The 346,987-nt window shown below is 52.8% G+C and carries 317 protein-coding genes, 8 tRNA genes, 1 other RNA gene, 7 pseudogenes and 2 riboswitches (2 of these 335 cut by a window edge); of the genes and pseudogenes, 194 read left to right on the plus strand and 139 right to left on the minus strand.

The window, feature by feature from the left end:
- The 21 genes from ligA to rnpB form a co-directional block, all read right to left on the minus strand.
- On the minus strand, positions 1-149 hold the 5' portion of the coding sequence (ligA, locus tag QQM41_RS09455; RefSeq protein ID WP_408874562.1) for an NAD-dependent DNA ligase LigA. The gene continues 1,939 nt to the left of window position 1, outside the view; 149 of the gene's 2,088 nt are visible here — the first part of the coding sequence; it begins with the start codon at positions 147-149; its stop codon lies off the left edge, out of view.
- Complete coding sequence (recN, locus tag QQM41_RS09460; RefSeq protein ID WP_339076973.1) at positions 142-1,875, minus strand: DNA repair protein RecN; 1,734 nt, start codon at positions 1,873-1,875, stop codon at positions 142-144. Before recN ends, ligA begins: the two co-directional genes overlap by 8 nt.
- A 157-nt stretch (positions 1,876-2,032) precedes the next feature.
- Positions 2,033-3,070, minus strand: a complete 1,038-nt coding sequence (locus tag QQM41_RS09465; RefSeq protein ID WP_128105697.1) for an outer membrane protein assembly factor BamD — start codon at positions 3,068-3,070, stop codon at positions 2,033-2,035.
- A gap of 96 nt (positions 3,071-3,166) precedes the next feature.
- Complete coding sequence (gene lpxC / locus QQM41_RS09470; protein ID WP_339076974.1) at positions 3,167-4,147, minus strand: UDP-3-O-acyl-N-acetylglucosamine deacetylase; 981 nt, start codon at positions 4,145-4,147, stop codon at positions 3,167-3,169.
- A 153-nt stretch (positions 4,148-4,300) separates the two neighbouring features.
- Positions 4,301-5,815 carry a cell division protein FtsZ gene (gene ftsZ, locus QQM41_RS09475; protein WP_339076975.1) on the minus strand — a complete coding sequence of 505 codons (1,515 nt, stop codon included), beginning with the start codon at positions 5,813-5,815 and terminating at the stop codon, positions 4,301-4,303.
- An 86-nt stretch (positions 5,816-5,901) separates the two neighbouring features.
- On the minus strand, positions 5,902-7,338 hold the full coding sequence (gene ftsA, locus QQM41_RS09480) for a cell division protein FtsA (protein WP_050818302.1): 1,437 nt from the start codon (positions 7,336-7,338) through the stop codon (positions 5,902-5,904).
- Positions 7,331-8,293, minus strand: coding sequence for a cell division protein FtsQ/DivIB (locus QQM41_RS09485; protein ID WP_339076976.1), 963 nt, complete (start codon positions 8,291-8,293; stop codon positions 7,331-7,333). The genes ftsA and QQM41_RS09485 overlap by 8 nt, the downstream gene beginning before the upstream one ends.
- Positions 8,290-9,228, minus strand: coding sequence for a D-alanine--D-alanine ligase (locus QQM41_RS09490; protein WP_339076977.1), 939 nt, complete (start codon positions 9,226-9,228; stop codon positions 8,290-8,292). Before QQM41_RS09490 ends, QQM41_RS09485 begins: the two co-directional genes overlap by 4 nt.
- Entirely contained in the window at positions 9,225-10,169 is a 945-nt protein-coding gene (gene murB / locus QQM41_RS09495) for a UDP-N-acetylmuramate dehydrogenase (RefSeq protein WP_339076978.1), read from the minus strand. Before murB ends, QQM41_RS09490 begins: the two co-directional genes overlap by 4 nt.
- On the minus strand, positions 10,166-11,599 hold the full coding sequence (gene murC, locus QQM41_RS09500; RefSeq protein ID WP_003623074.1) for a UDP-N-acetylmuramate--L-alanine ligase: 1,434 nt from the start codon (positions 11,597-11,599) through the stop codon (positions 10,166-10,168). The genes murB and murC overlap by 4 nt, the downstream gene beginning before the upstream one ends.
- Positions 11,596-12,744 carry an undecaprenyldiphospho-muramoylpentapeptide beta-N-acetylglucosaminyltransferase gene (gene murG / locus QQM41_RS09505; RefSeq protein ID WP_339076979.1) on the minus strand — a complete coding sequence of 383 codons (1,149 nt, stop codon included), beginning with the start codon at positions 12,742-12,744 and terminating at the stop codon, positions 11,596-11,598. The genes murC and murG overlap by 4 nt, the downstream gene beginning before the upstream one ends.
- Positions 12,741-13,904, minus strand: a complete 1,164-nt coding sequence (locus QQM41_RS09510) for an FtsW/RodA/SpoVE family cell cycle protein (RefSeq protein WP_050818296.1) — start codon at positions 13,902-13,904, stop codon at positions 12,741-12,743. Before QQM41_RS09510 ends, murG begins: the two co-directional genes overlap by 4 nt.
- Before the next feature lie 7 nt (positions 13,905-13,911).
- Complete coding sequence (murD, locus tag QQM41_RS09515; RefSeq protein ID WP_339076980.1) at positions 13,912-15,327, minus strand: UDP-N-acetylmuramoyl-L-alanine--D-glutamate ligase; 1,416 nt, start codon at positions 15,325-15,327, stop codon at positions 13,912-13,914.
- Positions 15,324-16,418, minus strand: a complete 1,095-nt coding sequence (gene mraY / locus QQM41_RS09520; protein ID WP_050818294.1) for a phospho-N-acetylmuramoyl-pentapeptide-transferase — start codon at positions 16,416-16,418, stop codon at positions 15,324-15,326. Before mraY ends, murD begins: the two co-directional genes overlap by 4 nt.
- A complete protein-coding gene (murF, locus tag QQM41_RS09525; protein WP_339076981.1) occupies positions 16,418-17,803 on the minus strand; it encodes a UDP-N-acetylmuramoyl-tripeptide--D-alanyl-D-alanine ligase in 1,386 nt (461 codons plus the stop codon). Before murF ends, mraY begins: the two co-directional genes overlap by 1 nt.
- Entirely contained in the window at positions 17,800-19,269 is a 1,470-nt protein-coding gene (locus QQM41_RS09530; RefSeq protein WP_339076982.1) for a UDP-N-acetylmuramoyl-L-alanyl-D-glutamate--2,6-diaminopimelate ligase, read from the minus strand. Before QQM41_RS09530 ends, murF begins: the two co-directional genes overlap by 4 nt.
- On the minus strand, positions 19,266-21,284 hold the full coding sequence (locus tag QQM41_RS09535; RefSeq protein ID WP_050818291.1) for a penicillin-binding protein 2: 2,019 nt from the start codon (positions 21,282-21,284) through the stop codon (positions 19,266-19,268). The genes QQM41_RS09530 and QQM41_RS09535 overlap by 4 nt, the downstream gene beginning before the upstream one ends.
- A 32-nt stretch (positions 21,285-21,316) precedes the next feature.
- Positions 21,317-22,312 carry a hypothetical protein gene (locus tag QQM41_RS09540; protein WP_339076984.1) on the minus strand — a complete coding sequence of 332 codons (996 nt, stop codon included), beginning with the start codon at positions 22,310-22,312 and terminating at the stop codon, positions 21,317-21,319.
- 4 nt (positions 22,313-22,316) lie between these two features.
- Positions 22,317-23,324 carry a 16S rRNA (cytosine(1402)-N(4))-methyltransferase RsmH gene (gene rsmH / locus QQM41_RS09545; RefSeq protein WP_050818289.1) on the minus strand — a complete coding sequence of 336 codons (1,008 nt, stop codon included), beginning with the start codon at positions 23,322-23,324 and terminating at the stop codon, positions 22,317-22,319.
- Positions 23,321-23,806, minus strand: coding sequence for a division/cell wall cluster transcriptional repressor MraZ (gene mraZ / locus QQM41_RS09550; protein ID WP_035365556.1), 486 nt, complete (start codon positions 23,804-23,806; stop codon positions 23,321-23,323). The genes rsmH and mraZ overlap by 4 nt, the downstream gene beginning before the upstream one ends.
- A 288-nt stretch (positions 23,807-24,094) precedes the next feature.
- An RNA gene (gene rnpB, locus QQM41_RS09555) (RNase P RNA component class A) lies at positions 24,095-24,522 on the minus strand.
- Between the two features lie 60 nt (positions 24,523-24,582).
- On the opposite strand from rnpB, the gene QQM41_RS09560 reads away from it, so the two are divergent.
- A complete protein-coding gene (locus QQM41_RS09560) occupies positions 24,583-25,641 on the plus strand; it encodes an alpha/beta hydrolase (protein ID WP_339076985.1) in 1,059 nt (352 codons plus the stop codon).
- 15 nt (positions 25,642-25,656) lie between these two features.
- Here QQM41_RS09560 and QQM41_RS09565 read toward each other — a convergent pair whose 3' ends face one another.
- Positions 25,657-26,103, minus strand: coding sequence for a hypothetical protein (locus QQM41_RS09565; RefSeq protein WP_003628480.1), 447 nt, complete (start codon positions 26,101-26,103; stop codon positions 25,657-25,659).
- The gene (zwf, locus tag QQM41_RS09570; RefSeq protein ID WP_128105683.1) at positions 26,100-27,734 is read right to left on the minus strand and encodes a glucose-6-phosphate dehydrogenase; all 1,635 of its coding nucleotides are present in this window, start codon (positions 27,732-27,734) and stop codon (positions 26,100-26,102) included. Before zwf ends, QQM41_RS09565 begins: the two co-directional genes overlap by 4 nt.
- Before the next feature lie 95 nt (positions 27,735-27,829).
- Here zwf and QQM41_RS09575 point away from each other — a divergent pair, with 95 nt between their 5' ends.
- On the plus strand, positions 27,830-28,102 hold the full coding sequence (locus tag QQM41_RS09575) for a DUF2312 domain-containing protein (protein WP_003623048.1): 273 nt from the start codon (positions 27,830-27,832) through the stop codon (positions 28,100-28,102).
- 23 nt (positions 28,103-28,125) lie between these two features.
- On the plus strand, positions 28,126-28,779 hold the full coding sequence (locus QQM41_RS09580) for a hypothetical protein (protein ID WP_339076986.1): 654 nt from the start codon (positions 28,126-28,128) through the stop codon (positions 28,777-28,779).
- A 3-nt stretch (positions 28,780-28,782) separates the two neighbouring features.
- Here the strand turns inward: QQM41_RS09580 and proB are convergent, their stop codons facing one another.
- The 4 genes from proB to rplU form a co-directional block, all read right to left on the minus strand.
- Positions 28,783-29,910: a glutamate 5-kinase gene (proB, locus tag QQM41_RS09585; protein ID WP_050818285.1), complete on the minus strand. Its 1,128-nt coding sequence runs from the start codon at positions 29,908-29,910 to the stop codon at positions 28,783-28,785.
- A gap of 54 nt (positions 29,911-29,964) precedes the next feature.
- The gene (obgE, locus tag QQM41_RS09590; protein ID WP_339076987.1) at positions 29,965-30,984 is read right to left on the minus strand and encodes a GTPase ObgE; all 1,020 of its coding nucleotides are present in this window, start codon (positions 30,982-30,984) and stop codon (positions 29,965-29,967) included.
- 108 nt (positions 30,985-31,092) lie between these two features.
- Positions 31,093-31,362 (minus strand): 50S ribosomal protein L27, encoded by a 270-nt coding sequence (gene rpmA / locus QQM41_RS09595; protein WP_050818283.1) that lies wholly within the window; start codon positions 31,360-31,362, stop codon positions 31,093-31,095.
- Between the two features lie 46 nt (positions 31,363-31,408).
- Positions 31,409-31,723: a 50S ribosomal protein L21 gene (gene rplU, locus QQM41_RS09600; RefSeq protein ID WP_339076988.1), complete on the minus strand. Its 315-nt coding sequence runs from the start codon at positions 31,721-31,723 to the stop codon at positions 31,409-31,411.
- Positions 31,724-31,942: 219 nt separating this feature from the next.
- Here rplU and QQM41_RS09605 point away from each other — a divergent pair.
- Positions 31,943-32,032, plus strand: a tRNA-Ser gene (locus QQM41_RS09605).
- Positions 32,033-32,756: 724 nt separating this feature from the next.
- Here QQM41_RS09605 and QQM41_RS09610 read toward each other — a convergent pair.
- Positions 32,757-34,517: a glycosyltransferase gene (locus QQM41_RS09610; protein WP_339076989.1), complete on the minus strand. Its 1,761-nt coding sequence runs from the start codon at positions 34,515-34,517 to the stop codon at positions 32,757-32,759.
- Positions 34,518-35,007: 490 nt separating this feature from the next.
- Here QQM41_RS09610 and QQM41_RS09615 point away from each other — a divergent pair, with 490 nt between their 5' ends.
- The gene (locus QQM41_RS09615) at positions 35,008-36,183 is read left to right on the plus strand and encodes a glycosyltransferase family 2 protein (RefSeq protein ID WP_339076990.1); all 1,176 of its coding nucleotides are present in this window, start codon (positions 35,008-35,010) and stop codon (positions 36,181-36,183) included.
- Positions 36,184-36,396: 213 nt separating this feature from the next.
- Positions 36,397-37,674, plus strand: a complete 1,278-nt coding sequence (locus QQM41_RS09620; RefSeq protein ID WP_339076991.1) for a glycosyltransferase — start codon at positions 36,397-36,399, stop codon at positions 37,672-37,674.
- On the opposite strand, the gene QQM41_RS09625 is transcribed toward QQM41_RS09620, so the two are convergent.
- Together QQM41_RS09625 and pgm are read right to left on the minus strand one after the other, a co-directional pair.
- Positions 37,669-38,883, minus strand: coding sequence for a polysaccharide pyruvyl transferase family protein (locus tag QQM41_RS09625; RefSeq protein ID WP_339076992.1), 1,215 nt, complete (start codon positions 38,881-38,883; stop codon positions 37,669-37,671). The genes QQM41_RS09620 and QQM41_RS09625 overlap by 6 nt on opposite strands.
- Positions 38,884-39,243: 360 nt before the next feature.
- Positions 39,244-40,902: a phosphoglucomutase (alpha-D-glucose-1,6-bisphosphate-dependent) gene (gene pgm, locus QQM41_RS09635; RefSeq protein ID WP_339076993.1), complete on the minus strand. Its 1,659-nt coding sequence runs from the start codon at positions 40,900-40,902 to the stop codon at positions 39,244-39,246.
- Between the two features lie 483 nt (positions 40,903-41,385).
- On the opposite strand from pgm, the gene QQM41_RS09640 reads away from it, so the two are divergent.
- From QQM41_RS09640 to QQM41_RS09650, 3 genes are all read left to right on the plus strand, one after another.
- Positions 41,386-42,182, plus strand: a protein-coding gene (locus tag QQM41_RS09640; protein WP_339076994.1) for an IS5 family transposase whose coding sequence is annotated in 2 segments (ribosomal slippage) — positions 41,386-41,725 and positions 41,725-42,182 — 798 coding nt in all. Because the reading frame shifts where the segments join, the coding sequence is not laid out codon by codon here.
- An 82-nt stretch (positions 42,183-42,264) separates the two neighbouring features.
- A complete protein-coding gene (locus tag QQM41_RS09645) occupies positions 42,265-43,221 on the plus strand; it encodes an alpha/beta hydrolase (RefSeq protein ID WP_003624578.1) in 957 nt (318 codons plus the stop codon).
- 202 nt (positions 43,222-43,423) lie between these two features.
- Positions 43,424-44,220, plus strand: a protein-coding gene (locus QQM41_RS09650) for an IS5 family transposase (protein WP_339076994.1) whose coding sequence is annotated in 2 segments (ribosomal slippage) — positions 43,424-43,763 and positions 43,763-44,220 — 798 coding nt in all. Because the reading frame shifts where the segments join, the coding sequence is not laid out codon by codon here.
- Here the strand turns inward: QQM41_RS09650 and QQM41_RS09655 are convergent.
- Positions 44,217-44,822 (minus strand): hypothetical protein, encoded by a 606-nt coding sequence (locus QQM41_RS09655; RefSeq protein WP_339076995.1) that lies wholly within the window; start codon positions 44,820-44,822, stop codon positions 44,217-44,219. The genes QQM41_RS09650 and QQM41_RS09655 overlap by 4 nt on opposite strands.
- Positions 44,823-44,923: 101 nt before the next feature.
- The gene (locus tag QQM41_RS09660) at positions 44,924-45,166 is read right to left on the minus strand and encodes a hypothetical protein (protein ID WP_339076996.1); all 243 of its coding nucleotides are present in this window, start codon (positions 45,164-45,166) and stop codon (positions 44,924-44,926) included.
- A gap of 225 nt (positions 45,167-45,391) precedes the next feature.
- Between QQM41_RS09660 and QQM41_RS09665 the strand changes: the two genes are divergently transcribed.
- Positions 45,392-46,750, plus strand: coding sequence for an NCS2 family permease (locus QQM41_RS09665; RefSeq protein WP_339076997.1), 1,359 nt, complete (start codon positions 45,392-45,394; stop codon positions 46,748-46,750).
- 47 nt (positions 46,751-46,797) lie between these two features.
- Here QQM41_RS09665 and QQM41_RS09670 read toward each other — a convergent pair whose 3' ends face one another.
- From QQM41_RS09670 to QQM41_RS09695, 6 genes are all read right to left on the minus strand, one after another.
- Positions 46,798-48,114: an outer membrane beta-barrel protein gene (locus tag QQM41_RS09670; protein WP_339076998.1), complete on the minus strand. Its 1,317-nt coding sequence runs from the start codon at positions 48,112-48,114 to the stop codon at positions 46,798-46,800.
- A gap of 129 nt (positions 48,115-48,243) precedes the next feature.
- The gene (locus tag QQM41_RS09675) at positions 48,244-48,831 is read right to left on the minus strand and encodes a hypothetical protein (RefSeq protein ID WP_339076999.1); all 588 of its coding nucleotides are present in this window, start codon (positions 48,829-48,831) and stop codon (positions 48,244-48,246) included.
- 42 nt (positions 48,832-48,873) lie between these two features.
- Positions 48,874-49,425 carry a flavodoxin family protein gene (locus tag QQM41_RS09680; RefSeq protein WP_050818272.1) on the minus strand — a complete coding sequence of 184 codons (552 nt, stop codon included), beginning with the start codon at positions 49,423-49,425 and terminating at the stop codon, positions 48,874-48,876.
- 184 nt (positions 49,426-49,609) lie between these two features.
- On the minus strand, positions 49,610-50,248 hold the full coding sequence (gene petA / locus QQM41_RS09685) for a ubiquinol-cytochrome c reductase iron-sulfur subunit (protein ID WP_339077000.1): 639 nt from the start codon (positions 50,246-50,248) through the stop codon (positions 49,610-49,612).
- A gap of 18 nt (positions 50,249-50,266) precedes the next feature.
- Positions 50,267-51,040 (minus strand): cytochrome c1, encoded by a 774-nt coding sequence (locus QQM41_RS09690; protein WP_339077001.1) that lies wholly within the window; start codon positions 51,038-51,040, stop codon positions 50,267-50,269.
- The gene (locus QQM41_RS09695) at positions 51,040-52,281 is read right to left on the minus strand and encodes a cytochrome b N-terminal domain-containing protein (RefSeq protein WP_339078099.1); all 1,242 of its coding nucleotides are present in this window, start codon (positions 52,279-52,281) and stop codon (positions 51,040-51,042) included. The genes QQM41_RS09690 and QQM41_RS09695 overlap by 1 nt, the downstream gene beginning before the upstream one ends.
- 408 nt (positions 52,282-52,689) lie before the next feature.
- A riboswitch (FMN riboswitch) is annotated at positions 52,690-52,836 on the plus strand.
- A gap of 99 nt (positions 52,837-52,935) precedes the next feature.
- On the opposite strand from QQM41_RS09695, the gene ribD reads away from it, so the two are divergent.
- From ribD to QQM41_RS09725, 6 genes are all read left to right on the plus strand, one after another.
- Positions 52,936-53,988, plus strand: coding sequence for a bifunctional diaminohydroxyphosphoribosylaminopyrimidine deaminase/5-amino-6-(5-phosphoribosylamino)uracil reductase RibD (gene ribD, locus QQM41_RS09700; RefSeq protein ID WP_339077002.1), 1,053 nt, complete (start codon positions 52,936-52,938; stop codon positions 53,986-53,988).
- Positions 53,970-54,572 carry a riboflavin synthase gene (locus QQM41_RS09705; RefSeq protein ID WP_339077003.1) on the plus strand — a complete coding sequence of 201 codons (603 nt, stop codon included), beginning with the start codon at positions 53,970-53,972 and terminating at the stop codon, positions 54,570-54,572. The genes ribD and QQM41_RS09705 overlap by 19 nt, the downstream gene beginning before the upstream one ends.
- Positions 54,573-54,586: 14 nt before the next feature.
- Entirely contained in the window at positions 54,587-55,900 is a 1,314-nt protein-coding gene (gene ribB / locus QQM41_RS09710) for a 3,4-dihydroxy-2-butanone-4-phosphate synthase (RefSeq protein WP_339078100.1), read from the plus strand.
- A 36-nt stretch (positions 55,901-55,936) separates the two neighbouring features.
- Positions 55,937-56,422 (plus strand): 6,7-dimethyl-8-ribityllumazine synthase, encoded by a 486-nt coding sequence (gene ribH / locus QQM41_RS09715; RefSeq protein ID WP_339077004.1) that lies wholly within the window; start codon positions 55,937-55,939, stop codon positions 56,420-56,422.
- A gap of 70 nt (positions 56,423-56,492) precedes the next feature.
- Positions 56,493-57,503 carry a lysylphosphatidylglycerol synthase domain-containing protein gene (locus tag QQM41_RS09720; RefSeq protein WP_339077005.1) on the plus strand — a complete coding sequence of 337 codons (1,011 nt, stop codon included), beginning with the start codon at positions 56,493-56,495 and terminating at the stop codon, positions 57,501-57,503.
- Between the two features lie 114 nt (positions 57,504-57,617).
- Positions 57,618-60,212 carry an MMPL family transporter gene (locus tag QQM41_RS09725; RefSeq protein ID WP_339077006.1) on the plus strand — a complete coding sequence of 865 codons (2,595 nt, stop codon included), beginning with the start codon at positions 57,618-57,620 and terminating at the stop codon, positions 60,210-60,212.
- A 104-nt stretch (positions 60,213-60,316) separates the two neighbouring features.
- On the opposite strand, the gene QQM41_RS09730 is transcribed toward QQM41_RS09725, so the two are convergent.
- The 6 genes from QQM41_RS09730 to QQM41_RS09755 form a co-directional block, all read right to left on the minus strand.
- Positions 60,317-61,576, minus strand: a complete 1,260-nt coding sequence (locus tag QQM41_RS09730; RefSeq protein WP_050818268.1) for an FAD/NAD(P)-binding oxidoreductase — start codon at positions 61,574-61,576, stop codon at positions 60,317-60,319.
- Positions 61,577-61,677: 101 nt separating this feature from the next.
- Positions 61,678-61,914 (minus strand): DUF3297 family protein, encoded by a 237-nt coding sequence (locus QQM41_RS09735; protein ID WP_050818267.1) that lies wholly within the window; start codon positions 61,912-61,914, stop codon positions 61,678-61,680.
- Between the two features lie 101 nt (positions 61,915-62,015).
- Entirely contained in the window at positions 62,016-62,780 is a 765-nt protein-coding gene (locus tag QQM41_RS09740) for a hypothetical protein (protein WP_339077008.1), read from the minus strand.
- Between the two features lie 42 nt (positions 62,781-62,822).
- Positions 62,823-63,785 (minus strand): HlyD family secretion protein, encoded by a 963-nt coding sequence (locus QQM41_RS09745; protein WP_087651893.1) that lies wholly within the window; start codon positions 63,783-63,785, stop codon positions 62,823-62,825.
- 15 nt (positions 63,786-63,800) lie between these two features.
- On the minus strand, positions 63,801-64,001 hold the full coding sequence (locus QQM41_RS09750) for a DUF1656 domain-containing protein (protein WP_339077009.1): 201 nt from the start codon (positions 63,999-64,001) through the stop codon (positions 63,801-63,803).
- A 1-nt stretch (position 64,002) separates the two neighbouring features.
- Positions 64,003-66,087: an FUSC family protein gene (locus tag QQM41_RS09755; RefSeq protein ID WP_339077010.1), complete on the minus strand. Its 2,085-nt coding sequence runs from the start codon at positions 66,085-66,087 to the stop codon at positions 64,003-64,005.
- 318 nt (positions 66,088-66,405) lie between these two features.
- Between QQM41_RS09755 and QQM41_RS09760 the strand changes: the two genes are divergently transcribed.
- Both QQM41_RS09760 and QQM41_RS09765 read left to right on the plus strand, forming a co-directional pair.
- A complete protein-coding gene (locus tag QQM41_RS09760; protein ID WP_339077011.1) occupies positions 66,406-67,554 on the plus strand; it encodes a DNA repair exonuclease in 1,149 nt (382 codons plus the stop codon).
- The gene (locus tag QQM41_RS09765) at positions 67,551-70,256 is read left to right on the plus strand and encodes a GTP-binding protein (protein ID WP_339077012.1); all 2,706 of its coding nucleotides are present in this window, start codon (positions 67,551-67,553) and stop codon (positions 70,254-70,256) included. Before QQM41_RS09760 ends, QQM41_RS09765 begins: the two co-directional genes overlap by 4 nt.
- Here QQM41_RS09765 and QQM41_RS09770 read toward each other — a convergent pair.
- A complete protein-coding gene (locus tag QQM41_RS09770) occupies positions 70,240-71,706 on the minus strand; it encodes a carbohydrate porin (protein WP_339077013.1) in 1,467 nt (488 codons plus the stop codon). The genes QQM41_RS09765 and QQM41_RS09770 overlap by 17 nt on opposite strands.
- Positions 71,707-71,840: 134 nt before the next feature.
- On the opposite strand from QQM41_RS09770, the gene moaB reads away from it, so the two are divergent.
- Positions 71,841-72,479 (plus strand): molybdenum cofactor biosynthesis protein B, encoded by a 639-nt coding sequence (moaB, locus tag QQM41_RS09775; RefSeq protein ID WP_196332569.1) that lies wholly within the window; start codon positions 71,841-71,843, stop codon positions 72,477-72,479.
- Positions 72,472-73,050, plus strand: a complete 579-nt coding sequence (locus QQM41_RS09780) for a DJ-1/PfpI family protein (protein WP_339077014.1) — start codon at positions 72,472-72,474, stop codon at positions 73,048-73,050. The genes moaB and QQM41_RS09780 overlap by 8 nt, the downstream gene beginning before the upstream one ends.
- Positions 73,051-73,103: 53 nt before the next feature.
- On the opposite strand, the gene folE is transcribed toward QQM41_RS09780, so the two are convergent.
- The 3 genes from folE to metZ all read right to left on the minus strand — a co-directional run bounded on the left by folE (position 73,104) and on the right by metZ (position 75,555).
- Entirely contained in the window at positions 73,104-73,715 is a 612-nt protein-coding gene (gene folE, locus QQM41_RS09785) for a GTP cyclohydrolase I FolE (RefSeq protein WP_003624543.1), read from the minus strand.
- Positions 73,716-73,755: 40 nt separating this feature from the next.
- Positions 73,756-74,226: a Co2+/Mg2+ efflux protein ApaG gene (gene apaG, locus QQM41_RS09790; protein ID WP_050818258.1), complete on the minus strand. Its 471-nt coding sequence runs from the start codon at positions 74,224-74,226 to the stop codon at positions 73,756-73,758.
- 120 nt (positions 74,227-74,346) lie between these two features.
- Positions 74,347-75,555: an O-succinylhomoserine sulfhydrylase gene (gene metZ, locus QQM41_RS09795; RefSeq protein WP_339077015.1), complete on the minus strand. Its 1,209-nt coding sequence runs from the start codon at positions 75,553-75,555 to the stop codon at positions 74,347-74,349.
- A gap of 110 nt (positions 75,556-75,665) precedes the next feature.
- Positions 75,666-75,745, minus strand: a riboswitch (SAM riboswitch).
- Between the two features lie 94 nt (positions 75,746-75,839).
- Between metZ and QQM41_RS09800 the strand changes: the two genes are divergently transcribed.
- Positions 75,840-77,339 (plus strand): mannose-1-phosphate guanylyltransferase/mannose-6-phosphate isomerase, encoded by a 1,500-nt coding sequence (locus QQM41_RS09800; protein ID WP_339077016.1) that lies wholly within the window; start codon positions 75,840-75,842, stop codon positions 77,337-77,339.
- 46 nt (positions 77,340-77,385) lie between these two features.
- Here the strand turns inward: QQM41_RS09800 and mutT are convergent, their stop codons facing one another.
- The 3 genes from mutT to tnpA all read right to left on the minus strand — a co-directional run bounded on the left by mutT (position 77,386) and on the right by tnpA (position 80,074).
- A complete protein-coding gene (mutT, locus tag QQM41_RS09805; protein ID WP_339077017.1) occupies positions 77,386-78,378 on the minus strand; it encodes an 8-oxo-dGTP diphosphatase MutT in 993 nt (330 codons plus the stop codon).
- Positions 78,371-79,489 (minus strand): aromatic ring-hydroxylating dioxygenase subunit alpha, encoded by a 1,119-nt coding sequence (locus QQM41_RS09810; protein WP_087651897.1) that lies wholly within the window; start codon positions 79,487-79,489, stop codon positions 78,371-78,373. The genes mutT and QQM41_RS09810 overlap by 8 nt, the downstream gene beginning before the upstream one ends.
- A gap of 189 nt (positions 79,490-79,678) precedes the next feature.
- On the minus strand, positions 79,679-80,074 hold the full coding sequence (gene tnpA / locus QQM41_RS09815; RefSeq protein ID WP_339077018.1) for an IS200/IS605 family transposase: 396 nt from the start codon (positions 80,072-80,074) through the stop codon (positions 79,679-79,681).
- A gap of 22 nt (positions 80,075-80,096) precedes the next feature.
- Between tnpA and QQM41_RS09820 the strand changes: the two genes are divergently transcribed.
- Entirely contained in the window at positions 80,097-81,317 is a 1,221-nt protein-coding gene (locus tag QQM41_RS09820; RefSeq protein ID WP_339077019.1) for a transposase, read from the plus strand.
- Between the two features lie 54 nt (positions 81,318-81,371).
- Here the strand turns inward: QQM41_RS09820 and QQM41_RS09825 are convergent, their stop codons facing one another.
- On the minus strand, positions 81,372-82,241 hold the full coding sequence (locus tag QQM41_RS09825) for an ATP-binding protein (protein WP_124306896.1): 870 nt from the start codon (positions 82,239-82,241) through the stop codon (positions 81,372-81,374).
- Between the two features lie 148 nt (positions 82,242-82,389).
- Between QQM41_RS09825 and yajC the strand changes: the two genes are divergently transcribed.
- Positions 82,390-82,755, plus strand: coding sequence for a preprotein translocase subunit YajC (gene yajC, locus QQM41_RS09830; protein WP_014457073.1), 366 nt, complete (start codon positions 82,390-82,392; stop codon positions 82,753-82,755).
- 27 nt (positions 82,756-82,782) lie between these two features.
- Here the strand turns inward: yajC and QQM41_RS09835 are convergent, their stop codons facing one another.
- Positions 82,783-85,053, minus strand: coding sequence for a primosomal protein N' (locus QQM41_RS09835; protein ID WP_124297139.1), 2,271 nt, complete (start codon positions 85,051-85,053; stop codon positions 82,783-82,785).
- Positions 85,054-85,136: 83 nt separating this feature from the next.
- Between QQM41_RS09835 and QQM41_RS09840 the strand changes: the two genes are divergently transcribed.
- The 3 genes from QQM41_RS09840 to QQM41_RS09850 are packed head-to-tail and all read left to right on the plus strand — an operon-like array spanning position 85,137 to position 88,010.
- Complete coding sequence (locus QQM41_RS09840) at positions 85,137-86,084, plus strand: tyrosine recombinase XerC (protein ID WP_087651900.1); 948 nt, start codon at positions 85,137-85,139, stop codon at positions 86,082-86,084.
- Positions 86,085-86,091: 7 nt separating this feature from the next.
- A complete protein-coding gene (gene pip / locus QQM41_RS09845; protein WP_339078101.1) occupies positions 86,092-87,078 on the plus strand; it encodes a prolyl aminopeptidase in 987 nt (328 codons plus the stop codon).
- Positions 87,075-88,010, plus strand: a complete 936-nt coding sequence (locus QQM41_RS09850) for a retropepsin-like aspartic protease (RefSeq protein ID WP_339077020.1) — start codon at positions 87,075-87,077, stop codon at positions 88,008-88,010. The genes pip and QQM41_RS09850 overlap by 4 nt, the downstream gene beginning before the upstream one ends.
- Before the next feature lie 54 nt (positions 88,011-88,064).
- Here the strand turns inward: QQM41_RS09850 and QQM41_RS09855 are convergent, their stop codons facing one another.
- Together QQM41_RS09855 and QQM41_RS09860 are read right to left on the minus strand one after the other, a co-directional pair.
- A complete protein-coding gene (locus tag QQM41_RS09855; protein ID WP_339077021.1) occupies positions 88,065-88,595 on the minus strand; it encodes a hypothetical protein in 531 nt (176 codons plus the stop codon).
- Positions 88,596-88,725: 130 nt separating this feature from the next.
- Positions 88,726-90,099 (minus strand): ammonium transporter, encoded by a 1,374-nt coding sequence (locus QQM41_RS09860; RefSeq protein WP_339077022.1) that lies wholly within the window; start codon positions 90,097-90,099, stop codon positions 88,726-88,728.
- 478 nt (positions 90,100-90,577) lie between these two features.
- Between QQM41_RS09860 and QQM41_RS09865 the strand changes: the two genes are divergently transcribed.
- From QQM41_RS09865 to QQM41_RS09875, 3 genes are all read left to right on the plus strand, one after another.
- Positions 90,578-92,311, plus strand: a complete 1,734-nt coding sequence (locus QQM41_RS09865) for a glycosyltransferase family 61 protein (protein WP_339077023.1) — start codon at positions 90,578-90,580, stop codon at positions 92,309-92,311.
- Positions 92,312-92,628: 317 nt separating this feature from the next.
- On the plus strand, positions 92,629-93,660 hold the full coding sequence (locus tag QQM41_RS09870; protein WP_339077024.1) for a glycosyltransferase: 1,032 nt from the start codon (positions 92,629-92,631) through the stop codon (positions 93,658-93,660).
- A 186-nt stretch (positions 93,661-93,846) separates the two neighbouring features.
- Entirely contained in the window at positions 93,847-95,913 is a 2,067-nt protein-coding gene (locus tag QQM41_RS09875) for a hypothetical protein (protein WP_339077025.1), read from the plus strand.
- A 73-nt stretch (positions 95,914-95,986) separates the two neighbouring features.
- Here the strand turns inward: QQM41_RS09875 and QQM41_RS09880 are convergent, their stop codons facing one another.
- Complete coding sequence (locus tag QQM41_RS09880; protein ID WP_339078148.1) at positions 95,987-96,628, minus strand: hypothetical protein; 642 nt, start codon at positions 96,626-96,628, stop codon at positions 95,987-95,989.
- On the opposite strand from QQM41_RS09880, the gene QQM41_RS09885 reads away from it, so the two are divergent.
- A complete protein-coding gene (locus tag QQM41_RS09885) occupies positions 96,582-97,406 on the plus strand; it encodes an IS5-like element IS12528 family transposase (protein ID WP_011251455.1) in 825 nt (274 codons plus the stop codon). The genes QQM41_RS09880 and QQM41_RS09885 overlap by 47 nt on opposite strands.
- Here the strand turns inward: QQM41_RS09885 and QQM41_RS09890 are convergent.
- A complete protein-coding gene (locus QQM41_RS09890; RefSeq protein ID WP_339076904.1) occupies positions 97,378-98,265 on the minus strand; it encodes a hypothetical protein in 888 nt (295 codons plus the stop codon). The genes QQM41_RS09885 and QQM41_RS09890 overlap by 29 nt on opposite strands.
- Before the next feature lie 205 nt (positions 98,266-98,470).
- On the minus strand, positions 98,471-99,295 hold the full coding sequence (locus QQM41_RS09895) for an IS5-like element IS12528 family transposase (protein WP_011251455.1): 825 nt from the start codon (positions 99,293-99,295) through the stop codon (positions 98,471-98,473).
- Positions 99,296-99,413: 118 nt separating this feature from the next.
- Between QQM41_RS09895 and QQM41_RS09900 the strand changes: the two genes are divergently transcribed.
- Positions 99,414-100,973 carry an SGNH/GDSL hydrolase family protein gene (locus QQM41_RS09900; RefSeq protein ID WP_160256994.1) on the plus strand — a complete coding sequence of 520 codons (1,560 nt, stop codon included), beginning with the start codon at positions 99,414-99,416 and terminating at the stop codon, positions 100,971-100,973.
- Positions 100,974-101,062: 89 nt separating this feature from the next.
- On the opposite strand, the gene QQM41_RS09905 is transcribed toward QQM41_RS09900, so the two are convergent.
- The 4 genes from QQM41_RS09905 to groES form a co-directional block, all read right to left on the minus strand.
- On the minus strand, positions 101,063-103,294 hold the full coding sequence (locus QQM41_RS09905) for an HAD-IIIC family phosphatase (RefSeq protein ID WP_339077026.1): 2,232 nt from the start codon (positions 103,292-103,294) through the stop codon (positions 101,063-101,065).
- 43 nt (positions 103,295-103,337) lie between these two features.
- The gene (locus tag QQM41_RS09910) at positions 103,338-105,236 is read right to left on the minus strand and encodes an HAD-IIIC family phosphatase (RefSeq protein ID WP_339077027.1); all 1,899 of its coding nucleotides are present in this window, start codon (positions 105,234-105,236) and stop codon (positions 103,338-103,340) included.
- Between the two features lie 504 nt (positions 105,237-105,740).
- Complete coding sequence (gene groL, locus QQM41_RS09915; RefSeq protein WP_003625762.1) at positions 105,741-107,381, minus strand: chaperonin GroEL; 1,641 nt, start codon at positions 107,379-107,381, stop codon at positions 105,741-105,743.
- 53 nt (positions 107,382-107,434) lie between these two features.
- The gene (gene groES, locus QQM41_RS09920) at positions 107,435-107,728 is read right to left on the minus strand and encodes a co-chaperone GroES (RefSeq protein ID WP_339077028.1); all 294 of its coding nucleotides are present in this window, start codon (positions 107,726-107,728) and stop codon (positions 107,435-107,437) included.
- Between the two features lie 210 nt (positions 107,729-107,938).
- On the opposite strand from groES, the gene QQM41_RS09925 reads away from it, so the two are divergent.
- On the plus strand, positions 107,939-108,607 hold the full coding sequence (locus QQM41_RS09925; protein ID WP_339077029.1) for a dienelactone hydrolase family protein: 669 nt from the start codon (positions 107,939-107,941) through the stop codon (positions 108,605-108,607).
- A gap of 143 nt (positions 108,608-108,750) precedes the next feature.
- The gene (locus tag QQM41_RS09930) at positions 108,751-108,954 is read left to right on the plus strand and encodes a cold-shock protein (protein WP_003625755.1); all 204 of its coding nucleotides are present in this window, start codon (positions 108,751-108,753) and stop codon (positions 108,952-108,954) included.
- Between the two features lie 18 nt (positions 108,955-108,972).
- Here the strand turns inward: QQM41_RS09930 and QQM41_RS09935 are convergent, their stop codons facing one another.
- The 3 genes from QQM41_RS09935 to efp form a co-directional block, all read right to left on the minus strand.
- A complete protein-coding gene (locus QQM41_RS09935; RefSeq protein ID WP_339077030.1) occupies positions 108,973-111,951 on the minus strand; it encodes an ATP-dependent DNA helicase in 2,979 nt (992 codons plus the stop codon).
- A gap of 112 nt (positions 111,952-112,063) precedes the next feature.
- Positions 112,064-112,894 carry an inositol monophosphatase family protein gene (locus tag QQM41_RS09940; protein WP_080587156.1) on the minus strand — a complete coding sequence of 277 codons (831 nt, stop codon included), beginning with the start codon at positions 112,892-112,894 and terminating at the stop codon, positions 112,064-112,066.
- Positions 112,895-112,939: 45 nt separating this feature from the next.
- A complete protein-coding gene (gene efp, locus QQM41_RS09945; RefSeq protein ID WP_050820223.1) occupies positions 112,940-113,506 on the minus strand; it encodes an elongation factor P in 567 nt (188 codons plus the stop codon).
- 159 nt (positions 113,507-113,665) lie between these two features.
- Here efp and QQM41_RS09950 point away from each other — a divergent pair.
- Positions 113,666-113,755, plus strand: a tRNA-Ser gene (locus tag QQM41_RS09950).
- A 72-nt stretch (positions 113,756-113,827) separates the two neighbouring features.
- Here the strand turns inward: QQM41_RS09950 and QQM41_RS09955 are convergent.
- Positions 113,828-113,989 (minus strand): annotated as a pseudogene (locus QQM41_RS09955) (hypothetical protein); the annotation flags it as partial.
- Between the two features lie 680 nt (positions 113,990-114,669).
- Between QQM41_RS09955 and QQM41_RS09960 the strand changes: the two are divergent.
- A complete protein-coding gene (locus QQM41_RS09960; protein WP_339077031.1) occupies positions 114,670-115,242 on the plus strand; it encodes a GNAT family N-acetyltransferase in 573 nt (190 codons plus the stop codon).
- A gap of 134 nt (positions 115,243-115,376) precedes the next feature.
- Here QQM41_RS09960 and xerC read toward each other — a convergent pair whose 3' ends face one another.
- Genes xerC through QQM41_RS10000 form a run of 8 tightly spaced genes read right to left on the minus strand, consistent with a single transcriptional unit; the run spans position 115,377 to position 118,396 of the window.
- Complete coding sequence (gene xerC, locus QQM41_RS09965; protein WP_339077032.1) at positions 115,377-116,405, minus strand: tyrosine-type recombinase/integrase; 1,029 nt, start codon at positions 116,403-116,405, stop codon at positions 115,377-115,379.
- On the minus strand, positions 116,402-116,641 hold the full coding sequence (locus QQM41_RS09970; RefSeq protein ID WP_038506117.1) for a hypothetical protein: 240 nt from the start codon (positions 116,639-116,641) through the stop codon (positions 116,402-116,404). Before QQM41_RS09970 ends, xerC begins: the two co-directional genes overlap by 4 nt.
- Positions 116,638-117,036, minus strand: a complete 399-nt coding sequence (locus QQM41_RS09975) for a helix-turn-helix transcriptional regulator (RefSeq protein WP_339077033.1) — start codon at positions 117,034-117,036, stop codon at positions 116,638-116,640. Before QQM41_RS09975 ends, QQM41_RS09970 begins: the two co-directional genes overlap by 4 nt.
- Positions 117,021-117,260: a hypothetical protein gene (locus QQM41_RS09980; RefSeq protein WP_064776350.1), complete on the minus strand. Its 240-nt coding sequence runs from the start codon at positions 117,258-117,260 to the stop codon at positions 117,021-117,023. The genes QQM41_RS09975 and QQM41_RS09980 overlap by 16 nt, the downstream gene beginning before the upstream one ends.
- Positions 117,239-117,574 (minus strand): hypothetical protein, encoded by a 336-nt coding sequence (locus QQM41_RS09985; RefSeq protein WP_339077034.1) that lies wholly within the window; start codon positions 117,572-117,574, stop codon positions 117,239-117,241. Before QQM41_RS09985 ends, QQM41_RS09980 begins: the two co-directional genes overlap by 22 nt.
- Complete coding sequence (locus tag QQM41_RS09990) at positions 117,574-117,804, minus strand: hypothetical protein (RefSeq protein ID WP_339077035.1); 231 nt, start codon at positions 117,802-117,804, stop codon at positions 117,574-117,576. The genes QQM41_RS09985 and QQM41_RS09990 overlap by 1 nt, the downstream gene beginning before the upstream one ends.
- Positions 117,801-118,058, minus strand: a complete 258-nt coding sequence (locus QQM41_RS09995; protein WP_064776347.1) for a hypothetical protein — start codon at positions 118,056-118,058, stop codon at positions 117,801-117,803. Before QQM41_RS09995 ends, QQM41_RS09990 begins: the two co-directional genes overlap by 4 nt.
- Positions 118,055-118,396: a hypothetical protein gene (locus QQM41_RS10000; protein ID WP_339077036.1), complete on the minus strand. Its 342-nt coding sequence runs from the start codon at positions 118,394-118,396 to the stop codon at positions 118,055-118,057. Before QQM41_RS10000 ends, QQM41_RS09995 begins: the two co-directional genes overlap by 4 nt.
- Before the next feature lie 92 nt (positions 118,397-118,488).
- Here QQM41_RS10000 and QQM41_RS10005 point away from each other — a divergent pair, with 92 nt between their 5' ends.
- The gene (locus QQM41_RS10005) at positions 118,489-118,680 is read left to right on the plus strand and encodes a hypothetical protein (protein ID WP_339077037.1); all 192 of its coding nucleotides are present in this window, start codon (positions 118,489-118,491) and stop codon (positions 118,678-118,680) included.
- A 38-nt stretch (positions 118,681-118,718) separates the two neighbouring features.
- On the opposite strand, the gene QQM41_RS10010 is transcribed toward QQM41_RS10005, so the two are convergent.
- The 3 genes from QQM41_RS10010 to QQM41_RS10020 all read right to left on the minus strand — a co-directional run bounded on the left by QQM41_RS10010 (position 118,719) and on the right by QQM41_RS10020 (position 119,900).
- Positions 118,719-119,057, minus strand: a complete 339-nt coding sequence (locus QQM41_RS10010; RefSeq protein ID WP_339077038.1) for a hypothetical protein — start codon at positions 119,055-119,057, stop codon at positions 118,719-118,721.
- 76 nt (positions 119,058-119,133) lie between these two features.
- Positions 119,134-119,481 carry a YecR family lipoprotein gene (gene yecR, locus QQM41_RS10015; RefSeq protein ID WP_339077039.1) on the minus strand — a complete coding sequence of 116 codons (348 nt, stop codon included), beginning with the start codon at positions 119,479-119,481 and terminating at the stop codon, positions 119,134-119,136.
- A gap of 77 nt (positions 119,482-119,558) precedes the next feature.
- On the minus strand, positions 119,559-119,900 hold the full coding sequence (locus QQM41_RS10020) for a helix-turn-helix transcriptional regulator (protein WP_339077040.1): 342 nt from the start codon (positions 119,898-119,900) through the stop codon (positions 119,559-119,561).
- A gap of 111 nt (positions 119,901-120,011) precedes the next feature.
- Between QQM41_RS10020 and QQM41_RS10025 the strand changes: the two genes are divergently transcribed.
- From QQM41_RS10025 to QQM41_RS10195, 35 genes are all read left to right on the plus strand, one after another.
- Complete coding sequence (locus QQM41_RS10025; protein WP_339077041.1) at positions 120,012-120,212, plus strand: YdaS family helix-turn-helix protein; 201 nt, start codon at positions 120,012-120,014, stop codon at positions 120,210-120,212.
- Positions 120,209-120,682, plus strand: coding sequence for a hypothetical protein (locus tag QQM41_RS10030; protein WP_339077042.1), 474 nt, complete (start codon positions 120,209-120,211; stop codon positions 120,680-120,682). Before QQM41_RS10025 ends, QQM41_RS10030 begins: the two co-directional genes overlap by 4 nt.
- Positions 120,679-121,173: a hypothetical protein gene (locus tag QQM41_RS10035; RefSeq protein ID WP_339077043.1), complete on the plus strand. Its 495-nt coding sequence runs from the start codon at positions 120,679-120,681 to the stop codon at positions 121,171-121,173. The genes QQM41_RS10030 and QQM41_RS10035 overlap by 4 nt, the downstream gene beginning before the upstream one ends.
- A complete protein-coding gene (locus QQM41_RS10040; RefSeq protein ID WP_339077044.1) occupies positions 121,166-121,591 on the plus strand; it encodes a hypothetical protein in 426 nt (141 codons plus the stop codon). The genes QQM41_RS10035 and QQM41_RS10040 overlap by 8 nt, the downstream gene beginning before the upstream one ends.
- A complete protein-coding gene (locus tag QQM41_RS10045; protein ID WP_339077045.1) occupies positions 121,588-122,781 on the plus strand; it encodes a hypothetical protein in 1,194 nt (397 codons plus the stop codon). The genes QQM41_RS10040 and QQM41_RS10045 overlap by 4 nt, the downstream gene beginning before the upstream one ends.
- Entirely contained in the window at positions 122,778-123,041 is a 264-nt protein-coding gene (locus QQM41_RS10050; protein WP_339077046.1) for a hypothetical protein, read from the plus strand. Before QQM41_RS10045 ends, QQM41_RS10050 begins: the two co-directional genes overlap by 4 nt.
- Positions 123,008-123,499, plus strand: coding sequence for a hypothetical protein (locus QQM41_RS10055; protein WP_339077047.1), 492 nt, complete (start codon positions 123,008-123,010; stop codon positions 123,497-123,499). Before QQM41_RS10050 ends, QQM41_RS10055 begins: the two co-directional genes overlap by 34 nt.
- Positions 123,500-123,598: 99 nt before the next feature.
- On the plus strand, positions 123,599-124,009 hold the full coding sequence (locus QQM41_RS10060; RefSeq protein WP_339077048.1) for a hypothetical protein: 411 nt from the start codon (positions 123,599-123,601) through the stop codon (positions 124,007-124,009).
- A 129-nt stretch (positions 124,010-124,138) separates the two neighbouring features.
- On the plus strand, positions 124,139-124,264 hold the full coding sequence (locus QQM41_RS10065; protein WP_339077049.1) for a hypothetical protein: 126 nt from the start codon (positions 124,139-124,141) through the stop codon (positions 124,262-124,264).
- A gap of 150 nt (positions 124,265-124,414) precedes the next feature.
- Positions 124,415-125,290 carry a tyrosine-type recombinase/integrase gene (locus tag QQM41_RS10070; RefSeq protein ID WP_339077050.1) on the plus strand — a complete coding sequence of 292 codons (876 nt, stop codon included), beginning with the start codon at positions 124,415-124,417 and terminating at the stop codon, positions 125,288-125,290.
- Positions 125,291-125,327: 37 nt separating this feature from the next.
- Positions 125,328-125,960 (plus strand): DUF3164 family protein, encoded by a 633-nt coding sequence (locus QQM41_RS10075; protein ID WP_339077051.1) that lies wholly within the window; start codon positions 125,328-125,330, stop codon positions 125,958-125,960.
- Positions 125,957-126,286 (plus strand): HNH endonuclease signature motif containing protein, encoded by a 330-nt coding sequence (locus QQM41_RS10080; protein ID WP_339077052.1) that lies wholly within the window; start codon positions 125,957-125,959, stop codon positions 126,284-126,286. Before QQM41_RS10075 ends, QQM41_RS10080 begins: the two co-directional genes overlap by 4 nt.
- A 199-nt stretch (positions 126,287-126,485) precedes the next feature.
- Entirely contained in the window at positions 126,486-127,082 is a 597-nt protein-coding gene (locus QQM41_RS10085) for a terminase (protein WP_339077053.1), read from the plus strand.
- Complete coding sequence (locus QQM41_RS10090; RefSeq protein WP_339077054.1) at positions 127,072-128,865, plus strand: terminase large subunit; 1,794 nt, start codon at positions 127,072-127,074, stop codon at positions 128,863-128,865. The genes QQM41_RS10085 and QQM41_RS10090 overlap by 11 nt, the downstream gene beginning before the upstream one ends.
- Positions 128,862-130,196: a phage portal protein gene (locus tag QQM41_RS10095; RefSeq protein WP_339077055.1), complete on the plus strand. Its 1,335-nt coding sequence runs from the start codon at positions 128,862-128,864 to the stop codon at positions 130,194-130,196. The genes QQM41_RS10090 and QQM41_RS10095 overlap by 4 nt, the downstream gene beginning before the upstream one ends.
- Positions 130,189-131,040, plus strand: coding sequence for an HK97 family phage prohead protease (locus tag QQM41_RS10100; RefSeq protein WP_339077056.1), 852 nt, complete (start codon positions 130,189-130,191; stop codon positions 131,038-131,040). The genes QQM41_RS10095 and QQM41_RS10100 overlap by 8 nt, the downstream gene beginning before the upstream one ends.
- 69 nt (positions 131,041-131,109) lie before the next feature.
- On the plus strand, positions 131,110-132,348 hold the full coding sequence (locus tag QQM41_RS10105; protein WP_339077057.1) for a phage major capsid protein: 1,239 nt from the start codon (positions 131,110-131,112) through the stop codon (positions 132,346-132,348).
- An 11-nt stretch (positions 132,349-132,359) separates the two neighbouring features.
- Positions 132,360-133,004: a hypothetical protein gene (locus QQM41_RS10110; protein WP_339077058.1), complete on the plus strand. Its 645-nt coding sequence runs from the start codon at positions 132,360-132,362 to the stop codon at positions 133,002-133,004.
- Positions 133,001-133,348 (plus strand): hypothetical protein, encoded by a 348-nt coding sequence (locus QQM41_RS10115; protein WP_339077059.1) that lies wholly within the window; start codon positions 133,001-133,003, stop codon positions 133,346-133,348. The genes QQM41_RS10110 and QQM41_RS10115 overlap by 4 nt, the downstream gene beginning before the upstream one ends.
- On the plus strand, positions 133,323-133,733 hold the full coding sequence (locus QQM41_RS10120) for a hypothetical protein (protein ID WP_339077060.1): 411 nt from the start codon (positions 133,323-133,325) through the stop codon (positions 133,731-133,733). Before QQM41_RS10115 ends, QQM41_RS10120 begins: the two co-directional genes overlap by 26 nt.
- Positions 133,730-134,200, plus strand: coding sequence for a hypothetical protein (locus QQM41_RS10125; RefSeq protein ID WP_339077061.1), 471 nt, complete (start codon positions 133,730-133,732; stop codon positions 134,198-134,200). The genes QQM41_RS10120 and QQM41_RS10125 overlap by 4 nt, the downstream gene beginning before the upstream one ends.
- A gap of 60 nt (positions 134,201-134,260) precedes the next feature.
- Positions 134,261-135,529: a phage tail tube protein gene (locus QQM41_RS10130; protein ID WP_339077062.1), complete on the plus strand. Its 1,269-nt coding sequence runs from the start codon at positions 134,261-134,263 to the stop codon at positions 135,527-135,529.
- A gap of 76 nt (positions 135,530-135,605) precedes the next feature.
- Positions 135,606-136,019, plus strand: a complete 414-nt coding sequence (locus QQM41_RS10135; protein ID WP_339077063.1) for a hypothetical protein — start codon at positions 135,606-135,608, stop codon at positions 136,017-136,019.
- Positions 136,020-136,099: 80 nt separating this feature from the next.
- Entirely contained in the window at positions 136,100-136,375 is a 276-nt protein-coding gene (locus tag QQM41_RS10140; RefSeq protein ID WP_339077064.1) for a hypothetical protein, read from the plus strand.
- A complete protein-coding gene (locus tag QQM41_RS10145; protein ID WP_339077065.1) occupies positions 136,372-137,088 on the plus strand; it encodes a hypothetical protein in 717 nt (238 codons plus the stop codon). Before QQM41_RS10140 ends, QQM41_RS10145 begins: the two co-directional genes overlap by 4 nt.
- Before the next feature lie 9 nt (positions 137,089-137,097).
- Positions 137,098-142,452 carry a phage tail protein gene (locus tag QQM41_RS10150; protein WP_339077066.1) on the plus strand — a complete coding sequence of 1,785 codons (5,355 nt, stop codon included), beginning with the start codon at positions 137,098-137,100 and terminating at the stop codon, positions 142,450-142,452.
- A 1-nt stretch (position 142,453) separates the two neighbouring features.
- Complete coding sequence (locus QQM41_RS10155; protein ID WP_339077067.1) at positions 142,454-144,079, plus strand: hypothetical protein; 1,626 nt, start codon at positions 142,454-142,456, stop codon at positions 144,077-144,079.
- Between the two features lie 12 nt (positions 144,080-144,091).
- Positions 144,092-144,853, plus strand: a complete 762-nt coding sequence (locus QQM41_RS10160) for a hypothetical protein (protein WP_339077068.1) — start codon at positions 144,092-144,094, stop codon at positions 144,851-144,853.
- Positions 144,853-146,097, plus strand: coding sequence for a hypothetical protein (locus tag QQM41_RS10165; RefSeq protein ID WP_339077069.1), 1,245 nt, complete (start codon positions 144,853-144,855; stop codon positions 146,095-146,097). The genes QQM41_RS10160 and QQM41_RS10165 overlap by 1 nt, the downstream gene beginning before the upstream one ends.
- Positions 146,098-146,107: 10 nt before the next feature.
- Positions 146,108-146,797 carry a hypothetical protein gene (locus QQM41_RS10170; RefSeq protein ID WP_339077070.1) on the plus strand — a complete coding sequence of 230 codons (690 nt, stop codon included), beginning with the start codon at positions 146,108-146,110 and terminating at the stop codon, positions 146,795-146,797.
- Between the two features lie 71 nt (positions 146,798-146,868).
- Positions 146,869-147,081: a hypothetical protein gene (locus tag QQM41_RS10175; protein WP_003628621.1), complete on the plus strand. Its 213-nt coding sequence runs from the start codon at positions 146,869-146,871 to the stop codon at positions 147,079-147,081.
- Positions 147,082-147,257: 176 nt separating this feature from the next.
- Complete coding sequence (locus QQM41_RS10180) at positions 147,258-147,716, plus strand: lysozyme (RefSeq protein ID WP_339077071.1); 459 nt, start codon at positions 147,258-147,260, stop codon at positions 147,714-147,716.
- Positions 147,717-147,770: 54 nt separating this feature from the next.
- Positions 147,771-148,463 carry a hypothetical protein gene (locus tag QQM41_RS10185; RefSeq protein ID WP_339077072.1) on the plus strand — a complete coding sequence of 231 codons (693 nt, stop codon included), beginning with the start codon at positions 147,771-147,773 and terminating at the stop codon, positions 148,461-148,463.
- 103 nt (positions 148,464-148,566) lie between these two features.
- The gene (locus tag QQM41_RS10190; protein WP_339077073.1) at positions 148,567-148,749 is read left to right on the plus strand and encodes a hypothetical protein; all 183 of its coding nucleotides are present in this window, start codon (positions 148,567-148,569) and stop codon (positions 148,747-148,749) included.
- Between the two features lie 149 nt (positions 148,750-148,898).
- Positions 148,899-149,696: a DNA adenine methylase gene (locus tag QQM41_RS10195; RefSeq protein ID WP_339078102.1), complete on the plus strand. Its 798-nt coding sequence runs from the start codon at positions 148,899-148,901 to the stop codon at positions 149,694-149,696.
- A 368-nt stretch (positions 149,697-150,064) separates the two neighbouring features.
- Here QQM41_RS10195 and QQM41_RS10200 read toward each other — a convergent pair whose 3' ends face one another.
- Positions 150,065-150,772, minus strand: coding sequence for a phosphoribosyltransferase (locus tag QQM41_RS10200; protein WP_339077074.1), 708 nt, complete (start codon positions 150,770-150,772; stop codon positions 150,065-150,067).
- A gap of 905 nt (positions 150,773-151,677) precedes the next feature.
- Positions 151,678-151,875, minus strand: a complete 198-nt coding sequence (locus tag QQM41_RS10205; protein ID WP_050820163.1) for an IS110 family transposase — start codon at positions 151,873-151,875, stop codon at positions 151,678-151,680.
- A gap of 259 nt (positions 151,876-152,134) precedes the next feature.
- Here QQM41_RS10205 and QQM41_RS10210 point away from each other — a divergent pair, with 259 nt between their 5' ends.
- Together QQM41_RS10210 and QQM41_RS10215 are read left to right on the plus strand one after the other, a co-directional pair.
- The gene (locus tag QQM41_RS10210; RefSeq protein WP_080986827.1) at positions 152,135-152,326 is read left to right on the plus strand and encodes a hypothetical protein; all 192 of its coding nucleotides are present in this window, start codon (positions 152,135-152,137) and stop codon (positions 152,324-152,326) included.
- Between the two features lie 1,253 nt (positions 152,327-153,579).
- A complete protein-coding gene (locus QQM41_RS10215) occupies positions 153,580-153,924 on the plus strand; it encodes a transposase (RefSeq protein WP_196332564.1) in 345 nt (114 codons plus the stop codon).
- 65 nt (positions 153,925-153,989) lie between these two features.
- On the opposite strand, the gene QQM41_RS10220 is transcribed toward QQM41_RS10215, so the two are convergent.
- From QQM41_RS10220 to QQM41_RS10250, 7 genes and pseudogenes are all read right to left on the minus strand, one after another.
- Positions 153,990-154,985, minus strand: coding sequence for an IS481 family transposase (locus tag QQM41_RS10220; RefSeq protein WP_035366691.1), 996 nt, complete (start codon positions 154,983-154,985; stop codon positions 153,990-153,992).
- Positions 154,986-155,197: 212 nt separating this feature from the next.
- Positions 155,198-156,448: an IS701-like element IS1452 family transposase gene (locus QQM41_RS10225; protein WP_012812328.1), complete on the minus strand. Its 1,251-nt coding sequence runs from the start codon at positions 156,446-156,448 to the stop codon at positions 155,198-155,200.
- A gap of 165 nt (positions 156,449-156,613) precedes the next feature.
- A pseudogene (locus QQM41_RS10230) lies at positions 156,614-157,776 on the minus strand (IS701 family transposase).
- Between the two features lie 27 nt (positions 157,777-157,803).
- Positions 157,804-158,799, minus strand: coding sequence for an IS481 family transposase (locus tag QQM41_RS10235; protein WP_087652154.1), 996 nt, complete (start codon positions 158,797-158,799; stop codon positions 157,804-157,806).
- Between the two features lie 310 nt (positions 158,800-159,109).
- Positions 159,110-159,670: a tyrosine phosphatase family protein gene (locus QQM41_RS10240; protein WP_230844544.1), complete on the minus strand. Its 561-nt coding sequence runs from the start codon at positions 159,668-159,670 to the stop codon at positions 159,110-159,112.
- 190 nt (positions 159,671-159,860) lie between these two features.
- A complete protein-coding gene (locus tag QQM41_RS10245; protein ID WP_339077075.1) occupies positions 159,861-160,247 on the minus strand; it encodes a hypothetical protein in 387 nt (128 codons plus the stop codon).
- A 245-nt stretch (positions 160,248-160,492) separates the two neighbouring features.
- The gene (locus QQM41_RS10250; protein ID WP_230844543.1) at positions 160,493-161,056 is read right to left on the minus strand and encodes a DedA family protein; all 564 of its coding nucleotides are present in this window, start codon (positions 161,054-161,056) and stop codon (positions 160,493-160,495) included.
- 367 nt (positions 161,057-161,423) lie between these two features.
- On the opposite strand from QQM41_RS10250, the gene QQM41_RS10255 reads away from it, so the two are divergent.
- Both QQM41_RS10255 and cysE read left to right on the plus strand, forming a co-directional pair.
- A complete protein-coding gene (locus QQM41_RS10255; protein WP_128105644.1) occupies positions 161,424-162,674 on the plus strand; it encodes a UbiH/UbiF/VisC/COQ6 family ubiquinone biosynthesis hydroxylase in 1,251 nt (416 codons plus the stop codon).
- Between the two features lie 2 nt (positions 162,675-162,676).
- The gene (gene cysE / locus QQM41_RS10260) at positions 162,677-163,546 is read left to right on the plus strand and encodes a serine O-acetyltransferase (protein WP_087651917.1); all 870 of its coding nucleotides are present in this window, start codon (positions 162,677-162,679) and stop codon (positions 163,544-163,546) included.
- A gap of 83 nt (positions 163,547-163,629) precedes the next feature.
- Here the strand turns inward: cysE and QQM41_RS10265 are convergent, their stop codons facing one another.
- On the minus strand, positions 163,630-163,968 hold the full coding sequence (locus QQM41_RS10265; protein WP_339077076.1) for a P-II family nitrogen regulator: 339 nt from the start codon (positions 163,966-163,968) through the stop codon (positions 163,630-163,632).
- Positions 163,969-164,250: 282 nt separating this feature from the next.
- Here QQM41_RS10265 and QQM41_RS10270 point away from each other — a divergent pair, with 282 nt between their 5' ends.
- Both QQM41_RS10270 and QQM41_RS10275 read left to right on the plus strand, forming a co-directional pair.
- The gene (locus QQM41_RS10270) at positions 164,251-165,591 is read left to right on the plus strand and encodes a UDP-glucose/GDP-mannose dehydrogenase family protein (protein WP_339077077.1); all 1,341 of its coding nucleotides are present in this window, start codon (positions 164,251-164,253) and stop codon (positions 165,589-165,591) included.
- Positions 165,592-165,727: 136 nt separating this feature from the next.
- A complete protein-coding gene (locus QQM41_RS10275; RefSeq protein WP_339077078.1) occupies positions 165,728-165,973 on the plus strand; it encodes a hypothetical protein in 246 nt (81 codons plus the stop codon).
- Positions 165,974-166,076: 103 nt separating this feature from the next.
- On the opposite strand, the gene QQM41_RS10280 is transcribed toward QQM41_RS10275, so the two are convergent.
- Both QQM41_RS10280 and upp read right to left on the minus strand, forming a co-directional pair.
- Positions 166,077-166,328, minus strand: coding sequence for a hypothetical protein (locus QQM41_RS10280; protein WP_339077079.1), 252 nt, complete (start codon positions 166,326-166,328; stop codon positions 166,077-166,079).
- Positions 166,329-166,367: 39 nt separating this feature from the next.
- Positions 166,368-167,036, minus strand: coding sequence for a uracil phosphoribosyltransferase (gene upp / locus QQM41_RS10285; RefSeq protein ID WP_080986824.1), 669 nt, complete (start codon positions 167,034-167,036; stop codon positions 166,368-166,370).
- Between the two features lie 84 nt (positions 167,037-167,120).
- Here upp and QQM41_RS10290 point away from each other — a divergent pair, with 84 nt between their 5' ends.
- The 5 genes from QQM41_RS10290 (at position 167,121) to QQM41_RS10310 (ending at position 169,627) form a co-directional block, all read left to right on the plus strand.
- A complete protein-coding gene (locus QQM41_RS10290; protein WP_339077080.1) occupies positions 167,121-168,506 on the plus strand; it encodes a glycosyltransferase family 1 protein in 1,386 nt (461 codons plus the stop codon).
- A gap of 58 nt (positions 168,507-168,564) precedes the next feature.
- Complete coding sequence (gene gpt, locus QQM41_RS10295) at positions 168,565-169,050, plus strand: xanthine phosphoribosyltransferase (RefSeq protein ID WP_003629580.1); 486 nt, start codon at positions 168,565-168,567, stop codon at positions 169,048-169,050.
- 58 nt (positions 169,051-169,108) lie between these two features.
- Positions 169,109-169,185 (plus strand) — tRNA-Pro (locus QQM41_RS10300).
- Between the two features lie 23 nt (positions 169,186-169,208).
- Positions 169,209-169,514, plus strand: coding sequence for an ETC complex I subunit (locus tag QQM41_RS10305; RefSeq protein ID WP_035350573.1), 306 nt, complete (start codon positions 169,209-169,211; stop codon positions 169,512-169,514).
- Positions 169,515-169,550: 36 nt separating this feature from the next.
- Positions 169,551-169,627: transfer RNA gene (locus QQM41_RS10310), tRNA-Arg, on the plus strand.
- 890 nt (positions 169,628-170,517) lie between these two features.
- On the opposite strand, the gene QQM41_RS10315 is transcribed toward QQM41_RS10310, so the two are convergent.
- The 3 genes from QQM41_RS10315 to QQM41_RS10325 form a co-directional block, all read right to left on the minus strand.
- Positions 170,518-171,903, minus strand: coding sequence for an IS1380-like element IS1380A family transposase (locus QQM41_RS10315; protein ID WP_339077081.1), 1,386 nt, complete (start codon positions 171,901-171,903; stop codon positions 170,518-170,520).
- A 439-nt stretch (positions 171,904-172,342) separates the two neighbouring features.
- Complete coding sequence (locus QQM41_RS10320; RefSeq protein ID WP_339077082.1) at positions 172,343-173,302, minus strand: hypothetical protein; 960 nt, start codon at positions 173,300-173,302, stop codon at positions 172,343-172,345.
- On the minus strand, positions 173,299-174,384 hold the full coding sequence (locus QQM41_RS10325; protein ID WP_339077083.1) for an HAD-IIIC family phosphatase: 1,086 nt from the start codon (positions 174,382-174,384) through the stop codon (positions 173,299-173,301). The genes QQM41_RS10320 and QQM41_RS10325 overlap by 4 nt, the downstream gene beginning before the upstream one ends.
- Positions 174,385-175,065: 681 nt before the next feature.
- Between QQM41_RS10325 and QQM41_RS10330 the strand changes: the two genes are divergently transcribed.
- The 4 genes and pseudogenes from QQM41_RS10330 to QQM41_RS10345 all read left to right on the plus strand — a co-directional run.
- Entirely contained in the window at positions 175,066-176,841 is a 1,776-nt protein-coding gene (locus QQM41_RS10330) for a glycosyltransferase family 2 protein (RefSeq protein ID WP_339078103.1), read from the plus strand.
- Between the two features lie 137 nt (positions 176,842-176,978).
- Positions 176,979-178,130, plus strand: coding sequence for a UDP-galactopyranose mutase (gene glf, locus QQM41_RS10335; RefSeq protein WP_339077084.1), 1,152 nt, complete (start codon positions 176,979-176,981; stop codon positions 178,128-178,130).
- Between the two features lie 51 nt (positions 178,131-178,181).
- Positions 178,182-179,669 (plus strand): glucosyltransferase domain-containing protein, encoded by a 1,488-nt coding sequence (locus QQM41_RS10340; RefSeq protein WP_339077085.1) that lies wholly within the window; start codon positions 178,182-178,184, stop codon positions 179,667-179,669.
- A gap of 117 nt (positions 179,670-179,786) precedes the next feature.
- Positions 179,787-180,575 (plus strand): annotated as a pseudogene (locus QQM41_RS10345) (IS5 family transposase); the annotation flags it as partial.
- A 111-nt stretch (positions 180,576-180,686) separates the two neighbouring features.
- On the opposite strand, the pseudogene QQM41_RS10350 reads toward QQM41_RS10345, so the two are convergent.
- Positions 180,687-180,995, minus strand: a pseudogene (locus QQM41_RS10350) (transposase); the annotation flags it as partial.
- Between the two features lie 74 nt (positions 180,996-181,069).
- Here QQM41_RS10350 and QQM41_RS10355 point away from each other — a divergent pair.
- Together QQM41_RS10355 and QQM41_RS10360 are read left to right on the plus strand one after the other, a co-directional pair.
- Entirely contained in the window at positions 181,070-182,101 is a 1,032-nt protein-coding gene (locus QQM41_RS10355; protein ID WP_339077086.1) for an IS110 family transposase, read from the plus strand.
- A gap of 444 nt (positions 182,102-182,545) precedes the next feature.
- Positions 182,546-183,931 carry an IS1380-like element IS1380A family transposase gene (locus QQM41_RS10360; protein WP_087651741.1) on the plus strand — a complete coding sequence of 462 codons (1,386 nt, stop codon included), beginning with the start codon at positions 182,546-182,548 and terminating at the stop codon, positions 183,929-183,931.
- A 168-nt stretch (positions 183,932-184,099) separates the two neighbouring features.
- Here QQM41_RS10360 and QQM41_RS10365 read toward each other — a convergent pair.
- From QQM41_RS10365 to QQM41_RS10375, 3 genes and pseudogenes are all read right to left on the minus strand, one after another.
- Positions 184,100-184,237 (minus strand): annotated as a pseudogene (locus QQM41_RS10365) (IS5/IS1182 family transposase); the annotation flags it as partial.
- A 32-nt stretch (positions 184,238-184,269) separates the two neighbouring features.
- On the minus strand, positions 184,270-185,607 hold the full coding sequence (locus QQM41_RS10370) for an IS110 family transposase (protein ID WP_339077087.1): 1,338 nt from the start codon (positions 185,605-185,607) through the stop codon (positions 184,270-184,272).
- Positions 185,608-185,922: 315 nt separating this feature from the next.
- Positions 185,923-186,585 (minus strand): annotated as a pseudogene (locus tag QQM41_RS10375) (transposase); the annotation flags it as partial.
- A 76-nt stretch (positions 186,586-186,661) separates the two neighbouring features.
- Here QQM41_RS10375 and QQM41_RS10380 point away from each other — a divergent pair.
- The 11 genes and pseudogenes from QQM41_RS10380 to hflX form a co-directional block, all read left to right on the plus strand.
- A pseudogene (locus tag QQM41_RS10380) lies at positions 186,662-186,958 on the plus strand (IS5/IS1182 family transposase); the annotation flags it as partial.
- Between the two features lie 370 nt (positions 186,959-187,328).
- Positions 187,329-188,714 (plus strand): IS1380-like element IS1380A family transposase, encoded by a 1,386-nt coding sequence (locus tag QQM41_RS10385; RefSeq protein ID WP_012812583.1) that lies wholly within the window; start codon positions 187,329-187,331, stop codon positions 188,712-188,714.
- Positions 188,715-189,221: 507 nt separating this feature from the next.
- On the plus strand, positions 189,222-190,196 hold the full coding sequence (locus QQM41_RS10390) for a glycosyltransferase family 2 protein (RefSeq protein WP_339077088.1): 975 nt from the start codon (positions 189,222-189,224) through the stop codon (positions 190,194-190,196).
- A 61-nt stretch (positions 190,197-190,257) separates the two neighbouring features.
- The gene (gene ispF / locus QQM41_RS10395) at positions 190,258-191,412 is read left to right on the plus strand and encodes a 2-C-methyl-D-erythritol 2,4-cyclodiphosphate synthase (RefSeq protein WP_339078104.1); all 1,155 of its coding nucleotides are present in this window, start codon (positions 190,258-190,260) and stop codon (positions 191,410-191,412) included.
- 84 nt (positions 191,413-191,496) lie between these two features.
- Complete coding sequence (gene dusB, locus QQM41_RS10400; protein WP_339077089.1) at positions 191,497-192,567, plus strand: tRNA dihydrouridine synthase DusB; 1,071 nt, start codon at positions 191,497-191,499, stop codon at positions 192,565-192,567.
- The gene (locus QQM41_RS10405; protein ID WP_339077090.1) at positions 192,564-193,673 is read left to right on the plus strand and encodes a nitrogen regulation protein NR(II); all 1,110 of its coding nucleotides are present in this window, start codon (positions 192,564-192,566) and stop codon (positions 193,671-193,673) included. Before dusB ends, QQM41_RS10405 begins: the two co-directional genes overlap by 4 nt.
- Positions 193,674-193,728: 55 nt before the next feature.
- Positions 193,729-195,171: a nitrogen regulation protein NR(I) gene (ntrC, locus tag QQM41_RS10410; protein WP_003624017.1), complete on the plus strand. Its 1,443-nt coding sequence runs from the start codon at positions 193,729-193,731 to the stop codon at positions 195,169-195,171.
- A 9-nt stretch (positions 195,172-195,180) separates the two neighbouring features.
- Positions 195,181-197,445 (plus strand): PAS domain-containing sensor histidine kinase, encoded by a 2,265-nt coding sequence (locus QQM41_RS10415; RefSeq protein ID WP_128105630.1) that lies wholly within the window; start codon positions 195,181-195,183, stop codon positions 197,443-197,445.
- On the plus strand, positions 197,435-198,826 hold the full coding sequence (locus QQM41_RS10420; RefSeq protein ID WP_050820144.1) for a sigma-54 dependent transcriptional regulator: 1,392 nt from the start codon (positions 197,435-197,437) through the stop codon (positions 198,824-198,826). Before QQM41_RS10415 ends, QQM41_RS10420 begins: the two co-directional genes overlap by 11 nt.
- Before the next feature lie 76 nt (positions 198,827-198,902).
- Positions 198,903-199,187 (plus strand): RNA chaperone Hfq, encoded by a 285-nt coding sequence (hfq, locus tag QQM41_RS10425; RefSeq protein WP_003624011.1) that lies wholly within the window; start codon positions 198,903-198,905, stop codon positions 199,185-199,187.
- Positions 199,141-200,487, plus strand: a complete 1,347-nt coding sequence (gene hflX, locus QQM41_RS10430; RefSeq protein ID WP_339077091.1) for a GTPase HflX — start codon at positions 199,141-199,143, stop codon at positions 200,485-200,487. The genes hfq and hflX overlap by 47 nt, the downstream gene beginning before the upstream one ends.
- A gap of 60 nt (positions 200,488-200,547) precedes the next feature.
- Here the strand turns inward: hflX and QQM41_RS10435 are convergent, their stop codons facing one another.
- From QQM41_RS10435 to QQM41_RS10445, 3 genes are all read right to left on the minus strand, one after another.
- Positions 200,548-201,180, minus strand: a complete 633-nt coding sequence (locus QQM41_RS10435) for an NUDIX hydrolase (RefSeq protein ID WP_088364928.1) — start codon at positions 201,178-201,180, stop codon at positions 200,548-200,550.
- A gap of 89 nt (positions 201,181-201,269) precedes the next feature.
- Entirely contained in the window at positions 201,270-203,885 is a 2,616-nt protein-coding gene (clpB, locus tag QQM41_RS10440; protein ID WP_050820141.1) for an ATP-dependent chaperone ClpB, read from the minus strand.
- A gap of 256 nt (positions 203,886-204,141) precedes the next feature.
- Complete coding sequence (locus QQM41_RS10445; RefSeq protein ID WP_003629595.1) at positions 204,142-204,750, minus strand: superoxide dismutase; 609 nt, start codon at positions 204,748-204,750, stop codon at positions 204,142-204,144.
- A 258-nt stretch (positions 204,751-205,008) separates the two neighbouring features.
- On the opposite strand from QQM41_RS10445, the gene QQM41_RS10450 reads away from it, so the two are divergent.
- Positions 205,009-205,800: a squalene/phytoene synthase family protein gene (locus tag QQM41_RS10450; RefSeq protein ID WP_281854173.1), complete on the plus strand. Its 792-nt coding sequence runs from the start codon at positions 205,009-205,011 to the stop codon at positions 205,798-205,800.
- Here QQM41_RS10450 and QQM41_RS10455 read toward each other — a convergent pair.
- Entirely contained in the window at positions 205,749-206,624 is an 876-nt protein-coding gene (locus tag QQM41_RS10455; protein ID WP_339077092.1) for an NAD(P)-dependent oxidoreductase, read from the minus strand. The genes QQM41_RS10450 and QQM41_RS10455 overlap by 52 nt on opposite strands.
- Before the next feature lie 224 nt (positions 206,625-206,848).
- Here QQM41_RS10455 and QQM41_RS10460 point away from each other — a divergent pair, with 224 nt between their 5' ends.
- The gene (locus tag QQM41_RS10460) at positions 206,849-207,469 is read left to right on the plus strand and encodes a sulfite oxidase heme-binding subunit YedZ (RefSeq protein WP_088364930.1); all 621 of its coding nucleotides are present in this window, start codon (positions 206,849-206,851) and stop codon (positions 207,467-207,469) included.
- 65 nt (positions 207,470-207,534) lie between these two features.
- On the opposite strand, the gene QQM41_RS10465 is transcribed toward QQM41_RS10460, so the two are convergent.
- Complete coding sequence (locus QQM41_RS10465) at positions 207,535-208,992, minus strand: SulP family inorganic anion transporter (RefSeq protein WP_087651935.1); 1,458 nt, start codon at positions 208,990-208,992, stop codon at positions 207,535-207,537.
- Positions 208,993-209,176: 184 nt separating this feature from the next.
- Here QQM41_RS10465 and lpxB point away from each other — a divergent pair, with 184 nt between their 5' ends.
- The gene (lpxB, locus tag QQM41_RS10470) at positions 209,177-210,364 is read left to right on the plus strand and encodes a lipid-A-disaccharide synthase (RefSeq protein WP_339077093.1); all 1,188 of its coding nucleotides are present in this window, start codon (positions 209,177-209,179) and stop codon (positions 210,362-210,364) included.
- 6 nt (positions 210,365-210,370) lie between these two features.
- Here lpxB and hisI read toward each other — a convergent pair whose 3' ends face one another.
- The 5 genes from hisI to QQM41_RS10495 all read right to left on the minus strand — a co-directional run bounded on the left by hisI (position 210,371) and on the right by QQM41_RS10495 (position 215,468).
- A complete protein-coding gene (gene hisI, locus QQM41_RS10475) occupies positions 210,371-210,787 on the minus strand; it encodes a phosphoribosyl-AMP cyclohydrolase (protein ID WP_339077094.1) in 417 nt (138 codons plus the stop codon).
- On the minus strand, positions 210,784-211,659 hold the full coding sequence (locus QQM41_RS10480) for a folate-binding protein (protein WP_339077095.1): 876 nt from the start codon (positions 211,657-211,659) through the stop codon (positions 210,784-210,786). Before QQM41_RS10480 ends, hisI begins: the two co-directional genes overlap by 4 nt.
- An 84-nt stretch (positions 211,660-211,743) precedes the next feature.
- Positions 211,744-213,504, minus strand: coding sequence for an asparagine synthase (glutamine-hydrolyzing) (gene asnB / locus QQM41_RS10485; protein ID WP_281854175.1), 1,761 nt, complete (start codon positions 213,502-213,504; stop codon positions 211,744-211,746).
- Positions 213,505-214,566 carry a glycosyltransferase gene (locus QQM41_RS10490; RefSeq protein WP_050820133.1) on the minus strand — a complete coding sequence of 354 codons (1,062 nt, stop codon included), beginning with the start codon at positions 214,564-214,566 and terminating at the stop codon, positions 213,505-213,507.
- Complete coding sequence (locus QQM41_RS10495) at positions 214,563-215,468, minus strand: glycosyltransferase family 9 protein (protein WP_050820432.1); 906 nt, start codon at positions 215,466-215,468, stop codon at positions 214,563-214,565. Before QQM41_RS10495 ends, QQM41_RS10490 begins: the two co-directional genes overlap by 4 nt.
- A 148-nt stretch (positions 215,469-215,616) precedes the next feature.
- Here QQM41_RS10495 and QQM41_RS10500 point away from each other — a divergent pair, with 148 nt between their 5' ends.
- The 5 genes from QQM41_RS10500 to QQM41_RS10520 all read left to right on the plus strand — a co-directional run bounded on the left by QQM41_RS10500 (position 215,617) and on the right by QQM41_RS10520 (position 221,370).
- The gene (locus tag QQM41_RS10500) at positions 215,617-216,012 is read left to right on the plus strand and encodes a hypothetical protein (protein ID WP_050820132.1); all 396 of its coding nucleotides are present in this window, start codon (positions 215,617-215,619) and stop codon (positions 216,010-216,012) included.
- A 156-nt stretch (positions 216,013-216,168) separates the two neighbouring features.
- Complete coding sequence (locus QQM41_RS10505) at positions 216,169-216,864, plus strand: tetratricopeptide repeat protein (protein WP_339077096.1); 696 nt, start codon at positions 216,169-216,171, stop codon at positions 216,862-216,864.
- A gap of 4 nt (positions 216,865-216,868) precedes the next feature.
- Positions 216,869-218,266 carry a PQQ-binding-like beta-propeller repeat protein gene (locus tag QQM41_RS10510; protein WP_128105620.1) on the plus strand — a complete coding sequence of 466 codons (1,398 nt, stop codon included), beginning with the start codon at positions 216,869-216,871 and terminating at the stop codon, positions 218,264-218,266.
- Between the two features lie 13 nt (positions 218,267-218,279).
- Entirely contained in the window at positions 218,280-219,698 is a 1,419-nt protein-coding gene (gene der / locus QQM41_RS10515; RefSeq protein WP_014457007.1) for a ribosome biogenesis GTPase Der, read from the plus strand.
- Positions 219,699-219,978: 280 nt separating this feature from the next.
- The gene (locus QQM41_RS10520; RefSeq protein WP_339077097.1) at positions 219,979-221,370 is read left to right on the plus strand and encodes an MFS transporter; all 1,392 of its coding nucleotides are present in this window, start codon (positions 219,979-219,981) and stop codon (positions 221,368-221,370) included.
- Between the two features lie 36 nt (positions 221,371-221,406).
- On the opposite strand, the gene QQM41_RS10525 is transcribed toward QQM41_RS10520, so the two are convergent.
- Complete coding sequence (locus QQM41_RS10525; RefSeq protein WP_003629613.1) at positions 221,407-222,816, minus strand: glutamate--cysteine ligase; 1,410 nt, start codon at positions 222,814-222,816, stop codon at positions 221,407-221,409.
- A 68-nt stretch (positions 222,817-222,884) separates the two neighbouring features.
- Complete coding sequence (locus QQM41_RS10530; RefSeq protein ID WP_339077098.1) at positions 222,885-223,712, minus strand: 16S rRNA (uracil(1498)-N(3))-methyltransferase; 828 nt, start codon at positions 223,710-223,712, stop codon at positions 222,885-222,887.
- A 54-nt stretch (positions 223,713-223,766) separates the two neighbouring features.
- On the opposite strand from QQM41_RS10530, the gene ubiA reads away from it, so the two are divergent.
- From ubiA to leuB, 15 genes are all read left to right on the plus strand, one after another.
- Positions 223,767-224,684 carry a 4-hydroxybenzoate octaprenyltransferase gene (gene ubiA / locus QQM41_RS10535; RefSeq protein WP_339077099.1) on the plus strand — a complete coding sequence of 306 codons (918 nt, stop codon included), beginning with the start codon at positions 223,767-223,769 and terminating at the stop codon, positions 224,682-224,684.
- Positions 224,685-224,690: 6 nt separating this feature from the next.
- A complete protein-coding gene (locus QQM41_RS10540) occupies positions 224,691-225,386 on the plus strand; it encodes an outer membrane lipoprotein carrier protein LolA (RefSeq protein WP_339077100.1) in 696 nt (231 codons plus the stop codon).
- A 104-nt stretch (positions 225,387-225,490) separates the two neighbouring features.
- Positions 225,491-226,852: a replication-associated recombination protein A gene (locus tag QQM41_RS10545; protein WP_339077101.1), complete on the plus strand. Its 1,362-nt coding sequence runs from the start codon at positions 225,491-225,493 to the stop codon at positions 226,850-226,852.
- Between the two features lie 16 nt (positions 226,853-226,868).
- Positions 226,869-227,855 carry an RluA family pseudouridine synthase gene (locus QQM41_RS10550; protein WP_042787565.1) on the plus strand — a complete coding sequence of 329 codons (987 nt, stop codon included), beginning with the start codon at positions 226,869-226,871 and terminating at the stop codon, positions 227,853-227,855.
- Positions 227,856-227,887: 32 nt separating this feature from the next.
- Entirely contained in the window at positions 227,888-230,047 is a 2,160-nt protein-coding gene (locus QQM41_RS10555) for an AsmA family protein (RefSeq protein ID WP_339077102.1), read from the plus strand.
- Positions 230,044-230,811 carry an ATP12 family protein gene (locus QQM41_RS10560; RefSeq protein WP_339077103.1) on the plus strand — a complete coding sequence of 256 codons (768 nt, stop codon included), beginning with the start codon at positions 230,044-230,046 and terminating at the stop codon, positions 230,809-230,811. The genes QQM41_RS10555 and QQM41_RS10560 overlap by 4 nt, the downstream gene beginning before the upstream one ends.
- Before the next feature lie 103 nt (positions 230,812-230,914).
- Positions 230,915-231,430, plus strand: coding sequence for a periplasmic heavy metal sensor (locus QQM41_RS10565; RefSeq protein ID WP_339077104.1), 516 nt, complete (start codon positions 230,915-230,917; stop codon positions 231,428-231,430).
- Positions 231,431-231,546: 116 nt separating this feature from the next.
- Positions 231,547-232,950 carry a signal recognition particle protein gene (ffh, locus tag QQM41_RS10570; protein ID WP_014456997.1) on the plus strand — a complete coding sequence of 468 codons (1,404 nt, stop codon included), beginning with the start codon at positions 231,547-231,549 and terminating at the stop codon, positions 232,948-232,950.
- A 62-nt stretch (positions 232,951-233,012) separates the two neighbouring features.
- Positions 233,013-233,366: a 30S ribosomal protein S16 gene (gene rpsP / locus QQM41_RS10575; RefSeq protein WP_042787560.1), complete on the plus strand. Its 354-nt coding sequence runs from the start codon at positions 233,013-233,015 to the stop codon at positions 233,364-233,366.
- 14 nt (positions 233,367-233,380) lie between these two features.
- Complete coding sequence (rimM, locus tag QQM41_RS10580) at positions 233,381-233,923, plus strand: ribosome maturation factor RimM (protein WP_050820120.1); 543 nt, start codon at positions 233,381-233,383, stop codon at positions 233,921-233,923.
- Positions 233,920-234,672 carry a tRNA (guanosine(37)-N1)-methyltransferase TrmD gene (trmD, locus tag QQM41_RS10585; protein WP_339077105.1) on the plus strand — a complete coding sequence of 251 codons (753 nt, stop codon included), beginning with the start codon at positions 233,920-233,922 and terminating at the stop codon, positions 234,670-234,672. Before rimM ends, trmD begins: the two co-directional genes overlap by 4 nt.
- A 14-nt stretch (positions 234,673-234,686) precedes the next feature.
- Entirely contained in the window at positions 234,687-235,070 is a 384-nt protein-coding gene (gene rplS / locus QQM41_RS10590; RefSeq protein WP_339077106.1) for a 50S ribosomal protein L19, read from the plus strand.
- 153 nt (positions 235,071-235,223) lie between these two features.
- Positions 235,224-236,627: a 3-isopropylmalate dehydratase large subunit gene (gene leuC / locus QQM41_RS10595; RefSeq protein ID WP_050820119.1), complete on the plus strand. Its 1,404-nt coding sequence runs from the start codon at positions 235,224-235,226 to the stop codon at positions 236,625-236,627.
- On the plus strand, positions 236,627-237,250 hold the full coding sequence (leuD, locus tag QQM41_RS10600) for a 3-isopropylmalate dehydratase small subunit (RefSeq protein ID WP_050820118.1): 624 nt from the start codon (positions 236,627-236,629) through the stop codon (positions 237,248-237,250). Before leuC ends, leuD begins: the two co-directional genes overlap by 1 nt.
- A 15-nt stretch (positions 237,251-237,265) precedes the next feature.
- On the plus strand, positions 237,266-238,390 hold the full coding sequence (leuB, locus tag QQM41_RS10605; protein WP_087651942.1) for a 3-isopropylmalate dehydrogenase: 1,125 nt from the start codon (positions 237,266-237,268) through the stop codon (positions 238,388-238,390).
- A gap of 152 nt (positions 238,391-238,542) precedes the next feature.
- Here the strand turns inward: leuB and rpsU are convergent, their stop codons facing one another.
- Entirely contained in the window at positions 238,543-238,746 is a 204-nt protein-coding gene (gene rpsU, locus QQM41_RS10610; RefSeq protein ID WP_019088333.1) for a 30S ribosomal protein S21, read from the minus strand.
- Between the two features lie 214 nt (positions 238,747-238,960).
- Between rpsU and def the strand changes: the two genes are divergently transcribed.
- The 5 genes from def to QQM41_RS10635 are packed head-to-tail and all read left to right on the plus strand — an operon-like array spanning position 238,961 to position 242,803.
- Positions 238,961-239,485, plus strand: a complete 525-nt coding sequence (gene def, locus QQM41_RS10615; RefSeq protein WP_087651943.1) for a peptide deformylase — start codon at positions 238,961-238,963, stop codon at positions 239,483-239,485.
- Positions 239,486-239,488: 3 nt separating this feature from the next.
- Positions 239,489-240,148: a rpsU-divergently transcribed protein gene (locus QQM41_RS10620; RefSeq protein ID WP_339077107.1), complete on the plus strand. Its 660-nt coding sequence runs from the start codon at positions 239,489-239,491 to the stop codon at positions 240,146-240,148.
- 28 nt (positions 240,149-240,176) lie between these two features.
- Positions 240,177-240,698: a MarR family winged helix-turn-helix transcriptional regulator gene (locus tag QQM41_RS10625; RefSeq protein ID WP_050820114.1), complete on the plus strand. Its 522-nt coding sequence runs from the start codon at positions 240,177-240,179 to the stop codon at positions 240,696-240,698.
- The gene (locus QQM41_RS10630; RefSeq protein WP_003623943.1) at positions 240,688-241,410 is read left to right on the plus strand and encodes a response regulator; all 723 of its coding nucleotides are present in this window, start codon (positions 240,688-240,690) and stop codon (positions 241,408-241,410) included. Before QQM41_RS10625 ends, QQM41_RS10630 begins: the two co-directional genes overlap by 11 nt.
- A 10-nt stretch (positions 241,411-241,420) precedes the next feature.
- On the plus strand, positions 241,421-242,803 hold the full coding sequence (locus tag QQM41_RS10635) for an ATP-binding protein (protein WP_050820113.1): 1,383 nt from the start codon (positions 241,421-241,423) through the stop codon (positions 242,801-242,803).
- 12 nt (positions 242,804-242,815) lie between these two features.
- Here the strand turns inward: QQM41_RS10635 and QQM41_RS10640 are convergent, their stop codons facing one another.
- On the minus strand, positions 242,816-243,373 hold the full coding sequence (locus QQM41_RS10640; RefSeq protein WP_087651945.1) for an outer membrane protein assembly factor BamE: 558 nt from the start codon (positions 243,371-243,373) through the stop codon (positions 242,816-242,818).
- Between the two features lie 246 nt (positions 243,374-243,619).
- Here QQM41_RS10640 and QQM41_RS10645 point away from each other — a divergent pair, with 246 nt between their 5' ends.
- The 7 genes from QQM41_RS10645 (at position 243,620) to QQM41_RS10675 (ending at position 248,075) form a co-directional block, all read left to right on the plus strand.
- Positions 243,620-244,174, plus strand: coding sequence for a DUF177 domain-containing protein (locus tag QQM41_RS10645; protein WP_339077108.1), 555 nt, complete (start codon positions 243,620-243,622; stop codon positions 244,172-244,174).
- 165 nt (positions 244,175-244,339) lie between these two features.
- On the plus strand, positions 244,340-244,543 hold the full coding sequence (rpmF, locus tag QQM41_RS10650; protein ID WP_006116507.1) for a 50S ribosomal protein L32: 204 nt from the start codon (positions 244,340-244,342) through the stop codon (positions 244,541-244,543).
- Between the two features lie 86 nt (positions 244,544-244,629).
- A complete protein-coding gene (gene plsX / locus QQM41_RS10655; protein WP_050820110.1) occupies positions 244,630-245,736 on the plus strand; it encodes a phosphate acyltransferase PlsX in 1,107 nt (368 codons plus the stop codon).
- A 64-nt stretch (positions 245,737-245,800) separates the two neighbouring features.
- Positions 245,801-246,781 (plus strand): beta-ketoacyl-ACP synthase III, encoded by a 981-nt coding sequence (locus QQM41_RS10660; RefSeq protein ID WP_339077109.1) that lies wholly within the window; start codon positions 245,801-245,803, stop codon positions 246,779-246,781.
- Between the two features lie 72 nt (positions 246,782-246,853).
- Positions 246,854-247,174 carry an integration host factor subunit alpha gene (locus tag QQM41_RS10665; protein ID WP_003623929.1) on the plus strand — a complete coding sequence of 107 codons (321 nt, stop codon included), beginning with the start codon at positions 246,854-246,856 and terminating at the stop codon, positions 247,172-247,174.
- Positions 247,167-247,937: a MerR family transcriptional regulator gene (locus QQM41_RS10670; RefSeq protein ID WP_339077110.1), complete on the plus strand. Its 771-nt coding sequence runs from the start codon at positions 247,167-247,169 to the stop codon at positions 247,935-247,937. The genes QQM41_RS10665 and QQM41_RS10670 overlap by 8 nt, the downstream gene beginning before the upstream one ends.
- A 64-nt stretch (positions 247,938-248,001) precedes the next feature.
- A tRNA-Pro gene (locus QQM41_RS10675) sits at positions 248,002-248,075 on the plus strand.
- Between the two features lie 42 nt (positions 248,076-248,117).
- Here the strand turns inward: QQM41_RS10675 and QQM41_RS10680 are convergent.
- Positions 248,118-249,290, minus strand: coding sequence for an AI-2E family transporter (locus QQM41_RS10680; protein WP_339077111.1), 1,173 nt, complete (start codon positions 249,288-249,290; stop codon positions 248,118-248,120).
- Positions 249,291-249,463: 173 nt separating this feature from the next.
- Between QQM41_RS10680 and murJ the strand changes: the two genes are divergently transcribed.
- Positions 249,464-251,014: a murein biosynthesis integral membrane protein MurJ gene (gene murJ / locus QQM41_RS10685; RefSeq protein ID WP_339077112.1), complete on the plus strand. Its 1,551-nt coding sequence runs from the start codon at positions 249,464-249,466 to the stop codon at positions 251,012-251,014.
- Between the two features lie 28 nt (positions 251,015-251,042).
- Positions 251,043-252,305 carry a UdgX family uracil-DNA binding protein gene (locus tag QQM41_RS10690; RefSeq protein WP_339077113.1) on the plus strand — a complete coding sequence of 421 codons (1,263 nt, stop codon included), beginning with the start codon at positions 251,043-251,045 and terminating at the stop codon, positions 252,303-252,305.
- Here QQM41_RS10690 and QQM41_RS10695 read toward each other — a convergent pair.
- The 4 genes from QQM41_RS10695 to trxB all read right to left on the minus strand — a co-directional run bounded on the left by QQM41_RS10695 (position 252,297) and on the right by trxB (position 255,671).
- On the minus strand, positions 252,297-252,611 hold the full coding sequence (locus tag QQM41_RS10695) for an integration host factor subunit beta (protein WP_050820106.1): 315 nt from the start codon (positions 252,609-252,611) through the stop codon (positions 252,297-252,299). The genes QQM41_RS10690 and QQM41_RS10695 overlap by 9 nt on opposite strands.
- 148 nt (positions 252,612-252,759) lie before the next feature.
- Positions 252,760-253,266: a MucR family transcriptional regulator gene (locus QQM41_RS10700; RefSeq protein ID WP_280114338.1), complete on the minus strand. Its 507-nt coding sequence runs from the start codon at positions 253,264-253,266 to the stop codon at positions 252,760-252,762.
- Between the two features lie 459 nt (positions 253,267-253,725).
- The gene (locus QQM41_RS10705) at positions 253,726-254,607 is read right to left on the minus strand and encodes a LysR family transcriptional regulator (RefSeq protein WP_050820104.1); all 882 of its coding nucleotides are present in this window, start codon (positions 254,605-254,607) and stop codon (positions 253,726-253,728) included.
- A gap of 116 nt (positions 254,608-254,723) precedes the next feature.
- On the minus strand, positions 254,724-255,671 hold the full coding sequence (gene trxB, locus QQM41_RS10710; RefSeq protein WP_050820103.1) for a thioredoxin-disulfide reductase: 948 nt from the start codon (positions 255,669-255,671) through the stop codon (positions 254,724-254,726).
- Positions 255,672-255,851: 180 nt separating this feature from the next.
- On the opposite strand from trxB, the gene QQM41_RS10715 reads away from it, so the two are divergent.
- The 4 genes from QQM41_RS10715 to gshB all read left to right on the plus strand — a co-directional run bounded on the left by QQM41_RS10715 (position 255,852) and on the right by gshB (position 260,070).
- On the plus strand, positions 255,852-256,367 hold the full coding sequence (locus QQM41_RS10715; RefSeq protein ID WP_050820429.1) for an Lrp/AsnC family transcriptional regulator: 516 nt from the start codon (positions 255,852-255,854) through the stop codon (positions 256,365-256,367).
- Positions 256,364-257,485, plus strand: coding sequence for a glycosyltransferase family 2 protein (locus tag QQM41_RS10720; protein ID WP_050820102.1), 1,122 nt, complete (start codon positions 256,364-256,366; stop codon positions 257,483-257,485). The genes QQM41_RS10715 and QQM41_RS10720 overlap by 4 nt, the downstream gene beginning before the upstream one ends.
- Positions 257,482-258,975, plus strand: coding sequence for a glycosyltransferase family 39 protein (locus tag QQM41_RS10725; protein WP_339077114.1), 1,494 nt, complete (start codon positions 257,482-257,484; stop codon positions 258,973-258,975). Before QQM41_RS10720 ends, QQM41_RS10725 begins: the two co-directional genes overlap by 4 nt.
- 99 nt (positions 258,976-259,074) lie before the next feature.
- A complete protein-coding gene (gene gshB / locus QQM41_RS10730; RefSeq protein ID WP_050820100.1) occupies positions 259,075-260,070 on the plus strand; it encodes a glutathione synthase in 996 nt (331 codons plus the stop codon).
- A gap of 3 nt (positions 260,071-260,073) precedes the next feature.
- On the opposite strand, the gene QQM41_RS10735 is transcribed toward gshB, so the two are convergent.
- A complete protein-coding gene (locus QQM41_RS10735; protein WP_167506861.1) occupies positions 260,074-260,250 on the minus strand; it encodes a hypothetical protein in 177 nt (58 codons plus the stop codon).
- A 50-nt stretch (positions 260,251-260,300) separates the two neighbouring features.
- Between QQM41_RS10735 and QQM41_RS10740 the strand changes: the two genes are divergently transcribed.
- From QQM41_RS10740 to QQM41_RS10755, 4 genes are all read left to right on the plus strand, one after another.
- On the plus strand, positions 260,301-261,098 hold the full coding sequence (locus QQM41_RS10740; protein ID WP_080986822.1) for a class I SAM-dependent methyltransferase: 798 nt from the start codon (positions 260,301-260,303) through the stop codon (positions 261,096-261,098).
- A gap of 156 nt (positions 261,099-261,254) precedes the next feature.
- Positions 261,255-262,511, plus strand: a complete 1,257-nt coding sequence (locus QQM41_RS10745; RefSeq protein WP_050820098.1) for a cbb3-type cytochrome c oxidase subunit I — start codon at positions 261,255-261,257, stop codon at positions 262,509-262,511.
- On the plus strand, positions 262,508-263,476 hold the full coding sequence (locus tag QQM41_RS10750) for a heme o synthase (protein WP_050820097.1): 969 nt from the start codon (positions 262,508-262,510) through the stop codon (positions 263,474-263,476). Before QQM41_RS10745 ends, QQM41_RS10750 begins: the two co-directional genes overlap by 4 nt.
- A 5-nt stretch (positions 263,477-263,481) precedes the next feature.
- On the plus strand, positions 263,482-263,616 hold the full coding sequence (locus tag QQM41_RS10755) for a hypothetical protein (protein ID WP_259286332.1): 135 nt from the start codon (positions 263,482-263,484) through the stop codon (positions 263,614-263,616).
- A 69-nt stretch (positions 263,617-263,685) separates the two neighbouring features.
- On the opposite strand, the gene QQM41_RS10760 is transcribed toward QQM41_RS10755, so the two are convergent.
- The 7 genes from QQM41_RS10760 to QQM41_RS10790 form a co-directional block, all read right to left on the minus strand.
- Complete coding sequence (locus QQM41_RS10760) at positions 263,686-263,877, minus strand: hypothetical protein (protein ID WP_050820096.1); 192 nt, start codon at positions 263,875-263,877, stop codon at positions 263,686-263,688.
- Between the two features lie 86 nt (positions 263,878-263,963).
- Positions 263,964-264,935: a TIM44-like domain-containing protein gene (locus QQM41_RS10765; protein WP_050820095.1), complete on the minus strand. Its 972-nt coding sequence runs from the start codon at positions 264,933-264,935 to the stop codon at positions 263,964-263,966.
- Between the two features lie 26 nt (positions 264,936-264,961).
- The gene (locus QQM41_RS10770; RefSeq protein WP_087651952.1) at positions 264,962-266,302 is read right to left on the minus strand and encodes a TldD/PmbA family protein; all 1,341 of its coding nucleotides are present in this window, start codon (positions 266,300-266,302) and stop codon (positions 264,962-264,964) included.
- Positions 266,299-267,564: a pitrilysin family protein gene (locus QQM41_RS10775; protein ID WP_339077115.1), complete on the minus strand. Its 1,266-nt coding sequence runs from the start codon at positions 267,562-267,564 to the stop codon at positions 266,299-266,301. Before QQM41_RS10775 ends, QQM41_RS10770 begins: the two co-directional genes overlap by 4 nt.
- 66 nt (positions 267,565-267,630) lie before the next feature.
- A complete protein-coding gene (gene thrC / locus QQM41_RS10780) occupies positions 267,631-269,031 on the minus strand; it encodes a threonine synthase (RefSeq protein ID WP_050820092.1) in 1,401 nt (466 codons plus the stop codon).
- 67 nt (positions 269,032-269,098) lie between these two features.
- Positions 269,099-270,250, minus strand: a complete 1,152-nt coding sequence (locus QQM41_RS10785) for an L-dopachrome tautomerase-related protein (RefSeq protein ID WP_050820428.1) — start codon at positions 270,248-270,250, stop codon at positions 269,099-269,101.
- A 146-nt stretch (positions 270,251-270,396) separates the two neighbouring features.
- Positions 270,397-271,902 (minus strand): carboxypeptidase M32, encoded by a 1,506-nt coding sequence (locus QQM41_RS10790; protein WP_050820091.1) that lies wholly within the window; start codon positions 271,900-271,902, stop codon positions 270,397-270,399.
- Positions 271,903-271,986: 84 nt separating this feature from the next.
- On the opposite strand from QQM41_RS10790, the gene QQM41_RS10795 reads away from it, so the two are divergent.
- The 3 genes from QQM41_RS10795 to QQM41_RS10805 are packed head-to-tail and all read left to right on the plus strand — an operon-like array spanning position 271,987 to position 279,552.
- Positions 271,987-273,861, plus strand: coding sequence for a tetratricopeptide repeat protein (locus QQM41_RS10795; RefSeq protein ID WP_050820090.1), 1,875 nt, complete (start codon positions 271,987-271,989; stop codon positions 273,859-273,861).
- Positions 273,862-273,901: 40 nt separating this feature from the next.
- Positions 273,902-276,556, plus strand: a complete 2,655-nt coding sequence (gene mutS, locus QQM41_RS10800; protein ID WP_339077116.1) for a DNA mismatch repair protein MutS — start codon at positions 273,902-273,904, stop codon at positions 276,554-276,556.
- Between the two features lie 5 nt (positions 276,557-276,561).
- Complete coding sequence (locus QQM41_RS10805) at positions 276,562-279,552, plus strand: [protein-PII] uridylyltransferase (RefSeq protein WP_339077117.1); 2,991 nt, start codon at positions 276,562-276,564, stop codon at positions 279,550-279,552.
- A gap of 4 nt (positions 279,553-279,556) precedes the next feature.
- Here the strand turns inward: QQM41_RS10805 and QQM41_RS10810 are convergent, their stop codons facing one another.
- Complete coding sequence (locus QQM41_RS10810) at positions 279,557-280,429, minus strand: NUDIX domain-containing protein (RefSeq protein ID WP_339077118.1); 873 nt, start codon at positions 280,427-280,429, stop codon at positions 279,557-279,559.
- Positions 280,430-280,610: 181 nt separating this feature from the next.
- Here QQM41_RS10810 and QQM41_RS10815 point away from each other — a divergent pair, with 181 nt between their 5' ends.
- The 5 genes from QQM41_RS10815 (at position 280,611) to QQM41_RS10835 (ending at position 286,662) form a co-directional block, all read left to right on the plus strand.
- The gene (locus QQM41_RS10815; RefSeq protein WP_196332641.1) at positions 280,611-282,362 is read left to right on the plus strand and encodes an ABC transporter ATP-binding protein/permease; all 1,752 of its coding nucleotides are present in this window, start codon (positions 280,611-280,613) and stop codon (positions 282,360-282,362) included.
- Between the two features lie 96 nt (positions 282,363-282,458).
- Positions 282,459-282,752, plus strand: a complete 294-nt coding sequence (locus QQM41_RS10820; protein ID WP_050820085.1) for a hypothetical protein — start codon at positions 282,459-282,461, stop codon at positions 282,750-282,752.
- A gap of 117 nt (positions 282,753-282,869) precedes the next feature.
- Positions 282,870-283,175, plus strand: a complete 306-nt coding sequence (gene rpmB / locus QQM41_RS10825; protein ID WP_050820084.1) for a 50S ribosomal protein L28 — start codon at positions 282,870-282,872, stop codon at positions 283,173-283,175.
- Between the two features lie 229 nt (positions 283,176-283,404).
- On the plus strand, positions 283,405-285,489 hold the full coding sequence (fusA, locus tag QQM41_RS10830; protein ID WP_050820083.1) for an elongation factor G: 2,085 nt from the start codon (positions 283,405-283,407) through the stop codon (positions 285,487-285,489).
- Positions 285,490-285,636: 147 nt separating this feature from the next.
- Complete coding sequence (locus QQM41_RS10835; RefSeq protein WP_050820427.1) at positions 285,637-286,662, plus strand: alpha/beta fold hydrolase; 1,026 nt, start codon at positions 285,637-285,639, stop codon at positions 286,660-286,662.
- Between the two features lie 47 nt (positions 286,663-286,709).
- Here the strand turns inward: QQM41_RS10835 and QQM41_RS10840 are convergent, their stop codons facing one another.
- Positions 286,710-289,508, minus strand: coding sequence for a phosphoenolpyruvate carboxylase (locus tag QQM41_RS10840; protein WP_339077119.1), 2,799 nt, complete (start codon positions 289,506-289,508; stop codon positions 286,710-286,712).
- A 170-nt stretch (positions 289,509-289,678) separates the two neighbouring features.
- Here QQM41_RS10840 and QQM41_RS10845 point away from each other — a divergent pair, with 170 nt between their 5' ends.
- The 9 genes from QQM41_RS10845 to QQM41_RS10885 all read left to right on the plus strand — a co-directional run bounded on the left by QQM41_RS10845 (position 289,679) and on the right by QQM41_RS10885 (position 297,689).
- Positions 289,679-290,977: a DUF445 domain-containing protein gene (locus QQM41_RS10845; RefSeq protein WP_339077120.1), complete on the plus strand. Its 1,299-nt coding sequence runs from the start codon at positions 289,679-289,681 to the stop codon at positions 290,975-290,977.
- A 123-nt stretch (positions 290,978-291,100) separates the two neighbouring features.
- The gene (locus tag QQM41_RS10850) at positions 291,101-291,565 is read left to right on the plus strand and encodes an SUF system Fe-S cluster assembly regulator (protein ID WP_339077121.1); all 465 of its coding nucleotides are present in this window, start codon (positions 291,101-291,103) and stop codon (positions 291,563-291,565) included.
- Between the two features lie 3 nt (positions 291,566-291,568).
- The gene (sufB, locus tag QQM41_RS10855; protein ID WP_019088378.1) at positions 291,569-293,059 is read left to right on the plus strand and encodes a Fe-S cluster assembly protein SufB; all 1,491 of its coding nucleotides are present in this window, start codon (positions 291,569-291,571) and stop codon (positions 293,057-293,059) included.
- A 13-nt stretch (positions 293,060-293,072) separates the two neighbouring features.
- Positions 293,073-293,843 (plus strand): Fe-S cluster assembly ATPase SufC, encoded by a 771-nt coding sequence (sufC, locus tag QQM41_RS10860; protein WP_339077122.1) that lies wholly within the window; start codon positions 293,073-293,075, stop codon positions 293,841-293,843.
- A 17-nt stretch (positions 293,844-293,860) separates the two neighbouring features.
- Positions 293,861-295,123: a Fe-S cluster assembly protein SufD gene (sufD, locus tag QQM41_RS10865; RefSeq protein WP_339078105.1), complete on the plus strand. Its 1,263-nt coding sequence runs from the start codon at positions 293,861-293,863 to the stop codon at positions 295,121-295,123.
- Positions 295,123-296,370, plus strand: a complete 1,248-nt coding sequence (locus tag QQM41_RS10870; RefSeq protein WP_339077123.1) for a cysteine desulfurase — start codon at positions 295,123-295,125, stop codon at positions 296,368-296,370. Before sufD ends, QQM41_RS10870 begins: the two co-directional genes overlap by 1 nt.
- Positions 296,367-296,819: a Fe-S cluster assembly sulfur transfer protein SufU gene (gene sufU, locus QQM41_RS10875; RefSeq protein ID WP_050820076.1), complete on the plus strand. Its 453-nt coding sequence runs from the start codon at positions 296,367-296,369 to the stop codon at positions 296,817-296,819. Before QQM41_RS10870 ends, sufU begins: the two co-directional genes overlap by 4 nt.
- Positions 296,806-297,294: an SUF system Fe-S cluster assembly protein gene (locus QQM41_RS10880; protein ID WP_003624097.1), complete on the plus strand. Its 489-nt coding sequence runs from the start codon at positions 296,806-296,808 to the stop codon at positions 297,292-297,294. Before sufU ends, QQM41_RS10880 begins: the two co-directional genes overlap by 14 nt.
- A gap of 26 nt (positions 297,295-297,320) precedes the next feature.
- A complete protein-coding gene (locus QQM41_RS10885) occupies positions 297,321-297,689 on the plus strand; it encodes an iron-sulfur cluster assembly accessory protein (protein ID WP_339077124.1) in 369 nt (122 codons plus the stop codon).
- Here the strand turns inward: QQM41_RS10885 and QQM41_RS10890 are convergent.
- The 3 genes from QQM41_RS10890 to QQM41_RS10900 all read right to left on the minus strand — a co-directional run bounded on the left by QQM41_RS10890 (position 297,643) and on the right by QQM41_RS10900 (position 301,497).
- Entirely contained in the window at positions 297,643-298,941 is a 1,299-nt protein-coding gene (locus tag QQM41_RS10890; RefSeq protein WP_339077125.1) for a 23S rRNA methyltransferase, read from the minus strand. The two genes, QQM41_RS10885 and QQM41_RS10890, sit on opposite strands and share 47 nt — an antisense overlap.
- Before the next feature lie 8 nt (positions 298,942-298,949).
- Positions 298,950-300,863: a DEAD/DEAH box helicase gene (locus tag QQM41_RS10895; RefSeq protein WP_339077126.1), complete on the minus strand. Its 1,914-nt coding sequence runs from the start codon at positions 300,861-300,863 to the stop codon at positions 298,950-298,952.
- Between the two features lie 178 nt (positions 300,864-301,041).
- Positions 301,042-301,497 (minus strand): hypothetical protein, encoded by a 456-nt coding sequence (locus QQM41_RS10900; protein ID WP_050820072.1) that lies wholly within the window; start codon positions 301,495-301,497, stop codon positions 301,042-301,044.
- 158 nt (positions 301,498-301,655) lie between these two features.
- Here QQM41_RS10900 and QQM41_RS10905 point away from each other — a divergent pair, with 158 nt between their 5' ends.
- The 28 genes from QQM41_RS10905 to QQM41_RS11040 all read left to right on the plus strand — a co-directional run bounded on the left by QQM41_RS10905 (position 301,656) and on the right by QQM41_RS11040 (position 330,416).
- Entirely contained in the window at positions 301,656-303,131 is a 1,476-nt protein-coding gene (locus QQM41_RS10905; protein ID WP_339077127.1) for an NAD(P)H-hydrate dehydratase, read from the plus strand.
- A 40-nt stretch (positions 303,132-303,171) separates the two neighbouring features.
- Positions 303,172-303,256, plus strand: a tRNA-Leu gene (locus tag QQM41_RS10910).
- Between the two features lie 89 nt (positions 303,257-303,345).
- Positions 303,346-304,680, plus strand: coding sequence for a trigger factor (gene tig, locus QQM41_RS10915; protein ID WP_339077128.1), 1,335 nt, complete (start codon positions 303,346-303,348; stop codon positions 304,678-304,680).
- A gap of 174 nt (positions 304,681-304,854) precedes the next feature.
- On the plus strand, positions 304,855-305,517 hold the full coding sequence (locus QQM41_RS10920) for an ATP-dependent Clp protease proteolytic subunit (RefSeq protein ID WP_014456951.1): 663 nt from the start codon (positions 304,855-304,857) through the stop codon (positions 305,515-305,517).
- A gap of 120 nt (positions 305,518-305,637) precedes the next feature.
- The gene (gene clpX, locus QQM41_RS10925) at positions 305,638-306,903 is read left to right on the plus strand and encodes an ATP-dependent Clp protease ATP-binding subunit ClpX (RefSeq protein ID WP_050820069.1); all 1,266 of its coding nucleotides are present in this window, start codon (positions 305,638-305,640) and stop codon (positions 306,901-306,903) included.
- Between the two features lie 197 nt (positions 306,904-307,100).
- The gene (gene lon / locus QQM41_RS10930) at positions 307,101-309,623 is read left to right on the plus strand and encodes an endopeptidase La (RefSeq protein ID WP_339077129.1); all 2,523 of its coding nucleotides are present in this window, start codon (positions 307,101-307,103) and stop codon (positions 309,621-309,623) included.
- A gap of 145 nt (positions 309,624-309,768) precedes the next feature.
- On the plus strand, positions 309,769-310,056 hold the full coding sequence (locus tag QQM41_RS10935) for an HU family DNA-binding protein (RefSeq protein ID WP_003624117.1): 288 nt from the start codon (positions 309,769-309,771) through the stop codon (positions 310,054-310,056).
- Between the two features lie 86 nt (positions 310,057-310,142).
- Positions 310,143-310,217: transfer RNA gene (locus QQM41_RS10940), tRNA-Val, on the plus strand.
- A gap of 261 nt (positions 310,218-310,478) precedes the next feature.
- Positions 310,479-310,553 (plus strand) — tRNA-Val (locus QQM41_RS10945).
- Between the two features lie 233 nt (positions 310,554-310,786).
- Positions 310,787-311,152, plus strand: coding sequence for an NADH-quinone oxidoreductase subunit A (gene ndhC, locus QQM41_RS10950; protein WP_003630526.1), 366 nt, complete (start codon positions 310,787-310,789; stop codon positions 311,150-311,152).
- Positions 311,153-311,170: 18 nt separating this feature from the next.
- Positions 311,171-311,731 carry an NADH-quinone oxidoreductase subunit B family protein gene (locus QQM41_RS10955; RefSeq protein WP_003625270.1) on the plus strand — a complete coding sequence of 187 codons (561 nt, stop codon included), beginning with the start codon at positions 311,171-311,173 and terminating at the stop codon, positions 311,729-311,731.
- Positions 311,724-312,383: an NADH-quinone oxidoreductase subunit C gene (locus QQM41_RS10960; RefSeq protein ID WP_050820066.1), complete on the plus strand. Its 660-nt coding sequence runs from the start codon at positions 311,724-311,726 to the stop codon at positions 312,381-312,383. The genes QQM41_RS10955 and QQM41_RS10960 overlap by 8 nt, the downstream gene beginning before the upstream one ends.
- Positions 312,383-313,663, plus strand: a complete 1,281-nt coding sequence (locus QQM41_RS10965) for an NADH-quinone oxidoreductase subunit D (protein ID WP_050820065.1) — start codon at positions 312,383-312,385, stop codon at positions 313,661-313,663. Before QQM41_RS10960 ends, QQM41_RS10965 begins: the two co-directional genes overlap by 1 nt.
- Entirely contained in the window at positions 313,660-314,301 is a 642-nt protein-coding gene (locus QQM41_RS10970) for an NAD(P)H-dependent oxidoreductase subunit E (protein ID WP_087651964.1), read from the plus strand. Before QQM41_RS10965 ends, QQM41_RS10970 begins: the two co-directional genes overlap by 4 nt.
- 11 nt (positions 314,302-314,312) lie before the next feature.
- Positions 314,313-315,641 carry an NADH-quinone oxidoreductase subunit NuoF gene (nuoF, locus tag QQM41_RS10975; RefSeq protein WP_050820063.1) on the plus strand — a complete coding sequence of 443 codons (1,329 nt, stop codon included), beginning with the start codon at positions 314,313-314,315 and terminating at the stop codon, positions 315,639-315,641.
- 5 nt (positions 315,642-315,646) lie between these two features.
- A complete protein-coding gene (gene nuoG, locus QQM41_RS10980; protein WP_339077130.1) occupies positions 315,647-317,725 on the plus strand; it encodes an NADH-quinone oxidoreductase subunit NuoG in 2,079 nt (692 codons plus the stop codon).
- Between the two features lie 5 nt (positions 317,726-317,730).
- Complete coding sequence (gene nuoH, locus QQM41_RS10985) at positions 317,731-318,759, plus strand: NADH-quinone oxidoreductase subunit NuoH (RefSeq protein WP_006116565.1); 1,029 nt, start codon at positions 317,731-317,733, stop codon at positions 318,757-318,759.
- Positions 318,759-319,247 (plus strand): NADH-quinone oxidoreductase subunit NuoI, encoded by a 489-nt coding sequence (gene nuoI, locus QQM41_RS10990; protein ID WP_019088402.1) that lies wholly within the window; start codon positions 318,759-318,761, stop codon positions 319,245-319,247. Before nuoH ends, nuoI begins: the two co-directional genes overlap by 1 nt.
- Positions 319,248-319,265: 18 nt before the next feature.
- Complete coding sequence (locus QQM41_RS10995; protein ID WP_080986821.1) at positions 319,266-319,997, plus strand: NADH-quinone oxidoreductase subunit J; 732 nt, start codon at positions 319,266-319,268, stop codon at positions 319,995-319,997.
- On the plus strand, positions 319,994-320,317 hold the full coding sequence (nuoK, locus tag QQM41_RS11000; RefSeq protein ID WP_006116568.1) for an NADH-quinone oxidoreductase subunit NuoK: 324 nt from the start codon (positions 319,994-319,996) through the stop codon (positions 320,315-320,317). Before QQM41_RS10995 ends, nuoK begins: the two co-directional genes overlap by 4 nt.
- 6 nt (positions 320,318-320,323) lie before the next feature.
- The gene (nuoL, locus tag QQM41_RS11005) at positions 320,324-322,264 is read left to right on the plus strand and encodes an NADH-quinone oxidoreductase subunit L (protein ID WP_050820060.1); all 1,941 of its coding nucleotides are present in this window, start codon (positions 320,324-320,326) and stop codon (positions 322,262-322,264) included.
- A 72-nt stretch (positions 322,265-322,336) separates the two neighbouring features.
- A complete protein-coding gene (gene nuoN / locus QQM41_RS11010; protein ID WP_339077131.1) occupies positions 322,337-323,779 on the plus strand; it encodes an NADH-quinone oxidoreductase subunit NuoN in 1,443 nt (480 codons plus the stop codon).
- Complete coding sequence (locus QQM41_RS11015) at positions 323,776-324,519, plus strand: biotin--[acetyl-CoA-carboxylase] ligase (RefSeq protein WP_339077132.1); 744 nt, start codon at positions 323,776-323,778, stop codon at positions 324,517-324,519. The genes nuoN and QQM41_RS11015 overlap by 4 nt, the downstream gene beginning before the upstream one ends.
- Positions 324,520-324,522: 3 nt before the next feature.
- On the plus strand, positions 324,523-325,332 hold the full coding sequence (locus QQM41_RS11020; protein ID WP_050820057.1) for a type III pantothenate kinase: 810 nt from the start codon (positions 324,523-324,525) through the stop codon (positions 325,330-325,332).
- Between the two features lie 9 nt (positions 325,333-325,341).
- Complete coding sequence (locus QQM41_RS11025; RefSeq protein WP_339077133.1) at positions 325,342-326,985, plus strand: ribonuclease J; 1,644 nt, start codon at positions 325,342-325,344, stop codon at positions 326,983-326,985.
- Between the two features lie 146 nt (positions 326,986-327,131).
- Positions 327,132-328,448, plus strand: a complete 1,317-nt coding sequence (gene proS, locus QQM41_RS11030; RefSeq protein WP_128105564.1) for a proline--tRNA ligase — start codon at positions 327,132-327,134, stop codon at positions 328,446-328,448.
- Between the two features lie 5 nt (positions 328,449-328,453).
- The gene (locus QQM41_RS11035) at positions 328,454-329,701 is read left to right on the plus strand and encodes a lipoprotein-releasing ABC transporter permease subunit (RefSeq protein WP_339077134.1); all 1,248 of its coding nucleotides are present in this window, start codon (positions 328,454-328,456) and stop codon (positions 329,699-329,701) included.
- Entirely contained in the window at positions 329,694-330,416 is a 723-nt protein-coding gene (locus QQM41_RS11040) for an ABC transporter ATP-binding protein (RefSeq protein ID WP_339077135.1), read from the plus strand. The genes QQM41_RS11035 and QQM41_RS11040 overlap by 8 nt, the downstream gene beginning before the upstream one ends.
- Before the next feature lie 3 nt (positions 330,417-330,419).
- Here the strand turns inward: QQM41_RS11040 and QQM41_RS11045 are convergent, their stop codons facing one another.
- Positions 330,420-330,908, minus strand: a complete 489-nt coding sequence (locus tag QQM41_RS11045; protein WP_080986820.1) for a glutathione peroxidase — start codon at positions 330,906-330,908, stop codon at positions 330,420-330,422.
- Positions 330,909-331,183: 275 nt separating this feature from the next.
- Between QQM41_RS11045 and QQM41_RS11050 the strand changes: the two genes are divergently transcribed.
- A complete protein-coding gene (locus QQM41_RS11050) occupies positions 331,184-331,981 on the plus strand; it encodes an IclR family transcriptional regulator (protein WP_050820052.1) in 798 nt (265 codons plus the stop codon).
- Positions 331,982-332,002: 21 nt separating this feature from the next.
- On the plus strand, positions 332,003-332,836 hold the full coding sequence (locus QQM41_RS11055) for a DUF3108 domain-containing protein (RefSeq protein WP_339077136.1): 834 nt from the start codon (positions 332,003-332,005) through the stop codon (positions 332,834-332,836).
- Positions 332,837-332,879: 43 nt separating this feature from the next.
- Here QQM41_RS11055 and glmS read toward each other — a convergent pair whose 3' ends face one another.
- Positions 332,880-334,703: a glutamine--fructose-6-phosphate transaminase (isomerizing) gene (gene glmS, locus QQM41_RS11060; protein WP_339077137.1), complete on the minus strand. Its 1,824-nt coding sequence runs from the start codon at positions 334,701-334,703 to the stop codon at positions 332,880-332,882.
- A complete protein-coding gene (gene glmU, locus QQM41_RS11065; protein ID WP_339077138.1) occupies positions 334,703-336,079 on the minus strand; it encodes a bifunctional UDP-N-acetylglucosamine diphosphorylase/glucosamine-1-phosphate N-acetyltransferase GlmU in 1,377 nt (458 codons plus the stop codon). Before glmU ends, glmS begins: the two co-directional genes overlap by 1 nt.
- An 82-nt stretch (positions 336,080-336,161) precedes the next feature.
- On the opposite strand from glmU, the gene QQM41_RS11070 reads away from it, so the two are divergent.
- A complete protein-coding gene (locus QQM41_RS11070; RefSeq protein ID WP_339077139.1) occupies positions 336,162-336,860 on the plus strand; it encodes an HAD hydrolase-like protein in 699 nt (232 codons plus the stop codon).
- A 12-nt stretch (positions 336,861-336,872) separates the two neighbouring features.
- On the opposite strand, the gene QQM41_RS11075 is transcribed toward QQM41_RS11070, so the two are convergent.
- The 5 genes from QQM41_RS11075 to QQM41_RS11095 are packed head-to-tail and all read right to left on the minus strand — an operon-like array spanning position 336,873 to position 341,695.
- On the minus strand, positions 336,873-337,679 hold the full coding sequence (locus QQM41_RS11075) for a nucleotidyltransferase family protein (RefSeq protein WP_339077140.1): 807 nt from the start codon (positions 337,677-337,679) through the stop codon (positions 336,873-336,875).
- Positions 337,676-338,461 carry a sterol desaturase family protein gene (locus tag QQM41_RS11080; protein WP_128105556.1) on the minus strand — a complete coding sequence of 262 codons (786 nt, stop codon included), beginning with the start codon at positions 338,459-338,461 and terminating at the stop codon, positions 337,676-337,678. The genes QQM41_RS11075 and QQM41_RS11080 overlap by 4 nt, the downstream gene beginning before the upstream one ends.
- Positions 338,458-339,552 (minus strand): LptF/LptG family permease, encoded by a 1,095-nt coding sequence (locus tag QQM41_RS11085; protein ID WP_339077141.1) that lies wholly within the window; start codon positions 339,550-339,552, stop codon positions 338,458-338,460. The genes QQM41_RS11080 and QQM41_RS11085 overlap by 4 nt, the downstream gene beginning before the upstream one ends.
- Positions 339,549-340,748: an LptF/LptG family permease gene (locus QQM41_RS11090; protein ID WP_339078106.1), complete on the minus strand. Its 1,200-nt coding sequence runs from the start codon at positions 340,746-340,748 to the stop codon at positions 339,549-339,551. The genes QQM41_RS11085 and QQM41_RS11090 overlap by 4 nt, the downstream gene beginning before the upstream one ends.
- Positions 340,745-341,695 (minus strand): metallophosphoesterase, encoded by a 951-nt coding sequence (locus QQM41_RS11095; RefSeq protein WP_339078107.1) that lies wholly within the window; start codon positions 341,693-341,695, stop codon positions 340,745-340,747. Before QQM41_RS11095 ends, QQM41_RS11090 begins: the two co-directional genes overlap by 4 nt.
- 95 nt (positions 341,696-341,790) lie before the next feature.
- Here QQM41_RS11095 and QQM41_RS11100 point away from each other — a divergent pair, with 95 nt between their 5' ends.
- Positions 341,791-342,771, plus strand: a complete 981-nt coding sequence (locus tag QQM41_RS11100) for an acylglycerol kinase family protein (protein WP_339077142.1) — start codon at positions 341,791-341,793, stop codon at positions 342,769-342,771.
- A gap of 24 nt (positions 342,772-342,795) precedes the next feature.
- Positions 342,796-343,749, plus strand: coding sequence for a hypothetical protein (locus QQM41_RS11105; RefSeq protein ID WP_339077143.1), 954 nt, complete (start codon positions 342,796-342,798; stop codon positions 343,747-343,749).
- A 5-nt stretch (positions 343,750-343,754) separates the two neighbouring features.
- On the opposite strand, the gene spt is transcribed toward QQM41_RS11105, so the two are convergent.
- The 3 genes from spt to QQM41_RS11120 all read right to left on the minus strand — a co-directional run.
- Positions 343,755-344,969, minus strand: coding sequence for a serine palmitoyltransferase (gene spt / locus QQM41_RS11110; RefSeq protein ID WP_339077144.1), 1,215 nt, complete (start codon positions 344,967-344,969; stop codon positions 343,755-343,757).
- A 6-nt stretch (positions 344,970-344,975) separates the two neighbouring features.
- Positions 344,976-345,227 (minus strand): acyl carrier protein, encoded by a 252-nt coding sequence (locus QQM41_RS11115; protein WP_003625320.1) that lies wholly within the window; start codon positions 345,225-345,227, stop codon positions 344,976-344,978.
- A 132-nt stretch (positions 345,228-345,359) separates the two neighbouring features.
- Positions 345,360-346,987, minus strand: the 3' portion of a protein-coding gene (locus QQM41_RS11120; RefSeq protein ID WP_339077145.1) for a fatty acyl-AMP ligase. Its footprint extends 139 nt past the window's final position; the window shows 1,628 of its 1,767 coding nt (coding positions 140-1,767); the start codon falls outside the window, past its right edge; its stop codon occupies positions 345,360-345,362.

The raw sequence follows: 346,987 nt of genomic DNA on the forward strand, positions 1-346,987 counted from the left end.
AGGGCATCATATTCTGCATCACTGATTTCTGGAGCATCGTGCCGATAATAGGCCGCATTGTGGTGGGCAATTTCGGCAGCAAGGCGTTCCAGTTCTTCCCGTGCTTGTTGGGGTGTCATGTCGGCGGGAAGAAGGGCAGTTTCAGGCATTATTCTCATGTCCAAGCAGGCTGGCGGCGGCGGCGCGGGCGGCATCGGTTACTGTATCACCTGCCAGCATACGCGCAATTTCCTCATTACGCTCTGTGTCTGTAAGCGGGGTGGCGTGTGTTACGGTCTGGCCGTTGCGGGTAAGTTTGCCAATACGCAGGTGCGCATCTGCGCTGGCGGCCACTTGTGGACTATGGGTAACAGCCAGAACCTGCACATTTTGTGCAAGCCGATGCAAACGTTCACCAATGGCGGCGGCTGTTGCGCCACCAACGCCTGCGTCAATTTCATCAAAAATCAGCGTGCCGATACCAGACTGCCCTGCCAGCACCAGTTTAAGTGCCAGCATAAGGCGGGAGAGTTCACCACCAGAAGCAACCTTTGCCAAAGGTCCTGCGGGTTGGCCGGGGTTGGCCGCGATCAGAAAGATCACCTGCTCCATACCCTGTCGGCTCCACTGTTCAGCAGGAAGCACTTTGATATCCACCAGAAAGCGCGCTTTTTCCAGTTTGATAGGCTTTAATTCCGCTGTAACAGCCTGCTCCATTTTGCGGGCAGCCTTGGTGCGGGCTTCGTGCAGGGTTTCGGCTTTTTGAATATATGTTACGCGCGCTTCTTCTGTGGCCACTTTAAGAGATTCCAGCGCTGCGGTGCCGTTTTCCAGCGCCGTCAGGCGGCCAGCCAGGCGGGTAAGCAGATCTGCCAGATCATCTACGGCAATGGAATGTTTGCGTGCCACGGTGCGCAGGGCAAACAGGCGCTCTTCTGTATCTTCCAGCAGCCGAGGGTTAGCTTCCGTATCTGCTGCCAGACGGGAGAGCAGGTTTTCGGCTTCTGCCAAGGCATTTTCGGCATTTTCCAAAGCCGTGAGGGCCTCTGTCGTGCGGGCTTCCAGAGGCTCTGCTTCTGCCGATGATGGGGCAGCAGCAGAAGCATTTGTTGGCACAAGGCGCAGCAAGGCGCGGGTTGCCCCGCGTAAAGCGGCGGCAGGGCCGGGGGATCTTCTGTCTCTGGGGGTGAGTTCAGAAAGGGCTGCGGCTACGGCTTCTCCGCGCCGTTCAGCTTGCTGTAAAGCGTGGCGCTGCTGGGCCAGTTCTTCTTCCTCACCCGGTTGTGGGGCAAGGGCAGTGAGTTCATCAACCGTGTGGCGCAGCCATTCTTCTTCTCGTGCGGCTTCCTCTAATGCGCGATGCGCATTGGCAAGCTCTGAACGCAGGGTTTGCCAGCGGTCAAATGCACCGGCAACACTATTTAAAAGGGAAGGTTTAACGCCGTATGCATCAAGCAGCCCGCGATGCGTGCTGGAATCGGCCAGCCCCATTTGCTCATGCTGGCCTTGAATTTCAATAAGGGTGGCCGCCACGCGCCGCAAAAGTGTGATGCCAACAGGCTGATCATTGATCCATGCACGGGAGCGGCCTTCCTTGGAGATGACGCGGCGGAGGACCAAAGGCTCTTGCACTTCTGCGGGAATGTCCTGCTCTTGCAGGATTCCGAATGCCTCGTGTGAAGCAGAAACATCAAAACTGGCGGTTACGCGCGCTTCTGGCGCACCGGCACGCACTAGGCCGGCACTGGCGCGATCACCCATAGCAAGGCCCAAACTGTCTAGCAGAATGGATTTGCCCGCCCCGGTTTCCCCCGTAAGTGCAGTAAACCCTGCATGGAGTGAGAGATCGAGCGTTTCAATCAGAACAACGTCCCTGATGGAAAGGCTTGTTAGCATAATGGCATCCGGTTTTCCGGGCTTGCGCCCAAATGACAGGAAAGACGGCAAAACACAAAAGCCAATAGCTTCCTGCTTGCCCCGCCCGCATGGGGCGGCAAACGCACAATACTCATTTCAGGCACAAGCCGCCAGAAAAATGTTCTCTATGTGTTCTTTATTTTGGAGGTGAGCCTGCAGAATCCGCCGGAGCTGTAGGTTCGGCTTTTACAGGCGTAACAGGTGCTGCCTTGATAGGCATGGCCTGCGGCTGCGTGTTTTCATTCCGCGTATCTGTTGCCAGAGCATCTGGTTCCATGGCCGTACCTTTTTTGGCGCCAGCCGTTCCGGGTTCTGCATCTTTTGGCATGTCGGATGCAGAAACAACTTTACCGGGAATGGGGAACTTATCTGTCAGCAAATGATAACGGTGCAGGTTATCATAGGCATACCGATACCATTTGCTACCGGGATAGTTATACCCCAGCACAATGGCAGATTTACGTGCCTGATCTGTTAGGCCCAGATCCAGATACACTTCCACCATACGTTCCAAAGCTTCGGGCACGTGGTTGGTGGTCTGGAAATCCTGCACCACACGTTGGTAGCGGTTGATGGCACCTTCGTAGTTTTTCTCGCGCTGATAATAGCGGCCAACCAGCATTTCCTTACCGGCCAGATGGTCTCGGCAAAGATCAATTTTCAGCTGCGCATCACGTGCGTATTTGGATTGTGGAAAGCGTGTAACCACTTCTTCCAGCGCATCCATGGATTCAGCCGTGCCCTGCTGATCGCGCTGGACGTCTGCAATCTGCTCATAAAAGCACAGTGCGCGCAGGTAATAAGCGTAAGCTGAATCTGAACTGGTGGGGTGTAGGCTAATAAAGCGGTTAAGCTGCTGCACGGCTTCAGGGTATTTCCCTTTCAGGTAATACGCATAGCCTTCCATAAGCTGGGCATTCGCAATGTAACCAGAATAGGGGTAATTCTGCTGCAGCGTTTCAAACTCTGAAGCCGCAAGGGCATAGCGCCTGGTACGCAGGGCATCAATGCCGTTATTGTAAAGCGTTTCAGGCGCAGCAATTTTGGGAGCCGGCGGAAGCTTCTTGTTTTCATTAAACAAGCCACAGCCTGCCAAGCTCGTCAGCAGGGCAACTGAAAGCACGCGGGGCAGAACGTGGCGAAGCAACTGTGGTTTAATGCAAATATCAGACATACCGGCTCTTCATTTAGAGACGGCATCTTATAGCATGCCCACTGCGCAAGAAAAGCAATGAAACAGCTATTGATTCGTTATTGCGCCAAAAAGGCATCAGGCGGCAGACGCTGCGGGTAGGGATGTGGTGATATCACGCCACGCATTCTGGTCTGCAAAAAGAGCGCGCAGCACCTGATTGTTCAAGGCATGGCCAGATCTGTGGCCGCGGAACTCTCCCAACAACACACCGCCAGCAAGGTAAAGATCTCCCACTGCATCCATAACCTTATGACGGATAAACTCGTCCGGTTTGCGAAGGCCTGAGGGATTCAGAATATGGTCATCATCTACCACAATGGCATTGTTGAGTGAGCCACCGCGTGCCAGCCCGGCACGGTGAAGAGCTTCAATTTCTGCTTTAAGGGTAAAGGTGCGGCTGTTTGCCAGCTCGTGCCGGAAAGACCACGGTGTAAGTTCTGCACTATAGCTTTGCTGGCCAATGGCTTTTGCCGGAAAATCAATGCTTAGGGAAAGATAGAGATGGTGGCCTGCGGTAGGGTGCAGTTCGGCCCATGAATCATTGTGGCAAATGCGAATGGGTTTGCAGACTTCAATAAAACGACGCGGGGCATCCTGTGCTTTCCGCCCGGCACAATCCAGCAGAAATACAAAATCAGCGGCAGACCCATCAAAAACTGGAGTTTCTGGGCCGTCAATCAGAATGAGTGCATTATCTACGCCGCAGCCATTCAGGGCTGCCATAAGATGTTCAACCGTAGCCACCCGGTTTTCTGGGTGTTGAGCTTCACCCAAAACGGTGCTCAGGCGTGTTTCCAAAACATTGTCATATCGTGCTGCAATGAGGGCCGCATTGGGGAGATCTGTGCGCTGGAATACAATCCCATGTCCGGCAGGTGCAGGATGTAAGCTCATGCGGATGGATTGCCCTGTATGCAACCCAGTGCCGGTGCACGAAATGGCATGACGCAGCGTATGCTGCAAAGCAGACGGGGCTTTCCTTACAGAACGCATAAAAGATGCTGGGCTTTCTACAATATCGGAATACAGGAGTGGCTCCCTTAGCAGACCGTCCATTATCTGGGCATCCTATGCTTGCGTAGATAGAAAGTTAAAACAACGCTAAAGCTTGTTTCTGGTTGAAGCCAGTCAACGATTATTGCCATCTATTACATAAAAAATGCGCCGCCTCGTGAAAGGCGACGCATTTATAGAGTAAAGTGTAAAAAATTAACGGCGCAGGAAGGTCGGAATTTCCAGACCGGAATCTCCTTCACCAGAACGCAGGCCAGAACCCTGATCAGCTTGGCTGATGGTCGGGCGAGGCTGAGCGTTTGGTTCCTGCCGTGCTGCATCAGCAGCATTACGACGGAACGCGCCGGTTACACGGCCAAACAGGCTACGATGAGCAGGGGCTTCCTGCTGCTGAGGTGCTGCGGAAGGCTGGCGTGGTGTTTCTGTAAACAAGCCGGCGCGGGGGGATACAGCCGGGCGCAGTTGCTGGGGCTGGCTAGGCGCGGCAGCCGGAGCAGCCTGCACCGGCACCGTATGTGCAGGTGGTGCAGAAACATTATTGGCACCGGCAGGCTGAAAAACCTGAGCATGTTGCGGTGCAGCAGTAGCCTGTGCGGTAGGAGCAGCCTGCGTAGTTGTGGGCGGAACAGGAGTAGCTGCCGGCGCGGGTGCAGCGGCACCACCAACAGCAGCTTGCGGCTGTTCTGCCTGAGCTTCACCTTCAACAGCAACCAGATGCGGGCGATCTGCCGAATCGGAAGGCATATCAATGCCCGTGGCAACCACGGATACCCGGATACGGCCGCTCATCTTTTCATCAATAACAGTACCGAAGATCATGTTCGCATCTTCAGGCACTTCGCGGCAAACACGGTTAAACGCTTCTTCGGCTTCAAAGAAGGTCATGTCTTCACCACCGGTTACGTTCACCAGCAGGCCCTTTGCGGTAGACATGCAGGTGTCTTCCAGCAGCGGGTTGGAAATGGCAGCTTCGGCAGCTTCTACGGCGCGGTTCTCACCTTCGCCTTCACCTGTGCCCATCATGGCTTTGCCCATTTCAGCCATAACGCTGCGAATATCGGCAAAATCCAGGTTAACGTAACCGCGGTCCATCATCAGATCGGTTACGCCGCGCACGCCCATGTTGAGCACTTGGTCAGCCAGTTGATAGGCTTCGCGCAGGGTGGTGCGTTCGTTGGCAATACGGAAAAGGTTCTGGTTGGGAATAACAATCAGCGTATCAACATACTGCTGAAGTTCCTTGATACCTTCATCAGCAACGCGCCCGCGGCGTTTGCCTTCGTAAGCAAAAGGCTTACTGACAACGCCGATGGTCAGAATATTCCGCTCACGCGCCATGCGGGCAATAACAGGGGCTGCCCCTGTGCCCGTGCCACCACCCATGCCGGTGGTGATAAAAACCATGTGAGCGCCATCCAGATACCGGGCAATTTCATCTGCAGCTTCTTCTGCCGCCGCGCGGCCTACTTCTGGCTTTGCACCGGCACCCAAACCGTGGGTGAGATGTGGGCCAAGCTGGATTCGGCTATCTGCCAGACTTTTTTCAAGGCTCTGGGCATCTGTGTTGGCAACAACAAAATCAACACCCTGCAGGTTGGACGCAATCATGTTGTCAACTGCGTTCGTTCCCCCACCGCCAACACCAATGACTGTGATTTTTGGGGAAAAATCAGCATGTGTTTGGGGTGGAACGGTCAGGTTGAGTGTCATGTGTGTCTCCCGAACGGCTGCAGCTTACCGGTATATGCTTAGAGAAATAAGATTACGTTCAGATTACCAAGAATTTGTTAGCTAAATCAAACCCTCTCTCGAATAAAAGCGACGAGTTTTTGTAAAAAACCGGTAGGGGCTGCTTCCCGAAACTCTACGTCTCCAAAAGGACGTTCTGCGCTGGCTGCCCAACACAGCAACCCGGCAGCAGTTGCAAAGCCTGCGGCAGCGGCAGTATTTTCAGGCAAACCAACAATATGCTTGGGGCGGCCGAGGCGTACAGAGCGCGTAAAACCGGCCCCAGAAGGGCGTCCAGAACTTACCGGCATGCCAAGTATGCGCTCTGCCATGGGGCGAATGCCATCTAGCAGGGATGCACCACCCGTTAAAACAATGCGCCCACTGGCTGCAGTGCCAAGGCCGGCGCCATCCAGTTTTTCGCGCACCAGTTCCAGCGTTTCTTCCACGCGTGGGCGAATGATATGGCCAAGCTGTGCGCGAGAAACCTGCTCAAAGTGCGGCACATCGTTGCCCAGAAGTTCAACGGTGAGAACTTCGTCTTCTACATCGGATGCCAGATCGGCACTGCCGTAAAAGGTTTTTAAGCGTTCGGCATTTTCCAAAGAGGTGCTGAGCCCACGTGCAATATCACGCGTAACATGCAGCCCGCCCACACCAATTTGCGCGGTATGCAGGATTTGCCCTTCACCAAATACAGCCAGAGACGTCGTGCCACCGCCCATATCCACTACGGTGGTGCCGAGGTCTCGCTCATCTGCATCCAGCACGGAAAGGCCAGATGCAAGGGGGGAGGAAACCAAGGCTTCCATTTTCAGTTCCGCACGGCTGAGTACGGTTTCCAGATTCATCAGGGCTGTTGTGGCCGCATCTATAATATGTAGGCGTGCCTTCAGTGTTTCGCACAGATGCCCCCGCGGGTCTGAAACACCCTCTGTGTCATCCACGGTAAAATCTATGGGCAGGGTATGAATCACTTCACGCCCCTGAACGGTGGCCTGGATACGACCTTCCGTGACTACGCGCCGGATATCAGCTTCCGTAACCACGCGGCCACCAATCGGCCAGCGCACGTTAAACAGACGGCTGGCCGGGTGCCCGCATGAAAGGTTTACCACCACCTTGTCAATGGAGCGTTCAGCCATGGTTTCGGCTTGTGCAACGGTGGTCCGAATAGCTGCTTCTGCTTCCTGTAATTCCGTAATGGCGCCATTGCGCACACCGGCAGAACGCCGCCATCCGTAACCCACCACACGCAAATTGCCGTTAGGCTCACCTTTGCCAATCAGGCAGGTAATTTTGGTAGAACCAATATCCAGAACAGCCGTGTAGCCATTGCGCCATGTATGTGGCCGCTTGTTTTTCTCACTAGGTGGCAAGGGGAGGGAACTTTCCCCGCCACTCATCAGCAAGGAAGAGCCGCTTGCTGCTGTTGTGCGCTTTTTATGCAGCCGATCAGAAAGACTGAAGCCAGAGGAAGCGGGTGAACGCGTGGGGTCACTCATCTGGGTTTTCCTCCGGGTTATCTTTTTTTGCTTCTTTAGACGCAGGATGCACAGGATGCGAGGCCGGTTTGGGCGTGTCAGCCTTGTGCGGAGCAGGGGCTGAAGCATCTTGTGTGGTATTTCCTGCATCCGATGGAGGTGGAACTGCAGGCGGTTTTTCCTTGATGGTCAATCGGTCTGGCAGACGCATATCTATCAGCAGCACAGGCCGATCCAGCAGCCGTGTTGTGGTGTTGATTTTTGCCAGCCTGTGAATGGCTGGTGCTTCCTCGCCTTCAGGTAGCAGCACAGTTGCGCCATCGCGTAATGTCAGATTCCAGCGTCTGTCGCTTACACGCACAGCAGCCGTAACATGGGCTTTAACGTCTGGCTCTTGGGCTAGAATATCAATCAGGCTGGCTGCCGATGTGTTTGCGCCATCACCTACCACCAATGGCAATTTGGTAAAGGCTTCAGCATCCTTACCCGTCATGCCTTGGTCTGGCACGCGGTTGCCTTGCTTGTCTATCAGTTCAAAATGCCCTTGATGCTGCCACACAGCATAAGGCAGGCGCTCTGTAATATGTACGTCAATTTCGCCAGAGAGATGGCGTTCTATGGTGACGTGGTCAACAAACGGCAGGGTATCCAGCTTTTGCCGTGCATCGGAAACACTAAAGTCCAGCACGGGATCTCCAACTTCCACACCCAACGCATCACGAACGCTTTGCTCACTTGTGAGCTGTGCGCCATCAATATGAATGCTGGTGACGCGCAGGGTAGAGGTGCCCAGCAACTTATCCCGCAAAGGAGCCAACTGCTCCTGCACGGCAGGGATTTTCAGGCTGACATATCCGGCACCACCTAGTGCTGCAAGAAACAGCAGCCCGGCTATGGGGCGCAGCAGGCGTTTTTGCCGCCTGAGAAAAAGCCCGATGCGGGAGGGCCTGTTAGCAGGAGATGGAGGTGCTCTCATTGTCGGCAGGTAGCCTGCTCAACCAGCCACGCGCAAAGTTCTGGATAGCTGATACCACAATAGGCAGCCTGTTCGGGCAACAGGGATGTGGCTGTCATACCCGGCTGCGTGTTGACCTCTAGCAGAACAAGATGCGGCTGGTCCGGGTTGGTGTCATCCAACCGGAAATCAGAGCGCGATGCGCCAGAACAACCCAAAGCCTGATGCGCTTTTACGGCAACTTCCAATGCCAGCTTAGCACTGGCGGCATCAATTTGTGCAGGCAGAACATGGGCGGAACCGCCGACCTGATATTTGGAATCATAGTCGTAAAAATCATGCCCAGTGCCGGTAGGGGTGATATCCGTAATGGTAAGGGCACGATCACCCATTACCCCTACGGTAATTTCCCGGCCGGGAATAAAGGCTTCTACAAGAGCCTGCGGACCGTAAGTCCAGTTTTTAACAATATCAGCACGCGTGTTGGAGCCGGCACGTACAATGGAAACCCCAACGGATGAGCCTTCATTAAGCGGCTTCACCACATAAGGTGTGGGTAGGGGGTCTGCATTGGCAAGGGTGGCAATATCCACCACCATGCCTTCTGCCACGGGCAGCCCGGCTGTTTGGAAAATGGCACGGGCAGCGGCTTTATCCATGGCCGTAGCAGAGGCCCGAATGCCCGAATGGGTGTAGGGAATACCCATCCAGTCCAGAATGCCTTGAATACAGCCATCCTCACCAAAACGACCATGCAGGGCGTTAAACACCACATCCGGTTTTTGGGTGTTCAGTGTTTCAACCAATGCAGCCAAATCTGCTTGGGCATCCAGCGTGCAAACATCATACCCTTTGCTGCGCAGAGCTTCTGCTACACCTTGGCCGGATGAAAGGCTGACTACCCGTTCGGAAGACATGCCACCCATCAGCACGGTTACGCGTTTTGGTGCATTCATTGGGAAGATGCCTCCGTTTTACCTAGTCGCTTGATTTCCCAATGCAGGGAAACGCCGGAGTTCTGGGCAACACGTGTGCGCACGTCTTCCCCCAAACCTTCCAGATCAGCCGCAGTGGCATTGCCCAGATTGATAAGGAAATTGCAGTGTTTTTCGCTTACCTGTGCATCTCCGCGGCGCAGCCCGCGGCACCCTGCGGCGTCAATCAGTTCCCACGCTTTGCGCGAAGATGTTTCTGCATCCGGGTTGCGGAAAGTGGAGCCACCCGTGCGTGCGCGTACGGGTTGAGAAAGCTCACGCGCAGCGCGTACTTCTGCAATACGGTTGGCAACATCCTGTGGGTTTGCAGGTGTGCCACGTAAACGCGCACGAATAACAAATGCACCTTCCGGCAGGCCGGAACGACGATATCCAAACCGCAGGGCAGCATTATCCAGCCGGATTAGGCTGCCATCACGAGTAATAATCTCGGCCCAGTCCAGAACATTGGCAATGTCTGATCCATAAGCACCTGCGTTCATGCGCACGGCACCGCCGATAGAGCCGGGAATGCCAGCCAGAAATTCCAGCCCGGAAAGCCCGGCCTGTGCAGCATGCTCGGCCACTGTGGCATCCAGGCACGCACTGCCTGCTATAATGCCATCAGCTTCTACCGTAATGTCTGCAAAGCCACGGGCCATACGGACAACAACGCCTTCCAATCCACCATCACGGATGATGACGTTAGAGCAAGCCCCCAAAGCCGTTATGGGCAATTCGGGGGAGAGGCGTTGCAGAATACCAGCCAGATCTTCGGCATCAGCAGGTTGAAACAGCCATTCCGCTGCCCCACCAGCCCGAAACCATGTGCGCGGGCCAAGAGGTGCCTGTGGTGTCAGCCTTCCGCGCATATTGGCAAAGGCGTGCTTGACCATATCCTGCATGGAGGCCGGATTGTTCATGCCGCGTTGCCACCCTTATCTTCAGCCTGCAGGGCGGCAAGCTGTGCAGGCAGAGCCTGTGCCCAGTTGGTAATGGTGCCTGCACCAAGACACACAACGTAATCACCCGGCTTGGCAATGGCGTTGATCATTTCTGCCAGATGGTCCGGGCTGGAAAGTGGCACAACAGAGCGGTGGCCACGTTCACGCAGGCCTTCAATCAGCTTGTCACGGCTGGCATCGGGCAATGGGTCTTCACCCGCGGCATACACATCAGACACAATCACGGTATCTGCATCATTCATGCAGGCGCAGAAATCTGAGAACAGGATTTTCAGGCGCGAATAACGGTGCGGCTGCATAACGGCAATAACGTGGTTAGCACCAGCTTGTCGGGCTGCTTTGAGCACAGCTGCAATTTCAACGGGATGGTGGCCGTAATCATCAATCACCGTAATGCCACCGGCTTCCCCCGTGCGGGTAAAACGGCGTTTGACACCACGGAAGCTGGCCAGACCGGAACGAATAACATCATCGCTGATGTCCATTTCCGTTGCTACGGCAATGGCAGCCAGAGCGTTCTGCACGTTGTGAGAACCCAGCATGGGCAGGCGGAAGGGGCCAGCCTTGCGGGTGCGGCGGCTCACACGGTCTGTCAGCGTGACTTCAAACGTGGCGCCCAACTTGTCGGTAATCAGTTTTTCTGCGCGCACATCAGCCTGTGGGGAGAACCCATAGGTGACAATCCGGTGGTCAGACAGGCGAGGGATCATCTGCTGCACGGCTGGGTGATCAATACACAGCACGGCAAACCCGTAAAATGGCACGTTGGAAACAAACTGGTCGTAAGCAGCTTCCATGGCTTCGGGGGAGCCCCAGTGGTCCAGATGTTCCGGGTCCATGTTGGTGACAACGGAAATCACGGAAGGCAGGCGCAGGAAGGAGCCATCGCTCTCATCTGCTTCAACCACCATCCAATCCCCTTTACCCATGCGGGTATTGGTGCCGTAGGCTTCAATAATACCGCCGTTAATCACGGTTGGGTCCAGCTTGGCGGCTTCCAGCACCGCAGCCACAAGGCTGGTGGTGGTGGTTTTGCCATGTGTGCCGCCCACAGCAACAGACCAACGCAGGCGCATGAGTTCGGCCAGCATTTCTGCACGGCGCACAACCGGAATCAGTTTGGCGCGTGCGGCTACAACTTCCGGGTTATCGCGCTTCACGGCGGTGGAAATGACCACTACCTGTGCATCACCCAGATTTTCGGCCTTATGGCCAATGGTTACGGGAATACCCGCAGCCCGCAGGCGTTTTACATTAGCATTTTCTGCAATATCCGACCCTTGAACAGAATAGCCCAACAGGCACAGCACCTCCGCAATGCCGGACATGCCAATGCCGCCAATGCCGACAAAATGGATGGTTCCGATGGAAAGGGGGAGGGCTCTCATGCGCGTGTCTCCGTCTCGCTGGAGGTCGTCGGATGGGCGGGTGCAGGGGAAGGAGTGAAGCATTCTTCTACTATATCGGCCAGGCGGAGGGCTGCATCCGGGCGGGCAAGCGTGGCAGCGGCTTGGGCTGCCTGTGCCAGTTCATCCGGCGCGGTGAAAAGATCATTCAGGCGGCTGGCAAGAGCCGCAGAGGTGAAGTCTGGCTGGCGGATCATCCAGCCTGCTCCAGCATTTGTAATGGCGCGGGCGTTTTCTGTCTGCTCATCGCTGGCGGCAATGGGCAAAGGCACCAGAATGGACGGACGGCCCGCCGTTGTAATTTCTGCCACGGAAGATCCGCCAGCGCGGCCAATAACCAGATGGGCGGAGGCCAGAAGTTCGGGCACATCCTGCAGGAAGGATTCAACGCGTGCCTGCACACCCATTTCAGCATAGGTAGTACGCACGGCATCCAGATCATCCTGCCGCGCCTGTTGCGTAATACGGATACGCTGGCGCAAGCCCTCTGGCAGTTTGGCTATAGCCGCAGGCACAACCTGAGAGAAAATGCGCGCCCCCAGAGACCCACCCCATACCAGCAGATTGATATGATCAGTTGGTGGCACCCATCCTTCACCCGCAAGGGCGGCAATAGCGGGGCGCACGGGCATACCCGTAAACACGGTACGCGCACCAATGGGCAGTTTGGCAACAGAGGGGAAAGACGTGGCAATAACATCCGCAAAGCGGGAAAGCACCGCGTTGGCTTTGCCCAATACGGCATTGCCTTCATGAATAATCAGGGCAGGATGCTTACGGCCGATTAGCCGCGCACCTAGCAAAGGCGGTACGGAAGGATACCCCCCAAACCCTACAACAACATCAGGTTTGATCTGCTGGAGAATGGAACGTGCTTTCCATGCGCTTGCCAACAGGGTGAGGCCTGCACGAATGGCACGTATTGGCCCACGCCCGGCTACACCGGCCCCGCTGAGAACATATTGCGGGCCACGGGCAAATACGCCGCTTTCACGCTTGCCAGCGCGCCCATCTGTCATGAGCACAAGGTGATGGCCACGTTCTGCCAATGTGTCTGCCAGAGCTTCGGCCGGGAAGAAGTGTCCGCCAGTGCCGCCTGCGGCAATGACGATAGTACGTGAACTCATGCTGACCGCCATTGTCTGAGTGTGGTTACAAAACCATTGCCAGCAAGGGGGCGCCCCTGCTGTTGCCGTGTAAGAGCAAGCACCATGCCAATAGCCAATGCGACTGACATGGCAGAAGACCCACCATAGGAAATGAATGGCAGTGTCATGCCCTTGGTGGGGATAAGATGCAAGGAAGAAGCCATGTTCACAAATGCTTGCAGGCCAAAGCCTGTAACCAAGCCAGATGTGGCAATAACAACAAACGGATCATCTTCACGGATCAGACGGAGCAGGGTGCGCACCACAATGACGCCAAATACGCAGATGATGAGCATGCACACCACCATCCCATATTCTTCTCCCGCCACGGCAAATACAAAGTCTGCATGTGCGTCTGGCAGCAGATCTTTCACGCGGCCTTCACCGGGGCCGCGCCCCAGTAGGCCGCCATTACCAAAGGCACGCAGGGCGGTATCAATCTGGTAATGATCCCCCACGCCGGGGTGCATAAAGCGTTCAACGCGCGAACGTACATGCGGGAAGATAAAGAACGCGGCAATACCCGCGGCAATCATGCCGCCAAAGCCCAATGCAACCAGTATAAGATTGAGGCCATCTACAAAGAGCTGCACCAGAAACACGGCGGTAATAACCGTAAGCATGCCAATATCTGGCTGAGATTTCAGCAAAAGCACAATCAGCCCATACAGGGCAAAGGCAATCAGCATACCGGGGAAGTAGCGTGAAACGCGGCGCTGTGTCAGCAACCACCCCGTAACAACTGCAAAGCAGGGCTTCAAAAACTCAGATGGCTGGAGAGACATCATGGGCAGGGCAATCCAGCGCCGTGCCCCTTTGATTTCTATGCCATGCACAAGGGTAAGCGCTGTAGCCCCCAGCATCAGCACCCCGCCTATCATGGAAAGGCGTAGAACAGCCTTGCGGGAAAGCATGGAAATGCCCACCACAATAACACCCGCAATGCCCAGAAACAGCACCTGTTTGAAAATGAACATATTGCGCGATGCGCCAATACGCACAGCCACAGCAGGGCTGGCGGCCAGCATAAGGATGTAGCCAAAACCAATAAGGATAAAGGTGCAGATCAGAGTTGTCCGGTCTACATTCCGCCACCAGCGGCCAAACGGGGAATCATCGGTGCGGGAAGAACCGGCCATCAGTCTCTCACTGCTCTGTCATGCCCGCATGCCGGGCGCAAACCTCATCCGCCAGTTCCTGAAAGCGCAGGCCACGTGCCTCAAACCCAGAAAACTGATCAAAGCTGGCGCAGGCGGGTGAAAGCAGCACAACAGGCGTATGCGTACGGTGTGCTTCCGTATAAGCCGCAGGCACGGCGTTTTCTAGTGTTTCTGCCATTGTAAAAGGCACGTTGTGTTCTTTTAGTGTTTGGGCAAGCAGCGGTGCATCCCGCCCAATCAGGAATGTATGTGCAATATGCGGGAAATAGGGCGCAAGAGAGGCAATGCCGCCTTCTTTTGCCGTGCCGCCTGCAATCCACACCAGTTTTTCATAACATCCCAAAGCGCGAGAGGCTGCATCTGCATTTGTGGCTTTGCTGTCATCCACAAAATCCACCCCGTTGCAGGAGGCTACAAGCTTTTGCCGATGCGGCAGACCGGGAAAGGAGGCCACAGCCTGTGCAATGGTTGCATCTGGCACAGCCAGAAAACGCGCGATAGCAATAGCGGCGGCAGTATTTTCCGCATTGTGGGTACCGAGAAGGCTAGGCCCGGTTTGCGCTATGCGTGTGCTGTGGTGCCATATGGCACCATCTTTGCCGTAGTAAGAACAGGCAGGGTTGGTGCCGGAAATGGTTTCACATTTGGCAGGGCCGTGTTCCAGTTCTGCGGCAATGGCGCGGCACCACTTATCATCCACGCCAATAACGGCCAGATCCGTGTCTGTTTGGCCGGTGATCACACGTTTTTTAGCTTGGGCGTAGCCATCCATCCCTGCATGACGGTCCAGATGATCTGGTGTCAGGTTCAGCAAACATGCGGCATCAAAGCGTAGGGTATCCAGCCGTTCCAGCATGTAGGATGACATTTCCAGCACATATACGCCGTTATCTGGTAGCAAAGGCAGGGCCAGAGCAGCTGGCCCAAGGTTGCCACCAGCAGCTACGGGCAGTTTGGCTTCTGCCAGAATATGGGCCAGCAAAGTGGTGGTGGTGGATTTGCCGTTGGTGCCTGTAATACCAACAAAACGGGCCTTGCTGCCAGATTGACGCACAGCCCGATAAAGCACTTCCGCATCGGAAAGAATGGGAAGACCTGCGGCCTTGGCCATAAGGGCTATAGGGTGCGGCTTGGGTAAAACGTGCGGAATACCGGGTGAAAGAATAAGCGCTTCAAACCCATTCAGGCTTTCAAACGGCTTGCACGTAATACGTGCGGCAACATCAGGGGCAAGGGTGGAAAGTGCATCTGCCAGCCCTTTGCGTCCGCCCTCACCATCATCCCATACCTGTACGGTGGCACCTGTGCTCGCCAGCATAAGCACGGCTGGCAGGCCATTTTTGCCAAGGCCGAAAACAGCAAAGCGCTGCCCGGAAAACAGGGAGGGTGAAAAGCCGTTCATCTTAGTTTCAGCGTGGCCAGACCACACAGCCCCAGAACAATGGAAACAATCCAGAACCGGATGACAATCTTGGGTTCTGCCCACCCTTTTTTCTCAAAATGGTGGTGGAACGGGGCCATAAGAAACACACGCCGGCCAGTGCGTTTATACCAGAACACCTGAATAACCACAGAAAGTGTTTCTGCCACAAACAGGCCGCCTACAATGCACAGCACCAGTTCATGCTTGATGGCAACGGCCAGAGAACCCAGCGCCCCACCAAGGGAGAGAGAGCCCGTATCCCCCATAAATACCGAGGCCGGAGGGGCGTTAAACCACAAAAACCCAAGGCCAGCGCCAACAAGGGCAGCGCAAAATACGGCAAGTTCCCCTGTGCCGGGCACGGCGTGTATTTGCAGGTAATCTGCAAAAACGTGGTTGCCAACCAGGTAGGAAAGAATGGCAAACACCAAAGAAGCCACAATAACAGGCCCGATAGCCAGACCATCCAGCCCATCTGTAAAGTTAACCGCATTGCCAAAGCCGGTAATCACAATCATGGCAAATACGGGGTACAGAATACCCAGTGGCAGCAGAAGGTCTTTTACAAACGGAAAAGCCAGATGGTTTGCCAGTTCTGGCGGCATGAGAGATTGCAGCCACCACCCGCACAGAAGTGAGATACCAAACTCGCCACCAAGTCTGGCACGTTTGGAAAGGCCATCCGTGTTGCGGCGTGCCAGTTTGCGGTAATCATCTGCAAACCCAATGGCGCCAAAACCCAGAGTGGTGAGCATAACAGCCCACACAAAGCCGTTTTCCAGATCTCCCCAGATCAGCATGGAGATCACCAGAGAAATCAAGATCAACACACCGCCCATTGTTGGTGTGCCGGTTTTTTCCAGAATATGGCGTTCAGGGCCAACGGCGCGAATAGGCTGGCCTTCCCGCTGGATACGGCGCAGCGTTCTGATAAGCGGGCGGCCCAGAAGCAGGCTGATGCCCAAGGCTGTCATACACGCACAGCCCGCGCGAAACGTGATGTAACGCAGCAGGTTCAGGATTGTGATGTGTCCATCATGCGCGGCGTGAGAAATCAGCATATACAGCATTAGGCACACTCCACTGCCGGAAGTGCGTTGAGTGCTGCAATAACGTCCCGCATGCGGCTTCCTAAACTACCCTTCACCAATACGGCATCCCCCTTGCGCAAAGCCGCGCAGACATGAGGAGCAAGTAAGGCAGCACTTTCTGCCCATGCGCCCTGTTTGGAGGGCGGAAGGGCATCAAAAAGGGTTTTCATGTAGGATCCGCAGCAAAAAACGAGGTCAGCAGCACTAGCAGCAGGAGCAGCAAGTGCCTGATGTTCGGAAATGGAAAATTCACCCAACTCACGCATATCGCCCAGAACGGCGATACGGCGTGTGGCGGGGATATGGCGCAGAACATCCAATGCAGCCCGGATGGAAGCCGCCGAAGCATTATAGCTTTCATCCAGCAGTGTAATGGCCCCACCGGCAATTTGGATGAGGGCACCACGGCCCTTACCGGGGCGGAATTCTGCCAGTGCATCCGCAGCCTTGGCAACATCTGCGCCAAGTGCAGCACAGGCTGCCAATGCAGCAACGGCATTGCGTGCCAAATGCGTGCCGGGTGCTGGAAGATGGACGTTGAACGTTTTGCCCTGAATGGAAACATCAAAGCGCGAACCGTCAGCACCAGTATGCAAATGGGCCAGATGTGCCGTGCTATGAGGGTTCACACCACAAGGCCACAAAACAGCCTGCGCTTTTTCTGCCGCTGCAGTAAAAAACTGCGTGCCGTGCGCATCGTCCGGCACAATGGCAATGCCGCCTTTGGGCAGAGCTGTAATGATGGAAGCTTTTTCTTTTGCAATAGCGTCCAAGCTGCCCATATGGCCCAAATGTGCCGAACCAATAGTGGTAATAACGGCCACATCAGGCTGCACCATTTTGGCAAGCGGAAGAATTTCCCCCGGATGGTTCATGCCAATTTCACTGATACAGAAAGCAGCTTCTCGCGGTAGGCGTGCAAGCGTGAGTGGCACACCCCAATGGTTGTTGTAGGAAGCCTCTGCCGCATGTGTCAGGCCAGAAGGAGCCAAGCAAAGGCGCAGCATTTCCTTGGTGGTGGTTTTGCCCACACTGCCGGTTACGGCAACAACTTTACCCTTAAAACGCGCCCGTGCGGCCTGCGCCAGCTTTTGAAGGCCCTGCATGGTATCTGCCACCAGCAGAATACGCGGGTCTGTGAACCCTTCGGCTGAATGCGCCAAAACGGCTGCAGCACCTTTTTCGAGCGCTGTGGCAATATGTGCATGCCCATCACTGTTATCGCCTTTTAGGGCAATAAACAGGTCTCCGGGGGCAAGGGTGCGCGTATCAATGGAAATACCGGTAACAGAAACAGAGGTATGCCCTAAAAACGTTCCACCCGTTGCGGTTTCCAGTTCGTCCCGCGTCCACAATAGGCTCATGGATGGCCCGCCAGTGTGCGCAACACCGCGGCATCATCAAACGGTAAAATGGTATTGCCTATAATCTGTCCCTGTTCATGGCCTTTGCCGGCCACAACCAGTACATCGTCTGCTTTAAGCATGGAAAGAGCTTCTGCTATTGCTTGTTTTCTATCTGCAATTTCCAGCGCCTGCGGGGCACCGGCTTTTATTTCTGCACGAATAGATGCGGGATTTTCTGTGCGTGGGTTGTCATCCGTAATAATGGCAATATCTGCACCTTTAATGGCTTCCTGACCCATAAGAGGGCGCTTGCCACTATCACGATCACCTCCGGCACCCAGAACAACAACCAACTTGCCGCGTGCGTGGGGGCGCAAAGATGCCAGCAGCCGTGCCAGCGCATCTGGAGTGTGGGCGTAATCTACATACGCGCAGGCTCCATTTGGCAGAACGGTTGCACGTTCCAGCCGGCCCCGAACCCCTTTAAGCTGCGGCAAAAGGGGCAGAATACGTGCAATCTCGGCATCATCCTGCGCAGCAAGAGCTACAGCCAGCAATACGTTATCTGCCTGAAAGCGCCCCGGAATAGGGAGGAGAACCGTGCTGGTATGGCCATTGTGCTCAATGGTCAGTTCCTGCCCGGCAGGAAGGGCATTGTGTGCCACAAGGCGTAATGTTGTGCCCTGTTCACCAACCAGCCTTAGTCGCAGGTTCCGGCGGTCTGCAATAGTACGGATAGCTTGGAGCGTTTGTGCATCCATATCGGCATTGGCAGCGGCAATGGCATGTTCTGGCAGAAGGGTATCAAACAGCTTCAGTTTGGCTGTGCGATAGGCTTCTATGGTCAGATGATAATCCAGATGGTCCCGCGTCAGATTGGTAAAGCCGGCCGCAGCAAGCCGGAGGCCATCTAACCGCCCCTGTTCCAACCCGTGGGATGAGGCTTCCAGCGCAACATGGTTAAACCCGGCTTGGGTAAGTGCTGCCAGCCCATTGGCAAGGGCAACCGGGTCTGGCGTTGTAAGCGCGGGAAATGAAATGGAAGTATTTTCCGCCCCAGTCAGGCCAAGTGTGCCAATGGCAGCAGCTTTAAACCCCTGTAGTGCCCAGATCTGGCGAATAAAATCCGCAGTGCTGGTTTTGCCATTTGTGCCGGTAATAGCCACCAGATGCTGTGGCTGAGGCCCTGCCAGAGCAGCGGCCATAAGTGCCAGAGCATGGCGCGGGTTGGGCGTCAGAATAAGCGGGCAGGCGGACACACCTGTTGGCCACTGTGTATCTGCAGGTGCCAAAATTGCTGCCGCACCATTTTGCACGGCTGTTGCAATAAAGGTTCGGCCATCGGTTTTAACGCCCGGCAAAGCAGCAAAAATTGTGCCCGGTTTTACCTGTCGGCTATCCGCTGTAATGGCAGAAATCTCAGGGTTTTCAGGTAAGGCTGGAAGCCCTGCAGCCGCAAGAAGGGTGGAGAGGGAAAGGCTCATTCGTCCATAACCTCCGCAGCCGCTTTTTTGCGTTCAGCCATGGCGCGTTTAAGTGCTTCTTTTTCAGCCTTATGTTCAGCTTCGGCTTTGCGCGGGTCTCCCGGATCATTCCCCGGACCAAGTGGCCTTACGCCACGTGGCACCGCAGGATGCATGGGTAGAGCCATTTGCGCATCAATCTGCTCAGCATGCTCTGTATCGGGGAAAATCTGGAGCATGGGTCCAATGCGTGAAACAATTTTGGAAACAGTGGGTGCCGCGTTCCAGCCTGCTGTTGTCCAGCCATGGGTTTGCGGAGTAGGTTTGGGGCTATCCAGCATGACATACACGGCATAATGCGGTGCATTCATGGGGAAGATCCCTGTAAACGCCGAAATGTTCACGTGCTTCAGGTAGCCACCATGTGGGCCAATCTTTTCTGCCGTGCCGGTTTTACCGCCCACAAAATATCCCGGAGATTCTGCAGTACGCCCTGTGCCGTGGGTAACATCCAACCGCAGAAGGCGGCGTAGAAGGCTGGATACTTTTTCAGAAAGAATGCGTGGGCCAGCAGGCGTAACAGGAGCATCCACCGCGCTACTTGGGGTATCATCTTCCACGCTTTGTTCAAGCGCGGCGTTCTGGATGCCGCTGGCAAATTGCGGGCTTATGCCCGGCGCGCTGGTTGTAGCATTGGCTGGGTCTTCCTTGTCCAGCAAGGTAGGCGTTACCAGAATGCCACCATTAACCGTGGCCGCAGTGCCACGCACAATGGCCAATGGAGGTTCAGCTACACCATGCCCGAACCCGACTGTCATGACCGTGGCAATGCCCCACTGATGCGGCACCAAGGGGCGTGCAGCTTCTGGCAGTTCAACCGGGACGGGGGAGAAAAAACCCATCGAACGCAGCCATTCGGACTGCTTTTTACCGCCAACATCCAACGCAATATGTGCCGCAGCCGGGTTGGAAGAATAAGCCATCACTTCGGGCAGTGTCAGCCACGGAGAAAAATGGTCACTCTTCATATCGCGGATGGTAAAGCGACCGATATGCAATGGTACGGATGAAAACCGGTCCCAAATATGGATAGTGCCCGTTTCCAGCCCCATGGCGGTTGTTTGTAGCTTAAAGGTGGAACCGGGCTCATACAAGCCGGTTACGGCACGGTTAAATCGTTCATCATTGGTGGCATGGGCAAAATTATTGGCATCAAAGTCAGGCAGGCTGACCATGGCAATAATTTCACCTGTACGCACATCCATCACAATGCCGCAGGCCCCAATGGCCTGAAAGGTTTGCATGGCATTTGCCACTTCTTCACGCACAGCAGACTGAACACGAATATCCAAAGACAGATGAAGGGGGCGACGATCAGAAAGCAGGCGCTTATCGAAGTATTTTTCAATCCCGGCCACGCCGTGATCATCAATATCAACAGTACCCATAATCTGGGCGGCCATGCGGCCTAGCGGATAATGCCGTCTTTCGCCCGGTTCAAAATAAATACCCGGAATGCCAAGGTTATTGATGGCCAGTTCCTGCTGGGGCGAAATATTGCGTGCAATGTAAACAAACTGTTTGGGGCGGGAAAGGCGATCAGCGGTTTCCTGCTCATCCAGATCCTTCAGGATGGATTTGAGTTTGTGTGCAACATCCTTGGGGTCAATCAACTCTTGCGGGTTGGCATACACCTGCGCAACAGGCAGGGAGAGCGCCAAGGTCTGCCCATTGCGATCTACGATAGAAGCGCGATGCACCTGCGGTAGCGAGAAATCCCCAGCAAGGCTGCCCCTGGGGTCAATTTTAGGAATTTCAGGAACCTGCGGTGCAATCTGCCGCTTTTCCGGCGCCATGGGGTGAATAACTGTTGCGATACTCAGCTTGATAGCGACAACAGCAAAAATCAGGCAAAAACCGCCAGCAACACCCAAAAGCCTTACATGCATTTGGTCCCGATGTGCGCGGGCGCGCAGATCGTCCCCCGTAACACCTACTGTGCGCGTTGGGTCGGGGTCATTGGGGGAGACAGACATGTCAGGTCAGAAAGGCCTTTAACCACAAAAAATCAGTTAGCAACCGGAACCGGAGCCGGCAGCGCATCACCACCACGGCTCAGCAGAGAGCCGCTGCTATAGCCGGAAGTAGCGCGTGCTTCCATATAGCTGGAAGGTGCAGAAGATGCACGATGAGGGCGCGTGGCGTGCCAACTGGCTGCCGCAACCGGAAGCGGATGCCGAATTGGCGCTGCATCATCATCCGAAGCCTGCGCTACGTGCCGAATAGCCGGAGATGCTGCCCGCGTAAGGCTATGGCGAACCGGAGCTACAGGCGCATCATCATCCGCATTGGCGGAAGCAACAACCTGTGGGCGTGGTGTTTCAACTGCCATATGGTGTGCAGGGCGGGCTGGTGTAGCGGGGTCGGCAACCTGCGCAACACGTACCGGTGCAGCTACAGGTTCCGGCGCAGCATGTGGGTGATCATGATGTGCCACTGGTGCATGCAAAACAGATGCCGCATCGGCCACAGATGTTGCGCGTGGGTGCGGGGTGGGTTCCGCTGCAACATGCGGCACATCGGCCACAACAGTAGGCGCAGCTACAGGGCGCACCGGATGGATGACTGCTGGTGGGGTGACGTGCGCAGGGCGTGCATCGGCCACAACAGCCGGAGCCGGTGTATGCGCAGGGGGTGTCATAACCGGTGGTGGCGCAATGTTGGTTGATTTGTCAGCAACCAATGCCGGGGCTTGGGGCAGAGCATCTTTTGCAACGGCAGGAAGGTGGCTTTCCAAATCAGCCATACGCACAAACTGCGTTGGATTCATGGTCTGCAAACCAGATTCATGCTGTGCCACAAGCTGGGCAAGGCGTTCAGGCTGGTTTTCCAAAGCCCATTCCGTGCGCAGAATGGATGTTTGTGTGCGAACGTGCTCCGTTTCCTTCACGATCTGAGAAATCTGCTGATCGAGAAGGGTGGTCTGATGCTTCTTTGTATAAAGGAAAAAGCCAGATGCAATCGCCAGAACCGCACAGCAGCATGTAAATGGACGGGGGATCATGGACTTAGCCCTTTTTTACGGAAGCAGGGGTTGATGCACGTTTCATGACAGCGCGCAGCCGTGCACTTCTGGCGCGAGGATTATGGCTACATTCAGCATCGCTGGGCCGCCGGGCTTTGTGCGTAAGGGCTACAAAGTCCGTCTGCGGCGCTGGTGTTCCGGCGGCACGGGGGTCATAGCGCGAAAAGCTTTTATCCTTGCCCGTGGCATGTTGGACCATACGCTTGGCGATACGATCTTCCAGTGAATGGAAGGAAACAACAACCAGCCGCCCACCCGGCGCCAGCATATCCAGCGCCTGTTCAAGCCCGCGTTCAATTTCGCCCAGTTCATCATTTACGGCGATACGCAGGCCCTGAAAGGCGCGTGTAGCGGAATCTATGCCAGAGCGATCTTTGGGGATTACAGACCGCACGAGCTCAGCCAGTTGTGTTGTAGTCTGGAAAGGCGCTTCCGAACGGGCATTCACAACGGCGCGCGCAAGGCGGCGCGCGTGGCGTTCTTCCCCATAGAAATGGAAAATATCTGCCAGCTCTGCTTCTGGTGCCTTATTGACGATATCTGCTGCTGAGGGGCCGGATTTTTCCATGCGCATATCCAGCGGGCCTTCCATACGGAAGGAAAAACCACGGTCAGCTTCATCCAACTGGAAGGAGGACACACCCAGATCCAGCACAATACCATCAAAGGTGCAGATACCTGCTGCACTTGCAAGTGCCTGCATATTGCCAAAGCTACCTTGCAGCAGGTGAAGGCGAGATCCGCCATCTGCTGTGGGAAATGCGCGGCTTAATACCTGCCCACGCGCAATGGCGTCCGGATCACGGTCAATGCCCCATACGTTGCAATCAGCACTTTTTAGAATGGCAGAACTATAGCCGCCACCGCCAAACGTGCAATCCAGAATACGCTCACCATCTGCGGGGTGAAGATATTCCAGAACCTCTGCCAACATAACCGGAATGTGGCCCTGAGCCGTTTCAGGGTGCGTGAAGGAAGAAAGAGCGTTCATGCATTACGCCCTTTTGGCTCTGCACCATTTGCAGCCGGAATGCTCACACGGCGTGAACGCTGGCGCGCTTCTGCCCGGCGCTGCTGCGCGGCCTGTGGCTCCCAAATCTGAAAGATACGGCCAACACCCATAAAGGCAGCCGTTGGGCTTTCTGTTAGCCCGGCATGTTCACGTAAAAAATCAGGTAAAATAATGCGGCCTTCACGGTCGGGATCTATGGGGTAGGCATCGGCATACAGAGCGGCAGCCAGATCATCATGCTCATCAGAAAACATGTCCAGCCGATCAAGCGGTTCGGTCAGGCGTGCAAAAGCAACGGCAGGCCATGCCTCAACACATGGCAGGGTATGGGAGGGGCGGAGAATCATCAGCGCGTCACCTTCCGTCTGCTGCGTTTTGAGCACTGAACGGAACCCGGCAGGAATCGAAATGCGCCCCTTGGCGTCGAATCGATTTTCATGCGTGCCGAGAAATACGCCCACGTACGTCAGAAGCCTTTGCAGAAACAGCCTTTCCGTTCGCAATTCAGCGGGGAACAGAACCGCCTTCACCACACTTGTGGTCTGGTATGGGATAGCATGGGATGTTATGGGACGCAAATTAAAATGACAGAAAAAACAGCAGAAAACCGCCATTATTTAAGTATTCATGCAGAAAAGATTTCTGGCGCGAATGTATTGATTTTGTGGCGGCAAACAAAAGATTGCCGTTTTCTGTTCTTTTTATGTTCTATTTTTGATGTGAAAACACAGTGGATTGGTAAGAAAGAGAGTGTCAGGTGGTCTGTAAGCCGGGTTCTGTCCACCTCTGTAAAGAGGCTGGACGGTCATTCGTCTAGGGCATGTTTTGCAACATGCCTCTCGCAACCAACCCGAACGGCAGGGCGGAAGAACCCCCGAAACCACAAGGGTTTCTGCCGTTCCTATTCGGTTTTGCTCCCGGTGGGGTTTACCGTGCCTCCTCTGTTACCAGCGGAGCGGTGCGCTCTTACCGCACCGTTTCACCCTTACCTTCAGCCTGTCCCATAAAATCCCATAAGGATTTTACAAAGTCAGACCCGGAAGGCGGTCTGTTTTCTGTGGCACTTTCCCTAAGGTTACCCTCGCCGGCCGTTAGCCGGCACCGTTCTTCCGTGGAGCCCGGACTTTCCTCTCTCCCACCCGTTAAAGAGCAGGACAGCGACCGCCCAACCACCTGACGGAGCGCACCCTGCGTCGGGCTTGCGTTCAGGTCAAGCCGCAACTGATGTTATGAAGGCATGACGATGCAGAAAATTGCCGCTAATCAGGTAGCTATGTCTGATTTTTCTGATGTGCCTCAAAACTCTATGCCCGCACGGCCCAACCTTCCATCTCGGCTTTTGCTGCGCTGTATCAGATGGCAAGAGCAGCTCACGCGCAAGCGTGCGGAAAAAGATGCGCCTGAAGCAGACGAGCCCCATAACGCAGCGCAGGAAATCTCTGCGTTTCTTGTGCGGTTGCGCAAAGCGATGGATACGCCCTCCTTTCCACTTCGCCTTTCATCTGTGCCGATAAGACGGGTCGTTACTTTATCCATTCCCGGTGCTGCGGGGCCTATGCGGGCACGGCTTTTTATTCCCTATGGGCGGGTAAGGGGCGCTTTATTGTATTTGCATGGGGGCGGGTTTGTGCACTGCGGGCTTAATTCCCATTACGGGATATGCTGCCGCTTGGCGCGAGCCTCTGGTGCGGCTGTGTTATTGCCCGATTATCGCTTGGCTCCAGAACATCCTTTTCCTGCGGCTATTGATGACAGTCAGGCTGCCCTGCAATGGCTGGCTGGTGCGTCCGCCAAGTATTGGGGCGGTAAGGTTGCTGTGGCAGGGGATAGTGCTGGCGGAAATTTAGCCGCTGTTCTGGCGCAGGATGGGCGCGCGGGGTTAGGGCCCCAACCTGTTATGCAGGTGCTGTATTATCCATCGCTCTATGGAGAGAAGCTTTTTCCATCGCATCGAACGTATGAAAAGGGCTATTTCCTCTCTCGACGGTCAATGGAGTGGTATGGAGATCAGTATATTCAAAAGCCTGAACACTGGAAGCATCCACGCTTTGTGCCGGGCTTAAACCCGGATCTGCAAGGTTTGCCACCAGCCGTTATTATTACGGCGGAATGTGACCCGATGCGTGATGAAGGTGCAGCCTATGCGCAGGCGTTGGAAAAGGCAGGGGTTAAGGTGATATATCGCTGTTACCCCGGTGCCCTGCATGCATTCCTGAACTTTTACGCCTTTATGCCGCATGGCAAGGCGGCTTTGCGGTTGGGTGGCAAGGCATTGAAGAAAGCCTTTGCCGGGTAAAACCGGCCAGGCCCATTACGGAATGGGATGAAACACGCCCGGTGAGCCCTGATCTGAATACACAAGCCGGTTCAGCCTATCCACGCGCAAAGTGAACAGTTTAGGCAAATCATCTTTTGGGCCGGGGCAGGTGCCGGAATGCTTTTCCATAACATCAATGCGTGATGCGGTGGGGGCATCGTTTCCGTTTACCACAAACAGCAGGCAATCCGGCCGATCATGCGTCATGCCGTTATGGGTGACCTTCAGGCGCAGGTGGCGCACCAAGGCCGTATCATCAAACCAGCTTGCGGGTTTGAAGGTATAGGAATCCACCAGCCGATCGAGCGTGCCGGTTTTGGCCAGCAGGATCATCATAAGGGAAAGAGGCAGAACAATTGCCAGCCGCCGCAGGATATGTTGGCGCAGAGTGCGTTTTGCAAATGGCCCACGGCCAGTCATTTTGGGTGAGGATGTGTTCATGTCAGCATATCTTCGTGCCAAAGGGCACCATCACGCGCCAGAAGCGCACGGGTGGTTGCAGGGCCCCAGCTTCCAGCAGGGTAGGGTTCCAGCGGGGTAAGCGCATAGCGCCATGAATCCAGAATAGGCTCGACCCATTTCCATGATGCCTCAACTTCATCTCGCCGGATGAAAAGGGCAGGGTCTCCGCGCACAGCGTCTAGCAGCAAGCGTTCGTAGGAATCCTGATACTGCACGGCAAATTCGTTTTCGTAAGACATGTGCAGCGTGGCGTTGCGCACTCTGAACCCGCCAGCACCGGGGTCTCGCGCCGCCAGCACAAGTGAGAGTTCTTCATGCGGGGCAATGCGGATGACCAACCGGCCGGGAGAAGGCATATTGGTAAAAATAGGCCAGACCTGCGGGCGGAACTGGATAACAATTTCTGTGGTTTTGGTGGCTAACCGTTTGCCTGTGCGCAGGTAAAAAGGTGTGTTGCCCCAGCGCGCCGTACGAATTTTTGTGCGAATGGCCACAAATGTTTCAGTATCACTCGGGCGGCCCGTTTTCAGGTCTTCTACATAACCCGGAACATCTTCCCCTTTTACGCGGCCTGCGGTGTATTGCCCACGGATAACGTTTTTACGCACCATATCCGGTGTCATGGGGCGCAGGGCGTTGAGCACTTTCAGCTTTTCATTCCGTAAATCATCAGCACGGAGAGAGGCTGGTGCATCCATGGCCACCATGCACAGCACCTGTAAAAGGTGGTTCTGCACCATATCGCGTAACGCGCCAGATTTATCATAGTAGGAGCCGCGATCACCCACGCCTACTGTTTCTGCGGCGGTAATCTGCACATGGGCAATCGCTTCGGAAGACCACAGCTGTTCTAGCGCTGGGTTGGCAAAGCGTAAGGCCAGAATGTTCTGCACGCCTTCCTTACCCAGATAGTGGTCAATCCGGTAGATGGCATCTTCAGAGAAGTAGCGGCCTACACCTTCATTGATCTCATTGGCAGATTGCAGGTCTGTGCCAATGGGTTTTTCAAGCACCACCCGCGTGTGCTGCGTGATCAGGTTATGCTGGGAAACTCCAGCACAAATGGCGGAATACAGCGCGGGTGCCGTAGCAAAATAGAAAACCCTTGTGCGCTCCGCATCGGGCAGGGTGGCGCTGAGTTCCTGCCAGTGAGGGCCTTCTTCCGTGGCATCAAGATATACATAGGTCAGAAGGCCCAGAAACTGGTTGAGTGTTTCTGTGTCTTTGGCAATGTCAGGGGCAAACTCGTGCAGGGTGGCGCTACACAGGTTCCGAAACTGCTCGGTATTTAACTCAGACCGTGCTGTGCAGATAATTCGTGCTTCCTGATCAAATTCGCGGGCATGAAAGCGGCGCAAAAAAGCAGGCAGCAGTTTTCGGCGTGTCAGATCACCTGTCGCGCCAAAGATGACAAAGTCAAAAGGTTCCGTGCGGTTCACAAGAGCCATGATGCAGGGGTCTCGCTGGTCAGCCGGAGGGGGATGCCCGCCGTAAAAAAGTCGTGGTTTGCGGGCAAAAGGCCCGGAACAGGAACAGGGTGCAGTGCTTATGGAAGGCCGCCCGCGTGTTTGCAAGGGGTTCTGATGTGCTGCATCATTGACCACATACACGTGGCGCGATAAGCCCGCGCTTCACTATCTGGCAATGTTAGCAGGTTCTGCCTGCGCAGTGTTGGGTGTTTGTATATAAATGAGGAGGCCGAAGCATGGATGGCGAACGCATTTCCGGGGATGAAGATGCAGCTGTTGGCGGTATTGCCGCAGATCGGCTGAGAAGCATTATTGAGCGTGTTGAACGCCTGGAAGAAGAGCGCAAGGCTCTGGCCGGAGATATCAAGGATATCTTTACAGAAGCAAAGTCTGCCGGGTTTGATGTAAAGGTTATCCGCCAGATTATCCGCCTGCGGAAGCAGGAACCGGCAGAAGTGGAAGAGCAGGAAACACTGCTGGATATCTACCGCCGCGCATTGGGTATGTAAAAGGCTAGTCGGGTCTATTTCCCATGATGTCTCTGTCTTTTCCTGATTGGATGCCTGTCTGGGGCCAGCTTCTGGTTCTGGCTTTTGGCGTGTTGTTCGGGCTTGCTTTCATGATGATGCCTTTTGCCGTGTTTGGGGTAAAAGGGCGATTGGGTGAGATTTCTCTCCAGTTGGAGGAAATTCAGGCCGAACTGCGTGCGCAGGCCGTGCGGGGTGCTCCTGCGTATCAGGAGCCTACCTTGTCTGGCATGGCAGAGCGAAGCGGCAGCACATCATCCGGCGTGGTGGTGGAAGAGGTGCGTCCGCCGGAGGTTGAAAAACCTCCTGCGGCACCTCGTGCCGTGCCCGTTTTTCCTGAACTGCGAACCCCTAAGGTTTCTGATGCGTATGAAGCGCGAGAGGAAGCCCCGCCAACACCGCATCTTGCGCCAGACCCGGCAAAGCCGGTGGTTCGCCGCATGCCGTGGCATGAACCAGAAGCGCCACGCGCAGAAACTGGCGCAGAAATACTCCGCCGACAGCGTGCGCCAGATGCCAATCAGCCACCATATCGGCCTGATTTTTCTCATGAGGCTCCGCAGCCCCATCCATCTGTGCGGATACCGCGTATTGATGAGCATACAGGCCGTGCAGAACCTGTGCTGAACTGGCCCAGAAAAAATCCGGCAAACGATTAAGTTTTAGATCATGACGAGGTCATCACGATGGATGATCTCGTCCCGTCCATGCCACCCCAGAATATCTGTAAGCTCGGTGGAGCGGTGGCCCGCAATACGCCGGGCATCATCGGCATCATAGGCGGCAAGCCCATGTGCCAGCACGATGCCATCTGTATTGATAATTTCTACCAGATCACCCTGAGAGAAATCACCCTTCACCCCAAGCACACCTGCGGGCAAAAGGGATTTACCCTGCTGCAATGCGGTTACGGCACCATCATCCACCATAATTTCACCCGCTGGTGTCAGGCTGCCTGCAATCCATTGTTTGCGGGCTGTATGGGCACAATCTTGCGGCAGAAACCATGAGCAGCGCCCGCCTTCCAGCAAAGAGCGGAGCGGATGGGGCGTTTTGCCCAAGGCAATAGCCATGGCACAGCCTGAGCGCGTAGCAATACCCGCAGCCAACAGCTTGGTGCGCATACCCCCAGAAGAATAACCTGGGGGTGGTTCACCCCCCATAGCTTCAATTTCCGGGGTAAGGGTTTCAATCACAGGCAGATGCTGTGCATCCGGGTTTGTGCGTGGGTCCGCTGTATAAAGGCCATCAATATCAGACAGCAGCACAAGCTGATCCGAATCCGTCATTTGTGCAACGCGGGCTGCAAGTCTGTCATTATCGCCAAAACGGATTTCGGCTGTGGCAACGGTATCGTTCTCGTTAATAACGGGAACGCATCCCATTTCCAGCAGGGTGTTCAGCGTTGCGCGTGCATTCAGGTAGCGTTTGCGGTCTTCTGTATCTTCGGGGGTAAGTAGAAGCTGGGCAGCAATAAGGCCGTGGGCTGAAAGAGCATGGCTCCATGCCTGTGCCAGACTGATCTGCCCTACGGCAGCAGCAGCCTGTTTTTCTGCCAAACGGAGCGCGCCACCTGCCAGCCCCAATGTGTGCCGGGCAAGTGCAATAGCGCCAGAAGAGACAACAGTAACAGCCGTGCCCTGTTTGCGCAGATACGCAATATCCGCCGCCACACTGGCCAGCCATTCCTGACGCGGAGCCTGTTTTTCTGGGTCCACCACCAGCGCGCTACCTATTTTAACAACAAGCCGTTTGGCATTGGTAAGGGAGGGGCTGGTGTATCCGGTCATGGATCAGTTCCGTAAAAGGAAAGGGGCTTGAGGGATCTGCGGGCAGTTCAGTGTTCAGGCGGGGTTTTTATCCGCATTCTTGCGGTTTTCGGTAACCTGATTCTGGAGCATGCGCAGAAGCTCTGGCACGCCCTGATGGGTTGCAGCAGAAATTAATACCACCGGGGCACCGCTGGCTTTTTCCAGCGCCGCCCGGCGGGAAGAGGCTTCTCGCGGAGTCATGGAATCCATTTTATTGAGTGCGATGATTTCTGGCTTTTCTGCCAGCCCGCCATCATATGCGGCAAGTTCATGCCGGATGGTGCGCCATGCATCTACAACGCTGCCTGCGGCACCATCAATCAGGTGCAGCAATACGGCGCAGCGTTCAACATGGCCCAGAAAGCGGTCTCCAAGCCCGGTGCCTTCGTGCGCACCTTCAATAAGGCCGGGAATATCCGCCACAACAAATTCTTCCGTCATGGAAAGGCGCACAACGCCAAGCTGAGGATGCAGTGTTGTAAAGGGATAATCCGCAATTTTGGGTTTTGCAGCGGAAACAACAGAAAGGAATGTGGATTTACCAGCATTGGGCAGGCCCACAAGGCCGACATCTGCAATCAGCTTGAGGCGCAGCCAAACCCAGCGCTCTTCACCCGGCCAGCCTTTATCAGACCGACGGGGAGCGCGGTTGGTGCTGCTTTTGAAATGCGCATTACCGTAACCGCCATCGCCACCACGGCAAAGGGTGATGCGTTTACCGGCTTCATCCAAATCCGCCAGCAGGGTTACGCGGTCATCATCCATAATCTGGGTGCCAATAGGCACCTTGATGATAACAGGAGAGGCCGCAGCCCCTGTGCGGTCAGATCCGGCACCGTTGCCGCCTTTGCGCGCACGGAAATGCTGCGTATAGCGAAAATCGATAAGGGTGTTCAGGTTGGGTACGGCTTCAAAAATAATATCGCCGCCGCGCCCACCATTCCCGCCATCGGGGCCGCCGAATTCAATATATTTTTCCCGCCGGAAGGCTGTCACGCCATCTCCGCCATCTCCTGAGCGGACGTAGATTTTTGCCTGATCCAGAAACTTCATGACATACCTTACTCAAGTCCAGAACGCGAAAAAGGGCCGATCCTGAGGACCGGCCCCTGTTTCTGCTCCGGCCACACGGGAAAACGTGCGGTGGAAAAACCGAACTGCTTATTCAGCAGCGGCAGGCAGCGCATCCACAGAAACGTGTACACGGCCTTCTGCACGGCGTTCGAAGCGAACATTGCCGTTAATCAGTGCAAACAGGGTGTGGTCTTTGCCAACACCAACGTTTACGCCGGCTTTCACCTTCGTGCCACGCTGGCGCACGATGATGTTGCCAGCAACAACCTGCTCGCCACCAAATTTCTTGACGCCAAGGCGGCGTCCGGCGCTATCGCGCCCGTTACGGGATGAACCGCCAGCTTTTTTTTGTGCCATGACCTAAGTCCTCCGTGGTCTTAACCAGTCTGAATCCCTAATGGGTTCAGGCTGCGTTGATTTCCTGAATGCGCAGAACGGTAACCGGCTGGCGGTGACCATTTTTACGGCGGCTGTTCTGCCGACGGCGCTTCTTGAAGATGATGACCTTCTTGAGGCGGTCCTGAGCGATAACGGTTGCCGTTACCTTTGCGCCAGCCACGGTGGGGGCACCAATCTGGATGCTGCCTTCGCCGCCAACGGCCAGAACTTCATCAAATGTAACGGTTGCGCCGGCTTCAACTTCCAGCTTTTCAACCTTCAGCACCATGTTGGGCTCAACCCGGTACTGCTTGCCGCCGGTGCGGATAACTGCGTACATAAACTGTCTCTTCCGATCTCTGGATTCTCGCGGCACCATTTAGATACAGGCGAAAATTCTGGTCGCTTTTTCTTCTTTGGCTGCACAATGCGCGCAGCATGGTTCCATCTGTGTGGATTAGGGCGGCTTTTTAAGCGGTGAGGGTAGGGCTCGTCAATAGAAATATAGGGTTCATGCCTTGCATGGGCTATAAAAGCATGTCTATAAGCCCGCGATATAGGAGAGATGCCGGAGCGGTCGAACGGGGCGGTCTCGAAAACCGTTGTGCGCGCAAGCGTACCGAGGGTTCGAATCCCTCTCTCTCCGCCAGTAAATTAAAAATCACCAAATAAATTAGTATTTTGTGGCGTAGTATTTAGATGCGTCCATTATCCGTTCTGCCTTAATGATATCTGGTCTTTTGCGGCGTTGAGAGTCTGTCTTCAAGCTAGGTCGAAGTGATTGCTACCGACAAAATATCACATACACCCGCTTAGTGGCTGACGCAGGATAATGGTCCGTTTCAACGCCGAAGATCCAATACCCAGATCCTGAGCAATACGCTCACGCGACAGATCGCTGCTCAAAGCTAAACGCACTGCCTCGTGTCTGAACTCAAGTTCGTTATCTGATTCCGCATTAAAGGTGTCTATGCCGATCAGAAATTACAAATGGAAGTGTTCATCAGCACTGTTGGTGTCTCGCAGGCTACATGAGAATTGGGCGTGCCAATATATCTACAATATGTGCTGCTTTCTGCTCTTGGAGCAGATCAGCGCTATCGCATGGCCCTTCAGAATAGGGAACTGCCCGCTGCTGCTCCAGCGCATGATTAAAATGCCTCACATAGAAACCGAAATCATCTGTTAAAGTGTCAAAAATCAGCCAATTAATGAAGAAGCATCACAAATATGGCGCCATAAATGCGCAAATAATCTATTGCTCACCAATAATAGAGATCATTTAGGAAATATAATTGAAACTATCCCTTTCTTTGCAATTCTTAATGATAAGATTACAAGAAAGGGATAGTAAAAATTTTTAATTTAACGGACTATTTATTTTGATTTGAAGTAAAAACCTTTCTCCAAAAGCCTTCACTTGTTAAATGCGTTAATGATTTCTGATATTCAGTTTTGGTTGACTGAAATTTGCGACAAAAAACAAAAGAAACTTTTCCCCAATCGCGTAAATTTTTGAAAAACTTTTTCTTATTATATTCAGCAATATAGCCTGTGTGATCAGGCGTTATATATAAAATGCGCTTATATCGAAAAACACGACGGAATACAGCATGGAAGTTCTTAGACTCCACTAGTGTTTTGTTTTTCATTAAGAAATTTGGAAGAAGGAACCCGTTTAATGTGAGTATTCTACAAAAACGGCGTTTTCTACTTTCGTGCAAACCTCGTCCATATTCGGCATCTTTTGGAATGTGTATAGGTTCACATTTCTCGCCTGGTGCAATTTGAGACAAATGCTTGCGCACATTTGCCATATCAACATTGTTTTCCCAGAAAGATGGTCCTTTAAGTACATCTCGAACCGCTTCAATAAAAGCTTGTGCGCCGCTGTAATTATAGGACATGTCTGAAGTTATCACGCACCCGAACGATGTGCGTAACATTTTCCATTTACTGGTATTCGTACCTATTATCAGGCACATTAAATGTGCACGTAAACTAAGGTAACGGTTGATAGGGCTTTCTTTGATGCCAAAGTCATCAGCCCAGCCGCCAATCCCGTTGAGTGTCATGATATTAAAATGGTTTGTAAGACCAAATAACATATCATCCCCACGCACGAAAAATGGGAAGGACAGGTGCGTAACGTCTTTTATGCGGAAAGCAAAATGCCACCAGCCTCCGTATGTTACGGGTTCAGGAGTTTCAGCAACAAGAAGATCGTGCACGTGGCGCATATCTAAGCCATGCTTCAGATTGACGACACCTGTGCCTGCAATACGTGCCCCTTTTTCATGAAGTCGAAAAGGCTCTGCTTCTCGTAGCATAGAACCTGCAACGGCGAGATTATCTACCTTTCCGTATTCCAGGATATGCAGCGTGCGGCGTATAGATTCCATCTCACACGACGCATCATCATCCATAAAAAGACAATGCGTAAAGTTTTCGTCTTTTAGATAGAGTAATCCACGTGTAAAGCCGCCGGAGCCACCCAAATTTTTACTGGGAAGCAAAATAGCGTTTTCTTTTTCTGAATCTTCAATATTTTGCGAATTATCTACGACAATAAGTTCAATATGATCTTTATAATAAGGATCATTTAAAAGTTCGGTTGAAATGCGATGAATAGCCGGCAGAACATAATGTTTTCGATTGTAATGAGTAATAACAATACCTAGTCGCACTTTGTTGCGAGGTTTTGTTCGGGTGAAAAAATAGCCACCAGTAATTTCTGCATCCGTAAGTGCACGCACTTCTAGATATAGCATACCATCATGAACACGGTTCCAAAATGGCAGATCCATTTCATATGGCGTATCAGAGAGTTCTATATCGTTTTCATATAACCATTGGTCTGCCCTATCTAAAACATGCAAACCAAGACGAATACGTACTTTTCCCCGTCCTGTTAGAGAAAGGCCGAGATCATCAATTTGGCAATGTTCTTTCCACGGACGTATAGATAGGGAGTTGAAAAACGTATCAAAAATAGCTATCCCATGCCTGACTATTTCTATAGATTTCTTATTGAGTGAGGCATAGACTTTTTCTTCGTTCCCTCGAAAATACATATTTTCAGGGCATACTATATCGATGCTAGGGAACACGATTTGCTGAATTTTGTACATCATACCCTATATGTAAATAAAGAAAAGATTTTTTTCACATACAACGCAATCAGCAAGGATACAAATATTATTTAAGATAAAAAACCAATGTTGTTTAGCTTTTTCTATTAAATTAGGCAATGAACTATTTTAGTATAGATTGCTTGCTTTCTCAGTTCAAAGAAGATGCGGTAAAACTAGGTTCCTGATTTCGGGATAGACTTAATATAATAACGTAACATATCTCCCCGTATATTTCTTAATTATTATAAAAAATGAGATCTATAAGAGTAATCTGCTCGCAAGATTTTACGTTCTTTATGGTCTTCTGACGTGTTTTGTAAGTTCAGTGTTATCGTGACAATAGCCCCGTTTACTCATCTAGTGTTCCAGGTTGTGCGGCCATTGAAGGTGGCGCAGTCATGTTAGTGGACTGGCAGTTTCTTTTTTTCATCTGTATTCTTCGCGGTCAGAGTTTGCTTTATAATGCTCAACATGTTCGAGGAGAAAACGAGTGAGCATTATTTTTGAAGAAGACGGCGCCGAAAGCGTCGATCTTTCTATTATTGTTCCAATGTACAACACCGAAAAATATATTTGTGAAACATTGAACTCCCTTGTGTCATCGGATTTCCAGAATCTGGAAATCATTGTTGTGGATGATGGGAGCGAAGATAATTCTTTGCAGATTGCGGTAAACTGGTTCCAGCAGCGCAAACAGGCAGGAAAAGTTCTGTCCCATAAAAATCAGGGGCCTTCTGCATCCCGCAATGAAGGGATAAGGCTTGCACGTGGAAAATATATCACGTTCTTTGATAGTGATGATATCTGCGTCGCCGCGACGTACAGAAAAATGCTTCATGTTCTGGACAGGAACCCGATTGATTTCGTTATTGCCAGAGGTGTTTCCTTTGATAACAACACACAGGCAGTTAGCGGTTTCCCAGATTCATATGTATGGGACAGCATTCTGCAGGGGCGTACAATCCATATCTCTACGCTGATGCAGGAACCCAGAATTGCCCGTCTGGAATCCAGTTCGGTATTGCGTATTTTTAAGCGTGAGTTTCTGATCAGCAATCAGCTGATATTCCCTGAAAAATTGTTTTTCGAAGATGCAGCCTTTCATGCCGCCTGTATGCTTCGTGCAAGGCGGGTTGCTCTCTTGGGTGAAACCCTGCTGTTCTATCGGGTTGGCAGGGAAGGGCAGACAACGGGTTCTTTCGGTAAGAAGCGTTTTAATATGCTGCGTATCCTTGATATTATCAGAGAGGATGTTGAGCAGAATGACGTGCCCGACAGCATTGGGGCCAACCTGATTGGTCTGCTCGTTAGAATGGTTGTGTGGTGCAGCGAGTTCTGTGCCTATGATGACAGACCAACTTTTATCCTAGATGCAGTGAAAAGGCTGAATGCCTTTCCCAAAATGTGGATACCACTCTACGCCAGCGATTATGCATACGATGACTGGGAGCGGGAACTCTGCGCCGCAATAACATCATGCGACTATGGAAAGCTGGCCAAGATTGCAGAAAATGTTCCTGAGGACAAAACTGATTTTAATAAAAATGAGGATGCATCATTAATTGGTGCAATATTGGATAACAAAAAAATGCACTCTATTTTTAAAAAAGCTAATCGACGCATAAAGAACATTACCCAATCTCTAAAAACCAGATCAGGTAATTAAGTCATGATTAAAGTTCCTTCCCTAAGCAAGATTGTCAATCAGATCAGAACTTCACGTCTGATTGACGTAGAAATGCTGAACGATGATATCTGGCGTCTGGAAAATGCTTTTTTCGGTTCAGACTGGCGCCCTTATGCGCCGCAGCCGGATATTTTGCTTATTGGTGCCCGATCTGGTCTGGAAATTGCGCTTGCGTTGTGGGCCAATACGGCTGTGCACGTTTATGTTGTTGAAAGCTGCGCATCTCATAGAGAAACTATTGAGAGCCTGTTCCCTGACAGAGTGCATTGTTTTGCCAGTGTTCACGAATTTCTGGCTAGTAAGAAAGGCATAAAACTCAGCGGCGTGCGGGTGGATGTCGCCTATTTCGACGCTGATGAGGTAACTGCCGTTCTGGAAAACACAGATGTCCAGCACATCTGCTGTGAAATGAATGAAGACCAGCAGGATCCTCTGGCGCTATATCGGTTTTGTCAGAGCCATGTGGGCAGTTTTTATTTATATATGTTCAACGGGCGATATGGCACTGCGGGCAGGCGCATGGATCCCGGCGTTCCCGAAGTCTCTGTTGTGGTGGCGGCGTATGGGGTGGAAGCTTATCTGGACGAATGTGTTCAGTCCCTCGTTTCACAGACCATGAAAAACCTTGAGATCATTATCGTTGATGATGGCTCGAAAGATCGCACAGGTATTCTGGCAGATGAATGGCAGAAGCGTTTTCCTCAAAACGTAAGAGTTATACACAAGGAGAATGGTGGCTGCGCATCTGCGCGTAATGCCGGGCTTTTGGCCGCCAGAGGTGAGTATGTTGCCTTTGTGGATGGAGATGACTGGGTTGAACCACCCATGTATGAAGATCTTTATCGTGCGGCAGCCTTGCGTAACGCAGAGATCGGACAGTGCGGTTTTTATGAGTTCTACAGGAAAGATAAAAAAATACTGCACCCGACCGCTTATGGTGCAGATGGTCCAAATGGCACGACCGGCCTGGTGATTGATCCGCAGGATTATCTGACCCTGATGCCTTCAATCTGGCGGCGGATATATAAAAGGTCATATCTCAAACAGTATGGCATCCAATTTCCTGCGCATATTCGTCGGCATGATGATCTGCCATTCGCTTTCCTGACCATTTCCAGAGCAAGACGCATCAGCGTAATTCCTGACTGTTATTATGCTTATCGCCTCAATCGTCCAGGGCAGGATGTTTCTGCTACCGATAGACGGATGTTCATTCATTTCGAGATTTTCTCTTGGCTCTACAGTCAGGTTCGTCCGTGGGCGTCCGCCAGAATCACGGAGCAGATGAAACGGGTTGAAATCGGCACGCATGCATGGATATTGAGCCGCCTGGATCAGCCTTTACGCTCTGAGTATCTGCAAACTGCACTAGCAGGCATTGAGAAACGATATAATGGTTATGATGTTGGGTTTAACTGGAAAGCCCATCTCCAGAAAGCAGCGGAGAATAAAGAGGCTATTGAGTCATAACCCAAGAACGTAATTCATTATTTTCAGGATAGTTTCCTGGTTTTCAGGGGGCTTTGCACGAATATTTTCCATATTTGTGCAAAGCCCTTTTTTTCTTTCTATAAATGCAGACTTCTTTTCTGGAATGACAGCAATGCTGCCTTTGGAAATCTCTTTGATAGCTTGCGGAATATTCAGATTATCAGCTTTCATGACAGGCCATAGACTGCCCATTGCCGTAATGCCCGCATGTTTGATCTTATAGTAATCATTCTCATACAGAGCTACGCCACCAATTCCCATCATCGAATAGAAAAAGTGGACGTGATATCTTGATGTGAAAACAAAACTATCAGGGTGATATGGCAACCCTTTTTCCAACATGGAAAATGTGGAGACAAATTCTACATATATTCCATATCGGTAAGCTTTTTCCAGAAAGCTGCGATCTAACTGGTGAATGTCTTCTGGAGCTGCTTCAAATATGAGAATTTTTCCAAAACCGGCTTTTTTCATGGCCGTTAGTGCTTCATCGGTAAAAAAACCACCAATGACACTTAATCCTGAAAAAAGATGATTCTGTAAGGATAAACCGATAAATGGCTGGCTGTAATGAAAGCTATAAACAGATTCATCGCCCGCAAAATAGAGAATAGCATCGTCTCCGGTACAGGTGGGAGATCCTGATACTTCTTCCGAATACTGCTCTCTTGTATCTATTTTTTCGAGACTTCCGAATAGTGTCCTGAGCTCATCGTGTTCAGTTTGTAAGGCGGGAAGGAGCCCTTGGCCTGTTGCAATAACGGGAACTTTCAGTTTCCAACCGGCAAAACGGGCCAGTCCCAAAAGTGCATAATTTATGGGCCAGAGAGCATTAATATACCCTCCACCAACAAAATGTATGGATTCTATATTGGTTTCTTCAAAAGGCTTTAGAACCAGATTAATATCCTCAAAGGTTATGCTTCCCTTGTTGGAGTAGATGGTTTTTAGGTCAGTCAAAGCCTGCCAGAGACTCAGATGCAGAGGGGCGGACTGAACATCGCTACCCAGATCAAAGGTCAGGCAAGGGTTTCTGAAACCATCGCAGATCAAACGGCCTTCAAACTGTGCCCGATAATAAAGTGTCCATATCTTCAGGATAGCTTCGTCCCCAAAATTGGGGCCACCAATAGCTCCAATGAGATATCTCTCTGTATCCACGTTTTCGCCTTTGGTTTTTGCAAACATTCTTTTCATCTTCTAACAGGCTGTTTCAAAAGTGTCTAAATTATCCAAAAACGTGTGTCGTAATTAAAGGTTTCTGTAAGTTTTTGCTTACGTGAAGGCAGGAATGTTACCCGTCGCACGGGGGAGCGGCTGATGTGCCGGATGGGACTGAAGGCGTTATGCGTGGCAAGGATGTCAGAACCTCCTGGCCTGATCTGCAACGCCCGTGTCCACAAGATATAGCGCAGTGCCAATTCTATGAGCCAGATATGCTGCCGCCTCGTTCGTAGGGTAGGGCATTCAGGGGCGCGGTGGCCCGCGCTCCTGAATAATCTTTCTGGCAAACTGATGATTTGAGGAGGGCCTCTAAACTCAGTCAGTCTACTTTTTAGCAGCCGTAGTAAACAGAGCCGAAATTGCATCTTGCGCTTCGGTCTGAATGGTTTTGAGATGTGCTTCGCTCTTGAAGCTTTCAGCGTAGATTTTATAGACGTTTTCAGTGCCTGATGGACGAGCCGCAAACCAGCCATCCTTGGCCGAAACCTTTAGGCCGCCAATGGCCGCCCCATTGCCGGGAGCGTTCGTCAGGGTGCTGATGATTGGTTCACCCGCCAGTTCGGTCATGCCAATTTGCTCAGGAGACAGGTTTTTCAGGATAGCCTTCTGCTCAGGATCTGCTGGCGCATCAATACGCGCGTAATATGGTGTGCCGAGGCGTTTGGTCATGTCCTCATATGCAGCACCGGGGTTGCGTTTGGTGCGGGCTGTCATTTCGGCTGCCAATAGGCCGAGGATGATGCCGTCTTTGTCTGTGCTCCATACTGTGCCATCGCGGCGCAGGAAGGATGCGCCTGCACTTTCTTCTCCACCAAAGCCTAGCGTGCCGTGGTACAGACCATCCACAAACCATTTGAACCCAACAGGAACTTCTACCAGTTTGCGGTTAATTTCCTTGGCTACACGGTCAATCATGCTGCTGCTTACCACCGTCTTGCCCACGCCTGCATTGGCGTTCCAGTTTTCGCGGTTGCTGAACAGGTATTCAATCGCGACAGCCAGATAGTGGTTGGGGTTCATGAGCCCGTATTTGCCTGATACAATGCCGTGGCGGTCTGCATCCGTGTCATTCGCAAAGGCGATGTCGAACTTGTCCTTCATTTCAACCAGACGCGCCATGGCGTAGGGGGAGGAGCAATCCATGCGGATTTTTCCATCCCAGTCAGCGGTCATGAAACGGAAAGTCGGGTCTACTTCCTTGCTGACGATCGTGGCGTTGATACCGTATTTATCGATAATCGGCTGCCAATAATCCACTGCGGCGCCGCCTAGCGGGTCAATGCCGATAGAGATGCCGGATTCACGGATAACATCCATATCCACTACAGATGCCAGATCATCCACATATGGCGTAATATAGTCATGGCGCTTTGTGGTAGGTGCCTTTAACGCCTCTTCAAGGCTAATGCGCTTTACGCCTTCCATGTTCTTGGCCATGTAGGCGTTGGCTGCGGCTTCCACTACCTTGGTAATATCGGTATCCGCTGGGCCACCATGGGGGGGATTGTACTTATAGCCGCCATCTTCGGGAGGGTTGTGGGATGGTGTAATCACTACGCCATCGGCCAGATCGCTGCTACGGTTGCGATTATAGGTCAGGATTGCGTGTGAGATGACAGGCGTGGGGGTGTAGCCATCCTGCGCATCAATGCGAACTTCCACACCATTGGCCGCAAATACTTCCAGCGCAGATTTCAGCGCAGGACGAGAGAGGGCATGAGTATCAATGCCGATGAACAGCGGCCCGGTAATACCTGCATTTTTGCGGTAGTCGGCAATAGCCTGACTGATCGACAAAATGTGGTTTTCGTTAAAGCTGGTGCTCAGCGAGGATCCACGGTGCCCCGATGTGCCAAATGCCACGCGCTGTGTTGCAATGGCAGGATCGGGCTTGCGGGTATAATAGGTATCCAGCAGGGTATCTATATTAACTAGGCGGGCTGGATCGACCGGCTTACCGGCAAATGGGCTTATGCTGGGCATTGAGTGCTCCCAAAATACGATACGAATAAAGTATATATTCTATAAATTCTTACAGGTGGATACAGGCAGCGTCCACCCGCAAACTATTCCTGCATGGCAGAGCCAGATTAGGCGGAGAAAAGGAAGGTCTCTGGTTAGAATATTTGTGTCCGAAGTATGGCAGCGATATTGGAATATATGAGGGTTTATTCGTGTGTATTACATAAAAACAAACAAAAAATCTTCAGGATGATATAATTTCAATATTAAAATCAAATTCTTAAATATAGTGTGCTGTTATGTGTGCAATATTTTTTACCCGGTTTGTGTTTTGCATGAGTGTCTTTTTTATTCATTATCTTAATAAAAATTACAAAAAATATAAAACAAATTCTATTAATTTATGTAATGATTTTATGGTTTATATATTTTAAATTATTGATAACAATATAATTTTCATGATTAGGGCCTGTTAGATCTTGAATTTCTTCCCATATTGTAGGGATGGAAGAAGGAGACAGAACAGGCACCTTTACGGACGAGACATGGGCGATCTGGGAACCTCTGATTGAGGAGGTTCGCCCGAGGGGCAAGACGCCGCCACATGATCTGCGGCGGACGATAGCAGCGATTTTCTGGCGTCATGAGAATGGCGCGAAATGGCGGAGTATCCCCGCTGAACTGGGTCCGTGGTGGCGGGCTGCGCAGCTTTTCATCCGCTGGGCGAAGCTCGGCGTATGGGAGCGGCTGCTCGCACTGGTTCAGGAACAACAGGGAGTGGCATTCGGAATGACTTTTCTGGATGGCACGAACATCAGGGCTCACCACAAAGCGGCGGGAGCCCAAAAAAAGGGGCCTCTTTCGAAGAGCGAGACCATCGTGAAGCACTTGGCCGCTCTCGCGGCGGCTATGGCACAAAAGTCTGCGTGATCGCTGATGGACATGGAAAAGCCTTCGGTTTTGCGCTGGCCCCTGGACAGGCTCATGAACTGCCTCTGGCACCAGCCATGCTCGACAGCCTTCCCGCCACTCCCCTGTGGGTAGTAGCGGACAAGGGTTACGCGTCGAATGCCTTTCGTGAACGGATATGGGACATGGGAGCACGGCCAGCCATTCCCGCGAAACGACGCGATGGCCCGGTCGCCTGCCCCAAATGGGCCTATCGGTGTCGGCATCTCGTTGAGAACCTCTGGGCTCGCCTCAAGGAGTGGCGCGCTGTCGCAACCAGATATGAAAAAACAGCAACGTCGTTCCTCGCCGTCATCCACATCGCTGCCGCAGCAGACTGGATCAAGCTCTAACAGGCCCTAAGGTTCATAGGTATATACACTTGTCTTGCGGCATGGTCTGTGATGCCAGCCGCAAAATAGGAGGCGAGTTACTATGCCAAAATCAGTAGTTAATCCCGAATTCCTTCCCATTCTTGAGAAAATGCCATCTTTTGATGGTCTTTCGTCGCTTTCACTGCCAGAAGTGCGAGAAGTTTTTCTAACATCTGTGCGCCTTATAGAAGGTCGGCCTCTGCCAGATGTTATCACGCGGGAAGAATACGTACCGGGGTTGAACAATGCCCCAGATGTGCGTGTGGTTGTTTATACGCCGCGTGAAGTGCAGCCCAATGCGCCTGCCATGGTTTATATTCATGGTGGCGGTCTTGTTTCTGGCCATCCAGAAGTGGATGACCCCAAATGCCAAAAGCTGGCCAGTGATCTGGGATTTCAGATTTTCTCGGTAGATTATCGGCTGGCGCCTGAGGTCAAATATCCCGGTGCGATTGAAGACTGTTACGCAGTGCTGAAATGGGTGCATGAAAACGCCAGTAAACTTGGCATTTCGCGTGATAAGGTTGTTGTTGCGGGTGAAAGTGCAGGTGGTGGTTTAAGTGCAGCGCTGAGCCTGATGGCGCGTGACAAAAAAGAATACAAACTGGCGTTTCAGTTGCTTATTTACCCCATGCTGGATGATCGCACGGCAATAAACAGTGATCCGGGCGCCAATTTTGGCGAATTTGTCTGGACACGTTCTGCCAACAAATACGCATGGCAGGCTTATCTGGGTGATAAAGCGGGGGGCCCGCAAACGCCACCATATGCAGCAGCTGGCCGAGCAACTGATCTGGCAGGTTTGCCTCCCACTTTTATTGGTGTGGGATCAATGGATCTGTTTTTGAAAGAAGACCTTGATTACGCAACCCGCCTGATGGCAGCGGCCGTGCCAACGGAAGTTATGGTGGTGCCGGGGGCGTATCATGTGTTTGATATGTATGTGCCAGATGCCGAACTTTCCCGTAGGTTTATGGATGCCTACTGTGCAGCACTTAAACGCACATTGAATCTGTAATACCAACAGTGCCTGACAGGTTGTTTAGCCTGTCAGGCTGTGGTGTTAGCTTTACCCACCACTTCTGCATGAAGCCATTTCTCGGGTGGAAACTGCTTCCGATGCAGCCTTGCGAAGCTGCAAGGCACAACTTTGCGCAGAAATAATCATTCTTTGTGCGCTAGGGCCTGTTAGATCTTGAATTTCTTCCCATATTGTAGGGATGGAAGAAGGAGACAGAACAGGCACCTTTACGGACGAGACATGGGCGATCTGGGAACCTCTGATTGAGGAGGTTCGCCCGAGGGGCAAGACGCCGCCACATGATCTGCGGCGGACGATAGCAGCGATTTTCTGGCGTCATGAGAATGGCGCGAAATGGCGGAGTATCCCCGCTGAACTGGGTCCGTGGTGGCGGGCTGCGCAGCTTTTCATCCGCTGGGCGAAGCTCGGCGTATGGGAGCGGCTGCTCGCACTGGTTCAGGAACAACAGGGAGTGGCATTCGGAATGACTTTTCTGGATGGCACGAACATCAGGGCTCACCACAAAGCGGCGGGAGCCCAAAAAAAGGGGCCTCTTTCGAAGAGCGAGACCATCGTGAAGCACTTGGCCGCTCTCGCGGCGGCTATGGCACAAAAGTCTGCGTGATCGCTGATGGACATGGAAAAGCCTTCGGTTTTGCGCTGGCCCCTGGACAGGCTCATGAACTGCCTCTGGCACCAGCCATGCTCGACAGCCTTCCCGCCACTCCCCTGTGGGTAGTAGCGGACAAGGGTTACGCGTCGAATGCCTTTCGTGAACGGATATGGGACATGGGAGCACGGCCAGCCATTCCCGCGAAACGACGCGATGGCCCGGTCGCCTGCCCCAAATGGGCCTATCGGTGTCGGCATCTCGTTGAGAACCTCTGGGCTCGCCTCAAGGAGTGGCGCGCTGTCGCAACCAGATATGAAAAAACAGCAACGTCGTTCCTCGCCGTCATCCACATCGCTGCCGCAGCAGACTGGATCAAGCTCTAACAGGCCCTAGCAGAAAAGGGCAGCCTGCCTCCGCTTTTGCCTGCTGCAATAAGTGCAAGATCCTTATACGCATCTACAAAAATATTTTGTGCAACACTGCCAATATCCTCACAGCCGCCTAAATCTGTTGGCTGGAACATGTTTTTTGCGCGAAAACAAAGCAGAGAGATCTTTTTTCCGGCTGAATAAGATGAGGCAGCATTGACACCATTATTGGAGAGATAGGCTTGTACATCATCTATGCCTGATGGGGATGAGGCATAATCAACGTAAAAATCTTCCCCTGTTTGAGAAACAGAAAGAACCTTCCCGGTAATATAGATGGGCTTGTCCATAGGAAAATCTGTGGCCGCCGTAGAGGAATGAGACTTCCAGTGTGCCCAATAGGCTTGAGCCGTTACGGGTGTTGGGCGCGGAAAAACAGGAGCCCAATTTATAAGGCTTTTGCCGCCGCTTAGAAATGTTTTGATATCATTGGTCAGTAAAATGGATGCGGCATCAACATAAGGATAGGCATCATCAACAGTCTGCGGCGCAGAAGAGGCCATAACTGGTGTTGCCCATATCAGCATGGCAACCAGAAGTAACTTTTTCAAATTCATCTCCCTTCTTTGTCCGCAATTATATCTTCGGAGAGAAGAAGAGGGAGCCCCGGTCTACATTTTGGTGGCAGGTGGTTTTGGGCCACCTGCCTGCGCAATTTTCACGAATGTGCGGCAATAACGGTTTTTGCCAGAGATTCAATATCAGAGGCTTCTACGCCCTCTGGGTTGCGCTCTGCTTTTTTGGCTACTTCGCGTTCGACTTCACCAGCCTTTACGCCGCCTTTCAGCACATAGTTTGCAAGTTCGCGCACTTCTTCCTTGGTTGCCAGCTTGGGCTGCTTAAGGGCGCGTTCTGCCAGATGGAAAAGAGAGCTGGTTTCGTGCGGTACTTTATCAGTCATGGAAAATATCCTTTTTGCCTTGATGCTTAAACCTAAGCATTTGTTCATTCTACGAAATGGGGATACCTCCAGTATTCGGCTACGGGGGCAGGCCGGATGGCAGCTATGTGCTGCGCAGATTACATTCGTTAGTGCAGGAAAACTTTTATTCCGCTGGTGTTATTTTTGTTCGTACATCCGTAAGATACAGCAGAAACTGGCCCTAGCAGCACTGCCGAGGAATGGATGAGATATTTATGGTCAGGCATGCGTGCATGTCTGGATCGTGCTTTTGATATTTCTGGCCGAGGGTCCAGTATCCCCAAGGAGGTTGTGGCAGGCATTACCACCTTTGGGGCTATGGCCTATATTATGGCGGTTAACCCCAATATTCTGGCCTCTGCCGGCTTAGACCAGCATGCCATGGTTATCACCACAATAGCTTCTGCTGTTGTGGGGTCTTTCATTATGGCCGTGGGGGCCAATCTGCCTATCGCGCTGGCACCAGTTATGAGCAGCAACGTGGTGTTTGCCCAGATTGTTGTTGTGCGTATGGGGGTGCCACCGGCTCAGGCCTTTACCATGGTGTTGTTGGGTGGGCTTGGGTTTCTGTTCCTCTCCCTCACGCCGTGGCGGCGTAGAATTGTTGAAACATTCCCGCTTTCAGTCAAACAAGGTATTCATTTTGCTATTGGGGCCTTTGTGGCTCATATCGGCATTGTAAATGGGGGGTTGGTAACCAAGGGCGGGGAAGGGTTGGTATTCGGGCAACTGTCCAACCCCGTTGTGTTGTTGGCCCTGGCCGGGGTTTTTCTGGCCATGATGTTAAAATGGGCGCGTATACCTGCGGCCATTTTACTATCTGTTATTGCAGTAACCATTGCTGGGCTGTGGGTTGCGCACCCAGATGGCAGCAGGGTTACACAACTGCCAGCGCATTGGGTGGATTGGCCTTCCTACCCGTGGTTCATGTTATTCCCGTATGATTTTCATGGCCTGTTTGCCAATCTGTTTCTGGTTTTGCCCATAACGCTTTATTTCTTTTTGGGTGATTTTTTTGATGCCACGGGCACCATGATGGCCGTGATGCAGCGTTCTGGCCTGAAGGATAAGCAGGGGCAGCCTTTGCTGGCAAAATCGGCTTTTGTGGCAGATGCAACAGCCAGTGTTATTGGATCTGCTTTAGGCACGTCCACAGTTTCCGCGTATCTGGAATCTCTGGTGGGGGTAGAAGAGGGTGGACGCACGGGTCTGACAGCACTGGTGGTGGCCTGCCTGTTTGCTGTGTCCTCCATCTTGTGGCCGCTCATCATTTGTGTGCCTGCTGTGGCAACGGCACCGGCCCTTATTCTGGTGGGGTTGGGTATGTTGGGCAGCCTGCCGGATCTGAAATCTTTGGCTGTGCAGGAGCGGGTTATTCCGCTGTTTATGCTGCTTGTTACCGTGCTGACGGGTGATTTTATGGTCAGTCTGGCATTTGGTTTGCTGCTGCACACAGCCTTTGTGCTGACAACCCGCAAATGGGCGGAACTTACCCTGATGCTCTGCGGGCTAGACTGTGTGTTTATTTTGTATCTGGTGCTCTCATCCAGATTGGGTAACTAAAAAATAAAATAGGCCGCCATGGATATGACGGCCTGTGCTTGAGTGTATCAGAACCCGATAACGGCATCGCCACCAAAGGTGAACATGCCGTTGTTTCGGCCACCGTTAAAAGGCGTGGTGCCGTTAAGGGAACGATCAAACCGTATTTCCGGCCGCAACTGGAAGACGCGCACGTGGTGCCCCAAATCTGGATGATACACGACGTTTAAGGACAGATCTCCATACGTGGTGCCATGGCCAGATGGGCCGGCAACGGTTTCTCCACCCGTGCCAGCCAAGGCTTCCATATAGGAATTGTTGCCGCGGAAGGTGGCCACCATCATGTTGTTATTATCGCGGTAGATTTCCCCACGGTAATTGAAGGTGAACTCCTTGTTGATCTTGTAGCTGAGGAAGCTGACAAAACTTTCTGCATCAGCACCAGCAAACTGCCCACGCGCGCCAATGCCACGCACGCCTTCATCATGCAGATAGTTGAATTCTGCGGTAACAGAGAGCTTGTCGTTAATATCATAGGTGGCGTTAATATCGTTCCAGAAGCGTTGCGCATGATCTGCTTCATAATGTCCGACACTGCGCCATGAGTTTTCTGGCCCAACGCGGCTGAGCTCTACAATACGTAGTTTGCCATGTGCCAGATTGTTAAGGTTAAAGCCAAAATAGGCTGCAGGCATGTGGTTGTTATCGGAACTGCCAAAGGATGTCTGGTTGCCGGTATCAATCCCGAACGTTACATCCACCATGGGTGTTACGTGCCAGTTAAACATGGCGCCAATGTGCTCAAACGGTACAGAATATTCAGATGTATAGGCAAGCGTATAAAAGGCGCGGGATGTCGGGTCCAATCCTTCAACACCCATTGGGGCCTGAAGAATACCAACCTGCATATCCAGCCCACCTTTTGTCAGCCAAGGCAGATGGACATCTACATGCGCTTGGGCGGGAATAAGCTGGTAACGCGCCTTCCATTCCTGATCTGAAATACCCAGCACATGGTAGTATCTGGCATCGGAACCATACAGCCCCTCCAGCGTGAAGCCGATTTGATAGTCGTTCAGGCTGGAATCAATGGCTTTGGAGATGGTGAATTCAGCTTGGTTGAGCTGCACCTGGTTAGCATGATCAGCCAGAAAGTCGCCATAGTTATAGCCGGGGTTGGGGCGGGCCGGGTTGGCCATGATACCGCCTTCAATCTGCCCCGTAAGGGTAATATCAGACAGCCAGCGGCCCAAGCTGGAGCTGCTTGTTTTCAGGCTTGTAAAGGGCAGAACCTGCGCGTGTGCTGTTTTGTGCATGACAGGAAGCAACAGTGAAGATGCAGAAAAAAGCAAGAAAAGTTTTGTTTGTTTGGGAAGCGTCGTCATGGAGGGTATTTCCCCTTCAGCGCGGCAGGTTGTATGGCCAGATCACTGGGAAGTGTAGATAAAAACATTCCGAAAAAGAAATAACAAAGAAATGATATATGTTATCCGCTGATAGAGTGATTTTATGGGTTATAGTTTTTGCCGCATTTGTTGCCGTAGGTCGTTACAGCGCTTTGTATAATGTGCTGCCTTAAACGCAGTAATAAAGTTAATGAAAAATGCCGCCGCCAAGGAGAGGAACGAAAGTAATGTCAGTAACTCTCCTGATGTTCTGATTGGGTCATCGTAATGCAGGCCAGAATACCACAACAGGCTTATGCTCACGATTGCACCAATAAAGCCGAAAACACCTGTTGTTTTAATCATGGAATCTTCCACGGTTTCAAACTCTGATGTTTCACGCCACAGGTCAAAAAGCTGGCGGTCTATTTCCCCTACCGCGCCAGCATGGGCGGCTTTATCTTCTGTTGTCACTTTGTGTGGGTTCTTGCGGTAGATTTCCAGCTCCTGCCGTGCCTTGGAAAACACACGGCGGCGTTCCTTAATGGCGGGGATGCTGATATCCACAAAGCTGAGAATAGCAACATTCAAGCCAGCGGAAAGCTGGATGATAGCCTGAAAATCCCCCCAAGAAACAGCCATTACGTCCCCGTTTGTGGTAGATACTGGGGGTGTTTTAGCGTTTGAGGGGCTGGCTGAAAAAGGTATAGCCAGCATGTCTGCTATTCCGCGGCAGGAAACATGCTGGCTAAGTGTCTGTTATTTAAAGCGAGAAGTTACTTCTGCAATACGTGCGCCGTAAGCTGTTGCTGTATCCAGATCCCCGCTGGGAATTTCATCTACGCTGGCATCAGATGGGCTTTGCACCAGTAGGCCAGCGGCACCACCCAACACGTTGAGATCTGCTTTTGTAGCGGCTTTGGTGTTGGAAGGAAGCAGGTCAAGACTGATCCAGATTCCACCGTGTTGAGCCGCCAGAACCTGAAGCCATGCCATGGTGCAGCCTTTATCCCCCACCGGGCTGGCGCTGTTTGTAAAGCCGGCAAACAGCTTGTTCTGCCACCCACGATTAAACCAGATGCGGGATGTGGCATCTGCAAACTTTTTAAACTGCCAACTGGCATTGCCCATATAGGTGGGGGTGCCAAACACAATGGTTTTGGCTTTATCTAAAGCTTCCCAACTGCTTTCTGGCAGATCACCATTTTGATCAATTTCCAGCAGTGTGGCGTTGGCACCTTTGGCAACGTATTCTGCAACCCGGCGGGTATGACCAAACCCAGAATGATAAACCACCACAATATCAGACATCTATTTTACACCCTTGCAATCAAGCTGGTTAGAAAAAGCAACCACAATACAGATTGGCGGTTTTCCATTCCCTCGATAAGAGTGAATTTTGACAATTCATCTCACACTCTCAGAGTGAGATAAGAGTGTCTGTTATGCAGATATAAAAAACGCCGCAGGGTGAATGCGGCGTTTGTAGAGAAGATTAAATCTGTTCGATTGTTGAGAAATTGAAGTTTTCCCCTTTGGGGTTTTCTCCCAGCCTGATGCTGGTGGGCGAGGGCATGGAATAAGGCGGAACAGGCAAATTATACGGAGCCGGTGCGCCTTTATAAACGCGGCCTGCCAGATCAAACTTTGATCCGTGGCACGGGCAGCCATAACCGCCACATGTATCGGCCGTGTTGCCTGTAGGCTGGTTAAGGCCCGGCACGCAGCCCAAATGCGTGCAAATACCCACGTAAACGCCATATTCCGGCACAAGAGAGCGATGCCAGTTGCGGGCATAAGCAGGCTGCTGGTTTGCCGTGGACTCTGCATCCCGTAGTTTTTCGGCCAGAGCGTGGTCTTGCAGCAGAGCAATTTCTTCCGGCGTGCGGCGCATGATAAAGACAGGCTTGCCCTGCCAAACAACCGTCATCTGCTGGCCGGGAGTGAGCTTGGAAATATCAACATCCACAGGCAGATGGGCGGATGCACTGTCTTGCGGCTTCAGGCTTTGCACAAACGGAACAGCACAGGCTGCTAAGCCTGTAACTGTGCCAGCCGTGGTTACAATTCCCAAAAAGTCACGGCGTCCGGGGGCTTGTTCTGTTGCTGCGGTTTCTTCGGTTTCGCGTGTCATGCTGTTCGTGCTTTCCGTTTATCCGTGCGATTTCAGGTTTTTCCAGATTTTCCGCTTCCATGCGATAGCCAGAACAAGCAGAACAGCCAGATAAGCCAGAACCCCTTTGCCAATATGGTGGCGCTCATTACGGTGTGGATCTGCAGCCCAGACCAGGAAGGTGGTAATATCCTTGGCCTGCTGCTCCACAGTTGCCGGTGTGCCATCAGGGTATTGAATGGCACCGTTCATTAACGGTGGGGGCATGCCAATCATATGACCTTCTGCCCAATCATTATAGAACTTGCCCGGCACAATAGGGGCATCCGTCGGCGGGGGCATGCGGTAACCTGTTAGAAAGGCGTAAAGCCAATCTGCTCCACCGGGGTGCACAGCCGCCAAGCGAGATTGATCTGGCGGCGCAACCCCACCCATAACCGCAGCCGCTGCGGCATCATTAGGGAAGGGGGAGCGGAAGTGATCATCCGGCAAGCCGGGGCGCATGGTGGGCATGCCCGAGATGCCAACCGGGCCGGGAATCTGCTTGCTATGGGCAAGGTCTGTAATCGCCTGATCACTTAGCCCAATCCCTTCCAGATCCCGATATGTTAGGCTGCGCATGCCGTGGCAGCTGGCGCATACATGATCATACACCAAAAAGCCGCGCTGCAGGCTGGCTTTATCATATGTGCCGGTTGCGCCTTCAAAGCTCCATTTCTGATGCGGCGGGGCTTTATCTGGCGTGTTGGCCAGTGCGGGCATTGCAAGGGTAAACGCTGCCAGCAAGGAGCCTGCAAAAACATGCTTACGCATCAGGCATCTCCCTGTGAGGCAGCAATGGAGGAAGGGAGAGGGCGCGTTTTTTCCGTGCGGGAAACAAGGGGAAGGAACACAAGGAAATACCCAAAATAATAAAGCCCGGCCAAACGGGCGGCAATCAGCCAGCCACCTTGTGCGTGATGCTTACCCGCATCTGCCAGCACAATAAATGCACACACAACGCCTAAAAGCCCAATGCGGCATAGGGGGCGGAAACGCATGGAGCGCACGGGGGAGCGATCAAGCCACGGTAAAGCAAACAGAACCAGCAAAGAGCCTGCGGCGGCAACCAGCCCACCAAACTTGGATGGCACAGATTGCAGAAGCCCATAAAACGGCAGGAAATACCATTCTGGCTCAATGTCTGCCGGGGTGTGCATGGGGTCTGCCGGGGTGTAGTTGTCTGGCTCAATCAGCATGTTGGGCCAAAAGAACATCAGGGCTGCAAACACCATGGCGAACAGAATAAGCCCAACCAGATCCTTGCTGACATAGTAAGGATAGAAAGGCACCGTATCCTTGGGTGTGCGTGGTTCAACACCATTGGGGTTGTTGGAGCCTGAAACGTGCACGGCTGCCACGTGCATGCCCACAACACCCACAATCAGAAATGCCAGAACAAAGTGCAGCACAAAAAAGCGGTGGAGGAAGATGTCTCCCAGATGGTCGCTGCCTGTCATGATGTGTTCCAGCGTTGGGCCAATACCCGGTATGGCACCTACGGCTTTGGTAATTACATCCGCGCCCCAGTAAGACATCTGGCCCCATGGCAGCAGATAGCCTGCAAACGCAGTGGCCATAACCATTAGCATCAGCACAAGGCCGGTTAGCCACAGCAGTTCACGCGGGGCTTTGTAAGACCCGTAATAAAGCCCACGAAACAGATGCAGATACAGAGCCGCCAAAAACAGGTTGGCGCCTGTCATATGCATGGCACGTAAAAGCCACCCGCCAGAAAGCTGGCGTTCTATGGCTTCAACAGAAAGAAAAGCCCCTGCATCTGTGGGGGTATAGTTCATGGCAAGAAAAATGCCGCTTGCCAGCATCAGCCCCAGAACAAGTGTAAGAATAGCCCCAAAATTCCACCAGCCATTCAGATTGCGCGGCACACGGAAATCAACATATTCAGCCCGAAAGGCGGAAATGACCGGAAGGCGTCTGTTAATCCAGCCAGCCAGGCCAGAATAAGGTGGTGTGGAAGAAGCAGATGTTTGCTTCTGGTCGGGTATGCTCATGGTAAATCCATGTTGGCTGGCAGAAACAGGGGCAGGCAGTGCTCCGTGTTCCGCTGTGGCTGTAAGGAAAGGCAACGCATACCCAAAAGCGATATGCGGAATCCATGGCTCAGATGAGATATGAAGGGCATACAGGTTTAAAGTCGTTTCGTCTGCCTGCGTATGATGCAAAACGCACGTGCTTGGTGTTGTGCCATAAAAACCTGCCATAGATTGCTATCAGAATAACCAAGATTAAGGAGCAATAAGTTCCTTTTACCTGATCCAGATAGATGCGGCGGCATCATAACTTTGCCGAAACATTTGGGCAAGGTGGGTGCAGTTTTTAACAAACTGTGAAGGCATTTGCTCTTGCATAAGGCAAAATGCAGGGCCATCATACTTGTTATCACCCGCATGTTGTGGGTGTGATGTTCTCAGGGCAGGGTGAAAATCCCTACCGGCGGTAAGCAACGTATAGCGTTGTAAGCCCGCGAGCGCCCGCTTCTGGCGGGGTCAGCAGATCCGGTGCAATTCCGGGGCCGACGGTTACAGTCCGGATGGAAGAGAACAGAAAGACTGGTGCGTGATCGTGATTCGTTCAGAATTACGTGCGTGCAAGGCTATCTTATGCCCTGAGTCCGTCTGGTTTATGAGAACGCGGGCAGAAACAGGGTGAACAGCTTTTCACAGATTTCCCGACAGATCATGCCAGAACGCATTGGCGCGGCGTTTAACCTTGCCGTGGCTGAGGCGTGGAGCTTTGTAGGGCGTACCGCCCCCAACCCGCCGGTAGGGTGTGTGCTGCTGGATGCGCAAGGAGATGTGCTGATTGTGGCCGCACATCATCAGGCAGGCACCGCACATGCTGAAAGACTGGCCGTAGAGCAGGCGCGTGCTCTTGGGTTGGTGGAGCGGATTGATACCGCTGTTGTTACGCTGGAGCCCTGTAATCATACCGGTCGCACCCCCCCATGTACGGAAGCACTGCTTTCTACCCCTGTAAAAACTGTCTGGATTGGCTGTGCAGACCCTAACCCGCATGTGCAGGGCGGGGGCGCAGCCCGGCTGGAACGTGAAGGTATTACGGTTAACCGTTTGTGGCAGTGCATGAATGCTGCGGCCACATATGCGCGCTGCCGTGCGTTATTGGCCCCATTTGCCATGCGCATGACACACGGGCGGCCTTGGGTAACCGTTAAACAGGCGCTGGATAGCAAAGGCTCCATGGTGCCCCCAAAAGGGCAAAAAACCTTTACAACTCCGGCATCCCTCCGTCTGGCGCATACTTTGCGGCGTGTCACAGATGGTATTGTGACAGCCACAGGCACTGTATTGGCTGACCGGCCCACACTAACCGTGAGGCATGTTGAAGATCATCCTGAACGCCGCCGCCTGTTGGTGGTGTGTGGGCAGGAACAACATGCGCCGGCTGAGTGGCTAGCCAGCGTTTCCGCCACGTTTGATGTGCGCTTCTGCCCCGATATTGCGCAACTGCCAGATATTCTGGCGCAAAGCGATGCGCTGTGGGTGCTGGTAGAAGCTGGGCCAACTCTGCTTGAGGCCCTTAAAACCCATAATTTGTGGGATGATTGGCTGACCATTCGTCAGGATGCTTCAGGGCAGGATCATCTTGCTGTTTCAACCCAACATGATGTCACACCTCTTTCTCTTTTTCCCGAATGGGTGCGGTGTGCGCAGGAGCAGGTATGTTTTCCGGTATCATAGAATCTCTCGGTCATGTGGCTAAGGTGGAGCGCAGCCCCCAGTCTCTTATGCTGGAAGTGGAAACAGGGCTGCACGATGTGGCGGAGGGGGAAAGCATAGCCGTAAACGGTGTGTGCCTGACTGCTGTAGAGCCTTCAACAACCGGCCTTGTTCGCTTTTTTGTAAGCAGTGAGACACTGGACTGCACCACATTGGGCGTGCTTGAGGCTGGGGGCCGGGTTAATCTGGAACGGGCCGTTACGCCTGCTACGCGTCTTTCTGGCCATATTGTGCAAGGCCATGTGGATGCCGTGGCACGGTTTACAGAATGTACCCAGTTTGGTGATGCGCGGCGCGTGGTGTTTGAAGTGCCAGCCCAATTGCGGCGCTACATGGTGCCCAAAGGCTCTGTGGCACTTGCAGGCATTAGCCTGACGCTGAATGAAGTGGGTGAGCCAAACGGCGAGACCTTTCCCATCGAACTGATGATTATCCCGCACACATGGGAGCACACCACGCTCGGCACACTCAAAGTCGGTGATGCCGTGAATGTGGAAGTGGATATCATTGCCAAATATGTGGAGGCACAATGCCGGATCAAGTAAATACAGCAGCCCCTGTGGCAGCTAAGGCATCGGCAAGGCTTTTGCAGGCGGTAGAAGCCGTGCGTGCTGGCCGTATGGTCGTCATGGTGGATGATGAAGATCGTGAAAACGAAGGCGATCTGGTTATGGCCGCGGAGTTCATGACGCCTGAAGCCATGAACTTCATGATCACCCATGCCCGTGGCCTTGTGTGTCTGCCACTTACGCCTCAACAGGTGGATCGCCTCGGTCTGCCCATGATGGTGCGGCAAAGCGATAATACCGCCCAGTACGGTACGGCGTTTACAGTATCTATCGAGGCCAAAGAGGGCGTAAGCACCGGTATTTCTGCGCCAGATCGGTCACATACTGTGCGTGTAGCGGCATCAGAAAATGCAACACCTGCGGATATCGCCACGCCGGGCCATATCTTTCCGCTGCGCGCCGCCCCCGGTGGGGTGCTGGAGCGTATTGGCCATACGGAGGGTTCGATAGATCTGCTGCGTCTGGCCGGGTTAAAGCCAGCCGCTGTTATCTGCGAGATTCTGAATGAAGATGGCACCATGGCGCGCCGTCCTCAGTTGGAAGTCTTTGCTCGTCAGCATGATCTGCCGATTGTTTCTATTGCAGAGTTGGTGACGTGGATTAAAGCACATGGCCTGTCATCCTTGGCGACGCAGGCCGCTGAAGCAAATCCCGAAATTGCACCAGAACCAGCCGTGCCGGATCTGGCGCAGGCATCCTTACCCAGTGCTTACGGTGGGGATGATCTGGTGATTCATGCGTACCAGGATGAAAACGGCGTAGAGCATGTGGCCTTGGTAAAAGGTGATGTGCACCGCAAAGGCGCTGTGCCGCTGGTGCGCCTGCATTCTGAATGTGTGACGGGCGATGCCCTTGGTTCCCTGCGGTGCGATTGCGGTTCACAACTGCATGCGGCACTTCGGGCCATAGGGAAGGCGGAATGTGGCGTGCTGGTTTATGTGCGTGGGCATGAAGGGCGCGGCATCGGACTGGTCAACAAAATCCGTGCTTACGAGCTACAGGATGCCGGGCTGGATACGGTGGATGCCAACCATCGGCTGGGTTTTGCAACAGATGCCCGAGATTGGCGCGCAGCTTCGGGCATATTGCGCAGCCTTGGTGTGGGCGAACTGGATTTGCTGACGAATAACCCCGATAAAGTGCGCGCGCTGGAAGCTCGCGGGTTTATGGTGCGCCGCCGGATTGGGCTGGAAATTCCACCCACCGTGCATAATCGCGCCTATCTGGAAGCCAAGCGCCGGCGCATGGGGCACCATCTTGGGCAGTTTGTTGCCGCTGATGCCGAACCGGATGTGGTTGTCTGATTTTTAAATAAGCGAATGATTAAAGGTGTTTGACTGATGGGTACACGTTCTCCTGTTTCCTTGCCGGATCTTAAGGCACTTTCTCCTGCGCCGCGTCTGGCCATTATTGTCAGCCGGTTTAACGAAGTTGTAACGGGTGGCCTGCACGATGGTGCTATTGCGTGGCTGGCTGAACATAACATTACTGTGAAAGATGGTGATGTTTTTGCGGCTCCCGGTGCCTTTGAAATGCCACTTCTGGCACAGACACTTGCCAAAACAGGCAACTATGAAGGCGTTATCTGCCTTGGTTGCGTTGTAAAAGGGGATACAGCGCATTTTGAATTTATCAGCCTGGGCGCCACAATGGGCATTCTTCAGGCCTCTTTGGCCACAGAAACGCCTATCGCCTTTGGTGTGTTGACAACTTATACAGAAGAGCAGGCGCAGGTACGCTCTGCTGATGATATCCACAACAAAGGGCGCGAAACCGCTGCTGCGTGTGTGGAATCCTTGGCCTTACTGCGCCAGATCAAAGGCTGAAAAAATGGGTTGTGTTAGGCTGCACCAACCGAAAGTGTAAAAGCCAAGCCAGAAAAAGGATGGAGGAAGCATGAAGCGGGTCACTCTCATTGCCGGGATTTTCGGTTTGGGGTTGACCCTATGGATGCTGGCCCAGTTTGGAGTATCCTCCATTTTTTCTCTGGTTATGACAGGCGGTTGGGGCATTTTGGCTGCCATTGCTTTTCATAGTGTGCAGGTTTTTCTTTCTGCTTCCGCTTGGCGTACCATTGCAGGCCGCACTTTTGGCCCGGTTCTGCCGTTAAGGGCCTATTTTATGCTCCGCTGTGTGCGAGAGGGCATAAATAATCTGCTCCCCGTAGCGCAGGTTGGCGGGGAGGTTATGTCCTCCCGCCTGTTGGCCCGCCGTGGTTTGGGCCTGAAGCATGCGGCTGCCGCAACAATTTGCGATCTGACAATCGAGCTGCTCAGTCAGGTAGTATTTACCCTCAGCGGCTTGGTTATGCTGCTGTTTCTGGTCAAACGCTCCGCCGTGACAGACCGCCTGCTGGAAAGTGCATTGGTGCTTTTGGCCATAGGTGGCGGCGTATTTATCAGCCAGTGGCTTGGGGCCGTGGCTTTTATAGAAAAATTGCTGATCCGCATTGCCGCTCATTTAGGGTGGAGCGGTGTTGATGGTATTCGCGGCCTTAATAAGGAAGTGCTCGCGCTGTATAAATCAGGCCGCAACGCGGTTACAGGCCTGATATTGCAGTTTTGTGCATGGGCTTTAGGGGCTGTTGAGGTGTGGCTGATTCTGCACTTCATGGGGCATGGGTGCTCTCTTGCTACCGGATTTGTGATCGAAGGTGTGGGGGAAGCAGCTAAATCAGCCGGGTTTGCCGTGCCCGGTGCCCTTGGCGTATCAGAAGGGGGCTACATTATGGTTGGTAGCCTTTTTGGTATGCCGCCTGTTGTTGCCATTGCGCTTTCTCTCATCAAACGTTTGCGTGAAATTGCTTGGGGCTTGCCCTCTCTTATACTGTGGCAATGGCTTGAGCATTCGTGGCGCCCTTATGCCGAGCGCCTGCGTAAAATGCCCTTTTCCCGCACGGGTCTGTAAAAAGGAAAACAGAGCCCTGCTTACATCATCACTTGCTTCTGGCTGGGGGGTTGGGCAAACCATGACAGCCCTGTCTGCTTGGGCTGTGATTATTTTGGGATCCTGTCGTTCATCATGCTGTTTGCACCCATAGGTCGTTTCATTACGTTCTGCGCCCGCCATGCCTGGGCTGTTGTGGCGTTGTTTCTCGTGCTTTCGGGGGCAGGCGTTTACGCTGGCATGACCCGTCTGGGAGTAACGACAGATACCAGCAAAATGCTTTCCCCCCGTTTGGAGTGGAAGCAGCGTTCCGATGAAATGGGGCGTTTGTTCCCCCAGAAGGAAAATCTTCTGGTAGCTGTCATTCAGGCCAAAACGCCGGAAGAAGGGCAGGAAACAGCGCGGGAACTGGCTGCCAAGATAAGTGCTGATCATACACATTTTTCTTTTGCGCATAGGCCAGATGCCAACCCGTATTTGCTGCGCAATGGCCTGATGTTTCTGGAGCCACAGCCGCTTTCTCAGGTGTTGAATGATACCATTGCGGCGCAGCCATTCTTGGCGGCGTTGGCGCAGGATCCTTCAGCACGCGGTTTGTTTGGCGCGCTCTCCCTTATGGCGGAAGGCGTAAAACAAGATCAGGCCAATCTGTCTGGCTTTCAGGCACCTTTGTCTGGTTTTGCCAATACGCTGGAACAGGCTGTGGCAGGCCATGCCGAGGCTATGTCCTGGCAGCAGCTTTTGGGCGGCAAGCTTTCTGATCTGGCAGGTAACTATCAGTTTGTTATCACCAAGCCGATCTTGGATTACGGGTCCTTCCAGCCGGGTGGGGCTGCGGCAGATGCCATGCGGCAGGCTGTTAATTCTTTGGAATTTGTTAAAAATGGGCATGCCAAGGTTTATCTGACCGGGCAAGTGCAGCTGGATGACGAAGAATTTGCAACCGTGGCAGAAGGCATGGTGGCAGGGCTTCTGGGGTCTCTGGCGCTTGTTACTTTGTGGCTTACGCTTGCTGTCAGAACATGGCGTGTGGTGCTGCCTATTGTGGTTACGCTTGTTGTGGGGCTGTTGCTGACAACCGGTTTTGCTGCGGTGACCGTTGGTACGCTAAACCTGATTTCCGTGGCATTTGCTATTCTGTTTGTTGGCATTGCGGTGGATTTTGCCATTCAGTTTTCTGTCCGCTTTCGTGCCCAAACACCTACGCAGCCGGGTGAAGAAGGTGTTTTTGAAGCCCTGCGCCTGACGGGTGAAGAAACCGGACATCAGATTCTTGTGGCTGCTCTGGCAACGTCTGCCGGGTTTCTGGCCTTTACCCCTACAGCTTTTCTGGGCGTTGCGCAGCTTGGTCTTATTGCCGGTATTGGCATGCTGGTGGCCTTTATCTGCACCACCACGCTTTTGCCTGCGTTGCTGAAAATCTGCCACCCGCCGCTGAACTGCCCTAGCATGGGTTATGCGTTCATGAAGCCGGTGGATATTAAAATCCGCCATATGCGCAAGCTGCTTCTGGGCTTTTTTACGCTGGTGGCTTTGGTGGGTGTGGCTCTGGTGCCCAGCCTACAGTTTGATGGTGACCCTCTGCATACCAAAAATCCGAATTCGGAAGGAATGCGCGCCCTTAAACTGTTAATCAACAACCCGCAGACATCTCCTTACAGCGCAGAATTGCTGGTGCATTCTCTTGCTGATGCAGAAAAAGAAACCACGCGTCTTTCTGGTCTGCCAGATGTAAATGATGTGATGTGGCTGGGTTCCTTTGTGCCAACCCAACAGCAGCAGAAACTGGCTCTTATTCAGGATGCTGCTTCCATTCTGTTGCCAACGCTTATTGTGCCACAGCCCAAGGCTGCTCCTACAGCGGATGATCTGCGCAAATCAGCGCATGATACGTCTGTTGCTTTGGCCGGGGTGCTAGATAAATTGCCTGCGCAGGATCCGCTGCGCCGTATTCAGGCTGCTCTGGCCAAGCTGGCTGAAGCACCAGATGCCACAGTGCAGGGGGCTAATACCGCATTGGTTCGCTTCCTGCCGACAGAGCTCGATCAGCTGCGCACCATGCTTCAGGCAACACCTGTAAGCATTAAAGACGTGCCTGCTGAAATTGCAGATGATTACCTGCTGCCAGATGGTCGCGCCTTGGTGGAAGTGCACCCTAAGGGTGTGATGTCCAATTCTGGCGCGCTGCGTAAGTTTGTAGCCTCTTTGCAGAAAGTAGAGCCGCAAATGGCTGGCACCGCGGTTGATATTGTGGAAAGCGCACGTTCCATTGTGAAGGCGTTTGAGCAGGCAGCAGGCGCAGCTATTGTGATGATTGCCGTTATTCTCATGCTGGCTCTGCGCCGTGTTAAGGATATGGCGTTGGTGCTGGCACCGCTGCTGCTTTCAGCCTTGATGACGGTTATTCTGATTGTGCTGCTGCCCGAAACCCTGAACTTTGCCAATATTATCGCACTGCCTCTGTTGCTGGGGGTTGGGGTTTCCTTCAACATCTATTTCGTCATGAACTGGCGGGATGGCGTGAAGTATCCTCTGGCTTCTCCCACTGCGCGCGCTGTGTTGTTTTCCGCCCTTACAACAGGCACGGCCTTTGGCTCTCTGGCGCTTTCGCACCATCCGGGCACGGCGAGCATGGGGCGGTTGTTGCTGCTTTCTCTGGCCTGCACGCTGTTGGCCACGCTTGTGTTTGTGCCAGCACTGCTGCCCAAGCGGCCCATAGACGAGGCCTGATAAAAACAGTCCCCAAGAACTGGGTAACAAAAAAGCCTCCCGAAAATATCGGGAGGCTTTTTTTTATATCTGCTTTCTGAAAGAAAAATCAGAAAGGCAGGTGCTTACTTCTTCACCCATTCAGGGTGGTGCGGCATTTCAATATCACGCCCCTTCAACATCATATCCCAGTAAACACGCGGGAATACGGTTGTCTTCAGGAACCAGGCAAAGCGGCTAGGCTTGCGCTGATCGTAAGGGAAGCTGGGGGCAGGTTTGCCGCCGTACAGGAACTCCGCCAGAATAACCTTGCCATAGGCAACGGTTAGCGGGCAGGCGCCGTATCCATCGTAGCTGCCTGTTAGCGGTTTGCCATCCAAAGATGCCAGAACGTTTGCTGTTACTACCGGGGTTTGCGCACGGGCAGCCGCCATGGTTTTGGCGTTGGATGTGCCAATAACATCACCCATACCAAAGATGGACGGATACTTAGTGTGCTGGAGCGTGCTGGGGTCTACATCCAGCCAGCCACCTTCATTTGCCAAGGGGCTTTTCTTGATAAAGTCCGGAGCACTCTGTGGCGGGGTGACATGCAGCATGTCAAACTCTTTCACCACATTTGTAACTTTGCCATCTGGCCCGGTAACGGCAAAGGTTGCCTTGTGTTCCGGCCCGTTTACGGCAATCAGCGTATGTTTGTACAGCACGTTAATGCCGTAATAGTCCACAGCTTCCTGCAAACCGGGGCGATAGTAACCAACGCCAAACAGCGCATCACCCGTCATGCAGAAATCTACATTGGTGCGGTTCAGCGTACCCTGTTTGCGCCAGTAATCAGATGCCAGATAGGCGATTTTCTGCGGTGCACCTGCGCATTTGATAGGCATGGGTGGCTGGGTAAATAATGCTGTGCCACCGGAAAGGGACTGAATGCATGTCCATGTATATTCCACGGTGTCTTTGGAATAGTTACTGCACACGCCGTTGCGGCCCAGCGTATCTGTCAGGCCTTCAATCTTGTTCCAATCGAGCTGGAGGCCGGGGCAGACAATCAGGCGATTGTAAGCAACGGTGCGGCCATCTTCCAGCGTAACCATGTTGTCATCTGGCTGGAAGGATGCCGCAGCAGCGCGCAGCCACGTGCAGCCTTTGGGAATAACGCCACCTTCCTGATCCAGCGTGCTCCGCAGCTTCATGACGCCTGCGCCAACCAGTGTCCAGCCCGGTTGATAGGCGTGAGTGGTTGCGGGGTCGATAATGGCAATGTCCAGCGTAGGCCGTTCACGCAGCAGGCGGGCTGCTACGGCAATACCGGCCGATCCACCACCCACGACAACAACAGTGTAGCGTAGATCTGGTGTTGTGGAGTTTTCTGTTTGAGTCATGGAAGTCTCCCTGAATCTCACGTTGACGTGGGTGCACTATCCCAAACATCTACAATTTAATAAAGTATTTAATTGTATTTGGGATATGTGTGGAGGGCAGGTCAGTCCTTGATCCAGACTTCAACCGGGCCACTCAGCTTCATGGTAAGCGGGTTGCCGCGCCGGTCTACCGTTTTGCCTACAGCCACGCGCACCCAGCCTTCGCTGATGCAATATTCTTCAACGTTTGTTTTTTCCACGCCCTTAAAGCGCACGCCAATGCCCCGGGCCAGCAGGTCTTCATTATAAAAAGGGCTTTCCGGGTTTACGGAAAGGCGGTCGGGCAGGGTATCAGACATTTAGAGAGTCCTTAAAATATCGGTTAAAAGTGCCCCGATGTTTTAAGGGCTTTCATATTGAAAGACCATGCTCGATCAGCATTTACAGCGCAGAATGCGGGCTAATGGTTGCCTTGGGTTGAGGTCACAACAATTTTCCCTTTGCCATCACGCTCTGTGGCCAAGGTGCCGGTGGCTTTATCCACTAAAATATTGCCTGCATTTTCAACATGCAGAGCTGCCACGGAAGTTTCACCATGAAATACAGCATCTGCAGTACTGTTGGATGTAATTTCCAGCGCTTCCAGTGTGCCTTGCTGGGCTGTAAAGGCGGCAGATCCACCAAGATAAACGGCCAGAGCCGGGGCTTGCACTTTTCCGAGGTTGAATGGAGCAGAAAGCGTGGAGCGCAAACGTGCGGAATCCGCCAATACAGGAATGGTAATGCTTCCTGTGGAATCAGACACAACATTCAGTTCCGCAGCACGCCCTAGTGTTACCGCGCCGCTGCCGGCCTGAAGAAAAACAGGGCCTTTACGGTCATCCACCTGAATAGATGTTTTGCCTGTGCTGGTAATAGCCAACGGCATATTTGGTGCGGTGGTGAGTGTAAGATTGGTATCTGCCCGACAGTTTTGCCCTGTAAGGGATAGGCTGCCGTCTGAGTTGGTAGCCAGTTGAATACCCGCAGGCCATTGGCCATTTTCCGGTTCAGGCCGCGTTACGCCTTTTTGGGCCCGGATATGCAGGCTGTTCAGGCAGGGTGCTGCAATATCAAGCGTTGGGCTTTGAGTGTTTTCTGCCCCACAGGCAACAGAGGGCAGAAAAACAGCTAGGCAAAGAGCCGTTGCAGCGCAAACTTCTGAACGAAAAAAAGAATACAGCATGCTTTCTTTCTGCCAGTGCCTGAGGGGTGCGTCTATCCTGTTTTAATGGCGTAGCCCACTGCCACCTGTGCCACCCATAAGTGCATCGTGCATACGGTCCAATGCTTCAGTAAGTGTATCATGCGCGCGTTTGCCCTTGCTGCCCACAACAGTCACCGTGCTTGTCATGCCTGCGGCCAACTGGGTGCCGGGGGGAATGCTGTCTATTTGCACACGTACGGGAATGCGCTGCGCCAGACGCACCCATGTATAAACCGGATCAACCGATGGCAGGCCTTGTGTTGAGGTTGCCGCGTTGGCCGTTGCAATGCCGCGCGTTAGGCTCACAACATGTCCCCACATGGGTTCACGATACCCCATAAGGTCTAGCCGCACGCGGTCTCCAACATGGATGGAGCGGATTTTGGTTTCCTCAAAATATCCATCCACCCAGTAGGATGAGGCATCAATCACCTCAATATTGGATTTACCAGCCGTTGCGTAATCACCCACACGCATGATGAGGTTGTTGACATACCCCGTTACCGTGCTGCGCACATATGTACGATCAAGGTTGATTTTGGCTTGGGAAAGATTGGCCAATGCCTGTGCATAGGCGGCTTTGGCAATATCTGCCGTGGCTTGATAAACCTGCTTTTCTTCGCGGGAGGCGGCAGCATCTGTCAGCTTGTCACGCCTAAATTCCTGTGTGTCTTTCAGCGCCATATCCGCCTTGCGCTGGTTGACTGCGGCTGTTGCGGTTGCCAGCGCTACCTTGAAGTCAAACGGATCAATTTCGTACAGAATATCCCCAGCGTGAACGAACTGGTTGTCCCGCACGCGCACAGCAATAATCTGGCCTGAAACACGTGGGGCAATATCTGCAACCTGTACACGTACTTGTCCATTTCGGGTCCAGGGGGCGGCTGTGTAGTAATCCCACAGTACGAAGCAAACAACGGCTGCAATGGCAAGAATGGTCCCCGTTGTGATAAACTGCAGGACGCGGCGGGCGCGCTCAAACACGGTCGGAAAGCCCTTTCACAACAAAATAGTGTAAAGGCCGATAAGGCATATAAGAATGCCAAATTCAGCCAGAGGCAGGTTCCATACCACGCGGCGGGCACGTACTTTGGATAGAACCGGGTTAAGAGACAGCAGGGTGGCAATAGCCAATCCGGCATGGACAACAAAGGACGAAACAAGCAGCCCGCCTATGTCCAGAACAGGGCGTAATTCCATGTTAGCGGGCCTTCCATTGCTGATCTGGCACTGGGACAAGATCGTACAGATGCAAAGCGGAACGGTTGTGTTCCAGCAGATGTATGGCACCAACCATGGCAGATACGGCGGCAAGGGCCGTTGCCATCTGGCCGTGTGGCAGGTTGATGGAATGATCCAGCAAAACGCGAGCTTTGCGCTTCATGCGGTAAAGCGCTGAATCCACGTTATAGATAATGGTGGCGCGGTAGGCAGATTCCGCATCCAGCCGAATGGCAGGAATGGTGGCAGCACGTTGCAGATGGCGGCGTGCGCGTGCCAGTTCCACGTTCAACTCATCCAAGCTGGCAAGGCGGGAGAAAACGCGCTGCTTTGCCTTGTTGTTGGGGAGGTAGCGGTTCCATTCCAGAATGCGGCACAGCCGATCATAATGACGGCTGATCAGGGCAGAACCGGCTTGTTCACCATGTCCTTCAAATTGAAGCAGCAGATCGTGCCCGATGGTAATGCCAACTCTAAAGCGCCTGCCCGTAGCAGAAGGTGGCAGCAGCAGCACCAGTGAAATAAAGATGATAATAGCTGCAAACAGATACAGCACGTTGCGGTCTATAAACGCAGAGGGCTCGTAGTTTTGCTGGTTGGCAACACCCAGAATAACAAAGAAGAAAACGCCCGCGTTAAACCCGATCGTGGCTGTTTTGGGGTTCATTAACAGCAGGCAGCCCCCAAAGATAATTGGGAGAATAGCCATTGCCAGAAAAGGCATGTCTGCGCCGTGGGGTAATACGCCAAAGTTCAGCACCGCGGCCACGGCAATAGCCAAAGGTGTGCCGATAAGGGCCCCCATGCCAAAACCGCGCGCATTATAAGTGGTGGCCGCCAAAGTGAGAATAATGGCCACCTGAGAAAGCGCGCTGTAGGTGGCAGGAATATCAGAGATAATGCAAAGCCCGGCCGCAACGGAAAACCCAATCAGGGTTCTCAGGCCGTTGAGGAGGGCTGCAATAACATCATGATGCTGATCGATCTTGAGTTCCGGCGCCTGTGTGCGGGCCCGCTGCCCATGCTGGAGCGCATCTATACCATCTGCTGCCCATCGCGCGTCAGACAGAAGTGCCATGGAGCGCTCAATCAGCCACGCTTCATCCAGCGTTGGCCCAAGAGAGGCTTCCTCAGCATGGGCTTCCTTGGCCAGATCTTCCAGATCATGCACGGCCTGAAGTGGGGATTCTACTGGCGTACCATCCCCAAACGATGTGCGGATGTGTTTGAGTATGGGGCCGGAGATGTTGCCGCGGCGCAGCACGTTGGCAATGGCACGGCTACAGGCTAGCATTTCCAGTAGCGCCACCATGGCGGAACGTGCACCGGCAAGGCGCAGCTTGGCATCAGCAAGCTCGGTTTTGGCGAATGAGACCTGAGATGTCAGGGCAATAATTTCGCCCGCAAGGCCAGCGCATGTCATGTCATCCGGCACGCCGTGGCCGGCTACGGCATCACGGGCAATGCGTTGCACCATTTCACCTGTGCGGCGCAGGTTGGCTGCCAGTTTTTCAAACGCGGTGGGGGAGCCAAACACATCGTTAATGGCTGCCGTGGCTGCAATGCCCACCACAATGGCGGACACACGGTTAACGGTAACATCAAAGATGGAAGCCGGGTTATCAATGCAGCTAATGCCCACAATGGCTACGGTGTAGCCAGAAAGCATGGCCGCATAGGCACGGAAGTCTCGCTCCAATGTGCCCATAATGGTGCATAGGGTGAGCCATAGCGCCACACCACCCAGAAAAACCCCCCGTTCCTGATTAAAGCAGGCGGTTAGAAAAAGCGCCACAAACGCGCCAATAATTGTGCCAGCCAGCCGGTAAAGCGCTTTGGAGAGCACTTGCCCACGTGTGGGCTGCGCCAGAATCATCACCGTAACGGCAGCAGAACCGGGGGAGGAAAGCTGGAGCCAGAAAGCGGTAGAAAGTGCTAGAACAGCAGACAGCCATGTGCGCAGACAAAACAGAAACCAGCCATGTGCGAAGATGCTGCGTGGCAGGGGAAGAAACAATGTCTTCCAAGATCCCATACGGAATGCTGCCGGTGTTTCTGTTGTCATGTCTGTGCTGTCTTTAACCTCTTTGCTTCACATCAGGGAACATGCCATTTCCAGCCAGACAAGGCAGGTTTAAGCGAATCTCGCAGTATCAGCATGCTTCTTAAAATAAAATATAATATTTGGCGTGATGCCACGAGTGACGAGGGGGGTTGCGCTTAACGCGGGGCAGGCCAGATGGGGAGGGTGTGAATTATATCTAACCTAATGATAAGATAAGATAAGATGAAGTGAGGTTAAGGGATGGCAGCTCACGATCTGGGTATGTCATGGAAAAGTGAAATTTTTCTGCCAGTTGCGTGATGGAGTGCGTCAGAGTTCATGAAATTTATCCACACATCAGACTGGCAGATCGGCAAGACATTCAGTTTTGCAGATGATGATACCTTGGGCGCGCTACAGGCTGCGCGTGTAGATGTTGTGCGCAATATTGGCGCTTTGGCCCGGCAGGAAGGTGCAACCTGCGTATTGGTAGCAGGTGATATTTATGAGCACGAAACGCCAGAAAGGCGCACATTGCACCAGCCTATGGAGCGGATGCGGCAGTTCCCCGATGTGCAGTGGCATCTTATTCCCGGCAACCATGATGCAGATACGCCAGAAGGTGTGTGGGCACGTTTGAGGCGAGAAGATGCGGTGCCGGATAATGTGCATCTGCACACATGCCCGCAGGCGGTAGAGATAGATAAAGCCCATAATGCGTGGTTGTTGCCTGCCGTGCTCAAGCGCCGCCATACGCTTTCTGATCTCACAGATTACATGAATGATGAGGTAACGCCGCCAGATGCCTTGCGCATTGGGTTGGCGCATGGGTCTGTTGTGGGGTTTAGCAATGGGCAAGAGGCCGAGCACAATCCTATTGCGCTGGATCGGGCCAAGCAGGCCGGGCTTGCCTATCTGGGGTTAGGGGACTGGCACGGCTTTTGCCAGATTGATGCCCGCACCTGCTATTCGGGCACTCCAGAAACAGATCGCTTTGTAACAGGTGGTGCAGGTGGTGGGGAAACACTGGTAGTAACAGTGGATGGCCCATGTGCGCAGCCCGTTATCTCCCGGCACCGCACGGGTAAATATATCTGGCGCAAGCTGGAAGACATTGTGCTGACCAATGGTGAAGATATTGAAGCCTTGGAAGCCCGTGTAAGAGGTATAAACCCCGATAACCCCAGCGTTGTTATGGCATGGCTGGAAGTTTCTGGCCTGCTGGGTGTGGATGATTTGCGTAAATACGAAAGCGTTATTCTTACGCGCTTACAAAGTGCCGTGGCGTGTTTGCGCATCACCGGCGCACCTCAACTGGCCGCAGGAGCGCAGGATCTGGAGCGGCTTGATGCCTCAGCAACTGTAAAAGTGGCAGCACAGGAACTGTTGCAGATGGTGGAGCAAGGGGGCGAGGAAGGTGCAGTGGCAAGGGAGGCCCTGCAAAGGCTGTTCCTATTTTGGCATGAAGTAGAAGGTGGCGCAGCGTGATTCTGACAGATATCCAGCTTGAATGTGTGCGTCGGTTTACCTCTCCAGTGCGTCTGGAAGGTTTGGGCAAAGGGCTGAATGTGCTGGCCGCCCCGAATGAAGCCGGTAAATCCACTTTGCTGATGGCCCTGCGCGCTGCTCTAACCCTGCGTCATGGTTCCAAAGCTCAGCCTGTTAAAGAGATGCAGCCTTATGGCGGAGGTGCGCCCCATATTGGTGTGGGGTTTGAATGGAGCGGTAAGTCTTGCTGGTTGGAAAAACGCTTCATGAAAGGTGCTTTTGCGCGCCTTGATTTGGGGCAGGAGCGTTTTGATGGAGACACAGCAGAAGAACGTCTGAACGCGCTGTTAGAACTGGAGAAAAACGGCAGAACCGAAGCAACAGGTTTGTGGAATGCCCTTTTGGTGCGCCAGGGAGAGAGTTTTGTTGCTCCAGTTTTAAACAATGCCGGCCGTTCGAGTATTCAGAATTGTCTGGAGCAAGGTGTTCAGGAAGTAACAGGTATTGCCGCTGCGGGGGCGTTGCTGGAACGTGTAAAGGCGCGGTTGGGGCAGTTGCAAACAGCCGCGACTGGCAGACCGACAGGGCGTTATAAGCAACTTCTGGATGATCAGGCCCAAGCTGCGGAAAATCTGAAACATCTTCACGCCAAACGCACTGCGTTGGAAGAAGATCTGGTTCTGCTTGAGCAAACCCGCCGCATGTTGCGTGAGCAGGAAAACCCAGAACGGCAAAAGCAGGAAGAGCAGGAACTGCATAAGCTGCGTGAAGAGCGTGACCGCCTGCGCAATTTGGATGCAGAAGAAAAAGCTGCTGAAGCCAGAAAAGCCGCAGCGGTGCAGCAGTTCCAGAATATTCGGGATGAAGAGGAACGGCGAAAAGAATACCGGTCCGAATGTGCCCGGCTGGAGCAGTTGATTGCAGCCAGCACGCAAGAGCTGGCAGAACTGGCAGAGCACGAAAAAGCTGCCAATCTGCGGTATCAGGCTGCACAGGCTGAATGCCAGAAGGCCGTGCAGCAGCATCAGGTGCGGCGTGCTGTTTTGCACCATGTCATGAAGCAGCGCGAAGTGCAGCACATGGAAGCAGCGCTTTTACGCCAGCGTGAAAATTTAAAGCATGTGCAGGAAAGCTTTGCCCAAATAGAGCAGGCACAGGCAGCGTTTGATGCGTTGCCTATGGATGAGGCCAAAATTCAGCGCCTGCGTAAGGCAGCCCAAAAAGTGGCAACGTTGGAGCAACAGTTGCAAGCGCAGGCAACTGTGTTGGAAATGGATTTGCTGCCACAAGCGCAGCAGCGTGTTGTGTTGAATGGCAAAGCCTGCGCATCGGGTAAAAGCCTGTTACATGCTCCTGCAGAACTTCAGATAGAAGGCATCGGCCGGTTTATTATTACCCCTTCCGTTGGCGGGGATACGGTTGAATTGCAGCAGGCGTTACAGACAGCTCAAGCTGCATTAACCGATCTTTTGCAACAGGCTGGATGCCTGAATGTAGAAGATGCCGAACAACAGTATGAAAAGCGCTGTTTGGCAGAACGTCAGCTTAAGGAAGCTAAAGCCGTTTTTGCCGCCACGGTGCCCAATAAAAAGGGCGTAAACCCGGATCAGGTTTTGCTGGAATTGCGGCATGTTCTGGCGAAGGAGGAAGCCGCTTACGCGCAGAAAAGACAGACGCTGACGCAAAATCTGGCCAGCCAGATTGGAAGTGTTGATGAGTGTGACCTCAACTGTCTGCCAGAGGAAGCCGTACAGCAAGAGCAAGAAGCGGCATTAGCAGTAGAGCGCGCCAGAGAAAAAGAGCGCGATACGCAACAGGTGTTTATAACGGCCAAAGCTGCATTGGATAAAGCCAATGCAGCCCAACAGCAGCAGGAAGCCGGGCTGGCCCGTGTGCAGCGAGAACTGGCACTTTGGCGGGAGCGTGAGTCAGATGCGGCACTGGCCCAACGTAAGCGGCTATGCCAGCAGGAGCAGGAAGCCGCACAGGCAGCCGTAGAGCATTGTGAGCACGCACGCCAAAAAGAACGGCCTTTAGCTGTGGTGGAAAGCGGCATTCAGCGGCGCGAACAGGCCCAGAAAACAGATGGAGAAACCATAGCCCGCCTGCGTGAAGATATACGTGAGCGCGAAACCCGTGTGCGTGGCGCAGAAGGTGAAGGGCTGGATGAACGTATAGCGGAGGCAGATCGGCTTCAGCAGCGCCTGAATATGGAAGTGGCTGCCTGCACGCGGGATAGGTCTGCCCTTGTTTTGCTCGATCAGGTTTTAAGCAAGGCAGAGCAAGAGCAAACAGCACGCTATATGGGGCCACTGGTAAAAACCATGCAGCCCGCATTTTCAGCACTGTTTCCCGGTGCTGAACTGGAAATGGATGCAGATTTCGGGGTGGCTGCTCTTTCACGCAATCAGCGCGAAGATGTGGTAGATCTTTCTGATGGTACGCGCGAGCAGATAGCTGTTCTGGTGCGTCTGGGCTTTGCTGAAATGCTGCATGGGCGCGGTGTGCCGGCCATTCTGGTGCTGGATGATGCACTCACTTTTGCAGACCCAATGCGGCTGGAACGTTTGTTTGATGTGCTGGCAGAAGCTGCAACGCGCTTTCAGATTCTTATTTTTACGTGCCATGCGCAACTGTTCGCGCCATTGCGGGGCAGGATGTTAAGCCTGCGCCCGCAAGAAAGTTTTACATCACCACATTAAACTGAAGCGCCATCACGGCGGCATCATGGAACACGGTGGAACCGCCCGGACGGTTGATATACTGGAAGTCCGGCTGCAAAGACATGCCATTGGCAACATGTGCGTTGTAAAACACTTCGTAGATGTTTTCGTGGGTCTGAATGCCCCATACCTTGCCCCACTGGTTATCGGGGAAGGGCACGCCAGCAGCTAATGCAGCTTCCTGCTGCAGAACAGAGGCGCGGCTCATGGTCATCCACTGGAACATGGCGCCAACGCTATCATTCGGGCGGCCCCATGCGGCACCGGTTTCTGTCATGCCGGCCCATACGTGGTGAGACATGGCGGTGGTTTTGCCATCAGACCACATCCAACCCGCCAGAGCGATCAGGCCATTGGTGGGGCCATCACCATTCCGCATCAGCATCTGGTCAGCCATAAACCACGCGCTTGCACGGCCTGCCTCGTATTGCGGCTGTGCGCCTGTCTGCACCCATGCATTGCCGTTTACGTCGTTCAGTAGGTTTTTGTATTTGGAGTTGTCGTAGCCAAACCCAGCCTTGTAGTGGCCTACCAGATGGTTGCGCCCAAAGGAAGGAAGCCAGCCAATTTCCACCGGGGATGAGAACTTGCCCAAGCCATCCTGCGCCCAAGCCCAGCCAGAAATACCACCGTTATAAGCGTGCGGGGAAACAGCAAACAGGCCAGCCATAATATAGGTTTGTTTTGTGGGCATAACACGGGCAACAAAACCGAGGTTACCGGATGGCCAGTCTCGGGCGCCTTCTGTGTATTTGGTAGGGGCCGGGTTCCCGCACATGGCAACGTTCATGTACATACAAAACAGTGGTGAAGCGGCAAAAAAGCTGCCAACCGGAATCCAACCAGCGCTGATATCTACATGATTGTGCAGAAAAGCGTGTTCACCATACAGGTAAACAAGATGGGCCACCACGTTACCACGTGCGCCATAAATTTGCTGCACGCCGCCTAGTGAATCCCCAATGTAATCTGTGCTCAGGTTACGGCCATGCCCGTTCACCACCATCATGTGGGTCCAGAACCCTTTCATGATGTCGGCATTGGTCAGCTTGCCCCAGTCCACATCCAGTTCAACACCCACCTGTCCGGCATTATCCACGCCTTTCCTGCGGCCACCACGAAAGTTGCCTGCAAGTTCTTCATGCACGTCTGCCAGGATATGGATGCCGTGGCTTAGCAGCCAAGGCTGTGCGCCCCACCAGTTTCCAAAGAAATGATCCTTGCCATACGGTGCAGAAAAAAAGGGGCCAGGATCTTCAACCTGATCGGCTTCATTATCCACCTGCAAGCTGGGCCAGAGGCCTACGGCGCTGTTTCCACCTGTCAGCAGCTGTGCCTGCGCAGGTAAAACAACGAAAAGAGATAGAACAAGCAGGCAGGTCGGCCATAAGGCGCGAAAAGGAAAATGGAGGTGAAGGCGTTTAATCATGTTCCCTTAATTTTTATTTCTTTCGGCCACCTCATATTTCAGCAGAAAAAAGTGTGGCCTTGGGTTTCGGGATACTGCGGTTCCCGTTTTCTAAAGCATTTTTTATGCGATTGTAGTCGCTGTTGTGCAGTTTAATGGATTTTTTATATAAAAATAGGCCATTATTACGGCCATATGGTGCAGTTCTGCATCAGAATTATGGAGATAAGATTCTCTCAATGTCTAAAATCGATACCAACCTGCCGTTTCTTCCTGTTCGTATTGCAGTGCTTACCGTTTCGGATTCGCGCACGCTGGAAACAGATACCTCCGGCGCAGCGCTTGTTGCGCGGCTGGAAGGTGCGGGCCATGTTCTGGCTGATCGGGCCATTATCTCAGACGATGCAGACAAGATTTCCGCACAACTGCGCAAGTGGATTGCTGACCCGCAGGTGGATGTTGTTATTACAAATGGCGGCACAGGCGTAACCGGCCGTGACGTAACGCCCGAAGCGTTTGAAAGCGTGCTGGAAAAACGCATTGAAGGGTTTGGTGAGCTGTTCCGCATGCTGTCTTACCGCAAGATTGGCACATCCACCATTCAGTCTCGTGCGTTGGCAGGTGTGGCTGGTGGCACGTATCTGTTTGCGCTGCCGGGTTCTACTGGTGCGGTGAAGGATGGTTGGGATGATATTCTGGTTTTCCAGCTTGATAGCCGCCACCGGCCCTGTAACTTTGTGGAGTTGATGCCGCGTTTGCGCGAAGGCTTGAAAGGAAACGGTCATCATGACTGATGATGTCAAACTGCTGATGCTGGCAGGTGATTACGTAGAAGACTATGAAATCATGGTGCCTTATCAGGCTCTGCTTATGGTGGGGTATAAGGTGGACGTGATCTGCCCCGGTAAAAAAGCGGGCGATAAGGTGCTGACGGCAATTCATGATTTTGAAGGCGCGCAGACATACAGCGAAAAGCCCGGCCATGCTTTTGTGCTGAATGCAGATTTTGATGCCATTGATACGGATGAGTATCTGGGGCTGATTATTCCCGGTGGGCGTGCGCCTGAATATCTGCGCCTGAATGCGCGGGTGTTGGAAATTGTAAAAGCATTTGCCGATAGGCCAATTGCCGCCATTTGCCACGGGGCACAGCTTCTGGCTGCTGCAAGTATCATTAAGGGGCGTGAAGTCTCGGCTTACCCAGCCTGCCGCCCGGATGTGGAACTGGCTGGCGGCACTTACGCTGATATTCCGGTTACTGAAGCCGTAACGGATGGGGAACTGGTAACGGCCCCAGCATGGCCTGCACACCCAGCGTGGCTGGCTCAGTTCCTTAAGGTGCTGGGTGCAAATGTGAGCATCTAAGGCCCAAAGGCTTTTTCTCTCCCATCATAAACTGGATGGGAGAGATTCTTCTTTTAGAATTCGCAGGCGGCAGGGCGGTTCAGCATCGCCATCAGTTCACGCCGCGTGTCTGAGTTTTCCCGAAAAACGCCAAGCATGGTGCTGGTGACCATGGAAACACCGGGTTTGTGCACGCCGCGTGTTGTCATGCATTCGTGGGAAGATTCAATAATAACGGCAACCCCGTGCGGTTCCAGTTCATCATTGATGGTGTTGGCAATCTGGGCTGTCAGCCGCTCCTGAATTTGCAGGCGCTTGGCATAGGCATCCACCACACGTGCAAGTTTGGAAATGCCTACAACGCGCTGGCGCGGCAGATAAGCAACATGCGCCCGCCCAATAATGGGGGCCAAGTGGTGTTCGCAATGGCTTTCAAAGCGGATATCACGCAGCAGCACAATTTCATCATACCCTTCCACTTCGGAAAAGGTGCGGCGCAACAGGGCTGCGGGGTCAATCTCATACCCACAGAAAAATTCGGTGTAAGCGCGGGCAACACGGGCAGGGGTATCGTGCAGGCCTTCACGGTCCGGGTTGTCGCCAGCCCAGCGCAGCAGGGTGCGTACGGCCTGTTCTGCTTCGGCTTGTGTTGGGCGCTTGGATGTATCAGACGGAGGCACGCTCATGCCACACTCCAGAAAAAGTATAGGGATATGATGGGGCGGATTAGTGGATCTGGCGGAGCAGAAAGGGGCTGTCCAGACTGAAAGCAGGAATGCTGACATCAAACCGTCTGCCGCTGCTTTTGTCCTGCATAAGATAATGCCCGCTCATAAATCCGCCCGGCGTGGCAAGAGATGCTCCGGAGGTATATTCATACAGCGCACCGGGCTGAATAACCGGCAGTTCTCCCACTACGCCAGAACCGTGCACATATTCTGTATGCCCGGCGGTATCTGTAATGTGCCACGTACGTTCCAGAAGCTGCACAGGCTGTGTGCCATCGTTACCAATGCGGATACGATAGGCCCAGCAATAGGAATGCTCATCTGGTTCGGATTGGTCTGGCAGCCAGAATACCTGTACCTGCACGCGCACATTCTCCGTAACTGCCTCATAGACAGGTAGTGAGGAAAAGAGCTCGTTCATGGCTTCTTCTGGATCTTGCAAAAGGGGAGAAGTGGCCCAGTCGGGCATGGAATATCCTGTTTGTGGTACGGGATGGTGCTTGCACCTATCACGAACCCATCTGTTATGCCAAGCATTGTCCCTCCCGATACCTTAAAGGTGGCTCGGGAGAGGCAATGAGGGTTTTATTTAGATAGCCTGAAGGGCCGCAACACCACGGGCCAGATCGTCAATCAGATCTGCGCTGTCTTCCAGCCCGACGGAAAAGCGGATGGCGCCATCTGTAATGCCGAGTACGGCGCGGTCTTCTGCGCTCACCTTGGAATGCGTGGTTGTGGCCGGGTGCGTCACCAAAGACCGTGCATCCCCAAGGTTATTGGAAATGGCAATCAGCTTCAGTGCATCCATAAAGGCGAATGCCCCTTTCTGGCCACCCTTTACCTCAAAGGCAATCAGGCTTCCGCTGCCGCTCATCTGGCGTTTGGCCAGTTCATACTGCGGATGATCGGCCCGGCCCGGGTAGCGCACACTTACAATGCCGGGGGCAGATGCCAGATAATCGGCCACAGCCGCAGCATTGGCTGCCATGGCGTTAACGCGCAGGGAAAGTGTTTCCAACCCTTTAAGCATCACCCATGCGTTGAAAGGTGAAAGCGCATTGCCCGTATTGCGGGTGAAAGGCTGAAGTGTTTCCGTAATCCAGTCTTTGCGGCCCAGCACAGCTCCACCCAGCACGCGGCCTTGGCCATCAATGTGCTTGGTGCAGGAATAGACAACAACATCCGCACCCAACTGAAGAGGCTTCTGGAATACAGGGGAGGCAAATACGTTATCCACCACCACAATTGCACCTGCCTTGTGGGCGAGGTCTGAAATGGCCTTGATATCCAGGATATCAAGCATGGGGTTGGATGGGCTTTCCAGCAGCACGGCGGCTGTGGGTTTGGAAAGTGCTTTTGCCCATTCGTCCGGGTTACAGCCATCTACAAAAACGGTTTCTACGCCATAACGGGGCAGAAGGTTGGCAACAATCCAGTGGCAGGAGCCAAACAGCGCGCGGGAGGCAACAACCCGATTTCCTGCTTTAACGTGGCTGAGCAGGGCGGAGGAAACTGCACCCATGCCCGTAGCCGTTGCCACACAAGCCTCTGCGCCTTCCAGATCAGCCAACCGGCGTTCTAGCGCAGCAACTGTGGGGTTGCCAAAGCGGCTATACTGATAGTGCTCTTCTTCACCACGAAAGGTGCGGGCAGCTTGTTCAGCGTTGTCATAAACAAAGCCGGAGGTCAGAAACACGGCTTCGCTGGTTTCACCATATTCCGTGCGTTCCACACCAGCATGGAGCTGACGGGTTGCGGGGCGCCACGCTTCAGAAAATGCAATCTTGTTGTCACTCATGGGTCTTTGTATCCGGTTCTGGCGTGTCAGACCAAGCAGCAGACAGGCCCATGTGCCTGCCAGAGCAGCTCAATCTCTTAAATTGACCGTGGAAACCATGACAGCCGGCCAAATGCCGTGTCAGAGCCTCTTTAGCGCGTTTCTTTTACCTCGCCGCAAGCCGGCCTTACAAATCACGAGGGCAGGGCGCAACACCTTGCTGGCAGGCAGGGTAAGCCCGGATATTGGCTATCGTCAAGTTCTGTGCAAGCAGCCTTCACAAAACAGGCTTGCGGTGATTTAACTTGGATGAATATTTCAAAAATCTGATGGATTTATGCATGTCCGGCAAGAAAGAATCAGTCACTTCTGTTTATGTAGACAATGCGCAGGAGGTTGTGCCTGTTATTCTTTCTGGCGGTTCTGGTAGCCGCTTGTGGCCGGTTTCTCGCGGGAGCTATCCCAAGCAGTTCTGGCCGTTGCTGACAGAAAAAACCCTGTTGCAGGAAACGGCTCTGCGTGGTGTGGCAGCCAAGCTGTGCAGCCCAGTGGTGATCTGCAATGCTGAACATCGTTTTATTATAGCGGAACAACTGAGGGATGTAGGCGTGCAGGACGCCCGCATTGTGCTGGAACCTGTGGGCCGCAATTCAGCTCCGGCTATTGCCGCCGCAGCTTTTTTGACAGCAGAAAAAGATCCCGATGCCGTATTGTGGGTTATGGCTGCAGATGCTGCCATAACGGATACGCAGCGGTTATATAAGGCATTGGAAAGTGCTGTTCAGGCCGCCCAAGCCGGATACGTTGTGACATTTGGTATGAAGCCCTCCCGCCCTGAAACGGGGTACGGATACATAGAGGAAGGGGCACCACTGCCCGATCTTTCTGGCGTATGCCGTGTAGCGCGGTTTGTTGAAAAACCGGATGTGCAAACAGCGCATCAGTTTTTGGAAAGTGGCAAGTATTTGTGGAACTCGGGCATGTTTGTTACGCGTGCCGGTACGTTTTTACATGAACTCCAAAAATACGAACCCGAATTATATGAATGCGTGCGTCAAGCTGTAGAAAAACGCCAGACAGACATGGATTTTGAACGTCTGGATGTGGAGAGTTTTAAAAAATCTCCTGATATTTCAGTTGATTACGCGGTAGCAGAGCGCACGGACAAAGCCGCTGTGGTGCCTGCTGATTTTGGGTGGTCCGATATCGGAAGCTGGGATTCCTTATGGGAACTCAGCGCGAAGGACGAAAACGCCAACGCGGTTTATGGCAACGTGATGCTGGAGGATGTGCACAATTCTTACATTCGCACAGATGGCACGTTGACCGTAGCACTGGGTGTTGAAAATCTGACCATTGTGGTGACACAGGATGCCGTAATGGTTGCGCATAAGGATCGTGCGCAGGATGTTAAAAATATTGTCCAGCGCCTGAAGGCAGAAGGCCGTACAGAAGCAACAGATCATGCCCGCATATATCGGCCGTGGGGGTTTTATGAGGGCCTTACGCAGGGAGACCGCTTTCAGGTTAAGCGCATTGTGGTGAACCCGGCGCAGAAGCTTTCTTTGCAAAAGCATTTTCATCGGTCAGAACACTGGGTGGTGGTGGAAGGTACAGCGCTTGTAACCCGTGGAGATGAGGAAATTCTCGTGCGGGAGAATGAAAGCGTTTACCTGCCGGTTGGTATGCTGCACCGGCTGGAAAACCCTGGCCGTATCCCGCTTACGCTTATTGAAGTGCAGTCTGGCCCCTATCTGGGGGAAGACGATATTGTGCGTGTGCAGGATTTGTATAGCCGGGAATAGGCATGACAGGAGGCCTGCAGAAGGCCAAATCTGTTCCTGATAATTTTTAAAGCAATGCCTGAAGCAGCGGAATAAACGGCAGGTCGGCTTCGGGCATGGGGTATTTGCGCAGATCCTGCGGAGCAACCCATGCCAGTTTCTGCCCTTCCTTGGGGATGGGCGTGCCTTGCCAGCGCCGACAGACATAAAGCGGCATCAGCAGGTTAAATGTCGGGTAAGAATGGGAGGCAAAGGTAAACGGCGCCAAACAGGCGCGGGACATATCAAGCCCCAGTTCTTCATGTAGTTCGCGCACCAAGGCGGCTTCTGGCGTTTCCCCGGCTTCTATTTTGCCACCTGGAAACTCCCATAGGCCTGCCATGCTTTTCCCTTCCGGACGGCGGGCGAGCAAAATGCGGCCTTGTGCATCAATAAGAGCTGCGGCGGAAACCAGAACCAGCTTTTTGGGGGCAGATGATGCGGGAGTTGATGCTGAGGCGCGGCGTGCATCCTGCATGTGGCGCGTGGTTTCAAAAACCAGCATGGGCTGTTCGCTCCCGCGGGAGGCAAAAACCTGTTTGTCTGTTCCGATTTGCTGAAAACCCACATGTTCCAGCACACGGGCAGAGGCAACATTATCTACGGCCACATGTGCGCGGATACTGGAAATTTCCAGATGCGCCAGCGCCCAACTGGTAACGCGTTCGGCAGCGCGGGTGGCAATGCCTTGCCCCCAGTAGGGGCGGCCAATCCAATACCCTAACATGCCAATACGTGCAGAATTGGCTGGGGCTTGAATACCCAAGCCAATACAGCCAATAAAAGTGCCATCCTTATCCAGAATGGCAAAATGATACCCTTCTCCTTTTTGCTGCATCTGCTGAGTGGAAGCTATCCAGCTATCTGCCAGTTCTCGCGGGTATGGAAAAGGCAGACGGCTGAGCATCCGCACCACTTCCCAGTCATTCACCAGATGGTGAAGGGCAGGGGCATCCTGCGCACAAAGCGGACGCAGGTGATAGGGCGGGGCTTCCAGTTCGGTCGGGGCAGTATCAGGCATTGGGTTTAGGCGTTTGCGCTGGTTCTGGGGGAATGCCGCATTCGGTCAGAAGTTCACGCAGGGCGTTGATAACGGGGAAAACCTCTACGTTGTGGTCACCACCCAGTTCGCGCCACGCGTTCTGCTCCAGTTCCACAATTTCGCGGTCTTCGGCAAAAATGCGGTTGGTAAAGGCTACAAGGAAAGGCCACGCAATATCCAGCAAACTACCAATTTTGGGCCGCTTGACGGAAAGCAGGCCAAAGGTGCGGTTGGTAAGTTCATCTGCGCTTTGCGGCACATAAACAATCCACAAATCCATCACCGGATCTTCATCTCCGGTCTGGATGCGCAGGGTTTGATACGGATATTCCGTACGAATGGTCATGACATCGCGATGCTGGAACTTTTCCGAAGAATCGCGGCGTTCACCAAAAATCAGGGCTTCACCAAAAGGCTGTTTGCCGCCAGTACGGGCAAAGCTATAGCGGGCTTCCACCAGCTTTGGCTCACGCTTCTGGCCCAAAAAGCGAGGCTTCATCTGCCCCATTTGTTTGGAGTGCATGAACTGATGATTCATATCCATCAGGTTTTCATGCATGAAGCTGTAATGGCAGCCAATGGTAGTGCCAAAGTAACGGGTTTTGTAGGCCGGGTTGCTGGCACGGGCCAGATGCGCGGGCAGGGGTACGGTGTCTGCTTTTTCCGGGTCACCGGGAAAAACAAAGATCATGCCGTCCTGTTCCCGGCAGGGGAAGGTGCGTACGCCGTTAGGTAGTTTGCCCTTGCCCAGATAGGGCACATCAATGCATCGGCCAGACCGGCCATAGGCCCAGCCGTGATAGCAGCATTTAACAGAGGCGCCTTCTACCGTGCCTTTGCTGAGAGGCACCTGCCGGTGGGCGCAGCGGTCTTCCAATGCAAACACGGGGCCTGCATCCGGGCGCACCAAAGCAATAGGTGTGCCAGCATAGCGCGTGCCAATGGTTTTGCCGGGCTTAAGCTCCCGAGACCACGCAACAGGGTACCAGTAGTCCGGGTTGGATCTGACGCGCCGCAGATCTATTTTACCCTTTCTGGCTTCAACAGCCAGTTCTTGGGTGGAGGAATCGGTCTGAGCGGTCTGATCCATTTCGCCTCAAATCACAAAGAATACCTGTGCGGCGCCGTTTTGATGCCGCTGTTGCGAATGCTATCTCAACTCATCGTGACGCAAGAAGCAAGACAGGAGCGCATGGCTGACCCATTTGTGTAGGCCCGCAAGCTCCGGCGTTCAGGCCGGAGATAGGGCCGTTCCGACCATTTAGTCAGGGGTTCTCTGCTATTCGATATACTGTCGGATGATAGAGAGCGGGGCACCGCCACAAGACGCTGCAAAATAGCTGGGCGACCAGAGGACCCCGCGCCAATAGCGGCGGGTAAGCGCTGGATGCATCTGCCGTAACCTGCGGCTTGAGACCCCTTTGAGGCTGTTCACGAGAACCGACAAAGCCACCTTGGGCGGATAGTGCACGAGAAGATGCACATGATCGTCCTCTCCGTCGAATTCAACCAGATGGGTTTCGAAGTCTGTGCAGACCTTTTCGAAAACCGTTTGCATATCTTTCAGTATCGCGGCGGTGAAGACACGGCGGCGATATTTTGTCACGAAGACCAAATGGGCATGAAGCGTAAAAACACAGTGTCTTCCACGCCTATAGTCGTTGTCATCATCCATAGACTGATGTTATCTTTTAAAGATGATCCAGCGCAAGGCCAACATCTACCGGCTCTACCCGGACGCGGAGCAGAGGCTTGCGCTGGCCCGGATCGCCGGAGCATGTCGCGCGGTCTATAATCTCGCGCTGGAACAGAGGCGGGATTGGTGGCAGCGCCATAAGGATAGAACCGGCAAATCAATTTCGTTTGCCGGTCAATGTCGTGAACTCACCGATCTGCGCCGCGATGTGGACTGGTTGCGCGAAGCGCCGATCCACCCGCTACAACAAGCCTTGCGCGATCTCGACCGTGCCTATCAGAGCTTCTTCTCCGGGCGGTCTGGCTATCCATCGCCCCGTCGAAAGGGCCTGCACGACAGTTTCCGTTTTCCCGATCCGGCCTCGCTGCGTGTAGAGCGGACCGGAAAGAAGACCGGGCGCATCAAGCTCCCCAAACTCGGATGGGTTGCTTTCCGGGGCTGGTACGCTCTGCCCGGTATGATCCGCAACATCACCCTGTCCCGGCGGGCTGGGCAGTGGTTCGCGTCTGTCCAGTGGGAGCGCGAAGTAGAAGGGTCTGTCCCGTCTAGCTTGCCTGCGGTCGGGATCGACATGGGCGTGGCCGTGTTCGCCGCCATGAGTAATGGCGAGACCGTCGCGCCGGGCGACTTCGGGAAGAAGGCCATGCGTGCGCTCCGCAAGGCGCAACGCGCCGTCTCTCGCAAAAAGAAGGGCAGCGCCAACCGGCGCAAGGCCGTGCGGCGCGTGCAGACCCTGCATGCCCGCGTGGCCAATGCCCGCAAGGATTTCCTCCACAAACTCAGCACGACCATCGCCAAGAACCACGGCACGGTCGTTGTGGAGGCATTGCAGGTGCGGAGCATGTCCGCATCAGCCAGAGGCTCGGTCGAAGAACCGGGTCGCAATGTCCGGCAGAAAGCCGGGCTCAACCGCAGTATCCTCGATCAGGGATGGCGGATGTTCCGCACCCTGTTGGGATACAAGCTGGCAGATAGAGGCGGGAAACTGGTTGAAGTGCCAGCCGCCTATACCAGCCAGACCTGCTCAGTCTGTGGACGTGTGGACCCGGCAAATAGGGCCAGTCAGGCACGTTTCGTCTGCACCGCCTGCGGACACACTGAAAACGCGGACATCAACGCCGCAAAGAACATCCTACGGCGGGCGGACTGCCCGTTGACGCCTGTGGAGGGACACCGCATCAGGCGGCCCAATGAAGCAGGAAGCACCAGGAGGGCAGCTTAATGCATGCCCATACCGGAACCATCGGCCTTCAGGCCGGTGAGCATGTCAGAGAAATTAATGTTCTGCCAGCTCTGCCGTCAGGTCCTCAATAAACTGGAAAGCCACACGTCCGGAGCGGCTTCCGCGTGTAATTGCCCACTCATTGGCGCGGGCCATCAGGTCCGCGTCGGCAATGGGCAGGTTACGTTCACGCGCATAGCTCTGCACCATGTCTGCAAACGTATCCTGTTCACAAGCATAAAAACCAAGCCAGATGCCAAACCGGTCTGAAAGCGAGACTTTTTCTTCTGTGGCTTCGGAGGGATTGATGGCGGTTGCGCGTTCATTTTCAATCATGTCCCGCGGCATCAAATGGCGACGGTTGGATGTGGCGTAGAACAGAACATTTTCTGGCCGCCCGGCAATGCCGCCATCCAGAACGGATTTCAGCGCCTTGTAATCCCGGTCTTCCTTTTCAAAGGACAGATCATCGCAGAACAGAATAAAGCGGCGCGGGTTTTCCCGCAGCAGGCTGAGCAGCAGTGGCAGGGTTGCCAGATCTTCGCGCTGAATTTCAATCAGGGCAATCGCGCCCTTACCGGGGGTGCATGGTTTGCCATCAACCTGATTGGCCAAGGCGTGTGCGCCTTTTACCAATGAGGATTTACCCATGCCACGAGCGCCCCAGAGCATGGCGTTGTTGGCGGGCAGGCCACGGGCAAAGTGCTCTGTGTTTTCAATCAGGATCTTGCGTTGCAGATCCACCCCGCGCAGCAGATCAACCGGCACATGTGCAACATGAGGCACAGGCAGAAGGCGCCCGCGTTCTGGCAGCCAGACAAAGGCATCGGCGGTATCCACCCCTTCCAGCGTGGCTGGTGGAGGAGAAAGCCGCTCCAGAGCAGAGGCAATGCGTTCCAGAACAGGGAGTGTCGGTGTATCCATCTGGGTATCTATCCTGTTTGTCGCCGGTCGTTGGTTATAAAATTACGGGCCGTAAGGCGTTTTCATCCGTGCAGGTGCTTGACGCACGAGGATTGAAAATTATGGTCACTTTCTCTGTTTTCGCAACACGCCTTTCAGGAAAGTCTGCTTGATGTCCAATTTCCTTATTCCCGCCGCCTATGCCCAAAGCGCTGGAGGTGCCGGTGGGGGCTCTAGCCTGATGTCCTTCCTGCCGTTTGTGGCTGTTTTTGCGATTATGTATTTTTTGCTGATCCGTCCGCAGCAAAAACAGCAGAAGCAGCTTAAGGCAGAACTCAAAGCCCTCCGCCGTGGAGACCGGATTGTAACGGCTGGTGGCGTTGTGGGTATTGTTCAGCGCGCCAAGGAAGATTCGGAAGAAGTAGAAGTGGAAATCGCGCCAAACGTGCGTGTTATGGTGCTGCGCGGCACAATTTCCACAGTGCTGACCAGCACCGCCAAGCCCGCAAACGATACAGCAACCGCAAAAAAGTAAGCTTTTCTGGCTTAATGTGCAGAAACGTCAGAGAAAGGAAACGGGGTCTATATCTACGTCCACTTTGGCGTTTCTGTTCAGGTTTACCATACCCAACCAGCGGCGCAGGATAGGTTGCACCGCAATATTGCGATGTGTGCGTAGCAATAGCCGTCTGCGGTGCCGCCCACGCAATACGGCCAGCGGCGCTGGGGCCGGGCCAAGCACCTGTATACCCTCTCCATAAGGTGCGGTGCGGCCCAGTTGGGCGGCGGCTTCATCTGCTGCAACAGGTGTATCTGCACTTACAATTAAAGCAGCTAATCGCCCGTAAGGGGGCCAGAACCCCGGTTTACGCTGTGCGGCCTCCTGCTGCATGAAGGCATCAAAATCCCCCGAAAGCAGTGCCTGCATCACCGGATGTTCAGGGGCATAGCTTTGCAGAATAACCCGCCCGGGGGAGGACGCTCGGCCAGCACGGCCTGCCACCTGATGTAAAAGCTGGATCGTACGTTCTCCAGCCCGCAGGTCTGCCCCGCCAAGCCCGAGGTCTGCATCCACCACGCCAACCAGAGTAAGGTGCGGAAAGTGCCACCCTTTGGCAACAATCTGCGTGCCGATAATCAGGTCCACTTCCCTGCGCGAGATTTTGGCAACAGCTTCCGCTGTGGCGGCTGGGCCGCCAAGTGTATCGCTAGACATCACCAGCAAACGGGCATCAGGGAACAGTTGGCGAGCTTCTTCCGTAATGCGTTCAATGCCCGGGCCTATGGCGGTCAAACTGTGGTCAGAACCACATTGCGGGCAAGCAGGGGGCATGGGTTCTGTGTGATCGCAATAATGGCAGGAAAGCACCTTGCGGTTGCGGTGCTCCACCAGCCATGCCGTGCAATGCGGGCACTCCATACGGTGCCCACAGGATCGGCACAGTGTCAGAGGGGCATAGCCGCGCCGGTTGAGAAACAGCATAACCTGCTCCTGCCGTTCCAGCGTGGCGCCAATATCTTCCACCAGTTCGGGGGAGAGAAAAAGCCCTCTGGGCGGGGGATGATCACGCAAATCCAGCACGCGGGTTTCTGGCAATTCTGCCCCTCCGTGCCGGGTGGGCAGAACAAGGTGTCGATACCGTCCAGCCTCTACGTTTGCCAGTGTTTCCAAGCTAGGGGTGGCGGAAACCACAACCACAGGAAAACGCGCCAGCCGCCCACGCACTACGGCCATATCTCGCGCATTGTAGATGACGCCTTCTTCCTGCTTGAACAGGGCTTCATGCTCTTCATCCACAATAATCAGGCCGAGATTATGGAAGGGCAGAAACAGGGCAGAGCGGGCTCCCACAATGACAGAGGCAGAACCATCTGCTGCCCCAAGCCACGTAAGCCTACGCGCGCGCTGCCCGATTTCGGAGTGCCATACAGCAGGTTGCACGCCAAAACGGCGGGAAAAACGTTCCATCCATTGGGCGGAAAGAGCAATTTCGGGCAGAAGGATAAGGGCTTGTTTGCCCTGTTCCAAACATTCGGCAATGGCTTCCAGGTAGATTTCTGTTTTGCCAGAACCGGTAACCCCTTCCAGCAAGGTTACGGAAAAACGATTTTCCGTAACAGTTTGGCGTAAGCCCACAGCGGCACTTTGCTGCTCACCTTCCAGCACAGGTGGGTTGTAGTGGGCATCGGGCTGGCCAAATGGGCGTTCTGGCCCAAGGGAAACAGGGCGCAGCACGCTGGCATTGGCAAGCCCCTTTACCACGCCAGCACTTATGCCCGTGGCATTGGTAATATCTGTGGTGGTGCGGTGGTTGCCATCTGCCAGAAGGTCCAGCACCTTTTGGCGTGCAGGGGTAAGGCGCAGAGCGTTCAGATCAGGGTTTTCTGCCAAGGCCCAACCCATTGTGGGGGTAGGGGCTGCGCGCATATGCAACCGTAAGGTCATGGCCAGCACCATACCCGGAGGGGTAAGCGTATAAGCGGCCACCCAATCTATGAACTGGCGCAGTTCTGCTGATAAAGGCGGCAGATCAAGCCGGCAGACCACAGGGCGCAGGCGTGCCGCATCCACCTTTTTTTCTGTGGCTGGTGGGGCCAGATCGGCGGGAAGTGAAGATGTTGCATCCCATACCACGCCGGTTTCCTGCCGCTTACCCAGTGGGGCGACAACGATATCACCGGGTTGCAAATTCATATCTGCGGGCGCGCGGTAATCAAAAGGCCCGGCAAAAGGCATGGGCAACAGCACGGAAATGCGTGTGGTGCTGCAAGCACTGGCCGTTAAGTTGCCAGAATCCTGCATAGGTATATTGGGGAAGGGTTTCTGCGCCATCAGGATTTGGTTGTAATGCTGCCCACAAGGAAAGAACAGGGGAGAAAAAGCGCATCAAGCTTTCTGCCCGACAGAGGAAGATCATGACTGCTGAAGAAGCTGTTCAGAAATTTCTGGAGTGGATGGCTGTAGAAAAACAGGCATCTCCCCTGACAATTGAGGCCTATCAAGGCGATCTAGCCCGTTTTTTAGGGTTTATGACCACGCATCTGGATGGCCTGCCGGATATGATCGGCTTGGGCTTGATAAGCCTACGGGATTTTCGTGCATGGTTGGCTTATGAGCAGGCCGAGGCCAGCAAACCCACGGCACGCAAAACATCATCAGATCAGGCCACCCGCACACGTGCACGCCGTGTTTCTGCCGTAAGGTCTTTCTTCAAATATCTGGCGCGCAGGCAGGGGGTAGAAAACCCGGCCATTCAATTACTCAGCACACCGCGCACCAAAAAGCCTCTACCACGCCCTTTGGCTAAAGATCAGGCTTTGGCAGCCCCGGAAGATATTTCTGATTTGGCGCAAACACCCATGGAACAGCAGCGAAATGCCGCGTTGTTTCTGCTTTTATATGGGTGTGGTTTGCGTATTTCTGAAGCTTTGAACCTGAATATTGCCGATCTGGATGTTATGCGCAGCAGCAATGTACTGCGTATATTGGGCAAAGGCGGCAAGGAACGCCTTGTGCCGGTGCTGCCCGTTGTGCAGCAGGCGCTGGAAGCGTGGCGCACACGCCATCCAGCCCCAACCCCAGATGCCCCTTTGTTTGTAGGAATAAGGGGCAAGCGCCTCCAACCAGCCATAGCCCAGAAAGCCATGCGGGAATGGCGGCATCTTTCTGGCTTGCCAGATTATGTAACACCCCACGCGCTACGCCATTCCTTTGCAACCCATCTGATGGAAGGTGGGGCGGATTTGCGTGTTATTCAGGAGTTGCTGGGCCATGCCAGCCTCTCCACCACACAGCGTTACACACTGGCAGATGAGGCCCGCTTGCTGGATGTCTGGACGCGGGCGCATCCGCGTGCACAATGAGGTCAGAATGCAAAATAAGGAACACACCGGCATGATACAGGCGTTGCGTGCACCGTGGCCCGAAATCGAACCCTATGCCCATGGTTATCTGGATACGGGGGAAGGGCATCAGATCTACTGGGAGCAGTGCGGCAACCCGGATGGTGTGCCGGTTGTGTTCCTGCACGGTGGACCGGGTGGGGGATGCTCACCCTCCCAACGGCGGCTGTTTGATCCGGCACGTTACCGCATTGTGCTGTTTGACCAGCGCGGGTGTGGCCGTTCGCGCCCTCATGCTTCGTTGGAAGCAAACACAACATGGCATCTGGTTGCAGATATTGAACGCCTGCGTGAAATGTGCGGGGTAGAGAAATGGGCCGTCTTTGGTGGCTCATGGGGCTCTACACTGGCGCTGGCTTATGCCGAAACACATCCAGACCGTGTAACTGCGCTGATGCTTCGCGGTATCTTTACCCTGCGGCGGGCTGAACTGCTGTGGTATTATCAGGAAGGTGCTTCCTGGCTTTTCCCCGATAAGTGGGAAGACTTTCTGGCACCGATTCCACCCGCAGAGCGTGGGGATATGATGGCTGCGTACCGTAAGCGCCTGACATCTGATGATCCTGCCATTCGTCTGGAAGCGGCCCGGGCCTGGAGCTTGTGGGAAGGGCGCACATTAACCTTGCTGCCGTGCCCGGAAATGGAAGTGCAGCATGATGAAGCCGATTATGCGCTCGCATTCTCCCGCATTGAAAACCATTACTTTGTGCACGGCGGTTGGCTGGAAGAAGGTCAGCTTATTCGGGATGTCGGGCGCATCCGCCATATCCCCACAGTGATTGTGCAGGGGCGCTACGATATGGCAACGCCAGTACGCACAGCGTGGGATTTGCACAAGGCATGGCCGGAAGCCGATTTCCACTTAATTGACGCCGCAGGTCATGCGTTGTTTGAGCCCGGTATTTTAACGGCGTTGCTGAATGCGACAGACCGCTTTGCGCGGGAGCTGGCATGAAACGCCAAATAGTTGCGTGCGCCCTCATAATAGGTGGCGGAGCCAATGTGTCGCTTGGTGGTATTTCCGCAGCGTATGCTGCAGATGGATGCCATAAGCTGGTAGCACGCGTGGCGTTGCGGAATGATCAGGGCTTTCTGAACATTCCTGTCAGCGTGAATGGTCATGCTGTCAGCATGATTGTGGATACAGGGTCGGAAGGGAGCCTTATCTCACCAGAGGCCGCCTCACTTTTTGCTGCCCAGCGGGATAAAAGCGTGCACACGGTTGTGCGGGGCACCGGGGGGATTGGGCGGATTGTACCCAATGCGATCGTAAGATCCTTCCATGCGCAGAATGTTGAATTTGGCCCTGTTTCCATTCCGGTAGATACATTGCCCGCAGTGCCTCAAACCGAGCCTGAAGTAGAGGGCCTTATGGGGGGAGATCTGCTCTCCCGCTATGATGTGGAATTCAATGTCGCAGGTGGGACACTGTCTTTCTGGTCTGCCAATTCAGCAGATTGTAATGGGCCGGAAGGGTGGCGTTACATTTATCGTGCGGTGCCGTTGCAGGCAGCAGGCCAGCGGGTGGTGGCAGAAGTTACGCTGGATGGCACAAAGCTTAAGGCGCTGGTGGATAGCGGGGCACGATCCCGCATTGTCTCAATAGGTGCGGCTGAGCGTATTGGTGTTTCTCGCCAAGCTTTGGCGGCTGATCCGGGTGGAATGACAACCGGGGTAGATGGGCACCAGCAGATTTATCACTGGCACAAGTTTCATCTGTTCCAGATCGGGCAGGAACAGGAAAAATCACCGGTTCTTACGGTTGCTCCCGTGCATGATACCGTAGATATGCTTTTGGGATCAGACTGGTTTGCTGCGCATCGTGTCTGGATATCTTATCGCACACATACACTGTATGTGATGCCAGCACCGCAGGCGCACCGTTAATATAGAAAACAAGAGGCAGAAGAAGATGATTTCTCCTGCCTCCTGAGTGTTAGATTATTCGCCTTTCAGGCGCTTGTTGCATTCGCTGTAATAACCGCCGCCTTTCTGAATCCATTTCATATTGCCATTGGCATTGCTGGATTTGTTGGTGTGGTACTGATCCAGGCAGGTTTTCATACGGGCTTTACCAGCGCTGAGCTTGGAATACTGGGGATCGACCGCAGAAGGGAAGGTGGCGGCAGAAGCACTTACAGCAGCAGGTGCAGCCGGTTTGGCAGCTTCTGGTGTGGTTTCCGCTGATTTGCTGGTAGCGGCTGCTGGAGCTGTTTCTGCCGTGGTGGCATCGCAGTTGGCGGCTTTAAATGCTTTAAATGTCTGGCCGTTAAGCGTGTTTTCCGCTTTGGCTTCCTTGAATTTGGCGTGGCATTCCTTGGCCGTCAGTGCATGGGCACTAGGAGCGGCAAGAGCAGTTGCGCAACCAAGCAGTAATGCAGCCAAGCCGGTGCGTGCAGAAAAGTTCATAAAATAAAACCTCATGCAAAGGGGCGAATCAAAAAACGACCCGATGCCGTTTTTTACTCCCATAAATAGTATCGCAAACTGTGGCAGCGAAATGAATGGGGGATGATATTTTTATGAGAAAAACAAAAACCCCCTCCCGAATAAACGGGAGAGGGCTTTGTATAACTGGTAGCGCCTGAAGTGTTTGGAAGGATTAGTCGTTAATACGTTCCCCATGCAGGGACATATCCAGACCTTCCAGCTCTTCATCCGGCGTAACGCGTAGGCCGATAACCAGATCAACCACTTTCAGGATGATGAAGGACACAACAGCACACCATACAATGGTCACCAGCACGGCTTCTGACTGAACAATAAGCTGATGCACAGACCCCGTAATACCAGAGGGGTTTGAATCTGTTGCAGAAAGTGGACCATAGGCAAACAGGCCGGTCAGCAGCGCACCAACAATACCGCCTACACCATGCACGCCAAAGGCATCCAAGCTATCATCATATCTCATGATGTGCTTCAGGGATGTGGCCCCCCAGTAGCAGACAACGCCAGTAATCAGGCCGATAATCAGCGCGCTGCCCGGCAGCACAAAACCAGCGGCGGGAGTGATAGCTACCAGACCGCCAACAGCACCAGAAATAACACCCAGCACAGTTGGTTTTCCCGAGCGCAGCCATTCAATCAGCATCCAGGATACACCAGCACCAGCAGCTGCAATCTGGGTAGCAGCCATGGCCATGCCTGCACGCCCATTGGCACCGACGGCAGAACCGGCGTTGAAGCCAAACCAGCCAACCCACAGCAGGGAAGCACCAATAACGGCATATGTCAGGTTGAAGGGCGAGAGATCATCCTGCCCGTAACCCTTACGACGGCCCAGCACCAGAGCACACACCAAACCGGCAACACCGGCGTTGATATGCACGACTGTACCACCAGCAAAGTCTGCCGTGCCAAGGCCACCCAGCCAGCCAATAGGGCTCCAGACCCAGTGCGCGATAGGCGCATATACAATCAGGGACCAGATAATGGAGAATACACACATGGCGCTGAACTTCATGCGTTCAGCATAGGCACCGGAGATCAGGGCCGGAGTGATGATGGCGAATGTCATCTGGAACATCATGAATATGCTCTCAGGAATGGTCATTGTCGTGGCGTTGGGGGAATCTGCGCCAAGGGTGAAGCCGATATCCGCACCATTATGAATGTTGGCGCCAATACCGTTCAGGAACATACGGCCCAATCCGCCAATCCACGGAGACCCAGTGGTGAAGGCAAGGGAGTATCCAGCGATCATCCAGACAATGGAGATAATGCAGCACAGCGCAAAGGACTGCATAAGCGTTGCCAGCACGTTTTTCTTACGTACCATGCCTGCATAAAACAGGGCCAGACCAGGGATTGTCATCATCAGCACAAGGGCGGTGCTGACGAGCATCCATGCTGTATCACCGGTATCGATAGCTGGTGCAGAATCAGCAGCAAAGCACTGTGTACTGAATATGAAAGGAAGAGCTAACGCGCAAAAAACGTTGGTTTTGTTTTTGCGTATCGTTTTCGGGATCAGCATGCGGTGGTGTTCCCTGCAGAGAAGGATAGGTGAATATAGTATCTGTTTCGAAATGATATGCGTTTTTGATTGGCAGGGCAAGATCGCTTATAGCCTTTTGTAAGGAGCCTTTTTTGAGGCCTTAGACCGACAAGTTATTTTTTAATAACATCACCTTAATCAAAGCGCGGCTAAAATAAGATGGAATGGCGTGAGTGCGCACAATCTCTGCGGAGCAATATTCGTTAGATAAATATTAATCACTTTGTCTGTTGTCTTTTATTGCTTGGCTTTAAGATGCGGTGATGGTGGCTGCTTGATCTGAACAAATGGGGTAAACCCAAATGTGTGGATAACACCTAATTAAAGTAACAGATTTTATAGATGTTTCATCTGAGAGCAGAGTGATTTTTTGAAATGGTTGGGTATTCCTATTTTCTTTGTTCTATTTTATAAAAAAAGAAAATCATTTTGATATGCTGAGTAAGGAAATATAGTTATGTTTAAGGAGAGTATATCTGTAACAATAGTTGAGTCTGGTGTTAACGTAAGGAATATACTTCAGAATTTCCTAAAAGATAAAAATGTTAATGAAGTAACACAAGAGAGTGATTGCGGCTTATACCCAGATTCTGATGTTCTGATTTGCTCCCTTGAATTAACGCACGCAGAAAATGCTCAGGATGCTGTAGAAAAAGCCAAAAAATATTTGGAAAAATATCCTGCTGTTATCTTTTGCGAACCGAGTTCTTGCTCCCGAGATAAATTAAAAGACTTGGGATTTAAAAGTATTCATGAAAATTTCTCAGAAAACAAAATGTTTGGAGAAATAAATTTTCAGTTTTTTGAAAATTTAGGCCTCCAGTCTCATGTTACATCTGTATCTGAATATGGGTATGAAGCTGCGTATCATGTGAGATCTACATATCTTGTGCCTGTAGAAAGCACCGGAGGGGTAGATTACGATGGCATAAGCCGTCGCCCGGATTTACCCATAAGATTTCCAGTTTTTAATGTTGAATTTTTTGTTCTTTCTAAATTTGATGCACCTGCAATCAATTTGGCAGCTGATGTAGAACTGCTGCAGTTTAAGACGCTCCAGCCTAACGCCAGCGCAGGCGATATGCTTTTGACGAACTTCAAAAGCCCGCATGAAATTGGCGAGGTCTGTTATGAAACGAGCGATGAGAGTATTGCTGAACTTAGGGAAAGAACAAAAGATCCAATTTACGTAAATGATGATAATGCAACAAATGATTTGTTTCGTGCGAAAATAGATGAGTGGTTGAAGCTCACTTCCTTTGCGTTTGAAAAGCAATCTGTTGTTAAGCTTGATAAATGCATTATTACAGGGTGTGGATTTCTATATTCCCACAACAACCCTGTAGCACGTTCAGATTATTTGCTGCCATATTTAACAGCCTCCATTTACAACCCAATTTGGGGCAGCCTTCAAAAATTACATCCAATGCGGAAGGTTGAAGGCCCAGTAATTGTTGCCTTTAATCATTTATATACAAATTATTATCATTTTTTGGCTGAATGCTTGAATGCAACATATCTTGCTTACAGGCAGTTGGCTTCAAGAGGTGTGGAAAAAATAAGCATAGTTACGTTTAAGTTAAAGGGATTTGCGAAAGATTATTTTGATATCCTGTTTTCTAAAAACGAAAACATTTCGATTATAGAGCTTACTGAATCAGAATATATACATGCAGATGAAGTTTATTATGCCCCAGAGTTGTTAGGATTCACTACGCCTCAGCCTTGCCTGATTGCAGAAAGACTGGATTTTAAGAATGCTATTCTTTCCCATAGTGGGGTAGAGGTGCAAACAAATCCTACAGATATCATTTACATTTCTAGACGTGATACTTCGGCCAGAAGAATATGTAATGAGAACGAATTGATGCTCTCGCTTGAAAAGCTGGGCGTTAAAATTGTTCAGCTCACAGGACTTTCTGTTAAAGAGCAAATAAGCATGTTTGCGAATGCTGGTTTGGTGATTGGCGGCCATGGCGCTGGTATTTCCAATTCCTTGTTCATGCAAAAGACCTCAACCATGCTTGAATTAATTCAGGCCAGTTATCAGAATGTTGGCCCTATGCGTTTGGCTCAAAGCTCCGGCGCTCAATATGTTTCCATGCTGTTCTTCCAAGATGGGGAAGGGGATTCATGGTATGTTGATATAGATAGAGTGTGCCGTTACATAAAAAAGTATAAAAATTCTTAATATTATTGAATTGCAGTAATATTCAAACATCCGCAGGCTATTATTTAATATAAAGTCTGCGGATGTTTTATTGTATCAGAGAGATAATTTAAGCGTACAATTGCTAATTTACGTAGATTCTATATTTTGAATATGTTAATGCCTGCGAAAAGCATCGACGTGTATTTGTTATCTTCTTTTTTTATCTTTATGATATGGAGGAGGCAATGGACTATAGAGCGCAAGTGACTTTTATCCTATAATCAATATAGTATATGAGTTCAGTAGGCGACTTTGTGCAAAATGTTTATTAAACAATTGGGAAAGGTATTCAAGTTATGTTGAATAATGTGTTTATTACTTATTTTGGGACTGTATTATGTCGTTCTCCTGATGGAGTTTTTTATCATTGTCAAATAGAGGAGGTATATATTCCGTGGATATATAAAAAAGATCATAATATATCTATTGTGGCAAAAGAAGATGGGGCGAATATATATCTAAATTGTAATCAAAAGAGAGAATTTTTAAGTGCCCATCCAGGCGGCAATATTTCTTTCACTCGAAATCAGGCGGGTTGGGAAGTTTTTAGAACGATTGATATGCATGTTTTGCTATCAATGAAAAAGGAAAAATTAAGTATTCCTATTAAAAAAACAAACTATAAAGTGAGTAAAATAATACATCAGATAGGGAATGAAAGTAATATTCCAGAAATATTCTTAGAGAATGTAGAATTTATAAAAAAAACGAATCCGGGTTGGGAGTATAAATACTGGAGTGAAAAAGATAGGCATGATTTCATATATACTTATTACGGATGGGAGATATTGAAATATTACCTGTCTATAAATAGAAACTATGGTGCGGCTAGAGCTGATTTTTTTAGATATCTTTGTATATATCAAATGGGTGGGGTATATTTAGATCTAAAGTCAAGAAATTCTAAGCCGTTTGACATGATATTACGGCAAGATGATGAATATTTGCTTTCGCAATGGGACCATAGTGAGGGATCTCCTTTTCGTGTTTGGGGGTTAGGTCCTGAAATTAATTTCATTCCAGGAGGAGAGTATCAGCAATGGCATATTATTGCTCGGTCAGGACATCCTTTTTTACAAAATGTGATTGAATCCACTATTTCTCGTATTCGGCATTATTCTGAGGCGTTATATGGCATAGGGCGACTGGGTGTTTTGAGGGTAACTGGACCATATGTATATAGTACAGCAATTTTTCCAATTCTAAATCAACACAAGCATAGAATTTTTGATTCTGGAAAGGCTGGTCTTGTATATTCGTGTGTAGATAATCATACAAACGTTTTGGGCAGGCATTACTCTGAGGCAACAACGCCAGTAATTCTTTAATAGATATGGCACGCGAATTAAAGCTTTGGATGAAAAAGTGAATTTGCGTGCTAAATCTTCATTATGGGCTTCAGAGTACATTGTTAAGTGTAATAAAATATTTATGAGAATATATATTTTGATTAGTTGTCATGTATATTCAAATAATTGCATATAGAGTATTTTTGAAGTAATTTTTTATGTAGAATGCATTATGGATATTGTGGGGTAAAAATGAAAAAAAATATTTTTTTATTAAATGTATTAACATATTTTTTGTTAATACATGTATCACATGCGGAAACGATTTTAAGTAGTAGTCAAAATTTAGGTTCTGCCATTTCAAGAGTGAGTAATGTTAGATTACCGACGTTAAGAGATTTTGGTATGAATTTAATATCAAATCAAGGAAGAGCAGACATAGCTTGGTTGGATTTATATTGGTCTAGTTTAAATTCTAATATCCCAGCTATATTACCAGCAGGTGCTCATTGGCCAGACAATAGATTTGTTCCCAATAGTAATGCATATAGCAAAAAAGACTTTATTCAGTTTCCAATTGTTACGTCATTTGGACGTGTGATTTCTAGACCGGGATTCAATACCGACTATGGGTTTGGTATCCCATATTATGGAGATGTTGTTCCTAGTTTTACACATGATGATGCAAATTTCACATTTGCGCGTGTAGATGGAAATGAAGCATCTGCAGGAAGTTATGTTCCTATAGCTTCGGTATATGCAGTTTATGATACGCCAAATGAAGGAGGGGCAACAGCTGGAACTAATAATCAATTAGCTTTCAATGTAAAAACGATAACAACACCTAGAGATCATGGAACTTTTGGTAATTTTGTGTCAGAATTTTATTCTAAAGGATATAATTATTGGGGGGAAATGGATGTTAATAAATGGTCCCATACTGTAGAACATGGAACTAATTGGGTCTGGGATAATATACAAGAAATGTATAGTGCTGAGCCTTATTATTGTGACCCCAAAGATTCGAGTTTATGCTTTGCAGAACTCATGAATGAGGAAGATTTTTATGGCGTTGGTCCAGAAGCAAAAGCCTCTGAATACGATCCAACAGTGCATGGCAGACAAATGTTTTGGCTAACAACCAATCATAACATAAATAATAGTAGTTCATCTGCTCTGAGGTGGTCCACTAATCTTTTAGTGCCAGCGCATAAGATAATAACGGTTATCAATAAATATAATAAAAAAGAATATATGTTTACAGGTGTTCCTACAGGATATAGAGGGAATAGTTCATGGACTATTACCGGAACTGTTTTGGGTAATACTTTAACTGTTACATCTTTAACTTCAGGAAGAAAAATCGTACCAAATTCGACTCACATATTTGATAACATGTTAACAGATGAAATAATCATAACAGGTCAAATATCGGGAGTAGCTGGAGAAGCTGGTGTCTATAATATTAAAGCTTCTCATAGTTCGTCTGGATATGTTGTCAGAAAATCAAGAAATTTTAGTGCATCAGATGATTCTTCGCATGCAAGATTTTCTTCTACAGGCTTAAGAGAACCCATATGGACTTTTAATAAAGGAGATACTTTTGTAGATGGCACTACTACTTGGACTTGTTTGGGGTTGTGGCAGTACGATTTAGGATCTGTTATATCGGTTGGCGGTTCAAATGATCCAGATAAAGGATATATTGAAAGAATAGGGACTATATTATCAGAGCAGACGGACTACATATATAATGCTATCTTTGATATGTCTAAAGCCGAGTTTGATCCAAGTGTAACGCATGTTTTTGCGCGCATGCAAAAAGATATGTTTCTTGATTTAACAGCAGATGGAACTCAAGCTGGGCAAAATAATAGGTTGTTCGGATATGGTGATGGGGTTGGACTGGAATATAGGCTCAGTTCTTCTGTAAATGGGGCCCGTGCAGATACGGTGCCGTTTGCCATTTCCGATACAGGGAATACTCATATTTCTTCTCTATCTATAGGGAATGATTCTAAAAAAATTACAGATACGCGTAGCATTGTATTTGCAGAAAATGCTGAAGGTGGAAATCCTGATCATCAAATGAGCCTGCGTGCTTCTTCCTCAAGGGCGCACTTGTTTGCCGATAATATGGATCTCGGAAAAATAATAACTAGCGTCTCTGTCCCTAAATCAAGCCATGCACCATGTCATGCTGGAGAAGAAGCGCAGGATTCTAAGTATTTTTATAAATGTGTAGCTTCTAATCAATGGAAACGTATCGCTTGGGATAAAGAAAACTGGTGATAATAAAGGCATTTTTTATATAAATAAGAGTGGAGGGGGATTTCCCCCTCCATTCTTATTACTTAAATATGTTTTACGAATTTGGAACAAAACCTAAGAAACGTTCTACAGTCTGTCCGATAACAATATCAGGATTTACATTTTTTACGTAATCTTTATTGATATCTGGCTGCGTGACGAGATGAAACTCACGGAAGAAAGTAGAGAGCCAATAACCAAGTGATGCTTGGGATTCATAATCGTTCATAAATGAATTACCAAAGCCAACAACTTTTTCCGCAAACGGCGCTTTATCATTTTTGAAAACAACACGCCCCCCGGTAAATCTACCAGGCTGAGGCCATATTTGTTCCAATACTTTCCGGCCTGCATGAAAAGTGGGGTGAGGCGCACGGGAACATTTTTCGTAAAGATCCTGCCCGAAGAAGCGCTTACCAATATCTCCGGTTGTTATGTAATCAATATTAAATTGGGCAGGGACATTATAAGAAGGGGAAATTTTTGTACAAATATCCTTAAATAGAGCATGACCTCCCATAGGCTGAAAATGCGTATCTATTTTACGGAAGGCATTCGAAAAACCTATTTTTTCAATGGCCTGTAAGAGCCCTTTTGGAAATTCGCTATGATAGGTTTTCAAGAGGTTTTGAGCGTGATTCAAAGGCAGGATGTGGACGCCAGCACAACGAGGCCGCATGGCCGGAATTACACGCAAGACGAAACGCTATCCGTCTGATCTGACAGATGAGGAATGGGAGCGCATAGCGCCTCTGATGCCCCCTGCGAACCGGCGTGGTCGGAAACGGACAACCGATTTCCGTGAGATCATCAATGCTCTGCGCTATCTCGTGCGCTCAGGCTGCGGTTGGGAGATGCTTCCGGTTCATTTTGGCCCATGGCAAACGGTTTACTGGTGGTTCCGCAGGCTGATGCGCCGTTTCCTGTTCCAGACCATTCATGATGTCTGTCTGATGCTCGATCGTGAAGCGGCAGGACGCGAAACCAGTCCATCGGGTGGTGTCATTGATAGCCAGAGTATCAAGGCACCCCACGCAAAGACACGTGGTTATGACGCAGGCAAGAAGATCGTCGGTCGGAAACGTCACATCGCAGTTGATACGGATGGCCGCCTTCTCCTGGTTCAGCTGACAACAGCCGATATTTCGGACAGTGCAGGAGGGCAGATGATCCTTGATGCCATTCGTAAACGCTGGCCTTGGGTGAAGCACCTGTTTGCCGATGGAGCCTATGACCGCCTCCAGTTGATGGATAAGGCCACTTTTCTCGACTTCACAGTCGAGATCATCCGGCGGTCAGAGACAGCAAAAGGGTTTGAAATCCTGCCGCGTCGGTGGGTTGTGGAACGGACCTTCGGTTGGATGATCCGCTGGCGTCGCCTTGTGAAGGACTACGAACAGCGGATCGACGTCGCAGAGGCCATGATCCACATCGCCATGGGAAGCCTCATGCTACGCCGAAACGCTCATCCGTGAATTTCCAAAAGGGCACTAAGCCCGAAACATAATGATCTGTTAAATTGTTCTGGTTGATTTTATACTCTAACATTTGCAACAAGGGTGAAGGGGAGGACCCCATTCCATCATATTGCTCACGCATGACGGACAGTTTGTCTGGGATAACAACCTCAATAAAACGAGCGCCAATGCCAGAACAAAAATCTCGGCGTTCTTTAAAAAGATTTATCCATTTTTCGGCACTTTCTTCCACTTCTTTTGAACCATATTCATGATCATATATGCTCAAAACATTATTGGAGCCGCGGGTTAGGAATAGATGCCCATTTGTGCCAACTTCACATTGTAGATCAGGAGATACTGTTCCTACTTTTATATAAAATGGGGAAATGTTTTTCTGAATATCATCATGCTGAGGCAAAGGAATTTTATTATTGTTTAAAGATGAAATGGAAGCAAGTTCTGCATAATATATATTGTCATCAATAGATTTTTTCTCATTAAAGATATACATTTCAAGTTCATGAGCATCCATCTGTTGAAAATCTTTCAATAGATGGGAGAAGACCTTAAATTTTATAGATTTTATAACGTCACTTCTAATTTCTATCTCAGTTTTTTCTGAATCTTTTTTGTAAAATACTTTTATAGCCCCAGAAAGTACATCATAATAAGAAAAAGGTTCTGTTGTTTCTATAGTAAAGGCACAGGCACCCAGACCGGCTGATTCTAGATCATTTCTGGCAAGGTTGTTTTCACCAAGGCCGATAATATGGCCCATTTTTTCAATCTCTATTTCTACCTGGTTTCCATCATCATAGATCCATCCTGAAACCATGTTAGGTTCTGCAAACCAATCAATTGTACTTTGTGCCATTTAAAGATTCCAATATGTATCAACGATGAAGAGTATTTTTATTTTGTGTTTAAAAGAAAATAAAGATAAAAAATCAGCGGTTTTCTTAAAAGCAGAGAGTTGTTGTTTTCTCTTGATATTGAGCTTTGAGGCGTTTGATGAAATAGGCAAAGGCATAATTTATAACGTCTTGGGGTTTGATTAGGCTTAGTGCCCTTTTGGAAATTCACGGATGAGCGTTTCGGCGTAGCATGAGGCTTCCCATGGCGATGTGGATCATGGCCTCTGCGACGTCGATCCGCTGTTCGTAGTCCTTCACAAGGCGACGCCAGCGGATCATCCAACCGAAGGTCCGTTCCACAACCCACCGACGCGGCAGGATTTCAAACCCTTTTGCTGTCTCTGACCGCCGGATGATCTCGACTGTGAAGTCGAGAAAAGTGGCCTTATCCATCAACTGGAGGCGGTCATAGGCTCCATCGGCAAACAGGTGCTTCACCCAAGGCCAGCGTTTACGAATGGCATCAAGGATCATCTGCCCTCCTGCACTGTCCGAAATATCGGCTGTTGTCAGCTGAACCAGGAGAAGGCGGCCATCCGTATCAACTGCGATGTGACGTTTCCGACCGACGATCTTCTTGCCTGCGTCATAACCACGTGTCTTTGCGTGGGGTGCCTTGATACTCTGGCTATCAATGACACCACCCGATGGACTGGTTTCGCGTCCTGCCGCTTCACGATCGAGCATCAGACAGACATCATGAATGGTCTGGAACAGGAAACGGCGCATCAGCCTGCGGAACCACCAGTAAACCGTTTGCCATGGGCCAAAATGAACCGGAAGCATCTCCCAACCGCAGCCTGAGCGCACGAGATAGCGCAGAGCATTGATGATCTCACGGAAATCGGTTGTCCGTTTCCGACCACGCCGGTTCGCAGGGGGCATCAGAGGCGCTATGCGCTCCCATTCCTCATCTGTCAGATCAGACGGATAGCGTTTCGTCTTGCGTGTAATTCCGGCCATGCGGCCTCGTTGTGCTGGCGTCCACATCCTGCCTTTGAATCACGCTCAAAACCTCTTGAAAACCTATCATAGCGAATTTCCAAAAGGGCTCTTAGAATAAAAACAGTTCTTATCTGATTCGAAAAAGGAAAATGGGAGTCGTCAAATGGAGAAAAATATTAATAAAGTTATTTTAGAAAAAATTCAGAATGACAAAGAAAGCGGAGATAAAATGGTATATTTCCCTTTCGATGAAGAAATTTTTATTGATAAAGATTCAGAACTTCTTCAGGAAAACGATACCATTTGGATTGGCAGCAACGTTAAAATTCACGGCCCCAAACGGAAAGCTGTTCATCCGCCGCATTTGGGCACTCCCTCTATGTTTCCGCCAACTGTTACAGCTAGGCATTTAAGGAATTTTCACCGGGCTTGTGCAGAAGGTGAGGCAACAGTTGTATGTATGGGGGATAGCATCTTATCTGTTGGCGCAGATTTAGTTTCTCCATTTGAGAGCCCGTGGAATACTCTAAGCTCTGTTTTGTCAGCACAGAACCCAGATGCCCGTTTGAAATTCTATAATAGGGCTATAGCTGGCACATCATGGGTGGATATGAATAATGAGCAATATCCTGTGCCTATGTGGTGGGACATTGCAGAAAATAAATCATGGCGCGATAGCATTGTAGAGTTGGCTCCAGATCTATTGTTTTTGTATTCAGGGGGAAACGATCAATACAATTTCAATCAAAAGGCATTCCAAGAACTTCTAAAATTTTTCAAAGAAAATTTAAGTCAGTGTGATATCATTTTGTGTGTCACGTTTCTGCCTTCCACCGCTGCATTGGTAAATGATTATGTAGATAATCATGTTCAGGAAGGCATTATGTTCGTTTCTGAATATGTAAGAAATTATGCTATAGCGCACAATTATGGATATTTGGATTTTGGGCGTTGGCATGCAATGTGCAGGGATGGTGTTGACCCCTGTGCAATTACGTTAACCAAGGTTACCCCCGATAAAAAAACTATTTTGCAGGAGTGGGGCAAAGAAATTAGCCCGATAAAATATTTTATATTCCCTGAAGTACACAATGATAACGGAGTATGCGCCAACGCTTGTACAGATTGGGTATTGTGTTTTACTATAAAAGAAAATCCGCACTCTATTGTTTTCCCACTTTCTTCCGTGGGTGCCGATTTTAGAAGTGGTAGTTCTAATTATGGGGCTTTATTGTTCAATGAAGATAAGATCGTTTTTCAATATGCAGATGGCGTCTCTAATCCGGTTTATTCAATAACTTCCGATATCCATGTTCCAGAATTTCCCCTTACCATCTCAATAGGGGTTAAAAAGAATAACTTGAAGATATCCGTATTAACTAAGAAGAAAAATGGATGGGCTCCATCTATAGATTCAGATTATAGTAATGAGCTGGGTTTTGAGACCATTTTTGAAGGGAATATTGTACGGTTTGGCGGGTCTTATACCCCATACATACATTTCCCTCACCATAGGCCTGCAATGATGATTCATAATCTATGCATCGCTGATACAACGCATATTAATAATAATCAGCGGCGCTTTATGCCTATCGTGACAGACGCTGAACTTTATGAACCATCTTATGCAGCAGGCGGCTCTGGCGCTTATCATATGAATGCGTACGGGGTTATGAAAATATTGGCGCCAGTAATAGAAAACCAGCAGTGGTACAAACCCTGAGGGTAGAATTGTGTATTACTAGAAAGTAAAAATATATGGAGGATTAAAATCCTCCATATATATAAATAATACAGGCTGACAGTTATATTTTAGTTAGTGGTTTTTGTAATATGCAAAGGCATAAACGGGACTTCATCACTATCCAAAATGAAAGCGCGCGTACCGTCAGACGGAGCCAGTTCCCGGAACCCTGCACGTAAATAAACTTCCCGGCATGGTGTGTTGTCTGGTGTTTCCTTAAGCGGGGCCGTAATATCTACTTCGTTTTTGTGTTCAGAACGCAGAAGGTGCACTGCTTCAGCAACAACAAATTCCTCAATTTCCATGCCCAGCACACGGCAACTCATAACGTATTGAACAATCTCTGTGCCCTTAACATAGAGCACCCCAACCAACCCGTAGTCGGTGAATCTATCTTTTACGCGGAAGCACAGGAGCTTCCCGCCCGCTTTCAGGAAATCGGCAACTTCTTCAAAAGACCAACGCTTGCCAGTTGTATTGAACTGGTTGGTCTTGTTGGTCAGTTCCAGAGCACGGCCAAATTCTGGCTGGTCCGTGTTGGTAATGATCGTAAAGCTAACTTCGCAGTTAAGAGAGGCCAGGAAGTCATCTCTGTCCATAGACGAGCGTGTTTCTTCACGGTCTATCTGGCTACGGATCATTTCTTCCCGACGGCTGGATTCCTCTGTAAGGCGCGCCACCTGTGTTTCAGCAGCCCACAAAAGAATGCGGCGGGTAAGATAAGGGTTACCCCCAATAGCTCTGATTTCGGGAAAAGCAGATGTAACAGCAGCGCGCTCAACAGGGTTATCATCTACAAACACAACACTTTTAGGTTTAATGTTGAATTCTTTGCAGATTTCAGAAATGTTTTGCGCTTTCGGGGTCCAGTTGATTTTCACCGATGCAAAATCATCTAGTGAAACAAAGTTTGGATCAACAACGTCTGCCCATCTTTCTTTTACATAGTCATAATCATTTTTGGAGCAGATAGCGACCAAGATACCACGCGCGCGTAGGTGGTGGATTGTTTCCCATATTCCCAAGGGCCAGCCATCCGTACGGGGCCATGGGCGTGCTTCTGGGCGGTAGTGTTCGGCAATCTGCCCACGCCACAATGTATTATCCAGATCGAATATAACGGCCTTAACCTGATCAATCTGCTTTACGCTGCGGTAAGTGCACACGGCTTGGCGGAAAACGGCATCTACAAAGGCATCTCTTTTAACGGGGTAAGACTGTTCCAGCGGAGGAATGGGCTCATTTCTGGCAATGGATCCAAAATCATCCCAATCTTGATATGCCACAGCACCATGAGAGTAGAAGTAGATCATATCATCCAGCACAAATCGTTTTCCGATAGAGCTAGCAACAGCATCTATATCTACAAGGTACGCGTTATTATATTCGGCAACTTTTGAGCTGAGATATTCATTGAGCCGACGTACAAGGGCAGCAATATCGTTCATGCTACCGCGCCCGTGTATGCTGGAAGCGCTGTTCATCTGCGGCACAATGAAGTTGGACACAAAGGCCAACAGCCCATGCTGTTTATTATAGACCATTGCTGCATCCAGCATGACATCAATAACAGCAAAAGCATCTTGCAAGAGTGTATTTGCAAACCCCGCTTCATTAAAGCGGAAGCCCCATATGATACGATCTGTTATGACAGAGCGTAGGGGGATCTGGATGTATTGGAAGTCATATTCCCCAACAGGCGCAGGGGGTGCCGGTGGCAGCACGCTCACAAAGTTATAGGGAACGTAATCAAAGGCAGTAGCTGGGTAGCGCTTCTGAAACTGTTCCAGATAAAGCGCAGTCAGGCATGAACCAATGAGCAGCACCTTTTTAACTTGTGTTGGTGTTACTTCTAGATCGGCAGGGAAAAGGTATTCTGCGTCAGGAATGCCAGAAGGCTGTGCTTGAGCGGGTGCAGGTGCTGGCATAGCAGACCCGGCAGAAGCCTGTTCTGGCGCTGGTATTGGCGCGCTATTGGCCGGATTTTGCTGCAATATAAAATGTGTATTTGGATCTTCAGGCGTGTCTAACAACATTGTTAGAAGGCCGTCCTGATTTTTAACAACCTTTGCGGCACGCCACATCAGTTCTCCATTTTCTTTTAGAAGCAGGAGTTTGTGGTTTTCTATTCTCCAGAAGGTCTCATTAGGATGAGAATAGCCAGTAATCTTCCCATCCGGCGCAAGTTTGAGAGTTGTCGTGAGAGGAGACTGTCCTTCTCCACCAAAAGTCCACGTCATTTCGGTCAGTGACGGAGATAGAACGGCAGATTGTCCGCGGAAAGTTTTGGTTTCTATCATGACAGTCTCGAGGCACCTTAATATTGGAGTTTAGGGCGATACATTACGCCGCAGATGCAGGTAAAAGAGAGAGGATTTTATCTGATATCGCTTTATAGGCTGGGCGGTCAAAATGAGCTCCGCCAAACATGCCATCTTTCGCTAAATCATCTTCAGACCGAACGATATCGTTTACATCAATGTAATCAAACTTATATTTTTCAGCCAGAGGGCGTACAATGGAATTGATTTCAGCAAAAAATTCCAAAAGCTTATGATCGCGCCCAACCGCCTGATTTAGCCCAATGATGATAACTTTCTTTTGCGCGGCCATCATGCGATTGAAAATATAACGCAAATCTTTCAAGAACAGATTTTTGTTAAAACCACCCAGGAAAACAAATTCTTTTCTAAAGAAGTCCCACTGTTCTTGCGAGACGTGTTCTACGCCATATTTATTCACAAGATCATCGTAGGAAACGGACGTATAATCAAACTTATCTTTCGGCCCACCAGGCAGATGATAGGGCAGGCCAAAATGGCCCATTGGCACAATCATGCCTGTGGTTTTGGACTGATAAAGACCGTGGAAAGATTCCTGAGAAAAAGACAGAACATACACATCTGATGTTTCTTCAAGAATATCGGTTTTAAAGCGTCCGTCAGGCATACCGGGAAGATGCGCAATAATTTCCCTGTTCCGATCGTCTTTCAGATCACGCGTGAGGGCAACAAAGCGAGGGGAGGCGATAATTTCCCAACCTTCGTAGGCGTAGTTCAGCTCTTCAAGCGTATCGACTTTTGTGCGCATAGAGGTCATCATCATATCGCATGCGCCGCGAATACACACTTTCAGGCGCTTTGCAGAGGCTGATGATGTTTCTGTTGAAGCATCTACATCTTCAACAACTTTAATCCAGTCAACAATCGGATCTTCAAGTTTGGAGCCTACTTTGCCTTGAATAGGCACGCGGCGTTTCCCCAACTTCTGCCATACAAACTGTTCTACCCCCATGTTCATTGTGCGGCAGGAGAACAGGAAGTGCAGAAATTCATCCTTGCGTGAAAGGTAAAATCCACAGATGCCGTAGTTCCCGTAGGCATCGGCAACTTTTACATAGCCAACATCTGTATCAAAATCGGCTTCCACTTCTTCCCTAAAGCGCAGACGTGCTTCTTCAATATCTTCTGGCCACCGGTTCTTGGTGAAATTGAGCTGGTTTGTCCGGTTCACAAGATCATGAATACGCGGGAACTCGGCTTCAATATCGGAATGGAAGCTGACGCGAATATCGCTTTTACGCAAGAAAGCTTCATTATCGCCGTCAGTGGCAGCCATATCCTTGTGCTTAGATTCCAGAACCTGATAACGCTTGAGGCGGCTATGCTCTGGGTCTGGTTTGCCTTTAAAGCGTGGGTTATCCAGCAAGGTTTCCAGAACATCGGGTTCAGCCACGTTGAGTTCTGGCACAAAATGCTTGGCTTCGTTCAGATTTGTAACGTTATCATCAACGAACATCACTGTTTCTGGGCGAAGCTGGATTTTTTCGATAATGTCCTTAACCAGCGGCCCTTTCGGGCCCCATGAAATACGTGGGAAAACAAAATCGTCCCATATACCAAGCTGTTCTAGGCGCGCCTTAACGTCCTCAAACGTATTGCGTGAGCAAATGGCATTTACAATGCCTCGGCCATTCAATGTTTTTACAATATCAACATTACGCTGAATGGGGGAGATTTCCCCTTCAGAGAGAGTGCCTTCCCAGAAGGTGTCATCCAAATCCCAGATAACAAGCCGAATGCCTTCTTCCTTTGCCTGAGTAGAAGAAGACGCATGATCTTTTTTAGCAGAACTAGGCTTCTTGGGCGCGGGCGCGGAAGCAGGAGCAGCAGATTTCTTAGGCTGTGCCGAAATAGCAGGTTTAGGCTCTACCGGAAGGGAAGGGGCAGGGAGTTCGCTCATTAAAACAAGCCGAGGCGGAATGTTTGCTTTTTCTGCCTGAAGCGCGAAGAAAACCCCCCATTTCGGATCGTTATGAGGAAAACTGATCAGGGTAATAGAGTCCTGATTGTTAAATATTCCTTCAAATTTCCAGATCATTTTCCCATGGATATCGAAAATCTCTAAAAGATCTCCAGTCAATTTCCATGAATGTTCGTTGGTATGTGTGTAATCTTTGATGAGACCATCAGATCCAAATCGAAGAGAAGTCGTGAGAGGAGGATGGTTAAGAGGTCCCCAAGTCCATGCTGTGGATTCAAGTAATGCTTTGGTTACCTTAAAATCAACTGCCACGGTTACCTCTCATCTAAACTAATTTCTTCATATTATCGATATTACAATTGGTATACTGTAATTCAGTAGAGACCGAAAGTTGCAAAAAAAAACTGCCCTCTTTTCAGAGAGCAGTTTTCTTGAAACTGGTGATACGGCAAGTTTATTGCCGTATCGATGGGTTGAAAGGACTTAGAAGTCCATACCTCCCATACCACCCATGTCAGGGCCGCCAGCCGGAGCAGCTTTCTTTTCCGGGCGTTCAGCAACCATGGCTTCCGTGGTGATCAGCAGGCCAGCAACAGATGCTGCATCCTGCAGAGCCGTGCGGACAACCTTGGCCGGGTCGATAATACCGGCTTCAACCAAGTTCTTGTATTCGCCAGCCTGAGCGTCGAACCCGAAGTTGTAGTCGCTGTTTTCTAGCACCTTGTTTGCAATCACAGCACCGTCTTCACCAGCGTTGTGAGCGATCTGGCGCAGAGGAGCCTGCAGAGCGCGGCGGATGATGTCACCACCAACGCGCTGGTCATCGTTGTGGTAGTGCAGGCCTTCCAGCTTCAGCGTAGCGCGAGCCAGAGCCGTGCCACCACCCGGAACAATGCCTTCTTCCACAGCAGCGCGGGTTGCGTGTAGGGCATCGTCAACGCGGTCTTTGCGTTCTTTCACTTCCACTTCGGTGGAACCACCAACGCGGATCACGGCAACACCGCCAGCCAGTTTGGCCAGACGTTCCTGCAGCTTTTCGCGGTCGTAGTCGGAAGAGGTTTCTTCGATCTGTGCACGGATCTGCTTAACGCGACCCTTGATGTCATCGGCTTTGCCAGCACCATCAACAATGGTGGTGTTTTCTTTGTCGATGTGCACCTTCTTGGCGGTGCCAAGCATGTTCAGGGTAACGGTTTCCAGCTTGATGCCCAGATCTTCGCTGATGACCTGACCACCCGTAAGGATAGCAATGTCTTCCAGCATAGCTTTGCGGCGATCACCAAAGCCCGGAGCTTTAACAGCAGCAATTTTCAGGCCACCACGCAGCTTGTTGACAACCAGAGTTGCCAGAGCTTCACCGTCAACGTCTTCTGCAATGATCAGCAGCGGACGGCCGGACTGAACAACAGATTCCAGCAGCGGCAGCATGGGCTGCAGGGAAGACAGCTTCTTTTCATGGATCAGGATGTAGGGGTTTTCCAGATCCGCTGTCATCTTTTCCGGGTTCGTCACGAAGTACGGAGAGATGTAGCCGCGGTCAAACTGCATGCCTTCAACAACATCCAGTTCTGTCTGGAAGTGCTTGGCTTCTTCAACCGTGATCACGCCTTCGGAGCCAACTTTCTGCATGGCTTCGGAGATCATCTGACCGATTTCAGATTCACCGTTTGCAGAAATTGTACCAACCTGAGCGGTTTCCGCCGGGGTGGTCACTTTCTTGGCGTTTTTCTTCAGCTCTTCGATAACAACGGCAACAGCCTTGTCGATCCCGCGCTTCAGATCCATCGGGTTCATGCCAGCGGCAACTGCCTTATGGCCTTCACGCACGATAGCCTGAGCCAGAACCGTAGCCGTTGTGGTGCCGTCACCAGCAATATCATTGGTTTTGGATGCTACTTCACGCAGCATCTGAGCGCCCATGTTTTCGAACTTGTCAGCCAGTTCGATTTCCTTGGCAACGGAAACACCGTCCTTGGTAATGCGGGGAGCACCAAAGCTCTTATCCAGCACCACGTTACGGCCTTTGGGACCCAGCGTTACTTTTACAGCGTCAGCCAGAATATCCACACCGCGCAGCATGCGCTGGCGTGCGTCTGCACCAAACTTTACGTCTTTGGCAGCCATTGAATTTCTCCTGTGAAGATCGTTCTGAAATTAAAATGCGGATCAGCGCAAAATCAGGCGGTTACCACGCCCATGATGTCGCTTTCCTTCATGATCAGCAGCTCTTCGCCGTCGATCTTCACTTCCGTGCCGGACCATTTACCAAACAGGACGCGGTCACCAGCCTTAACATCAAGCGCCACAATCTGGCCCTGTTCATTCCGGGCACCCGGACCAACACCAATCACTTCGCCTTCCATAGGCTTTTCCTGAGCTGTGTCAGGAATAATGATCCCGCCAGCGGTCTTCTGTTCGCCTTCGAGGCGACGGACAACTACCCGGTCGTGTAAGGGACGAAACTTCGTCATTATGGATCGCTCCACATTCATTTTTGGGATGGTGCCCTTAACAGAAAGCAGCCCCATCCGCTTTGTCGCGCGTAACATAACGCCGCGTTACGTTAGCACTCCCACCCCGGGAGTGCCAGAAAATGAGATAGGTCTGCCCAAAGGCAGAGTCAAGGAATGTGGATAAAGTTTCTTTTTGCTGTAACCTGAGAGCACATAGGAGGTGCTCATATGGGTCATATCACAACACTTCAGGCTGCGGACGGACATGAGTTTTCCGCATGGGAAACCGAAGGCAGCCATCATCCTTACACACTTGTGGTGCTTCAGGAAATTTTTGGTGTGAACCACCATATCCGGCAGGTATGCGAAAACTTTGCCAAGGCAGGATTCCACGTGATTGCGCCAGCCTTGTTTGACCGCGTGCAGCGTGGGGCGGAACTGGATTATTCCGCAGAAGGCGTGAAAGAGGGCCTGGCATTGCGGTCGCAGATCCCGCTTGCCAAAACATTACTGGATATTCAGGCAGCCACTTCAGTGCTCAAGCCTCGTAAAGTCGGCATTATCGGTTATTGCTGGGGTGGTACACTGGCTTGGGAAGCCGCATGCAGAACAGATGATTTTGCGGCTGCTGTTGGCTGGTATGGGGGTGGTATTGCCGCCAGCCGGAACGAGACTCCGCGCTGCCCGGTACAGCTCCATTTTGGTGAACAGGATGCAAGTATCCCGCATACCGATATTGCAGCTATTCGGCAGGCGCATCCGGAAGTTGAACTTTACGTGTACGACGATGCAGGGCACGGATTTGGTTGTTCGGAAAGAAGCTCTTTTAATGCCAAAGCTTATCAGGAAGCGCAGGAACGCAGCATTGATTTCCTGAAAAGCAACATGAATCCGTAGGCCTATTTCCCTGTCCCAGCTGTGGTCGGTTAGCGAATTATGATTGACAATTGCGGCTGGTCATGGGGGGATGGGGTATATCCTGAACCGCACACGGTGTGCAGCAGGACAAAACGTTGAGAAGAACAAGGACTATCCCGCTCATGCCGACCGGTACAGTAAAATGGTTTAACGCCACCAAGGGTTATGGCTTTATTGCCCCAGATGATGGCGGTAAAGATGTGTTCGTGCATATTACCGCAGTACAGGCAGCGGGTTTGCGTGGCCTGAATGACGGACAGAAAGTTTCTTTCGATCTGGTTGAAGAACGCGGCAAGCAGGCTGCAACCAATCTGAAAGTAGATTGATTTTTCAGGCAGGGCCGATCAGTTTTGATCGGCCCTTTCTGTATCTGCCAAAAAGGCAGCAAGTTCTCGTGCTGTGTCTGCTAACCCAAGGCGGCGGACTTCCACCCCTTCGGGAAAAGCACTGAGCAAGCGGGTAGGGGTGCGCCTGTCTAACAAGACAAAGACCCCGCGATCAGACTGACGGCGAATAAGCCGGCCAAAGGCCTGACGTAACCGTAGGCGTGCAATCCGTTCATCAAAAGATTTCGGGTCACCTCCAGAAAGGTGAATCCGGCGTTCACGATGCAGAATATCTGGCCGGGGCCACGGCACGCGTTCAAAGGCCACCAGCCGTAGCGCATTTCCGGGCACATCCACGCCATCGCGCATGGCATCCGTGCCTAGCAGGCAGGCGTGTTCTTCTGTCCGAAAAATATCGACCAGCGTATTGTTGTCCATCGCATCTACATGCTGGGCATAAAGCGGCAGACCGTTTTCTTCCAGTGTAGGCGCAATACGATCGTACACACCGCGCAAGCGGGAAATGGCCGTAAACAGCCCCAAGCCCCCACCGCCAGATGCTAAGAAAAGCGTGCGGAATGCGGCTGCCAGATCAACAATGCTGCTGTTGTCTATGTCCGTTACAATATAGGCGCGCGTCTGGCGGGCATAATCAAACGGGCTGGCCAGACTGGCACGCAGAGGAGGTGAGGGAAAGTGATTAGCCCCGGTGCGTGCCTCGGCGGCTTCCCATGCCTGTTCTGCGTTATCGCTATCTGGTTCGTTCGTTTGCTGGTCACGCAAGGTGGCTGATGTAATCAACATACCCTGTGCAGGTATGGCCATGATGCCAGCAAACGGAATGGTGGGGTCTAGCCAGTGGCGATAAAGGCCCACATCCTGCTCTCCCATGCGCTGTTTTTCGCGCCGCTCAACCCGGATGAAGTGCACGTGGGAAGGTGTGGTATCGGGCTCAGGGGGTGTGTCCAGTGCGCTCAGCATGGCAATCCACGCATCCAGCCGAGAGATAGCTCTGCGGCGTAAGGCGCGCGTCATGGCCTCTATGCGCCCGCGAGTTGTGGAATCCAGCGTTTCGGCATCTTCTTCCAGGCGTGCGTGCAGGCGCTCCACTAAGGTGCGCAAAGGTTCAACAAGACGTGTTAAGGCGCGGGCCAAAAGATGCCCAGCTTCTGCCAAGTCTGGCACCAGAGGGTGCAGATCACATTCAAGGGCAGCATAAACGTGCTGTTTTCCGCCTTCCTGTGTTCTGGCAAGAGCCTGCTGCCGCAGTAGCCGTAGAAAAACTTCTGTAGGATTTTCCAAAACCGGCTGAGGAGCTTCTGGTTCAAGCGGAAACAGCCCGATATCTTCTGGGGGTTCTGGCGGCGGTGGTTCATCCGCCTGTTCTTGCCCTAATCGTGAAGACCAGCCGGGAGCAGGAAGGGCGGTTGCTGCCATAAGCGCCGCTTCCAAGGGTGTTTCCAGTTTAGGATGGCCAACAACCAGATCATCCAAACGGCGCTTTAAGCCGCGCGCGCGAGAACGCCTGCCTTCTGCGCCTAACAGCCAACGCCGTAGCTCGGCGGCTTCTAGCCCTGAAAGCTCGGCAGAAAAGGCGCTATCTGCGGCATCGGCCAGATGATGGCCTTCATCAAATACATAGCGGGATGGGGCAGAGGGATCATCCGTTTCATCTGCATCATCACTCATACCTGCCTGTGCGTAGGCAGCCTGCGCCATAACAAGAGCGTGGTTGGCAATCACCAGATCAGCTTCACGCGCGCGGCGGATAGAATGTTCAACAAAGCAATTCTGATAATGGGCACACGCGCCGTGAATACACTCACCGCGCCTGTCTGCCACGCCTATCAGATTCCCTTGGCCGAATAGATCACCAAACCAGCCGGGCAGGTCTCCGCCAAACAGATCTCCATCTGCGGTGGCCAAGCCCCAGCGGGCCAGCATGATAAGGGCGATGGTAATACCAGCCGGGCGAGAGGCCGCAGTGTTAACGGCTTCTTCCATGTTCAGCAGGCACAAATAATTTTCCCGCCCTTTGCGCAGCACAACGCGTTGCCTGTGTGTGGCCTGATCTGGGTAGAGCCTACGGGTTTCCTGCTCAATTTGCCGTTGTAGGTGGCGCGTATAGGTGCTGACCCAAACAGCCCCCTTGTTCCGTTCTGCCCAAAGGCTGGCGGGAGCAATGTAGCCTAAGGTTTTGCCAGTTCCTGTGCCAGCCTCTGCCAGCACAATGGCGGGGTCTCCACGCACATTGCGTGGCTCAAACGCTCCGGTAGCAACTGATGCGAAGTCGGCTTGTCCGGCGCGGATTTCGGCATCCTCGCCCAGCATTTTGGTAAGCTGCTCGCGTGCTTCTACGGGGGAAATGGGGTGAGATGCAGGCGGAGGGGGAAGGGGTGCCTCCTCCCATTTTGGCAAAAAACGCCAGATACGCAGAGCATCCCCTGGCTGAAGCATTGTTTCAGGTAATCTGCCTTGCGGGGTGAGTTTGTCATGCAGCCCCAAGGTTTCGGCAACTGTACCGCTCCAAATCCATCCAGCTTGACCCAACCTTACGGTGAGAGCGGCAAGATGCTCTGCTGTTGCGCCGTTGTTCTGGCGTGCCAGATTGGTAAGGAGAAGAGAAAGAAGGCGAGGAAGAAGATCAGCCTCTGCCGCGCCTATGTCCTCATCCTGCATGCCTAAGGCTAATGCCAAACCGCGTGGGGTAGGGGCTACAGGTGTGGCGGGATGCACAAAGGCAAACAATTCTAGCAGATCCAGCCACGGTGCAGGTTGCCCCGGAGGCGGTAAATCTAACCGCCGCGCCAATGCTGGCGCATGAATAACAAGCGGGCTAGGCATGTTTTGCAGGTTTTGCCTGACATTCTGCGCAGACAAATGGAGAACCTCTCCATCTTCCGTAAGAAGGGAATAGGCTCCCTTATATGCAACCAGTGCTGGGGCATCGTAAGCGGAGGGGAAGGATGTCTGCATGATAAATACTAGATGATCCATTCCGGCGCGGAATGCCAGAGCTAGAAATCAAAAAGCAACATATGAAGAACAAAAAAGCCCGCCTCACTTTAAATGAGGCGGGCTGTTTAGATAGTAATCCGGGGCAGAAGATTTAGTTGCCGTCTTTAAGGCTATCTGCCACCACTTCCAGAAGTTTGCTGTGCAGGTTGCCGTTGCCAGCAACAATCATGACATCATCAGGCAGATCATCCAGATCAACGCCTGCGGGGTCTGTTGCCTGGCCGCCAGCTTCACGCACGATAAGGGCACCGGCAGCGCAATCCCACGGTTTGATGCCGAATTCCCAGTAACCTTCGTAACGTCCGGCAGCTACCCATGCCAGATCAAGCGCTGCGGCACCAAAGCGGCGCACACCAGCAACACGCGGCATAAGGGCACCCAGCACGCGTGCAAACGGCAGGCGCATACGTGCAGGCACCTTGGCGAACGGAATACCTGTGGCAAACAGGGATTCCTGCATGTCACGCCGTGCGGATACACGGATACGCCGTTCGTTCAGATAGGCACCGGTGCCTTTTTCTGCCCAGAACATTTCACCTGCTGCCGGGTTATAAACCAGCCCTGCGGCCAGTTCGATGCGCCCATCTGGCAGGCGGCGCTGCAAGCCAATGGAAATAGCCCAATGCGGAATGCCGTGCAGGAAGTTGGTGGTGCCATCCAGCGGGTCTACCACCCAACGCCATGTCCAGTTATCGCTGCCGGATTTGCCGGATTCTTCCATGAAGAAGGCATAGCCGGGGCGGGCGCGTTCCAGCTCTTCCCGCAGGGTCTGTTCTGCGCGTAGATCAGCTTGGGAAACAAAGTCTCCCGGCCCTTTGATGCTGACTTGAAGCTGCTCGACTTCGTTAAAATCGCGCAGGAGACGCTTGGCCGCCTTCTGGGCTGCTGTTTGCATCACCATCATGACGGGGGAGAGACGCATGGCCACTGTAGTTTTGTCCTGCTCTGGAGAGAAAAACGGAAGGGATCAGTCTTTGGCGCGTTCGACGTAGGAACCGTCTTCCGTCCGAACCACAATACGTTCACCCGATTCAATAAAGGGCGGTACCATGGTTTTGACACCATTGGAGAGTTTTGCTGGCTTGTAGGAGGAAGAGGCTGTCTGGCCTTTTACAATCGGGTCTGCTTCCACAACTTCCAGCGTAACCTGCGGTGGCAGATCGATACCAACCGGGTCACCTTCAACCAGATGCAGGTTGATGGTCATGTTATCCTGAATGAACGGAGCCTGATCACCCAGCAGATCCACAGGAACTGTTAGCTGGTCATAGGTTTCCGGATCCATCAGAACCAGCAGTTCGCCATCGGTGTAAGAATACAGGTATTCCTTGTCTTCCGTCATCAGGCGTTCAACGCTATCAGCGGTTCGCCAGCGTTCGTTGGTTTTGTTGCCGGTTTTCAGGTCGCGCATTTCAACCTGAATGAATGCTCCGCCCTTGCCGGGGGTGATGATCTGCTGTTTCAGCACCGTCCAGCGGCGGCCATCATGCTCAATCACCTGACCGGCTCGGATCAGGTTTGCCTGCTGTTTCATAATTCGTCCCTGAAAGGAATGTCCATTAAGGATGGGGCTTGTACAAGCCTGACGCCCGAAGAGCAAGTTTACTGCGTTTGATATATCGTGTTTTCTCCCGCTGGACAGGGTGGCCATATCCTGTTTATAAGGCGGCAGGTCCTCAGATGGATGAATTGAGGATGGGTGTCCGAGTGGTTTAAGGAACTGGTCTTGAAAACCAGCGTACGGGGAACCGTACCGTGGGTTCGAATCCCACCCCATCCGCCAGCACTTTATTTTATCCCATAAAAACAAGGCACTTTATCCAATGTGTGCCAATCCGTGTTTTGTGTGTGCCAATTATTCGATCTTGATCATGGCCTCTTGAGCTAGGCGTTTCTGCTCCACAGCGCGGGTATATCTTTCCACCTCTGATAGAGTCTTGTGTCCTGTGATGGATGCGATCTGGTGCGCGGTGCAGCTGGCTTCTGCAAGCAGTCTAGCTGCTGCTTTGCGCAACCCATGTGGGCTGCATCCTTTGGGTAATCCGGCTTCCTGACACCATTCCGATAGCTTGCCATATTTTGTGGTAAGAAATGCTCTAGCGCTGACATTACGGTAGTCAAAATCTTACGGTCTCGTCGTCATTCTCGTTGCTGCAAGCAGACACTTGGTGGCGGTGTAATCGGTGTTTTGATGGGATAAATTTAAGCAAAAGTCTTTTTGGAATGTTTTCAATATAGATCAACTGTTTAGAGTATGTTTGGTTGTTCTCGAATTGATGAATTTAACGGATTATTCATTAACTAAGCCATAAAATAACTTGATTCAAAGTGTCAGATAACTTTTATATGCCGCAAGACATGGCGATGTTTTTCTCGGTCAGAAATGAGCAGAAAACGCTAGTAGGCGACTGAGTTGGCTAGTGAACAAAACATTGTCTCTTGAGAAAAAGAGATGTGTCAGGATTGCTTGTCTGTGTGTAGTTTGGAGCGAGGAGTTTATAACTTATGGGAATTCTGGGCAAAGGCGGAAAGACAAACCGTTTCATTGCTACGAAGCGCCTAGGCTTCAAGGGAATGCGGCAAGTGATTTCTATCTGTGAGAACCCTCCAAAGGCAACTCCGGAACTGGTGAAGTTAATGGCTAGAGTTAAGGCATCTAAGAACGTAGCTGCTTAATTTAACGATAATTGACCAGTTATGACTACCGAGCATGAAGATGCCTCTCGTTTTTTGTCGAATGAGTTTTATGAAATTTTCCCTCTTTCAAGAAGTACCTTGAGAGAGGGTTTTTCTTGTGGGCGACCAAGAATTGATAATTTCTTTGCGAAATCCGCCTTAGAGAAAAATGATAAAAATCAAGTAAAAGTCCATGTTGCTGAACTATTGGAAAATGGACAAAGGACAAATCGGGCTATAGGATTTTATTCGGTTTGTGTTCGCACTATAGGGTGCAAAAAATTCAAGAAGAGAATACAAAAGATATTTCAACACTATGGTGGCGTTCCTGTTGTGTATTTGTCGATGATTGGCGTTACAGAAAGTTTTGCAGGCAAGGGAGTGGGATCATATCTTTTAGCTGATGCTTTAAATAGGAGCCTTAAAGTATCGAAAGATGTAGGTATACATGGGGTCGCGTTAGACGCAGCTACTTCGCATTTAGTAGACTTTTATGAAAAATTTGGGTTTGAGTTGCTAGAAAATGAAGAAGATGAGCGAACAATGTTCATTTCTTGTGCGCAAATTGAAGATGCATTGGCGCAGGCTGCTTGAATATCAGTAATTGAGTGGCCATCCTCAAAACATAAATTATGTAATGTGTTTTGTTTCTCACGAAGCTACAAAGCTTTTATTGGCGCTATGATCTGTAATTAAGATCAAAGAATGCGAACTCAAATATGTGCCAATTATTCGATCTTGATCATGGCCTCTTGAGCTAGGCGTTTCTGCTCCACAGCGCGGGTATATCTTTCCACCTCTGATAGAGTCTTGTGTCCTGTGATGGATGCGATCTGGTGCGTGGTGCAGCCGGCTTCTGCAAGCAGTCTAGCTGCTGCTTTGCGTAACCCGTGTGGGCTGCACCCTTTGGGCAATCCGGCTTCCTGACACCATTCCGAAAAATTGTTATAAAATCCGTTCACAGAAAACGGCTTACCATACTCTGTGGCAAGGAATGTTCCTGCACCGACATCCTGCCAAGCATTCAGTTCTGCCTGAAGTTTCGGATGAATGGGTATATCCAGCTTTGCACCAGTTTTCTGCTGCGTGACCTTAATGCTTCCGCCAGACACATCATCTGGGCGCATGCGCACAACATCGCTTCTGCGCTGGCCCGTATATAATAATAAAGCAAATGCCAGACGCTGCTTTGTGCCTGTAGGCCAATGCGACTGATATTTCTCAATCTCTGCATCAGACCAAGAATGCAGCCCCTTGGATTTTATTTGCAGGCGCTTAATACCCACGGCAGGGTTATCATCACGCCAGCCAATATCTATGGCATAGTCCAGCATCATGCTGAGAATGCTTAATATGCGGTTAGCTGTTGTGGGGCCTGCTTCTTCATATTGGCGCATGATGAAGCGAATATTTTGCGGAGCCATATGCTTGACCGCGCCTTGAGCGCAATCCATTGCAGCTATTCTGTTCAGAAGCCTATCATATACCTGTTTCGTGCTCTGTTTGATGGTTTTATATTTGTGGGATGTTTTCCACTGCACGATAAGGTCAAGCAAGCTGCCTTCAATCGTTTTAGACTTCTGCACTTCTATCTTTGGGGCGTCCCCATTCAGGAGGCGCAGATATTCGGTATAGAAATCTGGGCTGGATGGATCTGGCAGCTTAGCCTGCTTATGCCCCGGCTTTCTGAGATAATAACGAGTCTTCCCATTGCGGCCGGGGAACTTGTGAACGTATTTCAGGCGTATGATTGTCACCTGAATTTATCCCAGAAATTCTGTTCGTGAGAATCCGTTGATTTCCCTGACATACGATCAATAAAGCTGTTTAATTCCTCTACATCGTAGCTAATGCGCTTCGGCAGCACCCTTACACCTTTTACTTGCGGCGCTACTTGCTCCCTGAATGTGGTTACAGACATACCCATGTATGAAGCCGCTTCCTTCATGTTGAGAATACGGCGGGTAGGTGCTGCAATCATTCCTCTCATCATGCTTCCAATCCTTCAAAAAACCATGTCAGCGGCACGTCCAGTGCGGTGGCGAATGTGGGCAGGAGCGTTGCCTTTATGGCGTTCTTGCCGGTTTCATACTTCTGCATCTGCTGGTATGTGCAGCCTATGGCGTGGCCTAGCTGTTCCAAGCTCATGTGCAGTTCATGACGGCGCTGGCGGATGCGAAAACCCAAGCGTTTATCATTACGGATACGCTTTGGCGCTTCCACCTGTGGTGGTGGTGCGTAGGTGCCTAGAAGCTGCTCCAGATCTATCTGTGCAGAAGTAGGAACGTGTTTCCGCATATGCCGATAACTGACAGCACAATCCACAACATGGTGAGGCGCTGAGAGGGTGCAGGGTTGCGCATTGATGTTTCCTACGCTGCCAAACATTTTCTGACCTCACGGCGGATAATTGGATATTCCTGCCGTGCCGTTTCTGTAAGGGCACAGTACCAAAATCCGTCTATTCTGATGCGCCGCACCAGTTTTCTGGCTGCAAGTTGAGCAGATGCTGATGCCACTGTTTTGCTATGGGTGAGGTATCCATCCGGCTGCGCAGCCAATATGGAAAGCGCCACAGCCTGTTTGCGGGTTAATGCTTGGTGGTTGAGCATGGTGCTGCTTCTTTAGGAAATTCGCCTTGTCCGCATTGGATGCCTGCATTCACAGTTTCAACGAAATCTTCCGTATTTTTGAATGTTGGAGCGAAACAAGAAGTAAAGCCAAATATAGTTGCCGCAGCTAAAACAATATCACCCGGATTATTTCCGCTTGCAGATATGGCGGGACGGTATCCCTCATTCTCTATTACATTCATTACTGCTGCCAGACTGAAATTGGCATCTTGTGGGGCAGATTGGATATGCACCTTGAATTCCGCATAAGTTTTGTCCAACTCGCGGAGCGCCTGTTCTTTTTTGTCGATCATTATGCTGCCCTCACTTCACCCAGAATGAAGTCCTGAATCCGTGCCATAGGGGTGCGGCGCTTGGCGTAGCCTATGCGCAGGGCGGTATCTGCAATATCCTGCTCGGCTTCCATTGCGGCGGCCATGTCTTTGACCAGGGAAAGCATGGCCAGCTTTTCTTTGCTGTCCACATTGCGGTGGATGAGCTGCTCTAGCTGCGTGCGGGCAGCCTGAAAGGCGTGATTGTTCATTTGATATAGCTTTCGAGGATATTGGCGCGGGTATAGAGAAGCTCGGCTTCTTCACGGGCATGGTGCGCAAGCTTGCGCCATGATTCCGCGCCATAATGGTTTTCACTGGCCTTACATGTGCGGTGATAGGTTTCCAGCACGATGGAATGAGACATCAGGGCATCAGCCTGCACGCGGATAAGCGCAGCGCGGCGATGTATTGATTGTGCTGTTTTGAATGAGCTGAGAGGCGCAGGGCAGGGAATGGCGTTCATGCTGCCTGCTCCCTGCGGCGGTACACCACGTTAAGCGCAAAGTGCAGCCGCGTGCCGTAATCCATGTGCGCGGTTTTTATATTCAGATTGCGCCTGAGCGTGCCCAGATCTTCCAGCACCAGCCGGATATCTGCTTGCACCATGGTAGCCAGATCCAGCGGGCAGACACGGGCGTGACATACGCGCAGCAGCTGCCTTGTTTTGTCGTAAATGTTATTTTTGGAGGCCAGACTGGTAGGCTTGGAACTTTCAATTACGCGCTTGATGATGCGTTCGATATTCCGGCTCTCATCTACTGAGAACTGATACCGTTCTGTCCGATTAGGCTGATGAACCATCTTGCTTCTCTTTGAAGGGGAAGCCTGTTGCCAGACTCCCCCAACTTTTTCCATTCTTGGCGCGCCAACAGACCCAAGAAAGGAAAAACGCTATGTCAGACGAAATAGATACAACTATTGAGGCGGCTCTTATTCAGGCTGCTGCAACACTAACAGCTTCTCAACTAAGTGCTCGTTCTGCTTCTGGTAGTGATCCAAGCGCTGAATACGAGCACTCTAAGGTTTCCAGTGAGTTTTATAACCTTTTGGGGCGCTTGAAATCAGATTACCCAAAGCCAAAATAGTATCTAACGCCTAACATCTAAACTATAGACCGTGCCTATTATTCTGTTTGTTGGCTGGGCACGGCTGCATTCTTGCGCAATTCAGCAATGGAAGCTGTTACCAGTTTTTCCACACACTCACGGATACGGAGCAGGTGGTGGGCATCTGGATCTTTTTCGATAAAAAATGATGCGGCATACCGCGCTAAACTGAGCGCTGCCCGCTTGCGCTGATCCCTGAGCGCATCACCATTACGAGATGCGGCGTCTGTTCCGCTTTCAGCTTCCTGCGTGATGGAATAGGGCACACGGATTTCTTTGGGGAATGGCCCTGTGCGTTCTTCTACCAGCACAAAGCCGCCATCGGCTTCTTCAATTTTGTATCGTGTATTCGACACGGTTTTTCTCCACCACGGGTTGTGATGGAGAATATGTGTCTAATCAGCACAAAATTAGCAAGGAAAAATTGTGTCTTTAGGGCACATTTTTTTCAGGGTTTGAATTAATGCATTGATATTGCATTTTTACTCGCCCCTCTAAACATGTGCCAAATGCATTTCGCTGAAAGCAGTCTGTTTCTACACCGTCAAAAATTTCAGCCTTAGAATATCCCCAAGCCATACACCGCTTTAACGCTTTATCATTAGCTGCTGCCATATCAACATTAGGCTTTTGGAAGTATCCGTATTGGTATCCAAGGGTAACAACTCCATCAGATTTACTGCCGCCAGTTACCAATGGTGTAATATTTGTAGCGCAACCAGTAAGAGATATAATAAATGTAGATAGTATTGTGAATTTAAGCTTTGAAGGAATCATCATTTTCTCATTTCATAATTTAAACATCGCCTAATAAGTAAATCTCCTCTAATATTTTATTGAATTAGGGATATACAATGTCAGACAATATTAGCTTTAAGCAATCCACTGACCATCGACATAAACACTCGCCTTTGTCCGTCGCCCATCTCTCTCCAGAGCTCAATGAGGGCTTTTTCTTCAATGCTATACGGGCCCTCACCATTAAGTTGCGGGCCAGAAAACGGCGTAGGCGCGCCTTTATAAAGATAGTCGATGGAAACATCATAAAAGTCAGCGAGTGAGGCTATTATTGAAATAGTTGCATTCTTCTCGTTATTTTCCAAGCGCGAGAGATATGCTCGGTCAATATCTACAGCAGCCGCTACATCAATTTGATTGAGTTTGCGTGCTTTGCGTAGCTCTCTTAATCGATGTCCCATTGTGTTTGCCATGTGCGGATAATGGCACATCTGTGGTTTTTCCGAGTGCCCTACATACACAATCATAGTTGACAATATATGTGTCTGTGGGGCACACAATTTTCTATGGATATGAAAGAGATCATTGCAAAGGCTGGTGGATGTTCTCGTTTGGCATCAAGCCTTGGGCTTAAGTCACATGCGACCGTGCTTCGGTGGAAAAAGGTTCCTGATAAATACATCGTAAGAATTGAAGCTACCTTTGGCATTCCCCGTGAGGAACTGCGTCCAGATCTCTTTGCTAAGCATGAAAGCACTGGAGTTGCGGCATGACTGATTCCCATGAAACCAACCATGCCGCAGGCCCCGGAAGCCGTCACGCGGATGGTGTCCGGAGCTCAGGCCTAAGCAATGAGCAAGCCCTGCGCAAATGGGCCTTGCAGACAATTCTGCTCAGCCCGCACCCCATGCCTTCATCATGGGCAGATTTAGAACGTGGGGCATCGCGCTTGATTGCGTTTGTGGAAACTGGATCTTCAGTTCTTCCAGAGTTCGTCTCTCGCCAAAATACTTCCTTTTTCAGCCGGGGCGTTGAGGCCGGGAATAAGGATGTTAGCTCCTTTAAGGGCGCTCAAAATTTTGGATTGCGTTTCTTCCAGTTCGGAAATGCAGCGTTCCAGTTCTTCCGTAGTCGGCTTCATAAGAGATCGTCTCCATTTTCTGGTGTGAACAAGCAAAAAATGGACGATGGCGGGCGGCATGACAACGTGTCGCCCGATTCCTCCGCTGGATATCCAGCATGATCCCGTTTTCCCATCGCTTTCTGGCGTCTATCAAAACAGCCACAAAACGTGCGGTTGAGGCCGTGGGGGATTTTCGTGCTGCGGCCGGTTTTACGCGCGTGCAGAAATCTCAACTAGAGGCCTATGCCAGCAGGCATCAGCCAACCGTTATTCCACTGGATATTGCCATAGATCTGGACAGATGTGCCGAGCAGCCCATTCTGCTTTCAGAAATGGCGCACGCGCTGGGCTATGTTGTGCTGCCCATGCACGTTGGCCCCGGTGATTTTGGCCGGGATATGAGCGAATACAGCATGGTTTCGGGAGAAATGGTCTCCACCGCTATCCGCATTCTGGAAGATGGTGTGATTGACCCCCAAGAAGCCGACGAAATTGCCCCCAAAATGGCAAAAACCAAGCATGTGCTGGAGCGGGCTCTGGCCCGTATTCATACCATCCAGCAGCTGGGCAAGCCTTTCCTTGTGAAGGGTGAAAGCCACGCTGATGGCTGACGTGTTTTTTGATCTTGAGGCGGTGTATTCATTTTTGAATACACGCGTGCGCAAAGCCGGTGGCAATTCAGCTTTTGCACGCATGATGGGCCTGAATGACAAAACACTGTCAAACATGGCCAATGCACGCCGCAGGCTGAATGATCAGCTGCTGGCAGCGTTGGGCCTGGTTGAGGTTGAACGGTATGTGGATGTGGATGGAAACATCCTGCCCATGCTGGAATTGTATTCAAAACTGAATACAGCAATAAGGCGGGCTGGCGGCAATTCGGCTTTTGCGCGGTTGCACGGCCTAAACGACAAACACCTTTCCAATATGATGAATGACCGCAGGCGGCTTTCCAAAGCATTGCTGCGCGTTGTCGGTATTAGGAGAGCAAAGCTGTACATGTATGCGGCAAGGAGCGCGGCAGCATGATATGCCCCAATATTGCGGAATTTGACCGCAGCCAAATACCATCACCAAAAACCTTGCGTTCAGCACCATGCGAAATGCGCGGCGTGCTGGACAAGCTGCTGGATGCGCTGAAGGAAATGCGTTCTTGTGTGTTCCGTGCTGGCACACTGGTTTTGAATGATGCGGAAATTGCCAAACAGGCCGGATTGCAGGCCGATGAGCTGGAACGCAACCTGCCGCAGATGATTGCCCGTGGCATGCTGGCGCGTGATGATGAAAACGCGCTGTTCAGCACAGTCATGTATGATCGGCTGCTACGGCGTGAGGAACGCGCTGCCCGCACAGCCACAGCAGATGCAGACTGGCAGCAGAAGCAGGAAAGCGGTGATGTGCCGCCTGGTCTAAGCCGCAAAGCTATGTCAGCCCGTGAAAACGGCAAAAAGGGCGGTCGGAAACGCAAAGGCGAGTCAGACGAAGAATATTACGCACGCAAGGAGCGGGAACAGGCAGCGCATCGTGCTCAGCAGAACATGATGATGCCTATTCCGGGTGGAAATGCCGCAGCACAGAAACCCACGCAAGAAACCCAACAGGTTTCGGTTTCGGATAATCTGGGTTCCGTGGGTTCTGCAGTAGAGAAGAGTAATAATATATATAAACCTAATTCTTCCTCTACTGGCGAAACCCAAAACCCAGAACCCAGCATTCCCGACGCCGATATCAATCGGGTTGCTTGCAGCATTATCCAGGCTTTTGATGAAAACCGGAAAGATCAGGCCCTTCATGCAAAGCGTTATGCCAAGGAATGGCTTAATGCCGGGGCTTCTGAAGATCTGATTATCCGCACAATTCATGAAACGGTGCAGAAATATCGTGATCTGGGGAAAAAGGTTGAGCATCTGGGCGGGTTTGTGAAGCCAATGGCAAATGCATTGGCCAATCAGGAGTTGGATGAAGTGAGGGGTGAAGCCAAAGCGCCCATAACGGCAGATCCGCTCGTGGCTTTTGCGAAGCACCAGTATGCAGAGGCTCAAAAATGCTGGTCGGGCCTTTGGCATCTGCATAACAGAAACATGGAAAAGGCCGATGAAGCATTCATTACTTCTGCAGTTCAAAAGGGTTTCCCGCCGCTGCTTCCCAGAGGGGAAGAAAGTGCTTACGTCGAATACTACCGTAAAAACCCACCGCAAATGGAAGCAGCAGCGGCATGAGTGGGTGTTTCCGAAAGCTTTTGAGAAATCTACGGTTGCAGGCCGAAGGTAAGCCGAACCTGATTGATGCAATGGAAGATCTGCGGGCCAAGTTGGCCCAGGAACAAAAACGGCGTGCAGAGGCTGAACTGGAAATCACCACTCTGCAACGCCGCCTGTTTGATTACGAGAATGACCGTCCCCGTGATGCCATAGGAAGATATGCACAAAAACGCGGGGCTGCAACATGCAAGAATTACCTCCCACGCCGGAGCGCCTAGATAAAGGAGATATCACCAGCGTCTATATTGAAGATCCGGTTAGTAAATCAGATCTGCCGCGCCTGCGTTCATCGGGCGCGGTTTATGCGTTGCAGAAGTCTGGCACGTTGTCAGATGCGCAAGTTGCAGCAGCAGAACAGTGGGCGCTGGATTATGAAACCGGCCTTTTAGGTGCGCAGGATCCAGACGCATCCAAACAATGTGGAAAGCCAGATCCTGAAAACGCCTTGATTGCGCGTATTCGTGCAGCTGACCGCTGCCGATATATTCGGAAGCATATGGGGCCGCTAGGCGAGAAGTTTTTAACGGATTTAATGGTGAACGGTCTTTCTGTGCAGAAAATGTCTGAAAAACACGGCAAGCGGCGTGAACGCATAGCCGGTGCCATTGATTTCTGCCTGGAGCAGCTGGCTGACCTTTATACAGATATGCCAGGGGATCTCTGGTTCAATAAATAGTTGCTTGCGGCAGCTTTCGCGTTTAAATTGTCAAAATAGTCGAAGTCGTGTGTCCATCTGGGCCACGGCTTTTTTTGTATCTTCTGAAAAGCTGAACGCATGAAACACTGGCAGAAGATCTGCCGTGGTGCTGTTCTGCTGCGCGGGAAGAAGATTGTTCTGGTTGTTTCGGCAGATGGAAATGTGGCGCATTGCGTGCGCATGCTTCCAGATCGTCTGCCACGGCATCGGGCTGATGTGATTTTGCGGGCCGTTGGTGGCCTGAAAAATACGGTTGCCCGATGTGATGCCCTTGCATGCGAAAAATATGGCCACCTGCAATCGCTGCGCAAACTGCCAGCGGGTGCGGTGTATGCTGAGCACGACATGCAGCGCATTGATGCCGCGCTACGCAAAGAACATGCTTCCCGCACGGTGGAAGAGTTGCCACCCGGCGTGATGGAAACAACATGGCGCGGGCCAAAATGGGGCGATTGCGGCCGCAAGGTTGGCGGCGCTCCATCCGATTAAACGAAACCCCCGGCTGTTCGAGCAGCGCGGGGGTTTCTTGTATCCACCCCTTGCAATGACCAAGAGGAAGATGTGCCTCATCATAACAGAGGGCGCGTAAAACTGTACAGTTTTAAAGGAGGGCCGAACATGGAATATGATGGGCCTATGCCGCGCATGATTTCGATCAGCATTGCTATCGCAATCAGTTCAATCGGCATTGCCTCTATTCTGTTTGGATTGGCGCAAGTTATTCACGCAATCAAACTGCCATAAAAGGCGTCATGATAACGCGGTATTATCTGACACGGCATACCTGCCGAGGTGTCAGATAACCCGCAGAACACCCCCTAAACCCGTCAGATAATCTCTGTTATCTGACGGTTTTTGAGGGTTGGAAATGACCCGATAATATAGGGAAATCAAATGGTTAGCGGTGATCAGCCCAGATCGACCGCGCCAGCAGTGCCGGATGAGGGCATTCACCGTGCGGATCTTCCGCTGGTCAAAACGTGGCTGCACAACCGCAGCAGCAACACGGTGCGGGCCTATCGCACCAACGTTGCGGAGTTCGCCCGTTTTGTTGCCAAGCCCATGGCAGATGTTGCCCTGGCTGACATTCAGGCATGGAACGACAGCATGGCCGATGCGGCGGACAGCACGCGCCGGCGCAAGATCAGCGCCGTGAAATCGCTGCTGACCTACGGCCACAAGCTGGGCTTTCTACTGCAGGATGCAGGCGCTGCGTTCCGCATGGAGCGTGGCCGCGACAATCTGAACGAGCGCATTCTTTCGCGCCAGCAGGTGTTGGCCATGCTGGCAGGTGAGAAGGATCCGCGCCGCCATGCGTTGCTGGCGCTGCTTTACGGCACCGGCCTGCGGATTTCAGAAGCCTGCGCGTTACGCTGGCGCGATATGACACGCCGCCAATCGGGCGGCATTGCAACGGTTTTCGGCAAGGGTGGCAAAACCCGCCATGTGCAGGTTTCACCATCGTTGTGGAAAGAGATCGCGGCTGTGCGGTCTGATGTCGGGCCTGATGCGCCCGTTATCCCCGGCCACGATGGCGGCCCGCTTCATGAACGCGCTGTGGATCGCGTTGTGAAGCGGGCCGCAAAACGAGCGGGCCTGCCGCCTGATGTCTCTGCTCACTGGCTGCGCCATGCTTTTGCGTCACACCAGTTGGACGCGGGGCAGCCGGTGCATTGGGTGCAGGCCCAGCTCGGCCACAGTTCGCTGGCCACGACAACACGATACAGCCACGCCAGCGCAGACGCGGCGGGCGCTGACCTTCTGGCCTGACGCCAACCGGCGCGGGCGTTTCTGACAACGATGGAGAATGACAATGCAAACCGTGCCTGACGGTTTCATGCAGGACAGTCGCGGGCGTTTGGTGCCGGAAGCGAATGTCCGGCCATCTGACAAGCTGCAAGATGAGCTGGTGCGCCGTTTGCACCGTGAAGCCGAGCCGGTGCGGCAGTTCATGATGGATTTCAAGCGGCTCTGCTTTGCGGAGATCAACGCCTTTCTGGATCTGGTGGCCGAGCAATACAGCACCAAGCTGGGCAGCGAGAAAGGCAACGTCACCCTGACCAGCTACGATGGCACGCTGCGCGTGACTGTGGCGGTCGGCAACGTCATTTCGTTTGGCCCTGAAATTCAGGCGGCGCAAACGCTGATCCATAGTTGCCTGAACCGCTGGTCTGAGGGCGCGAACGCCAATCTGAAAGCTGTGGTGCTGGATGCGTTTGACGTGGACAAGCAGGGCAGCATGAACGTGGGCAAGATCCTCGCGCTCCGGCGTCTGGAGATTGACGATGAGGAATGGCAGCGCGGCATGCAGGCGATTTCTGACAGCGTGCGCGTGGATGTGACCAAGGATTACGTGCGGTTGCACCGGCGGCCATCGCCAGATGCCAAGTGGGAGCTGGTGACGTTCGACCTGTCCAAGCTGGACGTGGCCACCACATGAGCAGCCGCAAGAAAGCCGTTCTGACGTGCATGAGGCCGCTTGTAGGCGCTCTGGACACCAGCATAGCCAAAGAGCCACCCAAACGCGCTGACGGCTTTTATACAAGCCCTGAGTGGCGTGCCCTGATGGCATCCATCAAGCGCAAGCGACTGCATTGCTGTGAACAGTGCGGCCGCACCGGCACGCGGCTCTTTGGGGATCACATTCAGGAGCTGAAGGACGGCGGCGCGCCGCTGGACGAGAACAACGTCCAGTTGCTCTGCGGATCTTGCCATACCGCCAAGACCGCACGGGCGCGGGCAGCACGAAACGCCGTTGAATACTGAAAAACGGCGGTTTTCTGCCATTTTTTCGGTGTCATGCGTCCGCGTCATGCATGGCTGCGATGCCATGCGTCCAGCGGGTAGGGGGAGGGGTAAAAGTATAATCGACCCAAGGCACCTGAACCGCGCCAGTGGCACGCGTGAAAAATTTTTCGTTCCAGCGTTTTGAAGTGCGCACTTTTGTTGCGCGGGATGGTGGGGAATGCCCAAGAAAACTGATACGGATTGGCACGCGATAGAGGCTGATTTTCGCGCAGGAGCCTTGTCAAACCGCCAAATTGCAAAAAAACATGGCGTGGCTGAAAGCACGCTGCGCAAGCGCATCGCGTCCGGTGGATGGGTGCGCACTTCTGCGCAAAAAGTGCGCAAAAACACCAAAACTGCGCACCAACCTGCGCACAATCCCCAACGCAACCCCGCTCCAGTGCCGGGAAAACCACCATCAACCGGGCGTGGAACGGCCAACAATCTGGATGAACGCACCGAAAATCTGGTGTCGCGGCTGCTTGGCGAAGTTGAGGACACGACTGCGCATCTTGGCGAGATTTCCGAAGCGATTGAGCTGGAAACAGCCAGCGACAATGGATCGCGCCGGCGCGATGCGATGTTGAAGGCCATCAGCACGAAAGAGCGGGCGGAAACCGTGCGCACGCTGAAGCAGATCCAGATGATGGGCGTCACGGGTTCCGGAAAAAAGAAGGGCGTGAAGGAAGAACGCCGGGAAGCTGCCGAGAAAGCAGCCAGCGGCAAGTTCTCGCGTATGTCTTCCCCCAAACTGGTTGTGAACAATGGCAAGTGAAACCGAGAAAAAACCCGCAACACGCAAGCGCAAGGCGGCAACCCCCGCACGAAAGACCAGCACAGCCACCACACGGCGCAAGGCAGCGCCTGTGGCCAAGGCAGGCCTGTCATGGAGCACAGCCTGCCCGGATTGGGAAAAGCGCATCATTGCGGGTGAAAGCCTTGTGCCATGTGATCCGCTTTTTCCGGATGCTGCTGCGCAGGGGATGGCTGTTTTCAACGCCTTGAAGATCGTGGACGTGCTGGGTGAACCCACCATCGGTGAATCCTGCCGTGATTGGCTGAAGGATTATGCGGCCGCCATTTTCGGTTCATATGACCCGGAAACCGGCAAGCGCATGATCACCGAGTTTTTCCTGCTGGTGAGCAAGAAGAACACCAAGAGCACCATTGCGGCGGGCGTGATGTTGACGGTGCTGATCCTGAACTGGCGGCAATCGGCCGAGTTCCTGATCCTGGCACCGACCAAGGAAGCCGCAGACAACGCCTTCAAGCCTGCGCGGGACATGATCAAGGCAGACCCTGAACTGGATGCCCTGTTCCATGTGCAGGATTACACCCGCATCGTGACGCACCGCGAAACCGGGGCAACACTCAAGGTTGTAGCGGCGGATGGATCTTCCGTTGTGGGCAAGAAAGCCACCGGCATTCTGGTGGATGAGCTGTGGGAGTTCGGCAAGAAGCCCACGGCTGAGAACATGCTCATGGAAGCCACTGGCGGCATCGCTTCCCGTCCGGAAGGCTTCATCATTTACCTGAGCACGCAGTCGGATGAAGAGCCTGCCGGTGTGTTCAAGAGCCGTCTGGAATATGCGCGTGGCGTGCGGGACGGCAAGATCAATTCGCCCCGGTTTCTGCCGGTTATCTACGAATTTCCCAAGAAAATTCTGGATAAGAAAGGCGAGCACAATCCGGATAACTGGTACATGACCAACCCCAATCTGGGGGTGTCGGTATCGGATGAGTTCCTGCGGGACAGATACGCCCAGGCCAAAGAGGCTGGGGAAGGTGTGCTGCGCGTCTGGATGGCCAAGCACCTGAACGTGGAAATGGGCATGTCCCTGCGCGAAAAGGCATGGGCAGGGGCCAAATATTGGGAACGTCAGGGTGATCCGCTGGTCACGCTGGAACTGATTTTGGAATGCTCTGATGTGATTGTCTGCGGCATTGATGGCGGCGGTCTGGACGATTTTCTATCTCTGGCTGTGCTTGGCCGGGATGAGGAAAGTGGCGATTGGCTGCACTGGCAGCGCAGTTGGGTGTTTCAGGACGTGCTGAAGCATCGCAAGGAGGAAGCACCGCGCTATCTGGATTTCCAGAAGCAGGGTGATCTCGTCATTGTCCATGAAATGCGTGACGACAATCGGCAGTTGGCGGACGTGGTGGAAATGATCGACCAGTCCGGCAAGCTGGCCATGGTTGGGCTGGATCCTGCGGGTGTGGCTGAAATCGTGTTTGCCTTGCATGCCCGTGGCATTGAGCAGGAGCGGATTGTTGGGATCAGCCAGGGCTGGAAAATGACCGGGGCCATCAAGACGCTGGAGCGCAAGCTGGCGGATGGCACGTTTTCCCATGGGGCGCGTCCGATCATGGCCTGGGCAGTTGGCAATGCAAAGGCGCAGGCCAAGGGCAACAATATCGAAATCACCAAGCAGATGGCAGGCGGTAAGAAAATCGACCCGCTGATGGCGCTGTTTGATGCCGTAGCCTGCATGAGCCGAAACCCGGAGCCACCGGGAAATATTGACCCGTTTCTTGAGGGAGGTCTGATCACGACATGAAAATGCCAGCGCCATTTAGGGGGCTGCTGTACAAGGCTGCAAATGCAATGGTGCTGACCGTCACAGGCGTATCCCTTACGGATCTGCGCCTGGGGGCTTTCATGGCTGGTGGGCCAACGCATAGCGGCAAGCTGGTGTCGGTGAATACCGCCATGCAGCTGGATACGGTCTGGGCCTGCACGCGGCTGATCTCTGACACTATCGGGGCAATGCCGCTAAAGCTCTACCAGCGTAGCCCAGATGGCACGTCATCCACTCTGGCGCGTGATCATCCGCTGTATCGCATCCTGAGCAGATCCCCCAATACGGATATGAGCGCCATAGAGTTCTGGTCATCCATGGTGGCCTGCCTGATGTTGTGGGGGAATGCCTTTGCCCAAGTGATCTGGAACGATATTGGCGCAAAACGTGTGGTTGCCCTCTATCCGTTGCGGCCTGACCGCATGACGGTCAATCGTGACGATGCCACAGGTGAGCTGATCTACACCTACACGTATCAGGGGCAGAAGCTCACGCTGGAAGAAAGCAATATCCTGCACATCAAGGGGTATTGCCTAGACGGCATGATGGGCATGTCTCCCATCAGTGCAGGCCGCCAGCAGATAGGCAGCGCCATGGCTGCGGAAGAAACCGCTGCACGCATGTTTGCCAATGGCATGTTGAGCCAGACTTACATCAAGTCTCCCAACATCCTCAAAGGTGAACAGCGGGTGCGTGCCAAGGCTATCCTGAAGGATTATGAAGGAGCCTTGAACGCCGGGAAAACGCCACTTCTGGAAGGCGGATGGACGGTTGAGAGCATCGGTATGAACCCCGAAGACATGCAGTTGCTTCAGACACGCGGCTTTAACGTGGAAACGCTCTGCCGGTGGTTTGGCGTGGCTCCGGTCATGATCGGGCGCATGGAGAAATCCACCGCGTGGGGATCTGGCCTCGAGCAGATGAACCTGTGGTTTCTGACCTATACGCTTCAGCCGTGGCTGGTGCGCATAGAGCAGGCCATCACGCGCTGCCTGCTACTGCCTGCGGAAAAAGAGACGTATTTTGCCCAGCACAATGTGGATGCACTGCTACGCGCAGACAGCCAGACACGCGCTCAGCTAGAGGCCACACAGGTTCAGAACGGCATCAAGACCCGCAATGAAATCCGTGAAAAGGAAGGTCTGGCACCAATCCCGGGCGGCGATATCCCAACCGTGCAGGCGCAGATGATCCCGCTGACAGATGTGGGCAAGGTTGGCATGCCACCGACATTGCAGCCCGTTACTACGCCAGCATCCCAACCACAGCCGCAACCAGGCGGCACGATAGGAGATCCGGACGATGATTGACGGCATGGAAGTCTGCGCCGTTCCGTTCGAGTATAAAGCCATTACCGGCTCAGATGGCGAAAGCGGCCATGTGGAAGGTTACGGCGCTGTTTTCGGCAATACGGATTCACATGGTGATGTGATCCTGCCCGGTGCGTTTGCCAAATCCATTGCCGAGCGCAAGGCGCAGGGCCGTGTTCTGCCCATGCACGTCATGCACGGCTTTTTCGGCGGTGACGGCGTTCCTGCTGGTGTGTGGAATGACGTGGCGGAAGACAGCAAGGGCCTGCACGTCAAAGGCAAGATATCCGGCACCAACACGGATGCCGGGAAACTGCTGTATGAGCGCGTCAAGGATGGTGCGCTGGGCGGTCTGTCCATTGGCTTCAGCATCCCCAAGGATGGTGCTGTCAAAATGACGCAGCCCACAGGGCCACGCCGCCAGATCAAGCAGGCCAATCTGTATGAGGTCAGCCTTGTGGATGATCCCAGCAATGCACAGGCCCGTGTCACGGATCTCAAACGGCGCTGGGGTGATGCCTTCAAGTCCACAGTGCAGCCAACGGTTGCCGTGCAGGCGTTGGAATCCGCGATGGGCATTTATCAGAAATCCCTGAAAGGGAACGATGCCCCCACGGCGCAGGAGCGCCAGCAGCTGCTGGAGCATTTGCAGGATGCCTATGAGGCTCTGACAGGCAAGCGCATGCCCGATGGCATGAAGCAGGCGCTGCAGGATGGGAAAATTCCCATGCTGTCGGAGCTGAAATCCGTAACGGCTGGCCTGATGGCCGCTGTGCGTAGCGAGGAAGCACCCAAGCCCGGATCTTCTCTGGTGCCACCTGGTCTTTCCGGTTTTCGTCTGTGATCTGACAAAACCGCTTTTCATTCACCCGCAGCCGCCCATTGAGGCGGCTTTTTTTATGGGAAAATTCTGATGTCTGACGAAAACGAATACAAAAACGCCATCAAGCAGCTTTCTGAAGCTACGGATGAGGTCAAGAAGTTTGCTGAAACCTCCAAGACCGAGCTGAAAAACCTTGGCAAGGTCACGGATGAAACCAAGGCCAGTGCAGACAAGGCGCTGACTGCCTTGACCGAAATGTCTGCCCGCGTGACGGAACTGGAGCAGAAATCATCCCGTGGTGGTAAGCCTACAGAACAGCAGCCCCAGAGCATCGGGCAGAAGTTCGTGGCGTCTGATGAGGTCAAGGCCGCCATGGAACGTGGCACCAGCTGGAAGGGCACCGTGCAGGTGGAGATGAAAAACATCACCTCTGCCAGTTCCACCGGCACATCTGGCACTTCGGCGCTGGTTGTGGCAGATCGCCAGCCGCAGATCGTTGCCCAGCCCAACCGGCGGCTGGTCATTCGTGATCTGCTGATGCCTGGGAACACGCAGTCCCAATCCGTGGACTACGTCAAGGAAACACTGTTCACGAACAATGCTGATTTCGTGGCAGAAAACCCCGGAAATCCATATCCGCAGTCGGATATCAGCTTCTCCCTGAATACACTGCCAGTGCGCACCATCGCGCATTTCGTCATGGCGCCCAAATCCATTCTTGCTGATGCACCGCAGTTGCAGACCTACATCGATGGGCGTCTGCGCTATGGCCTTGCTTACAAGGAAGATCTTGCCTTTCTGAATGGCGATGGCACAGGCACCAGCATTCTGGGGCTGCTGGCACAGTCCAGCAAATATGAGCAGCCTACTGGCGTGACGGTAAAAGGCGAGACGATGATTGACCGTCTGCGTCTGGGCATGTTGCAGACCACGCTGGCAGAATACCCGGCAACCGGGCACATTCTGAACCCGACTGACTGGGCCAGCATTGAACTGACCAAGGACAGTGTGAGCCGGTATGTGTTCGCCAATCCCATGGGCATGGCTGGCCCGGTTCTGTGGGGCCTGCCGGTAGCAGAATCTCTGGCCATGGCACAGGGCAAGTTCATGACCGGGGCCTTCAGCCTTGCAGCGCAGCTGTTTGACCGTGAGGACGCCACAGTCTCCATTTCCACCGAAGACCGGGATAACTTCGTGAAAGGGATGGTGACCATTCTGGCGGAAGAGCGCACCACACTGGTTGTTTACCGTCCGCAGGCCATTATCAACGGTGACTTCACCAGCATTGATACGGCTGCACCGACTTCTGGCACCACCACTGGCGGCTGAGGAACAGAGCAATGAGGCGTACTGTGCAAATCAGTGCGCCAGCAGCTCTTCAGCCGTTGGCGCTTCTGGATGATCTGAAAGCGGATCTCAGTATTTCCGACAATACGCAGGACACAGAGCTGACACGGCTGCTGCTGGAGGCTTCGGCAAAAGCCCTGAAGTTTATCGGCAGGCCTCTTATGCAGGCGCAATGGCAGGACACGTTCATGGTGCGGCCAGGTGCTGCACAGGACGTGCTTTGCCTGGGCCGATATCCTCTGATCAGCATTCAGTCATTCTGCGCGGGAGAGCTTTCTCTCACACCAGAGCAGATCAAGGATCTTCCTTTCGATCCTGATGCCGCCATGGTGTATCCGCCTGATGCCAGAATGCCGGGATGGATGCCGGGGATCTATGCCGTCCAATATACGGCCGGATATGTCGCACCGGGCACGGAAAACGCAGGCACGAATATCGTGCCGCAGGATCTTCAGGAGGCCATACGGCTCACTGCGGCGTCCATATGGTATGCCAAGGGGCGAGATCCCAACCTGAAATCTGAAAGCGAGCAAGGGGTGGGTTCCACCAGTTGGAATGCACCATCTGCCGGATCTGGAGGCATGCCACAACCTGCGGTGGATATCCTGACAGGTTATCAGGCGGGGGGCATCGGATGAGCTACCGCACAGAACGCCGCCGCCGCCAGATCTCCACCAAAGGCCGCCAGATGGTGCTGTCCAGGGCAGATGGCACGGCCAGCGTCACGTTGATGGCCTACGCACCGCCTGCACAGTCTGCCCAGATCACGAATGACATGGCGCAGGCTCCATTCGTGGCGCAGGTCATGGCGGATGCGCTTTCCGACTACGGCATGCCTGCCCAGGACGATCGGGTGCAGGACGGGCCCAAAACATACACGCTGACAGATGCGCAGCCCGTTTATGATGGGCCAACCGTCTGCGGCTGGACATTGATTGCCGCAGGAGGCGAGACGCATGACAACGCCAGCAGTCTTCTCTGATGCCTGGACACGCGCACAGGCCGTTGCTGAAGCCCAAAAGCTGAAACTGCTGGATCCGGCAGGCCAGAACATCACCGTGCCAGATGGCCCATATTGGGTGATGGAAACGGCGGCCGGATTGGCAGACCGTGCAGGCGCAGGCGAGCCGGTGGATCTGGAAAACGGCACCATCTGGCTGCATCTGCTTGTGCCCAAGGGCACCGGAACGCTGGAAGCTCTGGAACTGCGCAAGGCCATGTCCGTGGCCTTCAGGCAGGCCACAAACCTGCCAACGGGCATCCTCTATCGCGGCCATATGTTTGATCCGCCAGATCTGAGCCAAGCCGGCAACCGCGTCCGGTTTTCTCTGGGGATTGATTACGAATATCAGGATATTCTGACATGAAATTCTTTCCGCTTTACGAAACCGGCCCTAACGCGGGCACTTTCGAACTCGCTTCCACTGAAATTGATGCAGACAGCACCTCTGCTGCTGTCGCCATTGCCCAGAAGGATGCGCCAGCAGGATGCCGCACGGCTGTCTGCCCTTATCGGGCCTTGTCTGGTCTGCCTTCCAGTGTACCGCCAACAGCAGATGAAAGCGGCAAGCAGTATGACGTTCTGGCGCAGCCTGATGGCGCGTCCGGTCTGTTCCAGAGCAGTGGGCAGGTATTCGGATCCATGGCAACGGATGCCGCAGGCATGGTGCTCTCTTTGGAACGCTTCTTCGGCTACCGTCTGGGGCTTCTACCGCAGGGTGAAAAGGCCGCAGCAGAACCAGCCAGCAGTGCTGTCTCCACAAGTTCTGGTGTCACACCCGCAAGCAGCGGCACAGTTGTCAGTTCCGGTGGCACAGCAACGCCAGCAGGCTAACGGTTTCCATATTTCGTGCAGATAGGCCGCCAGTGAGCGGCCTTTTTTATTGAGGTGATCATGGCCTACACAGGCGGCACAAATGGCTATGCGGCCGGTGCGGAAAGTAACAAGAGCGCAGTAGATTATGCGCTGGAGACCACTTACAACACGCCCCCGACCGGGGCATATCAGGCGTTGCGTTATACGGATGTTTCCCTGGACGTAAACGAAACCGAAACACAGCCTGACGAAATCAATGATGTTCCTGAAATGGCGCAGTCTGTCCTGACAGGACGCACAACGCAGGGTAGCATTGCAGGCATTCTGTCCGTTGGCACATATGAAGATCTGCTGGCGGGCATCATGGGGGCTGATTGGTCTGCCAATGCCGTTTCAATGGGCAATCCAGGCAGTGATGTTCTGCATGCCTCTGACATTGCCTTTATGGATGGCGTAGATTGTCTGCAAACAGCAGACGTGACCAGCGCCAAAAAATTTCCTGCTGCAGGAAATCTGATCATTTCTGATCCAGACTGCGGTTTTGTAATAAACGTGCCTTATACCAAAATTGATACCGTTTCTGTCCCCAATTCAGCGGTTTTTGTTTTTGGCAACGGCACGTTGAATTCCGCAGCCCCGCTCTTGAAGCAGTGCTACGGAGTGGCGGGCACTGGCTCGGTAAAGCTTGGGGCGAACAGCACGTATTTCATTCCCAGCATTCTGAATGGGAAGCTCGGGAAGGCTTTCACGTTCCGGCAAAAACTTGCCAATAACTGGCGGCTGTTTTCTGGCACCATGGTCAATCAGGTGCAGATCACGCTGCAAAAAAGCCAGCCAGCTACAGTCACCATTGATCTGCTGGGTTCGGACATGGCTGTGTCCACATCCGATATTTCCTCATCTGTCACCCCACGTACGGCCACACCGTTGATTGATACGGTAGAAGGCTTTATGGGTTGCAGCATTTTCGGAAATGCACCTGCGGGATGTATTCAGTCTGCCACCATTACCCTTTCGCGTGACAGTTCCGGACAGGATACCGGCATGGGCCATGTCGGTGCGTGTGGTATCAGATTTGGCAGTTTCAAGGCTGCCATGGAAATCACTTATTTCTTCAAGGATTATCAGCAGTTTACAGACTGGAAAAACGGCAAGACAGGCCCTGTGACAGTTGGTGTGCAGGGCAGGGATGGCGTTGGGTATCAGTTCACCGTTCTGAACGGCGTTATCCGTAATCCCAAGGCTCCGATTTCTGGGAAAAATTCCACTGTGGTGGCAACCGTTTCCGTCACGGCAAACCCCATTCCAGGCGGTGGCACGTTTGCGATCACACGCGTCAGTTCCTGATCACTCCGTTTTTTCTGTTCTCTTTTCTTTTCAAACATGGCCGCCAGTGTGCGGCCTTTTTTATTGAGGTAGATCCATGCTTTCTCTTGCAGACCTGAAAACCGATAGCGCCGCCATTGCTGATGGAAAGTGGGTAAAAATCGACAAATACCCTGGTCTTGAAATCAAAAGCCGTGGTTATACCGATCAGTTTGTGGATGCCCAGGCACAGCGCCTGCGCAAAGCGGCAGAACGCTTCCGTGGTGATGTTTCTGCCATTCCCAACGCCGTGCGCCGCCAGATCAACGCAGACTTACTGCGGGACTTCCTCGTGCTGGATGTCAAAGGCTTGCATCATGACCGGGAAAAGAAAAACCCTGTTACTGTCGATGAGTTCAAGGAACTTCTTGGCAATCCGGATTACCGGGAACTGATGTCTGCCTGCTGGGAAGCCGCCGCCCTTGTGACCACGCAGGCCTCTGAGCATGCAGAGGAAGCTGAGGGAAACTGACCAGAGCGCTGGCATGGCACCTTGAATGGGGAAGCTATGACGAAGATCTCTGGAATGACCTTCCAGAGGAACATGCCCGCGTGGATCCACTGCCTGAGTTCATGTGGATCTGGCGGGCATGGCATCGGCTTTCCGCATCACGCCAGCGTTTTCCACAAGGTTTCAGTGTGGCTTTAGGTGCCACAGTTTTTGAAAGCAGCCCCGGCATGATCCCGTGGGAAGTGGTGCAGGCCTGGGCGCAGCATCACGGTTACACACATGCCGAAATGGCGCTGTTGGATCGGTGCATTGTCGCCATGGATCGGGTGTTCATTGAAGACTGGGCGCAACGCATGAAAAGGCGGATGAAAAAATGAGTTGGGCTGCTCGTCTGCAAAAACCCATGCGGGTTGCCATCAACCGGAACATGACCAGTGCGACCGCGCACAAGATTGTAGGGGACAGGATCCGCAAGGAGCGGGATGATCTCATTCAATCTGGCGCAGCATCGGCGCAATATGTCCGGCGTGTGGATGGCAAGCTCGGCCTTCCGGAAGAAGCTGCCAAGCTCAATGGCGGGAATGTCACCTACATTTTCAACACTATTGGCGCGGCCACTGTCTGGGCGTTGGAAGAACTGCGCAAGCGGTCTCCAGCCCATAGTGGTGCGTTCCGTAAAAGCTGGGCTGTTCTGGTGGACGGCAAGGGCTGGACGGATGCACCGGGCAAGATCCCCATGGGTTCGGAAGTGTGGATTGTGAACACCATGCCCTATGCCCGCAAGATTGAAGTGGGGGGCCAGCGCATTAGTGTTCCACCTGGGATTGTGGAGGCCGTGCGCAGGCCGCTGATGAACCGCTTCAAGCGCATTCGTGCGCTGCGGGCCTTCAAGCCCCAGCAGGGTGGACGTGATGCCCGTGGCGAGCCTGTTCCCTACATCCTGCGTGGTGCAGGGATCGCTTCAGGTATTTCGTGGGACAAAAAAGAGAAAAAGTGGACACAAAAGCACGCGGCTTACGTGAGCAGGCGTGCAGATCGGCAGGCAGGTGAGCAAATGCTTTACCCCACGCTGATCCTGACAGAAAAGTGATGGTTTCCCATGGCAGACACAAATCTGGTTGAATCGCTACAGGTCGATATCACGGCTGTTGATCAGACCGAAAGTGCGACAAAAAGTGCTGGCGATCATCTGGATGCGGTTGCCGAAAAGGGCGTGGCGCTAACGGATGTCATGTCTGGCGTGGGGAAAGCATCAAAAACTGCCACAGATACGCTGGCAGAAGGGGCTGATGCAGCGGCCGGATCTTTTGACAAGCTGGGCACGCAGACTGTTTCTCGCCTGAAAACCCTGACCAAGACACTGACAGATCTGAGTGCGCAGCGTGACAGCCTGCGGGCAGATCTCCAGAAAGCAACGGATGAAGGGTTAGATACCTCTGAGATTGAGACAAATCTCAATCAGGTAGAAAATTGGATCGGTCGCGTTGGTGAGAAACTGCAAACAGTTCAGGCCAATCTGGAGGCAGCGGCAACCAGCCAGAAGGCATGGAATGGTCAGCTTGGTGAAGAAAATGCTCTGCTGAATGGTATCTGCGAAGCTGAAAACAGCCGGGCGCAGGCTCTTGGTAAAACCACTCAGGGTTATGATCGGCTCACCACAGCAGCAAAACGTGCGGCTGATGCCGGGCAGGCTGCTCTGAATGGTGTGACAGGATCGACTGTAGATGTCTCTGGCACTGTAAATATGCAGGGGCCTGATCTATCAGATGCACTTCAGCAGCAGGACAAGATCAAAGAGAGCCTGAACGCAATCAAGGATGATGCAGCCCTTGTTGCGGGTGAACTGTCCGATATTGGCAACACGTCTGGTCAGTCATTATCAGGCCTGCAGGCTGGTCTGGATAGAAGTGCTTCCAGCTTTTTGCGGACAGGACGCGCAGGAAGCCAGTTGGCAAAAGTCATGTTGCAACTCATGGCGGCTGAAAACCGTTATGAGGATGCCATGGCCCAGGCTTCCTCTGTACCAGATGATAAGCTGGATCCATCCATCAAGCAGAGTGTTCTTCAGGATCTGAAATCACAGGTGGACATGCGCCGTGAGCAGGTCACGGCCTTGAAGGAAGCAGCTGAAGCAGAAGCTGAGCTTGATGAAGCGCAGCAGAAATCCACCAAATCCGGCAAGCTGGAAGCCTATCAGATCACGGAAATTATGGATGATGCCCATAAGTTCCTTGATATGGTGCTGGCAGGCGGCAATCCGTTGCAGGCACTGTTCTATGAAGCACCCAATGCCCTTGCAATCGCAGGTGGTGGCGGTGGTTATGGCGCAGGCCTGTCCATGCTTAAAAATGCCCTGACAGGCCCAGCCGGCATTGCTGTTGCCGCAGGTGCTGCGGGCATAGCGTTCTATAAGATGGGCGCGTATGCGGAAGAGGAAGAAAGCAAGCTGGCCAAACTGAGCCAGCAGCTGCGGGCTACCCGTTCTGATGCCAATAACATGGCTGACAGCATCACTTCTGCGGCCGATAGTCTGGAGAAGATGCCGGGGTGGGATAAAACCACGGCCCGGCAGGCAGCCACAGCCATTGGCAGCACCTACAATTTCACGGGTGGCACGTCCGACATTGAGGCACTCGCCAAGGTGGCACAAGATGCCGGTGCTGTTTTTGGCTCTTTGGAAGATGGGCTGAAGGCGGTGCAAACTGCCATGTTGGATCCCACGGCCGAAATTCAGGCGCTTTACCAGCAGCACCTTGCGGGCGTGGATGCCCAGCTTGTGGAGCAGGTGAAAGAGCTTCAGGCAGCAGGTGAGCAAGGCAAGGCGTATGCGCTTGTCATGCAGCATCTAACGGCCAGCACCAAGGATGCAACCGAGCAGGGTCTGACACCATTCCAGCAAGCTGTGGAAAAGCTGCGCCAGCAGACATCACCGCTTGTGGACGCCATTCAGGATCTGGCGCTGGCAATGGGCACCAAGCTGCTCAACAGCATCACGTCTCTTCTATCTCTGCCCATTCCTGCGGAAAAGACCACAGGCGGTCTGGCGGGCACCACGGTTCTGCGAAATGACAAGCATCCCGAAATGGTCGGGATGATGCAGGTGAATACCGCCTTTACGCCAAAATATGATGTCAGCACCGCCAAGGGGAATGTGGATGAGGGCATTACGCGCTTCCAGAATTTCTTGCATCAGACAGGCGGAAATCTGGATAACGCTCTGGCGTTGTATGGTGGCTTCAAGGTGGGTTCTGCTGGCGGTCGCCAGTATGCGTCCAGCGTGTATGGGCAGGATCTGAGCAAGCTGCCATCTGATTCCGATGCGCTGATCAAGCAGGAAAGCGGCCGCTTTAATCTGACTGATGGTATTGCCAATCTGGTGCGCAAGATCGCGCTGCAGGAAAGCGGCGGTTATCAGTATGATCAAAGGGTGAGCAAGGCCACCAGCGTTGCGCCTGTGGATCATGCCACTTCTGCGGCCGTGATTGATGATAAGAAGTCTCTCACGGGTGGCGCAGCGGATGCAGCTGGTGGCTTCAGCACGTCCAGCTATACGCAAAGCCGTGCGGAAATCAGCGCCTATATTGAGTCACAGCAAAATCTGCTGAAAACGCAGACGGCTGGATCCAAGGGCTGGCAGGAAATCAGCGAACGCATCACCCAGGCACGTATCCAGCTGGCCAATACCCTGAGCCCGCAGGAACAGATCACCCAGGGCATGAAAGACCAGAATGCAGGGCTTTCTGCTCAAAGTGGTTACTGGCGCAGCATGGCGGAAGTGGTGGCGCAGTTTGGCACTGAAGCTCGTGGCACAGGTGTGGATCAGGCGGCTCTGTCAGAAGCCCTGGCGGCAAAGCAGCAGCAGCTTGCTGCCGCGTATGATGATGGCACGGTGGCCGTGCAGCGGCAGGCACAGGCACAAACAGCCATGCTGTCTGTTGCAGGATCCAGCGAGCAGGCCATTCAGCATGCCACAAACTATCAGCAGGCCTATAATGAGGCACTGGAGGATTTCGACCCGAAATCGCAGGCGTTTGCCGAAGCGGTGAAAGCCCGCACGGCCGCGCTGAATAGCGAGACAGACGCACAGGCTCGGTTTGAACAGGCACAGCAGAATAGCGGGCTGCAGGATAATCTGAGCATGATACAGGCCCAAACCGCCAGTATCGGCCAGAATGCAGACGAACGTTCTATCATGCTTGCCCGGATGCAGGCCGAAATTCAGGAGCATCGGAAGTTTGGCACCGTTCTGCCACAGGAAGGGCAGGACTATGTTGATCTGAGCACCAAAATTGCTGAGGCTTCTACCGAATACGAGCACCAGCAGCAGGTTCTGGATGATTTCACCGGCAGCCTGAGCGACATGACGGATCAGTTGTCCGATGGCGTGGTGCAAGGATTCTTGCAGGGCACATCCAGTGGCATGTCTTTCAAGTCCACCATGCAGGGCATTGAAACGCAGATTGTGTCCATGATTGCCAAAATGGCGCTGATTAATCCGCTGCTCAACAGCATTGATGGCGGCACGCGCACCACCCTGTCTGGCATCAATGGCATGTTCAGTAAGATCGGTTCTGATGCAAGTTCTGCCGCGGCTTCTAGCAGTGCGTTTCAGGATGATAACCTGAACGCCATTATACATTCGGGTTGGGCCATGTCTCCAGAGGAAGTGCAGCAGGCCAAAAAGCAAATCAATCAGTCGAACGGCTTTAATTTTTCCTCCCTCTTTGGCGGCGGCGTTGGGAATGGTGGCACTGAAAGCCTTGGCGGTGGCCTCAATATGGGGCTGGGGATGCTAGGCGGTTTTGGCGCAGGCTCATCCCTAAGCAAACTGATGACAGATAAGCTGTTTGATGGTTCAAAAAGCTCTAAAATCGGTGGGGAAGTCGGTTCGGGCGTTGGCTCCATTGTCGGTGGCATATTTGGTGGCCCAATGGGATCTATGGTTGGTGGTGCCGTTATTGGTGCCATTGGGTCTGCCATTGGCAGCCTGTTTACTAAAAGGAGCAAAGATTATCAGTACGTTTCTCTGGATAATGGGCAGTTGGCAATCAGTGGCCATGTGTACAATCATATCCATGGACACGATACGGTAGCATCTGGGCTTCAGACTGATCTGGATAGCATCAACAATGCATTCGACTACACGGGCGTATCTGCGACAAACACAGGCACGCTCGGCAAGGTTGGCTATTCCAGAAAAGGGAAGAAAAAAAAGACCTACAGCCTGACAGATCTGCTGCCTGATTTGGATCTGACCAGCTCTTCAGCCAACATGAATCTGGAGCTGAAGCAGCTCATGCCCACCAGTTTCGATAGCGTGGACACGTTCACGCAGGATCTGGAAAGCCTGAAAAGCCTTGCAGACGAACTGGACAGCATGAAGGTGTCTGTCTCAAAGTTTGATGACAGTAGCCATGTGACCGTAGATCATTTCAATGGTTACACCGGGGATATGGCCAAAGCACTTTCCACGCTGGATGGAAAGACGCTGAGCACGGATGATCTGCAAAGCAAATTTCAGGCCATTGAGGAATTTGTGGGCACCACAATGCCAGGGCTTCTGGATGTCACGGCATCCGGTTCTGAAAGCCTGATGCAGCAGGTGGATGATCTGAAGCAGAAATACCAGGACGCCGCCAACACGGCAGCATCCTATGGTCTGGATGCCCAGGCATTGCTGGATAAGGGCAACGCCATTGCTGCTGCCATGATTGCCAATGAGCAGACCACGCTTTCGCAATCTGATCAGTCCGTGCAGGCGCGTTATCTGTCTGCCACGGGTGATCAGGAAGGTGCGGATATGCTCAATCAGCAGGTATCGGCAGCACAGGAAATCCAGCAGCTTCAGGATAACTGGCGCAGCTTTCTGGGTGATAACTTTGCCGATAACGTCACTTATCAGCAGCAGTTGGCAGATCTGGAAAAAACACAGGCAGCTGAACGTCTTCAGATACAAACCGAGTATCAGGAGAAAGCCACGGAAGCGCAGCAGGAATATCTTTCCCAGGCACAGTCTTCTGTGGCGTCTGTGTTTTCCAATCTGACGGATTATGTGCAGGGTCTGGCAACATCCGATGCCTCGCCGTTGTCTGTGGAAGATCAATACAAATCTGCCAACGATAATCTGAACATCGATTACAAGGCAGCCATGGGTGGTGATTACAACGCGCTTTCGCGCCTGCAATCGGATTCCCAGTCTGATCTGACACTGGCCAAGGAGTGGTTTGGTTCCGGCGTAGATTACGCCAAGGAATTCCAGAAAAACCTGACCATGCTGCAATCCATAGCCAATGTGGATCCAGGGCAGTTTACCGCAGCCTTGGCCAAGCAGCTTTCTGCCAATGTGGTTGATGCAACGCTTCAGGTCAAACAGGAAATCCAGACCATGAACACAACCCTGCAACGGTTGATCCGGATGCAGGCGTTGGGGGTAAAGGCAGCAAAGGTAGCGTAAAATGTCAGTTATCCGCACGGTGGAGCTGGATATCGTTCAGCCTGCCAATGGCACGCTTGTGGCCACCTACGGCCACGGCACACGGGCACACGGCACCTTGCGCCGCCATGCCTTCCGACCGGAATCCACAGACACCATCCGCTATTCGGACTGCGGCTATGTGGATGAGGCCGGCACACCGTATCCGCCCTATGTGACGGATGCGTTTTCCATGGATCGGGGACTTACCCTGACGGCGGATGCCATGGGCGGTGCGCTCTCGTCTGGCTCCATCACGCTGGCTAATCCTGGCGGCGTGCTGGACAGTCTTCTGAGCACCCGCGTCAATGATCACCTGCCGGTACGGATCCATACTGGTGGCAAGATATGGGATGTTGCGCGGCAGATGTGGACAGATCCTGCCAGCACCAGCCTGCAACCTGTGTTTGCAGGTCTGGGCAAAAGCTGGCGTCCAGACCGCACATCCGTTGCCATTGATCTGCTGGACGCCACTTACTGGCTAGACGGCAGCATGCCGGTTTCTACCTACGGTGGAACAGGCAAGCTGGACGGAGACAGCAACGTGGCAGGCAAAAACATGCCACGCATCCGGGGCAGTGTGTGCAACATCACACCTGTTCTGATTGATAGCGTGAATTACGTCTATCAGATCTCGGATGGGCCAGCTGCCATCACTGCGCTGTATGAAGGCGGATATGCAGGCGGCATTCAGTTTGCGGCAACGGTTGCGGATATTTACGCCGCAAGCCCGGCTGCAGGAACCTACACAGTGCAAACCGGGCAGACTGGCACATGGCTGAGGCTGGGCACCAAGCCGGTCTATGGCATCACGGTGGACGCGGTGGGCAAATTCCGCTCCGGTGCTGCGCCCACTAATGTGCTGGATATCCTGCGGCAGATGCTGCTGGAGGATCTGGTCATGCCTGCGGCCTACATTGATACCGGATGGGCGGAAACCTCTGCCATCGCACCGTGGCCGGGTGGCTGGTATTGGGATGGCTCTGAGACCATTACCGGCAAGCAGGCCGTCAGCACGTTGCTCAGCGGGTTGTGCATCACGCTTGTGCCCACCCGCACCGGAACACTGCTGCCCATCTTGCTGACTGCGCCGGATTCATCCGCAACGCCAGTGGCGGAACTGAATGCCGATCTGATCACAGAAATCACTGCCGCTACGCTGGACAGTTCGCTGGATCCGCCAACATGGCGCTGGCGCATTGGCTGGCAGCATAATTTCACGGTGCAAACCACGGGCTCAAACCTGCACCCGCAGGCTCCTGCTGAACGTCAGGCCATCATCGCGGTGGCAGATCGGGCTGCCGTCTGGTGGTCACCTGACATCAAGAGCCGCTGGCGGGTTCCCAATGATCCGGCACTCGTCACCACGGCGCTGGCCAGTCAGGCAGACGCCACCACCATTGCCCAACTGCATGGCGCGTTGTGGGGCACGCAGCGGCGGGTCTGGGCTGTCACCATTCCGCAGGATCTCGCCTGGGGAATTGATCTGGGAGATGTCATTGGCATTTCCGCACCAGCGCCGGGATTGGAAGACCGGAAGCTCGGTCGTGTTGTGAGTGAGCACATGGTGGCCACGGATCAGACCGTCACGTTTCAGATCCTCGTTTAAAGACGGACAAAAATGGAAAATTGTGGATTGGGCTGGGAGAACCGCGTGTTAGACGCGGCGCTCACGGCTTCTGCGCAGGCCTCGGCATTGCCTGTCGAAAACCTGCGCAACCAGCAGGGGGCGGCAAGCCTTGGCTGGCGTGTGCCGGGCACAACGGCAACGCTGACCATCCACCATCCACCTGCCGGATTATGGCGGGCTTTTGGCCTGTTTCGCACCAACCTGACCGCTGAGGCCAGTATGACCGTCACTGTCCTGTTAGGCGGCAATACAGTCTGGCAGGGCACGGCACAGGTGGTCGCCAATGGGCAGATCTTGCTGGTAGCGCCAACAGCCATCATGGGCGATACGGCCACCATCCAGATCACGGATACCGGCAATCCAGACGGGTTTCTCTCTATTCCGCTCGCCTATGCTGGCCCCATCTGGCAGCCGGTGCGCAATTACAGCACAGACAGCACGGCAGACCGCACGCTGGGGCAGGACAGTGTGACAACCCTTGGTGGTGCGGAATTTGTGTCCACCCGCTGGTATCAGCGCAAGCTCACCATTGCCCATCAATCCTATGGTGATGCGGATGCCGTTGTTCTGGATCAGATCCTGCGCACGGCTGCCACTGGCCAGAACATCCTGTTTCTTCCGGATCCATCCGCCAGTCCGGCCGACTTGGCGACCAAGGCGCTGTTTGGAGGGCTGAGCGGGAGTGATCTGTCCAACCCCTTTGGCGCTGCTGACCGGCATGCCTTGACCTTAACCCTTACGGAGCGCTTGTGATGGCACCACAGCTTGGCAACTATGTGCTGGAGACAGCCACAGCGCCCGGTACGGGCAGCTTTACCCTCAATGGCCCAGAGACAGACCGTCGCAGTTTCTCGACGGCATTCCCCAATGGGGGATCTGTCTTCTACTTTGCTGATGACGGATCCAGCGCAGAATGGGGTGTGGGCACGCTGACCATCGGCACGCCCAGCACGCTGTCCCGCACCACCATCATTGGCACCACAAGCGGTGGCACATCAGCGCTGAATTTTTCTGGTAGCGTTGAAGTCTATAACGAAATCCCTGCGGAATATGTGCCTGTTCTGGAACAGGACGGATCTCTGACACTGGCAGGCAGCCTGACAGTTAGGGGCAAAACCCTTGTCCAGAACGTAGCTGATTTCACATCACAGGAGGCCATTCCGGCTGCCCAGGCGGATGGGCGGTATCTACAGCGTGTTAGTTCTGTGAATACATCACTTGATTTCGCCCCAAATTATGCTGGAATAAATAGAACCAGTGGCGCAATCTGGTTACAGTATAAGGATGATGGTGGCACCGACCGATACGCATTCGCCCAGCCATCCGGTGATTACGCAACACAGGCGTGGGCAGACGGAAGGTATATTAGTAGTCCCTTCAATCCGACTACCGATTACCGCATTACCGCAATATCGCGCAATAAAACAAGTGGCGGTATTTTCGCATATGCTGAGGACGACAGCAACACGCAATTACAGGCTGCTGGGGAATGTGTTTTAAAAACTGGCGATACAATTAGCTGGCTACAAGTATCAGGTGCTACTTGGACTTTAGGTAATTCATCTGCTGTTTATAATAGTGCAGTTAGTAGATGGACAAATTCATATGTTGATAGTTCTGGATCCGCTACTTGGGATTTAAATGGTGGTAGTCCTTCAAACTCTACTGGCAATATCAACTGGTTAAGATTGGATACTAATGGAAGCATTCGAACAGGTAAAGGTGCGGTTGCACTAACGTCTCAATTACCGTTCACCGATCAAAACCTACGTGTTCAAGTATTCAATGCCACGGCATCTAATGGTGCCTTTGTAACCCTCCCGCAAGCATTTAGCACTCTTGTGGGTGTAACAGCTCAGCAGCATTCATCTGGTGGTGAAGGCATTAGACCTATACGCATTGAAACAAATGTATTCCGGGGCAATGGGTTCAATGTGTCCATTTGGTCTGAGGGCGGCGGTATCCAATACACATTCGTTGCTTACGGTTACTTCTAAGGAAATCGAAATGACAGATACAAACACAACACTGTCCAACCTTGTCCGGTCTGCGTATCCTAGCCAGTATTACGGTCAGATTGATACCACCAACGGCGTGCTGCAAATGCCTGCACTGGACGTGTGGAACTGCGTCTCCATCAATGGCCAGCCGATCAGCAATATTCTGGCACTTCCTGCCGCAGCCGATATGGTTGCCCTGACATCTGACCAGATTTCCCTACTTCAGGAAGCACCAATGAGCGGGCAGCTGATTGTTCCTGTAGATGTTGCGGCAAAGGCGCTGAAATATCCTGCGCGTTATTATTGCGATGGGGGCGCTCCCGCAGCGTTTTACGATACGTGGGGTTATTCCAGCACAGATCATCTGCCTGATATTTCGGAACTCCATCCCGTTACGTCTGCCCAGTGGACAGAACGCCAGAGCAGTGCGGCAACGGGCCTGAAGCAATACACTTGGAATGCTGCATCAGGCTCTCTGGAAACCTACACGCCACCTGCGGTTGTTGTGCCATTGGCTACGCAGGCGCAATCCGAAATGTCCGGCTGGATTTCGCAGCGGGCATCAATGGCGGCTGCAATGGGTGAAACATTCACCACTGACATGAAAGCCTATGTGAAAGCCATTCAGGCAATCGCGACCGGGGCAGATAAAACCAGCACTGCGCTGCCTACGCGGCCCACAGATGTCATGGCGTAATCGCCAGAACATATATGCAGATTACCGAGCGGCTTTAGGCCGCTTTTTTTATGCCTGAAAGGAAGAGTGTCATGCCTGATGATGTGGTGCGGCAGGATGAATTTGTTGCGTTTGAAACCAGCGTGAACGGCAAGTTCAGCACGTTGGAAACCGGCATTGCCAATATCTGGACGGAACTGAAGCGGATCAACAACCGCAAGACCTGGGTGAATGGCGGCCTGGTTATTTTTGGCTCTGCCCTGGGCAGCGGGATTGTCCAGGCGTTGCAGCATATGCACCCGTGACAACCGAAAACCGGCTTTTGTAAACCTGACCACGAAAACCTGCCAACGTATAAGGCCACTGCAAAGGGCTGTTTTCTGCGGGTTTTGTGCTCCGGTGGACTAATTCGGGCCAGATCACCTGTAAACTCGTCCACTCCGGCCGCCATTGAGCGGCCTTTTTTGTATCCGGAAAATTGATGAATGATCCGATCCTGCTGGCGGCAGATCTGTGCCGCCGGTCTGAAGGCCTGCGCCTGTGCCCGTATGTGTGCCCGGCCGGGTATTGGACAATCGGCTATGGCAGCCGGTTTCTGGCCAACGGGGCCGCCGTAACCGCCAGCACCGCACCCATTACGGCCGAATATGCCAACGCCTTGCTGCAAGGTACGCTGGCCAAGCTATTGCCGCAGATCCTGCGGCTGGTGCGTGTGCCGCTGACACCCGGCCAGCAGGCCGCGCTGTTGGACTTTACCTACAACCTCGGATTGCCCGCGCTGGCGGCGTCCACACTTCTGAAGCTGCTGAACGCAGGGCAGGGGAATGCCGCCCGCAATCAGTTGCTGCTGTGGAACCACATGCACCGCAACGGCCAGCTGATCACCGTGACCGGCCTGACGCTGCGCAGGCGTGCCGAATGGCAGCTGTGGGCCAGCTGATCCAAATTTTCAAAACATTCCACAGGGCATGCGTAGTGCCCGAAAGGTAGATCCATGAACTTTTCCCGTATTGGTGCATATCTGCGCCAGCCGACCACGCTGTTTGCGCTCTCCCTGTCTGTTGGGGATCTGGTGGCAACGTGGTTTGACATTATTCCGGAAGCTGGCTCTCTAGCCATTCTGGGTGCGGCTCTGCCGCTGCTGTCCACCTACAATAGCAGCGTGATTTCTAGCCTGCTGGCAGACAAGCAGGATCTGGAACAGGCCGTGCATGCCGTGGCCACCCATAAGGACATTGGCCCCACGGCCGTGAAGGTGATTGCCGATGCCGTGCCGGCCAGCACGATTCTGGCAGCCGCAACGTCTGCCGTTGCCAATTCCACTGCTGAGGCAGCACCCAAGAAAAGCAGCGCGGCTTCTGCCGTGGCCGGCGTCATGCTGCTTGGTCTGGTTGGCACCAGCCTGATGGCGTGCGGATCTGATCAGCTAGTGCAGCGCCAGCAGTCTGTTTACGGCCTAAGTCTATCTTACGCCGCAGCAGCCCAGCTGGCGGCTGACTATGAAAAGAACCCGGCCGCAGACCCGGCTGTGGTGGCAAAGATGAAGCCTGCCTTCCAGACTGCGCATGATCAGATTGCGCCGCTCGATGAGGCTGCGGCGAAGGGTGATCCGCTGCCTGAAGCCGCATTTGAAGCTGCACAGGATGCTCTGGACGCAGCTCGCAAGCTGCTGCCTGCCAGCAAGTAACCTTTCCGGCCGAGACGGAAAACGGATAGCCACTATCAGCAGTAATGATAGTGGCCTTTTTTATTGCCTGCCAGAAATGGCGGAAAACCAAGGAAAAACCATCATGAACTACGCAAGCATTGCCATTGCAGCAGTTGAAGCACTTGTCGAAAACGGCCCGGTGATTGTGGAAGATATTTGTGCACTGCTGAAGCCGCTGAAGGAAGGCCGCGCACCCACTACGGATGAATGGGCCTTTGCTGAAAAGCAGCTCGATGCAGCTAATGTGGCTGTGCAGGCTGGTTGATTATTACAGGCTGCCTGCGGGCAGCCCACATCCTGCCATTTGAGGCGGGAGCTTTAGCTGCGGACACAGCTAACGCCGCATGCCAACACATGCACAGATAAATCTGCCCCGCCACCTCTGCAGAGGCAGGGCGTTTCTTGGTGTTTTCGATGTTGGAGTCTACACGCGTACCGTGCAAACCTGTTAAGCCTGTTGCCCCGTATCTGGGTGGTAAGCGATTGCTTTCAAAGGGAATCGTGGCAAAACTTAAAGAAATACCACACCGGGCTTATGTCGAGCCTTTTGTGGGCATGGGTGGTATTTTCTTCCGCCGCGACTTTATTTCACCATGCGAAGTCATAAATGACCTGAACGGCGACATCGCAAATCTTTTCCGGATTCTCCAGCGCCATTATGGCCCATTTATGGATATGCTCAGCTGGCAAATATCCAGCAGAGAAGAATTTATGCGGTGGCGTTCAATAAACCCTGAAGCACTGACAGATTTGGAGCGTGCAGTAAGGTTTATTTATTTGCAAAGGCTGGCCTTTGGTGGCCAGACAAACGGCTCTTTTGGAGTAAGTATTTCTGCATCACGGTTTGATATTCAGAAAGTCAAACATCTTCTTTGTGATGTGCGTGATAGATTAAGCCGAGTTGTTATTGAGTGTTTGCCGTATTCTGAGGTGATTGATCGGTATGACCGGCAGGACACGCTGTTCTATCTAGATCCGCCATATTACGGCAATGAACGGGATTACAATGCTCCGTTTAGCCGCGCCGATTTTGAGCGTCTGGCTGCTCAGCTAGAGAAAATAAAGGGTCGATTTGTTCTTTCCCTGAATGATCGGCCGGAAGTCCGGCAGATATTTAGCGCCTTTCAGATTGAAAGCGTCCAGGTAAGCTATTCTATAAGCAGGGAAATCAAAGGGCGTGGAAAGCGTGGAGAGGTTATAATCAGCAATTAAGCTACCCACCCCTTTGGCTTCATTCCCAAGCCAAAAAATCTGGAAGTCACACATGCCCCATATCTATGGGGTATGTATTCACAGAAACGTGACTACACCAAATTACACCAAATTATATAGGAAATGGCAGTTTTCTGCGCTTTAATGGTGCCCAAGGGCGGGATCGAACTGAGAATGTTTTTTAACAAAAACTTTACTGCGTGCATAAAACTGTAATTTTGCAGCGAACTGAATCGCAAAAAAAAACCCAGCTATAAAGCTGGGCGGTAAGAGGAGAGGGAAAGATTTAAGCACAACGTCGATAAAATACGCCGCTATCCTGATGACTGCGCGGTGTCCAATCAGACATCTCTTCTTCAACCAGCCTTCTAAATTCCTGAACTTCTTGCCTCAATGATTCCCCTCTCGAACCACTCAGCAATGCTTCCGCGATATGTTCTGATGGTGCGAGCCTGGCTAGAGACGAAGCGTGCTTCCTGCTCTGTAAGCTGTTGCAATCCATATCTTAGTCCTTCACAAAAAACAGAATCAACTGCGCGATATTCATCGCCTAATTTATTCCGTAGATCACGTATCCTATCATTTGTAGGAGCTAACGCAACTCCCATCTGTCTTTGGTCATGTCGGGTAGCCTCACGAGTTACTCGTGTGCCAGCAGCAAGGGTGCTGCATACGATGACATTTCCCCCATGCCTATGAATATAACCACGAAGGCCAGCAAGAGTTCCACCTGTGGTAAACACATCATCTACTACTATATAATCAGCTCCTGCCTCAATCTCTCCAGTAAAAACTGGAGGAAAGCATAACCGTAGCATGGTATCTATTTTTCTGTCGCGTTTCTCAGATGTGACCTGGAAAACTCTATCTTCGATGTTGTATCCAAAGATGTTCGCTACTGCTTGAGCATAGGTTAGGCTAAGAGCATTAGTGTTGACGCTCGGAACCTTAATGGGCGCTATGACTTTTGTTGTTTTGCCAAATCTTACATACTCGCCTATTAGATCAAATATCCTCATATCGTGTATTTCATCAATGATTTGTCGAGCCGCACGAATAGATTCTCGTTTATTCACAAGCATTTGCTTCTTAGCGATAGGATATAGATCATGCTTGGCTAAGCAACACGGGACATCCCGGTTACCATTCCATGGAACATGGAAAAAACATTCGGGAAAAGAGGAGGGCCAATCTACCCTTAGCAAAGGAGTTTGGGGCGTAGACTCTACTTCTTTGTCTGTTTCTAGGGTTTGTGTGGCAGTCTCCATGCCTGAGTGCTACCATATATTTTCCAAGGGGAAAATATAACAAAGCAGTTTCGTGATCGTGAAATCGTGTGCCAAAATCAGTTTAAGTTATTGATTCTTGATTTGCTTTTTTGGTGCGTGTTCCATTGGAACACATTGATTTATAACTCTTTGTGTAATCCCACCCCATCCGCCAAATTATTCTGAAAAAGCGCAGAAAATAGACATTTTTTCAGGTATGGTAAATTTCTTGCCCCTCTTACATCTCTTTATAAAAATAACGCTAGGTGCTTATACTAGCTTAGTTTGAATACTGACCTGTACCTGTGACCGAGTGCTGATTGAGGTGATCTGTTCTGTTCTGACTGACTGGCGAACCTGCTTCAGGCTTTGGAGCATGCCTTCCTGTTCTGGATCAATAGCACGACCTGTTTCTATGCCGCACAGGCGAGCATATTCCCGAGATCGTTTTTAATATTTCCTTCTCCTCTCGCAGGACACGGTTTTCCAGACGAAGGCGCTCATACTCCCGAGCGAGGTTCGTCTGCGCTTTAGGCGTTGTTAGATTAGTCGACCGATACTGCGAAATTCTTCCGTATGTTTCATGGTCTCATCGGTCTCCTGATACGAGCTTAAAACGCCCAGATGACCGGCACAAAACCGTTACAAGTCTATCTGACAGGCTGTGGCGTCATCACCCGCATATCATGGCGGAGTGCGTCAAGGATTCTGGCCTAGTGATGGGAAGCACCACAAGCTTCAATGCTAATCATTGTCGGTAGAAGTTTCTCGAAAAAACCGATCATCTGATGTCGGCTCAGTCTCCAGCTCAGCACACCCAGCTTTTCGGCATCCATGCCGTGGATCTGGAACACTTTTTTCGAGGTATCTACGCCGATGCAGACTAAGTGATGCATCATGGTTTCCTTCATTTGGGCAATCAACTCTTTAGTATCCTTTTAGAACCATGGCGAGTTGTCTACGTCATCAGTTCTCTCGGTGAAAATCAACACCAACGGCAGGGCAATAGAGATGCGGTATCAGGGCAAGGCCGGGGGCAGGGAACTCACGCTCACCTTTGGGCATCTGTCGGCTTGCGTCCGGAAATGATGCAGGACAACCGTTGTTAGTCTAAGTGGCTTTTTGAGACCATCTGCCCGGGCAGCGGTACCGTCTGGCGTGAGCACGGGGATGATGAGTCTTCATCTCCAGGAAATCAGCGCCCAAGTCGAGCCGGAAGCTGTGGCGGTCCTCATTCGTGATGGGGCCAGCTGGTACCAGCCCAGCACGATGCTGGTCGTCCCTGGTAACATCCGTCTGCTCACGATCTCTCACTATAGCCTGCAACTCAACACCATAGAGAACGTCTGGAACTATCTGTGACAGAACAGGCCCAGAGGTATTGTATGGGACACATACGAAGACATTGTCACGGCATGTTCCAACGCCGGGATCTAGTTTGCCAATCAGTCAGAACGGATTACCTCAATCGGCATCCGGTCAAGGATACAGATGAGTATTTAAACGAGCTTGTATAAAGCGTACAATATCGTACCGTACGATACACTAGGATTCTGCCTTAAATTGCATTCAAGCAGAAATCGAGGACCTAAAAATCGCGTAGAAATCGTTTCAAATTTGGTTTGAAAAAATCTTTGTTTCGAACCTCGGTTGAGTGTGCCCCCCCATAACTTCCGAAAAATAGTTATGCACCTTCCGAAATTTGGTAACGGGTTGATTCCGACGTTTGGTAACGCCTCTTCCGAAAATTTGGTTACGCAGTTGTCGAATTTTTTTAGGGAAAAACATCATCTTTCAAGTTATGGAGTGGGTAAAGTTAACCTGATAGCCGAGGTGGACGTAGCTTCACGGGGGACTGTTGAGTGCCTTGGCCTATCGTTCGGCTTCTTTCAGTGGATCAGCCGGTCGGAGCAACAGGACAGGTGGTTCTTTGACCATGTCCATTTTCCGGTCGGGTCGATGCGTTCCAGCGGCGTGGAGATGAATAGGCAGTCGGATGGGCCAAGGACTGGATGAAACTGCATCCATTCGGCCGGAACTAGGCCGGTGTTCGAACCCGGGTAATTTGCCAGTGATTGATTGAGGGCAGGGACGGGGAGCTCACAATCTCTGCTGGTGGGTCGGAATAGCGACTGGATTCCCGTGCCTATCGAGTCAGATCGTCATAGTCTCGGCATAGTGCATCGGCGCACTCAATGGAAATCATGTTGTGCCGGATTTCTGGTGGGTAGTCGGAAGAGTCGGGGGTAATCGGTAATATGTTACTTCTTGCATAGCAGGAAGGAATGACAGGTGGCAATTTTCGCAGCGGTTCATGCTGGTGCTTTCAAGTCCATTGGGACGGGGAGAGGCGGAAGCCTCTCAACGGAATATCACGCCAAGTATCGCGATCCAGTTTTCTAGAAACGACACGTTTGGGATAATCATCCGATACCGTGGAGCCAGACTGGCGTGGTCTTCTGGCCCGTTTCGAGGACTGGTAAAAACGTGCACCAACGTCTTCGCCGCTGGTGCGAAAGTGGTGTGATCGAAAGGATATTACGCCATCTGGCTGCGGATCATGACAAGGAACACATGATGTTGACAGAGCGATCGTCCAGGCTCACCAGCACAGCGTGGGCGTGCTGAAAAAAGGGGATCAGGATCAGGCCACCTGCGATGCACTCGGGAAGTCGGTGAAGTTCTATATCATATTGGGACAGGACGCGGACACCAGTCGGGCGGAACCGATGCTCGATGACATCGATCCTGATGCCTTTCTGACCGATAAAGCAATGATGCAGATAGACTTAATCGACCGGCTGACAGAGCGCGGGATTCCGCCGATCATACCGCCAAAAAGTAACAAGGCGCATCAAGGGAAACCGACTTTACCATTTACATGGAGTGAAACCTTGTTGATATATTATCCAATAAAATCAATGTGTTTTTCATTACCGCAACATGTTACGATAAATTGAAATCAACCTTCCGCGCGACCGTGCGGTTCGTTTCAATCGTTATTCTGCTTAACTGACGACACGGCCTAGCTGTCAGGTTGTGAGACGTCATTGGCGTAATCAAGGATTTCGTCGACCTGTTTCATGATGTCACGACCAGCCGGTTTGATATAGTCTTGATTACGTGACGCGGGATGTTTTTCAAGCCATGAGATGATGCATTGGGCGGGAGCGATGCCGCCCAGAACACGCTGCGGGCGATGATTGTAGGCGAAACAGAAGCCTCTGAGCAGAATTTCCAGATCTTCATGGTTTGAGACACAGACCTGCAGTACTTCTGTAGCGACACGGCCATTGAAGCGTTCCACCATTCCATTGGTCTGAGGGGAGTAAGCCTTGGTCCGGCGTCGGTCGATTCCCATGTCATGACAGGCTTTTTCGAAGGCGTCCGCTGTAAAGCAGGAGCCACGATCGGTCAGGATATGGGTGATCCGGAAAGGAAAGGCCGATTTGACGGCATTGAGGAAATCAACGGAATTATCCGCATTTTCCGCGTCATAAACAGCCAGGTGCACTGAACGGGAACAGCGATCGATGGCGACATACAGAAAACGTTTCCGCCGGTCCCCATCTGCTGTCTGTAATTTTGGCAGATGTTTCACATCGATATGGACATAACCGGGATCGTAATCGCGGAACTTTCCCTGTCCCCGAACTGGTCCGGCCTTTGGAACAGGAGGCAGCCTGTTCAATCCGGCGTCTTTCAGTATCCGCCAGATATTGTCCCGGTTCAGATGCGGCAGGAAATGCCGTAAGACAAAGGTCAGATCATCCAGACCAAAACCGGTAGAACGCCGAAGCTGACAGACAATGGCGCGCTCCTCCTCCGAGGCTTTCCAGGCCAGCCTCCAGGGACGGCTGCTGCGGTCCTGACAGGCGTCCGAACCACGCCTGCGCCACTTACGGACTGTTTCATCGCTGATCCCGTAGCGTCTGGCGAGCACGGATGTCGGTTCTGACGAACGAGCTATCTCAGCCCGGACAGCCGGTGTCGTGCGTGCCTGTGGGTGGATCTGAAGCATCATTCGGTCTCCCTGCAAACGGAAGAAAACAACGAAGCATAACGCGGTATCGCCCACGCTACATCATCCCAATGACGTCTCACAACCTGACACCTAGCACTACAGTTGCATTTTGTGTCGTGAGTGAGCGCGGATAGCACTGGCCTGATGCGTTCGTCGAAAGACGGACCATCTGAGGATGTGAGAGACGGGTAGTCTGCGTTGTGCAAGTTTTACGACGAGGCGCCTGATCTCCTGAATGGACCAGCGGACAAGGACTGTCGTGTTCTGAGTTGTGTTTTTTTCGGTTTCAGTGAGTTTGCCTGGTAACGGACACTGGCCATGACGGCATAGGCCAGCATGACCAGAGAGACATGCCGATGCCAACCATGCCAGGAGCGGGTCTCGTTATGATCAAGACCAAATTCGTTTTTGGCCGTCTCGAACCCTTCTTCGATCCTCCAGCGCGTCCCTTCAACGTTCACCAGTTCCTGCGTGGTTGTCCCTTTCGGGCTCCAGGTCGTAAAATAGGCAAGGTCCCCGTCAGCGATGTTTCGGCGGATCAACAGGCCACGTGTCCATGGTCCGGCTATAGGGCAGTCAAATTCTTCAGCATCCAGATCAGCAAGCGGAAGATACGCCCAGTCATAAAGTCGCTCACCTTTTGTGCCGTGCCCCGCTGACAGACGACGCCAGGCCTGGTCTGGCAGTCCTGCTGCAATATCTTTCGCCTCTCCGGCAATCAGCGGTTCCGTTGCCCATGATCCGAACCAGTGATTGCCCTTGACCCCAAGCACATATCCAATTCCTGCCCGGCGAAGCGTGCGTTCTACGTCGCCCACGCCATACACGCTGTCTGCTGCAACCCAGCGGAACGGCACACCGGCCTCAATACTTCGCTCAATCATCATCGAGGCTAACGCCGGTTTGGTTGCAAACACCACGTCATCGGGAACGTGGGCCCGCTTCAGACGCTCAGGCTTTGATGTCCAGTCTTTCGGGAGATACAGGGCGCGGTCAATAAAGGCATGCCCCCGTTCCGAAACATAAGCGCCAAACACACCAATCTGGCAGTTCGTGATCTTGCCGGCAGATCCCGTATACTGCCGCCCCACACCGCAGGACGCCTGACCCTTCTTCAGAAAACCGGTCTCATCAATGACCAGCACGCCCTCTTCAGTGCCCAGATGCTCAATCACATAATCCCTGACGACGTCACGAAGGGCATCGGCATCCCAGTGCCCGCGTCCCAGAAGCGCCTGCTGCCGCCATGGACCAGGATCTCCTGCGGCTTCCGCTCGCATCCATCCCGTCTTGCGTGGTTCATTGCCAATCAAAACATCAAGAAAAGCACAGGCCGAATCTACGACACGTTTTTGCGTGAACAGCGGCGCCATCCGATCCTTGGCGGACCGAAGCGAGCGCGCCCATAATTCCAGCGTCTCTTCAACAGACGTACCGCCACTCATCATATCCTGAATCATGGTTACCCATAGATTCAGAACTCAACACAAAATGCAACTGTAGTGCTAGCACTACAGGTACATTTTATGTCGTGCTATGAGCACGAATAGCGTTGGTCTAATGTGTTCGTTGAAAGACGGATCATCTGAGGGCGTGAGTGACGGGCAGTTTACGTTGGGCGAGTTTTACGATGCAGTACCTGATTTCCTGAATGGATCAGAGGAAGAGGGTTATCGCATCCTGAGGAATGTTTTTTCGTTTTCAGCGAATTTGCTTGATAAAGGACATCCGCCATGACGGCCAGGCGAGTATGGCCAGAGAGACATGCCGGTGCCAGCCATGCTAAGGACGGGTTTCGTTATGATCAAGATCGAATTCGTTTTTGGTCGTCTCAAATTCCTCTTCAATTCTCTAACGTGTATCTTCGACGTTTACCAGTTTCTGCATGATCCCCAGCGGCGATGTTCCGGCGGATTGGCAGACCACGTGTTCATAGTCCGGGGCTGGAACAGTCAAATTCTTCAGGATTCAGGTCGGACAGCGGAAGATATGCTCAGTCATAGAATCGCTCGCCCTTTGTGACGCTGCCCGCTGACAGACGATGCCATGCCTGATCTGGCAATTTTGCAGCAATATCTTTCGCCTCTCCGGTAATTAATGGTTCTGTTGTCCATGATCCGAACCACTGATTGCCCTTAATCGCTAGGACATAGCTAATTCCTGCGTGGCGAAGCGTGCGTTACACATTGCTCACTCCATAAACGCTATCCGCAGCAACCCAGCGGAATGGCACACCAGCATCAATACTCTGCTCGATCATCTTCGAGCTCAGCGCCGGTTTGGTCGCAAACACCACATCAGTAGGAACCTAAGCCCGTTTCATACGCTCGGATTTTAATGGCCAGTCTTTTGCAAGCTACAGGCGCGGTCAATAAAAGTATAACCTTGTTCCGATATATACGAGCAAATACCCCGATCTGGCAGTTCGTGATTTTGCTCGCAGACCCGATATACTGTCGCCCCACATCGTGGGATGTGTGACGTTTCTTCAGAAAACTGGTCTCATCGATGACCAGCACGCCACTTCAGTGCCCAGATGTTCAATCATATGATTCCTGACGACATCACTAAGGGCATCGGCATCCCATTGTTCACGACCAAGAAGCGCCTGTTGCCGCTATGGACCGGGATCGCCAGCCGCTTCCGCACGCCTCCATTCCGTTTTGTACGGTTCATTGCTGATCAGGACATCAAAGAAGGCACATGTAGAAGCCGCAACACGCTTCTACGTAAACAGCAGAATAATCCGCTCTTTGACCGCACGAAACCCAGATGCCCATAGATTCAGAAGTCACCATAAAATACAACTGTAGTGCTAGGTGTCAGGTTGTGAGACGTCATTGGCGTAATCAAGGATTTCGTCGACCTGTTTCATGATGTCACGACCAGCCGGTTTGATATAGTCTTGATTACGTGACGCGGGATGTTTTTCAAGCCATGAGATGATGCATTGGGCGGGAGCGATGCCGCCCAGAACACGCTGCGGGCGATGATTGTAGGCGAAACAGAAGCCTCTGAGCAGAATTTCCAGATCTTCATGGTTTGAGACACAGACCTGCAGTACTTCTGTAGCGACACGGCCATTGAAGCGTTCCACCATTCCATTGGTCTGAGGGGAGTAAGCCTTGGTCCGGCGTCGGTCGATTCCCATGTCATGACAGGCTTTTTCGAAGGCGTCCGCTGTAAAGCAGGAGCCACGATCGGTCAGGATATGGGTGATCCGGAAAGGAAAGGCCGATTTGACGGCATTGAGGAAATCAACGGAATTATCCGCATTTTCCGCGTCATAAACAGCCAGGTGCACTGAACGGGAACAGCGATCGATGGCGACATACAGAAAACGTTTCCGCCGGTCCCCATCTGCTGTCTGTAATTTTGGCAGATGTTTCACATCGATATGGACATAACCGGGATCGTAATCGCGGAACTTTCCCTGTCCCCGAACTGGTCCGGCCTTTGGAACAGGAGGCAGCCTGTTCAATCCGGCGTCTTTCAGTATCCGCCAGATATTGTCCCGGTTCAGATGCGGCAGGAAATGCCGTAAGACAAAGGTCAGATCATCCAGACCAAAACCGGTAGAACGCCGAAGCTGACAGACAATGGCGCGCTCCTCCTCCGAGGCTTTCCAGGCCAGCCTCCAGGGACGGCTGCTGCGGTCCTGACAGGCGTCCGAACCACGCCTGCGCCACTTGCGGACTGTTTCATCGCTGATCCCGTAGCGTCTGGCGAGCACGGATGTCGGTTCTGACGAACGAGCTATCTCAGCCCGGACAGCCGGTGTCGTGCGTGCCTGTGGGTGGATCTGAAGCATCATTCGGTCTCCCTGCAAACGGAAGAAAACAACGAAGCATAACGCGGTATCGCCCACGCTACATCATCCCAATGACGTCTCACAACCTGACAGCTAGGCCGTCAGCGAACCGTGCTTCTTTAGCGCCGGATTATACGTGAACCAGTTCGTCGTCTAATACTGAGGGCAGGGCGGTTTGCTCAATGACAACCAGCTATCATACTGGATTCACCAAGGAACCCCCTTCCTTGTATTTCTGCAACAAAGCCATCTGGAGATATAGCCATTTCTTTTGCCATGTCTCCAGCCTGCTATATGATATGTAACAATTCTATAAAGCCGCAGCTTTAGCGTAAAGGTTACGGTTTTCTTCAAAAAACACTCGTTTCTGACGCCTGAACTCTGCTACAGAAGGTGTTCTTAACGTCCAGGCATTCAATGCTGCAACCATAGCACCATCCGTCCTCATTACCGCGTCTGCCAATCGGACGATACGTAAATTAGGGATTGCTTCAGGGCGTATTGCGAGCAAAGCCCCCAGCGCAGTCTCCGCGTTTCCAAGTCTGTCAGTCAGAATTATCAATGCCGCACCACCGGATCTGCCCACGCCATGAAAACAGTGAACTAGCAAGTTGTGTTCTACATGCTTACGCCCAAACTTAATAATTGCCTTCACATCATCTTCCGTTGCCAAGGCATAATCATACTCATCATCGTCAATATCTTCAAAACGCAGAATCAGATGTTCGGGGGCAGGTTTCTTATGAAAACGTAATCGGTACCGTTGTAAGCAAGCCGGATCTTCAAGTGTCAGCACTGCGTTAAATCCACGCCGCTTAAGGCGTTTCGCTCGGCTCAAATTCGTGACTGTCAAAGATGGAAGTCCCATCATGACCCTCCTGACATGCTCCCGGGCCTGAAGGCCGATGGTTCTGGGATGTATCTGTTGTTAAGCAGCCCTCCCAATGCTTCCTGCTTCAGCGTGTTGTCCGCCTGCCGTAGGATATTTTTTGTAGTGTTGATGTCCACGTTTTCAGTGTGTCCGCAAGCTATGCCCGACAGCATCAAGAATACTGATTGCTTTATACAATAGATCGTTCCATCTCAAATCCTGCCATTTCGTTGATCCATTTGCCATTCTCTGTCTTCGTTACGTCGACGCCAACAGAACGGATACGCTCCATTGCAATATTCAATTCGTTATAACTAAAAACATTTTTACTAACGATATTTGCAAGAGTTCTCCCTGGCACTTCGTCGATCAATGCAGCCACAAGGAGCGCAGAAGAAATGTCATGATGATCCATAAGGACGCAATTTACCATATCTTCCGGTGTGGCCTCGGAAGGTAAAGGAGCATTGACTGTTTTAAGAGCGGCGCGAAGCCATGCTCGACCATCAGGATTAGAGAGGCGGTCTGGTGAGGCAATCATCATATGAGATATTTGCGTTTTTTTCTCGGTAGCCAAGCATCCATGCCGCAGGCAGTGGCGGTGCAAAAATTCAGTCTTGTTGCCCCATGAATTTTCACGCTGCCAAGGTGACCATTTGTGGCCAAGAAGGCGGCATATCAGGCGGGATCTAAACCATCTCATCTTATGTGCTTTCTTTACCTTACGAGTTTGCCAATGGCTTTTGGAAAGCCTGCAGAGGTAAAGGCGTTTAAGGTAAAAATTTATAATTTTCTAGGGCAGTTTCCAATAGCATATACTGTTTATGCGGGTGGAAATTGCCCCGTCTTTGCTTCAGCAAGGGCGCGCTGCATGAGTTTCTTCTCATTCTTTTTAAGGAAGACGGCGCTCCCGATAATAAAGATAAACCCTATAACGCCAACACATGTTCCGACTGTTCCAGACAATTTGGTAATCTGATTGCCCAGTATGTATGTGCCAATAGCATAGCCGCCAGCCCAGCAAGTGCCACCAAGGGCGTTAAACAGCATAAAGCGTGGCCAGCGCAACTGGCATGCACCCGCCAGTAATGCCACAAACACACGCGCAACAGAGATAAAGCGGCCAAAGAAAACAATGGCATCGCCATGGTGGTGAAACAGATATTCCCCCACCAGGAGGCGATCAGCCGTTAGGCCAATTTTGGCGCCGTGTTTTTGTAAAAGTGGCAGCCCAACATGGCGCCCGATCAGATAGCCCAGATTATCCCCGATAATGGCACCCAGAACTGCGGCTGCAGTAATGCCTTCAATACCCAGATGATGGGTTTTAAGGCTGTAAAGCGCAGCCGTGATAATACAGGTTTCCGCCGGTAAGGGCAAACCCATGCTTTCCATCATGACAATGATGGTGACAATTCCATATCCATAATGCTGCAGCAGATAGTCGAGATGCTCAAGCAGGGGGAATAATCCTTAGAGTGTGTGATGAAAGTAAAAAAGTTGGCAAACCATGATGGAATCCAAAAAAGCGGGCTAGTGGCTTTCGTGCATGGCAAGATTGCACCTTGAGCCGTTATGGCTTTTCTGGCTGGGGTGAAGATTTTCAGGAGATCCTAACTAGCTGTAATTTCATGTCTTTTCTGGTTGTTTGATACAAATTCATTACAAGAGTAAGGGGCTGGTGTATAGACTGCCCTTAATTGGAGAAGATGCGCCCTAAAAGTGCGGCGCTTATGAGCTAAGGAACGAACCTATGCATCAGACAGCCCATGCCGAGCCCGCAGCGGCAGCACACGCGCAGATGCCCATTGCAGATGTAGATGTCTGCATTATTGGTGCTGGGCCTGTTGGGGGAACCTTAGCGTGCCATTTGGCGCAGGCAGGTATCAAGGTGGCTGTGGTGGATAAGGCAGATCTGCCACCCATGGAGGATCCAGACTTTGATGGCCGGGCTTATGCCATTGCTGCGGGCCCAAAAGCGTATCTGGAAGAAGCCGGTGTGTGGGAGGCTCTGCCACTGCCGTCCTGCCCGATTGAGGATATTCTGGTCACAGATGGTCGGCCGGGTGAGCCTGCATCTCCATTGTTTCTGGAGTTCACGCGTGAAGATGCCAATCAGCCATTTGGGTGGATGATTGAGGCACGTTCTTTGCGCGTGGCGTTAAACGCCAGCCTGCACACTACGCCGGAAATTACGCTGCTGGCCCCGGCTGAAGCCACCATTGTGCGCCGTAAAGAAGGGGCAACAGTAACCCTGCATGATGGGCGCAGCTTTCAGGCAAAGCTGATTGTTGCCGCTGATGGGCGCAAAAGCCGTTTGCGGTCTCAGGCCGGTATTCCGCTTACACGCTTGTCTTATGGTCAGACAGCTATTGTTTGCGCCATTGCGCACGAATTTCCGCATGACAACAGCGCGCTTGAGCATTTCTTGCCCGCAGGGCCGTTTGCGCAGTTGCCTTTGCCGGGCAATGAAGAACATCCTTACATGTCTGCCATTGTATGGAGCGATCACGATGGCCTGGCAGAGCGTTTTGCCGCCTTGCCGGATGATGTGTTTGCTATGCAGCTTCAGCGCCGTATGGGTAATAATCGCTTGGGGCAGGTGAAGCCTGTGGGGCGGCGCTGGACGTATCCTCTGTCTGCCCAATATGCCCAGCGTTATACAGACACCCGCATGGTTCTGGTTGGAGATGCCGCACATGGTATCCACCCCATAGCCGGGCAGGGGCTTAACTTGGGTTTTCGCGATATTATTGCGCTCAGCAAGATTTTGATTGCGGCACATCAACGCGATAAGGATTTGGGAGCGCCTGAGTTGCTGGCGCGTTATCAGGCAGAATGCCGTCCGGCCAATATGCTTATGCTTGCTGCAACCGATGTGCTGGATAGGCTGTTCAGTAACAATAACCCAGTTTTAAGGTTTGCGCGTGATGTGGGTATTGCGGGCGTGAACCGCTTGCCCGCTTTGCGTAAAGCTTTTGTAAAGCACGCTATGGGATTGTGAAAATGGATGCAGCAACGCATGACGGCGCTCAGGATGCCGTCAAAGCCAGCCATTTTGATGAAGATAGTTCAATCTGCGCGCCTCAGTTAAACGTTCTGTGGCACCAGATGACGCAGCAGGCCTGTGTTTGCCATGATCCGTTGGTGAAAGGCTTGCTGGCAACAGGTGTGCGCAGTCATTCAGATTTTTCATCTGCGCTGGCGGCGTTGATCGGGCGCAAGCTGGGGGATCGTTCTGTGGCGTCCGATGCTTTGGCAGAGCTTGTTAAAGAAGGATTTGATGCAGAACCGGATATTGTATGCGCTGCTGCTGCCGATCTGCTCGCGATTCGAGAAAGAGACCCGGCTTGCCCGGATTTTGTAACGCCATTTCTGTTCTTTAAAGGCTATCAGGCTGTTCAGACATACCGGGTGGCCCATTGGCTATGGGCGGAGGGGCGGCGCCATCTGGCCTTGCATCTGCAAAGCCGTGCATCAGAACTGTTTGCTGTGGATATTCACCCATCAGCGCGCCTTGGTCGGCGTATTTTGTTTGACCACGGTACAGGCATAGTTGTGGGGGAAACCTGCATTATCGAGGATGATGTTTCCATTTTGCAGAACGTCACCTTGGGCGGGACAGGCAAACATTCTGGAGACAGGCACCCTAAGGTGCGGCGTGGCGTGCTTATTGGTGCGGGCGCCAAGGTTTTGGGAAATATCGAAATTGGTGAGGGCGCTAAAATTGGCGCTGGTTCCATTGTGTTGGAGCCTGTGCCGCCCTTTACAACGGTTGTAGGTAATCCAGCCCGTAAGGTGGGTGTGCGCCATACCGGGCGTATGCCTGCCCTGAATATGGATCAGACTCTTCCCCCAATTGACTATATTATCTAAATAGCAAAAAAGGATTACTGAAGGAAAGTTACGTTTCCTTCAGTAATGTAATCCTTAAAGTAATATAGCGCGTGAAAACTGGCTTATAGGGCGCTTTCTCCAGATTCTTTTGTGCGGATACGCACAGCGCGTGAAACATCACTTACAAAAATCTTGCCATCACCAATTTTGCCAGTGTGCGCTGCTGTAGCAATGGCTTCTACAACCAAGTCTTCCATGTCATCTTTGATAACAATTTCAACCTTGATCTTGGGCAGAAAACTGATGCGATATTCTGCTCCACGGTAGATCTCGGTCTGGCCACGTTGCCGGCCAAAGCCTTTTACTTCAGAAACTGTTAACCCCTGAATACCTAAAGGAGCCAGAGCTTCGCGCACGTCATCAAGTTTAAAAGGCTTGATAATCGCAGTAACCAGTTTCATGCGCTTTTTACTCCAAATATAAATGTCCGTCTATTCCGTTTCGATAGTGACATATTAAACTGACTTGCGCTAGGCGAATATTCGATGAGCGAAAATGTGAATGCTCAGCTTTACGGGTAAGGGCTCTCTTTTAATTTTGAGGGCTACAAAACAGATCAAAATAAGACGCCAAAACCAATATTCACCTTTTCACATTGCGTATGTTGTCTGCACAGGGCATTGATGCCGCAGTTGAGTTCATCTGATGTTTGTACATAAAGCAGGTGATGACCTTATGGCAGGATGGGAGAGTTGCTCGTGCGTATAGCCATGATTGGTGGCGGATATGTTGGACTGGTTTCCGGTGCATGTTTTGCTGAATTTGGGCTGCATGTGGCCGTGGTGGAAACAAATCCAGACCGCCTTTCAGCTTTGCGCGAGGGTCGTATCCCCATTTATGAACCGGGCTTAGATGTGTTGGTTGAAAACAATGCACGCGCCGGACGCCTGACTTTTGGAGATGATATTGCTCAGGCAGTGGCCGGGGCAGAAGCTGTTTTTATTGCCGTAGGCACTCCGCCACGCAATGGAGATGGTGCGGCAGATCTACAATATGTTCATGCTGCAGCCCGTCAGATTGCGCAGGCTCTTACTGGCTACGCCGTTATTGTTACCAAATCTACCGTGCCAGTAGGCAGCAGCCGCAGAATAGCCGAGATTATTCGTGCCACGCGCCCGGATCTGGATTTTGATGTGGCGTCTAATCCTGAGTTCCTGCGTGAGGGCAGCGCGATTGATGATTGTATGCGCCCAGACCGGGTAATTATCGGGTTGGATCAAAAGCAGCCAGAACGTGCACGCCGGGCAGAAGTCGTTATGCAGCGGGTTTATGAGCCGCTGAAGAAGATTGATGCCCCTTTGGTCTTTACTGGTCTGGAAACAGCAGAACTGACCAAATATGCTTCCAACTCCTTTTTGGCCATGAAGATTTCCTTCATCAATGAAATGGCCGATCTGTGTGAAAAATTGGGGGCCAACGTGCAGGAGTTGGCTTACGGCATGGGGCTGGATGACCGCATTGGCAGCCGCTTTTTGAACCCCGGTCCCGGTTATGGTGGTTCCTGTTTTCCCAAAGATACGCTTGCACTCTCCCGTATTGCGCAGGAAGCTCAAAGTGGATGCCGTTTGGTAGAAACCACAGTGCAGGTGAACGAAGCCCGTAAAGCAGCCATGGCTGGGCGTATTATTGCGGCGTGTGGTGGCTCGGTAAATAATAAGACCGTGGCAGTGCTGGGCCTCACTTTTAAGCCAGAAACAGATGACATGCGGGAATCTGCCTCTATTCCCATTTTGCATCGTTTGGCCGAAGCCGGGGCACGTTTGCAGGCTTATGATCCGGTTGGCATGGCTGCAGCCAAACCGCTTTTGCCGCCAGAAACGACATATTGTGAAAACGCGCTAGACGCCGCGCAAGGTGCTGATGTTTTGGTGGTTTTGACGGAGTGGGAGCAATTCCGCTTCATTTCACCAGATGTCTTGGCCCAGCGTATGAAAAACAAGATTATTGTAGATTTACGCAATATTTTTGACCCTGCAATTATGCGCGATTCCGGTTTTTCATATCTGTCTGTCGGGCGTCCATAACTTTACAAAGCCGGATCATGCTCGGAAAGCCGTGGCCCAGCGGAGGTCACGGCTTTTTTTTATTGAATCTCTTTTGATTGAGCTTGCATTTTTGAGTGGAACAAATATAGAACATTTAAGAGATGAGGAGGGTTTCATGTCTTTGTCTGAACGTATTGTTTTTCAGCCATTTGTATGGCGTGGTACCAGGTTGGAAGGTGGAGTTGCCATTCTCTGCCATAACCCGGAAGATGCACACCGCCGGATAGAAAAGGTGCGGGCGGGTATTCTTTCTGTGGCTGGTGCGCTGGTGGTGCGTATGCAGGTAGATGAAGAAGCTGGTGATTATGGAGAACCAGAATTTCTGGAACGCATTGGCTGTGTTCCTGAAATGGATGAATAAAATCTCGTGCTGAATAAATACCCTATTCCTGTAAACGGCAGAACCTGCAGGAATAGGGCATTATAATAAAGTGTGGTAGATTGTGGCGCAAAGCGTTGAGATATTACGGTGAGCCGCCAGCACCTGTTCCCATATAAGGCCCGCTTGCCTTGGAAGATGTAGGACGATAGCCATCATTTTCATCTAAGGCTGGCCCACCATGTGGGTTTTCGTCCTCATCCTCAATAATAGGCGGAGGGGCCTTCTGGTGCGCCTTGTCATGGAACAGGGGAGCGCTGTCTGATGCCGGCTGCTCATGGCATCCAGTCAGTGCAAGTAGAAGGCCGGCAAGAACAGTAGCGGATTTCAGTTTCATATCACGGATCCACAAAAATGCGTGCCAAATGGCAAGCGCTTAACGTGTGCCAAAAAGGCGGTCACCAGCATCACCCAAGCCGGGAACGATGTAGCTGTGTTCATCCAGGCCGCGATCAATAGAGCATGTCATGATCTGCACATCAGGATGCGCTTTTTGTAGGCAGGCAATGCCTTCTGGGGTGGAAAGTAGGCAGGTAAACAGCAGCTTGCGCGCGCCTTTTTCCTTCAGCCGAGTAATGGCGGCTGCCGCGCTGTGCCCGGTGGCCAGCATGGGATCAACAACAATGCAGCGGCGAGAAGAAACCTGAGAAGGAAGCTTAAGGTAATATTCTACGGCTTCCAGTGTTTCAGGATCGCGGTACAAACCAATATGGCCAACTGGAGCAAAGGGCACCAAGTCCAGCATGCCATCTAAAAGCCCATTGCCAGCCCGTAGGATGGAAATAAAGCAAACATCTGGGCCAGCCAGTTGTTCACCCTGCATGGGTTCCAGAGGTGTCTGAATTTCTATTGGCTCTAATGGCAGCTCGCGGGTGGCTTCGTAGCACATCAGCAGGCTAAGTTCGCGCACCAAGCGGCGAAAACCAGCAGTGGAGGTTTCTGCGCGCCGCAAATGGGTCAATTTGTGCTTGATAAGCGGATGATCCAGCACAAGGGGAGGGAGGGGAGTAACAGCATGACTTGTCATGCAACCCTCTATAATCATGGAAAAGCGGGTCTGCCACGTTTTCTTGCAGATGCAGAATATGTTTTATCCAGATCGTGCGGATAGAGAAAAAGGATGGCGACCATGAAGCGTATCTGGATGGATGTGGAAGATCTGTTTGCCTTTGCACAAGCCGGCGCTCGGCTAACAGGTATTCAACGCGTTGTGCTAGAAATCTGCGCGGCTTTTATGGGTAATCCGCATATGTCTGTCCACATTGGTTTTGTGCGGCACAACATCCAGGGCACAGGATTTGTGGTGGTATCGTGGGCGCAGATGCAAGCTGTGTGGCAGGCCCTGAGCGGGCAGAGTGCAGAGCAGCCGGAAAGTATGCAGATACGCAGCCTTTCAGGCTCACACAGTACAAATCAAAGTTTGCTGCAAAAATGCGGGCAGCATGTGCCCGTTTCTGTGCGTGTTCCGGCCGGTAAGCTTATCCGCAACACCCAAAGTGCGGTGCAGGCCGGAGGCGCACTTGCGTGTGGCCTGTGGGAGCTTGTTTCTCACAATTTGCGTAAAAAAGACGATTTGAGCGTACAGGAGCAGGCTTTTTCTCCCCAAAAAGGAGATATCCTGCTTTCTCTTGGGGCATCATGGTCTCATGCTATGTACCAGAATCTGTTGCGGCAATGTCGTCAGCAACATGGCATGCGTATTGGGGTTTTGGTGCATGATCTGGTGCCGCTTTTGTGGCCAGAGTGGTGTCAGCCGGGTTTGCCTGCAGTGTTTCGGCGTTGGTATGAGCATGTTGTGCCGGAATGTGATGTTATTTTTGCCAATTCCGAATCTACCCAAAAAGATGTGCTGGCTTATGCGCAACAAAGCGGCAAGCTACTTTCTGTGCCTGTTATTGTTGTGCCTATGGGGTGTGGGTTTTCTAAAACAGATTCAGCCAACGCATCTGCTTCTGTTCAAGAGCAGATAAAACAGCTCGGGCCTTATGTTTTGTGTGCAGGCACACTGGAAGTGCGTAAAAACCATGCGCTTTTAATCAGAGTTTGGCGGCGGTTATTGCTTGAGCGGCCCGCCAATACTGTGCCGAAGCTGGTGATCGCCGGCGGGCAGGGGTGGCTGGTGGATGACCTGTTGCAGCAGCTTGAAAATAGCGCGTGGCTGAATGGCCATGTTGTGTGGATAGATCGCCCGTCTGATAGCTGTATGACGCAGCTTTATAAGCAGGCGCAGTTTACAATTTTCCCCTCATTTTATGAAGGTTGGGGCCTGCCGGTAACAGAAAGCCTGTATTGGGGAAAACCCAGCCTGACGTCATCAGCGTCTTCCCTGCCAGAAGCAGGTATGGGGCTGACAGAAATGTTTGACCCTGATAACGCATCGCAGGCATTGGAGCTTGTACGTAACGTTCTGGATCAGCCACAGCGTCTGGCAGCCATGGAGCAGCAGATAAAGGCACATTTTCAGCCTATCAGCTGGAGCCGGGCGGCTGAGACTTTGTGGCAGGCAGTCATGTAATGGCCCGACGGCACGACAGAAGCATTGTTGCGGAATGGATGGAAAAGGGAACGCTTGAATGGCTGTGAATTATGCCACGGTAACATGGGATCAGTTACACCGTGATGCGCGTGCATTGGCAGAGGCACTGATGCCTAAAATGCCCATTAAAGGCATTGTGGCGGTAACACGCGGAGGTTTGATTCCCGCAGCCATTGCGGCGCGTGAACTGGGGTGCCGTCTGATAGAAACCATTTCTGTTGTGACGTATGATGAAGAAAATATGGGCAAACCCCAGATTATCAAGGAGCCCGTTGCAGCAGGGGATGGTGAGGGCTTCCTGATTATTGATGATCTGGTTGATTCTGGCGTAACCGCCCGTGTGGTGCGTGAAAAACTGCCCAAAGCCTTTTTTGCCTGCCTGTATGCCAAACCAGCGGGTAAGGAACTGACAGATCTGTTTATTACAGAAGTGCCGCAGGATACCTGGGTTTTGTTCCCGTGGGATACGGCACCGTTGTTTGTGCCGCCGCTGGCAAAAAGCAAAAAAAGCACGGTTGACTGATTTTTTACAATCAGAGGGTTGCCATACTCCGAATAGACGCTTAAACAAGCGCTCAGTTCGGGGCGTGGCGCAGCCTGGTAGCGCGCGTGTTTTGGGTACACGAGGCCCCCGGTTCGAGTCCGGGCGCCCCGACCATAAATAAAGCGGGAGGCAACATCATGCCGGCGCGTATTTATAGACAGTCAAAGCCTGCTGGTCAGTCCGGTTTAGCCGGAACCAGAGAGTGGGTTTTTGAATACGGTCAATCTGCTCCACGTAAGCAGAGCGCCCTTATGGGGTGGACCGGTAGTGCAGATCCACAATCTCAAATACATCTGTATTTTGATAGTCGTGAAGCCGCAGAGGCTTACGCACAGCGCGAACATATTGCATATGTGGTGGAAGAAACTGCACCGCGCATGCGTCGCCCTAAAGTGTATGCAGATAACTTCCGTTATGATCGCATCCAAAACTGGACGCATTGATTTTCTCGCTTTTCTCTATTATGCGTAGGGCGTAAAGCGCCCTTAGCTCAGTTGGATAGAGCAACAGCCTTCTAAGCTGTGGGTCGCTGGTTCGAATCCAGCAGGGCGCGCCAATCTTTTCAATGGTTTGGATAGATTTTAGGGAAAGGCAAAAGTCTTTCCTTCAGGTTAGTGCAGCACTAAACGGTCGATGTCTTGATTTTATCCATAGTGGCTGCGATTGATTTCTCAGGAAAGCTGGAAAATCAGAAAGCTCTGTAGATTCTACCTATTAGGCATCTTGTTATGTCTGGCAGGGGCGGGAAGACAATATGTACTTTTTGTCTTCTTCTAACAAACGCCGCTGCAGTCTGAGAACACTCTTCGCAAATATCAGGCTGATTAAAACGCGAGCCTAAAGCAGAATTACGGGCACACATCATACCTATTCCCGGTGTTCTTACGGAATAGTATCGTTTTAAGGTCTTTTCGTTCGACTATGTAATCCCATTTTGCGGCAGCAGCCTTAATGTATTTTGCCGCGGAGCCAGGGACTAGATTTAGACGAGTGTCTACTTCTGCAAAAAATAGCATGGGTATTGTCTTGCGACGCTCGTGTCCTCATCCAAGACTGTATGACGGCGATGATGTCATTGGGGTCGCTGATGAGTTCGGAAGTGGCTTCTGTGGTAATCTGCGTGCCTGATATGACTTCGTCCGAAGCAGTCAGGATAGAACCCAGTTGCATCATGCGTTTACGGATTTTGTTACAGGCGGGCCCTAATGCTGCTACGAGGTTGCCGTCTTATAGGAATTGCCCTCTACAGCTACGCCATCGACGCGGATTTCTCACACTTGAGGCAATTTCGGGTCATTTTGTAGAATTCAGTCATCCCACAGGAGCCCGATCTGGAATATTGACGATATTCTGCTTCTGGCGGCGGGTTCTGAACGCAGTGAGGGTGTCACGGCCTGAGAAGGCAGTGTTGGTGGAAGCTATGTGGTCTGTGCACTGTCTGTTTCTTCAGATGGCCTGCCGGAGCCTTCGCAATCGTGCATGAGCGAGGGCGAATTCGTGCTGACAGGGGAACATGTCCGGCATGAACAGGACAATCCGACGGACGCTGAGCGTTACACGTGTCGCGATTTTGAGCAGCCGTGCGCGTATGGTGCCACAGGTCGCCGTCTCCAGGCTGGTCTGGCCAAGGGCCAGTCTTTGCAGAGCGGTCAGCAGGACATAGGCTGCGGCCGAGAACCACAGCCGGAGCTGGTTGGCCCGGATGGTGTGGGACGAGGTCCTGTCTGAGAACAGATCCATCTGGCATTCCTTGATGCGGTTTTCCATATCCCCGCGTGCGCAGTAAATCTGTTCGTAGAGATGGCGGGGGTCGGACATTCCCTGCGGTAGCGTGGTGACAATAAAGCGATGATAGCGGTTGCCGTGGCGCCATTCGGCCTTGGCCACGACCCGCCTGCGGCGCGTCCAGCTGTCCTTTGTGATCCAGTCAAAGGAGGCGAAACCGCGCGCAGCTCTGCCTGTCGTGGCGGCTTCGTCACGAACCTCAGCGGACAAAGAGGCAATCCGGTCATACAGGCGGGTGTTGCCTGCAAGCCCGAACAGGAAGTCAACGTGGTTGTCTTCGCACCATGTCATCAGACTGTCCCGGGCGAAACCGCTGTCCCCACGCACCAGGATACGCACCCGGGGCCAACGGCTCCTGATCTGCTCCACGATCCGGCGGATGTCTGCCAGTGCTTCCTTCCCCGGGTCCCTGTCTGCCGTGCGCAGGGTGGCGCTCAGGAGATGGTCTCCGCAGAAGATGTATAACGGCAGATAGCAGTTATGGCCGTAATACCCATGAAAGGCCCGGCCTTCCTGATGGCCATGGATACGGTCATCGGTGGCATCCACATCCAGAACGATCCGGGCGGGTGCGCGCTCATGCTGGTCCATGAAGAGCGTCACGAACAGGGTAGCCAGGGCCTCATGATCAGCAATGATGCGGCAGTAACGATCTGCCTTGTGGCCACTGCGCTCCAGCCGGTTCAGCGTGGATTTTCCTGCCAGTGCTGCGCAGTTTGCCCGGCCTCCTGACAGACGGCCCGAGGCCAGACCAAAGATCAGGTCATGCCGCAGGGCATCGTGATCATTGAGATCTTCATAGCCCAGTGCCAGGCCCATGATCCGCTGACGGACAAGGTCTTCAACCCGGTATTCCACAAAGCCGGGATGCCGCTTATCGCGAAAACAGGCAGCAAAGCGGCGGCTGAGACCCAGAATGTCATCAGCCTGCTTCACCAGAATGACGCCCCCATCCGAACTCATGCGACCCCCGTCAAAACGGGCCACAACACGCCGTCCACAGGAGGCTGGAAACTCATACGCGCCTGCGCTACACTCTGTCTGCATCGGGTTTTCTTATAGCTTACGAAAATTTCTTTTACACAAAATAGACTTTTTCATAATCTAACCCGATGTACAACCCTTCTGTGAGATTTCCGCGTCGACATCTCTTATTAGAGTTGTCGAACAATAAAAATATCTCTCGCTCTTCCTTTAATAGGACAAACGAAAAACAAGAGACGGCTCGATTGTAAGGGGATGTCGTAGAGAGCCCTTACTGGCAGGTTATATAAGTAAGTAGGGGTATCTGTTTTTCAGGATATTATTAGCTGGAGGGTTCTAACTTGCCTGCCTCTTTAGTATTTCAGATTTAAAATATTTATATGGTATTTCTGTCTGAATGCATTAAATTCAGACAGAAATACTACAATCAATATAGGTTGGTGGTTACAAACAATATTAAAATTTCACAAATAACCACTGATAAAAGCTGTTGGAATAGAGCTTACACTTTTGCAATGCAGTCTGCGATTACATCAGAGAACTTTTTATATATAGACCTTTTATAATGTGCCCCTCCTAGCTCATCAGTAAGATCTGCGTCTGTTTTTACGTAATCATTAATGTCAATATAATCATATTCATAAGCCTCAGCTAGCGGCTTGACGATAGAATTGATACTACTCCACAATTCAACAAGCCTAGGAAGATTGCCGATTTTTTCATTCAGGCCAAGAATAATAACTTTTTTCTGAGCATGCTTTAATCTTGTAAAAATGTGTATCACATCGTTTTGAAATTGCTCTTTAACAATATCGCTATTTCTAAAACCGCCGATGAATTCGTAATTTTCTTTGAAATAATTCCACTTTTCTTCAGTTGTATCCGTTAAAAAGTCTTTTACATCATCATAAGCAAGAGAAGTGTAATCTGCATCACATGCGTCTGTTCCAGGGAACATATACATGCAACGTAGGCTCAAAATCAGGCCTGTTTCTTTATGTCTGTATGAACTCATAAAGCCTTCTTGACTGAAGGAGATAACATACACATCTGATTTTTCTTGTATAATATCGCTATTATAACGATTGAAATCCGGCCCAGGAGTTTTCTCTAGGATTGTGCGGATATCCAAATCACTTTCTTGATCTTTATAAAGACCTAAACTGCGGGCATTTGTATGTACTTCCCACGGGTGCACAGAATAATTAAATTCTTCAATCGTCTCAAATTTTGTCTTGAGGAAGAAAGAAGTCATTGCAAGATCACAAGCACCACGCAGGCAAACCTGCAAAGAGTTTAGTGATGAATCGTCTTTATGAGAATCTTGGGCGTTTGCATCATCGCATAAGGTAATCCAATCTACTTTTGAAGGATTATTTAAATCAGATGCCGTAGGTGGCTTTATGTCTATATGTTTGCGGCCAAGTTTATTCCAGACGTATTGTTCAACGCCCATATTCATAATGCGGCATGAAAATAGGAAATGCTGCATATATCCAGGCTTTGCGAAATAAAAACCTCAAATACCATAATCACCATAAATATCGGAGACTTTATATATCCAAAATCTGAAAAGAATTCTTCAGAAACTTCTTTTTCAAAAAGTTTACGCGCTTCTTCAACGTCTTCAGGCCATCTGTTTTTGGTAAAGTTTAATTGGTTTGTGCGGTTTACCAATTCATGAATACGAGAAAATTCTTTTTCTACATCTGTATGAAAACTGATTCTTATATTGCTACTTCTTAAAAATTCTTCATTATCACCGCCAATTTTTTCTTTATCGCTTTGTTTAGATTCAAGTATACGATAAGCTTTCAGTCGTTTGTGCTTTAGATCTGGCTTGCCGCGGAAAATTGGATTTTCTTGCCAATTTTTAATAATGTCTGGTTCAGCAACTCTAATACCAGGAACGGCGGCCTTAACTTCATTGAGATTCATTAAATTATCATCAATGAACAAAATGCTTTCTGGGCGAAGCTGAATTTTTTCTACAATATCTTTAACTTGTGGGCCCTTGGGGTTCCAAGAAATTCTTGCAAATACAAAATCGTCCCATACCCCCAGACGTTCTAGCATTTCACGCGTATCTTTATATGTATTTTTTGAACATATTGCGTTTACAATACCGCGGTTATTAAGCTCTCTGATCATATGAAGGGTATCAAGTCGAAGTTTAACTTCCCCTTCAGACAATGTTCCTTCCCAGAAAGTATCATCTAAGTCCCAAATAACGAGACGGACAGTTTCTTCTTTCTCGGAATCATCTTGTTCTGTTTGTTTTTTGCTTATTTGAGTAAGGTAAAAGCATTTATCTTTGAAATATTCATGCTTGGCAAAACTACGAAAGAAAAACTTTCCATTTTGCTTTTCAAGAACCTGAAAATTCCACATCAAAGTTTTATCACTACGGAAAATCTTCAGACCATCGTCTGAAAGGCTCCAAGTGCTCTCATTTGCTGAGTAAAAACCTTCTATTGTACCAGTCTCAGAAAATTGGAAATTAGTTGAACAAACTCTTCCATCGGCATAACGCCATTCCCACACGGAATCTATTAGATCTTTTTCAGAAAAAAATCTTTTATAGATGGGATAACAAACATTGGCCTATAATCTCCAAACAGTATCTACTAAATACCTATAGACGTTACCCAAAAGGCAGGAAAGAAGGAAATAAACCCTACTATGATCCAAGGTCTAGTAGGGGGTAGGGTATGTTGGCAAACAGCTTGCAGCGGCGAAATTGCGGAAGCTCATGAAGGGCAGGGCGGTCTTACCGGAATGAGTGGCAATAAGGCACATCTGCTAGAACCTAATGCACAACAGAATTTAATCTTAACAATTATATTATGATTTCTTTAAAATTTCTGGATGATGCATTTTACGCATAGCGTGAGACTTTTCATGGTGAGCCATGTGACGTGTGGTCTTTACGGCAGCTCTCGCAATTATCGGGGCTAGGAATAAGACATGACGCATATTTCTGTGGCTTATTTGTTAGAGGGTCTCTCTGATCATGGGGAGTAAGTATCCAAGCTATTTTTTTGTTCATTGGAAATGAGACGCGAACACTCCACACTATCGTGGAGTTTTAGCCTTCTAGGCTGTGGGCCGCTGGTTCGAAACTAGAAGAGCGCGCCAATTTTTTCCTAAAATACAAGGTGCGGCAGGCGTTTGTGTGCGCTAAAGCCGGATGTGTCTTTTTATGCTTTGTTTGAAAGTGCTGCCATGCTTACGGTTTTGCATCGTCTTATCCTGCCAACAGAAGGGCTGGAGCAATGCGATGCAATGTATGCGCGTCCTGCGCTGCCAGAGCGTGTGGCGAATACATCTTCCCAAGCTTTTCGGCTACAGGCCGGGCAGACATTTACCTTTGATACATTTTACAATGCGTTTTCCGTAAAAAAATGGAAGCAGACGGGTGGTGTAAGCCGCTTATCATTGAGCGTGCACATACGCGGGCAAGGTGAGGTCACACTTTTTCATCGTTCCACTGCTGATGTTGTCACTCCTCTTTGGAGCAAAGAAATTGAAGGCGAAATACGCTGCTCGGAGGAAATATCGGCGTGGCCTGCATTATCTGAAGGTTTGCTATATTTTAGTGTAACCGCCAAGGCAGAGTGCACGGTAGAGACAGTATATTTTGCAACATATTCGCCTATGGTGCAGGTGCCGCAGTTGGGTGTTGTCATTACGCATTTTAATCGGCAGCAATATGTGCGTAATTCCATCCAGCGCGTGCAAAAGGCGCTCTTGCAAGATCCTGTTTATCAGGATGTGATCCATTTTATTGTTATAGATAATTCAGCCAACCTAGATCCGGCAGAGGTGCCGGGGGCCAAGGTTATCAAAAATCACAATTATGGCGGCAGCGGTGGTTTTGCGCGTGGCCTCTTATACCTGCAGGAGCAGGGCACATTTACCCACTGCCTCTTTATGGATGATGATATTTCCTGCGAGGTTGAAGCCATTCGGCGCTGTTACGCCATGTTGGCCTATAGTGTGGATAAGCACATAGGTTTGGCAGGCACTTTGTTGGATGATCACAAACCATGGAGCGTGCAGGAAAAAGGAGCCGAATTTTCTGGCGGTGTTTTCCGTCCATTGCATGAAGGTGCGGATGTTAGGCCGGTAGAAAACCTGCTCAAGCTAGAGCAGGATATTGGCAAGCCCGTTTATGGTGGCTGGTGGTTTTTTGCGTTTCGGTTGGATGCCGTATCAGCCTACCCATTTCCCTTTTTTGTAAGGGGGGATGATGCGCTCTTTGGCCTGATGAACCATTTTAATATTGTCACGGTAAATGGTATTGCCTGTTTTTCCGAGCACTTTCTCAGCAAGGAAAGTGCTTTTACCCGCTACCTGGGAATGCGTGCGTCCTTGGCTATTTATCTTATGGCGGGGCAGGGACGGACTTTACCAGCTTTGAAAATGATGGGTCTGGCTTTTTTATGGTGTGCGCTGTCATGCAGATATCAGAGTGCGCATGCTATTTTGCTGGCATTTCAGGATATCAGCAAAGGGCCGGATTTTTGGCAACAAAATCTGGATTTTATGCCCATTGCCAAGCGTATCCAAAAAGAAACCCTGCAACGTAAAGACCTAGCATATTTTCAATCAATGCCTTTCCGTTATGAAGGCAAGCCAGAAACACGCATACGGAAGTATATCAGGCTTATAACTCTGAATGGGCATCTGTTGCCGCAATGGTGTTTACGGAAAACGCCTGTATATGTTGGAGAATATACACGTGGTTTGCTGGGGTTGATTTTTAGCTACCAGCATATTGTTTATCGCAAATATGAAACTCAGGATATTTTTGAGGCCCAACTTAACAGGTCCCAATTTTTCAGTCTTTTAGGGACGTTTGTAAAAGCTAGCCTTGCTTTTATTTTACGATCTTCTGTTGTTAGGCGTTCCTACCGTAAAAAACTGCCAATGCTAACAAGTAAAGCATTCTGGCAAAATATTTATCGTGCTCAGCCCAAGAGTGATTCAGGTCATTAATTATTCTTTCATCTCTATTTCTGTGCCGCAGTATAGCTTCTGTTCAGTAAATTGTTTATCAGTGAATCATAAAACTAAAGCACGGCAAGGCTAAGTACTATACCGTGTAAAAAGACTGAGGAAAAGGCTGTAAACATATGACCTTCTGTGTTGTGGGCGCTGGATTTAGTGGTGCTGTTATTGCCCGTCATTTGGCAGAGCGTGGCCATAAAGTAGTGGTTGTGGATGAACGTTCTCATATTGGCGGAAACTGTTATACAGAGCGCGATGCTGAAACCGGTGTTATGGTGCACAAATATGGGCCTCATATTTTCCACACCGCTGATGAGCGCACATGGGCTTATGTGCAGAAGTTTGGTACGTTCAAGCCTTATGTAAACCGTGTGAAGGCCATTTCTAATGAGCATGTTTACACGCTGCCTGTTAATCTGCTGACCATTAACCAGTTCTTCGGTACAACAATGGGGCCGAAGGAAGCGCGTGCTTTTATTGAAAGCAAGGCAGATAAAAGCATTACAAACCCTCAGTCCTTTGAAGAACAGGCGCTGAGCATGATTGGCCCGGAACTATATCGGGCATTTTTTTATGGATATACGCGCAAGCAGTGGGGGTTAGAGCCTACGCAGCTGCCCGCATCCATTCTCAAGCGCCTGCCTTTGCGCTTCAATTATGATGATAACTACTTCAACCATCCGTATCAGGGCATGCCGGAAGAAGGTTATACTGCCATTGTGCAGAATATCCTGAACGTTGAAGGCATTGATGTGCGGTTGGGCTGTTCTTTTGAAAGCCTAGAAGAAGATTTTCAGCACGTATTCTATACAGGCCCGATTGATCGGTATTTTGGTTTCCGTTTGGGCCGCTTGGGTTATAGAACGCTGGATTTTGAACGCTTTGTAGATGATGGTGATCATCAGGGTACAGCAGTTATCAACTACTGTAATGAAGAAGTGCCCTATACGCGTATTTCTGAGCACAAACACTTTGCCCCGTGGGAGCAGGACAAGTTCTCCAAAACTGTTTGTTTCCGTGAATACAGCCGTCTGGCAGGTGAAAACGATATTCCTTACTATCCTATTCGCTTGGTAAACGAAAAGAAGATGCTCGAAAGCTATATCGAGCTCGCACGTGCAGAAAAAGATGTGTCCTTTATGGGCCGTTTGGGCACGTATCGTTATCTGGATATGGATGTGACCATCAAGGAAGCTCTGGCTGCGTGCGATGTCATTGATACGGCATTACAGGCATCTGCGCTCTCGCTTCCAGCATTTTTTGTTGACCCTACCTAAAAAATAAGAGGCCCGTTTTTACGGGCCTAAACTACTCCATAAAGGTGAATCATGGCTTCTTTTGTCGAAAATATAAAAGATGCCTTTTCAGCATCTTTTAGGGTTAAGGGGGTTTATTTTTTATACTTACTGTCTTTTTTGTATGTACTTCCTATTTTGTTAAGTGATGTCTATTACATGGATGACTATGATAGGGTCATTTATGGATATGGTTGGTCACAGGATGGTCGTTTTTTTGCAAATGCGATTATGTGGCTTTTGAATCTGAATTTTGCATCTATTAGAGTAAAACAAGTAGATTTATTTCCCTACACAACAATAATTTCATCGTTAATTCTTGTATTTTCAGGAATATTAATATGTAATTCAATGAAGATATTAAGGAGAAAATGTTTTTCTATCGCGCCTTTATTTATAATGATTTCACCTTTTATGCTTGAAAATTTAACTTATAGATATGACTCTTTGATTATGTCGGTATCTGTATTTTTGGTGGTTTTTCCTTTTATTTTTATTGAAGATAGAAAGCTTTTTTTTCTAACTTCTGTTATTTCTCTTATGTTGGCTTGGATGACTTATCAGTCTACCGTAGCTGGATATGTTTCTTTATGCGCTATTTTTGCGACGAAGTTTGTACTTGAGAGAAATTTTATAAAATCAGTTTCCATATTAACGTATGGAATGGCTGCTTTTGTTGGCTCAACGCTTTTCTATGAAATTATTTTAAAGTTATTCCATGTGCAGATTTCATTTGGAAGAAGTGTAAGTATTTTTCAAGAACCTGAAGTCTTTAAGAATTTCTTATTTAATATCAAAAATGGCTTAATTTTCATCAGGCATAATATTGATTTTAGATTTTTTATGTCCGCTCTTCCATTGTTCTGCATGTTTTTGTTTTCTGCATATAAATATATTTCAGTAGAGAAAATAAAACTCGTTTCTGTTTTCTCTATATTTTTTCTGGTTTTCTCTATATTTCTTTGCGGTTTGGGTTTGAATGTTTTCATATTTTATCCACCATGGTGGCTGCGGATATTGATAGCTTTCCCATTTGTCTTTTTGCTTCTTATATTCGTAGCCCAAAAATATGTTCGTTATGAATATATTAATATCGCTGTTGCCTGTATTGCACTCTATTCTTTTAGTCTGTGCGCTACATATGCCTCAGCGTTAAAAGAGCAAAACGAATTTACAAATCAGATTTTGGCGCTAGCTAACCCTTATCTGGTTTCAAATGATCATACGAAAGTCGTTATTGACGGTGAAATTCCTTATGCTCCTCAGGTAGAGTATTCTCGGAGTATTTATAAAATCATAGGAACATTGGTTGATAAATACATACGTGATGGTTGGTATTGGGGCGAACGCAGAATTGGTATGTATGGGTTTGTTGATGAAGTTTTTATTGAGGGGACAGAGCGTAACGATATACTGGCGGAAAAATGTTCATACAATGTATTAACCCGCAACAAGTTTTTTGTTTTGCGCGTCAGAGATAAAATGGCGATAGTCGATTTTACAAAAGCACCCTGTAAATAGTTATTTTTTAGATAAATAAAAGGAGGCTCTTTAAAGGTGGAGGGTTCGAAAAACCCTTTGTCTCTGAGCTGTTCTGTGTGATTCCATTTCTTCGGCGTTGATTGGGGATGGTGGAAGATGAAGCAGCCTGGTTTCTTTGATGTTGAAGAGCGCCTTGCTCGGCTGAGCGGGCTTGGCGATCAGCTGGAGGCCTTTTCCCGGACTGTGGATTTTGAGGTGTTCCGCCCTGATCTGGAGCTGGCTCTGGCCTATTCGGACGGAAGTAAAGGCGGACGTCCGCCGTTTGATCCAGTGCTGATGTTCAAAATTCTGGTCATCCAGACGTTGAACAATTTGTCTGATGAACGGACAGAGTATCTGATCAACGACCGCCTGTCGTTCATGCGCTTTCTGGGATTGGGGCTGTCGGACCGCGTGCCGGATGCCAAAACGGTCTGGCTGTTTCGTGAGCGTTTGACACAGGCGGGTGCCATTGAAAGGCTGTTTGACCGATTTGACGCGACCCTGCGGAACGCCGGTTATCTCCCGATGTCCGGCCAGATCCTGGATGCAACACTGGTGGCTGCTCCAAAGCAGCGCAATACGAACGCTGAGAAAGCGGATCTCCGGGCAGGACGTATTCCAGAAGACTGGCAGGACAAGCCCGCAAAGAGGTCGCATAAGGATCGTCATGCACGATAGACACTTAAGTTCACGAAGGCGAAGCGGCAGGACGATGGAACCATACCGTCGAGCGATCTCGCCATCCCGTTCTTTGGCTACAAATCCCACGTCTTCATCGACCGGAAGTTTCGGTTCATCCGAAAATGGAAGACGACGGATGCCGCCGCCAGTGATGGTGCGCGATTGAGAGAGGGGCTGTTAGATAAAACCAATACGGCCTCAAGCGTTTGGGCTGATACATCTGGAGGGTTCGAAAAACCTTTGACTGAGTGCTCTTGTGCGTGATTTCAGGTTCCTTATCCTGATTTTTGCTCTGCGATTTGAGCAGACCGGGGAGTATCGCCACCGGGGTGACTACGTGCCCGCATTCAACCTCTCGAGGAAGAGGAAGCGGCGCATGTTGTAGACAATATTGGCCAGGCCGATCCTCATTGTGGCCCGGGTGATACCCACTGTTCGGACGAACAGCCCTGTCTGTGATTTCTGATCGGCAAAGACATGCTCGACACGCGAGCGGATCACCGACTTCCCTGCATTGGACCGTTGGATATGGCGTGGCATAGGCTTGAGATGCGGCTTTTTCCTGTGAACCTTCGAGACAAAGCCCTCCTTTTCCATGAAGTCCTCATTGGCTTTCGAGCGATACGCGGTGTCGGCCCAGATGGGGTGGACGGCCTCCCTGCGGCATCAATGTGCCATGATGGAGGTTCACTGACCATCAGGATGAGACCGCCCGTATGAAAGCTAGCATAATTGGCCTTGATATTGCCAAATCCGTTTTTCAGGCTCATGGGGCTGACGCAAATGGAAAGTGCGTTTTCAAGCGCAAGCTTGGTCGCAGTGAAGTTTCAGCATTTTTTGCAAAACTTGACCCATGTGAAGTTGTTCTGGAAGCCTGCGGGTCAGCTCATTACTGGGCACGGGTGATCAGCAGGATTGGTCATGATGTCAGACTGGTTCCTCCTGATCGGGTCAAATCATTTGTCAAAAAAGGCAAGAAAAATGACGCTGTTGATGCGGCTGCGATCTGCATGGCGGCGACTCATCCTGATACGATGTGTGTTCCGATCAAGAGCGAAGAGCAGCAAGGTGTCTTGTCAGTGCATTCTGCCCGCGCTCTTCTGGTCAAACAGCAGACCATGCTGAGTAATGCGTTACGGGCTCTTGCTTCCGAGTTCGGGCTGATAGCCCCTCTGGGCACACGCCATCTGCCAGAACTGATGGCAAAAATAGAGACATCAGCCGACCTGCCTGCTGCCATGAAGCAGAGTGCCATGTTGTTATTTGAGCATTATGAAAAGGTCGCTCAGAGCATTGATGCTTTGGAAGTGCAGATCCGGGCGCGTGCAAAAAGCGATGACGATGCGCGTCGGTTGATGACCATCCCTGGGGTCGGTCCTATAACGGCTTCTCTGATTGTCGCCTCGGTCGCGGATATTGGCTCTTTCGCCTCTGCGCGCCATTTTGCCGCCTGGCTGGGGCTTGTGCCTCGTCAGCATTCTACCGGCGGTAAAACCCGTCTGGGAAGGATTACCAAAACGGGCAATCGGCAGATAAGAACGTTGCTGGTTCTTGGTGCGACGGCCATGCTTCATCGTGCCCATAAGTGGGATAGCGCTGCGGGTCAGTGGCTATGCGAACTCATGGCGCGTCGTCCAAGGCGTCTGGCAACAGTTGCACTTGCCAATAAAATGGCTCGTATCATCTGGGCGTTGTTGTCACGTAAAGAGATCTATCGTCCGGCTGGTGTCAGTGTTTCAGCAGGCTGACCTGCACCAGCAGAACGATGGACACCGGAGCTTGCTCCGGTAGATCCGGCAGTATGTACGAACCGACGTGATGGGAAGACAGTCATTCAGCAACAGTTCAGGCCATACCGTTCGACCGTCTGTGCCCCTGAGCACGTGATACCAGATTGGTGCCTGACACGTGAGCGCACACCCATGATGGCCAGCGCATAAAGTCGCATAAACAGGCCGGACATAAGAGCGCATCTGACCGGGTCTTCACGTTAAATCGGTATGCATCATCCGCCAGTAGAATAATACGTTTTAGAAATGACATCGGGAGAACAATGTGAGGTATTGCGCTTAAACGGCCGTCCACATAAGACCGTTGACGCGGAAATCTCACAGAAGGGTTGTACATCGGGTTAGATTATGAAAAAGTCTATTTTGTGTAAAAGAAATTTTCGTAAGCTATAAGAAAACCCGATGCAGACAGAGTGTAGCGCAGGCGCGTATGAATTTCCAGCCTCCTGTGGACGGCGTGTTGTGGCCCGTTTTGACGGGGGTCGCATGAGTTCGGATGGGGGCGTCATTCTGGTGAAGCAGGCTGATGACATTCTGGGTCTCAGCCGCCGCTTTGCTGCCTGTTTTCGCGATAAGCGGCATCCCGGCTTTGTGGAATACCGGGTTGAAGACCTTGTCCGTCAGCGGATCATGGGCCTGGCACTGGGCTATGAAGATCTCAATGATCACGATGCCCTGCGGCATGACCTGATCTTTGGTCTGGCCTCGGGCCGTCTGTCAGGAGGCCGGGCAAACTGCGCAGCACTGGCAGGAAAATCCACGCTGAACCGGCTGGAGCGCAGTGGCCACAAGGCAGATCGTTACTGCCGCATCATTGCTGATCATGAGGCCCTGGCTACCCTGTTCGTGACGCTCTTCATGGACCAGCATGAGCGCGCACCCGCCCGGATCGTTCTGGATGTGGATGCCACCGATGACCGTATCCATGGCCATCAGGAAGGCCGGGCCTTTCATGGGTATTACGGCCATAACTGCTATCTGCCGTTATACATCTTCTGCGGAGACCATCTCCTGAGCGCCACCCTGCGCACGGCAGACCGGGACCCGGGGAACGAAGCACTGGCAGACATCAGCCGGATCGTGGAGCAGATTAGGAACCGCTGGCCCCGGGTGCGTATCCTGGTGCGTGGGGACAGCGGTTTCGCCCGGGACAGTCTGATGACATGGTGCGAAGACAACCACGTTGACTTCCTGTTCGGGCTTGCAGGCAACACCCGCCTGTATGACCGGATTGCCTCTTTGTCCGCTGAGGTTCGTGACGAAGCCGCCACGACAGGCAGAGCTGCGCGCGGTTTCGCCTCCTTTGACTGGATCACAAAGGACAGCTGGACGCGCCGCAGGCGGGTCGTGGCCAAGGCCGAATGGCGCCACGGCAACCGCTATCATCGCTTTATTGTCACCACGCTACCGCAGGGAATGTCCGACCCCCGCCATCTCTACGAACAGATTTACTGCGCACGCGGGGATATGGAAAACCGCATCAAGGAATGCCAGATGGATCTGTTCTCAGACAGGACCTCGTCCCACACCATCCGGGCCAACCAGCTCCGGCTGTGGTTCTCGGCCGCAGCCTATGTCCTGCTGACCGCTCTGCAAAGACTGGCCCTTGGCCAGACCAGCCTGGAGACGGCGACCTGTGGCACCATACGCGCACGACTGCTCAAAATCGCGACACGTGTAACGCTCAGCGTCCGTCGGATTGTCCTGTTCATGCCGGACATGTTCCCCTGTCAGCACGAATTCGCCCTCGCTCATGCACGATTGCGAAGGCTCCGGCAGGCCATCTGAAGAAACAGACAGTGCACAGACCACATAGCTTCCACCAACACTGCCTTCTCAGGCCGTGACACCCTCACTGCGTTCAGAACCCGCCGCCAGAAGCAGAATATCGTCAATATTCCAGATCGGGCTCCTGTGGGATGACTGAATTCTACAAAATGACCCGAAATTGCCTCAAGTGTGAGAAATCAGCGTTGAGGCCGTATTGGTTTTATCCAGCAGGCCCTCTCTCAATCGCGCGCCATCACTGGCGGCGGCATGCGTTGTTTTCCATTTCCGGATGAACCGGTATTTTCGATCGATGGAAACATGATCTTGTACCAGGAGCGCAAGCGATTTTTGCGGTTTCAGGGAGTCTTTTCAATCCGATTGGAACGACGTCCTGCTCTGATGTTTTCTCCAACGGTATAGCGCTCCAGAATGATGGCTTTTGCTTCAGAGAGGGTGATGCTGTTTCCCTCCCTGTCGCGCACTTCGTAAGGCTTTCCTCGTTTGAGAACGCTGAAGATCCGGTTCACAATACGATTGGCAACGGCACATAAAGCCTGTTTGTGATGATGACCTTTCACTGTCATCAGCCTCCAATAAAGTTCTGCCAGTTCAGGATCTGTTTTTCGTGCCGTATCAGCAGCAAGATAAAGTGCTTGTTTGATGCGGTTATTGCCACCCTGGGTCAGGGTCTGGCCCGCTCGCTCCACACCACCACTATCAGCCCTTCTGGGAAACAGGCCACAAAAACCCCGTAAATGTTTTTCAGAATGAAACCGCTCAATGTTCTGCAAGATACCAATCAGGGTCGGCGCGAGATGACGGCCGACACCCGGAATACTGAGCACAAGACCCTGTGGGTCGAGGTGTTTGTAGAGGTCAGCAATATGCCGCTCAAGATCTCCAACAGTCTGAATTTTCGCCAGAACATTCTTAATTTCCATCGCGATCTCGAACTGCAGTTCCGAAAAATCAATGTGTGTCCCATGAAGGTCCTGAGCGTATTGCGCCGCTTCACGCAACCCTGTGATCAGCGTTTCCACAAAGGGCCCACTGCGCGGATGGTTCCCTCCCGCATGGGCTGCAACATATTTGGCGAGCGTCGTACGACGCGCCTTCAAAACATCCGAGGGGTGAAACCATTTCTGCAACAGGGCCAAAGAGAGCCGCGTTCCTAAGTCGGGCAAGACTGCTTCAAGCCTGGGGGATGCCCAACGAATGAGATCAAGCAAACGCCGCCTGGCATCCGCGATCTCGTTCTGAAAGCGGCTTCTCTGTTTGGTCAGACGTTGAAGAGCGTGGCTTCGTGGATCCGGAATATGGACTGGATCAAGGCGTGGTCCACCAAATGATGGCATGGCCGCCAGGATCTGGGCATCAGCCATATCTGTTTTGGCGTGTTCGGAAAGGTAACTGCGTAGAGCCTTGACCCGCTTTCCCTTGACGCGGGCTACGGTGACGCCAGCATCCGCAAGGTGGTGGGCAACAGGAAACCAGCTCATACCGGTTGGCTCCATGATGGCCTGAATGTGGTCATCCGCCCTCAGCCCCATCACGGCAGTCTGAACAAAGGCGGCAAGTGAGGGCTGATCATGCCTGAAACGAATTGCACGGCCATTAGGGCGGCCATCGTCATAGATCTGAGCGAGGTGATCTCCGCGAATGGCCAGATCAATACCAATGGTACGGAATGTCATGGTCGATCCTTTCTGGTGAGGGAACCAACGCTGCGGTCACAGTCAGGTGTGTCATTCGTGGCCGATCAACTTCACTCAAAGCAGACGCCACAATCATGTTACTCTTGCCCCGTCAGCGCGGCCGGGCCGGGTTCATGCTTCACGAAGACGAGACGATCGGCGGATCTCTCAGGGATTTTAGCCCCGAACCGGCCTGGTTCATCCTGACAGTATAGACCCGGTTCCCGGCATGCCGGGAACCGGGTCTGATCCACAAGCACGTTTTCGAAGCCTGCGCTTCTCTGACTTTCTCCATGGCATCAAACCCGGCACCGCTATCGATACCTGTGATTTGTAACCAAAGAACGGAATGGCGAGGTCCGTGGCCGGGAGCGTCCCGTCCTCCTGCCGCTTTGCCTTCGTGAACTTCAGCGTCCAGCAGGCGTGCCTGTCCTTGTGGGACAGCTTTGCCGGCTTGTCCTGCCAGTCCTGTGGGATCCGCCCTTCACGAAGATCCTCTTTCTCCCCGTTGGTATTGCGCTGCTTTGGCGCTGCCACCAGCGTGGCATCCAGGATCTGGCCGGACATCGGCAGATACCCAGCGTTACGCAGGGTGGCGTCAAAGCGCTCGAACAGCTGCTGGATGGCGCCTGCCTCGGTCAGACGCTCACGAAACAACCAGATCGTTTTGGCATCCGGAACGCGGTCCGAAAGCCCCAGACCAAGAAAGCGCATGAAAGAGAGACGGTCATTGATCAGATACTCCGTTCGGTCGTCGGACAGATTGTTCAGCGTCTGGATGACTAGGATTTTGAACATCAGCACCGGATCAAACGGCGGACGGCCGCCTTTGCTCCTGTCTGAATAGGCCAGAGCCTGCTCCAGATCAGGGCGGAACGCCTCAAAATCCACAGTCCGGGAAAATGCTTCAAGTTGGTCACCAAGCCCACTCAACCGAGCAAGCCGCTCTTCAACATCAAAAAAACCAGACTGTTTCATGAGCCATCCCCCCAATCATCACACAAAAGAGGGAATCACAGAGAGAGACCTAAAACCAGAGGGTTTTTCGAACCCTCCAGCTTATCGCTCGAAAGCGAATGAGGACTTCATGGACAAAGAGGGTTTTGTCTCAAAGGTTCACAGAAAAAAGCCGCATCTCAAGCCTATGCCCCGACATATCCAGAAATCGAATGCTGGAAAGTCCGTGATCCGATCACGCGTCGAGCACGTCTTTGCCGACCAGAAATCACAGACGGGGTTGTTCATCCGAACTGTCGGTATCACCCGGGCCACCATGAGGATCGGGCTGGCCAATATCGTCTACAACATGCGCCGCTTCCTCTTCCTCGAAAGGTTGAACGCGAGCGCGTAGTCATCCAGCGGGACGGCAGTCCCCGATCTGCTCAAAACGCAGATCAAAAGCTACCCCAAAAACCGTCAATCAAATCGCCAAAAGCCTGAAATCACGAGCCAGGCGCATCAACCAACGGTTCTTCGATCCCTCCAGATCGGGCTTGGCAAGACAAACCGGCAAAGTTGTCGCACAAGGGCGGGCACGGTCTATCGCTCAAAAGCCAATGAAAATTTCATGAAAAAGCAGGGCTTTGTCTTAAAGGTTTTACAGGAAAAAGCCGCACCTCAAACTCAACGCGGAAATCTCACAGAAGGGTTGTACATCGGGTTAGATTATGAAAAAGTCTATTTTGTGTAAAAGAAATTTTCGTAAGCTATAAGAAAACCCGATGCAGACAGAGTGTAGCGCAGGCGCGTATGAATTTCCAGCCTCCTGTGGACGGCGTGTTGTGGCCCGTTTTGACGGGGGTCGCATGAGTTCGGATGGGGGCGTCATTCTGGTGAAGCAGGCTGATGACATTCTGGGTCTCAGCCGCCGCTTTGCTGCCTGTTTTCGCGATAAGCGGCATCCCGGCTTTGTGGAATACCGGGTTGAAGACCTTGTCCGTCAGCGGATCATGGGCCTGGCACTGGGCTATGAAGATCTCAATGATCACGATGCCCTGCGGCATGACCTGATCTTTGGTCTGGCCTCGGGCCGTCTGTCAGGAGGCCGGGCAAACTGCGCAGCACTGGCAGGAAAATCCACGCTGAACCGGCTGGAGCGCAGTGGCCACAAGGCAGATCGTTACTGCCGCATCATTGCTGATCATGAGGCCCTGGCTACCCTGTTCGTGACGCTCTTCATGGACCAGCATGAGCGCGCACCCGCCCGGATCGTTCTGGATGTGGATGCCACCGATGACCGTATCCATGGCCATCAGGAAGGCCGGGCCTTTCATGGGTATTACGGCCATAACTGCTATCTGCCGTTATACATCTTCTGCGGAGACCATCTCCTGAGCGCCACCCTGCGCACGGCAGACCGGGACCCGGGGAAGGAAGCACTGGCAGACATCAGCCGGATCGTGGAGCAGATTAGGAACCGCTGGCCCCGGGTGCGTATCCTGGTGCGTGGGGACAGCGGTTTCGCCCGGGACAGTCTGATGACATGGTGCGAAGACAACCACGTTGACTTCCTGTTCGGGCTTGCAGGCAACACCCGCCTGTATGACCGGATTGCCTCTTTGTCCGCTGAGGTTCGTGACGAAGCCGCCACGACAGGCAGAGCTGCGCGCGGTTTCGCCTCCTTTGACTGGATCACAAAGGACAGCTGGACGCGCCGCAGGCGGGTCGTGGCCAAGGCCGAATGGCGCCACGGCAACCGCTATCATCGCTTTATTGTCACCACGCTACCGCAGGGAATGTCCGACCCCCGCCATCTCTACGAACAGATTTACTGCGCACGCGGGGATATGGAAAACCGCATCAAGGAATGCCAGATGGATCTGTTCTCAGACAGGACCTCGTCCCACACCATCCGGGCCAACCAGCTCCGGCTGTGGTTCTCGGCCGCAGCCTATGTCCTGCTGACCGCTCTGCAAAGACTGGCCCTTGGCCAGACCAGCCTGGAGACGGCGACCTGTGGCACCATACGCGCACGACTGCTCAAAATCGCGACACGTGTAACGCTCAGCGTCCGTCGGATTGTCCTGTTCATGCCGGACATGTTCCCCTGTCAGCACGAATTCGCCCTCGCTCATGCACGATTGCGAAGGCTCCGGCAGGCCATCTGAAGAAACAGACAGTGCACAGACCACATAGCTTCCACCAACACTGCCTTCTCAGGCCGTGACACCCTCACTGCGTTCAGAACCCGCCGCCAGAAGCAGAATATCGTCAATATTCCAGATCGGGCTCCTGTGGGATGACTGAATTCTACAAAATGACCCGAAATTGCCTCAAGTGTGAGAAATCCGCGTCAATCAAGGGTTCTTCGATCCCTCTAGGCTCTGAGGTCATGTCGCTTCTGAAAGAGAAAGATATTAAAAGTAAATTAACATACTCTTTGGTAATTTTCTTCTAAAGCTATGCGGGCCTTGGAATAAAAGAGTATTACAGATTTATTTCCTCCTGTTGCGTATTTGACAACATTGGGGGTGAGAAAACATGTTATCATTATATTTGATGTTTTTGTATTTACCTATCTCATATAGAGTAAATGCTTAAAGGTGCTTCGGTAAGCAAGATATATTGCTTGATATGGAAACCTTTGGTTGAGTGCAGAATTAAAGGAAAAAACTTTGCCAACTGGTTTTTCGCCAGCGTTCAGCGTGGTTGTGCCCTGTTATAATGAACAGGAAGTTCTACGGACTTTTCATCAGCGGTTATCTGCCGTTATGGAAGGTGTTGGCGCACCGTGGGAGGTTGTTTACGTCAACGATGGCTCGCGGGACCAAACGCTGGCGGATATGTATGCTTTGGCAGAGCAGGATGGGCGGGTAAGCGTTGTTAATCTCTCCCGCAATTTTGGTAAGGAAATAGCCTTAACAGCTGGGTTGGATCATGCACGGGGTACGCGCGGCATTATTGTGATTGATGCCGATTTGCAGGACCCGCCTGAAGTTATTGCAGATCTGATTGCCGCATGGACAGATGATGTTGATACCGTTTACGCCCGCCGCAATACGCGGGAAGGGGAGAGTATTCCCAAACGGCTGACAGCATGGATGTTCTACCGTGTGATGAAGCGGCTGGGCAATAAGGTGGTTATTCCGCCAGATACGGGTGATTTTCGGCTGATGAGCCGCAGGCTGGTAGATAACCTGCTGCTGCTGCGTGAACGCCATAGGTTCATGAAAGGGCTGTTCGCCTGGGTTGGCTTTCCATCCCGCGCCGTTTTGTATGATCGCGCCCCACGTTCTGCGGGAAAGAGCAGTTTTAATTACTGGTCTTTATGGAACTTTGCGCTAGAGGGCATTACTTCGTTTTCAGTGCTGCCGCTTCAGTTAAGCACATATATGGGGCTTGGTATTTCCATACTGGCCGTGTGCTACGGTATCTGGATTGTTGGGTGCACCCTGTTGTTTGGCAATCGCGTGGCAGGTTATCCCAGCCTTATGGCTGTTATCCTGTTTTTAGGCGGTATCCAGCTTATGACAGTCGGCCTGATAGGTGAATATGTCGGTCGTATTTTTAATGAAACCAAAAAACGCCCGCTATATTTGGTGGAAGCTTATCGCCCTGCGCAAGAAAAAGAGCACACGCCTGAAGCATAAAGCTGTGCCCTGCCTATTTTGAGGCTTGACGGACAAGGCTGCCCGCCGCATTGCTTCGTGCATGCGAGTAGCCGCCATTCTTTTGGCTGCCGGTACGGGCAGTCGTTATGCCGCCACCACGGGTTCTTCCATTCCCAAGCAGTATGTGCTGCTGGCTGGACAACCCGTAATCCGTCATGCAGCGCAAGCCTTATTGCCTCATGTCACCTTTATTCAGCCGGTCGGAGATCCTGCCTCCTTGAACGAGGCGTTGGAAGGGTTGAAGATTCTGCCGCCAGTCGCGGGGGGTGAAACCCGGCAGGCCAGCGTGCGGGCAGGGTTGGAAGCGCTGGACAAACTGCCAGAAGCCGAAAAGCCGGATATCGTGCTGGTGCATGATGGCGCCCGCCCATATGTAACCGCGCAGGTGATCGGCAATGTGGTTTCTGCGCTGGAGCAGCATCCCGGTGCTATTCCGGCGGTGCCGGTGGCGGATACCCTCAAGCGGGAAAAAGATGGTGTGATTGATGGCACCGTGCCGCGGGATCATCTTTATCGCGCCCAAACGCCACAGGGCTTTCGCTTTGGCCTGTTTTTAGATCTCCACCGTGGTGCGGCATCCATAAGTGCAACGGATGATGCCAAGCTGCTGGAAGATGCAGGGTTCAGCGTAGCACTGGTGGCTGGCGATGAAGACAATATCAAGCTGACATATGAGGGTGATCTGGTGCGTCTGGAACGACTGATCGGCCCCACGCTTCTGCCGCGCGTAGGGCTGGGTTACGATGTGCATGCGTTTGAGGAAGGGCGTCCGCTCATCCTGTGCGGCATTACAGTGCCACATACCAAAGGGCTGGCAGGGCATTCCGATGCCGATGTGGGCATTCATGCGCTGTGCGATGCCATTTACGGTGCGTTGGCTGAAGGTGATATTGGCCGCCACTTCCCGCCCAGCCAGAATGAGTGGAAAAACGCAGATAGCGCCCGCTTTCTGGTGCACGCAGGCCAGCGTATCCGTGAACGCGGCGGCATGCTGGTGAACGCTGATCTTACCCTGATTTGCGAACGCCCCAAAATTGGCCCGCATTCCGAAGCCATGCGCAAGCGTCTGGCAGATTTGCTGGAAGTGGATGTAGATCGGATTTCCGTGAAGGCCACAACATCCGAACGTCTGGGCTTTACCGGGCGTGAAGAAGGCATTGCCTGCACGGCCACGGTTTCTGTTCTGGTGCCATAAGCGGGCGCCATTACAGTTTCTTATGTTGCGTAAGGCGCAAGGTGGCTGTATTTCTGCCTAAATCATAGGCAAACGGAAATAACAGTGCATACGCAACCCACCCTGCGTCCCATTAATCTGGGCGGTATTGTTTTGGATACCCCCGTCATTCTGGCCCCCATGTCTGGCGTAACAGATCTGCCGTTCCGGCGTCTGGCACGTAAGTTGGGGGCTGGTCTTGTTGTTTCTGAAATGATCGCCTCTTGGGCGATGGTGCGTGAAAACGATACCACCCTGCGTATGGCGGAAGTGGCGGATGCTGGCGGCCCCAATGCCGTGCAGCTTGCCGGGTGCGACCCAGACGCCATGGCAGAGGCCGCACGTATTGCCGTAGGCCGTGGGGCAGATCTTATTGATATCAACTTTGGCTGCCCGGTTAAAAAAGTGGCCGTTGGCCAGATGGCCGGTTCTGCCCTTATGCGGGACGAAGGTGCTGCCGAGCGTTTGTTGGCGGCTGTGGTAAAGGCCGTGCCAGTGCCCGTTACTCTTAAAATGCGCATGGGGTGGGACCATGAGCATCTGAACGCACCGGAGCTAGCCCGGATTGCGCAGGATGTCGGTATCCGCATGATTACAGTGCATGGCCGCACGCGCCAGCAGTTTTACAACGGCACAGCCAACTGGGCCTTTGTGAAAAATGTAAAGGAAGCGGTAGATCTGCCCGTTATCGTGAATGGTGACATTCTTACCGTTGGAGATGCGCGGGAAGCCTTGGCCCAATCTGGTGCAGATGGGGTGATGATCGGGCGCGGCTGTTACGGGCGCCCGTGGTTTTTGGCGCAGGTGGCACACGCTTTGCGCACGGGGCAGGAAATACCAGATCCCGCATTGCCGGAAGAAAAAGCCATTGTGCTGGAGCATTATAATATGATGCTGGAGCACTTTGGCCAGCGCCCCGGCCTGCGGCTGGCACGTAAGCATGTGTCTTGGTATTCGGCTGGGCTGCATGGCTCGGCCTCATTCCGTGCCGCGTTTAACCGGATAGAAACGCCACAAGAAGCCATTGCCATGATTACTGATTTTTATGATCAGCAAATTGCGGCTGGTGCGGTGCGAGAACCACGGGTTTCCCGCCACGCTATGGCGCAACAGCAAGATCAGGTTCAGGCGGCGTGAAGCCAAAAGCAGCGCATGGGGTTGCTCAGCCCGATGCGGCGCTTGTTCTGGACAGTCTGCCCGTTCCGGTTTTGGAAATAGGGCCACAAAATACAATTCTTGCGGCCAATATGGCGGCGGAAGAGTTTTTTGGCATGTCTCGCCATCAGTTGCGGCACGGCGGCTTGGCAGAAGTGGTTGCTCAGGATCACCCGGTTTATCTGCTGCTTGAACATGTGCGCACCCGTGGCGGGAGTGTGACAGAGCATGAACTGCTGTTCAGTTCCCCGCGCTTTCATCATGAGGGTGTGAGTGTTCAGGCTGCCGATGTGCCAGATTATCCAGACATCATTCTGCTGACATTTCATGAGCCCGCCGCAGCCCGGATGTTGGACCAGCAGCTTGCGTATCGTTCTGCGGCACGCAGTGTTTCCGGGCTGGCCGCCATGTTGGCGCATGAAGTGCGTAACCCTTTGTCTGGCATTAAAGGGGCCGCACAGTTGTTAGAGCAGGCCGTAACGGAAGCGGACCGTGATCTGGCCACTCTGATTTGTGATGAAGTTGACCGGATTGATGCGCTGGTTGACCGCATGGGCATGTTTGGTGAAGCGCAACTCGATTTCCGGGCGCTCAATATTCATAGAATACTGGAGCATGTGCGCCTGCTGGCCAGCAATGGGTTTGCCAAAGGCATCAAGATTGTAGAGCGTTATGATCCCTCTTTGCCCCATGTGTGGGGGGATAGGGACAGGTTGGTGCAGGTGTTGCTCAATTTGGTAAAAAACGCGGCCGAGGCCATACGCAACACCGATAAAGAAGGGGAGATTACGTTGCTTACCAGCTATCGCCCCGGTATTCGGGTGGCTGTGCCCGGCACGGCGCAATGGCGGCATCTTCCATTGGTGGTTACTGTGCGGGATACGGGCCCAGGTATTTCCGAAACAGTGCGCCCGCATTTGTTCGAACCGTTTGTCTCAACAAAGATAAACGGGAGCGGGCTGGGGCTGGCCTTGGTTGGTAAGGTGATGGATGACCACGGCGGCGTTATCGAAGTGGAAAGCCGCCCCGGCTGCACAGAAATCAGCTTATTTCTGCCGATTGTCGATCATATGAGCCATTCGGGGTGATACGCCCCTTTGCTCAATAGTTCTGTTTTTCAGCTTTTATCTGGTTTGAGACGTCATGACACCGCTGCCCACTATTCTTGTTGCTGATGATGACCGTTCTATTCGTACTGTGCTGGGGCAGGCATTGGGTCGGGCTGGCTATCAGGTGCAAACCACGCCTTCCGTCAACACGCTCTGGCAATGGGTGCAAGAAGGTGAGGGCGATCTGGTAATTACAGATGTGATCATGCCAGATGGCAGCGGGCTGGATCTGGTAACGCGTATTCGCCAATTTCGGCCCGATCTACGCGTGATTGTCATGAGCGCACAATCAACCCTGACAACAGCCGTAAAAGCCACGCAGCGGGGTGCGTTTGAATATCTGGCCAAACCGTTTGATTTGAAGGAACTGCTGGCGGTTGTGGCAAGGGCGCTCACAACACCAGTGCAGGAAGCCGAAAAACCCGCAGCAGATCAACCACCAGAAGAACGCCTGCCTTTAATCGGGCAGTCTGTTGTTATGCAGGGGATCTATCGCAGCATTGCCCGCCTGACTACGTCTGACCTCACGGTCATGATTTCGGGGGAAAGCGGTACGGGTAAGGAGCTGGTCGCCCATGCGCTGCATGAATATGGTCGGCGCCGGAGCGGGCCTTTTGTGGCCGTTAATATGGCGGCTATCCCGCGCAAACAGATTGAAAGTGAACTGTTTGGATATGAGCGTGGGGGTACGCAAGGCCGTATGCCCGGGCGATTTGAACAGGCCACAGGCGGCACGCTGTTTTTAGATGAAATTGGAGACATGCCGCAGGAAGCGCAAACCCGTTTGCTGCGTGTCTTGCAGGAAGGTGAGTTTACCACGGTAGGGGGCACCACGCCCTTGCGTGCAGATGTGCGTATTATAGCCGCCACGCACAGAGATTTACGGCAGGCCATTCAGGCCGGTACTTTCCGTGAAGATCTCTATTACCGCCTGAATGTGGTGCCCTTGCGTTTGCCACCCTTGCGGGAAAGGCTGGAAGATATTCCGCTGCTGGCGCGGCATTTTCTCTCCCAGTGTCGGGATGAAGGTGGAACGTACAGAATACTGGACGAAAGTGCCATTACACGGCTTCAGGCTTGGCGCTGGCCGGGCAATGTGCGCGAACTGGAAAATCTCATCCGCCGTATTGTGGCCCTGTATTCTCAGGAAACCATTACAGGTGATGTGATTGATGCGGAACTGGCCGAGCCTTTGGCGCATGATCCGATTCCCAATAGTGTGATGGCAGCGGAGCCTTTGTCTGAATCTGTTTCCCGCCACATCGCACGTTATCTGGAGGCGGGGCGGGATGGTGTGCCGCTGCATGATCTGCACGCCCGAATTATTGCGGAAGTTGAACGGCCGCTTATTCAGATGACATTGGCCGAAACACGCGGCAACCAGATCAAGGCGGCGGCCATGCTGGGGCTAAACCGAAATACATTGCGTAAAAAAATTCGAGACCTTGAGATTCCTGTCGTTCGTGGCGTAGTCTGACGTTCAGGCATGAAGCAGTTTCTGTTCTCCCTCAGGCACCTTCTTTCTCGCACACGTCTGCATTGGCTTTTGCGTTCTCTAGAACGTAAAACCGTTGCCATTACACTTGCCGCATTGGCTTTGTGTTTGGGGTTTGCCACATTTGTGGTGCTTTCGGGCGGGATGTCCTTCGGGCATTATTCCCTGATTGAGCCTTTATTGCTGTTTCTAAACGGTATGGTGCTGGCCCTGCTTGTGGTGGCCTTGGCTATCCGTATTGGCCCTATGGTGCGTGAGCATCGGAAAGGGTTGGCAGGAGCGCGGCTGCATGTGCGGCTGGTTACACTGTTTGGTATTGTGGCAGTGGCCCCCACACTGGTTGTGGGCGCCTTTGCAACGCTATTTTTCCATTACGGAATTCAGATCTGGTTTTCAGACCGGGTTAACACAGCCCTGAACGAGGCCTTACAGGCTTCTCGCGGTTATCTGGTGGAGCACAACGCCAATATCCGCACAGATGCGTTCTCGATGGCCAATTACATCATGAGCGCCCAGAACGAACTGGCTGCCAGCGGTATGGATCTGTTTCAGGATCACGATGCCTTGGCGCAAATGCTGGACAGTCAGGCCACCATGCGCGGGCTGACAGAAGCCTTGGTGTATGACCCCATCACCAACAAAGTTGTGGCGGCTGGCGGGTTGATGAGCCGCACCGGATATTTGCAGGAACTGCCTCCCCCCGCAGCCACGGTTATGGCGCGCTCAAACGATGTGGCCATTCTGGATTCTCCAGATGAACGCACAGTGCGCGCAGTGGTGGAACTTTCCCAAACGCCAGCGCTTATGCTGGTGATTACCCGGCTGGTTGATCCAACCATTCTGGAGCACATGCACCGTACGGAAAAGGTGGTGTCGGATTACAAGCGGCTGAGTAACAACCGCGCCAAGATCCAGCTGACATTTGTCATGATCTTTGCGTTGGTGGCGTTGCTGGTGCTTGCGGCCGCAGCCTTGATCGGGCTGGCATTGGCAAACCAGATTGCCCGCCCGCTGGGTTTGCTGAGCGTAGCTGCACGCCGGGTGAGTGAGGGGGATTTGGGTGTTCATGTGCCTGAAAATGACAGGGATGATGAAGTCGCCAGCCTTTCCCGCGCCTTTAACCGCATGACAGAAGAACTGGCCAGTCAGCGTTCGGAATTGATGGCAGCATATGGCCAGATCAATGAGCGTCGACGGTTTACGGAGGCTGTGCTTTCTGGCGTTTCAGCCGGTGTGATCGGGCTGGATGTGAAGCAGAACATCGAACTGCCTAACCGCGCAGCCTGTGTTTTGCTGCAAACCGATCTGATGGATGCCATTGGTGAACCCTTGGCCCAACGTGTGCCAGAGTTTGCCGAGTTCTTGCAGGAAGCGCGCGCAACGCCAGATGCCGTGCTTACGCGCGAGATTCAGATAGGCCAGCAGGCCAGCCAGCGCACCTTGCTGGTGCGTTTGGGGGCAGAACTGCGCGGTACGATTACTGAAGGGTATGTGATGACATTTGATGACATTACGGCCCTGCAACAGGCGCAACGTAAAGCCGCATGGGCCGATGTGGCGCGGCGTATTGCGCATGAAATCAAGAATCCGCTCACGCCCATCCAGCTTGCTGCAGAACGGCTAAAGCGGCGTTTTCTAAAAGAAATTACTTCCGATCCCGATACATTTTCGCAATGTGCAGATACAATCGTGCGGCAGGTGGGGGATATCGGGCGTATGGTGGATGAGTTTTCGGCCTTTGCACGTATGCCGCAGCCTGTCATGAAAGATGAGGATATTTCGCGTATTGTGCGTGAGGTGCTGGTTCTGCAAAGAAACGCACACCCCGAAATTGCCTATCATCTGGATATTCCAGACAGAGGCCCCAAAGCACGATGTGATAGAAGATTGATAAGTCAGGCACTTATTAATCTTTTGCAGAATGCGGCGGATGCCATTGCCATGACGGCCAGACAAGGCGAAGCTACAGATCAGGCACCTGCGAGCAAGGGTGAAGTATCGGTTCGGATTATAGAAGGGGCAGAAGATATCGCCATAGAAGTGGCAGATAACGGAGTTGGACTTCCATCGGATGACAGAAACCGTCTGACGGAACCTTATGTGACGCACAAAGCCAAGGGTACTGGTTTAGGTTTGGCTATTGTGAAAAAGATCATGGAAGATCATGGTGGAACAGTGCGTCTGGAAGACAAAGCGGGAGAAAGAGGAACTGTGGCTACTCTGATTTTGTCGGTGAAAGACAACCATGGCGCATGAAATCCTGATTGTTGATGATGAACCCGATATCAGAATGCTGATTGAAGGCATTCTGAGTGATGAAGGTTATGATACGCGTGTAGCTGCCAGTGCTGATACGGCATTGGCTGCTTTTAGGGCGCGCAGGCCATCACTGGTTATTCTGGATGTCTGGCTACAGGGTTCGGATATGGATGGCTTGGCTATCCTGCAAGCCATGAAGGCCGAGGAACCCTCGGTTCCGGTTGTCATGATTTCTGGCCATGGCACAATTGAAACAGCCGTGGCAGCGCTCCAGCATGGTGCTTACGATTTTATAGAAAAGCCATTTCAGGCAGACCGTCTGCTGGTTATTGTGCGGCGTGCGCTGGAGGCCTCGCGGCTGGCGCGTGAGAACGAAGAGCTGCGCATAAAGGCCGGGCAGGATACGGAGCTGTATGGAAACAGCGCCCAGATTGCCGCTGTGAGAAACCAGATAGAAAAAGTGGCGCCCACAGGTTCCCGCGTGTTGATTAGCGGAGGGCCGGGGTCTGGCAAGGAAGTGGCCGCCCGTATGATTCATGCCCGCTCCAAGCGGGAAGATGGCCCTTTTGTAGCGCTTAACTGCGCCACTCTTGCACCGGGACGGTTTGAGGAAGAACTGTTCGGGCTTGAAGGTGGCACGGAAGGCGTGGGGCGCCGCACCGGGGTGCTGGAGCGTGCGCATGGTGGCACGCTGTTGCTGGATGAAGTGGCAGACATGCCGCTGGAAACGCAGGGCAAGATTGTAAGAGCCTTGCAGGATCAGACATTTGAACGTCTGGGTGGTGATGCCCGCGTTAAAGTGGATGTGCGCGTATTGGCAACCACCAACCGTGATTTGCAAGCCGAAATTATGGCGGGGCGTTTCCGGGAAGATCTGTATTACAGGCTGGCTGTTGTGCCGCTGCGTATGCCTGCGCTGCGGGAAAGGCGGGATGATATTCCCGGTCTTGCGGCAATGTTTTTACGCCGGGCTGCAGAAATGGCTGGTTTGCCCACGCGTGAACTCTCGCCCGATGCTGTTGCGGCCCTTCAGGCCTATGATTGGCCAGGCAATGTGCGTGAACTGCGCAACCTGATGGAACGCGTGCTGATTATGCAGCCCGGTAGCAGCCAGGAACCCATTCGGGCAGATATGCTGCCCTCTACTGTGGGCGAAAGTGCGCCCGCATTGCTGAAGTTTGATGCTTCAACAGATGTTATGGCCTTGCCTTTGCGAGAAGCCCGCGATCTGTTTGAAACCCAGTATCTGCAAGCCCAGCTTTTGCGCTTTGGTGGAAATATCAGCCGCACGGCGCTGTTTGTGGGTATGGAGCGCAGCGCTTTGCATCGCAAACTTAAGCAGCTTGGTGTAACATCTGAGGAACGAGGCGCGGGCTGACATGTTTCAAGGTTGCAGGCTTTAGGCAGGCAGTCCGGCTAAAATATAATAATGAGAACGGAATAGGGCCTCCACTGTGGAAAAAGAGAGTGCATATAACGTGCAGGATGCGTTCCTGAACCAGATCCGGCGCTCACGCGCGGCTGTTACTGTGTTTTTGGTGAACGGCGTTAAGTTACAGGGATTTATTACATGGTTTGATGATGAGGTTGTTCTTTTACGGCGTGATGAACAAACCCAGCTTATCTACAAGCATGCCATCAGCACGGTAATGCCCAGCATTCCTGTCAATATTTCCGATTCCAACACTGCCGATGCGCAGGCAGACAGGGACCTTTCTCTTGGCGACGAGTTTCTCTGAAAAGAAAAAGAAAGTAGCAACCCGCGCGGCAGTTATTCTGCCGTGGGAGCGTTCTGCCCACGGGCAGGATGTGCGGGCCGCAGAAGCACGGTTGGAAGAAGCCGTGGGGCTTACAGCCTCAATCGGGCTGGTTATTGTGCGCAAAGATGTATTGCTTCTGCGCAGCAGGCGTTCCGCCACCCTGTTAGGCAAAGGGCAGGTAGATTCCCTGCGTATTGCCGTTAAGGCAGATCAGGTTGATGTGGTGGTGGTGGATGCAAAGCTAAGCCCCGCACAGCAGCGTAATCTGGAAACAGAATGCGGTTGTAAGGTTATAGATCGTACCGGCCTTATTCTGGATATTTTTGGTGCCCGTGCCGCCACAAAGGAAGGCACCTTGCAGGTTGAACTTGCGCATCTGGAATATCAGCGTTCCCGTCTTGTGCGGTTGTGGACTCATCTTGAACGCCAGCGCGGTGGCTTTGGCTTTCTTGGCGGCCCCGGTGAAACCCAGATTGAAGCTGACCGGCGTATGATCGGTGATCGTATCGTGCGGCTTAAAAAAGATCTGGAGCAGGTGCGGCGCACACGTGGCTTGCACCGGCAGGCGCGTAAACGCGTACCTTTTCCGGTGGTGGCTTTGGTGGGCTATACCAACACCGGTAAATCCACACTGTTCAATGCACTGACCGGTGCCACCGTATATGCGCAGGATCAGCTTTTTGCGACGCTGGATCCAACCATGCGCGCGATTGATCTGCCCTCTGGCCGCAGAGTTATTCTGTCTGACACGGTAGGATTTATCAGTGATCTGCCAACGGAGCTGATTGCGGCCTTCCGTGCCACGTTGGAAGAAGTGGCAGAGGCAGACATTATCCTGCATGTGCGCGATGTGGCGCATCCAGATAGCGCATCCCAGAAAAAAGATGTGCTTGGCGTGCTGGAAGGCATGGCAAAGGATGACATGCTGGAGCAGGATTGGCCGGAACGCATGATTGAAGTGCTGAACAAGGTTGATCTGCTGGGCGGCCCAGAAGCCATTCCGCAAACAGAAGATACCATTGCCATTTCCGCCATTACGGGGGATGGGCTGGAAACACTTCTGGCGCGTATTGATGCGCGTATTACAGAAGGTATGGAAACGGTGCGTTACCGTTTACCATTGGCAGACGGAGCTGCCTCGGCCTGGCTTTACCAGCACGGTGAAGTGGTTGCGCGGGAAGACAAGGATGAACAGACAGACATTACTGTTCGTCTTTCAACAGAAGATCGTGCGCGGTTTGAGCGCCAGTTTTCCCACATCCAACCGATGATTGCTTAAAAAAGGAAAGTTCTGACATCAGGGTTTTGAGAATATCTATCCTGATGTCAGATTCCTTATTCAGTCAAAATCTGTAGGCAGTTCCGGATTTGCATGATGTGCAAAAAGCCGGGTTATTTCGTGCGGTGTAATCCGCCCGGTTGAAATATCCTGCGGGATATTATCCTGCGCAAAAAAGCCGACCTCGCTTGTTTCAATACTTGTGGTTGGCGTGCCGCCTGTTATTTCACCCAGAAAAAAGAGCTTGGTTACAGAAAAAGGTTCTGGTGGCATATGCCCTTGGCGGGCCCGATCCAGCGCCATGGCCAATTTGGTAATCCGCACTGTATAGCCGGTTTCTTCCCACACTTCTTTGGCCGCACATTCAGATGCTGTCAGGTTCACATCAGTCCAGCCGCCGGGTACGGTCCAGCGGTTGCTGTCCAGCACTTCGCGCACCATAAGCAGGCGGTTTTGCGCATCAAAAACACCAACACGCACTTCCAGTTTGGGTGTGGCGTAACCGGATTGCTGGCCAAACAGGTTTTCTATTTTCTGCACATCAACATTGCTGCCTTCGGCCATCATCTGCGCAGCCAGATTACGCAGCATTTCATAGCGTTCTTTATCGAACGGGTCTTGCACGTAGGTAAGCCCTGTCTGGGCAATGGCCTGAATTTCTCTGGCCCATACCAGCCAAACAGGTTCCGACATTTTATAGTCCTTCTATAACCAGGTTTCATAAAAAACGGGAAGGCACTGGGCCTTCCCGTTTTGTGTAACACACTCTGCCAAGGCAGAAATTACATGGCGGCTTCTGTCTGTGCTGCGGTTTTACCGTTAATCAGCAGGCCATCACCATTGGCGGAGATATTCACTGTTTCTCCATCAAGGATATTACCTTCCAGAAGCTGCTCTGCCAGCGGGTTCTGCAGCGTGCGCTGAATAACCCTTTTAAGCGGGCGTGCACCATAAATGGGGTCATACCCTTCATTCGCCAGCCAAGCTTCGGCCAGCTTATCCAGATGCAGGGTGATCTTGCGATCTTCCAGCAGCTTTTGCAGGCGTGCAATCTGGATATCCACAATCTTGGTCATGTCCGCTTTCTGCAACCGCGAGAACAGGATGATTTCATCCAGACGGTTCAGGAATTCAGGACGGAAGTGCTCACGCACAACCTTCATCACCTGCGCCTGCACCATATCGGGAGATTCACCATCCGGCAGGTTGGCCAGATATTCAGAACCCAGGTTACTGGTGAGAATGATAAGAGTGTTGCGGAAGTCCACCGTGCGGCCCTGACCATCGGTCAGGCGGCCATCATCCAGAACCTGAAGTAGAATGTTGAACACATCTTCATGTGCTTTTTCCACTTCATCAAACAGGATGACCTGATAGGGGCGACGGCGCACAGCTTCTGTCAGCACACCCCCTTCTTCATACCCCACATAACCCGGAGGGGCACCAATCAGGCGGGCCACTGCGTGCTTTTCCATGAACTCACTCATGTCGATACGCAGCAAGGCTTTATCATCATCAAACAGGAAGCGGGCCAGCGCTTTGGTCAGCTCTGTTTTACCAACACCCGTCGGGCCGAGGAACAGGAAGGAACCAATCGGGCGGTTAGGGTCCTGCAAGCCTGCACGGGCACGGCGCACAGCGTTGGAAACAGCTTTAAGAGCCTGTTCCTGACCAACCACGGATTTACGCAGTTCGTCTTCCATCCGCAGCAGCTTGGCGCGTTCACCTTCCAGCATCCGGTCAACCGGCACACCTGTCCAGCGGGACACAACAGAAGCAACACCCTGATCTGTAACAGCTTCGGAAACCAGATCATCCTTTTTGGCGGTTTCTTCTTCTGTTTTCTGGGCTTCTGCAATCTGAGCCTGCAGGTTGGGGATAACACCATACATCAGTTCAGATGCACGCCCCAGATCACCCTTGCGCTGTGCCACTTCCACATCGGAACGCGCCTGATCAAGCTGTTCCTGTAGTTTCTGAATGGTGTTCACGCGGTTTTTTTCTGCGTGCCATGCAGCGCTAAGCGTGTTGGACTTTTCTTCCAGATCAGCCAGTTCAGCTTCTACGGCTTCCAGACGATCCTTACTGGCGGTATCGTCTTCTTTGCGCAGGGCTTCACGTTCGATCTTCAGCTGAATGATGCGGCGGTCCAGCTCGTCCAGCTCTTCTGGCTTGCTGTCAATCTGCATACGCAGGCGGCTTGCGGCCTCATCAATCAGGTCAATCGCTTTATCCGGCAGGAAGCGATCCGTGATGTAGCGGTTGGAAAGCGTTGCCGCTGCCACCAGCGCACCATCGGTAATACGCACACCGTGATGGAGTTCGTATTTTTCCTTAATACCGCGCAGAATAGAGATTGTATCTGCCACAGAAGGCTCACCCACAAATACCGGCTGGAAGCGGCGGGCAAGGGCTGCGTCTTTTTCAATATACTTGCGGTATTCATCCAGCGTGGTGGCGCCAATGCAGTGCAGTGTGCCGCGGGCCAGTTCCGGCTTGATGAGGTTGGAAGCATCCATTGCACCATCGGTACGGCCAGCGCCAACCAGTGTGTGCATTTCATCAATAAACAGGATGATCTGGCCTTCAGCGGATTCAATTTCTTTCAGAACAGCTTTCAGGCGTTCTTCAAATTCACCGCGATATTTGGCCCCGGCAACCAGCGCGCCCATATCTAGGGAAAGCAGCTTTTTGTTTTTCAGCGCCTCAGGCACATCACCATTCACAATGCGCTGGGCCAAGCCTTCCACAATAGCGGTTTTACCTACACCGGGTTCACCAATCAGAACCGGGTTGTTCTTGCTGCGGCGGGCCAGAACCTGAATGGCACGGCGGATTTCTTCATCACGCCCAATAACGGGGTCCAGCTTGCCTTTAAGGGCAACTTCCGTGACATCACGGGCATATTTTTTAAGCGCATCAAAATTGGCTTCAGCGTTTTCGCTGGTCACTGTGCGTCCTTTACGAATGGTCGTAATAGCTTTTTCAAGTGCATCAACCGAGGCACCGTTTTCTTTTAGCGCGCGGCCTGCTGGCGTGTCAGATGCAGCAATGGCCACAAGCAGCCGATCCTGCGCAACAAAGCTGTCCCCAGCTTTCTGGGCGGTTTGTTCTGCATTATCCAGAATACGCACCAGTTCCGGTGTTGCTGCGGGTTGGCCTGCGCCGCTGCCCTGAACTTTTGGCAGTTTTGCCAAGGCTTGCTCGGTTGCGGCTTTTACGGCTTCCGGGTTGCCACCAGCACTGCGAATAAGTGAGGAAGCTGCACCTTCATTATCATCCAGCATGGCCTTGAGCAGATGCTCTGGCGTAAGCTGCTGGTTAAAATCACGTAAAGCTATTGTTTGCGCAGCCTGCAAAAAGCCGCGTGAACGATCTGTAAATTTTGCAATATCCATTATAATCCCTCTTGTCCCTTTTACATCAGGCGACTGAAGGCCCTGCTGGCATCCCATGCAGGCAATGTCAGCGTGGTCTCATTCTTCACAAATTGAGATTGGAATGTTGAGAGAGACAATCAAGGGGGTGTGATGCGTTTTCGTGCATGGGTGGTAGATGGTGCGGGCAGAACACCCTTGAAACGGCAGGGTTTCCAATAAAAAAGGCAGCACCCGTTAAGGTGCTGCCTTTTGTGTTTTCCCGATAAGGAAAAACTTATGCCGCGTTCAGCTGGGCTTCAGCGAATTCATAATTCGCCAGCTTGTCCAGGAAGTTGGTGACGTAGTCCGGACGACGGTTGCGGAAGTCCAGGTAGTAGGAATGTTCCCACACGTCCACGGTCAGCAGGGCCTTGCCCTGGCCTTCGGCCAGCGGGTTGGTGCCGTTAGGGGTTTTGGTGATGGCCAGCTTGCCATCCTTACCCAGAACCAGCCATGCCCAGCCAGAACCAAACTGAGAAACAGCAGCCTTGCGGAATTCTTCCTTGAAGGTGTCAATGCTGCCGAAATCGCTGGCAATTTTTGCAGCCAGCTTTTCTGGCATTACACCGCCATTGGGGGAGAGGCAGTTCCAGAAGAAGGAGTGGTTCCAATGCTGGCCGGCATTGTTGAACAGGCCCGTAAGGTCTGCTTTGCCGTGAGCTGCCAGAATGATTTCTTCCAAAGACTTACCCTGAAATTCGGGCTTGTCTTCCAGCAGCTTGTTCAGGGTGTTGACGTAGGCCAGATGATGCTTGCCATGATGGTATTCAAGCGTTTCCGGGCACATGCCACGTGGGGCCAGTGCGGTGGGAGCAAAGGGGAGGGCAGGCAGTTCAAAAGCCATTTTAATACTCCGTATTCTAAAGGCGGGGCGTGTGAGGGAACACACCTGAGTTCCAGAGCTATGGGCGCGGGGCAGATGCGTCAAGGGAAAGGCGCATGACAAGTGCCTTGCGCAGCCATACTCACGGAAACTTGCCTTGCCAGTAGGTCGTATAATGAGGGCCTTCCGTTAGGAAAGCGGGATCATTCAAACGCATGAACCATGCGCAGGTTTCCCGCACATCAAGCTAGGTTAGGGGTAAGGGAGATACTGGGGTTTATGGCGCAGCAGGAACATCAGCCTCTTGTAATGGAGGTGCAAAAAGCTGTGCAGGCAGACCCGGATAGGGCGTTGTGCCTGTGGTTTTTGCCTTCATCTGTGCGTGATGCCGCTTATGTTCTTCTGGCTTTCCATAACGAGCTGATTCGCGCTTTAGCCCCGGCGCGTTCTGCTGCTGTAGCAGGGCCCATGGCCGGATATATTCGCTTGCAATGGTGGCGAGAGGTGCTGGAGGAGCAACGCAAGCCAGAGCACGTTCTGGCACCAGCGCTTATGGCGCTTGTACAATCAGGCCAAGTGCAGCGCGAAACTTGCCTGAAAATGATTGCTGCCCGGGAAATGGAGCTGGAACCCACGCAAGATGTAGAGCGCTGGATGCAGATGATGCGGGATGGTGCCGGTGCCTTCCAGCAAGCCATCGGAGAACTGTTAGGTGTGCAGGATGCAGTTACACTGCAACGCTTGGCCGCCGGAGGGGCAGCTTATGGGGTGGGCAGCATGTTGCGGCATTGGCCATTGCTTGCGGGCAGTGGCCGTTTTTTGTTTCCCGGCACGCAGGAAGAGTTAAGGCAGGTTGGAAAGACGTTTCTGCAAAAATGTCATTTTGAGGTTTTGGAGCCGCAGTGCCGTAAAGCTGCGTTACCAGCCGTATTGGCAAAGCGTGATCTGGCGCGTGGAAGTGAACAAGCTGGCCTGCCCCGCGGAATAGGGGACAGGCTTGCTGTGTGCCGCGCTGGTATTCAGGCGTCGTTGGCGACAATTTTTTCCATAACGCCAATCAGAACAGAATAATCAGCATTTTCTGCCGCGCGGCGGGCAAGAGAAAGCTGTTGTGTTACCGCAGCTAAAGTGGGTGCGGGCACGGCCAGACGTGCTGCGGCATCCATCAGTAGGCGCATGTCTTTTTGCATCAGGCGGGCAGGAAACTGGGGAGAGAAATCTCCAGCCTTGGCCATTTTGATTTTGCGCTTGTGGTGCGGGGAAATCACAGCCATTTCATCCAGCGCATCAAACAGCATGGAGCGGTCCAAGCCAGCGGCCAGGCCGTAAGCTATGCCTTCTGCCACAGCGGCCAGACCGGCCCCCATAATGCCATTGATAACCAGCTTAAGGCGTGCCCCGCTGCCAGATGGTCCGGCATGAATGGTGATACGACCAATTTTATCAAAAATAGGTTGAGCCCGTGCAATAGCGGCATCATCCCCACCGGCCAGAATAACCAGATTGGCGGATTCTGCATCAGGTGTGCTGCCAGATACCGGACAATCTATAACGCAGATATTTTTTTCCTGCCCGGCCTTTTGCAGGGCATCTGCGGCTTCTGGAGAAACAGAGCTGGTGTTCAGCAGTAAACCATCGGCTTTTATGCTAGCCAGAACACCCTGTGGGCCGTACATGCTTGCTGCAAGGGCCTCATCATCCGGCACACAAACCAGAACAATATCTGCCTTGCTGGCAACTTCTGCAGGGGTGGGCAGAAAATGGGTTACGCCATCACCGCCTTTGCCAGAAGGGGTATAGGCAAGGGTGGCATACCCGGCTTTTTCAAGATGCGCGGCCATGCGGCTGGCCATGGCACCAAACCCAATAAAACCGATTGTCTGCTGAGTTGTCATGCTGAATGAACCTTCTTGTTTGTATTAAAAGAATTATAAACCTGAATAATAAGATATGTCTTGGCCAGGTTGGGGAAGCATCGTTCGCGTTTGCGTGTCTGGGCGTTACGTTGTTTGTTACGGTTGCATAGTATTCTTGCGCAATAAGGCTGATTTTGTAAGGGTAATCCTGCACTCAGCGTACATGGCTGAGGTGCTTTAAACAGTGGAGAGCACAAAACCCCATGCCATCGCCCACCCCAGACCGAAGCCGGCGGTTTCGCCTTTCTCCCCTTACGCGGCAGGTGTTGCTGTATGTGTTGTTTATGCTGCCAGCCGTATCTTATCTGGCAGGTGCTTTTTCGGGTGATCTGGGGCCAAACCCATTCAAGACATGCTTGCATGAATTCGGACGCTACGCGTTTCGGTTTCTGCTTGTTTCGCTTATGATTTCGCCGCTCAAACGGTTTTTAAAAATTGATTTGATGGTGTATCGCCGCCCGCTCGGTTTGCTGGCTTTCAGTTACGCGGCTTTGCACGTGACACTCTATTTCTGGTGGGCACGTGGGTTTGATATCCAGCGGATATGGAAAGATTTTTTAACGCGGCCATTCCTCACATTCGGGTTGATCGCTTTTTCTATTCTGGTGGTTCTGGCGGCAACATCCACGCGCAAATCCATTATACGGCTGGGTAAAAAATGGGCGCGTTTGCATCGTCTGGTTTATGTTGCCATGGTTTTGGCGTGTATCCATTACGCCATTGCATTCAAGCAGTGGTACATTGAACCTTTTGTATATGCAGCCGTAGCGGCATGTGTGCTGGGTTTGCGGTTTGTGCCAAAGCCCGGGCTTAAAAAATCCTGAAATAAAAAGGAGGCATGAATTTTCTCATGCCTCCTTTTTTAATGCCGTTGTAGTTTGTGAATTGCTTAGGCCAGCAATGTATCATGGCCTAGAGAGGCCAGAAGTTTTTCTGCACGTTGATCTGCATGAATAATGGAAACTGTTTTCCCGCGTGCCTTCAGGCGGGATGCAATTTTTTCCAGCGCGTCTGCTGCGCTGATATCCCAGATATGTGCGTCTTCAAGATCAATCACGATGTTTGAAGCTGTATCCTGAAAATCCACTGCATCGGCAAGAACACTGGCAGAAGCAAAGAACAATTGCCCATGCACGTAATAGGTGCGGGTGTTGCTGTTTTCTGAAAACGTGCTGCTGACCTGAACAAGTTTCATAACCTGAAAAGAAAAGAACAACCCATTTAATAGCACGCCACAGGCAACACCAGCTGCCAGATCATGCGTTAGCACCACCACCAAAACCGTGGCCAGCATAACGGTGGAAGAAAGGCGAGGGTGTTTTACCAAATCACGCAGGGAGGACCATGAAAACGTGCTGACAGACACCATGATCATAATGGCCACCAAAGCGGCAACAGGCACTTGGGCTACAAAGCGGTGCAACACAACCAGCAACAGCAGCAAAAATGCCCCAGCCGTAAAGGTGGAAAGCCGACCACGCCCGCCATAACGCAGGTTGCCAACTGTTTGCCCAATCATGCCGCAACCGGCCATGCCGCCAAACAGCCCCACCATGATGTTGGAAAAACCAAGCCCGGTGCATTCCATGCGTTTGTTGCTGTGTGTGTCTGTTAATTCATCCACCACAGTAGCTGTCATGAGGGATTCCAGAAGCCCCACCATGGCCATGGCAAATGCATAAGGCAGCACAATTTTAAAAGTTTCTGCTGAAAAAGGCACATCTGGCAACGTCAGATGCGGCAGGCCAGAGGGTAGATCTCCCAGATCAGACACCACATGCACAGGCATGGGCACTGCAAAAGTAATGCCTGTAAGCACAAGAATACAGATTAAAGGGGAAGGCACAGCCGTGGTAACGCGCGGCAGAAGGTAAACAATGGCCAGCCCCAGCGCGATAAGCGCATAAGTATGCCACGTAACATGCAGCATCTGCGGCACCTGCGCAGAAAAGATAAGAATACCCAGCGCGTTTACAAACCCGGTTTCTACCTCGCGCGAGACAAATCGCATCATGCTTTGCAGGCGCAGCAAACCGAAAATAATCTGGAATGCACCTGCCAGCAGTGTCGCCAGAAGTAGATATTGCAGGCCATGGCTATGCACCAGTTCAGCTGCAACCAGAGCAACAGATCCGGCAGCCCCGGAAATCATGCCCGGCCTGCCGCCCGTAATGGCAATGGCAATGCTGATAACAAATGAGGCAAACAGCCCCACAGAGGGCGCAACCCCAGCCACATAAGAAAAAGCGATAACTTCTGGAATAAGTGCAAAAGTGCCCACCATGCCGGCCAGAACATTGCGGACGGGCTGGTCTGTCCATTCATGAATATAGGTTTTAACTGTCACGAGAAACCGGGTGTCCCTTGGTTGAGTGTGAAAAGGCGCATTAATCGGGCACCAAAAGCGTTTCGGGGCAGGAAAGACTTTTGAGGCATTATTTGCAAGATATACATGCCTTATGGGGGATATCCTACCACGCTACACGGATAAGATGATTGTGCTCTGTGTGGCAGCGTTTTATGCGTGAGGCATGGTTTCTCCTTCTTCCTCTCCTCTTGTCTGGATTCTGGCTGGTGAGGCCAGTGGCGATGTCTTGGGGGCACGCCTTATGCATGCGTTGCGTGCCCGTGTGCCCGATATGCGCTTTGCCGGGGTGGGGGGCGTGCGTATGCAGGAGGAAGGGCTGGTCAGCCTGTTTCCCATGCGGGATCTGGCCGTTATGGGGCTGGTGGAAGTGCTGCCCCGCGTACGCCAGCTTTCTGCCCGGTTGGATGAAGCCGCGCAGGATATTGCAGCCCAAAAGCCGGATTTGGTGATTACCATAGATAGCCCTGGCTTTGCCCTCCGGCTTCTTAAAAAAATAAGCGGTTTGGGCATTGCCCGTGTGCATTATGTGGCGCCGCAGGTTTGGGCATGGCGGCAGAAAAGGGTGAAGGAATTTCCCGGTCTGTGGGAAGAATTGCTGTGCCTTTTGCCATTTGAGGAAAAGTTTTTTGGCAAGCACGGCCTAAAAACCCGCTTTGTAGGGCACCCGGTTTTGCAATCTGGCGCTAAGGATGGAGATGCAGCTCGGTTTCGCAACCGGTATGGGTTGCCAGATAGCGCCAAGATACTTGTGCTCATGCCCGGTAGCCGCCGCTCAGAAGCGCCGCGCTTGTTGCCAGTTTTTGGCCAGATGTTGCGTTTGCTTAAAACATCCATGCCAGACGTGGTGCCCGTGGTGCCGGTTTCTCCGGTTGTGGCGAATGTTGTGGAGCGTGCCACGCAGGATTGGCCCATAAAGCCGGTTATTGTCACAGATATTCATGACAAGCATGATGCCTTTGCTGCTGCTGGGGCAGCATTAACCAAATCAGGCACATCTACGCTGGAACTGGCTTTGGCTGGAGTGCCAATGGCTGTGACATATCGGGTTAACCCCATAACGGCCTTTTTTGCTCGTCGGCTTATTAAAGTGCCATTTGTGGCTATGGTGAATTTGTTGGCAGGCCGTGCTGTTGTGCCTGAACTTTTGCAGGAACAGTGCCGCGCAGATGTTCTGGCGCGTGAAGTGCAGATTCTGTTTGAAAATACAGATGTGGCGCAGGCTCAGAAACAGGCCTTTGCCACGGTTTTGCATGGGCTGGAAGGGCCACAGGGCCAATTGCCAGCCGATGCTGCAGCAGAAGCTGTTCTGGAGGTTCTTAACCGTAAAAATACGGCTAAGACACTCGGCTAAACGTGTTCAGTTGTGTTTGTGATAAAGCTGGTTGGGGTCAATTTCCGGCTTTGTCAGTTCTTTCAGGCCATCTGGTGTAAAGGCGCGGTAAAAACAGCTACGGCGGCCCGTGTGGCATGCCACGCCAATTTGGTTCACAAGCACAAGCACGGCATCGGCATCGCAATCCAGCCGGGCTTCAATAAGGTGCTGGATCTGGCCAGATGTTTCGCCCTTGCGCCAAAGCTTCTGGCGGCTGCGGGAGTAATAGCAGACGCGCCCGGTTTCCAACGTTTCACGCAGGGCTTCACGCGTCATCCATGCAATCATCAGCACTTCGCCGGTATCGTGCTGCTGGGCAATAGCAGCTACCAGGCCAGAGGCATCAAATTTTACAACATCCAGCATAGCATCCAGCTCTGCTGATGGGGCAATGTAAGTCATGATTTTTCCGTAGAATGAGAATCAGAAGGTGTTTGAGGTTTAAGTGCTGTTTCCAACCAGGCAGGCAGACGCACCACCAGCGGATGTGCGGCACAGGTCAGTTGGTTATTGGCGGCATCTGTTTTCAGTAATGCCAGCCCAACATGATCTTGGGATGAACGCAGCGTGCCCACTTCCACACCATCGCACAGCACAGGGGTTCCGGGCGCAGGCAGGGGAGATGTGGCTGCAACAGGCATCAGGCGGCGCTTTACCAGAGTGCGGTAATGCATACGGGCGGTCACTTCCTGCCCCATATAGCAGCCTTTTTTCCATGATACGCCACCGAGCAGATCCAGATTGGCTTCGGCAGCCAGAGTGCGGCCAACCTCACAATCCTGCACACCATCTGGCAGGCCCAGTATCAGGCGGTGCAGGTTATAGTCCTGCTCTGTAGCGGTTATGGGCGTATCTGGTGCGGCATCAATCAGTCGCCACCCGGCGTCTTCTAACCGAGGGTCCCGAAAGCTGATGGCGTTTTCCAGCACACTGTCTGGTGGTGGGTTTCCCCATGCGACATGCACGGGCAAGGCGGTGAGTTCTAGCTGCACATCAGAGCGCAGGCGGAAACGCTGGAGAGTGGTCTTTAGGTTTTCAGCCTGTTCTGCGGCGCAATCTAGCAGCAGGCAGGTATCATCGGGGTCTGAGACCACAAAAAAGTCTGCCTGCCAGCGGCCCTGATGTGTCAGGCAGGCGCTCCATGTGGCGTCTCCCGGTTCCAGCGCAGCAATATCCGCCGTGACCAGACCTTGCAGAAAACGCACGCGGTCAGCGCCAGAAAGCTTGAGAACCGTGCGGTTTTCAAGCCGGGTCATATGTGTTGGGGAAGGCATTTACATTCTCCCATAAAAGAAAAAAGGCTTCCCGCAGGAAGATAGAGGGCTTTTGGGGCCAGGAACAGAAACTGTTCAAAAACCTTACTGGCTTAGGGCAGAAAACACATCGCCTTCTGGCGGAAGATTGCAAATATGTGTCCGATGCCACAGAGCGTAAAACAGAAGTGTCCATGCGGCAGCACCCGTTCTGCGGTTATCTGCTGCGCGGAACAGGGCTTTTACACGGTCTGGCCGGGCAATTTCCGCAATACATTCCTGCCGTGCCACCAACTCACCAAGATGAGCACCTTGCTGACTGATCCATGTGCCAATCGGCACGGTAAAGCCTTGCTTGGGGGCAAAGGGGCGTGCGGCAGAATTGTGTTGCTGCAACCATTTGCGCAAAAGCCATTTTCCCTTGCCATCACGCAGGCGCATGGAATCGGGCAGGCGCCATGCCGTTTGGGCCACAACGGGGTCTAGCAACGGAGTGCGGCCTTCTAACCCATGCGCCATCAGGCACCGGTCCAGCTTGATAAGCAGATCATTCGGCAACCATTCTGCAATATCTACAGCTTGCAAGCGGGAGAGAGGGGTTGCCGCATCTGCCGCGGCCATTTCTGCGGCGGCTATGCCATCCCGCCAATGGGCAGGGTGCTGATGCAGAATATTCATGTTATCAAAAATGCCGCGCCGCCACATGCGCCGCTTGCCTTTCCACCACGGGCGGCTGGCCGAGCGATAACGCCCATAGCCACAAAACAGTTCATCTCCCCCTTCGCCCGAGAGAATGACGGTAACATCTTGCGCTGCTTTCTGGGCCAAAAACCATGTGGGAATAATGGCGTAATCTGCAACCGGATCATCCATACAGGCCACAATGGCCGGCAGATGTTGCCACACCATATCTGCCGTAATGCGCAAGGTTTCATGCTCGGCGCGGGCATGTTGGGCCAAGGCATTGGCGGCTTCGGCTTCATCCGCGGCACCCGGGGCATCAAAAACGGCTGTCCATGTGCGCAAGGGCGTGGTGCGGGGTAGGCGGTTCATGGCTGTTAACAGGCAGGCACTATCTATGCCGCCAGAAAGAAACAGCCCAAAGGGTACATCAGAACGTTCATGCGCATGCACGCTGTCCATCAGGGCTGCATCAAGGTGGTTTAGGGCGTCAGCTTCAGAAGTAAAAAAAGGAGCGTGGGCCGGAATGGGGGATTGGCGCTGCCTATCCAGAATACGCCCTTGGTTGATGCGCAGGGTTTCCCCCGGCATGACGCGTTGAATACCGGGAAAGATTGTTTCCCACCCTGTGGTGAACTGAAGTTGCAGCAGTTCATCCCGCACAGCAGGTGCAATGGCGCGGGGAGCAAGGCCGGAGGCGATTAAAGGTGCGGGCTCGGATGCAAAGGCAATGCCGCCCGAAAATTCGGTAAAATAAAGCGGTTTGATCCCAAACGGATCGCGCGAGAGCAGGAGTTCCTGCTGGGCTTTATCATACAGCCCAATGGCATACATGCCGCGCAGCCCGCGGGTATAGGTGCAGCCGTTACGCTCCCATAAAAGCAAGGGAGATTCGCAATCGCTTCCGGTCTGGAAATGCTCTGGCCCGATCTGCCGACGAATTTGTGGGTCGTTATAGATTTCACCATTGGCAACAAGCGTGCCATCGCCGCTGGTTAAGGGTTGGTCTCCACTTTCCAGATCAATAATGGCAAGGCGTGTATGCACCATATCGGCGCGCCCCAACCGGGCAATATGCACACCATTGGGGCCACGATGGCCCAAGGCCTGCGCCATACGTTCCAGAACCGATTCGGAACATGGCTGCGTGCCGGGCGTATAAATCAGCCCTCCAATGCCACACATTTACCCGGCCTCCACCGTGGACAAGAACTTATGCCACGCATCCAGAACGGGTGTGACAGCATAGGTTGTTTCATAATCCCTGCGGCCTGCCTGCGCCATACGGGTTGCCAGGTCTGGTGTTTCCAGTGCAGTGCAGATTTGCGCGGCCAGAGCATTGGCATCCTCTACCGGAGCCAGTAGGCCGTTTTCACCATTTCGGATAAGTTCACTTGGCCCTTGAGAAGCGGCTGCAATCACCGGTTTGCAGGCCGAAAACCCTTCAATCACCACATTGCCCAATGGCTCGTGCCGAGAAGGGCAGATCATGGCAGAGCAGGCGCGCAATAGGCCTCCGGGGTGGTTGGCCCATCCGGGCATGAAAACACGCTCTGCCACACCTTCCTGCCGCGCAAGCGCTTCCAGCGCTGTGCGTTCTGACCCTTCTCCGGCAATAACAAGCGGGATGTGTGGCACATGCTTCATGGCACGGATAAGAACATCAAAAGCCTTGTTCTTATGCAGCCGCCCCAATGCCAGCAGAAAAGGGGCGCCATGTGGCAAAAATTCTGGCCATACGGGTGGTGTGGCTGCCAGATCTGTGGCGAAGTTGGGGAGGTAATGCACGGCATTGGCAGGCCAGCCTTGCTCGCGCATCCAGCGCACCAAGCCATGCGTATTGCCAATGAGATGAGAGCAGCGGCGATAATAGGAAAGATCATAAAATCCTCCCAACCGCCCAGCCAGTACCCAGTTGCCTTGGGGGGCAAAGCGTGCGGCACGGTTCATCCATGCAACGGCAACGCGGGGAGAGAACTCTTTAAGAGCAGAGCGAAGACCAATGCGGGTGCGTATATCCAGCATGTTGCCAAACGGCAGCTCAACGGGTGCAAGGTTGCCTGCACGTAAACGTTGGGCACGCTCCGGGTTGGTGCGGATAACTGGCAGAACAGAAAGTCCTGCCGCAGCTTGTGCAATACATAGGCGTTCAAAAAACAGCTCAGCCCCACCTGTGGGGGCTCCGGCCATAATGTGCGCAACTTTCAAAGGCTGTGTGTTCTGCCCGTTGGTAGTGCCATCCATCATATGCCGGTTTCCTTGAGAAGGGAGAGCGCTGCTGTGGCAACATCCGCAACATCCAGCCCAGCTATGGGGGCTTCACCCTCTGGGCCGGGGGCAGCAATCCACCGCGCATTTTTGCCAGAAGGCGCGTATTCCGATGCACGAGATGGCCCAAAAAGCCCCAAAGTGGGCGTGCCTGCGGCAGCGGCCAGATGCATCAGGCCCGAATCATTGCCGATATACATGCGGCAGCGGGCTAGCATGGCGGCTACTTCCGTAAGGGAAAAATGGCCTCCAGCATCTATGGCGTGGGGCAGAGCTTGCAGAACAGGGCGGGCGAGTGCGGCTTCCTGCTCTCCCGGACCATAGAATATGGCGGGCCGAATCTGAGGGTATGCCGCACACAGGCGTTGCCATAGGGGCAGGTACCGTTCTGTTGGCCAGATTTTGCCTGTCCAGTTGGCGGTAGGGCCTAAGGCGATAATGGGTGAGGTGTCAGGAATAATCTGCTGTGCTTTTGCGCGATCAGCCGGGCTGACCCAAACAGTCGGGAGCGGAGGTGGAGAAAGGTTCAGAACGTTTCCCAAATGCGTAATGCGCGCGCCAGCCCGCCGCCCGCCGCGCATAATAAACCGGCGGCCCGAACGTAGAAGAAATGTAACGGCTGAGCCGCGCAGATCTACCGTGATATCCCATTTAAAAGGCACGCAGGCTTTCCACAGATCAAGCCAGTGCAGATCATAGGGGCGCTTTTCCATCACAATGGTGCGTTCGAGTCCGGGAAAGGCGCTAAATAGCCCGGCGGCAACAGGCCCGCATGCTATGGTGAACCGCGCATCTGGCCTGCGTTGGTGCAGATATGCCAGCAGGCCCGTAGAAAGCACGGCATCGCCCAGACGTGTGGCCGTGATGAAAAGAATGCGCATTATCGCGCCTATACTGTCTTCCGGTTTTTTTTCCAACCCAGTGCGCGCAGGTGTGGACATTTGCGCTGCCTGTGCAAGAAGCGTTTGCTGATGGTAAAGTTATAAATTGGGCAGAAAAACATCTCTGCTCTGAATCGGGGATACAGGAATGATTAGGAAAGGTTTTTATCTTATCGCCGGGCTTACAGCCGCCCAGTTGTGCAGCAGTGTTACCATGCCTGCGCAGGCCGCAGACAAGATGTGGACAGCAAGCGCATGCGGCGCAGAACCTGTCGCGCCTTCTGTGGAAGTGTCTTCCGTTGATAAATATAACGCCAGTGTTGATAAGGTCAGTGCCTATGAAAAAGCAGCACGCACCTATAACAGCTGTGTGGCCAAGGCAGCCGTTAAGGAAGAAACGGCTATCAGCAACGAAGCGCGTGAAAAAATTGCCCATATTCATGAAGGCAGCAGCACCGTGCAAAAGCGTATTGCCGGTAATTTCACCAAATTGACCACGGCCCTTAAGGCCGGAGGGGCCAAATTACAGAAGGCAGAGCACTAAAATTTTCGGCAGGGCGGCTGTTTTCTGGTACAACAGTAAAAGAGCCGCCATCAGGCTGATTGCCTGCATGACTTGTATGATACCCCCGGCTGAGGCAGATAGACGGTAACACAAAGCCGTCAGGCAGAACGCCAGCAGACAGGAACAGGCCAGACCGTGGCAGAGGATCTTTTCAAGGAAGTTGATGAGGAAATGCAGGCCGAGCGCCTGCGTATGGCCGCAAAGCGCTATGCCGGTGCGGGTATTGGGCTGATTGTGGCCGTGCTTGCGGGCATTGGTGCGTGGTCTTGGCATGTTTCCAGCCAGAAATCTCAGGCGTTGGAAGCTACAGGAACGTATCTTACGGCCTTACGGCAGACAGACCATCTGCCCTCAACTCCTTCATCTGGCACGGTAGATCTCACCACTACCGCGCAGGCGGGTTTGGCCTCGTTGCAGAAATTGGCTTCTTCCGATGCAAAAGGCGTGGCTGTTCTGGCCCGTTTGCAGGACGGGGGCGTGCAGGCGGCGCGGGGTGATGTAAAAGGTGCATTGGCTGCGTGGGATGCCGTGCAGAAAGACCCGAACGCAGATTCCGCGCTGCGTGATCTGGCAACCTTGCTGTGGTGCCAAAAACAGTTGGATACCGGAGAACCTGCTACACTACGTTCTCGCCTTGCGCTGCTTACAGGCAAAGGCAAGCCGTGGAATGGTCTGGCCATGGAAGCCTTGGCTGTTCTGGATGTGCGCGAAGGGCATGTGGCAGAAGCCCGGCAGAAATTTGCAGCGCTACAGGCTGCGCAGGATGTTCCTCAGGGCGTACGCAACCGGGCGCAGGATATGATGCAGGCCCTTGATCCGACAGCAGGCTAATAGAATGAGCAGCAACAAGAAATCCAGCGCAACCAGACGTTCCGGACTTTCACGCCGTGCCCTGCTAGGAGGCGCCGCTCTGGCTCCTGCGCTGGCTGGGTGCACCATGTTTGAGAGTGACAGAAAGCCCATTCTGGCCGGGCACCGCACGGATATTCTGTCTTCCGGATCTGGGTTGATGGTTGACCCGGACGATCATACGCCCATTACAATCCCTCCTACCATTAGCGTTTCGGAATGGCCTATTTGTGGGCGTGTTTCGGCCCATACCGGCAGCAATTATGCTTGGGGTGGGCTGCATAAAAGGTGGAGCAAGGATATCGGGGCCGGTATTTCCCAGCCAGATTTCATGGCGTGGGCGGCACTTGGCACTTTGGGCCGCGGGCTTATTCCTGCACCGCCTGTTGTGCAGGATGGCCGCCTGTTTGTTATGGATGCCCAAGGTGTTGTGCGCGCTTTTTCTTGGCCCGGCATGCGCCATATCTGGACGTATAATCCGCGCCCCAGAAAATCTTATTCTGCCAATATGGGCGGCGGTTTGGCCGTAGATGGCGGCGTTGTTTATATTGTAGACGGCATTTCCCAAACCATGGCGGTGGATGCGGCAACCGGCAAGGTGAAGTGGAAAACCACCAACGGCGCACCGGGACGGTCTGCCCCAACAGTTGCTGGTGGGCGTGTTTTCTTTGGCACGATTGATGAGCGGTTTTTCGCGCTGGATTCCGCCACAGGCCGCCAGTTGTGGACATATACAGCCACATCTGTGGAAACCACCGTGTTTGGCCAGCCTGCCCCGGCTGTAGATAACGGCATTGTGGTGGCCGGGTTTGGTGGGGGCGATCTTGTTGCTTTCCGAGTGGAAAGTGGTGAGGTTGTCTGGAGTGACATGATGGGTAACGTCAACAGTCAGGCCAGCACGCTGGATCTGTCCTGTGTGCGTGGGTTGCCTGTTATTGTTGATAGCATTGTGTATGCCGTAAGCATGGCACAGGTGTTGGCTGCCATTGATATCCGCACAGGCCGCCGTGTGTGGGAACGCTCGGTTGCCAGCCAGAACAGCCTGCTATGCGTGGGGGATTGGCTTTTTGTGGTCTCGCTAGATCAGCAGATTGCATGTATTGACCGCCTTTCCGGCCATGTGCGGTGGATTACACAGCTGCGCCGCTTCCGGCGTGTGGATGTGCACAAAGATATCGTAACCTGGTTTGGCCCCATGCTGGTGGGCGGCGAACTGGTTTGTCTGAGCTCTCTGCCTGAAAATGGCATGGTGCGGATTAACCCGGCAACAGGTGCAATTATATCAGTAGACAGCATGGATACCGTTTCTTTCGTGCCGCCAATTATCGTAGATAACCAGATGCTGATCGTGACAAACGACGGGAACCTTTGCTCTTATGGCTGATCGCCGCAAATCCATGCGCCCACCTCCGCCGCTTCCTACGGGGGATATGCCTGTTGTTGTTATTGCAGGTCGGCCAAACGTTGGTAAATCCACACTGTTTAACCGCCTTGTAGGGCGCAGGCAGGCCCTTGTGGCGGATACCCCCGGTGTGACCCGAGACCGCAAGGAAGGTGTGGCCCTTATTCGTGGGCGCTACGTGCGGTTGATTGATACCGCCGGGCTGGAAGAAGCAGCCCCCGAAAGCCTGTTCGGGCGGATGCGCTTTTCTTCTGAGAGTGCTGTGCGTGAAGCAGACTTGGTGCTGTTTTGTGTAGATGCACGCGCAGGTATTACGCCAGCAGATGAGCATTTTGCACAGTGGATCCGGCGTCAGAACCGCCCTGTATTGCTGATTGCCAATAAATCCGAAGGCCGGCTTGGCGCAGCTTCCGCAATGGAAGCCTATGCTCTGGGCTTGGGCGAGCCTTTGGCGCTTTCTGCCGAACACGGTGAAGGTGTGACGGACCTGATGTGGGAAATTGCCGATAGGCTACCCGCAGAGCCGGAGCATGAGGCAGAACCTGAAATTGAAGCAGCGGATGATTTTGCTGTGGAAGAAGGGGAAGAACCTCCGCGCCCGATTGGCCCATTGCGTGTGGCCATTGTGGGCCGCCCCAATGCTGGCAAATCTACGCTCATGAACGCCCTTTTGGGTGAAGAACGTATGATTACCGGGCCGGAAGCAGGGCTTACGCGTGATTCCATTGCCGTCACGTTGAAAGATGGCGATGATACGTTTGAAATTGTAGATACGGCTGGTTTGCGCAAAAAAGCGCGCATTGATGAATCTCTGGAAAAAATGTCCGTTTCAGCTGCCATCGAAGCGCTGAAAATGGCAGAGGTGGCCGTGCTGGTGCTGGATGCGACATTGGGCGTGCATGAGCAGGATTTGCAAATTGCTCGCCTGATTGAGCGTGAAGGCCGTGCCTGCGTATTGGCCCTGAATAAATGGGATGCCGTGCAGGATCGCACAGCCACGCGCAATGCTATTCTGGACCGTTTGAGCATTTCTCTGGCTCAGATGCGTGGCGTGCCAGTTGTTACTTTTTCTGCACTTACCGGTGCTTCCATTCACAAACTGCTGCCAGCGGTGCGTGATGCATGGACAGTCTGGAACGCACGCGTGCCCACAGGTGCCCTCAACCGCTGGTTTGAGGAAATGCTGGAACGCCATCAGCCACCATTGGTGCAGGGGCGCAGATTGAAACTGCGGTATATCACGCAGGTGAAATCTCGTCCGCCAACGTTTGTTATATTCGGCACGCGGGCTGAACAACTGCCTGATGATTACAAGCGCTACCTTGTAAACGGCCTGCGTGAAACGTTTGATCTGCCGGGTGTGCCTATTCGCTTGCAAACGCGCGGCACCAAAAACCCCTACGCAGATTCCTGATTGAATAGGCGCAGACACTTTCTTTTTGTCAGAACACCATTCGTTGCATTTGGCAGTAAGCCACTACAATGGTGTTCTGACGAGAGAATATGAGGGCATGGAGCACACCGTCTGGCGGTGCTTATAATTGTTTGTCTCAGGTGTCCGAGGCAGTGTGCAGGGCTGTTAATCAATATATTAGCTGCACAACATGAGGTGGGAGCACCACGCCCACGTGCATTCTGGATTTCCAGAAAAGGCAGGTAGGTCACTCCTTGCAGGCAAAAGAAAGTTTTGCTCCATGACACAAATCCCCAATTCTCAGTCAGCACCGGTTGCAGATGGGCTTCATGGAACAGCCCGCAATATGGCCATGCTGGCTGTGGCGCTTTCTGTTTTTCTGGCATTGCTGGACTACGCTATTGCAAACGTTGCACTGCCCGATATTGCGCGGGATTTAAACGCTTCCTCATCTTCGTCCATCTGGGTTGTAAATGCCTATCAGATGGCCAGTCTGGTTTCCCTTCTGCCGCTGGCTGCGTTAGGTAGTCGGGTGGGGTTTGCCAGGCTTTGTCAGGTAGGGATCATCATTTTCATGGTGTCATCTCTATTCTGTGCCACGGCCACCAGCTTGCCTATTTTGGCGGGTGCGCGTGTGTTGCAGGGCATTGGTGGTGCATGCATTATGAGTGTGAATATCGCGCTAGTGCGGTTTATTTACCCTCATGCAGAAATTGGGCGCGGTATTGCTCTTAATGGCGTTGTGGTGGCGCTTGGTGTGGCCTTGGGGCCTACGGCTGCTGCTGCCATTCTCACCATAGGGTCTTGGCCGTGGCTGTTCTGGATTAACCTGCCATTTGGGGCTTTGGCTCTGGGCATGGCCTTTTATGCGCTGCCTAAAGTACCACGCACTTCTGGTGCGTTGGATGTTACAGGCAGCATATTGTGCATGCTGGCTTTTGGGGCCTCCGTAATGGGGGGAGATGGGCTGGCACATTCCCAAAATACAGCCATTTCCTGTGCATTACTGCTGGCAGGGCTTGCGGCCGGAGTGCTGCTGGTGCGGCGTGAGGCAGAAGTTCCACAACCCATTTTGCCTGTTGATTTGCTGAAGAATCCAGAATTCGCAGTGGCCTTTATTACCGGGTTCTGTGGCTTTGTGGCCTCTAACTTCTACATCGTTTCCATGCCGTTTACATTGCACAACACTCTTGGCCTCAGCTCAGCCGCCACGGGTTTGCTCATTACGCCTTGGCCGTTGGGCATTATGTGCGCAGCACCACTGATCCGGCGCGTGGCAGATAAGGTTTCTGCGGGCGTGTTGTCTTCCATTGGTTTGAGCACAACGGCACTGGGTTTCTTTTTGCTGTGGCTTTTGCCGGCTCATCCTTCTGTGTGGGATATTGCATGGCGCACCGGCGTGGCAGGCTGGGGGTTTGGTTTTTTTCAGCCTCCCAATAACCGAGCCATGATGGTGGCCGCGCCTCATACACGGGCTGGTGGTGCCAGTGGCATGGTGCAGGTTGCACGCCAAGCGGGGCAGACCTTGGGGGCTATGGGGGTTGCGGCCTTTTTTACATGGTTCGCACAAGGGGCCACACAAAAGTGCTTGCTTATGGCCGGGTGTGTGGCGCTGTTTGCCGCCACGTTAAGTGCCAGCCGTTTGTTTCTGAATACAAAAAAAGCAGCCTGAGGCTGCTTTTTTATTGGTCACGTTATGTCAGGCTGTTCAGACTTCAGCTTCAAGGAAGATACGGCTGACATCCCCCATCCACGCGCCATAATAACGTTCCAGCCAACGTTCAGCCTGCGTGGGCGCACCAGCTACCAAAGAGGTGAGGGGCGCAAGATAGACCCATTCGGTCTGTCCGCTTTCATCCGTCATATCCCGGCCCTGTAGGCCGTCCATGGCAATGGCAATCATCTGTGCAGCCAGATCGCGCACTGTGCCTTCACCCCAAGGCGTATCCAGCCCCATAAGTGGCACAATCTCGCGCAGCTTTACATAGTCTTCCCAAGGGTGAGATTTTACGAGTTCCCAAGCAGATTCCAGCGCCGCATCATCATACAAAACACCCGTCCACAAAGTGGAAAGAGCCAGCATCATTTCTGGTGATCCCGCATCAGCGCCACGCATTTCCAGGAACTGCTTGAGCCGCACATCGGGGAAGGCTGTTGTAATGTGGTCTTCAAAATCTCCAATGGTGGGGGTTACATCTTCCAGCCCGTCCTGCCGTTCACCATTCATCCATGCGCGGAAGGAGCGGCCAGCCACGTTGCGCATTTTGCCATCACGCATAATGAAATACATGGGCACATCCAGCACCCATTCCACATAGCGTTCAAAGCTGAAGTCATCTTCAAACACGCATGCTGGCATGCCGGAGCGGGCATTGTCCGTATCTGTCCAGACCTGTGCGCGGTTGGAAAGAATGTTGTTGGGCTTGCCTTCCACAAAAGGAGAATTGGCAAACAGGGCCGTGGCTACCGGTTGCAGCGCCATGGAAACACGCATTTTGCGCACCATGTCCTGCTCAGACCCAAAATCCAGATTCACCTGCACGGTGCAGGTGCGCTGCATCATGTCCAGCCCCATTGAGCCAACTTTGGGCATGTATTCACGCATAATGGCGTAGCGGGATTTGGGCATCCACGGCAGTTCTGCCCGTGTGGCAGTGGGGTGAAAGCCCAAGGGCGCAAAGCCCAGCCCCAGTTCACGCGCAATGGGGCGCACGGCATCAAAATGGGCTGTCAGTTCTTCTGCTGTTTCGTGCAGGGTGCGCAAGGGCGCGCCAGAAAGCTCAAACTGCCCTGCAGGCTCAAGGGAGATAGCAGCACCAGCGGCATCTCCCCGACCTTTCAGGCCGATGATGTTGTTATTGTCGAGCACAGATGTCCAATCATCCGGCTCAAACTTCTGCAGGCCCTTAAGCAGGGCTTCAATGCCATTGGGGGCATAAGGTGGGGCAGAATAGGCTTTCTGCCCTTCCTTTACGGCTTCTGGGCGCAGAAAGCCGAATTTTTCGTGTTCCGTGCCAATCCGCCATGCGTCACGCGGCTTGCATCCCTGCGCAAGCACTTCGGCCAGCTGTGCAACGGTGCGGGCAGGGGTTTCATCTGATGCGCCGGGGTTGGACATGGGGTATCACAGATCCTTGAAAAACAGAGAAATCGCACTCTGCGCCAGCAAAGCGGAGATATGAAGCGTTATTGTGACAAAACAGCAGCCGAACGCAAGCCGCAGCCTATAAGTGCCAGCCCGGCAGCCACGGCCGTATCAGCCCGCAACACCAATGGGCCTAGGGATATTGGCGTGATGCAAGAATATTTTAGCATCATCTGGCATTCCCTATCACTTAGGCCCCCTTCAGGGCCAACCAAAAAACCATCCCCTGCATGTGCCTCGGGCAGCAGGGAGGGGGTATGAATAGCCCGGTCCTCTCCGCGTTCTATGGCGGCAAACAGCCGGTGCTCCTGCGGCCAGCTTGCCAGAAAATCTGTGAACGATTGCGGAGACTCTATGTGTGGCACATCAAAGCGCTCACATTGTTCTGTGGCTTCGGTGGCAATGGCATGCAGGCGGTCGGGGTTGATGCGATGTGTATTGGTGCGTTCGGTGATAAGAGGCACAAAATGCGTAACACCCAGCTCCGTGCCCATACGCAAGACCAAATCTGTGGCATCGCGTTTGAGCAAGGCAAAAGCCAGAACTAAGACAGGCTGCTGCGTGGGGGCGCGAAGTTGGCGCTCCAGCTCAAAAAAGCCTTTGTCCTTCCGGATTTCCGTAATGCGTGCCAGCCATTCCCCACTGTTTGCATTGAAGATGCGCACGTGGTCTCCGGCTTTTTTGCGCAATACTGTGCCCAGATAGCGGGCCTGATCTGGCGCAATGTGCAGCGTTAGGCCCGTGTGGGCATCTCCCAGTATTTCTGGGGCATTATAAAGGCGCGGAAGGTGCGCGGTGGCATCTGTTACAACCATGGTTATCGGGTCTGTCTGAGCTGAAAGGTGTAAGTGGTTTCCGCTTTGTGGCATAGAACACCAGCCCTTAACACCATATGCCTTTCTGAACAGGATACGTGAACAGCCGTGTCAGTTTCTTCCAGCCATACAGATATCCGCATTACAGGGTGGATTGCCCATCTGCCTCCGGCGTTGCAGGCCTATGCTTTGCTTGCGCGGTTGGATAGGCCAATAGGCACGTGGCTTTTATGGCTGCCGGGCATGTGGGGTATTCTGCTGCCTCAGGGTGTTGCCACTTCCGAACGCATTCGGCTGATTGTGCTGTTTGGCATTGGCAGCCTTGTAATGCGGGCCGCGGGCTGCGTTGTGAACGATATGTGGGACAGGGATATAGACCGGCAAGTGGCGCGCACGGCTGGGCGGCCACTGGCATCTGGCGCGTTGAGCATGAAGCGGGCCACACTATTTTTGGTGCTGCTTTTGCTGGCAGGCTTGGCTGTGCTGGTGCAGTTGAACAGCCTTTCATGGATTTTGGGTGTGTCATCCCTGCTGCTGGTGGCGCTTTACCCATTGGCCAAGCGGTTTACGTGGTGGCCTCAGCTTGTCATGGGGTTTACCTTCGGCTTTGGCGCACCCATGGGATACGCGGCAGCGGCTGGGCATTTATCTTGGGCGCAGGCAGCTTTGTATGCGGCAACCATTGTGTGGCAACTGGGGTTTGATACCATTTATGGCTTTCAGGATATGGAAGACGATGCTCGCATTGGTGTGAAATCCACATCTCGCCTTATGGTCGGCCGGGCGCGTGGGTTTATTGGCACATGTTACGGGCTGATGCTTGTTTTGCTGGCTGTGGCCGCTGTTTTGGCGGGGGCTGGCCCACTTTTTTGGGTGGCTTTGGTGTTGCCTGCCATATTGTTGTGGCAACAGGCCCGTAAGGTAGACCCCACAAGCCCCGCTTTGTGTCTGGCCCAGTTTAGGGCTAATCGAGAAATTGGCCTGGCCGTAGCGTTGGCGCTGGTTGCCGGGTTGATAGCTGTATAAGCCTGCATGTTTCAGATGAAAGAAACCACGTTCATGAAATCCATTTTCCGGGCTGTTCTGCCAGCGGCTATGGGGTTGGTTCTGGCTGGCAGCCAGGCTTATGCACAGGACGATACCGGTGAAACGGCTATTCCCGTAGCATCTTCTTCCGCTCCGGCTGCTGTGGCGCTTTCTGCATCCGATAAAGCATGGTTGAAACGGATTGAGCAGGCGCTCAACCAGTCCAAAACCTTTCAGGCCCGCATTCAGCAGCTTGATGCAGAAGGAAAACGCACAACCGGCACCGTGTGGATGAAGCGCCCCGGCCAGATGCGCTTGGCGTATGATCCGCCTTCACCGCTGCTTCTGGTAGCCAACGGGGGCAAGGTTGTGTTTCGAGATAACCAGTTGGACCAAACCACGGTTATTCCCATTGAGCGTACACCTCTGGGCCTTCTGCTGCGCCCTCATGTCAGCCTGACAGATGATGTCACGGTAACGGGCTTTCAGCATGATAACGGGCTGGTGCAGGTTACGCTTGTGCGCACATCCTCCCCCGGTGATGGCAGCCTGACACTGGTTTTTTATGAAACACCAGTTGCTCTGCGGTCATGGAGTGTGCTGGACGCGCAAGGGCGCGAAACCCGCGTAACCTTGTTTGATGTGCATGCGGGTGCAGATATTCCGGCAAGCACTTTCGTCCTGCCTGCCGAGGACAACTAAACTGTGTTGCAAGCAGCTTTTTCCGTGCTTCTTCTGGAAAAAGCTGCCGTGCAGGCCGATATATTCACACAGATTGAGACAGATTGAAGTGAGGCACGCAGGCTATGGCCGCAGAGCGTGAACCCCCGGTAATGGGTGATGATCTTTTTGGACTTCCTCCCGAGCCATCGCAGGGAAGAAATGCGGACGCACGCAAAAAGCCAGCGCCCACGCAGCCATTGGCGGACCGCCTGCGCCCGCAACGGTTGGAGGATGTGGTAGGGCAGGCGCATCTGCTGGGGCCAGAGGGTGCGCTCACACGTATGCTGGAACGAGGCTCACTTGCCAGTTTGATTTTGTGGGGTGGGCCGGGTGTTGGCAAAACCACTATTGCCCGCCTTCTGGCACAGGCTGCTGGGTTAAAGTTTGTGCAGCTTTCGGCTGTGTTTTCTGGCGTGGCAGATCTGAAAAAAGCCTTCGAGAACGCACGCAGGCAGGCAGAAGTAGGTGGCGGCACGCTGCTGTTTGTAGATGAAATTCACCGCTTTAACCGCGCGCAGCAGGATGGCTTTTTGCCGGTTGTAGAAGATGGCACCGTTGTGCTGGTTGGTGCCACAACCGAGAATCCATCCTTTGCGCTCAATTCCGCTTTGCTGTCACGCTGTCAGGTTATGGTGCTTAACCGGCTGGATGATCCAGCTTGTGAAGCTCTGCTGGTGCGGGCGGAGGAAGAAACAGGCAGGCCCTTGCCGCTTACGGAAGATGGGCGTGTCACCCTCCGCGCTATGGCAGATGGTGATGGCCGTTACCTGCTCAACATGGTGGAGCAGCTTTTAAGCCTGAAAACAGAAAAACCGCTGGATGCGCAGGCTCTTTCCCGCCTGTTGGCAAAACGCGCCATTTTGTATGATCGGGATAGGGAAGAGCATTACAATCTGATTTCCGCTCTGCATAAATCCATGCGCGGATCAGACCCGGATGCAGCTCTCTACTGGTTTGCCCGTATGTTGGAAGGTGGGGAAGACCCGCGTTATCTGGCCCGCCGTATGACACGCTTTGCCGCAGAAGACGTGGGCATGGCAGACCCACACGCCCTGCCATTGGCCGTGGCTGCGTGGGAAACGTATGAGCGTTTGGGTTCGCCGGAGGGGGAACTGGCCTTGGCGCAGCTTGTGGTGCATCTGGCCACTGCGCCCAAATCCAACGCGGTTTATAAAGCCTATGGCGCGGCCCGCCGTGCAGCCAAGGCTACAGGCAGCCTGATACCACCGGCACATATTCTAAATGCTCCCACCAAACTGATGCAGGATATCGGCTACGGTAAGGGCTATCAGTATGACCACGATGCGGAAGAAGGCTTTTCTGGCCAAAACTATTTTCCCGACGGCATGAAGCGCCAGAACTTCTATAATCCAACGGGCAGAGGCTATGAACGGGAGGTTCGTCACAGGCTAGAAACGTGGTCCCGCTTGCGGGATCGGCGTTAGTCGTGAATATCGGCGCATGAGTGTTGTCAATCGTACCGTAAGCGAAGACGAAGCCGGTATTCGTCTGGATCGCTATTTTCGCCGCCATTACCCGCATCTTACGCAGGGGGCGCTTCAAAAACTGTGCCGCACGGGCCAGATTCGTGTTGAGGGCAAAAGGGTAGAAGCCTCCACCCGATTAGAACCGGGGCAAACGGTGCGCGTGCCCCCCATTCCCATGGCCGCCAAGCCTGCGCGCGATGTGCCCCGCCCGCTGGATGAAAAACTGGCGCGCGAAATCCGCAAGATGGTGGTGTATCAGGACAAGCACGTTATTGTCCTTAACAAGCCCGCAGGGCTTGCCGTGCAGGGTGGCCCCGGCATTACCAAACATATTGACATGATGCTGGATGGCCTGCGGGAAGAAGATGATCCGCGCCCACGTCTGGTGCACCGGATTGATAAAGATACCTCCGGCCTTCTACTGCTGGCGCGTACTCCCGGCGTAGCTGCCAAGCTGGCGGCATCTTTCCGTGGTCGGGACGTAAAAAAGATCTACTGGGCTGTTGTGGTTGGGCGGCCTGATCCGCTTTCAGGCGAGATAGATCAGCCATTGGCCCGTTTGGGTGCTGGCCCCGGTTCCATCACCGTGGCAGCTGACCGTAAGGATGCCGATGCACAATCTGCGCGGTCTGTTTACGAAGTGCTGGATTCGGCTGCACGCAAGTTTTCTTGGCTGGAACTTTCACCGCTTACTGGCCGTACGCATCAGCTTCGTGTGCATTGCGAATCTTTAGGCACACCTATTTTGGGAGATCCGAAATACGGTGGAGCAGCAGCCCATCCTTCTGGCTTTACAGACAGGCTGCATCTGCATGCCCGTATGCTGGATATGCCACATCCGGCAGGTGGGCGCTTAACTGTAAGTGCCGAATTACCGCCTCATATGCGTGAAACCTTCCGAACTCTTGGGTTTGTGCCGGGCACCACACCGCCACCTTCACGCCGTGGTGGCCAAGGATAAGGACGGTTCAAGTTGAAACAGGAGAAACGCACATGCGTCTGAAATGGAAAATCGGCCTGCTGGCGGGGGCCGCTGTTCTGGCGCTGGGCGGTGGCACAATTATATCTGCCACGCAGGATGCAGACTGGCTGAAAACACGGCTGGCCGATGCAGTGGAAAGCAGCACCGGCCGCCACCTGACCATTGGCCAGTTGCATGTGTGGATTCTGCCTTTTCCGTGGGTGGAAGCAAAGAACGTAAAACTGTCCAGCGTGGCGGAAGATGGTGTGAACATGCTGGATATCGGGCAGGTGCGTGCCCGGTTGGCATTGTTGCCGCTGTTTTCTCATCGCATTGCGTTTGAAGATGTCAGCCTCATCAGTCCACAGGTGCAGTTGCGCCGTTTGGCAGATGGGCGGGCAGATTGGCATTTCACACCGCAGGAACGCCAGAGCAGCATCGGGGGCTCTTCGTCTTCCAGTTCCGGCAAGATGCACTGGAATCTGACGGTTTCAGATCTTTTGCTCACACAGGCGCAGGTCGCTTGGGATGATGCGGTGCATCATCGTTCTGGCGCTTTTCAGATTGCCGAAGGCAAGGTGAAAGGGCTTTCGGGGAACGCGCCTGATTTTGACGTAAAGCTGCGTAAAGGAGCTGGACAGTTAGCGCTTACAGGGCAAACAGGGCCTTTGTTGCCAATGTCCGCCCAGTTGCCAATGCAGCTGAGAATCTCTCTGACTGTGAATGGCCATCCTGCAGGGCTGGCGCACATAGATGGGTCCATTACAGATCCGCAGGGCCAAAAAGTCTATGCGTTGCAGATTGGTGGTTCTGTTGCGCAGCTGCGTGATCTGAATGTCTTTTTCCCACATGCAAATCTGCCAGAAGGTCGGAATGTTTCTGTAGATATGGCTGTTGGTGGGCAGGGCGCGCAGCCTGCACCCCAAAGCCTGCACGTGCGTGCTGAAAATGTGGATGTAGGCGCATGGTTGCCACAGGCTGCATTAACTCGAGTGGTAATAGATACGGCAGGCCCCACAGATCCGGTAACGGCCCAGATTGATGGTCAGGTGGGTGCGCAGGTGTTGAGCTTGCGTGGCACGGTGGGAACAATGCAGCAGTTGGCTGCTGCGCCCGAACACGTTGCACAGCAGATTGTGCCGGTGGATTTAACGCTCACGCAGGGTGAATCCAGCATACACGGTACAGGCACTCTAAGTGCTGGTGCTTCTGCGCTGGATGTGCATGGCCAACTCGCGCACGTGGTGCCGGGGGGTGATCTGCCAGCCGCCAATGATCTTAAAGTAGATGGGCACATAGATGTTGCTGATACGGCATCTGTGGTGCGGCACCATGCCGTATCAGATGTGCTGCGTGGCGCACGAGGTGCCATGGATGTGCAAGCGCAGAGCGTAAACTGGCAGGGCGTAACATGGGCGCATGTCAGCACGCATGCCACGCTGCAAAATAGCAGACTGACACTTGAGCCTGTGCAGGCTGAAGGCAATGGTTTCCAGCAAGCTGGCCGTTTGGTGTATGACGTGGCCGGTGCTTTGCCCCAGATTGAATTGGCGGCGCACCCTGTGTTTTTACCCCTGCCTGTTGTTGAGCGCTGGCTTGGCCTTTCTTCCTCGCTTTCCGGCACTGTGCAGCTTGTGGGTGCAGTTTCCACGCAAGGGGAAACGCCGGAAGATCGGCGCAATAATCTGGACGGGCACCTTGGGGTTTCGGTTGTGGATGGTAGCATAAGTGGTGCTGCTATTCGCACGCTGCTGGGCCCACAGGTGCCGGTTAAAGGCAAAATGCCCGTAAGGTGCTTTGGTAGCCATATGCAGTTTGCACAGGGCAATGCCAATATTGATATGCTGGGGCTGGAAACGCCGTTTCTGGTTCTGCATGGGCACGGCACGGTGGGGCTGGGCTCTCAGGTGCTGGATATGCACCTGTCTCCGCGCGTGTTGCTGGGTGGGGCTTCGGCTTCTTCCGATGTTGCGGTTACAGGTACATTGTCAGACCCCAAACCGCGTATGGATCCGGCTTACGAAGGCCGGTACGGCATAAGCATTGGCGGAAATGATGGGGAGGGAGATAACTGCCCCTCCATGCTTTCTGCTGCGCGTGAGGGTGTGGCTGGGCCAGATGCACCGCAGAAAAAAGCGGGCAAGGAAGGAAAGGTCATGAACATGTTGCGTGGCTTGGGGCTGTTCCAATGAAAATGGCATCTACCGAACATAATGTTTCTGGCAATGCGCCGGTTGGCCGCAAACGGTTCTGGAAACAGGCAGACGTTGTGCCAGAAGGGCAGGGCTTTGTTGTGCAGCTTGATGGGCGCAGCATCCGTCTGCCACGCAAGACCCCGCTATGCGTCTCGTCTCGCGCATTGGCAGATGCGCTGGCGGCAGAATGGCAGGCTGCCGGGCAAAATGCAGATGGTCTTTTTTCACCTGCTGATCTGCCCCTTACAGGTATTGCGGGCTCTATGATCGAGCGTATTCCTGCAGAGCGGGAAGGGGTTTTGCGCAGCCTCTTGGCTTATGCGGGCAGTGATCTGCTGTGTTACCGGGAGCCGGGGGAAGGCAAGCTGGCGCAGGTCCAACGCAAGGAATGGGACCCGTGGCTGGAATGGCTGCGGAAGCAGTATGGGGTTACCCTGCACACATCATCTGGTGTGATGCCAATTGTGCAGCCCGAAGAGTCTTTGCAAAAGCTCTATGATGCCATGGAAAAGCTGAATGCGGCGGAATTGGCTGTGCTTGCCGTTTCCGTGCCAGCATTGGGAAGCCTTGTGCTGGGTTTGGCGCTGGTAAATGGCGCTGGTTCTGTAGATGAACTGGTGGCCAGCGCAACGCTGGATGAACGTATGCAAATGGCTGTGTGGGGTGAGGATACGGAAATAACGGACCGTATTGCCGGTATTCAGCGGGAAGTGGCCGATGCAGCCCGTTTTCTGCAATTGGCGCGCACGCCTGCGGTTTGATGTCAACCCGCATCCCCAAGCATTTATATGCGGCGTTACTCTTGGCAAGTTTGGAATCTTCCCCAAGTATGAAGCAGTTCAAGCTTTAAGGAGCATAGACATTATGAAAATCAAAAAGGCCCTTCTGGCAGCAATTGTGGCTGCAGGTGTTTCTGTTGCAGGCGTTAGCGCACATGCAGAACCCGGTAATGGATTTAATGGAAACGGTTTTGGCCCCAGCATTCCGGGTGCAGGGCTGAATGCTCTGGACGGCATTGATCTTACCAAAAAGCAGCGCAAGCAGATTCAGACCATTCTGCAGGAAGCCCACCGTCAGGATCAGACGCAGGATCTCCGTGGTGATTTCGACAAAATCCACCGCCAGATTGAAGACGCGCTGACATCCCCCGGCCCGGTGGACAAAGACAAGGTTGCAACACTGCAGCAGGAAATGGCTACCCTGCGCGCCCAGCGTGAATCCCAGCATCTGGAAACGGCTTCCCGCATCCATGATGTGCTGACGGCTGATCAGTTGGCCCAGATTCATGCGCGTCAGGTTAAGATTCATGATCTGCTGGACCAGCTTCATGCTGTTGAACATCCTGCTCCGACAGCCGATGCAGATAAATCTGGCAAGTAAACCGCCAGAAGGTTCTTGACTCTCGCAGGGGTATCCCGTAACCCCTGCAACAAATCAGGCCCGCCACTCCGCGAGTGTTCGCGCAGTGGCGCGTCTTGTTATGGGGTGTGATACTTTTGTTCGAAGCTCTTTCAGGCAAGCTTTCCGGCGTTTTTGATGGCCTCGCTAAACAGGGGGCGCTGTCTGAAGCCGATGTTCTGGAGGCAATGCGGGAAGTCCGTCTGGCCATGCTGGATGCTGACGTTGCGCTGCCTGTTGTTAAAGACTTCGTTAATAAAGTTAAGGAACGAGCCGTTGGGCATGAAGTGCTGGAAAGCATTTCTCCCGGTCAGGCTGTCGCTAAAATCGTCAATGATGCTCTTATTGATGCTCTTGGCGGTGCTGGTGCTGTTCCCCTTAATCTAAACTCTACCCCACCTGTTCCCGTTCTGATGGTTGGTTTGCAGGGGTCTGGTAAAACCACTACCTCTGGTAAGCTGGCCCTGCGCCTTAAAACGCGTGAACGTAAAAAGGTTCTGCTCGCTTCTCTGGATACGCAGCGCCCTGCAGCTCAGTTGCAGCTCGCGCAGTTGGCAGAGCAGGTTGGCGTTACATCCCTGCCGATTGTGGCTGGGCAGACACCTGTAGAAATTGCCAAGCGTGCCCTCGATACAGGGCGGCGCGAAGGTTATGATGTCGTTATCCTCGATACCGCCGGTCGTCTTTCCATAGACGAAGCGTTGATGGACGAGGTGCGGCAGATTCGTGATGTCACACACCCGGCAGAAACCCTGCTGGTTGTAGATGCCATGACCGGGCAGGATGCCGTAAATACCGCCAAGGCCTTTAATGAGGCTGTGGGTGTGACCGGTGTTGTCATGACCCGGATGGACGGTGATTCCCGCGGTGGTGCAGCGCTTTCCATGCGCGCCATTACCGGTGCTCCCATCAAGCTGATTGGTACGGGTGAAAAGCTGGACGGGCTGGATGAATTTTATCCAGAACGTGTGGCCGGCCGTATTCTTGGCTTGGGTGATATTGCCGGGCTTGTTGAAAAAGCCGCCGATACGCTTGATCAGGAAGAAGGTGAACGCCTCGCCCAGAAGATGATGGCGGGCAAGTTCGATCTGGATGACTACGCATCCCAGATCCGCCAGATCAACAAGTTGGGCTCCATTTCCGGTATTCTGGGCATGCTTCCGGGTATGGGTAAAGTTAAGGAAGCTTTGGGGGATAAGGATCTTGATACCTCTATCCTGAAAAAGCACCTTGCCATTATTTCTTCCATGACCAAGGCAGAGCGTAAAAACCCTGCCATTATCAAGGCATCGCGCAAAAAGCGTATTGCTGCCGGGTCTGGATCTACAGTTCAGGATGTTAACAAGCTGCTCAAGCAGTTTGATATGATGTCCTCCATGATGAAGCGCTTCAACAAACTGGGCTTGAAAGGTCTCATGCGCCAGGGAATGTCCGCGCTCATGCCGAAAGGAATGGGAGGGGGAGGGCCGCCGGGTGGACCTGGTGGCAATCCTTTCCGCTAAGGCGGTCTATTTCTAGAAGCAGTTTTTCGGGTTTTTTATTTTTGGGTCTGGAGTAACTCCGAATGAGTCTTAAAATTCGTCTTGCCCGCGCAGGTGCCAAGAAGCGTCCGTACTACCACATCGTTGTGGCAGATAGCCGCAGCCCGCGTGATGGCCGTTTCATTGAAAAGGTTGGCGCCTACAACCCAATGCTGCCGTCTGATCACGCTGAACGCGTGCGTCTGACAGAAGAACGCATCAAGCATTGGCTGTCTGAAGGCGCTCAGCCGACAGATCGCGTGGCTCGCTTCCTTGGTAACGCAGGTCTGGCACCTAAGCCCGCTTATCGTGAACAGCCTAAAAAGTCTGCTCCGAAAAAGAAGGCGCAGGAACGCGCTGCTGAAGCTGCTAAAGCTGCCGAAGCTGCTGCTGCCTAAAGCCTGAAACCATCATGTGCTCAAACCTCATTCTGATGGGCGTTGTTGGTAAACCGCATGGTGTGCGCGGCCTTGTGCGTGTGCGTGCTTATGCGGAAAACCCGCAAACGCTGGAGCAGTGTGGGGCATTGCAGGACGATCAGGGCCGTAAATGGTTCCTCAGTTGGCGTGGGGCGGATAGCGTAGCCGAATTGCGGGATGCCAATGGCGCTCCGCTGGCTGACCGTGATGCCGCGCAGGCGTTGGTGAATATCCGCCTGTATGTGCCGCGCGCAGCTTTGCCGGAACCTGAGGAAGAAGAATTCTACCATGCTGATTTAATTGGCATGGAAGCTTTCGAAAACGGTCTTTCTCTTGGTCGTGTTGTGATGGTGCATGATTATGGAGCTGGCGCCAGTCTGGAACTGAGTGATGGTTCCCTTGTTCCGTTTACTCAGGCCTGTGTGCCTGAGGTGCATCTGAAACAACGGACAATCACTGTGGTGCGCCCCGAAGAAGTTTCGGGCGAAGAAGGACGCGGCGTTGGTAAACGGCAGAAAACAGAGGTGCAGCCATGAACTGGCAGGCCACTGTGCTCACGCTGTTTCCTGAAATGTTTCCGGGCCCACTGGGACTTTCCCTTGCAGGGCGAGCACTGGAAAAAGGCTTGTGGACATGTCGGACGGAAGATCTGCGGCAGCATGGTCTGGGCCGGCATCGTGCAGTAGATGATACACCATTTGGTGGTGGTGCAGGTATGGTTATCCGCCCGGATGTGGTGGATGCCGCCTTTGCTGCCTCTCAGACGCCAGCAGATGTGCCGCGTGTGTATCTTACACCACGTGGGCGGCCATTAACGCAGCAGGATGTGCGGCGTTATGCGGCTGGTTCTGGGGTGTTGTTGCTGTGTGGTCGGTTTGAAGGTGTGGACGAACGTGTGCTGCAAGCGCATGACGTTGAGCAGGTATCCATCGGAGATTACATTCTCTCGGGTGGGGAAACTGCCGCACTGGTGTTGCTGGATGCGTGTGTGCGCCTGCTACCCGGCGTGATGGGGTGTGAGGAAAGTGGCGTAGAGGAAAGTTTTTCCGAAGGGCTGCTTGAATACCCGCATTATACCCGTCCTGCCGAGTGGGAAGGGCGCGCTGTGCCGGAAATCCTGCTTTCGGGCAATCATGCCGCCATCGCGGCCTGGAGGCAGAAGCAGGCAGAAGAAATAACGCGGGAAAGAAGGCCGGATCTGTGGTCTGCCTGGCTGGCTCGCAAGGAAAGAAACATGGCTGAAGCTGTGGGCGGGGCCGCACAGACAGACCATTTTGGGGTTTGAGGAAGGATACCGACATGAACATCATTCAGCAGTATGAAGCTGCAGAAATTAAGCGTCTGACAGCAGAGCGCGGAGTTCCGGAATTCGAAGCCGGTGATACGGTGCGCGTTTCCGTTAAGGTGCAGGAAGGTGAACGTACCCGTCTGCAGGCTTTTGAAGGCGTTGTGATTGCCCGTTCCAACAAGGGCCTGAACAGCAACTTCACCGTGCGCAAGATTTCCAATGGTGAAGGTGTGGAACGTGTGTTCCCGCTGTACGCACCTACGGTTGCAGAAATCAAGGTTGTGCGTCGTGGTAAAGTGCGTCGTGCAAAGCTGTACTACCTGCGCGGCCGTAGCGGTAAGTCTGCTCGTATTGCAGAACGCCCGCGTGAAGTGGTTGCTCCGGCAGCCAGCTAAAACCATATAACCGTTCACATCGGTCTGATATGGTTTTTAAAACCCGGCTGGCCTATGTCAGTCGGGTCTTTTTGATATATAGGCATACCGCAACAGCATTGGCCCAATAGGTGAGCTGATGCACGTAGCGTAAGAAATATAAAGGAGGAGGGCATGGGCCCGCGTACGTTGTTCGACAAGATCTGGGATGATCACGTCGTTGAAACTCTGCCGGACGGCACCTCTATTCTTTATATCGACCGGCACCTTGTGCACGAAGTCACCAGCCCGCAGGCTTTTGAGGGCTTGCGTTTGGCCGGGCGTAAACTGCGCCACCCGGAAAAGACTGTGGCTGTGGTTGACCACAACGTGCCAACGTCTGACCGTACTCAGCCGATTGAAGAAGCCGATAGCCGCAACCAGATTGAAACGCTGGAACGCAACGTTAAGGAATTCGGGGTTCCGTATTTCCCGCTGCTTTCTGCCAATCAGGGCATTGTGCACGTTGTCGGGCCAGAGCAGGGGATTTCTCTGCCAGGCATGACCATTGTGTGTGGGGATTCCCATACCTCTACGCATGGTGCGCTGGGTTCGCTGGCTTTTGGTATTGGTACGTCGGAAGTCGAGCATGTAATGGCCACGCAGACCATTCTGCAGCGTCCGGCTAAAAACATGCGCGTTACGGTTGATGGCACGCTTGGTGCTGGCGTTTCTGCCAAAGATATCATGCTGGCTATTATCGGGCATATCGGCACGGCTGGTGGCACAGGGCATGTAATCGAATTTGCAGGTTCCGCCATTCGTGGGCTGGACATGGCAGGGCGTATGACGCTGTGCAACATGGCCATTGAAGCCGGTGCACGCGCAGGTATGGTTGCGCCAGATGAAACCACGTTTGAATATGTGCGTGGCCGTCCGTTTGCCCCTAAGGGTGAAGAGTTCGACAAGGCTGTTGCCTATTGGAAAACGCTGGCTTCTGATGAAGGTGCGCATTTCGATAAGGAAGTGACGCTGCGGGCAGAAGATATCAGCCCCAGCCTGACATGGGGCACAAGCCCGGAAACAGTGCTGCCCATTACGGCCACCGTACCTAACCCTGCCGATGAAGCTGATGAAGCCAAGCGCACCCAGATGCAGCGTATGCTGGACTACATGGGGCTGGAAGCTGGGCAGAAAATTGCTGGCACACCAGTTGATGTGGTTTTCATTGGCTCTTGCACCAACAGCCGTATTGAAGATTTGCGTGCCGCAGCGCAGATAGCCGCTGGCCGCAAGGTGGCTGAAGGCGTGCGCGCCATGATTGTGCCGGGTTCGGGCAATGTAAAGCGGCAGGCAGAAGAAGAAGGGCTAGACCAGATTTTTCTGGATGCAGGTTTTGAATGGCGTGAGGCCGGGTGCTCCATGTGCCTTGGTATGAACCCAGATCGGCTAACACCGGGCCAGCGTTGTGCTTCTACATCCAACCGTAATTTTGAAGGACGTCAGGGGCCGGGCGGTCGCACACATCTGCTGTCTCCTGCTATGGCCGCGGCTGCTGCTGTGACGGGGTGTCTGACTGATGTAAGGGAGCTGGCATAATGGAAAAGTTTACAACTCTGTCGGCCATTGCGGCAGCTCTGCCAGAAGCCAACATTGATACAGACAAAATTATTCCGGCTCGGTTTTTGAAAACCACGCAGCGCACCGGCTTGGGTAAAAATGCCTTTGATGCCATGCGTTATCTGCCAGATGGTAAAGAAAACCCGGATTTTGTGCTGAACAAGGAACCGTGGCGTAAAGCTGAAATCCTAATTACCTATGACAATCTGGGCTGCGGTTCATCGCGTGAGCATGCGCCTTGGGCACTGCTGGATTTTGGTATTCGGTGCGTAATTGCACCTTCCTTTGCCGATATCTTCTTCAATAACTGCTTCAAGAACGGCATTTTGCCGATCCGCCTGCCGCGTGAAATTTGCGATCAGCTGATGGCAGATGCCAGCATGGGCAGCAATGCCCGCCTTACGGTTGATCTGCCCCGGCAGGTTATTGTGCGGCCAGATGGGCAGGAAGTGCCTTTTGAAATCGACCCGTTCCGCAAGCATCTGCTGCTGGAAGGGCTGGATGATATTGGCCAGACGCTTCAGCACGAAACAAATATCGAAGGGTATGAAAACCGGGAAAACCGGGAAAAACCCTGGATGCCTTCCATTCATATTGATTGATTATTCTGGAGCTGCATGATGACTGCACAGAACACAGCCATAAAACTTCTTGTTCTGCCGGGTGACGGTATTGGCCCCGAAATCATGCGGGAAGTCCGGCGTGTTATTGACTGGCTGGAAAGCCGTCGTGGCCTGTCCTTCGATATTACGGAAGATGTGGTTGGTGGTGCTTCTCTGGCAGAATACGGTGAGCCTATCCGTGATGAAGTGATCGAGAAGGCATGGGCTGCGGATGCAGTGCTGTTTGGCTCGGTTGGTGATCCAAAGTGGGCGCATGTCGGGTTTGAAAAGCGTCCGGAAGTGGCCATTCTCAAGCTGCGGCAGGAACTGGGGCTGTTTGCCAACCTGCGCCCGGCCAAAGTGTTTGATGCACTGGTAGATGCCAGCACGCTTAAGCCGGATGTGGTGCGTGGGCTGGATATCATGATCGTCCGTGAAACGGTGGGTGGTATCTATTTTGGTAACCCACGTGGCATTGAAACCCTGCCAGATGGCAGCAAGCGGGGCATCAACACAGAAGTTTACACCACGTCTGAAATTGAGCGTGTAGCACGTGTGGCGTTTGATCTGGCCCGCAAACGGTCTAACCGTGTGTGTTCTGTTGAAAAATGCAATGTCATGGAAAGCGGCCTTCTGTGGAAGGAAGTGGTGACAGATGTGCATGCCAAAGAATTCCCGGATGTAGAACTCTCTCACATGCTGGCCGATAACTGCGCCATGCAGATGGTGCGTAACCCGCGCCAGTTTGATGTGATTGTGACCGGCAACCTGTTTGGTGATCTGCTGTCTGATCTTGCATCCATGCTGACAGGCAGCTTGGGTATGCTGCCTTCTGCAACGCTGGGTGCTGTGCGCGAAAATGGCAAATTCCCTGCGCTGTATGAGCCCATTCATGGCAGTGCGCCGGATATTGCCGGGCAGGGCATTGCAAACCCCATTGCGCAGATTCTGTCTTTTGCCATGTTGCTCCGTTACTCCCTGAACAAGCAGGAAGAAGCCAACATGATTGAGCAGGCGGTTTCCAACGTGCTGGAAAGCGGTTTGCGCACGGCAGATATCATGAGCGAAGGCATGGCGCGCGTTGGCACATCCGTGATGGGTGAAGCCATTGTGCGGGAGCTGGATAAGCTCCAGAAGTAACGCTCTTAATAAGCAGCAAGTTAAAAGGCCGTCCCACTTTTAGGTGGGGCGGCTTTTTTTATAGGCGGCAAGCTATGGAAATAGAGCAGGCACAAAAAAGGCCGGAACATCCATAGGATGCCGGCCTTTTTTGGATAGAAGGATGGAAAGGCTTAGAAGCCTTCGCGTTCCAGACGCTTGCGTTCCATCTTACGAGCACGGCGCACGGCTTCTGCCGCTTCACGGGCCTTGCGCTCAGACGGCTTTTCGTAGTGCCGACGCAGCTTCATTTCACGGAAGATGCCTTCACGCTGCATTTTCTTCTTGAGCGCTTTAAGAGCCTGATCGACATTGTTGTCACGGACGAGAACGTGCACTTGGTCTCTAACCCCTGTTTCAGAAAAATCCGGGCAACCCGGCTTTTTGTAGATTATCACGGAACCGGAACCGTCGCAGCCTTGCGGGGCGCCGATTCCTTTGTTGGCGGCCTCTATAACACGGCCTTTAGACAAGATACAATTTGTTCTTTCGTGTTTAAAATGCACTTCTGTGTGCTTTTATTGTGCAACCTCCACAGAAATGGGGTGAAAAATGGCAGTTCTTGCAATAGCCCGCATGGGGCACCCGGTTTTAAGGCAGCCCGCGCAGGAGGTGCCAGACCCCACAGCGCCAGATATTGCGCGCCTGATAGCGGATATGCGTGAAACTCTGGAAGAAAGCGGTGGGGTAGGATTGGCTGCCCCGCAGGTGTTTGTTTCCCAAAGGCTTTTTATTTACAGCGTGCCACTTGCGCGTAGTGAAGGGGAGGATGATCCCCCTTTGCCTGTGCAGGCTTTGATCAACCCGGTTTTAAAACCGGTTGATGATGAAAAAATACTACGGGCTGAAGGCTGCCTTTCCTTGCCCGACCTGCGGGGGGAAGTGCCGCGCTACAAGCGGATATGGTATGCCGGGTTTGATCAGCACGGACAAAAGGTGGAAGGCATGGCCACAGGGTTTCGGGCGCATGTCATGCAGCATGAAATGGATCATCTGGATGGAATCCTCTATCCCATGCGGATGACGGATATGAGCAAATTTGGGTTTGCAAAAGAAATCACACGGTATGGGGCGTAGGGCATGAGCACGGGTGCAGGTAAGATAAGTCAGGCTATCTCATTGGCAGTGGCAACTTTGGCTGCTGGCATTATGCCTGCGCCTTTGGAGCGTGATCCAGCGCGGGATGAGATCCTGCGCAAGATGGCTGCCGTAGCCGGAGAGCGTGGATGGGGTATGGATGTGCTGCTGCAAGTGGCAGGCCTAGATGCTGATCTGCTGTTTCCCGGTGGCAGTGCAGAGCTTGTGGAAGCATGGTTCGACCTATGTGACAGAGATATGCTGGAAGCCATGTGGGATACGGAAGAGGCGCCCCGCTTAAGCCAGCGTGTGCGGCAGGCGCTGCTATATCGGCTTCCGGTGGATGAGGCCGTCCGTTCAGCTACACGTAAAGGCCTCTCCGTTCTGCTGGCCCCGTGTGAGGGAAAAGCGCTGCGCCGGAGCATGATGCGCACTATCAATGCCATCTGGCAGGCTGCACAGGATGACTCCTCGGGGCTAACTTACGTAACCAAGCGCCTCAGCTTAGGCGGTGTCTATGCCTCTGTGCTGCTGTACTGGCTGGCGCGCGGTGATAATGAAGCTGCTTTGGCAGCGTTTGTTGATAGGCGTCTGGCAGATGTTCTGCGCATTGGGCGCATTAAAGCCCGTATGGGTGGTTTTCCCTTTATGGCGCGGGCCTAAGAGCCTTTTGCGGGAGGCCTAAACACCTATGTCCTTACCTCATGAAACAGCAGGAGCAGATCTGCTCTTTCTGCGGGAAGAACAGTTGCGGCTGGCGCAAACCCTTATGTTTCTGGCATCGCGCGATATGGCGCAGGCTATTGAGCCCGTTTTGGAAGCAGATGGGTTGGGCCACGCGCATTATCGGGTGTTGCAGGTGTTGGCGTTTAGTCCCGGTATTCCGGTTAGTCGCCTTCAGGCCGTGTTGGGGGTGACAAAACAAAGCCTTGGCCGCACCATGCATGAACTGGAAGCAAGACAGTATCTGGAAAGCCAACCGGGGCGTCAGGACAGGCGGCAACGTCTGCTTTTTTTAAGCCCAGAAGGCAAAGCAGCAGAAGCCAGATTGTTTGCTGTTGTGCGCCATCGCCTTGTAGCTGCGTATCGAGAGGCAGGAGGCGCAGCTGTGGAAGGGTTTCGGCGCGTGATGCGTGGAATGTTATCCGAACAGAGTCGGTCTGTATTGAATGAAGATGCAGCCGGTAAAAAAGGAGGGCGGCATGGAGCATGAGCGCGAGAGTGTGGAAGAAGATGTCGCCCCGCATGTTATTGTGGTGGATGATGATCCGCGGTTACGGCGGCTGTTGCAGCGCTACCTGTTTGAGCACGGCTTTCGGGTAAGTGTAGCAGCCAGTGCAGCAGAGGCACGGCAGACACTGGAAGGCATTCAGCCAGATGCCATGGTACTGGATGTGACCATGCCGGGTGAAAACGGCTTGGAACTGACACGCGCACTGCGTGATGAAGGGCAGGAACTCCCCATTCTGCTGCTTACAGCACGCGGAGAACCGGCAGACCGCATTACAGGGCTGGAAGCCGGTGCTGATGATTATCTCGGTAAGCCTTTTGAGCCACGCGAACTGCTTTTGCGCCTGAAAGCCCATTTACGGCGGCATCAACCTGCTCCGGCAACGGATAATCTGCGTATCGTGCGGTTGGGGGATAAAGAGTTTGATCCCGTTCGGCTTATTTTAAGTGGGCCCAATGGCACCATTCATCTTACGGGAGGTGAGGCCGCTCTGCTTTCCGTATTGGCGCGTAGGCCCAATGATGTGTTCTCGCGCGAGGAAATTGCCAAGGCGCTGGATATGGCGGAAATTGGAGAGCGCGCCGTAGATGTGCAGGTAACGCGCCTGAGGCGACGTATTGAGCCTGACCCCAAGGAGCCACGATACCTGCATACCATCCGTGGGCGTGGATATGTGCTCAAACCGGGGCTGTAAGACATAAATCATGCGGCGCAGCGGGCTAAAGCTTTTTCCATCCTCATTCTGGAAGTCACGCAGGGTGGAAAAATCCATGCGGCGCGTGCTTCCACGTTCGCTTCTGGCGCGGTCTTTGCTGATTGTGTTGATCCCCTTGCTGATCACGCAGGGCATCGCGCTGGAAGTGTTTTACGGCAATTTTCTACAGGTTGCCTCGCGCCGTCTTTCAGATTCGGTCACATCAGAAATTGTGCTCTCATTAAATGCCTTGGAGCGTTTAAAAAAACCGGCAGATAGGCAGTGGTTTGTAGAGCAGGCCCAACAGCATTTGCAGTTGGTAGAATCGTGGCATTCCAATGCCCGGCTTAGGCGATTTGGTTCCACCCACGTGTTGGGGCCTATGGATGAAGATCTGGCTCGTGCGCTACGTGCCTCTATCAGCTATCCGTTTTTCGTAAATTGGCGAGAAGATCCCCACACAGTCAAAATCTCCATCCAGTTGCCAGATGGTGTGCTGGATGTGGAAGCCCCACGTAAACGGCTGGATATGGGGCAGATATGGCTGTTTGTGGCATGGGCGGTTGGCAGTTCTTTGCTCCTGTTTGTGATTGCCAGCCTGTTCATGCGTAATCAGGTGCGGGCTATCCGGCGGCTGGCCCACGCGGCAGAGCAGTTTGGGCTTGGGCGTGATATTGGTCCTATTCGTCCGGCAGGGGCGCAGGAAGTGCGCAAGGCAGCTGTGGCCTTTAACCGCATGCAAGACCGGATTTACCGTTTTGTCTCGCAACGCACGGGCGTTCTGGCGGGCGTATCGCATGATTTGCGCACGCCACTTACCCGCCTACGGCTTTCCCTGGATATGATGCCCCGTACCGGCATGGTGCGTGCAGAAGACATTCAGCCCGATGTAGAGGACATGATTGGTGACGTGGCGGAAATGGAGCACATGATTGCCAGTTATTTGGCCTTTGCACGTGGGGAAGGGACCGAAAATGTTGCGGACACCGAAATAGAACCCTTTTTGGAAGATGTGGCAGCCGCAGCCCGGCGCGCTGGTGCGCATGTTTTCTCGGTGCGTGTGGCGCTGGGGTTGCGGGTGCATATGCGCCCAGATGCCATGCGGCGCGCATTAATCAATTTGGTGGATAATGCGCGCCGTTATGCAAAGCATATCAATTTAAGCGCTCAGGGCCGATCAGATGGCGTTGTGATGATGGTAGATGATGATGGGCCGGGTATCCCCCCGGAACGCCGAGACAGCGTTCTACGGGCCTTTGAGAGCGGGCGTGGGGGTGGAACCGGGCTGGGGCTCACAATCTCGCGCGACATCGTGCGCGCACATGGTGGTGAGATGGAATTGCTGGATTCCCCAATGGGTGGTTTGCGCGTCAGGCTATTCCTACCGCGCTAGACCCATGGGTGATTACAGAGAGTTGCCCGAACCAAAGTGGCCTGGACCCTGGTTGTTCATGCCCATGCCGCCAGCACCAGCCGAACCAGCACCCATCATGTTCTGCATGGGGTTGTAGCGGCCCACATTCCCCAGAATTTGCTGGAGGATGTTGATTTTTGTGCCCGGTGTGGGGGTGATGCTGTTGATCATAGCCACAGAGCGGGAATCTTTTTTGTTCAGTGTGCGCAGGCTTTGCAGGTTCCCAGCATCATCAAACTTCAGCACCACAACCTGCTGCTTGCCGATTCCCGGAAAATCCATGGGAATCAGATATGTGCTCATGGAAATGTAGATCCATGTATTGTCATCAAACGCCCCCTTGGTGGTGGGGGAGCCTAACAGATCCAGCGCATCGGCCCGGGTGCTGGCGCCGGGGATAAGCTGGTTGTAATCATCCGCTTCAACCAAAGAGCCACGAGGCGTTGGCGTTGGCCCAAACACGGCACAGCCAGAAAGCGCTATCACTGCTGCCAGTGCGCCACAGGTGTTACGCAGGCGTGATATTTTATGCTGGCGTGGCTGCTTCATTCGGTTGGGGCTTCCCTAAGCATAACATTTAAGGCATCCGCACATCGCGGCCATGTAACAGTCGGATGCCTCAAACTGATACGAAGCGTCAATTACAGAATGGTTTTTTCCATCTGTTTTTGCACTTTACCCCCTTTAGCTTTCCTTCAAAAAGCCCCAATTAGAAAAAGCGTTGCAGAAGGGTGGGTGCCCGTAAGTGTATGCGCCTCTGTAAACGATCTTCCTCTGCCAGCTCAGGAGGCTGCTATGTCTGAAAAACCAGAATTTTCCCGCCCAATGGCATTGCGCCGAATCGGGGGGCAGGAAACAGCAGTGACGGTGGAAGCAACGGAACAGGAATGCGCAGCAATTGCCCGCCGCCTTGGTTTGCCAAAAATTACGCTTTTCCGCTGTCGGTATCTGCTAAAGGCAGACAGGCACAGTGTGGTGGAGGCAGAAGGTGCGCTGGCTGTTCATTATACGCAGACCTGCGTTGTTAGCCTTGAAAACTTTGAGGATGTTCTGGCAGGAGCATTCAGTGTTCGGTTTGTGCCTTCTGAACGGTTTGTAGAACCGGATGAGCCTGATCTGGATGCAATTGATGAAATTCCGTATGAAGGTCAGGATATAGATCTGGGCGAAGCCGCTGTAGAGCAGTTTGCTCTTGATCTGGACCCATACCCACATGCGCCAGAAATTGATCTGCCAGAAGGCCTTGTCCTGAGCGAGGAAGAGGCAGAGAAGCTTCTGGAAGAAGGGGAGCAGGATAAAAAGCAGAACCCCTTTGCGGCCCTGTCTCGGCTCAAACCGGGCAAGGCCTGATCTGGGCGCGGTACGGGTTTTCTTTCTGGATTGCTTGCGAAAAAGCTTGTCGTCTGCTAGAGGCCCCGGCTCAGTCTGGTGATAAACCTGTGTTGTTGTCTGGTGGGGTGAAAAAACACGCTGCCAGGCGTTTTTAAACCGTTTTTCAAGAGGGGGCTCGGGCTCATGGCTGTACCCAAGAAGAAAACCTCGCCTTCACGTCGTGGCATGCGTCGCAGCCATGAAGCTCTGAACGTGGAAGCTTTTGCTGAATGCTCTAACTGTGGCGAACTGAAGCGCCCGCACCATGTGTGCAGCCATTGTGGCCATTACGATGGTCGTGAAGTGGTTGCTTCCGGTAAGGCACTTAAGGTTGCTGTCCGCGCTTAAAGCGTGGGTTTGCGGTAAAACGCGCATTACAGCGTGATGCGCGTTCTGTGGGAGCAAGGCATCTGCGGTATGGCAGAGAAGCAGGCATGAACAAGACCGAGATTCCAGATAATTCCCTTTCTGAACAGGACGAGGTGTTCAGCCTTGCCGTGGATGGAATGGGAGGTGATGGGGCTCCGGAAGTTGTTGTGGCCGGGCTCGCCGCTGCCGCTGAACGGCACCGAGGCATCAAGGTGCTGCTGCTGGGGGATGAAGCCCAGTTGCGGCCTTTGCTGGCAAAGTACCCCAAGGCTGCATCCATATGCACCATCTGGCATACGGATCAGTCTATCCCAATGGATATGAAGCCAACATCTGCTTTGCGGATGCGGCAATCGTCCATGCGCCTTGCCATGGATGCCGTGGCAAGTGGCCGCGCCCGTGGTGTGGTTTCTGCTGGCAACAGCGGCGCCATGCTGGCTTTGGCCAAGATTGTTGTTAAAACCCTTCCGGGTATTTCCCGTCCGGCCATGGCGGCCATCAGCCCTACCATCAAGGGTGATGTGGTCATGCTGGATCTGGGTGCGAATGTGGCGTGTGACTGGCGCAACCTTGTAGAGTTTGCCGTAATGGGTGAAGCTTTTGCCAAGGCTGTGTTGGGGCTGCCTGCGCCCTCTATCGGGTTGCTCAATATCGGTTCGGAAGAACTGAAGGGTGATGAAAAGCTGCGTGTAGCAGCAGAAGCCCTGCGAGAAAGCCCATTGGCTTCGCAGTTCCACGGATTTGTGGAAGGGCATGATATTACCGCAGGCACAACCGATGTGGTTGTGACTGATGGCTTTACCGGAAATGTCGCGCTTAAAACCGGGGAAGGGGTGCTTAAAATGGCAACCACTCTCCTGCGGCGCGTATTTAAGCGTGGTATTGTTTCCAAAATTGGATATCTGCTTGTGCGTCCGGGCTTGGAACGCATGAAGGAATGGCTTGATCCACGCCGGTACAATGGGGCCGTTTTTGTGGGCCTGAACGGTGTGGTTGTTAAGTCTCACGGCGGCACGGATGCAGAAGGATTTGCCGCAGCAGTTGATGTGGCAATGGATATGGTGACGCACGGATTTAATGACAGTATTCGTGATCGTCTCTCCCATATGAGTGCACTTCTCTCTCCCCAGCAAAATGCGGAGGAGCGCGAGCCAGCGGTTCCCGTTTCCTGATTGGTGCAAGACTGTCTGATCAGTAGCGGCATGTTGGGTCGCTACCGCATGCTGTTGGCTGATAATGAAAGAACGGTTTATGGCGAAACGTTCGCTTCTGGTAGGGTTTGGCGGTTTCCTGCCAGATCGGGTTGTCAGCAATGCAGAGCTGGCAGAACGTCTTGAAACATCAGATGAATGGATCAGAACCCGCACAGGTATTACCCGCCGCCATCTTGTTGGGCCGAATGATACGGCAGCCAGTATGGGGGCAGAGGCCGCACGGCGTGCTCTGGATTATGCAGGGCTGACGGCTGAAGATATTGATGCGGTTTTTGTGGCAACAGCCACGCCAGATCAGGCTTTTCCAGCAACAGCAGTGCGTGTTCAGGCCGCATTGGACATGAAGCGGGGCTTTGGCTTTGATATTGCGGCTGCGTGCTCGGGCTTTATTTTTGCACTTTCCACAGCAGATGCGTTTATCCGCTCCGGCCAGATTCGGAATGCGCTGGTTATTGGGTCTGAAGTGTATTCCCGCATTATGGATTGGGAAGACCGCACAACCTGCGTGCTGTTTGGGGATGGTGCCGGGGCCGTTGTGCTCTCCGCTTCGGATGAGCAGGGTGATCGCGGCATTCTTTCCACTCATTTGCATTCCGATGGTACAGCAGGAGATCTGCTGTATGTGGATGGTGCCGTGGGGCAGCCAGATAAAAGCGGTCATCTGAAAATGAGCGGGCGTGATGTGTTCCGTCATGCCGTTGGCAAGCTTTCATCCTCTGTAGATGAAGCGCTGGAAGCTGAAGGTCTTTCTTATGCAGATGTAGATTGGCTGGTCCCGCATCAGGCCAATATCCGCATTATTGAAGGTGTTGCCAAAAAGCTGAATCTGCCTGCTGAACGGGTAGTGGTTACGGTTGATCGGCATGCCAATACATCAGCTGCATCTGTGCCATTGGCATTGGATGAGGCTGTGCGTGATGGGCGCATCCAGAAAGGTGACCTGGTTTTGATGGAAGCCTTGGGTGGTGGCCTGACATGGGGTTCTGCTTTGGTAAGGCTATAATTTCAGAACATATTGTAAGCACAACTGCGTGAATGAATTGACGCGGCGTGTAAGCGTGTTACTTTAATTTTTATGGAAACTGTCACACGTGCATCCTTGATAGAGCAGATCTATCAGCAGGTTGGCCTGTCTCGTAAAGAATCCTCCGTTCTTCTGGAAGATGTTCTGGAGACGGTGATGGACGCTCTTGAACGTGGCGAAAGTGTTAAAATCAGCGGATTTGGCACTTTTTCCGTGAGGAAAAAAGGCCAACGGAGTGGCCGAAACCCGAAAACGGGTGAGGAAGTTCCGATTTTGCCGCGTTCGGTCTTGGTCTTTCGTCCGAGTCAGCTTCTGCGCGCTGAAGTAAACCACGAAACGCTAGATGCAGAAGCGGAGCATGATCATGACTGATGAGGCGCATACTTTTTCTGAAACAGGGGTAGAATCTTCTTCCCCCACACCGGAAAATGTAAGCACGAATTCAGCGCCTTCAGAAAAAGGGCCTTTTGCTTTTCGCACCATCAGCGAAGTGGCAGATGAGCTACATGTGCCGCAGCATACGCTTCGGTTATGGGAAACCCAGTTTCATCAGGTTCGGCCGTTAAAGCGTGGCGGTGGCCGCCGGTATTACCGGCCTGCGGATATAGAGCTTTTACGGCATATTGCAGATTTGCTTTATACGCAGGGTTACACCATCAAAGGTGTGCAGCGAGTTTTGCAAAACGGTGGCGTGCCTGCCGCCGAAGCGTCTGCGCCTGAAATACCCCACCAAGATGAGGCTGAAAAACAGCCAGAAACTGCCGTAGAAGCAGTTGAAACATCTGAAGTTGTTCCAGAAGACTCTGAAAATGTAGAAGATTCTTCTGAAAAAGTGGTTGCTGTGGATGATAACGCATCCACAATCCAGCCAGAGCCAGAGCCAGAGCCAGAGCCAGAGCCAGAGCCAGAGCCAGAGCCAGAGCCAGAGCCAGAGCCAGAGCCAACAGCAGTTTCTGAGGATGTTCAGGATACCATAGATTTGTCACCAGAAATGGAAGACGCTGTGGTGACATTTGCATCTGTTGAGCCACACCCGCATATGACGGAACTGGTGGAACAGAACCGTCAGCTACGTCAGGATCTGGCAGATGTGCTGGTGGAGCTAGAAGAGTTCCGTAAAAAGCTGGTTTCTTAAAAAATTGTGTCTGGGGTGGGTTGTGTTGCAGAAAACCTCCTGCTAAACACCACTCCACACTTAACGGGCAGTAGCGCAGTCTGGTAGCGCATCAGTCTGGGGGACTGGGGGTCGTGGGTTCGAATCCCGCCTGCCCGATATTTTCTCTGAAAAATCAGTGTTGCAGAACAACCCAAAAGCCTAACTGGTTTTTGGGTTGTTTCCGTACGCCCACCGGCACCACAGCAGATTAAGTGCGGCCATAACGGCAGGCCCAATAAACAGGCCAATCAGGCCCCAGGTTTCTGCGCCGCCCAAAATACCCAAAAGCACCCAAAGAAAAGGTAGCTTGGTGCTGCCGCCAATAAGGGCAGGGCGGATAAAATGGTCAGCTGTAAAAATAATCACAGCGCCAACACAAAAGGTTGTAATGGCGGCAACAGAGCTACCCTGCACCAGAATAAGCAGGGAAACCAAGCCAACAGCTATCATGGCGCAAAAAGGGATCATGGCAGCTACGGCAGTAATCACGCCAAATAGAGCTGGGTGCGGTGCATGAGCAAATACGTAAATAATGCCAAGCAGTAGGCCTTCTCCAATACCTACCAGCACCAGCCCCTGAACAGAGCCGTGAATGGATGCAACAATCTGCCGCCCGATGCTTTCTCCGCGTTTGCCAAAAGCCCGGCATGAAACCACACGGCACTGGCGGATAACGGAAAGCCCATCCTTATAAAGAAAAAACAGGGTGAGGATGGAAAAGCAGAACAATGTCGCACGATGCGCAACTTGCGAACCTACGGCACGCGTAACAGCCACACCTTTGCTATCCAGATTACCCAGCATGCCAGAAAGATCACGCGGGTCTGAAAGATGGGCCTGCCACCATTTGCTTATGGCGGCGCTGCCGAAAGGCAGGCGATGAATGGCATCGGGCACAGGCACGCCATACTCACGTGCGTGAGATACCCATTCCAGCGCGCTCTGGGCTTCGCCTACAGCTTCCAGCGTGACAAGCGTAAGCGGTATAACAAATAGCAATGCCATGGCCGCTGTAAATAACAGGGGCAAAAGCGTGCCAGATGCTGCATGGGGCCATTTATTGCAGGCGCGCGTATAAAGAGGCCATGTGGCAATGGCAAAAACGCTCCCCCACGCCAATGCAGGCAGAAAACCCTGAATTGTGTAAACGGCTACCCCTACAATAGACAGCGCCAGAACTGTACGCGCCATTTCCTGCCCTCGGCGAGAACGCTGGCTTGGTTTGATAAGAGAGCACCGTGGTGAATCCGGAAGAAATTGTGATGGCAATGAATCGGGCATATTCCGGTGTGTTCTCCGAGGGGTTCCGCAATAACATTCTATCTTCAGCATACCTTGTATGCTGTGGTGAGCATAAGTTTAGTTATCAGACCATATCGCGCTATGGCGGTCGTGCCTATGCCATAACCCGATATGCCGCATAAGGATCATATTCCCGTATCTTTTTCTGACACTTTCGTTAGTGTCGCGCCGTTTCCTGCGGCGTAGTAAGAACTGATCCTGTCATGCTCAAAAATTTCCTTACCGTTGGCGGCTGGACAATGCTCAGCCGTATTCTTGGTCTTGTTCGTGATCAGCTTCTGGCTGCCTTTATGGGGGCGGGGGCTTTGCAGGATGCCTATCAGGTTGCGTTTCGTCTGCCCAATATGTTCCGGCGTCTGTTTGGTGAAGGCGCATTTAACGCAGCCTTTGTACCTTTGTTTTCTTCTGTGCTGACGCGGGAAGGTAAAGAAGAAGCGCAGCTTTTCGCGCGCAGAGCATTAGGTGTCATGCTGGTCTGGCTGCTATTTTTATGCGTGCTGGGCGAAATTTTTATGCCGCAGGTTCTTAAGGTTATCGCCCCCGGTTTTTTGCAAAGTGGAGATAGATACGCCCTAGCTGTCAGTTTAAGTCGTATTACTTTTCCTTATCTGGTGCTGATTTGTGCTGCGGCTTTATTGGCTGGCGTTCTTAACGGCTTGCATCGGTTTGGTGTGGCCTCGGCGGCATACTTGGCTTTCAATGTGGTGGGCATTGCAGCCATTCTGCTGGCTTCGCCCTTTTTGCCAAATGTTGCTTACGCTGCGGCATGGGGGGTAACGGCATCTGGTGTTGCACAGCTAGGGTTATTGTTCTGGGCGTGTGAGCGGGCGCATTTTGGTCTTACGCCTTTGTGGCCCTCTCTTACGCCCCGTATACGCCTGTTGCTGCGCCGTATGGTGCCGGGGCTGATAGGCAGCGGCGTTGGGCAGATTAACCTTACCATTGATACCATTATTGGCACGCTGCTGCCCGCAGGCAGTGTTTCCCTCATGTATTTTGCAGATCGGATTAACCAGTTGCCGTTAGGGGTTTTGGGAGCCGCTGCCGGTACCACGCTGCTGCCTGTTCTGACGCGCCATTTAGCGGCAGGAGAAACAGATGCAGCCCATGCTGCACAAAATCGGTCCATTGAATATGTGTTGTTGCTGACACTTCCAGCTGTGGCCGGTTTGTTAGTGCTGGCTGGGCCGATCATGATTGTGCTGTTCGGTCACGGGTCTTTCACAGAGCATGATGCGCTACTTTCGGCACAATCCTTGCGGGCTTACGCTATTGGCTTGCCCGCTTTTGTAATGGTGAAGGTGCTCTCTCCGGCATTTTTTGCACGAGGCGATACGCGCACACCGGTTTACATTGGTATTGGCGTTCTGCTGCTTAATTTTGTGCTTAATCTATTGTTCATGAAGCCGCTCGTTCATATGGGGCCGCCTTTGGCAAGCAGTTTGGCTGCTTTTATCAATGTGGCTGTGTTGGCATTTTTACTGCGGCAAAAAAATGCTCTGCTTCTTGCGCCGGAAACATTGGGCGGTATTGGTCGGGTGGGGCTGGGTGCTGCTGTTATGGCGGTACTTCTTGTTGGGGTGGAAACCATGTTGCCGTTGCCAGCACATTTCCTCATGCGCCTGATATGGCTGACAGTTATGGTCGGGCTTGGGGGCATATTTTATGCGGGTATGTTGCATGTGCTGGGGGTTATGGACTTGGCAGATGTGCTGGCAGGCCTACGCAGGCGTTTAAACCGTAAACGCGCCTGACGGATGTAAGGAATAAGGGGAGCCGGGGATGGTTGAGATTGTTCTGGCACATCAGGTTGATTTGGCAACATGGCGGGCTGCTGCGCGCCATTATGTGCAAAAGCAGGTGCTTCCTGAAAGTATAAGCTGGCGTGTTGCGGGCAAAGGGGAAGCTCCTTGGAAGCCAGAAGCTCCAGATTCTGCAGATAATGATGCTCCCCTTAACCTTCCACGCAAATTGGTAACAGCCGTGCTGGAGGCATTGCAGGCGCATCACCCTGAACGTTTCGCGTTTTTATATCGTGTTGTTTATCGTTTTGCGCATGGCTTACTGGATATGGAGGATCTGCGGGAAGATCCAGATATTCAGCGGCTTCGAGAGCTTGTGCAAAATGTTAAGCAAGAAACGGAGCAATTTCGTCTGGCTTTCTCGGCATTCAGTGCGCAACGCCAAGGTAAAAGCCTACACTACACCCCGCAGAATTATATTGTGGAAGCAAACGGACACTTCTGTGTCGAGCGCAATGCGCAACCGTGGGAGGTGATTACACCTTATCGGCGTATGTGGTGGGATGGAACCCAACTCCATTTCGCGCAGGGTGAAGCAGAGGCCGCGCACGTATCTGCTGAGATGTGGCAGAAAGACGGGCAGGGTATCTGGCAGGGTTACCCCAATACTGTGCTGATGCCGACGCTAGAAGATGTTGCACAGGCACCTTCTCTCGCGTCTCTGTCAGCAGAGGCTATGGATTGTAGAGCCTGCTCCTTATGGCAACCAGCTAACCGCACGGTTTTTGGCGAGGGTGCAGAAAATACGCCTCTGATGTTTGTTGGTGAACAGCCAGGAGATCAGGAAGATCTGGCAGGCCGCCCATTTGTGGGGCCTGCTGGGCAGGTGTTTGATAGGGCGTTGGAAGAGGCTGGCATTTTGCGAGATCACGTTTATGTGACAAACGCAGTAAAGCACTTCCGCTTCACATGGAGAAACAACAGGCGCCTTCATCAAAAGCCAGATCAGGAGTCTGTCGATGCCTGCCGAATCTGGTTGGATGCAGAGCGTAGGCTGGTACATCCCAAGCTGATTGTTATGTTAGGTGTTACGGCAGCACAGAGTCTTCTCAAGCGGCCTGTTACCATCTCGCGTGAGCGTTCGCGCGTATTCCAGTTAGATGAGCAGTGTTCGGGACTGGTAACAGTGCACCCATCTTATCTGCTGCGCCTGCCGAATGAAGAAGCCAAAGCACGTGAATACGCACGCTTTGTAGAAGACTTACGCTTGGCACATAGTTTTATAACGCAGCAGTCAGACTGATGACCGTGAGCGCTTATTGCTGGCAGCAGGCTTGTTCAGGCGCTGATGTAGCTCTTTACCTGTTTTAAAGAAGGGAACGAGCTTCTTGCCAACCTGCACTTGCACCCCTGTTTTGGGGTTGCGGCCAATGCGTGGGTCTCGCTCTTTTACAGAAAATGCACCAAACCCGCGTAATTCTACACGGCTACCTTCTGCAAGGCTGCTGGTAATGGTGCCAAATACAATATTTACAAGTCGTGTTGCTTCTTTCAGCTGAAGATGCGGATTTTTCTGCATCAGGGCTGTAATCAGCTCGGATCTGGTCATCTTAAGTTCTCCCACCCGGCTGTTGTGTGTACAATAATGATACTCAGAACATTCCGTAATGATGAAGAAGACGTCAAGATAGAAAAGTCTGACGGTATGAACCAGAGAAATACCGCCAGACCTTTTTGGCAATCAGTTTTTGCAGATTTTATGCTGCAGGAGACTTCTTGCTGCGGCGGCCACGGCCATTCTGTTCTTCTTCATCCCCAGCGGCATGAATTTTACGACCGAGGCCAATTTCACGCGCAAGGGTGGAACGACGTTCTGCATAGTTAGGCGCAACCATCGGGTAGTCTGCTGGCAGGCCCCAACGTTCACGGTACTGTTCAGGTGTCATGCCATAAGCGCTCTGCAGGTGGCGCTTCAGCATTTTCAGCTTTTTCCCATCTTCCAGACAGATGATGTAATCTGGAAATACCGAGCGCTTTACCGGAACTGCTGGCTGCAGTTTTTCCGGTTCATTCTGCGGATGTTCAGCTGTTTTCAGTGCCTGATAAATATCACGGATCATGCCCGGGATAAGTGCGGGGTCTGTCTGGTTGTTGGAGACGTGTGCAGAAACGATCTCTGATACCAGATCAAGAAGGGGAGAGTAGTCCTGGTTCTCACTCATGATAAATCCAATAGGAATTTGGTGTGAATATCTGCACTCCATACTCCTTTAACTGCAGTTTGTGAATGGTGAACTCACAATTTCGGCGCATAATTGGCCATAAAAGAACATTATTCAAAGCAATGCCTGAAATTTGGCGTGTTTCAAATAATAAACAAACGGTAATATTTGGTGGGTCTGTAATCGTCCGTTCGGGTTTATTGTTCTGCTTGGCGGTGTGCGCTCGTTTTATGTAAACGCAGAAATATCATCTCCGGTTCCAATAAATATGTGCTGCTATGATTTTCTGGAATGTTTGGTTTTTACATAATATCCAAGTAAAATATTATAATAACGGATAAATAGGATAAATATTGCATATATCTATCAGAGAAAATTAAGCATAAAAGTGGTTCGAGTGCTTTGGTGAGTGAAGGCGATAGAATATGAAAATAAAAAAGCCTACCCCTGAGAATAAGGGCAGGCTTTTTTAGTGTATGATATTTGGTAAGGCGATGATATTTACCGAATACCTAATTCACTCATAAGAAAATCACGGAAAACAGCAACGCGTTTGGAACTACGCAGCTCTTCCGGATAAACAAAATAAGCATCTACAGTTGGAGTGGTAATTTCCGGCAGGATCTGAACCAGATCAGGAAATTCTTTTGCGGCGTAAGTTGGGATAGACCCAATGCCCAAACCAGCGGCAATAGCAGAGGCCATGGCAGCCATGCTGTTAACTTCTAGCCGAGCAGTCTGTGTGCTGCCATCGGTGCGGCAGGCCTGAGTCAGCCAGTTAACATGTGCAACCGGAGGATGGTGTTCACCAAACAGCACCAGCTGGTGTTCTTTGATTTCCTCCAGAGATTTCGGCATGCCGTATTTCTCGATATAGAGAGGGGCAGCAAAAATTGGCAGGCTAAAATCGGCCAGATGGCGCTGGATCAGGTCTGGCTGTATGGGTGCATGCATACGCACCGCCACGTCAGCCTCCCGCATGCCTAAATCAAGATCATTATCTTCCAAAATCAGGCAGATATCTATTTCGGGGTTATCTGCCATAAAGCGATGAAGCCGCGGCATAAGCCAACAGTTACCAAAGCCGGTGGTTGTGGTTACGCGCAGCCGCCCGGCTGCCTTTTCCTTACTTTCGGTCAGCAGTGTTTGCGTCATTTCCAGTTTGGAAAAAACTTCGCGCACGGTTTTATGAAGTGTTTCACCCTGTTCCGTCAGGATCAGGCCGCGGGCGTGCCGATGAAAGAGAGGAACCTGAAGGACGTCTTCCAGCGCGGAAATCTGCCGTGATACGGCAGATTGGCTAAGGTTGAGCACATCCCCCGCGTGGGTAAAGGAACCGGCTTCTGCCACTGCATGGAAAACCCGGAGTTTGTCCCAGTCCACGCATGCCTCCTGCAAATTGAATGAAGTTACAAAAACACAGTCGTGTTTTATGCGATGTATTACGTGCAGGAATTGGCCCCCTTGGTCAAGGGATGAAGCCGTTTTCTGTTAAGTTATCAGCTTAAGCCTGCAAGATAACGTTCCGCATCCAGCGCTGCCATGCAGCCAGTTCCTGCGGCTGTTACGGCTTGGCGATATGTTTTGTCCTGTACATCCCCCGCGGCAAAGACTCCGGGCACAGAAGTACGCGTGGTGCCGGGTGCGGTTTCAATATACCCTTCAGCATCCAGTGTAAGTTGATCGCGGAAGATGGCGGTGTTGGGGGCATGGCCGATTGCAATGAACACACCATCTGTCGGGATTGTCTGTTCGCTGCCATCTTGCGAGTTCTTCAGCCGTACGCCGCACACTGTTTCTGGCGTGCCATCGGCTAGAATATCTTCCACAACACTGTTCCAGATAACGGAAACCTTGGGGTTGGCAAAAAGCCTGTCTTGCAGAATCTTTTCTGCCCGCAAGCTATCGCGCCGGTGTACCAAGGTGACGTGCGCAGCATGGTGGGTAAGGTACAGGGCTTCTTCAACAGCAGTATTGCCACCGCCTACAACCACCACATTTTTCCCGCGGTAGAAAAAACCATCACATGTGGCGCAAGCAGAAACACCAGCGCCCTGAAGGTGCTTTTCACTTGGCAGGCCCAGCCAGCGAGCCTGAGCACCTGTGGCAACAACAACTGCGCGCGCTTTGTAAATGGTGCCCGAATCACCTGTCAGAAGGAATGGTGAACCCGCTTTGAAATCAACAGATGTAATAATGTCGTATTCAATACGTGTGCCAACATTCTGCGCCTGCTCAGCCATTTGTTCCATTAGCCAAGGGCCTTGTATGGCTGTGGCAAAACCGGGGTAGTTTTCAACTTCTGTTGTAATGGTGAGCTGGCCACCCGGTTGCAGCCCGGCAACCAGAACAGGAGAAAGGTTGGCACGTGCTGCATAGATGGCAGCAGTATACCCGGCCGGCCCTGCGCCAATAACGAGCAGATCAGTTGTAATGGTTTCAGCCATATTGGCAGCGCTCCCGCATATGGAAATCCAGCATACAGGCCGCTGTAATGGGGACAGCCTGCATGTAACTGTTGGAAGCATATGGCTGCCACATGGGTTTTGGGCAAGGGCGTGTATCTTTAGGTGTTTGCCGCCGGATGTGCTGCATGGCATATACTCGCGCGAGTTGAATTGGGGTGCATGCCTCTTGTGCAGGATGGATCAGGAAACGTGACAGATCTGGACGCAGTTGATCTTCGCATTGTGGCAGAGCTTCAGAATGATGGCCGCATGACCAATGTGGAGCTGGCCCGCCGTGTCGGTATTTCCGCACCTCCATGCCTGCGTCGTGTCCGGCGTTTGGAAGAAGAACGCATTATCCGTGGCTATCATGCAGAACCCAATGCTGCAGCTTTGGGGTGGCCCATTACCTTTTTTGCGTTGATTGGTCTGGAAAGCCAGAAAGAGGCCATTCTGTGCAGTTTTGAGCAGCAGCTGGCCCAATGGCCAGAAGTGCGCGAATGCCACATGATCCGCGGTGGGGGAGACTTTCTTGTCCGTTTGATTGCGCGTGATGCCGCGCATGAAAACCTGCTGACCAAACAATTGACAGAAGCACAGCACGTAATACGTGTGCAAACCTTGCAAACCATTCGGACAAGTCTGGAGCGTTGGGGTGTGCCAGTACAGGTTGAGGAGGAAGGGCAGGCCCCGTGACAGACCATCAAACGGTTTCAACTGAAGCCGTTGTAAAGGGGCCGGATATTAGCGTGGTTGTGCCATGCTACAACGAATCGGCAAATGTGGTGCCTCTTGTTAAAGCTTTGGAGCGGGCGCTAGCGGGCAGGCGGTGGGAAGTTATTTTTGTAGATGATAACTCGCCCGATCATACCAGCCAGCGTGTGCGCGATCTGGCCCGGAATGATGCACGCGTGCGCGGCATTTGCCGCATAGGGCGCCGGGGGCTTTCATCTGCTGTTATAGAGGGTGCGCTCTCTTCATCCGCGCAGGTTGTGGCGGTGATGGATGGAGATCTCCAGCATGACGAATCACGCCTTGGCGAGCTGATAGATGCTGTTCTGAACAACACATGTGATGTTGTTGTTGGGAGTCGGCATGTTGAGGGTGGCAATAATGCTGGTTTGGCCAATGCGTGGCGGCATGCGTTGTCTGATGGCGGTATCTGGCTTGCACAACGGGTCTTGCCGGTAAAGCTGACAGATCCGATGAGCGGCTTTTTTGCATTAAGGCAAGAAACATTCGCCGCAATTGCCCCGCGTTTGTCTGGCACAGGTTTTAAAATCTTACTCGATTTACTGCTTTCTGCCCCCAAACTCCTGCGTGTGCAGGAGGTGCCTTGCGGGTTTCGCCCACGTGTGGCGGGGGAAAGCAAGCTGGATGCGTTGGTTATGCTCCAGTTTGCCGCACTTCTTTTGGATAAGTTTGCCAAAGGCTGGGTACCTTTGCGGTTTGTCGCCTTTTGTATGGTCGGGCTGGCAGGCGTTGGCACAAATTTGGTGGTTATGCAGTGCGCCCGCTTGGTAGGGGCACATTTTTCCGTGGCGCAGGCCATTGGCACTGTTGCCGCCATGATTCTGAATTTCTTTCTGGATAACAATTTTACGTATCGTGACAGGCGCTTGCGTGGCTGGGCGTGTATGCGTGGGCTTGTTCTCTTTATGTTGGTGTGTTCGGTTGGCGCGTTGGCGGATGTGGGCATTGCCCGCATGATTTACGGTCAGAATCATATGCTTAATGAGGCCAGTCTGGCGGGTGCCATTCTTGCTGTGGTGTGGAATTACGCCATGTCTTCAACCGTTGTCTGGCGCTCGTGATCGTAAAAACAGCAAGCCACACGCGTGGTGCATGGATGTGCCTGATAGCGCTGGGGCTGCTTACATTGCTCCGGCTGATTCTGGCCGCATGGATCCCACTTTCTCCCGATGAAGCTTATTACCGTCTCTGGGCTTTGGCTCCGGCTGCGGGGTATCTTGATCATCCGCCCATGGTGGCGCTGTGGATGCGCATTGGCATGTTTTTTGCGGGTGATACCGCAGAAGGCCTGCGTTTTATGGGGCCTGTTTCTGCCGCGATTGGCACGATTCTGTTGGTGCAGGCTGCACAGCAATGGCTTCAATCTCAGAAAGTATTGGCGGAAAGTTCCAGCAGGTTCGTAACGGCTGTTAAGCCCGGTATTGTGCTGAACAGCACATTGGCCGTGGGGCTGGGCACGCTCATCATGACGCCAGATACACCGCTGGTGTTTTTTATGGCCTTGCTGCTGTGGAGCGTGAGCAACCTGCTTTCTGGTAAGCATCCCGCATTCTGGTTGCTGGTGGGGCTTTCTGCCGGACTGGGGTTTGATAGCAAATATACGGCGCTTTTACCTGTAGCCGGTTTGGGCATGTGGTTGCTGGCAACGCATGCGGGAAGGCAATGGCTGCGCACGCCATGGCCTTGGCTGGGTGCTATGGTGGCGGTGATATGTATGGCCCCTGTGGTAGAGTGGAATGCCACACATCACTGGGTCAGCTTTCTCAAGCAGGGCGGCCGGGCAGGGGATTGGCAGCCCGCCCGTATATTCACCTTTATGGGGGAATTGCTGGGCGGCCAGGTTGGTTTGGCATCTCCGCTTATCTTTGTACTGTTCGTGGTGGCCGTAAAATATTTGCTTAGGCTGCGGGATCAGTTCGCCCAGCTCTTGCTGTGTATGATCTTGCTGCCCGTGGTTGTTTTTGTGCAGCACGCCATAGGCGCGCGCGTGCAGGCAAACTGGCCTGTTGTGCTGTATCCCGCTCTTGCCTTGTCTGTAGTGTGCGTACCGTATCGGTGGTGGAAGGCCGCCTGCGCGCTTGGCGTTGCCATGTTTGTTGTGGTGGTCGGGCAGGCTTTGTGGGCCCCCGCACATCTTTCGCCTCATTTTGACATGACGTTACGGCAAATGGGCGGCTGGCCTGAATTTGTGCAGACCGTAGAAAACCAGATTTCACCTGATGCTCTGCTGATCGCAGATGAATATGGGCTTGCGGGTGAATTGTCTTTTTATGCGCAGAATCGCGAAGTGCTAGTGGTTGAACCGAGATGGCGGTTTTTTGCGTTTCCGCATTCTACATGCGGGGTGGAGGGCTATTTGCTGCGTAGCCGCAGGCGGCATGATCAGCCTGATGCCGCGCTTTTTGATGTTCTCGCGCAATATCCAGATATTTCACGCAGCCGCCGTGGTGCTGTGGCCGATAGTTATGCAGTTTATCGCGTAAGATTGCGCTGCTTGGGGAGCGATGCGGTGCGGGAAGATACGGCAATATTGCCTGCCAATAGGCGTTAGGTGCGTGGCTTCCTGCTTGGTGTTGTTTGCAGCAGGCAGGCAAGGCAGGATACGCTGGCTACAGTTTAGATAGCCAAGAATAACAGGAAACATACCTCAATGGCATCATCCTTACAGGTTGCGGTTCAGATGGACCCTCTGGAGCACGTTAATATCCATGGGGATTCAACCTTTGCGCTTATGCTGGAAGCTCAGAAACGTGGGCATACCTTGTATGTCTATGAGGTGAATTCGCTGGCATTGGGCGAAGGGGCGGTGGAACCGGAGCAGTCTTCCAAAACCCGGGTAACAGCTTTGATGCGCCCTGTAACAGTCCGGCGGGAAGAAGGAAACCACGCCACGTTTGGTGTGCCAACACGCCAGTCATTGGGGGATATGGATGTGGTGCTGATGCGTCAGGACCCGCCTTTTGACATGGCATATATTACAGCCACACACATGCTGGACCACGTGCATGGTGTTGGTCCGGGCAAAGCGTTGGTAGTGAATGACCCGCGTTGGGTGCGTGATAGCCCGGAAAAACTGTTGGTCACTCATTTTCCAGATTTAATGCCCCCCACCTTGGTGACGTGGGATGTCGAACAGATTCGGGCCTTCCGGGCCAAGTGGCACGATATTATCGTGAAGCCACTTTTCGGGAATGGCGGGAGCGGGGTTTTCCGTATCCGTGCAGATGACCAGAATCTGAATGCTTTGCTTGAAATGCATTTTGCGCGCTCGCGCGAGCCATTGATGATTCAGCGCTACGAACCTGCCGTAACGGCCGGAGATAAACGTATTATTCTGGTGGATGGAGAACCCATAGGCGCCATCAACCGCGTGCCATCGGGGGAAGATCACCGGTCAAACATGCATGTGGGCGGCGTGGCCAAACAGATTGGGCTGAGTGATCGTGACCGCGAAATTTGCACGGCTATTGGCCCATTTCTAAAAGAACACGGCCTGATTTTTGTGGGTATAGATGTGATTGGCCAGTATTTGACAGAAATTAACGTAACATCTCCCACTGGCCTTCAGGAGCTGGAACGCTTTGATGGTATCAATGGCGCTGGCGCAATCTGGAACTGCATAGAGCGCAAGCTGAATGCCGCGTGATTTCTAGCCCTTGTTTTGCTTATGGGTGTCATCCTTTTTGTCGGCTGCTTCCAGATCAGCCAGTGGCGTGTCCTTCCCAAACTTGTTGTCCAGCCACTGATATATTGGGTCTCGGAAGTAGTAGATGAAGATGCTTGCCCATATGGCAATAGCGATGATGGCGAGAAGAATTTGAAACATAGCTCTATATTAACACTATCTATTGCACAGTTGCAGCGTAAAAGGAGTATATGCCCTTACACAAGGGCGCTTTTGTGACGCGTGCCTTGTGCAGAAGAGGAAGACCTTTTGTGGCTCTTGAAGAAATGTCCACCAGCAGGCAGAGAGAGGACATGAGTGACGTTCTCCAAAATTATCCTTCCGGCGGGGGGGATAATCCCGCGCCTCCTCCTTCCCGCTCGGCACTGGATGCGGAGGCTGTCAAAACAGCCTATCGCCGGTGGGCAAATGTATATGATGTTGTTTTTGGCGGCATCTCCCGGTTTGGGCGTTTGCGTGCTGTAGAAGCCGTAAACGGTCTTCCCGGCACGGATGTGCTGGAAGTGGGGGTGGGCACCGGCTTGGCACTGCCCCATTACCGGCCAGAAAAGCAGATTACCGGCATTGATCTTTCAGCCGATATGCTGGCCAAGGCGCGTGAGCGTGTGCAGCGCGGTAAGTTGACAAACGTTAACGGCCTGCTTGAAATGGATGCCGAAGATACGAAGTTTGAAGATGCTTCCTTCGATATCGCCGTGGCCATGTTTGTGGCTTCTGTGGTGCCGCATCCACGGCAGTTGTTGCGTGAACTTAAACGCGTTGTGCGCCCCGGCGGTTATATTCTGTTTGTAAACCACTTTTTGGCACCAGGTGGTGTGCGCGGCGCTGTAGAACATGCGCTAGGCCGGGCATCTCATTCTCTAGGGTGGCATCCTGATTTTGCAATGCAATCATTGCTGCCAGATGAGGATATACGCCGCGCCTATATTCAGCCTGTTCCGCCATTAGGGCTGTTTACTTTGGTCACGCTGGAAAATCTGCCTGCATAACCTGTGCGCTCCTGCCAAGGCAGGGGCGTTTCTTCTGCGTGGCAGAAAATGGCATTTGCGCGTATGTAACATGAATATGATGGAACAGTTTTATGCCGTGCCACGCGCCAAGGGCGTAGGGTTGCATGATGCCAGTAAGAAATTGGAAATTGGAGCATGATGGTCGCCCATAACCAGAGCCAACAGAATGAGACATCTGGAAATGGCATGCGTGTTACCAGAAAAGGGAATGGTACAGGTGCCGCTTACGTGGTGCTGGCCGCTCTGGCAGCATTAGCTGGCGGAGGTGCTTCTACACTTTCTGAAATGGGCATTATGCCTGCTACGGCCGGATGGCATGCGGTTGTGCAGGCTCATCCTGTTCTTATGCTTTTATATGTTGTTGTTCCGGCGTTATTGGGTGGTTTTGGCTCCTTGTGGCTTCCGCGTGCAGTGCAGCGGTCCGGCGTGTTGCTCCCTCGGATGAACGATGCCGGCTTTCTGTGTGTGTTTGCTGGGGCTGCACTAACGGTTACAGGGGCCGAGCTTAAAACAGCCACCTTGCTGTGGTGTGTTGGCACATTGATGACAAGCATGGCCCTGCTGGTAACCGTGTTTGATAGCCGTGCCGATATGGAAGAGCGTAAGCCGTTTTCTCCTTTTGTATGGGGGGAAATGCTGGCAGCCGCTGTTATGCTGCTTACCGTGCCGGTTATGGCCGGGCAGATTGTAAAACACTGGCATGATGCCGCAGCAGTAAATGTAGAAAGCTTTGCTGGCCCCGTAGGGCTAGTGGTGCTGCTTGCCGGTTTTGGTGTGGTGTTTGAAATGAGCGCCCGCGTTGGCAAGTTCTCTGAAAAACCCGTTGCATTCATTATGGCTGCTGCCGCGGCTTCTGGCGTTGTGGCGTGGACCAAAAGCGTTTTTATGCAGGGCACTGAAAGTGCAGGCGCTATGCAGGTTGGCAGCGCCATGCTGGCTCTGTGCTCCTTTGCGGCCACCTGTCTGGCAGTGCTGTGGTTGGCTGGTGCATGGAATGCCCGTGCCTCGCTGCGTGTGCCGTTGCTCTGGGGCTTGGGTTTTATGAGCGTGGTTTCCGGTGGCTGGCTTGTGCAACTCGTGCAGGGGAGCGGCCTGCATTCTGCACTTCAGCTTGGCGCGCTGTATGTTGTGTGCGGTGGTTTCTATCTGTGGCGCGGTGAGGAATGTGGATATTGGTATCCGCAACTTATGGCGTATCTGCATTTTGCCTGCACTGCTGTTGCTACGGCATTGGTGTTTGTACCGGGCGCACAAATGCTCAGTGGTGCATTTTTTGGCTTGGCAGCTCTGTGCTTTGTTGGTGCTGCAGTGATGAGCTTTAAGCGTAACCAGCAGACAACTGCACATTGGGCCGCAATTTCTGTTCAGGATTCCAAGGGATACCGGGCATGAGTGATAGCGTGGCAACAGCTTCCCTAGAGGCGGCAGCAGAACGGCGCCCACGGTTTAAGGCCGATCAGGTTGGCACCCGTGCGCGGGATTGGATTCAGCTGTTAAAGCCACGCGTAATCTCGCTGGTTGTTTTTACAGGTGCAGCAGGCATGATTGTCGCACCGGGCCACATGAATTTCTTTGTGGCATTGGTGATCATCTTTTGCATCTGCATGGCCTCGGGTGCAGCTGGTGCTATCAATATGTGGTATGACCGCGATATTGATGCCGTCATGCAGCGTACCATTACCCGCCCTATTCCGGGTGGGCGTATTCCAGAAAATGAAGCATTGGCTTACGGGGTAGGGCTTTCCTGCCTTTCTGTATGTTTAATGTGGATGGCAACCAACACACTGGCTGCTGGCATTCTGGCATTTTCCATTTTCTTTTACGCCGTTATCTACACAATGTGGCTTAAGCGCTCCACGCCGCAGAATATTGTGATTGGTGGTGCAGCAGGGGCTTTCCCACCCATGATCGGCTGGGCAGCGGTAACGGGCCATATGGCCGTTCTGCCAGTAGTGATGTTTGGGATTGTCTTTTTCTGGACGCCACCGCACTTTTGGTCGCTTTCTTTGTATGCCTGTAAGGATTACGGGCGTGCGGGTATTCCCATGCTGCCGGTTGTGCGTGGCGCGCGGCACACACGTTGGCAGATCTTTATTTACACGCTGGTGCTGCTGGCTGTTTCTCTGGTGCCATCTTTCATGCACCTGTGCGGTTGGCTTTATACGACCACAGCTTTGGTGCTTGGCTTGGGGTTTGTAGCATGTGCTGTGCGTGTTTTGCTAGAACCGCAGGATGCGCAGGGCGTAAGCCTGAAAGGGGATAAAGCGGCCCGTATTTCCTTCCGTTTTTCTCTGGCTTATCTGTTCTTCCTTTTCTGTGGTCTGCTGGCAGACCACTTCCTTCAGGCATGGGTGTAAGTGGCATGAATGCACAGCAGGATGGTCTGCTTGAGCAGACAGAAAAGCACAAACGGCAAAAAGAACGTGTGCGCACCATGCTGGGGTTTATGATGGTGCTGGCAACCATCATGTTCGGGCTAACTTTGGTTCACCCGTAGGCTTTAGCTGTTAGAGCCAGATAATACTTGCTCACCACAGCCTATGTAGCTGCGTGGTGAGGTAAACGCTTAGCCTTGCTTCTGTGCAGGGCTTTGTGCGTTTAGAAGCGTCTCTTTGCTGATATCTATGCCTTGTGTGCGCAAACGGGTGAGATCAGATTCCAGCTCTGCCAGTTTACGTTTCTGCCAGAATAGAAAAAACACCCCAAAGCAGATTGCTAACGTAACACTGCATGCAGTTACAATTTCAAGCAGCAGCATAACAGCCTATCTCCCGTTAATGTCAGTCAGGCAATAAAAAGCCCCGCCCTTTGAGGTTAAAGGGCGGGGCTATAAAATGCCAGTGCTTACTGACGGGTTTGCTGTATGGCCGAAAGAAGCCAGCGCCCCCCGCGAGAGGGCCGGGTAAAGGTCCACAACTCGGTAATGTTCACCGGTTCGGTAGAACTCCCCTGAATAACCTGCCCCATGGCATTGGTGGTGAGGTCAATCAGGCTGTACCGCATGGCAACGGTGGCAAAGTCCATGCCGTTTTCACGCCATGCCTCGGCCAGATCGCCCTGAATGAAATGCACATCCGAAACAACGTTGCGTGCCCCTTGGCTGGCAAGGGCAGAAAGCTGCTCGTTAAAGTAGGACACCATTTCAGGCGTGGCCATTTGCTGCATGGCCGCAATATTCTGCTGGTTCCACGCTGTCTGAATATCCATCAGCGTTTGCTGGAATGCCTGATAATCTGCAGTGTTAATCTGCAAGGAGGCATTTCCACCGGCAGAAGGCATAGCCCCCGGTGTTACTCCCGGTGAATCGGCCACACCGCCAGCACCCATGGAAAAACCGCTGCCACTAGAGCTTTTATTGCCAGTAAAGCGACGCACCAGCCACATGATGATCATGACAACAAAGGCCACTTGGATCATCAACCCGATCAGGCTGAAAAAGCTATGCATGCCACCAAAAAGGCCGTGCCCGCTCAGCAGACCGAACAAGCCAGCCCCCAAAAACCCACCAGCAAACCCGGTCAGGAATGGATGCCGAACGCCGGATTGTGCAAAGGGGGCTGCCGGGCGTGCAAACGGTGCTGTTTGCGGCCCATAGTTAGGGGAAGGCGCCGTGCGCGGCGTAATGGAGCGCTCCATCGGGGCCGCACTGTAAGGTGCCGTACGTGTGGGCGGAGGCGCGCTCCATGTTCTGCTGCCACGGCTGCCCATAGAGCCACCTTGGCCGGGTCGGGCATCAGCATGCAGGGCCAAAGGCCCCGCAATAAGGCCGATGCTCAGGAAGGCGGTGAGAACAGGTGCAAGAATGCGGGGTTTCACAGAAAGAATAGTCTCCGGCTAAGAGGTTATGCCCCGGCAATGCTAAGGGCATCTGTACGTAATGTGGGGGCGTCCGTGCCAAAACGGAAGTCCAGATCATTAGCTAACGTAATGGACGCAAAAATATCCAGAAGGTTGCCCGCCAAGGTGAACTCGGCAGCGGATTCCACAATCTTGCCATCGCGAATCATAAACCCGGAAGCACCACGGCTGTAATCACCGGTCAGGCCATTGATGGAGGATCCCATCATCTCGGTAATGTAGAGGCCTTCCTTGATATCTGCCATCAGCTCTGTGGGAGAGAGTGTGCCGGGCTCAAAAAACAGATTGGTGGCAGAAGGGCCGGGCGGCCCAGATGTTCCGCGTGCAGCGTGAGCATTGCTTTGCAGCCCAAGCTGGCGAGCACTTCGGCTATCCAGAATCCAGCTCTGCAAAGCGCCATTTTCCACCAGATGCAACGGCGCAACCTGCATGCCTTCACCATCAAACGGGCGGGAGCGCAGGCCTTTTTTACGGGTGGGATCATCCGTAATGGTAATATCTTTGGCAAAGATGGACTGACCGAGTTTATCCTTCAGAAAGGATGTGCCACGTGCAATGGCTGTGCCCGTAATGGCCCCGGCAAAGTGGCCCAGAAAGCTACCAGCTACCCGAGGGTGAAACACCACAGGGTAACGGCCAGTGCGGGGTTTAATGGGGTTAAGGCGTGCAATGGCTTTTTCCCCAGCACTTTTGCCAAGCTCTGCCGCATCTTTCAGATCACGCAGCCAGACTGTGCCGTGGTAATCGTAATCACGCTGCATGCCATCGCCAGAACCTGCCAGCACGCAAACAGAGTTGGAATGGTGTGTGCGGGTATAACTTCCGGCAAAACCAGCGGATGTCACCAAAAACACTTCTGTGCGCCCGCAAGAGGCACTGCTGCCAGCGCTGTTGGTAACGCCTTTTATGGCCAGCGCGGCTTCTTCTCCAGCGCGTGCGCGAGCCAGAAGTTCTTCGGTTGTAGGCTCTGCCGAATCTGCCAGTTCCAGATCATTCTGGGTAAAGCCGCCTTGCTGGGCCAGTGGGTTTAGCCCGGCATATTGATCTTCTGGCAGCACACGGGCCATGGCCATGGCCTGTTCTATCAGCGCATCAAAGCGCGAAGGCTCCGGCGAGGTGGTAGAAAGAATGGCACTTTTTTTGCCAGCAAAAACACGAAGCCCCAGATCCGTGGTTTCAGATCGTTCCAGTTCTTCTGTCACACCATTGCGGACACCGGCGCCAGCCGCCACGCTGCGGACAAACACAGCATCTGCTGCATCTGCCCCAGCCTTGCATGCACGGGCAACCAGATCAGAAATACGGTCTAGGGTTTGTTCTGTCATGCTGCCAGTTTCTCCGTAATGATCTGCAAGGAAGGAATGTGCTCAATCGGGCCGAGGGCTGCAAGCGTGGGTGCGCCTGTAAAGATGCGCGATGCCGCACGGCAAATGTCCCCAGCTTTTACGGCTTCAATTTTGCTGACGGTTTCGGCTGTGGGAATAATCCGGCCGAAAATCTGCAACTGTCGGGCAATCTGTTCGCACCGGCTGCCAGTGCTTTCCAGGGACATCAGAAGCGAGGCTTTAAGCTGTGCCCGTGCGCGCACCAGCTCTTCTTCCGTCATATAGCGCTGAATCTTGTTCAGCTCTTCCAGCGTTACGGGCACCAGTTCCGCACATTCCTTGGCGCCTGTGCCAGCGTAAATGCCAAAGATGCCGCCATCGGTAAACGGTGCGTTGAAGGAATAGACAGAATAGACAAGCCCGCGCTTTTCCCGAATTTCCTGAAACAGGCGGGAAGACATGCCACCACCCAACACGGTGGAAAGCAGAAGAGCGGGGAAGTAGTCCGGGTCTCCATACCCAAAGGAGGGGAAGCCCAGCACCACATGCGCCTGATCCAGTTCCTTCATTTGCCGGAATTCACCGCCACCATAACGGGCAGAGAGAGTGGCCGGCGCAGAAGATGAAGACAGATTGGCAAAATGCTGCTGCACGCGCTGCACCACGTCTTCATGGTGCAAGTTGCCTGCGGCAGCCACAATCATGTTGTCTGTGGTGTAATGCGCTTTCATGTAACGCATCAGGGTTTCACGGCTCATTTCCCGGATCAGGTTTTCCGTGCCCAATGTGGGGCGGCCCATGGGTTGGTTAGGAAAAGCTGTTTCCTGAAAATGATCAAAAACCACATCGTCAGGCGTATCATTCGCCTGTCCGATTTCTTGCAGAATAACCCCGCGTTCGCGCTCCATTTCGGCCGGATCAAACGTAGAGTTGGTGAGGATATCACCGATGATATCAACGCCCAGCCCTAAGTTTTCCTTCAGAAGCTTGACGTAATAAACAGTCTGCTCCCGCGCGGTGTAGGCATTGATATGCCCGCCAACATTTTCGATTTCCTCGGCAATGCGCAGGGCGGAGCGGCTGGTTGTGCCTTTAAAGGCCATGTGTTCCAGAAAGTGAGAAACACCGTTTTCTTCTGCCGTTTCGTGGCGTGTGCCTGTGGCCACATAGGCCCCGAAAGAAACAGTTTCCACCCGTTCCATGCGTTCTGTCACAACAGTCAGGCCGGAGGGCAGGCGGGTAATGTTGATGGGGTCTGTCATTCTTGTCCTGAAAAAGAAAGGCCGCCGGGCAAGGCGGCCTGACACGGGAAAGTAAGATGTGGGGTGTTAGGGAGCGTTTGCCAGTACCGCAGCGCGCACGGCATCTTTAATTGCGCCTTCGGTTGCCGGAACGGTGCGATAACGTTCTTCCCGCTCAAACAGATCTTCCAGATGCACAGGCAATGCTGGATGAATACCCGTAGCCGCCACCATGGCATCCGGGAACTTGGCCGGATGTGCTGTGGCTTCTGCAATCATGGGCACGCCCGGCTGCCGGAACTTGCGGCCCGCAGCAATGCCAATGGCGCTGTGGGGGTCTGCCAGATAATTGGATTTCTGGTGCAGGTTACGAATTTCTGCTTCCGTCTGTTCATCATCCAGCGCAAGGCCGGAGAAGACGGTGCGGGCATTTTCCCATACTCCTTCAGGTACATCCATATGCCCGGTGGCGCGGAAGCCCGTCATGATACGCGCGCAGGCAGCGGAATCACGCCCCAGAAGTTCAAACAGCAGGCGTTCAAAGTTGGAAGAAACCTGAATGTCCATGGAAGGTGAAAGGCTGGGCACCACACCTTTGATTGTCATGTCATTGGCATTCAGGAACCGGGTGAGAATATCGTTCCGGTTGGAGCCAACGCACAGATGTTTGATAGGCAGCCCCATTTTGCGTGCAGCCCAAGCAGCAAGAATGTTGCCAAAGTTACCCGTTGGCACAGCAAAGGAAACTTCACGCTCTGGGGCGCCAAAGTTCAGGGCCGCATAAACATAGTAAGGAATCTGAGCCGCAATACGCGCCCAGTTGATGGAATTGACGGCAGAAAGATGCATTTCCCGGCGGAAAGGCAGATCAGCAAACAGAGCCTTTACCAGATCCTGACAATCATCAAACGTGCCTTCAACGGCCAGATTGGTCACGTTGGAATCCAGCACGGTTGTCATCTGGCGGCGCTGCACTTCGGATGTGCGGCCTTTGGGGTGCAGGATGATAACAGACAGACGGTCCCGCCCACGGCAGGCTTCAATGGCGGCAGAACCTGTATCGCCAGAGGTCGCACCAACAATGGTCACGTGGTCATTCCGCTGGGTCAACACATGTTCAAAAAGCTGGCCCAGCACCTGCATGGCCATGTCCTTGAACGCCAGCGTGGGGCCGTGGAACAGTTCTTGCACAAACAGGCCATCTTCCACCTGTGTCAGTGGCACAATGGCTGGGTGGTCAAAGTTGGCATAAGCCTTGGCGCACAGGCTGCGCAGTGTTTCCAGATCAATATCCGGTGCTGCAAACGGGGCCAGAACACGGGCCGCCAGTTCTGGATAGGGCAGGCCACGCAGGCTTTCCCAGTCAGATAGCGAGAATTCGGGCCATGTTTCGGGCAGATACAGGCCGCCATCCTCGGCAAGACCGGTAAGCAGAACATCGGCAAAGGAAAGGACGGGAGCATTCCCGCGAGTGGAAATATAGCGCATGGAGAAACTTATATCCTGAATGGCGAACGCCGCGAAGTGTCCTTTTTAGGGGGAAAGCCTATAGCCTTTATTGGGGTGGAGGCGTTGTGGGCAACGTAAGCTGATACACCGTGATAGGCCATGAAATAGAAGGCGTTGCCGCCCCAAAGCCCACGCTGTGATCAAGCTGACTGGCCGCTACATACAAATGCCCATGTCCATCCAAACCGGGTGTGGTGGGCCATTTCAGGCGTTCATCCGTAACCAGCCGACGCGGAATGCGCCCAACGGTGTAGCTGAGGATACTGCCTGTGGTGATGTCAGACCAATAAAGCGTGCCATCATTATCAATGGTCAAACCGCCCAATGCGGGGGTTTTATACCACTGTGTCACACCTTCTTCAAACGCTGCGGGCGTTACGTCCGGGTCCGTGAACAAGGAGGTGGACACACGATACAGAAAACCTGCGGGCGGCTGCATAACAATCCATGTGCCATCCGGGCTTACCGCAATCATGCTGGTATCTACGGCAATGGCTTGGCCATTTGCATTCAGCAGCGGGCCTGTAGGGGTCTGGATCGGTTTGGTGGCGGTAAGGGCTGGGTGGTGGTCCAGAAAACGCCGCCCTGATACAGATGGAATATCGATAAGTAATAGCCCTGCCACGCCAGAATCTGGCACATAAGCTGTAGAGCCATGCACGGCAATGCCAGAAAGAATACTGCCCTGATGCAGCAGATTGGCTTCTATTGGCACAGTATGGGTTACTGTGTTGGTGGTTGGGTCAATCTGGATCAGGCGTGGGGCTGCAACAGGTGGTTTTTCACGGTTTGGCACGCCGCTATCCAGCACCCAGATGCTGCCATCTGCTGTGCGCGTCATGCCTGCAAGGGCTACAAAATGGGTATCGTTTGTGGCCTCGCGGTTGTTCCAGTCTGCATTTGGGTATGGAGCAAGGCTGCCATCGGTCTGCCGAACCCATAGCTGCGGGCCTGTATTGCCAACCCATGCCGGGGCTTCCAGCAGCATTCGGCCATCGGGCAGAGGCAAGACAGCATCCCATATCTGCTGGTTGGACTGCATGAAAGGCACCAGTGCAGAAGCAGGAAGTTCCGGCACTTTGGGCATATGCACAGCCCATGCAGGGTGGCCCATAAATGGAGAAAACAGTGCAGCCGCCAGCATGGCACGGCAAACCGTGCGGCGCGGCAGAACAGAACGCAGGAAAGAATGCTTCATCAGGGGCGTCCGGTCAGAAATCTTGCAAACAGGTGAAAAATGAATGCAGCAGTTTCGGGCCTGCACGGTGTTTGTGCAAACGCGTTCTGTGCGGGGCGGCTGCCCCTCTGCCACATTCAGGTGTGAGGCAAGAGGGGCTTTTGCGATTATGCGTCTTCCGCACGTTCCACATAACGGCGGTGGATATGGGCCATATAGGCCGAGGCATCCAGCTTGCGTCCTGTAGCGTCCTGCACAATCTGCGGCATGGAGGCACTGCGTGCACGGCCATGCACGTTTTCACGCAGCCAGCCCAATAGCGGCGTAAAATCACCTTTTGCAATGGCAGGCATAATGTGTGGCACCTGCTTGCAGGCGGCTTCTCGCAGTTGTGCGGCTGTTAAGGCACCTAGGGTGTAGCAGGGGAAATAACCGAATAGCCCCTCCGGCCAATGAATATCCTGCAAGCAGCCCCGGCCATCATCTGGCACATGCAGGCCCAGAAGCGCGTGAATGCGCTCATTAAATGCGGCGGGCAGATCAGTTAGAGGTAAATCCCCGGAAATCAGCGCTTTTTCCAGCTCATAACGCACCAGAATGTGGGCGGGGTATGTTACTTCATCCGCATCTACTCGGATAAAACCGGGCTGTACGTGGGTGAGCAGCCGATGAATATTGTGTGCATCCCAGCCAGTCGTGCCTGCGGGCACATCAAAAGCTGCCTGAAGTTTGGGGGCCAGCCAACCTGCAAAAGCATTGGAGCGGCACACCTGCATTTCCATTAGCAGGGATTGGCTTTCATGCAGCGTCATGCCGCCAGCCTGCCCAACAGGTTGAGAGAGCCACGTTTCTGGTAGGCCCATATCATACAAGGCGTGGCCTGTTTCATGCAGCACGCCCATCATGGCGGGAATGAAATCATTTTCATCATAACGGGTGGTCAGCCGTACATCATGCGTTGCTCCACCGCAGAACGGGTGCGTACTCACATCCAACCGCCCGCGAGTGACGTCAAACCCAAGCTGCTGCATAAGCTGGCGACCCAGCGCTTCCTGCCGCGGCACGGAAAATGGTCCGGGCAGAGGGGTGGCGGCAGGCAGGCTGTTCTGTTTTTCCAGCACGGTGCCAATCAGTTCAGGCAGGCCGGCGGCAAGCTGTGTAAAAACCGGGTCTATGTCTGTTTGGCGGGTGCCGGGGTCAAACGTGTCCAGCAGCGCATCGTAGGGGGAAAGGCCCAGTTTTTCCCCTGTGGCAACCGCAATTTCACGCGTAAGGCGCAGCACTTCGGAGAGTGTGGGCAGAATGGCTGCAAAATCACCATTCTCGCGTGCGGTGCGCCATACCATTTCGCATCGGGCCGTGGCCTGCGTGCTGGCTTCTACCAGTTCTCCGGGTAGCGCCGTAGCGTGGGCATGTAGGCGGCGCATTTCTTCCAGATTGGCGCGGCGCCAGACATCATCGCCCGGTTCTGCCTGTTCCAGCAGTTCTGCAATAACTGGGGCTGTTAGAATTTCGTGGCGCATGCCTTCCAGCATGGCTAGATTTTCTGCCCGACGTTCTGCTGCGCCGGAGGGCATGATCACCTCCTTATCCCAGCAGAGTATGCCAATGGCATCATTGAGGGAGGAAAGGCGGGCAAAGTGGCGTTCAAGGGAAAGATAGGCTTTATTCATGATGCATATGGTAAAGCATACACGCCGCGCACGGAATGCACTTTGTGAGGCATATCAGATGACAAAAAGGAGCCAGTTATACCCATGCAGATGGATACGCAGGTAGAATCTGCACTGGTATTGTTGGCGCAGGGCAATGCGGAGCAGGCATTACGTCTTCTGCAAAACTGTTTGCGGCAGAACCCGCACCACGCTGGCGCACTGCATGGCATGGCCTGTGTAGCGCGTGCGGGCGGGGATAACCGTGCCGCGGTGGCTTTTGCGGCTAAGGCTGTGCAGTTACAGGCAGAACCGCATTTTCATATTACACTGGGTTTGGCCTTGCTGGCAGAAGGGCAGGCGGAGGCGGCACGGGCAGCCATTCATGTAGCTGTGCTTGCATCTCCCAAAGATCCGCGTGCGCATGATGCCATGGCCTCTGTTCTGGAAGCACAGCAGCGCATTGCAGAGGCTGAACGTGCTTTGCGCACAGCTATAAAGTTACGGCCATTGGAGCAGGAGCGGCATCTGGCTCTGGCTGCTTTTTTGTCACGCCATGGGCAGTTGGAAAAAGCAATAGAGGTTTCCAGCAAGGCCGTGCGGTTGGATACACAAAACCTGTTTGCACAAAATCTGCATGGCATGATCCTGCATGGCGCTGGCAAAGCGGCAGAGGCCGAACCTTATTTTGGAACTGTAGCCGCTGAACTTCCAACATCCGCACCTGCTCTGGCCAATCATGGGGCGGCGTTGTTTGCAGCACGCAGTTATGAGAAGGCCCGGGATGTTTTAGTGAAATCTGCGCAACTGGCCCCCAAAGCAGCAGAAACACGCAGTAATCTGGGGCTGGTGCAGATGGCGCTGGGCCGCTTGCAAGAAGCCGCGCAGGAACTGCAAGCCGCATGCACATTGCAGCAGAATGATACGCGCCTGATGCTCAATTACGCCACGGTTCTTGCTGATCTGGGTGAAAACAAGCAGGCGGAGGCCTTGTTTTGCAAGGTGGAAAAACAGGCGGGTAACAGCACGGATGCCGCCCGAGCACGTATGAACCGCGGCGTGCTGTATCTGGCCCAAGGCCGCTTTGCTGAAGGTTGGAAGCTGTTTGAAGCACGCCAGAACCTTATTGCCCCTCCGGCTTGTGCAGCCGGGTTGCCTCGGTGGGATGGCACTCCGCAGGAAAAGCCTGTGCTGCTTTATGCAGAGCAGGGGGTGGGCGATGTGTTACAGTTTCTGCGCTACGTTGCTCCGGCGGCTCAGCGTGTTCCGGTTTTGCTGTATGTGCCGCAAAGCATACGTTGCTTTGTGCAGCAGATGGATTTAGCTCGCCAGCCGCATGTCACGGTTTGCACAAGCCAGCATGCGCCAAAAGCCGTAGCAGCTTGCGGCCTGATGAGCCTGCCTGATGTGCTTGGTATGGAAGTGCCGTTTGCATGGCGGCCCGATATTGCAGGCATTCATAAACTAGCCCCCAGCAAGAAAGCTGCTTTGCGTATCGGGCTGTGTTGGGCGGGTAATTCAACGTATCAGTTTGACCGCAGGCGCTCGATGAACCTGCAGGTCCTCGCAGCGTTGGGGCAGTTGGATCATGTTGAATTTCAGTCGCTTCAAAAAAATGAGGAAGGGCAGCCGCCTCCATTCCCAATGGCGCAATTACCGCAAGGTGATGTGCTGGAAACAGCCCGTGTTATGGCGGGGCTGGATGCGGTGATAACTGTAGACACCATGATAGCGCATCTGGGTGGCCTGCTAGGTTTGCCCGTGTTGCTGCTTGACCGTTTTGGTGGCGACTGGCGCTGGGCTGCGGGTTCTACCATTACTCAGTCAGATGGAGAGGTGCGCAGCCTGTGGTATCCTTCCGTTAGGGTTATTCGTCAGCCACAGGCGGGCGAGGGTGATGCCCCGTGGCAGCCCTGCATCGCAACCGTTGTGCAGATTTTGCAGAAGATGACTGAAAAACGCACGGATATGGTGCCCTAAAGGCTGTTGCCGCTGTGTGAGAGCACTTTATGATAGCGGCATGACACGCATTTCCTCCAAAGGTGCTACGCCAGCAATGGCGCAGTGGTTCACCCTTAAGGCCGAAAATCCTGAAGCCCTGCTGTTTTTTCGCATGGGTGATTTTTACGAACTGTTTTTTGATGATGCCACAGCCGCAGCGGCTGCGCTGGATATTGCCCTAACAGCACGTGGCACACATGCGGGGGAACCGATTCCCATGTGTGGGGTGCCTGTCGCGGCAGCTCCGGCCTATCTTGCGCGTTTGATCCGGCGCGGCTTCCGGGTGGCAGTGGCAGAACAGACAGAAACACCCCGTAAAGGCAGGCCAGCAAGCAAGGGGCCTTTGGCGCGTGGCGTTGTAAGAGTCATTACCCCCGGCACGCTTACAGAAGATGAACTGTTGGAGCCTGGGCGTTCTAACCTTTTGCTCGCATTGGCACTCACCGCGCCGCAAACAAAGGGAAAAGGCAAAAAAGCAGAGGCATCCTTTGCCGATACAGTTATTGGTGCTGCGTGGATTGATGTTTCAACCGGGTTGTTTGAAACTGAAAGCCTGACAGGCAAAGGGCTTCCTGCGCTTTTAGGCCGTCTGGACCCTGCGGAAATTCTTGCGCCTGCCATTCTTAATCTGGCGGATTACGAGGCCCGCCGTGCGCCAGAAACCGTGGCATCGGGCGCAGATACGGCACGCCAGCGTCTGGCCGGTGCTTTTGATGTGGCCAGCATAGAAGCCTTTGGCACCTTTACGGATGAAGAAAGCGTGGCCGCTGCCATGGCGGTGGAATACGTTCAGCGCAGTCAGGCAGGCAAGTTGCCGCGTCTGGCACATCCTGTTCCGCAAAATGAAAGTGGCATTCTAGGCATAGATCCGGCCACACGCGCCAGTTTGGATATTTTACGTGCGCGGGACGGAGGGGATGAGCACACACTATTTTCTGCCGTAAACCGCACGGTCAGTGCAGCCGGGGCACGTATGTTGGCAGAATGGCTGGCTGCCCCGCTTACACATGCAGGCCAGATAGCCACCCGGCAGGAAGGCTGGTGGTGGCTGAAGGAAGATGCGGTGCGACGTGAGGCGTTGCGCGGGACGCTTAAAAAAGCACCAGATATTGCACGCGCACTCGGCCGTTTATCCCTTGGGCGTGGGCAACCGCGAGATCTGGCCGCCATGCGCGATGGCCTTATGGTGGCGCGGGAAGCTGCGCGTATTCTCACGGCTGCTGATGCCGTATTGCCTACGGCGTTACATCAGGCGGTTACACGGTTGGGCGGAGGGCAGGCGCTGGAGGCCGAACTGGCACGTGCGCTGGCGGAAAACCTTCCGGCTCGGTTGGATGATGGCGGTGTTATTGCGCAAGGCTATGATGCCAAGCTGGATGAATACCGTGGATTGCGAGATGATTCACGCCGCCTGATAGCGGGCTTACAGGCCAAATATGCGGCACATTATGGGCTGAACAGCCTTAAAATTCGCCATCACGCCCAGCTTGGCTATGTGATGGAAGTGCCCGTGGCAGCCAGCGCCAAGCTTAAGGACAAGCCAGAGCTTATCTTGCGGCAAGGCACAGCCAGCAATGCGCGTTTTGCTACAGAAGAACTCTCAACGCTGGATGCCCGCATAACCGAGGCCGCAGAAAAAGCATCCCAGCGTGAAAAAGAATTGTTCGGCGCGCTGGTTGAGCAGGTTTTGGCAGAACGCAGCATGCCGATTTTGGCGCAGGCTTTGGCCGTGCTGGATGTTTTGCAATCCTGTGCAGATCTGGCGGGGAATGGAACGTGGTGCCGGCCAGAGGTGACTGAGGATTTTGCTTTTGCGCTGGAAGGATGCCGCCACCCAGTGGTGGAAGCCGCCCTGCCAGCCGGCACGCGTTTTACGCCCAACACGTGTGATCTGGCGCCACAGCAGCGCGTTATGCTGCTAACCGGGCCAAATATGGCCGGTAAATCCACCTATCTGCGCCAGACAGCACTGGCGGTTATTCTGGCGCAAGGCGGTTTTCCCGTTCCGGCTGATCGGGTACGAATCGGGGTGGTGGATCAGCTTTTTTCCCGCGTGGGTGCTTCGGATGATCTGGCGCGCGGGCGTTCCACCTTTATGGTGGAAATGACGGAAACAGCCGCCATTCTTAACCAGGCTGGCCCGCGTTCTTTGGTTGTGGTGGATGAGATCGGGCGTGGCACGGCCACGTTGGATGGTTTGGCAATTGCATGGGCTGTGTTGGAGGCTTTGCATTCAAGCGTGCGCTGCCGTGCAATCTTTGCAACGCATTTTCATGAACTTTCGCGCTTGGTGGATACACTCCCGCGGCTTTCCCTGCATACTATGGCGGTGCGGGAATGGCGGGGACAAATTGTGTTTTTGCATGAAGTGCTTGCAGGATCAGCCAAAAAAAGCTGGGGTGTACACGTTGCGCGGTTGGCCGGTGTACCACACGCGGTGGTGGACCGGGCAGAGCGCCTGCTGCGGGAGCTGGAACGTGCTGAAAATACAATACCCGAACCGCTTCCGCTGTTTGACACGCAGAAGACATTACCCCCTGAGCCCCAAAATACGTTAAGTAAGCGTTTGATGGACATTGACCCGGATAGCCTGACACCCCGTGCCGCGCTGGATCTTCTGTATGAATTGCGCAAGGAAGCCGCGCAGGAAGACCACGCACAGGCAGCAGGCTAGATACTATGACGCCAGACCCCATTCAGGAGCAGAACTCGCCTCTCATGCCCACCCCTTCCGTAGAGCCTGCCGCCGCGCAGCAGTCCGACATGACCATGCTGGCTACCCTAACGCCAGAAATGCTTTCTGCGTGTCTGACGCGGGAATTAAGAGACGCAACACCGGAAGATGCGGCTATTCCTGAGCGGGATGATGCTGTTGCCATTTTCCGCCGTCATCTGGGGCGGTATCAGGCAGATATACGCAACCGGTTTGAGCGGCATGAGCTTAAAGGCGCAGGGGCAGCCAAAAAGATAGCTGTTTTTACAGACGTGATGGTGCGCGCCATTGTTGATCTGGCCGTACGCGCCACCATTGGGGCGGGCACTGTAGAAAGCGGCGTATTGCCCAGCTTCGCTATTGCCGCCACGGGTGGTTACGGGCGTGGGCTGCTGGCACCTTTTAGCGATATTGATCTGCTATTTCTGGTAGCAGAAGAAAGTGCAGAGCGCGCACATCCGCTTATTGAATACGTGCTGTATTTTCTGTGGGATCTGGGTGTGAAGGTGGGGCATGCCACCCGCACCATCAATGAGTGTATTGAGGAAGCTAAAAAAGACACCACAGTGCGTACCGCGCTGCTGGATGCACGTTTGCTGGCCGGGGATTCAGCCCTTTTTGCCACGTTTGAGGCCCGCTACATTCTGTCTTGTGTGGATGCAGGTGCCGCTGGTTTTATTCATGACAAGCGCCGTGAACGTCTGGAGCGTCATCGGCGCTTTGGTGATAGCCCATATCTGGTAGAGCCCAACATAAAGGAAGGGCGCGGGGGACTGCGTGATCTGCAAACCCTGTACTGGATGTGCCGCAACACTTTTGGCACCCGTCACGTTAAAGATCTGCTGGCTCCAGAATTTATCTGGATGGGCCTGCTAACGGAGCAGGAAGCCGCACGTGCCCGCCGCTCTTGGGACTTTTTGTGGACGGTACGTTTGCATCTGCACTACGTGGCAGGGCGGGCGGAAGAACGGCTGACTTTTGATATGCAGCCCGTTATTGGCGCACGCATGGGGTATACCCGGCATGGGCGGCAAAATGGGGTGGAGCGCTTTATGCGCCACTACTTCCTGACAGCTCGGGAAGTTATGCGTTTAACCCATGTTCTGGAACCCGCAGTGCTGCGGCAAGCTCAGGGGCCGGTGGCTAACGCAGCCAAGCCAGACGAGGCTATGCGGCAAGCCGGGTTTACCCTGCTGGACGGGCAGATTTTGCCTGATCGTGGCGTAAGTTTCGATCAAGAACCCATTAAAATGATGCAGATTCTGGATTGGGCGCGTGTGCGTCGCCGTCCGCTGCATCCATTGGCGCGGCATCAGCTTATCCGGTGGGAGCGTAGAGCCACCAGCCTGCGGGACAACCCGGAAGCTTCACGCATTTTTCTTGATCTGCTGTGTGGTGATGAATCTACGGTGGAGCAAAAGCCACGTCGTCGCCCAGCAACGGCTTCTGTACCGTCTGTGGTGGAAGAAAGTGGTCTGCCTTATTCCGCGGCTTATGGGGAATATCCACCCGCAGGGCATGCACACTGGCTGCATATTCTGAACGAAACCGGCATTTTTGGCCGCCTGATTCCAGATTGGGCGCGCATTGTCGGGCAGATGCAGTTTGATACGTACCACGTGTTTACTGTGGATGAGCACACCATAGAAGCCGTGCGTATTTTGGATGAAGTGGCCTCTGGCCGCATGGCGGATGAAATCCCCATTGCGTACGAATTGGTAAAGGGGCTGCATTCTAAACGGGCGTTGTATATCTCCGTTCTGCTGCACGATGTTGCCAAAGGGCGGGGTGGAGATCACTCCGAAATCGGGGCGGAAATTGCCGCTGAACTCTGCCCGCGCCTCGGGATGTCCGGTGAAGAAACAGAAACAGTTTCTTGGTTGGTGCTGCATCATCTGTTGCTGAGCCATACGGCGTTCCAGCGCGATATTGATGACCCCAAAACTATTCTGGATGTGGCAGATATTGTGCAGTCTCCAGAACGGCTGCGTCTGCTGCTTCTGCTAACCATTGTTGATATGCGTGCCGTAAGTTCCCGCGTGTGGAACGCATGGAAAGCCACGCTGCTGCGTGAGTTGTATGTGCGTGTGGCAGAAGTTCTGGCCGGTGGCCTAGCCACGACGGAACGAGATGTGCGTGTGCGCCATGCCAAGGAAATTACAGCCGATATTCTGGCAGAAGAAGGCGTTCCGCAAAAAGATATCGAACGCTTTTTGGGGCTGGGATACGCCGGTTACTGGCTTTCCTTCGATTATGAGACACATCGCCGCCACGCACGGCTTATCCGTGCGGCAGATGCCAAGGATGCACCGCTTACAGTAGAAGTGCTGCCTCTGCCTGCGCGTGGGGTTACGGAAGTTACCATTTACACGGTGGACGTGCCGGGCCTGTTTTCCAAAATAGCAGGGGCCTTGGCGTTGGCTGAGGCTTCCATTGTGGATGCACGCATCCATACCATGACACACGGTATGGCGTTGGATACATTTTGGATTCAGGATACCTCCGGCCAAGCGTATGAAGAAACGCACAAGCTTGCCCGTCTGGCATCTCTGATCGAACAGGGGTTAAGCGGCCATATTGATATTAGTGAAGAAATTGCCCGAGCCGGCTTTGGGCACATGCCCATGCGTATGCGCGCCATTCATGTGCCGCCGCGCGTGGTGATAGATAACGGAATTTCCAACACCTACACCGTTATCGAAATCAACGGGCGCGATCGTCCCGGCCTGCTGCATGATGTAACGGCCGCCATGAGCCGTGAAAACCTGCAAATTGCCTCTGCCCACATCACCACCTACGGCGTGCGAGCCGTGGACGTTTTTTATGTGAAGGACCTGTTTGGTCTGAAAATCACAGATAAAAAACGTTTGGAGGAAATCCGCGAGCGCTTGCTGGCCGGGCTAAAGGAAGCAGAAGCCGAGGCCAGCGCTTGTGCAGATGCGCGCTATTCAGCCTGAAATATCAGGCTGAAACAGGATGGTGCCCGGGGCTAGCCGCGGAAAGGCCGTGGTTAAGCCCCGCCCGTAGCTGCTGGCCTTCGGGTGTGTTGGCGTCTATCAGACCGTGGCGCAGGAACAGGTCAATCAACACCAGATTAACGTTGAACTTAAATTCATCCGTATCACGCACAATCTGAAACACTTTAGCCAAAGGCAGCAGCGCGAAAGATTCTACCTCGCCGTCCGCTGCTTCTGGTTTGAAGGCTTCAGGTAGATAGAGATCATAGCAGACTAAAATATCCCGCCTGAGCCCTTCAGGCCGCTCCATGGCATAAACCAGATGCCCTGTTTCCTGCGCCTGAGCCACAAGATCATGCGGGATGCTGGCTTCTTCTGCTGCTTCCTTGATCAGGGCTTCACGCGGTGTGTGGCCAGCGGGTACGCCACCTGCAACCAGATGGTCCAGCTTGGATGGGTCCAGCCGCTTGTTTGCGGCACGACGGCCTGTCCATAGGTAAAGGCCATCTGCTTTGCGTACCAGCCCGTTCATGTGCACGCCTGTGGCAACCAACCCAAAAAGAGGCAAGGCGCCGCGGTCAATGCGGGCAATGGCAGGTTCACCTACATCTGTTCGCACATCAAATAGTTCGTGGTGGGAGCGGTAAAAACCTTCCTGTGCCAAGGCTTCGCCCAACGCTTCCAGTTTGCTTGGGTCTGGCAGGTTAAAGCCGGTTGCACGGTTGCCCAGACCTTCTTTTTCCAGCCTGTCAAACAGTTCTGGCGTAATCCACCCGGCAGCCGTACCCGCCAGAGAAAAAGGGGCACGTTTGCCAGGAATGATAGCAGTGTTGCACTGCCTGAGATGCCGAAGAAAAGGCGTGATGTCAGAAGACATGGAAACAAGATCCTGTTGAACTGTGCCTAGCGTGTCTGAAGTTGTTATCGGGTGTGGCAAAGGCGGTGGCAAGGTGTGGCGGGGTTGCAAAATGCGCCCAGCATGGCACATGCGGGTTATGCCACCACGTCGCGCGGCTGCCGGGCCGCTCAAAAAGCCGGTTTCCATAACCCTTTCGCGTTTGCTGCCATATTTGTGGCCACAGGAAAATCGTGCCCTGCGTTGGCGCGTTGTGCTGGTTCTTGTGGTCATGCTTGGGGGCGAACTGGCCACATTGGGTATTCCGCTTGTTTATAGCCGTGTGGTGGATCGGTTTACGCACCCTCATTCGCTGGCTATGGCGCCTGCGGCTTTGATTCTTTGTTACGGATTGGTACGCCTTGCTTCTGCAGCTCTTACCAATTTGCGTGATGCCTTGTTCGCACCAGTCCGGTTTCGGGTGGCAAGGCAGGCGGCTTACCGCAGTTTTGAGCATATGCATGCACTTTCCTTGCGGTTCCACCTTGATCGCCGCACCGGAGGGGTCACACGGGCCATTGAACGTGGCACAGAGGCAGTGGAAACACTGCTGCGGATGATTATGTCCATTTCTCCCACCATCTTGCAGGCAGCATTGGTGATGGTGGTGATCTGGCGTGTTTTTAATTGGCAGTATGTGGCGCTGATGGCGCTGATGATTACGGCCTACATTCTGTTTACCGTGAGATTTACATCTTGGCGGTTGGGAATCCGGCGCGAGATGAATGAAACCAACAGCGAGGCCACAGGCAAAGCCTTAGACAGTCTGCTAAACTACGAAACCGTAAAATATTTTGGGAACGAGAAGCACGAAGCCCAAAGGTATGACAGCGCACAGGCGCGTTACGAACAGGCTGCCAAAAAAACGCAGTATTCCCTAGGTTTTCTCAACTTCGGGCAGGCGGCTATTATCGCCCTGTCTCTTACAGCCATCATGTTGTTAGGTGGGCATGATATTGAGGCGGGACGAATTACGGTTGGCGAGTTCGTTATGGTCAACACGTACCTGCTGCAACTTTATGGACCGCTCAATTTTCTGGGTTCCGTATATTCCGCCATTCGTACCGCCTTGGTTGATCTTGAGCACATGCTGGGGTTGACGGAAGAGGAAGTGGAAGTGGCAGATCCTGCACATCCGCTGCCCATTGCCACACGCTTGCAGGTTTCTGCGCCAGCGCGGGTGGCATTCAGAGATGTGCATTTTGGATACCGGGCCGAGCGTGAAATTCTGCACGGTATCAGCTTTGAGGTAGAGCCAGGCCGTAAGGTTGCCATTGTAGGCACCACAGGGGCAGGGAAGTCCACTATCAGCCGGCTGCTCTTTAGATTTTATGATGTCTGGTCGGGGGCTGTGCTGGTGGATGGGCATGATGTGCGCGATTACCGGCAGGCAGACTTGCGCGCGGCCATTGGTGTGGTGCCGCAGGATACCGTGCTGTTTAACGAGAGCATTGGCTACAACATTGCCTATGGGCGCTTAGGGGCTACGCCAGCAGAGGTGCAGCACGCAGCCCAGTTGGCACAGATACATGATTTTATCATGTCCTTGCCCGAAGGCTATGAAACGCAGGTGGGTGAGCGCGGGCTAAAACTTTCTGGTGGAGAAAAGCAGCGTGTGGCCATTGCCCGCACGATTTTGAAAGACCCACGCGTTCTTGTGCTTGACGAGGCCACGAGTGCGTTAGACACACATACTGAAAAAGAAATACAGGCAGCGCTTAAAACGGTTTCAGCACGCCGCACAACGCTTGTTATCGCCCATCGTTTGTCCACCATTGTGGATGCAGACGAAATTTTGGTTATGGCCAAGGGACACATTGTTGAGCGCGGCACGCATGCAGCCCTGCTGGCCCAGAATGCGGTGTATGCATCCATGTGGGCGGCTCAGGGGGGAGAAAGCGGGCAGGAGACGTGATAAAAGGTGTAGGCCTGCTGGTAAGGCTTGGCTGTGTCTGACGAATCGCGCGCCCGCAGATGATGCGGGCCGCAGAAAAATGAAGGATCAAAAGAGATGACCGAAACAGCAGGGCAGACTCCCGAAGCAGGCCCGAACATGGAAGTGCCTGAAGATCTGGCGCGGTGCGATATGGTCATTCAGCATGCCATTGAGCATTTGCGGAATGAAAAATATCCTCCACTGGCAGTAGCATCCGCGCTTCTGGGTAATTCTGTGGGTATTCTTGCCCAGATTATGGATAAAGATACCGTTTTGCGCATTCTCGACTCAGCTGCTCAGAGCGTTCGATCAGGCGAAGTACATGCGTCTGTTCGGGCACAGACCGGGCAGGAAAACGAGAAAGCCTGAGCAGAACCCTTGACTGAAAGCCGTGGCTAAGCCATAAGCCGCGCCAATCCTGAATGTGGTCGCCGGGCGCTTGTCTCGGCCCTCTGTTCCTATTTTGTATAAGACAAGGATGAGACAATGTCCCGTCGTTGCCAGATTACCGGCAAAGGTGTGCTGACCGGAAACAACGTCAGCCACGCTAACAACAAATCCCGTCGTCGCTTCCTGCCTAACCTGCAGGATGCTTCCTTGGTTTCCGAAATTCTGGGTTCTGCCGTGCGTATGCGCGTAAGCACCCGCGGCCTGCGTACCATTGAACACAATGGCGGTCTGGATGCATTCCTGCTGAGCACGCCTAACCGCAAGCTTCCTGAAGAAGCACAGGTCATCAAGCGCCGCGTTCTGCGCGCTCAGGCCAAAAAGCAGGCAGCCGCAGGCGCCTGATTCAGGGGTTTACCTTATTCAGTGGAGCCGGGTCTGCTCACTTAACAGAGTAGGGCCGGTTTCTGCGGTGTAGATGTCTGGCAAGGTGTCAGACATCGTCGTCTATCGGCCGGTTTCCGGCAGCCGGGTTTCCTGAAGATTTTAACATCACAGGTGCCAATACGGTGCGCGGCGGCCACAGGCGCGAAGGGATTCCCATTCGCGCCTGACCTGTTTTCTGGAGGTTTTCGTGTCCGCCACATCCGATCTGTCCAAGATTCGTAATATCGGTATTACCGCGCATATTGACGCTGGTAAGACGACCACGACCGAACGCATTCTGTACTACACCGGCGTTTCCCATAAGATTGGTGAAGTGCACGAAGGTAACACCACGACTGACTACATGGCTCAGGAACGTGAGCGTGGTATTACCATTACGTCCGCCGCCGTAACCTGTGAATGGGAAGGCCACCGTATCAACATTATTGATACGCCCGGACATATCGACTTCAACATCGAAGTGAACCGCTCCCTCCGCGTGCTTGATGGTGCCGTGTTCATCATTGAAGGTGTGGCTGGTGTGCAGCCGCAGTCCGAAACCAACTGGCGTCTTGCAGACCGCTACAAGGTGCCTCGGATCATCTTCATCAACAAGCTGGACCGTACCGGCGCAGACTTCTACCGCGCATTTGATACGCTGAAAGAAAAGCTGGATATCGTTGCTATCCCGCTGCAGCTGCCAATTGGCGCAGAAGACAAGTTTGTTGGTGTTGTTGACCTGGTGGAAATGAAGGCCATCGTCTGGGAAGGCGGTGAACTTGGCGCGAAGTTCCACGATGAAGAAATTCCGGCTGATCTGAAGGAAAAGGCTGCAGAAGCACGCCAGAACCTGCTGGATACGGCTTTGGCTGTTGATGACGCAGCCATGGAAGAATACTTCGAAAAGGGTGAAGTTTCTATCGAAACCCTGAAGCGCTGCATCAAGAAGGGCGCTATTTCTGGTGAATTCCGTCCGGTTCTGTGCGGCACTGCGTTTAAGAACAAAGGCGTGCAGCCTCTGCTGGATGCCATCATCGACTACCTGCCTGCCCCGAATGACGTTGAAGGTATTCGTTGCGCTCCGCCGGAAGGTGAAGAAGACGAAAAGAACCAGCCCATCATTCCGGTTGATCCGAATGGTAAGTTCGCTGGTCTGGCCTTTAAGATCATTAACGATAAGTACGGCACGCTGACCTTTGTGCGCGTTTATCGTGGCGTGCTCAAAACCGGTGATACGGTTCTGAACACCACCAAGGGCCACAAGGAACGTATCGGCCGTATCTATCAGATGCATGCTGATAAGCGTGAAGAACTGACAGAAGTGCACGCTGGTGACATTGCTGCGTTTGTGGGCCTGAAAGACTCCCAGACAGGTGATACGCTGGCAGACCCGGCTGATCCGGTTGTTCTGGAACGTATGTCCTTCCCGGTTCCGGTTATCGACATCTCCGTCGAACCGAAAACCAAGGACGCAGTGGAAAAGATGACACTGGCCCTGCAGAAGCTGGCTGGTGAAGATCCCTCCCTGCAGCTCAAGACCGATCAGGAAACTGGCCAGACCATTCTCTCCGGCATGGGCGAGCTGCATCTGGACATCATTATCGACCGTCTGCGTCGTGAATATGGTGTGGATGCAAACGTAGGTGCACCGCAGGTGGCATACCGTGAAACCATCACGCAGCCGCATACGGAAACCTACACCCATAAAAAGCAGTCTGGTGGTTCCGGTCAGTTCGCTGAAGTGAAGGTTGAGTTCCAGCCGGTTGAACGTAACGAAGGTATCCTGTTCGAAAACAAGGTTGTTGGTGGTGCTGTTCCTAGAGAATACATCCCGGCAGTTGAAAAGGGTATTCGCGTTCAGTCTTCCACAGGTGTGCTGGCAGGCTTCCCGACTGTGGACTTCAAGTTCACGCTGCTTGACGGTAAGTACCATGACGTTGACTCGTCCGCTCTGGCGTTCGAAATCGCGGCAAAGGCTTGCTTCCGTGAAGGTATGAAAAAAGCTGGTCCGGTTATTCTGGAACCGATCATGGACGTAGAAATCACCACCCCGAACGATCACGTTGGTGACGTGGTGGGTGACCTGAACCGTCGTCGTGGCATGATCCAGAGCCAGGAAACCTCCGGTTCCACCGTTATGGTGCGCGCTTACGTGCCGCTGAAAGAAATGTTCGGTTACATTTCTCATCTGCGTTCCATGACGAAGGGCCGTGCTTCCTTCACCATGCAGTTCCATCACTACGATCCGGTGCCGCGCAACGTTGCTGAAGAAATCATGGCTCAGTCCAAGTAATTTCAGCCGTTTTTCGGTTTCGGAATATAAAGGCCGCTCCCTGCAAAGGGGGCGGCTTTTTTATTGTGTAAAACCAGATTACGTTGCGTGCGCTTCATACAAAGCGGCATGCTATGGCATGAACCTGTGATGCTTTGAGTGTTTGTGATGGCGCAGAAAAGAAACGGAAAGACGAACAAGATGCCAAAGCTGTTTGAATGTGCCCCCGATGAGATCGCGCAGAAAACACGGGTAAACAGGCGTGCGCTTATGCAGCTTACGTTAGGGGGGCTGGCATCTGGCTTTGCTGCGCATAAAGCTTTTGCTCAGGCGCCTTCATTAGCTTTTGCGTCTTCTTCCGTAGATAAAATGCCGCCTATCAACGGGGTGTATGATTGGCGTGCATTGCCACCCACACCGTTGGCGCTTGAGGCCGAAAGTGGAGGCCTGCCTGTTGATACGGGCATGGTGCCAGCGCAGGGTAAGGCGCAATTATATTATGCATCGGCGGGGGAGGGTGTGCCGGTCATGCTGCTGCATGATGGTTTGGCAAACTCCAATTATATGGGAGACCTTGCCCGTGCACTGTTGCGTGCCAGATGCCGTGTGATTGTTATGGATATGCGAGGGCATGGGCGCAGCACAATGGGTGCCTTGCCCTTGGGGTATGATTTGCTGGCAGATGATGTGCTAACGGTTATGGCGTTTCTGCACCTGCGGCGCGTGGCCTTGGTTGGGTGGGGAGATGGTGCCGTGCAGGCGCTAGATGTTGGTATGCGGCACCCCAGCAGCGTCAGCCGGATATTTGCTTTTGCACCGTGGAGCACTCCAGATGGTCTCCTCTCTCGCGCAGAGGATATTCCTGCTTACAAATCCTTTATGGAAAGAACGCGGCAGGAATACAGGCAGATTTCTTCTATGCCCCATCGGTTTGGAGATATGGAAGCCGCAGTGCAGGCCATGCGCAGCAGGCAACCCAACTGGACAGATGCAGATCTTATGAGAGTGACAGCACCACTATGGGTGGCTGCCGCAGATCATGATGGTGTTGTGGGGCGTGTGCAGGCCGAGCATATGGCCGCTACGGTAGAAGGGGCTGGGCTTTTGGTGTTGCCCAATACCAGCCACTTTGCCTTTTTGCAGAATCCGCAACTATTTACGTTGGCGGTAGAAAGCTTTTTGGGCGGACGGTAAACTATATGGGGCTGCCGGTAAGGCAGCCCCTTTTTTGCAAAAGTGCCTTAGCCAAATGCACCAATGTTGTGCATGATGGCGACGCTGATTTCACGAATAAGCTCGAACATCTGTTGCATTGGCACAAAGATGTCTCTGTGTTCGCGCTCGTAAATACCTTCTTCGCGCGGGCCACGTGGTTCATGAAAATCAAGGTTGGTTGGGCCTGTGCTGGTGGGGAAGATATGCTCAAGTTCTTCCAACACTGCCGGAATATCCAGGCACAGTATGTGTTGCATCATGACGTCATGGTTAAAGCCACCACGCGGCATAAAGAAGGGCACGCGGCATGCCAGCAGCCATATCTGCTCAATAAGCATAATACGAATGGCATGTAGAAGCCGGATCTGTGGTTCCGTGCGGGGTGCATGTTCCCACGCTTCTCTCAACGCAAGATGGTCGGCCTGAATACGGCGGAACATGGTCAGCAACTCGGCAGATAGATCAAGCTTTTCCAGATCCTGCAGCAGGGAGAGAAAAGCCTTCCGGCGCGCTGGTGTTTTTTCCTCTGTGGCGCGGTCGAGCCAGAAGCCGGGGTCCAGCAAACAGACAACGCTTTTCAAAACCTTATCATCCGAGCAGGTAAGCCCATGCTGGGCAAAATCCAGAGCACGATGAAAGCGCGGGCTGGATGTGCGGAATGTTTCAAAGGTTTCTGGGTGGCGGCGTACGGCAGCCCCTAAGCCCTGCAAGGTGTTGGCGCACCATCCTAACTGCTGAAGAATGGCGTTGTTGGGGATGGCGCGTAACTGGCTTGGGTGAGTAATACGCTTGTGGGTTGCACTTTCTGCACTTTGACGTGCAGGGGGGCGAGAACCGGTTCTATCAATAAGCGATGGACCGAAAGCCCCCAGCAGCGCGGCATAACCGGGGTCTTCCACCAGTTTTTTCATGCCCTCACTAATGCTGGAGAAGAAATCGGCCGAAAAATCGGGCTGATCATAAATCGGGTCTTCTTCCTGCTGTAAGGGCAGAAACAGGTTTTCTGCAATGGTGGCCAGCGTAGCGCCTGCCAGTTCTGGCGTGCCAAACAGCAGATAACCATCACCACCTTGAAAAGCCGTTTCCTCACGGCAGGCAATGCCTGTGGTTTTAAACCGTGCACGCACATGCGATGGAGAAAGGTAATCCAGCCGATCTGCCATACGGAAGGGATGCGCACCGCGGCCAATGCTTTCACCATGCGTATCAAAAAACACCACGGTGATATCCTGCATGTCCCACCGCACCAGCAGATCATGAATACGCAGGCGCAGGCGCTCTATCAGGTACGTTGCGGCCAGCTGGCCAACATATCGGCCAGAATCGGAATATCCGAACTGGAAGCAGATGCGGCCAATACGGCGGATATACGCACGCCATGCAGGAGAGCGCAGGGCTTCTTCTACAATGTGCTCACCGTTCATGAGCGCATCTTCTGTTTCAAACAGTGGCGAGATTTCAATTTTATCTGCCACGCCAAAGCAGGAGGCCACCCATAGGGCCGAGAGCAGCGTGTAACCGGTTTCTGTTTCTGCAATCAGGAAGCGGACAGGCGTATCGGAATCGATAAATTTGACCATCTGCGCAATGGTCATCATCAGCCGTCCGGCACTGGAGGGATCGCTCAGCAGCGCACCAAAGTCCACAGGAACAGGCGTTACAGCTTCCAGCGCTTCGTTAATCTGGTTCAGCAATGCCCGGCGATGGGCCGGATTGTTGGGGTCATCCAGCAGGTTCAGCTTCTGGCGAACGAAGTTGTGTATCTGGGAGGCATTGAGCCGCACATGCGTATGGGCCAACCCCAGCCCATGCGCCAGAAAGCCTGCCCGGGCAACAGCCAGTGGAATGCGTGCAGAAGGCGGCGCGCTCTTGATAGCGGTTTCAAGCAGGCCATCCAATTCCGCAGCATGTGTAAGCGCAGTGTTGCGCTGAGAAACCAGAAGTTTTGCAAAATGCGCAACAGCCTGGGCATCACTGGGGCCAGCAGGAACGGCGCTGATCTGTTCCTTTACGCAGGCAATGGCCCGTTGCAGTTTTTCTGTTAGCTCTGGCGCCAGTAAGCCTTCATGCATGATCTGGCTTTCCAACCGCATCAGTTGGAACAGCTTCATGCGCAGCCGCAGGCGTAGGGTATCCCACCAGCCAATATCTGTGCGGCCATCGGTATCATAGCCCACCCAACTGGTTGCAATAACCGGGCAGGGCTTCAGGCTTGTCCATTCCTGCGGCCAGCGTGTGGCGGCTTCTTCCAGTAGGGCCGTGGCCAGCAGATCCATGGCATCCCGCGCACGGGTGATGGCTTGCGCGGCCAGTGTAAATTCTTCTTCCAGCGTGGGTGGGGCTGCGCGTCTGTGCGTTTCAAAAAATGGCGCTTCCTGCGGGGGAATGGCTTGAGAAGCACTTTCTGCCAAAGCCGCATACACAGGATTGCTCAGGGCAAACGTGGGGTGTGCAGTAAAAACCGCAGCAAATTGAATAGCGGAGATGCGTGCCTGATACTCTGCAAAAGAACCGGTAGGGCATGCTTCGGCTATCGCACGCGCGACATTGCGGAGCTTCTCTTTAGTGGCTTCAAGGGTCGCGCCACCTACGTAGCGATGCAGCTTACGAGCGCGTGCCAAAAAGGCTTCATCACGCAGCTTTTGCACCAGGCTCACAATATCTGTTTGCGAGATTTCCTTGCGGTCCAAAGCTTCTCCAAGCCGAAGCGCAATGCCCATTACAGGATTTGTGCCTTCAGCTGCAGTGCCGGCATCTGGATGTGCAGTAGCGGACGCAAGGATACTGTCCAAACGGGAAAGAGAAGATGTGTTATCCATAGTCATAAGGGCGTCCTGAAGGTTCCTGTAATAGAACAGTTATAAAGCCGGAATGAATCGAAATAACAACGAAATAGCTTGAAGAGAGTGATGAACAACTTTTCACGTCTATGTTTTGTATGCAACCAGCTCACGCACTCTTGGGGGTGTTTGCGCACAGTGCTATTGAGTGAGTTATGACATCTCATCCTCATCAGGACGCGGATTTCGCTGCCCGCCAGACACTGCGGCGATACAAGAATGCAGCTACGGGGCTGGTTGGCCTTATGGCTGGGGTAACGGTGCTGGGTTACGCAGCACCCGCAGCCGGCTGGGTGAGGGATGGATTCTGGCTGGAAATGCTGCGTGCCGGAGCGCGTGCCGGTGTTGTAGGCGGCTTAGCAGACTGGTTTGCCGTGGTTGCGCTGTTTCGTAGGCCTATGGGGCTTCCTATCCCGCATACTGCTATTCTGCCCGCGCAAAAGGATAGGCTTGGCCGGGCGCTGGGGCGGTTTGTTGCTGGGCAGGTGTTTACCCAAAAGGAAGTTGAGCGTGTATTGGGGCAGGTGGATCTGCCAGCTTTTCTGGCGGATATGCTGGATGACCCCGGCACGCGGGATGCCTTGGTAAAATCAATCACACGCTCCTTGCCGCAGATGCTGGACAGGCTGGAAGATGGCCGCGCCAGTAATGCAGTTGCCCGTGTTATGCCCAAGCTATTGGGGGGCAGTAATCTGGCGCCTATTATCGCGCGGGCCCTGCGTAGCCTTGTGGATGATGATAAGCATCAGGAAGTGCTCTCCTTCCTGCTTGAGCAGATCAAAGATGCGTTACAATCCAAGGAAGGCGCATTGCGCCAGATGATTGAAGAACGCGTGCGTGAGCAGGGTGGGCGTTTGCTCGGGTGGGCCATAGGTGGTTCCATTGCTACCAAGGTTCTGTTGGCAGCAGCCAAGGAACTTGAGCGAATCGATCCACAGAACTCCAGCATCCGTGAAGGCTTTACCAGTTGGGTGCGTGGCCAGATTGACCGCATAGAAACAGACCCGGAAAAGGGCAAAGAGTTTTCTCAAACCATCATGGGCGTGCTCTCTCATGAAAGTGTTGTGGGCTGGTGGGGAGATATCTGGCAGCGCTTCCGCCGTATAGTGGAAGCAGATGTGGAAGACCCGGAAGGGCGCATTGCATCTGTGGTGCAGGATGCACTTGAACGCATGGCTGCCCAGATGCGCTATGATCAGAACATGCGGCAGCGGATTATGGATAGCGTAAACCGCACGGTTCTAAAGATGCTCCCCTTCATGCGGGAACGTATGGCAGAGTTTATTGCGCGCGTGGTTTCAAGCTGGAATGCTGTTGAAATAGCTGAAAAACTGGAGCTTCGGGTTGGTAAGGACCTGCAGTTTATCCGGTTTAATGGCACCCTTGTCGGCTTTGGGGTGGGGGCATTGCTGTTTGCCGTATTGCGGCTTCTGTTTGGGCTGAACGCACAGTAGGGCGGCCGATCACGTTTGCGATGGATGTTTTTGTCTGCTTGTTTTGGGTTGACGCAAGAGCAGTGTGTCGCCATGTATCCGAAACAGGACCGCTCAGGTCTTTAATTGGGTCAAGGGCAGATAATGCTGAAACTTTCCCGCCTGGCGGATTATGCAATCGTCATCTTGGTGAAACTGGGTGAACAGGCAGGCGTTGTTACGTCTCCAACACTTGCAGCCATTACAGGGGTGCCAGAGCCAACGGTGGCCAAGGTGCTCAAGGTGCTCTCTGCGCATGGGTTTGTGCTTTCCCAGCGTGGGGCAAAGGGCGGATACCGCCTTGCCAGACCGTTGGTAGATATTTCTGTAGCCAGTGTTATTACAGCCGTAGATGGCAAGATTGCGCTCACAGCCTGTGTAGATAGCGGAGAGTGTGATACCGGCGTGTCGTGTGGTCTGTGTGGCAGCTGGGATACCATCAATCAGGCCATACGAACCACGTTGGAGGGTATTTCCTTGGAAAGCATGCGCAGCAAGGCATCGTGTTTTTCAAACATGCCACGATCCAATGTGCAGCCCAGCGCTGCTATGCCACGTGAGGGGATCTGAACCATGCCGGCAGTTACTGAAACCCGCGAAGCGGTCGAAAAGCTCGGCCAGTCCACCTACAAGTGGGGTTTTGAAACAGATATTCAGATGGACCTCGCCCCGAAAGGGTTGAATGAGGACATCGTACGCCTGATTTCTGCGCGTAAGAACGAACCTGAATGGCTTCTGGAATGGCGGCTGACGGCGTTCCGCAAATGGCAGTCTATGAAGGAACCTACGTGGGCCAAGGTTTCTTACCCGCCGATTGATTATCAGGATGCGCATTACTATGCTGCCCCGCGCAAGAAAGAAGGCCCGAAATCTCTGGATGAGGTTGATCCGGAACTTCTGAGAACCTACGAAAAATTGGGTATTCCCCTGCATGAGCAGGCTCTGCTGGCTGGTGTGGAATTGCCCGAAGGTGAAACAGCGCGGCCGCCCGTTGCTGTAGATGCGGTGTTTGACAGTGTTTCTGTTGTCACCACCTTCCGCAAAACGCTGGAAGAAGCAGGCGTGATCTTCTGCCCGATTTCTGAAGCCGTGCAGGAACACCCTGAGCTGGTGCGGAAATATCTCGGCAGCGTGGTGCCGGTGGCAGATAACTTTTATGCCGCACTGAACTCTGCCGTGTTTACAGATGGTTCCTTTGTTTACGTGCCCAAAGGGGTGCGTTGCCCAATGGAGCTTTCCACGTATTTCCGTATCAATGCGCGCAACACAGGGCAGTTTGAACGCACCCTGATTGTGGTGGAAGATGGAGCTTCGGTTTCCTATCTAGAAGGCTGCACAGCCCCCATGCGGGATGAAAACCAGCTTCATGCCGCAGTGGTAGAACTGGTGGCGATGGAAGATGCCTCCATCAAATACTCTACGGTGCAGAACTGGTACCCCGGTGATTCCGAAGGGCGCGGCGGTATTTACAACTTTGTGACCAAGCGTGGCGCATGCCGTGGGGCACGCTCCAAAATTTCCTGGACACAGGTGGAAACAGGTTCTGCCATTACATGGAAGTATCCATCCTGCATTCTGCAGGGTGATGGATCTGTGGGTGAATTCTATTCCGTGGCTGTTACCAACAACTGCCAGCAGGCAGATACAGGCACGAAGATGATCCATATCGGGCGTAATACCCGTTCTACTATCATTGCCAAAACAATCAGTGCAGGGCGGTCAGACAGCACATATCGCGGTCTGGTGCGCGTGCAGCCCAAGGCTTCTGGCGCACGTAACTTCACTCAGTGCGATAGTTTGCTGATTGGTGATGAATGCGGCGCGCATACTGTGCCGTATATCGAAAGCCGGAACATGGCAGCGCGTATTGAGCACGAAGCCACAACATCCAAGATTTCAGAAGATCAGCTTTTTTATTGTCGCCAGCGCGGCCTGTCTGAAGAAGACGCGGTTGGGCTGATTGTAAACGGTTTCTGCCGGGATGTTCTTAAGGAACTGCCCATGGAATTTGCTGTGGAAGCACAGAAACTGTTGCAGATCAGCCTTGAAGGCAGCGTAGGTTAAGGGAGTACAGAACATGAGCCAGTTTTTGGAAATTTCCGGTCTGTGCGCCCGGATTGATGCCGATGGGCAGGAAAAGCAGATCCTCCGTGGTGTGGATCTCACCATCCCACTGGGTGAAGTGCATGCCATTATGGGGCCAAACGGGTGCGGCAAATCCACCCTTTCCTATGTTCTGGCCGGGCGTGAGGATTATGAAGTCACGGCTGGTTCTGTCACCTTCAAGGGGCAGGATCTGCTGGCTATGGAGCCGGAAGAACGTGCTGCGGCTGGCCTGTTTCTGGCCTTCCAGTCTCCTATTGAATTGCCGGGTGTAAATAACGCCAACTTCCTGCGCACGGCGGTTAATGCCGTGCGTCGCGCCCGTGGGCTGGAAGAACTGGATGCTGTTGCGTTCCTGAAAATGGCGCGTGAGGCAGCCAAGTCTCTCTCCATGGCGCCGGATATGCTCAAGCGTAACGTCAATGTCGGTTTCTCTGGCGGTGAAAAGAAGCGCAATGAAGTGTTGCAGATGACACTTCTGCAGCCTTCCTTTGCCATTCTGGATGAAACCGATAGTGGGCTGGACGTGGATGCCCTGCGTATTGTGGCGGAGGGGGTGAACCGTCTGCGCTCACCAGATTTCTCTGCTCTGGTTATTACGCATCACCAGAAGCTGCTGGATTATCTGGTGCCAGACCGCATTCACGTTATGGCCAAAGGGCGGATCATTTTGTCTGGTGGGCCAGAACTGGCCAAGAGAATTGATCAGGAAGGCTACACCAAGTTTCTGGCGGAGGCGGCGTGAACGCGATCAGCAAAGATATGAGTGGCCCTCTGTCTTCGTTCGCGCAACGCCTGAACGATGTTGAGGGGGCAGAGCGGCAAGCAGCCATTGGCGCACTGCTCAGAACCGGCCTGCCAGACAGGCATGTAGAGGCATGGAAATATACCAGCCTGCGCCCGTTGTCGGCGCAGGAGTTTCAGGCCCCACCAGCGCAATATGATGCAGCGCAGGCAAAAAGCCTGCTGGATAACCTGCTTAGCCAGCATGATGCCGTGCAGTCTCTGCCGCGCATTGTGTTTGTAAATGGCCGGTATGTAAAAGACCTTAGCCTTCTGCCTGAAGGTGTGGATGTTTCCTTTTTCAACCAAAAGAGCCTGACATCAGATGTGCAGGCCAGCCCGGACAGAGATCCTCTTGTCGCGCTGAACACGGCTCTGGTGGATGATGGGGCGATATTGCACGTTGCCAAAGGTGCGGATGCAGGGCGTGTGCTCCTGATCTCCTTGGGTGTTGCCGGGGATACTGCAATTTCTTTCCATCCACGCCATAGCGTGGTGCTGGAAGAAGGGGCGCATCTTTCCTTGCTGTCACTCAGCGCTGGTGTTGGGCCGTATTTCCATAATCCGGTTACGGAAGTAACTGTGGGGGAACGCGCCAAACTCTACCATACCACTTTGCAGACCGAAGGCCCGCAGGCCATAGCGCTGGCAACAACCTATGTGCAGGTTGCTGGGCATGGTGTTTACAATAGCTTTGCCCTTGGTTTGGGTAGCCTGTTGTCTCGGCATGAAGTGCATGCGCGCTTGAATGCGCCACATGCTCAGTTGCATGTGAATGGTGCGCAAAACCTTGCGGAACATCAGGTAGGGGATATTACCAGCGTCATCACTCATGCTGCTTCGGACTGCATTTCCCGCCAGACTGTAAGGAATGTGCTGGATGGTCATGCGCGGGGTGTTTTCCAAGGCAAGGTGCTGGTTGAGCAGGTTGCCCAGAAAACCGATGGCTACCAGATGAATCAGGCATTGCTGCTTTCTGAAAACGCAGAAATTGATGCAAAGCCTGAACTTGAAATCTACGCGGATGACGTGCGTTGCAGCCATGGGGCAACCGTGGGTGCGCTGGATGATGATCAACTGTTTTATATGCGCAGCCGTGGTGTGCCAGAGGCACAGGCCCGCCATATCCTGATTGCAGCGTTTCTGGATGAAGCTCTTTCTCTGATTGAAGATGAAACGGCGCAGGAATACTGCCGCGCCATGCTGGCAATCCGTTTTTCTGCTGAAAGGAAGGCCGCGTAATGTCTCATCCTTCTATTACAGACACATCCGGGCTGGATCTGGCTGCTATTCGTAAGCAGTTTCCTATTCTGTCCGAAAAAGTGCACGATCGCCCGTTGGTGTTTCTGGATAGCGCTGCTTCGGCCCAAAAGCCGGATGCTGTTATCAATGCCATGGTGCACACCATGCACCATCAGTATGCCAACATTCACCGCGGTCTGTATTGGCTGAGTGAACGTGCGACCGAGACTTACGAAGCTGTACGAGATCAGGTTGCGGGCTTTTTGAACGCACCTTCGCGGGAAGAAATTGTTTTCACCCGTAACAGCACAGAAGCCATCAATCTGGTTGCGTATTCCTTTGGCTCTTTGCTTACGCCGGGGCAGGCTGTGGTTATTTCCGAAATGGAACACCACGCCAATCTGGTGCCATGGCAGATGCTGCGTGACCGTATGGGTATTGAGCTGCGCATAGCCCCGATTACTGATGCCGGTGATCTGGATATGGAAGCGTTCGGCCAGCTTTTGTCTGATGGCAAAGTGGCCCTTGTTGCCATCACCCATATGTCCAACGTGCTGGGCACCATTACGCCTGCGCGCCAAATTGCCGATATGGCGCATGCAGCTGGAGCGCTGGTGCTGTTTGATGGGAGCCAGGCCGTCGTGCATCATCGCACCGATGTGCAGGCTCTGGGGGCGGATTTTTACACCTTTACCGGGCATAAGCTGTATGGCCCAACCGGCATTGGCGTTTTGTGGGCGCGGCGCGCACTGCTCGAAGATATGCCGCCGTTCATGGGCGGGGGAGATATGATCTCCACCGTGACGTTTGAAAAATCCACGTGGGCCAATGTTCCGCATAAGTTTGAAGCGGGTACTCCTGCAATTGTAGAAGCTATTGGCTTGGGTGCTGCCATTGAATGGGTGGAAAAGTTTGGTTTTGATGCCATTGCGGCACATGAACAGGCTTTGACGACCTATGCGCTGGAGCGTCTGGCAACAGTGCCGGGGCTAAACGTAGTTGGGCACCCCAAAGAGCGCGGCGGCGTTATTTCCTTCACCATGGCAGATGTGCACCCGCACGATATTGCTACTTTGCTGGACCGTAACGGTATTGCCGTGCGTGCGGGCCACCATTGTGCAGAACCGCTTATGCGCCGCTTGGGTTTAACCGCCACAGCACGCGCCAGCTTTGGTATTTATACCGTGCAGGAAGAAATAGATGCACTTGCCGATACGCTGGTGCGTATCCGGGAATTTTTTGTGTGACACAAACCGTGCCGGATTCTGATGCCCTGTATGACCGTGTGATTGTAGAGCGTGCACGCGCTCCACAATACGCAGGCAAGCTGGAAGCACCTTCCGTACAGGGTGAAGGCAAAAACCCCATGTGTGGGGATAAAACACGGGTGGATATCGCGTTAGATGCAACCCATATCCAAAGCGTGCGCCATACCACACGAGGGTGCGCCATTTGCGCAGCAGCGGCTGATTTAATGGCGCAGCAGGTTTCTGGTTTGGATGTTGCGCAAGCTGTCAGCTTATCTGGTCGGTTTTCTGCCATGCTGGTGGGGGAAGCTTCTCCTGCAGCAACGGCTGATACTTCATTAGGGCCGTTAGAGGTTTTCCAGCCTCTGCGGTCTCACAAGGCACGGATACGATGTGCCGAACTGCCTTGGATTGCGTTAAAGGAGGCGCTTTCTCATGCCGACGTCTGAAGACGTGCATGCTCCCGTTCTGCCAGAGGTAGAAAAGGAAGCTAAAACAGCAGAGGCTTCTGCCGATGTGCTGCATGCTGACCATGCGCCTGCCGGAGATGAAGCCGGAAAAGTAGAAAGCTGGACACCGGATGAAGGGGCAGAACAATCTGCCAAGCCTCCAGCTGCCGGTGCTGTTTCGGAAGATGCGGTTATTGAGGCGATTGCCACAGTGCATGACCCGGAAATTCCGGTAAACATTTACGAACTCGGCCTGATTTACGCGATTGATCTGTATGATGATGGCCGCGTACGTATTGAAATGACACTAACAGCCCCCAACTGCCCCAGTGCGCAGGAACTGCCTGTGCAGGTGAAGGAAGCAGTAGAAAAAGTGCCGGGCGTGAAATCTGCCGAAGTAGAAGTGGTGTGGGATCCGCCGTGGGATATGTCGCGTATGAGTGATGAAGCCCGTCTTGCGCTGAACATGTTCTGAACCGCAAACTCAGGTGAGGGTATAAAATGTCTCAGAAAACGGCTGCGGCTCCCGTAAAGCGGGGGCTTCCTCCTCTTATGCGGGTGTCTCAGGCTGCGGCAGATCGGTTGCAGCATTTGTATGCCACAGCACATGCAGGCCAGTTGCTACGCATTTCTGTCAGCACCAAAGGCTGCTCTGGCAAAGCATATGACATGCAGTTTGTGGATGCGCCGGGTGAAGGGGACGAAGTGGTGAAAGACCACGGCGTAACCCTGCTGGTGGATCGCAAAGCCACGCTTTACCTGATTGGTTCTGAAATGGATTATCAGGAGGGTGATCTGGAAGCAGGGTTTGTGTTTGCTAACCCTAACGAGAAAGGCCGTTGCGGCTGCGGCGAGAGCTTTCACGTTTAAAGCTGCAAACAGCTTCAATTTCTGCAGACCATAAAAACTGGTCAATTACCGTTACATTTTCCACCGTATATCCGGCTTTGGCCAGCAGGCTTGCATCCTGCGCCAAGGCTGCGGGATTACAGCTTACGTAAACAATGTGGTTGGGTAACCCTTGCGCAATCTGGCGCATTTGCAGCTTTGCCCCTGCATGTGGCGGATCCAGCACAACCACAGCAGAGGCTGCTATTTCCTTAGCTAGAAGAGGCTGGTGGTTCAGATCTCGGCAGAATGCGCTGATACGTGTGCCGCCAGTCGCCTTTTTTAAGGCGTCTAGGGCAGGAGCATAACCTTCGTAAGCGTTTACGCGGGCACGTTCTGCTAGCGGGAAGGTAAGGGTGCCGCAGCCAGCATAAAGCTCGGTAATAATATCCCGACGGTTCAGCTTGGTCGGCAGGCTTTTTACAACGGCATCTTGAATATATATTTCGCTCTCACGCGTTGCCTGGAAAAAAGTTCCGGCAGGCGGCGTAATCTGGTGAGAAGCGATTGTCTGAACAACAGAGCCCGATTGTGCCGCAACTTCCGGCAACCCTGTATCTTTGATCAGCTGCCAACTGATGCGAGGAATATGCTGCTCTGTAGCTAATTGCGCTAAACGGACACGATCTGGTGCAGTTAGAGGCCCATCCGTTTGCAACAGAACATCCAGCCCGGAATCCAGCAAATTGATATGCAAATTGGCTTCGCGCCGAATGGCATTTAAGCTGCGGAGCGTGGCCCGAAAAGCGGGCAGGGCAGCCAGAATATCGGGGTGCAATACAACGCAGCTCGTAAGATCTGTAACCGCGTGGCTGTTGCGTGCATGAAGCCCAATAATAATGCCATCAGGCTGGCGTCTTACAGCCAGATCTGCTCTGCGGCGTGAATGAGGCTGTACCTGCTTGGCAGAAAATACTGGCAGATTGGTAAAACCTGCCTTTTGCAAAGCGTGCTGAACAGTAGCCGCTTTCCACTGCAAAATAGCAGCAGGCTTTACATGCTGGAGCGTGCAACCACCGCAATGTTCAAACAAGGAGCAGGGTGGTGTTTGCCGTTCTGGTGCAGGCTGAAGCACCTCAACAAGCGGCCATTTTCCATCTGAACTTTTTGTCAGACGAACACGCTCACCAGCAAGGGTTTCTGGAATGTAGGCCATACGCCCATCTGGCGTACGCACGGCCCCATCACCTTGCGTTGCCAGATAAAGAACGTCCGTATCGTAGGTTTCAGTCACAGACGTGTTCAGGACTGTGCATCTACAGCATGTTCAGCCGCAGCGTCTGTTCCCGGTGAGGCAGGTCTTACAGAACTCCGCCGAGGCAGCAGCATGAATGCTGGCACCATATCGCCAAAGCCTTGCACGTCACCACCGGGTGCGGGAGGAATTTCATCCCGCTGGTAACGCGTGTTGCGTGTGGGCTGACGTTCTGGGCGTGCTGCCTGCTGCTGGGGCTTGGTTTCAGGCTGCTGTTCACGCGCCACAGGCGCTGGGTTCTCGCGTTCCCGCTGAGGTGTGCGGGGTTTACGGCTGCGCCCTGCTGGTGGCCGTTTTTCATCAGACCATTCAAGCTGCTTCACACCATCCAGCGCCATGCGCGGAATTTCTTTGCCTGTCAGATTCTCAACGGCTTCTGCCAGCGCCTTATCATACGGCGTTGCAATGCTGTAGGCGTGGCCTTCACGCCCTGCGCGGCCAGTACGTCCGATTCGGTGCACGTAGTCTTCCGCATGGAAGGGCAGATCGAAATTGAAGACGTGGGAAAGGCCACCAATATCAATGCCGCGTGCGGCCACATCGGAGCACACAAGCACTTTTAGTTCATCATTCTTGAACTTTTCCAGTGTGGAAAAGCGGACGGATTGCGGCAGATCACCATGCAACGCAGCGGCAGAAAAGCCATGTTTCACTAGTGATTTGGTAAGAATATCCACATCGCGCTTACGATTGCAGAATACAATAGCATTCTGCAGCGCCGGATCTTTCAGCAACTGGCGGAGTGTTTCCCGCTTGCTGTATTCATCCACCACCACAATGCCGGTTGTAATGGTTGTGGCGACAGAAGATTGCCGGGCAACCGTAATTTGCTTGGGAGAATGCAGGAACGCGTCTGCCAGTTTACGGATGGTGGGTGCCATAGTGGCAGAAAACAGCAATGTCTGCCTGTTAGGTGGCAACAGCCCGACAATTTTTTCAATATCAGGAATGAAGCCCATATCCAGCATACGGTCGGCTTCATCAATCACCAGAATACTGGTGTGGTTCAGCAGCAAACCGCCACGTTCAAACAGATCAAGCAGGCGGCCGGGGGTGGCAATCAGCACATCCACACCACGGTTCAGCACTTCTTTCTGATCCGCCATGCTTTCCCCGCCAATCAGCAGAGCATGGTTGAGTTTGAGGTATTTGCCGTAATTCACAAAGTTTTCTGCAACCTGCAACGCCAGTTCACGCGTGGGTTCCAGAATAAGAGAACGCGGCATACGTGCCCGCGCCCGCGAATCGGACAAAATCTCCAGCATGGGCAGTGTAAAGGAAGCAGTTTTACCTGTTCCCGTTTGTGCAACGCCCATAACATCCCGCGCCATCAGAATGGCCGGAATGGCTTGTTCCTGAATAGGGGTGGGGTGCGTGTAGCCCATGTCCGAAATGGCACGCAAAATCGGCTCGGACAGTTCGAGGTCAGCAAATGTGACGGACTTGGTATCTTCTGTTGCTTCAACCGTAATTTCGGCTGTTTTTTCAACAGGTGCAGGCTCTGGTGCAGCCGTTTCTTCGGCTTTAGCCTTCGGGGCAGTCTGCTTTTCAGGAAGTGGCTCAGGCGCAACTTCAGGGGCTTGCGCAACAACTTCAACAGCAGAAGCTATGGCAGCTACGGGAGCAGGCGTTTCAGCTTCTGGCGTTGCTTCTGCTTCTTGCGGAGCTGCGGCTGGTTCTTCGGTTTTTTCCACCTTTTCAGCTTTAGGCTTCCGGCGTCTTACAACACGTTTTTTGGGGGCAGGCTTTGCTTCAGCTACAACCGCGTTTTCAGCAGGAGCTTCAGTTGCTGCGCCTGTATCTTCCGTAGCGTCTGCGGCGCTCACAGGGGCAGGGGTAGCCGTTTTTTTGCGGCTACGTGTTGTTGTCTTGCGGGGGGAGGCGGGCGTTTTAGCTGTCAATCTGCTCTCGGAACCGTAGGTCTGTCTGTTGTCAGCACTGGCTGTAGAGCCTGCCCGTATCGGGGTGCCTCAACAAAATGACTGAGGCACCGATTCACGTATCTACCCGGTCAGGCGTTAGTTCCGATAAAGCTGTTTTGGCCTGAAATCAAGTTTTTGCCAGAATGTGTTGCATTTCTTAGGCAAAAGGATGGCCAAGGCAGGCAGAAAGCACAGCCAGCACACCCAGAGCCACAATAAGCAGCACGCGGGAGCGAATGGAGTCGAACACAGAAGGCTGTGGGCGGATAGAGCGCCGGGCTTTCTGGTAAGGGCCTGTGTACATCATGACAAACAGCACAGCCATGATAATGCCCAAAAGCTGCATGAGGTTTGTTGTCCACGGGGCATTGGCAAATCCACCTTCATGAATAATCAGCAGCCAGCCGGTAATTAGCGCCGTGGGGATAACGTGCGTTAAAACCTTAAAAAAGCGGGCTAGTGTCTGCAGGTGCACGGAATTGCGTTGCGTTGCATCCAGCAGGCGCAGGCTGGGGCGCAAAATCATAACGGCATAAGCGCCACCACCGATCCACAGGATGATGCTGACAAGGTGGAGGGTGAGAACAAGGCTCCAGAGAATGGAATGAGGCATGCTGAACTCCGCTTGGCGTTAATGCAGGAAAAAGGCGCGGGGCGGGGAAGGGGTAATCGTCCAACGCTTGTCTGCTGCCTGATTGCCAAGGGGACGGACGCTGCGCAAGGGGCTATATTTGCACAGATCATCGTCTACTCTGTGTGCGGAGGCTCGATATGACAGCAATATATCCTTCACTTCTGAGCGTTTATTCTCCTGACGAAATGGGGAAAATTGACCATATTTCCGCGCAAACAGTGCCTGTTTCCGTATTGATGGAAAATGCTGGCCGCGCCGTGGCCCGCGCTATTCTTCGGTATGAAAAGCCAGCCCGTGTGCTGGTGCTGTGTGGCCCCGGTAATAACGGAGGAGATGGCTACGTAGTTGCACGGCATCTTTACGATGCAGGCTGGCCTGTGGCCGTGGCGGAAATGGTGGCGCCCAAGCCCGGTGGCCCGGCAGCAGAAGCCTCGGCCCGATTCCGTGGTGTTCGTGTACCGTTTTCTGCGCAGGAATCCGCGAGGGCAGATTTGGTGGTCGATGCCGTATTTGGCGCGGGGCTGAGCAGAGATGTTGCTGGTTTGCCTGTTGAAGTTTTGCAAGCCGCGCGGCGTATCGTTGCTGTTGATATGCCATCTGGCGTGGATGGCGCGACAGGCTTGGTGCGTGGATATGCTCCACATGCTGTCATGACGGTAATATTCTGCCGGTTTAAGCCAGGGCATTTGCTGTATCCTGGCAGGGAATATCTGGGGCGGTTGATTCTGGCGGATATCGGAATCCCGCAAACTGCGCTTGATCGGGTGCCGCCAACAACATGGCAGAATGAGCCCGGCTTGTGGCATTTGCCGATTCCCGGCCCTGAAAGTCATAAATATACGCGCGGCGTGGTGAGTATCTGTGCTGGCGAATCCATGCCGGGCGCAACGCGTTTGTGTGCGGGGGGCGCACGTGCTGCTGGTGCTGGTTTGGTGCGCGTGGCTGCTGGGGCAGGTGCCGCAGCTTATAAATTGGGTGCGCCCGGCCTTATTATAGATGGCGCGCCGTTGACGGCATTATTGGAAGATAAACGTCGCCGTGTGTGGGTTTGTGGGCCTGGCCTAACGGAAGCAGAAGTGCAGACCACACTGCCTGTATTGTTGGCAGCAGGAAAAGATATTCTGGCAGATGCTGGGGCTTTAAGTGCCTCTGCTGGTGCTCCTGAAAAACTTAAGGGTGTTGCGGTCATAACGCCGCATATTGGCGAGTTTACCCGCGTATTCGGGCCGATTGGCAGTAACCCGCCAGAGTATGTCCGGCAGGCGGCTCAGCAAATTAATGCTGTGGTTGTTCTGAAAGGGGCTTCGACCATGATTGCAGCGCCAGATGGACGACTTGCCATCAATAATCATGCAACCCCTGCATTAGGCACGGCGGGCTCTGGCGATACACTTTCTGGTGTTATTTCAGCTCTGCTGGCTGCTGGCATGCCTGCGTGGGAGGCTGCATGTGCAGGTGTATGGCTGCACGGGGAAGCTGGGCGGCAGGCCGGGCCGTGGCCTGTGGCCGAAGATTTGGACCTTCATCTGGGGGCAGCGCGAGAAAAAGCAGCTCATATGCAGAAACAGAGGGTGAACTCGCACATCGGCATCTTGCCGTCGGCGAATGTTTGAGTTAAGTCCACCCAACTCGTGACGGTGAGCACGTTAATGCGCGGGTGTGGTGGAATTGGTAGACACGCCAGATTTAGGTTCTGGTGACGCAAGTCGTGGGGGTTCAAGTCCCTCCACCCGTACCAATTATTTTACGATCATGCTCCCGTCCTGGTCCGCGACGGCCTTTGCGTAGCGGGTGTTTGAGTTTTGTACCGAAAGGAAGGCCTGACCGATGCAGGTTACCGAGACCCTTTCCGAAGGGCTGAAGCGTGGTTTTACCGTAACAGTTCCAGCGGCGGAAATTGCCAGCAAGCGTGATGCGCGGCTGAAGGAAGTTGCAGCAAACCTGAACCTGCCGGGCTTCCGTCCGGGTAAGGTGCCTGTTTCTCTGGCCAAGCAGCGTTACGGCGAAAGCGTGTGGGCAGAAGTTCTGGAACAGACGGTATCTGACGCTCTGCGTAACGTTTTTGATGAACGCGGTATTCGTCCTGTTGGTCAGCCTAATGTAGATCTGGTTTCCGGTCAGACCGATGATGGAAAAGATCTGGAATTCACGGTTGAAGCAGAAATTCTGCCAGAAATTGCTGTGCCGGATCTGTCTGACCTTGCGCTGACACGCCTGAAGGCAAATGTGAGCGATGAAGCCATCAACAAGGTGCTGGAAGATATCGCCAAGCGCGGTCGTACCTTTGAAGTGGTGGAAGAAGTTCGCCCCGTTGCTAAGGGTGATGTGGTTGCTATCGACTTCGTTGGTAAGCGCGACGGTGTGCCTTTCGAAGGCGGTTCCGCTGAAGATGTGAACGTTGAAATCGGCGGCGAAGGCTTTATTCCCGGATTTGCTGAGCAGATCGAAGGCATGAAGCCGGGTGAAGAAAAAGTTATTACGGTAACTTTCCCCGAAGATTACGGCGCAACCGAGCTGGCAGGCAAGGAAGCAACCTTCGATATCAAAGCCAAGCAGATCAAGAAGCCAGTTGATGCGCCGATTGATGATGAACTGGCCAAGAAGATGGGCTTTGAAAGCCTTGATCAGCTGAAAGATCTGATTCGCAAGCAGATCGAAGGCGAATATGATCAGCTTTCCCGCCTGCGCATCAAGCGCGAGCTGCTGGATGAACTGGCAAAGAAAACTGATTTCACTGCGCCAGAAGGCATGGTGGATGCAGAGTTCAACCAGATCTGGGCACGCGTTGAAGAAGACCGTAAGTCCGGTCAGCTTGATGATGAAGACAAGAACAAAGATGAAGAAACCCTGCGTGCTGATTACCGCAAAATTGCGGAACGTCGCGTAAAGCTGGGTCTGCTTCTGGCTGAAATTGGCCGTAAGAACAACATTACGGTAACGCCGGATGAACTGGGCCGTGCAGTGCGGGCGGAAGCCATGCGCTACCCTGGTCAGGAAAAGCAGGTGTTCGAATTCTTCCAGAAGAATCCGCAGGCTGCGGAATCTCTCCGGGGGCCGATCTTTGAAAACAAAGTTGTCGATTACCTGATTGAACTGGCCAAAGTGACCGATAAAGAGGTCACACCAGAGGAACTTTCAGATATTCCACCAGCGAATATCTAATAAGAAAAAGGCCGTGTCCCGCCAGTGTGAACCGGCGGGACATTCTTTTTGGGCATGTTTTTCTTTTCCGGGGTGGCATCTTTCCACTTTATCTCTATCTTGAACCAGAGTGCCTAAGCTTTCTTGTGTTCGCGCAGGAAGGCAGGAAAGGCTAATTCAGTTTTTTATACGGGAATGAGTGGTATGAGGGATCGTGATCCCGTTGAGATTTTCAGCAATGCGCTGGTGCCGATGGTGGTCGAACAGACCTCTCGCGGTGAGCGGGCGTTTGATATCTATTCCCGCCTGCTTCAAGAGCGGATCATCTTCCTGACTGGTCCCGTTTACGATCAGGTTGCATCCTTGATTTCCGCGCAGCTTCTGTATCTGGAAAGCGTGAATCCTAACAAGGAAATCTCCTTTTACATCAACAGCCCGGGTGGTGTGGTTTCTGCCGGTTTGGCAATTTATGATACCATGCAGTACATCCGCAGCCCCGTAAGCACGGTGTGCATCGGGCAGGCAGCCTCTATGGGGTCCTTGCTGTTGGCTGGGGGAGAAAAAGGGCGTCGTTTCGCGCTGCCTAATGCCCGCGTTATGGTGCATCAGCCTTCTGGCGGTGCGCAGGGGCAGGCAAGTGATATCGAAATTCAGGCGCGTGAAATTCTGATCATTCGTCAGAAGCTGAATGAAATCTACCGTGAACATACAGGTCGCACGTTGGAGGAAATTGAGCAGAAGTTGGAGCGTGATACCTACATGTCCGCTCAGGAAGCTCAGTCCTTCGGGATTGTGGATGAGGTGATCAGCCACCATAAGGCGACAGAAACAGGCAAGAAGGATAAAAGTCATCCTTAATCTGGCGTACAGTAATCTTCCTGTTACAATAGGGAAGACGCCTGCCGTAAGGCAGGCATACACGTTCTGGGACTCGGCTCTCGGTGCGATGGGGCCTGGGATGATCGAGGGAGTGGGCTGATGAATACGAAGTCCGGTGATTCCAAGAACACGCTTTACTGCTCGTTCTGTGGAAAGTCACAACATGAGGTTCGCAAGCTGATTGCCGGCCCCACGGTGTTCATTTGTGACGAATGTGTTGAACTCTGCATGGATATTATCCGTGAAGAGAATAAGACTTCCCTTGTTAAATCGCGCGAGGGTGTGCCTACACCGCGGGAAATCTGCAAGGTTCTGGATGATTATGTCATTGGGCAGGCTGAAGCCAAAAAGGTTTTGTCTGTGGCTGTGCATAACCATTACAAGCGCCTGACACAGGTTGCTAAAGCTGGTGATGTTGAGATTGCAAAATCCAACATTCTGCTTATTGGCCCCACTGGTTCAGGTAAAACCCTGCTGGCCCAGACACTGGCGCGTATTCTGGATGTGCCTTTTACAATGGCTGATGCCACAACCCTGACAGAAGCAGGGTATGTGGGGGAAGATGTTGAAAACATCATTCTCAAGCTGCTGCAGGCGTCTGATTACAATGTGGAACGCGCACAGCGTGGCATTGTCTATATTGATGAAATCGACAAGATTTCCAAAAAGTCAGACAATCCTTCCATCACGCGTGATGTTAGTGGTGAAGGTGTGCAGCAGGCGCTATTGAAACTGATGGAAGGCACTGTGGCATCTGTGCCTCCGCAGGGTGGGCGCAAGCATCCGCAGCAGGAGTTCCTGCAGGTAGATACCACCAACATGCTGTTTATCTGTGGTGGTGCCTTTGCCGGGCTGGACAAGATTATTTCTGCCCGCGGTAAGGGAACCAACATTGGCTTTGGTGCTGATGTGCGTGCTCCAGATGAACGCAAGACAGGCGAAATCCTGCACGATGTGGAACCGGAAGACTTGATGAAGTTTGGTCTGATTCCAGAATTCATCGGGCGTCTGCCAGTTATTGCAACGCTGGGTGATCTGGATGAAGCTGCACTTATCAAGATCCTGACAGAACCTAAAAATGCGTTGGTCAAGCAGTATCAGCGTTTGTTTCAGATGGAAAATGTGCAGCTGGACTTCACGGATGATGCACTTAAGGCCATTGCAGATCGCGCTATTGTGCGAAAGACAGGTGCACGCGGGCTACGCTCCATTCTGGAAAGTATCCTGATGTCCACCATGTTCGATCTGCCGGGCCTTGAAAATGTAGAGGAAGTGGTGGTTAACCGGGATGTTGCGGAAGGCAAGGCCAGTCCGGTCTATGTCTACGGGAAAAAGAAAGATATCCCGGCAGAACAATCTGCCTAAGTTGGGAAATGTTCACAAAACAGCGCTGGCGGCACATGCTCCAGCGCTGTTTTTGTCACTGTCCCATTGTGTAAAACGCTGTGAATAACGACATAAGGATAGACTAAGGAGCTTTCATCGCGTTGGCTCTTGCACGGAACAAGGCATGCCGCAGGCGGGTGCCGTGTCCGGATCGTCCTTGTCAGGAGGTCATCATCATGGCTGATAACGAAAAACCAGTGAAACGCAGACGCCGGACTGCAACAAAAACCAAACCGGAAGTGGTAGCAGAAGCCACGCCCAAAACCGCACCAGTTGCAGAAGCTGCGGCAGAGCCGGAAGCTCAGGAAGCTAAAGCTCCGCTTCATGTAGCTGTGTTGCCATTGCGCGATATTGTGGTGTTCCCGCACATGATTGTGCCCCTGTTTGTTGGGCGCGAAAAATCTGTAAAAGCGTTGGAAACGGTCACAAAAGATGACCGTCATATTCTGCTGGTCGCCCAAAAAGATGCGGCGCAGGATGATCCGTCCGCCGATGATATTTATCGGGTTGGCACGCTTTCAACTATTCTGCAGCTTCTAAAACTGCCCGACGGCACCGTGAAGGTGTTGGTGGAAGGGGTAAAGCGCGTACGCGTAAAAACCTTGCACGAGGTTGAAGGCCACTTCGAAGCCGATATTGAGGATATGCCAGAGCAGGCGGCTGAAGGGCCAGAAGCCGAGGCGCTTGGACGTTCTATCGTGTCTCAGTTTGAGCAGTATATGAAGCTCAACAAGAAGATTGCGTCTGAGGTGCTGGTATCTCTGAACCAGATTAGTGATCTGGCAAAGCTGGCGGATACCGTAACCAGCCACCTGAACCTCAAGATTGCGGAAAAGCAGGAAATTCTGGAGGCGCCAACAGTGATGGCGCAGCTGGAAAAGGTTTTTGCGCATATTGAGGCAGAAATTGATGTTCTTCAGGTCGAAAAGAAAATTCGCAACCGCGTTAAACGCCAGATGGAAAAAACGCAGCGCGAGTACTATCTGAACGAACAGCTCAAGGCGATTCAGAAGGAGCTAGGGGAAGGCGAAGACGGTAAGGATGAAACATCCGAACTGGAAGAACGCATCGCCAAAACCAAGCTCTCCAAGGAAGCACACGAAAAAGCTGTAGCGGAGCTGAAAAAGCTGCGCGGCATGAGCATGATGTCTGCCGAATCTACAGTGGTGCGGAATTATCTGGATTGGCTGCTGAGTATTCCGTGGAAAAAGCGGACCAAGGTCAAACATGATCTGACAGAAGCAGAAAAAATTCTGGATACAGATCACTACGGGCTGGAAAAAGTTAAAGAACGGATTTTGGAATACCTGGCTGTCCAAAGTCGGTCCCAGAAGCTCAAAGGTCCGATTCTGTGCCTGGTAGGTCCTCCGGGTGTTGGTAAAACGTCTCTGGCACGTTCCATCGCCAAGGCAACGGGACGGCATTATGTGCGTATGTCATTGGGTGGCGTGCGTGATGAAGCTGAAATCCGTGGTCATCGGCGCACATATATTGGCTCCATGCCCGGTAAGATCATTCAGGGGATGAAGAAGGCGAAAGTCTCGAATCCGCTGTTCCTGCTGGATGAAATTGACAAGCTGGGGGCTGATTGGCGCGGAGATCCGGCATCTGCACTGCTAGAAGTGTTGGATCCGGAGCAGAACAGCACATTTGCAGATCATTATCTGGAAGTGGATTACGATCTATCTGATGTCATGTTCGTAACAACGGCCAATAGCCTGAACATGCCGCAGCCTCTGCTGGATCGTATGGAGATCATTCGTCTGTCCGGTTACACGGAAGATGAAAAGGTGGAAATTGCCAAACGCCACCTTATTTCCAAGCAGACGCAGGCGCATAATCTCAAGCCGGGTGAATGGTCGATTACAGATGACGCTGTGCGGGATCTGATTCGCTATTACACGCGTGAGGCCGGTGTGCGTAATCTGGAACGTGAACTTGCAGGGCTTGCCCGTAAGGCCGTGAAGGAAATTGTTACCGGCAAGGCCAAGAAAGTTTCTGTTACCCCCAAGAATCTGGATAAATACGCAGGTGTGCGTCGCTTCAGCTACGGGGAAACCGAAGCAGAAGACATGGTTGGTGTTGTCACCGGTCTGGCCTGGACTGAGGTGGGCGGGGAAATCCTGACCATTGAAAGCGTTATGGTGCCGGGCAAGGGCGGTATTGTTGAAACCGGTAAGCTGGGCGACGTGATGAAGGAGAGCATCTCTGCTGCATTCTCCTTTGTTCGGAGTCGGGCTACCAGCTTTGGCATTGTGCCCACCTTGTTTGATAAGCGCAGCTTCCATGTGCACGTGCCTGAAGGTGCGACTCCCAAAGATGGACCTTCTGCCGGCGTGGCGATGGTCACATCCTTGGTAAGCGTGCTGACAGGTATTCCTATCCGTCGGGATGTGGCCATGACAGGTGAAATCACCTTGCGTGGGCGTGTGCTGGCTATTGGTGGCTTGAAAGAAAAGCTGCTTGCGGCCCTGCGTGCGGGCATTCGTACAGTGTTCATTCCCAAGGAAAATGAGAAGGACCTTACGGAAATCCCTGACAACGTGAAGAAGAAACTGGAAATCGTTCCTGTCTCTCATGTGGATGAAGTTCTGGCGCGTGCGCTAGTGCGTCAGCCTCAGCCAATTGAGTGGGAAGATGTGCCAGATCCACTGCCAGCAGCTGGTGGAGAATCCGCTCTTCCGGTGTTGCCACACTGAATAGAAGGGATAAGAGCCCACGAAGTTGCGTTTGCTTGGTTGACGTGGCGGAAAACGGCTTCATAGTGCGTTCAGGTAGCGGACAGGCGGACGAAATAGGCCGCCCGCCGTTCCGAACAGATATAAGAAATAGAAAGGCGTAAGGATGGAGAAGCCGCTCAACAAGCAGGAACTCGTTTCAGCAGTGGCTGAAGCTGTTGACCTGCCCAAGGCAAAAGCCGGTGAAGTGGTCGATGCCGTATTCGGTGCGATCGAAAAGGCCCTGTCCACAAAGCAGGAAGTACGTCTGGTTGGTTTTGGCACATTCGTGACCGCAACCCGCAAGGCAGCTAAAGGCCGCAACCCACGTACGGGTGAAGAAATCGATATCCCTGCTTCCACCTCTGTCCGCTTCAAGCCGGGCAAGGCGCTGAAGGATGCCGTCAGCGGTTAATTCCGTCAGAAAATTTTTTTCTGAAAAAGGCCGACAATCTCAAAAAAGGGGTTGTCGGCCTTTTCTGTTTATGGCACATACGGCGCGGGCAATTAGCTCAGCGGTAGAGCGTCTCGTTTACACCGAGATGGTCGGCGGTTCGATCCCGTCATTGCCCACCATTTTTCCCAAATGCTAACCCACACGCACAATGGACTTGGTTCCATTGCTGCCTGTGTGTGGTTTTTGCCAGAGCATTCTCTGGCCTTTCAATTTCTCCCTTAAAATTCGGCCTGTGCAAGAAGGTGCCCCATACCCAACGCGTTCGTGCATATCCGTGCGCAGGATGTTGGGGTTAGAGTTGCTGCATGAAATAAAAGCCATTGCGGTTTGAAGCATGTGAAGGGGTTGTCGGCCTTTTCTGTTTATGGCACATAGGGTGCGGGCAATTAGCTCAGCGGTAGAGCGTCTCGTTTACACCGAGATGGTCGGCGGTTCGATCCCGTCATTGCCCACCATTTTCCCCAAATGGTAACCCACACGCACAATGGACTTAGTTCCATTGCTGCCTGTGTGTGGTTTTTGCCAGAGCATTCTCTGGCCTTTCAATTTCTCCCTTAAAATTCGGCCTTCACAAGAAAGTGCCCCATACCCAACGCGTTCGTGCATATCCGTGCGCAGGATGTTGGGGCTAGGGTTGCTGCATGAAACAAAAGCCACTGCGGCTTGAAACATGTGCAGGAACCACACCATGCAGTCTGTTCTTGGTGATTATGCGCCAGTTCTCGTGTTTGGGGGCATGTCGGTTATTATTGCCGCCGCCATGCTGGGTATGGCGCTGCTAAGCGGCCACCAGAAACCGTATTCTGAAAAACTGACAGCTTATGAATGCGGTTTTGAAGCATTTGATGATGCACGCCGTCGGTTTGATGTGCGTTTCTATCTGGTTGCCATCCTGTTCATCATTTTCGATCTGGAAGTTGCATTCCTGTTTCCCTGGGCGATCAGCCTAGGGCGCATCGGGCTGTTTGGCTTTCTTTCCATGCTTGGGTTTCTGGCCGTGCTGGGCATTGGCTTTTTGTACGAATGGCGCAAGGGCGCGCTGGATTGGGATTGAGGTGAGGGAGATACAGCCATGACAACCAACCAGCAGGATGCGGTCTTATGGAACCGCGAAGCGCTTCCGCCTGGCCCAGAGCAAGATGCTGTTGTGCGGGGCATTACAGGGGTTCTGGCCGAAAAAGGCTTTGTTGTTGCCAATCTGGATAAGTTGGTGAACTGGGGGCGTACAGGTAGCTTGTGGCCTATGTCCTTTGGGCTGGCTTGCTGTGCAGTGGAAATGATCCACGCCTATATGCCGCGGTATGATCTGGACCGCATGGGTATTATCCCGCGTGGTTCTCCGCGCCAGTCAGATGTCATGATTGTGGCTGGCACGCTTACCAACAAAATGGCCCCCGTGCTGCGCCGGTTGTACGAGCAAATGGCCGAGCCACGTTGGGTTATTTCCATGGGCTCCTGTGCCAATGGCGGTGGGTATTACCACTATTCTTATTCTGTGGTGCGTGGGTGTGATCGCATTGTGCCTGTAGATGTGTATGTGCCCGGCTGCCCGCCTACGGCAGAGGCTTTGATCTACGGCATCATGCTGCTTCAGAAAAAAATACGTCGGACAGGGACCATTCTCCGTGGCTGAACTTCCTGTAAATCCTCGGCAGGGGCGCCTTGAGGGGCGGCTGTCTGCCATGGCCTTTACCTTTATGGCAACTGTGCCTTCAGTTTCCTATGCGGCAATAGAAAAAGGTGAGTTGGTTGTCCGCATAGAGCGCGATCACTTATTGCGTTTTTTCGAGTTGCTGAGGGATCATCCATCATATCGCTTTGAGCAGCTGATGGATTTGTGTGGGGTAGATTATCCAGAACGATCACAACGCTTTGAGGTTGTTTATAATCTACTGTCTGTCACACATAACCACCGTATTCGCGTCGTTGTGCAGACAGATGAAGTAACCCCCGTGCCTTCAGTACACCATTTATGGCCCTGTGCCACATGGTGGGAGCGTGAATGTTACGATCTGTTTGGAGTGGTCTTTTCTGGGCAGCCAGATATGCGGCGTATCCTTACAGATAATGGGTTTGAAGGGCACCCGCTGCGCAAAGACTTCCCGTTAACGGGCTATGAACAGGTTCGTTACGATGTGGAGCGCAGGCAGGTTGTAAAAGAACCTGTTTCCTTGACACAGGATTTTCGAGATTTCGATTTCGTTTCCCCATGGGAGGGCATGCTGACTTTGCCGGGAGACGAAAAAGCGCATGAAGTCAGACAGGGCATGAAGAGGTCCGGCTGATGACTGAATTGAAAAACACCTTTATCGAAACTGCAGATACTGTGCTGCGGCAAGATGTTCCTGAAAGCCTTGTGCCAGAAAAGGTGGCGGAAGAAGAACCACGCAAGGTTGTGGAAATTGATTCTCACGCGCTGAATTTTGGCCCCCAGCATCCATCTGCACATGGTGTGTTGCGCTTGGTGCTGGAAATGGAAGGTGAGGTGGTGGCGCGTGCCGTGCCCCATATTGGCCTTTTGCATCGTGGCACAGAAAAACTGATAGAATACAAAACCTATCAGAAAGCTCTGCCGTATTTTGATCGGCTGGATTATGTTTCTCCGATGTGTGAGGAGCAGGCATTTGCTCTGGCAACGGAAAAACTTCTGGGCATTGATATTCCAGAACGCGCCAAGTGGCTGCGTGTTATGTTTGCAGAAATAACGCGTGTTCTAAACCATATTCTCAACCTTACAGCGATGGGGTTAGATTGTGGGGCCGTTACCCCCGCTTTGTGGGGATATGAAGAGCGCGAAAAACTTCTGGAGTTTTACGAGGCCGCATCTGGCGCGCGGTTTCATGCCAATTATTTCCGCCCGGGCGGTGTGGCGCGGGATGTTCCGGCAGGTTTGGAAGATAAAATAGGCGCATGGGCCAAAGAGTTCCCAAAATGGATTGATGAACTCGAAGGCCTTCTGACTGAAAACCGTATCTGGAAACAGCGTACGGTTGGTATTGGCGTTTTTACAACAGAGCAGGCATTGGCTTGGGGCTTTAGTGGGCCGTGTTTGCGTGCCTCGGGTGTGCCGTGGGATCTGCGGCGTAATCAACCCTATGACAATTACCACAAGGTTGAATTCAATGTGCCGGTAGCGCGGCAGGGTGATTGTTATGATCGTTATTTGGTGCGCGTTGCGGAAATGCGTGAAAGCGTCAAGATTATTGAGCAATGTCTGGCCCAGATACGCCCAGGGGACGTAAAGGTGCAGGACCCTAAGTTCAGTCCGCCTCCACGCGCAGAAATGAAGCGTTCTATGGAAGCGCTCATTCATCACTTCAAGTTGTTTAGCGAAGGGTATCATGTACCCTCCGGCGCAACCTATACAGCGGTTGAAAGTCCTAAAGGAGAGTTTGGGGTGTATCTGGTTGCTGATGGAAGCAACCGGCCTTATCGCTGCAAAATTCGCCCAACAGGATTTGCTCATCTTCAGGCCATCGATGAACTGTCTCGCCGCGGTATGCTGGCAGACATGGTGGCCATTATCGGATCGCTTGATCTTGTGTTCGGGGAGGTTGACCGATGAATACCACCTGGGCCCCGGCAGAACAGCCGGATAGCTTTGCTTTTGATGATGAATCTGAAGCAGAAATTGTAAATGTTCTTAAAAAATATCCAGAAGAGCGCAAAGCCAGTGCGGTTATGCCGCTTTTGTATGTTGCACAGCGCCAGATGGGCCGTGTAACCGGTAGCGCCTGGATACCTCTTGCAGCAATGGATGACATTGCCCGCAGATTAGAGATGGCACCAATACGTGTGTATGAGGTTGCCTCTTTTTACACCATGTTCAACACAAAGCCGATTGGTCGCTATCATCTTCAGGTCTGCACAACCACACCATGCTGGCTACGTGGTTCGGATGCGGTAACAGAGGCTTGCCGTAAGGCAACGGGTATTCATCATTTTGGTGAAACCAGCGCAGATGGTCTGTTCACTCTAACAGAAGTGGAGTGTCTGGGCGCATGCGCCAACGCACCTATTCTGCAAGTTGATGATGATTACTACGAAGATATGGATGGGCCTCGCACAGAAGCATTAATTGCGGATTTGCGTGCAGGCCGGAAGCCAGAAGCTGGGCCGACTATCAACCGTATGTGCTCAGCACCGGAAGGGGGCAGAAAAACCCTTCTGGAAACGTCTGCATCATCCCCGGATCAGAAATAGGAGAAACGGCTATGCTTCAAGACAAAGACCGTATCTTCACCAATCTTTACGGCCAGGATGATTGGCGTTTGCCCGCAGCCCGCAAACGGGGAGACTGGGATAATACAGCAGCCATTATTGCAAAAGGGCGTGATGCAGTAGTAGCAGAAATGAAAGCCTCTGGCCTGCGTGGGCGCGGCGGAGCGGGTTTTCCCACCGGGCTAAAGTGGTCATTCATGCCCAAAAAGTCTGATGGTCGCCCACATTATCTCGTTATCAATGGCGATGAATCCGAACCCGGCACATGTAAGGACCGGGAAGTTATGCGGCATGAGCCACATAAGCTGATAGAGAGCGCAATGATAGCCTCTTTCGCTATGGGAGCACATGCGTCTTATATTTACATCCGTGGCGAGTTTTGCAGAGAAGCCGAGCGCCTTCAGGCTGCCATAGATGAGGCTTACGAGGCAGGACTCCTCGGAAAAAATGCAGCTGGTAGCGGATGGGATTTTGATTTCCGCATTCACCGTGGTGCTGGCGCATATATTTGTGGGGAAGAAACAGCTCTGCTGGAAAGCCTGGAAGGCAAAAAAGGCCAGCCCCGTATGAAGCCCCCATTTCCGGCAGGAGCGGGGTTATATGGTTGCCCAACTACAGTGAATAATGTGGAAAGTATAGCCGTTACATCCACCATTATGCGCCGTGGTGCAGCCTGGTTTTCTGGCTTGGGCCGACCCAATAATGCAGGCACAAAACTTATGGCCATTTCCGGCCATGTAAATACACCTTGTGTGTTTGAAGAAGAACTGGGTGTTCCGCTTAAAGAAATTATTGAAAAACACGGCGGCGGTGTGCGCGGTGGCTGGGATAACTTGCTGGCCGTTATTCCCGGTGGTTGCTCTGTTCCTGTGTTGCCTAAATCTATCTGTGAAACTGTGCTGATGGATTACGATAGTTTGCGTGCAGAACGTTCCGGCTTGGGTACGGCTTGCATGATCGTAATGGATAAATCCACAGATATTATTGAAGCTATCGCGCGTTTTTCAAAGTTCTTTAAACATGAAAGCTGCGGCCAGTGCACGCCATGCCGAGAAGGCACCGGGTGGATGATGCGTATGATGAACCGCATGGTGCAGGGTAAAGCTGAAATAGAAGAAATTGATCTGCTGGAGCAGGTGACCAAGCAGGTGGAAGGTCACACCATTTGCGCGCTGGGTGATGCCGCTGCATGGCCTATTCAGGGGTTGATCCGGCATTTCCGACCAGAAATGGAAGCGCGTATCCGGCAGTACAAGGCTGCGCATAGCGGCACGGGCTTGGTGCAGGTGCCTGCGGGCGGTGTGCCAGTGGCGGCGGAGTAAGAATAATGGTGAAGGTCATTGTTGACGGTACACCGGTAGATGTGCCCGCAGGTTTTAGTGCTTTGCAGGCGTGTGAGGCTGCCGGAAAGGAAATACCGCGTTTTTGCTATCATGAACGGCTTTCCGTTGCCGGTAACTGCCGTATGTGCCTGGTAGAAGTGGCGCGTGCACCCAAGCCTGTTGCATCCTGTGGTTTTCCTATTTCTGAAGGAATGCAGATTTTTACGGATACAGAGGTTGTGCGCCGTGCACGCCGTGCTGTTATGGAATTTCTGCTGATTAACCACCCGTTGGATTGTCCTATTTGCGATCAGGGTGGGGAATGTGATCTGCAAGACCAGGCTTATGGGTATGGATCTGGTATTTCGCGCTATCATGAAGAAAAACGCGCTGTAACAGACAAAGATCTTGGACCGTTGGTTAAAACGGTTATGACGCGCTGCATCCAGTGTACACGTTGTGTTCGGTTTAGCACGGAAGTTGCTGGCACGCCTGAGTTGGGTATGGTCTCACGCGGTGAAAATGCTGAAATCACCACATACGTGCAAAAAGCGCTGACATCAGAACTTTCAGGAAATCTGATAGATGTTTGCCCTGTAGGTGCCCTTACAGCCAAGCCATCGGCTTTTCATGCGCGTTCATGGGAATACAAAAAAACAGACAGCATTGATGTGATGGATGCGCTGGGCACGAATATCCAGGTTCAGGCACGCGGTGGTGAAGTCATGCGCATTGTGCCGCGTGTGAATGATGAAGTGAACGAAGAATGGCTTTCTGACAAAGGACGTTTTTCGGTTGATGGGCTTAAGCGTCGGCGGCTTGATCAGCCTTGGGTGCGTGTGCACGGTAAGCTGCATCCGGCCACATGGCAGGAGGCATTTGTTTCCTTGGCGTGTAGGCTAGAAGGCGTGCCAGGTGAAAAGATCGGTGCCATTGCGGGTGATCTGTGTGATGTAGAAAGCCTATGTGCCCTTAAGGATTTTTTGAATAACCTCGGTTCATCAAACTTGGACTGCCGACAAGATGGCGCATGGTATGATTTGAGTGCACGCGCAAATTACCTGTTTAATAGCGATATTGCCGGCATAGATGAGGCAGATGCCTTGTTGCTGGTAGGGGTAGAACCACGGCATGAGGCCCCTGTTTTAAATGCCCGTATTCGTAAGCGGTATCTTGATGCAGGGCGAGGCGGCTTTCCCATAGCCAGCATTGGCCAGTTTGTTTCTGACCCAACATATCAGGTTGATATTCTGGCTGATGGACCAGATGCGTTGGATGCCCTGTTAAAAGGGGAAAATGCTTTTGCAGAGGTTTTGCAAAAAGCATCACGCCCCATGATCATTCTTGGGCATGGGGCCTTAACCCGTCAGGATGCCCCAGCTATTTATGCAGCATGTAAGAATTTGGCGGCAAAAACAGGTGTTGTTGCGGATGGATGGAACGGGCTGAATGTTCTGCACACAGCGGCATCCCGCGTGGGGGCACTGGATATTGGGTTTGTGCCCGGCCCGCACGGATGCGCCACTGCCAGCATGCTGCGGGGTGGTGTAGAAGTTTTGTGGTTGATGGGCGCAGATGAACTTCCCATTGATCGTATCTCGCCAGAAACCTTTGTTGTGTATCAAGGGCATCATGGTGATGCAGCGGCCAAGAGGGCAGATATTATTCTGCCCGGGGCCGCTTATACGGAAAAATCAGGTACATACGTAAATACTGCCGGGCGTGTACAACGTGCCTTCCGGGCTGTATTTGCCCCGGGAGATGCGCGAGAAGATTGGCGTATTATCAGGGCTTTTTCAGAAGTGTGTGGGCACACGTTGCCGTATAATACGGTGGAGGAATTGCGTGCGCGTATGGCGGATGTAAACCCTGTGTTTGCGCATGTGGGGCATATCACAAAATTTGCAGCCCCTCAGGCAATTGCCTCACAACAGAAAAAGGATGAGGACAAAAGCTTTATGTCCGCACCTTTCAGGTCTGTCATCCCAGATTATTACCAGACCAATGCTATCAGCCGTGCCAGCCCTACTATGGCAGAATGTTCAAAAGTTTATAGCGTGCCTCGCGCAATAGCAGCGGAGTAAGGCCAATGGGACAGTTCTTCTACCACACCCTTGCTGGCCAGATTATTCTGATGCTGCTGGAAACACTGGCCGTTTTGGTGCCGCTGCTGATTGCGGTTGCGTATCTTACGCTGATGGAACGCAAAGTGATGGCCGCCATGCAGCGCCGCCGTGGGCCGAATGTGAATGGCCCGTTTGGGCTGCTTCAGGCTTTTGCAGATGCCATCAAGATGATTGTAAAGGAAACAATCATTCCGGCAGGCGCAAACCGTGCTTTGTTTCTGTTTGCACCGTTTCTTACCTTTTCGTTAGCCATGGTGGCATGGGCGGTTATTCCTACAGGTAACGGTTTGGCAGTTGCCAATATCAATGTGGGTATTCTCTACCTTCTGGCTATTTCGTCATTAGGTGTTTACGGCATTCTTATTGCTGGCTGGGCGTCTAATTCCAAATACGCTTTTCTTGGTGGCTTACGCTCTGCCGCGCAGATGGTTTCTTACGAAGTTTCCATTGGCTTGGTGATTGTTTCCGTGTTGCTGGCTGTGGGTAGCCTGAACCTGAACGATATTGTTCTGGCGCAGCGCCATGTCTGGTTCTGCTTGCCAATGTTCCCGATGTTTATTGTGTTTTTTATATCGGCATTGGCAGAAACAAACCGCGCACCGTTCGATCTTCCCGAAGGGGAAAGTGAGCTGGTGGCGGGTTTTTTTGTTGAATATTCATCCTTGGCGTTTGGTCTGTTCTTTTTGGGCGAATACGCAAACATGATCCTTATGTCCTCCATGGTCAGTATTCTGTTTCTGGGGGGCTGGCTGCCACCATTGGGTATTGCACCGCTGACTTGGGTGCCGGGGCCTTTGTGGCTGATTTTCAAAATCCTTTTTTGTCTGTTCGTCTTTATCTGGGTGCGTGCCACGTTCCCGCGGTATCGGTACGATCAGCTTATGCGGCTGGGCTGGAAAGTATTCCTGCCACTTTCCCTTCTATGGATGATCGGAACGGCAGGTTTTCTTATGGCAACAGGTCTGCTGCCCCATATGGGAGGTGTGAACTGATGGGTGCTTTAGGTAACACGCTGCGCTCTTTCCTGCTGAAAGAGCTGGTGGGGGGCATGTCATCCACTTTCCGCATGATGTTTCGCCCAAAAGTGACATTAAACTACCCTTACGAAAAAGGGCCGCTATCCCCCAGGTTTAGGGGGGAGCATGCATTGCGCCGTTACCCAAATGGGGAAGAACGCTGTATTGCCTGCAAGCTTTGTGAAGCGACATGCCCGGCAGAGGCCATTACCATTGAGGCGGAAGAGCGCGATGATGGGTCTCGCCGCACCACACGCTACGACATTGATATGACAAAGTGCATTTACTGCGGTCTGTGTGAAGAAGCCTGCCCGGTAGATGCGATTGTTGAAGGCCCGAACTACGAATTCGCCACCGAAACGCGCGAGGAGCTTATGTACGACAAAGACAAGCTTTTAGCGAATGGAGACAGGTGGGAAGCGCTGCTTGCGCGGCGTCTGGAATTAGATGCCCCGTATCGCTGAGCAGATGCAGGCCATGACATGGCAGGAGGTTGGCCAATGATGGCACAGCTTGTTTTCTACGTTTTTGCAACGGTGCTGCTGTTTTCGGCTGTAATGGTCATTAGCGCACGTAATCCGGTGCATTCCGTGCTTTTTCTTATCCTTGCATTTTTTAATGCAGCGGGTTTGTTCTTGGTAGCTGGGGCCGAGTTTTTGGCCATGCTGCTTGTTATTGTTTACGTGGGGGCAGTGGCTGTTCTGTTCCTGTTTGTTGTGATGATGCTGGATATAGATTTCAGCAGCCTACGCGAAGGTTTTCAGAAACACGCACCTTTAGGCGTATGTGTTGGGGGCGTGTTGTTTGCTGAACTGCTTATGGCGTTCAGTAACTGGAAAATGGCGCCTGCCAATATTGTGGCACCTCTTAATCCTGTGCCTCAGCTTACCAATACGGAAGCTTTGGGAACCGTTATTTACACACACTACGTTTTTCTGTTTCAGGCGTGTGGGCTGGTGCTGCTGGTTGCCATGATAGGCGCCATTGTGTTGACGTTGCGTGAACGCGCTACAGGCCGCCGCCAGAACATAGATAAGCAACACGCACGCACAGTTGAAGAAACGCTGGAGCTTGTACAACTGCCACTTGGCGAAAACGTGTTTGAAAGCGGTGGTTTCCTGCGGCCCAAAGGCTCCTATTACGAAACAGCAGTTCCCGGTTCCTATGGTTCCGGAAATCAGGCTGTAGCGGAAACAGAGGAGAACAGGCCATGACATCCGCAATCGCTCCCATAGGTATTGGGCCTTATCTTTTTGTTAGCGCGGCACTGCTGGTTTTGGGTGTGTTTGGTATTTTTCTAAACCGCAAGAACGTCATCATCCTGCTGATGTCCATGGAACTCATTCTGCTTTCGGCCAATCTCAATCTTGTTGCGTTTTCTTCCGCACATGGAGATCTGTCCGGGCAGGTCATGGTTCTGTTTGTGCTTACAATTGCCGCAGCAGAAGCGGCCATCGGTCTGGCTATTGTTACGGTGTATTTCCGTAATCGTGGATCCATCCAGGTCGAAGACGTGACGATGATGAAGGGATGATTGGCTATGCAGCCCGATCTTAACCTCTTTTCCGCCGCTGTTCTTACACCTCTTGTAGGGGCTACCGTAGCTGGGCTTGGTGGTCGCCTCATGGGTGATACCTTGGCCAAAGCCGTTACCCTTTTGTGTATGGGCATTGCGACGCTTTGTGCCATTGGGGCTTTGTGGGGTGGGTGGCTTGCAGGTTTTGGCCATGCCACAGTGCATCTTGCACAATGGGTTCATGCGGGTGGGTTTGATGCCACGTGGACGCTAAGGTTTGATGCGCTATCTGTCACTATGGTTGCAATGGTGCTTGTGGTCTCGCTGCTGGTGCATTGTTACAGCCTTGGCTACATGAGCCATGACTCTATGCCCACATACAGGTTTTTTTCTTATCTTTCCCTGTTTACCTTTGCCATGCTCATGCTGGTTTCTTCCAATGATCTGATCCAGCTTTTTTTCGGATGGGAAGGGGTCGGGCTCGCCAGTTATTTGTTGATTGGCTACTGGTATGATCGTCCATCCGCAACAGCGGCAGCTATCAAGGCCTTTGTGGTCAACCGCGTGGCGGATTTGTTTTTCCTTGTCGGCATCGGGCTGATTTATGTGCTGTTCCACACTGTGCAGTATGATGCCATTTTTGCACAGGTTCCGCAGGTTCTAAACGCCCCATACACGCTGTTTGGTGTTTCCTTCCGTATGCTGGAGGTTATCTGCCTGCTGCTGTTTGTTGGGGCTATGGGTAAATCGGCCCAGTTGTTCCTGCACACATGGTTGCCAGATGCCATGGAAGGCCCAACACCTGTATCTGCCCTTATCCATGCAGCCACAATGGTTACGGCCGGTGTGTTTCTTATGGCGCGTATGTCTCCATTGCTAGAGTTTGCGCCTGCAACACGCACGTTTATTATTCTTATTGGTGCAACCACCTGCTTTTTTGCAGCAACGGTGGGTATGGTGCAGCCAGATATCAAGCGCACCATCGCGTATTCTACCTGTTCCCAGCTTGGTTACATGTTTGCCGCTGTGGGTGTGGGTGCGTATCAGGCTTCAGTTTTTCATCTGACAACACATGCCTTTTTCAAAGCGCTTCTGTTTCTGGGTGCTGGTTCCGTTATCCATGCAATGCATGATGAACAGAACATGTTTAAGATGGGCGGCTTATGGAAAAAGCTGCCACTGACCTACACGGTGATGTGGATAGGCAGCTTAGCGCTTGCCGGTGTGTTTCCGTTTGCTGGCTATTGGTCCAAGGATGCCATTCTCAATGCGCTGTGGTCCACCGGTTCTTCTGCCAGCATGTATGCATGGAGCTTGGGCACAATCACTGCTTTTCTTACAGCTTTTTATAGCTGGCGGCTTATTTTTCTGGTGTTTCATGGCCAGGCAGCAGATGCCCATGCACGGGATGCCGCGCATGAAAGTCCAGCCGTTATGAGCGTACCTTTAGTGCTATTGGCTTTTGGTGCCGTTGTGGCAGGTATTCTTTTGGCGCCATTTTACATTGGAACGCACCAGATCGGTTTCTGGGAAGGGGCCATTTTCAACGCTCCAGATAATACGATTATGGAAAATCTGGAGCACGTGCCGGGCCTGATTGCCATTTTGCCCTCTTTGGCAGGTTTGGCTGGTATTGCAGTAGCTGTGCTGTGTTATGTGCTGAACCCCGCTTTGCCAACCAATATTGCGCGGGCTTTTGGGCCGCTTTATCGCTTTCTGTTGAACAAATGGTATTTTGATGAATTGTATGATGCCATTTTTGTGCGCCCCTATGCCGCAATCGCACGTGTTCTCTGGAAAGATGGAGAAGAAGGTGTGGTGGAAGCCGTGCCGCATGACATGGTGCAGGCTGCACGTACAAGTGCTGCCCAAGCCGTAAAGCTGCAAACAGGGTCTATCGCTATTTACGCGTTTACGGTGCTGGCCGGTCTAGTTGTGCTGTTAACCGTGGCGCTGTGTGGCTGAGGAAGAAGCAAACATGATGCGCGAAACGGTTTTTTCCTTTTCTTTCTCCTCCCACCTGCGGGGTATGGTGCAATGAGTATGACCAGCTTTAACTGGACAATAGCGGTGCCAGAAATTGTTCTGGCGTTGTCTGGTATTGTTATTCTGGTGGCCGGTGTGTTGCAGCGGAAAGGGGAAGGATTTTTTTCTTCCGCCATGTTGAGCATTGCAGCATTTGCCGTATGCGGGTTTCTGGTTCTGCTGTCTCCCACGGGGGAAGGCTATGCAGGCACCTTTGTAAATGATGGCTTTGCCCGCTTTATGAAGATGCTGATACTGGCAGGTGCATTAACCGCTGTGGTGCTAACGTTCAGTTACCGCACGCGGGATAAAACCACTCTGCCGTTTGAAACCCCGGTGCTGATGCTGTTTTCAACATTGGGTGCGATGATTATGGCATCCTCCGCCAATTTGATGACATTGTTCGTAGGGTTGGAACTCTCATCTCTGTCCATTTACATTTTGTGTGCGATGGAGCGGGATAGCGTGCTGTCATCCGAGGCAGGGCTGAAGTATTTCGTGCTTGGGTCTTTGGCTTCTGGTCTGCTGCTCTATGGTATTTCGCTTGTGTATGGTTACGCAGGTACCATGGAATATACAGGGCTGGTGGCGGCCATTCGGGCTTCCGGCAATCTGCCAATGGGGCTGATTGTTGGTATTGTTTTTATTGTTACTGGCCTGTGCTTCAAACTCTCCGCTGTGCCGTTTCATATGTGGACGCCAGATGTCTATCAGGGTGCGCCCACCCCGGTAACAGCTTATATGGCAGGGGCGCCAAAATTTGCAGCTTTTGCGCTGTTCTTGCGCGTTATGGCCGGGCCGTTTGGTACGGTTGCGCCGCGTTGGCAAATCCTGATTGAAACTGTTTCCGTTCTGTCCATGGTGTACGGGGCTTTTGCAGCTATTCCTCAAGGCAACATCAAACGCCTGATGGCATATTCCTCCATTGGTCATATGGGATATGCCATGATGGGGCTGGCAGCGGCATCGCTTGCAGGCGTGCAGGCCACGCTTATTTATCTGGCCGCGTATTTTGTCATGAACGCAGGTGTGTTTGCCTGCATTACGGCAATGCGGCGGAAGGGGCGGGAAGTTGTCAGTATTTCCGACCTGGCGGGTCTTGGGCGTACAGATCCGGCAATGGCTGCTGTTCTGGCACTGTTTATGTTCAGCATGGTGGGAGCCCCACCTCTGGCTGGTTTCTTTGGTAAATTTCTGGTTTTTGCCGCAGCTTGGCAGTCTGGCCTTTACGTACTGGTGGTAATTGGCGCACTCTCCAGCATAGTTGGTGCGTATTATTATCTGCGGATTGTGAAGGTGATGTATTTTGATAGCCCAGCAGAAGAGCTGGATCGTCCTGCACCCAGCCTGCTGTTTGTTTCTGGTAGCATGGGTTTGGCAACTGCCTTGTTTGTTGCTGGAATGGGCCCTCTCATGGCATGGGCGCATCAGGCAGCACTTGCTCTGGGCGGATGAAAGATCAGCCTAGCCCGTGGCGGCTTGAATGCTTTGCAGAACTGGGCTCCACCTCTGATTTCTGTCTGGAACAGGCACGGCAGGGGGCAGCTTCCGGCCTTGCGGTTTTAGCCTTTAGGCAAACTCAAGGCCGAGGCAGCCGTGGCCGCCAATGGGTGGATGCCGGGCAAAGTCTCGCTTTATCTGTTCTGCTAGATGCGCAACAGGCGGGGCAGGATATGCTGGGGGGGTGGCCGTTTGCCGCCTCTTTGGCGTTTTATGATGGCTTGCTGCGCGCCGTGCCTGCTGTAGCAGGGCATCTCATGATAAAATGGCCGAATGATCTTTTGTTGGATGGTCAGAAGGCTGGTGGTATCCTGATAGAGCGGGAAGGCGCACGCCTTGTTATAGGTTTTGGCGCCAATCTCACGCAGGCGCCATCTCAACAGCAAACAGGTCGCTTTGCCGCTTGCTTGGGCCAGTATGGTGAGGTTCCGCCTGTAAAGGATGTTGCCCAATATATTCTTTCCAGTCTGACAGATTGGTGTGCCGTTTGGCAGCAAAACGGCTTTGGCGCATTACGGCAGGCATGGCTTGATCGGGCGCATCCTGTAGGGACGCCTCTTGTCGTTAGCAGCCGAACTACTTATGAACAGGGGAAATTTGCGGGTTTGGCCGAAGATGGCCGCCTATTACTGGACACGGAAACCGGTATGAAAACGATCACGACAGGAGATATCCTGCTGGAAGAAGGGGTATAAAGGGTGCTGCTTGTTATTGATGCAGGTAACACCAATGTCGTGTTTGCGGTGCATGATGGTGAAAGATGGCGTGGTGTGTGGCGCATTACCATGCAGCCCCAGCGTACATCTGATGAATATGCTGTCTGGCTGAATGCGCTGTTGCGCACCCAAGGTATTGTGGCAGATGATATTGATGGTGCGGTTATTGGCACTGTTGTGCCCGCTGCCTTGTATCATTTACGCACTTTATGCAGGCAGTGGTTTGCTGTTGAACCGCTTCTTGCATCTGCCCGGCTGGATTGGGGATTTGCCATCAAGGTGGATAACCCTGATGAGGTTGGGGTAGATCGGCTGTTGAATGGTCTGGCTGCACACCATATGTATGGTGGACCACTTACGGTTATAGATTTTGGAACGGCCACAACGTTTGATGTTGTGGATAAGGATGGAAGCTACTGCGGTGGTGTTATTGCTCCTGGCATCAATTTGTCGGTTGAAGCGTTACATCAGGCAGCAGCACGGTTGCCCCGTATAGGAATAGGGCGGCCAGTAGGAGATTCCGCCATTGGGCGCAACACGGTAACCGCAATGCGGTCTGGCGTGTTTTGGGGTTATGTTGGTTTGATTGAGGGGATTGTCGAGAGGATCAGAAAGGAGGTTGGCCCCATGAAGGTGCTGGCAACCGGTGGTCTGGCTCCACTCTTCTCAGAAGGTACGTCTGTTTTTGAACATGTGGATTCAATGCTCACCCTAAATGGGTTGCGTTTGCTGGCGGGGCGAAACCCCCTGCCAAAACTTACAGTGGACCGAGATTATGTTGCAGAAGGGTAAAACACGGAAATGACAGAACAGAACGGCGATCTGGCCTTTCTGCCTTTGGGCGGAACGGGTGAGATTGGCATGAATCTCAACCTTTACCGGTTGGGAGACACGTGGCTGGCGATAGATTGTGGCATTGGGTTTAGTGGCAACGATACGCCAGAAGCCGAAATTCTGGTGCCAGATCCAAGCTTTATTGTAGAGCGCCGGGATAAGCTGGCCGGCTTGGTAATTACCCATGCACATGAAGACCATATTGGCGCTGTGGCTCATGTCTGGCCCATGTTGCAGTGCCCTGTATATGTTACGCCTTTTGCCGCAGCTGTTCTGCGCCGCAAGTTGGCTGAGGCCCGCATTATGGATGTGCCTATTCATGTCATCCAGCCCGGTGCGCGGTTTGATGTAGGGCCGTTTGATATTGAGTTTGTGCCGGTAACGCATTCTGTGCCAGAGGCGCAGTCCATGGTTCTGCGCACGCCCTCCGGCATTGTGGTGCATACAGGGGACTGGAAGTTTGACCCAGACCCGTTGGTGGGGCCTGCAACAGACCTGAACAGGCTGGCCGAAATTGGCCGTGAAGGCGTTCTGGCGCTGGTGTGTGACAGCACCAATGTGATGAAGCCGGGGCCGTCTCGTTCAGAATCCGAAGTGCGCCGCAGCATGACGGAACTGGTGGCAAGCCTTAAGGGCCGCATTGCCGTAACATGCTTTGCCTCCAACGTGGCGCGTGTTGAAACCATTGCTATGGCAGCACAGGCTGCTGGGCGTACGGTGGTTCTGGTTGGGCGTTCCTTGCGCAATCTCGATACCGCTGCGCGGGATTGCGGTTATCTGTCTGGCGTTCTGCCGTTCCTGACAGAGCAGGACGTAAACGATGTGCCAGATGATCAGATTCTGCTGATCATTACAGGTAGTCAGGGTGAGCCTCGTTCCGCTCTGTCTCGCATTGCCATGGATACCCACCCCAACATCGCTTTGGGTGAGGGGGATACGGTTATTTATTCCAGCCGTATGATTCCGGGTAATGAGCGCGCAATTATGGCGGTGCAGGATAATCTTTCACGCCGTGGCGTGCGGGTGATTACGGACCGCGAGCATTTTGTGCATGTGTCTGGCCACGCAACGGGTGGCGATGTGCAGAAAATGTACGAATTGCTCAAGCCGCAGCATGTTGTGCCGGTACATGGTGAATGGCGCCATCTGACAGCACAAGCCGCATTGGCGCAGGAAATGGGTATTGCCCCCGTTCTGCTGGAAGATGGTGATATCCTGCGTCTTTCTCCGGGCAAGCTGGAAGTGGTGGATACAGCCCCAACAGGCCGTCTGGCACTGGATGGTAACCGTCTGCTGCCCATGAACGGAGGGGTGCTGGCTGCGCGCCGCAAAATGCTGTTCAACGGCATAGTCATCGGCAGTTTTGCAGTGGATGAAGAAGGCTTTGTGATTGGTGAGCCCAAGGTGAGCGCACCGGGCCTGCTTGATCCGGATGATCTGGAAAGCGTGCGTGTGCGTGAAGAATTCGCCAACGCGCTGGACATTATTCCAGATGAACTGCGTGGGGATGATGTTTCCTTCCGTGAGGCCGCCAAAACGGCCCTGCGTCGCGCATTGGGGCGTAAGCTGCAAAAGCGCCCATTGGTGGATGTTCACTTACTGCGTGTCTGATACCTGACAGAAGGCGGGGTAAGAGAAAATGCCGGAGTGTCAGGCTTTTCTTTATCCCGCCGCTGTTTTACAGCAGATAGTGATTGGTTACACCAAAGCGGCTTTCGTTCAGGAAAAGTCGCTTTTTTTACAAGGCTGAATGCACCATGCGTCTTTCGCGCAGCTTTCTTCCCACTCTCAAGGAAAATCCGGCAGAAGCCCAGATTGTCTCGCACCGGCTTATGTTGCGGGCGGGGCTTATCCGCCAGACGGCATCTGGCATTTATGCGTGGCTGCCAGCGGGGCTGAAAGTGTTGCGCAATATCAGCCAGATCGTGCGGGAAGAGCAGGATCGGGTAGGCGCGCAGGAAGTGCTGATGCCCACCTTGCAATCAGCCGATTTGTGGAAGCGTTCTGGCCGGTATGATGCCTATGGCCCGGAAATGCTGCGTATTCAGGATCGGCACAAGCGCGAACTGCTGTACGGGCCGACCAACGAGGAAATGATTACGGATCTGTTTGGTCAGACCGTAAAATCCTACAAGGATCTGCCGCAGGTTCTGTATCATATCCAGTGGAAATTCCGTGATGAAATGCGCCCCCGCTTTGGGGTGATGCGAGGCCGTGAGTTTCTGATGAAAGATGCCTACAGCTTTGATCTGGACTACGACTCTGCTGTTGCAACCTATCGGCGCATGCTGCTGGCTTACCTGCGTACCTTCCAGCGTTTGGGTGTGCGGGCTGTGCCCATGCGGGCCGATACTGGGCCGATTGGTGGTGAACTGAGCCATGAGTTCCTGATTCTGGCCCCCACGGGGGAAAGCGGCGTGTTTTACGATGCCGCGCTGGAAGAGCAGGATTGGCTGGATGAACCGGTTGATACCAACAGCCCCGTAGCGCTGGAAGCCTTCTTCAACCGTGTAACAACGCCTTACGCCGCAACGGATGAAATGCACGATGAGGCCGGATGGCAAGCCGTGCCAGAAGAACGTCGGCGTGAAGGCCGTGGCGTAGAAGTTGGCCACATCTTCTATTTTGGCGATAAATACACCCGCTCCATGGACGTCAGCGTAAGCGGCCCGGACGGAAACCAGCTTTACCCAGAAATGGGGTCTTACGGCATTGGGGTTTCCCGCCTTGCCGGTGCAATTATTGAAGCCTGCCACGATGATAACGGCATTATCTGGCCGGATGCAGTTGCACCTTTCCGTGCAGTTATTCTGAACCTGAAAAACGGTGATGAACTGTGCGATGCCATTTGCGAGCGCATCTACAACACGAATGAAGAAGCTTTCTTGTATGATGATCGTGCAGAACGTGCTGGCGTAAAGTTTGCAGATGCAGACCTTATGGGCCACCCGTGGCAGATTGTTGTAGGCCCACGTGGTGCCAAGGAAGGCAAGGTGGAACTGAAGCGCCGTGCCACCGGTGAGCGTCATGAAATGAGCGTGGATGACGCGCTGGCTCTGGTTCTGGCAGGCTGATCAGCATGTTCGGACCCTTTGAGCGGGCGGTGGCGGGCCGTTACCTCCGTGCGCGGCGAGGGGAACGGTTTGTATCAGTTATTGCCATTTTCTCGCTAGTTGGCATTGCCCTTGGTGTGGCAACGCTCATTATCGTTATGGCTGTGATGAACGGCTTTCAGGCCGACCTTATGGGACGCATTCTGGGGTTGAATGGGGACCTGACCATTTATGGTCAGGGCCGCACAATCTCCCAGTATGAAGATGTCACACGTAAGGTTCGGTCTGTTCCGGGTGTGGTCAGCGCCACACCTTTGGTGGAAGGGCAGGTGCTCCTCAGCGCTGGAGCCTATAATTCTGGCGGCATGGTGCATGGTCTGACACCGCAAGGGCTGAAAGACCTTAAAGCCGTCAGTTCTTCCATTATTGCTGGTTCACTAGATGATTTTGGCCCGGATGATTCCATCGTTGTGGGTGTTACAATGGCGGAACGGGCTGGCTTAGGCATTGGCTCTGGCCTTACCCTTGTTTCACCAGATGGAGCAGCCACGGCGTTTGGCACCGTGCCACGTGTGCGCCGGTATCGGGTAGTGGCTATTTTTGATGCTGGGGTGAATGATTACAACTCCAGCGTTGTGTTTTTGCCTATGCACGCGGCGCAAATTTACTTTCAGATGCCCAACAAGGCCACGCAGATCCAGGTCATGACCGAGGATGCAGAGCACGTGCGCCCTGTTACCCTTGCCATTGAAAATGCGGTGGGGGATCCGGGCCTGCGCGTGTTGGATTGGACGAACGCTAACAATGCTCTGTTTGGCGCCGTGCAGGTGGAGCAGAATGTGATGTTCCTTATCCTCACGCTGATTATTCTTGTGGCGGCTTTTAATGTTATTTCCTCTCTCATTATGATGGTGAAGGATAAAACAGCCGATATTGCCGTGCTGCGCACCATAGGGGCCAGCCGCGGCGCCATTATGCGCATTTTTCTAATGTGCGGCGCTTTTGTAGGCGTAACGGGCACTGTGGCAGGCACAGCACTCGGTGTTGTGTTCTGTATGAATATCGAGCGTATCCGTCAGCTTCTGCAAAAACTGACCGGCACAAATCTGTTCAACCCGGAAGTTTATTATCTGGAGCACCTGCCTGCAAAGCTGGTGTGGGGCCAGGTGGTCGAAGTTATTGTCATGGCGCTGGGGCTTTCCTTGCTGGCAACGCTTTATCCTTCTTGGCGTGCGGCCAAAACAGACCCTGTGGAGGCTTTGCGGCATGAATAATCAGCCAGTTTTAAGCCTGAAGCACGTTCGTAAGGCTTATCGCAGTGGGGATGAGGGTGTTCTGCCGGTTTTGCAGGATATCAATTTCTCTCTGCATGCCGGTGAAATTGTAGGGCTGGTTGCGCCGTCAGGCACAGGTAAATCAACCTTGCTGCATCTGGCTGGTTTGCTGGATACGCCAGACGCGGGTGAGATTGTTATTGCGGGCCAGATTACCACTGGCATGGCAGATGCCGGCCGCACGGCGATGCGGCGAGACCAGATAGGATTTGTCTATCAGTTTCACCATCTTCTGGGTGAATTTACAGCCAAGGAAAACGTGGTGCTCCCGCAGATGATTGCGGGCGTAGGCAAGGCACAGGCACGCCGTAAAGCCGAAGAGCTTTTGCGCATGTTTGGTTTGGCGCACCGTGTAAACCATCTGCCGGGCAAGCTTTCGGGCGGTGAGCAGCAGCGCGTTGCCATTGCGCGTGCTTTGGCAAATGACCCTGCGCTGCTGTTAGCTGATGAACCTACCGGCAACTTGGATGTGCATACGGCAGATAGCGTGTTTTCTCAGTTGCTTGATGTTGTGCGCCAGAAAGGGCTGGCTGTTCTGGTGGCAACCCATAACCGCGAATTGCTGCCGCGCATGGATAGGGTTGTGACCATGCAGGAGGGCAGGCTGGTACCAGCCGATTTTAACGGCGATGCACTGCCTGCCTTTGCTGGTTGATTTTTACGATTTAAGAGCATTTTCCACAGCATGCCTGACACGCCCAGATGTAGGCGGCGTTAGGCAGCTGAACCACGCAACAGGCATTCCCTGACGGTTGGTGAGATACTTAAAGAAGTTCCACCGTGGCCGTGCCAGAAAACCAAGCTCACTATCCAGCCATTTAAAAAGCGGAATAGCATCTGGCCCTTTTACAGGGCTGCGTGCCGCCATAGGGAAGGTGACCCCATAATTGACTTGGCAGAAGGACGAAATCTCTTCCGAGGTGCCGGGTTCCTGTTGGCCAAAATCATTGCTTGGCACCCCTACAACAACCAGCCCAGCTTTTTGGAACTGTGTCCATAAAGCCTGCAAACCTTCGTACTGTGGAGTAAATCCACATTTGGATGCGGTGTTCACCACCAAAACAGGTTTCCCCCGATAAGCGCTCAGATCAAGGGTGCTTCCATTTAGGGCGGGGAGTTTAAAATCATATATACAGGTCAAGTTCATGCCCTTTTGCTGCTATGGTGCAGGAAAGGCTTTATCTGTAGCGCAGGACGGAAAAGGGAGCGAGATTTTGGTGCATTTATTTGCGGCATAATGCCGAGGTGAAGAAGTGGAAGCCTGCTGCCCGTTTTCGGGTTCTTGTTTTTCAGGCTTCCACTATATCTTCTGCGCGGCAAGATCGGTTCTGATTTTTGTTGTTCATTATATTGAACTCGATCCCGTATTTGGAATAATGAAGAGATCGGACCTCTCTGTCAACAAGGAAAATAAGAAAAAGCATGTCCAAATCACAGGACACGGTTCCCGCATTGCGGCGGGCCGTTCGTATTCTTGATATGGTGAAGGCTTCCAGCAGGCCGCCCTTGGCCGCAGATGTGGCGCGCCAGCTCGATTTGCCGCGCAGTACGGTGCATGGTCTGCTGTCTGTTATGGTGGAGTTGGGGCTGCTGGAGAAAAACGCATCTCAGGGCTACAGGCTAGGCACACGCCTGTTGGACTGGGCCGGAGATGTGACAGAAAAGCGCGATCTGGTAACGGAATTCTACCATGTGCTGGAGAATCGTGCCGATCTGGATGCGTTTACAGTAACGCTAACCATGCTGGAGGGGGCGGAGGTTGTGTATGTGGCCTGCCGCAATAGCGCTACGGTGCTTGGGGCCTCTTTTAGGGTAGGAATGCGCTTACCTGCCATATTTACGGCCACAGGTAATGCCATGCTGGCAGGTATGGATGATACGTCTTTCAGAGAATGGCTGGCTCTTAACCCTGTTTCCACATGGTCAGAACCGCTTACACCGAACGGTATTTGCTCCGTGACGACATTGGTGCGTGAAATCGCAGAAATTCGTGACAGAGGATACGCCGTAGATGATGAGCAGGTGCATGAAGGCCTATGGTGCTTTGCTGCCTCTGTAAAAGATCATTCCGGGCAGACGGTAGCCGGTATTGGCATCAGCCTGCCTCAAACAGAATTAAGCCGTTTCACGGTTGCGCAATTGGGCAATATGGCTGCGGGGTTGGCGCAGGCTGTTTCTATCCGTTTGGGTTATCGTGGGGAACGGCAGGATTTTTCCTGATGATTCCAAAGGGACTTTCTAATGTCTTTTTTGCATCTGTTATTTAAGCGTCGTTTTGCCAAAGCCAGTGCCATAGGTTTGTTGCTTGGGGCCGGAGGCATGCTGGCAACGCCATATGCTGGTGCGGTTTCTGCCCCGCAAACAGTGGTGCGTTATTTTGTCTATGCACATGGGCTGCATGTTATGACCATTAACAGTGCTTATCGCCTAAGTGGGAACCAATATAGCGTAGCTGCCCAAAGCAAAACGGGCGGGTTGTTCCAGCTTTTCATGAAAACAAATATTAATCTGCGCGCGCAGGGACATTTTTATAATAGTGGCATGCCTGAGCCAGAAAGCTATGAGAGCGCAGGCTGGTCTCGCGGTAAAAACCGGCACCTGTCCATTGCCTATAAGCAGGATATGCCGGATGTGCAGGCAATGGAGCCTGTAGAAACTGACCGTGAACAGATTTTGCCAGATGAGCGCAAAGGCGCTGTAGATAATGTGGCTATTTTGATGGCGCTTTTGCACAAGGTGCAGGAGGGGCAAGGCTGTGGCAATGGTGCCGTGAAGGTGTTTGATGGTGTGCGCTTAAGCACGTTGCAGGTGCAAACAGACGGTGTGCAACCTTTGCCAGATGGCGCATCAAAAGATTGGGGAGAAGATGGCCTGCGCTGTAATTTTGTGGCGCAGCAGATCAAGGGCTTCAAACTGTCCAGCGCAGATCGTAAAGCCAGAAAGCCACAACAGGGCCGTGTCTGGTTTGAGAATATTCCCCAGATCGGCATGGTGGCGACCAGAATAGAAGTGGATAGCCCCAAAATAGGGCACATTATGGTGGAACTGGAAGGGAAACCTCAGTTGCAGCCATAAATGGTAAAAGCCCCTATCTGTGTAGATAGGGGCTTTTTTGTATTTATTCCACGGTCACAGATTTTGCGAGGTTACGTGGTTGGTCCACATCTGTGCCTTTCAGCACAGCAACTTCGTAAGCCAGCATCTGCACCGGAATGGTTTGCAGAATGGGGGCTACAAAATCATGCACATGGGGCAGAACCACCATCTGTTCTGCAATGGCAGAAACACGTTCAGCCCCTTTGGTATCCGTAAACACCAGCAGGCGGCCACCGCGTGCTTTAGCTTCCTGCAGATTGGAAAGCGTTTTTTCAAATAATGCGTTTGAAGGTGCTGTAGCCACAATCGGCACTGTGCGATCGATAAGGGAAATCGGTCCATGTTTCATTTCACCAGCAGCATATGCTTCTGCATGAATGTAAGAGATTTCCTTCAGCTTGAGCGCGCCTTCCATGGCAACGGGGAACATGCTGCCACGGCCCAGATACAGAACATCGCGGGCTTCCACCACAACTTGCGCCATGGTGCGAATAGCGTCTGTCTGGTTGAACACTTCTGCCGCGCGGCTAGGGAGGTCCAACAGGGCGCTGACAAGATGTTCTTCTGCCAACGTGTCCAGCTTGCCGCGTGCACGGGCTGTAGCAATGGTCAGGCACGCCAATACGGTTAGCTGAGCTGTAAAGGCCTTGGTGGATGCCACAGAAATTTCCGGGCCAGCCACTGTGCCCAGCACAACATCGCTTTCCCGCGCCATGGTGCTGTGTTCAACATTCAGCACGGAAGCAATGTGAATTGCTTTTTCACGCAGGCTGCGTAGGGCTGCCAGTGTATCTGCTGTTTCCCCAGATTGAGAAATCAACAGCCCCAAGGATCCTGCCGTAAGCGGTGGATTGCGGTAACGCATCTCGCTGGCAACATCTATATCCACGGGCAAGCGGGCAATTTCTTCCAGCCAGTAGCGGCCAATCATCCCGGCAAAAAAGGCAGACCCACAGGCGGTAATAACGGCACGCGGCACTTCTGCCAGATCAAAAGGCAGTTCAGGCAAAATAACGCGGCGAGAAGCCGGGTCCACCATGCGCTGCAAGGTCTGGCCGATTACCAACGGATGTTCGTGCAGCTCTTTTTCCATGTAATGGCGGTAACCATCTTTACCGATGGAACCGGCAGCCAAGGCGGTGAGCTGAATGGTGCGTTCAACTGGCGCACCATCAAAGGTCATGAATTCTGCACCCTTGGGGGTGATAACAACGCAATCACCATCTTCCATGTAGGCGATGCGGCGGGTCAGCGGTGCCAGAGCCAGTGAATCGGAGCCCAGAAACATTTCATCATCGCCAAAGCCTACAGCCAGAGGAGCACTGTGGCAGGCACCAATCATCAGCCCTTCATGGCCAGCAAAAATCATGGCAACGGCATATGCGCCTTCTAGGCGACGCAGTGCACGAAGTGCGGCTTCCTTGGGTTCCAGACCCTGCTGCAGGTGGTAATCAACCAATAGAGCAATAGTTTCACTATCGGTTTCTGTTTCAAAAACCTGACCAGCAGCTTCCAATTCACGGCGCAGGGTTTCAAAGTTTTCGATAATACCATTGTGCACAATAGCCACGCGCTCGGTACCATGAGGGTGAGCATTGCATGCAGTGGGGGCACCATGTGTGGCCCAGCGTGTGTGGCCAATACCGGTAGTGCCGGGCAGTGGAGATTTTTTGAGCAGTCCAGCAAGGTTATCCAGCTTGCCTGCTGCACGGCGGCGTTCAACACGCCCATCTACTAATGTAGCAATACCTGCGGAATCATAGCCCCGATATTCCAACCGGCGCAAACCTTCAAAAACAATAGGGGTGGCATGCCTTCGGCCAACAACGCCGCAGATCCCACACATCAGCCATTTTCCTTTTTTGCTTGCAGGCGCTCTTTGAAAAGCCTGCCCATTTCAGCTTTATTCACCTGCTGCGCCCGACCAAAAGCCAAAGCTTCATCTGGCACATTTTGTGTAATGACACTGCCTGCTGCCACCAAAGCGTTGTTTCCAATACTTACGGGTGCCACAAGAATGGAATCCGAACCAATAAAGGCTTTGTCTCCAATTGTGGTGGTGTGTTTGAACACGCCATCATAGTTGCAGGTAATGGTGCCCGCGCCAATATTGGTGCGGCTGCCGATTTCGGCATTACCCAGATATGTCAGATGATTGGCTTTGGAACCTTCGCCCAGCGTGGTGGCCTTGAGTTCAACAAAGTTGCCAACGCGTGCAGAAGTGCCAATGGTGGTACCTTCCCGAATGCGCGCATAAGGGCCAATAATCGCACTGGCCTGCACTTCGCATCCCTCAAGGTAGCTAAAGGCGCGAATAATCGCACCACTTTGCACGGTTACACCCGGGCCAAAGAACACATTTGGTTCTATCAACACATCGGGTTCAATTTGCGTATCAGCACTGAAAAATACAGTTTCTGGCGCAACCAAAGTTACACCATTTTCCATGGCCTTATTGCGTAGGCGTGTTTGCAAGGCTGCTTCTGCCTGCGCGAGTTCCGCACGGGAATTCACGCCGCGCAGTTCATCTTCTGCTGCTTCTACCGCGCGCACCTGCACGTTATCGGCAACGGCCAGATCCACCACGTCTGTCAGATAATATTCGCCCTTGGCGTTATCATTACGCACATTATGGAGCCAACGGCGGAAATCTACGGCATCAGCACACAATACACCGGCATTGCACAGGTCAATCGCGCGCTCTTCTGGTGTGGCATCTGCCCATTCCACAATACGTTCTACATTGCCATCTTGGGCTACCACGCGGCCATAGCGTGCAGGATCGGCCGGGCGCATTGCCAACAATGCCAAACCTACATTCGGCTTACGGCGTTCTTCTAGCAGGCGGTTGAGGGTTTCTGCTGAAATCAGAGGATTATCAGCATACAGCACAGCCACATCGCCATCACCAAACCAGGCTTCGGCCTGTAAGGCAGCGTGGGCAGTGCCCAAGCGTTCTTGCTGCACAACCACCGGGTAGGGGGCTGCCAGTTCGGCAACTTCTTCCATATCTGGGCCGATTACAACAACCAGCCTGTCAAATACCTCCGCTGCGTTGGCAAGCAGATGTGCCAGCATTGGCCGGCCGCCAAGAGATTGCATGGCTTTAGGGCGGGAGGATTTCATGCGGGTGCCCAGTCCGGCGGCCAGAAGAACCGCCGTGGCAGGACGTGGTGCGGAAATAGACGTCATAAGAGCATGCGGTAAGCCAAGCTCCGGCATGTGTCAAACGTCTCCTCACCGGAAAACAAACATGCCAATATCATAAAAGTTTTCAGATATTTACTCGGCAAGGAAAAACCGCATGTCCGCACCTCGTCTGGCTGTTTTTGATATGGACGGCACGTTGCTTGATTCCGTGCCAGATCTGGCTGCGTGTAGCCGGGAGTTACTGGAAATCTGCCACCTTCCGCCTCTGACAGATGCAGACGTGCGCACCATGATAGGCAATGGCGTGCCTACTTTGGTACAACGTGTTCTGAATGCCGGACGAGAAAAGCAGAAGGCCATAACTGCGCAGCCTTATACGCTACCGTTTACGGAGTCTGAAGCTGTGCAAAAGTTTATGGAGCTTTACACACCGCGGGCCACGCGGCTTTCGCGTCTATTCCCCGGCACTCAGCAGGTATTGGAGCAGTTGAAAGATGCAGGATGGCTGCTGGCTGTATGCACCAACAAGCCAGAGGTAGCGGCCAGACGTATTTTAGATAATTTTGGCCTGACATCACTTTTCTCGGCAATAGGCGGAGGTGACAGTTTTGCGGCCCATAAACCAGACCCTGCGCATTTATTGGGGACAATAAAGCAGGCGGGTGGAGAGGTTGCGCGCAGTGTTATGATTGGAGATATGCCGCCAGATTATGGTGCCGCTACAGGGGCTGAAGTGAAGTTTGTGTTTGCTGCGTGGGGATATGGTTCCAGCGCATTGGCGGCACAGGCAGACGGCCAGGCAGCTAGCATGGCGGAGATTCCTTCCGCATTGCACGCGCTGCTGCCCGTCTAAATCTGAAAAAGTTTATTTCTGTAGTGTTTTTGCGAAGGAACAAGCGGGTAGGCTAGCAGCAAGTTCTTCTGCCAGCACAACATCAGTTGGTTTATCTACATCTACAGCGGCGCGGCCATCAGAAAGCGGAACAAGCTCCGCTTTCGCGCTGGTGAGGCGATAGATGCGTTGATAAAGAGCGCGCCGTGTTAGCTTGCCACAAAGGGCGCGTAACAAAATACTTGGCCCTAAAAGCCATGCAACACGCAAAGGGTGCTTGCGGTTTTTCTCTACATGCCGCCACAGGTCTGCCACGCGTGCAGAAACAGAGGTGCGGAATAAAAACAGGTTACAGCCAGAAAAAGTCAGATCAGCAAGCCGGATATAGGTGCGCTGTGTATGGGGCACATCTCGCTGTATAGTTGTTTCTGCTGCAACGGCCACAGCAAGATCGGCTTGTGGGTGGCTCTGGCTGAGCAATTCCTGCACCCAGCTTGGCTGGAGCAGAGCATTATCTGCCGTGGTCACCAACAAAGGGGTGCCATAGCGTGCAAGGCCAGCCAGCACGCTTGCGCTAGGGCCTTCAGGGCGCGCCGGAATAACGTCTATTCCTGCAGGAATGATAGAGGCAATAATTTGCGGGTTTTCAATGCAAACAGCAATGCGCGTGATTTGAGGCACCTGTTGCAGCGCATCAATCACCCTTAAAAGCATAGGTACACCGCCAATAGGCAGAAGCGCTTTGTGAGAAACGCCTCCGGCCAATGCAACGGGATCTGGCTTGCCGGGGCGGGAGCCCGCCAGAATAAAGGCTGTAATGCCTTGGGAGGAAGCGGTCATGCCGCTTTCCTGTTCTCCGCCGGGCGTGCACCATCGGGGCGATCACGCGGGGGAGCGCCAGTCAGATCCATCACCCACGGATACTGTTGGGCTTCCTTAACATCGTAACCAAGGTTGAAAACCGTGGGGCTACGGGGGCGGGCTTTGGCATCCAGATAATATGAGCCAAATATCCGGTCCACGACAAAGCTGGTGATGCCGAAGTTTCCATCTTCATCATGGAAGTGGTGCAGCACATGGCGTGCTTTCATGCGCTGGATCCAACTCGCACGTGGCTTGTAGTTGAGATGCTGGATGCAGTGGAAGAATTCGTAAATGCAGGTAATGGCCACGCCCGTGCCAAATGCTGTGGCTGCAGCCCCAATGCCACCAATAAGATACCCAATGGGGATGGTTACAGCCCCAATGGTCGGCAATGTTGTAGCGGGTGCGCCGAACAGAACATCCAGCAGATGCGGGTCCTGATGATGGTCAAAATGGATGCGCTTCCACAGAGCGGCCGTCCATTTCATTTTATACAGGATACGGCCATGCAGCACGTAGCGGTGCAGCAAGTACCATACCAATGGATACACAATAACCACCGCTACCAGAGAAACCAGTGTTGGCCACCAGCCTGCAAAAAAGTACGCAGCCAGCGCAGCAGAAGCAATAACCAGCGCAAAATAGAGCAGGATGGTAGGGTAGGTAAGATATGCCACCCAAAGCTGCCTGAGGTTCATTTTCCCCAGATCAAAGCTGCGCCCGGTTTTAAGCGACGAGTTATTTAGCGTTCCGCTCATCGTGTTTCATTCCTCAGGAGCACAGTAATGGCCCCCAGTGTGAAAATAATCAGTGCGGGTATGGTAGCAATGGCCGGTGGTAGCAACCCCGCATTTCCCATTGCGCGTAGCATACCCTGCACAATAATAAACAACAGCCCGCTGCCCAAGCACCATACTGGCACCCAGCTGCGCGTTCCTGTCCGTGGAGGGATATAGATTGTAGGCAGCGCAATCAACAAGAGAACAAGCAAGGATGCCGGACGCAAGAAGCGTTCAAGCAGCCCAGCCTCCAGAAAACCGGGGCTGGTATGGGATGGTAGGCGCCCACGTAACATGCCCAGAATGGTGGTGGAAGAAAGCGGCGGATTTTCGGCAGACAGGCGAATAAACTCCCACGGATGCAGGTTTGTATCCCACCCCATGTCCTGAACAGAAGGCAGGCGTGTGGTTTTTTCGCCCTCCACGGTAATGCTATCAACATTGTGCAAGAGCCAGCCACGCGTATGTGTATAGTCAGCAGATTGGGCGTGGAGAATCTGCTGTAGCCGCCCGCTAGCATCGCGGATGTAGATATCTACCTTGGTCAGCATATTGCCGCCATCAGACGTATAACCAATATGGGCAATACGGTTGCCATCATGAAACCAGAAGGCATGCCCGTTTTCAGGGTGTGGGTCTGTGCGGTTCCACCACGCGGCCAATGCCTGTTCAGACCGGGGGATGACCTGATCATCCAGCACAACACCGGCAAAGCCAATCACCAAGATGGCGGGGATAAGGTATTTATACAGCCCAAAGGTAGAAAGGCCGCAGGCGCGCAGGATGGCAATCTCGCTGGCCAATGTCATCTGTGTGAGCATAAGCAGCGCGCCAATGAGCACACTTAATGGAAGCGCACCTGCCAACAGAAATGGGGCGCGCATGGCTGCAAAACTCAGAATACCCTGGATGCCCAAGTGCCGTTGTAAAATAGGGGTGGTTTGTTCAAGCAGAGCCAGAATTTCAAGAAGCCCGACAAGAACGGCACCGCAAAAAATCACGCGCGAGAGCAACGCCATGGAAAGATAGCGGAGAAGAACGTGGCGGGGCATGCTTGAAGATTGGCTCATGGCAGGGCTTTTTGGGCAGATGAGCGGGAACGCCAGGCTTTTAAGACCTGGAATGCTCCTGATTTATAAAGCAGCAGCAAAGTGCAGCCGACAATAAACACCAAAGCAGGGCCCCAGATAAGCAGGAGCGATGCTTTTTTGGTGGCAACCATGCTGTGGCCAAACTGGATGATGTGGTCAAACCCAACCATAATAATAAAGGCCAGAGGCAGACCGGCATTGTTGCGCTGGCGCTTGCGCATGAGTGCCAGAGAAGCCGCCAGAAGCGGAATAAAAGGCACAGTCAGGCTGCGTGCCATACGAAAATGCACTTCAGAGCGCATATGCGGGCGGGAAATGGAAGGATCATGCCGGATGAGGCGGCCAACCAGTTCGGGAGATGTGAGTTCTCGCTCATCTTCCCCGCGGGTGCGAAAAGGAGAGATGTGCGAAGCATGCGTAAGGTAGCGTGTTGAATGGTCAAACGTGACCAGACTGGGCACGCCATCGCCTTTATCCGTAACAATCACGCCATTGGTCAGATCAATCTGAACAGTTTCTCCATCTAAACCGATACGGATATGCCCATTGCGCGCTGTAATATCGCGCTCCTGCTGCTCAGATAGATCTCTGATAAAAACGTTTTCCAGATCAGAACCGCTTTGAGAGACCTTGTCCGCAACAATGGTGAGTTGGGAGGAAGGGCTGGCAAACATGCGGGGCTGCAAACGCGGTGCCCAGCCCGTATGGCTGGCAATATAAAATGTTGAACGAAAATCATACCGCGCGTGAGGCTGGATAAAGCCATAAAGCAGGAAGGAAAGGATACCCAACACAACGCCCAACTGGATATAGGGGCGTGTGATCCGCAACAGTGAAAGGCCACTGCTGTTAATGGCATCAATTTCTTCATTCTGGCTCATGCGGCGGATGACGGTAAACACCGCTACGCAGAGCGCTGCGGGAATAGCCAAGCCCAGATAATGAGGCAGCAGAGCCGCCAGCAAGCCAATAAAGATGCCAATGTGGTTGTTGCCCGCTGCCAGCAAGTTGAACAGCACCAAAAGGCGTTCAAGTATCAGGGCAATCATCACAACAGACAGTGCCACCAGAAAAGGTGGCATAACCTGAGCGATCAGGTAGCGGTCTAATGTGCCGGGGCGAAGCGAAGCTACAATCCGGCGCAGAAAAGGCACATTGAACATGCGGGCTGTCATAGCGAGGTTGCGGGCAAAAGGCGATGCATACTGCACACACGCCTTATCTGGCTGTCTTGCAAGTTTCCATTCGGCATTAAGCTGCGGTGCTGAATGGTGATTTGCCAGATATCGGGCTGTTTGTGCACGGAAATGGCGTTCCACCCCGCACTTTTTTCCGGTTCATCCGCAATATGAGAAGCGGAGGTGCTGCTGACCGCCAGAATATCTGTGCCCGGAATAGGGGTGATTTGCGCACGATGAGAATGCCCGTAAAGCACAAGTTCAGCACCTTCTGCACGCAATACATCTTGAAACGCCTGAAAGTCATCCAGCCCTTTGCGGCGGCTGACAATACCTTGCGTCGGAGGGTGATGAAGTAACACAATCCGGCATAATCCCATAGCGCGTGTGCGGCGCAACAGATCCGCCAAAAGCACAAGCTGGGTTTGCCCTGCCTTGCCAGATGCCAGAAAGGGCAGGGTGGGGATGGCTGTATTTAGCCCAATAAGGGCAATATGATCTTTTACCAGTAGTGAAGGGGCCGCCGGTTCAGCCTTTGTGCCGTTATGTAGCCATTCGGCCCAGAGTGCCTGTTTGGCAGCACTGTTCTCTTTGATCAGAGCATCATGATTGCCCGGAATAAGCAGTGTAGGGGGCAAATCCTGCTGCAAAAGCCACTGCCGTATGTTTTGAAATTCCTTCAATAATCCCAGATTGGTCATATCCCCTGTCAGGGCAACCATATCTGGGTGAAAGTGGCGGATATCCTGCATAACTGCCTGCAAAGCCGGTAGTTTATGCAAATGCCTGCGCCGCAGTTGCCATGACAACAAACTGAGAATGCGCTTGAAGCGGATTTCCTTCAAAGAAGGCAAGCCGACAAGTGGCAGATGTGGGTCAGACAGGTGGGCGATATGAACGCAGGACAAGAAAAACACATCTCCGATGACGGGGTATGGCCCCACGGCATGTGACAAGAGCCATAACAGCCTTTATACCATCGCCCGTAGCCGGGGCAAAAGGCGCTGGCGTTTTTGTTTGTTTATAGCAAGAGTGCTGAATGTCCGATCGTTTTGCCCTGATTTACAATCCTCGTAGCCGTCGGAATTTGAAGGCAGATCCCAGGTATCTGGAACTTGCGGGCAAAATGTTGGGGCCCTTGTTTTGTTCCCCTAGAACGCATGCTGCATTACGGCAGCAGGTTTATGCCCTTTTACAGCAAAAAATAAGCTGTCTGGTTGTGGATGGGGGAGATGGCACAGTTGGGAATGTTCTGAGCGCACTTTATACCTCTTCTTGCCCGCCAGAGCAGTGGCCCAGCATTGTTGTGTTGCCCTCTGGCAATACCAACCTGATTGCCACAGATGTTGGATTTGGTAAGCGCGGGGTTGAGGCATTAGAGATTTTGCAAGCTCGTCTTGCATCCGGGCGCCTTCTTTCCGATGTGCGGCGCAGGCAGCCTTTGGTGGTCACGCGGGATGGACAGAAAAATGAGGCATCTCTAGGCTTTTTTGGCGGTTTAGGTGCTTTTGGGCGCGGGATTGAAATTGCACATGACCCCAAAATCCTGAAAAATTACTCGCATGATGCCGCTGTTATGGCGACATTATTTGTAACAGCGTGGCAGTTGCTAAGCCCCAAACATAGGCGAGGATGGCTGGAAGGCACAAAAGTTACAGTGGAGCGTGATGGTGAAATATTGCCCGAACAGAATCATTTTCTGTTTTTATGCACAGCTTTGCATCGGTTGCCCCACGGTATCTGGCCATTTTGGCAAAATCTGAAAGAAGCAGACCGAGGAATTAGTTATCTGGATGTTGCTGCTTTTCCCCCGCATTTAGGGCGTGCAGTCTGGAATTTGTTGCGCGGAAAAGCACCGCAATGGCTACGGCAGGATGCAGCCTATCATAGCGGCTCGGCAACGGAATTGGTACTGCGTACGGACCAATCTTTTATTCTGGATGGTGAAGTTCTGCCCCCGGGGCAAGATGGCTGCTTGACCATTTCTGCGGGCCCCGTGGTTTCTTTTGTGCATGTTTAAAACGTTCTGGTGGAAAAGCAGTTCATGAAGGGTATTCGGGTGGGGCAGAAAGAAGTTTTTGCCCTTACAGAGCAAGAACTGCATACACCGGTATCCCCTTTGGTTACGGAATTTGTGCATAATCTTTTAGGGAATGCACAACCATTGGGGGTTCTGTTTTATGGATCTGGCCTGCGGGGCGGGATTCAAGATGATACCCTGCTGGATTTTTATATTATCGTAGACAAACAGGCAGACTGGCCCAGAACGAGGCTTTCCTGTCTGGCAAATGCTCTTTTACCCCCTAATGTAGAATATCATGAATATAGGGTAGGGGAGCATCTTCTACGGGCCAAAGTTGCCATTTTGTCTCTTGCGCAGTTTCGTGCCCTAACGCGCCCACAAACGCTGGATACCACGGTATGGGCGCGCTTTTCTCAGCCTGTTCGGTTGGTATGGTGGCGGGATAGTAAGGCCCAAGGCGCATTGCATGCTTGTGTTATACGGGCTGTATTGGCCGCCGCATGGTGGGCAGCTCAACTTGGCCCAGATTCAGGCACCGTGCTGGATTATTGGAATGCTTTGTACCGCAATACATATCGGGTTGAATTGCGCGTTGAAAAAGCAGGCCGTGGGCAAAGTATTGTAGATGCTTATACTCAGCGTTATGCGCAGCTTTTGTTGCCGTGTTGGCAAATGCTAGGCATTCCGTACACATCTCAAGATCAGATTGTAACGCCGCTAATCCCGCAGGAACAAAAGCAACATGCCATTCAAAAATGGGCATTACGTGCATCTTGCGGACGGCCTTTAAATATTTTGCGCCTGCTTAAGGCAGCTTATACTTTTACAGGTGGGGCATGTTACGCGGCTTGGAAAGTCCAGCGCCATAGCGGAATAGAAGTGCCGCTTTCTCCATTTGCAGAAAAACACCCCTTGCTGGCAGCGCCACCAATTGTTTGGCGGTTATGGCAACAAGGGGCATTTAAACGCAAATAAGGATTTTACGCGGCGGTGGGTGCGGGTGATACGCCCACTTCTGCGGCAGCTTGGCGGAATATGGCAATGGCCTGAGCAATTTGCTCTGGCGTATGGGTGGCCATTACAGAACAACGCAGCAAAGGACGAGAATCTGGCGTTGCCGGAGGAAGGCTGAGGTTTACGTAAACCCCAAGCTCCAGCAGTCTGTTCCACATGGGAATAGCTTCTTCAGCTGTTTCCAGCGTAACAGCAATAACAGGGGTGGCCTGTTTGCTGGCATTCAGCCCGATATCTACAAATCCAGCATGAAGTTGCTGGGCATTGGCCATAAGCTGTTTGCGCAGTTCTGGATGAGCCTGCATATCGCCCAAGGCTGCCGTTGTTGCTGCAATAACTTCTGGCGGAAGGGATGCCGTAAACATGTAAGGACGGCAGTTCAGACGCACGAATTCCAGTTCAGGATGATCGGATACGCAGTAGCCCCCAACAGTGCCGAGGCTTTTTGAAAATGTGCCGACGATAAAGTCCACATCAGCTTCCACACCATCGGCTTCAGCTGCGCCGCGTCCGTTTTCACCCAGCACCCCAAAAGAGTGGGCTTCATCTACAAGGAGATATGCGTCAGTTTCTTTTTTAACAGCTACAAATTCTGCAATCGGGGCCACATTGCCCGTCATGGAATAAATACCTTCAACCACAATCAGTTTGGCACCAGGTGTGCCATCCATGCGTTTGAGGCGTTTATAAAGGTTATCCGGATCATTATGGCGGAAGCGGATAACTTCAGCGGCACTCAGGCGGCTACCGTCGTAAATACTGGCATGGCTATCTGCGTCTAAAAACAGATGATCGCCTTTGCCTGCCAACGTGGAGATGATGCCCAAGTTGGCCTGATAACCGGTAGAAAATACCATGGCATCACGGCGGCCAAAAAATGCGGCAATATCTTTTTCAAGCTGCCGATGGAGGGACTGCGTGCCATTTGCAATGCGCGAGCCCGTAGTGCCGACGCCACACGCAGCAGCGGCTTCCTGCGCTGCCCGAATAGCATTTTTGGATTGGCTAAGGCCCAAATAATTATTGGTGCCAAAAAGAAGCGTTTCCCGACCTTCAATAATTCCAACAGTTGAAGATACGGGCTTTTCAATAACAACAGCAAAAGGGTTGCGGCCACCAACGGCGACTACAGAACCCAGCGCGCCTGCCGTACCTTCAAATTTGGAAAATAGTGATGTCATCCACGCTCACCCTTTGTTTTTCAGAGCGACAATGCATGCAGCAAGGTCATTAATCGTCCGGATATCGGCCAGTTTGTCGAGCGGGATGGAAACATCCAAGCTGTCTTCAACTTCCATCACGAAGTTCATGACGGCCAAAGAATCAAACGCAAGATCTTCCATGATCTTGCAGTTACCATCAATGTCACGCGGAACCTTCGGGTTAGCGAGGAGCTTTTGAATGATCAGCGCGGAAACGCTTTCAACGGTTTCGCTCATGTCGGATCCTTCATCCCTTAAGGGCGTTTGTTTTATGCCGAGCTTGTGCCCGCAGTGCCGCCTTATGGGTGAAAAAGGCCAGTTTGACCAGCCTTTCTCCTCATAAAGGGGCGATAAAATCCCGTAGGCCGGTCAGGCGACTTCAGACTGCTGCTCAAACGCACCGCTCAGATACATGGTGCGGGCTTTGGCGCGTGTAAGTTTACCTGAAGATGTCTGTGGCAGCGCGTGCGGTGGCACCAATACAACAGAAACTTCCACGCCATGAAGGCGGCGGAACAAACTGGTTGCTTCGGCTTTCAGCTTCTCACGCGTATCTGTAGCGGAAGCGCGGCACTGAATAAGGGCCACGATTTCCTCATGGTCACCTTTTTCCAACGAGAAAACGGCGACGTCTCGGCTACGCAGGACAGGGATATGCGTTTCAGCAGACCATTCCAGATCCTGCGGCCAGATATTGCGGCCATTAATAATAATCAGGTCTTTGGCACGGCCAGTGACAACTATCTGTCCCTCCAGCATGTAGCCTAGGTCGCCTGTATCTAGCCAGTTGTCAGCATCCAGTGTTTTGCTGCTTTCTTCCGGCATGCGGAAGTACCCGCTCATCAGGCTGGGGCCACGCACATAAATAGTGCCAACTTCTCGGTCGCTTAGTACCCGGCCATAACTGTTCCGGACTTCCAGTTCATGCCCCGGTAGAACTTTGCCGCAAATTACAAAAGTACGGCTTGGTGTATCTGCATTGGCTGGAGGGCGTGCAATTCCGGTGCTTTCCAGTGCAGGAAGGTCAACCGTATCTGTCTCTATGCCAGTATCAAGCGGTGCAAAACTGATGGCAAGTGTGGCTTCTGCCATACCATAGCTTGCTACAAATGCTTTGGGGCTAAACCCAACAGGAGCAAAACGTGCGGCAAACTCATCCAGAATATGTGCGCGGATCATATCGCCACCAATGCCAGCAACTCGCCAGCAGGAAAGATCCAGCCCTTCAGATGCGGGCCGCCGTGCGCAAAGTTCATACCCAAAGGAAGGGCTGTAAGCGATGGTGCCTCGGTTGCGGCTGATCAGATCCAGCCACACATGCGGCCGCCGTGCGAATTCACGCGTTGGCAGCAAGTCCACACTCAGCTGGCATGTCATGGGGGTCAGGAAGAAGCCAACCAAACCCATATCATGATAGAGGGGAAGCCAAGAAACGCAGCGGTCTCCCGTTTCCTTAACCTGCAAACCATTGCGCGCAATGGAAGAAACATTCGCCATGCCGGAACGGTGGCTTACGCAAACCCCCATGGGAAAGCGTGTACTGCCGGAAGAAAACTGAAGATAAGAGAGGTTCTCTGGCTGAATGTCAGGCAAAGGCATATCTGGCACAGGGCGTGCCATCAGTTCAGCTGGCGGCCCAGCGAATACAAGCCCTAAGCCTGTTACAATTTCGTCTGTCCAGCCTTCGATAATCTGCGGAATAATCACGGCGCTGGCCTGTGCGCTGGTGATCATGCCCCGAAGAGTTTTTAGGTAGGCTTCTTTACCACCAAAAGCGACGGGGAGGGGAAGAGGGGCCGCAACCAAACCAGCATACTGACAGCCAAAGAATATACGTGCGAAATCACCATCGCTTTCTGCAACAATGGCAACACGATCTCCCGGCTGTAGGCCCATACCCAAAAGGCGCAAAGCCGTCTCAACAGCCTGTTGACGCAATACTTTATAGGGAAGGGCTTCTAGAAGTACGCCTTTGCCGGAATAAATATTAAACCCGG

It is taken from the genome of Acetobacter sp. AC2005 (assembly GCF_037901235.1).
Classification (GTDB): Bacteria; Pseudomonadota; Alphaproteobacteria; order Acetobacterales; family Acetobacteraceae; genus Acetobacter; species Acetobacter oryzoeni.

Coding starts and splice junctions, on each gene's coding strand:
- QQM41_RS10040 (WP_339077044.1), top strand. CDS start 121,166: ATGGCTGACGTGTTTTTTGATCTTGAGGCGGTGTATTCATTTTTGAAT.
- QQM41_RS10640 (WP_087651945.1), bottom strand. CDS start 243,373: ATGAAGCAGCCACGCCAGCATAAAATATCACGCCTGCGTAACACCTGT.
- QQM41_RS11025 (WP_339077133.1), top strand. CDS start 325,342: ATGACAGAACAGAACGGCGATCTGGCCTTTCTGCCTTTGGGCGGAACG.
- QQM41_RS10210 (WP_080986827.1), top strand. CDS start 152,135: ATGATGAGTCTTCATCTCCAGGAAATCAGCGCCCAAGTCGAGCCGGAA.
- QQM41_RS10085 (WP_339077053.1), top strand. CDS start 126,486: ATGCCCAAGAAAACTGATACGGATTGGCACGCGATAGAGGCTGATTTT.
- nuoN (WP_339077131.1), top strand. CDS start 322,337: ATGAGTATGACCAGCTTTAACTGGACAATAGCGGTGCCAGAAATTGTT.
- QQM41_RS10670 (WP_339077110.1), top strand. CDS start 247,167: ATGACTGATGAGGCGCATACTTTTTCTGAAACAGGGGTAGAATCTTCT.
- QQM41_RS10625 (WP_050820114.1), top strand. CDS start 240,177: ATGTCCTTACCTCATGAAACAGCAGGAGCAGATCTGCTCTTTCTGCGG.
- hflX (WP_339077091.1), top strand. CDS start 199,141: ATGCGCAGGCAGACAGGGACCTTTCTCTTGGCGACGAGTTTCTCTGAA.
- QQM41_RS10315 (WP_339077081.1), bottom strand. CDS start 171,903: ATGCAGACAGAGTGTAGCGCAGGCGCGTATGAGTTTCCAGCCTCCTGT.
- QQM41_RS10835 (WP_050820427.1), top strand. CDS start 285,637: ATGGCGCAGAAAAGAAACGGAAAGACGAACAAGATGCCAAAGCTGTTT.
- cysE (WP_087651917.1), top strand. CDS start 162,677: ATGGATGCAGCAACGCATGACGGCGCTCAGGATGCCGTCAAAGCCAGC.
- QQM41_RS09900 (WP_160256994.1), top strand. CDS start 99,414: ATGGAGAAAAATATTAATAAAGTTATTTTAGAAAAAATTCAGAATGAC.
- QQM41_RS09575 (WP_003623048.1), top strand. CDS start 27,830: ATGGATGGCGAACGCATTTCCGGGGATGAAGATGCAGCTGTTGGCGGT.
- QQM41_RS10520 (WP_339077097.1), top strand. CDS start 219,979: ATGACACAAATCCCCAATTCTCAGTCAGCACCGGTTGCAGATGGGCTT.
- QQM41_RS09910 (WP_339077027.1), bottom strand. CDS start 105,236: ATGAGCGAACTCCCTGCCCCTTCCCTTCCGGTAGAGCCTAAACCTGCT.
- obgE (WP_339076987.1), bottom strand. CDS start 30,984: ATGAAGTTTCTGGATCAGGCAAAAATCTACGTCCGCTCAGGAGATGGC.
- QQM41_RS09695 (WP_339078099.1), bottom strand. CDS start 52,281: ATGAGCATACCCGACCAGAAGCAAACATCTGCTTCTTCCACACCACCT.
- QQM41_RS10805 (WP_339077117.1), top strand. CDS start 276,562: ATGACGCCAGACCCCATTCAGGAGCAGAACTCGCCTCTCATGCCCACC.
- QQM41_RS10070 (WP_339077050.1), top strand. CDS start 124,415: ATGGTTAGCGGTGATCAGCCCAGATCGACCGCGCCAGCAGTGCCGGAT.
- nuoK (WP_006116568.1), top strand. CDS start 319,994: ATGACATCCGCAATCGCTCCCATAGGTATTGGGCCTTATCTTTTTGTT.
- QQM41_RS10360 (WP_087651741.1), top strand. CDS start 182,546: ATGCAGACAGAGTGTAGCGCAGGCGCGTATGAATTTCCAGCCTCCTGT.
- QQM41_RS10220 (WP_035366691.1), bottom strand. CDS start 154,985: ATGCTTCAGATCCACCCACAGGCACGCACGACACCGGCTGTCCGGGCT.
- QQM41_RS10740 (WP_080986822.1), top strand. CDS start 260,301: ATGCCCTTACACAAGGGCGCTTTTGTGACGCGTGCCTTGTGCAGAAGA.
- sufB (WP_019088378.1), top strand. CDS start 291,569: ATGCCGGCAGTTACTGAAACCCGCGAAGCGGTCGAAAAGCTCGGCCAG.
- QQM41_RS09485 (WP_339076976.1), bottom strand. CDS start 8,293: ATGAGAGCACCTCCATCTCCTGCTAACAGGCCCTCCCGCATCGGGCTT.
- QQM41_RS10775 (WP_339077115.1), bottom strand. CDS start 267,564: ATGACAGACCCCATCAACATTACCCGCCTGCCCTCCGGCCTGACTGTT.
- QQM41_RS10995 (WP_080986821.1), top strand. CDS start 319,266: ATGGCAGGAGGTTGGCCAATGATGGCACAGCTTGTTTTCTACGTTTTT.
- QQM41_RS11105 (WP_339077143.1), top strand. CDS start 342,796: ATGAAGGGTATTCGGGTGGGGCAGAAAGAAGTTTTTGCCCTTACAGAG.
- tig (WP_339077128.1), top strand. CDS start 303,346: ATGCAGGTTACCGAGACCCTTTCCGAAGGGCTGAAGCGTGGTTTTACC.
- QQM41_RS09540 (WP_339076984.1), bottom strand. CDS start 22,312: ATGATCCCCCGTCCATTTACATGCTGCTGTGCGGTTCTGGCGATTGCA.
- nuoH (WP_006116565.1), top strand. CDS start 317,731: ATGGGACAGTTCTTCTACCACACCCTTGCTGGCCAGATTATTCTGATG.
- QQM41_RS10540 (WP_339077100.1), top strand. CDS start 224,691: ATGTTTCAGATGAAAGAAACCACGTTCATGAAATCCATTTTCCGGGCT.
- leuD (WP_050820118.1), top strand. CDS start 236,627: ATGGAAAAGTTTACAACTCTGTCGGCCATTGCGGCAGCTCTGCCAGAA.
- QQM41_RS10965 (WP_050820065.1), top strand. CDS start 312,383: ATGACTGAATTGAAAAACACCTTTATCGAAACTGCAGATACTGTGCTG.
- QQM41_RS10420 (WP_050820144.1), top strand. CDS start 197,435: ATGGCGCATGAAATCCTGATTGTTGATGATGAACCCGATATCAGAATG.
- QQM41_RS10555 (WP_339077102.1), top strand. CDS start 227,888: ATGCGTCTGAAATGGAAAATCGGCCTGCTGGCGGGGGCCGCTGTTCTG.
- gshB (WP_050820100.1), top strand. CDS start 259,075: ATGGCATCATCCTTACAGGTTGCGGTTCAGATGGACCCTCTGGAGCAC.
- rpsP (WP_042787560.1), top strand. CDS start 233,013: ATGAGTCTTAAAATTCGTCTTGCCCGCGCAGGTGCCAAGAAGCGTCCG.
- QQM41_RS10560 (WP_339077103.1), top strand. CDS start 230,044: ATGAAAATGGCATCTACCGAACATAATGTTTCTGGCAATGCGCCGGTT.
- QQM41_RS10100 (WP_339077056.1), top strand. CDS start 130,189: ATGATTGACGGCATGGAAGTCTGCGCCGTTCCGTTCGAGTATAAAGCC.
- QQM41_RS10160 (WP_339077068.1), top strand. CDS start 144,092: ATGGAAAATTGTGGATTGGGCTGGGAGAACCGCGTGTTAGACGCGGCG.
- QQM41_RS09875 (WP_339077025.1), top strand. CDS start 93,847: ATGCATTATGGATATTGTGGGGTAAAAATGAAAAAAAATATTTTTTTA.
- rplS (WP_339077106.1), top strand. CDS start 234,687: ATGAACATCATTCAGCAGTATGAAGCTGCAGAAATTAAGCGTCTGACA.
- QQM41_RS10495 (WP_050820432.1), bottom strand. CDS start 215,468: ATGCGCATTCTTTTCATCACGGCCACACGTCTGGGCGATGCCGTGCTT.
- QQM41_RS10635 (WP_050820113.1), top strand. CDS start 241,421: ATGCGGCGCAGCGGGCTAAAGCTTTTTCCATCCTCATTCTGGAAGTCA.
- QQM41_RS10755 (WP_259286332.1), top strand. CDS start 263,482: ATGAATGCACAGCAGGATGGTCTGCTTGAGCAGACAGAAAAGCACAAA.
- QQM41_RS11080 (WP_128105556.1), bottom strand. CDS start 338,461: ATGAGCGGAACGCTAAATAACTCGTCGCTTAAAACCGGGCGCAGCTTT.
- ribH (WP_339077004.1), top strand. CDS start 55,937: ATGGGTACACGTTCTCCTGTTTCCTTGCCGGATCTTAAGGCACTTTCT.
- QQM41_RS09725 (WP_339077006.1), top strand. CDS start 57,618: ATGCTGTTTGCACCCATAGGTCGTTTCATTACGTTCTGCGCCCGCCAT.
- murJ (WP_339077112.1), top strand. CDS start 249,464: ATGCTCAAAAATTTCCTTACCGTTGGCGGCTGGACAATGCTCAGCCGT.
- QQM41_RS10970 (WP_087651964.1), top strand. CDS start 313,660: ATGAATACCACCTGGGCCCCGGCAGAACAGCCGGATAGCTTTGCTTTT.
- QQM41_RS10175 (WP_003628621.1), top strand. CDS start 146,869: ATGCCTGATGATGTGGTGCGGCAGGATGAATTTGTTGCGTTTGAAACC.
- QQM41_RS09935 (WP_339077030.1), bottom strand. CDS start 111,951: ATGGATCATCTAGTATTTATCATGCAGACATCCTTCCCCTCCGCTTAC.
- QQM41_RS10225 (WP_012812328.1), bottom strand. CDS start 156,448: ATGATTCAGGATATGATGAGTGGCGGTACGTCTGTTGAAGAGACGCTG.
- QQM41_RS10415 (WP_128105630.1), top strand. CDS start 195,181: ATGAAGCAGTTTCTGTTCTCCCTCAGGCACCTTCTTTCTCGCACACGT.
- tnpA (WP_339077018.1), bottom strand. CDS start 80,074: ATGGATGATGACAACGACTATAGGCGTGGAAGACACTGTGTTTTTACG.
- QQM41_RS10025 (WP_339077041.1), top strand. CDS start 120,012: ATGAAAGAGATCATTGCAAAGGCTGGTGGATGTTCTCGTTTGGCATCA.
- QQM41_RS09970 (WP_038506117.1), bottom strand. CDS start 116,641: ATGATGAGAGGAATGATTGCAGCACCTACCCGCCGTATTCTCAACATG.
- nuoF (WP_050820063.1), top strand. CDS start 314,313: ATGCTTCAAGACAAAGACCGTATCTTCACCAATCTTTACGGCCAGGAT.
- QQM41_RS10355 (WP_339077086.1), top strand. CDS start 181,070: ATGAAAGCTAGCATAATTGGCCTTGATATTGCCAAATCCGTTTTTCAG.
- murD (WP_339076980.1), bottom strand. CDS start 15,327: ATGAACGGCTTTTCACCCTCCCTGTTTTCCGGGCAGCGCTTTGCTGTT.
- QQM41_RS11070 (WP_339077139.1), top strand. CDS start 336,162: ATGTCCGCACCTCGTCTGGCTGTTTTTGATATGGACGGCACGTTGCTT.
- ndhC (WP_003630526.1), top strand. CDS start 310,787: ATGCAGTCTGTTCTTGGTGATTATGCGCCAGTTCTCGTGTTTGGGGGC.
- QQM41_RS10565 (WP_339077104.1), top strand. CDS start 230,915: ATGAAAATCAAAAAGGCCCTTCTGGCAGCAATTGTGGCTGCAGGTGTT.
- sufD (WP_339078105.1), top strand. CDS start 293,861: ATGAGTGGCCCTCTGTCTTCGTTCGCGCAACGCCTGAACGATGTTGAG.
- der (WP_014457007.1), top strand. CDS start 218,280: ATGCGCCCACCTCCGCCGCTTCCTACGGGGGATATGCCTGTTGTTGTT.
- QQM41_RS10790 (WP_050820091.1), bottom strand. CDS start 271,902: ATGAATAAAGCCTATCTTTCCCTTGAACGCCACTTTGCCCGCCTTTCC.
- QQM41_RS10455 (WP_339077092.1), bottom strand. CDS start 206,624: ATGACAACTCAGCAGACAATCGGTTTTATTGGGTTTGGTGCCATGGCC.
- QQM41_RS10105 (WP_339077057.1), top strand. CDS start 131,110: ATGTCTGACGAAAACGAATACAAAAACGCCATCAAGCAGCTTTCTGAA.
- QQM41_RS11045 (WP_080986820.1), bottom strand. CDS start 330,908: ATGAACTTGACCTGTATATATGATTTTAAACTCCCCGCCCTAAATGGA.
- QQM41_RS10660 (WP_339077109.1), top strand. CDS start 245,801: ATGAAAGAACGGTTTATGGCGAAACGTTCGCTTCTGGTAGGGTTTGGC.
- QQM41_RS10255 (WP_128105644.1), top strand. CDS start 161,424: ATGCATCAGACAGCCCATGCCGAGCCCGCAGCGGCAGCACACGCGCAG.
- clpB (WP_050820141.1), bottom strand. CDS start 203,885: ATGGATATTGCAAAATTTACAGATCGTTCACGCGGCTTTTTGCAGGCT.
- QQM41_RS10020 (WP_339077040.1), bottom strand. CDS start 119,900: ATGGGACATCGATTAAGAGAGCTACGCAAAGCACGCAAACTCAATCAA.
- QQM41_RS10880 (WP_003624097.1), top strand. CDS start 296,806: ATGCCGACGTCTGAAGACGTGCATGCTCCCGTTCTGCCAGAGGTAGAA.
- QQM41_RS11100 (WP_339077142.1), top strand. CDS start 341,791: ATGTCCGATCGTTTTGCCCTGATTTACAATCCTCGTAGCCGTCGGAAT.
- QQM41_RS09565 (WP_003628480.1), bottom strand. CDS start 26,103: ATGAACACATCCTCACCCAAAATGACTGGCCGTGGGCCATTTGCAAAA.
- QQM41_RS10715 (WP_050820429.1), top strand. CDS start 255,852: ATGCCTCTTGTGCAGGATGGATCAGGAAACGTGACAGATCTGGACGCA.
- QQM41_RS10770 (WP_087651952.1), bottom strand. CDS start 266,302: ATGACAGAACAAACCCTAGACCGTATTTCTGATCTGGTTGCCCGTGCA.
- QQM41_RS09740 (WP_339077008.1), bottom strand. CDS start 62,780: ATGCTGTATTCTTTTTTTCGTTCAGAAGTTTGCGCTGCAACGGCTCTT.
- QQM41_RS10155 (WP_339077067.1), top strand. CDS start 142,454: ATGTCAGTTATCCGCACGGTGGAGCTGGATATCGTTCAGCCTGCCAAT.
- QQM41_RS10695 (WP_050820106.1), bottom strand. CDS start 252,611: ATGACCAGATCCGAGCTGATTACAGCCCTGATGCAGAAAAATCCGCAT.
- nuoG (WP_339077130.1), top strand. CDS start 315,647: ATGGTGAAGGTCATTGTTGACGGTACACCGGTAGATGTGCCCGCAGGT.
- QQM41_RS10030 (WP_339077042.1), top strand. CDS start 120,209: ATGACTGATTCCCATGAAACCAACCATGCCGCAGGCCCCGGAAGCCGT.
- QQM41_RS10320 (WP_339077082.1), bottom strand. CDS start 173,302: ATGAATATGGGCGTTGAACAATACGTCTGGAATAAACTTGGCCGCAAA.
- QQM41_RS09870 (WP_339077024.1), top strand. CDS start 92,629: ATGTTGAATAATGTGTTTATTACTTATTTTGGGACTGTATTATGTCGT.
- QQM41_RS09990 (WP_339077035.1), bottom strand. CDS start 117,804: ATGAACAATCACGCCTTTCAGGCTGCCCGCACGCAGCTAGAGCAGCTC.
- QQM41_RS10370 (WP_339077087.1), bottom strand. CDS start 185,607: ATGACATTCCGTACCATTGGTATTGATCTGGCCATTCGCGGAGATCAC.
- murC (WP_003623074.1), bottom strand. CDS start 11,599: ATGAGAGCCCTCCCCCTTTCCATCGGAACCATCCATTTTGTCGGCATT.
- QQM41_RS10145 (WP_339077065.1), top strand. CDS start 136,372: ATGAGTTGGGCTGCTCGTCTGCAAAAACCCATGCGGGTTGCCATCAAC.
- murF (WP_339076981.1), bottom strand. CDS start 17,803: ATGAGCCTATTGTGGACGCGGGACGAACTGGAAACCGCAACGGGTGGA.
- QQM41_RS10460 (WP_088364930.1), top strand. CDS start 206,849: ATGCCATCGCCCACCCCAGACCGAAGCCGGCGGTTTCGCCTTTCTCCC.
- QQM41_RS09530 (WP_339076982.1), bottom strand. CDS start 19,269: ATGAGCCTTTCCCTCTCCACCCTTCTTGCGGCTGCAGGGCTTCCAGCC.
- QQM41_RS10445 (WP_003629595.1), bottom strand. CDS start 204,750: ATGGCTTTTGAACTGCCTGCCCTCCCCTTTGCTCCCACCGCACTGGCC.
- QQM41_RS10185 (WP_339077072.1), top strand. CDS start 147,771: ATGAACTTTTCCCGTATTGGTGCATATCTGCGCCAGCCGACCACGCTG.
- QQM41_RS09665 (WP_339076997.1), top strand. CDS start 45,392: ATGAGATATTTATGGTCAGGCATGCGTGCATGTCTGGATCGTGCTTTT.
- QQM41_RS11085 (WP_339077141.1), bottom strand. CDS start 339,552: ATGAGCCAATCTTCAAGCATGCCCCGCCACGTTCTTCTCCGCTATCTT.
- QQM41_RS10385 (WP_012812583.1), top strand. CDS start 187,329: ATGCAGACAGAGTGTAGCGCAGGCGCGTATGAATTTCCAGCCTCCTGT.
- QQM41_RS10115 (WP_339077059.1), top strand. CDS start 133,001: ATGAGCTACCGCACAGAACGCCGCCGCCGCCAGATCTCCACCAAAGGC.
- QQM41_RS09735 (WP_050818267.1), bottom strand. CDS start 61,914: ATGTCTGATACCCTGCCCGACCGCCTTTCCGTAAACCCGGAAAGCCCT.
- QQM41_RS10110 (WP_339077058.1), top strand. CDS start 132,360: ATGAGGCGTACTGTGCAAATCAGTGCGCCAGCAGCTCTTCAGCCGTTG.
- QQM41_RS10065 (WP_339077049.1), top strand. CDS start 124,139: ATGGAATATGATGGGCCTATGCCGCGCATGATTTCGATCAGCATTGCT.
- leuC (WP_050820119.1), top strand. CDS start 235,224: ATGGGCCCGCGTACGTTGTTCGACAAGATCTGGGATGATCACGTCGTT.
- metZ (WP_339077015.1), bottom strand. CDS start 75,555: ATGAGTGACAACAAGATTGCATTTTCTGAAGCGTGGCGCCCCGCAACC.
- QQM41_RS09835 (WP_124297139.1), bottom strand. CDS start 85,053: ATGGCGCAGAAACCCTTCCCCAATATACCTATGCAGGATTCTGGCAAC.
- QQM41_RS10095 (WP_339077055.1), top strand. CDS start 128,862: ATGAAAATGCCAGCGCCATTTAGGGGGCTGCTGTACAAGGCTGCAAAT.
- QQM41_RS10090 (WP_339077054.1), top strand. CDS start 127,072: ATGGCAAGTGAAACCGAGAAAAAACCCGCAACACGCAAGCGCAAGGCG.
- QQM41_RS09980 (WP_064776350.1), bottom strand. CDS start 117,260: ATGCTCAACCACCAAGCATTAACCCGCAAACAGGCTGTGGCGCTTTCC.
- QQM41_RS09755 (WP_339077010.1), bottom strand. CDS start 66,087: ATGACAACAGAAACACCGGCAGCATTCCGTATGGGATCTTGGAAGACA.
- QQM41_RS10055 (WP_339077047.1), top strand. CDS start 123,008: ATGCAAGAATTACCTCCCACGCCGGAGCGCCTAGATAAAGGAGATATC.
- QQM41_RS09645 (WP_003624578.1), top strand. CDS start 42,265: ATGCCAAAATCAGTAGTTAATCCCGAATTCCTTCCCATTCTTGAGAAA.
- rsmH (WP_050818289.1), bottom strand. CDS start 23,324: ATGAACGCTCTTTCTTCCTTCACGCACCCTGAAACGGCTCAGGGCCAC.
- QQM41_RS10745 (WP_050820098.1), top strand. CDS start 261,255: ATGATGGTCGCCCATAACCAGAGCCAACAGAATGAGACATCTGGAAAT.
- QQM41_RS10735 (WP_167506861.1), bottom strand. CDS start 260,250: ATGTTTCAAATTCTTCTCGCCATCATCGCTATTGCCATATGGGCAAGC.
- QQM41_RS10045 (WP_339077045.1), top strand. CDS start 121,588: ATGATATGCCCCAATATTGCGGAATTTGACCGCAGCCAAATACCATCA.
- QQM41_RS09885 (WP_011251455.1), top strand. CDS start 96,582: ATGTGGACGCCAGCACAACGAGGCCGCATGGCCGGAATTACACGCAAG.
- QQM41_RS10700 (WP_280114338.1), bottom strand. CDS start 253,266: ATGGAGTGCAGATATTCACACCAAATTCCTATTGGATTTATCATGAGT.
- QQM41_RS10840 (WP_339077119.1), bottom strand. CDS start 289,508: ATGACTATGGATAACACATCTTCTCTTTCCCGTTTGGACAGTATCCTT.
- QQM41_RS09820 (WP_339077019.1), top strand. CDS start 80,097: ATGATCCAGCGCAAGGCCAACATCTACCGGCTCTACCCGGACGCGGAG.
- QQM41_RS09855 (WP_339077021.1), bottom strand. CDS start 88,595: ATGGGAGTAAAAAACGGCATCGGGTCGTTTTTTGATTCGCCCCTTTGC.
- QQM41_RS09995 (WP_064776347.1), bottom strand. CDS start 118,058: ATGAACGCCATTCCCTGCCCTGCGCCTCTCAGCTCATTCAAAACAGCA.
- murG (WP_339076979.1), bottom strand. CDS start 12,744: ATGAGTTCACGTACTATCGTCATTGCCGCAGGCGGCACTGGCGGACAC.
- rpmA (WP_050818283.1), bottom strand. CDS start 31,362: ATGGCACAAAAAAAAGCTGGCGGTTCATCCCGTAACGGGCGCGATAGC.
- QQM41_RS10885 (WP_339077124.1), top strand. CDS start 297,321: ATGTCTCAGAAAACGGCTGCGGCTCCCGTAAAGCGGGGGCTTCCTCCT.
- rpmF (WP_006116507.1), top strand. CDS start 244,340: ATGGCTGTACCCAAGAAGAAAACCTCGCCTTCACGTCGTGGCATGCGT.
- QQM41_RS10180 (WP_339077071.1), top strand. CDS start 147,258: ATGAATGATCCGATCCTGCTGGCGGCAGATCTGTGCCGCCGGTCTGAA.
- glmS (WP_339077137.1), bottom strand. CDS start 334,703: ATGTGTGGGATCTGCGGCGTTGTTGGCCGAAGGCATGCCACCCCTATT.
- QQM41_RS10450 (WP_281854173.1), top strand. CDS start 205,009: ATGGCGCAGCAGGAACATCAGCCTCTTGTAATGGAGGTGCAAAAAGCT.
- QQM41_RS11115 (WP_003625320.1), bottom strand. CDS start 345,227: ATGAGCGAAACCGTTGAAAGCGTTTCCGCGCTGATCATTCAAAAGCTC.
- apaG (WP_050818258.1), bottom strand. CDS start 74,226: ATGCCCGACTGGGCCACTTCTCCCCTTTTGCAAGATCCAGAAGAAGCC.
- QQM41_RS10935 (WP_003624117.1), top strand. CDS start 309,769: ATGGAGAAGCCGCTCAACAAGCAGGAACTCGTTTCAGCAGTGGCTGAA.
- yecR (WP_339077039.1), bottom strand. CDS start 119,481: ATGATGATTCCTTCAAAGCTTAAATTCACAATACTATCTACATTTATT.
- pip (WP_339078101.1), top strand. CDS start 86,092: ATGCAAAATAAGGAACACACCGGCATGATACAGGCGTTGCGTGCACCG.
- QQM41_RS11050 (WP_050820052.1), top strand. CDS start 331,184: ATGTCCAAATCACAGGACACGGTTCCCGCATTGCGGCGGGCCGTTCGT.
- QQM41_RS10760 (WP_050820096.1), bottom strand. CDS start 263,877: ATGCTGCTGCTTGAAATTGTAACTGCATGCAGTGTTACGTTAGCAATC.
- lpxC (WP_339076974.1), bottom strand. CDS start 4,147: ATGGACGGTCTGCTAAGGGAGCCACTCCTGTATTCCGATATTGTAGAA.
- QQM41_RS10135 (WP_339077063.1), top strand. CDS start 135,606: ATGCTTTCTCTTGCAGACCTGAAAACCGATAGCGCCGCCATTGCTGAT.
- QQM41_RS10750 (WP_050820097.1), top strand. CDS start 262,508: ATGAGTGATAGCGTGGCAACAGCTTCCCTAGAGGCGGCAGCAGAACGG.
- QQM41_RS10795 (WP_050820090.1), top strand. CDS start 271,987: ATGCAGATGGATACGCAGGTAGAATCTGCACTGGTATTGTTGGCGCAG.
- def (WP_087651943.1), top strand. CDS start 238,961: ATGGCAGTTCTTGCAATAGCCCGCATGGGGCACCCGGTTTTAAGGCAG.
- QQM41_RS10550 (WP_042787565.1), top strand. CDS start 226,869: ATGAGTGTTGTCAATCGTACCGTAAGCGAAGACGAAGCCGGTATTCGT.
- QQM41_RS10280 (WP_339077079.1), bottom strand. CDS start 166,328: ATGAAACTGAAATCCGCTACTGTTCTTGCCGGCCTTCTACTTGCACTG.
- QQM41_RS09560 (WP_339076985.1), top strand. CDS start 24,583: ATGACGATGCAGAAAATTGCCGCTAATCAGGTAGCTATGTCTGATTTT.
- trmD (WP_339077105.1), top strand. CDS start 233,920: ATGAACTGGCAGGCCACTGTGCTCACGCTGTTTCCTGAAATGTTTCCG.
- QQM41_RS10955 (WP_003625270.1), top strand. CDS start 311,171: ATGACAACCAACCAGCAGGATGCGGTCTTATGGAACCGCGAAGCGCTT.
- QQM41_RS10525 (WP_003629613.1), bottom strand. CDS start 222,816: ATGTCCAACCCCGGCGCATCAGATGAAACCCCTGCCCGCACCGTTGCA.
- QQM41_RS09535 (WP_050818291.1), bottom strand. CDS start 21,284: ATGTCTGTCTCCCCCAATGACCCCGACCCAACGCGCACAGTAGGTGTT.
- QQM41_RS09580 (WP_339076986.1), top strand. CDS start 28,126: ATGATGTCTCTGTCTTTTCCTGATTGGATGCCTGTCTGGGGCCAGCTT.
- QQM41_RS09625 (WP_339076992.1), bottom strand. CDS start 38,883: ATGTTTGCAAAAACCAAAGGCGAAAACGTGGATACAGAGAGATATCTC.
- QQM41_RS09780 (WP_339077014.1), top strand. CDS start 72,472: ATGACTGATGATGTCAAACTGCTGATGCTGGCAGGTGATTACGTAGAA.
- efp (WP_050820223.1), bottom strand. CDS start 113,506: ATGAAACAGCAGGCAAACCTGATCCGAGCCGGTCAGGTGATTGAGCAT.
- QQM41_RS09655 (WP_339076995.1), bottom strand. CDS start 44,822: ATGAATTTGAAAAAGTTACTTCTGGTTGCCATGCTGATATGGGCAACA.
- QQM41_RS10130 (WP_339077062.1), top strand. CDS start 134,261: ATGGCCTACACAGGCGGCACAAATGGCTATGCGGCCGGTGCGGAAAGT.
- plsX (WP_050820110.1), top strand. CDS start 244,630: ATGAACAAGACCGAGATTCCAGATAATTCCCTTTCTGAACAGGACGAG.
- QQM41_RS09960 (WP_339077031.1), top strand. CDS start 114,670: ATGACTACCGAGCATGAAGATGCCTCTCGTTTTTTGTCGAATGAGTTT.
- QQM41_RS10195 (WP_339078102.1), top strand. CDS start 148,899: ATGTTGGAGTCTACACGCGTACCGTGCAAACCTGTTAAGCCTGTTGCC.
- QQM41_RS10680 (WP_339077111.1), bottom strand. CDS start 249,290: ATGCTGAAGATAGAATGTTATTGCGGAACCCCTCGGAGAACACACCGG.
- QQM41_RS09865 (WP_339077023.1), top strand. CDS start 90,578: ATGTTTAAGGAGAGTATATCTGTAACAATAGTTGAGTCTGGTGTTAAC.
- QQM41_RS09975 (WP_339077033.1), bottom strand. CDS start 117,036: ATGTTTGGCAGCGTAGGAAACATCAATGCGCAACCCTGCACCCTCTCA.
- QQM41_RS10005 (WP_339077037.1), top strand. CDS start 118,489: ATGTCAGACGAAATAGATACAACTATTGAGGCGGCTCTTATTCAGGCT.
- QQM41_RS10120 (WP_339077060.1), top strand. CDS start 133,323: ATGACAACGCCAGCAGTCTTCTCTGATGCCTGGACACGCGCACAGGCC.
- mutS (WP_339077116.1), top strand. CDS start 273,902: ATGACACGCATTTCCTCCAAAGGTGCTACGCCAGCAATGGCGCAGTGG.
- QQM41_RS11055 (WP_339077136.1), top strand. CDS start 332,003: ATGTCTTTTTTGCATCTGTTATTTAAGCGTCGTTTTGCCAAAGCCAGT.
- lpxB (WP_339077093.1), top strand. CDS start 209,177: ATGGTTTCTCCTTCTTCCTCTCCTCTTGTCTGGATTCTGGCTGGTGAG.
- QQM41_RS09680 (WP_050818272.1), bottom strand. CDS start 49,425: ATGTCTGATATTGTGGTGGTTTATCATTCTGGGTTTGGTCATACCCGC.
- QQM41_RS09690 (WP_339077001.1), bottom strand. CDS start 51,040: ATGCGTAAGCATGTTTTTGCAGGCTCCTTGCTGGCAGCGTTTACCCTT.
- QQM41_RS10900 (WP_050820072.1), bottom strand. CDS start 301,497: ATGCCTCATTCCATTCTCTGGAGCCTTGTTCTCACCCTCCACCTTGTC.
- QQM41_RS10665 (WP_003623929.1), top strand. CDS start 246,854: ATGGAAACTGTCACACGTGCATCCTTGATAGAGCAGATCTATCAGCAG.
- QQM41_RS10165 (WP_339077069.1), top strand. CDS start 144,853: ATGGCACCACAGCTTGGCAACTATGTGCTGGAGACAGCCACAGCGCCC.
- QQM41_RS09860 (WP_339077022.1), bottom strand. CDS start 90,099: ATGCTGATCCCGAAAACGATACGCAAAAACAAAACCAACGTTTTTTGC.
- QQM41_RS09890 (WP_339076904.1), bottom strand. CDS start 98,265: ATGGCACAAAGTACAATTGATTGGTTTGCAGAACCTAACATGGTTTCA.
- ispF (WP_339078104.1), top strand. CDS start 190,258: ATGCGAGTAGCCGCCATTCTTTTGGCTGCCGGTACGGGCAGTCGTTAT.
- ftsA (WP_050818302.1), bottom strand. CDS start 7,338: ATGAGTGACCCCACGCGTTCACCCGCTTCCTCTGGCTTCAGTCTTTCT.
- QQM41_RS10490 (WP_050820133.1), bottom strand. CDS start 214,566: ATGATGGATGGCACTACCAACGGGCAGAACACACAGCCTTTGAAAGTT.
- spt (WP_339077144.1), bottom strand. CDS start 344,969: ATGACATCACTATTTTCCAAATTTGAAGGTACGGCAGGCGCGCTGGGT.
- QQM41_RS10275 (WP_339077078.1), top strand. CDS start 165,728: ATGTCTTTGTCTGAACGTATTGTTTTTCAGCCATTTGTATGGCGTGGT.
- QQM41_RS10125 (WP_339077061.1), top strand. CDS start 133,730: ATGAAATTCTTTCCGCTTTACGAAACCGGCCCTAACGCGGGCACTTTC.
- thrC (WP_050820092.1), bottom strand. CDS start 269,031: ATGCGCTATATTTCCACTCGCGGGAATGCTCCCGTCCTTTCCTTTGCC.
- QQM41_RS10690 (WP_339077113.1), top strand. CDS start 251,043: ATGGTTGAGATTGTTCTGGCACATCAGGTTGATTTGGCAACATGGCGG.
- petA (WP_339077000.1), bottom strand. CDS start 50,248: ATGACACGCGAAACCGAAGAAACCGCAGCAACAGAACAAGCCCCCGGA.
- mraY (WP_050818294.1), bottom strand. CDS start 16,418: ATGCTGTATATGCTGATTTCTCACGCCGCGCATGATGGACACATCACA.
- QQM41_RS10845 (WP_339077120.1), top strand. CDS start 289,679: ATGACATCTCATCCTCATCAGGACGCGGATTTCGCTGCCCGCCAGACA.
- moaB (WP_196332569.1), top strand. CDS start 71,841: ATGGATTTTTTATATAAAAATAGGCCATTATTACGGCCATATGGTGCA.
- gpt (WP_003629580.1), top strand. CDS start 168,565: ATGGCTGTGAATTATGCCACGGTAACATGGGATCAGTTACACCGTGAT.
- QQM41_RS09985 (WP_339077034.1), bottom strand. CDS start 117,574: ATGATCGACAAAAAAGAACAGGCGCTCCGCGAGTTGGACAAAACTTAT.
- QQM41_RS10870 (WP_339077123.1), top strand. CDS start 295,123: ATGTCTCATCCTTCTATTACAGACACATCCGGGCTGGATCTGGCTGCT.
- QQM41_RS09850 (WP_339077020.1), top strand. CDS start 87,075: ATGAAACGCCAAATAGTTGCGTGCGCCCTCATAATAGGTGGCGGAGCC.
- recN (WP_339076973.1), bottom strand. CDS start 1,875: ATGCTAACAAGCCTTTCCATCAGGGACGTTGTTCTGATTGAAACGCTC.
- QQM41_RS10205 (WP_050820163.1), bottom strand. CDS start 151,875: ATGAAGGAAACCATGATGCATCACTTAGTCTGCATCGGCGTAGATACC.
- QQM41_RS09895 (WP_011251455.1), bottom strand. CDS start 99,295: ATGTGGACGCCAGCACAACGAGGCCGCATGGCCGGAATTACACGCAAG.
- QQM41_RS10190 (WP_339077073.1), top strand. CDS start 148,567: ATGAACTACGCAAGCATTGCCATTGCAGCAGTTGAAGCACTTGTCGAA.
- pgm (WP_339076993.1), bottom strand. CDS start 40,902: ATGCCCAGCATAAGCCCATTTGCCGGTAAGCCGGTCGATCCAGCCCGC.
- QQM41_RS10510 (WP_128105620.1), top strand. CDS start 216,869: ATGAGCAGCAACAAGAAATCCAGCGCAACCAGACGTTCCGGACTTTCA.
- QQM41_RS10035 (WP_339077043.1), top strand. CDS start 120,679: ATGATCCCGTTTTCCCATCGCTTTCTGGCGTCTATCAAAACAGCCACA.
- QQM41_RS11075 (WP_339077140.1), bottom strand. CDS start 337,679: ATGACCGCTTCCTCCCAAGGCATTACAGCCTTTATTCTGGCGGGCTCC.
- ftsZ (WP_339076975.1), bottom strand. CDS start 5,815: ATGACACTCAACCTGACCGTTCCACCCCAAACACATGCTGATTTTTCC.
- QQM41_RS11090 (WP_339078106.1), bottom strand. CDS start 340,748: ATGACAGCCCGCATGTTCAATGTGCCTTTTCTGCGCCGGATTGTAGCT.
- QQM41_RS10265 (WP_339077076.1), bottom strand. CDS start 163,968: ATGAAACTGGTTACTGCGATTATCAAGCCTTTTAAACTTGATGACGTG.
- glmU (WP_339077138.1), bottom strand. CDS start 336,079: ATGCCGGAGCTTGGCTTACCGCATGCTCTTATGACGTCTATTTCCGCA.
- rplU (WP_339076988.1), bottom strand. CDS start 31,723: ATGTACGCAGTTATCCGCACCGGCGGCAAGCAGTACCGGGTTGAGCCC.
- QQM41_RS09810 (WP_087651897.1), bottom strand. CDS start 79,489: ATGGATCAGACCGCTCAGACCGATTCCTCCACCCAAGAACTGGCTGTT.
- ntrC (WP_003624017.1), top strand. CDS start 193,729: ATGACACCGCTGCCCACTATTCTTGTTGCTGATGATGACCGTTCTATT.
- QQM41_RS09730 (WP_050818268.1), bottom strand. CDS start 61,576: ATGACTCAAACAGAAAACTCCACAACACCAGATCTACGCTACACTGTT.
- QQM41_RS10920 (WP_014456951.1), top strand. CDS start 304,855: ATGAGTGGTATGAGGGATCGTGATCCCGTTGAGATTTTCAGCAATGCG.
- QQM41_RS10820 (WP_050820085.1), top strand. CDS start 282,459: ATGACCGAAACAGCAGGGCAGACTCCCGAAGCAGGCCCGAACATGGAA.
- QQM41_RS10305 (WP_035350573.1), top strand. CDS start 169,209: ATGCCGGCGCGTATTTATAGACAGTCAAAGCCTGCTGGTCAGTCCGGT.
- QQM41_RS10620 (WP_339077107.1), top strand. CDS start 239,489: ATGAGCACGGGTGCAGGTAAGATAAGTCAGGCTATCTCATTGGCAGTG.
- QQM41_RS10785 (WP_050820428.1), bottom strand. CDS start 270,250: ATGAAGCATTCTTTCCTGCGTTCTGTTCTGCCGCGCCGCACGGTTTGC.
- proS (WP_128105564.1), top strand. CDS start 327,132: ATGCGTCTTTCGCGCAGCTTTCTTCCCACTCTCAAGGAAAATCCGGCA.
- QQM41_RS10170 (WP_339077070.1), top strand. CDS start 146,108: ATGACAGATACAAACACAACACTGTCCAACCTTGTCCGGTCTGCGTAT.
- QQM41_RS11040 (WP_339077135.1), top strand. CDS start 329,694: ATGAATAATCAGCCAGTTTTAAGCCTGAAGCACGTTCGTAAGGCTTAT.
- QQM41_RS10060 (WP_339077048.1), top strand. CDS start 123,599: ATGAAACACTGGCAGAAGATCTGCCGTGGTGCTGTTCTGCTGCGCGGG.
- QQM41_RS09675 (WP_339076999.1), bottom strand. CDS start 48,831: ATGCTGGCTATACCTTTTTCAGCCAGCCCCTCAAACGCTAAAACACCC.
- QQM41_RS10235 (WP_087652154.1), bottom strand. CDS start 158,799: ATGCTTCAGATCCACCCACAGGCACGCACGACACCGGCTGTCCGGGCT.
- QQM41_RS10250 (WP_230844543.1), bottom strand. CDS start 161,056: ATGGGTTTGCCCTTACCGGCGGAAACCTGTATTATCACGGCTGCGCTT.
- glf (WP_339077084.1), top strand. CDS start 176,979: ATGACCTTCTGTGTTGTGGGCGCTGGATTTAGTGGTGCTGTTATTGCC.
- nuoL (WP_050820060.1), top strand. CDS start 320,324: ATGCAGCCCGATCTTAACCTCTTTTCCGCCGCTGTTCTTACACCTCTT.
- QQM41_RS11015 (WP_339077132.1), top strand. CDS start 323,776: ATGAAAGATCAGCCTAGCCCGTGGCGGCTTGAATGCTTTGCAGAACTG.
- QQM41_RS10810 (WP_339077118.1), bottom strand. CDS start 280,429: ATGTCTTCTGACATCACGCCTTTTCTTCGGCATCTCAGGCAGTGCAAC.
- QQM41_RS10545 (WP_339077101.1), top strand. CDS start 225,491: ATGGCCGCAGAGCGTGAACCCCCGGTAATGGGTGATGATCTTTTTGGA.
- QQM41_RS10075 (WP_339077051.1), top strand. CDS start 125,328: ATGACAATGCAAACCGTGCCTGACGGTTTCATGCAGGACAGTCGCGGG.
- QQM41_RS10480 (WP_339077095.1), bottom strand. CDS start 211,659: ATGCCTTCCCCAACACATATGACCCGGCTTGAAAACCGCACGGTTCTC.
- QQM41_RS09670 (WP_339076998.1), bottom strand. CDS start 48,114: ATGACGACGCTTCCCAAACAAACAAAACTTTTCTTGCTTTTTTCTGCA.
- QQM41_RS09760 (WP_339077011.1), top strand. CDS start 66,406: ATGAAATTTATCCACACATCAGACTGGCAGATCGGCAAGACATTCAGT.
- QQM41_RS09840 (WP_087651900.1), top strand. CDS start 85,137: ATGACTGCTGAAGAAGCTGTTCAGAAATTTCTGGAGTGGATGGCTGTA.
- clpX (WP_050820069.1), top strand. CDS start 305,638: ATGAATACGAAGTCCGGTGATTCCAAGAACACGCTTTACTGCTCGTTC.
- leuB (WP_087651942.1), top strand. CDS start 237,266: ATGATGACTGCACAGAACACAGCCATAAAACTTCTTGTTCTGCCGGGT.
- QQM41_RS10645 (WP_339077108.1), top strand. CDS start 243,620: ATGTCTGAAAAACCAGAATTTTCCCGCCCAATGGCATTGCGCCGAATC.
- QQM41_RS09705 (WP_339077003.1), top strand. CDS start 53,970: ATGTTTTCCGGTATCATAGAATCTCTCGGTCATGTGGCTAAGGTGGAG.
- hisI (WP_339077094.1), bottom strand. CDS start 210,787: ATGACTTACATTGCCCCATCAGCAGAGCTGGATGCTATGCTGGATGTT.
- QQM41_RS09660 (WP_339076996.1), bottom strand. CDS start 45,166: ATGACTGATAAAGTACCGCACGAAACCAGCTCTCTTTTCCATCTGGCA.
- QQM41_RS09905 (WP_339077026.1), bottom strand. CDS start 103,294: ATGATAGAAACCAAAACTTTCCGCGGACAATCTGCCGTTCTATCTCCG.
- QQM41_RS10150 (WP_339077066.1), top strand. CDS start 137,098: ATGGCAGACACAAATCTGGTTGAATCGCTACAGGTCGATATCACGGCT.
- QQM41_RS10000 (WP_339077036.1), bottom strand. CDS start 118,396: ATGGTTCATCAGCCTAATCGGACAGAACGGTATCAGTTCTCAGTAGAT.
- QQM41_RS10240 (WP_230844544.1), bottom strand. CDS start 159,670: ATGATGGGACTTCCATCTTTGACAGTCACGAATTTGAGCCGAGCGAAA.
- lon (WP_339077129.1), top strand. CDS start 307,101: ATGGCTGATAACGAAAAACCAGTGAAACGCAGACGCCGGACTGCAACA.
- QQM41_RS10630 (WP_003623943.1), top strand. CDS start 240,688: ATGGAGCATGAGCGCGAGAGTGTGGAAGAAGATGTCGCCCCGCATGTT.
- QQM41_RS10330 (WP_339078103.1), top strand. CDS start 175,066: ATGCTTACGGTTTTGCATCGTCTTATCCTGCCAACAGAAGGGCTGGAG.
- QQM41_RS09925 (WP_339077029.1), top strand. CDS start 107,939: ATGGGTCATATCACAACACTTCAGGCTGCGGACGGACATGAGTTTTCC.
- mutT (WP_339077017.1), bottom strand. CDS start 78,378: ATGCCTGATACTGCCCCGACCGAACTGGAAGCCCCGCCCTATCACCTG.
- QQM41_RS10270 (WP_339077077.1), top strand. CDS start 164,251: ATGGGAGAGTTGCTCGTGCGTATAGCCATGATTGGTGGCGGATATGTT.
- QQM41_RS10050 (WP_339077046.1), top strand. CDS start 122,778: ATGAGTGGGTGTTTCCGAAAGCTTTTGAGAAATCTACGGTTGCAGGCC.
- QQM41_RS09465 (WP_128105697.1), bottom strand. CDS start 3,070: ATGTCTGATATTTGCATTAAACCACAGTTGCTTCGCCACGTTCTGCCC.
- upp (WP_080986824.1), bottom strand. CDS start 167,036: ATGATTATAGAGGGTTGCATGACAAGTCATGCTGTTACTCCCCTCCCT.
- QQM41_RS10435 (WP_088364928.1), bottom strand. CDS start 201,180: ATGTCGGAACCTGTTTGGCTGGTATGGGCCAGAGAAATTCAGGCCATT.
- QQM41_RS10500 (WP_050820132.1), top strand. CDS start 215,617: ATGATTAGGAAAGGTTTTTATCTTATCGCCGGGCTTACAGCCGCCCAG.
- QQM41_RS09750 (WP_339077009.1), bottom strand. CDS start 64,001: ATGGAATTACGCCCTGTTCTGGACATAGGCGGGCTGCTTGTTTCGTCC.
- QQM41_RS10530 (WP_339077098.1), bottom strand. CDS start 223,712: ATGCCACAAAGCGGAAACCACTTACACCTTTCAGCTCAGACAGACCCG.
- QQM41_RS09490 (WP_339076977.1), bottom strand. CDS start 9,228: ATGAATGCACCAAAACGCGTAACCGTGCTGATGGGTGGCATGTCTTCC.
- folE (WP_003624543.1), bottom strand. CDS start 73,715: ATGAGCGTGCCTCCGTCTGATACATCCAAGCGCCCAACACAAGCCGAA.
- QQM41_RS09930 (WP_003625755.1), top strand. CDS start 108,751: ATGCCGACCGGTACAGTAAAATGGTTTAACGCCACCAAGGGTTATGGC.
- QQM41_RS09610 (WP_339076989.1), bottom strand. CDS start 34,517: ATGATGTACAAAATTCAGCAAATCGTGTTCCCTAGCATCGATATAGTA.
- QQM41_RS09720 (WP_339077005.1), top strand. CDS start 56,493: ATGAAGCGGGTCACTCTCATTGCCGGGATTTTCGGTTTGGGGTTGACC.
- QQM41_RS10340 (WP_339077085.1), top strand. CDS start 178,182: ATGGCTTCTTTTGTCGAAAATATAAAAGATGCCTTTTCAGCATCTTTT.
- trxB (WP_050820103.1), bottom strand. CDS start 255,671: ATGGCTGAAACCATTACAACTGATCTGCTCGTTATTGGCGCAGGGCCG.
- groES (WP_339077028.1), bottom strand. CDS start 107,728: ATGACGAAGTTTCGTCCCTTACACGACCGGGTAGTTGTCCGTCGCCTC.
- QQM41_RS10850 (WP_339077121.1), top strand. CDS start 291,101: ATGCTGAAACTTTCCCGCCTGGCGGATTATGCAATCGTCATCTTGGTG.
- rimM (WP_050820120.1), top strand. CDS start 233,381: ATGTGCTCAAACCTCATTCTGATGGGCGTTGTTGGTAAACCGCATGGT.
- nuoI (WP_019088402.1), top strand. CDS start 318,759: ATGGGTGCTTTAGGTAACACGCTGCGCTCTTTCCTGCTGAAAGAGCTG.
- groL (WP_003625762.1), bottom strand. CDS start 107,381: ATGGCTGCCAAAGACGTAAAGTTTGGTGCAGACGCACGCCAGCGCATG.
- QQM41_RS10080 (WP_339077052.1), top strand. CDS start 125,957: ATGAGCAGCCGCAAGAAAGCCGTTCTGACGTGCATGAGGCCGCTTGTA.
- QQM41_RS10290 (WP_339077080.1), top strand. CDS start 167,121: ATGAAGCGTATCTGGATGGATGTGGAAGATCTGTTTGCCTTTGCACAA.
- QQM41_RS09770 (WP_339077013.1), bottom strand. CDS start 71,706: ATGATTAAACGCCTTCACCTCCATTTTCCTTTTCGCGCCTTATGGCCG.
- murB (WP_339076978.1), bottom strand. CDS start 10,169: ATGAACAATCCGGCCTCCATGCAGGATATGGTCAAGCACGCCTTTGCC.
- sufC (WP_339077122.1), top strand. CDS start 293,073: ATGAGCCAGTTTTTGGAAATTTCCGGTCTGTGCGCCCGGATTGATGCC.
- proB (WP_050818285.1), bottom strand. CDS start 29,910: ATGACCGGATACACCAGCCCCTCCCTTACCAATGCCAAACGGCTTGTT.
- asnB (WP_281854175.1), bottom strand. CDS start 213,504: ATGTGTGGCATTGGAGGGCTGATTTATACGCCCGGCACGCAGCCATGT.
- QQM41_RS10905 (WP_339077127.1), top strand. CDS start 301,656: ATGACAGCAATATATCCTTCACTTCTGAGCGTTTATTCTCCTGACGAA.
- rpmB (WP_050820084.1), top strand. CDS start 282,870: ATGTCCCGTCGTTGCCAGATTACCGGCAAAGGTGTGCTGACCGGAAAC.
- QQM41_RS09825 (WP_124306896.1), bottom strand. CDS start 82,241: ATGGATACACCGACACTCCCTGTTCTGGAACGCATTGCCTCTGCTCTG.
- QQM41_RS09940 (WP_080587156.1), bottom strand. CDS start 112,894: ATGCGTCTCTCCCCCGTCATGATGGTGATGCAAACAGCAGCCCAGAAG.
- QQM41_RS11035 (WP_339077134.1), top strand. CDS start 328,454: ATGTTCGGACCCTTTGAGCGGGCGGTGGCGGGCCGTTACCTCCGTGCG.
- QQM41_RS09510 (WP_050818296.1), bottom strand. CDS start 13,904: ATGGCCGGTTCTTCCCGCACCGATGATTCCCCGTTTGGCCGCTGGTGG.